The 455,989-nt window shown below is 64.1% G+C and carries 400 protein-coding genes, 1 tRNA gene, 10 pseudogenes and 1 riboswitch (1 of these 412 running past the window's edge); of the genes and pseudogenes, 230 read left to right on the top strand and 181 right to left on the bottom strand.

Going from position 1 to position 455,989, the window contains the following annotated elements; translation table 11 throughout:
• Positions 1-77: 77 nt before the first annotated feature.
• Complete coding sequence (locus ACVW1C_RS16140) at positions 78-1,259, top strand: type IV secretory system conjugative DNA transfer family protein (protein WP_456759263.1); 1,182 nt, start codon at positions 78-80, stop codon at positions 1,257-1,259.
• 314 nt (positions 1,260-1,573) lie between these two features.
• Here the strand turns inward: ACVW1C_RS16140 and ACVW1C_RS16135 are convergent, their stop codons facing one another.
• A complete protein-coding gene (locus ACVW1C_RS16135; protein ID WP_456759262.1) occupies positions 1,574-2,110 on the bottom strand; it encodes a hypothetical protein in 537 nt (178 codons plus the stop codon).
• A gap of 1,185 nt (positions 2,111-3,295) precedes the next feature.
• On the bottom strand, positions 3,296-4,279 hold the full coding sequence (locus ACVW1C_RS16130; protein ID WP_456759261.1) for a hypothetical protein: 984 nt from the start codon (positions 4,277-4,279) through the stop codon (positions 3,296-3,298).
• 344 nt (positions 4,280-4,623) lie between these two features.
• On the opposite strand from ACVW1C_RS16130, the gene ACVW1C_RS16125 reads away from it, so the two are divergent.
• The 3 genes from ACVW1C_RS16125 (at position 4,624) to ACVW1C_RS16115 (ending at position 5,249) form a co-directional block, all read left to right on the top strand.
• Positions 4,624-4,697 (top strand) — tRNA-Gly (locus ACVW1C_RS16125).
• A gap of 87 nt (positions 4,698-4,784) precedes the next feature.
• Positions 4,785-5,036 carry a DUF3551 domain-containing protein gene (locus ACVW1C_RS16120; RefSeq protein ID WP_456759260.1) on the top strand — a complete coding sequence of 84 codons (252 nt, stop codon included), beginning with the start codon at positions 4,785-4,787 and terminating at the stop codon, positions 5,034-5,036.
• Positions 5,037-5,078: 42 nt separating this feature from the next.
• On the top strand, positions 5,079-5,249 hold the full coding sequence (locus tag ACVW1C_RS16115; RefSeq protein ID WP_456759259.1) for a hypothetical protein: 171 nt from the start codon (positions 5,079-5,081) through the stop codon (positions 5,247-5,249).
• A 196-nt stretch (positions 5,250-5,445) separates the two neighbouring features.
• Here ACVW1C_RS16115 and ACVW1C_RS16110 read toward each other — a convergent pair whose 3' ends face one another.
• Positions 5,446-6,465, bottom strand: a complete 1,020-nt coding sequence (locus ACVW1C_RS16110; protein WP_456759258.1) for an LLM class flavin-dependent oxidoreductase — start codon at positions 6,463-6,465, stop codon at positions 5,446-5,448.
• Between the two features lie 247 nt (positions 6,466-6,712).
• Between ACVW1C_RS16110 and ACVW1C_RS16105 the strand changes: the two genes are divergently transcribed.
• From ACVW1C_RS16105 to ACVW1C_RS16090, 4 genes are all read left to right on the top strand, one after another.
• Positions 6,713-7,879: an NADH:flavin oxidoreductase/NADH oxidase gene (locus ACVW1C_RS16105; protein WP_456759257.1), complete on the top strand. Its 1,167-nt coding sequence runs from the start codon at positions 6,713-6,715 to the stop codon at positions 7,877-7,879.
• Positions 7,880-7,917: 38 nt separating this feature from the next.
• On the top strand, positions 7,918-8,847 hold the full coding sequence (locus ACVW1C_RS16100; protein ID WP_456759256.1) for a dihydrodipicolinate synthase family protein: 930 nt from the start codon (positions 7,918-7,920) through the stop codon (positions 8,845-8,847).
• 123 nt (positions 8,848-8,970) lie between these two features.
• Positions 8,971-10,074 (top strand): hypothetical protein, encoded by a 1,104-nt coding sequence (locus ACVW1C_RS16095; RefSeq protein ID WP_456759255.1) that lies wholly within the window; start codon positions 8,971-8,973, stop codon positions 10,072-10,074.
• A 5-nt stretch (positions 10,075-10,079) separates the two neighbouring features.
• Positions 10,080-10,274 carry a hypothetical protein gene (locus tag ACVW1C_RS16090; RefSeq protein WP_173640365.1) on the top strand — a complete coding sequence of 65 codons (195 nt, stop codon included), beginning with the start codon at positions 10,080-10,082 and terminating at the stop codon, positions 10,272-10,274.
• A gap of 232 nt (positions 10,275-10,506) precedes the next feature.
• On the opposite strand, the gene ACVW1C_RS16085 is transcribed toward ACVW1C_RS16090, so the two are convergent.
• From ACVW1C_RS16085 to ACVW1C_RS16045, 9 genes are all read right to left on the bottom strand, one after another.
• Positions 10,507-11,697 (bottom strand): DUF445 domain-containing protein, encoded by a 1,191-nt coding sequence (locus ACVW1C_RS16085; RefSeq protein WP_456759254.1) that lies wholly within the window; start codon positions 11,695-11,697, stop codon positions 10,507-10,509.
• 72 nt (positions 11,698-11,769) lie between these two features.
• Positions 11,770-12,609: an EcsC family protein gene (locus ACVW1C_RS16080; RefSeq protein WP_456759253.1), complete on the bottom strand. Its 840-nt coding sequence runs from the start codon at positions 12,607-12,609 to the stop codon at positions 11,770-11,772.
• Positions 12,606-14,723: a heavy metal translocating P-type ATPase gene (locus ACVW1C_RS16075; RefSeq protein ID WP_456759252.1), complete on the bottom strand. Its 2,118-nt coding sequence runs from the start codon at positions 14,721-14,723 to the stop codon at positions 12,606-12,608. The genes ACVW1C_RS16080 and ACVW1C_RS16075 overlap by 4 nt, the downstream gene beginning before the upstream one ends.
• 26 nt (positions 14,724-14,749) lie before the next feature.
• Positions 14,750-15,307: an HMA2 domain-containing protein gene (locus ACVW1C_RS16070; protein WP_456759251.1), complete on the bottom strand. Its 558-nt coding sequence runs from the start codon at positions 15,305-15,307 to the stop codon at positions 14,750-14,752.
• A 140-nt stretch (positions 15,308-15,447) separates the two neighbouring features.
• A complete protein-coding gene (locus ACVW1C_RS16065; RefSeq protein ID WP_456759250.1) occupies positions 15,448-15,843 on the bottom strand; it encodes a DUF5132 domain-containing protein in 396 nt (131 codons plus the stop codon).
• Positions 15,844-16,083: 240 nt separating this feature from the next.
• Positions 16,084-17,253 (bottom strand): cytochrome P450, encoded by a 1,170-nt coding sequence (locus ACVW1C_RS16060; protein ID WP_456759249.1) that lies wholly within the window; start codon positions 17,251-17,253, stop codon positions 16,084-16,086.
• 106 nt (positions 17,254-17,359) lie between these two features.
• Positions 17,360-18,157 (bottom strand): helix-turn-helix transcriptional regulator, encoded by a 798-nt coding sequence (locus tag ACVW1C_RS16055; protein WP_456759248.1) that lies wholly within the window; start codon positions 18,155-18,157, stop codon positions 17,360-17,362.
• A 195-nt stretch (positions 18,158-18,352) separates the two neighbouring features.
• Entirely contained in the window at positions 18,353-18,715 is a 363-nt protein-coding gene (locus tag ACVW1C_RS16050; protein ID WP_173640381.1) for a nuclear transport factor 2 family protein, read from the bottom strand.
• A 109-nt stretch (positions 18,716-18,824) separates the two neighbouring features.
• Positions 18,825-19,733, bottom strand: coding sequence for a LysR family transcriptional regulator (locus ACVW1C_RS16045; protein WP_456759247.1), 909 nt, complete (start codon positions 19,731-19,733; stop codon positions 18,825-18,827).
• Positions 19,734-19,839: 106 nt separating this feature from the next.
• Here ACVW1C_RS16045 and ACVW1C_RS16040 point away from each other — a divergent pair, with 106 nt between their 5' ends.
• Positions 19,840-20,904 (top strand): aromatic ring-hydroxylating dioxygenase subunit alpha, encoded by a 1,065-nt coding sequence (locus ACVW1C_RS16040; protein WP_456759246.1) that lies wholly within the window; start codon positions 19,840-19,842, stop codon positions 20,902-20,904.
• Between the two features lie 189 nt (positions 20,905-21,093).
• On the top strand, positions 21,094-22,242 hold the full coding sequence (locus ACVW1C_RS16035; protein ID WP_456759245.1) for an alpha/beta fold hydrolase: 1,149 nt from the start codon (positions 21,094-21,096) through the stop codon (positions 22,240-22,242).
• Between the two features lie 76 nt (positions 22,243-22,318).
• Here the strand turns inward: ACVW1C_RS16035 and ACVW1C_RS16030 are convergent, their stop codons facing one another.
• A complete protein-coding gene (locus tag ACVW1C_RS16030) occupies positions 22,319-22,669 on the bottom strand; it encodes a RidA family protein (protein WP_028339041.1) in 351 nt (116 codons plus the stop codon).
• A 177-nt stretch (positions 22,670-22,846) separates the two neighbouring features.
• Positions 22,847-23,770, bottom strand: coding sequence for an alpha/beta hydrolase family esterase (locus ACVW1C_RS16025; RefSeq protein WP_456763097.1), 924 nt, complete (start codon positions 23,768-23,770; stop codon positions 22,847-22,849).
• A gap of 154 nt (positions 23,771-23,924) precedes the next feature.
• Between ACVW1C_RS16025 and ACVW1C_RS16020 the strand changes: the two genes are divergently transcribed.
• Positions 23,925-24,434 carry a winged helix-turn-helix transcriptional regulator gene (locus ACVW1C_RS16020; RefSeq protein WP_456759244.1) on the top strand — a complete coding sequence of 170 codons (510 nt, stop codon included), beginning with the start codon at positions 23,925-23,927 and terminating at the stop codon, positions 24,432-24,434.
• 902 nt (positions 24,435-25,336) lie between these two features.
• On the opposite strand, the gene ACVW1C_RS16015 is transcribed toward ACVW1C_RS16020, so the two are convergent.
• The 4 genes from ACVW1C_RS16015 to ACVW1C_RS16000 all read right to left on the bottom strand — a co-directional run bounded on the left by ACVW1C_RS16015 (position 25,337) and on the right by ACVW1C_RS16000 (position 33,361).
• The gene (locus ACVW1C_RS16015) at positions 25,337-25,891 is read right to left on the bottom strand and encodes a DUF4142 domain-containing protein (protein ID WP_456759243.1); all 555 of its coding nucleotides are present in this window, start codon (positions 25,889-25,891) and stop codon (positions 25,337-25,339) included.
• 517 nt (positions 25,892-26,408) lie between these two features.
• Entirely contained in the window at positions 26,409-28,178 is a 1,770-nt protein-coding gene (locus ACVW1C_RS16010) for an adenylate/guanylate cyclase domain-containing protein (protein ID WP_456759242.1), read from the bottom strand.
• Between the two features lie 282 nt (positions 28,179-28,460).
• Positions 28,461-30,965, bottom strand: coding sequence for an arylsulfatase (locus ACVW1C_RS16005; RefSeq protein ID WP_456759241.1), 2,505 nt, complete (start codon positions 30,963-30,965; stop codon positions 28,461-28,463).
• Positions 30,966-31,702: 737 nt separating this feature from the next.
• Positions 31,703-33,361, bottom strand: a complete 1,659-nt coding sequence (locus ACVW1C_RS16000; RefSeq protein WP_456759240.1) for an FAD-binding dehydrogenase — start codon at positions 33,359-33,361, stop codon at positions 31,703-31,705.
• Positions 33,362-33,639: 278 nt separating this feature from the next.
• On the opposite strand from ACVW1C_RS16000, the gene ACVW1C_RS15995 reads away from it, so the two are divergent.
• From ACVW1C_RS15995 to ACVW1C_RS15970, 6 genes are all read left to right on the top strand, one after another.
• Positions 33,640-34,116 (top strand): hypothetical protein, encoded by a 477-nt coding sequence (locus tag ACVW1C_RS15995; protein ID WP_176528803.1) that lies wholly within the window; start codon positions 33,640-33,642, stop codon positions 34,114-34,116.
• Between the two features lie 97 nt (positions 34,117-34,213).
• Positions 34,214-34,450, top strand: a complete 237-nt coding sequence (locus ACVW1C_RS15990) for a hypothetical protein (RefSeq protein WP_456759239.1) — start codon at positions 34,214-34,216, stop codon at positions 34,448-34,450.
• A gap of 18 nt (positions 34,451-34,468) precedes the next feature.
• A complete protein-coding gene (locus ACVW1C_RS15985; RefSeq protein WP_456759238.1) occupies positions 34,469-35,059 on the top strand; it encodes an SCO family protein in 591 nt (196 codons plus the stop codon).
• A 156-nt stretch (positions 35,060-35,215) separates the two neighbouring features.
• Positions 35,216-36,172: a transporter substrate-binding domain-containing protein gene (locus ACVW1C_RS15980; RefSeq protein ID WP_456763096.1), complete on the top strand. Its 957-nt coding sequence runs from the start codon at positions 35,216-35,218 to the stop codon at positions 36,170-36,172.
• A 121-nt stretch (positions 36,173-36,293) separates the two neighbouring features.
• Positions 36,294-37,934, top strand: coding sequence for a lysine--tRNA ligase (locus ACVW1C_RS15975; RefSeq protein ID WP_456759237.1), 1,641 nt, complete (start codon positions 36,294-36,296; stop codon positions 37,932-37,934).
• A gap of 191 nt (positions 37,935-38,125) precedes the next feature.
• On the top strand, positions 38,126-38,911 hold the full coding sequence (locus tag ACVW1C_RS15970) for a class II aldolase/adducin family protein (RefSeq protein ID WP_456759236.1): 786 nt from the start codon (positions 38,126-38,128) through the stop codon (positions 38,909-38,911).
• Between the two features lie 177 nt (positions 38,912-39,088).
• On the opposite strand, the gene ACVW1C_RS15965 is transcribed toward ACVW1C_RS15970, so the two are convergent.
• Positions 39,089-39,742 (bottom strand): S24 family peptidase, encoded by a 654-nt coding sequence (locus ACVW1C_RS15965; RefSeq protein WP_092119263.1) that lies wholly within the window; start codon positions 39,740-39,742, stop codon positions 39,089-39,091.
• Positions 39,743-39,942: 200 nt separating this feature from the next.
• Between ACVW1C_RS15965 and ACVW1C_RS15960 the strand changes: the two genes are divergently transcribed.
• Together ACVW1C_RS15960 and ACVW1C_RS15955 are read left to right on the top strand one after the other, a co-directional pair.
• On the top strand, positions 39,943-40,287 hold the full coding sequence (locus tag ACVW1C_RS15960; protein WP_456759235.1) for a DUF952 domain-containing protein: 345 nt from the start codon (positions 39,943-39,945) through the stop codon (positions 40,285-40,287).
• Positions 40,284-41,381: a quinone-dependent dihydroorotate dehydrogenase gene (locus tag ACVW1C_RS15955; protein WP_456759234.1), complete on the top strand. Its 1,098-nt coding sequence runs from the start codon at positions 40,284-40,286 to the stop codon at positions 41,379-41,381. Before ACVW1C_RS15960 ends, ACVW1C_RS15955 begins: the two co-directional genes overlap by 4 nt.
• Before the next feature lie 211 nt (positions 41,382-41,592).
• Here the strand turns inward: ACVW1C_RS15955 and ACVW1C_RS15950 are convergent, their stop codons facing one another.
• The 5 genes and pseudogenes from ACVW1C_RS15950 to ACVW1C_RS15930 all read right to left on the bottom strand — a co-directional run bounded on the left by ACVW1C_RS15950 (position 41,593) and on the right by ACVW1C_RS15930 (position 46,968).
• The gene (locus ACVW1C_RS15950; RefSeq protein WP_456759233.1) at positions 41,593-42,918 is read right to left on the bottom strand and encodes an MATE family efflux transporter; all 1,326 of its coding nucleotides are present in this window, start codon (positions 42,916-42,918) and stop codon (positions 41,593-41,595) included.
• Between the two features lie 114 nt (positions 42,919-43,032).
• Positions 43,033-43,767, bottom strand: coding sequence for an MBL fold metallo-hydrolase (locus ACVW1C_RS15945; RefSeq protein WP_456759232.1), 735 nt, complete (start codon positions 43,765-43,767; stop codon positions 43,033-43,035).
• Positions 43,768-43,802: 35 nt separating this feature from the next.
• The gene (locus ACVW1C_RS15940; protein ID WP_456759231.1) at positions 43,803-44,111 is read right to left on the bottom strand and encodes a DUF6460 domain-containing protein; all 309 of its coding nucleotides are present in this window, start codon (positions 44,109-44,111) and stop codon (positions 43,803-43,805) included.
• A 97-nt stretch (positions 44,112-44,208) separates the two neighbouring features.
• Positions 44,209-45,931 (bottom strand): annotated as a pseudogene (locus tag ACVW1C_RS15935) (ATP-dependent DNA ligase).
• The gene (locus ACVW1C_RS15930) at positions 45,928-46,968 is read right to left on the bottom strand and encodes a ligase-associated DNA damage response exonuclease (RefSeq protein WP_456763095.1); all 1,041 of its coding nucleotides are present in this window, start codon (positions 46,966-46,968) and stop codon (positions 45,928-45,930) included. The pseudogene ACVW1C_RS15935 and the gene ACVW1C_RS15930 overlap by 4 nt, the downstream one beginning before the upstream one ends.
• A 132-nt stretch (positions 46,969-47,100) precedes the next feature.
• Here ACVW1C_RS15930 and ACVW1C_RS15925 point away from each other — a divergent pair, with 132 nt between their 5' ends.
• The 4 genes from ACVW1C_RS15925 (at position 47,101) to pdeM (ending at position 53,251) form a co-directional block, all read left to right on the top strand.
• Positions 47,101-48,027, top strand: a complete 927-nt coding sequence (locus ACVW1C_RS15925; protein WP_456759230.1) for a methyltransferase domain-containing protein — start codon at positions 47,101-47,103, stop codon at positions 48,025-48,027.
• A 142-nt stretch (positions 48,028-48,169) separates the two neighbouring features.
• Positions 48,170-49,396 (top strand): ABC transporter substrate-binding protein, encoded by a 1,227-nt coding sequence (locus ACVW1C_RS15920; RefSeq protein ID WP_456759229.1) that lies wholly within the window; start codon positions 48,170-48,172, stop codon positions 49,394-49,396.
• 270 nt (positions 49,397-49,666) lie between these two features.
• The gene (locus ACVW1C_RS15915) at positions 49,667-52,432 is read left to right on the top strand and encodes a ligase-associated DNA damage response DEXH box helicase (protein ID WP_456763094.1); all 2,766 of its coding nucleotides are present in this window, start codon (positions 49,667-49,669) and stop codon (positions 52,430-52,432) included.
• Positions 52,433-52,579: 147 nt separating this feature from the next.
• Entirely contained in the window at positions 52,580-53,251 is a 672-nt protein-coding gene (pdeM, locus tag ACVW1C_RS15910; RefSeq protein WP_456759228.1) for a ligase-associated DNA damage response endonuclease PdeM, read from the top strand.
• 168 nt (positions 53,252-53,419) lie between these two features.
• On the opposite strand, the gene ACVW1C_RS15905 is transcribed toward pdeM, so the two are convergent.
• Complete coding sequence (locus tag ACVW1C_RS15905) at positions 53,420-54,283, bottom strand: LysR family transcriptional regulator (protein ID WP_456759227.1); 864 nt, start codon at positions 54,281-54,283, stop codon at positions 53,420-53,422.
• Positions 54,284-54,381: 98 nt separating this feature from the next.
• Between ACVW1C_RS15905 and ACVW1C_RS15900 the strand changes: the two genes are divergently transcribed.
• The 3 genes and pseudogenes from ACVW1C_RS15900 to ACVW1C_RS15890 all read left to right on the top strand — a co-directional run bounded on the left by ACVW1C_RS15900 (position 54,382) and on the right by ACVW1C_RS15890 (position 57,463).
• The gene (locus ACVW1C_RS15900) at positions 54,382-55,323 is read left to right on the top strand and encodes a DMT family transporter (protein WP_456759226.1); all 942 of its coding nucleotides are present in this window, start codon (positions 54,382-54,384) and stop codon (positions 55,321-55,323) included.
• Positions 55,320-56,073 (top strand): annotated as a pseudogene (locus ACVW1C_RS15895) (MBL fold metallo-hydrolase). Before ACVW1C_RS15900 ends, ACVW1C_RS15895 begins: the two are co-directional and overlap by 4 nt.
• 58 nt (positions 56,074-56,131) lie before the next feature.
• On the top strand, positions 56,132-57,463 hold the full coding sequence (locus tag ACVW1C_RS15890) for an NRAMP family divalent metal transporter (protein WP_456759225.1): 1,332 nt from the start codon (positions 56,132-56,134) through the stop codon (positions 57,461-57,463).
• 25 nt (positions 57,464-57,488) lie between these two features.
• Here the strand turns inward: ACVW1C_RS15890 and ACVW1C_RS15885 are convergent, their stop codons facing one another.
• The 6 genes from ACVW1C_RS15885 to ACVW1C_RS15860 all read right to left on the bottom strand — a co-directional run bounded on the left by ACVW1C_RS15885 (position 57,489) and on the right by ACVW1C_RS15860 (position 65,120).
• Positions 57,489-58,271 (bottom strand): TIGR02186 family protein, encoded by a 783-nt coding sequence (locus ACVW1C_RS15885; RefSeq protein WP_456759224.1) that lies wholly within the window; start codon positions 58,269-58,271, stop codon positions 57,489-57,491.
• Positions 58,268-59,197, bottom strand: coding sequence for a sulfite exporter TauE/SafE family protein (locus ACVW1C_RS15880; RefSeq protein ID WP_092126250.1), 930 nt, complete (start codon positions 59,195-59,197; stop codon positions 58,268-58,270). Before ACVW1C_RS15880 ends, ACVW1C_RS15885 begins: the two co-directional genes overlap by 4 nt.
• Before the next feature lie 48 nt (positions 59,198-59,245).
• On the bottom strand, positions 59,246-59,515 hold the full coding sequence (locus ACVW1C_RS15875; RefSeq protein WP_456759223.1) for a hypothetical protein: 270 nt from the start codon (positions 59,513-59,515) through the stop codon (positions 59,246-59,248).
• Positions 59,516-59,518: 3 nt separating this feature from the next.
• Positions 59,519-60,376: a hypothetical protein gene (locus ACVW1C_RS15870; RefSeq protein ID WP_456759222.1), complete on the bottom strand. Its 858-nt coding sequence runs from the start codon at positions 60,374-60,376 to the stop codon at positions 59,519-59,521.
• A 250-nt stretch (positions 60,377-60,626) separates the two neighbouring features.
• Complete coding sequence (locus ACVW1C_RS15865; RefSeq protein WP_456759221.1) at positions 60,627-64,166, bottom strand: hypothetical protein; 3,540 nt, start codon at positions 64,164-64,166, stop codon at positions 60,627-60,629.
• Positions 64,167-64,532: 366 nt separating this feature from the next.
• Positions 64,533-65,120: a PadR family transcriptional regulator gene (locus tag ACVW1C_RS15860; RefSeq protein WP_456759220.1), complete on the bottom strand. Its 588-nt coding sequence runs from the start codon at positions 65,118-65,120 to the stop codon at positions 64,533-64,535.
• Positions 65,121-65,283: 163 nt separating this feature from the next.
• Between ACVW1C_RS15860 and ACVW1C_RS15855 the strand changes: the two genes are divergently transcribed.
• The 4 genes from ACVW1C_RS15855 to ACVW1C_RS15840 all read left to right on the top strand — a co-directional run bounded on the left by ACVW1C_RS15855 (position 65,284) and on the right by ACVW1C_RS15840 (position 71,110).
• On the top strand, positions 65,284-65,700 hold the full coding sequence (locus tag ACVW1C_RS15855; protein ID WP_456759219.1) for a nuclear transport factor 2 family protein: 417 nt from the start codon (positions 65,284-65,286) through the stop codon (positions 65,698-65,700).
• 108 nt (positions 65,701-65,808) lie between these two features.
• Positions 65,809-67,596, top strand: a complete 1,788-nt coding sequence (locus tag ACVW1C_RS15850) for an acyl-CoA dehydrogenase C-terminal domain-containing protein (RefSeq protein ID WP_456759218.1) — start codon at positions 65,809-65,811, stop codon at positions 67,594-67,596.
• A gap of 73 nt (positions 67,597-67,669) precedes the next feature.
• A complete protein-coding gene (locus ACVW1C_RS15845) occupies positions 67,670-68,878 on the top strand; it encodes an acetyl-CoA C-acetyltransferase (RefSeq protein ID WP_456759217.1) in 1,209 nt (402 codons plus the stop codon).
• Positions 68,879-68,896: 18 nt separating this feature from the next.
• Positions 68,897-71,110, top strand: a complete 2,214-nt coding sequence (locus ACVW1C_RS15840) for a 3-hydroxyacyl-CoA dehydrogenase NAD-binding domain-containing protein (RefSeq protein WP_456759216.1) — start codon at positions 68,897-68,899, stop codon at positions 71,108-71,110.
• A 334-nt stretch (positions 71,111-71,444) separates the two neighbouring features.
• Here ACVW1C_RS15840 and gstA read toward each other — a convergent pair whose 3' ends face one another.
• Entirely contained in the window at positions 71,445-72,062 is a 618-nt protein-coding gene (gene gstA / locus ACVW1C_RS15835) for a glutathione transferase GstA (RefSeq protein WP_456759215.1), read from the bottom strand.
• Between the two features lie 130 nt (positions 72,063-72,192).
• Here gstA and ACVW1C_RS15830 point away from each other — a divergent pair, with 130 nt between their 5' ends.
• The 3 genes from ACVW1C_RS15830 to ACVW1C_RS15820 all read left to right on the top strand — a co-directional run bounded on the left by ACVW1C_RS15830 (position 72,193) and on the right by ACVW1C_RS15820 (position 74,879).
• Complete coding sequence (locus ACVW1C_RS15830; RefSeq protein ID WP_456759214.1) at positions 72,193-72,717, top strand: MarR family winged helix-turn-helix transcriptional regulator; 525 nt, start codon at positions 72,193-72,195, stop codon at positions 72,715-72,717.
• Between the two features lie 93 nt (positions 72,718-72,810).
• A complete protein-coding gene (locus ACVW1C_RS15825) occupies positions 72,811-74,181 on the top strand; it encodes a glutamate--cysteine ligase (protein WP_456759213.1) in 1,371 nt (456 codons plus the stop codon).
• Between the two features lie 143 nt (positions 74,182-74,324).
• Positions 74,325-74,879 (top strand): PAN domain-containing protein, encoded by a 555-nt coding sequence (locus tag ACVW1C_RS15820; RefSeq protein ID WP_456759212.1) that lies wholly within the window; start codon positions 74,325-74,327, stop codon positions 74,877-74,879.
• A 43-nt stretch (positions 74,880-74,922) separates the two neighbouring features.
• On the opposite strand, the pseudogene ACVW1C_RS15815 reads toward ACVW1C_RS15820, so the two are convergent.
• From ACVW1C_RS15815 to ACVW1C_RS15795, 5 genes and pseudogenes are all read right to left on the bottom strand, one after another.
• A pseudogene (locus ACVW1C_RS15815) lies at positions 74,923-75,488 on the bottom strand (nucleotidyltransferase family protein).
• A 109-nt stretch (positions 75,489-75,597) separates the two neighbouring features.
• The gene (locus tag ACVW1C_RS15810) at positions 75,598-75,939 is read right to left on the bottom strand and encodes an MmcQ/YjbR family DNA-binding protein (RefSeq protein ID WP_456759211.1); all 342 of its coding nucleotides are present in this window, start codon (positions 75,937-75,939) and stop codon (positions 75,598-75,600) included.
• Between the two features lie 10 nt (positions 75,940-75,949).
• Positions 75,950-76,720 (bottom strand): signal peptidase I, encoded by a 771-nt coding sequence (gene lepB, locus ACVW1C_RS15805; protein WP_207834863.1) that lies wholly within the window; start codon positions 76,718-76,720, stop codon positions 75,950-75,952.
• Positions 76,720-78,144, bottom strand: a complete 1,425-nt coding sequence (tldD, locus tag ACVW1C_RS15800; protein ID WP_456759210.1) for a metalloprotease TldD — start codon at positions 78,142-78,144, stop codon at positions 76,720-76,722. Before tldD ends, lepB begins: the two co-directional genes overlap by 1 nt.
• A gap of 383 nt (positions 78,145-78,527) precedes the next feature.
• On the bottom strand, positions 78,528-79,055 hold the full coding sequence (locus tag ACVW1C_RS15795) for an invasion associated locus B family protein (protein WP_456759209.1): 528 nt from the start codon (positions 79,053-79,055) through the stop codon (positions 78,528-78,530).
• A 487-nt stretch (positions 79,056-79,542) separates the two neighbouring features.
• On the opposite strand from ACVW1C_RS15795, the gene coxB reads away from it, so the two are divergent.
• From coxB to ACVW1C_RS15755, 8 genes are all read left to right on the top strand, one after another.
• Positions 79,543-80,382 carry a cytochrome c oxidase subunit II gene (gene coxB / locus ACVW1C_RS15790; RefSeq protein ID WP_456759208.1) on the top strand — a complete coding sequence of 280 codons (840 nt, stop codon included), beginning with the start codon at positions 79,543-79,545 and terminating at the stop codon, positions 80,380-80,382.
• A gap of 126 nt (positions 80,383-80,508) precedes the next feature.
• Positions 80,509-82,125, top strand: coding sequence for a cytochrome c oxidase subunit I (gene ctaD / locus ACVW1C_RS15785; protein WP_456759207.1), 1,617 nt, complete (start codon positions 80,509-80,511; stop codon positions 82,123-82,125).
• A gap of 62 nt (positions 82,126-82,187) precedes the next feature.
• Positions 82,188-83,126 (top strand): heme o synthase, encoded by a 939-nt coding sequence (locus ACVW1C_RS15780; protein ID WP_456759206.1) that lies wholly within the window; start codon positions 82,188-82,190, stop codon positions 83,124-83,126.
• A gap of 38 nt (positions 83,127-83,164) precedes the next feature.
• Complete coding sequence (locus ACVW1C_RS15775) at positions 83,165-83,329, top strand: CoxF protein (protein ID WP_176528844.1); 165 nt, start codon at positions 83,165-83,167, stop codon at positions 83,327-83,329.
• 5 nt (positions 83,330-83,334) lie between these two features.
• Positions 83,335-83,973 carry a cytochrome c oxidase assembly protein gene (locus ACVW1C_RS15770; protein WP_456763093.1) on the top strand — a complete coding sequence of 213 codons (639 nt, stop codon included), beginning with the start codon at positions 83,335-83,337 and terminating at the stop codon, positions 83,971-83,973.
• Positions 83,974-84,028: 55 nt separating this feature from the next.
• Positions 84,029-84,925: a cytochrome c oxidase subunit 3 gene (locus tag ACVW1C_RS15765; protein WP_456759205.1), complete on the top strand. Its 897-nt coding sequence runs from the start codon at positions 84,029-84,031 to the stop codon at positions 84,923-84,925.
• Positions 84,926-84,987: 62 nt separating this feature from the next.
• On the top strand, positions 84,988-85,374 hold the full coding sequence (locus ACVW1C_RS15760) for a DUF983 domain-containing protein (protein ID WP_456759204.1): 387 nt from the start codon (positions 84,988-84,990) through the stop codon (positions 85,372-85,374).
• Positions 85,371-86,189, top strand: coding sequence for an SURF1 family protein (locus ACVW1C_RS15755; RefSeq protein ID WP_456759203.1), 819 nt, complete (start codon positions 85,371-85,373; stop codon positions 86,187-86,189). Before ACVW1C_RS15760 ends, ACVW1C_RS15755 begins: the two co-directional genes overlap by 4 nt.
• Before the next feature lie 95 nt (positions 86,190-86,284).
• Here ACVW1C_RS15755 and ACVW1C_RS15750 read toward each other — a convergent pair whose 3' ends face one another.
• The 4 genes from ACVW1C_RS15750 to ACVW1C_RS15735 are packed head-to-tail and all read right to left on the bottom strand — an operon-like array spanning position 86,285 to position 91,867.
• On the bottom strand, positions 86,285-86,902 hold the full coding sequence (locus ACVW1C_RS15750; RefSeq protein WP_456759202.1) for a hypothetical protein: 618 nt from the start codon (positions 86,900-86,902) through the stop codon (positions 86,285-86,287).
• Positions 86,903-86,961: 59 nt separating this feature from the next.
• Complete coding sequence (locus ACVW1C_RS15745) at positions 86,962-90,081, bottom strand: efflux RND transporter permease subunit (RefSeq protein WP_456759201.1); 3,120 nt, start codon at positions 90,079-90,081, stop codon at positions 86,962-86,964.
• Positions 90,078-91,274, bottom strand: coding sequence for an efflux RND transporter periplasmic adaptor subunit (locus ACVW1C_RS15740; RefSeq protein ID WP_456759200.1), 1,197 nt, complete (start codon positions 91,272-91,274; stop codon positions 90,078-90,080). The genes ACVW1C_RS15745 and ACVW1C_RS15740 overlap by 4 nt, the downstream gene beginning before the upstream one ends.
• A complete protein-coding gene (locus tag ACVW1C_RS15735; protein WP_456759199.1) occupies positions 91,271-91,867 on the bottom strand; it encodes a hypothetical protein in 597 nt (198 codons plus the stop codon). Before ACVW1C_RS15735 ends, ACVW1C_RS15740 begins: the two co-directional genes overlap by 4 nt.
• An 80-nt stretch (positions 91,868-91,947) precedes the next feature.
• Between ACVW1C_RS15735 and ACVW1C_RS15730 the strand changes: the two genes are divergently transcribed.
• Complete coding sequence (locus tag ACVW1C_RS15730) at positions 91,948-92,847, top strand: LysR family transcriptional regulator (RefSeq protein WP_456759198.1); 900 nt, start codon at positions 91,948-91,950, stop codon at positions 92,845-92,847.
• A 79-nt stretch (positions 92,848-92,926) separates the two neighbouring features.
• Here the strand turns inward: ACVW1C_RS15730 and ACVW1C_RS15725 are convergent, their stop codons facing one another.
• Positions 92,927-94,531: a DHA2 family efflux MFS transporter permease subunit gene (locus tag ACVW1C_RS15725; RefSeq protein WP_456759197.1), complete on the bottom strand. Its 1,605-nt coding sequence runs from the start codon at positions 94,529-94,531 to the stop codon at positions 92,927-92,929.
• On the bottom strand, positions 94,531-95,808 hold the full coding sequence (locus ACVW1C_RS15720; RefSeq protein WP_456759196.1) for an HlyD family secretion protein: 1,278 nt from the start codon (positions 95,806-95,808) through the stop codon (positions 94,531-94,533). Before ACVW1C_RS15720 ends, ACVW1C_RS15725 begins: the two co-directional genes overlap by 1 nt.
• Before the next feature lie 204 nt (positions 95,809-96,012).
• On the opposite strand from ACVW1C_RS15720, the gene ACVW1C_RS15715 reads away from it, so the two are divergent.
• Positions 96,013-96,741, top strand: a complete 729-nt coding sequence (locus tag ACVW1C_RS15715; protein WP_456759195.1) for a TetR/AcrR family transcriptional regulator — start codon at positions 96,013-96,015, stop codon at positions 96,739-96,741.
• Positions 96,742-96,746: 5 nt separating this feature from the next.
• Here ACVW1C_RS15715 and ACVW1C_RS15710 read toward each other — a convergent pair whose 3' ends face one another.
• Positions 96,747-97,463, bottom strand: coding sequence for a dihydrofolate reductase family protein (locus ACVW1C_RS15710; RefSeq protein ID WP_456759194.1), 717 nt, complete (start codon positions 97,461-97,463; stop codon positions 96,747-96,749).
• A gap of 244 nt (positions 97,464-97,707) precedes the next feature.
• On the opposite strand from ACVW1C_RS15710, the gene ACVW1C_RS15705 reads away from it, so the two are divergent.
• The 3 genes from ACVW1C_RS15705 to ACVW1C_RS15695 all read left to right on the top strand — a co-directional run bounded on the left by ACVW1C_RS15705 (position 97,708) and on the right by ACVW1C_RS15695 (position 100,293).
• Entirely contained in the window at positions 97,708-97,986 is a 279-nt protein-coding gene (locus tag ACVW1C_RS15705; protein ID WP_194461113.1) for a metal/formaldehyde-sensitive transcriptional repressor, read from the top strand.
• 5 nt (positions 97,987-97,991) lie between these two features.
• Positions 97,992-99,077 (top strand): nickel/cobalt efflux transporter, encoded by a 1,086-nt coding sequence (locus tag ACVW1C_RS15700; RefSeq protein ID WP_456759193.1) that lies wholly within the window; start codon positions 97,992-97,994, stop codon positions 99,075-99,077.
• 157 nt (positions 99,078-99,234) lie between these two features.
• Positions 99,235-100,293 (top strand): Cj0069 family protein, encoded by a 1,059-nt coding sequence (locus tag ACVW1C_RS15695; protein ID WP_456759192.1) that lies wholly within the window; start codon positions 99,235-99,237, stop codon positions 100,291-100,293.
• A 154-nt stretch (positions 100,294-100,447) separates the two neighbouring features.
• Here ACVW1C_RS15695 and maiA read toward each other — a convergent pair whose 3' ends face one another.
• The 3 genes from maiA to metF form a co-directional block, all read right to left on the bottom strand.
• Complete coding sequence (gene maiA / locus ACVW1C_RS15690) at positions 100,448-101,107, bottom strand: maleylacetoacetate isomerase (RefSeq protein WP_456759191.1); 660 nt, start codon at positions 101,105-101,107, stop codon at positions 100,448-100,450.
• A gap of 224 nt (positions 101,108-101,331) precedes the next feature.
• Positions 101,332-105,195 (bottom strand): methionine synthase, encoded by a 3,864-nt coding sequence (gene metH, locus ACVW1C_RS15685; RefSeq protein ID WP_456759190.1) that lies wholly within the window; start codon positions 105,193-105,195, stop codon positions 101,332-101,334.
• A gap of 3 nt (positions 105,196-105,198) precedes the next feature.
• On the bottom strand, positions 105,199-106,113 hold the full coding sequence (metF, locus tag ACVW1C_RS15680) for a methylenetetrahydrofolate reductase [NAD(P)H] (RefSeq protein ID WP_456759189.1): 915 nt from the start codon (positions 106,111-106,113) through the stop codon (positions 105,199-105,201).
• A 390-nt stretch (positions 106,114-106,503) separates the two neighbouring features.
• Between metF and ACVW1C_RS15675 the strand changes: the two genes are divergently transcribed.
• Positions 106,504-107,520 carry an LLM class flavin-dependent oxidoreductase gene (locus tag ACVW1C_RS15675; RefSeq protein WP_456759188.1) on the top strand — a complete coding sequence of 339 codons (1,017 nt, stop codon included), beginning with the start codon at positions 106,504-106,506 and terminating at the stop codon, positions 107,518-107,520.
• On the opposite strand, the gene ACVW1C_RS15670 is transcribed toward ACVW1C_RS15675, so the two are convergent.
• Both ACVW1C_RS15670 and ACVW1C_RS15665 read right to left on the bottom strand, forming a co-directional pair.
• Complete coding sequence (locus ACVW1C_RS15670) at positions 107,517-108,377, bottom strand: prephenate dehydratase (protein WP_456759187.1); 861 nt, start codon at positions 108,375-108,377, stop codon at positions 107,517-107,519. The two genes, ACVW1C_RS15675 and ACVW1C_RS15670, sit on opposite strands and share 4 nt — an antisense overlap.
• A gap of 21 nt (positions 108,378-108,398) precedes the next feature.
• A complete protein-coding gene (locus ACVW1C_RS15665) occupies positions 108,399-109,139 on the bottom strand; it encodes a 3-deoxy-manno-octulosonate cytidylyltransferase (RefSeq protein ID WP_456759186.1) in 741 nt (246 codons plus the stop codon).
• 199 nt (positions 109,140-109,338) lie between these two features.
• Here ACVW1C_RS15665 and ACVW1C_RS15660 point away from each other — a divergent pair, with 199 nt between their 5' ends.
• From ACVW1C_RS15660 to ACVW1C_RS15635, 6 genes are all read left to right on the top strand, one after another.
• The gene (locus ACVW1C_RS15660) at positions 109,339-109,887 is read left to right on the top strand and encodes a c-type cytochrome (RefSeq protein WP_456759185.1); all 549 of its coding nucleotides are present in this window, start codon (positions 109,339-109,341) and stop codon (positions 109,885-109,887) included.
• Positions 109,888-110,102: 215 nt separating this feature from the next.
• Complete coding sequence (locus ACVW1C_RS15655; RefSeq protein ID WP_456759184.1) at positions 110,103-112,004, top strand: extracellular solute-binding protein; 1,902 nt, start codon at positions 110,103-110,105, stop codon at positions 112,002-112,004.
• A 16-nt stretch (positions 112,005-112,020) separates the two neighbouring features.
• Entirely contained in the window at positions 112,021-113,892 is a 1,872-nt protein-coding gene (locus ACVW1C_RS15650; protein ID WP_456759183.1) for an extracellular solute-binding protein, read from the top strand.
• 3 nt (positions 113,893-113,895) lie between these two features.
• Positions 113,896-115,005 (top strand): microcin C ABC transporter permease YejB, encoded by a 1,110-nt coding sequence (locus tag ACVW1C_RS15645; RefSeq protein ID WP_456759182.1) that lies wholly within the window; start codon positions 113,896-113,898, stop codon positions 115,003-115,005.
• Complete coding sequence (locus ACVW1C_RS15640; protein WP_456759181.1) at positions 115,005-116,189, top strand: ABC transporter permease; 1,185 nt, start codon at positions 115,005-115,007, stop codon at positions 116,187-116,189. The genes ACVW1C_RS15645 and ACVW1C_RS15640 overlap by 1 nt, the downstream gene beginning before the upstream one ends.
• A 3-nt stretch (positions 116,190-116,192) precedes the next feature.
• Positions 116,193-117,818, top strand: a complete 1,626-nt coding sequence (locus ACVW1C_RS15635) for an ABC transporter ATP-binding protein (RefSeq protein ID WP_456759180.1) — start codon at positions 116,193-116,195, stop codon at positions 117,816-117,818.
• 131 nt (positions 117,819-117,949) lie between these two features.
• On the opposite strand, the gene ACVW1C_RS15630 is transcribed toward ACVW1C_RS15635, so the two are convergent.
• Positions 117,950-118,792, bottom strand: coding sequence for an NlpC/P60 family protein (locus ACVW1C_RS15630; RefSeq protein WP_456759179.1), 843 nt, complete (start codon positions 118,790-118,792; stop codon positions 117,950-117,952).
• On the bottom strand, positions 118,785-120,164 hold the full coding sequence (locus tag ACVW1C_RS15625) for a leucyl aminopeptidase family protein (protein WP_456759178.1): 1,380 nt from the start codon (positions 120,162-120,164) through the stop codon (positions 118,785-118,787). The genes ACVW1C_RS15630 and ACVW1C_RS15625 overlap by 8 nt, the downstream gene beginning before the upstream one ends.
• Before the next feature lie 202 nt (positions 120,165-120,366).
• Between ACVW1C_RS15625 and ACVW1C_RS15620 the strand changes: the two genes are divergently transcribed.
• On the top strand, positions 120,367-121,164 hold the full coding sequence (locus tag ACVW1C_RS15620; protein ID WP_456759177.1) for a tetratricopeptide repeat protein: 798 nt from the start codon (positions 120,367-120,369) through the stop codon (positions 121,162-121,164).
• A gap of 333 nt (positions 121,165-121,497) precedes the next feature.
• Here ACVW1C_RS15620 and ACVW1C_RS15615 read toward each other — a convergent pair whose 3' ends face one another.
• The 9 genes from ACVW1C_RS15615 to ACVW1C_RS15575 all read right to left on the bottom strand — a co-directional run bounded on the left by ACVW1C_RS15615 (position 121,498) and on the right by ACVW1C_RS15575 (position 130,253).
• Complete coding sequence (locus tag ACVW1C_RS15615; protein ID WP_456759176.1) at positions 121,498-122,472, bottom strand: type II secretion system F family protein; 975 nt, start codon at positions 122,470-122,472, stop codon at positions 121,498-121,500.
• 9 nt (positions 122,473-122,481) lie between these two features.
• Positions 122,482-123,459 carry a type II secretion system F family protein gene (locus ACVW1C_RS15610; protein WP_456759175.1) on the bottom strand — a complete coding sequence of 326 codons (978 nt, stop codon included), beginning with the start codon at positions 123,457-123,459 and terminating at the stop codon, positions 122,482-122,484.
• 11 nt (positions 123,460-123,470) lie between these two features.
• Positions 123,471-124,934, bottom strand: coding sequence for a CpaF family protein (locus ACVW1C_RS15605; protein ID WP_456759174.1), 1,464 nt, complete (start codon positions 124,932-124,934; stop codon positions 123,471-123,473).
• Positions 124,935-124,958: 24 nt separating this feature from the next.
• Positions 124,959-126,227, bottom strand: a complete 1,269-nt coding sequence (locus tag ACVW1C_RS15600) for an AAA family ATPase (protein ID WP_456759173.1) — start codon at positions 126,225-126,227, stop codon at positions 124,959-124,961.
• Entirely contained in the window at positions 126,224-126,976 is a 753-nt protein-coding gene (locus ACVW1C_RS15595) for a CpaD family pilus assembly protein (RefSeq protein ID WP_456759172.1), read from the bottom strand. Before ACVW1C_RS15595 ends, ACVW1C_RS15600 begins: the two co-directional genes overlap by 4 nt.
• Before the next feature lie 8 nt (positions 126,977-126,984).
• On the bottom strand, positions 126,985-128,469 hold the full coding sequence (locus ACVW1C_RS15590) for a type II and III secretion system protein family protein (RefSeq protein ID WP_456759171.1): 1,485 nt from the start codon (positions 128,467-128,469) through the stop codon (positions 126,985-126,987).
• Positions 128,470-128,471: 2 nt separating this feature from the next.
• The gene (gene cpaB, locus ACVW1C_RS15585; protein ID WP_456759170.1) at positions 128,472-129,266 is read right to left on the bottom strand and encodes a Flp pilus assembly protein CpaB; all 795 of its coding nucleotides are present in this window, start codon (positions 129,264-129,266) and stop codon (positions 128,472-128,474) included.
• Between the two features lie 127 nt (positions 129,267-129,393).
• Entirely contained in the window at positions 129,394-129,918 is a 525-nt protein-coding gene (locus tag ACVW1C_RS15580; RefSeq protein ID WP_456759169.1) for an A24 family peptidase, read from the bottom strand.
• 170 nt (positions 129,919-130,088) lie between these two features.
• Positions 130,089-130,253: a Flp family type IVb pilin gene (locus ACVW1C_RS15575; RefSeq protein ID WP_456759168.1), complete on the bottom strand. Its 165-nt coding sequence runs from the start codon at positions 130,251-130,253 to the stop codon at positions 130,089-130,091.
• A gap of 278 nt (positions 130,254-130,531) precedes the next feature.
• Between ACVW1C_RS15575 and ACVW1C_RS15570 the strand changes: the two genes are divergently transcribed.
• From ACVW1C_RS15570 to ACVW1C_RS15550, 5 genes are all read left to right on the top strand, one after another.
• Complete coding sequence (locus tag ACVW1C_RS15570) at positions 130,532-131,362, top strand: sterol desaturase family protein (protein WP_456759167.1); 831 nt, start codon at positions 130,532-130,534, stop codon at positions 131,360-131,362.
• A 24-nt stretch (positions 131,363-131,386) separates the two neighbouring features.
• The gene (locus tag ACVW1C_RS15565; protein ID WP_456759166.1) at positions 131,387-132,832 is read left to right on the top strand and encodes a hypothetical protein; all 1,446 of its coding nucleotides are present in this window, start codon (positions 131,387-131,389) and stop codon (positions 132,830-132,832) included.
• A gap of 261 nt (positions 132,833-133,093) precedes the next feature.
• Positions 133,094-133,600 carry a pilus assembly protein N-terminal domain-containing protein gene (locus tag ACVW1C_RS15560; protein ID WP_456759165.1) on the top strand — a complete coding sequence of 169 codons (507 nt, stop codon included), beginning with the start codon at positions 133,094-133,096 and terminating at the stop codon, positions 133,598-133,600.
• A gap of 171 nt (positions 133,601-133,771) precedes the next feature.
• A complete protein-coding gene (locus ACVW1C_RS15555) occupies positions 133,772-134,326 on the top strand; it encodes a TadE/TadG family type IV pilus assembly protein (protein WP_456759164.1) in 555 nt (184 codons plus the stop codon).
• Positions 134,317-134,964, top strand: a complete 648-nt coding sequence (locus ACVW1C_RS15550) for a TadE/TadG family type IV pilus assembly protein (protein WP_456759163.1) — start codon at positions 134,317-134,319, stop codon at positions 134,962-134,964. The genes ACVW1C_RS15555 and ACVW1C_RS15550 overlap by 10 nt, the downstream gene beginning before the upstream one ends.
• 109 nt (positions 134,965-135,073) lie before the next feature.
• On the opposite strand, the gene ACVW1C_RS15545 is transcribed toward ACVW1C_RS15550, so the two are convergent.
• From ACVW1C_RS15545 to ACVW1C_RS15535, 3 genes are all read right to left on the bottom strand, one after another.
• Positions 135,074-135,286: a cold-shock protein gene (locus tag ACVW1C_RS15545; protein WP_016842648.1), complete on the bottom strand. Its 213-nt coding sequence runs from the start codon at positions 135,284-135,286 to the stop codon at positions 135,074-135,076.
• A gap of 269 nt (positions 135,287-135,555) precedes the next feature.
• Positions 135,556-135,849: a translation initiation factor IF-1 gene (gene infA, locus ACVW1C_RS15540; RefSeq protein WP_016842649.1), complete on the bottom strand. Its 294-nt coding sequence runs from the start codon at positions 135,847-135,849 to the stop codon at positions 135,556-135,558.
• A gap of 24 nt (positions 135,850-135,873) precedes the next feature.
• The gene (locus ACVW1C_RS15535) at positions 135,874-137,292 is read right to left on the bottom strand and encodes a DEAD/DEAH box helicase (RefSeq protein WP_456759162.1); all 1,419 of its coding nucleotides are present in this window, start codon (positions 137,290-137,292) and stop codon (positions 135,874-135,876) included.
• Between the two features lie 533 nt (positions 137,293-137,825).
• Between ACVW1C_RS15535 and urtA the strand changes: the two genes are divergently transcribed.
• From urtA to ACVW1C_RS15490, 9 genes and pseudogenes are all read left to right on the top strand, one after another.
• Positions 137,826-139,154, top strand: a complete 1,329-nt coding sequence (urtA, locus tag ACVW1C_RS15530; protein WP_097673797.1) for an urea ABC transporter substrate-binding protein — start codon at positions 137,826-137,828, stop codon at positions 139,152-139,154.
• A 120-nt stretch (positions 139,155-139,274) separates the two neighbouring features.
• Positions 139,275-140,870: an urea ABC transporter permease subunit UrtB gene (urtB, locus tag ACVW1C_RS15525; protein ID WP_456763092.1), complete on the top strand. Its 1,596-nt coding sequence runs from the start codon at positions 139,275-139,277 to the stop codon at positions 140,868-140,870.
• Complete coding sequence (gene urtC / locus ACVW1C_RS15520) at positions 140,867-142,036, top strand: urea ABC transporter permease subunit UrtC (RefSeq protein WP_456759161.1); 1,170 nt, start codon at positions 140,867-140,869, stop codon at positions 142,034-142,036. The genes urtB and urtC overlap by 4 nt, the downstream gene beginning before the upstream one ends.
• A 4-nt stretch (positions 142,037-142,040) precedes the next feature.
• The gene (gene urtD, locus ACVW1C_RS15515) at positions 142,041-142,802 is read left to right on the top strand and encodes an urea ABC transporter ATP-binding protein UrtD (RefSeq protein WP_456759160.1); all 762 of its coding nucleotides are present in this window, start codon (positions 142,041-142,043) and stop codon (positions 142,800-142,802) included.
• 3 nt (positions 142,803-142,805) lie between these two features.
• Positions 142,806-143,501, top strand: coding sequence for an urea ABC transporter ATP-binding subunit UrtE (gene urtE, locus ACVW1C_RS15510; RefSeq protein WP_021076835.1), 696 nt, complete (start codon positions 142,806-142,808; stop codon positions 143,499-143,501).
• A 50-nt stretch (positions 143,502-143,551) separates the two neighbouring features.
• The gene (locus tag ACVW1C_RS15505; RefSeq protein ID WP_456759159.1) at positions 143,552-144,487 is read left to right on the top strand and encodes an urease accessory protein UreD; all 936 of its coding nucleotides are present in this window, start codon (positions 143,552-143,554) and stop codon (positions 144,485-144,487) included.
• A gap of 27 nt (positions 144,488-144,514) precedes the next feature.
• Positions 144,515-144,817 carry an urease subunit gamma gene (locus tag ACVW1C_RS15500; RefSeq protein WP_456759158.1) on the top strand — a complete coding sequence of 101 codons (303 nt, stop codon included), beginning with the start codon at positions 144,515-144,517 and terminating at the stop codon, positions 144,815-144,817.
• A gap of 9 nt (positions 144,818-144,826) precedes the next feature.
• Positions 144,827-145,132: an urease subunit beta gene (locus tag ACVW1C_RS15495; RefSeq protein WP_038387566.1), complete on the top strand. Its 306-nt coding sequence runs from the start codon at positions 144,827-144,829 to the stop codon at positions 145,130-145,132.
• A 100-nt stretch (positions 145,133-145,232) separates the two neighbouring features.
• A pseudogene (locus ACVW1C_RS15490) lies at positions 145,233-145,517 on the top strand (endonuclease domain-containing protein); the annotation flags it as partial.
• 111 nt (positions 145,518-145,628) lie between these two features.
• Here the strand turns inward: ACVW1C_RS15490 and ACVW1C_RS15485 are convergent.
• Positions 145,629-146,726: an ISAs1 family transposase gene (locus tag ACVW1C_RS15485; protein WP_456758476.1), complete on the bottom strand. Its 1,098-nt coding sequence runs from the start codon at positions 146,724-146,726 to the stop codon at positions 145,629-145,631.
• 328 nt (positions 146,727-147,054) lie between these two features.
• On the opposite strand from ACVW1C_RS15485, the gene ACVW1C_RS15480 reads away from it, so the two are divergent.
• From ACVW1C_RS15480 to ACVW1C_RS15440, 9 genes are all read left to right on the top strand, one after another.
• Positions 147,055-147,609 (top strand): HD domain-containing protein, encoded by a 555-nt coding sequence (locus ACVW1C_RS15480; protein WP_456759157.1) that lies wholly within the window; start codon positions 147,055-147,057, stop codon positions 147,607-147,609.
• A 1-nt stretch (position 147,610) separates the two neighbouring features.
• Positions 147,611-149,326, top strand: coding sequence for an urease subunit alpha (gene ureC / locus ACVW1C_RS15475; protein ID WP_456759156.1), 1,716 nt, complete (start codon positions 147,611-147,613; stop codon positions 149,324-149,326).
• A 111-nt stretch (positions 149,327-149,437) separates the two neighbouring features.
• The gene (locus ACVW1C_RS15470) at positions 149,438-149,737 is read left to right on the top strand and encodes a putative quinol monooxygenase (RefSeq protein WP_024581875.1); all 300 of its coding nucleotides are present in this window, start codon (positions 149,438-149,440) and stop codon (positions 149,735-149,737) included.
• 25 nt (positions 149,738-149,762) lie between these two features.
• On the top strand, positions 149,763-150,062 hold the full coding sequence (locus ACVW1C_RS15465; RefSeq protein ID WP_456759155.1) for a putative quinol monooxygenase: 300 nt from the start codon (positions 149,763-149,765) through the stop codon (positions 150,060-150,062).
• Positions 150,063-150,069: 7 nt separating this feature from the next.
• The gene (locus tag ACVW1C_RS15460; protein WP_456759154.1) at positions 150,070-150,699 is read left to right on the top strand and encodes an urease accessory protein UreE; all 630 of its coding nucleotides are present in this window, start codon (positions 150,070-150,072) and stop codon (positions 150,697-150,699) included.
• Positions 150,680-151,417, top strand: a complete 738-nt coding sequence (locus tag ACVW1C_RS15455; RefSeq protein WP_456763091.1) for an urease accessory protein UreF — start codon at positions 150,680-150,682, stop codon at positions 151,415-151,417. The genes ACVW1C_RS15460 and ACVW1C_RS15455 overlap by 20 nt, the downstream gene beginning before the upstream one ends.
• Before the next feature lie 153 nt (positions 151,418-151,570).
• Entirely contained in the window at positions 151,571-152,227 is a 657-nt protein-coding gene (ureG, locus tag ACVW1C_RS15450; protein WP_456759153.1) for an urease accessory protein UreG, read from the top strand.
• A 431-nt stretch (positions 152,228-152,658) separates the two neighbouring features.
• Positions 152,659-154,320 carry a CHASE domain-containing protein gene (locus ACVW1C_RS15445; protein ID WP_456759152.1) on the top strand — a complete coding sequence of 554 codons (1,662 nt, stop codon included), beginning with the start codon at positions 152,659-152,661 and terminating at the stop codon, positions 154,318-154,320.
• Between the two features lie 179 nt (positions 154,321-154,499).
• On the top strand, positions 154,500-155,528 hold the full coding sequence (locus tag ACVW1C_RS15440; protein WP_456759151.1) for a cytochrome-c peroxidase: 1,029 nt from the start codon (positions 154,500-154,502) through the stop codon (positions 155,526-155,528).
• Between the two features lie 30 nt (positions 155,529-155,558).
• On the opposite strand, the gene ACVW1C_RS15435 is transcribed toward ACVW1C_RS15440, so the two are convergent.
• Positions 155,559-155,699 carry a hypothetical protein gene (locus ACVW1C_RS15435; protein ID WP_375786777.1) on the bottom strand — a complete coding sequence of 47 codons (141 nt, stop codon included), beginning with the start codon at positions 155,697-155,699 and terminating at the stop codon, positions 155,559-155,561.
• Between the two features lie 335 nt (positions 155,700-156,034).
• Between ACVW1C_RS15435 and ACVW1C_RS15430 the strand changes: the two genes are divergently transcribed.
• Positions 156,035-157,018 carry a hypothetical protein gene (locus ACVW1C_RS15430; protein WP_456759150.1) on the top strand — a complete coding sequence of 328 codons (984 nt, stop codon included), beginning with the start codon at positions 156,035-156,037 and terminating at the stop codon, positions 157,016-157,018.
• A 20-nt stretch (positions 157,019-157,038) separates the two neighbouring features.
• Here the strand turns inward: ACVW1C_RS15430 and ACVW1C_RS15425 are convergent, their stop codons facing one another.
• Positions 157,039-157,404 carry a methylamine utilization protein gene (locus tag ACVW1C_RS15425; RefSeq protein WP_456759149.1) on the bottom strand — a complete coding sequence of 122 codons (366 nt, stop codon included), beginning with the start codon at positions 157,402-157,404 and terminating at the stop codon, positions 157,039-157,041.
• Positions 157,405-157,619: 215 nt separating this feature from the next.
• On the opposite strand from ACVW1C_RS15425, the gene ACVW1C_RS15420 reads away from it, so the two are divergent.
• A complete protein-coding gene (locus tag ACVW1C_RS15420) occupies positions 157,620-160,529 on the top strand; it encodes an EAL domain-containing protein (protein WP_456759148.1) in 2,910 nt (969 codons plus the stop codon).
• 255 nt (positions 160,530-160,784) lie between these two features.
• On the opposite strand, the gene ACVW1C_RS15415 is transcribed toward ACVW1C_RS15420, so the two are convergent.
• Both ACVW1C_RS15415 and ACVW1C_RS15410 read right to left on the bottom strand, forming a co-directional pair.
• Positions 160,785-161,333, bottom strand: coding sequence for a sigma-70 family RNA polymerase sigma factor (locus ACVW1C_RS15415; protein WP_016847265.1), 549 nt, complete (start codon positions 161,331-161,333; stop codon positions 160,785-160,787).
• Positions 161,333-161,536 (bottom strand): NepR family anti-sigma factor, encoded by a 204-nt coding sequence (locus ACVW1C_RS15410; RefSeq protein ID WP_018269610.1) that lies wholly within the window; start codon positions 161,534-161,536, stop codon positions 161,333-161,335. Before ACVW1C_RS15410 ends, ACVW1C_RS15415 begins: the two co-directional genes overlap by 1 nt.
• 266 nt (positions 161,537-161,802) lie before the next feature.
• On the opposite strand from ACVW1C_RS15410, the gene ACVW1C_RS15405 reads away from it, so the two are divergent.
• Complete coding sequence (locus tag ACVW1C_RS15405) at positions 161,803-162,615, top strand: response regulator (RefSeq protein WP_016847263.1); 813 nt, start codon at positions 161,803-161,805, stop codon at positions 162,613-162,615.
• Between the two features lie 93 nt (positions 162,616-162,708).
• Here ACVW1C_RS15405 and ACVW1C_RS15400 read toward each other — a convergent pair whose 3' ends face one another.
• A complete protein-coding gene (locus ACVW1C_RS15400; protein WP_456759147.1) occupies positions 162,709-163,920 on the bottom strand; it encodes a cytochrome P450 in 1,212 nt (403 codons plus the stop codon).
• A gap of 113 nt (positions 163,921-164,033) precedes the next feature.
• Between ACVW1C_RS15400 and ACVW1C_RS15395 the strand changes: the two genes are divergently transcribed.
• The 3 genes from ACVW1C_RS15395 (at position 164,034) to ACVW1C_RS15385 (ending at position 165,295) form a co-directional block, all read left to right on the top strand.
• Positions 164,034-164,759 carry a TetR/AcrR family transcriptional regulator gene (locus ACVW1C_RS15395; protein WP_456759146.1) on the top strand — a complete coding sequence of 242 codons (726 nt, stop codon included), beginning with the start codon at positions 164,034-164,036 and terminating at the stop codon, positions 164,757-164,759.
• A gap of 167 nt (positions 164,760-164,926) precedes the next feature.
• Positions 164,927-165,097 (top strand): hypothetical protein, encoded by a 171-nt coding sequence (locus tag ACVW1C_RS15390; protein WP_456759145.1) that lies wholly within the window; start codon positions 164,927-164,929, stop codon positions 165,095-165,097.
• Between the two features lie 57 nt (positions 165,098-165,154).
• Positions 165,155-165,295: a hypothetical protein gene (locus ACVW1C_RS15385; protein ID WP_456759144.1), complete on the top strand. Its 141-nt coding sequence runs from the start codon at positions 165,155-165,157 to the stop codon at positions 165,293-165,295.
• A 25-nt stretch (positions 165,296-165,320) separates the two neighbouring features.
• Here ACVW1C_RS15385 and ACVW1C_RS15380 read toward each other — a convergent pair whose 3' ends face one another.
• Positions 165,321-165,563: a hypothetical protein gene (locus tag ACVW1C_RS15380; protein ID WP_092118949.1), complete on the bottom strand. Its 243-nt coding sequence runs from the start codon at positions 165,561-165,563 to the stop codon at positions 165,321-165,323.
• Between the two features lie 321 nt (positions 165,564-165,884).
• Between ACVW1C_RS15380 and ACVW1C_RS15375 the strand changes: the two genes are divergently transcribed.
• From ACVW1C_RS15375 to ACVW1C_RS15345, 7 genes and pseudogenes are all read left to right on the top strand, one after another.
• A complete protein-coding gene (locus tag ACVW1C_RS15375) occupies positions 165,885-166,079 on the top strand; it encodes a hypothetical protein (RefSeq protein ID WP_456759143.1) in 195 nt (64 codons plus the stop codon).
• Positions 166,080-166,143: 64 nt separating this feature from the next.
• Positions 166,144-166,204, top strand: a riboswitch (Fluoride riboswitch).
• A 242-nt stretch (positions 166,205-166,446) separates the two neighbouring features.
• Positions 166,447-166,818, top strand: a pseudogene (crcB, locus tag ACVW1C_RS15370) (fluoride efflux transporter CrcB); the annotation flags it as partial.
• A gap of 345 nt (positions 166,819-167,163) precedes the next feature.
• The gene (locus tag ACVW1C_RS15365; RefSeq protein WP_092118943.1) at positions 167,164-167,385 is read left to right on the top strand and encodes a hypothetical protein; all 222 of its coding nucleotides are present in this window, start codon (positions 167,164-167,166) and stop codon (positions 167,383-167,385) included.
• A 71-nt stretch (positions 167,386-167,456) separates the two neighbouring features.
• On the top strand, positions 167,457-168,137 hold the full coding sequence (locus ACVW1C_RS15360; protein ID WP_456759142.1) for a transglutaminase-like domain-containing protein: 681 nt from the start codon (positions 167,457-167,459) through the stop codon (positions 168,135-168,137).
• Between the two features lie 76 nt (positions 168,138-168,213).
• Positions 168,214-169,140, top strand: coding sequence for a DMT family transporter (locus ACVW1C_RS15355; RefSeq protein WP_456759141.1), 927 nt, complete (start codon positions 168,214-168,216; stop codon positions 169,138-169,140).
• Positions 169,141-169,223: 83 nt separating this feature from the next.
• Complete coding sequence (locus ACVW1C_RS15350; RefSeq protein WP_456759140.1) at positions 169,224-169,403, top strand: hypothetical protein; 180 nt, start codon at positions 169,224-169,226, stop codon at positions 169,401-169,403.
• Positions 169,404-170,042: 639 nt separating this feature from the next.
• On the top strand, positions 170,043-170,435 hold the full coding sequence (locus ACVW1C_RS15345) for a hypothetical protein (protein ID WP_456759139.1): 393 nt from the start codon (positions 170,043-170,045) through the stop codon (positions 170,433-170,435).
• Between the two features lie 185 nt (positions 170,436-170,620).
• On the opposite strand, the gene ACVW1C_RS15340 is transcribed toward ACVW1C_RS15345, so the two are convergent.
• The 3 genes from ACVW1C_RS15340 to ACVW1C_RS15330 form a co-directional block, all read right to left on the bottom strand.
• Positions 170,621-171,070 (bottom strand): hypothetical protein, encoded by a 450-nt coding sequence (locus ACVW1C_RS15340; protein ID WP_456759138.1) that lies wholly within the window; start codon positions 171,068-171,070, stop codon positions 170,621-170,623.
• Between the two features lie 118 nt (positions 171,071-171,188).
• Positions 171,189-171,560, bottom strand: a complete 372-nt coding sequence (locus tag ACVW1C_RS15335) for a DUF883 family protein (protein ID WP_456759137.1) — start codon at positions 171,558-171,560, stop codon at positions 171,189-171,191.
• A 76-nt stretch (positions 171,561-171,636) separates the two neighbouring features.
• A complete protein-coding gene (locus ACVW1C_RS15330; RefSeq protein WP_456759136.1) occupies positions 171,637-172,749 on the bottom strand; it encodes an AI-2E family transporter in 1,113 nt (370 codons plus the stop codon).
• A gap of 210 nt (positions 172,750-172,959) precedes the next feature.
• On the opposite strand from ACVW1C_RS15330, the gene ACVW1C_RS15325 reads away from it, so the two are divergent.
• The 3 genes and pseudogenes from ACVW1C_RS15325 (at position 172,960) to ACVW1C_RS15315 (ending at position 174,823) form a co-directional block, all read left to right on the top strand.
• Positions 172,960-173,802, top strand: a complete 843-nt coding sequence (locus tag ACVW1C_RS15325) for a L,D-transpeptidase (RefSeq protein ID WP_456759135.1) — start codon at positions 172,960-172,962, stop codon at positions 173,800-173,802.
• Between the two features lie 125 nt (positions 173,803-173,927).
• A pseudogene (locus tag ACVW1C_RS15320) lies at positions 173,928-174,383 on the top strand (DUF2865 domain-containing protein); the annotation flags it as partial.
• A gap of 284 nt (positions 174,384-174,667) precedes the next feature.
• Positions 174,668-174,823, top strand: a complete 156-nt coding sequence (locus tag ACVW1C_RS15315; protein WP_061880958.1) for a Thivi_2564 family membrane protein — start codon at positions 174,668-174,670, stop codon at positions 174,821-174,823.
• 597 nt (positions 174,824-175,420) lie between these two features.
• On the opposite strand, the gene ACVW1C_RS15310 is transcribed toward ACVW1C_RS15315, so the two are convergent.
• From ACVW1C_RS15310 to cysD, 3 genes are all read right to left on the bottom strand, one after another.
• Positions 175,421-177,583, bottom strand: a complete 2,163-nt coding sequence (locus tag ACVW1C_RS15310; RefSeq protein ID WP_456759134.1) for a malate synthase G — start codon at positions 177,581-177,583, stop codon at positions 175,421-175,423.
• Between the two features lie 144 nt (positions 177,584-177,727).
• Positions 177,728-179,647: an adenylyl-sulfate kinase gene (cysC, locus tag ACVW1C_RS15305; RefSeq protein WP_456759133.1), complete on the bottom strand. Its 1,920-nt coding sequence runs from the start codon at positions 179,645-179,647 to the stop codon at positions 177,728-177,730.
• Positions 179,648-179,696: 49 nt separating this feature from the next.
• Positions 179,697-180,491 carry a sulfate adenylyltransferase subunit CysD gene (gene cysD, locus ACVW1C_RS15300; RefSeq protein WP_207834927.1) on the bottom strand — a complete coding sequence of 265 codons (795 nt, stop codon included), beginning with the start codon at positions 180,489-180,491 and terminating at the stop codon, positions 179,697-179,699.
• 247 nt (positions 180,492-180,738) lie between these two features.
• Here cysD and cysG point away from each other — a divergent pair, with 247 nt between their 5' ends.
• From cysG to ACVW1C_RS15240, 12 genes are all read left to right on the top strand, one after another.
• Positions 180,739-182,190, top strand: coding sequence for a siroheme synthase CysG (gene cysG, locus ACVW1C_RS15295; protein WP_456759132.1), 1,452 nt, complete (start codon positions 180,739-180,741; stop codon positions 182,188-182,190).
• The gene (locus ACVW1C_RS15290; protein ID WP_176528914.1) at positions 182,187-182,504 is read left to right on the top strand and encodes a DUF2849 domain-containing protein; all 318 of its coding nucleotides are present in this window, start codon (positions 182,187-182,189) and stop codon (positions 182,502-182,504) included. Before cysG ends, ACVW1C_RS15290 begins: the two co-directional genes overlap by 4 nt.
• 27 nt (positions 182,505-182,531) lie before the next feature.
• Positions 182,532-184,187: a nitrite/sulfite reductase gene (locus ACVW1C_RS15285; protein WP_456759131.1), complete on the top strand. Its 1,656-nt coding sequence runs from the start codon at positions 182,532-182,534 to the stop codon at positions 184,185-184,187.
• On the top strand, positions 184,174-184,689 hold the full coding sequence (locus ACVW1C_RS15280; protein WP_456759130.1) for a DUF934 domain-containing protein: 516 nt from the start codon (positions 184,174-184,176) through the stop codon (positions 184,687-184,689). Before ACVW1C_RS15285 ends, ACVW1C_RS15280 begins: the two co-directional genes overlap by 14 nt.
• Positions 184,686-185,414 carry a phosphoadenylyl-sulfate reductase gene (locus tag ACVW1C_RS15275; protein WP_456759129.1) on the top strand — a complete coding sequence of 243 codons (729 nt, stop codon included), beginning with the start codon at positions 184,686-184,688 and terminating at the stop codon, positions 185,412-185,414. Before ACVW1C_RS15280 ends, ACVW1C_RS15275 begins: the two co-directional genes overlap by 4 nt.
• A gap of 210 nt (positions 185,415-185,624) precedes the next feature.
• Positions 185,625-186,614 carry a sulfate ABC transporter substrate-binding protein gene (locus ACVW1C_RS15270; RefSeq protein WP_456759128.1) on the top strand — a complete coding sequence of 330 codons (990 nt, stop codon included), beginning with the start codon at positions 185,625-185,627 and terminating at the stop codon, positions 186,612-186,614.
• A gap of 63 nt (positions 186,615-186,677) precedes the next feature.
• A complete protein-coding gene (cysT, locus tag ACVW1C_RS15265) occupies positions 186,678-187,484 on the top strand; it encodes a sulfate ABC transporter permease subunit CysT (RefSeq protein ID WP_092126216.1) in 807 nt (268 codons plus the stop codon).
• A gap of 164 nt (positions 187,485-187,648) precedes the next feature.
• Positions 187,649-188,455 carry a sulfate ABC transporter permease subunit CysW gene (gene cysW / locus ACVW1C_RS15260; protein ID WP_456763090.1) on the top strand — a complete coding sequence of 269 codons (807 nt, stop codon included), beginning with the start codon at positions 187,649-187,651 and terminating at the stop codon, positions 188,453-188,455.
• Positions 188,445-189,494, top strand: coding sequence for a sulfate/molybdate ABC transporter ATP-binding protein (locus ACVW1C_RS15255; protein WP_456759127.1), 1,050 nt, complete (start codon positions 188,445-188,447; stop codon positions 189,492-189,494). The genes cysW and ACVW1C_RS15255 overlap by 11 nt, the downstream gene beginning before the upstream one ends.
• 262 nt (positions 189,495-189,756) lie before the next feature.
• Positions 189,757-190,254: a CAP domain-containing protein gene (locus tag ACVW1C_RS15250; protein WP_456759126.1), complete on the top strand. Its 498-nt coding sequence runs from the start codon at positions 189,757-189,759 to the stop codon at positions 190,252-190,254.
• Between the two features lie 162 nt (positions 190,255-190,416).
• The gene (locus ACVW1C_RS15245) at positions 190,417-191,601 is read left to right on the top strand and encodes a DUF3734 domain-containing protein (protein ID WP_456759125.1); all 1,185 of its coding nucleotides are present in this window, start codon (positions 190,417-190,419) and stop codon (positions 191,599-191,601) included.
• A 12-nt stretch (positions 191,602-191,613) separates the two neighbouring features.
• Entirely contained in the window at positions 191,614-192,402 is a 789-nt protein-coding gene (locus tag ACVW1C_RS15240; protein WP_021076374.1) for a 3-hydroxybutyrate dehydrogenase, read from the top strand.
• A gap of 114 nt (positions 192,403-192,516) precedes the next feature.
• Here ACVW1C_RS15240 and ACVW1C_RS15235 read toward each other — a convergent pair whose 3' ends face one another.
• Both ACVW1C_RS15235 and ACVW1C_RS15230 read right to left on the bottom strand, forming a co-directional pair.
• Entirely contained in the window at positions 192,517-193,908 is a 1,392-nt protein-coding gene (locus tag ACVW1C_RS15235; RefSeq protein WP_456759124.1) for an oligosaccharide flippase family protein, read from the bottom strand.
• Positions 193,909-194,068: 160 nt separating this feature from the next.
• Entirely contained in the window at positions 194,069-194,905 is an 837-nt protein-coding gene (locus tag ACVW1C_RS15230) for a protein-disulfide reductase DsbD domain-containing protein (RefSeq protein WP_456759123.1), read from the bottom strand.
• 136 nt (positions 194,906-195,041) lie between these two features.
• On the opposite strand from ACVW1C_RS15230, the gene ACVW1C_RS15225 reads away from it, so the two are divergent.
• Positions 195,042-195,701, top strand: coding sequence for a YqgE/AlgH family protein (locus tag ACVW1C_RS15225; RefSeq protein ID WP_456763089.1), 660 nt, complete (start codon positions 195,042-195,044; stop codon positions 195,699-195,701).
• Between the two features lie 265 nt (positions 195,702-195,966).
• Here the strand turns inward: ACVW1C_RS15225 and ACVW1C_RS15220 are convergent, their stop codons facing one another.
• Together ACVW1C_RS15220 and ACVW1C_RS15215 are read right to left on the bottom strand one after the other, a co-directional pair.
• Positions 195,967-196,854: a TauD/TfdA dioxygenase family protein gene (locus ACVW1C_RS15220; protein ID WP_456759122.1), complete on the bottom strand. Its 888-nt coding sequence runs from the start codon at positions 196,852-196,854 to the stop codon at positions 195,967-195,969.
• A 101-nt stretch (positions 196,855-196,955) separates the two neighbouring features.
• Positions 196,956-197,735 (bottom strand): SDR family NAD(P)-dependent oxidoreductase, encoded by a 780-nt coding sequence (locus ACVW1C_RS15215; RefSeq protein WP_456759121.1) that lies wholly within the window; start codon positions 197,733-197,735, stop codon positions 196,956-196,958.
• 194 nt (positions 197,736-197,929) lie between these two features.
• Here ACVW1C_RS15215 and ACVW1C_RS15210 point away from each other — a divergent pair, with 194 nt between their 5' ends.
• Both ACVW1C_RS15210 and ACVW1C_RS15205 read left to right on the top strand, forming a co-directional pair.
• On the top strand, positions 197,930-198,664 hold the full coding sequence (locus tag ACVW1C_RS15210; RefSeq protein ID WP_456759120.1) for an SDR family NAD(P)-dependent oxidoreductase: 735 nt from the start codon (positions 197,930-197,932) through the stop codon (positions 198,662-198,664).
• Between the two features lie 59 nt (positions 198,665-198,723).
• Complete coding sequence (locus ACVW1C_RS15205) at positions 198,724-199,092, top strand: CsbD family protein (protein ID WP_456759119.1); 369 nt, start codon at positions 198,724-198,726, stop codon at positions 199,090-199,092.
• A gap of 191 nt (positions 199,093-199,283) precedes the next feature.
• On the opposite strand, the gene ACVW1C_RS15200 is transcribed toward ACVW1C_RS15205, so the two are convergent.
• From ACVW1C_RS15200 to ACVW1C_RS15190, 3 genes are all read right to left on the bottom strand, one after another.
• Positions 199,284-201,017, bottom strand: a complete 1,734-nt coding sequence (locus ACVW1C_RS15200) for an SGNH/GDSL hydrolase family protein (protein ID WP_456763088.1) — start codon at positions 201,015-201,017, stop codon at positions 199,284-199,286.
• Between the two features lie 331 nt (positions 201,018-201,348).
• A complete protein-coding gene (locus tag ACVW1C_RS15195) occupies positions 201,349-202,728 on the bottom strand; it encodes a lytic murein transglycosylase (protein WP_456759118.1) in 1,380 nt (459 codons plus the stop codon).
• Between the two features lie 134 nt (positions 202,729-202,862).
• On the bottom strand, positions 202,863-203,282 hold the full coding sequence (locus ACVW1C_RS15190; protein WP_456759117.1) for a MerR family transcriptional regulator: 420 nt from the start codon (positions 203,280-203,282) through the stop codon (positions 202,863-202,865).
• Positions 203,283-203,372: 90 nt separating this feature from the next.
• Here ACVW1C_RS15190 and ACVW1C_RS15185 point away from each other — a divergent pair, with 90 nt between their 5' ends.
• Positions 203,373-204,674, top strand: a complete 1,302-nt coding sequence (locus tag ACVW1C_RS15185; RefSeq protein WP_456759116.1) for an NADH:flavin oxidoreductase/NADH oxidase family protein — start codon at positions 203,373-203,375, stop codon at positions 204,672-204,674.
• A gap of 123 nt (positions 204,675-204,797) precedes the next feature.
• Positions 204,798-205,673, top strand: a complete 876-nt coding sequence (gene galU / locus ACVW1C_RS15180; protein WP_456759115.1) for a UTP--glucose-1-phosphate uridylyltransferase GalU — start codon at positions 204,798-204,800, stop codon at positions 205,671-205,673.
• Positions 205,674-205,937: 264 nt separating this feature from the next.
• Here the strand turns inward: galU and ACVW1C_RS15175 are convergent, their stop codons facing one another.
• Positions 205,938-206,894: a LysR substrate-binding domain-containing protein gene (locus tag ACVW1C_RS15175; protein ID WP_456759114.1), complete on the bottom strand. Its 957-nt coding sequence runs from the start codon at positions 206,892-206,894 to the stop codon at positions 205,938-205,940.
• 118 nt (positions 206,895-207,012) lie between these two features.
• Between ACVW1C_RS15175 and katG the strand changes: the two genes are divergently transcribed.
• Positions 207,013-209,178 carry a catalase/peroxidase HPI gene (katG, locus tag ACVW1C_RS15170; protein ID WP_456759113.1) on the top strand — a complete coding sequence of 722 codons (2,166 nt, stop codon included), beginning with the start codon at positions 207,013-207,015 and terminating at the stop codon, positions 209,176-209,178.
• A 101-nt stretch (positions 209,179-209,279) separates the two neighbouring features.
• On the opposite strand, the gene ACVW1C_RS15165 is transcribed toward katG, so the two are convergent.
• The 3 genes from ACVW1C_RS15165 to ACVW1C_RS15155 form a co-directional block, all read right to left on the bottom strand.
• Complete coding sequence (locus ACVW1C_RS15165; protein ID WP_456759112.1) at positions 209,280-209,480, bottom strand: hypothetical protein; 201 nt, start codon at positions 209,478-209,480, stop codon at positions 209,280-209,282.
• A gap of 119 nt (positions 209,481-209,599) precedes the next feature.
• Positions 209,600-210,610: an aldo/keto reductase gene (locus ACVW1C_RS15160; RefSeq protein WP_456759111.1), complete on the bottom strand. Its 1,011-nt coding sequence runs from the start codon at positions 210,608-210,610 to the stop codon at positions 209,600-209,602.
• A 12-nt stretch (positions 210,611-210,622) separates the two neighbouring features.
• Positions 210,623-211,048: a PaaI family thioesterase gene (locus tag ACVW1C_RS15155; RefSeq protein WP_456759110.1), complete on the bottom strand. Its 426-nt coding sequence runs from the start codon at positions 211,046-211,048 to the stop codon at positions 210,623-210,625.
• A 92-nt stretch (positions 211,049-211,140) separates the two neighbouring features.
• Between ACVW1C_RS15155 and ACVW1C_RS15150 the strand changes: the two genes are divergently transcribed.
• A complete protein-coding gene (locus ACVW1C_RS15150) occupies positions 211,141-211,770 on the top strand; it encodes an NUDIX hydrolase (protein ID WP_456759109.1) in 630 nt (209 codons plus the stop codon).
• Between the two features lie 15 nt (positions 211,771-211,785).
• On the opposite strand, the gene ACVW1C_RS15145 is transcribed toward ACVW1C_RS15150, so the two are convergent.
• A complete protein-coding gene (locus ACVW1C_RS15145) occupies positions 211,786-212,019 on the bottom strand; it encodes a hypothetical protein (RefSeq protein ID WP_456759108.1) in 234 nt (77 codons plus the stop codon).
• A 121-nt stretch (positions 212,020-212,140) separates the two neighbouring features.
• On the opposite strand from ACVW1C_RS15145, the gene ACVW1C_RS15140 reads away from it, so the two are divergent.
• The gene (locus ACVW1C_RS15140; RefSeq protein WP_456759107.1) at positions 212,141-213,337 is read left to right on the top strand and encodes a hypothetical protein; all 1,197 of its coding nucleotides are present in this window, start codon (positions 212,141-212,143) and stop codon (positions 213,335-213,337) included.
• Between the two features lie 115 nt (positions 213,338-213,452).
• On the opposite strand, the gene ACVW1C_RS15135 is transcribed toward ACVW1C_RS15140, so the two are convergent.
• Positions 213,453-213,752 (bottom strand): hypothetical protein, encoded by a 300-nt coding sequence (locus ACVW1C_RS15135; RefSeq protein ID WP_456759106.1) that lies wholly within the window; start codon positions 213,750-213,752, stop codon positions 213,453-213,455.
• Positions 213,753-213,958: 206 nt separating this feature from the next.
• Between ACVW1C_RS15135 and ACVW1C_RS15130 the strand changes: the two genes are divergently transcribed.
• Both ACVW1C_RS15130 and ACVW1C_RS15125 read left to right on the top strand, forming a co-directional pair.
• Positions 213,959-214,438, top strand: a complete 480-nt coding sequence (locus tag ACVW1C_RS15130; RefSeq protein ID WP_173643777.1) for a hypothetical protein — start codon at positions 213,959-213,961, stop codon at positions 214,436-214,438.
• A 19-nt stretch (positions 214,439-214,457) separates the two neighbouring features.
• Positions 214,458-215,360: an HpcH/HpaI aldolase/citrate lyase family protein gene (locus tag ACVW1C_RS15125; protein ID WP_456759105.1), complete on the top strand. Its 903-nt coding sequence runs from the start codon at positions 214,458-214,460 to the stop codon at positions 215,358-215,360.
• A 14-nt stretch (positions 215,361-215,374) separates the two neighbouring features.
• On the opposite strand, the gene ACVW1C_RS15120 is transcribed toward ACVW1C_RS15125, so the two are convergent.
• The gene (locus ACVW1C_RS15120; RefSeq protein WP_456759104.1) at positions 215,375-216,589 is read right to left on the bottom strand and encodes an EAL domain-containing response regulator; all 1,215 of its coding nucleotides are present in this window, start codon (positions 216,587-216,589) and stop codon (positions 215,375-215,377) included.
• Positions 216,590-216,757: 168 nt separating this feature from the next.
• Between ACVW1C_RS15120 and ACVW1C_RS15115 the strand changes: the two genes are divergently transcribed.
• From ACVW1C_RS15115 to ACVW1C_RS15095, 5 genes are all read left to right on the top strand, one after another.
• Positions 216,758-217,021 (top strand): hypothetical protein, encoded by a 264-nt coding sequence (locus tag ACVW1C_RS15115; protein ID WP_456759103.1) that lies wholly within the window; start codon positions 216,758-216,760, stop codon positions 217,019-217,021.
• Positions 217,022-217,247: 226 nt separating this feature from the next.
• The gene (locus tag ACVW1C_RS15110) at positions 217,248-218,195 is read left to right on the top strand and encodes a TAXI family TRAP transporter solute-binding subunit (RefSeq protein WP_456759102.1); all 948 of its coding nucleotides are present in this window, start codon (positions 217,248-217,250) and stop codon (positions 218,193-218,195) included.
• A gap of 222 nt (positions 218,196-218,417) precedes the next feature.
• Positions 218,418-220,526 carry a TRAP transporter permease gene (locus ACVW1C_RS15105; protein WP_456759101.1) on the top strand — a complete coding sequence of 703 codons (2,109 nt, stop codon included), beginning with the start codon at positions 218,418-218,420 and terminating at the stop codon, positions 220,524-220,526.
• Entirely contained in the window at positions 220,487-220,900 is a 414-nt protein-coding gene (locus tag ACVW1C_RS15100) for a DUF1850 domain-containing protein (protein WP_456759100.1), read from the top strand. Before ACVW1C_RS15105 ends, ACVW1C_RS15100 begins: the two co-directional genes overlap by 40 nt.
• Positions 220,901-220,998: 98 nt before the next feature.
• A complete protein-coding gene (locus ACVW1C_RS15095; protein ID WP_456759099.1) occupies positions 220,999-221,805 on the top strand; it encodes an SDR family NAD(P)-dependent oxidoreductase in 807 nt (268 codons plus the stop codon).
• A 16-nt stretch (positions 221,806-221,821) separates the two neighbouring features.
• On the opposite strand, the gene ACVW1C_RS15090 is transcribed toward ACVW1C_RS15095, so the two are convergent.
• Positions 221,822-223,366, bottom strand: coding sequence for a cation:proton antiporter (locus ACVW1C_RS15090; protein WP_456759098.1), 1,545 nt, complete (start codon positions 223,364-223,366; stop codon positions 221,822-221,824).
• A gap of 134 nt (positions 223,367-223,500) precedes the next feature.
• Here ACVW1C_RS15090 and ACVW1C_RS15085 point away from each other — a divergent pair, with 134 nt between their 5' ends.
• From ACVW1C_RS15085 to ACVW1C_RS15070, 4 genes are all read left to right on the top strand, one after another.
• Entirely contained in the window at positions 223,501-224,283 is a 783-nt protein-coding gene (locus tag ACVW1C_RS15085; protein WP_456759097.1) for a hypothetical protein, read from the top strand.
• Between the two features lie 124 nt (positions 224,284-224,407).
• Entirely contained in the window at positions 224,408-226,318 is a 1,911-nt protein-coding gene (locus ACVW1C_RS15080; RefSeq protein ID WP_456759096.1) for a propionyl-CoA synthetase, read from the top strand.
• Between the two features lie 415 nt (positions 226,319-226,733).
• Positions 226,734-227,006, top strand: coding sequence for a hypothetical protein (locus ACVW1C_RS15075; RefSeq protein ID WP_456759095.1), 273 nt, complete (start codon positions 226,734-226,736; stop codon positions 227,004-227,006).
• Between the two features lie 78 nt (positions 227,007-227,084).
• Entirely contained in the window at positions 227,085-228,185 is a 1,101-nt protein-coding gene (locus tag ACVW1C_RS15070; protein ID WP_456759094.1) for an acyltransferase family protein, read from the top strand.
• Between the two features lie 119 nt (positions 228,186-228,304).
• Here the strand turns inward: ACVW1C_RS15070 and ACVW1C_RS15065 are convergent, their stop codons facing one another.
• Complete coding sequence (locus ACVW1C_RS15065) at positions 228,305-229,000, bottom strand: DUF1013 domain-containing protein (protein ID WP_456759093.1); 696 nt, start codon at positions 228,998-229,000, stop codon at positions 228,305-228,307.
• Positions 229,001-229,229: 229 nt separating this feature from the next.
• Here ACVW1C_RS15065 and ispH point away from each other — a divergent pair, with 229 nt between their 5' ends.
• From ispH to rnhA, 3 genes are read left to right on the top strand one after another with little or no spacing between them, the layout of a single operon-like run.
• Positions 229,230-230,204 (top strand): 4-hydroxy-3-methylbut-2-enyl diphosphate reductase, encoded by a 975-nt coding sequence (ispH, locus tag ACVW1C_RS15060; RefSeq protein ID WP_173643790.1) that lies wholly within the window; start codon positions 229,230-229,232, stop codon positions 230,202-230,204.
• A 5-nt stretch (positions 230,205-230,209) separates the two neighbouring features.
• Complete coding sequence (locus ACVW1C_RS15055; protein WP_456759092.1) at positions 230,210-231,190, top strand: homoserine kinase; 981 nt, start codon at positions 230,210-230,212, stop codon at positions 231,188-231,190.
• The gene (gene rnhA / locus ACVW1C_RS15050; protein WP_171947839.1) at positions 231,178-231,639 is read left to right on the top strand and encodes a ribonuclease HI; all 462 of its coding nucleotides are present in this window, start codon (positions 231,178-231,180) and stop codon (positions 231,637-231,639) included. The genes ACVW1C_RS15055 and rnhA overlap by 13 nt, the downstream gene beginning before the upstream one ends.
• A gap of 183 nt (positions 231,640-231,822) precedes the next feature.
• Here rnhA and ACVW1C_RS15045 read toward each other — a convergent pair whose 3' ends face one another.
• The 6 genes from ACVW1C_RS15045 to ACVW1C_RS15020 all read right to left on the bottom strand — a co-directional run bounded on the left by ACVW1C_RS15045 (position 231,823) and on the right by ACVW1C_RS15020 (position 239,580).
• Positions 231,823-232,308 (bottom strand): peroxiredoxin, encoded by a 486-nt coding sequence (locus ACVW1C_RS15045; protein ID WP_097673720.1) that lies wholly within the window; start codon positions 232,306-232,308, stop codon positions 231,823-231,825.
• Positions 232,309-232,416: 108 nt separating this feature from the next.
• The gene (locus ACVW1C_RS15040; RefSeq protein WP_176528954.1) at positions 232,417-232,974 is read right to left on the bottom strand and encodes a DUF924 family protein; all 558 of its coding nucleotides are present in this window, start codon (positions 232,972-232,974) and stop codon (positions 232,417-232,419) included.
• Positions 232,975-233,001: 27 nt separating this feature from the next.
• Positions 233,002-234,684 (bottom strand): long-chain-fatty-acid--CoA ligase, encoded by a 1,683-nt coding sequence (locus ACVW1C_RS15035; RefSeq protein ID WP_456759091.1) that lies wholly within the window; start codon positions 234,682-234,684, stop codon positions 233,002-233,004.
• Positions 234,685-234,859: 175 nt separating this feature from the next.
• The gene (locus ACVW1C_RS15030; RefSeq protein WP_456763087.1) at positions 234,860-236,251 is read right to left on the bottom strand and encodes a D-alanyl-D-alanine carboxypeptidase family protein; all 1,392 of its coding nucleotides are present in this window, start codon (positions 236,249-236,251) and stop codon (positions 234,860-234,862) included.
• A gap of 252 nt (positions 236,252-236,503) precedes the next feature.
• The gene (locus ACVW1C_RS15025) at positions 236,504-238,282 is read right to left on the bottom strand and encodes a glucan ABC transporter ATP-binding protein/ permease (protein WP_456759090.1); all 1,779 of its coding nucleotides are present in this window, start codon (positions 238,280-238,282) and stop codon (positions 236,504-236,506) included.
• Between the two features lie 242 nt (positions 238,283-238,524).
• Entirely contained in the window at positions 238,525-239,580 is a 1,056-nt protein-coding gene (locus ACVW1C_RS15020; protein ID WP_456759089.1) for an ABC transporter substrate-binding protein, read from the bottom strand.
• A 262-nt stretch (positions 239,581-239,842) separates the two neighbouring features.
• Between ACVW1C_RS15020 and ACVW1C_RS15015 the strand changes: the two genes are divergently transcribed.
• The 7 genes from ACVW1C_RS15015 to ACVW1C_RS14985 all read left to right on the top strand — a co-directional run bounded on the left by ACVW1C_RS15015 (position 239,843) and on the right by ACVW1C_RS14985 (position 246,405).
• On the top strand, positions 239,843-240,277 hold the full coding sequence (locus ACVW1C_RS15015; protein WP_456759088.1) for a hypothetical protein: 435 nt from the start codon (positions 239,843-239,845) through the stop codon (positions 240,275-240,277).
• A 124-nt stretch (positions 240,278-240,401) separates the two neighbouring features.
• Complete coding sequence (hisE, locus tag ACVW1C_RS15010; RefSeq protein ID WP_456759087.1) at positions 240,402-240,803, top strand: phosphoribosyl-ATP diphosphatase; 402 nt, start codon at positions 240,402-240,404, stop codon at positions 240,801-240,803.
• Between the two features lie 63 nt (positions 240,804-240,866).
• The gene (locus ACVW1C_RS15005; RefSeq protein ID WP_173643797.1) at positions 240,867-241,448 is read left to right on the top strand and encodes a YqaA family protein; all 582 of its coding nucleotides are present in this window, start codon (positions 240,867-240,869) and stop codon (positions 241,446-241,448) included.
• Between the two features lie 124 nt (positions 241,449-241,572).
• Positions 241,573-242,061, top strand: a complete 489-nt coding sequence (locus tag ACVW1C_RS15000; protein ID WP_456763086.1) for a hypothetical protein — start codon at positions 241,573-241,575, stop codon at positions 242,059-242,061.
• Positions 242,062-242,232: 171 nt separating this feature from the next.
• Positions 242,233-243,204 (top strand): NAD(P)H-dependent flavin oxidoreductase, encoded by a 972-nt coding sequence (locus ACVW1C_RS14995; RefSeq protein ID WP_456759086.1) that lies wholly within the window; start codon positions 242,233-242,235, stop codon positions 243,202-243,204.
• A complete protein-coding gene (locus tag ACVW1C_RS14990; protein WP_456759085.1) occupies positions 243,204-243,977 on the top strand; it encodes a thioesterase family protein in 774 nt (257 codons plus the stop codon). Before ACVW1C_RS14995 ends, ACVW1C_RS14990 begins: the two co-directional genes overlap by 1 nt.
• 235 nt (positions 243,978-244,212) lie before the next feature.
• Complete coding sequence (locus ACVW1C_RS14985; protein WP_456759084.1) at positions 244,213-246,405, top strand: ATP-binding protein; 2,193 nt, start codon at positions 244,213-244,215, stop codon at positions 246,403-246,405.
• A 121-nt stretch (positions 246,406-246,526) separates the two neighbouring features.
• Here the strand turns inward: ACVW1C_RS14985 and ACVW1C_RS14980 are convergent, their stop codons facing one another.
• The gene (locus ACVW1C_RS14980; protein ID WP_456759083.1) at positions 246,527-248,089 is read right to left on the bottom strand and encodes an AMP-binding protein; all 1,563 of its coding nucleotides are present in this window, start codon (positions 248,087-248,089) and stop codon (positions 246,527-246,529) included.
• Between the two features lie 61 nt (positions 248,090-248,150).
• On the opposite strand from ACVW1C_RS14980, the gene ACVW1C_RS14975 reads away from it, so the two are divergent.
• The 3 genes from ACVW1C_RS14975 (at position 248,151) to ACVW1C_RS14965 (ending at position 250,368) form a co-directional block, all read left to right on the top strand.
• Positions 248,151-249,149, top strand: a complete 999-nt coding sequence (locus ACVW1C_RS14975) for an NAD(P)H-dependent flavin oxidoreductase (RefSeq protein ID WP_456759082.1) — start codon at positions 248,151-248,153, stop codon at positions 249,147-249,149.
• Positions 249,150-249,263: 114 nt separating this feature from the next.
• Positions 249,264-249,521: a hypothetical protein gene (locus tag ACVW1C_RS14970; RefSeq protein WP_456759081.1), complete on the top strand. Its 258-nt coding sequence runs from the start codon at positions 249,264-249,266 to the stop codon at positions 249,519-249,521.
• Between the two features lie 109 nt (positions 249,522-249,630).
• Positions 249,631-250,368 carry a hypothetical protein gene (locus ACVW1C_RS14965; RefSeq protein WP_456759080.1) on the top strand — a complete coding sequence of 246 codons (738 nt, stop codon included), beginning with the start codon at positions 249,631-249,633 and terminating at the stop codon, positions 250,366-250,368.
• A 39-nt stretch (positions 250,369-250,407) separates the two neighbouring features.
• On the opposite strand, the gene ACVW1C_RS14960 is transcribed toward ACVW1C_RS14965, so the two are convergent.
• Positions 250,408-251,832 carry a toll/interleukin-1 receptor domain-containing protein gene (locus ACVW1C_RS14960; RefSeq protein ID WP_456759079.1) on the bottom strand — a complete coding sequence of 475 codons (1,425 nt, stop codon included), beginning with the start codon at positions 251,830-251,832 and terminating at the stop codon, positions 250,408-250,410.
• Positions 251,833-252,230: 398 nt separating this feature from the next.
• Here ACVW1C_RS14960 and ACVW1C_RS14955 point away from each other — a divergent pair, with 398 nt between their 5' ends.
• The 3 genes from ACVW1C_RS14955 (at position 252,231) to ACVW1C_RS14945 (ending at position 255,420) form a co-directional block, all read left to right on the top strand.
• Positions 252,231-253,370, top strand: a complete 1,140-nt coding sequence (locus ACVW1C_RS14955) for a patatin-like phospholipase family protein (protein WP_456759078.1) — start codon at positions 252,231-252,233, stop codon at positions 253,368-253,370.
• Between the two features lie 346 nt (positions 253,371-253,716).
• Complete coding sequence (locus ACVW1C_RS14950) at positions 253,717-254,067, top strand: hypothetical protein (protein WP_456759077.1); 351 nt, start codon at positions 253,717-253,719, stop codon at positions 254,065-254,067.
• 27 nt (positions 254,068-254,094) lie between these two features.
• Complete coding sequence (locus ACVW1C_RS14945) at positions 254,095-255,420, top strand: TRAFs-binding domain-containing protein (RefSeq protein WP_456759076.1); 1,326 nt, start codon at positions 254,095-254,097, stop codon at positions 255,418-255,420.
• Between the two features lie 67 nt (positions 255,421-255,487).
• Here the strand turns inward: ACVW1C_RS14945 and ACVW1C_RS14940 are convergent, their stop codons facing one another.
• Positions 255,488-255,739, bottom strand: coding sequence for a hypothetical protein (locus ACVW1C_RS14940; RefSeq protein ID WP_456759075.1), 252 nt, complete (start codon positions 255,737-255,739; stop codon positions 255,488-255,490).
• 538 nt (positions 255,740-256,277) lie between these two features.
• Here ACVW1C_RS14940 and ACVW1C_RS14935 point away from each other — a divergent pair.
• The 13 genes from ACVW1C_RS14935 to dhaK all read left to right on the top strand — a co-directional run bounded on the left by ACVW1C_RS14935 (position 256,278) and on the right by dhaK (position 267,408).
• Complete coding sequence (locus ACVW1C_RS14935) at positions 256,278-256,742, top strand: RidA family protein (protein ID WP_456759074.1); 465 nt, start codon at positions 256,278-256,280, stop codon at positions 256,740-256,742.
• Between the two features lie 562 nt (positions 256,743-257,304).
• Positions 257,305-258,663: an ABC transporter substrate-binding protein gene (locus ACVW1C_RS14930; RefSeq protein ID WP_456759073.1), complete on the top strand. Its 1,359-nt coding sequence runs from the start codon at positions 257,305-257,307 to the stop codon at positions 258,661-258,663.
• A 75-nt stretch (positions 258,664-258,738) separates the two neighbouring features.
• Positions 258,739-259,713 carry a carbohydrate ABC transporter permease gene (locus ACVW1C_RS14925; RefSeq protein ID WP_456759072.1) on the top strand — a complete coding sequence of 325 codons (975 nt, stop codon included), beginning with the start codon at positions 258,739-258,741 and terminating at the stop codon, positions 259,711-259,713.
• Positions 259,710-260,672, top strand: a complete 963-nt coding sequence (locus ACVW1C_RS14920) for a carbohydrate ABC transporter permease (protein ID WP_173643813.1) — start codon at positions 259,710-259,712, stop codon at positions 260,670-260,672. Before ACVW1C_RS14925 ends, ACVW1C_RS14920 begins: the two co-directional genes overlap by 4 nt.
• Positions 260,669-260,869, top strand: coding sequence for a hypothetical protein (locus ACVW1C_RS14915; RefSeq protein WP_456759071.1), 201 nt, complete (start codon positions 260,669-260,671; stop codon positions 260,867-260,869). The genes ACVW1C_RS14920 and ACVW1C_RS14915 overlap by 4 nt, the downstream gene beginning before the upstream one ends.
• Before the next feature lie 3 nt (positions 260,870-260,872).
• Entirely contained in the window at positions 260,873-261,970 is a 1,098-nt protein-coding gene (locus ACVW1C_RS14910) for an ABC transporter ATP-binding protein (protein ID WP_456759070.1), read from the top strand.
• The gene (locus ACVW1C_RS14905) at positions 261,963-262,988 is read left to right on the top strand and encodes an ABC transporter ATP-binding protein (RefSeq protein ID WP_456759069.1); all 1,026 of its coding nucleotides are present in this window, start codon (positions 261,963-261,965) and stop codon (positions 262,986-262,988) included. Before ACVW1C_RS14910 ends, ACVW1C_RS14905 begins: the two co-directional genes overlap by 8 nt.
• 21 nt (positions 262,989-263,009) lie before the next feature.
• Positions 263,010-263,633 (top strand): dihydroxyacetone kinase subunit DhaL, encoded by a 624-nt coding sequence (gene dhaL / locus ACVW1C_RS14900; protein WP_456759068.1) that lies wholly within the window; start codon positions 263,010-263,012, stop codon positions 263,631-263,633.
• Positions 263,630-264,022, top strand: coding sequence for a dihydroxyacetone kinase phosphoryl donor subunit DhaM (dhaM, locus tag ACVW1C_RS14895; protein ID WP_092118687.1), 393 nt, complete (start codon positions 263,630-263,632; stop codon positions 264,020-264,022). Before dhaL ends, dhaM begins: the two co-directional genes overlap by 4 nt.
• A gap of 31 nt (positions 264,023-264,053) precedes the next feature.
• Positions 264,054-264,356, top strand: coding sequence for an HPr family phosphocarrier protein (locus ACVW1C_RS14890; RefSeq protein WP_371821719.1), 303 nt, complete (start codon positions 264,054-264,056; stop codon positions 264,354-264,356).
• Between the two features lies 1 nt (position 264,357).
• Positions 264,358-265,977, top strand: coding sequence for a phosphoenolpyruvate--protein phosphotransferase (gene ptsP, locus ACVW1C_RS14885; protein ID WP_456759067.1), 1,620 nt, complete (start codon positions 264,358-264,360; stop codon positions 265,975-265,977).
• A complete protein-coding gene (locus ACVW1C_RS14880; RefSeq protein ID WP_456759066.1) occupies positions 265,970-266,392 on the top strand; it encodes a hypothetical protein in 423 nt (140 codons plus the stop codon). The genes ptsP and ACVW1C_RS14880 overlap by 8 nt, the downstream gene beginning before the upstream one ends.
• A gap of 32 nt (positions 266,393-266,424) precedes the next feature.
• Positions 266,425-267,408, top strand: coding sequence for a dihydroxyacetone kinase subunit DhaK (dhaK, locus tag ACVW1C_RS14875; RefSeq protein ID WP_456759065.1), 984 nt, complete (start codon positions 266,425-266,427; stop codon positions 267,406-267,408).
• A gap of 89 nt (positions 267,409-267,497) precedes the next feature.
• Here dhaK and ACVW1C_RS14870 read toward each other — a convergent pair whose 3' ends face one another.
• The 4 genes from ACVW1C_RS14870 to ACVW1C_RS14855 all read right to left on the bottom strand — a co-directional run bounded on the left by ACVW1C_RS14870 (position 267,498) and on the right by ACVW1C_RS14855 (position 274,828).
• Positions 267,498-268,715: an OpgC domain-containing protein gene (locus ACVW1C_RS14870; RefSeq protein WP_456759064.1), complete on the bottom strand. Its 1,218-nt coding sequence runs from the start codon at positions 268,713-268,715 to the stop codon at positions 267,498-267,500.
• A complete protein-coding gene (locus ACVW1C_RS14865) occupies positions 268,712-270,412 on the bottom strand; it encodes a hypothetical protein (protein WP_456759063.1) in 1,701 nt (566 codons plus the stop codon). Before ACVW1C_RS14865 ends, ACVW1C_RS14870 begins: the two co-directional genes overlap by 4 nt.
• 42 nt (positions 270,413-270,454) lie before the next feature.
• The gene (locus tag ACVW1C_RS14860; RefSeq protein ID WP_456759062.1) at positions 270,455-271,654 is read right to left on the bottom strand and encodes an OpgC domain-containing protein; all 1,200 of its coding nucleotides are present in this window, start codon (positions 271,652-271,654) and stop codon (positions 270,455-270,457) included.
• A 528-nt stretch (positions 271,655-272,182) separates the two neighbouring features.
• Positions 272,183-274,828 (bottom strand): arylsulfatase, encoded by a 2,646-nt coding sequence (locus ACVW1C_RS14855; protein WP_456759061.1) that lies wholly within the window; start codon positions 274,826-274,828, stop codon positions 272,183-272,185.
• 242 nt (positions 274,829-275,070) lie between these two features.
• Here ACVW1C_RS14855 and ACVW1C_RS14850 point away from each other — a divergent pair, with 242 nt between their 5' ends.
• Entirely contained in the window at positions 275,071-275,439 is a 369-nt protein-coding gene (locus ACVW1C_RS14850; RefSeq protein ID WP_456759060.1) for a hypothetical protein, read from the top strand.
• A gap of 71 nt (positions 275,440-275,510) precedes the next feature.
• Here ACVW1C_RS14850 and ACVW1C_RS14845 read toward each other — a convergent pair whose 3' ends face one another.
• The 3 genes from ACVW1C_RS14845 to ACVW1C_RS14835 form a co-directional block, all read right to left on the bottom strand.
• A complete protein-coding gene (locus tag ACVW1C_RS14845) occupies positions 275,511-277,667 on the bottom strand; it encodes a tetratricopeptide repeat protein (RefSeq protein ID WP_456759059.1) in 2,157 nt (718 codons plus the stop codon).
• A 495-nt stretch (positions 277,668-278,162) separates the two neighbouring features.
• The gene (locus tag ACVW1C_RS14840) at positions 278,163-279,566 is read right to left on the bottom strand and encodes an arylsulfatase B (RefSeq protein WP_456759058.1); all 1,404 of its coding nucleotides are present in this window, start codon (positions 279,564-279,566) and stop codon (positions 278,163-278,165) included.
• A 102-nt stretch (positions 279,567-279,668) separates the two neighbouring features.
• Entirely contained in the window at positions 279,669-281,417 is a 1,749-nt protein-coding gene (locus tag ACVW1C_RS14835) for an adenylate/guanylate cyclase domain-containing protein (protein ID WP_456763085.1), read from the bottom strand.
• Between the two features lie 610 nt (positions 281,418-282,027).
• Here ACVW1C_RS14835 and ACVW1C_RS14830 point away from each other — a divergent pair.
• Positions 282,028-283,083: a SphA family protein gene (locus tag ACVW1C_RS14830; protein ID WP_456759057.1), complete on the top strand. Its 1,056-nt coding sequence runs from the start codon at positions 282,028-282,030 to the stop codon at positions 283,081-283,083.
• A 35-nt stretch (positions 283,084-283,118) separates the two neighbouring features.
• Here the strand turns inward: ACVW1C_RS14830 and ACVW1C_RS14825 are convergent, their stop codons facing one another.
• From ACVW1C_RS14825 to murJ, 3 genes are all read right to left on the bottom strand, one after another.
• Complete coding sequence (locus ACVW1C_RS14825) at positions 283,119-283,862, bottom strand: c-type cytochrome (RefSeq protein ID WP_456759056.1); 744 nt, start codon at positions 283,860-283,862, stop codon at positions 283,119-283,121.
• A 126-nt stretch (positions 283,863-283,988) separates the two neighbouring features.
• Entirely contained in the window at positions 283,989-284,189 is a 201-nt protein-coding gene (locus ACVW1C_RS14820; RefSeq protein WP_456759055.1) for a hypothetical protein, read from the bottom strand.
• A gap of 146 nt (positions 284,190-284,335) precedes the next feature.
• Entirely contained in the window at positions 284,336-285,964 is a 1,629-nt protein-coding gene (gene murJ, locus ACVW1C_RS14815; protein WP_456759054.1) for a murein biosynthesis integral membrane protein MurJ, read from the bottom strand.
• A 182-nt stretch (positions 285,965-286,146) separates the two neighbouring features.
• Here murJ and ACVW1C_RS14810 point away from each other — a divergent pair, with 182 nt between their 5' ends.
• From ACVW1C_RS14810 to ACVW1C_RS14790, 5 genes and pseudogenes are all read left to right on the top strand, one after another.
• On the top strand, positions 286,147-286,557 hold the full coding sequence (locus ACVW1C_RS14810) for a F0F1 ATP synthase subunit epsilon (RefSeq protein ID WP_456763084.1): 411 nt from the start codon (positions 286,147-286,149) through the stop codon (positions 286,555-286,557).
• 30 nt (positions 286,558-286,587) lie between these two features.
• Positions 286,588-286,905 (top strand): DUF1476 domain-containing protein, encoded by a 318-nt coding sequence (locus tag ACVW1C_RS14805; protein WP_456759053.1) that lies wholly within the window; start codon positions 286,588-286,590, stop codon positions 286,903-286,905.
• A 224-nt stretch (positions 286,906-287,129) separates the two neighbouring features.
• Complete coding sequence (locus ACVW1C_RS14800; RefSeq protein ID WP_456759052.1) at positions 287,130-288,452, top strand: TAXI family TRAP transporter solute-binding subunit; 1,323 nt, start codon at positions 287,130-287,132, stop codon at positions 288,450-288,452.
• 127 nt (positions 288,453-288,579) lie between these two features.
• Positions 288,580-289,664 (top strand): annotated as a pseudogene (locus tag ACVW1C_RS14795) (IS5 family transposase).
• Positions 289,665-290,327: 663 nt separating this feature from the next.
• The gene (locus tag ACVW1C_RS14790; protein ID WP_456759051.1) at positions 290,328-290,549 is read left to right on the top strand and encodes a hypothetical protein; all 222 of its coding nucleotides are present in this window, start codon (positions 290,328-290,330) and stop codon (positions 290,547-290,549) included.
• 581 nt (positions 290,550-291,130) lie between these two features.
• Here the strand turns inward: ACVW1C_RS14790 and ACVW1C_RS14785 are convergent.
• The 7 genes from ACVW1C_RS14785 to ACVW1C_RS14755 form a co-directional block, all read right to left on the bottom strand.
• The gene (locus tag ACVW1C_RS14785) at positions 291,131-291,340 is read right to left on the bottom strand and encodes a hypothetical protein (protein WP_456759050.1); all 210 of its coding nucleotides are present in this window, start codon (positions 291,338-291,340) and stop codon (positions 291,131-291,133) included.
• A 407-nt stretch (positions 291,341-291,747) separates the two neighbouring features.
• On the bottom strand, positions 291,748-292,956 hold the full coding sequence (locus ACVW1C_RS14780) for an ABC transporter substrate-binding protein (RefSeq protein WP_456759049.1): 1,209 nt from the start codon (positions 292,954-292,956) through the stop codon (positions 291,748-291,750).
• Between the two features lie 158 nt (positions 292,957-293,114).
• A complete protein-coding gene (locus ACVW1C_RS14775; RefSeq protein ID WP_456759048.1) occupies positions 293,115-293,960 on the bottom strand; it encodes a carbohydrate ABC transporter permease in 846 nt (281 codons plus the stop codon).
• A 1-nt stretch (position 293,961) separates the two neighbouring features.
• Positions 293,962-294,894 (bottom strand): carbohydrate ABC transporter permease, encoded by a 933-nt coding sequence (locus ACVW1C_RS14770; protein WP_456759047.1) that lies wholly within the window; start codon positions 294,892-294,894, stop codon positions 293,962-293,964.
• A 15-nt stretch (positions 294,895-294,909) separates the two neighbouring features.
• Positions 294,910-295,938 carry an ABC transporter ATP-binding protein gene (locus ACVW1C_RS14765; protein ID WP_456759046.1) on the bottom strand — a complete coding sequence of 343 codons (1,029 nt, stop codon included), beginning with the start codon at positions 295,936-295,938 and terminating at the stop codon, positions 294,910-294,912.
• 83 nt (positions 295,939-296,021) lie between these two features.
• Positions 296,022-297,368 carry an ABC transporter substrate-binding protein gene (locus ACVW1C_RS14760; protein ID WP_456759045.1) on the bottom strand — a complete coding sequence of 449 codons (1,347 nt, stop codon included), beginning with the start codon at positions 297,366-297,368 and terminating at the stop codon, positions 296,022-296,024.
• A 199-nt stretch (positions 297,369-297,567) separates the two neighbouring features.
• Positions 297,568-298,368 (bottom strand): Crp/Fnr family transcriptional regulator, encoded by an 801-nt coding sequence (locus tag ACVW1C_RS14755; RefSeq protein ID WP_456759044.1) that lies wholly within the window; start codon positions 298,366-298,368, stop codon positions 297,568-297,570.
• A 403-nt stretch (positions 298,369-298,771) separates the two neighbouring features.
• Between ACVW1C_RS14755 and ACVW1C_RS14750 the strand changes: the two genes are divergently transcribed.
• From ACVW1C_RS14750 to ACVW1C_RS14735, 4 genes are read left to right on the top strand one after another with little or no spacing between them, the layout of a single operon-like run.
• On the top strand, positions 298,772-300,148 hold the full coding sequence (locus tag ACVW1C_RS14750) for a substrate-binding protein (protein WP_456759043.1): 1,377 nt from the start codon (positions 298,772-298,774) through the stop codon (positions 300,146-300,148).
• A gap of 36 nt (positions 300,149-300,184) precedes the next feature.
• Positions 300,185-301,060 carry a branched-chain amino acid ABC transporter permease gene (locus ACVW1C_RS14745; protein WP_456759042.1) on the top strand — a complete coding sequence of 292 codons (876 nt, stop codon included), beginning with the start codon at positions 300,185-300,187 and terminating at the stop codon, positions 301,058-301,060.
• A 13-nt stretch (positions 301,061-301,073) separates the two neighbouring features.
• Complete coding sequence (locus ACVW1C_RS14740; RefSeq protein WP_456763083.1) at positions 301,074-302,906, top strand: branched-chain amino acid ABC transporter ATP-binding protein/permease; 1,833 nt, start codon at positions 301,074-301,076, stop codon at positions 302,904-302,906.
• Positions 302,903-303,616 carry an ABC transporter ATP-binding protein gene (locus ACVW1C_RS14735; protein ID WP_456759041.1) on the top strand — a complete coding sequence of 238 codons (714 nt, stop codon included), beginning with the start codon at positions 302,903-302,905 and terminating at the stop codon, positions 303,614-303,616. The genes ACVW1C_RS14740 and ACVW1C_RS14735 overlap by 4 nt, the downstream gene beginning before the upstream one ends.
• Positions 303,617-303,646: 30 nt before the next feature.
• Here the strand turns inward: ACVW1C_RS14735 and ACVW1C_RS14730 are convergent, their stop codons facing one another.
• The 6 genes from ACVW1C_RS14730 to ACVW1C_RS14705 form a co-directional block, all read right to left on the bottom strand.
• Entirely contained in the window at positions 303,647-303,979 is a 333-nt protein-coding gene (locus ACVW1C_RS14730) for an SPW repeat protein (RefSeq protein ID WP_456759040.1), read from the bottom strand.
• Between the two features lie 175 nt (positions 303,980-304,154).
• A complete protein-coding gene (locus ACVW1C_RS14725) occupies positions 304,155-304,547 on the bottom strand; it encodes a DUF1236 domain-containing protein (protein ID WP_456759039.1) in 393 nt (130 codons plus the stop codon).
• A 451-nt stretch (positions 304,548-304,998) separates the two neighbouring features.
• The gene (locus tag ACVW1C_RS14720) at positions 304,999-305,232 is read right to left on the bottom strand and encodes a hypothetical protein (RefSeq protein WP_456759038.1); all 234 of its coding nucleotides are present in this window, start codon (positions 305,230-305,232) and stop codon (positions 304,999-305,001) included.
• A gap of 575 nt (positions 305,233-305,807) precedes the next feature.
• Positions 305,808-306,068: a DUF5985 family protein gene (locus ACVW1C_RS14715; protein ID WP_456759037.1), complete on the bottom strand. Its 261-nt coding sequence runs from the start codon at positions 306,066-306,068 to the stop codon at positions 305,808-305,810.
• 6 nt (positions 306,069-306,074) lie between these two features.
• Positions 306,075-306,446 carry a hypothetical protein gene (locus ACVW1C_RS14710; RefSeq protein ID WP_456759036.1) on the bottom strand — a complete coding sequence of 124 codons (372 nt, stop codon included), beginning with the start codon at positions 306,444-306,446 and terminating at the stop codon, positions 306,075-306,077.
• A gap of 106 nt (positions 306,447-306,552) precedes the next feature.
• Complete coding sequence (locus tag ACVW1C_RS14705; RefSeq protein WP_456759035.1) at positions 306,553-306,744, bottom strand: hypothetical protein; 192 nt, start codon at positions 306,742-306,744, stop codon at positions 306,553-306,555.
• 314 nt (positions 306,745-307,058) lie between these two features.
• On the opposite strand from ACVW1C_RS14705, the gene ACVW1C_RS14700 reads away from it, so the two are divergent.
• The 3 genes from ACVW1C_RS14700 (at position 307,059) to ACVW1C_RS14690 (ending at position 311,379) form a co-directional block, all read left to right on the top strand.
• Positions 307,059-307,838: a Crp/Fnr family transcriptional regulator gene (locus tag ACVW1C_RS14700; RefSeq protein WP_456759034.1), complete on the top strand. Its 780-nt coding sequence runs from the start codon at positions 307,059-307,061 to the stop codon at positions 307,836-307,838.
• 213 nt (positions 307,839-308,051) lie between these two features.
• Positions 308,052-308,975: a cytochrome c oxidase assembly protein gene (locus ACVW1C_RS14695; protein WP_456759033.1), complete on the top strand. Its 924-nt coding sequence runs from the start codon at positions 308,052-308,054 to the stop codon at positions 308,973-308,975.
• 115 nt (positions 308,976-309,090) lie between these two features.
• Positions 309,091-311,379: an alpha,alpha-trehalose-phosphate synthase (UDP-forming) gene (locus ACVW1C_RS14690; RefSeq protein WP_456763082.1), complete on the top strand. Its 2,289-nt coding sequence runs from the start codon at positions 309,091-309,093 to the stop codon at positions 311,377-311,379.
• A gap of 69 nt (positions 311,380-311,448) precedes the next feature.
• Here the strand turns inward: ACVW1C_RS14690 and ACVW1C_RS14685 are convergent, their stop codons facing one another.
• The 8 genes from ACVW1C_RS14685 to ACVW1C_RS14650 all read right to left on the bottom strand — a co-directional run bounded on the left by ACVW1C_RS14685 (position 311,449) and on the right by ACVW1C_RS14650 (position 322,229).
• On the bottom strand, positions 311,449-313,266 hold the full coding sequence (locus ACVW1C_RS14685; protein ID WP_456759032.1) for a chloride channel protein: 1,818 nt from the start codon (positions 313,264-313,266) through the stop codon (positions 311,449-311,451).
• Between the two features lie 132 nt (positions 313,267-313,398).
• Entirely contained in the window at positions 313,399-314,595 is a 1,197-nt protein-coding gene (locus ACVW1C_RS14680) for an FAD-binding domain (RefSeq protein ID WP_456759031.1), read from the bottom strand.
• Between the two features lie 964 nt (positions 314,596-315,559).
• Positions 315,560-318,205: an ABC transporter permease gene (locus ACVW1C_RS14675; RefSeq protein WP_456759030.1), complete on the bottom strand. Its 2,646-nt coding sequence runs from the start codon at positions 318,203-318,205 to the stop codon at positions 315,560-315,562.
• Positions 318,205-318,879 carry an ABC transporter ATP-binding protein gene (locus tag ACVW1C_RS14670; protein ID WP_456759029.1) on the bottom strand — a complete coding sequence of 225 codons (675 nt, stop codon included), beginning with the start codon at positions 318,877-318,879 and terminating at the stop codon, positions 318,205-318,207. Before ACVW1C_RS14670 ends, ACVW1C_RS14675 begins: the two co-directional genes overlap by 1 nt.
• On the bottom strand, positions 318,872-319,534 hold the full coding sequence (locus ACVW1C_RS14665; RefSeq protein ID WP_456759028.1) for an ABC transporter ATP-binding protein: 663 nt from the start codon (positions 319,532-319,534) through the stop codon (positions 318,872-318,874). Before ACVW1C_RS14665 ends, ACVW1C_RS14670 begins: the two co-directional genes overlap by 8 nt.
• Position 319,535: 1 nt before the next feature.
• Complete coding sequence (locus ACVW1C_RS14660) at positions 319,536-320,117, bottom strand: hypothetical protein (RefSeq protein ID WP_456759027.1); 582 nt, start codon at positions 320,115-320,117, stop codon at positions 319,536-319,538.
• A 76-nt stretch (positions 320,118-320,193) separates the two neighbouring features.
• Positions 320,194-321,570, bottom strand: coding sequence for a sensor histidine kinase (locus ACVW1C_RS14655; protein ID WP_456759026.1), 1,377 nt, complete (start codon positions 321,568-321,570; stop codon positions 320,194-320,196).
• Entirely contained in the window at positions 321,567-322,229 is a 663-nt protein-coding gene (locus tag ACVW1C_RS14650; RefSeq protein WP_456759025.1) for a response regulator transcription factor, read from the bottom strand. Before ACVW1C_RS14650 ends, ACVW1C_RS14655 begins: the two co-directional genes overlap by 4 nt.
• A gap of 212 nt (positions 322,230-322,441) precedes the next feature.
• Between ACVW1C_RS14650 and ACVW1C_RS14645 the strand changes: the two genes are divergently transcribed.
• The 4 genes from ACVW1C_RS14645 (at position 322,442) to ACVW1C_RS14630 (ending at position 325,489) form a co-directional block, all read left to right on the top strand.
• Positions 322,442-323,224, top strand: a complete 783-nt coding sequence (locus tag ACVW1C_RS14645; protein WP_456759024.1) for a COG4705 family protein — start codon at positions 322,442-322,444, stop codon at positions 323,222-323,224.
• A 66-nt stretch (positions 323,225-323,290) separates the two neighbouring features.
• Complete coding sequence (locus ACVW1C_RS14640) at positions 323,291-323,692, top strand: hypothetical protein (RefSeq protein WP_456759023.1); 402 nt, start codon at positions 323,291-323,293, stop codon at positions 323,690-323,692.
• A gap of 207 nt (positions 323,693-323,899) precedes the next feature.
• On the top strand, positions 323,900-324,703 hold the full coding sequence (locus tag ACVW1C_RS14635) for a COG4705 family protein (protein WP_456759022.1): 804 nt from the start codon (positions 323,900-323,902) through the stop codon (positions 324,701-324,703).
• Positions 324,704-324,748: 45 nt separating this feature from the next.
• On the top strand, positions 324,749-325,489 hold the full coding sequence (locus ACVW1C_RS14630) for a transporter (RefSeq protein WP_456759021.1): 741 nt from the start codon (positions 324,749-324,751) through the stop codon (positions 325,487-325,489).
• A gap of 688 nt (positions 325,490-326,177) precedes the next feature.
• On the opposite strand, the gene ACVW1C_RS14625 is transcribed toward ACVW1C_RS14630, so the two are convergent.
• The 3 genes from ACVW1C_RS14625 to ACVW1C_RS14615 form a co-directional block, all read right to left on the bottom strand.
• Complete coding sequence (locus ACVW1C_RS14625) at positions 326,178-327,179, bottom strand: FAD-dependent monooxygenase (protein WP_456759020.1); 1,002 nt, start codon at positions 327,177-327,179, stop codon at positions 326,178-326,180.
• A gap of 29 nt (positions 327,180-327,208) precedes the next feature.
• On the bottom strand, positions 327,209-327,364 hold the full coding sequence (locus tag ACVW1C_RS14620) for a hypothetical protein (RefSeq protein WP_456759019.1): 156 nt from the start codon (positions 327,362-327,364) through the stop codon (positions 327,209-327,211).
• 555 nt (positions 327,365-327,919) lie between these two features.
• A complete protein-coding gene (locus ACVW1C_RS14615; RefSeq protein WP_456759018.1) occupies positions 327,920-330,916 on the bottom strand; it encodes a hypothetical protein in 2,997 nt (998 codons plus the stop codon).
• A gap of 522 nt (positions 330,917-331,438) precedes the next feature.
• Between ACVW1C_RS14615 and ACVW1C_RS14610 the strand changes: the two genes are divergently transcribed.
• Positions 331,439-333,580, top strand: a complete 2,142-nt coding sequence (locus ACVW1C_RS14610; RefSeq protein ID WP_456759017.1) for a type I secretion system permease/ATPase — start codon at positions 331,439-331,441, stop codon at positions 333,578-333,580.
• Positions 333,564-334,976, top strand: coding sequence for an HlyD family type I secretion periplasmic adaptor subunit (locus ACVW1C_RS14605; RefSeq protein WP_456759016.1), 1,413 nt, complete (start codon positions 333,564-333,566; stop codon positions 334,974-334,976). The genes ACVW1C_RS14610 and ACVW1C_RS14605 overlap by 17 nt, the downstream gene beginning before the upstream one ends.
• A 21-nt stretch (positions 334,977-334,997) precedes the next feature.
• Here ACVW1C_RS14605 and ACVW1C_RS14600 read toward each other — a convergent pair whose 3' ends face one another.
• On the bottom strand, positions 334,998-335,801 hold the full coding sequence (locus ACVW1C_RS14600; protein ID WP_456759015.1) for an FkbM family methyltransferase: 804 nt from the start codon (positions 335,799-335,801) through the stop codon (positions 334,998-335,000).
• A 148-nt stretch (positions 335,802-335,949) separates the two neighbouring features.
• Between ACVW1C_RS14600 and ACVW1C_RS14595 the strand changes: the two genes are divergently transcribed.
• Positions 335,950-337,260, top strand: coding sequence for an autotransporter strand-loop-strand O-heptosyltransferase (locus ACVW1C_RS14595; RefSeq protein WP_456759014.1), 1,311 nt, complete (start codon positions 335,950-335,952; stop codon positions 337,258-337,260).
• Positions 337,261-337,298: 38 nt separating this feature from the next.
• Positions 337,299-344,300 (top strand): hypothetical protein, encoded by a 7,002-nt coding sequence (locus tag ACVW1C_RS14590; protein ID WP_456759013.1) that lies wholly within the window; start codon positions 337,299-337,301, stop codon positions 344,298-344,300.
• A 165-nt stretch (positions 344,301-344,465) separates the two neighbouring features.
• Here the strand turns inward: ACVW1C_RS14590 and ACVW1C_RS14585 are convergent, their stop codons facing one another.
• Positions 344,466-345,983, bottom strand: coding sequence for a helicase HerA domain-containing protein (locus ACVW1C_RS14585; protein WP_456759012.1), 1,518 nt, complete (start codon positions 345,981-345,983; stop codon positions 344,466-344,468).
• 236 nt (positions 345,984-346,219) lie between these two features.
• On the opposite strand from ACVW1C_RS14585, the gene ACVW1C_RS14580 reads away from it, so the two are divergent.
• On the top strand, positions 346,220-347,404 hold the full coding sequence (locus ACVW1C_RS14580; RefSeq protein ID WP_456759011.1) for an MFS transporter: 1,185 nt from the start codon (positions 346,220-346,222) through the stop codon (positions 347,402-347,404).
• 27 nt (positions 347,405-347,431) lie between these two features.
• On the opposite strand, the gene ACVW1C_RS14575 is transcribed toward ACVW1C_RS14580, so the two are convergent.
• The 4 genes from ACVW1C_RS14575 to ACVW1C_RS14560 form a co-directional block, all read right to left on the bottom strand.
• Positions 347,432-348,142 (bottom strand): alanyl-tRNA editing protein, encoded by a 711-nt coding sequence (locus tag ACVW1C_RS14575; RefSeq protein WP_456759010.1) that lies wholly within the window; start codon positions 348,140-348,142, stop codon positions 347,432-347,434.
• A gap of 11 nt (positions 348,143-348,153) precedes the next feature.
• Positions 348,154-349,323, bottom strand: coding sequence for an OpgC domain-containing protein (locus ACVW1C_RS14570; RefSeq protein WP_456759009.1), 1,170 nt, complete (start codon positions 349,321-349,323; stop codon positions 348,154-348,156).
• A 185-nt stretch (positions 349,324-349,508) separates the two neighbouring features.
• Entirely contained in the window at positions 349,509-350,123 is a 615-nt protein-coding gene (locus ACVW1C_RS14565) for a TetR/AcrR family transcriptional regulator (RefSeq protein ID WP_456759008.1), read from the bottom strand.
• Positions 350,124-350,274: 151 nt separating this feature from the next.
• Complete coding sequence (locus ACVW1C_RS14560) at positions 350,275-350,439, bottom strand: acyl-CoA dehydrogenase family protein (RefSeq protein ID WP_456759007.1); 165 nt, start codon at positions 350,437-350,439, stop codon at positions 350,275-350,277.
• Between the two features lie 123 nt (positions 350,440-350,562).
• On the opposite strand from ACVW1C_RS14560, the gene ACVW1C_RS14555 reads away from it, so the two are divergent.
• Together ACVW1C_RS14555 and htpG are read left to right on the top strand one after the other, a co-directional pair.
• Entirely contained in the window at positions 350,563-351,369 is an 807-nt protein-coding gene (locus tag ACVW1C_RS14555) for an MBL fold metallo-hydrolase (RefSeq protein ID WP_456759006.1), read from the top strand.
• Positions 351,370-351,455: 86 nt separating this feature from the next.
• A complete protein-coding gene (gene htpG / locus ACVW1C_RS14550) occupies positions 351,456-353,318 on the top strand; it encodes a molecular chaperone HtpG (protein WP_456759005.1) in 1,863 nt (620 codons plus the stop codon).
• 452 nt (positions 353,319-353,770) lie between these two features.
• Here the strand turns inward: htpG and ACVW1C_RS14545 are convergent.
• Positions 353,771-354,801: pseudogene (locus ACVW1C_RS14545) on the bottom strand (IS110 family RNA-guided transposase).
• Positions 354,802-355,095: 294 nt separating this feature from the next.
• Here ACVW1C_RS14545 and zigA point away from each other — a divergent pair.
• The 3 genes from zigA (at position 355,096) to ACVW1C_RS14530 (ending at position 358,113) form a co-directional block, all read left to right on the top strand.
• Positions 355,096-356,301 carry a zinc metallochaperone GTPase ZigA gene (zigA, locus tag ACVW1C_RS14540; RefSeq protein WP_456759004.1) on the top strand — a complete coding sequence of 402 codons (1,206 nt, stop codon included), beginning with the start codon at positions 355,096-355,098 and terminating at the stop codon, positions 356,299-356,301.
• A gap of 231 nt (positions 356,302-356,532) precedes the next feature.
• The gene (locus ACVW1C_RS14535; RefSeq protein WP_456759003.1) at positions 356,533-357,684 is read left to right on the top strand and encodes a DUF3095 domain-containing protein; all 1,152 of its coding nucleotides are present in this window, start codon (positions 356,533-356,535) and stop codon (positions 357,682-357,684) included.
• Between the two features lie 84 nt (positions 357,685-357,768).
• Positions 357,769-358,113 carry an endonuclease domain-containing protein gene (locus ACVW1C_RS14530; RefSeq protein ID WP_456759002.1) on the top strand — a complete coding sequence of 115 codons (345 nt, stop codon included), beginning with the start codon at positions 357,769-357,771 and terminating at the stop codon, positions 358,111-358,113.
• Positions 358,114-358,193: 80 nt separating this feature from the next.
• Here the strand turns inward: ACVW1C_RS14530 and ACVW1C_RS14525 are convergent, their stop codons facing one another.
• The 3 genes from ACVW1C_RS14525 to ACVW1C_RS14515 all read right to left on the bottom strand — a co-directional run bounded on the left by ACVW1C_RS14525 (position 358,194) and on the right by ACVW1C_RS14515 (position 360,882).
• A complete protein-coding gene (locus tag ACVW1C_RS14525; RefSeq protein WP_456759001.1) occupies positions 358,194-358,637 on the bottom strand; it encodes a DUF2147 domain-containing protein in 444 nt (147 codons plus the stop codon).
• Between the two features lie 193 nt (positions 358,638-358,830).
• A complete protein-coding gene (locus tag ACVW1C_RS14520; protein WP_456759000.1) occupies positions 358,831-360,216 on the bottom strand; it encodes an MATE family efflux transporter in 1,386 nt (461 codons plus the stop codon).
• Between the two features lie 135 nt (positions 360,217-360,351).
• Entirely contained in the window at positions 360,352-360,882 is a 531-nt protein-coding gene (locus ACVW1C_RS14515) for a GNAT family N-acetyltransferase (RefSeq protein ID WP_456758999.1), read from the bottom strand.
• A 136-nt stretch (positions 360,883-361,018) separates the two neighbouring features.
• On the opposite strand from ACVW1C_RS14515, the gene ACVW1C_RS14510 reads away from it, so the two are divergent.
• The 14 genes from ACVW1C_RS14510 to ACVW1C_RS14445 all read left to right on the top strand — a co-directional run bounded on the left by ACVW1C_RS14510 (position 361,019) and on the right by ACVW1C_RS14445 (position 376,205).
• Positions 361,019-361,618 carry a superoxide dismutase gene (locus ACVW1C_RS14510; protein WP_456758998.1) on the top strand — a complete coding sequence of 200 codons (600 nt, stop codon included), beginning with the start codon at positions 361,019-361,021 and terminating at the stop codon, positions 361,616-361,618.
• A gap of 244 nt (positions 361,619-361,862) precedes the next feature.
• Positions 361,863-362,249: a fluoride efflux transporter CrcB gene (gene crcB, locus ACVW1C_RS14505; RefSeq protein ID WP_456758997.1), complete on the top strand. Its 387-nt coding sequence runs from the start codon at positions 361,863-361,865 to the stop codon at positions 362,247-362,249.
• Positions 362,250-362,900: 651 nt separating this feature from the next.
• Positions 362,901-363,614, top strand: a complete 714-nt coding sequence (tolQ, locus tag ACVW1C_RS14500) for a protein TolQ (RefSeq protein WP_016846954.1) — start codon at positions 362,901-362,903, stop codon at positions 363,612-363,614.
• Between the two features lie 34 nt (positions 363,615-363,648).
• On the top strand, positions 363,649-364,116 hold the full coding sequence (locus ACVW1C_RS14495) for a biopolymer transporter ExbD (protein ID WP_097676111.1): 468 nt from the start codon (positions 363,649-363,651) through the stop codon (positions 364,114-364,116).
• Positions 364,117-364,146: 30 nt separating this feature from the next.
• Positions 364,147-365,082 (top strand): cell envelope integrity protein TolA, encoded by a 936-nt coding sequence (locus ACVW1C_RS14490; protein ID WP_456758996.1) that lies wholly within the window; start codon positions 364,147-364,149, stop codon positions 365,080-365,082.
• Between the two features lie 75 nt (positions 365,083-365,157).
• Positions 365,158-366,498: a Tol-Pal system beta propeller repeat protein TolB gene (tolB, locus tag ACVW1C_RS14485; RefSeq protein ID WP_456763081.1), complete on the top strand. Its 1,341-nt coding sequence runs from the start codon at positions 365,158-365,160 to the stop codon at positions 366,496-366,498.
• A 183-nt stretch (positions 366,499-366,681) separates the two neighbouring features.
• Positions 366,682-369,006, top strand: coding sequence for a putative bifunctional diguanylate cyclase/phosphodiesterase (locus tag ACVW1C_RS14480; protein ID WP_456758995.1), 2,325 nt, complete (start codon positions 366,682-366,684; stop codon positions 369,004-369,006).
• Positions 369,007-369,180: 174 nt separating this feature from the next.
• Positions 369,181-369,915, top strand: coding sequence for an N-acyl amino acid synthase FeeM domain-containing protein (locus tag ACVW1C_RS14475; protein WP_456758994.1), 735 nt, complete (start codon positions 369,181-369,183; stop codon positions 369,913-369,915).
• Positions 369,916-370,186: 271 nt separating this feature from the next.
• Complete coding sequence (pal, locus tag ACVW1C_RS14470) at positions 370,187-370,681, top strand: peptidoglycan-associated lipoprotein Pal (RefSeq protein ID WP_097676106.1); 495 nt, start codon at positions 370,187-370,189, stop codon at positions 370,679-370,681.
• A 248-nt stretch (positions 370,682-370,929) separates the two neighbouring features.
• Positions 370,930-371,964 (top strand): tol-pal system protein YbgF, encoded by a 1,035-nt coding sequence (gene ybgF / locus ACVW1C_RS14465; protein WP_456758993.1) that lies wholly within the window; start codon positions 370,930-370,932, stop codon positions 371,962-371,964.
• A 51-nt stretch (positions 371,965-372,015) separates the two neighbouring features.
• The gene (gene tilS / locus ACVW1C_RS14460) at positions 372,016-373,050 is read left to right on the top strand and encodes a tRNA lysidine(34) synthetase TilS (RefSeq protein WP_456758992.1); all 1,035 of its coding nucleotides are present in this window, start codon (positions 372,016-372,018) and stop codon (positions 373,048-373,050) included.
• Between the two features lie 258 nt (positions 373,051-373,308).
• Positions 373,309-375,231, top strand: a complete 1,923-nt coding sequence (gene ftsH, locus ACVW1C_RS14455) for an ATP-dependent zinc metalloprotease FtsH (protein ID WP_456758991.1) — start codon at positions 373,309-373,311, stop codon at positions 375,229-375,231.
• Between the two features lie 91 nt (positions 375,232-375,322).
• The gene (locus tag ACVW1C_RS14450) at positions 375,323-375,634 is read left to right on the top strand and encodes a DUF3052 domain-containing protein (protein WP_456758990.1); all 312 of its coding nucleotides are present in this window, start codon (positions 375,323-375,325) and stop codon (positions 375,632-375,634) included.
• 145 nt (positions 375,635-375,779) lie between these two features.
• Complete coding sequence (locus ACVW1C_RS14445; protein WP_456758989.1) at positions 375,780-376,205, top strand: hypothetical protein; 426 nt, start codon at positions 375,780-375,782, stop codon at positions 376,203-376,205.
• Between the two features lie 163 nt (positions 376,206-376,368).
• Here the strand turns inward: ACVW1C_RS14445 and ACVW1C_RS14440 are convergent, their stop codons facing one another.
• The gene (locus ACVW1C_RS14440; RefSeq protein ID WP_456758988.1) at positions 376,369-377,868 is read right to left on the bottom strand and encodes a hypothetical protein; all 1,500 of its coding nucleotides are present in this window, start codon (positions 377,866-377,868) and stop codon (positions 376,369-376,371) included.
• Between the two features lie 412 nt (positions 377,869-378,280).
• Here ACVW1C_RS14440 and ACVW1C_RS14435 point away from each other — a divergent pair, with 412 nt between their 5' ends.
• Together ACVW1C_RS14435 and ACVW1C_RS14430 are read left to right on the top strand one after the other, a co-directional pair.
• On the top strand, positions 378,281-378,955 hold the full coding sequence (locus ACVW1C_RS14435) for a TetR/AcrR family transcriptional regulator (protein ID WP_456758987.1): 675 nt from the start codon (positions 378,281-378,283) through the stop codon (positions 378,953-378,955).
• Between the two features lie 82 nt (positions 378,956-379,037).
• The gene (locus ACVW1C_RS14430) at positions 379,038-379,466 is read left to right on the top strand and encodes an OsmC family protein (RefSeq protein ID WP_456758986.1); all 429 of its coding nucleotides are present in this window, start codon (positions 379,038-379,040) and stop codon (positions 379,464-379,466) included.
• Positions 379,467-379,519: 53 nt separating this feature from the next.
• Here the strand turns inward: ACVW1C_RS14430 and pyk are convergent, their stop codons facing one another.
• Positions 379,520-380,956 carry a pyruvate kinase gene (pyk, locus tag ACVW1C_RS14425; RefSeq protein WP_456758985.1) on the bottom strand — a complete coding sequence of 479 codons (1,437 nt, stop codon included), beginning with the start codon at positions 380,954-380,956 and terminating at the stop codon, positions 379,520-379,522.
• On the bottom strand, positions 380,953-381,561 hold the full coding sequence (locus ACVW1C_RS14420) for a DUF1036 domain-containing protein (protein ID WP_456758984.1): 609 nt from the start codon (positions 381,559-381,561) through the stop codon (positions 380,953-380,955). The genes pyk and ACVW1C_RS14420 overlap by 4 nt, the downstream gene beginning before the upstream one ends.
• 188 nt (positions 381,562-381,749) lie before the next feature.
• Between ACVW1C_RS14420 and ACVW1C_RS14415 the strand changes: the two genes are divergently transcribed.
• From ACVW1C_RS14415 to ACVW1C_RS14405, 3 genes are all read left to right on the top strand, one after another.
• Positions 381,750-382,052: a DUF1244 domain-containing protein gene (locus ACVW1C_RS14415; RefSeq protein ID WP_456758983.1), complete on the top strand. Its 303-nt coding sequence runs from the start codon at positions 381,750-381,752 to the stop codon at positions 382,050-382,052.
• A gap of 175 nt (positions 382,053-382,227) precedes the next feature.
• Positions 382,228-382,500 carry a DUF2312 domain-containing protein gene (locus ACVW1C_RS14410; RefSeq protein WP_029085502.1) on the top strand — a complete coding sequence of 91 codons (273 nt, stop codon included), beginning with the start codon at positions 382,228-382,230 and terminating at the stop codon, positions 382,498-382,500.
• A gap of 131 nt (positions 382,501-382,631) precedes the next feature.
• On the top strand, positions 382,632-384,395 hold the full coding sequence (locus ACVW1C_RS14405) for an adenylate/guanylate cyclase domain-containing protein (RefSeq protein ID WP_456758982.1): 1,764 nt from the start codon (positions 382,632-382,634) through the stop codon (positions 384,393-384,395).
• A 32-nt stretch (positions 384,396-384,427) separates the two neighbouring features.
• Here the strand turns inward: ACVW1C_RS14405 and ACVW1C_RS14400 are convergent, their stop codons facing one another.
• The 3 genes from ACVW1C_RS14400 to ACVW1C_RS14390 form a co-directional block, all read right to left on the bottom strand.
• Positions 384,428-386,026: a DUF882 domain-containing protein gene (locus tag ACVW1C_RS14400; protein WP_456758981.1), complete on the bottom strand. Its 1,599-nt coding sequence runs from the start codon at positions 386,024-386,026 to the stop codon at positions 384,428-384,430.
• Between the two features lie 264 nt (positions 386,027-386,290).
• Positions 386,291-388,621: a L,D-transpeptidase scaffold domain-containing protein gene (locus ACVW1C_RS14395; protein WP_456758980.1), complete on the bottom strand. Its 2,331-nt coding sequence runs from the start codon at positions 388,619-388,621 to the stop codon at positions 386,291-386,293.
• A 305-nt stretch (positions 388,622-388,926) separates the two neighbouring features.
• The gene (locus tag ACVW1C_RS14390; protein ID WP_456758979.1) at positions 388,927-390,417 is read right to left on the bottom strand and encodes a sigma-54-dependent transcriptional regulator; all 1,491 of its coding nucleotides are present in this window, start codon (positions 390,415-390,417) and stop codon (positions 388,927-388,929) included.
• Positions 390,418-390,558: 141 nt separating this feature from the next.
• Between ACVW1C_RS14390 and ACVW1C_RS14385 the strand changes: the two genes are divergently transcribed.
• The 9 genes from ACVW1C_RS14385 to ACVW1C_RS14345 all read left to right on the top strand — a co-directional run bounded on the left by ACVW1C_RS14385 (position 390,559) and on the right by ACVW1C_RS14345 (position 399,628).
• On the top strand, positions 390,559-392,475 hold the full coding sequence (locus ACVW1C_RS14385) for a M3 family oligoendopeptidase (RefSeq protein ID WP_456758978.1): 1,917 nt from the start codon (positions 390,559-390,561) through the stop codon (positions 392,473-392,475).
• 249 nt (positions 392,476-392,724) lie between these two features.
• Positions 392,725-392,877, top strand: a complete 153-nt coding sequence (locus ACVW1C_RS14380; protein ID WP_456758977.1) for an aa3-type cytochrome c oxidase subunit IV — start codon at positions 392,725-392,727, stop codon at positions 392,875-392,877.
• 142 nt (positions 392,878-393,019) lie between these two features.
• Positions 393,020-394,144 carry a Re/Si-specific NAD(P)(+) transhydrogenase subunit alpha gene (locus tag ACVW1C_RS14375; RefSeq protein WP_456758976.1) on the top strand — a complete coding sequence of 375 codons (1,125 nt, stop codon included), beginning with the start codon at positions 393,020-393,022 and terminating at the stop codon, positions 394,142-394,144.
• Positions 394,145-394,155: 11 nt separating this feature from the next.
• Positions 394,156-394,473, top strand: coding sequence for a proton-translocating transhydrogenase family protein (locus ACVW1C_RS14370; RefSeq protein ID WP_016841609.1), 318 nt, complete (start codon positions 394,156-394,158; stop codon positions 394,471-394,473).
• A 43-nt stretch (positions 394,474-394,516) separates the two neighbouring features.
• Positions 394,517-395,917 carry an NAD(P)(+) transhydrogenase (Re/Si-specific) subunit beta gene (locus ACVW1C_RS14365; RefSeq protein ID WP_456758975.1) on the top strand — a complete coding sequence of 467 codons (1,401 nt, stop codon included), beginning with the start codon at positions 394,517-394,519 and terminating at the stop codon, positions 395,915-395,917.
• A 316-nt stretch (positions 395,918-396,233) separates the two neighbouring features.
• Positions 396,234-397,040, top strand: coding sequence for an alpha/beta hydrolase (locus tag ACVW1C_RS14360; protein ID WP_456763080.1), 807 nt, complete (start codon positions 396,234-396,236; stop codon positions 397,038-397,040).
• Between the two features lie 54 nt (positions 397,041-397,094).
• On the top strand, positions 397,095-398,192 hold the full coding sequence (locus ACVW1C_RS14355) for a calcium:proton antiporter (RefSeq protein WP_456758974.1): 1,098 nt from the start codon (positions 397,095-397,097) through the stop codon (positions 398,190-398,192).
• 14 nt (positions 398,193-398,206) lie between these two features.
• Entirely contained in the window at positions 398,207-398,491 is a 285-nt protein-coding gene (locus ACVW1C_RS14350; RefSeq protein WP_028340624.1) for a cupin domain-containing protein, read from the top strand.
• A 261-nt stretch (positions 398,492-398,752) separates the two neighbouring features.
• The gene (locus ACVW1C_RS14345) at positions 398,753-399,628 is read left to right on the top strand and encodes a hypothetical protein (protein WP_456758973.1); all 876 of its coding nucleotides are present in this window, start codon (positions 398,753-398,755) and stop codon (positions 399,626-399,628) included.
• 73 nt (positions 399,629-399,701) lie between these two features.
• Here the strand turns inward: ACVW1C_RS14345 and ACVW1C_RS14340 are convergent, their stop codons facing one another.
• A complete protein-coding gene (locus ACVW1C_RS14340) occupies positions 399,702-400,361 on the bottom strand; it encodes a tetratricopeptide repeat protein (protein WP_456758972.1) in 660 nt (219 codons plus the stop codon).
• A 113-nt stretch (positions 400,362-400,474) separates the two neighbouring features.
• On the bottom strand, positions 400,475-400,771 hold the full coding sequence (gene rpsU / locus ACVW1C_RS14335; RefSeq protein WP_021078544.1) for a 30S ribosomal protein S21: 297 nt from the start codon (positions 400,769-400,771) through the stop codon (positions 400,475-400,477).
• A 265-nt stretch (positions 400,772-401,036) separates the two neighbouring features.
• On the opposite strand from rpsU, the gene aqpZ reads away from it, so the two are divergent.
• The gene (gene aqpZ, locus ACVW1C_RS14330) at positions 401,037-401,759 is read left to right on the top strand and encodes an aquaporin Z (protein ID WP_097677066.1); all 723 of its coding nucleotides are present in this window, start codon (positions 401,037-401,039) and stop codon (positions 401,757-401,759) included.
• Between the two features lie 178 nt (positions 401,760-401,937).
• On the opposite strand, the gene ACVW1C_RS14325 is transcribed toward aqpZ, so the two are convergent.
• Together ACVW1C_RS14325 and purE are read right to left on the bottom strand one after the other, a co-directional pair.
• Positions 401,938-403,041 carry a 5-(carboxyamino)imidazole ribonucleotide synthase gene (locus tag ACVW1C_RS14325; protein ID WP_456758971.1) on the bottom strand — a complete coding sequence of 368 codons (1,104 nt, stop codon included), beginning with the start codon at positions 403,039-403,041 and terminating at the stop codon, positions 401,938-401,940.
• Positions 403,038-403,526, bottom strand: coding sequence for a 5-(carboxyamino)imidazole ribonucleotide mutase (purE, locus tag ACVW1C_RS14320; RefSeq protein ID WP_456758970.1), 489 nt, complete (start codon positions 403,524-403,526; stop codon positions 403,038-403,040). Before purE ends, ACVW1C_RS14325 begins: the two co-directional genes overlap by 4 nt.
• Before the next feature lie 151 nt (positions 403,527-403,677).
• Between purE and ACVW1C_RS14315 the strand changes: the two genes are divergently transcribed.
• Positions 403,678-404,403, top strand: coding sequence for a GGDEF domain-containing protein (locus ACVW1C_RS14315; protein ID WP_456758969.1), 726 nt, complete (start codon positions 403,678-403,680; stop codon positions 404,401-404,403).
• Between the two features lie 3 nt (positions 404,404-404,406).
• Here the strand turns inward: ACVW1C_RS14315 and ACVW1C_RS14310 are convergent, their stop codons facing one another.
• The 3 genes from ACVW1C_RS14310 to ACVW1C_RS14300 all read right to left on the bottom strand — a co-directional run bounded on the left by ACVW1C_RS14310 (position 404,407) and on the right by ACVW1C_RS14300 (position 405,279).
• Positions 404,407-404,658 carry a hypothetical protein gene (locus ACVW1C_RS14310; RefSeq protein ID WP_456758968.1) on the bottom strand — a complete coding sequence of 84 codons (252 nt, stop codon included), beginning with the start codon at positions 404,656-404,658 and terminating at the stop codon, positions 404,407-404,409.
• An 18-nt stretch (positions 404,659-404,676) separates the two neighbouring features.
• Positions 404,677-404,886 (bottom strand): hypothetical protein, encoded by a 210-nt coding sequence (locus tag ACVW1C_RS14305; RefSeq protein WP_092123514.1) that lies wholly within the window; start codon positions 404,884-404,886, stop codon positions 404,677-404,679.
• Between the two features lie 186 nt (positions 404,887-405,072).
• Positions 405,073-405,279 (bottom strand): YdcH family protein, encoded by a 207-nt coding sequence (locus tag ACVW1C_RS14300; protein WP_029085523.1) that lies wholly within the window; start codon positions 405,277-405,279, stop codon positions 405,073-405,075.
• A gap of 240 nt (positions 405,280-405,519) precedes the next feature.
• On the opposite strand from ACVW1C_RS14300, the gene ACVW1C_RS14295 reads away from it, so the two are divergent.
• Positions 405,520-405,705, top strand: a complete 186-nt coding sequence (locus tag ACVW1C_RS14295) for a YdcH family protein (RefSeq protein ID WP_050422666.1) — start codon at positions 405,520-405,522, stop codon at positions 405,703-405,705.
• Between the two features lie 94 nt (positions 405,706-405,799).
• Here ACVW1C_RS14295 and ACVW1C_RS14290 read toward each other — a convergent pair whose 3' ends face one another.
• Entirely contained in the window at positions 405,800-407,059 is a 1,260-nt protein-coding gene (locus ACVW1C_RS14290; RefSeq protein WP_456763079.1) for an NAD(P)/FAD-dependent oxidoreductase, read from the bottom strand.
• A 110-nt stretch (positions 407,060-407,169) separates the two neighbouring features.
• Between ACVW1C_RS14290 and ACVW1C_RS14285 the strand changes: the two genes are divergently transcribed.
• The 3 genes and pseudogenes from ACVW1C_RS14285 (at position 407,170) to ACVW1C_RS14275 (ending at position 413,474) form a co-directional block, all read left to right on the top strand.
• Positions 407,170-409,857, top strand: a complete 2,688-nt coding sequence (locus ACVW1C_RS14285) for a sensor domain-containing protein (protein WP_456758967.1) — start codon at positions 407,170-407,172, stop codon at positions 409,855-409,857.
• A 295-nt stretch (positions 409,858-410,152) separates the two neighbouring features.
• Positions 410,153-411,727 (top strand): ABC-F family ATP-binding cassette domain-containing protein, encoded by a 1,575-nt coding sequence (locus ACVW1C_RS14280; protein WP_456758966.1) that lies wholly within the window; start codon positions 410,153-410,155, stop codon positions 411,725-411,727.
• 279 nt (positions 411,728-412,006) lie between these two features.
• Positions 412,007-413,474, top strand: a pseudogene (locus ACVW1C_RS14275) (glycerol-3-phosphate dehydrogenase).
• Positions 413,475-413,632: 158 nt separating this feature from the next.
• Here ACVW1C_RS14275 and ACVW1C_RS14270 read toward each other — a convergent pair.
• The 5 genes from ACVW1C_RS14270 to ACVW1C_RS14250 all read right to left on the bottom strand — a co-directional run bounded on the left by ACVW1C_RS14270 (position 413,633) and on the right by ACVW1C_RS14250 (position 418,699).
• Positions 413,633-414,862: a tetratricopeptide repeat protein gene (locus ACVW1C_RS14270; RefSeq protein ID WP_456763078.1), complete on the bottom strand. Its 1,230-nt coding sequence runs from the start codon at positions 414,860-414,862 to the stop codon at positions 413,633-413,635.
• Between the two features lie 280 nt (positions 414,863-415,142).
• On the bottom strand, positions 415,143-416,009 hold the full coding sequence (locus ACVW1C_RS14265) for an SDR family oxidoreductase (RefSeq protein ID WP_456758965.1): 867 nt from the start codon (positions 416,007-416,009) through the stop codon (positions 415,143-415,145).
• A gap of 65 nt (positions 416,010-416,074) precedes the next feature.
• Positions 416,075-417,457 (bottom strand): MATE family efflux transporter, encoded by a 1,383-nt coding sequence (locus ACVW1C_RS14260; RefSeq protein ID WP_456758964.1) that lies wholly within the window; start codon positions 417,455-417,457, stop codon positions 416,075-416,077.
• Between the two features lie 290 nt (positions 417,458-417,747).
• Positions 417,748-417,993: a hypothetical protein gene (locus ACVW1C_RS14255; protein WP_456758963.1), complete on the bottom strand. Its 246-nt coding sequence runs from the start codon at positions 417,991-417,993 to the stop codon at positions 417,748-417,750.
• A 1-nt stretch (position 417,994) separates the two neighbouring features.
• The gene (locus ACVW1C_RS14250) at positions 417,995-418,699 is read right to left on the bottom strand and encodes an NAD(P)H-binding protein (protein ID WP_456758962.1); all 705 of its coding nucleotides are present in this window, start codon (positions 418,697-418,699) and stop codon (positions 417,995-417,997) included.
• A gap of 71 nt (positions 418,700-418,770) precedes the next feature.
• Here ACVW1C_RS14250 and ACVW1C_RS14245 point away from each other — a divergent pair, with 71 nt between their 5' ends.
• The 4 genes from ACVW1C_RS14245 (at position 418,771) to ACVW1C_RS14230 (ending at position 422,528) form a co-directional block, all read left to right on the top strand.
• The gene (locus ACVW1C_RS14245) at positions 418,771-419,322 is read left to right on the top strand and encodes a TetR/AcrR family transcriptional regulator (protein ID WP_456758961.1); all 552 of its coding nucleotides are present in this window, start codon (positions 418,771-418,773) and stop codon (positions 419,320-419,322) included.
• 379 nt (positions 419,323-419,701) lie between these two features.
• Complete coding sequence (locus ACVW1C_RS14240; protein WP_456763077.1) at positions 419,702-420,802, top strand: ABC transporter ATP-binding protein; 1,101 nt, start codon at positions 419,702-419,704, stop codon at positions 420,800-420,802.
• A complete protein-coding gene (locus tag ACVW1C_RS14235; RefSeq protein WP_456758960.1) occupies positions 420,799-421,713 on the top strand; it encodes an ABC transporter permease in 915 nt (304 codons plus the stop codon). The genes ACVW1C_RS14240 and ACVW1C_RS14235 overlap by 4 nt, the downstream gene beginning before the upstream one ends.
• Positions 421,713-422,528 (top strand): ABC transporter permease, encoded by an 816-nt coding sequence (locus tag ACVW1C_RS14230; RefSeq protein WP_456758959.1) that lies wholly within the window; start codon positions 421,713-421,715, stop codon positions 422,526-422,528. The genes ACVW1C_RS14235 and ACVW1C_RS14230 overlap by 1 nt, the downstream gene beginning before the upstream one ends.
• Before the next feature lie 64 nt (positions 422,529-422,592).
• Here the strand turns inward: ACVW1C_RS14230 and ACVW1C_RS14225 are convergent, their stop codons facing one another.
• The 4 genes from ACVW1C_RS14225 to ACVW1C_RS14210 all read right to left on the bottom strand — a co-directional run bounded on the left by ACVW1C_RS14225 (position 422,593) and on the right by ACVW1C_RS14210 (position 428,030).
• A complete protein-coding gene (locus ACVW1C_RS14225) occupies positions 422,593-423,444 on the bottom strand; it encodes a carbohydrate ABC transporter permease (protein ID WP_176533664.1) in 852 nt (283 codons plus the stop codon).
• Positions 423,441-424,310, bottom strand: coding sequence for a carbohydrate ABC transporter permease (locus tag ACVW1C_RS14220; RefSeq protein ID WP_092123532.1), 870 nt, complete (start codon positions 424,308-424,310; stop codon positions 423,441-423,443). Before ACVW1C_RS14220 ends, ACVW1C_RS14225 begins: the two co-directional genes overlap by 4 nt.
• 178 nt (positions 424,311-424,488) lie before the next feature.
• Positions 424,489-425,874, bottom strand: a complete 1,386-nt coding sequence (locus ACVW1C_RS14215) for an ABC transporter substrate-binding protein (protein WP_456758958.1) — start codon at positions 425,872-425,874, stop codon at positions 424,489-424,491.
• Positions 425,875-426,065: 191 nt separating this feature from the next.
• Entirely contained in the window at positions 426,066-428,030 is a 1,965-nt protein-coding gene (locus ACVW1C_RS14210; RefSeq protein WP_456758957.1) for an AsmA family protein, read from the bottom strand.
• 244 nt (positions 428,031-428,274) lie between these two features.
• Here ACVW1C_RS14210 and ACVW1C_RS14205 point away from each other — a divergent pair, with 244 nt between their 5' ends.
• The 3 genes from ACVW1C_RS14205 to ACVW1C_RS14195 all read left to right on the top strand — a co-directional run bounded on the left by ACVW1C_RS14205 (position 428,275) and on the right by ACVW1C_RS14195 (position 430,357).
• Positions 428,275-428,982 (top strand): CoA transferase subunit A, encoded by a 708-nt coding sequence (locus tag ACVW1C_RS14205; RefSeq protein ID WP_456758956.1) that lies wholly within the window; start codon positions 428,275-428,277, stop codon positions 428,980-428,982.
• 78 nt (positions 428,983-429,060) lie between these two features.
• A complete protein-coding gene (locus tag ACVW1C_RS14200; RefSeq protein WP_456758955.1) occupies positions 429,061-429,711 on the top strand; it encodes a 3-oxoacid CoA-transferase subunit B in 651 nt (216 codons plus the stop codon).
• 1 nt (position 429,712) lies between these two features.
• Positions 429,713-430,357 (top strand): GNAT family N-acetyltransferase, encoded by a 645-nt coding sequence (locus ACVW1C_RS14195; protein WP_456758954.1) that lies wholly within the window; start codon positions 429,713-429,715, stop codon positions 430,355-430,357.
• 229 nt (positions 430,358-430,586) lie between these two features.
• Here the strand turns inward: ACVW1C_RS14195 and ACVW1C_RS14190 are convergent, their stop codons facing one another.
• The 3 genes from ACVW1C_RS14190 to ACVW1C_RS14180 all read right to left on the bottom strand — a co-directional run bounded on the left by ACVW1C_RS14190 (position 430,587) and on the right by ACVW1C_RS14180 (position 434,278).
• Entirely contained in the window at positions 430,587-431,045 is a 459-nt protein-coding gene (locus tag ACVW1C_RS14190) for a carboxymuconolactone decarboxylase family protein (RefSeq protein ID WP_244069464.1), read from the bottom strand.
• A gap of 36 nt (positions 431,046-431,081) precedes the next feature.
• Positions 431,082-432,692, bottom strand: coding sequence for an MDR family MFS transporter (locus ACVW1C_RS14185; protein ID WP_456758953.1), 1,611 nt, complete (start codon positions 432,690-432,692; stop codon positions 431,082-431,084).
• 437 nt (positions 432,693-433,129) lie between these two features.
• Positions 433,130-434,278, bottom strand: a complete 1,149-nt coding sequence (locus ACVW1C_RS14180; protein ID WP_456758952.1) for an HlyD family secretion protein — start codon at positions 434,276-434,278, stop codon at positions 433,130-433,132.
• Positions 434,279-434,420: 142 nt separating this feature from the next.
• On the opposite strand from ACVW1C_RS14180, the gene ACVW1C_RS14175 reads away from it, so the two are divergent.
• The 4 genes and pseudogenes from ACVW1C_RS14175 to mctP all read left to right on the top strand — a co-directional run bounded on the left by ACVW1C_RS14175 (position 434,421) and on the right by mctP (position 438,887).
• Positions 434,421-435,332 (top strand): LysR family transcriptional regulator, encoded by a 912-nt coding sequence (locus ACVW1C_RS14175; RefSeq protein WP_456758951.1) that lies wholly within the window; start codon positions 434,421-434,423, stop codon positions 435,330-435,332.
• 749 nt (positions 435,333-436,081) lie between these two features.
• Positions 436,082-437,052: pseudogene (locus ACVW1C_RS14170) on the top strand (Bug family tripartite tricarboxylate transporter substrate binding protein).
• Between the two features lie 148 nt (positions 437,053-437,200).
• Positions 437,201-437,386, top strand: coding sequence for a DUF3311 domain-containing protein (locus ACVW1C_RS14165; protein WP_456758950.1), 186 nt, complete (start codon positions 437,201-437,203; stop codon positions 437,384-437,386).
• Between the two features lie 10 nt (positions 437,387-437,396).
• Positions 437,397-438,887 carry a monocarboxylate uptake permease MctP gene (gene mctP, locus ACVW1C_RS14160; RefSeq protein ID WP_456758949.1) on the top strand — a complete coding sequence of 497 codons (1,491 nt, stop codon included), beginning with the start codon at positions 437,397-437,399 and terminating at the stop codon, positions 438,885-438,887.
• Here the strand turns inward: mctP and ACVW1C_RS14155 are convergent.
• On the bottom strand, positions 438,858-442,502 hold the full coding sequence (locus tag ACVW1C_RS14155; RefSeq protein WP_456758948.1) for an indolepyruvate ferredoxin oxidoreductase family protein: 3,645 nt from the start codon (positions 442,500-442,502) through the stop codon (positions 438,858-438,860). The genes mctP and ACVW1C_RS14155 overlap by 30 nt on opposite strands.
• A gap of 155 nt (positions 442,503-442,657) precedes the next feature.
• Here ACVW1C_RS14155 and ACVW1C_RS14150 point away from each other — a divergent pair, with 155 nt between their 5' ends.
• Positions 442,658-443,113: an Lrp/AsnC family transcriptional regulator gene (locus ACVW1C_RS14150; protein ID WP_456758947.1), complete on the top strand. Its 456-nt coding sequence runs from the start codon at positions 442,658-442,660 to the stop codon at positions 443,111-443,113.
• A 208-nt stretch (positions 443,114-443,321) separates the two neighbouring features.
• Here the strand turns inward: ACVW1C_RS14150 and ACVW1C_RS14145 are convergent, their stop codons facing one another.
• A complete protein-coding gene (locus tag ACVW1C_RS14145) occupies positions 443,322-443,825 on the bottom strand; it encodes a hypothetical protein (protein ID WP_456758946.1) in 504 nt (167 codons plus the stop codon).
• Positions 443,826-443,910: 85 nt separating this feature from the next.
• Positions 443,911-444,264 carry a hypothetical protein gene (locus ACVW1C_RS14140; RefSeq protein ID WP_456758945.1) on the bottom strand — a complete coding sequence of 118 codons (354 nt, stop codon included), beginning with the start codon at positions 444,262-444,264 and terminating at the stop codon, positions 443,911-443,913.
• Positions 444,265-444,456: 192 nt separating this feature from the next.
• Here ACVW1C_RS14140 and ACVW1C_RS14135 point away from each other — a divergent pair, with 192 nt between their 5' ends.
• Positions 444,457-445,377: a LysR family transcriptional regulator gene (locus ACVW1C_RS14135; RefSeq protein ID WP_456758944.1), complete on the top strand. Its 921-nt coding sequence runs from the start codon at positions 444,457-444,459 to the stop codon at positions 445,375-445,377.
• A 210-nt stretch (positions 445,378-445,587) separates the two neighbouring features.
• Here ACVW1C_RS14135 and ACVW1C_RS14130 read toward each other — a convergent pair whose 3' ends face one another.
• From ACVW1C_RS14130 to ACVW1C_RS14120, 3 genes are read right to left on the bottom strand one after another with little or no spacing between them, the layout of a single operon-like run.
• On the bottom strand, positions 445,588-446,373 hold the full coding sequence (locus ACVW1C_RS14130) for a fumarylacetoacetate hydrolase family protein (RefSeq protein ID WP_456758943.1): 786 nt from the start codon (positions 446,371-446,373) through the stop codon (positions 445,588-445,590).
• Between the two features lie 12 nt (positions 446,374-446,385).
• Positions 446,386-447,750 (bottom strand): LLM class flavin-dependent oxidoreductase, encoded by a 1,365-nt coding sequence (locus ACVW1C_RS14125; protein ID WP_456758942.1) that lies wholly within the window; start codon positions 447,748-447,750, stop codon positions 446,386-446,388.
• 24 nt (positions 447,751-447,774) lie between these two features.
• Positions 447,775-448,827: an Ldh family oxidoreductase gene (locus ACVW1C_RS14120; RefSeq protein ID WP_456758941.1), complete on the bottom strand. Its 1,053-nt coding sequence runs from the start codon at positions 448,825-448,827 to the stop codon at positions 447,775-447,777.
• Between the two features lie 403 nt (positions 448,828-449,230).
• Here ACVW1C_RS14120 and ACVW1C_RS14115 point away from each other — a divergent pair, with 403 nt between their 5' ends.
• Positions 449,231-453,346: a bifunctional diguanylate cyclase/phosphodiesterase gene (locus tag ACVW1C_RS14115; RefSeq protein WP_456758940.1), complete on the top strand. Its 4,116-nt coding sequence runs from the start codon at positions 449,231-449,233 to the stop codon at positions 453,344-453,346.
• On the opposite strand, the gene ACVW1C_RS14110 is transcribed toward ACVW1C_RS14115, so the two are convergent.
• The 3 genes from ACVW1C_RS14110 to ACVW1C_RS14100 all read right to left on the bottom strand — a co-directional run bounded on the left by ACVW1C_RS14110 (position 453,320) and on the right by ACVW1C_RS14100 (position 454,467).
• On the bottom strand, positions 453,320-453,661 hold the full coding sequence (locus tag ACVW1C_RS14110; RefSeq protein WP_456758939.1) for a hypothetical protein: 342 nt from the start codon (positions 453,659-453,661) through the stop codon (positions 453,320-453,322). The two genes, ACVW1C_RS14115 and ACVW1C_RS14110, sit on opposite strands and share 27 nt — an antisense overlap.
• A 56-nt stretch (positions 453,662-453,717) precedes the next feature.
• Positions 453,718-453,957, bottom strand: coding sequence for a DUF2171 domain-containing protein (locus ACVW1C_RS14105; RefSeq protein WP_106323714.1), 240 nt, complete (start codon positions 453,955-453,957; stop codon positions 453,718-453,720).
• Positions 453,958-454,029: 72 nt separating this feature from the next.
• Positions 454,030-454,467 carry a cupin domain-containing protein gene (locus tag ACVW1C_RS14100; RefSeq protein ID WP_456758938.1) on the bottom strand — a complete coding sequence of 146 codons (438 nt, stop codon included), beginning with the start codon at positions 454,465-454,467 and terminating at the stop codon, positions 454,030-454,032.
• A gap of 251 nt (positions 454,468-454,718) precedes the next feature.
• Between ACVW1C_RS14100 and ACVW1C_RS14095 the strand changes: the two genes are divergently transcribed.
• Positions 454,719-455,318 carry a 3-keto-disaccharide hydrolase gene (locus ACVW1C_RS14095; RefSeq protein ID WP_456657683.1) on the top strand — a complete coding sequence of 200 codons (600 nt, stop codon included), beginning with the start codon at positions 454,719-454,721 and terminating at the stop codon, positions 455,316-455,318.
• Positions 455,319-455,377: 59 nt separating this feature from the next.
• Here the strand turns inward: ACVW1C_RS14095 and ACVW1C_RS14090 are convergent, their stop codons facing one another.
• Positions 455,378-455,989, bottom strand: partial view of a hypothetical protein gene (locus ACVW1C_RS14090; protein WP_456758937.1) — the final stretch only. The gene runs 891 nt beyond the window's last position; 612 of the gene's 1,503 nt are visible here — the last part of the coding sequence; the start codon falls outside the window, past its right edge; the stop codon is at positions 455,378-455,380.

Here is a 455,989-nt window from a genome sequence, read left to right as displayed (position 1 = left end):
GCCACTTCGTCACTGAGCGGAGCGTGACATCGAAATACCTGACACACCCTCTCGGAGGATATGCCTGAGACGCGAGTATGGACCGCATGCCGCTAGGACTTACGCGTTTTGCTCGCGTCGACCATCGCAACATCGACTACACTTTTGGAATCAAGAACGAAGATCGCTTCTCGCACATCTACATCATCGGTAAGACAGGTACCGGCAAGTCGACCTTGATCGAGACGATGGCGCTCCAGGACATTGAAAACGGACGGGGGCTTGCGCTCATCGACCCTCACGGGGATCTGGTAGAGCGCATCGCGGCTCAAGTGCCGACACAACGAAAATCGGACGTGATTTATTTCAACGCCTGTGATCCGACGCAGCCGTACGGGTATAACCCGCTACGCCATGTTCGCGAAGATCGCATCGCCGTTGCCGCTTCCGGCTTCATTGAGGTCTTCCGGAAGATGTGGCCTGACGCATGGGGCGTGCGCATGGAGCACATTTTGCGAAACGTGCTCATGGCGCTCCTGGAGCAGCCACACGCGACGATGCATGACGTGCTTCGGATCTTGTCGGACCAGAAGTTCCGTACTGAGATTGCACGAAAGTTAAAGAATGAAACTGTCCGTACGTTCTTATTGAAAGAGTTCGATCGCTTTTCATTCGGCTACCGGGCAGACGGCACCGCCCCCATTCAAAACAAGGTCGGAGCCTTTCTTTCGGACCCACTTCTCAACCGGCTGCTCACCGCGCCCGAGCGCGACCTCCATATCCGTCAGATTATGGATGAGGGCAGGGTGCTGCTCGTGAACCTTGCTAAGGGGCAAATCGGCGAAGATAGCTCATCGCTACTGGGCGGCTTGCTTGTCACAACGCTTGGACTGGCGGCCTTCAGCCGAGCGGAGTTGCCAGCGCATGAGCGACGAGACTTCTACGTCTACATTGACGAATTCCAAAACTTCACGACGCTCGCGATGGCGAATATGTTCTCGGAACTTCGCAAGTATCGCGTCGGCTTCACTGTAGCCCATCAGTATCTGCACCAGCTTGAACCGGACGTGCGTCATGCGGTCCTCGGAAATGCCGGAACGATTATCTCCTTCCGCGTTGGTACGGAGGATGCGACGTACCTGACGCGAGAATTTCAAGAGCGATTTGATGAGGTCGATCTGTTGCAGCTGCCGAACTACCACATCTACCTCAAGCTCATGATCGACGGCATGCCATCGAAGCCCTTCAGCGCCGTTACGATTGGACCGGGAGCTGCCTGACTTGGAGGATCGGTTTCCAAAAATCTCAACGATCTTCGAGACCCATCCGCCCCTAATGAAAAAATCGAAAAATCGAAAAGGAAATCCAAGTCGAGTACGGTTTTGCTCAGATAACGAGCGATAAACGCAGCGCGTACTTGGGAGCGCTGATCGCAAACCATTGACGTTCGGTCGACCAGCGGCGCGACAACGCGACGGTTACTCGACCAGAAACTGTCGCGCCCATCTCTGACCGCTCTACCAGGCGGTCCTTTGGAACAGGGGCCTCCCTCTTCCTTTAAGATTGAGGAGCCTTTCAGCGAGCCTATAGGGCTTCAGCCCCTTCCTATCCACAACGTGATTCTTGGAATATAAATCCAGTACACTAAAATATTCCAAATTATCGAAGCAAAAGAAATGCACAGAATGACAGTCATATACCTGCAACCCAGATGGGCTTCCGGATAATAGCCAGCAACAAGTAGGGCGCCTAATGACGTTGCGGTTGACAGAAGCACCAACGCAGTTGTGACGAGTGGGAAAGCCTTTAAAATTGCGCCACTGTATTGGAGCAAAAGCATTTTTGATAAAACGTTGGACTCGGTTTTGCGCTCTTGCTCGCTCAATTCCGATGTTGGTGTAAGCATCCAAGACCGGTTAGCCGCTCTCGCGTTGTCCATATCCTGTTTAATTTTCTGAAGAAACGCATCAGCCCACTCTTTGTTGGCAGCGTTCTGTGCAGCTTCGTGAATTGCTACGGCCTCTTCCCTGCGCTTCGTTATGAGTTCACGCAGTTCGATGTAGTAGAGGATTGCGCTCACGCTGAATGCAATTGCAAGCACGTGTCCAAAGTGCTCGATACTGCACGCCATGTGCTTCACCCTGTTGCGTAGCAAACACACCGCTTGGCTTGGCCAAGCCTCAACAGTATCAGAATCGCGGCCCCTAGGATATGGGGGTCGTAATCCAAGTGGAGTACCTTTGGCCTCCGGCCACCTCGACGTGTATCAAACTGTGTCCCGCCTTGTACCTCTGCCTACTGCCCTCCTTTAAGATAAGGCGGGGTGAACGGTTGGTATCCGCAGCCATGCGGTGTTTGTTATATGCAGACTTGGAGCGCGTAGTGGAGCGAGTGTCAGCATGACGCAACAACTTTACTTCGATCAAAAAGACGTGCGAGAAATCGAAAAAGATCGAAACGAAAATTCAAGCCGAGAGCTTTCGCGGACAACGCAAAACGAGCGCAGCGCGCTCGTGCGTCACTGATCGCCAAGCGTTAACGTTTCGGTCGAGGCCACGCGGCAAGGCGACAACGACTGACCCTCGCGTCGTTGCTTAGCTCTCGCGTCATTTCTCTCCTTCCCCCTCCCAGGTCTGGGGAAACCTATTAGCGACCAAAGCGTCGTTACATATTTGAGAAAAGCGCGGGTGATGGATTGTGAGCCTTCCAGTGTGGGCTCTGAGCCCACCCCCTGCCATCGCCGGCTCTGCTGGCGATGGCAGGGGGTTCCCTGTGTTCGCCAGAACTAGCTACTCAGCTAAGCAACAACAGACCCTCGGGTCTCCGCCGCCGGGTTCAGCCGATCGCAGATCGAAAGAAAGCAAAAACAAACAACCAAACCAATAAGTCAGGTCGGAAATGCTGCTTAGAGCAAGATGGTCAACCCATTGAGGCGATTTGCTATTCGGCGCGCTCTCCCCTAGAGCGTTGGCCTAGACAGGGTATCCAGGGGTGTTTCTGGGGATGTATCTGTGGGTGTATCACAACAAATGAAAACCCATTTCGCTGAGCCTTGGTGCGGATACTGTCTGCACCACTAAACCCATAGCTTCGGTAAAGCCAGATCAGGACGACGCTCGTGAATCGCTTTCATGAGCTTATGGATATCGGCCGCAACAAAGTGCTTCAACGACACATCGATGAATTTTCCACCGTTAGCATGCCTAAACGATCTCGTGCATCGACATTGCTGGCGAGTTTCTAAGTCGTGGGTCTGGTGTGCACGCCTTCTTCAACGCTCGTTCAGCGGCTTCCACTCCACTGCGAAGGCGCTCGGCTATTTTGCCGCGCGTTTCTTAGCCGGCTTTTTCTTCGTCGCACGAAGCGTCATGTTGATCTGCTGCTCGGCAGGCGTAAATTCCAATACCTCTATGATTTTGTAGTGAGCCTCGACCTGGTCGTCATCCGGTGGTGCGATCTCCATTTTGACTTTGTAGCGATCGTTCATAAACGATCCGCCCCGTTTCACCGCATTCTTGGCGATGTTTGTTTCGCGGATGTCGACATAGATGGGTTTCTTTCGGTATAGGAAGCGCCACTTTGGGGCCTTCACGTCGAAGACGGGACCGTGAGTATAGAGCACGGCCGTAATGATCTTCCGCTCTCCTTCCTCTTCGATCAAATCTACACCGCCGGGATCTTCGCATGAGGCGACGATTGCCTTTACATCCTCGTTCCGATATGTCGCGAGGTGTTTTTCGTCTTTGCGAAACTCGATCGCCGTTACCTCCCGCTGGCCTATCGGCGTGAGCGTGCCCTCGACCGCATCCAAGACCTGTGCGTTTTGAGAGAGCCGGAAAACGTCGCTACCGATTTGGAAAGTATTGTTGTCACCCTCGACTTTGATGATGACGGCGCCAGGCGATCCATTCACCTCCTGCGCTGACTCAAGCTTTCGTCCATTGCGCCACTTCAAATAGCCAAAGAGGCCCGCTGCTGTAGTTCCTGCCGTAACGCCAAGTTTTTGCAAGACGTCGGTCGCGTGCTTCACGCCCTCATCGTTCAGAAAATCTTTGACGGTGTTGAGAATCGTTTGGAGCGTCTCGAAGTTGATGAGGAAGCACTTGTGCTCGAACTTCGACTCCACGAGCACCGTTATCGTCGCGCGGTTCTGATTGAGTTCGGTGTTTGCTGCTCGTATCAACCTGCCGAACGCCAGAAGCGCAGGCCCGAGCGCCTCCACATCCATGGTGTGGTCGTTATCGTCTTCGCCGAGATAGGCAACCTGGAATCGTTCGCGGTTCTGCTCGCTGTCAGCCACCAAATTCCCCGCTGATAGAGGGGCATACAATCGTACATTGCGGAGGAACCGTCTATTGGAGCGACAATCGAATCCCCTGCGTTCGTTCTTTGTTCGTGCCGGCGAGGCCTTCTAGACGCAAAAGGCATCGTCGGAGAACGGCCTTCGCGCCCACAGCGGGCAGTAAGTCCCGCGCTCGCCTCCTGCTGAACTCGTCGTTTGCTTCGTCTTGGTAGCGGCAGGTCGAGATTGCAAAAGAAGGCGCAGTTTGGTCTAACTGTCGTCGACGGGTCGCGCAAGACCGTGCCAAAAGCGTGCCACGCAAGTTGCGATCCTTCGGAATAAGGTAGCCGCATCAGCTACTTGCGGGCGTAGTTCAATGGTAGAACGGCAGCTTCCCAAGCTGCATACGAGGGTTCGATTCCCTTCGCCCGCTCCAGCCCCAAGGTCAGCCCCAAGGCTAAATTGCGCGGGATAGTCCTGTCGGCGAGATAATGTGTTTCAGGGCAATAGCAGGAGACTCGACGTGAGGTTGCTTGGAGCGCTGCTGTTCGCGCTGGGCGCGCTTTGCATGACGAAGCCGGCATCGGCACAAATGTATGATCCTCGCTATCCGATCTGCATGCATGTCTACGGGGAACTGGTCGGCGAACGAATGGATTGTATCTTCATGTCGATGAAGGAGTGCCAGGCCAGCGCTGCGGGTAATCCGGCAACCTGCCTGGTTAACCCCTTTTATGCGCCAAGGCCGGTGCGTCCCGGCAAGCCTGAACGATGACCATTTCCGCTCGTATCCGCGAGCGTTCATTTGAGATCGAGTATGGAATGGTGGCTCTACGCGCTGTTCGCGATTGTTCTGATCGGATGCGTATTTGTCGTTCGCGCCCGTCGCGGCAGGAATTCGAGCGAGGATCAGGAACTGAACCGGCGGATTGACGAACGTGTCGATCGCCTCGATCTCACGCGCCGCCATCTCGATCGGGATTCTTGACCTGCCTCGCGGAATGATCCCGGGATATTACGGCGGTCTGTTCACGCAACGTGCGCGCCTAACGCACCGTACTCGACCTGTTCTTCTCACAACGCGCAGTTATGTTTCCGTAGTTCTCCGCGTTTGAGAACGGAGTTCCGCCGGAACGCGAGAGCGGCCGGCAAGCGGCCGAGGTTCCATCATCCTTCGTTGGTGATCAGCGCCATCCCATGGCGGGCGCGACGTGAGTCAAAATGCTCTCGATCACATGCGCGTTGTAGGCGACGCCGAGTTGATTGGGGACCGTCAGCAGCAGGGTGTCGGCCTCCGCGATCGCCTCGTCCGTCTTGAGCTGCTCGATCAGCTTGTCCGGCTCGGCGGCATAGCCGCGGCCGAAGATCGCGCGCGTCCGCTCGTCGATGAAGCCGATCTGGTCTTCCTCCTGCCCGTTGCCGAAATAGGCGCGGTCGCGGTCGTCGACCAGCGCGAAGATGCTGCGGCTCACCGAGACCCGCGGCTCGCGGCTGTGACCGGCTTCCTTCCAGGCGGCGCGGTAGGCCCGGATCTGTGCGGCCTGCTGGATATGGAAGGCCTCTCCGGTCTCGTCGCTCTTCAGTGTCGAGCTTTGCAGGTTCATCCCGAGCTTCGCCGCCCAGACCGCGGTGGCGTTCGAACCGGCGCCCCACCAGATGCGCTCGCGCAAGCCTTCCGAGAGCGGTTCGAGCCGCAACATGCCGGGCGGATTGGGAAACATCGGCCGCGGATTCGGCTGCGCAAAACCTTGTCCGCGCAGCATGTCGAGGAATATCTCGGCGTGACGGCGGCCCATGTCGGCGTCGGTCTCGCCTTCGCCCGGCTGATAGCCGAAATAGCGCCAGCCATCGATCACCTGTTCGGGCGAGCCGCGGCTGATGCCGAGTTGCAAACGTCCCCTCGCGATCAGGTCGGCCGCGCCGGCGTCCTCGATCATGTAGAGCGGATTTTCGTAGCGCATGTCGATCACGGCGGTGCCGATCTCGATCCGGCTGGTCTTCGCGCCGACCGCCGCCAGCAGCGGGAAGGGCGAAGCCAGCTGGCGGGCAAAGTGATGGACGCGAAAATACGCGCCGTCCGCGCCGAGCTCTTCGGCGGCGACCGCGAGGTCGATCGATTGCAGCAGCACGTCCGCGGCCGAGCGGGCCTGGGATTGCGGGGAGGGCGTCCAGTGCCCGAACGAGAGGAATCCGATTTTTTTCATGTCGGCAATGTAGGCATATCAGGCGCGAATTGCGATCCGTGGCGTGACCCGGCGATGTTGGAAAATGTTTGCCAACCGGGAAAAATTTGTGCAGCAGGTGTTGCGGGTTTCGCGGATCGCGCCGCTGTGAACGCGCTGCATGCGCGCTGGTCCTGCCGCCTGCGCTGCGGCGCGGCTTGCGATCAGCTCGCGCGCCGCCTAGCTTTCGGCCACCATTTCTCCCGCCACCACATTCCTGCAGGACCCGATGTCGCAGCCGTTTCTGTTTCAGCCGATCACGCTTCGCGGCGTGACTTCCCGAAACCGCATCCTGATTTCACCGATGTGCCAGTATTCGGCAACCGACGGCCTCGCCAATGACTGGCACCTCGTGCATCTCGGCAAGTTCGCCCAGGGCGGCGCCGGGCTCGTGATGGTCGAGGCCGCGGCGGTCACCGCCGAAGGACGCATCACCCATGGCGATGTCGGCATCTGGAACGACGAGCAGATCGCGCCGCTCGAACGCATCGCCGCCTTCCTGAAGGACAACGGCGCGGTGCCCTCGATCCAGCTCGCGCATGCCGGCCGCAAGGCCAGCATGCAGCGCCCCTGGTACGGCAATGCCGCACTCGACGAAGCCGACCGCGCCCGCGGCGATCTGCCGTGGCGCACCGTGGCGCCGAGCGCGATCCCGATGGAGGAAGGCTGGCTGATGCCGCATGCGCTCGATGCGGCCGAGCTCGCAGCACTGCGCGAGCAATGGCGCCGCGCCACCTTGCGTGCGGTTGAGGCCGGCTTCGAATTCGTCGAGGTGCATTGCGCGCATGGCTATCTCCTGCACGAATTCCTGTCGCCATTGTCGAACCGCCGCAGCGACACCTATGGCGGCGACCGCGCCGGGCGGATGCGCTATCCGCTCGAGATCATCGAGACCGTACGCGCCGCCTGGCCCGCCGAGCGGCCGCTGGCGGTACGCATCTCCTCGGTCGATGGTGTCGATGGCGGCCTGACGCTCGAGGATCAGATCGCATTCGCGCGCGAAGCCAGGGCGCGCGGTGTCGATCTGATCGATTGTTCGTCGGGCGGCCTGCTCGGCTCGGCAACCGCGGCGCGGATTCCGCGCGGCTATGGCTTCCAGGTGACTTATGCAGAGGAAATCCGCCGCGCCGCCGAGGTCGCCACCATCGCGGTCGGCCTGATCCTGCATCCGCAGCAGGCGGAAGATATCCTCGCCAATGGCCAAGCCGATCTGGTCGCAATCGGCCGCGAGGCGCTGTTCGATCCGAACTGGCCGCTGCATGCCGAGCTTGCGCTTGGCGGCGGACGCGGCGAGGTGTTCGCGTCGTGGCCGAAGCAGTATGGTTGGTGGCTGGAGCGGCGCGAGCCCGGCCTGCGCAGGCTCGAAGGTCCGCCGCTGCCGTTCCGCAAGGTGTGACGGAAAAAGCTGCGACAGATCATCAGGGAGGATTTGACATGACGATTTCGGCACAGCGTCCCTATCGAGGGGTCTTCCCGGTGGCGCCGACCATCTTCGACGCCGGCGGCAATCTCGACCTCGACGGACAGCGGCGCTGCATCGATTTCATGATCGATGCCGGCTCGCACGGCATCTGCATCCTCGCCAACTTCTCCGAGCAGTTCGTGCTGACCGATGCCGAGCGCGAGACCGTGATGCATGCCGTGCTCGAGCACGTCGCGGGCCGCATTCCCGTGATCGTCACCACCACGCATTTCTCCTCGGCGGTGTGCGCCGCGCGCAGCCGCGAGGCGGAGGCCGCCGGCGCCGCGATGGTGATGATCATGCCGCCCTACCATGGCGCGACCTTCCGCGTTGGCGAGCCTGGCATCTACGAGTTCTATCGGGTGGTGTCGGACGCGATCAACATCCCGATCATGATCCAGGATGCGCCGGTCGCGGGCACGCCGCTCTCGGTGGACTTCCTGGCACGGATGGCGAAAGAGCTAGCCAATGTCAGGTACTTCAAGATCGAGGTGCCGATGGCCGCGGGCAAGCTGCGCGGCCTGATCGAGAAGGGCGGCAGCGTGATTGAAGGGCCGTGGGACGGCGAGGAGGCGATCACGCTGATGGCCGATCTCGATGCCGGTGCCACCGGTGCGATGACCGGCGGCGGCTATCCCGACGGCATCCGCCAGATCATCGATCCGTTCTTAGCCGGCCGCCGCGACGAGGCCGTGCAGGCCTATGCGCGCTGGCTGCCGCTGATCAACTACGAGAACCGCCAATGCGGGCTGCAGGCTTGCAAGGTGCTGATGCGCGAGGGCGGCGTCATCAAGTCGGACGCGGTGCGGCACCCGTTGCAACCGCTGCATCCCGCGACGCGCGCCGGGCTGATCGAGATCGCGCGCACGCTCGATCCGGTCGTGCTGCGCTGGGGGCGCTGAGCTCGCCACCCGGCTGCTATGTTCACATAACCGTCAACAACGACAACTACCGTTTCGGTACGGGAAGCGGGGGACGTGCCCGCGTGCACTCTGGATTCGTCGAGGCGGTCAGGCGGCAGCGGGATGATCGAAACCTTCCGGGTTGGTCGTTTTGCGATGCGCTACGGCCATTTCGTTCCGCGGCTCTACAATTACTGCCGGTCGCTCGGTTTTGAGCGGCAGCACATGCTGCCGTCGCGCGCCTTTTGCTCCGACGAAAGCCAGGGCTATCCGGTCATGCTGCTGGCCCAGCATTTCGGAACCTTTCCGTTCGACCATGGACGGGTCGGCGGCAAGGTCGCCATCAATCGCCACGGGCCTTATGCCCATCACGGCGAGGACCTGGTGCTGATCCAGGCCAGCCATGTCGGCTATAATCCCGATGATGGCCGCTTCGGCTTCTATCAGCGCCACCGCACCGAAGACTGCAGGTTCGGGGATTGCTGCGGCAAGCTCTGCGGCGTGCTGCGTTGGTATGAGGACGAATACGCGCATGCCTGCCGGCAGGTGCAATGCGGCCGGCTCAATGGCGAGCCGGTGTTCCGCATCGACAATCAATATCTCGATGAAAGCCGCAGCGAAGGGATCTTTCTGTGGCTCGACCGCATGGTCGAGACGCCGCTTCAGCCGCTGCGCGCGCTGGCCACGTCGAAGGTCTTTCGTGCGGGCCCGGCGATCCGCGAACGACTCGGTGAGGCCTTCTTTTGCGAGACGCCGGCGCCGATCGGCACGGCGCTGTCACCGGATCTGTTTAACTTCCGCCGTGCGCTGGCCGCAGGTCCCGAGGGTCATGACATTCTCGAGGCGGCGCTCGCTCCTGTGATGCCGGCGCTGGTGACGTCGCCGCATCCCGCATTGGATGCCGCCCGCTTCGTCACCCAGGCCGAGTTCGACCGCACCTATCGGAGCATTTTACGTGAGCCGGCGTTTCAGGCCAAGAACGTCCTGTTCGTCTCCGGCCTGAACATCGACGTATCGCCGCGCGAGGATTTTCCGTTTCCGTTCACCAAATTCGTGCCGTGGGCGGCCTATGCCCGCCTGCGCGACGGCCGCTCGTTCCTGCTGGAGCAGGAGCAACTGGCCGAGACGCTGCGCCGGATGCCGGGCGAGAATCCGGATTGTCTGTCGTTCGACAACACGATCGGGCAGATGACCACGGCGCCGGAAATCCGGATTCCGATCGGCTGATGCCTATGACGACGCTTCCCGCCCTGCGCGCACACGCTGCTCCCGAACCGCGTCTCCAACGCCTTGAATTCGCCGAACGCGAGCGCGGCCTGACCCGCCGCCACTTCATCTTCGGCTGCCTCAGCCTGGCTGCGGGCCAAATGGTGCGCCTGCTCGACAGGCTCCAGCAGTTGCCGCTGCTGCGAATTCGTTTTCCCTGAGCGCGAACGAACGCGCTAGAAGCGGGATGAGCTTTGGTTGCATCGGCTTCGCGCGGTCTCGGTTCACCTCTCCCCGTTTGAGGAGAGGTCGGATTGCGAAGCAATCCGGGTGAGGGCTCTTGCTCTATCGATAGACTGTAACCCCTCACCCGATTTGCTGCGCAAATCGACCTCTCCCAAGGGAGAGGTGAACTTGCGACGCCGTTCCAACTCAACCTAATCTCATCATGAGCTACAGCCATCGCGAGACGGAGAGGATCAGCAGGCCGACGAGCCCTCCGTCGACCGTCCCGTTGATCCGGATGAATTGCAGGTCGCGTCCGACCTGCAATTCGATCCGCATGATCAGCGTTTCGGTGTCCCAGTTCTCGACCACCTTGCGGATGAAGGCCGCGATCTCCTGGCGTCGCGATGCAACGGCCCGCAATGCGGCGACGCGAAGCCAGCGGTTGATGCGATCGCGCATCTCGGCGTCGTCACGGACCCGTGCGGCAACCGAGATCAGGGCGGTTTCGATGGCGTCCGCGATCGCGGCCGAGGTCGCCGCGGAGTTCAGCCGCGCCTCGATGGCCTGCCACATCGTGTCGATCTGCCGGATCACGGCGGGATTGTCGAGCATGCGCTGCTTCAACTCCTCGCCCTTGGCGAGGTAGTCGGGGTCGGTGGCCAGCCGGTCGATCAGGCGCTCGATCTCGGCCTTGAGCTCGACACGCCAGGGATGGTTCGGTTCGCGCATCTCGTCGAGCGTCTGGCCGATGCCGGAGATGACGCGGTCGGCGACGATGCCGTCGACCCATTTCGGCACGAACCGGTAGGAGCGCTGCGAGACCTTCTTGCGGATGGTTTCCTTGTTGTTGGCGAGCGCCACGCTCGCCGATGTGATCAAGCGCTCGACGAGGGCCTGCGCGTCGCCATGCGCCCACAACAGCGCCAGCACGCGTGAGGCGAGCGGTGCCACCGGAACCGCCGCGATCCCTTGCCGGGTCCGGCGCGTCAGAAAAGCGTTGAGGTCGGCGCTCGGCGTGGCCTGGAGGGCCTGATGGGCCGCCGAGACCGTGCGTTGCGCGGCGCTGCGGGCGTGCGACGGCCGATCGATCCAGTGCGCCGCCCAGCCGGCGATATCGACGTCGCGGATGCGATCGCCGATCACCCGAGGCGACAGGAAGTTGTTGGCGATGAAGCGGCCCAGCGCCACCGCGATGCGCTGCTTGCTCTGCGGAACGATCGCCGTGTGCGGAATCGGGATGCCGAGCGGATGCCGAAACAGTGCGACGACGGCGAACCAGTCGGCGCAGGCGCCGATCATGCCGGCTTCGGCGAAGGCCCGCGGATAGGCCAGCCACGGCCAGTGCGGCTGCGCCATCGAGGTCGCCAGAAAAACCAGCAGCATGAGCACGAGCAGGCCCGTGGCGAGGGTCCGCATGCGACGAAGGTCGCGCAGCCTGGTGTCTTCAGGCGGAAGCGCGGCGCCGATGTCCAATTGCTGCCAAACGCCTCATGCCGTCGCGACGCCGCGGCGCGGCGCGAGCCTCGCCGCGATCGCCGCATAATGTTGCCGAACGTCGGCGCTGCCATGGACCCGCTCCAGCCGGCGCACCGTGAAGTGCCCTTTCGCGATCTTCTGGAAATGGTCCATGAAGATGACATTGACGGTCGCGCCGAACGCTGCGCCGATGATCGGTACCGCGCCGGCCGCGGCCTTGTCCGAGACCACCAGCCCGAACCTCGAGACGATCTCGCTGACCAGATTGGAGATCACGGGGGCGGAAGCATCCACCGCACCGCGCTCCAGGATGTAGGCGGCGGCGTCGCTGGTGTATTTGCTGATCAGCGCGCGGGCGGCGTAGTAGCCGATGTCGACATTCTCGTCGGTCCGCTTGGTGCCGTAGGCGAAGACTTCGAGACAGGCGAGCCTTGCCTCGATTTTGGAGAGGTCCTCGCCCTGGTGCCGCGCGATCTCGGCAATCGCGCGCAGCATCAATGTCGTCGTCAGGGGAAGCTCGACCGCGAGCGCGCCGAAGCCGAACAGGCCGCTCACGCCTCCGGTCACCCCGGCGAGAAGCGACGAGAAGGTCACCGCCGGCGAGGGCGGCGGCTCCTCGTCGAGCGTGTCGACGGCGACTTCCAGCCCCTTCATGACCGCCGTGCGCACCAGCCCGCTGAGCTGGCGGTTGGCGGCTTTCGGCAGCAGATTGAGGACGCGATTGACCGGGACGCCGGCATAGTCGGCGATCCTTGCCGCGAGGTTGGAGCTCTCCAGCGTCCTGACGGCGGCTTGTAGCGCGGCGTGATCGCCGGGAGGAAGAGCTGCGAGCTGGGTGAGATCCTGGCTCATTGATAGCGCAAGATTGGCCGTATGCCGTTGAAGCTCGCGAGGATCGCCGAGCCATTGCTGATGAGCGCGGTGACCTCGGGCGTGATCAGGCCGCCCGGCAGCGCAAGGCCAAGCGCCAGCGTGTTGAGCGTGGCGACGATGGCGTAATTCTGCCTGATGAGGCCGACGGCGCCTTGCGAGATCTCGACCGCCTTGACGAGCTTCCAGAGCGAATCCTCCATCAGGATGACATCGGCGGATTCGTGCGTGACCTCGGCACCATGCTTCATCGCGATGCCGACGTCGGCGAAGCTGAGCGCGGGGGAATCGTTGATGCCGTCGCCAACCATCGCGACCCTGCGCCCCTGGCGCTGCAGCTCCTGGATGACGCCGGCCTTGTCGGCCGGCAGCATGTCCGCGAAGTGCTCGGTGAGCCCGAGATTCTCGCAGACGGCGCGCGCCACCACCGCATTGTCGCCGGTCAGCATGATGCTGTTCTTGACGCCCAGCGCATGCAGCCGCTGGATCACCGAACGGCTCTCCGCGCGGATCTCGTCGGAGTACGGCACGAGGCCGGCGAGCTTGCCGTCCACCGCGATATAGAGGCTCGAATAGCCGCGCTCGTCGAGCGCCGCGCGATCGAGCGCCGAGGCGTCGACGGCGATCTCGCTCTGGCGCATGAAGCGCTGGTTGCCGACATGGACGTAATAGCCGTTGACCTGGCCCTCGACGCCGAGGCCGAGGCGGTAGGTGGTCTCGTGGCAGGGCGGGATGTTCACCGCGAGCTGCCGGGCCCGCGTGCGCAGCGCTTCCGCGACCGGATGCTGCAGCTTGGTTTCGGCGGCTGCGGCGAGCCCGAGCAGGTGGTTCGGCGTGATCGAGTTCTGGTAGGAGATCACGTCGATGACGGCGGGCGTGCCGTGGGTGAGGGTGCCGGTCTTGTCGAACACCATGGTGTCGATCCCGGCGAGCTTCTCCATGTGGCCGCCGCTCTTGATGATCATGCCTGTGCGCGCAGCCAGCGTCATCGAGGACAGCACCGACGTGGGTGCGGCAACGCGGATGCCGGTTCCGTAGTCGACGATGACAAGCGAGAGGAAACGATTGAAGTCGCCCGAGACCATGGCGGTGCCGGTGGCGAGCGCCAGGGTCGGGGTCACGAGCCGGTCGGCGAAGCGTTCGGCGTGGTTCTGCATGCGGGTGTCGCCGATCGGCGCGGATTCGATCAACCGCACGATCTGGCCGGCCGTGGTCGCGGTTCCGACGCGCAGCGCGCGCAACGTGATCTGGCCCTCGCGGATCACGGTGGCGGCGAAGGCCGCCTCGCCCTTGCCGCGATGCACCGGCAGGCCTTCGCCGGTGATCGTCTTCTGGTCGATGGTGGCGGAGCCGTCGATGATCTCGCCGTCGACCGGGATCATCTCGCCGGGATACACCACGACGATGTCGCCGTTCTGCAGCTCAGCGGCCGGAATCGACACCACCTCGCCGTCGCGCAGCAGCCAGGCCGTCTTCGACTGGAATTCGAGCAGCTCATTGATCGCCCGCCGCGAGCCCGCCGCGGTCAGGTCGCGGATCCAGTCACCGAGCTTGATCAGCCAGGTGACGATGCAGCCGGCCAGCGGGTTGCCCTGCAGCACCGAGGCGCTTATCGCGAGCGTGTCGAGCACATCGATGTTCAGCCGGCTTTCGTTCGCCCACACCTTCCAGGCGCGCTTGGCGATCGGGATCGCGTTCCAGAGCATCAGCGGCATGTTGATGGCCGCGATCACGGGATTGGCGCTGAAGGCCATGAACAGCGACAGCGTCGGCAGCGCCAGCGGCGAGCGCTTGGAGACTTCCGGCACGCTGGCGCGTGGCGTACCCACGTCCTGCGCGGCGCCCGCGCAGAGCGCCTTGACGTCGGCCAGGCTCAGGCTCCGGAAGCCGTTCAGCAGTGCGAGCAGCCTTTGCTCGTGGGCCGGATCGTATTCCAGCACAAGGCTCGCGCAGTCGTAGTTGATCCGCGCGGTCCGGATGCCGTCCTGTGCCCGCAGCCACCCGAGGCAGATCTCGCCCAGCTTGCGGTTTTGCCCGAGCGCGGGAATGCTCAGACGAATGCGCCCTGGCATGGAGTGGCAGAAGCTGAAGTCCATGAATTTGCGCTCTCGCCCCTGGCGGGTCAGGCCGTCGCGCCTGCCGGCTCCGCCCGCTCCGCGGCGGCTATGTTGGCCTGGATCATGTGGTTGAGGGCAAACACTGCCAGCGTCACCCAAACCGGCGTCGCCGCGGTGGCGCCAACCTCGAAGATGGTGAAGCCGGCGATGCCGGCTGCCAGCACGATCTTCAGATCGACCACGTTTCCGGTGGCCACCTTGATCCCGTTGTCGAACTCCTTGAAGAAATCGACAACGACCCTGGCCGTATGCGAGTGCTCGGCGAGGTACTCGGCTTCCTGCTCGATCTTGGTTGCCAGCGCCTCGATTTCATTGGCCGGCGGCTTGTAGTGGCCGCCGGTGTGATGCTGCAGCCGGCCATGAAATTCGTCGTGCCGGTCGGTGTCGTAGTGCAGCACGATGCTGCCCGTCGCCGGGTTGACGATAACTTCCTCGATGCCGGGAATGACGCTGAAGGTCTGCTTGATCTGTTCGAGAAGCTCGGGGTTCTCCTTGGCCGCCGGCACCTTCATGCGAATCCGGCCTGGAACCTGATGCGCAATCTGCAGCTTCATCTTGGTCATCGCATTCCTCTAACAGCGTTCCAACGCCGGCGCGGGGACGCGAATGATGCCGTCGTCGAACACGATTGCGCGCCGCGCCGGCGTCGCAAGGTCGATCATCGGCGCGCTTCGCCGCCTTATATCTGCCGGTCCAGGCCAGTTCAGGCCGCAGACGAAGCCCGGCCCTCAGCCGCCGCCTTGCCTTCCTGCGCCTGGTTCTCGGCCTTCACTTCCGCAACGATGTCGTTCACCTGCTCGTGGGCTTCGGCAAACATCTCGCGCGACTTCTGTGCGAACTTGTAGGTGCCGCGAACGGTGGACTTGAACAGCGGATTGAGTGCGCCGGCCAGTTTCGGCAGGTACTTCGGCGCCGCGACGGCGGCAACGCCGAGTGCAAGTCCCGGGAGCAACGCAGCTTCGAACACCGCAGCGCCGACAGCCACCACCGCGACGACCGCGACCGTCTTGTTGATGCCGCCGCCTTCCTCGGAGTCCTGTTCGGGAGCGTCATGGTGGACGGCGGTATCGTGGCTGCTACCGTTGGTGTTCGGGTTCATCTGAAATCCCTTGTGACCGCACAACTGACTGCAGTTTCATCAATAACGGCGGATTGAAATGGATTCGTGACAGTTTGATTACAGCCGTCCGACCGGTTGCGGCGGCATGGTGTCGCAACGAAATAGGACGTGTATTTGGCCACCGAGGCCCGCGCTCGAGTGGCGCGCGGCAAGCCACGGCGGGCATCTCTTCATGTCTCGATGTGTCTGTGCTTGCACAGATCTGAGCGGCGCTACGTCCTACCGGTCCCACGTCACCGGCAAGTCCAGCAGGCCGCGGAATGCCCAGCCGCCGATCCGCGGCGGCTTGTCGGCGATCAGGCGCAGATTCGTCAGCCTGTCGAAGATCGCCGGCAGCGCGACGTCGGCGACCATGGCGCGCGAGGCCCAGGCGCCGGCGCAGAAATGCGGACCGGCGCCGAATGCGATGCTCTTGCTGGCGTCGCGGCGTACATCGAATGCATCAGGCCTGTCGAAATGCTTCTCGTCGCGGTTCGCCGAGCCGAACATCAGGAACACGCGCTCGTTGGCCTCGAATACGACGTCCCTGATCATCCAGGGTTTTGCGATCCGCCGCGGCGACATTCCGATCGGCGAGATCCAGCGCGCATACTCCTCGAACACCTGCAGCCACGGGATCGCGCCGCTCACAGCCAGCGCCAGCTGGTCCGGGTGGGTCAGCAGCGCCCACACCGTGCCGGCGATCGCGTCGCGCGGCTCGTTCTGGCCCCCCGAGATCGCGAGCTTGATGTTGGCGCGCACGCTCTCCATCGGCATGTCGGTCTGCAGCAGCACGCCGAGCAGGCTGAGGTCGGGTGTCTTGCGCAATACCGGCACCATGTCGTCGATCGCGGCGTCGATGCCCGAGGTCGCCGCATGGCAGCGCGCCTCGATTGTGGGATCGCCGGTGTAGTTGGCGATGCCGTCGATCATGCCCTGCGACCAGGCATTCATGTCCTGGAAGCGCATGTTGGTGAGGCCGGTGATCGATTTCAGGCATTCGGCCGAGAACGGCAGCGCGAAGGCCTGCACGAAATCGACCTCACCGTCCGGCGTCAACTCGTCGAGGATGCGCGTCGCGTGTCCGGCGAACTGTGCGGTCCAATGCGACCTGACGGTCTTCGGCGAGATCGCCGGGAAGATCGCCTTGCGCTCGTTCATGTGCGCATCGCCGTCCTTGCGCATCATGTTGTGGCCCATCAGTTTGTTCATCAGCCCCTCGGGCTGGTGCGATGAGAACACGTCGATCTGCTTCTCGGAGACGAAGATGTCGTCGCGGTTGCACAGCAGCGTGCTGCCGAGTTGCGGCACGAAGGCGATCGGCGCCTCCTTGCGCATGCGCGCCAGCGTCGGATAGGGATCCTGCCAGAAGGCGGGGACATCGATGTCGAAATGGGGAGCGGTGCTCACGACGTGATCTCGGGTTGGCTTCAGGTTTCGAACCGAGCATAGGCCGGCACACGCGACCGGTCTGTCCCCACCGTTGGGGACAGAGCGAGGTGGCCGCTCGGGCTCTTCAGTTCAGCCGACGTGCAGACGCCATCAGGCGCAGCGCGATCGCGAACAGCTCGTTCTGCGAGGAGATGCCGAGCTTGTCATAGGCGCGCTTGCGATAGGTGAGGGCGGAGTGCAGCCCGATGCCGAGCTCGGCCGCGATCGCTTCCGAGCTGAGGCCCGAAAGGATGCCGAGGCACACCTCCTTCTCGCGGCCGGTCAGTCTGACGAGCGGCTCGGCGGTCGCAAACAGGGTCTTCAGCCGCGCGATCGGATCGGCATCCGTCGCCGGATCGCGCTGGAAGTGCCGCGCCACGGCTGCGGTCAATGCCGGCGCGACCGCGGCCAGGCGCGCGATCTGTTCGCGGCTGAAGCGGCCTTGCTCGGTGATCTGGTAGAAGTTGACATAGAAGCAGGTGTCGCCGGTCCAGATCGCAGAGGCGAACTTGTCGACGATGTCGGAATCGTCGAAGAAAATCTTGCGATAGCCGTCGCTGTACATCCGGCGGGCGAAGGTCGGCAGCACGATCGGCACGGCCTGCGCCTTGCCTTCGAATACCGCGTCGCGGTTCGGGTCAGCCTGATGGAAATGTTCGGAATAGGCGATCCCGAGGTCGCGCCCGGTCGGGATATTGCCGACGTCGAGCAGGCACGCGGCGGAGCGCGGGCCTGTGAACGAGAACACCATGCAGTGACCGACACCGGCGACGCGGCGCAACGCGCCGATCAGGGCTTGCGGAAAGCTGGCGCGCCCGATCGCCAGCAGCGCCGGCGTGATGTCGCTGACGACAGAAGTCTTGAAGGCGTAATCTGCCTTCATGGCGTCCTCCCTGTGTTTCGGGAAGACTAGCAGCGACATCGCGGGGGTGGAAGTTCCCTCGTCATTCCCCGGTGCGCAATTGCGCACCTGAGGGCGACGCGTAGCGTCGAGCCCGGACTCCATGTGGCCGCGACACCTGCGGCCCGATGGATTCCGGGCGCAGCCCTTCGGGCTGCTCCGGAATGACCGAGTCCGTCAGGCGCCCGGTACCTGGTCGAGGAAGCCGGTGATGCTTCGGATCCGGCCGTCCTTCAGCGTGGCGAAGTCGGTGCCCTTGATCGGGCTGTCGACGCCGTCGGGCCCGAGACCCCAGGAGAAGCGGACATGGTCGCCGAAGCCGTTCGGCTCGCCGATCAGCTTGAACGTGAAGTCCGGGAACTTCTGCTGCACGCCCGCGATCAGCGCGTCGACGCCGTCATGGCCGTCGCCGCTCATCATCGGGTCGACATAGCGCGCGTCGGCGGTCCAGTTCTCGCTCAGCATCTCGCGCCGCCGGCTCGGCGTCCGCTCGTTCCAGAGCTCGATATAGCGGCGGGCGATGGTCGTGTGGTCGGTCATAGTGCTCTCCTTCTGATGTGCCGGACTGCGCGGCTGTCCGGACTATCGAAGGTTCGCGTGCGTCGATCGATTACCTCGCAGGTCATCGCGCACGCAACCGATGCGCAGGTCACGGCCTGATGTAGGCCTCCGGATCGCCTCGCGCGTGCGCCTCCATCGCATCGAGGAAGCAGCGCACTTTGGCCGGGACAAATTGCCGCGCCGGCAGCAGCGCGTGCACATTGAGCGGCTCGCAGGCATGGTCCGGCAACAGCCGTCGCAACTCGCCGGCCGCGACCGCGGCGCGGGTGTAGCTCGCGGTGACCCGCAGCACGCCATGGCCGGCGAGCGTCGCCTGCAGGCGGACATGGGCATTCGAACTGGTGAGGCGGGCGCGATCGACAGCGAGATGCTCGACCACACCGCCGGGAGCCGTGATCGCCCATGGCGGATCGCTGGGGCCGGTCAACAGCGGCAGCTTTCTCAACTCGTCCAGCGTGCGCGGCTCGCCGAACTTCTCCAATAGCGCCGGTGCCGCGAACAGGCCGCGCTCGAGGGTGAAGACGCGGCGGATCACGATGCCGGCCGACGGCAGCGGCGCCTCCAGCATCGCGAACACGATGTCGTAATTTTCCGCGATCGGGTTGACGATATCGTGCTCGACATCGATCCGGATCGCGAGCTCCGGATAGCGGCCCATCACGGCGCAGGCGACCGGCCCTGCGTGATGCGCGCCGAATTCGTACGGTGCCTTGATGCGCAGGGTGCCCGCGACCGCGCTGCTCATCGCCAGCGCCTCGCTGTGGGTGTCGTGCAGCGCCGCGAACAGCGGGCGCACCTTGCGATAGATGGTCTCGCCGGAATCGGTCAGCCGCAGATGCCGCGTGGTCCGCTCGATCAGCCGCAGCCCAAGATTGGCCTCGAGACGCTGCACCGCAGCACTAAGGCTCGATTTGGGATGCCCGAGCACGCGCGCGGCCGCGGTGAAGCCGCCATGCTCGACAACCTCGCAAAACAGCTCCCAGTCGCGCCACTCCATGGCCGATTGTCCATCCAGCGGTACAGTGTGTCCAGCCAAATCGGATTATCCCGATGACCGGGATCACCTAACCTCATTGCAAGCAATAGTGCATTGGGAGGCTGACATGGCTGACGACGGAATTTTCCTGCGCAACGCCTGGTATGTGGCGGCGCTGAACCACGAGCTGATCGACGGCAAGAAGCTGGCGCGCACCATCCTGGAGCGGCCGATCGTGATCTATCGCGGCGCCAGCGGGCAGGTGGTCGCGCTCGACGACCGTTGCTGCCATCGCGCGGCGCCGCTCTCGATGGGCCGCGTCGAGGGCGACGACATCAGGTGCATGTATCACGGCATGAAGTTCGCGGCCGACGGCAAGTGCATCCAGATCCCGGGCCAGGACGCGATCCCGGCCAAGCTCGGCGTGCGCAGCTATCCCGTGGTCGAGCGCTACAACATGATCTTCATCTGGACCGGCGATGCCGAGAAGGCCGATCCGAAGCTGATCCTCGACTATCCGCCGCTGGAAGATCCGAAATGGCGCGGCCTGCCGGGCTACATGCACTACAAGGCGAACTGGCTGCTGATCGTCGACAACCTCAGCGATTTCGCGCATCTCGCCTTCGTGCACACCAACACGCTCGGCGGTTCCGAGGAATACGCCTACAAGACCAAGCCGGTGGCGATCGAGAAGCTCGATGACGGCTTCCGTGTCGAGCGTTGGCACATGGGCGCCGATGCGCCGCCCTACCACAAGAAGGTGATCTCCAACCGCGACGACAAGGTCGATCGGCGCAACATCGGCCGCATGATCGTGCCGGGCATCTTCACGCTCGACACGACATTTGCGCCGGCGGGGCAGGGTGTGGAGAAGGGCGTTCAGGTTCCGGGCACGCGGCAATACCGCAACGCGCAGTTCATGACGCCGGAGACGCGCTCGTCGACGCACTTCTTCTGGAACTACCTGCACGATTTCGACATCGACAATCCAAACATTTCGCTGTCGCTGCGGCATTCCCTCGAGGAGGCCTTCAACGAGGACAAGGACTTCATCGAGGCGCAGCAGAAGGTGCTCGACGCCGATCCGGACTATCAGCTGCTTGCGATCGGGGCGGACGCGCCGCTGACCTATTTCCGCTGGCTGTTTGCGCGCAGGCTCGAGGCGGAAAAGGCTACGGCACGCGCCGCGTAGCCACCGAAACCATGGCCGTCGCTCTGCAGCAAGCCGCGCCGGGATCGCGAGATCGTGACATCCCGGCGTGGCTGCTCCAGCGGGTTCGGCGTAAGCTGAACAAACTGAATTCGCCGGTTCTTGATCAGGGTCAAGGTTTCGATCCTCGCCGGCTTAAGTATCCCGATAGCGATCAACCGGTGAATGAGCTTGCCCGAAGAGGCGGATCCATCAGAGCGGAGTGCGAGCACCAGCTGGGCGGAGCACGCTTGGTTATGGCCGTTTGAAGCCACGCGCTTGGCACTCGATATCTACTCGCGCTGGTACCTCGATCGCGGGCCCGAGCCGACAGATGCGCCGGGCGAGGCGGCGCTGCCGTGGACGACAGCCAATTCGGTCGCGCTGCAATTGCCGTCGATGCGCCTGCTGGACTTCTCTAACGCGGTCGAAGGCCGGCCGCTGCTGGTCTGCGCGCCCTACGCGCTGCATCGTGCGAAGATAGCGGATTTTGCCCCCGGCCACAGCTTGATGGAAGCGTTGCAGCAGGCGGGCATTGCACGTCTCTATCTCACCGATTGGCGCTCGGCGACCCCGGAGATGCGATATTTCTCGATCGACACCTATCTGTCCGATCTCAACGTGGCCGTCGACACGATCGGGCCGCCGGTCGATCTTGCTGGCCTCTGTCAGGGCGGATGGCTGGCGCTGCTCTATGCAGCACGTTTTCCCGGCAAGGTACGGCGGCTCGTGCTTGCAGGCAGCCCGGTCGACGTCTCGGTGCCATCCGAGCTGTCCAGGATGGTCGCCTCGCTTCCGCAGCAAAGCTTCGAGGCAATGGTGCGTCAAGGAGAGGGGATCGTCAGCGGCAAGCACATGCTGCAGATCTGGAGCCTCCCGCTCAGCACGCCTGACGTGGAAGCGGCGCTGCAGCGGCAACTCGACGGCAAGCCGGAGGATGCACGGGCGCTGCTCGAACGCTTCACGCGCTGGAACGACGAGACGCTTGATCTGCCGGGCACCTACTACCTGGAAGTGACCGACTGGATCTTTCGCCAGAACCGGATCGCGGCGGGAGACGTCGTCGCGCTTGGTTGCAAAATCGATCTGGCTGCAGTGAAATTGCCAGTATTCGTGCTCGCGGCGGAGAACGACATCGTCGTTCCACCCGATCAGGCCTTTGCGACAATCGGGCTGTTAGGCACGCCGCCGGCGTGGCTGCAACGCGGCATCGAGCCGTGTGGTCACCTCGGCCTGTTCATGGGCTGCAAGGCTCTGGCTGGTTCGTGGCGTCGGATTGCGCGTTGGCTTCAGTCAGATCTCGGTGAGGCCGCGGCCGAGCGATCGCGGATCAGCGCATGAGGTGCCAATGAAATGCCCCGAACTGCGGTTTTGCAATCCGGGGCATCGGACTCGATTGCGATGACCTGCGTCGCGCCTACTTCGCCGCGACGACCATGATCTCGACATTGTATTGCGGCGCCGCGAGCTTGGCCTCGACGGTGGCGCGGGCCGGGGTGTTACCCTCCGAGACCCAGCCGTCCCACACCGCGTTCATCTCGGGGAACGTCTTCATGTCGGTGATGTAGATGGTCGCGCTGAGCAGCTTCGACTTGTCGGTGCCGGCCTTGGCGAGGTGGCCGTCGATGATCGACAGGATGTCCTTGGTCTGGTCGGTGACGCTGCCGCCCGCGGCCTTGCCGGCGACGACGCCGGCGAGATAGACGGTGTTGCCGTGCACGACGGCCTGGCTCATGCGCGGGCCGGTTTCGAAACGCTGAATGCTCATTTGGGTCTCCACTTGACTGGCGGGCATGTCTATAGCGTTTTCAAGCGAAGTCGCTACCGGTTCGCGTGAAGAAAACGCGTCAAGACAAGAGATCGAGAGGTTGGTTCTGATTTTGATCAGAGCCAGACCTCTAGCGCGTCACGGTGACCGCCGCCACTGCACAATTTGCAGCACCGCTCACGGAAATCGCGCGAAGAACGCCCAAATCGTGTCGGCGCCGTCGATGTCGCCGTTTTGGGGGCCGAGCAGCGTCGCCGCCAGTTTCGTAAAATGCGCGTCCGGGAAGTGGCCGGGCATGCGATGACCGCCGCCATTCACGCGGTAAAGCACGACGTCACATCCCTGCGGGCAGGCCGAGTCGATCCGCGTGACGGTCGATTGATCGGACGGATTGCGGTCGGGCAGATCGGTGGCTGCGGCGTCCCTGGTCTCGCAGCCATCGATGCGTCGCCAGAATTCCAGTGTGCGCTCGGTCGACCAGAACCCGTCGACTGCGAAGTAGCTGGTGCCGCGGCCGCCCCGATAGGGGATCAGCGGGTCGACGGTGCCGTTCATCAGCAGCATCGGTACTGGACGCGCGGGCCGGCAGGCTTGGGCTGACTCATCGGTCAGGTTCATGACGACGCTGGCCGCCGCGGCAAACAGGTCGGCGCGTTCGCAGGCCAGCGTCATGGCCATCGCGCCGCCGTTGGAGATGCCGGTGACATAGATGCGCCTGGGATCGGCAATGCCGTCGTCCACCAGCTTTGCGATCAACCGGGTGATGAAGGCGACGTCGTCGGTGCCCTTCGGCGGCGGATTGCTGGCGCGCCGCTGGTCCGGCCGGGAGTCGGCCCAGGCATGGTTCAACCCATCGGGATAGACCGCCGCAAAGCCGTCGCGCCTGGCGATCAACGGCCACGACGTCCGCGTGATCATGTCGGCACCGCTTTGGGTCTTGCCGTGCAGCACGATGACGAGCGGCGCCGGCTTCGCGGCCGGAGCCTGCAGCGTGAATGTTCGCGTCGTGCCGTTGATGACAAGCGAATCCGCAGCCGCCGGCCCACCGCTCAATGCAAGTGCGCCAGCCAAAACCAGTAAGCCGATTGGGCACCGCCGCATCGCCAAAGAAACCCGCCTTGCTGCGGCGATTGCAGCACGCCGGCGAGGCGGGTTCAACCGGTGTGGCTGGGGCGTGGCGCGAATCGAAGCGTGCTTAGATGGATCGAGGGCGGCTCTCAACGAACCAGATGGAAGGTGCCGCGGGAGAGTTGCGATGATCCGCAATACCAAACGCAAATATGCTTGCCCGGTCGAGTTCTCGATCGATCGGCTCGGCGGCAAATGGAAGACCGTGATCCTGAGCCGGCTGAAGGTCCGCCCGATGCGCTATGGCGAATTGCGTCGCGACATCCCACAGCTCAGCGACAAGGTGTTGACCGAGCGGCTGCGCGATCTCTGCAATTCAGGCTTCGTCAAGCAGGAGCGCGGTGGCGGCGCCTCGCGCTATTGCCTGACCAAACGCGGTGAGATGCTGAAGCCGGTGCTGCAGGCGCTGTCCGATTGGGGCGAGGCCAACGCCGGCACGTTCGGCGTCTGGTTTCTCGGTGCGGCGGCGGATTGGTTCCACTGTGTCATAAGGGTAGCGATGTGCAGCGGGACCACTTCGTCATTGCGAGCGAAGCGAGGCAATCCATCGCGCGGCATATGCGGAAGCATGGATTGCTTCGCCGCTCGCGCTCCTCGCAATGACGGAGCTACATATCGTCAAGGCCTCTCAGGATGAGCGACCAGATTCATGACGCAGTAAGATGCGGCTGCGTACTCATAAATCCGGTACGAGCATGCGGAAATGGCGGGGTCCGGATTGCCCTCAACAGCAGACGTCACCGACGCCTAAGTGAATGTCTGGCACGGGCCATAAGCGGTCATTGAGGAATAGGCAACGCTTCGAGCAGGGATGCTGACAGCCCTATGCAACAAAAGTTGAAGGAGCAAGCAGGAACTAAGTCAGTGGATACTGGGTCGGCAGTCCAGCACTATATTGGATCAATTTACTCGTGCGCGCCTTGGTGTCTTTGCCTTTCGCAACTATGTCACGTGCCGGGGGAGAACCACGCGCTAACTGGGAGCATATCGATGGACACTTGCACTGAGAAGCACCATGCGAACCACCCCCATCGCCATGGCCCGAACTGCGGGCACACGGCGGTTCGCCACGATGGCCATGTGGATTATCTTCACGATGGTCATCTCCACCATATGCACGAGGATCATGTGGACGAACATGTCGTTCCGATCAATGCCACAAATCCCGTGAACTGCACACCTCAGGTCCACTGCTCACACATTCACGGTCCAAACTGCGGACATGAACAGGTTCCGCATGGCGATCATACCGATTATCTCGTAGACGGTAGATTGCACCATCCGCACGGTGATCATTGCGATGATCATGGGCCGCTCGAGTTGGCCTGAACCCAGAAACTTCACATCCGGCGGCGCGTGTGGCCGCGATGGGTATCGAGAAGGTCCAGCTCATCTGATACGTGCGGCGGATCGCGCGTAGGCGAACCGAGCGTCGAGACGCCTCGGCTGGTAAAGAGGAAAGTTCTACGATCCGAACGAGGTCGGTCAGGCTCATGTGGGGCTCTGACCGACATCCGCCAGTCACAACTGAGGAAGACGTTAGTTCCTCTTGTTCGTACTTCCGACGGTCCCCGACGCCTGATTCTTGATTCCGGACTGCACAGCCTGTGCAAGTGCCAAATGTTGCTGCAGGATTGGCAATGCGCCAGCAACAACAGCTTCAACCGGCCGAGCTTGCGTTTGGCCCTCCTCGGATTTGAACTTCTGGATGACCTGCTCGTGGCCGTGGATCATGTGCTCCATATACTTCGTGTCAAATTCGGAGCCACTGATATTCTGAAGACTGGCCATCTCCCGTTCCGCCTGCTCGCTGGCTCCGCTCGGCAATTGGATACCGTTTTCCGTGGCAATGGCAGCGAGCTGACTCTCCAGTCCCATGTGATCCAGCACCATAAGGCGAGCATAGGCCCGAACGGCCGCGGCGTCCGCCTTCTTCTCCGCAGCAAGTCCGCCTTGGATCTCTGACTGGTTCACCTGGGACGCAAAATCAAGGAACTGCTTGTCGCTTTGGTTGATCGCAGAGGAACTCTGCTGGGCGACGGCCGGAGTTGCAATCAGCAACGGAACCGCGGCGAGTAAGAAAGCTGGACGCATGACGTGCTCCTTTCACTTGCCCCAGTTGGTGGGTAGAGGGAAGCCTGCGCCGGGATCGTGACCGCGTTCACCGCACTGCCGGGATGCTGGACCCTGCGGAAATCATCAGCGGATGATTGCATTGAGCGCGGCGGCCCTTGCTCATGGACCCTCCATTGCTCGGGATAGTGGAGGCCCTCAGCTCCGCCTAAACGAAATGCAGCAGGGCAATGGCAGTTCCAATAATCGCCGGAAAATCCGGTCGGGGCGGACAGACGAAGGCGGGCTTTCAACGCGCCTATTGCAAATCTCCCCGTATCGCGATCTCGACCGATCCTGCCTTAGCGCAACTAGCCTTCGTAGGTCAGGTTTGGGTCAAACTCGGAAGTCGGAGCGCGCGATCGCGACGTCTGCTTCACTACCGGCACCGGACCTTCAATAGCCAGCGCGGCACTTCCGAAAGGGGCCAACTCCGGCCTCATGCAACGCAGCAATAGCGCCTCATTTGATCGCCTTGCAGGGCATGGTCGAGCGCGACTTACTCGGGTAACCCTGCTTTCCGAAGACCCTCAATCAACAGCTTCAGGTTTCTTTGCCCACGCGCGACCCATGCGGAAATTGTAAAATCCGGATCGACCTCAAGCAGACGCGCGGCCGCCTCTCGTGCCTCAGCGTCACGCCCGAGATGGGCGAAGGCGGACGCGAGACAGCGGAAAGCTGGTGGGAAGGAGGGGTTCGGACGCAGCGCTTTCTTCCCTGCGACGACGGCATCGTCAAAGCGACCAAGCTCGATAAGGGCTTGCGCAGTCCCACAGAACATCAGGTGTAAACCCGGATCTACCGGGCTCATGCGCATGGCACGTTCAAAACTCCGGATCGCTTCTTCTGGTTGCCCCGCAACCCTATAGACCCATCCTCTGCTATTCCAGACGATAAACGAATTTGGGTTCAACGCGACCGCTCGGTCGACCATTTCCAACTCACTTTCACAATCGCCGACCATAAACGCCGAGATTAAGGCAGCCATTGCTAACGAGTCTGGATCACCCTCGTCGACACTTACGGCCAGGCGAAGAAGCCGAACGGCTTCCTTGCGCTCGAATTGAGGATCGTTGGCGTAGCCCAACGTGACGTTGAGTTGGTGACATACACCTTTCATAGCAGCGACCAGACCGAAACGGGGGTCCAACTCCAAAGCGCGGTGAGCCAGCCTTACCGCCTCCGCTATCCCTTCGCGGGTCGTTAGGTAATACTGTTGCCTGGCCCGGAGGTAAAAATCATATGCGTTGAGGTTCTCTGGTCGCCGCCGAGCTGCCATAGCCGTTTCCGTTTGAACCAATTTTGGTTGAATGGCTGAGACAACGGCGACCGTGACCTCGTCCTGGAGAGCAAAAATATCTGTCAAGTCCCTCTCGAACCGATCCGCCCAAACGTGCGCCCCCGTCACGGCATCGATCAATTGCCCGGTGATGCGGACTTTCCCCGATGCCCTCCGCACAGCCCCCTCAAGAACATACCGCACCCCGAGCCTACGCCCGACCTCTTTGATATCAACCGCGCGACCTTTGAAGGTAAAGCTCGAATTGCGAGCGATCACGAACAACGACTTGAACCGCGAGAGTGCGGTGATGATCTCCTCGACCATGCCATCGGCAAAATACTCCTGCTCGGGATCGCCCGACATGTTTTGAAAGGGCAGAACCGCGATGGAAGGCCTGTCGGGAGGCGGAAGCGGAAGCGGGTTAAAGGTCTCGCTGGGTTGGCTTGCCGTAGCCGAGGACGCGGCCAGACGCGCCGAATAGAGCCGCACCATTCGGTCGATGTTTTTCAGTGACCTCTCGCCGAGTTCATCGAACGCGAAGGGGGTTTTGCCTCTCACCTGCTCGAAGGCACTGCCGGACAGGTACACGCCGCCCGGCTCGCACTCGTTCTCGACCCGTGCTGCGACATTGACCCCGTCGCCGAAAATATCGTCGCCATCAATGATGATGTCGCCAATGTTTATCCCGACCCGGAACTGGATGCGCGGCCCAAGTCCTTCAGCCATTCGCTGCTTCATCCTTTCCTGAACCTCAACGGCGCAAGTCACGGCATCGACAGCACTGGCGAACTCAACCAGCATGCCATCGCCGGTAGTCTTGACGATCCGGCCGTGATGCTGGGCTATGGCGAGATCGACGACCTCGCGGCGATGGGCCTTCAAGGCGGCCAGCGTGCCGACCTCATCAGCTCCCATTAGGCGCGAGTAGCCAGCGACATCGGCTGCGAGGATGGCAGCAAGCCGGCGTTCGACATGCGCCTCGGCCATGTGATGCGCTCCGACCCAGCGTAATTGTGGGAGCAAGTCTATGCGTCGGAACCGGGCCGTGTCCACCGCGCAATGTCTGAGATGGGTCAAACTCGGAAGTCGGAACGCGCGATCGACGTCCGCTTCACTCCCGGCACCGGACTTTCAATAGCCAGCGCGGCACTTCCGAGAAGGGCCAGAAGCTGCCATGTTGCCGCAGGTAGGCTAAGCCGCCGATGGGCCATCTCTATTCAAGGATGCCCACCCGTTGGGCTTTGACGGCCGCGGCGTCACCGACGACGCCTATTGCCTGTCCCGCATCGTTTTCTCGATCTTTCCTTTCTCTGCGACTGATATCTCTGGCGGCCCCAGCTTCACTGTGAGCTTGCTGATCTTGCCGGTGAACTTGAATGGCACCTGGTAGTCCTGATCGTCCACCGGCGTGCCGGTGTCGAGGCCGACATTGAAGGTCTCGTCCCACGCGAGGCTGATGGGCAGACTGCGCGGCATCGGATGGCTGTCCATGACCTTGCCGTCCACGGTCAAGGTGCCGCTGCCGGCTTTGCCCAGGCCCGGGCCGTCGTACTTCCAGTCAAACACCAGCGTGTGCTTTCCCGGTGCCAGCGCCTCCTTGCTCTGCCACTTGACGCGCTCCAGTTGGATCAGATTCCAGGTGAACACCGGCCGCCCCTTCAGCAGGTAGAAGCCGTAGCCGGCGAAGCGGCCGCCGTCGGTCATCAGCATCCCCTCGGCACCGCCCTGGGGAATCTCGACCTCGGCCGTGATCACGTACGAGCGATTCAGCAGGCTGGGCGCGGAGCCGGTGTCGGGGAACGGCACATTGCTCAGCTCGCCCGCATAGCTGAAGACGGTCCGGCCGGGGGAGTAGCTCGGCTTTTCCGCAATGAACCTCGCCAGGCGAGTGTCGTCGAGCGGAAAGACCTGGTACTTCGCTGCTTCCATGGTGAACAGCTGCTGCATGTCGCGCAGCTTGTCCGGCATCTTGGCGGCGAGGTCGTTGGCCTGGGTCCAGTCGTCGTTGAGGTTGTAGAGCTGCCAGCGGAAACCGTTCATGACATCCTTGGGGGGCTCGGCCAACGTGATGTCCCAGGGCGACTGAATGGGAGGCGCCGAGGCGATCCAGCCATTGTCGTAGATTGCGCGAGTACCGAACATCTCGAAGTACTGCGTCGTCCGCCGGCCCGGCGCGTTCGCATTGGCCTTGTCCCAGGTGTACGCCATGCTCACGCCTTCGATCGGCTTTTGGGCCACGCCGTTGACCGTCACCGGCTGCGGAAGGCCTGCAGCCTCGAGGATCGTCGGAACGATGTCGATCACATGGTGGAACTGGTCGCGGATGCCGCCCGCGTCCTTGATCCGCGCGGGCCAGGCCATGGCCATGCCATTGCGGGTGCCGCCGAAATGCGAGGCCACCTCCTTGGTCCACTGGTACGGCGTGTCCCAGGCCCATGCCCACCCCACCGCGTAGTGCGGGTAGGTCTGGTCGGTGCCCCAGGCGTCGTAGAACTTCATGTTTTCTTGCACCGTCGGGTGCACGCCGTTCGCGATAGCAAACTCGCTGTACAGACCGTTGAGCGTGCCTTCAGGGCTCGCGCCATTGTCGCCGCTGACGTAGATGACGAGCGTGTTGTCGAGCTTGCCGATGTCCGCGATCGTTTGGATCACGCGACCGATCTGGTCATCCGTATAGGCCAGGTACGCCGCATAGACGTCGGCCTGGCGGATGTAGAGCTTCTTCGCTTCGGGCGAGAGCGTGTCCCACTCCGGAAGGTCTTTTGGCCAAGCCGTGAGCTGGGCGTTTTGTGGAATCACGCCCAACCGCTTCTGGTTAGCGAAGATTGTATCGCGCAGCTTGTTCCAGCCGTCGTCGAAGAGGTGCATTGCGCTGATCTTGTCGACCCATTCCTTGGTCGGATGGTGCGGCGAGTGCGTGCCGCCGGGCGCGTAGTAAATCATGAAAGGCCGGTCCGGCTGCACCTCGTTCAGCATCTTGACGCGCGCGATCGCCTCGTCGGCCATGGCGGTGATCAAGTTCCAGCCGGGATTGCCAAGGAAGGGCTCGATCGGCGTGGTGTTACGGAACAGGTTGTTCGGCTGCCACTGGCTGGTATCGTCACCGATGAAGCCATAATAATAGTCGAAACCCTTTACGGGGCCGGTCGGCCAGTTGTGGAACGGACCCGCTTGGCTTGCCTCCCATTGGGGCACGTTGTGGTCCTTGCCGTACCACGACGTGTCGTAGCCGTTTTGCCGGAGGATCTCGCCGATGGCGACGGCGTCACGGGGGATGACGCTGTTATAGCCGGGGTAGCCGGTCGCCTGGTCGACGACGACGCCGGTGGCGACTGAATGGTGGTTGCGGCCGGTGAGGAGCGCGGCCCGCGTCGGGGAGCAGAGCGCCGTGGTGTGAAATGCCGTGTAGCGCAGACCGGTTTGGGCGATGCGGTCCAGGGTTGGCGTCGGGATCACGCCGCCAAAGGTGGACGGCGCGGAAAAGCCGACGTCGTCGGTCATGATCAGAAGCACGTTGGGCGCGCCCTTTGGCGGCACGGTGAGCGCCGGCCAATACGGCTTCGACTGGGCGGCGTTGGGATCAATCTGGCCCTTGAAAGGCTGCGGCGGATTCGGCAGGTACCTGCCGTCGATGGTCGTTGTCACTCCGGGCGAACCAGGCGTGCCGGTCGTTTGCTGAGCGTGGGCGTTAAGGACTGTCAACGGCACCATTACGAGCGCGGCGAGCAGAGCGCGCGAACTGACTTGGCAATGCAGGTTCGAGACGCTCATCATCGGCTTCTCTCCAACTGATTGTTATGTTGGCTGAATGCGAGCATTTCCCGCGGGGCGGCAGGTGCTGGCCTCCTGTCGGCACTCCATGGTCAGTTATTGGTCTCGGCTACGTGAAATCGGTTCACACGTCGGGGTTGCTTATGCCGCTCCCCGACACGTTCGAAATGGGTCATACGCGCTGCCGTATCAGCTCTCTGGCGCCGACCGAGCTATCGGCAGCGTAACCGCGCCAGATGACGCTCCTTTGACATCATTGTCGGAGCATGTGGCTCGCGCCGAGTCTCCTATGGGTCACAAGGCGACATTCCTGGGGCGGGCCGCGTGCCCGCTTTACCATCGAAAGCGGACATTTCGAGTTTATGAGTACGCGCCCTGGAGCAAGATGAGAGTAAGCCGTGGCGGGACATTGCATTAATTCTGAATAATAGAAATGTATCCCTGAGTTGCCCGACGTGTCAAGTTGCTGGTCGAACGCAGGCCACCGCCGGCTACTTTGCATGGGGTTGTTTTCGATATTTTGGCAGTGCCCCCTGCGACGGTCCCACAACGAAGAACCTGCGGGGTTCCATCGACGCGTCCAAGGAAGCAGTATCCGCGCTGAAGGCGAAGGGCATGAGCTCGGCACAAGTTGTCGCCGTCAATCTCACCAACGGCGTCCAAATACTTTTCACCAAGACGGCCTGAGTAAATTCGGACTCAACAAGAAGACCCGCCGGTTCACGCCCGGCGGATCTCGACTAGCCCACCGCCTTCGCCGCCGCGCGCCCGGCGTTGCGGCCCGAGAACAGGCAGCCGCCGAGGAACGTTCCCTCCAGCGAGCGATAGCCGTGCACGCCGCCGCCGCCGAAGCCGGCGGCTTCGCCGGCCGCATAGAGCCCGCGGATGATCTGGCGATCCCTGCCGAACACGCGCGAATCGAGGTCGGTCTCGAAGCCGCCGAGCGTCTTGCGGGTCAGGATGTTGAGTTTCACCGCGATCAGCGGGCCGTGTTCGGGATCGAGGATGCGGTGCGGCTTGGCGGTGCGGATCAGCCGGTCGCCGATATAGCGCCGCGCATTGTGCAGGTTCATCACCTGCGCGTCCTTGACGTAGGGGTTGGCGAGCTCGCGGTCGCGTGCCTCGATCTGGGTCTTGATGGCGTCGAGCTGCAAGAGGTCATTGCCGGCGAGCTTGTTCATGGCGCCGACGAGATCGGCGAGATTGTCGCGCACGATGAAGTCGGCGCCGTGCTGCTTGAAGGCTTCCACCGGCGCCGGCGCGCCCTTGTTGGTCGCGCGCTTGATCGTCATGCGCCAGCTCTTGCCGGTGAGGTCGGGGTTCTGCTCCGAGCCCGACAGCGCGAACTCCTTCTTGATGATGCTCTGGGTCAGGATGAACCACGAATAGTCGTAGCCGGTGCCCATGATGTAGTGCAGCTGCCCGAGCGTGTCGGAGCCCGGGAACAGCGGTGCCGGCAGCCGCTTGCCCGTGGCGTCGAACCACAGCGACGACGGTCCCGGCAGAATCCGGATGCCGTGACGTGGCCAGATCGGGTTCCAGTTCTGGATGCCCTCGACATAGTGCCACATGCGGTCGCGGTTGATCAGCCGGCCGCCCGCCGCCTCGGTGATTCCGATCATGCGGCCGTCGACATGTTCGGGCACGCCGGAGATCATGAACTTCGGCGGTTCGCCGAGCCGCTTCGGCCAGTTCTGCCGCACCAGATCGTGATTGCCGCCGATGCCGCCGGAGGCGACGATCACCGCCTGTGCGCGCAGCGAAAAATCACCGACGACTTTGCGCGAGGAGCTCTTGCCGCGTTCGACATCAGATGGTTCCAGGATCGCGCCGCTCACGCCTTCGACGGTGCCGTTGCTGATGCTGAGTGCATCGACGCGATGGCGGAACTTGAACACCAGTTGTCCGCTTCTGGCGGCCTCGCGCGCGCGGCGCTCGAACGGCTCGACGATGCCGGGGCCGGTGCCCCAGGTGACGTGGAAGCGCGGCACCGAATTGCCATGGCCCATGGCGTCGTAACCACCGCGCTCGGCCCAGCCGACCACCGGGAAAATGCGGTGGCCCATCGCGCGCAGCCAGTTGCGCTTCTCGCCCGCGGCGAACGCGACATAGGCTTCGGCCCATTTGCGCGGCCAATGATCCTCCTCGCGATCGAAACCGGCAGTGCCCATCCAGTCCTGCAGCGCCAGTTCGACGGAATCCTTGATGCCGAGCCGGCGTTGTTCCGGCGAATCGACCAAGAACAACCCACCAAACGACCAGAAGGCCTGGCCGCCGATGCTCTGTTCCCCTTCCTGGTCGAGCACGATGACGCGCTTGCCCGCGTCGGCGATCTCGGTCGCAGCGACCAGACCGGCAAGTCCGGCGCCGATCACGATCACATCTGCATCGTCAGCCATTTTGATTTCCCCCGTCCCGCCGGAATTCAAGACCGCGTCGTTGTGCGCGGTCAACGTCAAATGGACCTTGCCTGTGGCGGCGAGGCATCAAGCGGTTGCGGCAAGCTGTTCCAGTTTGGGACCCTTTCCGCGCGCCACTGCAGCGTGCGCGCAACACCCAATTTGAATTTGTTTTGACCGGCCTCGCTCGTCTGGACAAAAATCCGCGGCCGCAACACGCTGACGATTGTCTTGCATCACAGACCAAACAGATTCGGTTTCGACTGGGGCTGGCCAAAATGAAGTTGATGACGGGGTTGCTCGCTGCGGTTCTCCTGCTGGCGGGAATGGGGGCGTCGCAAGCAGTGGTCAGGATCGCCGACGATCGCGGCGGCAAGATCGGCATCTATGTCGACAAGTATCAGGACCTGCGCACATCCGGCGAAACCGTGATCATCGACGGGCTATGCGCCTCGGCCTGCACCATCGTGCTCGGCAAGGTCCCGCATGACCGGATCTGTGTGACCTCACACGCCAGTCTCGGCTTCCATGCCGCCTGGGATTACGGCGACAACGGCCGCCCGGTCCCCAATCCCGAAGCCACCCATATGCTGTACCTGATGTACCCGCCGGCGGTCCGCAAATGGATCGCGGACCGCGGTGGCCTGACCCGGCACATGATCTTCCTTCGCGGCAAGCAACTGCAGGCGCTGTACAAACCGTGTTACCTCAACGCCCAGGCCTCGGCGCCGAAGCCCGCCGAGCCCGCGCGCTGAGCCCGATCGGAGAGCGTCCTCTCTCGTCATGGCCGGCCGACCGGGCAATGACGAGGTCAGCGCCGGGCAGCACCTCGCTATCATTTGACGGTCTGCGATGGCCATTGCGCTTGCTGCCCGCCGGAACCCGGCTTATCTCAACCGCATGGTTCAGCCGATCTCCACCCGATCCGAGCTCGTGACGGCTCCCCAGGGCCGGGTGGCATCTGCGATCCTGTGGGGCGCTGCCGGGATCGGCGGATTGGCCTTGCTCGCCGCCGCCGCGCTCTGGTTCCACTACGGGACCGCGGTGTTTTTCGAAATGATCACGGCCGGCATCTCCGCCTGCTTCTGACAAGGACGCCCTCGCATCATGCCCCGGACCACGCGCCCATTGGTGATCTTCGCCGCCTTCGCGGGCAGTCTGGCGGTCGGCCTGTTTCTTATGCTGTGGGCGGTCGGCGGCTTGCGCACCGTCGCCGCGCCAGCCGCGATCGGCGGGCCGTTCCAGCTCACCGACCAGTCCGGCCAGATCGTCACCGACAAGAACCTGCAGGGCAAGCCGACGCTGATCTTCTTCGGCTTCACCCATTGCCCGGACATTTGCCCGACCTCGCTGTTCGAGATCTCGGAGGTTCTGAAGGCGATGGGCAAGGACGCCGACCGCGTGAATGCCTATTTCGTCTCGGTCGACCCGGAACGCGACACCGCCGCGGCGATGAAGGACTACCTTTCGAGCTTCGATCCGCACCTCAAGGGCCTGACCGGCGATCCCGCCGCGATCGCCAAGGTGCTGTCGAGCTACCGGGTCTACGCCAAGAAGGTGCCGTTGAAGGACGGCGACTACACGATGGATCACACCGCGCTGATCTATCTGATGGACCGCGACGGCCATTTCGTCGCGCCGTTCAATCTGAAACGGACGCCGGAAGAGGCGGCGACCGATCTCAAACGGTATCTCTAACCGCTGATCCGGTTCGGAATTAACCCAATCGGCGCTCGCATCACGGGCCGGATGGTCTATAAGCCGTTCAATTTCCTGATTTTGCCGGTTATGCCAAATCCGCCTGCCCAGCCTTTTGCCGTCCGCCCGCGCCAGCTTCGCCTGGCCGCGGCAATGATGGCGGCCGTCGTGCTGGTGATGGCGGGGTCAGCGGTCGCACAGACGCCCCCGGCACCGGCGGCGCCCAAGGCGGCTCCTGCACCGGCTCAACCCGCCAGGCCTGCCCCTGCACAAGCGGTGCCCGCGACACCTCCGGCAGCGGCCGCCCCGTCGGCCCCGAACCAGCCGCCCAAGGCCGCCGAGGCCGCGCCGCAGGCGGTGCCGGGCTTCTGGGACCCGCGGCGGCGGCCGGATCGGCCCGACTTGTCGCGCCTCACCGTGATCCGCTTCCTGACCGAGACCGACTATCCGCCGTTCAACTTCACCGGTCCGGACGGCAATCCCGCCGGCTTCAATGTCGACCTGGCGCGCTCGCTCTGCGACGAGATCAAGGTCACCTGCACCATCCAGATGCGCCGCTTCGAGACCCTGATCGATGCGCTGGCGACCAACCGGGGCGATGCCATCATCGCGTCGATGGCCGTGACGCCGCAGCTGCGCGCCAAGGTCGATTTCACCGATCCCTATTACCGCGCGCCGGCGCGCTTCGTGTCGCGCCGCGACAATGTGATGCCGGAAATCCGCCCGGAATATCTCGAGGGCAAGAAGGTCGGCGTCATCGCCGGCACCTCGCACGAGGCCTATCTCAAGGCGATGTTCACCGACGCCGAGATCCATTCCTATCCGGATAACGACGCGCTGCGCGCGGCGCTGCGCCGCGGCGAGGTCGACTTCATCTTCGGCGATGCGATCTCGCTCGCGTTCTGGATCAATGGCACCGATTCAGCCGAATGCTGCGCGTTCTCCGGCGGCCCCTTTGTCGAGAGCCGCTATTTCGGCGAGGGCGTCGGCATCGCCGTGCGCAAGGGCAACGATCTGCTCCGGCAGTCGCTGAACTGGGCGCTGTTCCGGATCTGGGAAAAAGGCCGCTTCACCGATCTGTGGCTGCGCTATTTCTCGATCAGCCCGTTCTGAATTCGTCATTCCGGGTTCGATGCTGCGCATCGCCCCGGAATGACGAAAAACGTCCCGCCGTTTTGCATTTTTCCGCGAAAGCGTTAGTTTTCGCGGCCTTTTTTGGAGAAAGCCTGAAGAAATGTCCGTGATTGATCTTGCTGCCAGCCCGAGCGACCTGCGGGCGCTCGCCGAACAATCCAACGCCTGGCCGTTCGAGCAGGCGAAAGCGATTGTGGCGCGGCTGAAGAAAAATCCGAAGGACGAGGTGCTGTTCGAAACCGGCTACGGCCCCTCGGGCCTGCCGCATATCGGCACCTTCGGCGAGGTCGCGCGCACCACGATGGTGCGCCATGCCTTCCGCGTGCTCACCGAGGACAAGATCAAGACGCGCCTGCTCGCCTTCTCCGACGACATGGACGGCCTGCGCAAGGTGCCGGACAACGTGCCGAACAAGGAATTGCTGGCGCAGCATCTCGGCAAGCCGCTGACCAAGGTGCCCGATCCGTTCGGCACCCATCCGAGCTTCGGCCAGCACAACAACGCGCGGCTGCGCGCCTTCCTCGATCAGTTCGGCTTCGACTACGAATTCGCGAGCTCGACCGAGTATTACACCTCCGGCCGGTTCGATGCCGCGCTGCTTCGGATGCTGGAGCGGATCGAGAAGGTGATGGCGATCATGCTGCCGTCGCTGCGCGAGGAGCGCGCTGCGAGCTACTCGCCGTTCCTGCCGATCTGTCCGCGCACCGGCCTCGTGCTTTACGTGCCCGTGACGGCACACGACGCCAAGGCCGGCACCATCTCCTACGAAGATCCCGACACCAAGGAGAGCGTCACCGTTCCCGTCACCGGCGGCCGCTGCAAGCTGCAATGGAAGCCGGACTGGGCGATGCGCTGGTATGCGCTCGGCGTCGACTATGAAATGGCCGGCAAGGACCTGATCGATTCGGTGAAGTTGTCCGCCAAGATCTGTTCGGCGCTCGGCGGCACCCCGCCCGAGGGCTTCAACTACGAGCTGTTCCTCGACGAGAAGGGCCAGAAGATCTCGAAGTCGAAGGGCAACGGGCTCACCATCGACGAATGGCTGCGCTACGCCTCGCCGGAATCGCTGTCGCTGTTCATGTATCGCGAGCCGAAGGCGGCGAAGCGGCTCTATTTCGACGTCATCCCGCGCAATGTCGACGACTATCAGCAGTTCCTCGACGGCTTCACGCGGCAGGAGGCGCGGCAGCAGCTGCAAAATCCGGTCTGGCACATCCATTCCGGCAAGCCGCCGCAGGCCGACATGCCCGTCACCTTCCAGCTCTTGCTGACGCTGGTGTCGTCGTCGAATGCGGAGAACGCCGAGACGCTGTGGGGTTTCATCGGCCGCTATCGTCCGGGCGTGACGCCGCAGACCCATCCGAAGCTCGATGCGATGGTCGGCTATGCCATCAACTATTATCGCGACTTCGTGGCGCCGACCAAGCAGTTCCGCGAGCCCACCGAAGGTGAGCGCGCCGCGCTGCAGGATCTGCGCGATGCGCTTGCCAACATGCCGGCCGACGCGACCGCGGAAGACATCCAGAACGTAGTCTACGAGATCGGCCGCCGCGAGCCGTTCCTCGACATGGTCAAGAAGGGCAAGGACGGCCGTCCCGGCGTCTCGCTCGACTGGTTCAACATGCTCTATCAGGTGCTGCTCGGCCAGGAGAAGGGCCCGCGCTTCGGCTCCTTCGTCGCGGTCTACGGCGTGCAGAACGCCGTCAACATGATCGACGGCGCGCTGGCGCGGTCGTCTTAGTTCGATGGACTCTGACTGTGTCGTCCCTGCGAAAACAGGGACGACAGGGGTGTTTGCGGCGACAAGGCCGCAAAATCCGGATGGCTGGCCAGCGGCATTATCAGCGGAGGCCGCGGCCGGATTGCGCTACACTCGCTCCATAAAATCAGCACGGCCTCCGCCGCGAGGCCGGCACAGATGGGAGCACGCGCATGCAGTTCAGGGTTTCGCCGACATCGCTGCAGGACAGTTCCAGCGCCGAGGAATGGCAGGCGCGGGTCGATCTCGCAGCCGCGCATCGGCTCGCCTATATCCACGGCTTTTCGGAAGGCATCTTCAACCATCTCACCTTCGTGGTGCCCGGCCGCACCGACCGCTACTATCAGATCCCGTTCGGCATGCATTGGTCGGAGGTGACCGCGTCGTCCTTCATGGAGGTCGGCATCGACGATGCCGAAGTGAAGCGCGGCGAGGGTGAGGTCGAGCGCTCCTGCTATTGCATCCATGCGCCGATCCACAAGGCGCTGCCGCAGGCCAAGGCGGTGTTCCAAACCCATATGCCGTATGCGAGCGCGCTGACGCGGCTCGAGGATCCGCGCATCAAGGAGATCGGCCAGACCGAGGTCGGGCTGTCGGAGGCGATCGCCTATGACGATCTCTACACCGGACCGGCGCTGGATCCCGAGGAAGGCGCGCGGCTCGCCAGGGTGATCGGCAACAAGACCATCCTGTTCATGGCCAACCATGGCATCTCGACCGTCGGCGAGACCGTCGCCGACGCCTATGACCGGCTCTATTACATCGAGCGCGCCGCGCAGGTGCAGATCTATGCGATGTGGACCCAGCAGCCGCTGAAGCAATTGCCGCAGCATGTGGTGGAGAAGACCAAGCGCGATTTCCGCGACGACCATCTCTACAACGGCCCGAGCCCGGCGCAGCGGCATTTCGATGCGCTGAAGCGGATGCTGGACCGCAAGGAGCCGGACTACGCGACGTAATTCGTGTCAAACTCCACCGTCGTCCCTGCGAAAGCAGGGACCCATTACCACCGCTCGTAAATGTCGGGTACGCTGTTGCCACAGCGCGCTCAACAACTCGATATCGTAGTTGTGGATCCCGGGTCGCGCTTCGCTTGCCCGGGACGACGCCGGTTTTGTGGTTTCCGTTTCGTCGAATTACTGGCTCGCCCACACGACGCGTGCGATCCATGCGACTTCCTCGGCATCGAGCATGCGGTCGGGATGCTCCGGATTGAGCGATGCGAGTTCCAGCACCTTGCCGGTGCGTCGCTTCAATTCCTTCACCATCACCTCGCCGCCGGTGGTGCGCACCACGACGCGGTCGCCGCGGCGGATCGCGGTCGCGGGTGACACCACGATGATGTCACCTTCGCGATAGGCCGGCTTCATCGAGTCGCCCTCGATCTCCAGCGCATAGGCGTGTTCGTCGGTGGTCGCCGGCAGCGCCACTTCATCCCAGCCCTTGCCGGCGGGAAAGCCGCTGTCGTCGAAATAGCCGCCGGCGCCGGCCTGCGCGAAGCCGAGCAACGGCACCGACTGGCCGGCGCGCGGGCCATCACCGAGCAACTGCACGAAGGTCTCCATGCTGGCATTGCTCGCGGCCAGCGCCTTGGAAAGCGATTCGGTCGACGGCCATCGCTCGCGCCCGTCGCCGGTCACGCGCTTGGACTTGTTGAAGGTGGTGGGGTCGAGACCTGACTGCTTGGCAAGGCCGGACGGTGACAGGCCGGCGCGTTCGGCGAGCCGGTCGAGCGCGGCCCAGACCTGCGCGTGGGTCAGCGGTCGGGCGGCTTTGGACTGTTTGGCCATCGAGGACACCCCGGATGGTAGGAATTATTACCTGAAACCTCGCGTTTCCGCAAATCTGCCGTCGGATGTGTCCCGGCACCGCTTGAGTTGCGTCGCTGCCGCCGATACGGTCCCTCGCTCGCCATATGGCGTCCGGGGCATTTCCCCTCAAATCCGGATAAAACCCCAAGAGACTCAAGGACAAAAGGGAAGGCCGGGCCGTGCCTATGATCTACAAAATCACCCCCGCTTCGGCCTGGCGCGAGGCCGAGCGGCAGGGCGTCTACCGGGGCAGTGCGGACGACCATCGCGATGGCTTCATCCATTTTTCCACCGCCTCCCAGGTCGCCGAGACCGCGCGCAAGCACTATCACGGGCAAACCGGACTGTTCCTGGTCGCGGTCGATGCCGATGTGCTCGGCGATGCCTTGCGCTGGGAACGCTCCCGCAATGACGAATTGTTCCCGCATCTCTATGGCGAACTCGACCTCGGCGCGGTCACCGAAATCCTCAGCCTTCGGGCGCGCTCCGACGGCGGCCACGACGTTCCGGAGCTGAAGCCGTGATCCGTGCCTTCGACGCCTTCTCGCTGCCGCTGCTGCGCTGGTTCGATCCTGAAGATGCCCATCGCATGGCGATCCAGGGCTTGAAGCTGCTGCCGCCGATCCGGCAGCGGGCGGATGATCCCAAGCTCGCGGTGCGTGCCTTCGGGCTGAACTTTCCGAACCCGATCGGCATGGCGGCGGGGTTCGACAAGAGCGCCGAGGTGCCCGACGCGCTGCTGCGGCTTGGTTTCGGCTTTGTCGAGATCGGCTCGGTGACGCCGAAGCCGCAAGCCGGCAACCCGCGTCCACGGCTGTATCGCCTCGAGCGCGACGAGGCCGTCATCAATCGCATGGGCTTCAACAATGACGGCGCGGAAGCCGTGCTGCGCCGGCTCGCCGCGCGCGCCAGCGGCGGCGGCATCATCGGGGTCAATGTCGGGGCCAACAAGGATTCGACCGACCGCGTTGCCGATTATGTGAAGCTGATCGAGACCTTTGCCCCGGTCGCGAGCTATTTCACCGTCAACGTCTCCTCGCCGAATACGCCGGGCCTGCGCAATCTGCAGCAATCGGCGGCGCTCGACGATCTGCTGGCACGGGTGATCGATACCCGCGAGCGGGTGCGCAAGAATGCCGGCGATTCGCCGGTGCTGCTGAAGATCGCGCCGGATCTGAGCCTCACCGAACTCGACGATGTCGTGCACATCGCCCGCTCGCGGCGCGTCGATGGCATGATCGTCGCCAACACCACGCTGGCGCGTCCCTCGACCTTGCGCGAGGAGAACCGGGCCAGGGAGCAGGGTGGCCTGTCGGGCCGTCCGCTGTTCCGCCTCTCGACGCGGATGGTCGCCGAGACCTATGTCCGCGTCGAAGGTGCATTTCCGTTGATCGGCGTCGGCGGCATCGATAGCGGCGGCGCCGCGCTGACCAAGATCCGCGCCGGGGCCAGCCTGATCCAGCTCTATTCCTCGCTGGTCTACAAGGGCATCGGCCTGGTCGACGACATCAAGCGCGACCTGTCCTCGACCTTGCTGCGCACCGGCCGCGACTCGCTGTCGGAAATCGTCGGCGCCGATGCTGCGACCATCACGGCCGAGGATTGGCCGGTCAGGTAGCCGTTCTTACCTCGCCCCCGCTTGCGGGGCCGTTCAGAACGCCGAAGCAAAACTTCGGCTATGCGCATCGCAGATGCAATCCGGATGAGGGGGACTCTCCGCGGATCAAGTTCTTACCGCCTTCTTGGAAACAGCCCCTCACCCCAGCCCTCTCCCCGCAAGGGCGGGGCGAGGGAGCAGAGCATCGCTTCGCTGCATCCGGGCGACAGAGCTACGCAGTCTTGAACGTTTTCCTAAACTGCGCCGGATAGCGCAGGCCCTGCAGGCCGCCGCGCGCGACGTAGAAGCCGAGCAGCGCGATCCACAGCCCGGTGTTGCCGAATGCGCTGAGCGCCCACCAGGCGGCGAGGAAGATCGCGAGCGAGGCCAGCATCAAATTGCGCATCTCGCGTGCCCAGGTCGCCCCGACATAGATGCCGTCGAAGCCGAAGGCGAATACGCCGGGCAGAGGTGCCAGGATCACGAACACCAGGAACTCGCGCGCATAGCGGCGCACGTCCTCGCTTGTCGTCATCAGGTTGATCAGCGCCGGTCCGAACAGCGCGAACAGCACCGAGACGACCAGCGCAAAGCCGACACCCCACAGCAGCACCAGCCGGGTCGAATCGGCAAAGCCGCGTGCGTCGCGCGCGCCGAAAGCGCGTCCGCAGAGCTGCTGGGCGGCGTTGGCGAGGCCGTCGAGGAAGAAGGCGCTCACCAGCAGGAAATTGTTCAGCACCGAGTTCGCCGCCAGCGTGACGTCGCCTTCGCGCGCGCCCTTCGCGGTGAAGAACAGGAACACGACGATCAGCGCCGCGGTGCGGACCATGATGTCGCGATTGACGGCCAGCATGCGCATCAGCTTGGCGCGGTCGAACAGCGTGGCCGCAGGAACGGCAAAGCCTGTTTGCGAGATCCGCCACGCCACCACGATGCCGACGGCGAAACCGGTCGTCTCGGCAAGCACGGCGGCGATCGCGGCACCGGCGATGCCGGCGCCGTAGATCTGCACCAGCAGCACGGTTGCGGCCATGTTAATCAGGTTGATCACGATCTGCAGCGCCAGCGCCAGATTGGCGCGCGCCTGCCCGACCAGCCAGCCAAGGATGACGTAGTTGGCGAGCGCCAGCGGCGCCGACCAGATCCGGATCATGAAATAGCTCTTGGCCGCGCGCGTGACGCCTTCGCTGCCGCCCATCAGCTGGAATGTGACCGCGGCGAGCGGCACCTGCAGCGCGATCAGTGCGACGCCGATCAGGCCGGCGATGATGAAGCCGCGCACCAGGATCGCGGCATATTCCTGCGGCTCGCCGGCGCCCTGCGCCTGCGCGGTGAAGGCCAGCGTGCTCATGCGCAGGAAGGCGAACAGCCAGAACAGGCAGTCGAAGATCACTGAGGCCATCGCCACCCCGCCGAGCAGCGCGGCGTCGTCGAGGCGGCCGATCGCGGTGGTCGAGACGATGCCGATCAGCGGCGTGGTCAGGTTGGCGACCATCGCGGGACCGGCGATGGCGAACACCTGGCGGGTCGTGATCTTTGGGTGGATGGGTGCGTGCATGGCTACAGTTGCAAGGAATATGCGCTTCTATCGCGACATCCGTCGCGCGACCATGCTGGAATTGTACTCAGAGCAATGCGGTGGCGGAGGGGCGGCCGACGAGGCATGGCATGGTCAGAACACCACGACCATGCCGTCGCTCGCCGCCGTGTAGGGCAGGTTGTCGACGCGGCCGAGCATGTCGTCGCTCATATGGGTCAGCACCACGCGTCTGGCGTTGATCGCCGGCAAATGTGCTTCCAGCGTCTTCAGGCTGAGATGGTTCTTGATCATCTTGTCGTAGGTATAGGCTTCGGCGATGAAGAGGTCGGCGTTCTGCGCGGCCGGGATCAGCGCGTCGGTCCACTCGGTGTCGGCGCTGTAGCAGACGACGCGGTCTTCCGCCTCGACGCGATAGGCAAGGAATGGCCCGCCGGATTCGCCATGCACTACAGGATAGGGCGTCACGCTCACCTCGCCGAGGCTGCGCCGCTCTTGCGGTGCGAGCGTGACGACGGACAGGTCGAAGCGCTGTTTGGTCTTGGAGGAATGCTCGAACGTCACTTCCATCACCTCAGGCAGTTTTGTTTCGATACCTTTGGGTCCAGCGATCACCAGCGGCCGGGTGCGGCGGGAGAATTGCGCGTCGAGCAGGAAGAACGGCAGGCCGGCAAAATGGTCGCCGTGGAAATGCGTGATCAGGATCAGGTCGATTGCGTCGAGGTCGATCTCGAGCCGCTTCAGCGCCGGCAGCGAGGAGGCGCCGCAGTCGATCAGGAAATTGACGCGCGCGCCGCTGACATGGAAGCAGGTGTTGAAGCGGCCCCCGGAGCCGAATGCATCGCCGCAGCCGACAAATCGCAATTGCATCGGCTGCGAGCTTTCCCTTGGAGTTTCCCCTGGGATCAGCGGCCGCGCGGCGCGCCGAACAGCCGCGACAACAGCCAGATCGGGATCACGATCACGGCGCCGAGCAGGAAGTAGCGCCACGCCCAGTTGATCGCATCGAAGCCGAAATCCCAGATGCTCTGGAACAGCCTGCGGATGCTGTACAGAATGTTCCACGGGTCGAGGCCGATCGCGGCGAGCACGACGCCGACCAGGATCGAGAGCAGGATCAGTCGGAACGCCACCGAGAGCGGCGATCCGCCGAGAAAGCGGTACAGGCCATCGCTCTGGCCACCGGCCGGCAAGTCCCTGACGTCGTTCGGCATCGTTCTCTCCTGGCGGAATCGCCCGCATTATAGGTCACGGCGCAGCACATGGGAAACCCGCGAGCCGCGATCAATGGCTTCCATGCGCGCTTCGGGTTTAACTTCCTGTCATGGAGATTAACATCCGTTCAAGCGTCTCCAGCCGGTCGGCTTCGCGCGGCGGCTTGTCCCAGCGCAGGCGGCTGATCCGGGGAAAGCGCATCGCGACGCCGGATTTGTGACGCGGCGAACGTTGCAGGCCCTCGAAGGCGACTTCCAGCACCAGCCCCTGATCCGGCTCGTGCACGACATGTCGCACCGGGCCGAACTTCTCGGTGGTGTTGCGGCGGACGAAGCGATCGATCTGCAACAGTTCCTCGTCGGTGAAGCCGAAATAGGCTTTGCCGACCGGCACCAGCTCGTCGCCGCGCATCGCCTCGGGTCCAGACCCCGAACGTGTAGTCGGAGTAATAGGACGAGCGCTTGCCGTGGCCGCGCTGGGCATACATCAGCACCGCGTCGATGATGTGCGGATCGCGCTTCCACTTCCACCATGGCCCCTTCGGTCGCCCGGGCAGGTAGGGCGCGTCGCGCCGCTTCAGCATCACGCCTTCGACCGCGTCGGCATCGTCGCCGGCGCCCACGCTCTTCGGATCGGCGCGCGCCGCGGCCAGCTCTTCCCAGCTCGCGAACGGAACCGTCGGTGACAGATCGATGCGCGGATCGTTCAGCCTGGCGACGAAGGCTTCGAGATGCGCGCGCCGCTCGGTGAAAGGCAGCTCGCGCAGATCGTTTTCGCCGTCGCCGAGCAGGTCGTAGGCGCGCAGATGGATCGGAAATTCCTTGATCAGCTTCGGCGAAACCACCTTCCGGTTCAGTCGCTGCTGCAACACGTTGAAGGTCTGCACGCGACCGTCGCGCAGCACCAGCAATTCGCCGTCGATCGCGAATGAAGCATGATGCCGAAAAGTGTGAAGCGGCGGTTTTCGGGAGCCATCATGCTTCAAATCTAGAGTAACTTGCAGATGCAGCGACGGCACGAGGTCGGGGAAGCTGCCGGTGATATCCTCGCCGGTGCGTGAATAGAGCCGCGCCTGGATGTGGCCGCGCGCATCGCGGCCGGCGACAGCCTGCACACGGATGCCGTCCCACTTCCATTCCGCGCTGAAATCGGCGGCGTCGAGATTGGCGAAGTCGCTATCCTCGATCGCATGCGCCAGCATCACCGGGCGGAACGGCGCAGGGTCGCTGTTGACCGGCTTGTCGCCAAGGCCTTCGAGCCAGGCGAACAAGTCGAGATAGGGTGGCGACAGGCCCGGCCACATCAGCTCGACCTCGTGCGGATCCTTAGTCCCGAGCGCCGCCGCCGCGGTCTTCGCGAGCCGCGCCGAGATCCCGATCCGCATCGCACCGGTGACGAGTTTTAGCAGTGCCCAGCGCCCGGTCTCGTCGAGCTCGTCCAGCCAGCGCGCCAGCTGCGCCGGCAGCTCGGCCTTGCCGAGCGTGCGCAGCGTGGTGACGACGTCGGTGAGGGTGGGAGGAGGCGGGTTGTTGTGGCCCGGCAGCTCCGCCTTCGGCCACATCAGCGCGACGGTTTCCGAGAGATCGCCGACGTAATCATAGGAGTAGCCGAACAGCACCGGGTCGGCGCGTTCGGTGATCAGGTCGCGGATCAAGCCCGGCTTGGCGTGCTTGAACGACAGCGCACCGGTCAGCGCCGCCAGCGCGTAGCCGCGGTCGGGATCCTCGGTCTCGCGGAAATAGGCAACCAGCAGCTTGATCTTGTTGTTGCGGCCCGGCTCGTAGGCGAGCCGGTCGAGCAGCTCGGCAAAGCGGTTCATGCTCTTGCCTCGCCGGTGACCGCCGCCGTCTCGCCCTCGTCCTCGTCGCCATAGCCGACCAGATCGAGCGGCCGCGCGGACAGGCCCTTGCTCTTGCACCAATGCACCAGCGCGTCTTCCTGGCCGTGGGTGACCCAGACCTCGCCGGCGCCGGTGGCAGCGATCGTCGCCGTCAGCCCATCCCAGTCGGCATGATCGGAGATCACCAGCGGCAGTTCGACGCCGCCCTGCCGGGCCCGGGCCCGCACGCGCATCCAGCCCGACGCAAAAGCCGTGACCGGATCGGGGAAACGCCGCGTCCAGACGTCGGAGGTCGCGCTCGGCGGCGCCAGCGTGATGGTGCCGGCAAGCTCGGCCTTCTTCATGCCGCGCGCGGGCCGGAGTTCGCCGAGCGAAATGCCGCGCTCTTGATAATAATAGGCGATCTTCTCCATCGCGCCGTGCAGATAGATCGGGGCGTCGTAGCCGGCCTCGCGCAGCAGCGCGATCACGCGCTGCGCCTTGCCGAGCGAATAGGCGCCGACCAGATGCGCGCGCTCCGGAAACAGCCTGACCGACGCTAGCAACTTGTTCACTTCGCCGGCGGCATCGCCATGGCGAAACACCGGCAGGCCAAAGGTCGCCTCCGTGATGAAGACGTCGCAAGGGACGAGCTCGAACGGCACGCAGGTCGGGTCGCGTGCGTCCTTGTAGTCGCCGGAGGCGACGATCCTTGTATCCTTGCATGTGACCGATATCTGGGCGGAGCCCAACACGTGCCCGGCGGGATGAAACGTCACCGTGACGTCGCCGAGCCTGATCTCCTCGCCGTAAGCGACCGCCTGCGTCGTGCCGGCGAAGTTCTCGCCGTAGCGCAGCCGCATCATGTCGAGCGTTTCCTGGGTCGCGAGCACAGCGCCATGACCCGCCCGTGCATGATCGGAATGGCCATGCGTGATCAGCGCCCGTTCGACCGGCCTGACAGGATCGATGTGGAAGCCGCCGGGCTTGCAGCAAAGCCCGGCCGGGACGGGCATCAGGATGTCTTGCGGGCGCATTGTCCCTATATAGGCGATCGATCCGCGATGTTTAGCCGTCATCGGCGGGCTTGACCCGCGCTTCCATCTCCGGAAAAAGTCCGTGTTTTAATGGACGGCCAGACTTGGCCAAGACCGGTTCCCTAAGAGAAAATGGCCCCCCGCCTGTTTCTGTCCTCCGGCGACCTCGTTGCCGACCGCCGCTACGAGTTCGCGCGCGACCTGCAATTGAAGGGCGATCTGCCGGCTGCCGCCGAGCTGCTCGAACAGGCGATCGAGCTGGTGCCGAAATTCCCGTCGGCCTGGTACACGCTGGGCAAGATCCGCCTCGAGCTCGGCCAGCGCGATCCGGCGATCGCAGCCTTCCGCGCCGCGCGCGACGCCGATCCCGAAGACCGCCATGGCGCCGGCCTGCACCTGATGCAGCTCGGCGTCGAGGCCGTCGGCGCGATGCCGCCGGGCTATGTGCAGACGCTGTTCGATCAATATGCGCCGCGCTTCGAGGCCGCGCTGGTCGGCGATCTCGGCTATCGCGGCCCGGCGCTGCTCTTCAAGGCGGTGCTGTCGGTGCGCGCCTCAGCGAGGAAGCCGGCATTCTTCAAGCGCGCGATCGATCTCGGCTGCGGCACGGGCCTCGCCGCCGGTGCATTCGCGCAGCACGTCGATCGATTCATCGGCATCGACCTGTCGCCGCGCATGATCGAGAAGTCGCGCGCGACCGGGCTCTATGCCGAGCTCGAGGTCGACGACATGCTGAAGGGCATTTCGGGCAAGCCGGACGGCAGCGCCGAATTGATCCTCGCCGCGGACGCGATGGTCTATGTCGCCGATCTCGCGCCCGTGCTCGCCGAGGCCGCGCGCGTGCTGGTCGCGGGCGGCGTGCTTGCCTTCACCACCGAGACCCATGACGGCGAAGGCGTCATCATCGGCGAGGGGCTGCGCTACGCCCACAATGCAGCTTACGTGCGCGCCGCGGTCGCCGCCGCGGGGCTGACGTTGGCGCTGCTCGACGATCTCTCGGCGCGGAATGAGGACAACATTCCGGCGCCCGGGCTTGTCGCCGTCGCCGTCAAGCCGTGACGCACCCGTCTCTTCAAGGCGAAAACTTGAGTCTACACGCTACGCATTTGCCGTGACGCGGCATTGCGCCGCAAAGCCGTGACTTCGCGCTTGCCCGACGCAAAGCGGAATGCGAGAGCTTTTCGTCTCAGGGAGAGAACCAATGAAAAAACATACGCGGCGCGAATTCGGCGCCACCGCATTGTCCGTGATCGCAGCGTCCGTGCTACCCGCGCCGTTCGTCCGGGCCGCCGACAAAAAGTACGATACGGGGGCGAGCGACACCGAGATCAAGCTCGGCCAGACCGTGCCGCATTCCGGCCCCGGCTCGCTCTATGGCGTGCTGGGCCGCGTCGGCGAAGCCTATTTCCAGATGCTGAACGACAAGGGCGGCATCAACGGCCGCAAGGTGAAATTCCTCACCATGGACGACGCCTACAGCGCGCCGAAATGCGTCGAGGCGACGCGCCGCCTGGTCGAGCAGGAAGAGGTGCTGGCGCTCTATGGCTCGCTCGGCACCGCACCGCAGACCGCCGTGCACAAATATCTCAACTCCAAGGGCGTTCCCCAATTGCTGCTGAACACCGGCGCCTCGAAGTGGAACGACCCGAAGAATTTCAAATGGACCATGGCGGGCCTGCCGCTCTATCCGACCGAAGCCCGCATTCTCGCCAAGCACGTCGTCAGCGTGAAGCCGAACGCCAAGATCGGCATCCTCTATCAGAACGACGATTTCGGCCGCGATTTCCTCGGCCCGTTCAAGAAGGTGCTGGCCGATGCCGGCGGCAAGGCACAGGTGATCATGGAGCAGACCTACGATCTCACCGATCCGACGGTCGATTCCCAGCTCATCAATCTCTCGAAGTCAGGCGCCGACGTCTTCTACAACATCACCACCGGCAAGGCGACGTCGCAGTCGATCCGCAAGGTGGCCGAACTCGGCTGGAAGCCGTTGCAGTTGTTGTCGGCGGGCTCGACCGGCCGCTCGATCCTGAGCGCCGCGGGCCTCGAGAACGCCAAGGACATCGTCGCAATCCGCTACAACAAGGAAGTCGGCGTGCCCCGCTACGAGAAGGATGCGGACGTCGTCGCGTTCGAGGAGCTGCGCAAGAAGTACCTGCCGAACATCGATCCCGACAACACCATCGCTTTCGCCGGCTACGGCCAGGCGGCGACGATGGGCGAAATCCTGCGCCGCTGCGGCGACGACCTGACCCGCGCCAACGTGCTGAAGCACGCCACCACGCTCGCCGGTTTCCACTCGCCCTATTTCCTTGACGGCATCAATTACAGCTATACGCCCGACGACTACACGCCGATGAAGACGCTCTATGTCTCGATCTTCAACGGCAAGGACTGGGATCTCTCCGGCGAGCCGATGACGGAGTAGGGCTTACGCTGCACTATCGTCTCCCTCGCCCCGCCCTTCGCGGGGAGAGGGCGGGGTGAGGGGCTTCTCTCCACCAGGCGGTGTACGCGTGGAGACCTGTACCCCCTCACCCGGATCGCATCTGGCGATGCGATCCGACCTCTCCCCGCAGACGGGGCGAGGTGACTTCCAGGCGCTTCGCAGCCCACGGAGCGAGATGATCGCCCCTGCCACCTGCCGCCATTTTCGCCCGCCCTCGACGAAACCCGCTGAACCACCTACCTCTTGGGCGTGTCGACGCTCGATCTCTTTTCCGTCACGCCGTCGGAAACGGCCGATCTCTTGCCGCGCCTGTTTCGCGACTGGTTCGCTTCGCGCGGCTGGTCGCCGCGCGAGCATCAGCTCGCGCTGCTGGCGAAGGCGCGCGAGGAACGCTCCGCGCTGCTGATTGCGCCCACCGGTGCGGGCAAGACGCTGGCGGGGTTCTTGCCGACGTTGGTGGAGTTGAGTGGGGAGGGAAGTGCTGCGAATCCGCAGACCCGCACACGATCGCCACCTCCCCCCTTGCGGGGGAGGTCGACGCCCTCCGACGCGCAATCGCGCGTCGGGGGGCGGCGGGAGAGGGGTATGCCGCTTGCTCCGGACGATACGGCTTACCCCTCTCCCCAGCCCTCCCCCGCAAGGGGGGAGGGAGCCCTCGCAGCGGGGGCCTCCAAACGTCTCATCTCCACCGGCCGCGGCGTTCGCCGCAGCGGCGGGCTGCATACGCTCTACATCTCGCCGCTCAAGGCGCTCGCGGTCGACATCGCGCGCAATCTGGAGACGCCGGTTGCCGAGATGGGGCTGCCGATCAGGATCGAGACCCGCACCGGCGACACGCCGGTGTCGCGGCGGCAGCGGCAGCGGCGCTATCCGCCGGATATCTTGCTCACCACGCCGGAGCAACTGGCGCTGCTGCTCGCCTCCGACGACGCGCCTTTCCTGTTCTCCTCGCTGAAGCGCATCGTGCTCGACGAACTGCATGCGCTGGTCACCTCCAAACGCGGCGATCTGTTGTCGCTCGGTCTTGCGCGGCTCTGGACCATCGCGCCGCAGGCGCGCGCGATCGGCCTCTCGGCGACGGTGGCCGAGCCGGAACAGCTTGCGCGTTTCCTGGTGCCGCAGCCGGGCGGTGCGAACGTGTCCGCGGACGTCGTCACCGCCGGCGGCGCCGCGCCGCCGGTGGTCGAGATGCTCGATACGCGCGAGCGGCTGCCGTGGTCCGGCCACAGCGCGCGCCATGCGCTGCCCGAGGTCTACGAGCTGATCAAGCGCAACAAGACCACGCTGGTGTTCGTCAACACCCGCAGCCAGGCCGAGATGCTGTTCCAGGATCTGTGGCGCATGAACGACGACGGGCTCGCGATCGCGCTGCATCACGGCTCGCTCGACGTCGCGCAGCGCCGCAAGGTCGAGGACGCGATGGCCGCCGGCCGCCTGCGCGGCGTGGTCTGCACCTCTTCGCTCGATCTCGGCGTCGACTGGGGCGATGTCGACCTCGTCATCAATATCGGTGCGCCCAAGGGCTCGTCGCGGCTGATGCAGCGGATCGGCCGCGCCAACCACCGCTTCGACGAGGCCTCGCGCGCCGTGCTGGTGCCGGCCAACCGGTTCGAGGTGCTGGAATGCGCCGTCGCGATCGATGCGATCGCCGAGAATGCGCAGGACACGCCGCCGCTGCGCTCGGGTGCGCTCGACGTGCTGGCCCAGCACGTGCTCGGCTGCGCCTGCGGCAAGCCGTTCCTGTCCGATGAACTCTACGATGAAGTCAGGACCGCGGCGCCCTACGCGTCGCTGGCGCGAACCGATTTCGACGACGTCGTCGACTTCGTTGCGACCGGCGGCTACGCGCTGAAGACCTATGAGCGTTTCGCGCGCATCAAGCAGGACAAGCAGGGCCGCTGGCGCGTCACCAATCCCAGGGTGCGGCAGAGCTACCGCCTCAACGTCGGCACCATCGTCGAGGAGACCATGCTGAAGGTGCGGCTGGTGCGTTCGCGTGCCGGCGGGCAAGGGAAAAGCGGAGGCTCGACCGGCGCGATCGCCCGTGGCGGCCGGATGCTCGGTGAGATCGAGGAGGTCTTCATCGAGGGGCTGGTGCCCGGCGACACTTTTGTCTTTGGCGGTGAGGTGGTGCGCTACGAGGCCTTGGTTGAAGACCAAGTCTATGTCTCCCGCGCCAATGATAAAGATGCAAAAGTGCCATCCTATATGGGCGGCAAGTTTCCGCTCTCGACCTATCTCGCCGAACGCGTGCGGAAACTGCTCGACAACAGCCGGGCCTGGAACATGCTGCCGGACCAGGTGCACGACTGGCTGTCGCTGCAGCGAAAATTCTCGCGGGTACCTGCGGTGCGCGAGCTGCTGGTGGAAACCTTTCCGCGCGGCGGCAGCCATTATCTGGTCTGCTATCCCTTCGAGGGCCGGCTCGCGCATCAGACGCTCGGTATGCTGCTGACGCGCCGGCTGGAGCGCGCCCGCGCCCGTCCGCTCGGCTTCGTTGCCAACGAATATGCGCTTGCGGTCTGGGGCGTCGGCGATCTCTCCTTCATGATCCGGCACGGCAGGCTCGATCTCAACGCGCTGTTCGACCCCGACATGCTCGGCGACGATCTCGAGGCGTGGCTTGCGGAATCCGCGTTGATGAAGCGCACCTTCCGCAACTGCGCGATCATCTCGGGGCTGATCGCGCGCCGCTTCACCGACGAGGAGAAGTCGCGCCGCCAGGTGCTGTTCTCGACCGATTTGATCTACGACGTGCTGCGCAAGCACCAGGCCGACCATGTGCTGCTGCGCGCCGCGCGCGGCGATGCCGCCACGGGATTGCTCGATCTCCGCCGCCTCAGCGATATGCTTTCGCGCATCCACGGCCGAATCATCCACAAGGATCTCGACCACGTTTCTCCGCTTGCCGTGCCCGCGCTGCTGGAAATCGGCCGCGAGTCAGTTTATGGCGAAGCATCCGACGAGCTTCTGGCCGAGGCGGCCGAGGAACTCGTGCGGGAGGCGACGACGTAGCGCGAGAGTGTTTTCGAGCGAAGTGGATACCGGTTCGCGTGAAGAAAACGCGACCAAACAAAAAGAGTATGATCCGATTCGATCGGATCATACTCGGGGGAACAGGACGTGGCGGCAAGCGCGCTAGCTTTGCGAGACGGTGACGATATGCGCGTTTCGAGGGTCACGGTGGCGGATGTCGGCTTCGTGGCGGATTTCACCGGCGCGCTGTTTTGGGAAGAGCGGAGCCTGCTCGTGGTGTCCGACCTGCATCTGGAAAAAGGCTCGAGCTTTGCCAGCCGTGGCGTGCTGCTGCCGCCTTACGACACGGTTGCGACGTTGAGCCGGCTCGCCGCCGTGATCGCGCGGCACGATCCGCGGCAGGTGATCGCGCTCGGTGACAGCTTTCACGATCGCGATGCGCATGCGCGCTTGTCGGAGCCGGATCGCGAGGCGCTCGCGGCGCTGCAAATGCGGCGCGCCTGGATCTGGATCTCGGGCAACCACGATCCGGCGCTGCCGGCCAGTCTCGGCGGCGTGATCGCGACCGAGGTCGCGATCGGCCCGATCGTGTTCCGCCATGAGCCGACCGGCGCTGCCGGCGAGATCGCCGGCCACCTCCACCCCAAGGCGCGGGTGCCGACCCGCGGCCGTTCGATCGAGCGTCGTTGCTTCGCAAGTGACGGCGAGCGCGCGGTGATGCCGGCGTTCGGCGCCTATACCGGAGGCCTCAGCATCCGCGACGCGGCGTTCGCACGGATTTTCGGATCGCCCGGCTTCATGGCCCACGTGCTCGGCGACAACCGCGTCCACGCGTTCGTGGCATCGCGGTGTTATTGATAGTGATCAGCCCACTCCAATCCGCCATTACTCTCGGTGTCGTCCCGGGCAAGCGAAGCGCGACCCGGGACCCATAACCACCGATCGTCGTTGTTGCGCGACGCTGGGGCCACAGCCTGCCTCAGCAACTTCGCAGGGACGACAGCGAAGTGGCGGCGCGGTCTCCGCCTATGCCGCCTTCGCCTGCACGCTCTCGCAATACTCCGCCAGCCGATCCGCCAGCCGCAACGTCGCGGGGCTGGCTTCGGGGGCGGCGACGAGCGCGACCTCGGTCCGCTCGATCGGCGCAAAGCCGTCCTTCGCCGTCAGCACGCGATGCTCGGCCTGGATCGACATTTCTGACAAAATGCTGAGCCCGAGGCCTGCGGCGACCGCGGCCTGGATGCCGGCGAGGCTGGAGGAAGTGTAGGCCATGTGCCAGTTGCGGCCGGCGCTCTCCAGCGCATGGATGGCGCGGGCGCGATAGAGACAGCCGGAAGCGAAGCCGATCAGCGGCACCGAGCCGGTCGCCGTGTCGCGCGGATGACTCTTGCTGGTGACCCAGTGCACCCGTTCCGGCCACACCGCGATGCCGCCCTTCTCATCGGCGGCGCGCTTGATCAGCGCGAGATCGAGGTCGCCGCGCTCCAGATCGCGATACAGGAACAGGCTCTGGCCCGAGCGCACGTCGAGCCGCAGATTCGGATGGCTGCGCGCGAAGGTCGCGAGCAGTTTGGTCAGCCGGTAGGCCGCAAAATCCTCGGTGATGCCGATCCGGATCGCGCCTTCGCTGCCGGGGCGCGAGAGCACGTCGCGGGCCTCTTCCGCGAGCGACAGCAGCCGCCGCGCATAGGTCAGCAGCCGCTCGCCGGCCTCCGTCGGGGTGACGTCCTTGCCGCTGCGTATCAAGAGCGCCTGGCCGACATCCTCCTCCAGGCGCTTGATCTGCTGGCTCACTGTCGATTGCGTGCGGTGGACGCGCTCTCCGGCCCGGGTGAAGCCGCCGGCGTCGACCACCGAGACGAAACTGCGCAAGAGCTCCAGGTCGAGCATCGCAGCCTCCATTCATAAATCCACTGCATGTCAGTCTATCATTTAATTTCCAAATGACAAGGCGTGGGCCTAGATCATCGGGCGAAGGAGAATTTGCCATGTCCTCTGCAAGCTCGCCCGCCGCAACCTCGATGTCCGTCCCCCGCGCCCGCTTCAACACCCTGCCGCTGCTGATCGCCCTGTTCTGCCTGCTCTGGAGCTACGCTTTCGTCGCCGGCAAGATCGGCGTCACCGATTGCCCGCCGCTGATCCTGCTCGCCGCGCGATTTTCGCTCGCCGGAGTCCTGATCCTCGGCATCTCCTGGCTGCGCCGGGATCAATGGGACCTCACATGGCGGGATGCGGCGGTTTTCGCCGTGCTCGGCGTCGCCAACAACGCGCTCTATCTTGGCCTTGGCTATACCGGCCTGAAGACGGTCTCTGCCGGCCTCGGCGCGCTGATCGTCTCGGCCAATCCGGTATTCACCGCCATGCTGGCCGCGTTGTTCCTCGGCGAGACCATGACCCTTCGCAAGGTAACTGGTCTCGTGCTCGGCATCGTCGGCGTCGCCTTCATCGTCTGGCATCGCATGAAGGTCGGGGCCGACAGCCCGCACGGCATCCTGTTCACATTGGCTTCGCTCGCCTCGATCGTCGCCGGCACCGTCCTGTTCAAGCTGCTGGCGCCGAAGGGCAGCCTGTGGATCGGCAATGGCATCCAGAACATCGCCGGCGGCCTTGCGGTGATGCCGTTCGCCTTCACGCTCTCCAGCGTTGGCGACATCTTGCCCAGCATGCGACTCGCCGGCGCCTTCGCCTTCCTCGTGCTGGGCGGTTCGATCCTCGCCTATCTGCTCTGGTTTCATCTCCTGAAAGTGTGTGGCGCGACCGCCGCAAGCGCCTATCACTTCCTGATGCCGCCGCTCGGCATGCTGTTCGCCTATCTCGTGCTCGGCGAGCATGTCGAATTTCGCGATCTGCTCGGGATCGTTCCGGTCGCGCTCGGCATTTACCTGGTGACCCGCCCCGCCGCGGCTTCGCCCAAGAGGAGTGTGACGTGAGCATCACCATCACCCTGATCGGTGGCCCGACCGCCCTGATCGAGATCGACGGGTTCCGCCTGCTCACCGATCCGACCTTCGATGCACCCGGCGACTATCAGCTGCCGCATGTGAAGCTGGAGAAGCTGACGGGCCCTGCACTCAGCGCGCGCGACGTCGGCGAGATCGATGCGGTGCTGCTGAGCCACGACCAGCATTCCGACAATCTCGACCATTCCGGACGGGATTTTCTCAAAGAGGCGAAGCGCGTGCTGACGACGGAGGCCGGTGCCAGGCGGCTCGGCGGCAACGCCGAGGGCTTTGCGCCCTGGGCCTCGACCACACTGACGAAAGGCGGCCGGACGCTCGCCGTCACCGCGACACCGGCGCGGCACGGGCCCGCGGGCATCGAGCCGTTGTCCGGCGAGGTCGTCGGCTTCGTGTTGGAGCCGGCGAAGCCCGGCCGTCCGGTCTATGTCAGCGGCGACACCACCTGGTTCGACGGTGTTGCCGAGGTCGCGCGGCGCTTTGGTGCTGCCGTTCGCCGGCGCGGCGCAAACCCGCGGCCCGTTCCATCTCACCATGGACACCAACGACGCGATCGAGACCGCGCGCGCCTTTGCGGACGCGGTCATCGTGCCCGTTCATACCGATGGCTGGGCACATTTCCGGCAGGACGCGAGCGACCTGCGCGCGAGCTTCGATACGCTCGGCTTCGGCCGCCGTCTGCGCATCCTCGCGCCCGGCGTCGCCACGGTCATCGAGGCCTAGGTTTCATCCCAGGAACCTTGGCGGTATCCGGTCCGTTGTCAGACGGCTGGAACCGGACATGACGCGGCAAGAGACGATCTCGCGACACGACAAGGATCAAGATGCGCCGGCGGCGAAGCCGCGGCGCGAGCCGTTCAGCTTCAAGCGCGTCGTGAAGTCGCTCGGCCCGGGCCTGATCACCGGCGCCTCCGACGACGATCCGTCGGGCATCGGCACCTACAGCCAGGCCGGCGCACAACTCGGCTACGGCATCGGCTGGACCATGCTGCTGACGTTCCCGCTGATGACTGCGATCCAGGAGATCTCCGCGCGGGTCGGCCGTGTCACCGGGCACGGCATAGCGGGCAATGTCGGCCGGCATTATCCGGGCTGGCTGCTGGTCATCGTGGTGACGCTGCTGTTCATCGCCAATACCGTCAACATCGCCGCCGACCTGTCGGCCATGGCGGACGCGACCAGGCTCCTGATCGGCGGTCCGGCCGTCCTCTACGTCGTGCTGTTCGGCGTTACCTCGGTCGCCGCCCAGATCTTCATGAACTACCGGCGCTACGTCGCGGTCCTGAAATGGCTGACGCTCAGCCTGTTCGCCTATGTCGCGGCGCTCGCCTTTGCCAAGGTGTCGTGGATGCAGGCGCTGGCTGGCGTGCTGGTTCCGCGCCTGACCTGGAGCTCCGATTATTTCACCACCATCGTGGCGATCTTCGGCACGACCATCTCGCCCTATCTGTTCTTCTGGCAGGCCTCGCAGGAGGCGGAGGAGCAGCGGGTCGACGTCACCAAGCACCCGTTGATCGACAAGCATCACGGCGCACGGAACGAGTTCTCCCGCATCCGCGCCGATACGGTCACCGGCATGGCGTTTTCCAATCTGATCGCGCTGTCGATCATCGTCACCGCTGCGGCCACGTTGCACGCCGCCGGCAAGACCGACATCCAGACCTCGGCGCAGGCCGCCGAGGCGTTGCGCCCGATTGCCGGGCCCTTTGCCGAGGTGATCTTCGCGCTCGGCATCGTCGGCACCGGCCTGCTGGCAATCCCGGTGCTCGCAGGCGCGACCGCCTATGCGGTCGGCGAGGGCCGGCGATGGCCGGTCGGACTGGCGCGCAAGCCGAAGGAGGCGATGGCGTTCTATTCGGTGCTGGCACTGTCGGGTGGCATCGGTATCGCGCTCAACTTCACCCCGATCGATCCGATCTCGGCGCTGTACTGGAGCGCGGTGGTCAACGGTGTGCTCGCCGTGCCCGTGATGGTGCTGCTGATGGTCATGGCCCGCCACAAGGCGGTGATGGGACGCTTCGTTGTCGGCGGGTGGCTCTACAGGCTCGGCTGGCTCTCGACCGGCGCGATGGCGCTCAGCGTGATTGCGATGGGGCTGGGATTGGCCTTGTAGCTTCGCACGATGTGTGGCGCAGCTCTCAATCCTTGCGGAACACGATCGAGGCCATCCAGCCGGTCATCAGCGCCATGAACGCGGTGACGAGGCCATAGACCAGGCCGTTCTGTCGCGCGGTGGTGGCGACGAACTGCTCGAAGCCCACCTTGACGATCTCGAAGGCGGTCTCGGTCTTGGTCACCAGCGCGCCGTCGGAAAACAGCTTGATCTCGACATTGTAGGTGCCGATCGGCACCTCCGCTGGCAGCGGAATGCCGGTGCGAAACAAAGTCGGTGTCAGGAACGTCACCGCCGAGGTCGCTTCGCGGTACAGCCCGTGCTCGGAGCGCAGCCGGACGAAGGCGCTGCGGAACGGGTCGTTCGGCACCACGTCGGCAAAGTCGGGCCCGACCCGCTGCATCAAGAGCACGTTGTTGAGGCCGAGCTGTTGCCGCCGCTGCACCTCCGGCGAAGCGATCTGGTCGAACGGGCGATTGGAGAACAGCGCGAGATAGCCCGGCACCTGCAGGAATTGCCGCGAGTCGGTGTTGATCCAGATCCCGAACTTGCGCTCCTTGCGCCGCGTCACCATGTCGGCGCGCGGGCCCGACACCGTGACGACGAGATCGTAATTGCCGCGATTGGACGGCGTCTTGTCGTCCTTCTCGACCGAGCCGAACAGCACGAGCTCGCCGCCGGAATAGTTCGGCGTCACGGTGACGCGGTGGTTGGAGACCGACACGATCAGCCGCTCGGCGCGCGCGGGTGCGGTCATCAGGCTGGCGGCGACGAGGCCCACGATCGCAAGCGGCGCGCGCAGCCTCATGGCGGGGCTCCGCCGGTTTCGCGGATGCTGAACAGGTCCTGCGGCCGGATCACCAACTCGACGGCGAAACGGATGCCGACCGCAAGCACCAGCAGGCCGAGCAAGAGGCGCAGATGCTCGCCGCGGATCTTCTGGCCGGCGCGGGCGCCGAACTGCGCGCCGGTAACGCCGCCGATCATCAGGATCAGCGCCAGCACGGCGTCGACCAGATGGTTGGTGACTGCGTGCAGCATGGTCGCGAACACCATGGTGACGAGGGTGAGCACCATCGAGGTGCCGATCACGGTCGAGGTCGGCACCCGCAGCACGTAGATCATCAGCGGCACCAGGATGAAGCCGCCGCCGATGCCCATCACCGCGCCAATGAAGCCGATCACGAGTCCGACCACGACGACCGGGATGACGGACAGGTAGATCTTGGAGCGCTTGAAGCGCAGCTTCAGCGGCAGACCGTGGATCCAGCCATGGCTGCCGGGCTTGCGCAGCGTGACCGGGCCGCCGCGCCGTGAGCGCAGCATCGCGCGCAGGCCTTCCCAGAACATCAGCCCGCCGACCGTGCTCAGCAGGATGACGTAGGACAGCGCGATCATCAGGTCGAGCTGGCCGAGCGAGCGCAGGAAGGTGAAGGTCCACACCCCGAGCGCGGTGCCGAGCGTGCCGCCGACCAGCAGCACCGCCGCCAGCAGCGGGTCGATCGCGCGCCGGCGCCAATAGGAAATCGCGCCGGAGAATGAGGAAGCCGCGATGTGGCTCGCCACGGAGGCAACCGCGACCGCCGGCGCGATGCCGACGAAGATCAGCAGCGGCGTCATCAGGAAGCCGCCGCCGATGCCGAACATGCCGGAGACGAATCCAACCGCCGCGCCCATCGCCAGGATGAGGAAGACGTTGACCGGAATGTCGGCGATCGGGAGGTAGAGCTGCACGCGCGTCGCTTCATGTCGGTTCGCCACATGCTGGGGCGCAAGGCCGCATCAGGGCGTGATGTCGTTCTGGTCGGGCATTCTCCGGCTGAACGAATCCGGTCGGCGCGCAAGAAGCAGGCGAACGCGGGTCGATTGCCGCGTTCTTGCATAACCGAAATCGGCGAGGGGAGGGACTAAAGAATCCGCCTCGGGTGGCATTTTTCGCCGCACGTGGCAGCTCGGCTGCGGACGTGGTTGATAATTCAGATTAATGGCGCCCGTGTCGGCTTGTTTGAGCATGATCTTTTCGGAAAACCGCTCCGCACTTTTCCGGATCATGCTTTAGGGCCGATCGACCGGCTTGGTGACCAGGTTCAGCGCGAGCGCTTCCTTCGGGCTCAGCCAGCGGATATCCGAGGTCTGCGACATCGCTTCCACGATCCCGGACGAGACGCCCATCTTGGTCATGTAGCCCAGCACCATGCCCTGGATGCGTTGCGCCTCGGCGAGGGGATCGCTGACGGGTGCGCTGGTCGTGAAGCGATGCACGCCGAGCCGCGAGCCCGCGACGCCATAGCGGGTCTGGCCGCCGGCATAGACCAGCACACAGGCGCTTGCGCAGGCAGCGGGGCGGAGCTTGCCCGAGGCGTCTGATGTGGCGACGGCGGTGACGAGTCCGTGTGTGCGGATGACCTCGCCCATGATCGCTGCCTGGTTCAGCGCACCGCCCTGCGACGACAGCAGCACGGCATCACCGGGTGCGAGACGCGCCTCGCTGACCCGGTCGCGGAACCAGCTCGCGCTGGCCGAGCCGATCTTGCCGTTGATCGCAAGCGCACGCCGGCCGCGGCCCGACCCGTCGACGTCGACGTCGGGTATCACCGCCGAATTCATGCTCGCCGCAACATAAGTCTCGCGCCAGAAGTCCCACGCGCCCGGCCTCGACAGGTCGCGGTAGGCCTGAATGGCGACGCTCGACACCAGCAGCACGAAGATGATGACCGACCAGAGCGAGAACCGGAAGGTGCGGGGCGGCGATGCCACGTTCTCTTGTCTTTGCGGGGGTGGAGGCGGAGGAGAAGGCCGAGGCTTGGGAGGCGCGGCAAATGGCGACGGCGTCTGACGCGGCGGCGCGACGCGGGGACCGGTCGGCGACGAACGATGGCCCGTTCCATCATCCTGACGATCGTCGACAGACAAGCCTGGCCCTCCGGAACGCGTGCGCCATTGGCGCGGGGTTTTGCGCCTATCTACATGGCGGAAGCGCGGAGGGATAGGACAGCGGCGCCGCCAAGGCGCCGCAGCAGCTTTCAAATGAGTGCGATTAGAGCGTTTTCGAGCGAAGCCTGTCCCGCACTTGATGCGGGATGGACGCCGGTTTGCGTGAAGAAAACGCGTCAAAACAAGAATCTAGAGCTTCGGTTCTGATTCAATCAGAACCGAAAATGCTCTAGTGTGCGGCCAGCGCCGCAGTCCGCCTCGACGGTGGCTTGACGGACTTCGCCGCTGCGGGCTGCACCGGCGCGCCGTCCCAGCCGCCGGCCGGGGCCGGCACGTTGACCGCATCGCTCGGCTGCGGTTCGGGGGTAAAGGTCTGGATCGCAAGCTTCGCTGCGGCCAGCGACTGCGGATCGAGCCGCTTGGCGATATCGTCGCGCTTGTGACCGGCGTCGGCGTCGCCCTGCGCGGCCGCGAGGCTGAACCATTTGAAGGACTCGGCGAGGTTCTGTTCGACCCCGATGCCGCGGGCATAGAGGATGCCGAGGTTGACCTGGCTGTCGGCGACGCCGCGATCGGCCGCCTTGCGGAACCACTGCGCGGCGCTCTTGTAGTCGGCGCCCTTGCCGCCGCCATCGGCGTCGAGCACGGCGAGGTTATGCATCGCCTTGGCATTGCCGCGCTCTGCGGCCTGTACGTAGTAGCGCCGTGCGACATCGAAATCGCGCTTCACGCTGAGGCCTTTCTCGTAGAAGGTGCCGAGCCGGAACATTGCCGGCACCACGCCCGCCTGTGCCGCGCGGCCATACCATTTGGCAGCCTCGTCGACATTGGCGGCCACGCCCTTGCCTTCGGCAAAGCGGACGCCGACCTCGTAGGCCGCGGCCGCATCGCCCTTGATCGCAGCCGTGCGCAACGCCGGACCGCCGATCGCGTCGGGCAGCTTCTCGCCCGCGGGAATTTGGACCATGGCAAGCTTGCCGCCGAGCGGCGGCGCGGTCGGAATCGTGCCGGTGATATCGCTCGCAGCGGCGACCGGTGCCGCAGCCGGCTCAGGCGCCGCGGCGGGCGCGGGAGCCTGAGGGATCGTGACCTGCGTGCTGTCGAGCGTGTTCGGCGCCGCCGTGTTGTTGGACTGGCGGCCGAGCGGAGTCGGCGAGGTCATCGACGGCCCAGGCGCTGACGGCCCGGGCGTGCCGGACGGCGCAGCCGGTGCTGGGACGACAGAGTTCTCGGCGGGCGGTTGCGCGGGGAGCGCGGCCGGCTCGCTGTGCTCGATCGCCGGCGTCTGCGGCGCGGCGCTGGTGTCGAGCAGGTTCATCGCCATCTTGGCGGTCGAGAGTAGGATCACGACCACGCTCGCGCCGACCAGCAGCGAGCGGATCTTGGAGGTGATGGTCGAAGGCTGGGCCTCCGGCGCGCCAGTCGCCGGCGCGCCGGCCTTGCCAGCAGCGGCCTTCGCGGCCTTGTCGGCCTTCTCCTTGGCCTTGGCGGCGGCCTTGCTCGCGGCGCGCGCGGCCTTGTCGTTGACGGGCTGCGCGGCGGCGGCCTGCGCGGCGCGGCGCGCGGCGGCGATGAAGCTCGAGGTCGAGACCGGCTCCTTCTTGCCGGCGGGAAGATCAGAGATCGCGCGCTCGGAATCCGCAATCCGCTCCGACGGCGACGACACGCGGCCCGAGGGGCGCGTGCCCGGCTCGAGCGGATGATCCGGCGGCAGATCCGGCGCAATCGCGGCGCGCGCGGAGGCGGCATGCGGCTCGAGGATCTCGCTGATCGCACGCGGCGGCAGCGGCGGCGGCGCGGTCTCGACCGGCTGCGCGGCATGGAATTCGCGCGGCGCGGACATGAAGTGCTCCTGCGCCAGCGCAGGATTGGGCAATTCGGGCCGGTACGATTCGGGCCTGTACGATTCAGGTTGGGGCTGCGCGACCGACTGCGGCATCGCCGCGCGCGGCATCTCCATGCGCGGCGCTTCCATCCGGGGTTCGGCCGCCGCGGGGGCCGGCGGGGTGCGCACGGTGCGAAGATCGTTCTCGATCATCGCCAGCCGATCGACGACATGACCGAGCGTGTTGTGAACGGTCTCCAGCGAATCCTGGGTGCGGCGATCGGTCTCCGACTGGCTGAAGCGGATATCGGACAGTTCGCGCTTCACCAGGTCGACGATGCCGCTGTCCATCATCGGCTGCGGCGCGGCGGTGTTGATGTTGTTGCGGGTGGCTTCGGCCAGAGAGGCGATGTGGGCGTGCTGCGCCTCGAGGTGCCGCATGATGTCATGCAGCCCTTCCTCGACCCGGCCGAGATTGCCGGAGCGCTGGTCGGCGGATTCCAGGCGCTCGAGCAGATAGGAGACGCGCTGCTCGAGATGGGTGAACGCCGACGAGCTGTCGTTGCCGACCTGCAGGCGGTCGATCCGCTCCGACAGCGAGCGCAGCGCGCCTTCGATGGCGTCGGTATTGTCGTAGCCGGCCGGCCGCTCGCGGGTTTCAAGGGTCGAGGTCAATGCGGCGATGCGCTGCTCGATCCCGGCGAAGGCATCGACGTGGGACTCGGCGCGCGACATCTGCGACAGCTGGTCGACCTTCGCGGCCAGCGCATGCACGTCCCCGGAGAGCTGCAGCAGCGCGTCGTTGGAGGCGACATTGGAGACGATGGCGCGCAGCGCGGCGATCGCGCTCTCGAGCTGATGCACCGTCGACGGATCGTCGTTGGCGCGCAGGATCATGTCGAGCTTGGCGCCGAGATTGCGGATCGCCTCGTCATAGCCGGTCAGCTGCTCGGCGGGCGTCAGGGTGCGCAGCGCCTCGCGGATTTCCGCCAGCGCGCGTTCGATGCCGGTAATCACCTGGCCTTGGCCGTTGCTGCTGTCCTGGCGGATCTCGTCGATCCGATGATGCAGCGAACGGATCTCGTTCTCGATCGATTCGATCGCGCGGCGCGGCATCGCCTCGGTGATCGCCTGGCGGATTTCGGCAAGCTCGCTGCGGAAGGCCGCGATCGATTGCTCGATATGATCGGGCCGCTGCAGCGCCTCGATCTGGCTCGTGATCTTGAGCAGGTGCCGCTCGAGCGAAGAGAAGTCGGGCCCGGCCGGTGCTGCCGGCGGCGGCGCATAGGCGGCCATCGGCGGCGCCGCTTGCGGCATCGGCTGAGCGTTGCGCGGCGGCATCTGCCGTGGCGCTGATCCGTCGAGCTCGTTCTGGCGTGCGGCGATCTCCGCGATCGCGGAATCGAACGACGCCGGGCTGAGCGGCGGCGAGGGACGGTAGACCTGGGCTGCGGCGCGCTCGACCGCTTCCGCCTGGCGCAGCCTTTCCTCCAGTTGCCGGTCCTGCATCTGCGGCTCCCGCTGCATCTGCGCTTCACGCATCGGCTGGGGTTGCGGCTCGCGCGCCGGCTGCGGTCGCGAAATCTGCGACAGCCGCGCATCGAGGCGCGAGATCGCGTCGTTCAGCTGCCGTGCGACGGCGGGCTGGCCGCGCGGCACTTCGGCGCGCACGGCTTCGGCGCGCGACATTGGCTTTGCAATCTGTTCGATCTGGCGGGTGATCGCGTCGAGCCGCTGATGGATATCGGCGACCTCGCGGCTTTCCCGGCTCGGCATCGGCTGCGGTTGCTCGGGCGCCGTGCGCCAATCCGGCGGGCTCGGCTCGCCGACGGTGGAGTTGAGCCAGTCGTTCAGCGACATGCCGGCGCGGCGCGCAGCCGCCTCGGCCCTGTCGCGGACGGAGGGATCGATGCCGTCAACACTCCACGATACGCGCGAATTCATGATTCCGTCCGGTCCCGACTCCGGCGCTACACCCTGCGCCCGCAGCCTCCCCGCGCATTCCCGTTAAGAGACAATCGAATTCTGCGCTGGTCGTCTGCTTCAGCTGCTGACTTTTTCCCGTCACGGTAAATAACGGGTTAAGGAATGGGCCCGGCGGGCCTTAAAGTTAGGGATTCCGGGAACCTGTTGCGTCGGATCAGGACAGCAACTTGTGTGCGGCCAAACTTCTCCTTCCCACTAAAAGGGGGAAGGTCGGGATGGGGTCTGCCGCACACACTGCTGCGTGTGGATAGAGATGATCCCCACCCGCTTTGCTCTGCGAGCAAAGCGACCTCCCCTTTTCAAGGGGAGGTTGGAGATTTGTTTCTAGCCGTTGCCTTCGCGCTTGCCGTCGTCGAGCGGCAGCACGTTGCCGCGGCCGGACATTGCCGACAGCGCGTCGAGCGCCTCCTCGCACCATTCCACCACGACGCGCTCATGGCGCATCCCGATGCGAAGCCCGAGCATCTTGCCGACATCGGCCGGCGGTGCGGTGCCGTCGGGAAAGCGCTTGTTGAGCAGACGCTCGTAGCGCTCGTAGCGGTCGCGGTGATGCTCCAGCCGCGCCATCAGGTCGGTGCGCAGCGGCTCGATGTCGACGCAGTCGAGCGCATAGAGCCGGACCAGCAGGTCGTCCTTGATCGAGGGCGGAACGCTGGGCCGCGCCGCCCAGTGCTTCAGCGCCGCGCGGCCCTCGGCCGTCAGGGTGTAGACCAGCTTGTTCGGCTTGCCGGATTGCACCACCTCGCGGCCCTGGACCTGGCCCTTGTCGCGCAACCGGGAGAGCTCGCGGTAGATCTGCTGATGGTCGGCCTTCCAGAAGAAGCCGATCGAGGCGTCGAACGTCTTGGCGAGCTCATAGCCCGTCATCGGACGTTCCGTGAGGCATGCGAGGATTGCGTCACCGAGTGCCAACGCCCACCTCCATCTCAGTTCCCAAGAGGGCCATTCTGAAGTTCGCTTGACTTTATGCGTTACTGTGCATATGCGTCAATATGCATATGGTGATCGCCGTGCCGCCTTGTCGCGCGCGGCCGATGTTCAGGCCTCTCAACCCCCTGCCGCAGGAGACGTCCGCATGAGCAAGCCGGGCCTCGACAAGTGGTACGCCTACATGAAGTCCCACGACACCGCCGCATTGTGGGATCTGCTGCATCCCGACGCGGTGTTCGAAAGTCCGGTCGTGCACACGCCGCAGCGCGGCCGCGAGATCACCTTCAAATATCTCACCAGCGCCGCCAAGGTGCTCGGCGGCCCGACCTTCAAATATCTCGGCGAATGGCGCAACGACACCGGCGCGGTGCTCGAATTCGAGAACGAGATCGACGGCATCAAGCTCAACGGCGTCGACATCATCACGTTCGATGGTGACTGCCGGATCACGCATTTCAAGGTGATGGTGCGTCCGCTCAAGGCGATCAACCTGCTGCATCGGATGATGGGCGAGGAGTTGATGAAGCAGAGCGGCGCAACGCCGCAATCACAGTCTCGATAGCACCTGCCGCGGACCTCCCGAACCGGATAAGGTCCGCTGCAACAAACCCAAGGACACGCTGCGCAGCATCGGTCGCGCACGCGGCCACAAGCCAGCCGGGAGATCAGCATGCCGACCTACAAAGCCCCCGTCGAAGACGTCAGCTTCCTGTTGAATGACGTTTTCCAGATTGATCGTTACGGCAATCTTCCCGGCTTCACCGATGCGTCGGCCGATGTGCGCGAAGCGATCCTCGGTGAGGCTGCCAAGCTCAGCGAGGAAGTGCTGCAGCCGCTCAATCGCACCGGCGATCTCGAAGGCTGCAAGCGCAATGACGACGGCAGCGTCACCACGCCGAAGGGCTTCAAGGAAGCCTTCAAGCAGGTCGCCGAAGGCGGTTGGCTCGGCCTGTCGGCGCCGGTTGAATTTGGCGGCCAGGGCCTGCCGGTGACGCTCTCGCAGGCGGTCAACGAATTCCAGATCTCCGCCAACATGGCGTTCTCGATGTATGGCGGGCTGACCATGGGTGCGACCGCCGCGCTGCTGGTGCACGGCACCCCCGAGCAGAAGAAGACCTATGTGCCGAAGATGGTCGCCGGCGAGTGGACTGGCACCATGAACCTGACCGAGCCGCAGTGCGGCACCGATCTCGGCCTGCTCCGCACCAAGGCGGTGCGCCAGGCCGACGGCAGCTTCAAGATCACGGGCACCAAGATCTTCATCTCCGCCGGCGAGCACGATCTTGCCGAGAACATCATCCATCTGGTGCTGGCGCGCATCGAAGGCGCGCCGGCCGGCATCAAGGGCGTCTCGCTGTTCGTCGTGCCGAAGGTGCTGGTCAATGCCGACGGCTCGCTCGGCCAACGCAATGGCGTTACCTGCGGCTCGATCGAGCACAAGATGGGCATCCACGGCAATTCCACCTGTGTGATGAACTACGACAACGCCACCGGCTGGCTGATCGGCGAAGAGAACAAGGGCATGCAGGGCATGTTCGTGATGATGAACGAGGCTCGCCTCGGCGTCGCGGTGCAGGGCCTCGCGCAGTCCGAGGTCGCCTACCAGAACGCGGTCGCCTATGCGCGGGAGCGCCTGCAGGGCCGCTCGCTGACCGGCGTCAAGGCCGCCGACAAGCCGGCCGATCCGATCATCGTGCATCCCGACGTGCGCCGCACGCTCCTCACCATCCGCGCCTTCAACGAGGCGGCGCGCGCCATGGTGGTGTGGACCGCGCTGAAGAGCGACGTCGCGCACCGCTCCAACGACCCGAAGGATCGTCAGGCAGCCGACGATCACATGGGCCTGATGACGCCGGTGCTGAAGGGTGTGCTGACCGACACCGGCTTCGCCAACACGGTCTCCGCGCAGCAGATGTTCGGCGGCCACGGCTATATCGCCGAGCACGGCATGGAGCAGTTCGTGCGCGATGCCCGCATCGCGATGATTTATGAGGGCGCCAACGGCATCCAGGCGCTCGACCTGGTCGGCCGCAAGCTGCCGCGCGACGGCGGCCGCGCCGCGATGGCGTTCTTCGGCGAGGTCGGCGCCTTCGCCAAGGAGCATGGCGGCGACGAGGCGATGAAGCCGTTCATCACCCCGCTCTCCACCGCGCTCGGCCATCTGCAGCAGGCCACCGGCTGGCTGATGCAGAACGCGCTGACCAAGCCCGACAATGCCGGCGCCGCCGCGACCGATTTCATGAAATTGTTCGGCCTCGTCGCGCTCGGCTACATGTGGGCGAAGATGGCCAAGGTGGCGCAGGACAAGGCCGCCGCCGGCGCCACGCCCTACCTCAACACCAAGCTCGTGACCGGGCGCTTCTTCATGGAGCGGCTGCTGCCGGAGACCGCCGTGCATCTGGCCCGGATCCAGAGCGGCAGCGCCACCACGATGGAATTGGCCGCGGAAGCGTTCTGAAAATGACCGCCGCACCCCGTGCGGCGGCGCTTCCTTCCGTATATATTATGATCCTCATATCAAGGAGGGCGTCATGCCTGAGGCATACATCTACGATCACGTTCGTACCCCGCGCGGCCGCGGCAAGGCCGACGGCGCACTCCACGAGGTCACCGCGCTGGCGCTCGCCACGGTGCCGCTGAAGTCGCTCAAGGAGCGCAGCAATCTGCCCGAGGACTCCGTCGACGACGTCATCCTCGGCGTGGTCGATCCGGTCGGCGAGGCCGGCTCCGACATCGCCCGCTTCGCCGCGCTGAAGGCCGGCCTCGGCGAGAAGGTGCCGGGCGTGCAGATCAGCCGCTTCTGCGCCTCCGGCCTTGATGCCGTGAACTTCGCCGCGGCCCAGATCATGAGCGGCCAGCATGAGCTCGTGATCGGCGGCGGCGCCGAATCGATGAGCCGCGTCGGCATCGGCGCCTCCGGCGGCGCATGGCCGATGGATCCCTCGATGGCGGTGCCGGCCTATTTCATGCCGCAGGGCATCTCGGCCGATCTGATCGCGACCAAATACGGTTTTTCGCGCGACGACGTCGACGCCTATGCCGTGCAAAGCCAGCAGCGTGCGGCCAAGGCCTGGGACGAGGGTCGCTTCAACAAGTCGGTGGTGCCGGTCAAGGACATCAACGGCCTGACCATCCTCGCCAAGGACGAGCACATGCGCCCGACCACGACGATGCAGTCGCTGGCGCAGCTGCAGCCGTCCTTCGCGGCGATGGCGGCGATGGCCGGCTTCGACGCGGTGGCGATCCAGTCGCATCCCGAGGTCGAGAAGGTCAATTACGTGCATCACGCCGGCAATTCCTCCGGCATCGTCGATGGCGCCGGCGCGGTGCTGCTCGGCAGCAAGGAGGCGGGCGCCAAGCACGGGCTGAAGCCCCGTGCCAGGATCCGCGCGTTCGCCAATATCGGCTCGGAGCCGGCGATGATGCTGACCGGCCCGGTCGACGTCACCGAAAAGCTGTTCGAGCGTTCCGGCATGAAGAAGTCGGACATCGACCTGTTCGAGCTCAACGAGGCCTTCGCTTCGGTGGTGCTGCGCTACATCCAGGCGTTCGACATCGACAACGCCAAGATCAACGTCAATGGCGGCGCGATCGCGCTCGGCCATCCGCTAGGGGCGACCGGCGCGATGATCCTCGGCACCGTGCTCGACGAGCTCGAGCGCACCAACAAGGAGACGGCGCTGGTGACGCTGTGCATCGGCGGCGGCATGGGCACCGCCACCATCATCGAGCGCGTCTGAGGCGAGGGAGCGAGCAACATGGCCTACAAGAATTTCAAGTTCGACGTCGACGCCGACGGCATCGCGCTGGTCACCTGGGATATCCCGGGCCGTTCGATGAACGTGTTCGACGAGGTCTCGACCCAGGAGATCGGCGAGATCATCAAGCACACCACCAGCGATGCCGCGATCAAGGGCGTCGTGATCACCTCGGCCAAGGAGGCGTTCTGCGCCGGCGCCGACCTCTCGATGCTCGAGGGCATGAACCGCAGCTACGCGCAGCTCTTCAAGGAGAAGGGCGAGGAAGCCGCGAACCAGATGCTGTTCGAGCAGAGCCGCCAGATGTCGCAGTCGTTCCGCGCGATCGAGACCTCGGGCAAGCCGTGGGTCGCCGCGATCAACGGCCTCGCGCTCGGCGGCGGTTTCGAGATCACGCTGGCCTGCCACTACCGCGTCGCGGCCGAGAACCCCAAGACTCGCCTCGGCCTGCCCGAGATCAAGGTCGGCCTGTTTCCCGGCGCCGGCGGTACCCAGCGCGTGCCGCGCCTGGTGTCGCCGCAGGACGCGATGCAATTGCTGCTCAAGGGCGAGGCGGTCAATCTGACCCGCGCCAAGGCGCTCAATCTGATTCACGCCGTCGTGCCCGCGGCCGATCTGATCAAGGCCGCGAAGGACTGGATCAAGGGCGGCGGCAAGGCGGTCGCGCCGTGGGACGAGAAGGGCTTCAGGCTGCCCGGCGGCCCCGTCTTCTCCAAGATGGGCATGCAGATGTTCCCGGCCGGCAACGCGATCTATCGCCGCGAGACCTACGACAACTATCCGGCCGCGCGCGCCATCATGAGCTGCGTCTATGAAGGGCTGCAGTTGCCGATCGACGCCGCGCTGCGGGTCGAGTCGCGCTACTTCACTAAGGTCCTGCGCTCGAAGGAAGCGGCTGCGATGATCCGCTCGCTGTTCCTGTCGATGCAGGAATTGAACAAGGGCGCGCGCCGCCCGGCAGGCGTGCCGCCGACCAAGGTGAAGAAGCTCGCCGTGATCGGCGCCGGCTTCATGGGCGCCAGCGTCGGCTATGTCTCGGCGCAGGCCGGCATCGACGTCGTGCTGGTCGACCGCGACCAGGACAGCGCCGACAAGGGCAAGGGCCACGCCAAGACCGTGGTCGACGGCCTGGTCGCCAAGGGCCGGATGAAGCAGGAGGCGGGCGATGCTATCCTCGCGCGCATCTCGGCCACCGCGGATTACAACGTGATCTCGGACTGTGACCTCGTCATCGAGGCCGTGTTCGAGGACCGCAAGGTCAAGGCCGATACCTACGCCAAGGCGCAACCGCTGCTGAAATCGGGCGCGATCTTCGCCTCCAACACCTCGACCCTGCCGATCAATTCGTTGGCCGAGGAATTCAAGGACCAGGGCAAATTCATCGGCATCCACTTCTTCTCGCCGGTCGAGAAGATGATGCTGGTCGAGATCATCCTGGGCAAGAACACCGGCGACGTCGCGCTGGCGACCGCGCTCGACTATGTCCGCGCGATCGGCAAGACGCCGATTGTCGTGAACGACTCCCGCGGCTTCTTCGCCAACCGCTGCGTGATGCGCTACATCTCCGAGGGCAATGAGATGCTGCTCGAAGGCGTGCCGCCGGCGATGATCGAGAACACCGCCAAGATGGCCGGCATGCCGGTCGGGCCGCTGTCGCTGCAGGACGAGGTCGCGCTTGATCTTGGCCTGAAGATCACCAAGGCGACCGAGGCCGATCTCGGCCCCAACGCGATCGACCAGGCGCAGAAGAAGCTGATGGTCGAGATGGTCGAGAAGCAGGGCCGCTTCGGCCGCAAGAACGGCAAGGGCTTCTACGACTATCCGGAGAAGGGCAAGGGTCAGAAGAGCCTGTGGCCGGGGCTGGCCGATCTGCAGCCGAAGCAGCTCGATCCCGACACGCTCAGCGTCGAGGAATTGAAGCAGCGCTTCCTGGTGGTGCAGGCGGTGGAAGCCGCGCGAACCGTCGAGGATCACGTCATCACCGACGTGCGCGAGGCGGATGTCGGCTCGATCCTCGGCTTCGGCTTCGCGCCGTTCACCGGCGGTGCGCTGTCCTACATCGACTTCATGGGCACCAAGAACTTCGTCGCGCTCTGCCACGCCTTCGAGAAGAAATACGGCTCGCGCTTCACGCCGCCGAAGCTGCTCGAGGAGATGGCGGCCAAGGGCGAAACCTTCTACGGCCGCTTCCCGCCGAAGAAGCAGGCGGCGTAAAAAGTCGTCGCCGCTCAAAAACGCGATGAGATAGCGAGGTCTCTCCTCTCCCTCTCCCCGTTCTTACTAGGAGAGGGTTGGGTGAGGGGCTATCTCAGCGAGCTTGATGCAGCGAGTGGGCGGAGATTCCCCCTCACCCGGATTGCATCTGTCGATGCAATCCGACCTCTCCCCGCACGCCGGGCGAGGTGATGCGGAGTCCGCTGCTCGACCTCAGCAAAGTCATCGAACTCGACTTGTTGCACCTCTGGTTGCCGACGGAAAGGACCGGCGCCCTGACAAAAAAGAGCCGGATCGGCCGATCCGGCTCTTTCGCCATCCTGGTGGAGCGAGCTCAGGCCGCCTTCAGCAGTCCTTCCTTCTTCAGCGCTTCCTGCACCTTCGGGCGAGCCGCGACGCGCGCCTTGTAGGCCATCACGTTCGGCAGGCCGGAGAGATCGAAGCCGAGCCGGTCGGTGGCCCACATCATCATGGTGAAGAGATAGCCGTCGGCGACCGTGAACTGGTTGCCCATCAAATAGTCGCGTCCGGCGAGCTGGCTCTCGACATACTTGAACTTGCCCATGGCGCGGTCCTTGAAGAAGGCCTTGGCGTCATCGGCCAGCACCGGCGAGAACATCGGGCCGAGATTCTTGTGCAACTCGGTCGTGATGTAGTTCAGCCATTCGAGCAGCTTGTAGCGCTCGTTGGAATCCCGGGCCGGCGCCAGCTTCTTGTCGGCGGCCTTGTCGGCGATCATCTGGATGATGATCGGCCCTTCGGTGACCATCTCGCCGGAATCCAGCGCCAGCGCCGGCACCTGGCCCTTGGGGTTCACCTGCAGGAAATCGTCGCCGTTTTCGAGCTTCTTGGCGCGGAGATCGACCTTGACCAGGTCGTAGGGCAGGCCGGCCTCGAGCAGGGCGATGTGGGGGGAGAGGGAGCAGGCACCGGGGGTGTAATAAAGCTTCATGGGGGTATTCCTTCCCTTGTTCTTGGCGTCCGGAGAGGGATTGCCTACATGCACCTGCATGAAATAGTCAAGATTGATGCAGATGCATACAGTGCGGTACAGTCGGTGCCGGGACCCTATGGGCTAGACGATGAAACGCAAGCTATCGAGCGAGGCGACGGCCGCCTGGATCCGCCTGATGCGGGTGCCGAGCCGGGTGCTGGACTGCGTCGAGCAGGATTTGAAGAAGGCCGGCTTTCCGCCGCTGGCCTGGTATGACGCCTTGCTCGAGCTGTCGCGCGCGCCGTCGGGCGAGCTGCGCCCGGTCGAGCTCGAGCGGCAGATGCTGATCCCGCAATATTCGACCTCGCGGCTGATCGACAAGCTGGTCGACGAGGGGCTTGCGGCCCGGCGCGAATGCAAGATCGACAAGCGCGGCCAGTTCGTCGAGATCACCGAGGCCGGTCGCGAGCTCCAGAAGAAGATGTGGAGCGCCTATTCGGCCGCGATCGACAAGCATGTCGGCTCGAAACTGTCCGATGCCGACGCGGCCAGGCTGTGCGGCCTGCTCGACCGTCTGGGCTGCTCCTGCGGCGACGCCAAAGGTGACACTAAGGTCGATGCGAAGAGCGATAACAAGGCCGCGCCGGCGCGAGACGGCGTGCCTGCCCGATGATATTCCTGACCCCATCATCCGCGGCCGTTGTGGCTCGCGGATGTCCCTGCCACCGCGCGCCTTCGATCAAAGCGCCCTTGAGTTGGATTTTCCATGGCGCGTGACCAGATCGACATGACGCCGCTGCAGTCGCGCGACGAACTTGTGGCGTGGCTTGAAGCCGGCGTGAAGCCCGAGTCCGAATTCCGGATCGGTACCGAGCACGAGAAGACCCCGTTCACGCTCGAGGGCCATCACCCCGTGCCCTATGCAGGCGCAAAGGGCATCGGCGCGCTGCTCGAGGGCATGAAACTCTTGCTCGGCTGGGAGCCGATCATGGAGCGCGGCAACATCATCGGGCTCTATGACGTCACCGGCGGCGGCGCGATTTCGCTCGAGCCGGGCGGGCAGTTCGAATTGTCGGGCGCGCCGGTCGAGAGCGTGCATCAGACCCAGTCGGAGCTGATGGCGCATCTGGCCCAGGTGCGGGAGATCGCAACCCCGCTCGGCATCGGCTTCCTCGGCCTCGGCATGACGCCGTCCTGGTCGCGGGAGCAGATCCCCGTGATGCCCAAGGGCCGCTACAAGATCATGAGAAACTACATGCCGAAGGTCGGCAAATACGGCCTCGACATGATGTTCCGGACCTGCACGGTGCAGACCAATCTCGACTTCTCGTCCGAAGCCGACATGGTGAAGAAGCTGCGGGTGTCGCTGGCGTTGCAGCCGGTCGCGACCGCTTTGTTCGCCAACTCGCCGTTCACCGAGGGCAAGCCCAACGGTTTCCTGTCGTTCCGCTCCGAGATCTGGCGCGACACCGACAATGCGCGCAGCGGCATGATTCCGTTCGCGTTCGAGGACGGCATGGGCTTCGAGCGCTATGTCGATTACGCGCTCGACGTGCCCATGTATTTCGTCAAGCGCGACGAGGAATATATCGACGTCTCCGGCTCGTCGTTCCGCGATTTCTTCGCCGGCAAGAATGCCGCCTTCCCCGGCGAGCGTCCGACCTTGTCGGACTGGGCCAACCACCTGTCGACGATCTTCCCCGAGGTGCGGCTGAAGCGTTACCTCGAGATGCGCGGCGCCGACGGCGTGCCGTGGGGCCGGCTGCCGGCGCTGCCGGCGTTCTGGGTCGGCCTGCTCTACGACAATGACAGCCTCGATGCCGTCTGGGACATCGTCCGGCATTGGACCGCGCCGGAGCGTCAGGCGCTGCGCGACGACGTGCCGCGCTTCGGCTTCAAGGCGCGGATCAAGGACCGCTATCTGTTCGAGATCGCCAAGGAGTGCCTGGTCCTGTCGCATGCCGGATTGCGGCGGCGCGGCCGGATCGATCATCTCGGACGCGACGAGAGCCGCTTCCTCGAACCGCTCGAGCGCATCATCGAAACCGGCCGCTCGCCGGCGGAGGAGATGCTGGAGAAGTTCAACGGTCCGTGGAAGGGCTCGGTGGAACCGGCCTATCAGGAGTACGCCTTCTAGTCCCCGCTCGCCCCGAATTCAGGTCCGGAGCGCGCGCGGACGGCGGTGGTGTCGCACCCGCCGTTCATCAGCCGTACAGGTTCATGGCGTTCAAATGACGCCCCGCGGAGTGCGCGGGGCGGTGCGAATTTGAAAGCAATCTCATGGGGATAGGTCGCCTCTTTAGGGCGTGGACGGTGCTGTTCGCGGTTTTCGCGGCCGCTTTCGTCGCACGCCCGGCATTGGCGCAGACCAATTTCGACCGTCCCGGCGGCGATTACCTCAATGCGCCGGTGACATCGGGCGATCCTGCCGATTGCGCGCTCACCTGCGAGCGCGACCGCCGCTGCCGCGCCTGGAGCTTCAACTATCCGACCGACGCCAACAATGGCGCGGTGTGCTGGCTGAAGAACACCGTGCCGGCGCGGGTGCAGGACGTCTGCTGCGTCTCCGGGGTGCGGGGCGCGGGCGTGGTTGAACCGCGCAACGGCGCCATCGAGACCTCGATCGACCGCCTCGGCGGCGACTACAAGAACTTCGAGCTGAAGAGCAGCGACGGCGACGAGGCCTGCCAGGCCGCCTGCACCGCCGACAACAAGTGTCGCGCCTGGACCTATGCCCGGCCCGGCTATGCTGGCCGCGCCGCGCATTGTTTCCTGAAGAAGGAGATCAAGCCGCCGCGCCGCAAGGCGGGGTTCACGTCGGGTGTGGTGCGGTAGCGGCCCACACATCTGTCGTCCCTGCGAACGCAGGGACGACAGGCTAATTTGCCGCCAGCACCGTGAGCTCCGGCACAGCGCTTTCCATCGTGCCGCCTTGCTCGCATAGTTCGCCGCGGAAAAATTGGCGGTCCGGTTCGGCCGCACGATCATGCCGGCAACATCGTCGAAACCTTTCGGCGCATAAATGTCGTAGCCGCTCGTGCTACGGCGGATGCCGATCTGCGTGTTCTCGGTGAGAAAGTGATCGATGCCGTCGGTCGAACGCGACAGCATCGGGTAGGGCAGGCCGTGCTTGCCGGGATACCAGAGATGGACCCGGGCCTGGTTGCGCGCCTCGATCGCGACACCGAGATGGCCGAGCCGCGCCTTGAGCTCGCGGATGACCGCGTCCTCGGCCTCCCACGAGGTGTCAGGATCGAAATAGAAGACGTCGTAGTCGCTGATGCCGTGATCGAGCGGCCGGCCAGTCAGCACGTTCCACACGGTCTGCACCAGGCAGCCGGCCACCAGCCAGGCATCGGGCAGCGCAAGGCGATATAGCTCGTCCGTGATTGCTGGATTGACCGGGTTGCGTAGCGCCGCATCGAGGAATTGGTCCCGAGTCATATTTCCAGGTCCTCCCCGTCATTGCGAGGAGCGAAGCGACGAAGCAAGCCATCGATCCGTGCTGCCGTGACATGGATTGCTTTGCTGCGCTCGCAATGACGAGAAACGATTATCCCGTCGCGTCATAATCCCTGACCGCCTTCTTCGATGCCAGCGTACGCCAGTGCCGGCGCAGCAGCGGCTCGACAGTTGCGCGCGTGGTCTTCGACAGGCGGATCAGCACGATCGGATAAGCGCGGTAGTGATCGGTGAAGTAGAACATCTTCGGCCGTCGCTCGACCAGCATATCGCGCTCATCGGGCGGCACGCCGGGCATCACCAGGCTGTCGCCGTCTTCCTTGAGCCGCACCAGCATCTTCTTGCGCACCTTCAGCGCCGGTGTGCCATAGGACGAGCCATCCTCGACCTCCGGCCACGCCAGCACCAGGGTCCTGACGTCGTCGAAGGTCACGTTGGCAAGCTCACTGCACCGAGGTGAAGAAGCGTGCGAGGCGGAAGCCGGAGAGCCAGGTCCAGACCGGCTGGCTGCGGATGCCCATGTCCCAGGAGCCGACCACCGCGTCGGCGCGGCCGATCAGATTGTCGATCGGCAACAGGCCGACGCCGCCGTCGCGCACCGGCACGCGGCTGTCGGCCGAATTGTCCCTGTTATCGCCGAGCACGAACAGGTTGCCGGGCGGCACCGTCACCTCGGCCGTGTTGTCCAGCCTTCCATTGTCGCGGATCTTGAAGATCGCGTGGCTGACGCCGTTCGGCAGCGTCTCGATATAGCGGTAGGCGTCCTCGCCGCCGCCGCGATCGTCTTCGGCAAAGCCGGTGCCATCGGGCTTCAGCGCCGCCGGGTGATCGTTGATGAAGAGCTGGCCCTGCCGCATCTGGATGCGATCGCCGGGCAGCCCGACCACGCGCTTGACCCAGGCTTGCGAGCGGTCGCCCGGCCAGCGAAACACGACGACGTCACCGCGCTTCGGCGTCTCGCCGAACACCCGGCCGGTCTCCGGCAGCGTGATCTGGATCGGCAGCGACGCCGCGCCGTAGCCATAGGGAAATTTCGAGGCGACCAGCGCGTCGCCGATCAGGAGTGTCGGTTCCATCGAGCCCGAGGGCACGTAGAACGGCTCGGCGATCGCGCCCTTGGCGAGGAACACGACGGCCACGATCGCGGCCAGTTGCACGGCCTGCCCGCGCCAGCTGGTCGGCTTGGCCGCCACGACTTCGTTTCCGCTGCTCACTAGCCCGTTCCTCCGACCGTAATCCGTTCCATCCGCAGCGTCGGCTGGCCGACACCGACCGGCACGCCCTGGCCGTTCTTGCCGCAGGTGCCGATTCCCGTATCCAGCGCAAGATCATTGCCGATCATGGTGATCCTGTGGAGATCGGTCGGTCCATTGCCGATCAGCATGGCGCCCTTCAGCGGCGCGCCGAGCTTGCCGTTTTCGATCTTGTAGGCCTCGGTGCACTGGAACACGTATTTGCCCGACGTGATGTCGACCTGGCCGCCGCCGAAATTGGCGGCATACATGCCGTTCTTCACCGAGGCGATGATCTCGGCCGGGTCGCGGTCGCCCGACAGCATGTAGGTGTTGGTCATGCGCGGCATCGGCACATGGGCATAGCTCTGCCGCCTTCCGTTGCCGGTCGGCTTCATGCCCATCAGCCGGGCATTCTGGCGATCCTGCATGTAGCCGACCAGGATGCCGTCCTCGATCAGCACAGTGCGGTTGGTCGGCGTGCCCTCGTCGTCGATCGACAGCGAGCCACGGCGCGATGCCATGGTGCCGTCATCGACCACAGTGACGCCCTTGGCTGCGACCTGCTGGCCCATCAGGCCGGCGAAAGCGGAGGTCTGCTTGCGGTTGAAATCGCCCTCGAGCCCATGGCCGACGGCCTCATGCAACATCACGCCGGGCCAGCCGGCGCCGAGCACGACGTCCATCTCGCCGGCGGGCGCCGGCACCGATTCGAGATTGACCAGCGCCTCGCGCAGCGCGCCATCGGCGGCATCGCGCCAGGCCTTGGTCTCGATGAAGCGGGCATAGCCCTCGCGGCCGCCATAGCCCTTGCTGCCGCTCTCCTGCCGGTCGCCCTGGCCGGCGACCACGGAGATATTGACGCGCACCAGCGGGCGGATGTCGCGATAGCTCTCGCCATCGGGCCGCAGGATCTCCACCACCTGCCAGGTCGCGGTGAGGCTGGCCGAGACCTGCCGCACCCGCGGGTCCTTGTCCCGGACATAGGCGTCGATCTCGCCGAGCAGTTTTACTTTTGCCTCGAATGCCGGGCCATCGAGTGGATTCTCGTCACCGTAAAGCTTGATGTTGGTGTGGGCCGGCGCCGCGGCAAACGTGCCGGCATAGCCGCCGCGCACGGTCGCGACCGCATCCGCGGCGCGGATCAATGCCGGTATCGAGACATCGGAGGAATGCGCGTAGCCGACCGCGTCGTCCTTGACGGCGCGCAGGCCAAAACCCTGCGAGGTGTCGTAGGTCGCCTGCTTCAGCCGGCCGTTGTCGAACACCAGCGCCTCGGTCTGCCCGAACTCCAGGAACAGCTCGCCGTCGTCGGCGCCGTCAAGTCCGCGGGACACCTCGCGGCGGACGGCATCGCGGTCCAGATTGGCGCGGTCGAGCAGGGAGGTGGTGGCAGGATTGGTCATGGTCACTCCGACGCAATGCGATTGCTGGCGATTCCTTGTCATCCTTGCCTGAAGCGCAGCTGATTGCCAGTGCGGAACCCGGAAGCAGGATTTTCGGGCGATTGAAGCAGAGACGAGCGGAAAACTCACCTTACAACCCGGAAACCTGTGCCGGTCCCGGTTCAGGTCCGGATGGCGATCGTCAGAGATAGTGTTTGGGGTGGCAAACCGGGAGTGCCTGCGGCTATGCGGTCGATCAGGGCAGCCCGACGCGATTGTCACCTTGTCGTCATCACCCCGCGCGCCGACTCGCCTTCCGCGGCGGGGCTCTCCCGCTCGTCGCCATCCACCGGCAAGGCTCGTCAAATACCGGCTTGAGCGCCTTGGCGGACGCTGTAATTCGCCTAGGGCAATTTGTCATAGCCCTCCGCGAGGCCATTCAGGCTGAGCGGAAAGCCGATACCTTCTTCCGGGGTCTCGAAGATGATGAACGTCGCGGTCTTGGCACTTTTGAGCTGGCCGAGCAGCTTGTCGTCCATCACGACCTCGGCGACACAGCCATTGGGCAGGCATCTGACGAAGCCGGCGCGGCCGACGTCCTGGTTGTCGAGCTTCAGCCCGAGGCCGGAGGGCAAGAGCACGCCGAGCGGGGCGACCACGCGCATCAGGCGGCTCTTCTGGTCGGCGGTCTTCAGCACGATCACGGTCAGGCCGGCATTGGAGCGGTCTTCGGCTACCACGCTCTGGATCAGCGCGCATTGCTCGGCCTGAGCGCCGGGCGGGGTGTCGCAGCGGATCTGCCAGTCGCCATGGACCGAGCGCACTGCGCCTTGCGCGTTTGCCGGCTGGGTCAGGCCGAGAGAAAGAGCCAGAATCAGCAGGCCGCCGAGCCAGCCGGCCTTTCGTCCTGCCTGAATTTTCGAAGCGCCCATCCGGGGTCGATCCTTTGATTGTTCGGTCGGTCCGGCCGTCGAGGCCGCCGGGTAGCACGCATCAGTCGACTGATACCGCAATTGGGCGCCTTGAAGGCGATCTTGAAGCCATTCCCGCGCCGGATTGGGGCAGCTCGCAGCGAATCAGGTTCCTGCGGGCCATCCGGTCTGTGCGTACATCCGGTAATACCGCTGTCAACAGTGCGCGGCGCTGTTTTGGCGACTTTCGCTTGATTTTGCGGGAAAATTCGCAATCGGCAGCTTCATCGCGGGCGCATGGCTTTCGGCCGTACTACTGCATTGCGAGCGCCTGCGAATTATGGTTTGAGAGGCTGGATTTCGACGCGTTCTAGCGATCTGGCTCCCGTACCCACCTTGACGCAGAGACGGGTATGTCCGGAAGGCCATTTGTCAGGGCGGATCGTGCTGTATCTTCGGTCACGTGCCGGGGGTGCGTTGGGGAATAATGCAAGGGAGCGCGAACGGCATGAAGATGTCGATTGGCCGGTTGGGCAGGCAATTGCTGGGGTTGGCGGTAGCGGGTGTGGCGTCGGTTGGCGCGGGATCGGCCTTCGCCGAAATGGGGCAGCCAGCACCGTGGGAGCACTCGCTGCAGGAGGCGGCGACCCCGGTGATGGAGAACATCATCACCTTCCACAATCTGTTGCTCGCGATCATTACCGTGATCACGCTGTTCGTGCTGGCGCTGCTCGTCATCGTGGTGGTGAAGTTCAACGCCCGGGCCAATCCGGTCCCCTCCAGGACCACCCACAACACGCTGATCGAGGTGGCCTGGACGCTGATCCCGGTCCTGATCCTGGTCGGCATCGCGGTGCCGTCGTTCCGCCTGCTGTTCCTGGAGCTCGACGTGCCGAAGCCGGACCTTACGGTGAAGGTCACCGGCAAGCAGTGGTACTGGTCCTACGCCTACCCGGATAACGGCAAGTTCGAGTTCGATTCGCTGCTCGACAAGGACAAGCAGCCTCGTCTGCTCGGTGTCGACAACGAGATGGTCGTTCCGGTCAACAAGGTGGTGCGGGTTCAGACCACCGGCGCCGATGTGATCCACTCCTTCGCGGTGCCGTCCTTCGGCATCAAGATCGACTCGATCCCCGGCCGCCTCAATGAGACCTGGTTCAAGGCCACCAAGACCGGCGTGTTCTATGGCCAGTGCTCGGAACTGTGCGGCAAGGACCACGCCTTCATGCCGATCGCGGTGCGGGTCGTCAGCGACCAGGAGTTCGCGACCTGGGTTGAAGGGGCGAAGAAGAAGTTTGCGACCAACCCGGCGAATTCCTACGCCTCGGCTGGTCAGGCGGCGCAGTAAGCCCCTAGGGTTAAGGCCCCAAGGCTTTAGGCCCCAAGGCTTAAGACCCCAAGGCTTGCGGTGCGGATGGAATAAGGGCGATGGGACCGCAAGGTCCAAGAGGGACTGCAAGGCAGGATTTTGAACATGGCGACAGGCGCAGCGACACACGACGATCACGCCCATGATGATCACGTCCACCATCCGACCGGATGGCGGCGCTATCTCTACTCAACCAACCACAAGGATATCGGTACGATGTACCTTATCTTTGCGGTGATCGCGGGCATCATCGGTGCTGCGATGTCGATCGCGATCCGTGCCGAGTTGATGTACCCGGGCGTCCAGATATTCCATGAAACGCACACCTATAACGTGTTCGTGACCTCGCACGGTCTGATCATGATCTTCTTCATGGTCATGCCGGCGATGATCGGCGGGTTCGGCAACTGGATGGTGCCGCTGATGATCGGCGCGCCGGACATGGCGTTCCCGCGCATGAACAACATCTCGTTCTGGCTGCTGCCGGCCTCGTTCGCGCTGCTCCTGCTGTCCACCTTCGTCGAGGGTGAGCCGGGCGCCAATGGCGTCGGCGCGGGCTGGACCATGTACGCGCCGCTGTCGACCTCGGGCCATCCGGGACCTGCGGTCGACTTCGCGATCCTGTCGCTGCATCTTGCCGGTGCGTCGTCGATCCTCGGCGCCATCAACTTCATCACCACGATCTTCAACATGCGCGCGCCGGGCATGACCCTGCACAAGATGCCGCTGTTCGTGTGGTCGATCCTGGTGACCGTGTTCCTGCTGCTGTTGTCGCTGCCGGTGCTCGCTGGTGCGATCACCATGCTGCTGACCGACCGCAATTTCGGCACCACCTTCTTTGCGGCTGACGGCGGCGGCGATCCCGTGCTGTTCCAGCATCTGTTCTGGTTCTTCGGCCACCCCGAAGTGTACATCCTGATCCTGCCCGCCTTCGGCATGATCAGCCAGATCGTCTCCACGTTCTCGCGCAAGCCCGTGTTCGGTTATCTCGGCATGGCTTACGCCATGGTCGCGATCGGCGGCATCGGCTTCGTGGTGTGGGCGCACCACATGTACACCGTCGGCATGTCGTCGGCGACGCAGGCCTATTTCGTCGCCGCCACGATGGTGATCGCGGTGCCGACCGGCGTGAAGATCTTCTCCTGGATCGCCACGATGTGGGGCGGCTCGATCGAGTTCAAGGCGCCGATGATCTGGGCGATCGGCTTCATCTTCCTGTTCACCGTCGGCGGCGTCACCGGCGTCGTGCTGGCCAATGCCGGCGTCGACCGCGTGCTGCAGGACACCTACTACGTGGTGGCGCACTTCCACTACGTGCTGTCGCTCGGCGCCGTGTTCGGCATCTTCGCCGGCTGGTACTACTGGTTCCCGAAGATGTTCGGCTACATGTACTCGGAGAAGATCGCCAAGGCGCATTTCTGGTTCACCTTCGTCGGCGTCAACCTGGTGTTCTTCCCGCAACACTTCCTCGGCCTGTCGGGCATGCCGCGCCGCTACGTCGACTATCCGGATGCGTTCGCCGGCTGGAACCTGATCTCCTCCTGGGGCTCCTACATCTCGGGCGTCGGCGTCCTGATCTTCATCTACGGCGTGATCGATGCCTTCGTCCGCAAGGAGCAGGCCGCGAACAATCCGTGGGGGGCCGGTGCCACCACGCTGGAGTGGACGCTGACCTCGCCGCCGCCGTTCCACCAGTTCGAGGTGCTGCCCCGCGTGCAGTAAGTCCAAGACCACGCGGCGCACCCGGGGTGCGCCGCGCCATTTGAGAGAAGTGAGACCTGATCTTGTCCGTTGTCGATCACAACGCCATCGAACTGCCCCGGATTTCCGAGGCCGAAGTGGGCGACTACATCGCGCTGCTGAAGCCGCGCGTGATGTCGCTGGTGATCTTCACCGCGCTGGTCGGGCTGATGATCGCGCCGGTGCACGTCCATCCGGTGCTGGCGTTCACCTCGATCCTCTGCATCGCGGTCGGCGCCGGCGCGTCCGGCGCGCTCAACATGGCCTATGAGGGCGACGTCGACGCCCTGATGACGCGGACCGCCAACCGGCCGATCCCGCGCGGCCGCATCACCTCGGCCGAGGCGGCCGCCTTCGGCCTGACGCTCGCCTTCTTCTCGGTGATGACGCTCGGCATCCTGGTCAACTGGGTGGCGGGCGTGCTGCTGGCCTTCACCATTTTCTTCTATGCCGTGATCTACACGATGTTGCTGAAGCGCTGGACCGCACAGAACATCGTGATCGGCGGCGCTGCCGGCGCGCTGCCGCCGGTGGTGGCATGGGCGGCCGCGACCGGGTCGCTCTCGGTCGAGCCGATCCTGCTGTTCCTGATCATCTTCTTCTGGACCCCGCCGCACTTCTGGGCGCTGGCGCTGTTCCGCAGCGACGATTATGCGCGCGCCGGCATCCCGATGCTGCCGGTGGTCGCCGGTCCCGACGCGACCCGGCTGCAGATCCTGCTCTACACCATCGTGCTGGTCGCAATCGCGCTGGCGCCGTGGCCGCTCGGCTATTTCGACGCGATCTACGGCGTCACCTCGCTGGCGCTGGGTGCCGGCATGCTGTGGCTCGCCGTCGAGGTCTATCGCCGCCGTGAGGGCACCGCCGCCAACCGCGCCACGCGCCGGCTGTTCGCCTTCTCGATCCTCTATCTGTTCGCGCTGTTTGCCGTCCTCCTCGCCGAGGTGGTCGTCCGCGCGGTCCTGCCTGTCTTCATCGGGTAGGGTCGCCGGGGGCAAAGATGGGGGCGCATGGGATACCAATGGACGAGAAACGCGAACCAGAAGGAATCGTCCTAACCGAGGCGCAGCTCAAGAGCCGTCGCCAGCGCTCGATCGCCATTGCGCTCGCGCTCGGCGTCATGGTCGTGCTGTTCTTCGCCGTCACCCTGGTCAAGGGGCCGGCCGTGCTGGTGCGGCCGCTGTGAGTGAGATGGCAAACCAGGGCGCACCGCAGGCTCCGCAAGGCGAGGGCGCCAAGGTCGCGCGCCGCATGCTGACGCGCGACGCCATGGTCGCGTCGATCTGCGGCTTCGTCGTGGTGCTGATGGTCGGCGCGTCCTACGCGGCCGTGCCGTTCTACAACTGGTTCTGCCGTACCACTGGCTTCAACGGCACCACCCAGGTCGCGACCTCGGTGCCGACGGATGCGCCGCTTGCGCGCACCATTTCGGTCAGCTTCGATTCCAACGTCGCGCCGGGCCTGCCCTGGAAGTTCGAGGCCGAGCAGAACACGATCGACGTCAAGATCGGCCAGGTCGTCACGGTCTATTACACCGTGACCAACCAGTCGGCGCGCACCACGACGGGACAAGCCGCCTACAACGTCGCGCCGCTGACGGTCGGCGCCTATTTCCAGAAGATCAACTGCTTCTGCTTCACCGAACAGACCATGGCGCCGGGCGAAAAGCGCGAGATGGCCGTGGTGTTCTATGTCGATCCCGCGCTGGCCAAGGACAGCGAGAACGACACGCTGAAGACCATCACTTTATCCTACACCTTCTTCCCCGTGCGCGATGCCGCGCCGAAGCCCGTGGCTGCGGGCGAGGCGGAGCAGCGCAAGGGCGGCTAGTTCTGGAATTCTAAGATTAAGACGTGCCTTGCGGCACGCGAATGGAGAGACGGCAATGGCTGAGGCGCAAGTCAAGCATCACGACTATCATCTCGTCGACCCGAGCCCGTGGCCGGTGGTCGGCTCGGTCTCGGCCTTCATCATGGCGCTCGGTGCGATCGGCTGGATGCACCACATGTTCTCCGCCGCCCCGATCGTGTTCGGCGTCGGCACCATCGGCGTGCTCTACACCATGGCAAGCTGGTGGGGCGACGTAATCAAGGAAGCCCAGTACAAGGGCGACCACACCCGCGTGGTGCAGATCAGCCATCGCTACGGCATGATCCTGTTCATCGCCTCCGAAGTGATGTTCTTCGTCGCCTGGTTCTGGGCGTTCTTCAATTCGGCGCTGTTCCCGGCCGATGCGGTGCACGCCACCCGCGATGCGGTGTTCGGCTGCGGCCCCGGCACGGCGATGGGCGCCTGCTCGGTTCCCGGCACCTGGCCGCCGCATGGCATCGAGACCTTCGACCCCTGGCATCTGCCCCTGCTCAACACGCTGCTGCTGCTGACCTCGGGCACGACCGTCACCTGGGCGCACCATGCGCTGCTGGAGAACGACCGCCAGGGCCTCAAGCAGGGCCTGATCCTCACGGTGATCCTCGGCGCGTGCTTCACCTGCGTGCAGGCCTATGAGTACGCCCATGCGACGTTCTCGTTCGGCGGCAACGTCTACGGCTCGACCTTCTTCATGGCGACCGGGTTCCACGGCTTCCACGTGCTGGTCGGCACCATCTTCCTCTTGGTCTGCCTGATCCGTGCCTATGCCGGCCACTTCACGCCGAAGCAGCACCTCGGCTTCGAGTTCGCCGCCTGGTACTGGCACTTCGTCGACGTGGTCTGGCTGTTCCTGTTCATCTGCATCTACGTCTGGGGCCACGGCGCCGAGTCGATGGCGCACGGCGCACACTAACCTCACTGACGTGCTAAGAAGGGGCGGCCTGATGGCCGCCCCTTTGCTTTTGAAGAGAACCGATGATGGATACCCCGCCCACTGTGACCGAAAGCGCGCTGCGCGGTATCGCCTGCCGCTGCCCGCGCTGCGGCAAGGGCAAGCTCTATTCCGGCTTCCTGACTCTGGCGCCGCGCTGCCAGGCCTGCGGCCTCGACTTCGCCTTCATCGATGCCGGTGACGGGCCGGCGGTCTTCATCATCATGCTGGCCGGCGCCATCGTGGTCGCGGCGGCGCTGATCGTCGAGGTGAAGTACCAGCCGCCGTTCTGGGTGCATGCCGCGCTGTGGCTGCCGTTGATCGTGGTGACCACGATCCTGCCGCTGCGTTCAATGAAGGCGCTTCTGATCGCGCTGCAATTCCACCACAAGGCCGCCGAAGGCCAATTGATCGAGCGCGACCCGAAATGAATGATACGACGAAAGCGTTTTCCAGCGACGTGGGCACCGGTCCGCGCCAGGAAAACGCGTCAAAAGGCTCTCACCGGCCGAGTGCGGCCGGCTTCGGCATTTTCACGCTGATCCTGATCGCGGTGTTCATCGCCCTCGGCGTCTGGCAATTGCAGCGCCGGGTGGAGAAGCATGCGCTGATCGCCGCGCTCGACGCGCGGCTGGCCGCCCCGACCGAGGCGCTGCCGCCGCCATCGGCGTGGCCTGCAGTGACCTCGGCCAAGGATGAATTCCGCCGCGTCACACTGACCGCAACCTACGCCAAACAGCCGGACGCGATGGTCTTCAGCTCAGGCTCGGCGGTGCGCGACGATGTCGCGGGACCCGGCACCTGGGCATTCCTGCCGGCCAAGCTCGCCAGCGGCGAGACCGTCGTGATCAACACCGGCTTTGTCCAGAACACGATGCAGGACCGCGCCTTCGAGGATCGCGTCGCCGGCCGCCTCGTCACCGGCGCGCCGGTCGAGTTGACCGGCTACATCCGCTTTCCCGAGCCGCCGGGCCGGCTGATGCCAAAGGAAGATTCTGCGAAGCGGCTGTGGTTCGTGCGCGATCATCGCGCGATGGCGCAGACGCTCGGCTGGGGACAGGTCGCGCCGTTCTATATCGACCTCGAGGCGCCGGTGCCCGACAGCGGCACGCCGAAGCCCGGACCGCTCAAGGTGCGGCTCAAGGACGACCACATGCAGTACGCCATCACCTGGTTCTCGCTGGCCGCCGCGGTCACGGTCGCCTTCGGCCTGTGGTGGCGCGGCCAACGCCGCCGGGCGGTCTGAGAGACGCGCGGCGATTGCGGCGGCGCGCCGCGCGGGGCTGCCCAGCCATGGCGAAGCAGAAGCGCGATGAGGCTTCGACCCGATCTCATCGCGCGTCAGGTGGAGAGCGCCTGGCCGGCTCCGATCAAGCGGATCAGCATGTCGCCCCATAGCGCGCCGAGAATCCCGGTCAGCACGAACGCGGTCCAGAACAGCGCGGGACGCGCGATCCGCGCCCATCCGGCAGCGGCGACCGCCGGCAGGCCGATTGCGACGGCCAGCAACACAATGGACGAGCCGGTCTGGCCGGGGTCCGCCACCCAGTCGGCCAACGAGCTGGCGAATGCCTGCGCCAGCATCGCGACGATCCAGAACGGAGCCTGGTCGCGGACCGAGCCGACGGCGAGGAATCCCGTAGTTCCCGCCACCCGAGCCCAGACGATCAGGGCGAGCGCGAACAGCGCCGCCAGCTGAACGGAGGCGACAAGATCGCCGATCCCGAGCGACCGGTCCGCCATATGGGCCAATGCCGCACTGACGACCAGGACGCCGACCAGCACCGGCCAGAAGGCGATCCGACCGCCACGGTCGCGCGCATACAGGACCCCGATCGACACCACGCCGGCCGCGGCCAGGACGTGGCTGCCCTTGCCCGCGACGCCATGGCCGCCGAGTTCGCCCAGCACTGCCGCAAAGGTCCTGATCGCCCAGAACCGCAATGCGGCCTCGCGCACTCCGCTCGTCCCTCGTATCTCTATATGACGCATCTTCATGCGCGTCTCCGCGGCAACGTTCAGGTCGACAATGTCGGATGTGCCGCTGGCTCATCCGAACGGCTGCTGCGCATTCGGTTGATCCAATGGGTCAAGCCATCGAGATAGATGTAGACGACCGGCGTCGTGAACAGCGTCATCAGCTGCGAGACGATCAGCCCGCCGACGATGGCAAAGCCGAGCGGCTGGCGCAGCTCCGATCCGGTGCCGGTGCCGATCATCAAGGGAACGCCGCCGAGCATCGCGCACATCGTCGTCATCAGGATCGGGCGGAAGCGCGCCTTGCAGGCCATGTAGACCGATTGCTCGGCAGGGAGATGCTGGTGGCGTTCGGCCTCCAGCGCGAAATCGATCAGCATGATGCCGTTCTTCTGCACGATGCCGATCAGCAGGATGATGCCGACCAGCCCGATCACGTCGAGCCCGAAGCCGAAGGCCCACAGCGCGAGCAGGGCGCCGAGCCCGGCGGACGGCAGGGTCGAGAGGATCGTGATCGGATGGATCGTGCTCTCATAGAGCATGCCGAGGATCAGATAGACCGCGACCACCGCGGCGAGGATCAGGATCGGCGTCGACGCGAGCGCGGCCTGGAACGCCTGAGCGTTGCCCTGGAAGCTGGTGACCACGGTCGAAGGCACGTGCAGGTCGGCGGTCGCCTTCTGGACTGCCGCGACCGCGGTCCCCACCGCCGTGCCCGGCGCCAGGTTGAAGCTCAGCGTGACCGACGGAAATTGGCTCTGGTGGTTCACTGAGAGCGGCGCGGTGCCGTAATCGATGCTCGCGATCTGGCTCAGGGGCACCATCGTCCCCGCGGACGAGCGGACGTAGATGCGGTTGAGCGCATAGGGGCCGAGCTGGAACGACGGATCGACCTCGAGGATCACGTAGTAGGTGTTGAGTGTCGTGAACAGCTGGGCGACGTGACGCTGGCCGAATGAATCATAGAGCGTGTTGTCCACCGCGGCCGGATCGATCCCGAGGCGGGAGGCCGCGTCGCGGTCGATCTGCAGCTTGAGCTGACGCGCGGCGTTGGCCTGGTCGGTGGCGACGTCGGCCAGTTCCGGCAACGTCTTCAGCTTCTGATACAGCTTGCCGGCCCACAGATTGAGCTCGTCCTGGTTCACGTCGGTGAGGGTGAACTGATACTGCGTCTTGGAGAGGCGGCTGGCGAGATTGATGTCCTGCGTCGCCTGCATGAACACCGACATCCCCTTGATCTTCTGCAGCGCGGTGTCGAGCTGCCGGATCACCTGATCGGCGGAAGCATTGCGCTCGTTTCGCGGCTTCAACAGCACGAACAGGCGGCCGTTGTTCTCGGTCACGGTCGGGCCGCCCGGTCCGATATAGCCGGTCGCATTGGCGACCGAGGGGTTCTTGGCGATGACGTCGATGACGCTTCGTTGCAGCGTCGCCATCTGCGCCGGCGAGATGTCCGCCGAGGCCTCGGTGATGCCGGTGATCATGCCGGTGTCTTGTTGAGGAAAGAAGCCCTTGGGGATGCCCACGAACAGCAGGCCGGTCAGGACGACGCTCGCCAGCATGACCGACAGGGTCGTCGCCTTGTAGCGCAACGCCGTGGCAAGCACGGCCTCGTAGGCCGCCTGGATCGCAACAAAGCCGCGTTCCAGGGCGCGCGACACCGCTCCGGCATTGGCGCCCTGGTGCGGCGACAGCAGATAGGCGCACATCATCGGCGTCAGGGTCACCGAGACGATCACCGACACCACGATGGCAACGCACACCGTGACGGCGAACTCCTGGAACATGCGGCCGATCACGCCACCCATCAGCAGCAGCGGAATGAACACCGCGATCAGCGAGACCGAGATCGAGATAATGGTGAAGCCGATCTCGCCGGCGCCCTTCAGCGCGGCCTGCATTGGAGAGAGGCCTTCCTCGATATGCCGCGAGATGTTCTCGATCATCACGATGGCATCGTCGACGACGAAGCCGACCGCGATCGACAGGCCCATCAGCGACAAATTGTCGAGGCTGTAGTTGAGCAGATACATCACGCCGAAGGTGCCGATCAGCGAGATCGGAACCGAGACCGCGGGGATGATGGTCGCCCACAGATTGCGCAGGAACAGGAAGATCACGCCGACCACCAGTGCAATGGTCAGCACCAGAGTGAGCTGAACGTCGGCGACGCTGGCGCGGATGGTCTGGGTGCGGTCGGAGGCGATCTGGACTTTGATGTCGGACGGCAGGCTCGACACTAGCTGCGGCAGCAGCTTCTTGATGCCGTCCACCGTGCTGATCACGTTGGCGCCGGGCTGACGCTGGATCGCGAGGATGACGGCGGGCTTGTCGTTGTACCAGCCATGCAGCGTGATGTCCTCGGCCGCCACCACGGCATGCCCGATATCGCGCAAGCGGACCGGTGCGCCGTTGCGATAGGCGATGATCAGGTCGTCATACTTGCTCGCGACCAGCACCTGGTCGTTGGTGGCGAGCGTGTAGGCCTGCTGACTGCCGTAAAGCACGCCCTTGGGCTGGTTCACGGTGATGTTGCCGAGCGTGCTGCGCAATTGCTCGAGATCGAGCCCCGCGGCGGCGAGCTTGGCCGGATTGACCTGCACCCGGATCGAGGGCTTTTGCATGCCGCCGATGGTGACGAGCGAAACGCCCGGCACCTGCGACAATTTCTGCGCCAGAATGCTGTCGGCATAGTCGTCGACCTTGGTCAGCGGCTCGGTGTCCGACATCAGCGCGATCAGCAGCACCGGCACGTCGGCCGGGTTGACCTTGTGGAAGGTCGGCGGCGACGGCATGGTCTTGGGCAATTGCCCCGATGCCGCATCGATCGCGGTCTGCACGTCCTGCGCGGCCGCATCGACGCTGCGGTTCAGCGCGAATTGCAGCGTGATCTGGGTGTTGCCGAGCCCGCTGCTCGAGCTCATGCCGGTGAGGCCGGCGATCTGCCCGAATTGCCGCTCCAGCGGCGTCGCGACCGAGGAGGCCATGGTCTGCGGATCGGCGCCGGGCAATTGCGCGGTGACCTGGACGGTCGGGGTATCCACGGTCGGCAGCGCCGAGACCGGCAGCCGCACGAAGGCGATCATGCCGACCAGCACGATGGCGATGGCCAGAAAGGCGGTGGCGACGGGCTTGCGGATAAAACCTGCGGAGATGTTCATGGCAGCATGCCTGCGCTTGCGGTGGTTGCGTTCCGGACCTGGTCTTTCTTGTCTTCGGGCACGATCTCGACCGTCGTCCCCGGATTGAGCCGGTACTGACCCGCCGTGACGACGGTCTCGTTCGCGGCGAGGCCCTGCTCGATCAGGACCTGTCCGTCGCGCGATTGGCCGGTGGTGACATTGCGGATGCTCACGACATTGTTCGAGCCGACCACATAGGCGAAGCTGCCGTCCGGTCCCTGGCGCACCGCCGTCAGCGGCACGGTGAGCGCGTCGTGACGAACCGCGATCGTCAGATGGACGTTGACGAAGGTGCCGGGCCACAGCGTGTTGCCGGCATTGGGAAAGGATGCCTTCAGCTGCACCGTGCCGCTCGAGCTGTCGACCTGGTTGTTGATCAGCATCAGGCTGCCGTGGTCGAGCTTTTGCTTGTTCTGTGCATCATAGACGTCGACCGAGGCGTCTCCGGACACCAGCGCCTGCCGCACGCCGGGGATCTCGCCGGACGGCAGCGTGAAGATCACCGCGATCGGTTGCAACTGGGTGAGAACCACGAGCCCGTTGGTGTCGGTCGGGTGCACGATGTTGCCGGGATCGATGCGGCGGATGCCGGTGACGCCGTCGAACGGCGCGGTGATCGTGGCGAAGCTCAGCTGGGTTTGCGCGGCTTCCAGCGCAGCCTTGTCGAGCGCGACGGTGCCTTCGCCCTGCGTGACCTGCGAATCCTGAGTGTCGAGCAGTTGCTGGGTTGCAAAGCCGCGATTGGCGAGCGGCTGGGTTCGCGCCAGATTGGTCTTGGCGTTCTTCAGGCTCGCCTCGTCGCGCGCCAGCGCGGCTTCGGCCTGGTCAACCTGGGCCTCGTAGACCCGCGGGTCGATCCTGGCGAGCACGTCGCCGCGCTTCACCTGCTTGCCCTCGACGAAATCGACGCTGTCGAGCGTACCCTGCACCTGGGTGCGTATGGTGGCCGTATTGATCGGCGTCACGGTGCCCAGTCCTTCGAGCACAATCGGCACGTCATGCTGCAGCACCTTCGCGGCCGTCACCGGAACCGTGGGCGTGATCGTCTTCGACTGGGCCGCTGCCGGGGTCTTGTCCGCTGCGCCGTCCGGCCGCGCGGCATAGACGCCGGCGCCGATTGCGGCGGCGGCCACCAGGCCCGCGCACGCGATCTTGAAGGTCTTCGATATCATGGGTCACCAGCTCCATCGGTTGTCCGGCGGCCGATGGTTGCGACCAGCTCCAGGACGAAGGTTTCAGTTGCGCTCGCTGCGGCCGCTTCCGTTCCACGGCCGGCGGTCAAATCGACGTGGATGATGCGTGCGTCGAGATCGGCGGCGCGCAACGCGCCGATCAGGCTGCCTTGCGGCGCATCGTCGTGGCGGTGAACGACGAGCCGGATCGCGGTCACCGTCGGCACGATGTGAAACGGCAGTGGGTCGGAGGCGACGTCGATCGCGACAATGCCGCCGCAGGGCAGCTCGTGCCGCAGCGTCAGTTCGAGCATGCGCCGTGCGACGGGTCCTTCGCCCAGCAGGATCAGCTGCCGCGGGGTCATGCCGACGCGATTGAGCGCGTCCGCGACGCCGCTCAGGATGCCGGCATGGCCCGTTTCGCGGAGCTCGATCGGCAGCCACGTCGCAAGCGGCGTCAGCCGGCGCCAGCGCGCGAAGGTTTCAGGCATGGCGAGCGACGCGGCATCGGGGGCGACCAGGACGCCGACCAGCACGCGCGCGGTGGCGCGACGGGGCCGGGCTGCGATTGCGCTGTGCGGGCTTCCGGACATGCACGGAAGCTGGGCCTTGACGCTATATTATACAAATGAATTGTCTTTATCTGCTAATTCACATCGTGCATGATGACGGCATGCGGATGCGCAATCTGGATCTCAATCTGCTGCTGGTGTTCGACGCCGTCATGCGCGAGCGCAGCGTGGTGCGCGCGGCTGGCGCGCTTGCCATCAGCCAGCCCGCCGTGAGCCATGCACTGAACCGGCTCCGTCATGCGCTGAAGGACAGGCTGTTCGTCCGCACGCCGGCCGGCATGCTGCCGACGCCGCGGGCGGAAGCGCTCGCGCTGCCAGTCCGCAAGGCGCTCAGCGAGCTGCAACTCGCGGTCGAAGGTGATCGTTTCGATCCGGCGCAGGCGGAACGGCGCTTCACCATTGCCGTCAACAATTATGCCGCGGTGGTCGCCGCCGGCTCGATCATCGCGGCGGTGCGCGCGCAGGCGCCCAGGGTGCGACTGACGCTGGTGCCGAGCGGGACGCTCAATCTCCCCGACAGGCTCGATCGCGGCGAGCTCGATCTCGCGATCTCCGCCCGCGCGATGGAGGGCGAGCGCTTCGCCTCCTGCCGGTTGATCGAGGACCGCTTCGTCGCGGTGCTGAGGGCCGGTCATCCGGCGTTGCGCAAGAAGCTGACCGGCGAGACGCTGGTCGAGCTGCCGCACCTTGCGATCACCTCCAGCGGCGAAGATCTGGATTTCATCGACGCCTGGCTGCGGGCACGCAAGGCGAGCCGCATCATTGCTTCCGATGTGCCGTATCTGTCTGCCGGCGCGGTCCTGGTGCAATCGAACATGGTTGCGATCCTCGGGCGCAAGCTCGCGCTCGAATTCCGCCGCGCCTATCCGATCGAGATGCGGGAGCTGCCGTTCGATGCATCGAAGTTGCAGAGCGTCATGAGCTGGCACCGTCGCTTCGACGATCTGCCGGCGCACCGCTGGCTGCGGGATACGATCGTTGCGGCCACGCGCGGCATTTGAACTGCGCCGAGAGGATGCTCAATCAATACGCCCGCGCCGATCCTTGGCGCGGGCGTATCGTAGCTGGCCTCTGCACTCGTCAATGGCCGACCGGCGCGGGGCCGCCGAGCTTGACCTTGCGCAAGGTCAGCGCCAGCGGAATCGCCGAGAGCGCGATCAGCATCAGGACCCAGAACGCATCCATGTAGGACAGGAACGAGGCCTGGGTCTGCACCTGCTGCCCGATCCACTGGATCGCCTGCTGATGCGCCTGCGCCAGTGAATTGCCCTGGGCGACGAAGAAGTCGGTGACCTGGTGCAGCGTGTCCTGATATTGCGGGCTCGACGGCGTCACCTGCTCGACCAGCCTGCTCTGGTGGAATTGCTGGCGATGCGTCAGCACGTTGGAGACGATCGAGACGCCGATCGAGCCGCCGGTGTTGCGCGCCGCGTTGATCAGCGCGGAGGCCTGGTCGGTCTTGTCGGGCGGAATGCCGTCATAGGACGCCGCCATGATCGGCACGAAGATCAGAGGCAGGCCGACGCCGATCAGCATGCGCGAGCGCGCCATGAACCAGAAGCCGAGATCGCCGTAGACGTTGGTCATGCTGTACATCGAGGCGGCGATCACAAGCGCGCCGGCGACGATCAGATATTTCGGCTGCACCTTGGCGGCGAGCCGGCCGACCGCGAACATCATCACCATGGTGACCACGCCGCCGGGCGAGAGCACGAGGCCGGCCCAGGTCGCGGTGTAGCCGAAATCCTGTTGCACCAGCTGCGGCAGGAATTGGGTGGTCGCAAGCAGGATGGCGCCGGTCGCCAGCATCACCAGGAAGCAGGCGCCGAACTGCCGGGTCGCGACCATGCGCAGGTCGATCATCGGATTGCGGCGGGTCATCTCCCACGGGATCATCAAGACGAACGCCAGGGCGCTGATCGCCGCAAAGGTGATGATGAAGGGCGAAGAGAACCAGTCGTCCTCGAGGCCGCGGTCGAGCGTCACCTCGAGCGCGCCGAGGAAGGTCGCAACCAGCGCGAAGCCGATGAAATCGAAGCTGTTGTTCTGCGGCTGTGCGGCCTTCTGCGCTCCCTTGGCCTTCGCAGGCTCTTGCAGCACCGCTGCGATCAGCGCGATCGCGAACACGCCGACCGGGGCGTTGATCAGGAAGCACCAGTGCCAGGACAGATTGTCGGACAGCCAGCCGCCGAGCGTCGGCCCGACCACCGGCGCCACCACCACGGCGATGCCGAACACCGCAAACGCCTGGCCGCGCTTGGCCGGCGGGAAGGCGTCGGCGAGGATCGACTGCGCCACCGGCACCATGCCGCCGCCGCCGAGACCCTGCAGGATGCGGAACAGCAGCAGTGCGTTCAGATTGGGCGCGAAGCCGCACAGCACCGAACTCACCGTGAAGATGCCGAGGCAGATCAGGAAGAAGGTCTTGCGGCCCAGCATTCTTGCGAGAAAGCCGGAGGCGGTCAGGATGATGGCGTTGGACACCAGGTAGGTCGTGACCACCCAGGAGGCCTCGTCCTCGCTCACGCCCATGCCGCCTGCGATGTAGGGCAGCGCGACGTTGGCGATGGTGGTGTCGAGCACCTCCATGAAGCTCGCGAGCGCAACCACGATCGCGATCAGCCAGGGATTGACGGCAACGCTCGGAGCCGGGATGCCTTTGGCGTCGATTGCGGCCGCGCTCATTACAGCCTCCCAAAATTCAACTTCTCAAGACGCTCGAGCAGTGACGGCGCCGGATTGATCCGCACCGTCGGGACGACAGACATGCCCGGGCCGAGCGCGACGTCGGTCGGCGGGTTGTCCATCACGATCTTGACCGGCACGCGCTGCACGATCTTGACGTAGTTGCCGGTGGCGTTCTGCGCCGGCAGCAGCGAGAACGCGGTGCCCGATCCAGGCTGCACGCTCTCGACGTGGCCCTTGATCGTGCGGCCGGGATAGGCGTCGATCTTCAGCGTCACCTTCTCGCCGGGGCGCATCTTGTCGAGCTGGATCTCCTTGAAGTTCGCGGTAACCCAGGTCTGGTCGGGCACGAACATCGTGAGGTTGGTGCCGGCCTGCGCGAACTGGCCGACCGCGGCCGACAGATTGACGATGCGGCCCGGCTGCGCGGCGGTGACCGTGGTGTAGGACAGGTTGAGCTTGGCCTGGTCGCGCTGCGCCTCGGCCTGGGCGAGGTTCGCGACCGCGCTCTTGCGCTGCGCCTTCAGCGACTCCACCTGGCGCTGCGCGAGGTTGAGCGTCGCCTGCGCGCTCAACAGCGACGCCTGCTGCTGATGCAGTTGCGAGGTGTACTGCTCGGAATTCTGCACGGTGCCGTAGCCGGTCTGCTCCAGATGCTGGTAGCGCGTCGCCTGCTGCTGGGCGAAGGTCAGCGCCGCCTGGGCCTGGTCGACCTGGGCCTGGTTGGCTGATATCTGCGCCTGCTGCACGTCGAGCTGGGCATCGACATTCTGGATGCTGGCCTGCGCCGCCGCGACCTGCGCCTCGGCCTGCGCCAGCGCGATGCGATAGTCGCGGTCGTCGATGCGCGCGATCACGCCGCCGGCGGCGATGTGCTGGTTGTCGGTGACCGGAACCGCGGTGATGTAGCCGGAGACTTTTGGCGCGAGCGCGAACTGCCGCGCCGCGATGAAGGCGTCGTCGGTGGATTCGAAATGCCCGGCGTAATCCATGTAAAGATAGCCGCCGCCGAGCGTGGCGGCGAGCAGCACGGCGCCGATCGCGGAGATGACCGGACGGCGGCGCAGGAAGCCGCGCCTCTGAGGGGCGACTTCCGGGGGGACCGTTTCGGGCGGGGCGGGCTCCTTGTTTGCGGGGCGCCCCTGCGCCGGAGCTCGCGCGGTCACCTCCGGCCGCTCGGACGTGACGTTGGGTTCGTGTCCGGCCGGCACCGAGGGCGAACCCTCGATGCTCTCGTGCCCTCCTTGGTCGCGCTCCAAAACAGTGTCTTCGAACATGATGGCTGCTCCTGCTGTCGGGCGAGGTCTGCAAGGCCTTCGCAAAAGGGAACGGTACCGTTCCGTTCTGTGCGGCAAATAGTCTCGCGGCAGCGCAGCGTCAATAGGAACGGAACTGTACCGTTCTATTTACAACTAGATGTGATAGGGTTATATTGCTTGATATTGCCGGCCGGACCGGCCCATGGAACCCGGGGAAGACTGATGACCACCAGTACCCTGAAGATGCCGCGGGCGCCCAAGACCGGGAAGGCGACCGGGCGGATCGAGGTGCGCGCCGGCCGGCCGCCAAAGGAACTGGCCGGGGAGGTCGATGCGCGCATCCTTGATGCCGCACGCAAGGTGTTCCTTGAGCGCGGATTCGAAGGCGCCAGCATCGACGAGATTGCAGAAGTCGCGCGCTCCGGCAAGCGCACGATCTATGTGCGCTTCCGCGACAAGCGGGCACTGTTCACCGAGGTGGTGACGCGGGACATCCTGTCACGCATCGCGGAGTTCAAGGCGGACGCGCCGCTCGGCGCGACGGTGGAGGAGCGCCTCACCAGCGTCGCCTCGACCCTGCTGCATTGGTGCCTCGACGCCGACCGGATCGGCCTGATGCGGCTTGCGATCGCGGAGGCGCATCGCTTCCCGGATCTCGCCGCCACCGTCAACCGCAGGGCGCGCGCGCTCGCCACCGAACTCGGCGTTCATCTGCTGCGCGACCTGACGCAATCCGACGAGCTCGGCAAGCTGCCGGCCTTCGCGCCGGAGCAGCTGCCGATCACGGCGCGCCTGTTCCTCGACATCATCGCGGTGCCGATGCTGATGCGGGCTCTGTACGAAGTCGACCTGAAAGCGCTCGACCCGGAGATCGACGCCCATGTGGCGCGTGGTGTTGCGTTCTTCGTCGCCGCGTGCCGGAGCGGCTGGCGCGAGAGTCCGCAGCAGTAGGCGACTCAGCCCGGTGCGCGCTCGACCGCGTGACGCAGCCAGACCATGCCGCCTTCCAGCGTCTCGCAGTGGGTGAGCCGCAGCGATTGTCCGGCGCCGGGACGATCGCCGTTCGGGCCGTGATAGTCGACGATGCACTGCGATCCGGCGACGCCGTCGACCGCCGGATGGATCAATGTGCTGAACTCGTCGATCAGCCCATGCTTCAGGAACGCGCCGTTGATTCCGCCGCCGCCTTCGAGCAGCAGCGTCCTGGCGCCGAACAGTGAAGCGAGCTGCGCCATCGCGCTCGCCAGATCGTCGCCCTTCGGGCCGGCAAAGATGTAGGACGCGCCGTCCTCGCGCAGCTCGGCGAGATGGCTGTCAGAGACTTGCTCGCCGAGCACCGCAACGGCGTGATCGCCGCCGACATTGTCCTTGCCGAAATGCACGCGGCCCGACGGATCGATGCCAACAGCGAGCTTGAGGCCGTCGCGGTTGCCGAAATGCGGCTCGCGCGGCAGCCTCGGCGGGTTGGCTATGGGCCGCTCGGTTCCCTTGGCCATCTCGTTCATGGTCACGCGGCCGATGACCCAGCCATCGGCATCAAAGCCGTCATGGATCCTTTCATAGTGGGAGCGCAGCACGTCGGCCGGGATGCCGGCGGCTGGCTTGGTGAAGCGGCTGGGATGCAGCCGGCCGTCGATCGACGTGCCCATGTGGCAGATGATGTGGGGTCGCATAAGCTCAACTCTTCGGTGGGTATGGCAGCGCCGCAGAGGCAGGTGGAGCAGGTCCTGATCTAGAGAGTCGCAACCGGGTTCTCAACGCCGATAACGCAGTGATGTTTCAACTTCGCTTGTCCAGCCAAAGCGCGTGAGATCGGGTCTAATTATCGCCACGCGTCAACGGAGCAGGACGTGTCCCCGCGTCCCGCCGCGCAACGAATGCATTGACCCATATAGGGTACCCCCCTATATTATAATCATGTCGCACACGATCAAGCACAAGTCCAAGCTCGTCGGCCGGGTCCGCCGCATCAAGGGTCAGCTCGAGGCCGTCGAGCGGGCGCTGGAGTCCGAGATCGGCTGTGCCGACGTGCTGATGCTGGTGGCCTCGGTTCGCGGCGCCATCAACGGTCTCACCGCGGAACTGCTCGAGGACCACATCCGCCATCACGTGGTGGACCCTGCCCGGGAGAAGGATCCCGAGAGAGCGCAGGGCGCGGCGGACCTGATCGATGTCGTTCGTACCTATTTGAAGTGAAGCACATGACCGATCTGTCCCAGCTGCTCCAGCAGAGCAGCGCGCATGCATGGCCGTTCATCCCCAGTGCGATCCTGCTCGGCGCGCTGCACGGTCTCGAGCCCGGCCACTCCAAGACGATGATGGCGGCCTTCATCATCGCCATCCGCGGCACCGTGGTGCAGGCGGTTCTGCTCGGCCTGTCGGCGACGATCTCGCACACGGCCATCGTCTGGATCATCGCGCTGGCGGGGCTGCATTTCGGCCAGCAATGGTCAGGCGAACGCAGCGAGGCCTGGCTGCAACTGGTCTCGGCGGCGATCATCATTTCGATCGCCGCCTGGATGGCCCGGCGCACCTGGCGCGAGCAGAATTGGGAACACGATCATCACCACGATCATGACCATGATCACCATCATCACGACGATGCGCGCCAATTGACCCTGGCCGGACAATCGCTGTCGCTCGAGGTCTTCGAGGACGGCGTGCCGCCGCGCTGGCGGTTGCGAAGCGAGGCCGGGGCGCTTCCGGCACCCGGCGAAGTCGACGTCGTGACGATCCGTCCTGACGGCAGCGAGCAGCAGTTTCGCTTCGCCGCGCGGGACGGCTATCTGGAAAGCATCGATGAAATTCCGGAGCCCCATGCCTTCAAGGCGCGCGTGTCGGTGTACGGGGACAGTGCGGAAGTCCTGTTCGAGGAGCATGACCATGCGCATATGGACCTCGGCGACGCGGACGATGCGCATGCGCGCGCGCACGCTGCCGACATCCGCAAGCGCTTTGCCGGACGGACCGTCGCGACGTGGCAGATCATTCTGTTCGGCCTGACCGGCGGGCTCATTCCGTGTCCGGCGGCGATCACCGTGTTGCTGCTCTGCCTTCAGCTCAAGCAGTTCAGCCTCGGCTTCGTGCTGGTGCTCTGCTTCGGCATCGGGCTTGCGATCACCATGGTCTCGGTCGGTGTCGCGGCGGCGCTCAGTCTGCGTCATGTCGAGCGTCATTGGGCTGGCTTCAGCCGATTTGCCGGACGCGCCCCCTACGTGTCGGCCGCGCTGATCGTTTTGGTCGGCCTCTACACGGGCTGGCTGGGGTTGCACGGGATCACGGCCTGATCCCCGATCTTGGTATGATCGTGGGATCATGGCCTGATCCCACGTCCGTCTTGAAACCTGCGCGAAGTCGTCTAGACTTGGCCCTACGGGGGCAAGGCAGACTCCCCGTGAGACTTCGGTCCAAGCTCTGCGCGACACTCACGTCGTGGAGCTTGTTATGGACACCGATCAGCACACATCCCGTCGTTCCAAAATCGCCATCCTGTGGCGTGGCGACGCCGCATCGCGGCACGAGGCGACCCCACAAAACAGCCGTTTCGTTCGCGTCTTCGAAGCCCTCGCGGCTTCCGGCATCGACGCTTTTCCCGTCGTCTATGACGAGGCCGTCGCCGATCTCGTCCGCGACCAATTGCTGACCGCGGACGGCGTTCTCGTCTGGGTCGATCCGATCCATCAGGGCAAGACCCGCGCGGCGCTCGATCCGCTGCTGCGCGAGGTCGCGATGAAACGTCCGTGGGTCAGCGCACATCCCGATGTCATCCTCAAGATGGGCGTCAAGGACGTGCTCTTCCGGACGCGTCATCTGGGCTGGGGCGCCGACACGCACCGATACGGCACCGCGGACGCCTTCCGCGCTGAATTTCCGTCGCGCCTTCGCGCGGCCGGGCCGCGCGTGCTCAAGCAGAACCGTGGCAATGGCGGGCAGGGCGTCTGGAAGGTGGAAGCCTTGAAGGTGGAAGGTTTGCCGAATGCCGACGCCACCGTCCGCGTGCTTCACGCACTGCGCGGCAGCCGGCCCGAGGAGCTGCCGCTGGACGCTTTCTTGGCACGCTGCGAGCCGTATTTCGGTTGGGGCGGCTGCATCATCGATCAGGCATTCCAGCCGCGGCTGCCCGAGGGCATGATCCGTTGCTATGTCAGCGGAGCGAAGGTCGCGGGCTTCGGACACCAGCTGATCAAGGCCTTGATCCCGCCGCCGCCGCAAGGTCCGGATTCACCGGAAGCTCAACCCGGACCGCGCATCATGCATGGTCCTGATGCCGCACAATTCCAGACGCTGCGGCGGCTGATGGAGGACGAATGGATTCCGGGGTTGATGGCGGCGCTGGCGATCGATGAAGCGTCGTTGCCGGTGATCTGGGATGCGGACTTCCTCTACGGTCGGGGCGAGAAAGCTCGGACTATTCGTGTCGCGGGAACGCGAACGTATGATTCACGAGCGAGCCAGAAATTCGCTGTCGTCCCGGGCAAGCGCAGCGCGACCCGGGATCCATAACCACCGATGGTCATCGTTGCACAACGCTGGAGCCACAGCTCGCTTCAACGAGAATGCCCTGTGGTTATGGGTTCCCTGCTTTCGCAGGGACGACGGTGGAGAGAGGATCGTGCACACGTTTGCGCCTCTGCTTCGCAGCGCTTTCGTTCGCGCGCTACTTCGCCCGAATTGCCTCGGGCGTATCCGGCTGCGCGGAGGGATGCGCCTTGGCGAACGCCGGCAGCGCCATCGCGGTGTCGTGGATGCGCTTCACGGTCGGCCAGGGCGACAGGCTGATCTGCTGGTTGATCGCCGCGGTGACATGGCCGACCAGGCAGATATCGGCGAGGGTCGGCGCATCGCCGTGACAGAACCGGCCGGTGGCCTTGTGGCCGGCGAGGTGGCCCTCGAGCGCCGCCAGCGTCTCGACCGTCCAGTGCCGCCGCCACGCGTTCTGCTGGCTGTCGCGCAGATCGAGCTCGCGGTCGAGATAGCGGCGCACCCGTGGCGTCAGCAGCGGATGGCCCTCGCAGGCGACGATCAGCGCCAGCCCGCGCACCCGGGCGCGGCCGGGCGCATCGGGCGGCAGCAGCGGCGGGCTCGGATAGGTCTCGTCGAGATAGTCGATGATCGCGAGCGACTGGAACAGCACCGTACCATCGTCGGTCACCAGCGCCGGCAGCGCCATCTGCGGATTGATCTTGCGATAGGCATCAGTGCGATGCGCGTCCGCATCGATGTCGACGAACACGACGTCCGCCGGCACGCCCTTGAGATTGAGCGAGATCCGCACCCGAAAGCTCGCCAGCGATCGCCAGAAGGAGAAAAATTGCATGGGGAGGTCCGATGTTCACCTCGCCGCGCCCTTTTGCGGGGAGAGGTCGGCGCGCAGCGCCGGGTAAGGGGCATGGCACGATCGTGCCGCACTATAGACCTCTCCGACTCGGAAATCCTCACCGGACAACAAGGGAAACCGCCATACGGAGGCACCCCTCACCCGAAGCCTTCGGCTTCCACCTCTCCCCGCAAGAGCGGGGCGAGGTGAAGCGGCGGGTGGAGCTACCCCGCACCCACCTTTTTCTTCCGCCAGGCCAAGTGCACCGCGCAGGTGCAGCCCTGCGGATGCGAGGCCAGTTCCCGAGACTCCTCGTCGTTGGCGGGCGTCGCGGCGGGCGCGATCGCCTGGCCCTTGGAGCCGTCCTGCGATGGGATGTAGTTCAACACCGGCGCCAGCCAGCGCTCGACCTCGGCGACCGTCATGGCCTTGCGTGCGGCATAGTCCTCGACCTGGTCGCGCTCGATCTTGCCGACGCCGAAATAGAAGCTTTCGGGATGCGAGAAATACAGGCCCGAAACCGACGAACCCGGCCACATCGCATAGCTCTCGGTCAGCTTCACGCCGGACGTGTTCTCGGCATCGAGCAGCGCGAACAGCGTCCGCTTCTCGGTGTGGTCGGGCTGCGCCGGATAGCCGGGCGCGGGGCGGATGCCGTCATACTTCTCGAGGATCAATTCGTCCGCCGAGAACGTCTCGCCGGGCGCATAGGCCCAGAACTCCTTGCGCACGCGCTGGTGCATGCGCTCGGCAAAGGCTTCCGCCAGGCGATCGGCCAGTGCCTTGCACAGGATCGAGGAGTAGTCGTCATTGGCGTTCTTGAAGCGGTCGGCGACCGCATCCTCGCCGATCCCCGCGGTGACGACGAAGCCGCCGATATAGTCGGGCACGCCGGTCTCCTTTGGCGCGACGAAGTCGGACAGCGCGGCGTTGAAGCGGCCCTCGCGCTTCTCCAGCTGCTGGCGCAGCGTATGGAAGGTCGCGATCTTCTTGGCGCGGCTCTCGTCGGCATAGACCTCGATGTCGTCGCCGACGGCATTCGCCGGCCAGAAGCCGATGGTGGCCCGCGCAGTGAACCACTTTTCCTGGATGATCGTGTCCAGCATCTTGCGTGCGTCGGCATAGAGCGAGCGGGCGACCTCGCCGACCTTGGGGTCGTCGAGGATCGCGGGGAAGCGGCCGGTCAGCTCCCAGGTCTGGAAGAACGGCGTCCAGTCGATGTAGTCGGCCAGCTCCGCGAGATCGTAGGCATCGAAGCTCTTCAGCCCGAAGAACGTCGGCTTCTTCGGCGGCGCCGCCGCGAAGTCGATCGCGACCTTGTTGGCGCGGGCGTCGTTGAGCTTCAGCCGCTTCTTGTCGGCCTGGGCGCGGAAATGCGCCGTCGAGATCTTGGCGTATTCGGCGCGCACCTCGGCGGCATAGGCCTGCTTCTTCTCGGCCGACAGCAGCGATGAGGCGACGCCGACGGCGCGGCTCGCGTCATTGACGTGCACGACCGGGCCGCCCGGATAGTTCGGGTCGATCTTGACGGCGGTATGCACGCGGCTCGTGGTGGCGCCGCCGATCAGCAGCGGCACGTTCATGCCCTGCCGTTCCAGCTCGCCGGCGAGGAAGCTCATCTCGTCGAGCGAGGGCGTGATCAGGCCGGACAGGCCGATGATGTCGGCGCCCTCGGCCTTCGCGGTCTCGATGATCTTGTTGGCGGGCACCATGACGCCGAGGTCGATCACCTCGAAATTGTTGCACTGGAGCACGATGCCGACGATGTTCTTGCCGATGTCGTGGACGTCGCCCTTCACCGTCGCGAGCACGATCTTGCCCGCGGCATTGCAGCCGCCGGTGATGCCATTGGCGAGGTTGCGCGCCTTCTCCTCCTCCATGAACGGCATCAGGTAGGCGACCGCCTGCTTCATCACGCGAGCCGACTTCACGACCTGCGGCAGGAACATCTTGCCGTCGCCGAATAGGTCGCCGACCACGTTCATGCCGGCCATCAGCGGCCCCTCGATGACGTCGAGCGGACGAGACGCGTTCTGGCGGGCGGCTTCGGTATCTTCTTCGATGAACTCGGTGATGCCGTGCACCAGCGCGTGGGACAGCCGCTTCTCGACCGGCCATTCGCGCCAGGCGAGATCCTGCTCCTTGGTCTGCTTCTCCTTGCCGCGGAATTTCTCGGCAAGCGCCAAGAGCCGCTCGGAAGCGCCCGGGTCGCGGTTGAGGATCACGTCCTCGCAGGTCTGGCGCAGCTCGGGGTCGATGTCGTCATAGACGATCATCTGTCCGGCATTGACGATGCCCATGTCCATGCCGGCATGGATGGCGTGATACAGGAACACCGAGTGCATCGCCTCGCGCACCGGCTCGTTGCCGCGGAACGAGAACGACAGGTTGGAGACGCCGCCGGAGATGTGGGCGCCGGGCAGGTTCTGGCGGATCCAGCGCGTCGCCTCGATGAAGTCGACGCCGTAATTGTTGTGCTCCTCGAGGCCGGTCGCGATCGCGAAGATGTTCGGATCGAAGATGATGTCCTCGGGCGGGAAGTCGAGCCGATTGACCAGAAGGTCGTAGGCGCGCTTGCAGATCTCGGTCTTGCGCGCGAACGTGTCGGCCTGCCCGGTCTCGTCGAACGCCATCACCACCACGGCGGCGCCGTGACGCTTGGCGACCGTCGCCTCGTGCAGGAATTTCTCCTCGCCTTCCTTCATCGAGATCGAGTTCACGATCGGCTTGCCCTGGATGCATTTCAGGCCGGCCTCGATGACGTGGAATTTCGAGGAGTCGACCATCACGGGCACCCGCGCGATGTCGGGCTCGGCGGCGACGAGGTTGAGGAACGTCACCATCGCCGCTTCGGAGTCGAGGAGGCCCTCGTCCATGTTGACGTCGATGACCTGGGCGCCGTTCTCGACCTGGTCGCGCGCCACCTGAAGCGCGGCGGTGTAGTCGCCCGCCGTGATCAGCTTGCGGAAGCGCGCCGAACCGGTGACGTTGGTGCGCTCGCCGACGTTCACGAACGGGATCGCGTCGGTCAGCGTGAACGGCTCGAGGCCGGAGAGCTTGAGCCGCGGTTCGATCTCGGGCACGACGCGCGGCTTGTGTGGGGCGACGGCCCTGGCGATCGCCGCGATATGATCGGGCGTGGTGCCGCAGCAGCCGCCGACGATGTTGACGAGGCCGGCGGCGGCGAACTCGCCAATCAGCCGGGCCATGTAGTCCGGCGTCTCGTCATACTGGCCGAACTCGTTGGGTAGGCCGGCGTTGGGGTAGGCGCAGACCAGTGTGTCGGCGACGCGGCCGATACCGGCGATGTGCGCGCGCAGGTCCTCGGCGCCGAGTGCGCAGTTGAAGCCGATCGTGATCGGCTTGGCATGCCGCACCGAATGCCAGAACGCCTCCGGCAGCTGCCCGGAGAGCAGCCGGCCGGACTTGTCGGTGATGGTGCCGGAAATCATCACGGGGACGTCGATGCCGCGCTCCTCGATGAGCTCGGCGATCGCATACAGCGCCGCCTTGGCGTTCAGCGTGTCGAAGATGGTCTCGACCAGCAGCAGGTCGGCGCCACCGTCGAGCAGGCCCTTGGCCTGTTCGCCATAGGCCTTGCGCAGATCGTCGAAGGTCACCGCGCGATAGCCGGGATTGGAGACGTCGGGCGAGATCGAGGCGGTGCGGTTGGTTGGGCCGAGCGCGCCGGCGACGAAGCGCTGCTTGCCGTCCTCGGCGCTCACCCGTTCGGCTGCGGCGCGCGCCAGCCGGGCGCCCTGCAGGTTCAGCTCATAGGCGAGATCCGACATGTCGTAGTCGGCCTGCGCGATCGAGGTCGAGGAGAAGGTGTTGGTCGCGACGATGTCGGCGCCGGCACGCAGGTAGGCGGCGTGGATGTCGGTGATCGCCTCGGGCTGGGTCAGGATCAGCAGATCGTTGTTGCCCTTGATGTCGCGGTGGAAGTCCTTGAAGCGTTCGCCGCGGAAGGCGGCTTCGTCGAACTGCAAGCCCTGGATCATCGTGCCCATGGCGCCGTCGAGCACCAGGATGCGCTCGCGGGCAGCCGCGAGCAAAGCGTTACGCTTGGGGGAAATCGGTACGGACATGATTCAGGCAGCTTTCTGGGCACCGGTCGGCCGGATGCCGAGCAGGTGGCTGATCGCGAACACGAGGTCCGCGCGGTTCATGGTGTAGAAGTGGAAGGTGTCGACGCCGTGCTTGAACAACTTCTGCACCTGGCCGGCGGCAACGGTGGCGGCGACCAGCTTGCGGGTCTCGGCGTCGTTGTCGAGGCCCTCGAATTTCTCGGCGAGCCAGTCCGGCACGCTGGTGCCGGCGCGCGTCACGAAATTGCGGGCCTGCTTGAAATTGTGCATCGGCATGATGCCGGGCACGATCGGAATCTCGATGCCGCGTGCGCGCACCCGGTCGACATAGCGATGGTAGAGGTCGTTGTCGAAGAACACCTGGGTGATCGCGCGCGTCGCGCCGGCGTCGACCTTGGCCTTCAGCGTGTCGATGTCGGCGTCGAAATCGGCGGCTTCCGGATGCTTCTCCGGATAGGCGGACACCGAGATCTCGATGTCGGCGTGGCGCTTCTTGATGGCGGCGACGAGCTCGGCGGAGGTCTGGTAGCCGTCGGGATGGGTGAAGTAGGGCGTGCCGATGCCGCCGGGCGGATCGCCGCGCAGCGCCACGATGTGGCGGACACCGACCTCATGATAGCGATCGACGATCTCGTCGATCTCGCCGCGCGAGGCACTGACGCAGGTCAGATGCGCGGCCGGCAGCAGATCGGTCTCGCGGAGGATGCGGCTGATGGTGGAGTGGGTGCGCTCGCGGGTCGAGCCGCCGGCGCCGTAGGTGACCGAGACGAAGTTCGGCGTCAGCGGCGCCAGGCGATTGATGGTCTCCCAGAGACTGCGCTCCATCTCCTCGGTCTTCGGCGGGAAGAACTCGAAGGAGATTTTCGGCGTTTTCGGCGCGCGCTGCCCGTTCGGCAGGGAGGAAATGGTCTCGGTCATGATACGCAAGGGCTCCGCAACTGGAGGGCAGACGTCCGGCCTGGCTATGGAGGCCCTAAGATAGGCGAAACCGGTGGGCCAAAACAGCCCATCGGATATGGGAAATTGCCCATTGACGACCAAGATATGCTCAAAATGAGCGGTCGAGGACGAGTGGTGGGCTGCGCATTCAATCAGCGAACAATGGAATTAATTGATTGAATTATATGAATAAAAAAGTTACACCGAAGTGGTTGGATGCCCGAATCGGCTGTGGGCAGGGTCGCATGTCAACGAATCTTCGTATTTCGTCCCAAGAGTCGCGATGACCGGCGCCGACTTTCCGGTGCGGGACTGGTCTGCGCGGCCGGCGTCTTTGTCGCCTCGTGGCGCCACATTAGGTTGTCGGCCATGATCCCGCTCTCCGTCCTCGACCTGTCCGTCGTCACCACAGGCACCAGGCCCGCCGCTGCGCTCCGCAACAGCATCGACCTGGCGCGCCATGTCGACGGTCTCGGCTACGTCAGATACTGGCTCGCCGAGCACCACAACCTCGCCTCCGTCGCGAGCCCGGCGCCCGATCTGATGATCGGGCAGATCGCGGCGGTGACGCAGCATATCCGCGTCGGCTCCGGCGGCGTGATGCTGCCCAACCATGCGCCGCTCGTGGTCGCCGAGCGCTTCAAGATGCTGGAGGCTCTGTTTCCCGGCCGCATCGATCTCGGCCTCGGCCGTGCGCCCGGCACCGATGGCGCCACCGCTTACGCGCTGCGCAGCCGGCTCGATCGCCGCGAGGGCGACGATTTCCTCGAGCGGCTGCATGAGCTGACGCTTTGGGAGACACGCGATTTCCCGGCCGGCCATCCCTACAACAATGTGGTGGCGATGCCGGATGATTCGCCGCTGCCGCCGATCTGGCTGCTCGGCTCGAGCGACTATTCCGCCGAGCTTGCCGCGCAGGTCGGGATGGGCTTTGCGTTCGCGCATCATTTTGCCACTCACGACGCAATCGCGGCGATGACGAATTATCGTGCGCATTTCAAGCCGTCGGGCTGGCGTGCGACGCCGCAGTCGATACTGGCGGTCGCCGTCGTCGCGGCCGAGACCGATGCGGAAGCCGAGCGGCTGGCGATGTCGATGGATCTCAACCGGCTGCGCCGCGATCGCGGCCAGTATCTGCCGCTGCCGAGCGTCGAGGAGGTAGAGGCCTATCCCTACACCGACGCCGAGCGCGCCTCGATCGCGCGCAACCGCGCGCGACTTTTCGTCGGCAGCCCCGCAACCGTGATGACGAAGCTGGAGCCGCTGCTCGCGGCGAGCCAGGCGGATGAGCTGATGGTGATCACCGCGGTCTACGATCACGCGGCGCGAAAGAAGTCGTACAGCCTGCTTGCGGAGGCGTTCGGGCTGCAGAAGAAAGTGGCCTAGCTCTGCGTTTCGCTGAAGGTCGCGCGGAACGGATGACCGGGATAGACGCCGACGATGCGGAATTCGCGCGAGAAGAACTTCAATTCGTCCAGCGCGAAGGCGAGCCCACGGTCGTCAGGATGACCGTCGACATCGGCATAGAATTGCGTGGCGAAGAAATTGCCGTCGACCATGTAGCTTTCGAGCTTGGTCATGTTGACGCCGTTGGTGGCGAAGCCGCCGAGTGCCTTGTAGAGCGCGGCGGGCAGATTGCGCACCCGGAAAACAAAACTGGTGACCAGCGGCCCGGAGCCCTGCGCAGCCCATTTGGCCTCGCGCGCCAGCACCACGAAGCGGGTGGTGTTGTGGGCCTCGTCCTCGATGTCCTCGGCGAGAATGTCGAGGCCATAGATTTCGGCGGCGAGGCGCGAGGCGATCGCCGCCACGCTCTTGTCGCCGCGCTCGGAAATATCGCGGGCGCTGCCGGCGGTGTCGCCGGCGACGATCGACCGGATGCCGAGCTTGCGGATGATGCGCCGGCACTGGCCGAGCGCGTGGACGTGGCTCTCCACGCTCTTGATGTCGGCGAGCTTGGTGCCCTTGACCGCCATCAACTGGTGGCGGATCGGCAAGAACCATTCGCCGACGATGAACAGGCCCGAGGCAGGCAAGAGATGATGGATGTCGGCGACGCGGCCGGCGACCGAATTCTCGATCGGGATCATGCCGAGATCGGCCTCGCCCGAGGAAATCGCGGCCAGCGCGTCCTCGAAGGTCGGGCAGGGCATCGGCTCGGCGTCGGGATAGGCCTCGGCGATCGCGATATGGGAATTGGCGCCAGGCTCGCCCTGGAACGCGATTTTCAGCTTCTTGGTCATGGGTGGCCTTTTAGCAGCGGCTTAGGCTTTTGCCAGTATCCGCCGGGCGGTTTCGAGATCGGCCGGGGTGTCGACGCCGCGGGGCACGGTGTCGACGATGGTGATGTCGATCCGCATCCCGGCCTCCAGCGCCCGCAGCTGCTCGAGCTTCTCCTGCTGCTCCAGCGGCGAGGGCGGCAGCCGCACGAACCGCTCCAGTGCAGCCCGGCGGTAGGCGTAGAGGCCGATATGGTGGTAGCGCGGTCCGTCGCCGTAGGGCGCGGTGGCGCGGGTGAAATAGAGTGCGCGCAGCCGGTTGGCGCCGATCGGGGAGCCGACCGCCTTGACGACGCTGGGAGCCAGATCCTCCTCCTCGGTATGGATGCGCGAGGCCAGCGTCGAGATGTCGACCGTGGGGTCGGCGAGCGGGGGCATCACGCTGCGGATCGTTTCGGGCGTGATGGTCGGGAAATCGCCCTGCAGATTGACCACGATCTCGGCGGCGCCGTCCGGGTCGAGGATCGTCATCGCTTCATGGATCCGGTCCGAGCCGGAGGGATGGTCCGGGCGGGTCATCACCACCTCGCCGCCCGCAGCCTTCACTGCGGCCGCGATCTCGGGCGTGTCGGTTGCGACCGCGACCCGGCCGATCCCGGCTGCCTCGGCCCGCCGCAGCACATGGACGATCATCGGCGCGCCCGCGATATCGAGCAGCGGTTTGCCGGGGAGGCGCGTGGCGGCCATGCGGGCCGGAATCAGCACCAAGGTACGGGGTTGGGTCATTCGTGTCGGGGCCCGTCCGGCCTGCGGAAATTGGCGGCGAGGAGGTTGAATTCGGCGCGTTTATACGGGTTGCCAGAGCGCGGGCAAACCGATATCTCAACCCTGCTTGGGGCGGTGCGATAAGGCCGATTCCCAGGTCTTTCCCCGCGGCCGTATTCCCGGCCTGAAGTCGACATTCAAGGCCCGGAGCCTGACCGAAATGGACTCCTTCGAACTCAACAAAATCCTCGGTGCGATTCTCGGCACCTGCATCGTCGTCCTGGTGATGAGCTTTGCCGCCGGATCGGTGTTTTCCGCGAAGCTGCCGGAAAAGCCGGGTTTTGAGATCGCGGTGAAGGAAGAGTCCCATGGCGGTGGCGGTGAGGCCGCTGCGGCGGCCTCCGAGCCGATCGAGAAGCTGCTGCAGACCGCTTCGGTCGAGAAGGGCGCGGCGGCGGCCAAGAAGTGCCAGGCCTGCCATACCTTCGAGAAGGGCGGCCCCAACCGCGTCGGTCCGAACCTCTACGGTATCGTCGGCGAGAAGAAGGGCGAAGGCCGTGGCTTCAATTTCTCGGCCGCGATGAAGAGCAAGGGCGGCGACTGGTCCTTCGACGACCTGAACAAGTTCCTGACCAACCCGAAGGGTTTCGTCCCGGGCACCGCGATGGGCTTCGCCGGCGTGCCGAAGGACAGCGAGCGCGCCGACATCATCGCCTATCTGAATTCGAACTCGGAGCATCCGGCTCCGCTCCCGACCGCTTCGAAGTAACGAATTGCTTCGCGCACGCACGCGGATGAAACGGCCAGGCAATGCCTGGCCGTTTTCGCATGAGGAATCCGCTGTCGCGGGGTTGTTATCGGGACGTTTCGCCGCACCGATATTGTTCCCGGGCCAATATCATGAGGAAAAAGCAACGTAATTTGTCGAACCGTTGCCTTATATTGGGTCCCATGTAACCGGGGCCGCAAGCAGGAAGACCGAATTTGGCGATCACCCGACGACACCTCCTTCAAGGCAGCGCGCTGGCGGCACTCGCTCCGGTGCTCGGACTGAACTCCGGCCTGTCGGCGATCACGCCGGCGTTTGCCGACGATGCCCCCAACGGGCTGAAATGGCGCCACGGCCTGTCGCTGTTCGACAACGTCAAGTACCCCGCCGACTTCAAGCGATTTGACTACGTCAATCCGGAAGCACCGAAGGGAGGTCTCGCCCGCCAAATCGCAATCGGCACTTTCGATAATTTCAACATCGTGGTCTCGGGCGTGAAAGGCGCCATCGCAGGCGGCGTCGCCCTCATTTACGAATCGCTGACGACACCATCGCTCGACGAAGTCTCAACGGAGTACGGATCGCTGGCGGAGGCGGTAAGTTACCCCGCTGACTTCTCCTATGTCGTGTATCGTTTGCGTCCTCAGGCAAAATGGCATGACGGAGCGCCGGTTACTCCAGAAGACGTGATCTTCTCGCTTGACGCCTTCAAGACGCATCATCCGATGTTCTCCGCCTATTACAGTCATGTGGTGAGAGCGGAGAAGCTTGGCGATCGCGACGTGAAGTTTGTCTTCGACATGCCGGGCAATCGAGAGCTGCCGCAGATCGTGGGCCAACTGACGATCCTACCCAAGCATTGGTGGGAGGGCACCGACAGCGAAGGCCGCAAGCGCGATGTCTCGGCGACGACGCTTGAGAAGCCGCTCGGATCGGGGCCCTATCGCGTCAAGGAGTTCGTCGCCGGACGCACCATCACTCTCGAGCGTGTCAAGGATTATTGGGCGCGCGACCTCGCGATCAATGTCGGTCGCAACAACTTCGACGAACTGCGCTACGAGTACTTCAGGGATCCCACGGTTGCGATCGAGGCGTTCAAGGGCGACCAGATCGATTGGCGTACAGAGAACAGCGCGAAGGCCTGGGCGACCGCCTACGATTTTCCGGCTGTGACCGACAAGCGTGTGGTGCTGGAAGAGTTTCCGAACCGCAGTTCAGGCATCATGCAGGCCTTCGTCCCGAATCAGCGTCGTTCCAAATTCAAGGATCCGCGTGTTCGCCGCGCTCTGAACTACGCGTTCGACTTCGAGGAGGTCAACAAGCTTTTGTTCTTCGGCCAGTACAAGCGGATCACCAGCTACTTTGACGGCGCCGAGGAACTGATGGCGACTGGGCTGCCGCAGGGCAAGGAACTTGCCATCCTTGAAACCGTGCGTGATCAGGTGCCAGCCGAAGTATTCACAACGGTCTATACGAACCCGGTCGGCGGCAATCCCGAGGCCGTCCGCGAAAACCTCCGCGAAGCATCGCGTCTGCTCAAGGAGGCGGGCTACGAAGTCCGAGACCGCAAGCTCGTGGATTCCAAGAGCGGAGAGCCGTTTTCGATCGAACTGCTGAGTGAGGATCCGAATTTCGAGAGGATCATGCTGGCTTACAAGCCGGCACTCGAACGGCTCGGATTTTCGATCACCGTGCGCACGATTGATCCGATCCAATACGAGAATCGGCTTCGCAATTGGGATTTCGACATGGTCATCGGGTCTTGGGGGGAATCCCTGTCACCCGGGAACGAGCAGCGTGAATTCTGGGGATCGAAAGCCGCGGACACCGCCGGATCGCGCAATATTGCCGGCATCAAGAGCCCGGTGATCGACAAGTTGATCGAGCGGGTGATTTTTTCGACGGATCGCGAAGACCTCGTCGCGGCGACGAAGTCACTCGACCGCGTGTTATTGTGGAATCATTACGTCGTTCCACAGTGGAATTATCCGAAGCTGCGCACGGCGCGTTGGGATCGCTTCGGCCGTCCGGCAGAGTTGCCCAAATATGGCCTCTCGGGATTCCCGGCGATCTGGTGGTACGACGCCGACAAGGCAGCCAAGCTCAAGCGTTCATAAGCTCAAGGATCCGCGCATGGCGCTATTCTCCCGTCGGCACGCACTCGGCCTCGGTATCGGTGCGTTGAGTGCTGCCGGCTTGCGGACTGCACCGGCAGTGGCCGACAACGGAGCCGAAATGCACGGCATGTCGGTGTTCGGCGACCTGAAATATCCCGCGGATTTCCAGCAGTTCGACTATGTCAATGTGAGGGCGCCGAAGGGCGGTGTGTTCTCGACGATTCCTTCGACACGTGCCTACAACCAGTCCTTCTACACCTTCAGTTCGTTCAACGCCTTCATCCTCAAGGGTGAGGGCGCGAAGGGCATGGAGCTGACCTTTGACTCGTTGATGGCGCGCGCGGCCGACGAGCCTGATGCGATGTACGGCCTGGCCGCAAGATCGGTTTCAATTTCTTCCGACAAGCTCACATACCGCTTCACGATGCGGCCCGAGGCCCGCTTTCATGACGGCTCGAAACTGACTGCGCGGGATGTCGCCTTCTCGCTCAACACGCTGAAGGAGAAGGGACATCCGTTGATCGTGGTGCAACTGCGCGATTTCGTGAAGGCCGAGGCGCCCGACGACGGCACTGTGATCGTGACCTTTGCGCCAAACCGCGCGCGCGATGTGCCGCTTTATGTTGCGGGTCTGCCGATCTTCTCGAAGGCCTATTATGCGAATCGGCAGTTCGAGGAGTCCACGCTGGAAGTTCCGCTTGGCTCCGGGCCGTACAAGGTCGGCAAGTTCGAGGTCAATCGTTACGTCGAGTATGACCGCATCAAGGATTGGTGGGCGGCAGACTTGCCGGTCAATCGCGGCAGCTACAATTTCGACACCGTGCGCTACGAATTCTATCGCGACCGCGACGTGGCGTTCGAGGGTTTCACGGGAAAAAATTATCTGTTTCGCGAGGAATTCACGGCCCGCGTTTGGGCGACGCGGTACGATTTCCCGGCCATCAAGGACGGAAGGGTCAAGCGCGAGACATTGCCGGACGAGACTCCGTCCGGTGGACAGGGCTGGTTCATCAACACCCGTCTCGACAAGTTCAAAGACCCGCGCGTCCGCGAGGCGTTGATCTATGCCTTCGATTTCGAGTGGACCAACAAGACTATTATGTACGATGCGTATGTGCGCACCGTCTCGCCGTTCCAGAATTCGGACATGGTGGCGAACGGCTTGCCCTCGCCGGAAGAATTGAGGCTGCTCGAACCGTTCCGGGGCCAGGTGCCGGATGAGGTGTTCGGCCAACCCTTTGTGCCGCCGGTGTCAGACGGATCGGGACAGGACCGCGCGCTCCTGCGCAAGGCGACGCAGCTGCTCAGCGAGGCGGGATGCGTCGTCAGGGACGGCAAGCTCCGGTTGCCTAACGGCGACCAGCTTACAATCGAGTTTCTGCTGGATGAGCCGACGTTCCAGCCCCATCACGCCAGCTTCATCAAGAATCTCAAGCCGCTTGGGATTGATGCAAACATCCGGCAGATCGACGCCGTGCAGTATCGCGCGCGCGTCGAGGCTTTCGATTTCGAGGTGACGACCGAGCGTATGTCCATGTCAGCGACGCCGGGCGACAGCCTGCGTCCTTACTTCTCGTCCCAGGCTGCGGCCACCAAAGGCTCCTACAATCTGGCGGGTATTGCCAACCCGGCAATCGACGCATTGACCGAAAAGGCCATTAATGCCGAGACGCGGGCGGACTTGACCTTTGCTTGCCGCGCCCTTGATCGCGTCTTCCGCGCCGGCCGTTACTGGGTGCCGCAATGGTACCGCAACACGCATCCGATCGCCTATTGGGACCAGTTCAGTCATATGGAAAAGCTGGCGAAATATACCCAGGGCGTCGGGGCGCCGGAGAACTGGTGGTACGATGCGGCCAAGGCCGCCAAGCTCGAGCAGGCGAAGTAGCCGATGAGCGCCTATATCGCCCGACGTATCTTCCTGATGCTGCCGACGCTGCTCGGCATCCTGTTCGTCTCCTTCGTGGTCGTGCAGTTTGCCCCCGGCGGGCCGGTCGAGCGCGTCATCGCGCAGATCAACGGCGCCGACACCGGCGGCACCTCGCGCGTCTCGGGTGGCGGCGGCGATTTCGGCGCGCAGCGCGGCCAGGGCGCGGGCGCAGGCGCGGCCATCAACTCGAAATATCGCGGCGCGCAGGGGCTCGACCCCGATTTCATCAAGAAACTCGAGGTGCAGTTCGGCTTCGACAAGCCGGCGCCGGAGCGGTTCGCGCTGATGGTGTGGAATTTCGCACGGTTCGACTTCGGCGAAAGCTATTTCCGCAGCGTCAGCGTGCTCCAGCTGATCAAGGAGAAGCTGCCGGTCTCGATGTCGCTCGGCATCTGGATGACGCTCTTGACCTATCTGATCTCGATCCCGCTCGGCATCCGCAAGGCGGTGAAGGATGGCTCTCGGTTCGACACCTGGACCTCGGCCGTGATCATCATCGGCTTTGCGATCCCGGGCTTTCTGTTCGCGATCCTGTTGATCGTGCTGTTTGCCGGCGGCTCGTTCCTCAATATCTTCCCGTTGCGCGGCCTGACCTCGGACGGCTGGTCGCAATTCCCCTGGTACTGGAAGATCATCGATTACTTCTGGCACCTGACGCTGCCGCTGGTGTCGATGGCGCTCGGCGCCTTCGCCACCATGACGTTGCTGACGAAGAATTCGTTCCTCGACGAGATCCGCAAGCAATATGTGATGACCGCGCGCGCCAAGGGCTGCAGCGAGCGCCAGGTGCTGTATGGACACATCTTCCGCAACGCCATGCTGATCGTGATCGCGGGCTTCCCGGGCGCGTTCATCCACGCCTTCTTCTCGGGCTCGCTGCTGATCGAAACGATCTTCTCGCTCGACGGGCTCGGTCTGCTCGGCTTCGAGAGCGTCCTGAACCGCGACTATCCGGTGGTGTTCGGGACGCTGTTCATCTTCTCGCTGGTCGGACTGGTGGTCAATCTGATCTCAGATCTGGCCTATATGTGGATCGATCCGCGGATCGACTTCGAGGCGCGGGAGGTCTGATGACGGTGCTCGCGCCCCAGCCGGTCGAGACCTCGACGCAATCGCCGCTCGGCGAGGCGGTGCCCGTCACGCGCCGCGGCTTTTCGCCGTCGCCGCTGAACAAGCGGCGCTGGCAGAGTTTCAAGGCGAACCGCCGCGGATACTGGTCGTTCTGGATATTCCTCGTGCTGTTCGTGCTGTCGCTGTTCGCCAATTTCATTGCCAACGACAAGCCGCTGGTGGTCAAATATGACGGCCGTCTCTACTGGCCGGTGGTGTTCACCTATGCCGAGACCACCTTCGGCGGCGACTTCGAGACCGCGGCCGACTATCGCGATCCCTATCTGCAGAAGCAGATCGCCGCCAAGGGCGGCAGCATGATCTGGCCGCCGATCCGCTATTCCTACGACAGCCGCAACCTCGACCCGCCGACGGCGGTGCCGTCGAAGCCGACCTGGCTTCTGACCGAAAAGCAGTGCGCGGACGTGGTGAAGCGGAAGGGGCTGACCGGCTGCCGCGACCTCGAATACAACTGGCTCGGCACCGACGACCAGGGCCGCGACGTCGTCGCACGATTGATCTACGGCTTCCGCATCTCGGTCTTGTTCGGCCTGACGCTGACCATCCTGTCCTCGATCATCGGCGTTGCCGCCGGCGGCGTGCAGGGCTATTTCGGCGGCTGGATCGATCTCGGCTTCCAGCGATTCATCGAGATCTGGACCGCGATCCCCTCGCTCTATCTGCTGCTGATCATCTCGGCGGTGCTGCCGCCGGGCTTCTTCATCCTGCTCGGCATCCTCCTGCTGTTCTCATGGGTCTCGCTGGTCGGCCTGGTCCGCGCCGAATTCCTGCGCGGCCGCAACTTCGAATACATCCAGGCGGCGCGCGCGCTCGGCGTCTCCAACCGCGTGATCATGTTCCGCCATCTGCTGCCGAACGCGATGGTCGCGACCATGACGTTCCTGCCCTTCATCGTCTCGTCCTCGGTGATGACGCTGACGGCGCTGGATTTCCTCGGCTTCGGCCTGCCGCCCGGTTCGCCCTCGCTCGGCGAATTGCTGTCGCAGGGCAAGGCCAATGTGCAGGCGCCGTGGCTCGGTCTCACCGGCTTCTTCTCGGTCGCGATCATGCTGTCGCTCCTGATCTTCATCGGCGAAGCCGCGCGCGACGCCTTCGATCCGCGCAAGACGTTCTCGAAGGGCTGACGCATGGACGCGACCAACCAGCCTCTGCTCGACGTCAGCGACCTCTCCGTCGCGTTCGGCCGCTCGCTTGCGGTCGATCGCATCTCTTTCTCGATCAAGCGCGGCGAATGCACGGCGCTGGTCGGCGAGTCCGGCTCGGGAAAATCGGTCAGCGCGCTGTCGGTGTTGAGGCTGCTGCCCTATCCGGCGGCGTCGCATCCCTCCGGGGCGATCCGTTTCAAGGGCCGCGATCTCCTGGGATCGTCGGAACGCGAGATGCGCAGGATTCGTGGCAACGACATCTCGATCATCTTCCAGGAGCCGATGACCTCGCTCAATCCGCTCCACACCATCGAATCCCAGATCGGCGAGATCCTGTCGCTGCACAGCGGCATCAGCGGTGCGGCGGCGCGGGCGCGGACGCTGGAGTTGCTCGGCCAGGTCGGCATCCCTGAGCCGGAGACGCGGCTAAAAAGCTATCCGCATCAATTGTCCGGCGGCCAGCGCCAGCGCGTGATGATCGCGATGGCGCTTGCCAACGAGCCCGATCTGCTGATCGCGGACGAACCGACCACCGCGCTCGACGTCACCGTGCAGGCGCAGATATTGGCATTGCTGGCCGAGATCCGCGCCCGGCTCGGCATGAGCCTGTTGTTCATCACCCACGACCTCGGCATCGTCCGCCGGATCGCCGACACCGTCTGTGTCATGAACAACGGGAAGATCGTCGAGCAGGGCCCGGTCGAACAGGTCTTCACCGCGCCGAAGCACGCCTATACGAAGGCGCTGCTGGCGGCCGAGCCGAAGCCTGATCCGGCGCCGCCGCAGCCGGACGCGCCGGTCGTGATATCGGCGGACAATCTCAAGGTCTGGTTTCCGATCAAGCGCGGGCTGATGCGCTCGACCGTCGGCCACATCAAGGCGGTCGATGGCGTCAGCCTCGCGGTGCGCAAGGGCGAGACGCTCGGCGTCGTCGGCGAATCCGGCTCCGGCAAGACCACGCTCGGGCTCGCGCTGCTCCGGCTGATCTCGTCCGATGGCCCGATCGTGTTCCTCGGCAAGGGCATCCAGGGCCTGCGCTTCAAGCAGATGCTGCCGTTCCGCCGCGACATGCAGATCGTGTTCCAGGACCCGTTCGGCTCGCTCAGCCCGCGCATGTCGGTCGCCGACATCATCGCCGAGGGGCTCGAGGTGCACCAGAATGAGCTGTCGCGCGAAGAGCGCGAGGCGCGGGTGATCAAGGCGCTGAAGGAGGTCGGGCTCGATCCCGACTGGCGCTTCCGCTATCCGCACGAATTCTCCGGCGGCCAGCGCCAGCGCATCTCGATCGCGCGCGCGGTCGTGCTGGAGCCGAACTTCGTCGTGCTGGACGAGCCGACCAGTGCGCTCGACATGCTGCTGCAGGCCCAGATGGTCGATCTGTTGCGCGACCTGCAGCGCAAGCGCGACCTGACCTACATGTTCATCTCGCACGATCTGCGTGTGGTGGCCTCGCTCGCGAGCCACCTGATCGTGATGAAATCCGGCAAGGTCGAGGAGGAGGGGCCGGCCTCCGAGCTGTTCAAGAACCCGAAGAGCGACTACACCCGCGCGCTGTTCGCCGCCGCGTTCCGCATCGAAGCGGCCGGCGAGGGAACGGTGGCGACGTAGCCATCTCTCTCGTTCCACGTCGTCCTGAGGTGCGAGCGGAGCGAGCCTCGAAGGATGCGTGGCCCGAGGGGGCCGTCGATCCTTAGACGCAGCTAACGCCACTCCTCACAGGATGACGGGGATGGATTTGCTCAAAGCCGCTTGATCGCGGCGACCTCGCTGCCGCCGGCCTTGATCCGCGCGATGGCAGTGTGCGTGTTCTCCACCACCGTTGCCATGTGATGCGCGTTGGCGTGCACGATCGTCGTCGCATCGCGCACGATGGCCACATGGCCCTTCCAGAAGATCAGGTCGCCGCGCTGCAGGTGCTTGGATTCCGCGGTTGTCAATTCGCGGCCGAGCCCGTCCTGCTGCATGTCGCTGTCGCGCGGGCAGCCGGTGCCGGCGGCGGTCAGCGCGATCTGCACCAGGCCGGAGCAATCGATGCCGAGGCTCGATTTGCCGCCCCAGAGATAGGGCGTGCCGACGAACTGCTCGGCGATTGCGACGAAATCCTGCGCCATCGTGTCGAGGGAGGCGAGATGTGGGCGCGGCAGATGCCAGCCCTCGCGAGTCACCGCGAAGGGGCCGTCCTCGCGGGCGATTGCGAGCCTGGTCCCCATCGCCAGCGCCTCGACCGGCGGCAGCTTGATCGACGGTCCCGGAAACGCCAGCGTGCGCAGCGCCGTCACCTTGTGCGTCGGTGCCGGGCCCGGCGCCGTCAGCGCGGCCTCGGCAATCCAGCCGACATAGCCGTCATCGGCGAGCTGGCCCCAGGCCCAGCCTTCGCCGTTGCGGTCGTACACCGTGACGCGTTCGCCCCTGAATGCCTGCGTCATCTGTTCGGCATCGGCCGCCGGCGCCCGCCGCAGCGGCGCGATGGCGTCGCCGACCTCGAGTGTCTCGCCGTCGACGAAGCGCGCGGCCTTCACCTTACCCTCGAGATATTTCGCCGCGACGTCCTCGCGGGCCGGCGTCAGTCTGACATCATGCATAGCGCTGGCTCAGCAATTTGTAGATCGCGCGCGCGGCCTGGCACTCGCCGCCTTCGGGGCGGCCGGGCCTTGCCGACGGCGTCCAGCCATAGATGTCGACATGCAGCCAGCTTCGCGCGTGCTCGACGAAGCGTTGCAGGAACAGCGCGCAGGTGATCGAGCCCGCGAAACCGCCTGACGGCGCGTTGGTGATGTCGGCGGTCTTGGAGTCGAGCCAGGCATCGTAGGCCGGCCACAGCGGCATCCGCCACAACGGGTCGTTCTCGCTCTTTGCGTGAGCCGCGACGTCGCCGGCGAGCGCCTCGTCATTGGTGTAGAACGGCGGCAGATCAGGGCCGAGCGCCACGCGCGCCGCGCCGGTCAGCGTGCCGAGATCGACCAGCAGGTCTGGGGTCTCCTCGTCGGCCAGCGCCAGCGCGTCGGCGAGCACCAGCCGCCCCTCGGCGTCGGTGTTGCCGATCTCGACGGTGATGCCCTTGCGCGACTTGAAGATGTCGAGCGGACGGAACGCGTTGCCGGCGACCGCGTTCTCGACCGCCGGGATCAGCACGCGCAGCCGCACCGTCAGCTTCGCGTCCATCACCATCTGCGCCAGCGCCAGCACGTTGGCGGCGCCGCCCATGTCCTTCTTCATGATCAGCATGCCGCTCGACGGCTTGAGGTCGAGCCCGCCGGTGTCGAAGCAAACGCCCTTGCCGACCAGCGTCACCTTCGGATGGGCCGGGTTGCCCCAGCTCAGATCGATCAGCCGCGGCGCGCGGGTCGATGCCATGCCGACCGCGTGGATCAGCGGGAAGTTCTGTGCGAGCTCGTCGCCATCGATGCAATTGAAGGCGGCGCCGAACCGCGTTGCGAGGTCGCGCGCCGCCTCGGCGAGCTCGGCCGGGCCCATATCGTTGGACGGCGTGTTGATGAGATCGCGCGCCAGCGCCGCGGCGTCTGCCATCCGCGCGATCTCGGCCGTGTCGACGCCATCGGGCGGCACCAGGCGGACCTCAGGGGTCTTGTTCTTGCGATAGCGGCCGAAGCGGTAGCAGCCGAGCGCGAAGGCGAGCGTGGCAAGCCGCGTGTCATGCGGCGCGTTGGCAAAGCGGTAGATGCCCGGGGGCAGCCGGCCGGGCAAGGCGCCGGCACGGAACGGATCGCGCGCCATGTGGTCTGCATCCTCGAGGCCGAACAGCACCTGCGCGATGCCGCCATCGGCTGCCGGCAGGGCGAGGGCCTTGCCCGGCTTCGCCGCAAAGTCATTGGCCTCCGCGAACTGGCGCGCCGGCGCCGGCAACTCGCTGCGGATCGCATCCCATGTCGCCTTGCTGACGAAAGTGATCGGCGTGACGGCGGTCGTGGGGGCGGTCTCGAACACGGATGGCATGCGGCTCTCGGCTGTTCTGGCGTTGCTGATGACTAACACGCCTTTCGCGATTGATGGTAGCGCACCGCGGTTGACCCGACCTGCGGGACTGGAACCGGCGCGCCGGTCGCCGGTGCCGCAGTTAACCAGACGTTAGGGTTAACAGTCTATTGCTGGCACGCTCGGCTCGATCCATTTGCCCGATTTCGTGAGTCACAGTGCCATGCGTCGACAGTCCATTTTGACCCGGCATCTCGCTTCCGCAGCCCTCGTGGCGGTCCTGGCCGCCGGGCTTGGCGGTTGCCAGACCATGTCGGACGTCACCGGATCGATCGCGTCCCGGTCCGATCCGGTGCCGGACGATCCGCGCCGCAATCTCGAGGTTTATGGCGAGCGCTACCGCAAGAATCCCAAGGATGTCGACGCCGCCATAGCTTACGGTCAGGCGTTGCGTATGACCGGACAGCGTTCGCAGGCCTGCGCTGTGCTGGAGCAGGCCACACTCGCAACCCCCGGCAGCAAGGCGCTGCTCGCGGCCTATGGCCGCGCGCTCGCCGACAACGGCAATTCGCAGGCCGCATTCGACGTGCTGAGCCGCGCGCACAGTCCGGACAATCCCGACTGGCGGATCCTGTCGGTGCAGGGCACCACGCTCGACAAGTTGAACCGGCACGAGGAAGCGCGGCGCTATTACGCCAGTGCGCTTCGACTGGCCCCCGACGAGCCGTCGGTGCTGTCCAATCTCGGCCTGTCCTACATGCTGACCAAGGAATTGCCGAAGGCGGAAGAGACGCTGCGCCAGGCCTATGCCAGCGCCCGCGCCGACACCCGCATCCGGCAGAACCTTGCGCTCGTCGTCGGCCTGCAGGGCCGCTTCGCGGAGGCCGAGACCATCGTCAAGGCCGACCTGCCGGCGGATGAGGCCGCGGCCAATGTCGCCTATCTGCGCGACATGCTGAACCGCAAGGACGGGCCGCGGACCGCGTCGCGCGCCGCACCTGTTGTTGCCAAGGACGATTAAGCCAACATGGCAGATCCAAAACTCCCCTTGAAAAGGGGAGGTCGCTTTGCTCGCCAGAGCAAAGCGGGTGGGGATCATCTCTCACCGCGAGCAGCGTCGTTTGCGGCTGACCCCCATCCCGACCTTCCCCCTTTCAGGGGGAAGGAGAAGACAGACCTTCATTCGGGCTGTGCGCGCTCCAAACCTCCCCTTGAAAAGGGGAGGTCGCTTTGCTCGCCAGAGCAAAGCGGGTGGGGATCGTCTCTCACCGCGGGCAGCGTCGTTTGCGGCTGGACCCCCATCCCGACCTTCCCCCTTTCAGGGGGAAGGAGAAGATAGCCGGCGTAGAGCGGCTCAATGCATCGTGGCGATCTTGATGTAGGACGGGCCGAGGATCACGATGAACAGGCAGGGCAGGAAGAACAGGATCATCGGCACGGTCAGCTTGGGCGGCAGCGCCGCCGCCTTCTTCTCGGCCTCGTTCATGCGCATGTCGCGGTTTTCCTGCGCCATCACGCGCAAGCTCTGGCCGAGCGGCGTGCCGTAGCGTTCGGATTGCTGCAAGGCCATGCACACCGACTTCACGCCTTCGAGCCCGGTGCGGCGCGCCAGATTCTCGTAGGCGGACTTGCGGTCCTGCAAATAGGACAGTTCCGCGGTCGTCAGGGCGAACTCCTCCGACAGCGCGATCGACTGTCCGGCGATCTCGTTGGCCACCTTCCGGAACGCAACCTCGACCGACATGCCCGACTCGATGCAGATCAGCAGCAAGTCCAGCGAATCAGGGAAGGCACGCTTGATCTGGAGCTGGCGCTTGGAGATCGCGTTCTTCAGGAACAGCATCGGCGCCTGGAGGCCGGCATAGGCCGCAGCGACGCAAATGCCGATCTTGAGCGTGAGCGACCAGTTCGCGCCCGCGATGAAGAACGTATAGACGATGGCGCCGAGCAGCAGCACGATCGGGGTCACCGCGCGGGCGAACAGGAAGGTGACGTAGGGGGCGTGGCCGCGATAGCCCGCCATCACGAGCTTATCGAGCGCCGCTTCCTGGGCGAGCCATTTCGTGAGGTTGAGATCGTCCACCACCCGGGAGACCACCTGCTTCGGGGTCTGCCGCAGCGCCACCTTCTCCGTCTTGGCGAGACGATCGCGCTCGCGCTGCCGGAGACGCTCCCGTTCGCTGGCGACGGCCTTCATGCGCTTGTTGAGGTCGCCGCCGGCGAGCAGCGGCATCACCAGCGTGTAGACCGTCGCGCTTGCCGCGATGAAGGCAAGCAGCATGGTCATGAACCTGACGTCGTGGAGCTTGGCGATCAGAACATCAATCATGCTGCACCGTCAGAAATCGAAGTTGATCATCTGCTTCATCACAAAGACGCCGATCGACATCCAGACGGCGCAGGCGACCAGCATGAGCTGGCCCATCGAGTTGGTCCACAGCAGGGCGATGTAGTCCGGCGTCGTGAGGAACACCAGGATCATCACGATCGGCGGCAGCGAGCCGATGATGGCGGCGGAGGCCTTCGCTTCCATCGACATCGCCTGGATCTTCTCGGCCATCTTCTTGCGGTCGCGCAGCACGCGCGACAGATTGCCGAGCGCTTCCGACAGATTGCCGCCGGATTTCTGCTGGATCGCGATCACGATGCCGAAGAAGTTCGCTTCCGGCAGCGGCATGCGCTCGTAGAGCCGGGCGCAGGCCTCGCCGAGCGGCATCCCGATCGCCTGGGTCTCGATGATCGCGAGGAACTCGCTGCGCAGCGGCTCCGGCGCGTCGTTGACCACTGCCTTGAGCGATTCGAACAACGGCAGGCCGGCCTTGATGCCGCGCACGATGACGTCCACGGCGTCGGGCAGCGCTTTCAGAAAGGCCTTTTCCCGCCGCTTCTTCAGGAAGCCGAGCAGCCAGCGCGGCGCGCCGAGGCCCATGGCAAAGCCGATGCCGGCCGCGCCGAGGATGCCGCCGCCAGCCAGGAATGCGGCGGCGAATCCGAACAGGCCGAGCGCGCCGGAGATCATCCAGAATTTCTGCTCGGACCACTCCAGGCCGGCCTGCGAGATGCGCAGGCCGAGAGGGACTTTCTTGTCCTTCTGCCGCCGTGCCTCGAGCTCCTTGAGCGATCCTTCGACCTGCTCTCGGCGCGTCCGTTGCGTGCGGTCGGCCGTTCGCGTCGTTGTCGGCTCCGAGCGGGCCACCGATGCGCGGCGCGACTCGGCCTTCTTTTCCCCCGAGAGGTAGGGATAGAGGAAGACCCAGGCGATGCCGCCCACGGTGGTGGCGGCGAGGAAGGCCAGGGCAAGGGTTTGCGTCTGCATCCTGCGTTCCCCTAGACCGGCGCCGGCGAGTCGGAGGCATCGAGCGCCGCCGCAAGCCGCTTCTCTTCATTGTAGTAGCGCGCACGCTCCCAGAAGCGCGGCCGGCCGATGCCGGTCGAGCGGTGCTTGCCGATGATCTTGCCGTTGGCGTCTTCCCCGACCACGTCGTAGAGGAAGATATCCTGGGTGATGATGGTGTCGCCTTCCATGCCCATCACCTCTGTGATGTGGGTGATGCGACGCGAACCGTCGCGCAGGCGCGCGGCCTGCACGATGATGTCGACCGAGGCGCAGATCATCTCGCGAATGGTGCGCGAGGGAAGCGAGAAGCCGCCCATGGTGATCATCGATTCGCAGCGCGACAGCGCTTCGCGGGGATTGTTGGCGTGCAGCGTGCCCATCGAGCCGTCGTGGCCGGTGTTCATCGCCTGCAACAGGTCGAACGCCTCGGGTCCGCGGACTTCGCCGACGATGATGCGCTCGGGGCGCATACGCAGGCAGTTGCGGACCAGTTCGCGCATCGTGACCTGGCCCTCGCCCTCGATGTTCGGCGGCCGGGTTTCCAGCCGCACCACATGCGGCTGCTGCAGCTGGAGTTCGGCGGCGTCTTCGCAGGTGATGATGCGTTCGTCGTGCTCGATATAGTTGGTCAGGCAGTTCAGCAGCGTGGTCTTGCCCGAACCGGTACCGCCCGAGATGATCACGTTGCAGCGGACACGGCCGATGATCTGCAGGATGGTCGCCCCTTCCGGCGTGATCGCGCCGAACTTGACGAGCTGGTCCAGCGTCAGCTTGTCCTTCTTGAACTTACGAATGGTGAGCGCAGGTCCGTCGATCGCCAGCGGCGGCACGATCGCGTTGACGCGCGAGCCGTCGGCGAGACGGGCATCGCAGATCGGCGAGGATTCGTCGACGCGTCGGCCGACCTGGCTGACGATGCGCTGGCAGATGTTGAGCAGCTGCTGGTTGTCGCGAAAGCGGATGCCGGTGCGCTGGATCTTGCCGGCGACTTCGATGAACACCGTGCCGGCGCCGTTGACCATGATGTCGGCGATGTCGTCGCGCGACAGCAAGGGCTCCAGCGGTCCGTAGCCGAGCACGTCGTTGCAGATGTCGTCGAGCAGCTCTTCCTGCTCGGCGATCGACATCACGATGTTCTTGATCGCGATGATCTCGTTGACGATGTCGCGGATTTCCTCGCGCGCCGACTCGCTGTCCAGCTTGGCGAGCTGGGCAAGGTCGATCGCCTCGATGAGGGCGCCGAAGATCGTCGCCTTGACCTGGTAGTAGTTGTCCGAGCGGCGGGCTTCGACGACGGGAGCAGGCGGTGGCTTGGCCGGGGCCAGCGGCGGCGACGATATCGCCGGGGCGGCGGACTCGCGCGCCATCGGCGACAGGCCGGCAGGCTCCGGCGTCTGAAAGGCGGGCTTGGGTGCCCGCAGATCCCCATCGTTTCCGCTACGCTTACCAAACACGACGTCTTGACTCCACGCGGACCACTATTTGGACCGCAGCTTTTCGAGCAGGGGCGACAGGAAGGACCCCCTCGGCTTCTTGGTTTCGCCGCGGCCTGTCAGCCGCTGCGCCATCTGAAGAAACATCTCGACTGCGCGGTGATTGGCGGAGATTTCCGCGATCATCTGGCCGTTGTTGGCGGCCGAACCGAAGATCTGCGGATCGAACGGGATGGCGGCGATCGGCGGGCTTTCGATCGCCTTGGCGAATTCGCCCGCCGCGATCTCCGGCCGCTTCGGCACGCCGACCTGGTTCAGGCAGTACAGCGGCGCGCGGTCGTTCGGCCTGGACGCCTTCAGCAGGTCGAACATGTTCTTGGCGTTGCGCAGGTTGGCGAGGTCGGGCGTCGCCACGATCAGGATGTCGTCGGCCGCGATCAGCGCGCGCTTGGTCCAGCCGGACCATTGGTGCGGCACGTCGAGCACGATGCAGGGCATCGTGGTGCGCAGCGTGTCGAAGATCGCATCGAACGCCTCGGCGCCGAAATCGTAGACCTTGTCGAGCGTGGCGGGCGCCGCCAGCAGGCTCAGATGGTCGGTGCATTTCGACAGCAGGCGGTCGACGAAGGCGGTATCGACGCGGTCCGGCGAGAACACCGCATCCGCGATGCCTTGCGCCGGATCCTGGTTGTAGTTGAGCCCGGCGGTCCCGAATGCAAGGTCGAGATCGGCGACCACGGAATCGAGCGCCAGATCGCGCGCGATCGCCCAGGCGATATTGTGGGCGATCGTCGAGGCACCGACGCCGCCCTTCGCGCCGACGACGGCGACAACGCGGCCGACCGCCTTGGCTTCCGGCGCCGAGAACAGGTTGCAGACCGCGCGCACCACGTCGATCGCATGGGTCGGCGCAATCACGTAGTCGCTGACGCCGCGGCGCACCAGCTCGCGATACAGCGTGACGTCGTTGACCCGGCCGATCACGACCACCCTTGTGCCGGCATCGCACACCGTGGCGAGCTGGTCGAGTCCGGCCAGAATGTCGCTGCGGCCCTCGGTCTCGAGGATGATGACATTGGGCGTCGGCGCCGAGCGATAGGCCTCGATGGCAGCCGCCATGCCGCCCATCTGGATCTTGAGATGGGCCTTGGCCAGCCGGCGATCCTCGCCCGCCGACTGCACGGCGGCGGCGGTCTCGACCGTCTCGCAGAACGCCTGGACCGAGACCCGTGGCGCCGGAGCAATATGGTCGTCCACGGCCTGCGGCGGGGCGTCCGTCTGCTCTTCGGAGTTTTGCTGCGCGTAGGTGATCATTTTCCTGTGTCGCTTAGCTTGGCCCTGTCGGACTCGGGATACGTCGTGGCGGTGGTGGTGCCCTTGCGATACTTGTCGAAGGCGATATTGCGGCGCGACGTGTAGGCAGGGGTCTCCGCGCGCGGCTGCACGAGGTCAGTCGGGTCTTCGACCATGGCTGCGAGGTTGCGCTGATTGGCGCAGCCGAAATTGTAGTATTGCTTGTTCTGGATGTAGGAGCCGTTGTGAATCGACGGGCCGAGATCTTCCGGCCACAGGCCGCACGGCCCGGCCTCCGCCTTCATCTTTGGATAGTTCACGCGGATCGCAGGCATCAGGCGCGGATTCTCGGGATGGTATTTGCGCACGAGGATCCCGCGCGGCGGCACGCCGGCGGCGGCGAAGGTCGCCTGGATCTCGCGCAACGATTCCTGCGCGGGCCGGGCGTTCGGCGTGTCGGCGGGAACGTCGATGGTGACGGCGCCGGTGCCCTCACGCATCCAGTCCTGCGCCATTCCCATCACCTCGGCGCGCTGCTCCGCAGTCAGGCCGCCGCGACTGCGGCCGACGAAGACCACGATCGAGCGATCGGCCTCGGTCACCGCGATCGGGTGACGCTGGCGATAGTCGGCCGGCGAGTCTGCCATCGCGAAAGTGTTGTCGGCGGCGTGCTGGCAGGCGCCGAGCGTCATGGCAAGGCCGACGAGCGCTCCGGCGAGACCGGCGGCGCGCTTGTAATCGGCGGATGTTCTGGGTGTGGTCTGTGTCATCGTCCGCCTCAGTCGGTAATAAAGCCGTAGGTGCCGCGGTAATTCCGAGCCGGCTCGGTGCGGCCAGGCACGCCGTAGACGCGGTTGATGCTGCCGAGCAGGTCGGCCTGCGGATCGGACGCGTTGGCAAAGCCGTCATCCGGACGCGACAGGTCCTTCTGCGCCACGGCGCGAACGACATAGGGCGTCACCAGAACCATCAGTTCGGTCTGGTTGTTGACGAAGTCGCGGCTGCGGAACAGCGTGCCGAGCACGGGCAGCGACGCCAGCCCGGGAAGGCCGTTGATCGCCTGTTTGGTCTGGTCCTGGATCAGGCCGGCCATGGCCATCGAGCCGCCCGAGGGAATTTCCAGCGTGGTCTCGGCGCGGCGGGTCTTGATCGACGGGATCGTCGTGCCACCCGCGCCGCCGGTCAGCGCGTTCTCGGTCGAGACTTCCGACACTTCCGTCATCACCCGCAGACTGATGCGCCCTTCGGTCAGCACCACCGGCGTGAAGTTGAGCGAAATGCCGAATTTCTTGAAGCTGACGGTCTGGACGCAATTCCCGATCGTGCCCGTCGACGAGGTCTGACAGGTCACGCCGGTCGGAATTGGAAACTCGCCGCCCGAGATGAAGGTCGCCGACTCGCCCGAGATCGCGGTCAGGTTCGGTTCGGCGAGCGTCCGCACGACGCCGGCGCTTTCCATGGCGCGGATCGTCGCCGACACCGACGATCCGAACGATGTGGTGAGATTGTTGCCGGCCACCAGCGGTGAGCTGTTCGCGGTGAACGGGTTGCTGTTGGCGAATTTGACCACGGTCGTGCCGTAGTTGAGGTTCGCGGTGAGGTCGATGCCGAGCTGCTTGATCAGGCTGCGCGAGACTTCGGCAACCGTGACCTTCAGCATCACCTGGTCGCGGCCGCGAACCGTAATCGAGTTCACGACCTTGTCGGGGCTGCCGACCAGCCGCGTGGCGATCTCGCCGGCCTGCTGTGCGTCGATCGGGCTCGCCGCGCTTCCGCTCAGCATCACGCCGTCGCCGACGCCCTCGATCTGGATATCGGAATTCGGCAGTGCCGCGCGCAGCGCGGCGCGCACGCCGTTGAGATCGCGCTTGACCGCGATGTCATAGGCCGCAATCTGCTGGCCGGCGGCGTCGAAGAACACGATGTTGGTCTGGCCGACCGTCGCGCCGATGATGTAGGCGCGTTGCGCCGAACGGACCACGGCATTGGCGATCTTGGGATCGGCGACCAGCACGTCCTTGATGTCCCTGGGCAGGTCGATCACGATCGATTTGCCGACGCCGAGCGAGAGGAAGCGGGCATTCATCTGGCCGCCATCGGCCGATGCGGCAGGGGCGGGCGCGGCGCGGTAATCGCTCGCCGCCACCGGCGTCAGCGCCGGATTGAGCGTGAGCGCCGCGACGGCCGAGAACGACAATGCGCGGACCATGAAGGCCCGCATCGTCCGTTGAGTTGCCCCGCCCTTCATCACGTGTGTCCTCATGGTCACTTCTGCATCGTCGCCTGGTTGGCAACGCCAAAGCGGATGACGTTGATCGTGTCACCGCGCCTCTGCCGGTTGTCGTCGGTCCTGGTGTCGGGCGCGTTGTTGTCGGCGATGCTGCGCAGCGCCAGCGACAGGACGCCGCTCTGGCGCGCGCGCGCCAGCGTCTCGGTCTGCTCGGGCTTCAGCTCCAGCGTCACCGTCTTGCCGATCAGCGCGTTGGTGCCGTCCTTTTCCTTCGGTGCCTGGTCGATCGCGAGCACGCGGATGTTGGTCAGGATCACCTCGGAGTTGACGATGTCGGCGCCGTTGCGGTCCGGATTCTTGTCGCGCTTCGACAGCAGGACGTCGACCCGGTCGTTCGGCAGGATGAAGCCGCCGGCGCCGGTCTCGGGTGAGATTTCGGTCGATACCGCCCGCATGCCGGTCGGCAGGATCGCGGCCATGAAGCCGCTGCCGTCGGCCTTGACGAGCTTCTGCTCGCGAATCGGTTCGCCCTGGATGAACGGGGCGCGCGCGATCGAGCCGGTCACTTCCTTGATCGCTTCGGCGTTGCTGTCCCTGCGCATGAAGCTGGCGCTGGCGGTTGCCGCCGGCCAGGTCTGCCATTGCAAATCTTCGGGCTTCACGGCCTGGCCGAGGCCGATGTCGGTTTTCGCGACCAGGATGTCGACGGTGGGCAGCTGCGCGACCGGCGGAGCCGGCGCCGGCTTGTCGTCGCTTCCGCTCGCCAAATAGAGCGCCGCAAGGCCGGCGCAGCCTGCGATTGCGAGGACCAGAATGCGGGCCTTATCCATTACGCTTCACTTTCCACATGACGCCGCGACGCTGCCGCCGCCGTGATGGGAGTTGACCAGCTATTCGTCAAAGCATGGTTAATGAGGCGTATCTAAATCGCCTTAACGGGCGGTTACCGCTGCTTTCTCAGCGCATGGCGAAGTGCGCGAGATCGATCGTCTTGATCCAGTTCGTCTCGGGATAGATCAGCAGGGCGCCGAGGGCGAGTGCGATGCCGTAGGGAATTCCGGTCTGCTTGTCGTGCAGGCGGCTGAGCCAGGCCTGGTTCGCGAGCGCGTAGGGCAGCGGCCATTGCCGGAGCTGCAGCAGCAGCACCGTCAGGGCGCCGCCGAACAGCGACGCGAAGACCAGATAGGGGAGCAGATGCTCGAACCCGAACCACAGGCCGGCCGCGGCCGCGACCTTGGCGTCTCCGCCACCGACCCAGCCCATCGCAAACATGCCGAATGCCACCACCAGAACCAGCGCGCCCGCGCCGGCATGGCTGAGGATCTCGTGCACGCCCATCCCGGTCAGCGGCGCCAGGACGAAGAAGCCGGCCGCCAGCGCCAGCGAGATCCGGTTCGGGATCGTCATGGTCAAGAGATCGCTCGCCGCCGCGAAGGCCATCAGGGCCGGAAACAGCATCAAGCGTGCGATGTCGAGGATCATGGATTCATGCCGTCAAGCTGGAGCTGCGGTCGAGACCCGACGCTAGCGGCCAATGGTGAACAATCGGGAAAGGCCGCCGCGGTCGCCATCAAGGCGCCGACGGCCGGTCCGCCAAATAGCAAAGGCCCCGGGGGTGCCGGGACCTTTGATGCGAGTTCCTGGGAACCGGATTACTTCAGCGAGCTGGCGACCGTGTTGAAGGTGCCCGAGAGCTTGCTGCCGACGCCGTTGACCGCAGCGATGATCGCGATCGCGATACCGGTGGCGATCAGGCCGTATTCGATAGCGGTCGCGCCCGATTCATCCTTCACGAAGCGCGAGACGAGGTTCTTCATAAGTAACTCCTGTGTACACGTGGCTGGTCGAACAAGGTTTGGTCTCGCCGGCGTTCTCAGCACCGTGACCATTGCGGCACCCTACGGTTCGACAATTTCGGCGCAGTTAATTTGATCGTATAAACACAGCGGGAACCCGCAGTTGTTGCGCACAGTAAATTTGGAATTAAGCGGACCGCTAGGATTGCGCATTGTTGCCGGGGCCCGCTATCGGCACCTGTTCACGGCTCCTTAAGCGCACATCTATACCCATGGGGCTTCCGTCAAATGAGGCCGTCATGCCCAGCCTTCCCTTTGAAGTCATCGAGATGATCGGCCAGACGATGATGAAGGTGGTGCCGATCACGATCGCGCTGGCGCTGTTCTTCACGGTGCTCACTCATTTCTGGGCCTGCAATCCCGGCAAGCCGTGGTGGCAGAAGCGGGAGCTGGTCACCGACATCTGCTACTGGTTCTTCGTGCCGGTGTTCGCCCGCGTGCTGCGGATCGGGCTCCTGGTGGTGGGCGCAGCCGTGGTGTTCAACGTTCACGACGCCGACGATCTGATCGCGTTCTACGAGAACGGACATGGTCCCCTGGCGCAGCTTCCGCTCTGGCTGCAGTCCATTATCTTCCTCGTCGCCTCCGATTTCATGCTGTACTGGCTGCACCGGATGTTCCATGGCGGCGGCTTCTGGAAGTACCACGCCATTCATCACTCCTCCGAGGATCTTGAATGGATCTCGGCGGCACGCTTCCATCCGGTCAATCTTCTGATCGGCACGATCACTGTCGATGTGATCCTGCTGATGGCGGGCATCTCGCCGAACATCATGCTGTGGGTCGGGCCGTTCACCACGTTCCATTCGGCATTCGTGCACGCCAACCTGAACTGGACGCTCGGCCCGTTCAAATACGTGATCGCGACGCCGGTGTTTCACCGCTGGCATCACACCGGGCTCGAGGACGGCGGCGACACCAATTTCGCGGGCACGTTTCCGCTCTGGGATATCCTGTTCGGAACGTTCCGGATGCCCGAAGGCAAGCTTCCGGAAGATTACGGCGTCGATGCCGAGCAGGGCGTGCCGTCCGAGATCGGGGGACAGTTGGCCTATCCGTTCTGGCAATGACGCCGCCAGCCGGCCGGTGCGATCATGAGCGCTGAGACCGCGACCTTCCCACGCGCGAAGGCCTCCGTGTTCGCCGAGCTTCCGGCCTGGTTCTGGATGGCGTGCGGCGTCTATGCGCTGCTGCTGTTCGTCGGCGACAGGCTGCTCGCCGATTCCGACACCTACTGGCAGATTGCCGTCGGCCGCTGGATCCTCGACCATCGCACGCTGCCGTCCGTCGACATCTATTCCTTCACCAAGGCCGGTGAGCCGTGGGTGTCGTCGTCCTGGCTGGCGCAGGTTCTGTTCGCGAAGGCCTATGACCTTGCCGGGTGGACCGGCCCGGCGGCGCTGGCCGCCGCCTGTGCCGCTGCCAGCTTCGCGCTGCTCACCGCCATCCTCAGCCGCGCGCTGCCGGCGATCTACGCGAGCCTGATCGCCCTCGCGGCGCTGGTTCTGACCTGCGGGCACCTGCTGGCCCGTCCGCATGTGCTGGCGATGCCCATCATGATCGTCTGGGCGAACGGCCTGATGACCGCCAGCGAACGCCGCAAGGCGCCCTCGTTCTGGCTGCTGCCGCTGATCGCGCTGTGGGCCAATCTGCACGGCGGCTTTCTGTTTGGTTTGGTCCTGGCCGGCGCATTTGCGCTCGATGCGATGTGGAATGCCTTGCCGGCCCAGAGGTTGGCGCTGGCGCTGCGCTGGGCGGCGTTCGGCATCGGCGCATTGGCTGCGTGCTGCGTGACCCCTTATGGCTGGGGCTCGATCCTCGCCTCGCTCAGGATTCTGGGCCTCGGTGAATTGTTGCATCTCATCGCGGAGTGGAGGCCAGCGACGTTCGGCGAGATCGACCCGTTTGGACTATCGATCCTCGGCCTGCTCGGCGCTGCGCTTTATTGCGGGGCGAGGTTGCCGCTGCCGCGAATCATCCTGGTGCTGGGCCTGCTGCATATGGCGCTGTCCCATGTCAGAAATCTTGAGCTGCTCGCCTTGCTGCTGCCGCTGGCCGTGCTGACGCCGGTCGCCACCCAGTTCGGGCTGCGTGCCGCCAGCGCCGTCCGCCCGAGAGTTGCTCCGGCCGCGATCCTTATCGTCGGGCTTTGCGCGTGGACCGCAGTCGTTGCCGCGCGCCAGGTCATATCGCCCCCGCCGATCTATTCGCCGGCTGCCGCCGTCGACGCGATGAAGGCGCACAACGTCAAGCGCGTGCTCAACGATCTGCAGTTCGGCGGCTACCTGATCTGGCGCCAGATGCCGGTTTTCATCGACGGGCGTGCCGAGCTCTATGGCGAGGCGTTCGGCATGAGCTTGGCCCGCGCGCTTCAGCTCAAGGACGTCAACGGTTTCCTCAATCTGCTCGCGACCCACGACATCGATGCGGTGATGCTCGATCCGACCACGCCGGCGTCCAAATTGCTGGATCACATCGGAGGATGGCAGCGCCTCTACGCCGATGAGCGCGTGGTCGTTCACGTCCGCGCCGCCAGCTGAAGCCGCCGCAGCCACTGCTTTGGAGACTGCTAAGATTGCCATAAGCGCACCGCGCCCCGCCCAACGGCAGGACGACGGGATCGGCGACCGGTCCTGCGCGAGGTACCGGACGGTTGGCCGACCTCCGGAAGTCGCGACATCCGCGCAATTCGGCGGTCGATCTTTGCTCTTCCTAAATGAATTGCCGTCAGATTTGCCAGCGTCGGGCGCCGGTCCGCAGCGTATCGTCTTTGCCGGCCAGTTAACGTCCCGGGGTAGAGTATGTCGTTTCAGTCCCAGCGTATTCGCGCCGTCACGCGCATTGGTTTCATCTCGATGGCCGCAGCCATGCTGCTGGGGCCCGCACTCGCAACGGCAGCGCCGGATCCCGACCGGATCGCGGTCAATGTCGATCAGGCCAAGCTCGTCAAGCTGCCCGGCGGCATTGCCACGATCGTGGTCGGCAATCCCCTGATCGCCGACGTCACCCTGCAGAATGGCGGGGTTGTCGTGGTGACCGGCAAGGGTTATGGCGCGACCAATTTCATCGCACTCGACCGCTCCGGCCAGGTGCTGGTGGATCGCCAGATCCAGGTCGAGGGTCCGACCGATCAACTGGTCACCGTCTATCGCGGCATCGATCGCGAGACCTATAGCTGCATGCCGGTTTGTCAGCGCCGCATCACCCTCGGCGATGGCGAGGCCTATTTCAACGCGACGATGGGCCAGGCCGGTACGCTCAACAATCAGGCCACCGGCTCGGGCGGCGGCGCGAAGCCGCAGAACTGACGTGCGTCCGCTCGGGCGCTCCACACGCCGGGGCCTTGGTCGATCGCGGGCGGCTCGTCCGACATGCTTAATAAAGGCCTAACGGATCGGGTTGCTCTGTCTCGATCCGGCGAAATACTTCGACAATGACTCTTCGGTAGTTATTGCCACCATGTTGATCCGGGGTCGTTGATGCCGCTGCCCGCTCATTGTCTTGGACGCCTCCTCCGTCGCTTTCGCCGTAACCGCAGTGGTGTGACCGCGGTCGAATTCGCGCTGGTCGCGCCGCTGTTTTTCGGGCTGCTCTTTGCGATCATCGAAGTGGCAATGATCTTCTTTGCGAGCCAGGTGCTCGAGACGGTGACGCAGGACTCGTCTCGCTTCATCATGACCGGACAGGCCCAGGGCGCAAGCTATACCCAAGCGCAGTTCAAGAGCTACGTCTGTGGCCAGATCAATGCGCTGTTCGACTGCACCAACGGCATCTATGTCGACGTCCGCAGCTATCCGTCTGCGACAGGCTTTAGCAGCGTCAACATTACGCCGATCACCGATCCCAGCCAGGTGAAATGGTGTCCGGGCAAGGACGGCGACGTCGTGGTGGTCCGGCTGTTCTATCAATGGCAGCTGTTTGTCACCCAGCTCGGCTTCAACGCCTCGAACCTTCCCAATGGCAAGCGGCTCCTGATCGCGACCGCGACATTCAAGAACGAGCCATCCGGAACCGCCGGGGTCACATGCTCATGAGCAAGGTTGTGAAAACCCTGTCTGCGGCCTTGCTGCGCTCGGTTGCAGCTCTCGCGCATGACCGCCGGGGCCTCGCCGCCGTCGAGTTTGCCTTTATCATGCCGCTGATGCTGGTGATGTTCTTCGGCACCGTTGAATTTTCATCCGGGGTCGCGGTCGACCGCAAGGTCACGCTGATGGCGCGCGCCGCGTCAGATCTCACCTCGCAGGCGACGCAGGTGGTGGATGCCGACCTGCAAAACTTTTTCAGCGCCAGCGTCGGCATCATGACGCCCTACGATCCGTCGCCGACCAAGGTCACGCTGTCGGAGATCTACGTCGATAACTCCAACATCGCGCACATACAGTGGAGCAAGGCGGGGACGATCGCCTCGGGCGCCACGCAGGCCACGGTAACGGCCTCGACCCGCAGTCAGGGCGACATCGTGACAAGCATCGTTCCGCCGGCGCTGCTGGTTGCGGGCACCTATCTGATCTTCAGCGAAGTGAGCTACAAATACGTTCCGACGATCGGCTATGTGATGGCCAAGGCCGGCATCAATCTCAGCGACGTTGCCTTTACGCGGCCGCGGCAGTCGGTTTGCGTGTTCTATGCCCCGACGTCCGCCACCATGCCGACGACCTGCTCGACTTACTAGGGCCGTGGCGGCAGACTCGTGATCCAGACAAAAAGGGCCGCACCCGAAGGTGCGGCCCTTGATGCTTTGACGGCAATTTCCCGGAGCTTCGCGCTCCCGGGAAATCGGCTTATCCAGCGGCGCGCAGATTGTCGGCCGAGGATTTGCCGGAACGGCGGTCAGCAACGATCTCGTAGGAGATCTTCTGGCCTTCACGCAGAGTGCCAAGGCCGGCGCGCTCGACTGCACTGATGTGCACGAACACGTCGTTCCCGCCTTCATCCGGCTGGATGAAGCCGTAGCCCTTGGTCGCGTTAAACCACTTCACGGTTCCCATGCTCACGTGGGTAGTCCCTTCTCAGATATACAAGTTCAAGACCCGCTGGTCGGCGGGGTGGTGAGATCGAATTTTTGGAAGGGTCGTCAGCGTCTGAACCGGCTGTACCGGTATTGGCTAATGTCGTCCGGCCGAAAATCGATGGGTAGGATATTATTCGATAGAAGGCCTCAAAACAATCCTGACGTGCGCGATTTTTTGGCCGGCGGAGCCGCCGGCCAATTGTTGCGCAGGACATCAGGACGTCATGCGCGCAACAGTTGCAATGTCCAGCCTTATCGGCGGCGGAACTGGCCGCCGCGCTGCGCTCCGCCCCGCGGCGGACCGCCGGGTGCGCCACTCGGACGTTCGTCCTTGTGCCGGAAAATCAGGCGACCCTTTTCGAGATCGTAGGGCGACATTTCGATCGTGACGCGGTCGCCGGCCAGCGTCTTGATGCGGTTTTTCTTCATCTTGCCGGCGGTGTAGGCGACGATCTCGTGTCCGGCATCGAGTTGCACCCGGTAACGAGCGTCGGGGAGGATTTCGGTCACCAGTCCTTCGAACTGGATCAGCTCTTCCTTAGCCATATGTTTCTCCAGATCGAGCGACGGCTAGTGCTTCGGTCGGTTGTTGCGGTTGGGTTGCGGATTCGGCCGGCTCTCGCGATGCAAGAAGGCGACGCCCTGAATGCCTTCGCTGCTGCCAGCCTGCGACGGACGCGGCGACTCGCCCCGGCTCGTCTGCGGCGCGCCATTATTACCACCCCGACGGCGGCGGCGGCGAGGCCCTTTTGCACTTGGAGCGGGCTCATTCCCACGGACATTATGCGCGCGCGGCGCAGAGCGGCCGCCACGGTGGGGGCGGGGCGCCGGTGTCGGCGCGGCGGCCTCGCGGCTACCCTGCGTGCGACGGTCTTCCCGCGCCACGGTAATCCGGATCAGCCGCTCGATATCGCGCAGATAGCCCATCTCCTCGGCGCCGGCGACCAGCGAGATCGCGACCCCGTCGGCGCCGGCGCGCGCGGTGCGGCCGATGCGGTGGACATAGGTTTCCGGGATGTTGGGCAGGTCGAAGTTCACGACGTGGCTGACGCCGTCGACGTCGATGCCGCGGGCGGCGATATCGGTCGCCACCAGCGTGCGGATCTCGCCGGAGCGGAACGCCGCCAGCGTGCGCTCGCGGTGGTTCTGCGACTTGTTGCCGTGGATCGCATTGGCCTCGATGCCGGCCTTGGCAAGGCTCTTCACCACCTTGTCGGCGCCGTGCTTGGTGCGGGTAAACACCAGGGCACGATTGACCGCCTCCTGTTTCAGGAGCTGGGCGAGAACCGCCGGCTTGGCCGCAAAATCGACCTGGATCGCGCGCTGGGCGATGCGATCCACCGTCGAGGCCACCGGCGTCACCGCCACGCGGGCGGGGTCGCGCAGCATCGCCTCGGCGAGCTCGGCGATGTCCTTGGGCATGGTGGCCGAGAAGAACAGGGTCTGCCGCCGGATCGGCAGCTTGGCGACGATTTTGCGGATGTCGTTGATGAAGCCCATGTCGAGCATGCGGTCGGCTTCATCGAGCACCAGGAACTCGACCTGGTTGAGTTTCAGTCCGTTGCTCTGCACGAGGTCGAGCAGGCGGCCGGGGGTGGCGACCAGCACCTCGACGCCCTGCATCAGGGAGCGGACCTGGCGGCCCATCGGCACGCCGCCGATGGCGAGCGTCGAGGACAGCCGGACGTGGCGGCCATAGGTGTTGAAGCTGTCGAGGATCTGCCCGGACAGTTCGCGGGTCGGCGAGAGCACCAGCACGCGGCAGCTCTTGGGCTGCGGGCGGATACGGTTCTCGAGCAGCCGGTGCAGGATCGGCAGCGCGAAGGACGCGGTCTTGCCGGTTCCGGTCTGGGCGATGCCGACGACGTCGCGGCCGGCGAGTGCGAGCGGGATGGTCTGGGCCTGGATGGGGGTCGGCGTGAGATAGTTTTCTTCTCGAAGCGCGCGGGCGATGGGATCGGCGAGGCCGAAATCCTGAAAGGAGGTCAAAAGGTGGTTCTTTCCATAAAAGCCGTCATCGTCCCGGCCAGTATCGGCCGGAATCGCATGAAAGCATTCGGGGACACCCGCGTGTCTGGGGCGTCAAGCTGGGTTAGCTGAAAGGCGAGCCAGAAGCCGCTTGGGGGCGGCTTGAACACGCAGCTCGCGAAGGCACCGCGATGTCGCGGGCATGGCGAGGATATGGACCAGGAACTGGGCGGTTTCAAGATGATATCGTCGGGATTGGTGCGCGGAATGCGCCGAACCATCGCGCAACCTGTCATAAATCGGTGCCGGAAATTTAGCCAAGAAGGCAATTGTGCCTACAAAACAATCTGATTGCTCTTTCGGCAGTCAAGTTTTCGGCTCAATGATTGGGCAGCCGCCCTCCGTGTTTGCCCGGAACTCGTAAGATTATCCAGTTGGTTCATTGGCTTACGGTGCCCACACACCGTGGCACAGTTCTTGCGATTCCCTTAACCGCAGGCGGCCAAGCGGCCGTTCGCAAGCGTTCCACGCCTGCGTCAGGGAGACGACATTTCATGCTTACTCAGCTTACTCACAAAATAACGACGATGACCCGCCGCCGCGCGCTCGCGGCGACGGCCGGCCTGGTTTTGGGTCTGGCTGCGTCCTCGCCGTTCGCGCCCGCCCAAGCGGCCGACGACACCATCAAGATTGGCATTCTTCACTCGCTGTCGGGCACCATGGCCATCAGCGAAACCACGCTGAAGGACACGATCCTTTTCCTGATCGACGAGCAGAACAAGAAGGGCGGCGTACTCGGCAAGAAGCTCGAGGCCGTCGTGGTCGACCCCGCATCGAACTGGCCGCTGTTTGCCGAAAAGGCCCGCGAGCTGATCACCAAGGACAAGGTTGCGGTCGTGTTCGGCTGCTGGACCTCGGTGTCGCGCAAGTCCGTGCTGCCGGTGTTCAAGGAGCTCAACAACATCCTGTTCTATCCGGTGCAGTATGAGGGCGAGGAATCCGAGCGCAACGTGTTCTACACGGGCGCGGCGCCGAACCAGCAGGCGATCCCCGCCGTCGACTATCTGATGAAGGAAGAAAAGGTGAAGCGCTGGGTGCTGGCCGGCACCGACTACGTCTATCCGCGCACCACCAACAAGATCCTGGAGGCCTATCTGAAGTCGAAGGGCGTCGCCCAGGACGACATCATGATCAACTACACGCCGTTCGGTCACTCCGACTGGCAGACGATCGTGGCCGACATCAAGAAGTTCGGCTCGGCCGGCAAGAAGACCGCCGTGGTCTCCACCATCAACGGCGACGCCAACGTTCCGTTCTACAAGGAGCTCGGCAACCAGGGCATCAAGGCGACCGACATCCCGGTGGTCGCGTTCTCGGTCGGCGAAGAAGAGCTCGCCGGCATCGACACCAAGCCGCTGCTCGGCCATCTCGCCGCCTGGAACTACTTCGAGTCGATCAAGACCCCGGCGAACGAGAAGTTCATCAAGGAGTGGCAGGCCTACACCAAGAATCCGAAGCGCGTGACCAACGACCCGATGGAAGCGCACTACATCGGCTTCAACATGTGGGTGAAGGCGGTCGAGAAGGTGAAGTCGACCGATCCGGACAAGGTGATCGACGCGCTTCCCGGCACCGAGGCGCCGAACCTGACCGGCGGCGTATCGAAGATGCTGCCGAACCATCACATCACCAAGCCGGTGTTCATCGGCGAGATCAAGGGCAACGGCCAGTTCGACGTGGTCTGGAAGACCCCGGGTCTGGTGGCAGGCGACGCCTGGTCGAAGGAGCTTGAGGGCTCCAAGGATCTGATCGGTGATTGGGTCGGCAAGAAGTGCGGCAACTACAACACCAAGACCAACAAGTGCGGCGGCCAGGGCTCTTGATAGGGCGCGCCTGACCTCAACAACGACACAACACAACCATCCAAGAACCTGGAGAAGGCGGCACAGCTCGCCGCCTTCTCCTCACACTCCTGCCGGGGTAACGACGTGTTCGCCAATTGTATTGATCGTTTTCGCGCGCTTTGTCTTTCGATCCTGCTGCTGAGCTGCCTTGCTGTGCCGGCGCTGGCCGGCCCATTCGAGGATTCGGTCGCCAAATTCGCCAATGACGAGTTCTCCGACACCGAGGCTGCGATCGGCGAGGTTGCCGCATCGGGCAATGCGCTCGCTTCGCCGATCATCGCCGCGCTGCAGGACGGCCGGCTGTCGGCGGATCCGGACAGCAAGAAGGTCTTCATCACGCAGCCCGACGGCAAGATCGTCGACGCCGCGACCGGCGCGGCCGTCGACAAGCTGCCCGACAATGCCGCCGCCGTTCGCCTCAACAATCGCCTGCGCCGCACCGTGGAGGCCGCGCTCGGCGGCCTGACGCTGCTGTCGCCGGATCCGGCCAAGCGGCTCGCGGCTGCGCAATCGGTGTTCAAGAGCCACGAGGAGAATCTGCTGCCGACGGTGGAGGGCGCGCTCGCCAAGGAGAGCGTCAAGTCGATCAAGCAGGCTTTCGCCGAGGCGCGCGCAGCCATCATCCTGTTCAAACCGGATGCATCTGACAGCGACAAGCTCGATGCCGTCGCCGTGGTCAAGGCCCGGGGCGACCAGGAGGCGCTGGCGCTGCTCACCGGGCTCGGCGACCAGCCGCCGCTGGTCGCCAAGGCGGCGGCTACCGCGGTCACCGCGATCCAGAGCAATCTTGCGATGTGGTCGATGGTGCAGAATGCCTGGTACGGCCTGTCGCTCGGCTCGGTGCTGCTGCTCGCCGCGATCGGTCTTGCCATCACCTTCGGCGTGATGGGCGTCATCAACATGGCGCATGGCGAGATGGTGATGCTTGGCGCCTACACCACCTTCGTGGTGCAGGAGGTGATCCGCACCCGCTATCCCGCGATGTTCGACTATTCGCTGCTGATCGCGGTGCCGCTCGCCTTCCTGGTCGCGGGCCTCATCGGCGTCGTGATCGAGCGCACCATCATCCGCTTCCTCTACGGCCGCCCGCTGGAGACGCTGCTCGCGACCTGGGGCCTGTCGCTGGTGCTGCAGCAGGCGGTGCGCACCGCGTTCGGCCCGACCAACCGCGAGGTCGGCAACCCCTCCTGGATGAGCGGCGCCTTCGAGCTCGGCCAGATCACCATCACCTATAACCGGCTCTGGATCCTCTGCTTCACGCTCGCGGTGTTCGCCATCCTGCTGGCGATGCTGCGCTACACCGCGCTCGGGCTCGAGATGCGCGCGGTGACGCAGAACCGCCGCATGGCGGCCTCGATGGGAATCGCCACCTCGCGCGTCGACGCGCTGACCTTCGGCCTCGGCTCGGGAATCGCCGGCATTGCCGGCGTGGCCTTGTCGCAGATCGACAATGTCAGCCCGAACCTCGGCCAGAGCTACATCATCGACAGTTTCATGGTCGTGGTGTTCGGCGGCGTCGGCAATCTCTGGGGCACGCTGGTCGGCGCCTTCACGCTCGGCATCGCCAACAAGTTCCTGGAGCCGATGGCAGGTGCGGTGCTCGGCAAGATCGCGATCCTGGTGCTGATCATCCTGTTCATCCAGAAGCGGCCGCGCGGCCTGTTCGCGCTCAAGGGCCGGGCGGTGGAAGCATGACGCCGCACATCCTCACCCGTTCGCTCGACCGCGCCGCGACCGCGTTCGTGCTGCTCGTCGCCGCGGTCGGCGTGCTGATCCCGCTGTCCAACCTGCTGCTGCCGCAGGGCTCGATGTTCCAGGTGCCGACCTATCTGGTGGCGCTGTGGGGCAAATATGTCTGCTACGCCATCCTCGCGCTCTCGATCGATCTGATCTGGGGCTATTGCGGCATCCTCTCGCTCGGCCATGGCGCGTTCTTCGCGCTCGGCGGCTACGCGATGGGCATGTACCTGATGCGGCAGATCGGCAGCCGCGGCGTCTACGGCAACCCGATTCTGCCCGACTTCATGGTGTTCCTGAACTGGGACAAGCTGCCCTGGTACTGGTACGGCTTCGACAAGTTCTGGGTTGCCGCGTTGATGGTGCTGCTGGTGCCGGGCCTGCTTGCCTTCTGCTTCGGCTGGCTCGCCTTCCGCTCGCGCGTCACCGGCGTCTATCTGTCGATCATCACGCAGGCAATGACCTATGCGCTGCTGCTGGCATTCTTCCGCAACGATTTCGGCTTCGGCGGCAACAACGGCCTGACCGACTTCAAGGACATCCTCGGCTTCAACGTGCAGGCCGAAGGCACGCGCTGCGCGCTGTTCCTGCTGAGCTGCCTGGCGCTGATCATCGCCTTCCTGATCTGCCGCGCGATCGTGACCTCGAAGCTCGGCAAGGTCCTGATCGCGGTGCGCGATGCCGAAAGCCGCACCCGTTTCCTCGGCTATCGCGTCGAATCCTATAAGTTGTTCGTGTTCACGCTGTCGGCCTGCATGGCCGGCGTCGCCGGCGCGCTCTACGTGCCGCAGGTCGGCATCATCAATCCGAGCGAGTTCGCGCCCGGCAATTCGATCGAGGCGGTGATCTGGGTCGCGGTCGGCGGCCGCGGCACGCTGATCGGCGCCGCACTCGGCGCCGTCGTGGTCAATTACGCCAAGACGTTCTTCACCTCCGGTCCGCTGGCGCCGTACTGGCTGTTCATGCTGGGCGCGCTGTTCATCCTGGTCACGCTGCTGTTGCCCAAGGGCATCGTCGGCACCTTCAACAGCTGGTGGGAGACGCGGCGTAGCGCGGCCCTCGCGGCCGACAGGGCAAGCGCCGCGCGCGAAGACGGCGTCGGCGCACCGAACCCCGCGGAGTAGGCAGATGAACGTCATGGATACCCGCGCCACTTCGGCCATGCTTTATCTCGATGGCGTGCACGTCTCGTTCGACGGCTTCCACGCCATCAACAATCTGTCGCTGACGCTTGCGCCCGGCGAGATGCGTGCCATCATCGGCCCGAACGGCGCCGGCAAGACCACGATGATGGACATCATCACCGGCAAGACCAAGCCGGACGAGGGCACCGTGCTGTTCGACGGTACGGTCGACCTGACCCGGCTCGACGAGACCCGCATCGCCGAGCTCGGCATCGGCCGCAAATTCCAGAAGCCGACGGTGTTCGAGAGCCAGTCCGTGCAGGACAACCTGCTGCTCGCGCTCAATGTCGATCATTCCGTGCGTGGCACGCTGTTCTGGCGCGGCAGCAAGGCCGAGGCCGAGCGCATCGACAAGGTGCTGGAGACCATCCGCCTGACCGATGCGCGCAACCGCCTCGCCGGCAGCCTGTCGCACGGCCAGAAGCAGTGGCTCGAGATCGGCATGCTGCTGGCGCAGGACCCCAAGGTGCTGCTGGTCGACGAGCCGGTCGCCGGCATGACCGATGTCGAGACCCATCTGACCGCCGAACTGCTGAAGGAGATCAACAAGAACCACACCATCATGGTGGTCGAGCACGACATGACCTTCGTGCGCGAGCTCGGCGTCAAGGTGAGCTGCCTGCACGAAGGCACGGTGCTCGCCGAAGGTTCGATCGACCAGGTATCGTCGAACGAGCGGGTGGTCGAAGTGTATCTGGGGCGCTAGGCGATGCTGAAGGTCGACAACATCAATCTCTACTACGGCGCGGCGCAGGCGCTGCGCGGGGTGTCGCTGACTGCCGAGCCGGGCAAGGTCACCTGCGTGCTCGGCCGCAACGGCGTCGGCAAGACCTCGCTGCTGCGCGCCATGGTCGGCCAGTATCCGATCGCCTCCGGCGCGATCAATTTCGACGGCAAGGACATCACCGCGCTAAAACCCTACGAGCGGGCACGGCGCGGCATCGGCTTCGTGCCGCAGGGCCGCGAGATCTTCCCGTTGCTGACGGTGGAGGAAAACCTCAAGACCGGCTTCGGTCCCTTGAAGCGCGAGGACCGCAACATCCCCGACGACGTGTTCTCGCTGTTTCCGGTGCTGCAGACCATGCTGGGCCGCCGCGGCGGCGACCTTTCCGGCGGCCAGCAGCAGCAGCTTGCGATCGGCCGCGCGCTGGTGATGCGGCCGAAGCTCCTGCTGCTCGACGAGCCGACCGAGGGCATCCAGCCCTCGATCATCAAGGACATCGGCCGCGCCATTTCCTATCTGCGCAACCTCGGCAACATCGCAATCGTTCTGGTCGAACAATATCTCGACTTTGCCTGCGAACTCGGCGACAGTTTTGCCGTGATGGACCGGGGCGCGGTGAAATATGCCTGCGATCGTGCAAGCCTCGATCCCGCCGAGATCAGCCGCCAGATGGCGCTGTGAATTTGATGTGACGCCGCCTTTCGCGGCGCGCGCTAGGGAGCGTCGGGGGAATGCGGAGCGGGATCGCAGGCGCGGCAGCGGCGACGTTTGCGGCAAACCGCGCCCAGGGCGCTGTCAGGTTCGGCGTGCATCGCAAGGATGGCGCGACCCGCCGCGGTGATCTCCATGAATCGGGCTCGCTGCGCGTCCGTTTTCCGTCGCCGGAGGACGACGGCCTGTCGGCCATGTTCGTCAACACCGCCGGCGGCATTGCCGGCGGCGACCGCTTCGACATCGCAATCGCGGCCGGTGAGGGCGCCCGCCTGACGCTGACCACGGCGGCCGCCGAAAAGGTCTATCGTGCTCCGGCAGCGTTTTCGAGCGAAGTGGATGCCGGTTCGCGTGAAGAAAACGCGTCCAAACAAAATGAGGGCCTGGAGCGATCCAGCCGGATCGCACCAGGCCCGGCAGCCGCGGCGCGGCTTGACATCGCGCTGAAGGTCGCTGATGGCGCGCATCTCTCCTGGCTGCCGCAGGAGACCATCCTGTTCGACCGCGCCCGCATTCATCGCCGCTTCGACATCGACCTGGCTGAAGGCGCTTCGCTTTTGCTGTGCGAGATCGTGGTGTTCGGCCGTGCCGCGATGGGCGAGACCATGCGCCATGGCGAGTTCGTCGACCGCTGGCGGATGCGCCGTGGCGGCCGGCTGGTGTTTGCCGAGACGATCAGGCTCGACGGCGAGATCGGTGACAAGCTGGCACGGCCCGCGATCGCGAAGGGCGGCTGCGCGATTGGCACCGCGTTGATCGTGCCGGGCGACGAGGCGCTGATCGAGCGCATCCGCGAGGCGTCCCAATACTTCGGCGGCGAAGTCGGCATCTCCGCGTGGAATGGCTTTGCAATGGCGCGCTTCTGTGCCCAAGATGCGGCCCGGTTGCGTGCCGACATGATGGCGGTGCTCGGCCGCGCCTCCTTGGTCCCGCTGCCGCGGCTGTGGCTCAACTAGACCCTTCAAGATCATCAGAGTGCTCGCATGAATTTGTCTCCCCGCGAAAAGGACAAGCTCCTGGTATCGATGGCCGCCATGGTGGCGCGCCGCAGGCTTGAGCGCGGCGTCAAGCTGAACCACCCCGAGGCGATCGCGCTGATCACCGACTTCATTGTCGAGGGCGCGCGTGACGGCCGCACCGTCGCCGACTTGATGCAGGCCGGCGCCAAGGTCCTGACCCGCGACCAGGTGATGGCCGGCATCCCGGAGATGATCCACGACATCCAGGTCGAGGCGACATTTCCCGACGGCACCAAGCTCGTCACCGTGCACCAGCCGATCCGATAGGAGTGCGACATGATTCCCGGCGAACTCTTCATCAAGGACGGCGAGATCGAGCTCAATGCCGGCCGGAAGACCGTGACGCTGTCGGTTGCCAACACCGGCGACCGCCCGATCCAGGTCGGCTCGCACTATCATTTCTTCGAGACCAACCCGGCGCTGAAATTCGACCGCAAGAAGGCCCGCGGCATGCGCCTCGACATCGCCGCCGGCACCGCCGTCCGCTTCGAACCCGGCCAGACCCGCGACGTCCACCTCGTGGCACTCGCCGGCAAGCGCGTGATCTACGGCTTCCGCGCCGAGGTGAAGGGGAAGCTTTGATTGTAATCTAAGCGGCGAGTGTGATGGTGATGGTCGATAGTGAGGTGAGCACTGCGGTCAGGCTCCCTCCCCCCTTGCGGGGGAGGGTGGGGAGAGGGGCATGCCGCACACCCAAGTGAGCGACATCCAGCGCGGTCGCGCCAAGGAGCTCCGCCGTGCGATGACGCGCGCGGAGACGCTGCTGTGGCGGCACCTGAAAGCCGACCGCCTGGCGGGTCTCAACTTTCGTCGACAGGTGCCGATCGGCAATTACATCGCCGATTTTGTCGCGCATTCGTGCAAGCTCGTCGCTGAGGTCGACGGCGAGAGCCACGATTTTGGAGAGCGAGTTCTGCATGACGAGCGACGAGATACGTGGCTCAAGTCTCGCGGCTACCGCGTCCTTCGTTTCACCAGCGACGACGTGATGAAAAATCTGGAGGGCGTTGTTCTCGGTATCGCGGAAGCAGCGGAGCAAGCGGCACCCCTCTCCCTAACCCTCCCCCGCAAGGCAGGGCTATCGCATGTGGCCGAGGAGTTCGAAGAGGAATGCATCGTTCCATCCGGCGCGCTTGAGCTTGCCGCGCAGGGAGACTGTCGTGTCCGGGTGGGCTTGGGCGACGTTGAGAGCCAGACGCCTGAGCACGGCCAGGTTGGCCGGTCCGTTGTCCTTGCGATTGCGGGCGAGGTCCTCGTCGAGGGTGACGTCGAGCGGCCAGTGCAGGCGATTTTCGATGCCCCAATGAGCACGGACGATGCGCAGGACCTCTTTGCGGCTGTAGGGGCGGCTCATCAGGAAGTAGCGCTCGACCGTGTCGTCCTGTCCCCGCTTGCTGGTGATGCGGGCGACAGCTTTGAGGCCCGGAAAGTCGTGCTTCTTGGCCATGCCAGGAACCGATGCGACCAGCGCCACACGCTTCTCGTTGCGTCCATGTTCCGCATCGATGGTGGTCAGCGAGGTCTTGCCCTTGCGTTTGACGGCGCGGATTGCGGCTTTGGCATCCTCCAACAGAGCGGGCTGGTTCGCCTTCACCGCCAGCACGTAGTCACCGCCCCGTGCCACAATCGCTTCGGCCATCCCGCGGTGGCAATGCAGGGCATCGGCCGTGACCACGCAGCCCTTGAGTTGCAGAAGCGCAAGCAACTGCAGGGCACCGTCGGCTTCGTTGTTGTTCGGCGCCAGCACATTGGCGAGCGCCATGCGCGTCTGCTCCGCCCAGGCGGTCACCATCACCGGCGGCATGTGGCTCTTGCCGCGTTCGTAACCCCGCCGCAACGCCTTGCCGTCGAGCGCGATCACCCCGCGCGGCCGCTTGATCTTCGCGCCTTGCGCAAAGGCCGTCATAAAACGCCGGAACGCGACCTCGAACGCCTTCGGATCGAGCATCCGGAATACCCGGCTGAACGTGTCGTGGCTCGGCAGGCCATTCTTGAGCTCCAGCACATCCTGCCAAAGATAGGCCTTCATCCGGGCAAACAGTGCCATGTCGGTGCAACTCGTCGCCCCGCACAGCGTCGCCATCAGTGCGATGAACAAGATCTCGGTCAGGTCATGCAGCGCGTTGTCGGCCCGCGGGTCGGGCAAATCTTCAAAGCACTCGGCAAATCGTTGCATCGGCCGCTCCCTCTAGATCAGGAGCGACCTTCAGAATCTCTTTCTCCCGATTTGGCAACTACTTGCAGCCGCGCACGTGCGATTCCCCTGCCCCGCAAGGGGGGAGGGAACCCTTCCACCGATGCCTCCCTTACATCTAAGGTCAATGGAGCGGAGAAGCCGTGATGCAAGGTGGCGCAGTTGCGGCGAGACGTGAGGTGAGCACACTTTTCAGGCTCCCTCCCCCCTTGCGGGGGAGGGTTGGGGAGAGGGGTAAGCCCCGGGCGCCGGCAGAAATTATTTCTCGATACCATACCGATCGAAATTGCGACGGGAGTGCCGCAATCTGATGCTGCCCGCGCTTTGCATGGTCTCCGAAGCTGCCGAGCTTGCCGCGCGCCGTCACAACGGCATGGCGCGCAAGGGGCGGGGCAATGAGCCTTACATCAACCATCTGGCCGAGGTTGCGAACCTGCTGGCGCAGGTGACCGATGGTGCCGATGCCGAGCTGGTGGCGGCGGGATGGCTGCACGACACCATCGAGGACACCGGGACCACGCGCGAGGAGCTCGCGCAAAAGTTCAGCGAACGCGTTGCCGCGCTGGTGGTCGAATGCACCGACGACATGAGCCTGCCAAAGGCCGTGCGCCGGCAAAAGCAGATCGAGGACGCTCCGCACAAATCGCCCGGCGCCAAGCTGATCAAGACCGCCGACAAGATCAGCAATATCGGCGCCCGGATCGTGCCGCATCCAGGCAAGGACGAGCGCGACGATCTCGCCGACTATGCGGCTTGGGCCGACAAGGTCGTTGCCGGTTGCCGGGGGATCAATCCGCGGCTCGACCGCATTTTCGATGACACTATCGCGCGCGCCAAGGCCGCGCTGGCTGAAACTGGGGGCTGACATGTCCGTGAAGATCAAACGTTCCGTCTATGCCGACATGTTCGGGCCGACCACCGGCGACAAGGTGCGGCTCGCCGATACCGATCTGATCATCGAGGTCGAGAAGGATCTCACCACCTATGGCGAGGAGGTCAAGTTCGGCGGCGGCAAGGTGATCCGCGACGGCATGGGGCAATCGCAGGTGACCAACGCGCAAGGCGCGGCCGATACCGTCATCACCAACGCGCTGATCGTCGATCACTGGGGCGTCGTGAAGGCCGACGTCGCGATCAAGGAGGGCATGATTGCGGCGATCGGCAAGGCCGGCAATCCGGACATCCAGCCCAACGTCACCATCATCATCGGGCCGGGCACCGACGTGATCGCGGGCGAGGGCAAGATCCTCACCGCGGGCGGATTCGACAGCCACATCCACTTCATCTGCCCGCAGCAGATCGAGCACGCGCTGATGAGTGGCGTCACCTCGATGTTGGGGGGCGGCACCGGCCCCTCGCACGGCACCTTCGCCACCACCTGCACGCCCGGCCCGTGGCACATGGGGCGGATGATCCAGTCGTTCGACGCCTTCCCGGTCAACCTCGGCATCTCGGGCAAGGGCAACGCCTCGCGCCCGGCGGCGCTGGTCGAGATGATCAAGGGCGGCGCCTGCGCGCTGAAGCTGCACGAGGATTGGGGCACCACGCCGTCGGCGATCGACACCTGCCTGTCGGTGGCCGACGATTACGACGTCCAGGTGATGCTGCATTCGGATACGCTGAACGAATCCGGTTTCGTCGAGGACACCGTGAAGGCATTCAAGGGCCGCACCATCCATGCTTTCCACACCGAGGGCGCCGGCGGTGGCCACGCGCCGGATATCATTAAAATTGCCGGTCTGAAGAACGTGCTGCCGTCCTCGACCAATCCGACCCGGCCGTTCACCCGCAATACCATCGACGAGCATCTCGACATGCTGATGGTGTGCCATCACCTCGATCCGTCGATCGCCGAGGACCTCGCCTTCGCCGAAAGCCGGATCCGCAAGGAGACCATCGCGGCCGAGGACATCCTGCACGATCTCGGCGCGCTCTCGATGATGTCGTCGGACTCGCAGGCGATGGGCCGGCTCGGTGAAGTCATCATCCGCACCTGGCAGACCGCCGACAAGATGAAGAAGCAGCGCGGAGCGCTGCCGCAGGACAAGGGCAACGACAACGACAATTTCCGCGTCAAGCGCTACATCGCCAAATACACCATCAACCCGGCGATCGCGCATGGCGTGTCGAAGCTGATCGGTTCGGTGGAGAAGGGCAAGATGGCCGATCTGGTGTTGTGGTCGCCGGCGTTCTTCGGCGTCAAGCCGGACTGCATCATCAAGGGCGGCTCGATCGTGGCGGCGCCGATGGGCGATCCGAACGCCTCGATCCCGACACCGCAGCCGGTGCATTACCGGCCGATGTTCGCCGCCTTCGGCAAGGCGCTGACCGCCTCCTCTGTCGTGTTCACCTCGAAGGCCGCGGTCACCGGCGGCCTCGCCCGCAAGCTCGGTACAGCCAAGAAGCTCTACGCGGTGCAGAACACCCGCGGAAAGATCTCCAAGAAGAGCATGATCCATAACGACGCGACGCCCGAGATCGAGGTCGATCCCGAGACCTATGAGGTACGCGCGGACGGCGAGCTCCTGACCTGCGCGCCGGCCGAGGTACTGCCCATGGCACAGCGCTACTTTATGTTCTAAAACCACTCCCGGTAACTGGAGCGTTTCCGAGCGAAGTGGATTTCCGGTTCGCGGAAAGAAAACGCGTCAAGACAAGACCCAAGCCAAAAGAGAAAACCGGGAGGAATTTCCGTGATTTACGTCGTCGCTACGCTGACCATCAAGCCCGAGACCCGCGCCGAATTCATCGCTGCGGCGACGGCCTGCATCAAGGAAACCCGCAAGGAGCCCGGCAACATCGCCTACGATCTGCACGAGAGCGTCACCGACCACAGCAAGATGGTGTTCGTCGAGCAATGGGAGAACGCCGAGGCGCTGGTGCCGCATCGCACCGCCGAGCACATGAAGACGTTCGGCCGGGTCGCGGTGAAGTGCATGGCCGCGCCGCCGAAGATCGAGGTGATCACGCCCGAGAAGGTCGACGTTCGCTAACAAGAACAAGAACGGGAGAAACACCATGATCTATGTCATCGCCACCACGCCGATGAAGCCGGAGAACAAGGACGACTTCATCAGGGGACACAAGGCGTGCATCGCCGAGACCCGCAAGGAGAAGGGCTGCCTCTCCTACGAGGGCCATGTCAGCGTCAACGATCCCAATCTGTATGTGGTCGTCGAGCGCTGGGAAACCCGCGAGGATCTCAACGCGCATGGCAAGGCGCCGCACATGAAAGTATGGCGCGACTATTCCGCGCAGATGAAGACCGGCCCGACGGTGATCGAGATCATCAGTGACGCCAAGGTCGAGAAGTTCTGAGGGTTCGATGATCCGCGCAACCAAGGTTTTGGGACAGCATCGCTGGACAGAAGCTGCAGCCGACACCGTCGTGCTCGATTTCGACGACCGGCACCGGCGGCGGATGGCGATGACTGGGACGCGCGGGCTGGAATTCCTGCTCGATCTCGAGAACGCCGTCGCGCTGCGCGGCGGCGACGCATTGGTGCTGGAGGACGGCCGCCTCGTCGAGGTGGTCGCAGCTCCGGAGCCGCTCGCGGAAATCCGCGGCAGCGATCCGCATCATCTGATCCGGGTCGCCTGGCATCTTGGCAACCGCCATCTGCCCACGCAGATCATGCCGAAAGGCCTGCGCATTCGGCGCGATCACGTGATCGAGGCGATGGTGAAGGGGTTGGGGGCCCGTGTCATCGAGATCGAGGCGCCGTTCGATCCCGAGGGCGGGGCCTATGCCGAGCACGCACATGCCGACGAGCACGCGCATGGTCACGCCGGGCACGATCATGCCCATGGCGACGCGCAAGATCATGGTCACCACCACGGTGACGGACATCATCATGACCATGGGCATGACCACGACCACCACCATCATCATGATGAGCATTGCGACCATGCCCATCATCACCACGACCACTCCCATGCTCATGACCACAAATGAGCCTGATCCCGCTGCGGTGCGCGGCGGGATGGCGGAGGACGAGGCGGCCGCGCTGTACCGGCTGATGACGTGGCTGTCGCCGTCCTTTCCAGTCGGTGCGTTCGCCTATTCCAGCGGCATCGAATGGGCGGTCGAGGCCGGCGACATCACCGATGCCGCGTCGCTGCGCGGCTGGCTCGCGGCGATGCTCACCGACGGCAGCGGCTTTTGCGACGCCGTGTTCCTTGCGCAGAGCCATCGCGCGGCGTCGCAGCCCGGTCATGCGGAGCTGAACGAGATCGCCGAGCTTGCTGCTGCCTTCGTGCCGTCGCGCGAGCGGCAGCTCGAGACCACGACGCAGGGGCGTGCCTTCATCGAGATCGCCCGCGCGGCCTGGAATTCATCCGGCCTCGGCGCGATGATTGCGGCTTGCGACGGACCGATCGTGTACCCGGTCGCGGTCGGTATCGTCAGCGCAGCGCATGGCATCCGGCTGGCGCCTTCGCTGCATGCCTTCCTGCATGCCGTGCTCTCGAACTGGATTTCAGCAGGCAGCCGCTTGATTCCGCTCGGGCAGACCGACAGCCAGCGCGTGCTGGCCGGTCTCGAGCCGGTCGTTGCCGCAACCGCAACGCGGGCCAACGCGGCTTCGCTCGACGATCTCGGCAGCGCGACCTTTCGGGCCGACCTCGCAAGCCTGCGCCACGAGACGCAGTACACGAGGCTGTTCCGGTCATGATGCGCTACACTGCCGGGTCGTCCCTGCGAAAGCAGGGACCCATGACCACAGGCGCTTGTGGTTATGCAAGTTTGCGGCCCCAGCTTCGCGCAAAAACTCAATTCGGTGGTTATGGGTCCCGGCTTTCGCCGGGACGACGATGGATGGATTGATATGGCAACTTCTCATGGCCCGTTGCGCGTCGGCGTCGGCGGTCCGGTCGGCTCCGGCAAGACCGCGCTGATGGATCTGCTCTGCAAGGCGATGCGCGAGCGTTACGACATCGCTGCGATCACCAACGACATCTACACCAAATGGGATGCCGAGTTTCTGGTGCGCTCCGGCTCGCTGACGCCGGACCGCATCGCCGGCGTCGAGACCGGCGGCTGCCCGCACACCGCGATCCGCGAGGACGCCTCGATGAACCTCGCTGCGGTCGCCGACATGCGGGCGAAATTCCCCGATCTCGACCTGGTCCTGATCGAATCCGGCGGCGACAATCTGGCGGCGACCTTCTCGCCGGAATTGGCCGATCTCACGATCTACGTCATCGACGTCGCCGCCGGCGACAAGATCCCCTCCAAGGGCGGCCCCGGCATCACGCGGTCCGACCTTCTGGTGATCAACAAGATCGACCTCGCACCCTATGTCGGTGCGTCGCTCGAGAAGATGGACACCGACGCCAGGCGGATGCGTGGCGAGCGGCCCTTCGTGATGACCAATCTGAAGAAGAGCGACGGCCTCGACCGCATCATCAGCTTCATCGAGACCAAGGGCGGCCTTCGGTCGCAGGACGCAGGCAAGGCGGGTGCCAAGGCCGGCAGTCGTTAATCATTGTGGCTGCGCACCGGCTCTCTCCCCCGTCACCCTGAGGCGCTCGCGTAGCGAGCCTCGAAGGGTGCACGGCCCTGCCGGCCGGGCGGTTCATCCTTCGAGACGCCGCTTGGCGGCTCCTCCAGCGACAAAGGCGAAGCCTTTGCGCGGGGATGACGGTGAGGCGATGCTGGACTGCCCCGCCGCAAAAAAGCTGCGCAATCGCCGGAACAATTTCCAACTTTGACGATTAGCAACCTTTGGTGCCGCCAAAGACCGCCGGATGGCGTCGTCGTTAATGTTGCTGACCGGCTCCTGTTGCGTACCGATGATCGCTATTCCATATTCCTTTGCGGCTGGCGTTCATCGCACCCTGATTTGTCGCCGCCCCCGCAGAAGCCAGATGCCTACCGTCCCCTTTCGCCACCCCCTGATTGCCGAGTAAGCGTGTGGTTCGACTGGGCTTCATCGTTGCATTGATTGCGCTGATCGGAGTTCTGCTCTCCGGTCTTGCCGCCTATCGGGTGCACGATCAGGAGCTCGCAATCGACGGCATCGCGCTGGCGCGGGCGATCGACGTCCATGCCAGCCTGGTGCAGGACCGCCTGACCGAGCGCGAGCTGCTGGCGCGGGTAGCCTCGGGACTGTTCCGGACCCCGTCGATGGTGAAGGCCAATATGCTGCAGCCGCTGCGCTCGGCGATCTACGCCTTCAAGACCGATTTCGTCGTCGCCGCCTGGATCGCGCGGCTCAAGCCGAACGAGCTGACCGCGGCCGAGGCGGAGCTCAAGGCCGCCGGCTTCACCAATCCCTCGATCCGTGATTTCGACGACCAGGCGCTCGACGTCAAGGCGCTCGACAAGCCGATCAACGTGCTGATGGATGTCGAGCCGCGCAATCCGGAAACCCTGAGCATCCCGGGCCGCGCCTTCGACCGCCACTCCGTGGTCGGTCCGATGCTGGCGCAGGCGATGGCGAACGCCAAGCCCGTGGCCTCGGACCCGGTGCCGCTGCTGCGGCAGAACGGCCCAGTCGGGGTCGTGCTCGCCGCGCCGGTGTTCCAGGAGGGTGGGTCCGAGCCGGCCGGCTTCATCACCTTTTCCTACGAGCTGTCGTCGCTGATGCTGACCAACGACGATTCCTCGCTGTTCGCGGTGGCGTTGAAGGACCCGCGTGATTCCAATGACGAGTTCACCGCCAACGAGCAGGGCATCGTCACCTCGCGCGCGATGCGCCAGGACGGCCCGCTGCCGTCGATGGTCCGCACGGTGACGTTCGGCGGTCGGGACTGGTCGCTCGACTATTACGCCAAGAGCAACGCCACGGTGCGCGCGCAGCAGACCGCGACCATCGTCGCGGCGATCGGCCTCGCGCTGACCGGCATCGTCTGCGGCCTGTTCGGCTATGTCGCCTACAACAATTTGCGTCTCAGCCGCGAGATCGAGGTCCGGATCGGCTTCGAGCGCCGGTTGACCGCGGTCATCGACGAGCTCAACCATCGGGTCAAGAACATCCTCGCGGTGATCCAGTCGATCGTGACCCGCACGCTGCGGCACGGTGCCGACATCGACGTCGCGCGCGAACTGTTGATCGGGCGTATCCACGCGATGTCGAATGTCGTCACGCTGCTCAGCGAGAGCCAGTGGCAGGGCGTCAAGCTGAAGGGCCTGTTCGAATCGCGCGCGATTCCGCATGCCGACCGGATCGCGGTGAACGGTCCCGACATCACCGTCAGCGCCCGCGCCGCGCAATCGCTGTCGCTGCTATTTTTCGAGCTCGCCTCGCACTCCGACGAAGGGCTGTCGCTGGTCGGCAAGCATCCGCACATCGTCGCCAACTGGGAGGTCGCCGGCGAGGATGCGGAGACGGTCTTCCATTTCCGCTGGGAAGAGTTCAACACCAGCCAGGCGACGCGGCGAGCCGACAGCGATTTCGGCCTGATCCTGCTCGACCGCGTCGCGCCGGAGGCGCTGGGCGGCTCCGCGAAGCGCTACTTCACCGACGTCTCCTATGTCTATGAGCTGACCGCGCCGATGGACACTGTGGTCGACATGACTGAGCGCGACCGCACCGAGCAGTTCTCCACGCCGGTGCGTCCGGTGAAGAAATAGCGGCCGCCTCAAGTTGTGCGACTCTATCGTTGCTCGTATTGATCGAAATCAGGCGCGCGGGACGACGCTCAAATGATCTGCGTCGAAATCCGGCATCCGTATTAGCCCGCAACCGAACGTTAAAACTTCGTTGAACATGCTTGGGCATATACCGAGCAGGATACCGTCTGAGGACCCCGATGAGGCTTTGGGTCAGCCTGACCTTGCTCGCGGCAGTTTTGCCGGTAGGGCTGTCGCTTGCCTTGACCCCGGCGACGGCGCCCCGCGACCCTGCGACAATCCGTGCCAGCTATCGCCGGCCCGACGTCGTTCCCTTCCCGAGCAGCAATCCCTATTCGGAGGCGAAATCCGCGCTGGGGCGGATGTTGTTCTTCGATCCGCTGCTGTCGCGGTCCAAGACGCATTCCTGCGCGAGCTGCCACAGGCCCAGCCTGTCATGGGCTGACGGCCTTCCACGCGCCATCGGTGAGGATCCGAAAGGCTTGCCGATCCGCTCGCCGACGTTGATCGATGTCGCCTTCTTCGAGCCGCTGGGATGGGACGGCAAGTTCAAGGATCTCGAATCCGTTGCGTTCGGGCCGATCCTGAGCCCGATGAACCTGAACATGACCGAGCCGGAATTGATCGCGCGTCTCGCGGCGATCCCCGGCTATGTCGATGCATTCACCCACGCGTTCGGCGACGGCGCGATCACGCGGCCGAGGATCGAGCAGTCGCTGGCGACCTTCGAGCGCTCCATCGTCGCGGGCGAAGCCCCGTTCGACCGCTGGATCAAGGGCGACGAGAGCGCGATCAGCGCAACGGCCCAGCGCGGCTTTGAGCTTTTCAACGGCAAGGGACGTTGTTCGTCCTGCCACAGCGGCCCATCCTTCTCCGACGGGTCCTTCCAGGATATCGGCACCGCCAAAGGCCAGGACATCGGGCGCGGCCGCTTCTTTCCGACCTCGGCGAAGCTGAAATATGCATTCAAGACCCCGACATTGCGCGACGTCGCGCGCCGTGCGCCCTACATGCACGACGGATCGGTCGCAACGCTGGAAGATGTCATCGAGCTCTACAACAAGGGCGGGATCGAGCGGCCGAGCCGGTCGCCCGACATCAAGCCGTTGTCTCTGACGGCAGGCGAGAAGAAGGACCTCATCGCCTTCCTGCAAACCCTGACCGCCACGGCCCCGCCGGTGGTGGGGATTCCCAAATTGCCGCGCTGAGCGCGGCAGAGGGTCTGGAACGGGGGCTCGTCAGGCGAGGTGCGGCAGTGCGGCCCCAAGCAGGCCGAGCCCGACGACCAGGAACGCACCCGCGCAGGTCTCGAGGGCCGCCGTGCGCGACGGGGACGATTTTGTCACGTAGGCGAGGGCTGACCCCACCCCGATACTCACGACGCTCAACGCTCCGAACATCTAACCGGCCTCCCGATCCGATTTGTCCGGATTTCACTACGACAGTTGAATTGAGCCCCCGTGCCGGAATTAGCTAAAATTTGATGGAACCGGCCGCAAAAGATGCACTGAAGGACGGGTTGGGGCCAGCCTGCCGCAATTAACCACAATGCAACCAGCGGATGTCCGAGGCAGGCGCAAAGCGTAAAATTTGATATAAGTTAAACAAGTCCTTAAGCGTATGTGTGTGGGCGGTTGGTTCAATGTTTAGTGGGCGGGAGCGAGATGCCGCGTCGGCTGTGCGCTCCTTTTTCGCGACGTGCCTTGCAGCGGTCTTGTTTTGCGTCACAGCCGCGCGCAGTGCCGAGGCACATGTCAAATGGTTTTGCGCTTACGATGTCGCCGGTCAGCCGCGCGGACTCGAGAATGTCCTTTGCCTCGATTTTGAACTGCTGCTCGGCGTCGCCGTCTTCTGGCTGTTTGCGGGCTGCCTGATCGAGCCGACATCGCTGGGCGATGCGACCATTCGCGTGCTGGACCGCGTCACCGAGGGACTTCGGCTGCACACCGAACTGATGATGCGCGCGGTCTGCGCATTCTTCTTCATCTCGATCTGGGCCGTGGGCGGGATCCTGCTGACGCCCGAGTTGAAGACGTCGTCACCGCTCGTGGGCGCGTTGCAGCTCGCCATCGCCGCCGGCATGCTGTCGCGGCGCACGCTGCCGCTGTCGGCCGTGGGGATGGCGATCCTGTTCGGCATCGGCGTTCGCGACTACGGCGTCTTCCATCTTGCCGACTACCCGATTTTTCTCGGCGTTGCCGCCTATTTTGCGCTGATCGGGCTGAACAAGGACCTGTTCGGAATCCGTCCGATCGACGTGATGCGGTACGCCGCGGCGGTGACGCTGATGTGGGCCTCGGTCGAAAAATGGGCCTATCCGGAATGGAGCTTTCCGCTCCTGATCGAGCATGCCGGGATGACCCTCGGCTTCGATAACGAATTCTACATGCGCGCCGCGGGCATGGTGGAATTCGCGCTCGCCTTTGCCCTGATCTGGACGCCGCTGATCCGGCGCTGCGCCGCCGCCGTGCTGGCGGGGATGTTCATCAGCGCGTGCTTCGAATTCGGCAAGATCGACACCATCGGACACTCGGCCATCATCGCCGTGCTGTTTGCGGTTCTTGCCGACAACAAGGTATTGCCGCGCGATCGTCGCGCGCCGTGGCTTGCCCCGGTTGCGCTCTGTGCCGCGCTGTCGCTGACGCTGTTCGTCTACTATTTCGGCCACGCCGCGATCTTCAAGACCTCGGTCCTGTAGATCGTCGATCCCGAGGGGGACTATTTGGCGACGTGGACGGCAAGCTTCATCTTCGGATGGATGCCGCACAACACGGTGTAGTCGCCGGGCACGGAAAAGGTGACGTCGAACTTGCTGCCCGGCTGCTGGTCGCCCGAGTCGAAACTGAACGTATCGGTGCTCAAATAAGCGTGATGCAGCAGTTCGCCGTCATCGTTAATGAATCGTAAAACCTCGCCGCGCTTGATCGAAATCTCCGCGGGCTTGAATTCGCGATCCTTCTGCGAGATGACATAGGGAGCCGCACCCAGAGCGGCGCCGGCTAGCGCTCCCGTGACAATCGCGGCCACTAAAGGCACGCCTCCGGACCGGCCGAGGCGCAGGATGCGCAACAAGCCTGACTGCATGAGACCCCCGCTTGGAATTCCGACGCCTGCCAATCTAGCGTGCAAATGATGCGTCCCGCATTTACCTGTAAGGGTGATTATCGTCGGCTGATCTTAACGATTTCAGCATCAGTTCCAGTCACTACTAAAGCAATTTTGAGCAGACAGTCATTTTTCCGCAAGCGCTGCGCGTTTCTGCGTGGCTTGAACATCGAGCACTACGGCGAAACGCGGGCATGGATAGCCTATTAGGCAACCTCAAGATGAAGACCGGTGCAGCCATTCGGTTCGCAACCGGCGGCCTGTCGCGTCTTGCCCTGACCAAGGGTTCGATCCGCACCCAGATTCTGATTTTCTGCCTCGCGATGAGCGCCGTCGCGGTTGCGCTGGGCGGATACTCGATCCTTGGCATCCGCCATGCCGGCGATCTGGTGGCCAAGACGTTCGACGAATCCCTGATGTCGATCAATTACGCCCGCGCGGCCGGTGCGGACTTCGCTTCGATGCGGGTGGCGTCGTCGCAGCGTCTGCTGACCACGGATCCGGAAATTCGCGCCAGCCTCGACAGCCAGATCGAAAAGCTCGCCAAGACGCTTTCGGAAGACCTGACGATCGCTGCCGACCGCTCGCAGTCCTCGCGGGCCGCGCAAGCCGCGGCAAAGGTTCAGGAAGCCGCCGACGCCTGGATGGCGCTGCATCGCCGCGCGATCGGATCCTCGCTCGAGGGAATCCCGGCGGCTGATCCGCAGTCCTCGGGCACCACGGTCGGCGACGTCGATCGCTACTCCAAGACCGTCAGCCAGCAGGTTGAACTGCTGGTCAACTATACGGCCGGCGACGGCTTTCTGTTCAGGCAGAAGGCGCTCTCGACGATCAAGCGGGACCTGCAGCTCAACGTCGGCGGACTGACCGTCGCGCTGTTCCTGTCGGCGCTGTTCTCGTGGTTGTTGGCGCGCCGGATCATCGGGCCTGTCGCCATTGCATCGCGGGCTGCGCGGAGCATCGCCGGAGGCGACCTCGACGCGACCGTCCCCAAGGGTGGCACCGACGAGCTAGGCACGCTCCTGACCGCCATGGAAACCATGCGCGACAACATCAGGCGGATGGTCGATCAGGAGGTCTCGCAACGCCGCTCGGCGCAGGCGCGGCTTTCCGATGCGCTCGAAACGTCGCGCGAAGGCGTCGTGCTGCTCGACGCGGATGGTCGGATCGCGCTGGCCAACTCGCGCGCCAGCGAATTCATTCGTCTCTCGCCGCAGCTTCTGCGGTCGGATCGGCTCGATGCCCCCAGCCTGGTGCCGGCCGACGGTGACATCGATGGCTTCGCGAGCGAGGCGCAGCTTTCCGACGGGCGCTGGCTGCGTGTCAGCCGCAGCGAGACGCAGGAGGGCGGGGTCGTCCTCGTCTACAGCGACATCTCCGCGTTGAAGCAGCAGAAGGCCGAGCTGCACGAAACCAATCTGCGGCTCGACGCGGCGCTCACGCACATGTCGCAAGGATTGTGCCTGTACAACAGCGAGGCGCGGCTGCAGGTCGCCAACCGCCGGTTCTGCGAGATCTTCGATATTTCACCGGAGCTCGTCGTTCCCGGTATGACCATGGAGGACGTGCTCGGCCTCAGCGTCGCCGCCGACAATCACGGTGACCAGACCGTCGCCGACCTGCTGGCGGAACGCGAGCGATCGATGGCCCAGCACGAGGGCAACTATCTGCAGCATCTCAGCGATGGACGGATCATTGCCATCGCGCAACGGCCGACATCCGACGGCGGCTGGCTCGTCACCTGCGAGGATGTCACCGAACAGCAGCGGGCGGAGTCGCAGATCGCGTTCATGGCCCGGCACGATGCCCTGACCAGGCTGCCGAACCGGACGTTGCTGGCCGAACGGATCGAGCTGGCGGTCGCTCAGGTCGGCCGCGGATCCGGCTTCGCGGTGTTCTGCCTCGATCTCGATAACTTCAAGCAGGTCAACGATACGCTCGGACATCCGGTCGGCGACGAACTGCTGTGTGCGGTCGCCGACCGCCTCAACGCCTGCGTTCGCGAGGTCGACACCGTCGCGCGTCTCGGCGGCGACGAGTTCGCGGTCATCCAGTGTGGCGTCCAGGCCGGAGAGGAGGCCGAGCGCCTCGCCCGCCGCATCGTGGAGTGCGTCGGCGCTCCGTACGAGCTGAACGGGCATCGCGTCGTGGTCGGGTGCAGCGTCGGCATCTCGATGTCGCCGGTCGACGGCACCACCGGAGAGAAGCTCCTGAAGAACGCCGACGTCGCCTTGTACCGTGCCAAGATGGAAGGCCGGGGTACCTGGCGCTTCTTCGAGCCAGCGATGGACGCCAGCCTGCAGCGGCGGCGGGCGATCGAGCTCGATCTCCGCGAGGCGATGGCCAAGGACGAGTTCTCGTTGTACTACCAGCCGCTTTACGATCTCCATCTCGACCGCATCTGCGGCTTCGAGGCGCTGCTGCGCTGGCATCACCCGAAGCGCGGACTGGTGGCGCCGGACCAGTTCATCCCGATCGCCGAAGAGATCGGCCTGATCGGTCCGTTGGGAGAATGGGTGCTCAATCGCGCCTGCGAGCAGGCCGTCACCTGGCCCAGCGAGATGAAGCTCGCGGTCAACGTCTCCGCGGTCCAGTTTCGCGACCCCGACTTCATCGACGTCGTCGTCAACGCGCTGGCGGCGTCAAAATTGTCGCCGCGCCGGCTGGAGCTCGAAATCACCGAGTCCGTCTTCCTCGCGAACAGCAGCGAGACGCTTGCAACGCTGCACAAGCTGAAGGCGTTGGGATTGCGCATTGCGCTGGACGATTTCGGCACCGGTTATTCGTCGCTGAGCTATCTGCGCAGTTTTCCGTTCGACAAGCTCAAGATCGACAAATCCTTCGTGGGCGACGCGACCGCGGCGCATGGATCGAAATCGATCGTGCGCGCCGTCATCAGCCTTGGCCGGAGCCTTGGCATGACCACGATCGCCGAAGGCATCGAGACCATCGAGCAGCTGGACTACATGCGGGCCGAGGGCTGCAACGAGGCTCAGGGCTTCCTGTTCAGTCATCCGGTCCCGGTGACTGAGATCGCGGGCAAGATTCTCGAACTGAGAAACGGCTTCAAGCCGACTGCCGTCAAGCAGGCGATGGCGGGCTAGGCTGTTGCGCCGGGAGCCGCGCGGATCCATCTCCAGGCCTCGCCGATATCGTCACCCGTTACGACGCCGGTCCGGCGAAAGCCCAACCCGTCCAGAATTCGCGAGGGTGCGCCTGGGCACTCGATCGTTTTCATTCCCTCCCGTATGCCAGGCGGATCGCTGCGTGTGCGACGCCCGAAGCGACGGCCCGCGAGATCCCTTGCAAAAGAAAAGGCGGCCCGATCGGGCCGCCTTCCGTTCTAGCATCGCGCTTGTCTAGCCGCCGTTGCCGCCGATCACGGCGCGCACGGTGTTGTCGGGGCCGAAATCCTCGGCGCTGTCGACATAGAGCAGCGCGGAGAGCTTCGATCGCGCGCGATTGACGCGACTCTTGATGGTGCCGACCGCGCAGCCGCAGATCGCCGCGGCATCCTCATAGGAGAAGCCGGAGGCACCAACCAGGATCAACGCTTCGCGCTGGTCCTGCGGCAGCTTTTCGAGCGCCGCGCGGAATTCCTCGAACTCCAGATGCGCCGCCTGCGACGGCTGGCTCTTCAGCGTCTTGGCATAATTGCCCTCGGCATCCTCCACCTCGCGCCGCCGCTTCCTGTAGTCGGAGCGAAACAGGTTGCGCAGGATGGTGAACAACCACGCGGGCAGGTTCGAGCCGGGCTGGAACGAGTCGATATTGGCGATCGCGCGCAGCAGGGTCTCCTGGACCAGATCGTCGGCACGGTCACCATTACCGGACAGCGAGATCGCGAATGCGCGCAGGCTCGGGACCGACGCCAGGATGTCGTCGCGAAGTTCATTCGTGAGAGGCATTAGTCCCCTCCATTGTTCTTATCAGTATCGCCCCCGGCGACGGCCGCCGCGGCAGCCTCGGGCCCATCGAGTTTGCGGATCAGCTCCGCAAAGCGGTCGGGCACCCCCTGCCGCACCACGTCGTCGTACATGGCGCGAAGCTGGTGGCCGATTCTCGATTGAATCTCGGCGTTGAGACCGCCCTGCTTCTTTACTTCCTTCATGATGTGATCCACGCTTCCCCGGGAGTGAAGTCTCTGATTTTCAAGTCGAATCCTCGAAAAAAGAGGCTGGCCGCGTTGCCTCGTCGGTCAGGAGCTAATGCAAAGTTGCGCAGAAAGTTCCGGAACGCTGGAACTATTTCGTGGAACTTTTTCAGCGCTCGCGCGTAGTCGGGCATGCAGGGGAACCGGGGTTGCCCCAAAATGGTACGCCGCCCCAGAGTACGGGTTTCAGGCCGATTGGCCTCACGAACAAGGATGGAGTGGGAATGTCCCGATCACAGATCGTTGCCGAACACCTTCCGCTGCTGCGCCGTTATGCGCGCGCACTGACCGGAAACCAGGCGTCCGGGGACGCCTATGTCGGGGCCATGCTCGAGGCCCTGTTGCAGGACGGATCATTGCTGGACCAGACCCACGGTCCGCGCGCCGGCCTGTTTCGGCTGTTCACCCAGATCTGGAATTCGGTGTCGGTGAACAACAACGACAATGCCGACGTGGCGACGCTCTCGTTGCCGCCGGAGCGCCGGCTCTCCAACATCACGCCGCTGCCTCGGCAGGCCTTCCTGCTGCTGTCGCTGGAAGGCTTTTCGGAGGAGGAGGTCGGCTACATTCTCGGCACCGACATTGCCGAGACGCGCAAGCTGACCGATGCCGCCGGCCGCGAGATGGCCGCCGAGATCGCCACCGATGTCCTGATCATCGAGGACGAGACCTTCATCGCCATGGACCTCGAGAGCCTGGTGAAGAATCTCGGCCACAACGTTATCGGCGTCGCGCGCACGCATTCCGACGCGGTGGCGCTCGCCAAGAACAAGAAGCCCGGCCTCATCCTCGCCGACATCCAGCTCGCCGACGGCTCGTCCGGCCTCGATGCGGTCAACGAGCTGCTGCGCACCTTCGAGGTGCCGGTGGTGTTCATCACGGCCTATCCCGAGCGCTTCCTGACCGGCGAGCGGCCGGAGCCGGCGTTCCTGATCTCGAAGCCGTTCCAGCCGGCGATGGTGTCGGCGGTGGCGAGCCAGGCGCTGTTCTTCCAGCGCAACTCGCGCAACCGCACGCCGCGCGCGGCGTCGGCATGAGCTGAGCTTACGCATAGGCAAAATGCAAGCCGGTGTGCCGAAAGGTACGCCGGCTTTTTCTTGAGCAAGGCTGCGTGGCGCACGATGTTGAAGCTACTTGCGGGCGACGTGCACCGGCATCGTGCTGAGCGCGCGCAGGCCCGAGCTGTCGCGGAAGGCTGTCGGACCTGCAATGTCGAACTGCTTCACGCGGCTCGCGAGCGCTGCGATCACGGCCTCCGCCTCCAGCCGCGCCACCATCTGCCCGACACAGCCGTGGATGCCGACGCCGAAGCCCATGTGTCCGGACAGCCGCCGTCTGATGTCGAACCGGTCGGGGTGCTCCCAGCGCGTCGCGTCGCGGTTGGCGGAGGCGAGCAGCAGCAGCACCTTCTCGTGCTTGCCGATCTTAACGCCTGCGATCTCGGTGTCATGCGGCGTGGTGCGGAATACGAACGGCGCCGGTGAATCGAAGCGCAGAGTCTCGTCGAACGCCGCGCGCGACAGCGACGGGTCGGCTGCAAGCAATGCCCATTGCTCCGGATGGCGCGCGAGCGTGTACAGCGCCATGCCGATCGCGCTGATCGTGGTGTCGAGCCCGGCCGAGAGCAGCGAGCGCACCAGCAGCGGAGCTTCCTCCGCGCTGATCTCGCCGGTGTCGGCCGCCTCGTAGACCTGCGCGCCAAAACTGCCCGGCCGCAGCGCCTCGCGCCGGCACCGCGCCGCCACCCAGGGCAGCACGCGCGGCGCCTCTTTCATCAGGTCGCGAAAATAGTCGTTCTCGGGCCCGAAGCCGGCGAACACCATCGCGCCATAGGTCAGGAAGTTCTCACGGCCCTCCTGGTCGATGCCGAGCGCGTCGGGAAACACGCTGACCGGAAACACCTCCGCGATGTCCTTGATCGCATCGAACGATCCGCGCTCGACCAGCGCGTCGATCAGCCGCGTCGCCGTGGCCTTGAAATCATCCGCGAGCCGCCGCATCGCGCCGGGCGAGAGGATCCGCGCCAGCACCGCGCGGGTCCGCGTATGCAGCGGCGGATCGGCTTCCAGTACGATGCTCGGCGGCCGCCACGGCGTTTCCTTGAAGTGGTTCGCAAGCCCGGCGCCGCCGGCGTTGCTGAAATTGGTATGGTCTCCGAAGATCGTCTTGACCTCGGCAAAGCGCGGCACCGCCCAGATGTCGTATTTGGTCAGGCGAACCACCGGCGCCGCGGCACGCAGCGCCGCGTAGGTGCCGTAGGGATCGGCCCGCGTCGCAGGGCTGAACGGATCGAAATCGCTGCGGACAATTTCACCGGCGAGGGGGCTCGCAAGGGCGCTCATTGCATCCTCCCGTTTCATGATCGGTTAATTGACCATAGTCAATTAACTGGGGTATCGCAAGGGGGAGCCTCGTTTCGATTCCATCGGAGCGGAAAAGGCTCTAGGACACGGCCATGTCGATCGAGGAGCGATCTAGCAAGGGCGCGCGGCGCTTTCAGCGCAGGGCGCGTCAGGAGGCCGACAAGGAGGCGCTGAAGGCGTTGATCCTCGAGACCGCGCGCAAGGAGTTCGCCGCCGGCACGCTCGAGACCGTCTCGATCCAGAAGATTGCCGATGCGATCGGCTATTCGAAGGGCACCGTCCTCAAATATTATCCGACCAAGCTGCTGCTGCTGCTCGCGGTGAAGCAGCAGAATCTCAAGGCGGTTGCCGAACGGCTCGAATGGGTCCGCGCGCAGACGGCCGACAGCGATGCGCGGCTGCGGCGGGTGATGGAAACCTATATCGACTATTGGGCCGACAACCCCGATCACTTCCGCTCGCTGTTCTCGATGTCCGGCACGGCCGAGGACCGCCGGTTTCCCGACGGCGTCTATTTCGGCGAGACCGAGATCGCCCGCCGCAGCTACGAGCTGTTCGTGATCTCGGTGCGGGAGTATCTCGCGGCACATGACGCCGAGCCGGCGTCCGGCCTGCCGCCGCGGCTCGCAACCGCGCTGCTTGCGGCCGTGCATGGCGTGATCGCGCTCGCGCTCGGCACGCCGACCATGAAGCTGCCCGATATGCGCGGCACCGGCCGTCTCCTCATCGCAAGCCTGATCGATGCCTGGACAAGCAAGTTGGCCGCCGCGCGGAAAAGCGAGGGCTGGCCGCGGGTCTCGATCGGCACCTTTGCCTGACGGAATGGTATCCGAAGGTGCACGCCGACGCGGCATGCGCGCTGCGAAGTGGAATCGCCTGCCTCTGCCTGCTAAGCGCGGCCGATGGATAGACGCAACGCGACCGAACGATCGGCTTTCTCTGCCTGGTGGTGACGGCCTTCGGCTGGGCCCTGAACTGGCCGCTGATGAAGCTGTTGCTGCAGCAATGGCCGCCGTTGTCCGCCCGCGGGCTGGCCGGGACCTGCGCGGCGGTGATCCTGGGCACGCTGGCGCTGGCCCGCGGCCAGTCGCGGTGCCGCGCGAGGCGCTGCCGCGGCTGTTGTTCGCCTCCTTCACCAATGTTGGATGGGCTTTGAGGCCGCCCAAGGAACCGACGTTCGCGGGACGCGTTCTCCTGAAAAGGGAGCTTGGCCATGCGCAAGGCGATCGCGCGGCTTGATGCGGAGCAGAAGGCGCAGCTGCTTTATCTCGCAGATCTCGGTACGGCGATGTTCACCTCGGCGCTTGTGGTCTGCACGCTGAAGGCGATTGTGGAACTCTTCGTCGCCGGCTGAACCGCCGCGGCAGCGCAACGCGCCGTTACTCCCCTTGCGGCGCGTCCCCTTGGGTGTGCCCATCCGGCCCCCGGTTAAACACCCCATACTCGCTCGACTTCACCCCGGCCCCTCCATCGACGCCGTTGCCGGCCAGACCGAGCCTGAGCAGCTCGCGCACGGCCGCGGCACGTGTCGGCATGCGGTGCCTGAAGCGGAAATCGTCGAGAGCCGATAATTCTTCGGGGGAAAGCATGACTTGAAGACGTTCAGCGCGAAGCTCATTCATCGCAAATCGCCCAAAATTAGCTAGTTGAGTAATTTGCTAAACGAACCAATTCGCGGTGGGTTCCATAGCTTGAGATAATAGCGTCGATTGAGTAAGTTAATCAAATAAAATCAATGACTTACAAGAAAGATTAAGGGAACGATCCGGCTGCCCCTCCGTTGTCTGGCGGGAGTGACGCCATGACCAAGCACGTCAAGCTACCCCGAAAGCTATCCGAGGAGCCGGAAGCGCCGGAACCGCGGCGCCCGAGCCACGCACGGGTCATCGATCAACTGGACCGCTGGGCCAATAGTCCCGGTCTGCAACCGCCAAGGGTGAGTGATGCAGAAGACGATTCAGAAGCGGAAGCGATCTGAGCCCCATACGTTCGAGCAGCGGCTCGAAGAGCATCGCCTGCGGCTTGAGAGCCGGCTCGCGCAAGCGCCGAGCGGCGCCGAACGCGAGCAGATTGCCGCGCGCATCGAGCAGCTGCGGACAGCTGCCGAGCTGAACGCGATGCTGTCGATGAGCGAATGAGCCGACACCCGGCAGCGCCGGGACGCCCCAACGTGCTCCCGCTGCTGCGCTCGCCTACCATCCCCGCGTTGATGGGGATGGAGTCCCCCGATAACCGCCGCAAGGCTGATGACTCCTGCCGGGCGCGACAGCGTCGGTAGGAGCATGCGCCACCACCGATCCGCAGCGCGTGCCCCGCGAATGAGAAGGGGCAGAGCATGACGGGTCTTCCCAGCTCACTCTCAATCGCATTGTCGCTGGTCGGGTCGATCTGGCTCGTCGGTGTCGTCGCCCCATTGGCCGGCGCCCCTGGCGAGCTGGTCGGCGCGACCATCGTTGTTGGGCTTGTGACAGGCGTCGCCGAGTGGCGGGGCGGAAAGGCAGAATCTTGAACGTTCAGTTGTTGGCGGCGGTCGCGATCGGCGGTTCGCTGGGATCGGTCGCGCGCTATCTGGTGGCGATCGGCGCGGGGCGCCTGGTCGGCACCGGATTTCCATGGGGCACGCTGGTGATCAATATCGTGGGCTCGTTGCTGATCGGCGTCTTCGCGGAGTCCTTCGCGCTGACCTGGAATGTCAACCAGGCGGTGCGGGTGTTTCTCACGGTCGGCATCTGCGGCGGCTTCACCACCTTCTCGACCCTTTCGCTCGATGCGATCGCGCTGATGCTGCGGGGCGAGCTTTGGCCGGCCGCTGCCTACATCGCGGCCTCCGTTGCGCTCTCGATCCTCGCGCTGTTCGCCGGCCTGCTGCTGGTGCGAGTTAATTGTCAGCTACGCGCCCGCCCTTCCCGTCATCCTGAGGAGCGCGGAACGCGCGTCTCGAAGGATGCACGGCTCGGCTGGTGGCCGTCGATCCTTCGAGGCTCGCTGCGCTCGCGCCTCAGGATGACGGGGCCAATACACGAACGGATATGCCAATCTCTCTAAGCGCTAATCAGCAGGATGGCGGCCGGCGCGCGGGTTCGTCGTCTGGCCCGCGTGGGCGCCGTTCCAAAAAAGTGAAGGGCTGGAGGTATCGTCTGCCGCCGGAATCCTTGGCGCGCCCGGGGCCAGCCGGTAGGATGGAACCCGGATCGTGGTCAGGGACCAAGGAAAGACTGCGGAATGAAGCATGTCGACGTCGCGGTGATTGCTGCCACGCTATGGCTGCTGGCGTCGATGGTGCTGGACATCCTGACGCCGAAGTCGATCACCGCGCTGATGATCGCCGCCGCGCTCGCGCCGCCGTTCCTGATCGGGATCGGCATCCATTTCGCACGCGAATATTTCAAGGCGAAGCGGCGCAGCTACCGGCCGCCGCAGTGGGACGAACGCTTCAGGAACTAAGCGGGGCAGGGCTGCAAGAAGGGCTGCACCTGCTGCATTGAACTGCGCACATGGCTTGCTAAGGTTGCGCCATGACCGAGCACCTTCCCGACACGATCAGCCGCCTCTACACCGACCCAGGCGAATATGTCGACAGCGACCATCCCGCCGTCGAGGCGTTCGCCCGCGCCGCCGTGGCGGCCGGCGCCGGCACCCGCGACATAGCGAGCCGGCTCTACACCGCGGTGCGCGACGGCATCCGCTACAATCCCTATGTCAGCATGCGCTCGCCCGAGAGCTACCGGGCCTCCAGCGTGCTCGCCGCCGGCAATGGCTACTGCGTCGGTAAGGCGGCGCTCTATGCCGCGGCCTGCCGGGTCCATGGCATCCCGGCCCGGGTCGGCTTCGCCGACGTCCGCAACCATCTCACCACCGAGAAGTTGCGCCAGAGCATGGGCTCGGACCTGTTCACCTGGCACGGCTTCACCGAAGTGTTCGTCGATGGCGCCTGGCGCAAGGCGACCCCGACCTTCAACGACACGCTGTGCGCCAAGCTCGGCGTCAAGCCGCTCGATTTCGACGGCCATTCGGATGCGCTGCTGCACCCGTTCGACGGCGCGGGGCGCGCCTACATGCAGTACGTCAACGACCACGGCACCTATCACGACGTCCCGGCCAAATTCCTGATGCGCGAGATGGCGCGCGAATACGCCAACATGCAGGGCGAGGACATGTCCGGCCGCGACATGGAGCGCGAGGCGGCGGAGCAATAGCGCGAGCGCGCTGCGAACGTGGTGCGCTGTCGGATGCCGTCCTGGCTGAACGTGCGCCGGCTGAGGGGGCGGTGTCATGGATGCGGAGCTGCCGAAAGGTCAGGTCGGCCGCCCGGCCACGGGCTGGGAAGACGCGGTCGCGCTGACCGGGTTCATCCTGGTCGCGGTCGGGCAGGCCTCCAATCAGGTGCTGGCGCGCGGCCTGGCCGGCTCGGTGCCGCCGTTCTCGCTGGCCTTCTTCCGCTGGAGCATCATCGCCATCGGCCTCGCGCCGTTCGCGATCGCGGCGTTCCGGGACGGCAAGATCCCGCTGGCGCAGAGTTTTTGGCCGATCCTCGCCGCGGGCTTCCTCGGCATGTTCCTGTGCGGCGGCCCGGTCTACGTCGCCGGCATCACCACCACCGCGATCCATATCGCACTGATCTTCGCGCTGTCGCCGATCATGGTGCTGCTGATTTCGGCCGCGCTGGGCATCGAGCAGATCGGTCCGCTGCAATGGCTCGGCACGGCGCTGGCGCTCGCCGGTGCGCTTTTGATCGTCTCGGGCGGGCATCTGGAAACGCTGACGCAATCGAGCGCGGCCTGGGGCGATCTGTTGGTGGTGTGCGCTATGCTCGGCTGGTCCGGCTACACGCTGGTGCAATCGCGCGTCGCGCCGCGCGCCTCGCTGCTGGCGCGGGTCAGCCTGTTCTCGGCGGCCGGCGCGCTGTGCTCGCTGCCGCCGGCTCTCCAGGAGATGTGGACGACGCCGGTTGCGGTCTTCAACGCCCGCGCGTTCGAGGCCTATGTGTTCGCCGGCCTCGTCCCGGGCCTGATCGCCTATGCCGGCTTCGCCTGGCTCGGCGCAAGGTTCGGCTCGGTACGGACGTCGCTGGTGCTCTACGTCGCGCCGATCGCAAGCGCACTGTTGTCCTGGATCATCCTTGGCGAGCCGCCGAAGCTGATCCATCTGGTTGGCGGCTTGCTGATCCTCGGCGGCGTCTGGGCGAGCCTGCGCAAATAGATCCAGCTCCTTAAGGGGGTGCAACCTTTTCCAGCCTCGTGCGTTGAATCCAGCATTGATTCAATAGCTTAGTCGGAGGTCGTATGAATCTTACTCCCCAGCAGCGCAAGATTCGTAACGAGCAGCGTCAGCAGGACGCGTCGCAGGCGATGAAGGAGCATCTCGCCCATGAGAAGGCGTTCTACAACAACTTCCACCGCCTCAAGGCCGAGCGGCAGGCACGTGAAGCCGCGGAATCACGTGAGCCACCCGCCAAGAAGTAAGCGCCGAGAGCCACACCAACCATCGGATTTCCCGGACCGAGAAGGAGCGGAAGCGAGGGGGCGAGCGCAAGCAAGTTCGCCCGAATGACGCGATGAAATCTCCAGGCTCATGGAGTATCTCAGATGTATTTTTCCGATAAGAAAACGGTCACTTGCAAATGCGGCGAGCCCTTGAGCGAATTGATGCTCGTCGACGACCAGACGACTGGAATCAAGTTTCATGTCGGTCGTTGCGCGTCCTGCCGTGAAGTGACGGTCGTTCGATCCCAGGACATGCCACCAAACGATAATGCCTGATGCAGACAGTCCTCTCGCTTGGCGGAAGGACCGCTCCTTCAGCGCCGGGCTCCAATTGCGACGGCTGAGCGACAGGCTGGCTGACGCAACATTCGCGGCACAGCGGAAAAAAGAGCAGGGCGCGACCGGCATCACCACGGTCGCGCCCTACGTCGCCGGTCAATGGGGCAGGGGGAATAACCGGCTCCTCCAATGACTCGCAGACCCCCGGACTCGTTCCGCGCGAACCAGAATTTTTTCGTACACGGTTAAGTGATGGCCGGACGCGAGAACCCCACAGGTTTCACTCGCGTTGTGTCCGTGATCGCCAACGGGAATTTCCATGGGGCGAGGGACATCACCATGTCAAAGATTCACAAGGGAATTTTCGCTGCGTTGGCGGCTGGGTTGACGCTTGGCGCGGTCCAGTTGGCGTCCGGCCACGATCTCATTGGCGGACAGCAGGTCACCACCCAATTGGCGCCGGAGAGCGCGGTCAATCGCGCCGCCAAGACCGATCGTGCCGCAGTTCCGATGACCGGCCTGCCGAGCCGGACCGTCGCGCTGAAGGTTGATCGGCTTCCCGATACGTCGGTCCTGGTTCGTGTTCCCGTGGCGCGGGAAGAGGCCCGCAATCGCCCCGCAGCCCCTGCGCGGGCGCGGCCCGGCGACACCCGCAAGGTCGCTTGTGAGCCCGTGGTCAGCGTCCTGACCGAAGTGGCCAAGCTGCTGCAGCCCGGCCGCTGCGTGACCTGAGCAGCCCTTGAACAGTGTCATCGCCCGGCTTGTTGACCGGGCGATCCAGTATTCAGAGACAGCCGTAGTTAGCCGATGCGCCACGGCGAACTGGAGCCCCCGCCGGAGCCAGTCATCGGGCGCGCGTTCGCGCGACCCGGTGGCGGGCGATGACGGCAGTGCCTGTTGGTGGCTGGCCGCGAGAGCTATTCCTCTTCGTCCGGCTCGCTGCTGCCGGCGGCGCTGCGGCTTGCCATCAGGCCGAGCGCGAGACCGCCGACCGCGAGGATCGGGATCAGCCGCTTCACGCCGATGGCTCGCACGATCTGCAGGCCGGTGGCGATCAGTGCGGGGTCGGCGAGCATTGTCGCTGCGGCCGACTTCGCGGCCCTTGCCGCCTCCTCGGCACGCCTCTGCATCTCGCGCTTGCGGGCCCTGTAGACGCCGATGGCGATCAGCGTGACGACAAGGAACACCGCGGCGCCGGACAGGCACGCCTCCACCGGACCATAGTGCTGCAGCACATAGACGAAGGCGGCCGCGCACAGGAAGGCGATGGTGATGAACAGCGCGATCGCGGCGGCGGCCGCAAGCGAAGTCAGCCGCAGCGCGCTGCCGGTGGATTGCTTGATGTCATCGATCAGCCGCTGAAGCATTGACCAGCCTTGTCCTGAGAAGCCTTGCCTTGAACCTTGCCTTGAAAAGCGCATCGACAAACGAGGTGGCGGCGCGCCAGCGCCGCCATCGCGTCCAGAACGGTGGCTTGTGCATGACCTAGCGCCGCCAGGTGACGCCGATCAAAAAGCCGAGGCCGAGCGCAAGGCCGACGGTCGCCAGCGGCCGCTGCGTGATCACCTCTTCCAGCGATTCCTCGATCGAGGAGGCGGCATCCTGCGCCGCGCCCATCATCGCGCTGCCGCGCTCCGACATGTCGTCGAGCGTCGCTTCCGCGTTGGCTCGCACATCCTTGTAGCGGGTGCGGGCCTGCTTGCCTGCGTTGTTGGCAAACGAGTTAAGCGCGTCGGTGATCTGTTCGGTGAGGGCAGCGATATCGTTCTTCACGGCGGTGACATCCCTTTCGAGGCGTTCGTAAGTCGCTTTGTCCGTCATGTTCCTGATCCCAAATGCGCTGTCCGTGCTCGACATCGAAAGCTCCCGGAGAACGTGCGTGTTCGGAGAAAAACGCTTTGCAGCTCGCAAGGTTCCAGATGCGAAACCAAGGCTAGTCCTCCGGCAGCTGCGGCGAATTGACCGGCATCAAATGCTCCTTGACGATCAATGCCACGATCAGCAGCGGCGACGACAGGAAGGCGCCCATCGGACCCCACAGCCAGGTCCAGAACGCGAGCGCGAGAAAGACCGCGAGCGCATTCAGCGACAGCCGGCGGCCGACGATCGTCGGCGTCACGAAATGCCCTTCCATGAAGGTCACGACGGCAAAGCACGCCGGCGCGAGCAGCCCGGCGCCAATGGTCGGCGAGGAGATGATGCCGACCACAACCAGCACCACAAACATCGCGACCGGGCCGATGATCGGAATGAAGTTCAGCGTCGCGGCGAGCGCGCCGAGCCCGGCCGCGTTGGGCATGCCCGTCGCCGCGCAGATCGCGCCGGTGACGATGCCGACGCCGGCATTGATCATCGTCACCGTCAGCAGATAGTTGCCGAGATGGGTCTCGAGCTCGTTGAGGATTCGCAGCGTGCGCAGCCGCGCCGCGCGGTCGCTGAAGGTCATCACCAACCCGCGGCGCAGATCCTTCCAGCTCGCGATGAACAGGATCAGGGTAGCGATGAACAGCAGGAATTCGGCGAAGGTCGGTGACAGGAATTCCAGCGTCGGCTGCACCCATTCGAATTTCGGCAGCTGGAGCGTTGCCAGCGTATCGGAGCCGCCGACCATGCTCTGCAGTTGCTGCCATAGTGCGAGCGGCCGGTCGAACACATGCAGCTTCTCCCTCAGGATCGCGCCGAGCTCGGGCAGCCGCGAGCTCCAGTCCATCACAGGCGAGGCGATCAGTCCGACCATGAAGCTGACGGCGGCGCCGACTGCGATCACGATCAGCACCGCGCCGAGCGCGCGCGGGATACGGTAGCGCTCGAGCAGGCTCGCCGCCGGCGACAGCATGGTGCCGACGATGAAGGCCATGGTGATCGGAAGGAAGACGGCCCGTGCCAGATAGAGCACCGCCACCACCGCGATCACCAGCAGCGCAACCAGCGCGAAGGCGACGACCTCGGCGCGGTTGATCACCGGCGGCGTTTCGGCTTTGCTATCGGGGACGGGCGTGCCTTCGGTCGCATTGCCAAGCATACGTTCACCCGGAAAGGCGCGCACCAGACTCCTCCCGAATGGGGACAAATGAATTTCGCGTCAAATTGCGCACGACAACCGCCTTGTCCCGGCAAAGGTTCCATCGCGCTCTCGTGAGAGATGGCGGGTTGACAATCGCGACTTTGCGACCATTCGCAGCGGAACTGTCTGATGGTTACGCGCGTTGGGTGTTCATCGCATCACCATGATGCGCATCCCGTCCAGGGGCAGCACATGACACAGCAGTCTCTCTCCAGCCGCCGGCTTGCGTCGCGCGCCGCGCGCACTCATGTCCGCACTTTTGCCTTCGCCAGCGTCCTGCTCGTGACGCCGTTCGTTGTCGCCAGCTCGGCCAGCGCGCAAGTCAGCTCTCAGGTCCGCTCGTCCGCGCTCGGCTATGCGTCGACGCAGCCGGGCGGATTCCCCTCGGACGAGGTGATGAGCGACCCTTCGGCCGTGACCACCGAGGACGGTGCACTGCCGGAGCGGCTGCGCCGCACCACCGTCGCGCTCAACACGTCCGAGGCGCCCGGCACCATCATTATCGATACCGGCAATACCGCGCTCTATTACGTGCTCGGCGGCGGCCGCGCGATCCGCTACGGCGTCGGCGTCGGCCGCGAAGGCTTCACCTGGGCGGGCACCCAGACCATCAGCAACAAGGCGGAATGGCCGGACTGGCATCCGCCGGCCGAGATGATCAAGCGCCAACCCTATCTGCCGCGCTTCATGGCCGGCGGCCCCGGCAATCCGCTCGGTGCCCGCGCGATGTATCTCGGCTCCAGCGAGTACCGCATCCACGGCACCAACGATCCGTCGACGATCGGCAAGTTCGTGTCGTCGGGCTGCATCCGCCTGACCAACGAAGACGTCACCGACCTGTTCAATCGGGTCAATGTCGGCAGCAAGGTCGTGGTTTTGCCGAAGAACGGGCCGCATATCGCCGCCCGCGAGCTCGGTCCGACCGCGACGCAGATCTCGGTCCGGCCGGCTCCGGTGCAGCCACGCCCCGCGGTGATGACGCTGCCGTCCGGCCGTCAGGCGTTGAACATCCCGGCGACTTCTTCGTTGTACTAGAGCGTTTTCGAGCGAAGTGGATACCGGTTCGCGTGAAGAAAGCGCGTCAGAACAAGAATCTAGAGCCGCGTTCCGATTCAATCGGAATGGGGCTTCAGGGATCTGCATCGTACTGAGGGTCGGTGATGGCAAGGCGGCACGCGAGGCGGTGGGCGTTCGGGACGGCGGCAGTGCTCGGCCTGTCCCTTGCGCCCGCGGCACAAGCCCAGGATTTCTTCTCGCAACTGTTCGGCGGCTTCATGCAGGGCCGCCCGCCAGTTATCCGGGTGCCGTTCGATGACGGCCCGGCGCCCGTGCCGCGGGCCGAGCGTCGCGCGCGCTATGACGCCGGCCAGGCCTATTGCGTGCGCACCTGCGACGGCCGCTATTTCCCGCTGGCTGCGACCGGCAACCAGAGCAAGGCTGAGAGCTGCAACAGCTTCTGCCCGGCGAGCGCGACCGAAGTGGTCTATGGCGGCAATATCGACAACGCCGCGACCGAAGACGGCAAGCCGTATTCCGAGCTGCCGAACGCATTCCGCTATCGCGACGAGATCGTTTCGGGCTGCACCTGCAACGGCAAGGACCCTGTCGGGCTCGCCGCGGTGAAGATCGAGGACGATCCGACCTTGCGCAAGGGCGACATCGTCGCCGGCAAGGACGGGCTGATGTCGGTCGGCCGCCCGGACCGGCGCGGGGCATCTCTCAACTTCACACCGGCGCCGGATCGCATCCGCGCCAAGTATCAGCGCGCCGGTGCTGGCGCGCGAATAGCGTCGCTCACGCGAGGCCGCCGCTTTCGGTTCCTTGGTCCGGAACCGGATTCCTCATCGCACGTTAGCAACGGGCGAACAGCACATTCACCGATGCCATCAGGGGGCCCCGCATGCTCGTCGGCGTACTCGTCACTTTCCTTGTCGTTATTCTGGTTCTTTATCTCATCAACATGCTGCCGCTCGATGGCCGCGCCAAGCAGATCGCGCGTGTTGTCGTCATCATCATCGGCATCGTCTCGCTGCTGAAATATCTCGCGGTCTTCTAGCTTCGTCATTGCGAGTGCAGCGAAGCAATCCATCTCACCGCGCGAGTGGAGCAATGGATTGCTTCGTCGCTTCACTCCTCGCAACAACGTCGATGCAGCAGGGCATAGTCAACAAGAAGGCTGCGCGGGTGATAACACCGCGTGTAACGCCCTGAATCGGGAGCCATCCTCATCGTCGTCCCTGCGAAAGCAGGGACCCATAACCACAACTGCCAATTGTTGGCCGATGCTGGAACGACGAGTCCCTGCAACAAGGTCCGCCGCAGCGTATGGGTCCCTGCTTTCGCAGGGACGACGGGTTGGAAGGGCTGCGGACTCAGCGGCGGGCGTCGCGACGGAGGGCTTTCCCACATGCCACAGCGCGTCTGCGCGATTTCTGGATAATAGAAAAATACAGCTGATTTGCCCGACGAGTCAAGTTGCGGTGCCCGCCGGCAGTCGCCGGCTCCTTTGCATGGGGTTGTTTTCGATATTTTGGCAGTGCGCCCCCGCGACGGCAGACGATCGCATCCGGCTATTCTTGCCTCGCTCGCGGCGCCACAAAAAAGCCCCGGCTCATCGCCGGGGCTTTTGCTTGTGGTTGCGATCGCTCGCGGATCAGCCCGCGGCCTTGGCCTCGCGGCGGCGCGCGGTGAGGATGTATTCGGTGTAGCCGTTCGGCTGCGTACGTCCCTCGAAGATGAGGTCGCAGGCCGCCTTGAAGGCGACGCCGTCGAACGCCGGCGCCATCGGCTTGTACAGGGGATCGCCGGCGTTCTGCTTGTCGACGACGACGGCCATGCGCTTCAGCGACTCCATCACCTGATCCCTGGTGATGACGCCCTGATGCAGCCAGTTCGCCAGATGCTGGCTCGAGATGCGCAGCGTCGCGCGGTCTTCCATCAGGCCGACATCGTGGATGTCGGGCACCTTGGAGCAGCCGACGCCCTGGTCGATCCAACGCACGACGTAGCCGAGGATGCCCTGGCAGTTGTTGTCGATCTCCTGCTTCACGTCGTCGGGCGCCCAGTTCGACTGCGACACCGGAATGGTGAGGATGTCGGAGAGTTTTGCACGCGGCCCGCCCTTGGCGAGCTCCTGCTGGCGGGCGATCACGTTGACCTGGTGATAGTGCAGGGCGTGCAGCGTGGCCGCGGTCGGCGACGGCACCCAGGCAGTGGTGGCGCCGGCCTGCGGATGGCCGATCTTCTGCGCCAGCATGTCGGCCATCTTGTCGGGCGCCGCCCACATGCCCTTGCCGATCTGGGCATGGCCGGGCAGGCCGTCGATCAGGCCGTTGTCGACGTTCCAGTCCTCATAGGCCTTGATCCACGGCTGCGCCTTCATGTCGTTCTTGCGGATCATCGGACCCGCTTCCATCGAGGTGTGGATCTCGTCGCCGGTGCGGTCGAGGAAGCCGGTGTTGATGAACATGATGCGCTTGGAGGCGCGCTGGATGCAGGCCTTGAGGTTGACCGTGGTGCGGCGCTCCTCGTCCATGATGCCGACCTTCAGCGTGTTCTCCGGCAGGCCGAGCATCTTCTCGACCTCGGCGAACAGGTCGCAGGTCAGCGTCACCTCGTCGGGGCCGTGCATCTTCGGCTTGACGATATAGGCCGAGCCGGTGCGGCTGTTCCTGACCTTCGAATTGCCCTTGAGGTCGTGGATCGCGAGCAGGCCGGCGACCGCAGCGTCCAGCAGGCCTTCCGGGATCTCCTCGCCGTTGGCGTCGAGCACCGCGTCGGTGAACATGTGGTGGCCGACATTGCGCATCAGGAGCAGGCTGCGGCCGTGCAGCTTCAGCTCGCCGCCGTCGGGCTTCTTGTAGACGCGGTCGGCATTGAGCGAACGCGTCAGCGTCTTGCCGCCCTTCTCGAAATCGGCCGACAGCGTTCCGTTCATCAGGCCGAGCGTGTTGCGGTAGACCAGCACCTTGTCCTCGGCGTCGACGGCGGCGACCGAGTCTTCCATGTCGAGAATGGTCGAAACCGCCGACTCCAGGATCATGTCGGCGACGCCGGCCGGATCATCCTTGCCGATGATGTTGCTGCGGTCGATCTTGATCTCGACATGCATGCCGTTGTTGACGAGCAGGATCGCGGAAGGCTGGGCGGCGTCGCCCAGATAGCCGGCGAACTGGGCGGCGTTCTTCAGCGCGGTCGAATTGCCGCTCTTCAGCTTGACCGACAGCTGGCCCGCGATCACGCCGTAGGAGATCACGTCGGTGTGGCTTCCGGTCGCGAGCGGCACGGCGGCGTCGAGGAACGCCTTCGCCTTCGCGATCACCTTGTCGCCGCGGGCCTTGTTGTAACCACGGCCGGCCTCGCTCGGATCATGCGGGATCGCGTCGGTGCCGTAGAAGGCGTCGTACAGCGAACCCCAGCGCGCGTTGGCGGCGTTCAACGCGTAGCGGGCGTTGGTGAGCGGCACCACGAGCTGCGGGCCGCAGATCTTGCCGATCTCCTCATCGACGTTGGCAGTCTCGACCTTGTGGGTCGCGGGCTCGGGCAGCAAATAGCCGATGTCCTTGAGGAACGCGGTGTAGGCGTTGATGTCGAACGCCTTGCCCTTGTTGGCCCGGTGCCAGTCGTCGATCTTGGCCTGCAAGGTGTCGCGGACCGCGAGCAGCTCGCGGTTCTTGGGGCCGAGCTTCTGGATGATGGCGGCGAGTCCTGCCCAGAACGCGTCAGGCGCGATCCCGGTTTTCGGCGTCGCCTCCTTGGCGATGAAATCGAACAGGACAGGGGCGATCTTCAATCCATGGGCATCGACACGAGTCATGATGGGCTTTCTCAAAGAAATGGGGCGTTTAGGGGCTGTTTTCGAAAGAAATCAGCAAAAAACGCGCCAAAGGCGGCGTTCACGCCCTTTTTGCCCTAAAGCCACGGTTCTGAGAAGGCCCCCCAGACGAGGAGGCCGCGCCGCCTAGATATTCGCCGCGAGGTCGGTCAGTTCGTCGAACAGGATGCCGGTCGTGGCCAGCATCCGCTCGATCGCGTCGGTGGCATCGCTGACTGAGCGGTTCGAGGTGTCGATGGTCAGTTCGTTGCCGGTCGGCGGCTGGTAGTCATTGGTGATGCCGGTAAACGACGGCAATCCACCCGAGCGCGCCTTGGCGTAGTGGCCTTTGGGGTCGCGGGTCTCGCAGACCTCGGCAGGCGTGGCGACATAGACCTCGCGGAAAGCGCTGTCGGCGATGCGGCGGGCTGCCGCGCGGTCGGCGGCCGCCGGCGAGACCGCGGCGACGATGGCGATATGGCCGTTGCGCGCCAGATGGGTCGCGACCTCGGCGAGGCGGCGGATGTTCTCGGTGCGATCCTGCGGCGAGAAGCCGAGGTCGCTGTTCAGTCCGGCGCGGAAGGTGTCGCCATCGAGCAGGATCGGCGAGCCGCCATTGCTGAACAGCCGTCGCTCCAGCGCGCGCGCCAAAGTCGACTTGCCCGAGCCGGGCAGGCCGGTCAGCCAGATCACCGCGCCATTGTGGTGGTAGCGCGCCGAGCGCTCGTCCGGCCGCAGCGCCGACTCCACCGGCACGATGTCGATCGGCACCGCAGGCCGGCCGGCATCGACCGACAGCACGAGGCCGCCGCCGGCGATGCGCCCGCTGACCTCGATCACGAGGCGGCCGGTGCGCGGATTGTCGGTGTAAGGGTCGGTCGCGACCGGCTGCGCCAGCGAAATGTCGATCTCGCCGACATGGTTGCGCGCGATCGCGCTGTTCTCTTCGTTGGACAGCGCGCCGGGATCGATCGCCTTTTCGATCGCGACCACGGTGGCGCGGCTTTCCTTGGTGCCGAGCCGGATCAGGATCTGCTCGCCCTTGGTCAGCGGCTTGTCGTGCAGCCAGAAGATCCGCGCGCGGATGCGGCGGGTGTCGCGCGGGCTCTGCCCGCCATGTCCAATGATGTCGCCGCGCTCGAGGAACAGCTCGCGGTCGAGCGTGATGCCGACCGAGCGCCCGGCGCCCTGCGCGCCGTGCACCGGCGTCACCGGCCAGCTCTCGACCGTCTTGATCTTCGCGATCTTGCCCGTGGGCATGATGACGATCTCGTCGCCGGCCTTCAGGCTGCCGGACTCGATGCGGCCCGCAACGATGCGGCGGTCGTCGAACTTGTAGATCGCCTGCACCGGCAGCCGCAGCGGCAGCTCCGCCAGCGGCGGTGCCGGCTCGAGCGCATCGAGCGCCTCGACCACGGTCGGTCCCTTGTACCATCCGATCCGCGGCGTGTGTTCGGCAACGCCGTCGCCGTCGCGCGCGGAGATCGGGACCACCGCGGTCGGCGTCACGCCGAGGCCGATCAGATGCGCGGAAATCTCCTCGCTGATCTCCTTGAAGCGATCGGCACTGAAATCGACCCGGTCCATCTTGTTGACGACGACCGCAACCTGCTTCACGCCGAGCAGATGCAGGAGATAGCCGTGCCGCCGCGTCTGCGAGCGGACGCCTTCGAGCGCGTCGATGATCAGCACCGCGCCGTCGGCCTGCGAGGCGCCGGTGATCATGTTGCGCAAAAACTCTGCATGGCCGGGTGCGTCGATCAGCACGACGTCGCGCGAGCGGGTGCGGAAGCGGATCTGGGTGGTGTCGATGGTGATGCCCTGGTCGCGCTCGGTCTGCAGCGCGTCGAGCAGGAACGACCATTCGAACGGCATGCCGCGCCGCGCGCTGACCGCCTTCAGCATCTCCAGCTTGCCGTCCGGCAGGCTGCCGGTCTCATGCAGCAGGCGCCCGACCAGCGTCGACTTGCCGTGATCGACATGGCCGACGATGACGATTCGCACCTGCGGCCGCGTCGTGCCGTTAGGCGTTGCCGAGATCGAGGCAGTGGGAAGGATCATGTTCATCGGAACGCTCGCGCGAAGTGGGAAGCCAAAATGTTGAGAAGCCAGTTGATCAGAGATAGCCGGCGACACGCAGTCGCTCGAACGCATCCTCGGTTTCGTGATCGAGTGCTCGGCCGGCGCGCTCCGGGATCTTGGTGTTATCGAGCTCATCCAGGATTTCATCGATGCTGGATGCGGTCGAAGCCACCGGGTTGGTGATGTCCTGATCCCCCAGCGAGCGATAGCGCTTGCCGTCCTTGGCGAGATAGAGCGGGATGATCGGAATGCCTTCGCGCTTGGTGTAGGCCCAGATGTCGGCTTCGGTCCAATGCAGGATCGGATGGATGCGTAAGTGTGCGCCTTGCGGCGGCGAGGCGTTGAAGTGGTCCCAGAATTCCGGCGGCTGGTCGCGCACGTCCCATTCGCCTTCGAGGCCGCGCGGCGAGAACACGCGCTCCTTGGCGCGCGTCGCCTCTTCGTCGCGGCGGATGCCGGCGATCAATCCGTCAAAGCCGAATTTATTGAGCGCGAGCTTCAAACCCTCGGTCTTGCGTGCGGCGGAGCGCGCGGCCGGCGGCAGGGTCGGGTCGACGCTGTCGATCGGCGGGCAGGGCTCGACGCGCAGATCGAGATCCCATTCCTTTCCGAAGCGGTCGCGGAACGCATACATCTCCGGAAACTTCTTGCCGGTGTCGACATGCAGCGCCGGGAATGGGACCCGGCCGAAGAACGCCTTGCGCGCCAGCCAGATCATCACGTTGGAGTCCTTGCCGAGCGACCACAGCAGCGCGAGCTTCTTCAGCCGGGCGAACGCCTCGCGCAAAATATAGATGCTCTGGGCCTCCAGCTCATCGAGATGATCCATGGACGGGGGGGCCTGATTGGCAGGAATCCCCGGCACGGAAGATGCACTGCGAAGGGCTGCGGACCGCGTTCCGGCAGCGGCGGATTCGTTGTCGAGAAGATGCATCTCTTCGCCTTGGCCTGTGGAGTGGAAAATTCTAAAGTTGCGTTGCAATAGAGAAGAAATAATTTTCTCTTTGCTGGCCTTGATCGAGAGATAAATAGAAAATAATTTCAGTCAACCCCCAAGTTGGGGAAGCGAGTGTCTGATGCGATATCTGCCGGTGTTTCTGGATCTGCAAAGCGGCAAGGTGCTGCTCGTTGGAGCGGGCGAGCTCGTGCGCGCCAAGTTGCGGCTGCTCGCAGCTGCCGGCGCGGCGGTTCGCTGGTACGCGACCGACGGCGATCATGAGCTCGCCGGCATCGCGGCGGAGGACGCCGCGCGCATCGAGCGCGCCGAGGGCGATCCGCTCGCGGCCGATCTCTCCGATGTCATCGCCGTGCTCTGCGCCGGTGCAGGCGAGGTCGGTGTTGCGATGTCGGTGCGCGCCAAGGCGATTGGCCTGCCGGTCAACGTGATGGACGACCTCGTGCACTCCACCTTCATCATGCCTGCGATCGTCGATCGCGGCGACGTCGTGGTCGCGGTCGGAACCGGCGGCACGTCGCCGGTCGTGGCGCGTCGCATCCGCGAGAAGATCGAAGCGGTGCTGCCGGCGCGGATCGGCGATCTCGCCGGCTTCATCGGCCGCTTCCGCAAATCCATGCACGCGCGGATTGAGGAGTTTCCGCTGCGCCGCCGCTTCTGGGAGCGCATCGTCGACGGTCCGATCGGCGCGCTGGTGCTGGCCGGCCGCAACGACGAAGCCGAGCACGCGCTGAACGCGATCGGCGATCCCGCCGCATTCGCCGGCGCTGATACGGAAGGCAAGGCTGTTGGCCATGTGACACTGGTCGGCGCCGGTCCGGGCGATCCGGATCTGCTTACCGTGAAGGCGCTGCGCGCGCTGCAGGACGCCGACGTCGTGTTCTATGACGAATTGGTGTCACCAGAAATTCTCGACCGCATCCGGCGCGATGCCACGCGGATTCCGGTCGGTCGCCGCATCGGCAAGCCCGGCATCGGCCAGGACGCCATCAATCGCCTGCTGATCGAGGCCGCACAGTCGGGCCAGCGTGCGGTGCGGCTGAAGGGCGGCGATCCCTTCGTGTTCGGCCGCGGCGGTGAGGAAGTCGAGGCGCTGCGCGATGCCGGCGTCGCCTACTCCATTATTCCCGGCATCTCCGCCGGTCTCGGCGCGGCCGCGCAATTCGAGGTGCCGCTGACCTTCAGGCACGAGGCGCTGCGCATCACCTTCCTGACCGCGCACAAGGCGCGCGATGCCGAAGTCGTCGACTGGTCGGTGCTGACCGACACCAGGATGACCGTCGTGGTCTACATGGGCATGACCGCGGCGCCCTCGATCCGCGAAGGCCTGCTCGCCGCGGGCCGCTCGCCGGAGACACCGGTCGGCGTGTTCGCGCGCGTGACGCGGCCGGACGCCAAGGCCGCGGTCGGCACGCTGGCGCGGCTGCCCGAGCTGGTCAAACAGGTCGATGGCGGTCCCGCTGTCCTCATCATCGGCGACGTGGTCGCGCATTCCGCGCCGTGGAGCCGATCCAACGTCACCCAATTGTTCTCCAACCAGATGTTCTCCGAACTGCTGAAAGCTGCCGAATGACCTCTCCGCTCGAACAGAAGAAAATCAGGATCACAGGCCCCTCGGTGGTGACCGCCAACCGTACCTGGGATGGCGCGGTCGTGTACCGAACCGCCAAACAAGGCTGGTCCACCGAACTTTCCGATTCCGCCGTCGTCAGCACCTCCGACGATGCCCGTGCGCTGCTGGCCGAAGCCACCGCCGACGACGTCGGCGCGGTCGGCCCCTATATCGCGCCGGTCGAGCTCAAGGATGGTGGCAAGGTGAAGCCGGGCAATCTCCGCGAACACATCCGCGCCAAGGGCGTCACCATCGATCTCCAGGTCCCCGCGTAAGACACGCCGGCGTAAGGCTCATCGAACATGTATGCTTATGACGAACTCGACCGCACGCTGATTAACGAGCGTGTTTCGGAATTCCGCGATCAGGTGAAGCGCCGCCTCTCCGGCGAGCTTACCGAGGACGAATTCAAGATCCTGCGCCTGCAGAACGGCGTGTATCTGCAGCTGCACGCCTACATGTTCCGCGTCGCAATCCCCTACGGCACGCTGTCGTCGAAGCAGCTGCGGCGGCTCGCGCATGTCGCGCGCCGCTACGACCGCGGCTACGGCCACTTCACCACGCGGCAGAACATCCAGTTCAACTGGATCAAGCTCGCCGAGCTGCCCGACGCGCTGTCCGATCTCGCCGAGGTCGGCATCCATGCGATGCAGACCTCCGGCAACAACATGCGCAACGTCACCTCGGACCAGTGGGCCGGCGTCGCGCCGGGCGAGATCGAGGATCCCAGGATCTGGTCGGAGCTGATCCGCCAGCACACCACGCTGCATCCGGAATTCTCGTTCCTGCCGCGCAAGTTCAAGATCGCGATCACCGCCGCCGAGCACGATCGCGCCGCGATCAAGATCCACGACATCGGGCTGCGCCTGCACAAGAACGCCGACGGCGAGACCGGCTTCGAGGTGCTGGTCGGCGGCGGTCTCGGCCGCACCCCGTTCATCGCCAAGACCATCAAGCCGTTCGTTCCCGGCCGCGATATCCTGAGCTACATCGAGGCGATCCTGCGGGTCTACAACCAGTACGGCCGCCGCGACAACATCTACAAGGCGCGCATCAAGATCCTGGTGCACGAGCTCGGCATCGAGAAGTTCGCCAAGGAAGTCGAGGAGGAGTGGAAGCAGATGGGCGATGTCGGGCTGACGCTCGATCACGCCGCCATCGAGGAGGTTCGCTCGCGCTTCTCCTATCCTCCTTACGAAAAGCTGCCGCACATGCCGGACGAGGTGAAGCAGGCCGCGCATGACAAGCTGTTCGAGCGCTGGCGCAAGAATTCGGTGTCCGCGCACAAGGTGCAGGGCTATTCGATCGTAACGCTGTCGCTGAAGCCGGTCGGTGGTCCGCCCGGCGACGCCACCGCCGAGCAGATGGACGCGGTCGCCGACCTCGCCGACAAATATTCGTTCGGCGAGATCCGGGTCGGCCACGAGCAGAACCTGGCGCTGCCGCACGTCGCCAAACGCGACCTGCCACAGCTGTTCAAGGCGCTCGATCGGCTCGGCCTCGCGACGCCGAACGTCAATTTGGTCACCGACATCATCGCCTGCCCGGGACTGGATTACTGCTCGCTGGCCAATGCGCGCTCGATCCCGATCGCGCAGGAGCTGACGCGGCGCTTCGCCAACCACGACACCGCCGACCTGATCGGCCGGCTGCACATCAACATCTCCGGCTGCATCAACGCCTGCGGCCATCACCATGTCGGCCACATCGGTATTCTCGGCGTCGAGAAGAACGGTGAGGAGTTCTACCAGATCACGATCGGCGGCCGCGCCGACGAGAACGCGCAGATGGGCACCCTGATCGGCCCGGCCGTTCCCTATGCGGAAGTCGCCGACGTGATCGAAGACATTGTCGAAGCTTATCTCGCGCTGCGCGACCGTCCCGAGGAATTATTCGTCGACACGGTAAAGCGTCTGGGCGTCGAGCCTTTCAGGGAGCGCGTCTATGCCACTCGTTAAGCAGGGAAGACTGACCACCGATCTGTTCGTGCATGTCGCCGACGGCGCCGAGCTGCCGGGTGACGGCGCGGTGCTGGTGACGGCCGAGCGCTTTCTCGCCGATCCGGAGGCGCTGCTGCGCCGCCCGGGCAAGCTCGGGGTGATCTGGCCGAACAACCGTAACCTCGACGAACTGGTGCCTTATCTCGATCGGCTGGCCTCGGTCGCGCTGGTGTTCCCGACCTTCCGCGACGGCCGCGCCTACAGCCAGGCCCGCCTGTTGCGCGAGCGCTATGGTTACGACGGCGAGCTGCGCGCCACCGGGCAGATCCTGCGGGACCAGTTCGTGTTCATGACGCGCGCCGGCTTCGACGCCTTCGAGGTGAAGAAGGATGCCGACGTCGACGCGTTCGCCCAGACCATGAAGCGCTATTCGGTGTTCTACCAGCCGACCGGCGACGGCCGCGTCACCGCACTCAACCGCCGCATGCAGCTGCGTCACTCGGAGAGTGCCGGCCAGTGAGCACGCTTGCACCAGAGCTCGCAGAGGCATCAGTCGCATTGCCGGCAGCGGATGCGCTCGATCGCGCGCTGCGCAAAGCATCGCCCGCCGAGGTGATCGCGGCCGCGTTGCAGACGGTCGGCCGCGAGAGGCTGGCGCTGGTGTCGTCGTTCGGGACCGAGTCCGCCGCGCTGCTCAAGGTGATGGCGGACGTCGATCCGGCGATCCCGGTGGTCTTCCTCGACACCGGCTGGCTGTTCGAGGAGACGCTGGCTTATCGTGATACGCTGATCAAGACGCTCGGCCTCACCGATGTGCGCTCGATCAAGCCCGACGAGCAGGCGCTGTCGCGCCAGGACCCGGACCGCGAATTGTGGTTCAGCGATCCTGACGCCTGCTGCCGCATCCGCAAGGTAGAGCCCCTGGAGCGCGCACTGAAGCCGTTCGCCGGCTGGATCAACGGCCGCAAGCGCTTCCAGGGCGGTGCCCGCGCCGATATCCCTGTTGTCGAGGACGACGGCGTCAGGCTGAAGTTCAATCCGTTCGCCAACGTCTCGCGCGAGGAGATCGAGGCGATCTACAGGCTCGGCAAGCTGCCGCCGCATCCACTTGTCGCATCGGGATATCAGTCGGTCGGGTGTATGCCTTGCTCGAGCCGGGCCGCGGCCGGCGAGGATGCCCGCGACGGCCGCTGGCGTGGCCGGGCGAAGACGGAATGCGGCATCCACACAATGAAATTGTCGTAGAGAAATTGTCGTAGAGCGCTGCGCCAGATCGCGATGACGCTTCATCGCGATCTGGCGACGCGACAAAGCCTTCGCAGCGCGGCGAGTTCGTAGCACAAGCGCGCTGCGTCGCTGAAAACAAAGAAAACCGGTTTCGTTGACTTGAGGCCGCTTCACCGTGAGTGATGTCTTGCGTGTTCCCTGGCGTTCTCAGGTTGAATGGAGACAGAAATGATCCGTCGTATGCTGCCGCTGGTCGCGGGATTGTTGTGGGCGAGCTCGGCCTTCGCGGCCGACTATTCGCTGCTCAACGTGTCCTACGATCCGACGCGGGAGCTTTATGTCGATTTCAACAAGGCGTTCGCCGCAGCCTATCAGAAGGAGACCGGCAAGAGCGTCGAGATCAAGCAGTCGCATGGCGGCTCGGGCTCGCAGGCGCGCTCGGTGATCGACGGATTGCAGGCGGATATCGTCACGCTGGCGCTGGCCTATGACATCGATGCGATCGCGGGCAAGGGCCTCATCGCAGCGGACTGGCAGAAGCGGCTGCCGCTCAACGCCTCGCCCTATACCTCGACCATCGTGTTCCTGGTCCGCAAGGGCAATCCCAAGGGCATCAAGGACTGGGACGATTTGATCAAGCCCGGTGTTGCCGTGATCACGCCGAACCCGAAGACTTCGGGCGGTGCCCGCTGGAACTATCTCGCCGCCTGGGGCTATGCCCAGAAGAAGTTCGGCTCGGCCGACAAGGCGAAGAAGTTCGTCGCCGACCTCTATCAGAATGTTCCGGTGCTCGACACCGGTGCGCGCGGTTCGACCGTGACCTTCGTCGAGCGCGGTGTCGGCGACGTGCTGCTCGCCTGGGAGAACGAAGCCTTTCTGGCGCTGCGTGAATTCGGTCCGGACAAGTTCGAGATCGTGGCCCCGGCGCAGTCGATCCTGGCCGAGCCGCCGGTCGCGGTCGTCGATGCCGTCGCCGACAGGAAGGGCACCCGTGCCGTCGCCGAAGCCTATCTGAAGTACTGGTACACCAAGGAAGGCCAGGAGATCGCCGCGCGCAACTCCTACCGGCCGCGCGATCCCGAGATCGCCAAGGAGTACGAAAAATCCTTCGCCAAGGTTGAACTTTTCACCATCGACGACGTTTTTGGTGGTTGGACCAAGGCGCAGAAGGAGCACTTCGCCGAGGGTGGCATCTTCGATCAGATCTACAAGAACTGATCGAGATATCGCCCGGGTCGAACAGGGGGAATTGTGAGCACAGCGGTTGCACGGCGCAGTACGCTGCCGGGGTTCGGTCTCACCATGGGACTGACCTTGACATGGCTCTCCGTTATTATCCTGATTCCGCTGGCCGCGCTGTTCCTCAAGACGTTCGAGCTCAGCCTCGATCAGTTCTGGGGCATCGTCACCAGCCGCCGCACCCTGAACGCCCTGAAGATTTCGTTCGGGCTTTCGTTTGCGGCCGCCTGCGTCAATCTGGTGATGGGCACCATCATCGTCTGGGCGCTGGTGCGCTACCGTTTTCCGGGCCGGCGGCTGTTCGACGCCATCGTCGATATTCCGTTTGCCTTGCCGACCGCGGTCGCAGGCGTGGCGCTGACGCAGCTATTCGCCCAGAAGGGCTGGCTCGGCGCGCCGCTCGCCGAACTCGGCATCAAGGTCGCGTTCACGCCGATCGGTATCTTCATCGCGATGATCTTCATCGGCATTCCGTTCGTGGTGCGCACGGTGCAGCCGGTGCTGATCGATCTCGATCCCGAGATCGAGGAAGCGGCGGCAAGCCTCGGTGCCAATCGCTGGCACACGGTGTTTCGCGTCATCCTGCCGAGCCTGATCCCGGCGCTGCTCACCGGCTTTGCGCTGGCCTTTGCCCGCGCCATCGGTGAATACGGCTCGGTGATCTTCATCGCCGGCAATCTGCCCAACGTCTCCGAGATCGCGCCGCTGTTGATCGTGATCCGGCTGTCCGAATTCCGCTACGCCGACGCCACCGCGATCGCGGTCGTGATGCTGGTGGCCTCGTTCCTGATCATCTTCCTGATCAACCGGCTGCAGCGCTGGGCGCAAGCCCGCATCCCCGTGCATTGAGGTTCGAGATGTCGATGCAGACGGGATTGGCGACCTCGACCACGCAGCTGCGGACCTACGCGCCCGCGACCGATGTCAGCGTTGCGGCCCCGGCGCCGCGGCTCGAGATCGCGCGCGCCGGGCCGGTCGCGGCGCGGCGCAACCCGCGCACCGAGCCGGGCCCGATGCGCCTTATCATCATCGCGCTCGCGGTCGCCTTCCTCAGCATCTTCGTCGTGCTGCCGCTGGTCGTCGTGTTCGCGTCGGCCTTCTCGAAAGGCATCGTCGCCTATTTCGCGGCGCTGGCCGAGCCCGAGGCGCTCGCTGCGATCAAGCTGACGCTGCTGATCGCGGCGATCTCGGTCACGCTCAACCTCGTGTTCGGCGTGGTCGCGGCCTGGGCGATCTCGAAGTTCGAATTCACCGGCAAGACCTTCCTGATCACGCTGATCGACCTGCCGTTCTCGGTCTCGCCCGTGATCTCGGGCCTGGTCTTCGTGCTGCTGTTCGGCGCGCAGGGCTATTTTGGGCCATGGCTGCAGGCGCACAACGTCCACATCCTGTTCGCGGTGCCCGGCATCGCGCTGGCGACGATCTTCGTCACCTTCCCCTTCGTGGCGCGCGCGCTGATCCCGTTGATGCAGGAGCAGGGTACCCAGGAGGAGGAGGCGGCGATCTCGCTCGGCGCCTCCGGCCTGCAGACCTTCTTCCGCGTCACGCTGCCCAACATAAAATGGGGACTGCTCTACGGCGTCCTGCTCTGCAACGCGCGCGCGATGGGCGAGTTCGGTGCGGTGTCCGTGGTCTCCGGCCACATCCGCGGCGAGACCAACACGATGCCGCTCCTGGTCGAGATTCTCTACAACGAATATCAGTTCGTCGCCTCGTTCGCGATCGCGTCGCTGCTGGCGATGCTGGCGCTGATCACGCTGGTGGCGAAAACCGTTCTCGAGCGGCGGCTCGACGAGCCAGAGGTGCCCGATGGCGATTGAAGTCACGAATATCGTAAAGAAGTTCGGCAGCTTTGCCGCGCTCGACAATGTCGATCTCAAGGTCGCCGACGGCGAGCTCCTGGCGTTGCTCGGCCCGTCCGGCTCCGGCAAGACCACGCTGCTGCGGATCATCGCAGGGCTCGATTGGCCCGACTCGGGCGAGGTCGCGATCGACGGCGAGAATGCGCTCTCGCGCGGCGCCAGCGAGCGTCAGGTCGGCTTCGTGTTCCAGCACTACGCGCTGTTCCGCCACATGACGGTGTTCGAGAACGTCGCGTTCGGCCTGCGCGTGCAGCCGCGCGCGATCCGCAAGGACGAGGCGACGATCCGCGCCCGCGTCAAGAACCTGCTCGATCTGGTGCAGCTCGACTGGCTCGCGAACCGCTATCCGAGCCAGTTGTCCGGCGGCCAGCGTCAGCGCATTGCGCTGGCGCGTGCGCTTGCGATCGAGCCGCGGATCCTGCTGCTCGACGAGCCGTTCGGCGCGCTCGATGCCAAGGTGCGCAAGGAACTCAGGCAATGGCTGCGCTCGCTGCACAACGAGATCCACGTCACCTCGATCTTCGTCACCCACGACCAGGAGGAGGCGCTCGAAGTCGCCAACCGCGTGGTTGTGATGGACAAGGGCAAGATCGAGCAGATCGGCTCGCCCGGCGAGGTCTATGACAATCCGGCGACCGCCTTCGTGCACGGCTTCATCGGCGAATCCATCGTGCTGCCGGTCGATGTGGCCGGCGATGCGGTGCGGCTCGACGGCCGTCCGCTGAACATTCCGGCGTTGGGCGCCGCGCCCGGGGCGGCCAAGCTTTTCGTCCGCCGCCACGACATGGCGGTCGGCCCGGCGGGAACCGGGGCGCTGGAAGGCGCCATCCGGCATGTCCGTTCGTTCGGTCCGATCCAGCGCGCCGAGGTGGCCCTGTCGGGGGGCGAGGGCAAGACCGTGATCGAGATCGACGCCCCCCGCGACCGCGAGCTGCAGGCCGGCGAAATCGTCTCGCTGCAGCCCCGCCGCTACCGGATCTTTGCCGCCCAAGAGTAGGGCCAACCGCTCCATCCAAACCTCCCCTTGAAAAGGGGAGGTCGCTTTGCTCGTCAGAGCAAAGCGGGTGGGGATCTGCTCTCTCCACATCCAGCGTCGCCTGCGGCCGACCCCCATCCCGACCTTCCCCCTTTCAGGGGGAAGGGGAAGGACGGCCCCCCCGGAGATCGGTGGCTATTGATGGCCAAAAGTTAGCCCCTGTTCACCATTCAGCCACGGTTGGTATGCAACAACGGCGGGCCAACCTTGGGGGTTTTTAGTAGTGAAACGGACGACGGTCGCCCTGTTCGGGCTTCTGGTGCTTGCCGGCTGCGGCACAGACACCAAAATCCCGGAAGAACCCGCCATGTATCTCAACATGGCGCAGCCCGGCGCCGTGCTGGACAGTCAGGCCGCCGCGATCATGTTTTCGCAGTACCGCCAGAACAACGGTCTCGGCACCGTGGTGGTGGACCCGGACCTGACCAGGCTCGCCGAGCAGCAGTCGCAGGCGATGGCCGCCCGCAACAAGATGGACCATGACGTCAAGGCCCCCCTCGGCAAGCGGCTGGAGGCCGGCGGCTATCCGGCGACCGTGGCGGTCGAGAACATCTCGGCCGGCTATCACACGCTCGCGGAGGCATTTTCTGGCTGGCGCGATTCACCGCCGCACAGGGCTAACATGCTCAAGAGCGGTGTCACAAAAATGGGCATCGCGGCCGCTTATGCTCCGAATACCAAATACAAGGTGTTCTGGACGCTCATTTTGGCGGCAACCTGATCTCGATAAATTCCGCGTGATCTAGAGCATGATCCGGAAAAGTGTGAAGGGGTTTTCCGAGAAGATCATGCTCAAACAGAGAGCCCTCCATCTCGTTGATTGACGCGGCTGCGAACAGCCGCCACGGTGCGCCTTCAAGTCATTTGAACCGAACGGTTACGAATGGATACTTCGGATTCCGCGCCCGGCCCGACGCCGGCGCAAGCGCAGCGTGTGCTGGTTCTTCAGGGCGGCGGTGCGCTCGGCTCCTATCAGGCCGGCGCCTTTCAGGCGCTCTGCCATGCAGGCTTCGAGCCGGAATGGATCGCCGGCATCTCGATCGGCGCCATCAATGCCGCGATCATTGCCGGCAACGAGCCGGACATGCGTGTGCCGCGGCTGAAGGAATTCTGGGAGATGGTGTCGGCGCCGGTGCCCTGGAATCCGGTCTCCAAGCATGAGCGCGCCCGCTCGCTGTTCAATGAGACCAGCGCCGCCATCATCGCGACCTTCGGTGTGCCCGGCTTCTTCACCCCGCGGATTCCGCCGGCGCCGCTGTGGCCGCCCGGCAGCTCGCAATCGCTGAGCTATTACGACACGGCGCCCCTGAAGAAGACGCTGGAGCGGCTGGTCGACTTCGATCGCATCAACGATCTGAAGACGCGGCTGTCGGTCGGCGCGGTCGGCGTCACCTCGGGCAATTTCCGTTATTTCGACAATTACGAGTTCAAGAAGCTCGGCAAGAAGATCGGCCCCGAGCACATCATGGCCTCGGGCGCGCTGCCGCCGGGCTTTCCCGCCGTCGTGATCGAGGGCGAGCATTACTGGGACGGCGGCATCGCCTCCAACACGCCGCTCGACTTCGTGCTCGATGAGGAGATCCGCCGCGATCTCCTGATCTTCCAGGTCGACCTGTTCAGCGCGCGCGGGCCGGTGCCGGAGACGCTGCTGGAGGCCGCCGAGCGCGAAAAGGACATCCGCTTTTCCAGCCGGACGCGGATGAACACCGACAAGAACAGGCAGATCCACAACGCCCGCATGGCGGTGCGCGATCTGATCGGCAAGCTGCCCGATTATTTGAAGAACGATCCGTCGGTCGAACTGTTGCGCAAGGCATCCAAGGAGAACACCGTCACGGTGGTTCACCTGATCTACAAGAGCAAGAATTACGAGAGCTCGTCGAAGGACTACGACTTCTCCCATGTTGCGATGGTCGAGCACTGGGGCGCGGGCGTCCACGACGTGCATTTGTCGATGCGTCACAAAGAATGGCTAGAACGGCCGCAGTCCGGCGAAACCATGGTGACTTACGACCTCACGGGGGACGAACCCACGCCCCCTGAAACGAAGTCCCCTGCAAGCAAATAGGAGCGAAGAACGATGGGTACGTTGACAGGCAAGACCGCCGTTGTGACCGGCTCGACCAGCGGCATCGGATTGGCTTATGCGCGCGCCTTCGCCGGCGCCGGCGCCAATATCGTGCTCAACGGCATGGGCGTGCCGGCCGACATCGAGAAGGAGCGTTCCGGCATCGAGACTGACTTCAAGGTCAAGGCCGTGCATTCGCCGGCCGACATGACCAAGCCGGCCGAGATCGCCGACATGATCGCGCTCGGCGAAAAGACCTTCGGTTCGGTCGACATCCTCGTCAACAATGCCGGCATCCAGTTCGTATCGCCGATCGAGGAATTCCCGCCGGAGAAGTGGGAAGCGATCATCGCGATCAATCTGTCGTCGGCGTTCTACGGCATCCGCGCCGCGGTGCCGGGCATGAAGAAGCGCGGCTGGGGCCGCATCATCAATACGGCTTCCGCGCACTCGCTGGTCGCATCGCCGTTCAAGTCGGCCTATGTCTCGGCCAAGCACGGCATCGCTGGCCTCACCAAGACCGCGGCGCTCGAGCTCGCGCAGTTCAAGATCACCTGCAACTGCATCAGCCCGGGCTATGTCTGGACGCCGCTGGTCGAGCACCAGATTCCGGAGACCATGAAGGCGCGCAACATGACCAAGGAGCAGGTCATCAAGGACGTGCTGCTCGCCGCGCAGCCGACCAAGGAGTTCGTCACCTCCGAGCAGGTCGCAGCACTCGCGCTGTTCCTGTGCGGCGACGACGCCGCGCAGATTACCGGTGCCAACCTCTCGATCGACGGCGGCTGGACCGCGGAGTAGTTCTCCGGCGGGATTTTCGCCGAAGAATGAGCCGGCCCTGATCCGATCAGGGCCGGCTTTTGCTTTCGATCTGATGATCGCCGCCGGCGGTGAGTCATCCGGCCCGCCTCAATGCTACGGCGCCGACCGGGCCTTCCCGAACGCCAGCACGTGCAGCCCGAGCCGCGAGCGCACCACGACGAACAGCAGGATGGTCTCGAAGGTCAGCGACAGCGAGGTCGATGCGGCCGCGCCCATGCCGCCGTAGCGCGGAACCAGCGCAATGCAGAGCCCGACATTCATGAAGAACGACACCGCATAGGCGGTGGCGCAGATGCGCTGGTGTCCCAGCATGTTCAACAGCCGCTCCATCGGCCCGATCGCCGAGCGCACCACGAGCCCGATCGCGGCGACGAACATGATGCTGTAGCCGTCGACGAATTTCGGGCCGAACAGCCACAGCAGCGGCTTGCCGAAGGCGAGCAGGGCGATGGTCGCGAGCAGCGAGGGCCAGAACGTCCAGCTGATGGCGTGTGCGACGTAGGCCGACAGCCGCTCCTTGTCGCCGAGCGCGTTGTATTCGGCGAAGCGATGCGCCGTCGTCGCCGACATCGCGTAGTGCACGAACGACACGAGCGCCAGCGTCTTCACCACGGCGAAATAGATCCCGACCTCCTCGGAGGAGCGGAATTGCTGCAGCATCAGCACGTCGGTGTAGCCGAGCAGCAGATAGAAGCTCTCGACCAGCATGATCGGCAGCGAGATCGCGAACCAGCCCCTGACGTCGTAGGTCTTCTCGCCCGGCCCGAGATGGGCTTTGAGGCGGCGGTTCAGCACGACCATCTGGCCGAGCGCGGCGATGTAGACCGCAGCCGCGCTCGCGATCATCGCGACCGTCGCGCCGAGATTGAGGCCGAGCGCCAGCGCGCCGGCGGTGAGCGCGATGATCAGTCCCTGCCGCACGATGAACTGCGGCATCAGGCCGAGCTGCATCCAGTCATGCGCGCGCGAGATGCCGTCCTGGGTGTTGGCAACCACGAAGGGTGGCAATGTCAGGCAGCCGATATAGAGCGGCACCACCGCATTGGGGTCGATCCAGGGCGAGGCGAGGTGGATCACGCCGGCGAGCAGCAGCGCCACTGTGCTGGACGCGGCAAGCACCACCCAGCGGCCGCCGGAAAGGAAGCCGCGCAGCGCGGCGAGGTCGCCGCGCGCGCGATATTCCGGAATGATCTTCTGCGAGGAGGGCGCGATGCCGAAATCCATCGTGCTGCCGAGCAGCAGCACCCAGGTCCAGACATAGACATAGATGCCGTAGTCCGAGCCGCTCATCCAGCGCGCCAGCAGGATCTGCGCGAGATAGGCGATGGCGGCGCTGATGACGCGGATGACGAAGATCATGCCGGCGAGGCGCTTGGTGACCGACGCTTCCTTGGTGCCGCCGAGCAGGCGCGCGGCGAGGCCGCGCAGGCGTGCGGCCGGCCCCAATGGCGCGGAGGTTGCGGATTGTGTCTCCATCACAGCCAAGGCGGCAATTCCTAAAGCGCCGCGAGGCGGCAATGGCCCCCGATCTATCAACGAAACGTTAAGATTGGGTTGGGTGACGGATGTTCCCATCTTGCGTCATCCCGGCCTGGTGCGCAATTGCGCACCAAGCCGGGACGACCTATTGGAACGACCTTTGGCGTCAGTTCAAATTGGTATTGAATTCGTAGCTTTTGTCGCCGCCGACCAGCGTCAGCTTCAGCGCGGCGCCGTCCGCTTTGGCACCCGGCGGCACGCCGTCAAGCTCGAACGAGAAGCGCTTCACGCCCGGCGGCGCGTGCTCGACGAGCTTGGGCACGGGCAGCGCCCAGTCGGGCGTCGGCCCTTCGACGAACAGGCTGAGGTCCTTGGTTTCGGGCGCCGTGACATCGACCAGCACGCTGTTGCCGTCGCGCTTGACATCGCGGATCGTGAACGGCGTAGGGTCGCCGATATTGGCGGGCTTCGGCACCGCGTTGAGCGCTTCCGACAGCGTGGCGTCCTCGGTCGAGGCGACGCTGGCGAATGCGAGCTCGGCCTTCGCCTCCACCGGCACGCACAGCTTCTCGCACACCGCGTAGTTGATATCGGCGCGCAGCACCAGCGGCTTGTCGGGATTCTTCGCGACGATGCGCAGCGGCAGCACCACCTGGTGCTTGTAGCCGAGCGAGGTACCTCCGGCGCCGTCGTCGAACTGCCGCGGCGCCGGCCACATCACCGTGACCGCATCGACATTGTCCGATCTGGAGAAATCGAACCGCGGCGGCACGCCGGAATCGCCTGGCGTGCGCCAGTAGGTTTTCCAGCCGTCCTGCAACTGGAAGGCGATGCCGCCGAGCAGCACCGCGCCGCTTCGCGATCCCGCCAGCAGCCTGACCGCCGAATGCGTGTCCTGCTGCCACGGCGAGGCGTCGTCGGCGCGAACCTCCGTTGCCACGGATGCGACGGAAAATATGGCGGCGACGGCAAATGCGGCACGCATGGGAACTGTGACGATCATGAGACGTCTTTACCTGCAACTTTCGTTGCAAACCATTGAATTGCTTGTGATGCACCGCCGCACGGCGGCCGAAGGTTGATTGACAGAACCGCGACCCAATATCAGGATGCCAAATCAGCAGGAGAGGCCTTTGCGGATGCGCCCTGAAGGCAAAACAGGCAAGACTCGCAAGACCGCCGCCGGCAGAAGCCCGGCCGTCGGTCCCCATGCCACCGAAGATGGCTATCTCGATGGCCAGATGCTGATCGCGATGCCTGTGATGAACGACCCGCGCTTCGAACGCTCCGTGATCTACATGTGCGCCCATTCGTCGGAGGGCGCGATGGGCATCATCGTCAATCGCCCGGCCGGCAGCATCGATTTCCCGGGGCTGCTGGTGCAGCTCGACATCATCGAGAAGTCGGACCAGATCACGCTGCCGGAAAACGCCGAGATGATGAAGGTGATGAAGGGCGGCCCGGTCGACACCGGCCGCGGCTTCGTGCTGCACTCCAGCGACTTCTACATCCAGGATGCGACGCTCAATATCGACGACGGCATCTCGCTCACCGCGACCGTCGACATCCTCAAGGCGATTGCCAAGGGCTCAGGCCCCAAGCACGCGATCCTCGCGCTGGGCTATGCCGGCTGGGCGCCCGGCCAGCTCGAGGACGAGATCCAGCACAATGGCTGGCTGCATTGCGACGCCGATCCGGAACTGATCTTCGGCACCGATGTCGACGAGAAATACGCGCGCGCCCTGCGCAAGATCGGCATCGAGGCAGGTATGCTGTCGAACGACGCCGGCCACGCGTAAACAACACCGGCCTCGCGCAGATCTGCCGGAGTAGCGACGGTCTTCTGCATTCACGGTGTCGTCCCGGCGAAGGCCGCGACCCATAACCACAGGGCGTCGTTGCGACGCCGCGCTGGGGCCACAGCCTTCGCCATCACATGCATTCGTGGTTATGGATCCCGGGTCGCGCTTCGCTTGCCCGGGACGACGGCTGTGGATTTGGCCACGTCAGCGGTGAGTTTGGCCACGCCAGCGGTGGATTTGGCTGCGACGGCCGTAGTCTTGCCTACTCCGCCGCTTCCTGCGCCACCGTCGGCTGGGTGCCGGCCACCGTGGCGCGGCGCATGTCGCGAGGCTGCGACTGGTCGTAGCGGCGCACCCGGTGCACGGTCTGGCGGTTGTCCCACATCACGAGGTCATGCACCGTCCATTTGTGCACATAGACGAACTCCGGCTGCGTGGCGTGCTCGGTGAGATCGCGTAGCAACAGCCGCGCCTCCGGCATGCTCATGCCCCTGATGGCGCCGGCATGTGACGACAGGTACAGCGACTTGCGGCCGTGCACCGGATGGGTGCGCACCAGGCGCTGCAGCACCGGCTTGAACATCTCCTTCTCCTCGTCGGTATAGTCGAGGAACCCGAGCGAGCCGCGCGAATACATCAGCGAGTGCTCGCAGACCATGTCTTCGATCTCGGCCTTGGTCTCGTCGTCGAGCGCGTCATAGGCCGCGCGCATGTCTGCGAACTCGGTGTTGCCGCCCTTCGGATTCACCACACGCGCCGACAGCAGCGAGAACTTCGCGGGGATCGGCCGGAACGAGCTGTCGGAGTGCCACAGGCAGTTGCCGAGATTGAACAGATGGGTGCGGTGATCCTTCGGCAGCGGCTTGCCGTCCTTGCCGAGATTTGAGACATCGTTGAGCCCGGAGGAGAGGCGGTAGTCTTCCTTCTTGGTCACCGTGCCCCCGCGCGCGTTCTCGCGCTCGCCGAAGTTCAGCGCGAACGCCATCTGCTGCTCGTCCGATATGTCCTGGCCGTGGAAGACGAGCACGGCGTATTTGTCCATGCCGGCCTCGATGTCGATCGCTTCTTGCTTCGTCAGCGGCTTGCGCAGATCGACGCCGGAAACCTCGCCGACGAAATGCTTGTGAAGCTGCCGGATCAGGACCGTCATTGGCGTTTCTCCCCGTATCCCGCGGGCGGTTGTCCCGCTTCGTTTGACGAGAAGGCTACTCCCGACGCGCGCGCTGTCAACGCTTCGCGACCAGACGCGGGTCAGGCATTCCGCGCCATCAACCCGCCGTCGACCGGAATCACCGCGCCGGTCAGGAACGATGCCGCGGGCAGGCACAGGCTCAGCGTCATGTGCGCGACCTCTTCCGGATCGCCGTAACGGCCGAGCGCGGTGCGGCGCTTGGCGTAGATCGTCTTGTGCTCCTCGGAGATGCGGTCGGTAATGGCGGTGCGGATCGGGCCCGGGCAGATGCAGTTCACGGTGATGCCTTCGCGTCCCAGTTCCACCGCGAGCGAGCGGGTCAGGCTGGTGACGCCGCCCTTTGCCGCGGAGTAGGGGCTGTGCATCCCGGTCGCGCCGAGCGCCTCGGTCGAGGCGATGTTGACGATGCGCGGCGAACGCGACTTGCGCAGGTATGGCAGTGCGGCGCGGATGATGCGCGGATGCGCCGTCAGCATCACCGCGATGCCCTTGGCCCAGGCGTCCTCGTAAGCAGGATCGTCGATCGCCACGCGCACCGAGATGCCGGCATTGTTGACGACGATGTCCAGCCCGCCGAATTGCGCGGCGACATCGTTGACGACCCTGGTGATGGCGTCGCGATCGCTGACGTCGAGCGTCCAGGCCTTGGCCGAGCCGCCGCTCGCCGCGATCTCCTTCGCCACCGCCTGCGTGCCCTCTTCGGTGAGATCAGTGACCGCGACATTGGCGCCCTCATCGGCGAACACGCGCGCGGTGGCGCGGCCCATGCCGCTGGCGGCGCCGGTGACGAGAACGGTGAGGCCCTTCACCGAGCGGCTGAGCTGTTTGAATTCGGACATGACGGATTCTCGCGAGATGAAATTTGGCGCGTTGTGAGACCGGCAACGCTGGCACCGATCCGCAATGACGTCAAACCACTGATCCGATATCGGCGCGCGCGCAGCGCGTCAACGCAAGTTCTGCGCTGGCTTTTGCGTTGGCTTTTCGAAATGGATCATGCTCAATCCAGAAAACGGCACGGGAGAGGAACGCGATGAACGAGCTCGATTTCGGCGGCAAGCAGGTATTGGTGGTCGGCGGCTCCAGCGGCATCGGCAACGGCATCGCGCAGGCCTTCCGCGCCAAGGGCGCGCGCGTTGCCGTGTACGGCACCCGCGCGCAGGCGAGCGACTATTCCACTGAGGAAGGCTCGCATCTCGATGGCCTTGCCTATGCGCAGCTCGACGTCAGCAATCCGCAGGCGATCGAGAGCCTCGCACCGTCGTTCGATCGGCTCGACGTGCTGGTGCTGGCGCAGGGTGCGGTGATTTACCGCCGCGGGGAATTCCAGATGGAAGGTTTCCGCAAGGTGATGGAAGTCAACCTGATGAGCCTGATGGCCTGCGCCACCAAATTCCACGCGATGCTGAGCGCAGCCAAGGGATCGCTGATCATCGTGAGCTCGACCGCGGCCTATCATTCCACCATGGGCAATCCGGCCTACAACGCCTCGAAGACCGGCGCGGTCGGCCTGACGCGCACGCTCGGCGAGGCCTGGGCGGAGAACGGCATCCGCGTCAACGGCATCGCGCCCGGCCTCGTCGACACCAAGATGACCAAGGCGACGACGGCGAATCCAAAGCGGCTCGAAGGCGCCCTCGAGCGCATTCCGCTGAAGCGTCTCGGCACGCCCGCCGACATGGCCGGCGCCGCGCTGTTCCTGGCCTCGCCGCTCGCCTCCTACGTCGTCGGCCAGACCATCGTCGTCGATGGCGGGCTCATTCTTTAGCTCCAGGAACTTGTGCGCGGTTCGGCGGTTTGCCTCCTGACAGTTTCAGGGAGCACGTGATGGACAAGGATCGGATTTTCGGAACGGCGAAGGAATTCGCAGGCAAGGCCGAAGGCGCCGTCGGCGATGCGGCCGGCGATGCCCAGACCCAGGCCTCGGGCCGCGCGCGCGAAGCCGCAGGCGCGGTGCAGGATCTCTACGGCCAGGCCAAGGATGCCGCGCGCGACGCCGCCGATACGGCGGTCAACTATGCCAAGGATGCTTATGAGAAACGCGGCGAGACCGTTCGCAGCGGACAGAGGGCGATGGCGCAAACGGTGCAGGACAATCCGCTCGGATCGCTCCTGATCGCCGGCGGTATCGGCTTTGCGCTGGCGCTGTTGATGACGCGCCAGCCGCGCCGCCCGCCGTCACGCTGGCGCTATTAATTTATCTATGAAGGTCGACTCCATCTCGCTCGCGGTCATTGCGAGGAGCGAAGCGACGAAGCAATCCATCCGTCCGCGCCTGCGGGTCGATGGATTGCTTCGCGGAGCCTGTCGTCCGGCGGCGCTTCGCGCCGACCGGATGGCTCGCAATGACGTGGGTCTAGCTTCAATTCGATGAGAGCTCGCGCCACCTACTGCCAGGGATTCCCCGGCACCGCGGCACGCTGTCCGACATTGCGCGGCGGGCGCGGCGGCGGGGCAACCAGCGGGCGCTGCTGCTGCGGCGCGCCGAATCCGAAGATGTCACGCAGCCAGGGCTGCGTCTGCGGCTGCTGCTGCGGTTGGGCCTGGGCTGGACGGAACACACGTCTCGGCGGCTTCCGCGCGGTGATGATCGAGCCATCGGGCGCGATCGCCGTGGTCGAGGGCGGCGGATTCGCTGGCCCGGCCGCCGCCGGCGCGGCTGGCGTGGTCGCGGCCACCGGCACGTCGCCCTTGGCCTGCTCGCGTCCGATCTCGCGGCGCGGCCAGGCAAAATCATCGGCGCGGCCGGCCGGCGGCGCCAAGGCCTCGCCCTTCACCAGCGTGCGTGCGGCGAGCGCGTCGACCGCGGCAGGCCGCGAGCCGGGGCCGCCGAGCAATTGATCGGTACCGACCGTGGAGGCGACGAGCGGCAGCACGGGCCCTGCCAGCGGCCGCGGCGCGGGCTTACCGGGCTCGGTGCTGGTCTCGGGCGTTGCCGGTTCGCTCGGCAGCGCGATCGGACCGGTGCGCACCGCGAGCAGGCGGGTCACCTCGCGCTCGACATAGTGCGCGAGCTTGCGCGCGCCGGCCTTGGTGAAGAACACGCCGTCATCGGTGCGCAGCTTGCGCGGCTGGCCTTCGAAGTCCGGGCCCTTCGGCATGAAGCGGCCGGCCTCGTCGACAAAGCCGTCCCAGACGTCGACATAGGTGATGCCGGCCTTGCCGGCGCCGTCGCGATAGAGCGCGTCGAGAAACAGCATGTCCGACGTGCCCTTCTGGCCGCGGATCGCGGGCAGGCCGACCCACAGCACCGGCACGCCCTTGCTCTTCAGCACATTGATCAGCTCCTCGATCTTCTTGCCGTAGAGCTCGACCCAGCGGTCGTCGCGGAATTCATAGAGGCCGTTGGGCGAGCGCACGGTCTTTTCCGGCACGGCCTGCGAGTCGGGGTCGGCGTCGTCGGCCGGCAACTCGGCATCGACCGGCTTGCTGTCGGTCTTGCCATCAGTCTTGCCGTCGGTCTTGGCGGCGGCGTCGGGCTTGTCGCCGGGCTTTGCGTCCGGCTTGCCGCGCGCGTCCTTTTTGTCGTCCTTCTTGTCGACTTTCTTCTCCGCGACCGGTTCGCGGATCGCGGTGCGGTCGTTGAGGCCTAGCATCACGACGATGGCGTCGGGATTCTCGGTGGCGAGAATGCCCTTCGCGGCCGCAGCCCAATCCGCCGGGTCGCCCTTGGGCTGATAGCGGATCAGGCCGGAGACCGTCTTGTGCTTGCGGATCACGCCCATGTCGGGCTGGTCGGAATAGGCATCTTCCAGGCCGTAGGCGAGCCAGTCGGCCATCGCGTCGCCGATCACGAGCACGTTGCGCTCGGCGGCGGCTTCGCGCTTGGCCGGCGGGGGCGCCCGCGAGAAATCCTCGCGCGGCCGCTGCGGCTGTGATTGCGGCTGCTGTTGCTGGAACGGCGCGAAGAAATCGCCTCCGAACCAGCCGCCGCCGCCACCGCCGTGCTGCGGCGGAGCGCGGCGCTGCGGTTGCGGCGGTCCGCCACCGAAGCCGGGGAAGCCGAAGAACTGCGCCGAGGCGGGCTCGGCAATGCCGATCAACAGCGCAAGCGCGACCGTCAGCGCGACCAGCGGACCGGCTTCGGTGAATAGGCGCAGGAAGGATTTCGGCTTCGCCATCGAGTTCGTCGCAATGATCAGGAAGTGCGTGAGCATATTAGCGGAATCGGGCCGCAAGCGGGCAGCTTTTCCACCATAAATCGGGTGCCTCCGACCGTCGTCAAGGCGCCGGGAGAATATCGGATTTCACGGTTAGTTTTGGGGAGGGGCTCAACGGCTGCCGCATCGGAACCGGACTCCCTCTCCCGCTTGCGCGGGGAGGGTTGGGGTGGGGTGTTGCCGCGATGGGGCTGATCATTATGCGGAGAGAGCCCCCACCCGGATTGCATCTCCGATGCAATCCGACCTCCCCAGCAAGCGGGAGAGGTGGAGAGAGGTCGTGGCCTCGGCGCTACCGCCCCCGCAGCCGCTCCAGCACCTCGGCGGTGGCAAAACCGTCAGCCGGCGCCCCGATCGACACTTGGAAGCCGCGCAGCGCCTCGCGGGTTTGGCCGCCGAACTGGCCGTCGGGCGTGCCCTTGTAGAAGCCGCGCTGGGCGAGCAGCTGCTGCAGTTCCAGCCGCTCGGCGCGTGACAGCACCCGTTCCTGGCGCGGCCAGGGCTGCACGAAAGGCTGGCCGCCGCGCAGGCGATCGGCGAAATGGCCGATGGCGAGCGCATAGGCCTCCGCCGGATTGTACTTCATGATCACCCGGAAATTCTGCAGCATCAGGAAGCCCGGACCTTCGGCACCGGCGGGCGCCAGCAGATAGGCCTTGTCGGATGGCCGCGGGAACGCCTGGCCGCCCGGCCGCTTGACGCCGAGCTGCTCCCATTGCGACAGCGGCATCGCCTTGGCGCGATCGGCCAGCATGTAATTGAGGCCTTGCGGCAGCACGACCTCGTAGCCCCAGCTCGCGCCGCTCTGCCAGCCGTCCTTCTTCAGGTTGTTGGCGGTCGAGGCGATCAGGTCGGTCGGATTGTCGACGACGTCGCGGCGGCCGTCGCCATCGCCGTCGACGGCGTAGCGCTTGAACGCGGTCGGCATGAACTGGGTCGGACCGAAGGCGCCGGCCCAGGAGCCGCGCATCTGTTCTGGCCGGAGATCGCCGCGGTTGAGAATCTCCAGCGCCGACAGGAATTCGTCCTTGAAATAGGTCTGGCGGCGGCCGATGCAGGCGAGCGTCGCGGTCGACTGCACCACGCTGCGCTCGCCCATCTGGGTCGAGTAGTTCGACTCGATGCCCCAGATCGCCGCGATGATGTAGCGATCGACGCCATAGGCCTTCTCGGTCGCGTCGAACTGCGGCTTGTATTTGGCGAGGATCTCGCGGCCCTTGGCGAGCCTGGTGTCGCTGACGAGAATGTCGAGATAGTCCCAGATCGCCTTGGTGAATTCCGGCTGTGAATCCAGGAGATCCATGATGCGCAGGTCGGGCTGCAGGCCCGCGGTGAAGCGCTCGAAGTTCTGCTGGGTGATGTTGCGCCGCGCGGCATCCGGCCACATCGCCGCAATACAGTTCGGGAAGTCGGACGCGGCCTGGCGGATCGCGGCGGCTGTCATCAAGGGATGGCCGGAGGCGCCGTCTTCCCCGCTCCAAGGCGGCGCCGCGCCATCCTGTCCGGTCGCAGCCTGCGGCGGCGTCGCGGCGTTTCCCGAAAAGATGCTGTCGATCAGGTTGGTCAGGCCGTTGCCGGCCGATTGCGCTTGCGTGCTGCCCGGCAGCAGCAGGGCCAGCGCGATCAGGCTCGCGCTGCAAAGCCTGGTCCTTGTTGTTCCGGTCGCGCGCATGTGTCGTGTGCCTGTCAAAATCGTGCCGCCTCAGAAGGCCCCGTCACGGTTTCCAATAGCTTAACAAAGGGCAGCATTTGGGGCGTGACGAAATCGCGCGCGATGGTGTGACCGGGACAAATTGCCCGGCGTCGTCAACCCGCTTTTGGCTGTTCCCTGAGACTGGCCAAGACAGCTTCGGCATTCTCAAAGCAGTCGCCGCCCGGCGGCGTGGCTTCGATCCGGGCGATCACGGCCTCCAGCCCGGCCTGGGTTTCGGACAAGCGGCGCTGCAGGGCTGCGACCTCGACCACCTTGGCCTTGAGCGCGGCCACCAGCGTGTCGCGGCTCCAGTCTCCCTTGCCGTGCGGCGGCAGCAGGTTTCGGATCTCGTCGAGCGAAAATCCGGCCTGTTGGGCCATCACGATGATCTCGAGGACCTGCCTGGTTCCGCGCGAATACTGCCGATAGCCGTTCAAGCCGCGATCGATCGACCCGATCAGGCCCTCTCGCTCATAGAAGCGGATGCGCGACGGTGCCAGGCCAGACTCCCGAGCCAGTTCCCCGATCTTCACTTCGATGCTCCTCCCTGCTTGACCTTAAAGTTTACTTTAAGGTTAGGGTGCGCGCAGATCAACAAGGAACTCGATTAAGGAACCTGGCTCATGTCGCCGTTCGACTCCCTCACTCTGCCCAACGGAAGCACCGTTCCCAACCGCATCGCCAAGGCGGCGATGGAGGAGAACATGGCTGACGCCGGGCATTTCCCGTCGGCCGAGCTGCTGCGCCTCTACCAGGCCTGGGCCGACGGCGGCGCCGGCCTCATCATCACCGGCAACGTCATGATCGATCGCCGCGCCATGACCGGACCGGGTGGCGTCGTGCTGGAGGACGGCACGCCGCTTGAGGCGTTCCGAAACTGGGCGCGGATCGGCCGCTCCAGGGGCGCGCAAATCTGGTTGCAGCTCAATCATCCGGGCCGGCAGATGATGAAAAACATGGGCCAGCAGACCCGGGCGCCATCGGCGGTGCCGCTCGATCTCGGCAAGCATTCGAACCTGTTTGCGATGCCCAAAGCGATGACCGAGCACGACATCGACGAGGTGATCGCGCGCTTCGTCACGGCGGCGAAACTCGCAGAGCAGGCCGGCTTCTCCGGCGTGCAGATCCATGCGGCGCATGGCTATCTGATCAGCCAGTTCCTGTCGCCCTTGAGCAACCGGCGCACCGACCGCTGGGGCGGCTCGCTGCAAAACCGGGCGCGTCTGTTGATCGAAACCGTCAAGGCGGTTCGCGCCGCGGTGTCGCCTGGCTTCTCGATCGCGGTCAAATTGAACTCGGCCGATTTCCAGCGCGGCGGCTTCGATGCAGCGGACGCAAAGACGGTCGTCGAGATGCTGAATGAATTGCCCGTGGATCTGGTGGAACTGTCGGGCGGCAGCTACGAGGCGCCGGCGATGCAGGGCGATGCACGCGATGGCCGCACGCTGGCGCGCGAGGCCTATTTCCTCGACTTCGCGCGAGATATCGCCGGGGTCGCCAGGATGCCGGTCATGGTCACCGGCGGCATTCGCCGCATCGGCATCGTGCAACAGGTGCTCGATAGCGGCGTCGCTATCGCGGGTATCGCCACCGCGCTCGCCATCAGGCCGGATTTGCCGAACGCCTGGCGCAGCGGTGAGGATCTGCGGCCAGAAGTCGCGCCCATCAGCTGGAAGAGCAAGCCGCTGGCCTCGCTTGCCGCCATGGCGGTCGTGAAATTCCAGTTGCGGCGGTTGAGCCGGGGCCGCATCGCAAATCCGAACGTTTCGCCGCTGAAGGCGTTGGTTCTCGCCCAACTGCGCACGGCGTTGCTCACCCGCAAATATCGCCGCTGGATCGCGGCATCGGCCGCCGCGACGGCTGCCTCTCACGGCGCGCCGATCTCGTCACGCGCGAATGCCCGCGCCGTCGGGATGCCGCGATAGTCGAACGCTTGGGTGGGAAAACAGCGCATCACACATCCGCCTTTGTTCTCGGCTGCAAAACGGGTACGAAGAAGCGATTACATTTCGCGCCGTCCCACCCGTTTCAAGGCTCCCGATAATCCCATGAAGATCCGCAAAGCCGTATTTCCCGTCGCCGGTCTCGGTACCCGCGTGCTGCCCGCTACCAAGGCGATGCCGAAGGAGATGCTGACGATCGTCGATAAGCCCCTGATCCAGTACGTGGTCGATGAGGCCCGGGAGGCCGGCATCGAGCACTTCGTGTTCGTCACCGGCCGCAACAAGGGCGTCATCGAGGATCATTTCGACCGCATGTTCGAGCTCGACACCACGCTCGCGCAACGCGGCAAGAAGACCGAGCAGGACATCCTGGCGCAGAACCAGCCGGAAGCCGGCGCGATGAGCTTCACCCGGCAGCAATCGCCGCTCGGGCTCGGCCACGCGGTGTGGTGCGCGCGCGATATCGTCGGCAACGAGCCGTTCGCGGTGGTGCTGCCGGACGAGCTGGTGCTGAACACGCCGGGCTGCCTGAAGCAGATGATCGATGCCGCCAACAAGCTCGGCGACAAGTCGAACGTGATCGCGGTCGAGGCGGTGCCCGACGAGCTCACCCATCAATACGGCATCTGCGGCGTGGGAACACGCACCGGCAACATCTTCGAGGTCGACGGCATGGTCGAGAAGCCGGCGAAGGGCACCGCGCCGTCGAACCTGTCGATCACCGGCCGCTATATCCTGCAGCCGGAAATCTTCAACATCCTGGCCACGCAGGAGCGCGGCGCCGGCGGCGAGATCCAGCTCACCGACGCGATGATCGGGCTTGCCAAGACGCAGAAGTTCTACGGCGTCGAGTTCGAGGGCGAGCGCCACGATTGCGGCTCCAAGCCCGGCTTCCTCCGCGCCAACATCGCCTTCGGCCTCAAGCGCCCCGAGCTGCGCGACGGCCTGATTGCCGAGATGAAGAAGTATCTGGAGAAGTAGAGGCGCTGCCTCATCACGTCATTCGCCGCGAGACCGCGGACGTATGATTCACAGACCGCGCAACATATTCGATGTCGTCCCTGCGAAAGCAGGGGACCCATAACCACGAATGTTCATGGTTGAGCAATTCTGGACGACGTGTCCCATTCACTACGCCTGCTGCGGAGTGTGGGTCCCTTGCTTTCGCAGGGACAACATCTGTAAGTATGGCGCGACGTGTGCGTCAAACACGGACGGCATCGTCTCCGCCGCGCCCCGACCCAATCACGCTACCTTCCGTCGCCCCGCGCGCTTCGTGTCCTTCGCCCCATCCTGCTTCGGCGCACGCAACTCCCGGGCGGCGAGCGAGACCACTTCGGCGATCTGCTGCAGCTGCGCGGCGAGCGGGCTGGTCTTGCGCCAGACCATGCCGATGGTGCGCGAGGGCTGCGGGTTCTTGAAGCGCGAGACCGTCACGGGCGCGGAGCGCGTCTCGACCGTCACCGCCATCTCGGGGATCAGGGTGACGCCGATGCCGGCGCCGACCATCTGCACCAATGTCGATAGCGAGCTCGCATCCAGCACCTCGCGCGGCGGCGACGACGATTGCATGTTGCAGAACGACAGCGCCTGGTCGCGGAAGCAATGGCCTTCCTCGAGCAGCAACAGCCGCATCTCGCGCAGCATGTCGGCGCTCGGCACCGGCGTCTTGGCGTCCTCGCCCGGCCGCACCAGCAGGAAATTCTCGGAGAACAGCACGACCTCGGTCAGCGACGGTTCATGCACCGGCAGTGCCACGATCGCGGTGTCGAGCCGGCCCTCGGCGACTGCCTTGATCAACTTCGGCGTCAGCGTCTCGCGAACATGGATGTCGAGCTCGGGATGCAGCCGCGCCAGCGTCTCGATCACCCGCGGCAGCAGATATGGCGCAATGGTCGGGATCATGCCGACGCGCAGCCGCCCGGCGAGCTTGTCGCGCGAGGCGCGCGCGAAGTCGCCGAGCTCGTCGACCGAGCGCAGGATGTCGCGCACGCGGTGCAGCAGGTCCTCGCCGAAGGTCGTCAGGGTGACCTGTCGGGCATTGCGTTCGATCAGCACGCCGCCGACCGCTCGTTCCAACTCGCGGATCTGCATCGACAGCGCCGGCTGCGACACCGCGCAGGCATCCGCGGCGCGCCCGAAATGCCCGTGCTGGGCCAGCGCATCGAAATACCTCAGTTGCCGGAGTGTGACATTTATCATCAGATTATCTTATCGACGCGATCACTAAAGTCAATTTCACCTGATGGATTGGGGCGCGTAGAATCATTCTTGGAAGAGCTCCAGCGCATTCCAGAATCCATTACCTCGGAGAAGAAACATGGACGCAAAAACCGACGACGGCGCGGGCAAATGCCCATTCACGGGCGGGCCCCGCGGGCACGCGAATCGCGACTGGTGGCCGGAGACGCTCGACGTTCAGGTGCTGCATCACAATTCCAGCCTGTCCGATCCGATGGGCAAGGGCTTCGACTACGCCAAGGAATTCAAGTCCCTCGATCTCAATGCCGTGATCAAGGACCTGCATGCTCTGATGACCGAGTCGCAGGAATGGTGGCCGGCCGATTACGGTCATTACGGCGGCCTGATGATCCGCATGGCCTGGCACTCGGCGGGCACCTACCGCATAACCGACGGCCGCGGCGGCGCCGGTGCCGGTCAGCAGCGTTTCGCCCCGCTCAACAGCTGGCCTGACAACGCCAACCTCGACAAGGCGCGCCGGCTGCTGTGGCCGATCAAGCAGAAATATGGCCGCAAGATCTCCTGGGCCGACCTGATGGTCCTCGCCGGCAACGTCGCGCTGGAATCGATGGGCTTCAAGACGTTCGGGTTTGCGGGCGGCCGCGCCGACGTGTGGGAGCCGGAAGAACTGTATTGGGGTCCGGAAGGCACCTGGCTCGGCGACGAGCGCTACAGCGGCGAGCGCCAGCTCTCCGAGCCGCTCGGCGCCGTGCAGATGGGCCTGATCTACGTCAACCCGGAAGGCCCGAACGGCAATCCGGACCCGGTTGCCGCGGCCAAGGACATCCGCGAGACGTTCTTCCGCATGGCGATGAATGACGAGGAGACCGTTGCGCTGATCGCCGGCGGCCACACCTTCGGCAAGACCCACGGCGCGGGCGATCCGTCGCTGATCGGGCCGGAGCCGGAAGGCGGCGCGCTCGAGGATCAGGGCTTGGGGTGGAAGAGCAAGTACGGCACCGGCGTCGGCGCCGATGCGATCACCGGCGGCCCGGAGGTGGTCTGGACCCAGACCCCGACCAAGTGGAGCAACTACTTCTTCGAGAACCTGTTCAAATACGAATGGGAGCTGACGAAGAGCCCCGCGGGTGCCCAGCAGTGGGTCGCCAAGGGCGCGGATGCGATCATTCCGGACCCGTTCGATCCGTCGAAGAAGCGCAAGCCGACGATGCTGACCACCGACCTGTCGCTGCGCTACGACCCGGCCTATGAGAAGATCTCGCGCCGGTTCTATGAGCATCCGGATCAGTTCGCGGACGCCTTCGCCCGCGCCTGGTTCAAGCTCACGCACCGCGACATGGGTCCGATCGCGCGCTACCTCGGCCCGCTGGTGCCGAAGGAGACGCTGATCTGGCAGGATCCGGTGCCGGCGCTCGATCACGCCGTGATCGACGACAAGGATATCGAGGCGCTCAAGGCGAAGATCCTCGCCTCGGGTCTTTCGGTGTCCGAACTGGTGTCGACCGCCTGGGCCTCGGCCTCCACGTTCCGCGGCTCCGACAAGCGCGGCGGCGCCAATGGCGCGCGCATCCGCCTTGCTCCGCAGAAGGACTGGGATGTCAACGAGCCGGCCCAGCTCAAGGGGGTGCTGGCCAAGCTCGAAGCGATCCAGAAGGAGTTCGGCAAGAAGGTCTCGCTCGCCGACCTGATCGTGCTCGGCGGCGCGGCTGCGATCGAGAAGGCGGCGAAGGACGGCGGCACCAATGTGAAGGTCCCCTTCACGCCGGGCCGCACCGATGCGACGCAGGATCAGACCGACGTCGAATCGTTCGCTCCGCTCGAGCCGCGGGCTGACGGCTTCCGCAACTACATCGGCGGCAAGCATCAGTTCCTGAAGCCCGAGGAGGCATTGGTCGATCGTGCGCAGCTCCTGCGGCTGACCGGACCGGAATTGACGGTCCTCGTCGGCGGCCTGCGCGTGCTCGGCGCCAATGCCAAGAAGTCGAAGCACGGCGTCTTCACCAGCAAGCCGGGGACGCTGACCAACGACTTCTTCCTCAACCTGCTCGACATGGGCACGGTATGGAGCGATGCCGGCCAGGGCGTCTATGAAGGCCGCGACCGCAAGACCAAGGCAGTGAAGTGGACCGGCACCCGCGTCGACCTGATCTTCGGCTCGCACTCGCAGCTGCGCGCGTTCGCCGAGGTCTACGGCTCGTCGGATGCCAAGGAGCAGTTCGTGAACGACTTCGTCGCGGCCTGGGCCAAGGTGATGAACGCCGATCGCTTCGATCTCGCGAAGTAAGCGGCCGGTAACGGGAGTCAGGGACAGGGCGGCGCTTCGGCGCCGCCCTGTTTCTTTTGGGGAATGCAATTTGGAAGACGAAAGGCTTTCCAGAGCTTTGCTCAGTCGTGCAGCTTCATGTCCCGGATCATCTCCTCGAATTCCGCTGGCGTCGGAATCGCCGGTGGCGATTGCGGCGCGCTGCTCGTCACGATGGGAACATCGCACTGCGAGGCCCCGCGCGAAGGCTCGAGGATTGCGGTCAGGCTCGCCCAGCACACCAGGAGAGCCACGATCCAGTCGAGTACATTGGATGCCGTCACTGCAGCACCGATATCAGCATTTCCATGCGGTGACGGTGCAGCCCGTGCGACGCTTGCGCAATTCGGAAGCTACGAAACGTGACTTCGGCGTAGCCGAGCGGAGTGCCGAAGCCTGGACGCTATCCGGTTCGCGCGCGGCGCCCTTCGATCGGATAGGCCGGATCGTTGAAGCCCGGCGTCGAGGGATGGCCGGCGACGACGAGGCGATCGATCAGGGCTTCGTCCTCGGCGGTGAAGCGATAATCGAGCGCGCGGATGTAATCGTCCCATTGCGCTTCGGTGCGCGGGCCCGCGATGACCGCGCTGACGAACGACGAGTTCAGCACCCAGGACACCGCGAACTGCCCGGCGGTGATGCCGCGGCTCTCGGCGTGGCGCTTGATCTCCTGCGCGAGCCGCAAGGATTCCGGCCGCCACTCGGTCTGCATCATGCGCTTGTCGTTGCGGCCGGCGCGGGTGTCGGCGGGCGGCGCGGCGTCGGGCGCGTATTTGCCGGTCAGCACGCCGCGCGCCAGCGGGCTATAGGGCACGATGCCGAGGCCGTAATAGGCGCAGGCCGGGAAATGCTCGACCTCCGGCATCCGGTTCATCGCATTGTAATAGGGCTGGCTCGCCACGGGACGGTCGATGCCGAGCCGGTCGCAGATGTTGCAGATCTCGGCGACGCGCCACGCGCGGTAGTTGGAGACGCCAAAATAGCGCACCTTGCCGGCGCGGATCAGGTCGCCCATCGCGCGCACCGTCTCGTCGAGCGGCGTCGCGTGGTCTTCCTTGTGCAGGTAGTAGATGTCGATGTAGTCGGTGCCGAGCCGCTTCAGGCTCTCGTCTGCGGCCCGCAACACCCAGCGCCGCGACAGCCCGCCATGGTTCGGATCGTCGCCGATCGGATTGGCGAGTTTGGTCGCCAGCACCCAGTTCGAACGGCTGTTCGAGATCGCGCGGCCGACGACCTCCTCGGACTTGCCGCCATTATAGGCGTCGGCGCTGTCGATGAAGTTGATGCCGGCCTCGCGCGCCTTCGCCACGATCCGCGACGAGGTCGCCTCGTCGGTCGGCCCCCCGAACATCATGGTGCCCAGGCAGATCGGCGAAACCTTCAGGCCGCTACGGCCGAGCTGGCGATATTGCATCGGGGAGGCTCCCTAGCTGTCGGTCTTCAAGATCTTGAACACGCCGCTGGCCATCGCGATGCAGCGCTTGTCGACGGTCACCTCGGCGGTGATGAAGATCAGGCTGCGGGTCGAGCGCACCACGCGCGGCCGCGTCGTCAGGATTTCGCCGATCTTGCCGGCCTCGACAAAATGAGTGTCGAGCTGCACCGTCGCAAGCGTCGGCTTGCCCGAGACGAAGCGCGCGGCCATGCCGCAGGCACGGTCGGCGAAGGTCATGATCACGCCGCCCTGCACGAGGCCGCGGCGATTGTGGTGCTTGTCCTCGGTGATCAGCGCGAGTTCAAGCGCGCCGTCCTTCAAGCGTTCCCACAACGGGCCGATCAGCGTCAGGAATCCAGTGGTTTCGGCGATCTTCCAGCCGTCGGATTTGAGTTTTTCCGCGGCCTTGGCCGTCATGAGGAGGGATCCCTTGCTTGCAAATGATTGATCGCAGGAGGCATGTCGTTCCGCTCATTTCATCAAACGCTGTTGTGTTGTAGTCAAGCTCCATGGCCCGCACATTTGACGATGCCACCCGGCGGAATATCGCAGAGCTCTGCGCCGCGTTCGCGCGCCTGGCGCCGGCGGATGCGGCGCCGACGCTGAAGCGCGCGGCGGTCGCGATCGCGCTGACCGAAGGTGATGACGGCAACGGCACGGCCTTCCTGCTGACCCGCCGCAGCGCGCGCTTGCGCGCCCACAGCGCGCAATGGGCGCTGCCGGGCGGGCGCTGCGATGCCGGCGAGACACAGCCCCAGGCCGCGCTGCGCGAACTGCACGAGGAACTCGGGCTTGCGCTGTCCGAACGCAACGTGCTCGGCATGCTCGACGATTATCCGACGCGGTCCGGCTATCTGATCACGCCGGTCGTGGTCTGGGCCGGCGTGAATGCAGCGATCACGCCGAATCCGGACGAGGTCGCGTCCGTCCACCGCATCGGTCTCGATGCGGTCGAGCTCGACGATGCATTCACCTTCGTCACGATTCCCGAGAGCGCGCGGCGCGTGATCCGCTTTCGGCTGGGTGGTCAGCAGATCCATGCGCCCACCGCCGCGCTGATCTATCAATTCCGCGAGGTGCTCGCCGGCCGCAACACCCGCGTCGCCGATCTCGAGCAGCCGGTGTTCGCATGGAAGTAGGTCGCAACGATGCGGCTATTTGTGACGGCGGTTGCGGGCGTTCATCTTCATTGCCTTGCCTTGCGCATCAGGCGGATGCGCTGCGGCCTCGGGTTCCGGCTGCGCCCGCGAAACGTTCTCGTAACAAGAGAGCCGTGAGCCCGTATCCGGAAACGATCCGCAATCCGGGCGTTCGGCGCGCGCGGGTGCGGCGAGCGTCAACGCGCCAGCGGCGGCGAGCCAGAGTGCCGTTCTCATCGCGATCTCCACGGTGTTTCTTCGGAGAACACCGCATTGTGGCGAAAATTCTGGACGTGATCGCGGCATCCGGCCGCTTGCGCTCCGAACATTTCCGGGCTGACTTCGTGGCGGCGCTTGCTACAACGAGGTCATGCGCCCGCAATTGATTCGCCTCGTTCCTGGATTTGTCGCGCTCGCGCTCGCCGCCGGCGCGCCGCCCGTACTGGCCGGCGAGGCCGACGCGTTGCCGCCGTCCGTCGCCAATGCGATGGCGCAGGCCTCGCCGCAGGCGATCATGGAATATCGCCGCAAGCTGCAGGAATATCAGGAGGCGCGCGACGCCTTCGAGCAGGACGCCAGCGCCTATTGGAGTGCGATCGCCGACAAGCGGCGTGGCCGCAACGCCAAGCGCCGCGACCGCGTGCAGATCACGCTGGACGATTACGTGCTGCAGCAGCCGCCGGTCTATGAGGGCCCGAAGCGGCCGGTTAACCCGGCGCCGGAAGAAGAAGGCGGCAAGCCGCCGCGTCCGCCGAAAACCATCCCGGTGGTGTCGGATCTCGTCCGGGCGGCGGCCGAACAGTTCCAGTTCACACCGCAGCGACCGTCGAGCGAGGTCGAGTTCAAGCGCGCCTATGCCCGCTACGCGCGCGCGGCGGGGCTGACGCCGGAGCAGGCGGTGCGGGTCTATTCGTTCGAGACCGGCGGCACCGGCAATTACGACGTGCAGGCGGGCATCGAGCACGGCGGCAAGCGCGCGATCTCCACCGCGATGGGCTACAACCAGCTGCTCACCACCAACACCGTCGAGCTCTTGGCCGAGCAGGGCCATGAATTCGTACGGGATCTGACCGCGCGGGTGGCGGCGACGCAGGGGCCGGCGCGCAAGGCCATGGAACACAAGCTCGCGGTGCTGAAGAAGATGGTCGCGTTCACGCGGACCGTGCCCGACGATTGGTCGGCGCATCAGCGCCTCGCCGATACGCCGCAGGGCTGGGCGTGTCACGCCATGGTGCTAGACATCGATATCGGCCCGATGCTGCAGACTCACAAGCTGCTGACCTCGGTGATCTTCGCCCGCAACAAGGGCTACACAAGACCGCTGACCGCGGCCGAGCTCGAGATGATGAACCTGACCGGCGACGGCACCGGGCTCGACATGGTGACGATGCCGCAGGCGATGCGCGAGCAGGTGCCGACCACGAATTTCTTCCAGCGCTCCGGCTACGAACGCAACCCGGTCGCGATCCGACACAACACCGTGGCCAAGCTGCTCGCCATCACCAACGAGCGGATGGATTTCAACAGCAACAAGCCCGGTGCCAGGGAATTGGCCGCGGCGTTCTGATGTCTGCTGAAGACGTCAGAGCTTCGGTTCTGGTTGAATCAGAACCGAAGCTCGAGACCCTTCTCTCGACGCGTTTTCTTCACGCGTACCGGCGTCCACGTCGCCCGAAAACGCTCTAATTCGAGCCGAACATGAACTTGCCGTCGCCCCCGAGATAGGGCCCGGGGCGCATGTAGAGCTGGCCGTTGTGGCCGACGAAGAACAGCGTCCCCTTCGGCACCTTCTTGGCGCCCTTCAGCAGCGTATTGGCATTGTTGGTCCCCATCTTGTAGGCCCAGGTCTTGCCGTCCTTGTCATAGGCGTAGCCCATGTCGGTCTTCAGCTCCCAGGGCGCGGCCTCCTGCGCGAAAGCGCATGTCGTCAGCACGGCAAACGCCGCAGTCGCAACAAAGGTCTTGGTCAAAAAATGCGTCATGATCCACCTCCGGCCGAGAAAAACGGCGTCGTCCCCACAGTTTTGAACAAATCACGAACGGCATTTGCGCGTCAATACGACAATCGGCGCGACCGCTATCGTCCATCAGCGACTTTGTGATTTCCCGCATCAAGCTTGGCGACTATCTTCGCGTTACCGTTTACAAACGCTTCGATTGCCGGAAACACTACCTGGGGATGATCGGGATGAACCACGTCATGAAGATCGGTATCGGTGTCGCTCTGTCGTTCATGGCGCTGGCGTCAGTCGCGCAGGCGGACGAGTTCAAGCTCTCCAACAACCAGCGGATCTCCTGCAGCCGCGGCCTGTCGGCCGGCAAGCTCAACACGTCGACCTGCAAGTCCTACGCCTATCTGTTCAACGCCAAGACCTCCGAATACTTCCGCTGCCAGGTCTCGCTGGCGCTGACGCGGGACAACAAGGAGGTCATCAACGTGCAGGCCGACGGCGGCTGCACCAAGAAGCCGCGCATCTTCGACACCGACGGCAATTACACGTTCGACGCGACCGAGACCGAGCCGCCGAACACCAATTCGTTCTTCGGTCCGGGCGGCTATGCGATCTGGGCCAGCGATACCAACACCCAGAAGATCCGCGGCTGCATCACCATCTCGTCCGGTCTCGGCTCCGACATCTCGAAATGCCTCGACATGACGTTTCAGTGACGGCGGTGCGGGCCGCGTGATGCGCAAGCTGCGCCCGGCCCCGCTGTGTCGCTCGTGGCTGTTTCTCGAAGGCGCCAACGAGGCGGTCCTGCAGAGCGCGGCCGCCAGCGGCGCCGATGTGCTGATCCATGAGCTCGAGGACTTTACGCCGCCGCCGCTGCGCCCGAGGGCGCGGGCGCTGGCGGTCGAGCTCTACGCGGCCTGGCGCGACCAGGGCGCGGTGGTCGCGGTCCGCGTCAATCCGCTGGACCAGGACGGCATGGACGATCTTGCCGCCGTGATGCGCGGCCATCCTGACATCGTCGCGCTGCCGAAGGTCGCCGAGCCGCACCATGTCGCGAGACTCGACGAGGCGGTGACGCGGTTCGAGCACGACTATGGCATCGCCGAGGGATCGACGTCCCTGTTGCCGAACATCGAGTTCGCGCGCGGCCTGGTGCAGACCGGCGCGATCGCTGCGGCGAGCCGGCGCACCATCGGCTGCCTGATGGCCTCCGAAGACCTCGCCGCCGATCTCGGCGCCGAGCGCGGCAGCGATGGCCTTGAGCTCGCTTACGCGCGGCAGCGCTTCATCGTCGAATGTTGCGCCGCCAATGTGGTCGCGGTCGACTGTCCCTACACCTGGAGCGACGTCGCCGGCGTCGAACGCGACACGATCTGGGCGCGGCGGCTGGGCTACACCGCAAAGAGCCTGGTCGATCCTGCGCAGGCCGCCATCGTCAACGGCGTGCTCACGCCGAGCGATGATGAGTTGCGCCAGGCGGCCAGGATCGTCGCGGCGTTCGAAGCGGCGCGGGCACAGGGCCTTGGGCGCGTCGAACTTGACGGCTCGCTGCTGGAAGTCCCGACCTATTCCAACGCAAAGCGCCTGATCGCGCGCGGCGAGGCGCTGCGCGCGATCGATCACAATGCTCGAGCCTGACCGCAGGCCATGCCTCAGGACGCCGGCTGTTTCTCCGAAAAGTGCATGCGCGAGCGGGCGAACTTCTTGACGCCCATCGGCTTGCCGAACAGGTAGCCCTGGACCTGATCGAAATCCATCTCGTGCGCGGCAAGAAAGTCCGCGCGCGTCTCGACCCCCTGCGCAATAGCCTGCGCGCCGACGTCGTGTGCGAGCTCGACGATACGCCGGCACACCGTCTGCTTCAGGCGCTGATCCGCGCAACCGGTGACGTATTGATGGTCGACCTTTAGCTGGACGAACGGAAAGTTCGGCAATCCCAGCAAGGATGGCCAGTTCGCGCCGACATTGTCGATCGAGATGCCGATATTGTGCAGGCGAACGCGCCGGGCGACATCGATCGCCAAATCGAGATTGTCGACCACCTCGGCGCTGTCGATCTCGATCAGCAGGCCGGCGAAGGCGGCATGATCCGGAATCCGGTAGCAAAGCTCGCGCACCGCAGCATCGTCGGCGAGAAACGAGATCGGCAGGTTGATCGAGAGATCGACCGGTCCGACTTGTTCGAGCAGATAGCGCCAGTCTTCGATGGCGCGCTCGATCACGAACTCGGAGAGCGCATGAAAATGCGGGTCGCTTTCGTCGGGGATGAAGTAGGCAGGCGGCACGACGCCCCATGCGGGATGGCGCATTCGGATCAGCGCCTCGGCGCCGCTCGGAACCAATGTCCGGAGATGAATTTTCTGCTGATACCACAGCTCCAGCCAGCCGGCCTTCAGCGCTTCGGGCACATCCACTGCCGGGCTCGGTGCGGGCTCGAGCGGCATCAACGACGCAAGACTGTCACGAAGGGTCCCGGCGCTGAACGGGGTGGAGAGGGCCGGCAGCATGGCGATGCCGTACTCGTCGCCGATCTGCCGAACCGCCTTCACGATGATCGAGTCCGGCTGGCCGATGACGAGGACCTTGCCGCCGTAGTCCTTTCTCACCAAAGTCTCGAGAATTTTACTGACTTCGATGCCGTCCACGGACACGCCGAGCACCAGAAGATCGGGCCGTTCCGCGTCCAGCACGGTGTCGAGTTCCAAAGCCTGGGCGCATTCGCTGGTGATGAAGCCGAGGTCTTCCAGTGCCTCTGCGAGGAAGGTCCGAAGGTGTTTCTTGCTGTCCGCAATGCATGCGCGTGGGGTCAGCTTGCGATGTCCGAACCAGCCGGCTCGCGTTTGTCCGATGTGACTGATGTGGTTCATGCCCCGCCTTATCCGTAATTACCCCGGCCTGACTCGTACATCCAGGAGCGGAGGCAATCATGGAAATTTCTGGTTCATACATTGATTGGCTCGCTAACCTTAAAGGATTCAATTCGACTCAAATGTTTCCGGAATCGCCGCGTCTTGCCGCGATTACAGGCGCAACAAATGCGTCATCTGGCGTTCATGAGAGCAATCGTGTCCGTCGCTGCATCGCGCCGGAAACGTTGCGCGCGTGTGTCATCGCGAGACGACGTTAATGACTGTGATGTCGGGTCGATGCAGAAGCGGAATTGCACCATTGTCGGACATCAAATCGAGTTGCCGCCGAGCACCAACGGCGAATCAGATCATGCGTTCTGCGATGCCAATGCAGTCGTGCTTGATGTCGTCGTTGCCGTTCGCAACGTCTCCGGCATCAACGCGCAGTAGCCGATCAGCCCGGCGCAAGCGACGGCCGCAAGGAACAGGAATGCGGCGCTGCAACCGGCGTGGACGATAATAAATGCGCATCTCAACCCGACGGCGCGCAGAGCTCCTGCGCAGGTAAAGTGGTGCTGCTATCAGGGATTTCGGCCCTGCATGCGTCATTTGGATGGGTTGACCCGGCACAGGTGTGCGGCCAATTTCCGGCCCGGCTTAGGGGAGAATAATGCTCATGAATTCAAGGTTGATGGCCGCCGCGATCGTGGCCGCCAGTGTTTTGTCCGCGCCTGTCGCACAGGCCCAGCAGTTCATTAACGTGCTCACCGGCGGCACCTCGGGCGTCTACTATCCGCTCGGCGTCGCGATCGGGAGGATCTACGGCGACAAGATCCCCGATGTGAAGACCCAGGTGCAGGCGACCAAGGCCTCGGTGGAGAACCTGGTGCTGCTGCAGCAGGGCAGGGGCGAGATCGCCTTCACGCTCGGCGATTCGCTGAAGGCCGCCTGGGAAGGCGACGCCGAGGCCGGCTTCAAGAACAAGCTCGATAAGCTGCGCACCATCGGCGCGATCTATCCGAACTACATCCAGATCGTCGCCACCGCCGAAAGCGGCATCAAGACGCTCGCCGATCTCAAGGGCAAGAGCCTGTCGGTCGGCGCGCCGAAGTCCGGCACCGAGCTCAACTCGCGCGCGATCCTGGCGGCCGCCGGCATGAGCTACAAGGATCTCGGCAAGGTCGAGTATCTGCCGTTCGCCGAATCGGTCGACCTGATGAAGAACCGCCAGCTCAACGCCACGCTGCAGTCCGCCGGCCTCGGCGTCGCCTCGCTGAAGGACCTCTCGACCTCCAGCGAGATCACCGTGGTCGCCGTGCCGAAGGAGACCGTCGACAAGATCGGCCCGCCCTTCGTCTCCGTGATCATTCCGGCCAACACCTATACCGGCCAGGACAAGGACGTGCCGACCGCGGCGGTCGTGAACTACCTCGTCACCTCAAGCGCGGTGTCGGACGACTTGGCCTATCAGATGACCAAGCTGGTCTACGAATCGCTGCCGGAACTCGCCAATGCCCACGCCGCGGGCAAGGAGATCAAGCTCGCGGCCGCCGCGACCGGCAGCCCGGTGCCGCTGCATCCCGGCGCGATCCGTTATTACAAGGAAAAGGGCCTGATCAAGTAGGGCCGGACCGTCTATTCCTCGCCGTCATTGCGAGGAGCGATGCGACGAAGCAATCCATTCCTCCGCTTGCGGTGCGCTGGATTGCTTCGCGGAGCCTGTCATCCGGCGGCGCTTCGCGCCGACCGGGTGGCTCGCAATGACGGGGCGCGTTTTCGTGACGCGGCTTTCGGTGGGCGAAGTCAGTGGTTATAAGCGTCGCGGGCACGGCGGGGGACTAATCATATGCAGCAGCAGGTTGCGGGCGAGCAGCCCATCAAGGTTGAATTCGACAATTTCGAGCATGGCTTTCCGGAAGGTTTCGGCCCGGGCGCCTGGGGCCGTCTGGCCTATGCCATCGGTCTCGCCTTTGCGGTGTTCCAGCTCTATGTCGCGGCCTTCAATTATTTGCCGAGCCAGGTGGTGCGCGGCGTCCATGTCGGCTTCCTGATCCTGCTGACCTTCGGCCTGATCGGCAACTTCACCGCCAAGACCGATTTCGGCCGTGCGGTGAGCTGGATCGTCGGCGCCGCCGGTTTCCTCTGCGGGCTCTATCAGTGGATCTTCTATGCCGACCTGATCGCCCGCGACGGCGACCCGACCAACATGGACCTTGCGGTCGGCACGCTGCTCGCGATCTTGATCTTCGAGGGGACGCGGCGGCTGATGGGGGCGGCGCTGCCGCTGATGTGCGGCGCCTGTCTGCTCTACTGGTTCTTCGGACAATATCTGCCGTCGCCGTTCAACCATCGCGGCTATGACTTCGACCAGATCGTCACCCATCTCTCGTTCGGGACCGAAGGCTTCTACGGCGTGCCGATCTATGTCTCGGCCACCTACATCTTCCTGTTCATCCTATTCGGCTCGTTCCTCGAGCGTGCCGGCATGATCCAGCTGTTCACCGACGTCTCGCTCGGCCTGTTCGGCCGCACCCGCGGCGGGCCGGCCAAGGTCGCGGTGTTCGCCTCGGGCATGATGGGCACGATCTCGGGCTCCGGTGTCGCCAACGTCGTCACCGTCGGGCAGTTCACGATTCCCCTGATGATCAGGTTCGGCTATCGCCGCGCCTTTGCCGCCGGCGTCGAGGCCACCGCCTCGATGGGCGGCCAGATCATGCCGCCGGTGATGGGCGCGGTCGCCTTCATCATGGCTGAGACGCTTGGCGTTCCCTATTCGGAGATCGTCAAGGCCGCCGTGATTCCGGCGATCCTGTATTTCGCCTCGGCGTTCTGGATGGTGCACCTCGAAGCCGGCAAGCATGGTCTTGTCGGCATGAAGCGCTCGGAGATCCCGAGCGCCTGGAAGGCGCTGGTCGCACGCTGGTATCTCGTCTTGCCGCTCGCGGCGCTGGTCTACATGCTGTTCGAGGGCTTCACGCCGCTCTATGCCGGCAGCATGGGGCTCGCGTTGACGGTCGCGCTGATCCTCGGCGCCAGCATCACGCTCGGCGCCTCCAACACCATCGTGCGCACCATCTTCTGGATCGGCCTTGCGCTGGTGGTTGCCGCGGTCTCGCGCCATGGGCTCGAGATCGTTCCGGTGGCGAGCGTCGTCGCAGGCCTGATCGTGATCGCAGCGATCACGCGCGGCGGTCGCGCCACGCTCAGGGCCTGCCGTGACTCGCTCGCCGACAGCGCCAAGTCGGCGCTGACCGTCGGCATGGCCTGCGCCATCGTCGGCACCATCATCGGGATGATGACGCAGACCGGCGTCGGCACCATCTTCGGCAGCTGGATCATCGGGCTCGGCGCCAAGAGCCTGTTCCTGGCGCTGATCATGACCATGCTGCTGTCGATCCTGCTCGGCACCGGCATCCCGACGATCCCGACCTACATCATCACCGCGGCGCTCGCCGCGCCTGCGCTGGCCAAGCTCGGCGTGCCGCTGATCGCAAGCCACATGTTTGCGTTCTACTACGGCATCATGGCCGACCTCTCGCCGCCGGTCGCGCTCGCGGCGCTGGCGGCGGCGCCGATCGCCAAGGAGAATCCGGACAAGATCGGCTGGGAAGCGATGCGGATCGCGCTTGCCGGCTACGTCATTCCCTTCATCTTCGTCTATTCGCCGGCGCTGATGCTGCAAGCGGGCGATCCGATGCAGGCGCAGCTCGGCTTCTACGGCGCGGTGGCGCTGGCGAGCTTCAAGGCGCTGGTGGCGATCGCGCTGTTCGGCATCGTCGCGATCGGCTTCCTTTTCACGCGGCTGACCTTGATCGAGATCGCGGTGGCGTTCGGCGCCGCGCTCTGCCTGCTCGGCGATTTCCGCTTCTCGGATACGGCGGGGTTCACGCTCGCCGCCGCGGTCGTGTTGTGGCAATGGCGGCAGCGCCCGCGCAATGCGGTGGCGGCGGCTTGAGCCTCTGCCTTGCATCCGCGGGTGTCGTGAAGACGCTGCAGGTCGCAGCCTTCACGCTCGCCTGGACGCATTCGATCGAGAAGACCGCCTGGCAGGAAGACTGGCTGGTCACGCCGGCCGGACTGACGCTGCAACAGGCGCGCATCAAGGGCACGGGCGCCGGCATGGAGCCGCCGCCGGAAGCGCGCCTCACTGACGGCTGGTTTCAATGGTCGCCGCCGCCCGTGCCGAGGGCGGAGGTCGTGCTCGGCAATTCCGGCGCGGCGGGCGAATGGCATCTGTGCGAGGCGGGACGCTGCCAGACGCTATCGGAGATTTTCGGACATCCGATCGGTGCTAATGTCACGACCATGAGTGTTTGCCGAGACCCGTAGCCCGGATGGAACGAAGCGCAATCCAGGAACAGTGGCCCCGGATTTCGCTGCGCTCCATCCGGGCTCCGGGCGACAAGAATAACGAGGGAGAACAAACGATGGATCGGCTCAAGGGCAAGGTTGCGATGGTGGTCGGGGCGGGCTCGATTGGGCCCGGCTGGGGCAATGGCAAGGCGACCGCCGTGACCTTCGCGCGCGAGGGCGCCAGCGTGTTCTGCGTCGATCGCAACGGCGCCGCGGCCGAGGAGACGGTCAAGATCATCACCGGCGAGGGCGGCAAGGCGACCGCGTTCACCGCTGATGTCTCGCGCGCCAGCGAGGTCGAGGCGATGGTCGCGGCCTGCCTCAAGGCCTATGGCCGTATCGACGTGCTCGACAACAATGTCGGCATCGCCGAGGTCGGTAGCGTGGTGGAAGTCGCGGAAGCCGACTGGGACCGCGTCTTCGCGGTCAACCTCAAGAGCGCCTATCTCTCGATGAAGCACGTCATTCCGGTCATGATCAAGCAGGGTGGCGGCTCGATCATCAACATCTCCTCGATCGCCTCGATCCGCCACGTCGGCATCTCATATGTCAGCTACAATGCGAGCAAGGCGGCGATGAACCAGATGACGCGCTCGACCGCGGTCGAGTTCGCCTCCAAGCATGTGCGCGTCAACGCGATCCTGCCGGGATTGATGAAGACGCCGATGGTCGAACATTCGGCGGGGCTGGCGCAGAGCTATGCCAAGGGCGATGTCGAGGCGATGTGGCGCGCCCGCGACGCCCAGGTGCCGATGGGGCACATGGGCGACGCCTGGGACGTCGCCAATGCCGCGCTGTTCCTGGCGTCGGACGAATCGAAATATGTCACCGGCATCGAGCTCGTGGTCGACGGCGGCATCACCTCGAAGTCGGGCGCTTGAGTGGTCGCTGAAGGAACTAGGCCTCGACGCTGAGCTCGGCGCGGTCGAGTTCCTCCTCGACCAGGTGGAACGCGTCGTCGCCGATGGTCTCGGTGCGCCGCAGATTGAGCAGTGCCTGACGCGCGGCCGCGATGGCGCGGCGGCGTAGCGGATCCGACGGCAGCTCGCGTGAGGTCAGGCCGCCATCCGGGTCATTCTCGGCGCGCACCAGCACGGCGCGGTATTCGAGCCGGAGTATCTCGGCTTCTTCCGACGGGTCGGCGTCGATTTCCTCGAGCGCTGCGCGAAAGACCACGCCGCGGGCACGGGCCGCCTCGCGCCCGACCGGGTCGTCGTCATCGAAATTCAACGCCAGGATCAGTGGCCGCAGGGTCAGTCCCTGGATCACGAGCGAGCCCAGCACCACGGCAAACGCCGTCAGCAGGATCAGATCGCGATATGGGAAATACTCAGGCAGCGCAAACGCGGCCGCCAGCGTGACGATGCCGCGCATGCCGCACCACGACACGATGAAGCCGCGCTTCATGGTTGGAACGCCCTCCATCACATGGGCGGGCAGCCAATTGCGTGCCTTCAGCATGCGCAGCAGCGCGCCGTAGGGCATCACCCAGAGGATGCGGGCGAGGATCACCACGGCGAGGATCGCAGCCGCGAAGCTGCAATATTTCCACCGCACCTCGTCGTCGAGCTCGGACCAGATCGGGCGCAATTGCAAGCCGATCAGCATGAAGGCGAGCACGTTGAGCACGAAGACGACGGTTTCCCACACCGCATAGGACGACACGCGCAATCGCGCGGACGTGCGGGCCGGCGCGGTGCGGGAAATGGTGATCGCGTAGGCGATGATGGTCAGAATGCCGGACAGCCCGAGGTGTTCGGCGACGATCCACACCATGAAGGTGCCGCCGAATTGGGTGATGATCGCGCTCGGCGCCTCGGTGATGCGGCGGGTGATCATCATCCAGACCTGCGCGAACAGGTAGCCGGCGGCGAGGCTGCCCACCAGCGCGACCGTGATCGACGGCACGAACTCGCGGATCTTCATGTGCTCGGCGGCGATCAGGCCGACCGCGACGCGATAGATCAACAGCGCGGACGCATCGTTGAGCAGGCTTTCGCCTTCGAGGATCTTCTGGATCCGGTACGGCAGGTTGACCTGGCGCAGGATCGCAGTGGCCGCAGCCGCGTCCGGTGGCGCCACGATGGCACCCAGCGCGATTGCGACCGGCCAGGGCATGTCCGGGCGCAGCCAGTGCGCGACCACGGCGACGGCTGCCGTCGTGACGCCGACCGCGACCACCACCAGCGTCGAGACCGGCAGCCAATTGTTGCGGAGGTCGCGCAGCGAGGTGTCGTAGGCCGCATCAAGCAGCACTGGTGCGACAAACAGTGCCAGCGCCAGTTTCGGTTCCAGGGCCCAGGTCGGGGCCCATGGCAGCAAGGTCAGCAGCACGCCGCCGAGCGCAAGAAAGGTTGGGTAGGGCACCTTGATCCGCCGCGCCAGCGCCGACAGCGCCACCGCCGCGAGCAGCAGGCCGATGATCCATTCGAATGTCAGCACGCGAACCCCCAGTGCAGCCGATCGTCGCAATTGACGTATAATCCAGCGTGTGGTTTTGCGGCAAATGGCGCGCTGCTGGATATCAGGGGCCGGTGGTTCGGGTGCGGGAGAGGGATGTCTTGTCGGCGATCGGGATGCGACGCAACTCTGCGAATCTTGCCGTTGATCTGGTTCTGGCGCTGCTGTGCGTTTGCCTGTCGGGCGCGCTGACGTCAGGCGTTGCGCGCGCGGCCGGCAGCGAGCCCGGCCAGGATGTGCAGGCCGATGCCGGGCCCTGCATCGCTGCGGCTGCGGCAACGGGTGACGACAAGACCATCGAGGCTTGTGGCGCGCTGATCGACAATGAGAAGGCGGCCAAGCCGGATCGCGTCAAGGCGCTGATGGCGCGCGCGAGCGCCTATGACCGCAAGCAGATGATCGATCGCGCGATCTCAGATTACGACACCGTGCTCCGGCTCGATCCTTCGCTTGCCGACGCCCACAATGCGCGCGGCGAGCTTTGGCGCCGCAAGGGCGACCGGCCAAAGGCGATCATGGATTTCGGCGCCGCCGTCAAGCTCAATCCCGACCACGCCGCGGCCAAGGCGAACTACAAATCGCTGTCGCTGGAACTGGAGCGGATCGGCGCCATGATGGCGGTCGCCGGCAAGCCGAGCTTCGATTGCCGCAAGGCGCGCCGGCCGGTGGAGAAGGCGATCTGCGCCAATCCCGAGCTTGCCGATCTCGATCGCGAGATCGGCGCGTCGACCTTTCGCGCCGTGCGCGAGGCAAAGGATCCGCGCCAGGCGCGCGAACTGCAGCGCGAGCAGGACCAGTTCATCGCCCGCCGCAACGCGGAATTCGGCAAGCCGGCCTATGAGCTGCAAAAGGCGATGCGCGAGCGGTTGCGGCAGATCAACGGCGTCGACGGCTACTAGTGCCAACGTCGGTAAGTTTCTGGCTTGAATTATCGGTCGCGTCCATGACAATGGCCGCCAAAGAGAGCCAACCATCCGAAGTCGTCATCCTCGACCACGACGATGGAGGCGAGGGAGAAGCGCAATGAACGTCCAGCAGAAGAGCCGGTATCATGAGGTGTATGCCCGCTCGCTTCGCGACCCCGAGGGCTTTTGGACGGAGGCGGCGCGCGAGATCGACTGGATCGAGCCGCCCAAGAAAGTCTTTGATCCGTCCATGGGCGTCTATGGACGCTGGTTCGCCGGCGCCGTGGTCAACACCTGCTACAACGCGCTGGATCGCCATGTCGCCGGCGGCCGCGCCGGCCAGGTCGCGCTGATCCACGATTCCCCGCTCACCAACACGATCACCAAATTCACCTACTCCGAGCTGCTGGCGGAGGTGCGGACGCTGGCCGCGGTCATGCAGGATTTCGGCGTGGCCAAGGGCGATCGCGTCATCCTCTATATGCCGATGGTGCCGGAGGCTGTCGTTGCGATGCTCGCCTGCGCGCGGATCGGCGCGGTGCACAGCGTGGTGTTCGGCGGCTTCGCGGCCAAGGAGCTCGCGACCCGCATCGACGACGCCAAGCCGAAGCTGGTCTTCTCGGCGAGCTGTGGCATCGAGCCCGGGCGCATCGTGCAGTACAAGCCGCTGCTCGACGAAGCGATCCGCCTCGCCGGCGCCAAGCCCGAGACCTGCATCATCCTGCAGCGGCCGCAGCAGGCTTGCGAGCTCACCGCGGGCCGCGACCATGACTGGGCGACGCTGCGCCGCGCCGCGTTCGACGCCGGCAAGGCCGCGCCCTGCGTGCTGGTCGCCGCGACCGATCCGCTCTACATCCTCTACACCTCGGGCACGACCGGAATTCCGAAGGGCGTGGTGCGCGACAATGGCGGGCATCTCGTCGCGCTGAAATGGTCGATGCACAATCTCTACGGCGTAAAACCCGGCGAGATCTGGTGGTGCGGCTCTGACATCGGCTGGGTGGTTGGCCACTCCTACATCGTCTATGGCCCGCTGATCCACGGCGCAACCACGATCATGTATGAGGGCAAGCCGGTCGGCACGCCGGATGCCGGCGCGTTCTGGCGCGTGATCAGCGAGCACAAGGCGGTTGCCTTCTTCACCGCGCCGACCGCGTTCCGCGCGATCAAGAAGGAAGACCCCGAGGGCAAGCTGCTGAGGAGTTACGACCTCTCGCGCTTCCGCACGCTGTTCCTCGCCGGCGAGCGCGCCGATCCGCCGACGGTGGAGTGGGCCGAGCAGCAGTTGAAGGTGCCGGTGATCGATCACTGGTGGCAGACCGAGACCGGCTGGTGCATCGCCGGCAATCCGGTCGGACTCGGCATGCTGCCGGTCAAGCACGGTTCGCCGACGGTGCCGATGCCGGGCTATCAGGTCGACATCGTCGACGAGGCGGCGAAGCCGGTGCCTGCGGGCACCATGGGCTCGATCGTGATCAAGCTGCCGATGCCGCCGGCCTGTCTGCCGACGCTGTGGCAGCAGGATGATCGCTTCAGGGACGCCTACCTCTCGGAATTCCCCGGCTACTACAAGACCTCGGATGCCGGCTACAAGGATGCGGACGGCTATGTCTGGGTGATGGGCCGCACCGACGACATCATCAATGTCGCCGGCCACCGGCTCTCCACCGGCGGCATGGAAGAAATTCTGGCCTCGCATCCCGACGTCGCCGAATGCGCCGTGCTCGGCGTCAAGGACGCCATCAAGGGCGAGGTGCCTTGCGGCTTCCTGGTGCTGAAGGCCGGCGTGAGCAAGACGCCGGATCAGGTCGAGAAGGAAGTCGTGGCGCTGGTGCGCGAGAGGCTCGGGCCGGTCGCGGCGTTCAAGCTCGCGATCACGGTCGCGCGGCTGCCGAAGACCCGCTCCGGAAAAATCCTGCGCGGCACCATCAAGAAGATCGCCGACGGCGAGTCCTGGACCATGCCGGCGACGATCGAGGACCCCAAGGTGCTCGACGAGATCGACGAGGCGCTGAAGGACAAGGCGTAGGTCGACGTCACTCGGGCGTTGCTCTCTTCAGTGGAGAGAGCGCGCCGTGTGGCACCCCTTTCCCCAACATCGCGTGTGAGGGGAGCATCTTGGTGAGGTTTCCGTCCCGCGGGGTGCGCGATTTCGGAATATTGGAATTATCCCCCTGAGTTGCCCGACGTGTCAAGTTGCCTTGTCGAATGCCGGCCGCCCCCGGCTCCTTTGCATGGGGTTGTTTTCGATATTTTGGCCGCGTGCAACTGCGGCGGCCCTTACGCGTGAGGGGGCCCCGGGCGAGATGCTCGCCGAGGGCAATAACCGCGCAATCGAGCCCTGCGCATCGAAACGCGTCCGGAAGCAAAATGGCCTTGATTTTGATGGATTGCCGGGTCATCCCGGCCTTCCCTGTCATATGCCACGAGATACGGACCACCGGATGCGATCCATTTCCGCACGCGCGCCTCTTGCATTGCTGCTCGCACTGCCGCTGCTGGCAGGCTGCCTCGAGCGCGGGCGATCGCCGATCGCGGAGAGCATGGGCGACGACGATCAGTACTGCCAGGCGGGCGGCAAGGTGGCGGTCGGGTCGGCCGAATATGTCGCCTGCCGCAAGGACCGCGATGTGCAGCGCCAGAACGCCGAAGCCCGTACCGATCGCCGGCAGCGCGATCTCGGCGAGTACATGATGAACCATCCCGACGTGCACTAGGCGCCGGGCCAAATTCCCTTGAGCTATCGGCTCGCCGCCGCACGATCGTGAGCGGCCCTTTTGGATGGATCAGATCCTGTGCTTGTTGAAGGCGAGCTCGCGCTGCAACGTGACAGGATCGGCGAGCTCGACGGTTTGCGCGCGATCGCGGTTCTGATCGTCGTCATCTGGCACTATTTCGGAACGCCCGATGGTCCAGAGGGCTGGCCGTGGAAATTGCTGCATGTCGGCCGCTTCGGTGTCGACCTGTTCTTCATTCTGTCCGGCTATCTGATCACCGATATTCTGCTGCGGCATCGCGCGGCTGAACGATATTATTCCGCCTTCTACGGCAGGCGCGCGTTTCGCATCTGGCCGCTCTACTACCTGATGTGCGGTTGCGCGGCGATCGGCTGGTATTCTTCGCTAAGCCCTGATCTGTTCGACACCAGGGGCGTGCCGGGCTGGCTGTATCTGTTCGGCCTGCAGAATTTCGGCATGGCCAAGGCGCAGACCGATGGCGCCTACTGGCTGGCCGTCACCTGGTCGCTTGCGATCGAGGAGCAGTTCTATCTTCTCTTTCCGTTGCTGGTTCGCAACGTGCCTCCCGAGCGTCTGTTCGCGATCCTGCTGGTGCCGATCCTGATCTGCCCGATCGGGCGGCTGATCGACAGCGCGCTGCCGGACGCTTACGGCTGGTACGTGCTGCCGCAATTCAGGATCGATTCGCTTGCGATCGGCGCGCTGATCGCCTGGTGGCGCCTCTATCGCAAGCCGGATGCCGAGGTCTCCAGACGCGTCGCCGCCATCCTCAAATGGTCGAGCATGTCGCTTCCCCTGCTGTGGCTGTTCGGATGGAAGCGTTGGTCGGTGGCGTTCTCGCACACACAGGTCGAGATCTTCTTCGGTTCTCTGCTGTTCGTCGTTCTGGAAAATCGCGGCGCGCCAAAACTCGCACTGCTGCGCAGCGCGGTCGCGACGTTCTTCGCCAGGACGTCCTACGCGGCGTATCTCACCCACCACGTCATCGTGTACCTGCTGTTCGCCGTGCTGCATCAGCCGAGGACAGTCGAGAGCCTCGCCGGCCTCTCGCTGAGCTTCGGCGCGCTCGCGCTGACGTTCGGGCTGTGTGCCCTGATTTATCGTTATTTCGAACGTCCGCTGCTCGACTTCGCCCACCGGCGCTTCACGTTCGGGTAGGCGAAAGCGGGCCACCGGCGCGCCGCTCGTGGGATCAAGGCTACGCGTGCCCCAAACAAAAACGCGGCGGGTTGCCCTGCCGCGTTTCGTAGTCCGGTCTTCGCGAAAGGAGCCGGCGCCTACTCCTCGTCTTCGGGCTTCTTGCCGCCGATCGTCTTCAGCTTGGCGAACACGGCGTCGACGTTGAGATCGTCGTGACGCTCGATCGGCTGATCGTCCAGCTCGTCCTTGCGTGTGGTCTCGGACGCCGGCAGCAGCGTGGCGCCGCCGTAAACGGTCGTGGTCGGCTTCTCCTTGGCGGCGCGCTGCACCTCGAAATCGAGCTCGATCTGCGAGCACAGGCCGAGCGTCACCGGGTCCATCGGGGTCAGGGTCGAGGCGTTCCAGTGGGTGCGGTCGCGCACGCTGGCGATCGTCGTCTTGGTGGTGCCGACCAGACGCATGATCTGGGCGTCCTTCAGCTCCGGGTGGTTGCGCACCAGCCAGAGGATCGCGCTCGGCCGCTCGTGGCGGCGCGACACCGGGGTATAGCGCGGGCCCTTCTTCTTGGCGGCGGTCGGCAGCACCACCTTGCTCTCCTGGAGCCTGAGGCGATAGTTCTGGTCGCGCTCGCCGCGCTCGATCTCCTCGCGGGTCAGTTGGCCGTTGGAAATCGGGTCCATGCCCTTGATGCCCTGGGCGGCGTCGCCATCGGCGATGGCGCGCACCTCCAGGGGGTGCATTTTGGTGAAATCGGCCACCTGATCGAACGTCAGGGCGGTATTATCGACCAACCACACGGCAGTCGCCTTCGGCATCAGCGGTGCGTTGCTCATGGCAAATCTCCTTTGTGCTTCGCCCACCTCTGTAGAGGCGAAGCTGGTAGTCATCGGCGATGACGGGAATTATAGGTCCTATATAAGCCCTCCGGGGGGAATGGCGCAATGGGCCAGCAAAATCGCCTTGACAGCGCCCGAAAGCAGTCCCAAGTCCTTATCCTAACTGGCCGTTCCCCGCCCGCCGGCGAGGGGTGATTCGGTCCCGAGATTGCCCCGAGACAGCCTGATGTCAGCGAAAAAACCCGATCTTAGAATCGTGCTTTGTTCCCCCCGCGGCTTTTGCGCCGGGGTGGTCCGCGCCATCGATACGGTCGAACGCGCGCTCACCATTTATGGTGCCCCGGTCTACGTCCGGCACGAAATCGTCCATAACAAGTATGTCGTCGACAGCCTGAAGACCAAAGGCGCCATTTTCGTCGAGGAACTGGCCGAAATCCCCGACGATACCAACGCGCCGGTGGTATTTTCGGCCCACGGTGTTCCCAAGTCGGTTCCGGCTGAGGCCAAATCCCGCAATTTCTTCTCGCTGGACGCGACCTGCCCGCTGGTGACCAAGGTCCACCGCGAGGCGGCGATCCATTTCAAGCGCGGCCGCGAGATCCTGCTGATCGGGCATTCCCATCACCCCGAGGTGGTCGGCACCTTGGGCCAGCTCCCGGTCGGCGCCGTGACCCTGATCGAGACCGCCGAGGATGCAAAGACCTTCGTCCCGAAGGACCCCAACAATCTCGCTTTCGTGACCCAGACCACGCTGTCGATCGACGACACCGCGGAGATCGTGGCGCTGCTCAAGCAGCGCTTCCCGAACGTCAACGGCCCGCACAAGGAAGACATCTGCTACGCCACCACCAACCGCCAGCTTGCGGTCAAGAAGGTGGCGCCGGTGGTCGATGCCCTGATCGTGGTCGGCGCGCCGAACTCGTCGAACTCGCAGCGCCTGCGCGAGGTCGCCGAGCGCGAGGGCTGTCCCATTGCCGTGCTTGCACAACGTGCCAGCGACATCGACTGGAGCAGGTTCGAAGGCATCAAGAGCCTCGGCATCACCGCTGGCGCCTCGGCGCCGGAAGTGATCGTCGAGGAGATCATGGGCGCCTTCGCCGAGCGCTTCGAGCTTCACGTGGAGACGGTCTCGGCCGCGGAAGAGAACGAGTTCTTCCCGCTGCCGCGTTCGCTGCGGCCCGACGCTGCCGCCGCGGAATAGACCATATGGCGGTTTACACCGACGTTGCCGCCGAAGACCTCGCGGAATTCCTCAAGAGCTACGACATCGGCGAATTGCTCTCCTACAAGGGCATCGCCGAGGGCGTCGAGAATTCGAACTTCCTGCTGCACACCAGCCAGGGCGCCTACATCCTCACGCTCTACGAGAAGCGCGTGGCGGAGGACGACCTGCCGTATTTCCTGTCGCTGATGGCGCATCTCGCCGAGCGCGGGGTGTCGTGCCCGCAGCCGGCGCGTAACCGCAAGGGCGAGGTCTATAGCCGGCTCGCCGGCCGGCCGGCGGCGATCATCAACTTCCTCGAAGGCATGTGGCCGCGGCGGCCGAACGTGGCGCATTGCTCAGGCGTCGGCGCCGCGCTGGCCAAAATGCATCTGGCCGGCCGTGACTTTCCACTGGTCCGCAACAATCCGCTGTCGGTCTCCGGCTGGCGGCCGCTGTTCGATCTCGCCGCCGCGCGGGCCGACAGCGTGCAGCCCGGATTGCATGACTTCATCGCGCGCGAGCTCGATCATCTCGAAGCCGCGTGGCCGGTGGACCTGCCGGTCGGCGTGATCCATGCCGACCTGTTTCCCGACAACGTCTTCTTCCTCGGCGACAAGCTCTCGGGCCTGATCGACTTCCCATTCGCCTGCAACGACATCCTAGCCTACGACGTCGCGATCTGCCTCAACGCCTGGTGCTTCGAGCCGGATCATTCCTTCAACGTCACCAAGGCGCGCGCGCTGCTCAATGCCTATAACCGCGAGCGGCAATTGTCGGCGGCGGAACAGGCCGCGCTGCCGCTGCTCGCGCGCGGCGCCGCGCTCCGTTTCCTGCTGACGCGCCTGGTCGATTTCCTCAACGTGCCCGCGGGTGCGCTGGTGCAGCCGAAGGACCCGCTGGAATACGTCCGCAAGCTGCGCTTCCACCAGAACGTCGCTGCGATCAACGACTACGGCATCACGCCGGCAGGATGCGCGGCGTGAGCGACAAGCCGCATGTGATTGTCTTCACCGATGGTGCCTGCTCCGGAAACCCAGGACCGGGCGGCTGGGGCGCGATCCTCCGATTCGGTGACGTCGAGAAGGAATTGAAGGGCGGCGAGGCGCACACCACCAACAACCGCATGGAGTTGATGGCGGCGATCTCGGCGCTGGAAGCCCTGAAGAAGCCCTGTGTGGTCGACCTCACCACTGACAGCCAGTACGTCCGCCAGGGCATTACCGGATGGATTCACGGCTGGAAGCGCAATGGCTGGCGCACGGCCGACAAGAAACCGGTGAAGAATGTCGAGCTGTGGCAGCGCCTCGACGCCGCGCTGAAGCCGCACGAGGTGCGCTGGCACTGGATCAAGGGCCATGCCGGCCACGCCGAGAACGAACGCGCCGACGAGCTGGCGCGCGAGGGCGTGGCGATGGCGAGGTTGAAGGGGTAGGGCGGCGCTTGCCGGCTGCGCATCAGCGATCCCGGCTATCGCCATTCCCAAAACTGTCATCGCCCGCGAAAGCGGGCGATCCAGTATTCCAGAAACGGTAGCCATTGAAACGAGAGGCCGCGGCGTACTGGATCGACCGGTCGAGCCGGGCGATGACAGCCAGTTTGCGGCGAAAGCGTCAGCTCAGAGCTGCCCGAGCAGCGTGTCGCCGCCGGAGACCTCGACCTTGCCCGGAGCCGGCTCCTTGTTGAGCTTCTTCACTACGCCGTCCTCGACCAGCATCGAGTAGCGGTGGGAGCGGATGCCGAGGCCGTTGCCGGAAGCGTCGAGCTCCATGCCGATCGCCTTGGTGAAGTCGGCATTGCCGTCGGCCAGGAAGACGGCCTCGTCGCGCTGGTCGGTGTCGCGCTTCCAGGCGTTCATCACGAAGGCGTCATTGACCGAGACGATCGCGATGGTGTCGACGCCCTTGTTCTTCAGGGCATAGGCGTTGAGGAAGATGCTCGGCAGATGCATCTTGTGGCAGGTGCCGGTGTAGGCGCCGGGCACCGCGAACAGGGCGACCTTCTTGCCCTTGAAAATGTCGTCGGTGGTTTTGACCTGCGGCCCCTCGGCGGTCATCACGCGAAACTTGGCTTCCGGCAGCTTGTCGCCAACATTGATCGTCATCGGTGTTCTCCCTCGGTGAAGCGGAACTGTCTTAAACCCGGTGGTTGGGCGGCACAATACGATCTGCTGCGGGAACGGCAATGCCGAAGCGCGGTCACCGTTCCGTCATCAGCCGGAAAACCCGCCGGCGTCGAGAAAGGCCTGCTCGTCCGCGGTGGTTTCCCGACCCAGCACCCGGTTACGGTGGGGGAAGCGGCCGAACCGGCGGATGATGTCGGCGTGATCCTCGGCATATTTCAGGTTGTCGGGATGGCAGTCATATTGCCGGAACAGCGTCACGCAGCGCTGCTGGTCGTCGAGGTCCTCCGAATGCTCGAAAGGCAGATAGAGGAATTCGCGCAGCACCGGGTCGGTCCGCGCATCGACGCCGCGGTCGATGGCGCGCCGTGCCACTTCACGCGCCAGCGCATCACTTGAAAAGGTCTTTGCGTCGCCTCGAAACAGGTTTCGCGGAAACTGGTCGAGCACGATGGTCAGCGCCAGCGCGCCCTCGTCGCTCGCCTCCCATGACGACAATTCGCCGGCAGCCGCCTTCTGCCAGGTGGCAAGGAAGCGGCTGCGGATTTCGGCATCGAAGGCATCGTCGCGCGTGTACCAGCGGTCGCGGCCGGCTTCTTGCCAGAACGTGATAACATCGGCGGGCGTCGCGATGCGCGCGTCAGTCATGTCCGTCCAACACCCGCATCACGTGTTTCAGGCCGCGGCCTTCTTCTCGTCGCGCAGCTCGCGGCGCAGGATCTTGCCGACATTGGTCTTCGGCAGGTCGGTCCTGAACTCGATCTGCTTCGGCACCTTGTAGGCGGTGAGTTGGGTGGCGCAGAACTTGATGATGTCCTCCGCCGTGATGTTCGGGTCCTTCTTGACGACGAAGGCCTTCACCGCCTCGCCGGACTTCGCATCGGGCACGCCGATCACGGCGCATTCCAGCACGCCCGGATGGCTCGCCAGCACTTCCTCGATCTCGTTCGGATAGACGTTGAAGCCCGAGACCAGGATCATGTCCTTCTTGCGGTCGACGATCTTGGTGTAGCCGTTCTCGTCCATCACGCCGATGTCGCCGGTTCGGAAATAGCCGTCCGACGTCATCACGCGCGCGGTCTCGTCCGGCCTGTTCCAGTAGCCCGCCATCACCTGCGGACCCTTGGCGCAGATCTCGCCGGCCTGGCCGATCGGCAGTTCGTTGCCCTCGTCGTCACGGATCGACAGAAAGGTCGAGGGCACCGGCAGCCCGATCGTACCGGAGAAACTTTCGATGTCGGCGCGGTTACAGGTCAGCGTTGGCGAGGTCTCCGACAGCCCATAGCCTTCCGAGAGCGGAATGCCGGTGACCTTGAGCCACTTCTCGGCGACCGGCTTCTGCGTCGCCATGCCGCCACCATTGGCGATCTTCAGCTTGGAGAAATCCAGCTTGTCGAAGCCTGGCGTGTTCAACAGGCCATTATAGAGCGTGTTGACTGCCGGAAAAAAGCTGACCTGATACTTCGCCAGCTCCTTGATGAAGCCGGCCATGTCGCGCGGATTGGGGATCAGCAGATTGGTGCCGCCGGAGCGCACGCCCAGCAGGTAGCACGCAGTCAGGGCGAAGATGTGATAGAGCGGCAGCGCGCAGACGATGACCATCTGGTCGACGATCGGCGGCTTCTTCAGCGCCGGCTGCAGCCAGGCGTCATTCTGCAGCACGTTGGCAAGCACGTTCTGGTGGATCAGCGTGGCGCCCTTGGAAACGCCGGTGGTGCCGCCGGTGTATTGCAGGAAGGCGACGTCCTGGCGCGTCAGCGCCGGCTTGTTGAGCTTCATGCCGCGGCCGGCCGACAGCGCCTCGTTGAACGTGACCGCGCCGGGGATCGACCAGGCCGGCACCATCTTCTTCACCCGGCGCACCACCAGGTTGACGATCACGCCCTTGAAGCCGAGCAGGTCGCCCATGCTGCCGACGATCACGTTCTTCACCGCGGTGTTCGCCAGCACCTTCTGCACGGTGGTGGCAAAGTTCTCCAGCACGATGATCGCTTCCGCGCCGGAATCCTTGAGCTGATGCTCGAGCTCGCGTGGGGTATAGAGCGGATTGACGTTGACCACGGCATAGCCGGCGCGCAGCACGGCGGCGATCGCGATCGGATATTGCAGTACGTTCGGCATCATCAGCGCGACCCGCGCGCCCTTCTGCAGGCCCTTGCTTTGCAGGTAGGCGCCGAGCGCCGTCGACATCTCGTCGAGCTCGCGATAGGTGATCGCCTTGTCCATGCAGATGAACGCCTTGCGATCGGCGAACTTCTTGAAGCTCTCCTCGAGCAATTCGACCAGCGACGAATATTGCGTGACGTCGATATCGGCAGGCACGCCGGCCGGATAATGCTTGAGCCAGATGCGCTCCATAGTGGTCAATCCCCTCTCTCAAATTCGGCTGATGTCCCGGATTGTTTCCGGGTTTCCCGACCCTGGGCCGTATTATCTTGGCCGCTTTATTTCAGGCAGTATTGAGCGATGCCGCGGCCAATGGCAAGCCGCTGCGCGCTATCGACGCATTGGGAGATCGGAGGGGGGCGCTCTGCTAGCCTGCCGGCTTGGCGTCGGCCTTCGGCTTCTCAGCCTTGGGCTTCTCGGCCTTGGGCTTCGCAACAGGCTTTGCCGTCGTCGCCGGCTTGCCGGCAGGCTTTGCAGCGGCCGGCTTGTCCGCAGCGGGCTTCGCAGCTGCGGCATCCGGCTTGGCGTTGGCGTGACGTACGGGCTTGGCCGCCGGCTTATTGTCCGACTTGGAGGCGCTCTTGCTGTCACCCTTGGCGTCATCAGCCGCATCGGACTTCTTGCCGGCGACACGGGTGTGCTTGCCCTTGGCGCGCTTGGCCGGCTGCAGCTTCTCGGTGTCGGCCTCGACCGCGGCGATCAACGCAGCGCCGGTCTTGGTCGGTCCCGTATAAACCACGACCGGCTCGGACGCCGCCGCCGGCTGCGCCAGCAGGTCGGCGGGTTTTGTCGGCATCGCGGCCTGCAGGCCCGAGGCGAAGAAGCTCACGCCGCTGTCGCCGTTGGTGCTCGCGCCGGCGCTGGCGACGGTGTCTTCTCCATCCTCGTCGCTGGCAGGCCTCTTGTGCTTGGCGCCGCACATCTCCTCACGCAGGTTCGGCGGGGTGGAATCGATCGGCACCAGATTGTCGACGGTGCCGAGCGAGGGCCGCAGCCATGCAAGCCCGTTATTGGCAAAGCCGCGATCCAGCAGTTGCGCGGCGCGGATCGCGCGCATGCGGCCCGAGGAGGCGCCGAGCACCACGGCGATCAGCCGCTTGCCGTCGCGCGTCGCCGACGCCACGAGATTGTAGCCGGAGGCGCAGATGAAGCCGGTCTTGAAGCCGTCGGCGCCGGGATAGCGGCCGATCAGCTTGTTGAAGTTCTGGGTGACGCGGCGGCCGAAGCGGATCGAGGGGATGTGGACGAAATACTCGTATTCCGGCAGGTCGCGGATGATGGCGCGGGCGAGGATCGCCATGTCGCGCGCCGAGGTGATCTGGCCGTCGGCGGGCAGGCCGTTCGGGTTGACGTAGCTCGTTTGCGTCATGCCGAGCTTCTGCGCGGTCTCGTTCATCATCGCGGCAAAGCCGTCGATCGAACCGCCGATGCCCTCGGCCAGCACCACGGCCATGTCGTTGGCCGACTTCACCAGCATCATCTTGAGCGCATTGTCGACGGTGACCTGGGTGCCGGGCCGGAAGCCCATCTTCGACGGCGACTGCGACGACGCGGTCGGCGACACCGTGAGCAGCGTGTCGAGCGACACGCGGCCGTCCTTGACCGCCTTCAGCGTCACATAGGCGGTCATCAGCTTGCTGAGCGAGGCCGGATACCACGGCATCGTGGCATTGTCGGCCTGCAGCACCTTCCCGGTATCGGCCTCGACGACCAGCAGCGCCTCGGCCTGCGCGATCTGCGGCGTTGCGATGGCGAGCATCGCGACGGCCAGAATCCATTTCAACGACGGGCGCAGCGGGCGAGGCAAATACACGACGGTTCCGGTCCTTTGAGACCCGCCTTCAAGAAGGAGGTCTTGCGATGTGACGTACGGGTTTCAAGCGTGTCCGGCGCCGCATTGCGGCGATGCAAACCTATACCGGCTTGCCACCTGAGAACAGAGGGCGGCCAATTATATCGTGGACGAAATCGGCTGAATTTCGGCAGCCGCCTCAATTGGAAAGGGGGAGAATTATGGTGCCTCGATGCCGGCGCGCGCCTGGTCCTGGACCATGAACTGGGCCCGTGCGAGTTCGGCAAAACGCCCGCCTTTCGCCACCAGTTCATCGAAAGTTCCGCTTTCGATCACCCGTCCCTGGTCGAACAACAGGATGCGGGTGGCGTGGCGGATGGTCGAGAGACGGTGCGCGATCACGAAGGTGGTGCGGCCCTTCATCACTTCGTCGAGAGCAGCATTCACCTTGGCCTCGGTGACGGCGTCGAGCGCGCTGGTCGCCTCGTCGAGGATCAGGATCGGCGGATCCTTGAGCAGCGCGCGCGCAATCGACAGCCGCTGCCGTTCGCCGCCGGACAGCATGCGGCCGCGCTCGCCGGCATGGGTGTCGAACTTCTTTTCGCTGCGCTCGATGAAATCCAGCGCCTGCGCGCGCGCCGCGGCGGTACGCAGTTCCTCGTCGGTCGCATCGGGCTTGCCGACGCGCAGATTGTCGGCGAGCGAGCGGTTGAACAACAGCGCCTCCTGGAACACCACGCCGATGTTCCGCCGCAGCGCCGTCAGCTTCAGCGCGCGTATGTCCATACCGTCGATCTTGATGATGCCGGATTGCGGATCGAACGCCCGATGCAGCAGCGCGATCGCGGTGGATTTACCGGCGCCGGTCGAGCCGACCAGCGCGATGGTCTGGCCGGGCAATGCGGTGAAGGTGAGGTCCTCGATCGCCGGTCGCTTGCCGTCATAGGAGAACGAGACGTCGTTGAATTCGACCAGCCCCGACAGCCGGCCGGGATCGACCGCGCCCGGCCGGTCGCGTACCGCCGGGACCGCATCGAGCACGTCGAAGAACTCCTGCAGTCGCGGTGCTTCCATGAACACATTGTTGATGAAGCTCACCACCTGCTCGAGCTTCTGGATCAGCATGGTGGCGAACGAGACGAACATCACGATCTCGCCGACCGTGGTGAGGCCCTCGTTGTGAAGCGCGATACCGACGGTGAAGATCGCGAGCACCGTGATGGTGGTCGAGGCGCGCGTGATCACGGTGACCAGCGCCCACCATGACAGCACCGGCATCTGCACCGCGAGCAGCTTGTCGGCGACGTAGCGCAGGCCCTGCACCTCGGAATCGATCCGCACGAAGCTCTGCACCAGCGCGACATTGCCGAGCGCGTCGGAGGCACGCGCCGAGAGGTCGCTGTAATAGGCCTCGACCTCGCTCTGCATGCCGTAGGTCTTGCGCACCACCAGGGTGGTCAGCACGGTGAACACGACGCAGAGCGCGAACAGCAGGATCGCCAGCCGCCAGTTGATGTAGAGCGCGAGCGGCAACAGCACGACCAGCGACATGATCGCGGCGAAGTGTTCGCGGAAGAAGCCGAGCCAGAGCCGCCACAGCGCGTCGGTGCCGTTCAGCATCACCTTCATCAGCCGCCCGGAATGGGTGCCGGAGTGGAAAGTCAGCGGCAGCTGCAGGATGTGCTCGAAATAATCCGTCAGCACCGCCTGGCGCTGGCGGTGTGCCAGCCGGTCGGCCTGCAACGCCACGATCGCGCTGCAGCCGATCGTGAACAGGCCGAATGCCGCCCAGGCCGCGAGCAGCGGCCATGCCGAGGAGGTCGCGAACAGCCCCGTGACCGGCCGGCCCGACAGTACGTCGACGATCTTGCCGAACAGCACCGGCTCGGCGAATTGCGCGCCGGCGAGCAGCATGTTGGCGGCGGCGAGGATCCAGCCGAGCCGCGCCTCCTTGCCGAGTAGTTCGAGGACGCGGGTATAAAGGCGAAGCATGGACATGCCGGCGGGACTCGTCAGCGGTGGGCGCCCGGTCAGGCGGGACGCAATTTAATCAGGGTTCGGGATGCAGGGCCAGCGGGCGATGGCTTCCCTTCCTGCGTTATCCAATTCCGTTGACCTCATCCGGAGGCCGAGTACCGATGCACCCACGTCATTGCGAGCGAAGCGAAGCAATCCATGTTTCCGCTTGCTCTGTGACAATGGATTGCTTCGCTTCGCTCGCAATAACGTGGATGGGAGGCCTAGTTCACCAGCCGGCCATCGATCGGCGGCAGGAATTGGTCGTCAAAGATGTCGGCAGCGTGCGGCCGCTTCTGGAATTTGAAGTCCTCCGCGAGCTGGTCGAGCGAGCGCTCGAAGCGCTCCGCCTCGATGCCGCCAAGCCCGTTGCGCTTCACCTCGCCGGTCAGGATGTTGTCGCGGATGATGGCGCCCAGCCGCTCGAGCTCCAGGTCGCGCGAGCCGCCATCCATCCGGCTCACCACCTCGCCGGCGGCACGGGCCGGGTCCTTGACGGCGAGGTTGGTGCCGCCGATCACCGCGCGCACGAAACCTTTCACCGCATCCGGCTTCGCCGCGGCAAGGCGCGGGCTGACGATCACGGCAAACCCATAGGCCTCGCAGCCATAGTCGGCGAAGCGCAGCACCGCGAGATCGTCGGCAGGCACGCCGCGATCGCGCAGATTTATCGCCGAAAGATAGGAGAAGCCGGTGACGGCATCGATCTGGCCCGCGGAAAGCATCGGCTCGCGCACCGCGGCGCTGATCGTGTTCTGCTTCACGCTCGCAAGCTTGATGCCGTTCTGCTTGGCGACCGCGGGCCACAGCCGGATCGAGAGGTCGCCCTCGGCGACGCCGAGGTTCTTGTCCTGGATGTCGGTCAGCGCCTTGATGCCACGGCTCTTGCGGGCAATGATCGCATAAGGCGCCTGGTTGAACAGCACGAACACCGCCTTGACGGGGACAGCACCAGGCTTGTCGCGAAAGCGGATCAGCGCGTTGATGTCGACGAGGGCGAAATCGCTCGAGCCGTCGGCGACGCGCGCGATGGCATCCGCCGAGCTGGTGGCGACGTTGGTGCCGACCGCAAGGCCCTCGGCGCTGAACAGGCCGCCGGCCGACGCCATCACGAATGGGGCCGCGGCAGCATCAAGCGGACGGTCGAGCGTGAACTGGATAGTGAGCGGCTGCGGCGCATCGCCGGCGCGCAACGGCGTGACGGCCGGCCACACGCCGCCCGAAAGGCCGATCACGCCGGCCAGTATCCAGCGGAGAACGGTGGTCCGACTTACCTGCATCATGACATCCGGGAGGCGAGACAAAGTGCCGCGCCGGCTGCGCCTGCTTCATGACATCGAATGCGCCAGGGCAGGGTGCAATTCAAGCATCAATTTCAAGCGTTATCTGCGGCCATCCTGCCTCAGGCAAGGTGAACAGCCGATGACTGCCATGAATTAACCCCAGGTTGTTCAGCTTGCATTCGGTTTGGGGAACCTAATCTAGGGGTAGTGGTTAGCTCACCAGGGCCCGTCGGGCCGGCTTCCACAAGGGATGACTGCAATGTTTGCGCGAAAGGGTGTTTTTTCGTCCATTGGCCGCGCAGCCACATTGGCAACGGTTGCCGCGGTGGCGTTGACGGCCGTCGAGCCGACGATGGCGTTCGCAGGCTCCGCCTCGGCGGGCAAGGCGACCGCAGTGACCACATCACACGGCATAAGCGGCGCGACCGATATCAGCGCCCGCCGTCGTTACTATGGCGGCGGTGGCGCGGCGGCTGCGGCTGCGTTCGCCGGGATCATCGGCACGGGTCTGGCGATCGCCGCAGCCCAGAACCGTCGCGACTATTACGACTCCTACGGCTACTATGGCGGCCCGGCCTATTACGATGGTGGTCCCGCCTATTATGGTGGTCCGGTCTACTACGGTGGCGGACCGTACTATGGTTACCACCGCTATTACGGGCGCCGCTCGCAGCTGCCCTATACGCCGTACTGACGCCGCATCGGCGGTTCTCAGTACTGTCACAAAGCATCAATCCACCGGCTGCAAGGCCGGTGGATTTTTCGTTGTCGGCTCGCCCGTTAACACGCTGGCGACGCGTTTCGATTAGGCTCGTAGGATGAGTGATTCGATCGAGCGGCTTTACCAGGCGGTGATCGCGGCCAAGGATCTTGATCCGGCAGTTTCGCGCACGGCACGGCTGTTCCAGCGCGGGCCGGCCAAGATGGCCAAGAAGCTCGCCGAGGAAGCGGTCGAGGTCGTGATCGACGCCATCAGCGGCAAGCCGGACGCCGTGGTCCGCGAGAGCGCGGACCTGCTCTACAATCTCACGGTGCTCTGGGCCTCGGCCGGCGTGAGGCCGGGGGATGTGTGGCGCGAGATGGAGCGGCGCGAGCGCCTGCTCGGGATCGCCGAGAAGCTGCCGAAGTCGCCCGTCAAGCTGCCCAAGACCGCGCCCGTTCCGGTGGTTCGGCGTCGAATTGTCGCGCTGGAGAACCGGCTGCGCAAACGGCAGTCGTAAATCAACTAAATTCGATCCATTCCCGGCATGGACAAATCCGCTCCATGATGGTTCATCGCGCCCATGTTGAAACGGATTTACGACTGGTGCGTCGCGGCGGCCGACAAGCCCTACGCACTCTGGATTCTCGCCGCCGTTGCCTTCGCCGAGAGCTCCTTCTTCCCGATCCCTCCTGACATCATGCTGTTGCCGATGTCGTTGGCGCGGCCGAAGCGGGCCTGGTGGTTCGCGGCCGTCTGCACCGTCGCGTCCGTCGCCGGCGGCGTGCTCGGCTACGCGATCGGCGCGCTGCTCTACGACTCGCTCGGGCAGTGGCTGATCCATCTCTATGGCCTGTCCGACAAGGTCGACGCGTTCCGCGCCTCCTATGCCGAGTGGGGTGCCGTGATCATCCTCGTGAAGGGGCTGACGCCGATCCCCTACAAGCTCGTGACGATCACGTCGGGCTTTGCCGGCTACAGCATCGGGCTGTTCATCCTGTGCTCGATCGTCGCACGCGGCGGCCGCTTCTTCTTTGTCGCGGTGCTGCTCAACCGCTATGGCGATGTCATCCGCGCCGAGCTCGAGAAGCGGCTCGGCCTGTGGGTCGCGATCGGCGCGATCGTGCTGGTGCTGGGCTTTGTTGTCGCATTCAAGCTGATCTGACCAAAGTTCTAGCTGTTCGCGTCTTTGCTCGCGGACGGCTTCGGACTACGGTCGCTGCGTTGGCTGATGGAATCGACGACCGGTGAATCTCGCGAGACTCAATCCCGCCAAGGCGTGCGTTGCAATGGCGGGCCTTGCGCTGTCGATGGCGCTGCCTGCGACCGACAGCGCACGGGCGCAGACTGCGCCGCCCGCGCTCGGCGTGCAGTCGCAGCCTGTTGAGTCTCAACCGCAACAGATCGAGCTGCCGCCTGCGCCGGTCGAGCGCGAGAATCCCGGGCTGATCAACGAAATCGGAAAGCTGTTCGAGAAGTCGAAGTCGGCGCTGCCACAGCTGAAGAGCCCCGGCGAGACCATCAACGATCTGTCGAACATTGCGCGCCCCTCGACGATGGTGACCGGGCGCGCGGCCTGCGCGGTGGCCTCGAACGGCGCGCCGGACTGCAAGATCGGCGCCGACCGGCTGTGCCAGAGCAAGGGGTTCAAGGAGGGCAAGAGCATCGATACCGATGCCTCTGAGAAATGCTCGCCGCTGGTCTATCTGCCGGGCCACAAGCGCGGGCCGAACGACTGCAAGACGGAAAATTTCGTGACACGGGCGGTCTGCCAATAGAGGCGGTCGAAACTGCGTCTGGGATGCCAGATCCCCTCGAAAATACGACGTCTGGATGAGGTTTTGTCATCCTTTTTGCAGCGCCGTAACGCAATACTTGACACTGGAAAGATTGCCTTGTTGGTATCACGGTCACCATTCGAGACCAACCAACTTGAGGATCCGCCGCCAATGTCCATGCCTGCTCTGTTCAAGGGCCGCCTGTCTCTTCCCGTGATCGGGGCACCGCTGTTCATCATCTCGGTGCCCGACCTCGTCATCGCCCAGTGCAAGGCCGGTGTGGTCGGCTCGTTCCCGTCGCTGAACGCGCGGCCGCCGGAACTGCTGGACGAATGGCTGTACCGGATCAAGGAAGAGCTCGCCGCCTACGACAAGGCGCATCCGGAGCGGCCGTCAGCGCCGTTCGCGGTGAACCAGATCGTGCACAAGTCGAACAACCGGCTCGATCACGACATGGCGCTTTGCGAGAAGCACAAGGTGCCGATGATCATCTCCTCGCTCGGCGCGCGCGAGGAGCTGAACCAGGCCGTCCACGGCTGGGGCGGCATCGTGTTCCACGACGTGATCAACCAGAAGTTCGCGCACAAGGCGATCGAGAAGGGCGCCGACGGCCTGATCCTGGTTGCAGCCGGCGCCGGCGGCCATGCCGGCACGCTGTCGCCGTTCCCGTTCGTGTCGGAGACGCGGCAGTGGTTCGACGGGCCGATCGCGCTGTCGGGCACCATCGCCAATGGCCGCGCCATTCGCGCGGCGCGCATCATCGGCGCCGACTTCGCCTATATCGGCTCCGCCTTCATCGCGACCAAAGAGGCGAACGCGGTCGAGGGCTACAAGAGCATGATCACCAATTCGTCCGCCGAGGACATCGTCTACTCCAATCTGTTCACCGGCGTGCACGGCAATTATTTGAAGCCGTCGATCGTCGCGGCCGGCATGGATCCGGAAAACCTGCCGACCTCCGATCCTTCGAAGATGAGCTTCGGCACCGATGCATCGGGCGAGCGCGCCAAGCCGAAGGCCTGGAAGGAGATCTGGGGCTCCGGCCAGGGCGTCGGCAGCATCTCCAAGGTGGTGCCCGCGGCCGAGCTGATCGCGCGGTTCAGGAAAGAGTATGACGAAGCAGTCGATCCGGCGCTTGCGTGATGGAGCCGATCTTTCGCGTTGACGGCGACCGCGTCGTCACCAGTCCCGATGCCGCGGGTCCATGGGACCCGCGGATGCAGCACGGTTCCGCGCCGGCCGCCCTGGTGGTGTGGGCCGCAGAAGCCATCCCCACGCCGGTGCCGATGCGGATCGCGCGGGTCACGATCGACCTGATGCGTCCGGTGCCGGTGGCGCCGCTGACGGTCTCGAGCGAGATCCTGCGCGACGGCCGCAAGATCCAGCTCTGCGGCGTCAGACTTCTCGCCGACGGCGTTCTCGTCGTCTCGGCCACCGTGCTCAAGATCAAGCAGCAGGTGGCCGAGCTGCCGCCGGATGTCGCAGCCCTTCCGGTCGATCTGCCGGGCCCCGACGAAAGCATCGTCGAGCTGGGCAACCTCGCGAATAGTCCGTTCGTGAAAAATATCTCGATGCGCGCCGCGCGCGGCCGCTTCGGCGTGCTGGGCCCAGGCGCGATCTGGTTCCGCGTCAACCAGCCGCTGATCGCGGGCGTCGCCGTCTCGCAGGCGATGCGCGCAGTGGTCGCCTCGGATTTCTCCAACGGCGTTTCGCCGGCGCTCGATTTCAGCCGGTGGACCTTCATTAATGCCGATCTCACCGTGAGCTTGGCGCGCGAGCCGGTCGGCGACTGGGTCCTGCTCGACAGCGAGTCCTGGATCGGGCCTAACGGCGCAGGGCTTGCGATGTCGCGGCTCGCCGACCAGCGCGGCTATTTCGGCCGTACCGTCCAGAGCCTCGTGATCGAGCGGCGCTAGCGCCGGGCCGGTTTCAGCCGCCACGATGGAGAGAAGGAGCCCGGCGCGGCCGCCCTTGTGCAAAAATACCCCTGCGCCTCCGGAACGGTTGGCGGCACCAACGAGTTTTGGTCTGGTTAGGGGGTGTCATGACGCGCATCGATCTCGCTGCCGGTTTCCTGGCCAAGGCCGTCCGGCGGCCGTGTGCGTTGCGGGCAGGTGGTATCGGTGCTGCGCGGTTGCCCGGAGCCTCGCGGTGAAGCCCGGCCCGTCCTCGGAACGCGCGGTCATCCTCGCCGCGAGCGAGCGGCACGCCGTCAAGACCGCCCACCTGATCAAGGAAGCCGGCTACTATGCCAACATCTGCGGCGACCTCGCCGAGCTCGAGCACCAGGTCGCGAGCGGGGCGGGCCTTGCCATCATTGCCGATGAGGCGATCAGGACCGCCGACGTTGCCGGCCTGACGCGCTGGCTGAACGAGCAGCCGTCATGGTCGGATTTTCCCATCGTGCTGATGAGCGAGAAGGGCGGGCCCGAGCGCAATCCTGAAGCGGCGCGGCTCGGCCGCGTGCTCGGCAACGTCACCTTCATCGAGCGTCCATTCCATCCGACCACGCTGGTGAGCCTGGTCGCGGCGGCGGTACGCGGCCGCCGCCGCCAGTACCAGACCCGCCAGATACTGGAAGACCTGACCGAGAGCGAAGACCTGTTGCAGACCGCGCTCGATGCCGGCCATCTCGGCGCGCTCGAACTTCATCTGCCGGATTTCGCGCTCGAGGCGTCGCCGACCTGCAAGACGTTCTTCGGGCGCAAGCCTCGCGATCCCTTCACCTATCAGGATCTGCTCGACGCGGTGCATCCCGATGACCGCGCCCGCCGCAGCGAAATCGTCGCGCAAACGCTGCGCACCGGCGCGGATTACAGGATCGAGTATCGCAACATCTGGCCCGATGGCACCCAGCACTGGGTCGACGTCCGCGCCCGCGCGGTGCGCCGGCCCGACGGCAGCATCCGATCGCTGGTCGGGGTCTGCTCCGACATCACCGCGCGCAAGACCGCGGAGATCGAGCGCGAGGCACTGCTGGCGCAGCTCGCCGCGGAGCGCACCGCGCTTGCCGAGCTCACCGCGACGCTGGAGCAGCGGGTCGAACAGCGCACCGCCGACCTGATGAAGGAGGTCGCCGCGCGCGAGCGGGCGCAGGAACAGCTCCGCCATGCACAGAAGATGGAGGCAATTGGCCAGCTCACCGGCGGCGTCGCGCACGACTTCAACAATCTGCTGATGGCCGTGATGGGCAATCTCGATCTGCTGCGCAAGCGGATGCCGGAGGACCCGCGCCTGCGCCGGCTGGTCGATGGCGCGTTGCAGGGCGCAGAGCGCGGTGCCTCCCTGACGCAACGGCTATTGGCCTTCGCACGGCAGCAGGATCTGCGCGCGGTGCCGGTCGATCTCGGCGCGCTGGTGCGCAATATGAGCGAATTGCTCGAGCGCTCGCTCGGGCCGCGCATCACGCTGCGGCTCGATATCCCGGACGGACTGCCGCCGGCCTGCGTCGACACCAACCAGCTCGAGCTTGCGGTGCTCAACCTTGCGATCAACGCGCGCGATGCGATGCCGGATGGCGGCGTGATCGAAATCCGCCTCGCGGCATGGCGGGTCAAGAATGATCAGGCCAAGAGCGACAATCAGGTCAGGAGCGATCAGGCCAGGAGCGATCCCGCGCTGCAGCCGGGCAATTACCTGAAGCTGTCGGTGGTCGACAGCGGCAGCGGCATGTCGCCGGACGTGCTGAAGCGGGCGATCGAGCCGTTCTTCTCGTCGAAGCCGGTGGGCAAGGGGACCGGGCTCGGCCTGTCGATGGTGCATGGGCTCGCGGTGCAGCTCGGCGGCACGCTGCAGCTGTCGAGCGCGGTCGGCAAAGGCACCACGGCCGTGCTGGTGCTGCCGGTCGCGACAACAGCGCCGGCGGTGGAGAGCCCGGCGCCTGCGGCGCAGAAGGTCAAGCGCTCGGCGGTGATCCTGCTGGTCGACGACGATTCACTGATTGCGATGTCGACCATGGAGATGCTGGAGGACCTCGGCCATCGCGTGATCGGCGCCAGTTCCGGACCGCACGCGCTCGATATCCTCCGGAGCGACCAGCAGATCGACCTGATGATGACCGATCACGTGATGCCCGGCATGACCGGCCTCGAACTCGCCGCGGCCTCGCGCGAGTTGCGCCCGCATCTCGTCGTCCTGCTCGCCACCGGCTATGCCGAACTGCCCGACGGCACCCAGGTCGACCTGCCGCGGCTGGCCAAGCCCTACCACCAGGATCAGCTGCGCGAGCGGCTCGATCAGCTGCTGGGGCAGGGGGCAGCGAGCGACCAGCACGCTGTCGGTGCGGCTGCCCGTACTTTTTCACCGTCACCCTCAGGAGCCGCGAAGCGGCGTCTCGAAGGGTGACGGCCCGGCTGCCGCCGCGATGGGCCGAGACGCATGCTGAAACATCGGGCCGTGCATCCTTCGAGGCGCGCAAGAGCGCGCACCTCACGACAACGGTGATAGACGTGGTCGCACTACAGCCTCACCCCACCATGCGGTCGCGGCCGGACCAGAAGCGCGCCTTCAGCACCTTCTTGTCGACCTTGCCGACGCCGGTCATCGGCAGCTCCTTGACGAACTGGATCTGCTTCGGCGCGTGCGCCGAGCCCTTCTTTGCCTTCACGAGGCTGATCAGCTCGTCCGCGTCGGGCACAGCGCCTTCGCGCGCCACCACGACGGCGGTGACGGCCTCGCCCCATTTGTCGTCGGGCACGCCGACCACCGCGACCATCGCGACGTCGGCGTGCTGCGACAGCACATCCTCGACTTCGCGTGGAAAGATGTTGAAGCCGCCGGAGACGATCATGTCCTTCTTGCGGTCGAGGATGAACATGTAGCCGCGCTCGTCCTTGCGTGCGATGTCGCCGGTGTGCAGCCAGCCGCTCTTCAGCGTCTCCGCCGTGATGTCGGGCCGCTTCCAGTATTCGGCCATCACATGCGTGGCGCGCACGCAGATCTCGCCGGCCTCGCCGGTCGCGACCTCCTGGTCGTCCTGATCGAGGATATTCACCTGACAGGCGGTGATCGGGAAGCCGCAGGAAAGGAACAGCTCCGGCGTCTTCGGGTCATGGTCCGCCTTGCGCAGCACCGAGACCGGATAGCACTCGGTCTGGCCATAAAGCTGCGAGAACACCGGGCCGATCCGCTCGATGCCCTCGACCAGCCGGCTCGGCGACATCGCGGATGCGCCGTAGAGCAACAGCTCGAGCGAGGAGAGGTCGGTTCTGGGCAGCGCCGGATGATCCAGCATCACATAGATCATGGTCGGCACGAACAGCGTGAAGTTGATCTTCTCGCGCTCGATGGTCTTGAACACGGCTTCCGGATCGAACCCCTTCAGCATGTGCACGGTGCCGCCGCGCATCAACGTCGGCAGCACCTTGGTGCCGGCGACATGGCTGATCGGCGCCACCGTCAGGTAGCGCGGCGTCTCCGGAATCTCGAAGTCGGCGAGGATGGCGGCGGCGAAGCCGCCATATTCGCGGTGATAGCGCAGCGCGCCCTTGGATTTGCCGGTCGTGCCGCCGGTGTAGTTCAGGGTCGAGATGTCGTCTTCGCGAGCGAAGTTCTTCGCGGTCGCGCTGCCGGCATCCTCGACGACCTGCAACAGGTCGGCGCCGTAATCCGCCGGGCCGAGCGTGAACACGGTCTTCAGGCCGGCGGCCTTGGCGGCGAGCTCGCCGCCACGATCGCGAAACGTGATGCCGTCGACGATCAGCATCTCGGCCTCGGAGTCCTCGATCTGGAACAGCTGGTCGTCGAGCGAGCCGAGCGGGTGCAGCCAGGTGATCGCGAGCCGCGACAATTGCGCGGCGACGCCGGCGCACCAGCTGTCGGCGCGGTTGGCGGTGAGCAGCGCGACGCGGGTGCCCGGCGCGAAGCCGAGCCGCATGAATACGCTCTGCATCCGTCCGATCAGGTCGGTCGCGCCCTGATAGTTGAGCGAGCCGCCCGGCCAGGCGAAGGCCGTGCGGCTCGGATAGCGTGCCAGTGCCCGCAAGGTCTGCTCGCACACCGCCGGAAATGCATAGAGCGGATTGCTCATCTCGTCCCTCCCGCTTTGTCTTTGGCTTCTCTCGTGCCAATGTTGGCGCAACGCTAACACAATGATGCAGGGAAGAAACAACTTGTCCGCTGATCCTCTCGCGCGTTTTCGCGATCGCCTCCGGTTGCCGCTGATTGCCGCGCCGATGTTTCTGGTCTCCGGCGTCGAGCTGGTGGTAGCAGCCTGCCGCAACGGCGTGATCGGTTCGTTTCCGACGGTGAATTGCCGCGAGACGGAACAGCTCGATGCATGGCTCGGCGACATCGAGCGCCGCCTGCAGGCGCAGGCCGACGCGAGCGGCAGAGCGGCGGCGCCGATCTGTCCGAACCTGATCGTGCACCGCTCCAACGCGCGGCTGGCGCAGGACCTCGCCGTGCTGCTGCGGCACAAGCCGGAGCTCGTGATTACCTCGGTCGGCTCGCCCGCGCCGGTGCTCGCACCTCTGCACGATGCCGGCGCGCTGGTGTTCGCCGACGTCGCCTCGATCCGTCATGCCGAGCGCGCGGTCGCGGCCGGCGCCGACGGGCTGGTGCTGCTCACCGCGGGCGCCGGCGGGCAGACCGGCTGGCTCAATCCATTCGTGTTCGTCCGCGCGGTGCGCGGATTCTTCGACGGCCCCATCGTGCTGGCCGGCGGCATCAGCGACGGCCACGCGCTGCGCGCCGCGGAGGCGCTCGGCTGCGATCTCGCCTATATGGGCACCAAGTTCATCGCGACGCGCGAGAGCATGGCGGACGCGAGATACAAGCAGATGCTGGTCGAGGCGACCGCCGATGACATCCTGCTCACGACGGCCTTCACGGGCCTGCAGACCAACATGCTGCGGCCCTCGATCGAGGCCGCCGGCCTCGATCCCGACGACCTGCCGGCGCGCGGCGCGATCGACATCGGCAAGGACATCGACATCGGCGCCCGCGAAAGCCGCCCCAAACGCTGGCGCGACATCTGGAGCGGCGGTCATTCCACCTCAGGGGTGACCGGGGTGCTCGCGGTCGATGATCTGCTGGCGCAGACGATCGCCGAGTACGAGGCAGCGAGCGCGCGGGTGCGGCTCGCCTGACCGTTCAAGTCCCGCCTGTCCGCTTAACGCGGCATTAACCATGCCAGTCCCAACAATAGCGTCACGGGATGGTCCGCCGCCGCGGCCGGCCGCCGGCAGTTATGGGAATGCGACATGGCTTTTGAGGCGCACTTCGCCAAGGATTCGGCCAAGACTCCGGCATCGCTCGACGATCTCCGGACCCGCGTATTCTACGCCCTGCAGCGGCATCCGCTGTGCCGTCAGGTCGAATTCGACATCGTCAGCACGCCGCGCACCCGCCGCACCAACTGGACGGTTAGCCTGCACTCGGTCCAGCCCGGTGCCCTCTGGACGGCGCATGAGATCGTAGCCGACATCCAGGAAGCCTATGAGCTTGACGCCGCGGCCTGATTTTCGGGCCGTTTCGGGACGATTTCACCTATTTGGCGCTGTCACGGCACGGTAACGCCGCATTTCTCGCGCAGTTTGCGGCAACACCGGCCCGGGAATGGAGTAGTTTTTGACCAGAGCCATCACCCTCGCCGCGCTGACCTGCTTCCTCCTCGCAGGCGCCGCGATAACAGCCATTCTGGGCCGCGACAGCCTGCCCGCGGCGCAGGCCGACATTGGACCGGTCGCCAATCGCGCCAGCAAGCAGGACAAGCTAGCGGTCACGGCGCTTGCCGCGGTCTCGTTCGAGGCGCCCAAGCCGATTGAGGCGCCCGCCAATCCGTCTCCCCTCCTGTTGCGTGCGCAAGCCGCGATTCCGGGCGCGACCGATACGGTCCGCCAGGCCTATGCCTCCGCCGAGCCTGGCGATATCGGCCTGCCGAAGATCAACGACCCCATCGATGCGGCCCAGCCGCAGATCGCCGAGCCCGCCGTACCGGCGCCCGCCGTCCCCGCCGCGCCGCCGAAGCCCAAGGCTGCCGCCAAGCCGGCGCTGCAGAAGACCTACGCCCTGCTCAGCGACGCGCAGATCGCCGGCATCAAGGACCGGCTCAAGCTGTCGTCATCGCAGGAGTATTACTGGCCGGCGGTCGAGACCGCGCTGCGCGCCGTCGCGCGCAAGATCCACGCCAGGCGCCAGGGCGATCCCGCATCGGGAACCATGCCGATCGATCCCGACTCCGAGGAAGTCCAGCAGCTGAAGTCGGCGGCGATGCCGCTGCTGTTCCAGCTCCGCGAGGATCAGAAGAACGAGGTCCGCTCGCTGGCGCGCCTGATCGGCCTCGAACGCGTCGCTTCGATGATCTGAGCGCAAGGGTCGGCCGCGCCGATCTGCGGCCGACGAGTTCTAGTGGGCTTCCAGCGGACGCAGCTTGTCCACCTTGCCCTGGGTTTCGACGAGCAGTTGCTTCATGAAGTCCTTGTTGCGCTTGAGCCATGGCTCCAGCGTCTGCCGCACATCGCCCGGCGACTTCTTCTCGATGGCTTGCGCAAGCCGGGTCTGAAACGTTCCCCAATCCTTGAACATCTCCTTCAAGAGCGCATCGTCGGAGATGTTGATCGTCGACTTGATGTCGCCGACGGTCTCGAGCTCGCGCATGTTGCCCTGTCGCAGGATCGAATCGAGGTTTTCCAGGCATTCGTGGTAGCGCTGCAGCAGATCGTCCCATCGCTTGGCGCTGAAGTCATCGTCCAGGTTCTCGACCGCGTTGTACAACGGCTCGAGAAACGACCATCGGAAACGCCGCGCCAGTCGCAGCAGGATCGACAGGAAGACGATGTCCTTCGGCATGTTCTGCGCGACCATCAGTCTTGGATCCTCGCTGAATGGCGGCATCGGTACGAAGATGATGACCACCGAGAACGGCGTGTTGTCGAGATATTCGAGCCGGGCGATGACCGGTTGATACAGCTTCAAATCGCGGAAGATCGGACTGAGGACCTGCTCGCGGCTTCGCCGGCTGGCAATGTCCACGTCGGAGAACGAGTTCGCGACGTAGCTCGTCAACTCGTCGAGCCAGGCGCCGCTGTCATACCGGTTCTGTGCGCTGAGCAGGTCCTCCCAGTCGAGATCAGTCGTGTCGGGGCCGGACAGCAGCGTGGTGGTGGCGGGATCCGCCTCCAGTCTGGCATCCGTCAGGAATCCCCGCGCACGGTCTGACGGCGGCAATGCCTTCAGCGCATCGGCCTTCTGCCGGAACGACAACTCGTCGCTGAACACGATGCGAAGCCGCAGACGAAACAGCTCTTCCGGGCGGGTGATCTGCATGAACTGCGCGTGCAGGTCCTTCACCGCCTCGTTGAAGTCGCGGGCGTGATTGGCGTTCAGTTTCGGCCGCAGCGGCACGGCACCGAAGGTCGGCCGCACGAACAGATCTTCGAGAAACCGCCGGACCTCGTCCTCGCCGATCCCATAAAACTCGTTCTCCGCCAGCATCGGAAACGAGGGTGAGGCATCGACCGAGAACCACAGCACCTTTGACATGAGCTTCAGCGCGCGCTTGTAGCCGTCGAACTGGGCGATCTCGGACGCGCACCACGTCCAATTGTGCTCGGCATTGGTGTGAATGAAGATCAGGCAGTCGGCCCTCGCCGTGTTGTCGATCATCCATTGCCGCCATTCCGTGCCGCCGGGAATTTCCTCGCACACAAAGCATTCCATCGAACGCTGACCGTCCAGGCTGCTGAGATATTCGAGCCGCGCCTTCAACAGGCGCGCGAGAAATCTGTCTTCGGCGCGATGGCTGATAAAGACCGAGAAATCATTTGGCATGGCAAAATCCGATCTGCATGAATTTGATGCGACGGCTGGCCGTGTCTCATGGGCCGAATGCCGCGGCTGGACGTCCTGCCGCGGACAGAATGATAGCTCGACTCTGAAATGTGCGATCACCGGGCACGAAAAAGAAAAACCGCCTGCCAGTGATTTACCTCACTATACCTTAGGGTGTGCCATGTGCAAGATACCTAGGGAACCGGCGCACGATGCTTGTCGTGCTCCGGTGCGGACTAGCTAAAATTCTTTGAAACTCTGCCGATGTGTCGATTTGAACGCATCGCTTCATTTCATGACCTGGCGCGGTTTGTGCCTGGACGCACGAGCAAATGGGCCTTCGGCCGTGATCGGCCGGCCGTATCGAGATCAGCAAAAGTCATCGTCTGGGGGCAGTCATGCCGAAGACCAAGCAGCAGCATCTTGATCGTGACGCCGGGCCGAAGCGGATATTGGCGCTCGACGGTGGCGGCATTCGCGGCATTCTCACGCTCGAATATGTCGGCGCCATCGAGACGATGTTGCGCCAACGCTTCGGCAACAACGACCTGCTGCTTTGCGATTACTTCGATCTGATCGGCGGCACCTCGACCGGGTCGATCATCGCAGCCGGGCTTGCATGCGGCATGACCGTGGACGCCTTGAAGAAGCTGTATCGCTCGATCGGTACGGACATCTTTCAGGAATCGTTCTGGCGGCGGGGGCTCTTGGCGCCGAAATTCAATCCCGACGCCTTGCAGCACGCGCTCGATGCGCAGCTCGGCGCCGACACCGTGATCGGCGGCGATCGCATCCGCACCGGCTTGATGATCATGACCAAGCGTCTTGATACCGGCAGCCCCTGGCCGCTGCATAACAATCCGGACGCCGTCTTTGCCAAGCAGGACGGCGCGTTGCGGTTGACCCAAGTGGTGCGCGCCAGCACCGCGGCGCCAACCTATTTCAAGCCGGAGGAGATCACGATCTCGGCGCGCGACGGTCACACGGTCAACGGCGCCTTCGTCGACGGCGGCGTCAGCCCGTTCAACGATCCGGCTCTGCAACTCCTGATGCTCGCGGCACTCCATGGCCACGGCTTTCGGTGGCACACGGGCAAGGACAAGCTCCTGCTGATCTCGGCGGGTACCGGCGTATTCAGGTCGACCTATCCGACGGAGCAGATCCTTCACATGCCGGCGGCGGAGCAGGGTGTGCGCTCGCTGCAATCGCTCATGGACGATTGCAGCCGGCACAATCACGGCATGCTGCAATGGCTGACCCATTGCCTGACGCCGTGGCCGATCGATCGCGCGGTGACGGATATGATCGCGGACAGCCAGAACGGGCCGCAATTCGCGACCTATGCGCGCTACAACGTCCTGCTGGAAGCGGCTTGGCTGAAGGAGAAGCTCCGCATCGATCGGACGCCGGACGCGCTTGCGAAGGTCGCAGCGATGGACGACCCGAAGAACATGGACGAACTCGCCGGGATCGGGCAGCTCGCCGCGAAGGAGCAGGTCAGGCCGGAACATTTCCCGCCGGCCTTCGATCTCACGTGATGCCACGCAGCGCAGCGTCACGACACGCAGATCCCGGTTTCGACAAGGAATTCGCCTTCATTTAAGTTCGTCACCTGGACACAATGATCCAATCATGAGTCGAGGTGTCGCGATGGCCACGGAACAAGACGCCAAATCACCGAACACGGTGGTTCTCTTCAGCGGTCACATGATCGATGCGCCAGATCGAAGAACGCCTCGCTTTCCGCCGGACAAGGAGCCCGCGGCGGCCGCTGCGATCGACGCAGCCCTTGTGCGGATCGGGGTCCGCGAAGGCGATCTTGCAATCTGCGGCGGAGCCTGCGGCGGCGATCTCCTGTTTGCGGAAGCCGCTCTCGCGCAGGGCATGCGGCTTGAAATCTATATTCCATTTGATGAGCCGACCTTCCTGGCCGGCTCGGTGGATTTCGCCGGTGGCAATTGGCGTGCGCGCTATTTCGCGGCGAAATCGAAAGCGACGCTCCATGTCATGCCCGAGGAGCTGGGGCCGCTGCCGGCCGGCGACAACGCCTACGAGCGCGACAATCAATGGATGCTGGCGCGCGCCGCCCGGTTTGGCGACGAGAAGATCGCCTTCATCTGCCTGTGGAACGGCGAGGGCGGCGATGGCCCTGGCGGCGCGAAGCACCTGATGGAAGAGGCGCGGCGCAAGACGACCTGGATTTACTGGCTGGATACGAGAAAATTATGGGACTGAAGGAATTGCAAGATGCCGTCGTGTTTCATGATCATGCCTTACGGCCGCAAGCCGACCCAGGCCGACCCCAAGTTTGGTCCGGCCGAGATCGATTTCAACGCGCTCTGGGATCGGGCTTACGTTCCGGCCATCAAGGCGCTTGGCTATGATCCGGTGCGGGCCGATCAGGACACCAGCGCGTTGATCGTCAGCGAGATGCTGGAGCGGATCTACTTCGCCGATCTGGTGCTGGCCGACATGACGATTCCGAATGGCAACGTCTATTATGAGGTCGGCATTCGCCACGCATCGCAGAAGACGGGATGCGTCCTGCTTGCGGCCGACTGGTCCAAGCAGTTGTTCGACGTCGTCCAGATGCGGACCGTCCGCTACCCGCTGCCCGAAGGTGAGATCACCGAGGCAACCGCTGCCGCGATGCAGGCCGCGATCAAGGAGCCCATCAAGGCGCTTTCTGATGGGACTTCGCCGATGCATCAGTCGATCCCGGGCTATCCTTGCCACGTCGATCCACACACCGCCGCGACGATGCAGGATCAGCTCGCCGAGCAGGCCGAATTTCAGACCAAGATCCGGGCAGTACGCGCGACGCCCGTGGACCAGCGCATGAAGCAGGCACAGGCGTTGATCGCCGCGGAGGGAGATCCGCCGGCCAGCTATGCGAAGGCCCTCGCGTTGTTGCTGTTGCTGCGCGACTGCGTCGATGCCAAGGCCGATTGGAGTACCGTGCTCGATTACATCCGCAAGCTTCCCAAGCGTTTCACGAACGAGCCGGAGGTGCGGGAAAATCGTGCGTTCGCGCTGTCTCAGGTTGGCAATCCCATCGAGGCGATTGCGGAGATGGAAACACTGATTGATATCGCGGGGCCGACACCGGAACGCCTCGGCCTGATGGGCGGCCGCTACAAGCGCCTCGCAGACGATGCCAAGGCCGATGATCGTCAACGCCGACGGTGGCGCAGCCAGGCAATCGACTGTTATGAACGAGGGATGGAGCTTGATCTCAATGCCTACTACTGCTCCAGCAACCTGCCTCGTCTCTATCGTGCTCGGGGCGAGACAGGCGATCAGGACCTCGCACAGGACACCGTACGACTTGCGATCGCTGCTTGCGAGCGCGCCAGGCGATTGAAGCTCGCCGACGAATGGTTGCGCCCGACGCTGCTTGCAGCGGCCTTTGATCTCGCTGATCCGGACAAGGCCGATCAATTGGCTGACGAAGTGCTCGACGAAGGCCCGACGGCATGGAAGATCGACAGCATTCTGGCCGACCTGAACACTGCCGCCGCGCAGGTCGCAGACGCCGCAAAGCGCGCGCGGTTGTCCGCCATCATCGACAAGATCAAGACGGCCTGATCGCGCGCTCCGCCAGCATCCGCTCAACCAAGCCGAGGATGAGATTGTTGGCGCCACGGATCATGCTTTAGAACGAAGCGTAAGCGTTTCGGAACGCGATGGCGCCGGCCAATGAGCGCGGCCGCGTGCGCACCGCATGTCCATCGTTGCCGCTCTGGACGATCCACTGGCCATTCTCGTGACCCACGATCTTGCCGACGTGGTGACGCCAGACGACGATCGCGCCGACCGAAGGGCCGCCTGCATTGCTGCCGTATCGCGCCCAGGATCGCGCCAGATTGAATTGCGGGCCCGGATCGCTGCCGACCTGCGTGCGCATGAACCACCCGCACCACGCAGCGGGACGACCGGAATGTGCATGGTGTCGATGATGGTGATGACGGCCGCGAGCTTCAGCAGCAGATGAAGCGAAGGCCAAAAGCACGGCGACAGCCGCGAGAGTTTTACGCATTACAAAGTCCTCTTGTCGTTGGCAGACCATCCTGATTGTGGGAGGGGCGCAGCGATGATCTGCGATTTGGTTGCGAAGCGACCGCACCGGCCAGGCGACGCAAAACAGAGGCGGGACATGGCCCGCGCGGGCCTTTAAGAAACGGGCTATGGCCAAAATATGGCCGTTAAATTCCGTCTGGCGGCTGAGACATGGCCCGACATGCTCTGCGCATATCTGAAAAGCCGCGCGCAGCGCTGTTAGCGGCAGAATTGCTCCGAGAGCATGTTCCCGGGTACCGTGTCACGCAGAACCGGGTTAACAGAAGCGCCCCGCGGCAGACGGAGCTCCGCTTCGCTCAGACCAGCGTTGCTTCAGAAGCCATGCCGCAATCCGGACAGGAGGGCCAGTTCGCTGGCATGCAATCGTGAACCTCGAGCAACGTCTGAACGAACTCAACATCGAGCTGCCGATATCGGCGGCGGCCGGCGGCGCCTACGCGCCGGTCGTGGTCCATGGCGACACGATCTATGTCAGCGGTCAGCTTCCGCGCGACGGCGACAAGGTGCATGTCGTCGGCCAGGTTGGCCGCGATGTCACACCGGAAGAAGCCAAGCGGGGTGCGCGGCTGGCGCTGATCCGCGGATTGGCCGCGACCAAGGCGCATCTGGGGTCGCTCGACAACGTCACGCAGATCCTGAAGGTCACCGTGTTCGTGCACAGCGCGGCGGATTTTAGCGGTCAGACCGCGGTCGCTGACGGCGCATCGGAGCTCATCATGGAGCTGTTCGGTCCGGAGCGGGGACTGCACACCAGGACGAGCGTTGGGGTCGCGCAGCTTCCGCGCAACGCATCGATCGAAGTCGAGTTGATCGCAGCGCTGGCGCGCTAGGCCGCAGCGGCGCCTTCTTCCTTCCGTGCCAATTTCGCGGAGCATCTGAGCCAGAAGCGTCTATGCATTGACGGCTTCTGAGCTTCGGGACGACACGCATGCCAACAAGCAGGCCCCTCGGTCGATCGTGTTCGATCGCGTTCGCCTTGCTTTGACGAGGTGATGCGAAACGGGCAGGGCGTTGGCCATTGCGCTGAACGTTCAGTAAAATGATCCACTAAACATCAGGCAGAGCCCCGCGCTGGGTGCTTTCCGCGATCGGCGTTGTTGCACTGCAGCGATTCTCCCGCGCATGATAGCGCAGCCAGCCTTCTTGAGGTTCGCAAAAAAATCGGCTTGACGGGTTCCTGAATTTAGTAATACGTTTAGTATCACAAAAATGATAAACATCGCACATCGAGCTGATGTGTGGGAGGAGCCCCGCCATCCGGATCCCAACTTCCGGACGCGTTCAGTCTCGCTCTCCATCATCGCTCATCAACTCGGTTTCGAAGTCTCGGCGTCAATCCGGCAGGGATGCGCCGGGCGAGTTAGGTGCTTCAACGATACGGAGGAAATGGATATGCGAAGATTCGGATGGTTACGCAGTACGGTGGCGTCCGCGGTCGTTGCGACCGCTGCGCTTGGGGTTCTCGGCGGCGGGGAAGCCGCAGCACAAGGCAAGCAGCTCACGCTGTGCTGGGCGGCATGGGACCCGGCCAACGCGCTGGTCGAGCTGGGCAAGGACTTCACCAAGCAATCCGGCATCGAGATGAAATACGAGTTCGTCCCCTGGACGAGCTACGCCGATCGCTTCCTCAACGAGCTCAACTCGCACGGCAAGCTCTGCGACCTGATCATCGGCGACAGTCAATGGATCGGCGGTGCCGCCGAGAACAAATGGTACGTCAAGCTCAACGACTTCTTCGACAAGGAGAAGATCTCGATGGGCGATTTCGTCCCGGCGACCGTCGTCGGCTACTCGCAGTGGCCGAAGAACACGCCGAACTACTGGGCGCTGCCGGCCATGGCCGATGCGGTGGGCTGGACCTACCGCAAGGACTGGTTCTCGCGGCCCGAAATTCAATCCGCGTTCAAGGCCAAGTACGGCCGCGACCTGGCGCCGCCGAAGACCTATGACGAGCTGAAGCAGATCGCCGAGTTCTTCCAGGGCCGCGAGATCGACGGCAAGAAGGTCTATGGCGCCTACATCTTCACCGAGCGCGGCTCGGAAGGCATCACGATGGGCGTGACCAACGTGCTCTACAATTACGGCTTCGCCTACGACAATCCGAAGAAGCCGTACCAGATGCAGGGCATCGTCAACTCCGCCGACGCGGCCAAGGGGCTCGAGTTCTACAAGGAGCTCTACAAGTGCTGCACGGCGCCGGGCATGACCAACGCCTACATGCAGGAAGGACTTGATGCCTTCAAGTCCGGCCAGGTCGCGATGCAGATGAACTGGTTCGCCTTCTTCCCCGGCCTCTACAAGGACCCGAACGTCGGCGGCGACAAGATCGGCTTCTTCGTCAACCCGGCAGGTCCCAAGGGGCATTTCACGCAGCTCGGCGGGCAGGGCATCTCGGTGGTGGCAACCTCCGACCACAAGGACGACGCGCTCGCCTACATCAAATGGTTCGCGCAGCCTGCCGTGCAGCAGAAGTGGTGGCAGATCGGCGGCTACTCGGCGCTCAAGGCGGTGGTCGATGCGCCCGGCTTCCCGAAGAGCGCGGCGTTCGCCCCGCAATTCCTGGAGTCGATGGGCATCGTCAAGGACTTCTGGGCCGAGCCGTCCTACGCGCAGTTGCTGCTCGACATGCAGAAGCGGGTGCATGACTACGTCGTCGCCGACAAGGGCACGTCACAGCAGGCGCTCGATCTCCTGGTCAAGGACTGGACCAAGGTTTTCAAGGAGCAAGGCAAGGAAGTCGCCTCGCAATAGCGTCCGCCCACACTTCACCCTGAACTGGATTCCCCGGGGGCCGCCTCGGGGAATCCGAACCGGCCAGCCCCGCTGATGGACACGATGACGACGATCCTCCAACCCGATCATGCTACGATCCCAGGCGTGAGCAAGCCTGTAAAATCCCGCGCCGGGCGGCGCGTCCACGGCCTGTCGGACCGGGCTATCGCCTGGCTGTTCGTCGCGCCGACGATTGCGCTGCTGCTCGCGATCAACATCTTTCCGCTGATCTGGATGATCCGGCTGTCCTTCACCAGCCTCAACCTCAGCATGTCATATCTGCCGCTGCGGTTCGTTGGCCTCGACAATTTCAGGGACATCCTCACCGACGAGGACGTCTGGTTCCGGCTGCAGACCACGGCGCAGTTCGTGATCTCGTCGGTGGCGTTGCAGGTGGTCATAGGCTTCGGCCTGGCGCTCCTGATCAACCGTCAGTTTCGCGGCCACAGCTTCTGGACCACGATCATCCTGCTGCCGATGATGCTGTCGCCGGCGGTGGTCGGCAATTTCTGGACGCTGCTGCTGCAGCCGCAGATCGGGCCGTTCAACTATCTGATCAGCCTGTTCACCGGCGTGCCGCCGAGCTCGTTCAGCATGACCGGGCAGGTGTCGCTCGCGCCGTGGACCATCGTGCTGGTCGATACCTGGATGTGGGCGCCCTACGTCATGCTGATCTGCCTCGCCGGACTGCGCTCGATCCCCGACTACATCTATGAGGCCGCGGAAGTCGATCGCGCCTCGGCCTGGCGGCAGTTCTGGTCGATCACGCTGCCGATGACGGTGCCGTTCCTGATGCTCGCGGTGCTGTTCCGCGCGATCGAGAACTTCAAGATGTTCGACATGGTCAATCTCCTGACCTCGGGCGGGCCGGGCTCGACCACCGAGCTGGTGTCGATTGCGCTGAAGCGCGCGGCGTTCGAGAAGTGGCGCACCGGCTATTCCTCGGCGCTCGCCATCATCCTGTTCGTGACCGTGTTCGGCGCCGCCAACATCTACGTCAAGACGCTCAACAAGGTGAAGCAACGATGACCGCTGCCGCCACCAAATCGACCGCGCACTCGATCGTCGAGGCCTCGCCGCGCACCAAGGCGTTCGCCGGCGGCCTCGTCATCCTGTATGCCGTGATCACGATCCTGCCACTGCTGTGGATCGTCGCCACCGCCTTCAAGTCGCAGAGCGACGCCATCGCCTATCCGCCCAAGGTGATCTTCGAGCCGACGCTCGAAGGCTATGTGAACCTGTTCACCGTGCGGACGCGCCAGACGCCGGATTTTATCGCCAAGCTGCCGCCGCCGGAAACCTGGTACGACAAGCTGGTGCGCCAGCGGGACATGGTGATCGCCGGGCCGTCCAAGGTCGTGCCGCGCTTCGTCAACTCGCTGATCATCGGCTTCGGCTCGACCTTCCTCGCGGTCTTCCTCGGCACGCTCGCGGCCTATGCGTTCTCGCGCTTCCGCATTCCGCTGGCGGACGATCTGCTGTTCTTCATCCTCTCGACGCGCATGATGCCGCCAGTCGCGGTGGCGATCCCGATCTATCTGATGTACCGGCAGCTCAATCTGACCGACACGCGGCTCGGCATGATCCTGCTGTACACCGCCGTGAACGTCTCGCTCGCGGTCTGGCTGCTCAAGGGCTTCATCGACGAGATCCCGCGCGAGTATGAGGAGGCGGCGCTGGTCGACGGCTATACGCGGCTGCAGGCGCTGCGCAAGGTGGTGTTGCCGCAGGCCGTCACCGGGATCGCGGCGACCGCGATCTTCTGCCTGATCTTCTCCTGGAACGAGTACGCCTTCGCGGTGCTGCTGACCAGCGGCGAGGCGCAGACCATGCCGCCCTTCATCCCGTTCATCATCGGCGAGGGCGGACAGGATTGGCCGGCGGTTGCCGCGGCGACCACGTTGTTTGTCGTCCCGATCGTCATGTTCACCGTGCTGTTGCGCAAGCATCTGCTGCGCGGCATCACCTTCGGAGCGGTGCGCAAATGAGCGGCTCAGTGGTTGCCAAAGGTGGCGTAGCGCGCTGGTTTCGTCGCGGGCCGTGGGAGGCCATCGCGATGACCTTGATCGGAGGCGGCATCGTCATGCTGGTGCAGCCCTGGTCGATCGATCTCTACAGCTACTCGTTCGTGACGATCCTTGCCGGCACGGTCGGCTTCGTCGTCGTCAGCCATTTTCCGGAATAGGCCATGGCACAGATCCGAATCGAAAAACTGCGCAAGTCGTTCGATCAGTTCACCGCGGTGGAAGGTTCGACCTTCACGATCGACGACGGGACGTTCTTCGCGATGCTCGGGCCTTCCGGCTGCGGCAAGACCACCACGTTACGCATGATTGCCGGCCTCGAGTTGCCGACCGAAGGCAAGATTCTGCTCGATGGCGAGGACGTCACCTTCCACCGCGCGGCCGCGCGCGATATCGCCTTCGTGTTCCAGCTGTTCGCGCTCTATCCGCACATGAATGTCGGGGAGAACATCGCCTTTCCCCTGAAGTGCCAGGGCATGGCGAGGCGCGAGATCCGCCAGCGGGTGCAGGAGACCGCGCGGATGTTGCAGATCGAACACCTGCTGTCGAGCAAGACCTCGAAACTGTCGGGCGGCGACCGGCAGCGCGTCGCGCTCGGGCGCGCCATGGTGCGGCGGCCGAAGGCGTTCCTGATGGACGAGCCGCTGGGCGCGCTCGACGCCGAGTTTCGCCATTTGATGTGCGGTGAGCTGCGCGACCTGCACGATCGCATCAAGGCGACCACCGTCTATGTCACGCATGACCAGCTCGAGGCGATGTCGATGGCCGACCAGATCGCCGTCATGAACAAGGGCCGTGTCGAGCAGATCGGCACGCCGCAGGAGGTCTATGACCGACCCGCGAGCATGTTCGTGGCCGACTTCATCGGCTCGCCGCCGATGAACTTCCTGCACTTCGAGGGCGGCATGCGATCCGGCGACCGTGCGATCAGCTTCCATGACACGAGGCTCGCGGTGCCGGAGATCCGCGAGGACCGCGCCAGCGCGCCGCTGGCGCTCGGCGTCCGTCCGGAGCATATCCGCTTCGCCGACGCGGGCGCCGTTCGCGGCGAGGTGTTCGGCGCGGAATATCTCGGCACCACGCAGATCGTCACCGTCGACACGGCCTATGGGCGGGTCGCGGCGCGGCTGCCGTCCAGCGCTTCGGTGCGGATCGGCGAGACCATCGGCCTCGAATTCAACGCCGCGCGGCTGGCGCTGTTCGACGTCGGCAGCGGCCTTGCGATCCGGACCGCCAGCGAGGAGGGCGTGCGCCATGGCTGACGTCACCCTGCGCAACGTCAACAAGCGCTTCGGCGCAGTGGACGCGGTCCGCGACCTGTCGCTGACGGTGAACGACGGCGAGTTCCTGGTCCTGCTCGGACCGAGCGGCGCCGGCAAGACCACGACGCTCCGGCTGATCACCGGACTGGAGAGCCCCGATACGGGCTCCGTGATGATCGACGGGCGCGACGTGACGCATGATCCGCCCGGCTCGCGGGACATCGCCTTCGTGTTCCAGCAATATTCGCTGTATCCGCATCTGACTGTCTACGACAATCTGGCGTTTCCGCTGCGCTCTCCCGCGCGGCGGGTCGCGGAGCCGATCATCCGCAAGCGCGTCGAACAGACCGCGGAGCTGCTGCATATCGCGAGCAAGCTGAACAACCGTGCCACCCGGCTGTCCGGCGGCGAGATGCAGCGCGTGGCGATCGGCCGGGCCTTGGTCCGCGATCCCTCGATCTATTTGATGGACGAGCCGCTGTCCTCGCTCGATGCAAAGCTCCGCGCCGAGCTTCGGCTCGAACTCAAGCGGATCCAGATCGAGCTTGGTGCGACCATCCTTTACGTCACCCACGATCAGGTCGAGGCGATGACGATGGCCTCGCGGATCGGCGTGATCAGGGACGGCCAGTTGCTTCAGCTCGGCACGCCCCGGGATATCTACGAAAGCCCGTCCACTAGCTACGTCGCCTCGCGGCTCGGCACGCCTCAGATCAATTTCCTGCCGGCTCGCCTGCTCTCCGACGTCGCGATGCCGGCCGGAACCGAGACGGTCGGCATTCGCACCGAGCATCTTCAGCTTGCCGCGCGCAATGGCGGCCAGATGGTCGGCCGCGTGCATCGGGTCGAGCACCTCGGCGAGCAGAATCATGTTCATCTGGACTATAAGGGCGAGACGCTGGTGACGCTGGCGGATCCGCATCAGCCGCTGCAGGCCGGCCAGGAGGTCGACTTGCATCTGGTGCGTCCATTGTGTTTCGACCGCGCGGGGCAGCGCATTGCTGCGGCGGTTCATTAGAGGGGCGAGAGGATCGAGGAGATGTCGGTGCCATCAGAGACATTCAAGTCGTTGGTCAAGGCGGCCGCAGAGCAGGTCATCGCCAGCGCGCCGGAGCTGACCAGCCTGGATCAGGCGATCGGCGACGGCGACCACGGGACCAACATGAAGCGCGGTTGCGAAGCCGTGCTCGGCAAACTCGATGTCATCTCGACACAGCCGCTCGACGAAGCGTTCAAGACGATCGGCAAGACCCTGGTGATGACGGTCGGCGGTGCCTCCGGGCCGCTCTATGGGAGTTTCTTTCTTGCCGCCGGCGAGGCGCTTTCGCATGACAAGCACCTGCCCGAGGATCTCGCCGACGTGTTCGGCAGCGCCGTAAACGCAGTGAGCGCGCGCGGCCGCTCGCAGGCCGGCGAGAAGACGATGCTGGATGTGCTGGTTCCGGTGCTGGAGACCTTGAAGACGGCGGCCGGTCAGCCGGATCTGATCGCGCGGGTGCGCACCACTGCGACCGAGGCGGCCGAGCGGACCGCGCCGATGCAGGCCACCAAGGGACGCGCGTCGTTCCTCGGCGCGCGCAGCGTCGGGCATGTCGATCCCGGCGCGCGGTCGAGCTGTGTGCTGGTGCAGGCGGTGTGCGCCGGCCTGGAGGCACGCCCATGACCGACACCGTGGGAATCGTGATCGTCTCGCACTCGAGCGACATCGCCAAGGGAACCGCCGACATGGTGCGGCAGATGGTCGGCAGCGAGGTCAAGGTGGCGTTCTGCGGCGGTAATCCAGACGGCGGATTGGGCACCAGCGTGCCGCTGATCATCGACGCCATCAATGACGCCTGGTCTCCAAAGGGTGTCGCGGTGCTGGTCGATCTCGGCGGTGCCGAGACCAACAGCGAAATGGCGGTGGAGATGCTGGAGCCCGCGCGGCGCGATCTCGTTGTCGTCTGCAACGCGCCGATCGTCGAGGGCGCCGTGATGGCGGCGACCGAGGCGGCGGGCGGCAGCTCGCTGGCCCAGGTCAAGGCCGTGGCCGAGGAACTCTCTGCCGATTGAGATGTCGGCGAAGCGATGATGGATGATGAGCATGCTTGATAAAGCGGACGGACAGATCTTCACCGGCAATGTGCGGCTGGTGCATGCGGTGGGCATGCATGCGCGCCCGGCGGTCAAGCTGACCAAGCTCGCCAAGAAGTTCCAGGCGCAGATCTCGGTGCGGGTCGCGGGTGCGCCCGAGTGGATCAATGCCAAGAGCGTGGCCAAGATCATGGCGATGCGCGCCGCGCACGGCAGCACGATCGAGATCAAGGCATCCGGCAGCGACGCCGAGGCCGCGGTCGCGGCTCTGGTCGATCTGGTTGCGAGCGATTTTCCGGATGGAGCGGGCTAGCATGCAGGGCGGCGCTGCAGGATCGGCTTACCGCGGCAGGACCGCCTCGATCGGCTTTGCCTATGGTCCGCTGGTCCGCGTCGATGCGGGGGCGGGCGGCGAGCGGGTCGCCGGCACGCTGGTCGAGGAGGCGCTCGCCTTGCGCAAGGCGATCGATCTCGCGAGCGGGCAGATCGCCGATCTTGCCGCCAGCGCCGGCGGCGAAGCCGCGCAGATCCTCGAATTCCAGGTCGCATTGCTGGAGGATGAGGATCTGATCGAGGCGATCTTCGCGTCGATCGGCGAGGGGCATCCGGCCGACGTCGCATGGCGCTCGACGCTCGACGAGCAGATCGCGGAGTACAATTCGGCGGCGGATGAGTATCTGCAGGCGCGCTCTTCGGACCTTGCGGACCTGCGCGACCGCGTGGTTCACATCCTGCGCGGCGACGAGGGCGAGCCGCTGAAGATCCCGAGCGGAGGCGTCGTCTGTGCCGACGACCTGCCGCCGTCGCGCTTCCTGGAGATCGACTGGTCCGGCGGCGGCGGACTGGCGCTGCTGCATGGCAGTCCGACCAGCCATGTCGCGATGCTGGCGCGTGCGCGCGGCATCCCGATGGTCGTGCAACTCGGCGCCATCCCAAATGCCGGCGCCACGGCGCTGCTCGATGGCGAAGGCGCGACGCTCGAGCTCGATCCCAGCGCCGAGCAGGTGCGCATCTTCGAGAAGCGGCGCGAGAGTCACCGCAAGAGCAGGGCATCCGCCCGCGCGATCCTGCGGCGGCCGACGGCCTCGTGGCGCGGTGAACACATCAAGCTCCTGATCAATATCCAGCGGGTCGACGACCTCGATGATGCGGACGCGCAATATGCCGACGGCATCGGCCTGATGCGGACGGAATTCCTGCTCGCCGGGCGGAGCGACCTGCCGGATGAGGAGACCCAATTCCAGGCCTACGACGCGGTATTGCGCTGGGCCGGAGCGCGGCCCGTGACGATCCGCACGTTCGATGCCGGCGGCGACAAGCCGGTGCCCGGCTTCACGCTGGATGGCGAGGCCAATCCGTTCCTCGGCGTGCGCGGCTTGCGGCTTTGCCTGGCCCGGCCAGAGATTTTTGCCGTCCAGCTCCGCGCGCTGGCACGCGCCGCGGTGCGCGGCAATCTCAAGGTCATGTTCCCGATGGTGACACAGGCCGACGAGCTCGAGGCGGGACGGAAGCTGTTCGCCGGCATCGTGCAGCGCTTGCAGGCGGACGGCATTGCCGCGATGCTCCCGGAGCTTGGAATCATGGTCGAGGTTCCGGCGGCGGCCCTGGCGGTATCGAGCTTCAAGGCGTCGTTCTTCTCGATCGGCTCGAACGATCTCGCGCAATATGTGCTGGCCTGCGATCGTTCCAACGGAGCTCTCGCCCCCCTGATGGACCCCCTACATCCCGCAGTGCTCGAACTGATCGCGCGGACCGCGGAGCACGGCCGCCGCGCCGGCGTCGGCGTCAGCCTGTGCGGCGACATGGCGGGCGATCCGCGCTGTCTTCCCGCGCTGCTGAATTGCGGCCTGCGCGAATTGTCCGTGAACGCATCGGCGCTGGCGCAGATCAAGCAGACCATCGACCGGCTGAGCAGCGGAGGCAATGTTGGCTGACACGGCGGCCGATGAAGCGCCCGAAGCCGGCGCGGTTGCGGTCTACAAGCGCATCTTCAAGGAAGTGCTGGAGAGCCGCCCGTCCGGCATGCGGCTGCGCCTCGCCCATGCCATCGGCAAGAACCGCAGCTTCGTCAGCCAGATCAGCAATCCGGCCTATCCGGTGCCGATTCCGGTGCAGCATCTCAACACGATTTTCGATGTCTGCCACTTTCCGCCGCAGGCGAAGAGCGCCTTCTTGCGCGCCTATGCGCGCGCGCATCCGCGCCGCGTCGGCCGGCTGAGCGAAGGATCGCACGAGCGGACGCTGACATTGCATCTGCCGGATCTCGGCAGCGCCAAGCGCAATGCGGAGCTCGACGCGCTGCTGCAGGAATTCACGCGGCGCCTGATCGGCATCATGCGGGAAAAATAGGCGAAAACGCCGAACGAAGCGGGGAGGACACCATGAAGAAGTTCATCAATGCGGTCGACAATTTGCTCGCCGAGAGCCTCGACGGCTTCGCCGCCGCGCATGCCGATCTGGTCGTGCTGGGCGCCGAGCGCAAGTTCGTGCGTCGCCGCGAGCTGAACGGCAGGAAGGTCGCTCTGGTCTCGGGCGGCGGCAGTGGGCATGAGCCGCTGCATGCCGGCTTCGTCGGCTACGGCATGCTGGATGCGGCCTGCCCCGGACAGGTGTTCACCTCCCCGACGCCGGACCAGATCGTCGAGGCCGCCCAAGCGGTCGCGGGCGATGCCGGCGTGCTCTTCATCGTCAAGAACTACGCGGGCGACCGCATGAATTTCGAGATGGCGGCCGAGATCGCCGAAGGCCGCACCGCCGCCATCGTGACCGACGACGATGTCGCGGTCGAGAAATCGACCTACAGCATCGGCCGCCGCGGCGTCGCCGGCACCTTGATCGTCGAGAAGATCGTCGGCGCCGCCGCCGAGAAGGGCGCCGATCTCAAGACCTGCGTGGCGCTCGGGGAGCGCGTCAACGCGCGGACGCGTTCGATGGGCGTGGCGCTGACCAGCTGCACCGTACCGGCCGCGGGCACGCCGACCTTCACGCTCGGCGCGGACGAGATGGAGATGGGTGTCGGCATCCACGGCGAGCCGGGCCGCCGCCGCGTCAAGCTCGCCGAGGCAGACGCGATCGCCTCGGAAATGACGGCCGCCATTGCCGACGATCTCGCTGCTCCCGCAGGCTCGGAGGCCCTGCTCCTGGTCAACGGCTTCGGCGGCACGCCGACGATCGAGCTCTATCTGATGTACAACGCCGCGCGCCGCATGCTCGAGCAGCGCGGCCTGCGCATCGCGCGCTCGCTGGTCGGCAGCTACGTCACCTCGCTGGATATGGCCGGCTGCTCGCTCACCGTGAGCCTGCTCGATGCCGAGACGTCGGCGCTGTGGGACGCCCCGGTGCGCACAGCCGCATTGAAATGGTGATCGCCGCCGGTGTCGGCCGCATCTATGTCGGCGCAGCTCAAAAGGACTGATATTGGAATCCGCGGGGCGATCTTGTTGGAGGTGCGCCCTCACGTTTCTTTCCGGACGGCACCGGCGTTGCCGCCACTGTCATTACTTCTCACGCTTCGTTTGTCGACGTAAGCCTTGTACCACGACAGCACCCAAGCTGCGGCGGACATCATCAAGATTCCGCACAGGCCGACCAGGACGTGAAGAAGAAGGCCGGCGGAAATCTCTGTCAGAAGGAAGTAGCCGGTGAACGATAGTGCCACCCCGAGGCAGAAAATCTCCAGTGAGTTCTGCCCGCACAGAATCATCGGCCACAGCCAACGCGATTGCAGGCCAAGCCATCCTGCGGGGACAAAGCGTATCGCGATGATCGCCAGCGCCAGAAAGTGGCCGAATCTGAGCACATCCAGATCGGTCTTGTCGATGGGATACATCCACAGTTCAATCCCTCGCGGCATCAGGTGCTTCAGTTGGGGAAAGTACCAGGTCAGCGTGACGAAAAACGCCGCGAAGAGGTAGAGGAACGAAACCGACAACGTGACTGGCGAGGACAGAAATCGTGATATCCTTTTGGTGCCGCCCAGCGCACACCATGCCCCGAGGACGAACAACATTTGCCAGGCGAAGGGGTTGAAGGACCAGAAGCCGTTCGGATAGGTCGTCAAGTGCAGATCGTACCGCAAGGTAGCCGCGTAAAGAGCGACCGACAGTGCTAACGTCATGTTGGCCGCCGACCTGATCATCAGCAGGACCAATGGCAGACCGGCCATGAGCACGATATAGAGCGGCAATACGTCCATATTCAGCGGCCGGTATCTCAGCAGCAGTGCCTGGACCACGGCAATACCGGGCTGTCTCAGGAAATCCGTGATCGCCATTTCCTCGGCATAGAACGGCTTGTTGAGGCTGACCGCAATGTAGGAGACCTCCGCCACCATGAAGACGAACAGCAGCACGTGCGCGGCGTAGATCTGCCAGACCCTTCGCAGAATGCGCGCGGTTGCAATCACAAACCCTGCTTCCAGCATCGCTCGGCCGTAAACGAAGGCCGCTGTATAGCCAGAGATAAAAATGAAAATCTCGGCAGCATCGCTGAATCCGTAACTTCGGATCGTGAACCAGGCCAGGAGATCGGGCGATACGTGATCGATGAAGATCAGCCAGAGCGCCAAGCCGCGAAACAGATCGAGGCGCAGTTCGCGCGCGCCGCTCGAGGTCAGCGAAACGGCTGGCTTGAGGACGGCCGTCTCGTGAGGCTGGTATGCGACGGCGCTCACCGGGGAGCCGTTTCCGACGGGCGGATCAGCGCCCGACGATCTTTGATGTAGGCGATGGTCACGCCAAGACGCTCGACGATGCCGATGACCTTGCCGTCGAGATCCTCGTCGCAATTCATGTGGGTCGGGGCGAGGAAGAAGTCCGATTCCTGCCACGTGGACCTGAAATCCCAATGGAGTTGCGGAAGCGTCACGGTCTTTTCGAACGAATGACGGTCACCGCAAACCGCAACTGAATAGATCCGCCATGGCCGGCTTGCACCTTCGGGTGTAGCACGGAGAAAGTCTTCTAGCTGGCCGAGCGCCTCGGGCATGCTGCCAAACCAATAGTCCAGATCATAGCGCCGAGAAGCGCCCTCGAGACCTCCGACTATGGAATTGTAGAACAGGTATTCATACGGATGTAGCCGGACCAGTGTCACGGCGTTCCAGATGAGACATGCGCTCACGACCGCGAACCCGCTGTTGGAAACTCGGCGACCCCGTTTCGCCAACGCGATCAGCGCTGAATCGAGTCCGATTCCTGCAAGGATCGCCAGCGGTGGAATGACGAACAGGAAATGACGCAATCCGGTAAACGCCGGCCCGTGCAAGGCCGCCTGACACGCCAGCGGAAAGGTCACCATCAGGAATAGCAAGGCGATATCCTTGCGGTGCCGTCGCCTCGCGCCGGGAGCAGTTACAGGCAGTATGGCGAACAGAATCGCAAATGCGGCGCCGAAGAGCGTGAGCAGGGGCGTGCGGACCAGCATGTAGATCGGTACATAAAGTCGCGGTACGTTCGCCATATCATAGACTTGGCCGGCGAGAACCGTGCGGATGGGGTACTGAAACTCGGAAAACTCAACGAGGCCGCGTATTGGATTGAAGGGAGCCAGCCCCGCCCAGGGCCAGGCCAGGATCATCACGACATAGGCAAGCAGCAGCGCCGGCAGCAATCGGAACGATGAGCAGGTCACGAACCTCCATCCAGTCCGGTTGCGGCCGGGCTGCGCGCCGGGCAGGTAAAGAAAGATGGCCATGCCGGTGTAGATGATCAGCAGCAGGCCGAGAACGCGTATGCCGAGCGCGGCTCCCGTCAGCAGGCCCAGCGCCGCTATGTCGAGGGTGCGCGGCGAGGGAAGTGACCGGGCGATGCGGATCACGAAGAATGACGCTCCCATCATTGCGGCGGCGAAGGGAATGTCCTTGGTGTGATTGAACATCGGGCCGTACCACGCACCGCAGGTGCTCAGCGTGATCGCGGTGATCACGGCCGCCCGCGGTCCGGCGATCAGGCGCGCCGTTGCCGCAGCCGCTCCGATCCCGCTGACGCCGATCAGCACGCACAGAATGTGGCGCAGATCGTAGGGATCGATCGGAACCAGATGGCTCAGGATAACGGCGACGACGTCGAAAAGACCGCCGTAGAGATACAGGTTGTCGAAGCTGAAGAGGCCCTGGTCTTTGAAGTCGCTGGCATAGTAGGCAACGATCAATTCGCCGTAGTGATGTTGAACGGCCTCGTCGTTGGAGATCGCATAATCCCGGAAGGTGCCAAGCGCGAGGGCGACGAGCCCGGCAATGAGGACAATGGTCGCGACATCGTGGATGTCGAAACGTCTGATCCACCGCGTTGCCGTTTTCCAGGACAATGTCTTGTCCTCGCGATCGAGAAGATGGGCAGCGGTGGCTTTCGTTTCGATTATCTCGTCCATCGTCTTGTGACAGTGGGATAGTCGCTGGATATCAGGACGAAATCACGCTTTCCCGGCTTCGATCGCCGGTCTGCTTTCATCTAATTCGGTGACTTCGACGAACAGGTCGGGGACCTTTTGCGCCCGATCCAGAAGCCATGCGATCCCGATCATGATCAGTATGCCGCCGACGCTGACGAGCAGTTGCATCCATAGCGCGCGCGCGCCACCTTGGGCGTGCTGAACCAGAATCCAATGCGCGGCAAAGGACAGGAATACGCCGAAGCAGAAAATCGGCAGCGAATGCTGACCGCACAGGATTATCGGGCGCAGCCATTTGGATGCGAGTATCTCCGATTTGCGTGGAAAATATCGGACGACCAACAGGGCCAAGGCGAGGAAATGCGTGAGACGCAGCATATCGAGGTCGGTCTTGTCGATCGGATAGAGCACCTTGACCATCCACTTCGGAATCAGGGATTCTAGGAACGAACTATGCCAGCTCATCACGATCAGCAGAGCAAACGCCATCCACGCGACCGCAATCGCCTGCGCCACGCGGGAGTGGATCAGGCCCTGCAGTTTTGCGACGCCTCCAACGCCACACCATGCAGCAAAGAAGAACAGCAATTGCCAGGCGAACGGATTGAAGTACCAGTGCGTCCCGGGCGGGTAAGATGCGAGATTCCAATCGAAGACTCGTGCTCCGATGTACACGAGGACCGAGCCGAGCAGTGTCCAGTTCGGGCGGCGCACCATGCACCACAGAACCAGCGGACAAATGGCGACCAGCGATATGTAAAGCGGCAGCACGTCGAGGTCGACCGGCTTGTAGCGCAGTGTGAGTGCCTGGCCGATCAGGATGTCGGGATGCTCGAGAAAAGTGTGAACATTGAATTCGTCCGTGTACATCGGATTGTCGAATCTTCGAACTGTGCGGGAGATCTGCGCCGTAAACAGCAGAAACAGCATGATATGGGCGATATACATCTGCCAGACGCGTGTCAGCAGCCGCTTGGTGGCGGCGACAAACTGGCCGCCGCGTATGATCGGGCCGTAGATGAAGCCGGCGAGATAGCCGGAAATGAACACGAAGAACTCGGCGGCATCGCTGAAGCCATAATTCTTCAGGGTCAACCATGCGACGACGTCATCCGGAATGTGATCGAGGAAGATCATCCACAGCCCAATTCCGCGGAACAGATCGAGCCGCAGATCGCGCTCCACACGGTGCGAGAGAGAAGCTGTGTCCTGGTTGAGCATTAGGGTGCTCCAATCGTCGTGTTGGGCATTGTTCGCAAGAAGCAGGCCAATGCTGAGGCGGCTCCGCGGTATCGATAAGATGTTCGCAATATCATCATGTTAAGTACAGATGCGGATCGCCGGCGCCAGCAAGCGACTACGAAATGCCGTAGCTTCTCCGAAATGCCGGAGTTCGAGAGGAGGTTCGCATGCGTCAATGTCGGTGTCCAATAGAAGAGTGTGTGCATCGCGAAATCGGCTGACCATCTGCCGGGAGATCGCGGCGACGCAGCAGCCGGCGGGGGAGCCAGCGGCGCTGGCGAAACCGCCCCATAGTCCGGGGCCCGACGTTCGGACGCTCTGCTCAGTCCGATAGTCCCGGTCCCTTCTTCAACACAGCGCCGCCTTCCATCCTTGCACGGCCTTCTCCGTGTCGTCCTACGGTTCAATCGCTATTGTCGAAATCTTGCCGTTGCAGAACTATGTAGCGTGGGCCATTTGGCAGGGACTCCTTGAGAGGAGCCCCTCCGTTCATCCCTCACCGCATGGTCATTGCTTCATACAGTTGCGCACGAATCCGATGCGTTCGATGGGACCAAGCCCCTTTGCGTCCGCCTGCTTGCGGCAATCTTCTCTCTGGTCGATCCGCATCTCGATCTTTTGGACCAAATCGAGATCCTCTCCAACCGGTCCGTCGCTCGCTGCCTGCATCGCGGCTTGCAGTTTCTTGGCATCGTCGGGCGACAACTGCGGACGATCAACTTTGACCGTCAGCTTGATAAGCTTGGCGGTCAGCGGGAACGGCGGCTTGTAGTCGGAGTCATTGACGCCGGTCAGCGTATCCGAGCCGATGTCGAAGCTCTCGTCCCATTGCAGAATCATCGGCAGTGTCTTCGGCATCCGCTTCGTATCAACCTGCTTGCCGTCGACCAACAATGTACCCGTGCCGGGCTGGGCGAGACCGCTGAAGCTGTTGTAAGCAAGCGTGCCGACTCCGGTGCCTTCGTACTTGAAGTCGAACGCGATCGTATGCCGGCCAGGCGAAAGCGCTTCGGTCCCCTCCCACTTGATCCGCTGTAGGTCGAGCAGGTTCCACAGGAACACGGGCTTGTTTTTCAGCAGATAGAAACCGTAGCCGGCAAAGCGTCCTCCCGACGTCAGGATCATGCCCTCCGCGCCGTCGGCCGGCACCTCGATGTCGGCGGTGATCGTGTACGAGGTATCCAGCAGCACGGGAGAGTCGCCCTGCGGGAGGCCGGTCATTGGTCGCGTATAGACGAACTCCGAGCGGCCGGCGGTGATGTTCGGGCGCGGCGCGACTACCCGTGCAGCAACCGACGCGTCCATCGGGAAGACGTGGTACTTCCTGGCCTCGGCGACGAACATCTCCTTCAGCTCCTTGACCTTCTGCGGATTCTTCGCCGCAAGATCCTCGGTTTGGCTGAAATCCTGGGTCAGGTTATAGAGTTGAAGCACTTGGTTGTTCAGCGGATCGGGGTTGGCCGGTCCGAAAGCCTCCCAAGGCGCGCGATTGACCTTGGTACTGAGGAACCAGCCTTCGTTATACAGCGCCCATTGGCCCATCATCTCGAAGTATTGCGTCTTGTGTCGCGTCGACACTTTGGCGTTTGCCTTGTCGAACGTGTAGGCGAAACTTGTGCCCTCGATCGGTGCCTGCTCGATACCGTCCACCATCTCCGGTGCGCGGATGCCTGCGGCTTCGAGGATCGTGGGCACCACGTCGATCACGTGAATGAACTGCTCGCGCAGGCCGCCCTTGTCCTTGATGCGTGCCGGCCATGACACGACCATGTTCTGGTTGGTGCCGCCAAGCTGCGACGCATTCTGCTTGAACCAGGAGAACGGCGCATCGAAAGCCCACGACCAGCCGGCCGACATGTGATTGTAGGTCTGCTCGGTTCCCCACACGTCGTAGTACTTTGCCAATTGGACATCGACGGGCACCGACACCCCGTTGAAGAAAGCCACCTCGTTCGGCGTGCCAAGCGGGCCGCCTTCGGCACTCGTGCCGTTGTCGCCGTTGATGTAGATGATCAGCGTGTTGTCAAGCTTGCCCAAGTCCTCGAAGGCCTGGATTACGCGCCCGATCTCATGGTCGCTATAGGCGGCGAAGGCGGCAAAGACCTCGGCCTGGCGGATATAGAGCTTCTTTTCGTCTGCTGTCAGTTGATCCCACTCCTTCAGGATATCCTTTGGCCAGGGCGACAGCTTGGTGTCCATCGGGATCACGCCGAGGCGCTTTTGGTTCTCGAAGATCCGATCGCGCACCTTGTTCCAGCCTTCGTCGAACAAGTGCAGCTTGCTGATCTTGTCCACCCACTCCTTCGTCGGATGATGCGGTGCATGCGTGGCGCCTGGCGCGTATTTGATGAGGATTGGCTTGCTCGGGTCGGTCTGGTGCACCCGCGTCATCCAGTCGATAGCATCGTCGGCCATCGCCGTGACGAGATTCCAGGTCCCCGGCTCCTTGCCAAGGAACGGGTAGATCTGCGTCGCGTTGCGGAACAGGTTCGGCTCCCACTGATTGGCGTCACCGCCGACGAACCCATAGAAGTACTCGAAGCCCATCCCGATCGGCCACTGATCGAACGGTCCGACCTGGCTCGCCGCGAAGGCCGGCGTGTTGTGGTCCTTGCCGAACCACGCGGTCGAGTAGCCATTTTCGAGCAGGATGCGCCCGATCGTGGCCTTGTCCTTGGCTATGATGCTGTTGTACCCGGGAAAGCCGGTCGCCTGTTCCGAGACGACGCCAAAGCCGGCCGAATGGTGGTTGCGCCCGGTGATCAGCGCTGCGCGTGTCGGCGAGCATAGCGCGGTGGAGAAAACGCGGTTGTAGCGCAGGCCGCTGTTGGCGATGCGATCCATGGTCGGCGTGGGAATGACGCCGCCAAAGGTGGACGGTACGCCAAAGCCCGCATCGTCGGTGATGATCAGCAACACGTTCGGCGCGCCTCGGGGTGGCGCCACGCGTGGCGGCCACCAAGGCTTGGATTGCAGCGCGCCGTCCTTGATTACGCCTCCGAATTTCGGATCGGGTGGCGGGAGCTGCTGGCCCGTGATGGTCGTCGTCGCACCGGGCAAGCCCAGGGTGCCGTTGACCTGCTGAGCCGGTGCCGAAGCCGAGGCCAGCAAGGCCGCGCTTGAGATGATCAGCGCTGATAAGTACGCTTTCATGGCGAACTCCCTGATCCCAAAAGTCCAAAACTGAAGCTGCTTGATGTCGGGCAACACGAGGCGCGCAAACTCATTCCGCACCATAAAATAAAATGATCACCTGTCGCGGCGGCTCGCAATTGATCCATATCAATGTTTGTCGGTGATCGCGGCTTTCAAATCTCGAACGTTGATCATCTCGCCACAGGCCGCTTCTCGTCGAAGTGCAAATTCGCAACGGGCCGTTCATAAGGAGCTTCCCAATGAAGATCGCGCTGCTATCGATGGCAATGATTGGAAGTCAATTCGTGACCCCCGTCAGTGATCGCGTGCCGCAACTCAACGTCGAAGCGACGTGCAAGGCCACGGTAGCAACCGACAAGGCGATGGGGCTGGACCTGGCCCAGAGCTTTGACGATTGCATGCGCGACGAGAATGCCGCGCAGCAGCAACTCACCACCTTCTGGCTTGCGAATTCCACCGAGCTGAGAAACAGATGCGAAGCCGAGGCTACGGCGGGCGGAAACGACAGTTACGTCGACTTGCTGATCTGCATGCAGATGGCAGATTGGGTGAAATCGCCTTCTTCCGGGCCCAAGCTCAAAGGTGCCAGCAAGAGCCGCAACAACTAACTCCAGTCCCGGTCGCGACGTCCCAGCCCAGCCCTCATGCATGATCTGGGATTCGTAATTAACCGAGATGGTCATCGGGCCGGGGGCTTGGCCGCTTCCCGAAGCTCGTCAATAAGCTTCGTCAAGCTGGGATCTCCCGGTGTGATGACGGCAAGGCGTTGCGCATAGGTCAGCGCGGCCGCAGCATTGCCGTCCGTACGGTTGAATGCAACGAGCGCGGAAAGGATGCTGCGATCGTTGGGATGGCTCTTCAGGGCCTCGGTCAGAACCGTCATGGCTTCCCCGGCGCGACCGCCCGAATGAAGTGCGACGGCATGGACATAGGCATATTGCGCGCTGGCCGGCTCCAGCTCGGTAGCCATCTGAAATGCGGCGAGGGCTTCGTCGGTGCGCTTCAGCCGTGTCAGGGTCAGCCCAAGCGCGTACTGAACTGCGGCGTCGCGCGGCGCCACTACGATCGCTGAGCGCAGCACCGCTTCACCGTCCTTGTCCCTGCCAAGTTGCCGATAGAGGTCGGCAAGGTTGATAGCGGCGGTCGTGTACAGCGGGCTAAGCCGTAACGCTGCCTTGTATTCGGCCTCGGCCTCGGCCGGCTGTCCGCGCTGCGCCAGGAAGTTCGCCAGCGTGGTCCGCGCCTCGGGCCTCTCGGCGTTGGCGCGTTGCGCGGCGACGAAGTCGGCCGCCGCCAGATCGAAGTGCGCACGATCGCCTTGCGGCTGTCTCGCGACAGGGACGTTGGCAAGCAGCGCGACTGCCCTGATCCGGACGCCGCGCACGGGATCAGCCAGAAGGGGAGACACCGATGGCCAGATCTGGGACGCTGGTACGTTTGCCAGCATGTCGAGGGCTCCGATCCGCACCATCGGGTCGGGATCGGAGAGCCCGCTCCGGGCGAGATTGACATTTGCAGGCGAGACCCATGGGGCCAGTTCGCTCAGCGCGCTGGCGCGCGCGACCACCGGCGCATTTTTGTCCGCGGCAATGATGCCGAGAAGGGCTGCTGCATCGGCCTGGTCGGTACGCGCGGCGTGGAAGGCAGGCCCAAATGTCTGGAAACCCTCTCGTTTGGGACCGAACCACTGCTCGATGGCCGAGGCAGCCCACTGAGCCGGCTTGTCGCCGTGACAATCATTGCATGCGTTGGGTGTACCAAGCGTGAGCGAGAGATCGGGACGCGGGACGCGGAAGGTATGGTCATGGCGGGGGTCGACGACCATGTAGGTGCGGGTCTGCATGTGGCAGGAGATGCAGGTGGGCTGAGGTTCGATGCCACTATGGTGGCGATGCTTAACGTCAGCGTATTTCTCCGGCGTGTGACATTGCAGGCAGACGCCTTCGCCGGGTGCACGAAGCTTGGCACTGTGCGGCTCGTGACAATCGCTGCAAGTCACGCCTGCGGCAAACATCTTGCCCTGTTTGAACGGCGCATAGTTATACGGTTCCTCGACGTCGCGGATCTGGCCATCCGGATGATAGGTATTGCGCGCGAGCGGCTCGACCACATGGGTCTGCGAAAGCCACTGGCCGGGTATCCAGTCCTCGTGGAAGGAGGCGCGCCGTGCATGACACAGTCCGCAGGTCTCGACCTCCTTGCGTAGGGTGGCCGGCGCGACGCTCCGCTTGCCGATCCCGGTTTGCGGATCGATCGGCCAGGTAACACCGCGACGCTCATCGAGCAGTGCGAGTAACCCCTTGCTCGGATCCTCGCGCTTGCCGAACGGCCACCAGCCTTGTTGTTCGCGCGCCCAGGCGGCGTGACGCGATCCCTGGCCGTGGCAGGCCTCACAGCCGACGCTGATCTCCGCCCAGCTTGTGGCGAAGTGATCGGCCTTGGCATCGTAATTCTTGCGCACGCCCGTGGAGTGGCATTCCGCGCACATGAAATTCCAGTTCTGGTTCAACTTGGTCCAGTGCAGGACATCGTCGTGTTTGATCTCCTCATTGGGATAAATGTGAAACCAGCGCTGGCCGCCTTTCTCTTGCGGGCGGCTGTCCCAGGCGATCGAGAGCGCCTGGATGCGGCCATCGGGGAATTCCACCAGATACTGCTGCAACGGATCGACGCCGAAGGTGTATTTCACCTCGAAGACGGCGGGTTCGCCATCAGGCCCATCGGTCTCGACCAGAAATTTTCCGTCCTTACGGAAGAAGCGGGAGTGCACGCCGTAATGGTCGAAGCTGGCATCGTTGAAGTTGCCGAGCACCGTCTTGTCGGTGGCATGCTGCATCGCAATTTTGTGCTGCGAGACGTTCCAGAGCCTGGCTTCGGACTGATGGCAGCTTGCGCAGGTTTCGCTGCCGACGAAGGTTGCGGCGGAATAGACCTGCGCAGTCGAGACTTGTCCGCCGGCTTTCAGCAGATGAAACGCCAGACCGGACACGAGGAGGATCGTCAACGCGACCGCGATCGCTATCCAGATTGTGCGCCTCGATGAACGGGCCGCTTTCGATCGTGCGTCAGCAGGCGACGCGGCGGCCTGAGACGCGTCGCCGGTCGGAGCGTTTCGCGATCCCTTGTTGGTGTCGGGCTTGCGCCGCTTGCGTGCCAATCACACCCTCAGCGTTGAGATCGTGATGCCACGATCGGGGCCTAGCAATTGATCATCGGCCAATGCTCTGGGACGTGCAAGTCGGACTCCCTCCCTGGGAATAGGTAGCTCGAAACGAGCCAGGACTTGCCAGTCGGCGAGCCTGGATGACACCTGACGGGGGGCAGCAAGCGATCAATCGGCCTGTTCGAAAAAGGCGTCTTCATCGGGTAGCACCGGAGGTTTGCCGGTCAGCCCCTTGGTTACGCCTTTGAATACTTCGGTTAGCAAAAGGGATTTCGACATTTCGACCGCCAGGCCATCGATTCGTTTCTGGAGTTCGAGAACTCGTTCCGGATTTGTGCCGGCGAGATTGACCTTCTCGTACGGGTCTTGGGCCAAATTAAACAGCTCTATCTTGGAGGGCAATGTCGTTCGCCACACAAGCTTCCAATCTCCCTTGCGAACTGCACCACGGTACATCTCGATATTATAGATGACCTCGTCTCGAGGCGATACTTTGCTCTCGGTGATGGTCGGCCACATGTCGTATCCATCAAGCGGCTTCGTCTTGCTCAGGCTTGCGCCCGCCAGCTTTGCCAATGTCGGATAGTAATCCACGACGTGGATCATTTGGTCTACGACTGTCCCAGGTTTGATCCGACCTGGCCAGTTCAGGAGAGAGGCAACGCGGGTGCCTCCCTCGTACAGATCTCCCTTGCCTCCACGATAGGGCCCGTTGTTGGCCGGCAGCGGTCCCCTCACCTCGGTTTCACCGGCCAAATGGGCTGACTGATTGCCACCATTGTCACTGTGAAAGATGATCAGCGTATTCTGGCGCAGCCCACGTTGCTCCAATGTCTGCACAACTCTGCCGATCTGTTCGTCCATCGCCGTGATCATTGCGGCATACGTGCGGCGGTTCGGATCGGTGATCTGCTTATACTTGTCGGTGTACTCCTGTGGAACTTGGTACGGCGTGTGCGGGGCGGTGAAAGCCAGATACATGAAGAATGGCTTTTTGGAACTCTGTGCACCGATGTAACGAACAGCGTCGTCACCCAGCAAGGTCGTCACGTAGCCCTTTTCATTGACCGGCTTGTTGTCTCGATACCAATCCAATTTGCCGCCGACAGAGTGGGTGAAATAGTCAATTTCACCGAGTTGCGCGCCGTATTGGTAGTCGAATCCGCGCTGTCTGGGCCAAAATTCGCGTTTCGCATGCCCGAGGTGCCATTTGCCGAGGATCGCGGTCGCATAGCCCGCCTCCTTGAGCGCCTGAGGGAGCAGCCACTCGTCCGTCGGCAAACCGTAGGACATTGAAGCGGGGATGACCAAGGTTTGCAGCCCATAGCGCAACGGATAACGGCCCGTCATCAGCGCTGCCCGCGTCGGGGTACACATTGGCTGCACGTAGAATTGTTCGAGCCTCGCGCCGGTCTGAGCCAGATTGTCGATATTTGGCGTCTTGATGTCGGACCCGTGAAAGCCGACATCGGCCCAACCCAGGTCATCGGCCAGGATGTAGATGATGTTGGGCTGCGGGTCGCTCGGCTGTGCAACGGCCGAAAACGCGGTGACAAGCCAGCCGAACAGCATCAGGAGAACCGAAACGTATCCGGACCCTGTCATCGATCTCATATCTAATCGTCCTTGTGCAATAAACATGTCCGCAGACTGCGGCAATGGGTTGAAAGACGCTTATTTCTCAATGTGCCACGAGCCATCCCAGCCCGGAGCCGGCGGGCTTGCCTTCAGGTCTTTGGTACGTTTGAGCATAGTGATCGATGGTCCGTCGCCAGGCATAGCCTCGAGCACTTCGCCAAATTTTGCGAGCGCGTGATCCCATCGCTGCTCGCGGTAGGCCGCAAGCCCCTCCAGATAGCTGTCCCGCAACGCAAGTTGTTGCGGCAGGACCTTGCCCTTCGATCCAAGGATTTCAAAAACGACGTCGAAGCGGGCGTGGCCCGCCACCACGACACGATCGATCTCGCGGACCTCAAGCGCGGCGCCCGCCGCGGCAATCGTTCTCTCAGAAGCCAGATTGCGGGTACCGTACACCTTATTCGCGCCCTCGAGCCGCGATGCGAAATTTACGACATCTCCCATAACCGTATAGCTCATCATGACGTCGGACCCGATGCTGCCGACCAGCGCTTCGCCGGTCGCGATACCGATCCTTAGATCGCACGTCTCCATTGGGGTGCCGAGAACGCCCAGCAATTCAGGAATCTCCCGACGCAGAGTCGCGATGCGATCGACCATTTCAACGGCGGCAAGACACGCGAAGCGCGCGTGGTCCGCATCATCAACAAAGGGAGGCCCCCAGTAGGCCATGATACCATCGCCGATATACTTATCGATAATCCCGCGGTTGGTTCGGATCGGTTCGGACATGATCGAAAGGTAGCGGTTCATGACCTTGACTAGGCCTTGCGGGGTCATGCCCTCACCCAGGCTGGTAAAGCCCCTCAGATCGCAGAACAGGACCGTCATGACCCTGCGCTGGCCTTCTGCCGCCGTCAGGTTAGGCCGCTCGATCAATCCCTCCACGACGCGGGGATCGACGTATTTGCCAAAGGTTTCCCTGACACGCTGGTTAGTCCGCAATTGCACGACCATCCGGTTGAACGCCGCCGCCAGCTGCCCGATCTCATCGGTCGTCCGCACATCGATAGATTGCTCAAGCTGACCTGCCTCGACTGCCCGCGTACCGTCGAGCAGCTTTCTGACCGAGCGAATGATGCCGCCGCTGACCAGGTTGGCAAAGATCAGTCCGATGATTGCGGCAAGCGCGGTCACGAGCGCCGAGGTCTGCACGGCCCGGGTCTGCTCCGACCGGATCGTCGCGATGGCGCCATAGCTCACCTTGAGCATATCAGCGCGAACGGCCTCTACCTTCTCGTTGTATTCGTCGCGCATTGTGTCGGTCCTGCCAATGCTGCGCCGGGCTGCTGAAAAATCCCTTGCATCGAGCGCAGCGAGCAGGTCTCCCGACTCCTGCCTCAAAAGACGACGGAACTCGCCCACGAGGCTTTCAATACGGCTGTCGATGCGTGCCAGAGCGGTATTGTCAGAGGGTGTGCTGCTGTCGTCGATCACGGCACTGATGAGCTTGCGTGCGGCGTCAGCTTCTTCGTCGATATCCGCGTCCTTTGCCTCGTAAAACTGTTTGCGTGCCTTATATCCCAGCTCGTCAGGCGGATCCTGCATCTTCGCGATCACCATGCGACGCAGCGCGAGCGCCCGCTCGAACGACAGGATGTTGATCCGTGTCAGATGGGTGTTGGCAGGGATGTATCTCTCGGTCAGTTCGTCCAGCAGATGGCCGACGCGCCCGACCATCACCATCGAGAGAATCGATATCGCGACCATAAGGACGATCAGTCCGACGGCAATGGCAACGATGCGCCGCCTGATCGACTGCTTGATGATCGATCCTGGGAACATCTTGATCTGCTGAAGTGTGAGTGTATTGGAAATGGCGCGCCCTCCCATGCGTCTGCTGTCCGTGCGCAGGGCAAATCATCGACCGAGACGGTCTTCTTCCGTTTGATGTGCGTCAAACGGTGCGCCGGCAGATCATCCCCGCCCGTGCCAATTGACTCCGAGATTTCGGAGAGACTCCGACATTTCGGAGCCTGGGCATCGAAGGAGCCTGCAAACCGAGAAGCGCTGTCCCGCATTACTCTGATTCAAAGCGTGTTTTCGAACAAGCACGTAACTCGGACGTGTTGGCCCGCTTCTTGCGAACCCACGATGTGAAGATCACCGATGCCCGGATGCGACTGAAAGAAGCAGACCTTGATTGTGTTTTCGCTGGAGATCATGGCGCCGGATCGGGTGCGGACCGCATTGCTGCGCACGCTCGGCTCGGTCCTCGAACCGACGCGGGTGGCGCCCGGCTGTCGCTCCGTGCGTCTCTTTGCCGATCTTGATAGGCGCAAAGCCCTCGTTCCAAGGTGGGATGAGTGCGGGAGTTGTGCCGGCATGGGGTTGCCTTGGGAAGACGGATGTCGAATGCTGGCGAGGTTTCACAAATGGTTTGGGGAGACTTGCGATGACACGAAACGTACAGATACTTTGGGCGTTTGGCTTCGCTGCTGCGAGCTCCGTTCTCGCGCTCTCACCTGATGTTTCCCGTGCCGATGAGAGCGGCATCTCGTTTTGGCTGCCGGGATTGTACGGCAGCCTTGCTGCCACACCGTCCACCCCCGGTTGGTCGGTGGGCGCCATTTATTACCACGCGAACGTGGATGCGTCGGGGGCGACAGCTGCCGCCCGAGAGGCCCAGATTGGAAGATTTTCCCCGACCGTCAATGTCAACCTGAACGTGGCCTTGGCCGGACAGGCCGATCTGATGTTTATTGCGCCGACCTACACGTTTGCAACGCCCGTATTGGGAGGCCAGTTCTCTGCAAGCGTAGCCGGGATTTACGGCAGAAACTCCGCGAGCCTCGCCGGGACGTTGACGTCGACCGCGGGGCCGATTGTGGCGCAGCACATGGGATTTTTGGAGGACGCGCTGGTCTCCTATGGAGATTACTACCCGACATTCAAGCTCAAGTGGAACAACGGTGTTCACAACTACATGGTCTATGCCGCTGGCGACATTCCAGTCGGCGACTACGATGCGGGCCGGTTGGCCAATGTCGGGATCGGCCATGGTGCGATCGATTTCGGCGGCGGATATACCTATCTGAACCCCGCGTCAGGCGTCGAATTCTCGGGCGTCGGCGGCTTCACTTACAACTTCAAGAACCCTACGACCCAATATCAGAGCGGCGTCGATTTTCACTTCGATTGGGGCGTGTCGCAGTTCTTGTCGAAGCAGGTCTTCGTCGGTCTCGTCGGCTACGCCTATCAGCAGATCACCGACGACTCCGGGCAGATCCCCGCTCTCGGCGGATTTCGCTCGCGCGTGTTGGGCGTCGGTCCCCAGATTGGATATATCTTCCCGATCGGAAACAATCAGGCCTTCCTGGGCCTGAAGGGGTATGGCGAGTTCGATGCCGCCAACCGGCCGTCCGGCTGGAACACCTGGCTGACGTTTGCGATCTCCGAAGCTCCGCCGGCCAGCACGGTAACGCCGACAAATCATATGGTGCGGAAATAGCCGTCCATGATTGCTCGTGAAAGGGAGCACTTGCCTTAGCGCGCTCCGCCGGCACGTAAAGCCTCAAAGTACGCAATGATCGCCTCGATCTGGTAGTCCGCAAGTCTCGGATTTGGCATGGCCTGATCTGGTCCCAGCCTGCGATGTCCTGACATCAGATATTGCCGAAGGCCATCGGCGGAAAACGAAGTCCGCTTGCTGATCTCCACGAAACGCGGGGCAGGAAAGCCAGACGCCGGTGTGTCTTTCGCCCCATCCGAGACGACGTGACAACCGCCGCAGGAGGCATTGGCGAGCGCGCGCCCGTCGGCCACCTGATCCGTGAACAGTTGGTCGGGAAATGGCGAGTTGACGGGGACCTGGATGGTGATCGAAGCGTAACCATTGGCGCGGTGGCAGCCGTTGCATTCGTTCGTGAGGGCCGAATAGGCCTGGGTGAAGGCGGACACGTCCAGCGATTGTATCGCTTCGCGGACCGCCTGCAGTTTTTCGATGGCACGATTGGCGTCCGCGCCGCCGGGCGATGGCCTGCTCATGTTCTTGAGGCTGGCGTCGATCTGTTGAGCCTCGTAGGTCGCAAGGCTCCAGTTGTTGAGGCGGCCTGCAAACCACAGCTTGATGTGCTGGAATTGAAGTCTGATCATAAGGTCTGATAGCGCGGAAGGCTGGCTTCCGGCTGGCGCAACATCAGGCGGTGCCGCTTCACTCGGCAACGAAAACGTTGCAAGGATCGTGGCCAATAGCAGCGTCCGCAGGATCTTGCCCGGTTTCTCGGTCATGGTTGTGAGAATGGGAGTCCAATCGCCTGTCAGCGTTGATCTCAATCAAGGCGTCGGTCGAAACTGGGTTGCGGCGCACGGTTTGGCGAAACACATGGTCTGCGGATCTGCGCGACCATCCTCGGATCAGCGCACAACCGTCAGATCTGTACCGGTCATCGCTACCGGCTTCCCCGCCTTGATAACCGCGGTGATTTTGTCGGATGCGACGTCGGCTGTGATGTGCGAAGATATGGCGAGCGCAGCCAGCGAGATTGCGGCCGCCAGCGCCACGACCACGATCTTGAGGTGAGTGGCGCGATCAGCACTGCAAATCGAATGATTCATCAACGCCTCCGAAGAGCTGTCCGTCGGCCTTTCCTAGACGAAATCTGCCTCGTCCAGAACTTCGCGCGTTCTCTTAAGGCGGCTTCCTTAAGGAGTTCTCCGGAGATCAGCCATCCGTGTCCAACAGCGGAAAAGACCGCGGTCGGTTAGCCGAGCCGCAATTTCCGGAATAGTTTGACTTCGAACTCGATCACGTCCGTCACCAGGAAGAAGCGGGCCAAGCCTAGATAGGCCCCAATGCCGAACATGCAGAGCAGCGTGGCGCGGAGCAGGATTGTCGCGAGGTGCATGTCAGGAAGCCAGGACAACAACTGTGTTCTCGCGATGAGGCCCAGGCCTGTCGCAATAGCGGCGGCCGCGGCCAGGCGGAGCACGGGGCCGAGTATCTCCTGGCTCGCCCGAAGGAGCCGGGTGCCTCTGGCTGCCGCCTCTTTCTCGAAACGGCGGCGCTGCAGCCAGCCGAGCAGGATCACGTAGACCATGATTGACGTAGAACTGGCGATGGCAAGGCCGATCGTGCCGTATTGCTGCCGCAGCACCACGTAGAGGGGCACCATAACGATGGCGACGGCAGTGCCGATGATGGTCGGCAACCATGTGCTCTCGAGAGCATAGAAGCCCCGGCTGATCACCGTTTGCGCCGCCCAGGCACTGAGCCCGAGGCAGAGATAGGCGAGCACGGTTGCCGTTTGCTGCGCGTCAGCAACGGTGAAGCGGTCCGCGAACAGGCCCCAGATCAGATACACCGCCTCGAAACCCGCGATCGTCAGGCACACCTGCGCCGCGAAGGTGAGGAGCAGCATCAGGCGAACCGCGCGGCACAGCAGGCCGTAGGCTTCGACGATGCGCCCGGCGGCGACCAGGCCGCTGATGGTCGGATAGGCCGCCACCCCCGCCGCCATTCCGAACATGCCCATCGGGACCTTCATCAGCGTCCGGCCGTATTGCAGATACGACAGGCTCCCGGCTCCCAGATATGACGCCTGGTTCTTCACGATCCATTCGTCGACCACGACGATCGAGAATCCGATCATGATCGGCACCGACAGCCAGAGGTAGCGTCTGAGGTCCGGATTGCGGAAGGTGAAGAGGGCAGTCCAGCGCATCCTGGTTTTCATGCAGCCGTATAACGGCAACGCAAACGGGCCGGCGATGGAGCCGGCCAGCACGCCCCAGGCGAACCCTTCCGCCCCGAGTTGCGGATAGTGGGCTCCGATCAGACCGCCGATGATGATCCCGGCCGAATAAACCAGCGGAGCCATCGCCGGCAGGGCGTGGAGGTTCTGCGCCTGCAACGCAGCCGACAGCAAGCCTCCGATCACGTGGAAAAACTGAGCCGGCAAGATAATCCGCGTCAGCCGAACGAGGGTATCGACATCGCCGTCACTGCTGAACCCCGGGGCAACCAGAGTTGCCAGCGGACGGGCGAATATCATCAGCAGACCGATGCCAACGGTCCCGACCACGACGATGAAGTTCGCGATCACGCTGAAGGATTCCCAGCCGCGTTCGTGGTCGCCGCGCTCCAGATGCGCGAGAAAGATCGGGATGAACACGATCGACAGCGCGCCGGCCGCCAGCAGGTAGTTGAGGAAATCGGGCAACGTGAAGCTTGCAAAATAGAGATCCGCCATGCGGCTCGCACCCAAGGTGCGGCCGATGATCTGTTCGCGGACCAGCCCCATCACGCGGCTCAGGAAGATCGAGCTGGCCCAGATGATGGAGGCGATGCCGATGATGCGCGCCTGACCCGCGCGATCCTGTTGTTCGGCCAAGCGCCAATCTCCTGCAAGAAGCCGACAAAATCGACGATTTCCGCGCTGAGCGAGCGGTCATGCGTTGAAAGCCCACCTTGGGAGAGCCGGTCTGTTCTCCGCTTGACGCAGATCAATGAGGCCTGGTGTCCCAGAGTTACCGTGTTTTTGAAATCCAACTGTCCGGACGACAGGAAGCGACTATGCCGACTTTCCGGCTGACCCTCGTCTCGCCTGAAAGCCTGTTGTTTTCCGATCGGGTCGACCAGGCAGACCTGCCTGGCGTCGAGGGTGATTTTGGTGTGCTTTCCGGCCATGCGGCGATCGTCGCAATGCTCAGACCGGGGATTGTGACCGTGATGGCTGGCAATACCACCAGGAAATTTGTGGCTTTGGGAGGGCTGGCCGAATTTTCCGGAGGGGAGCTCACGATCCTTGCGGAGTCGGCTTCCCCCGTTGAAGAGTTTGACCTGGCCGAATTTCACTTGATGATTGAGGAGTTGCAGCTAAGTCTGGAGAAGCAGCCGGTCGGCACTGAACTCGATCGAGCCATTGCGTTGCTCGACCACTACAAGTCTATCCGTACGAGCCTGGCGGCTGCGACCGCCTTCTAACTGCGTACACAAATCCGGGTGGGATCAAAAATGACAACATTCGACAAACGCGAACAAGGCTTCGAAGCCAAATTCATCCATGATGAAGAGCTGAGATTCAAGGTTGTTGCGAGGTGCAACAAGATGCTTGGCAACTGGACCGCGGGGCAGCTCGGCCTGACTGGAGATGCTGCGGCCGCCTATGCGAACGAGCTCGTCACGGCCGACCTCGCGAGCCAGACCAGCGACGATACCTTGCGCAAGGTGGCGAACGACCTTGCACCCAAAGGCATTTCGAAGCAGCAAATCGCCGGGAAGATGGACGAGTTTTTTCACATTGCGCTGGCGCAGATCGAATCCGGCAATTGATCGGAGTGCCGTCGTCAGTTTCTGGCGAAGCAGAGCGTCGTCCCGGTCGCCAATTGGCTGGCCCGGTTGGGCTCCCAGGAGATTAGCGTGACGATATCGAACAGGCGGTCATCGTCCATACGTGCGCTCGTGGTACGAGGCTTTGACTGGACGGCGATGCCTGGTTCGGAATGATGGCAGGGGCGCGAAAGTGCCCGAGCGAGAGGCAAACCAAGAGGGGAAGGATGATGGTATCGACGAAACTGCCGCTCTGGGTCCGCTTTTTCCTGCTCCTCGGCGTAGCCGCGGCCGCGACCGGCGCTGGTCTCCTCGGGTATAAGTACTATACGCGTCCGGTAACGCTCACCGTGGCGGTCGGCTCCGTGGACGGCGAGGCGAACAAGGCCATGTTGGCTCTTGCAAGCCGACTCGTCACGGCGAATGCTCCCGTGCGGCTCAAGGTCATCGACAGGGGCTCCGCCCTTGGGGCAGCGGACGCATTTTCGAAGGGCCAGGTGGATCTCGCGGTAGTACGGAGCGACGTCGGCGACCTGTCGCAGGCGCAAGCCGTTATCGTTGTCACCCATGCCATCGTCATGATCGTCGCGCCGCCGGGATCCTCCATCGACAGCGTCGAGAAGCTGAAGGGGCGTACGGTTGGCGTGGTCGGCGGAGAAGCCAACTCCAAAGTCGTCGATGTGCTGACGAAGGAATACAGCCTGGCTAACAAGGTTTCGTTCAAGAACATCGTTCCGGCGGATGCGCACCAGGCGATTCAATCCAAGTCGGTCAGCGCCCTGATTGTCGTGATACCTCTGACTCAGAAGTATCTGTCGCAGGTGCGCACGTGGTTTCCGACGGGGCCAAAGGCGGCGCCGGTGCTGATTCCGATCGAAGCGGCCGGTGCGATTGCGGCGACCGAACGCGCCTACGAAAGCTTCGACGTACCGAAGGGCACGCTGCGGGTGTCGCCACCGGTCCCGGAAGACGACGTGACGACCCTGCAAGCCACGTTGTATCTGGTTGCAAACAAGAAGCTCGGTGCCGACCTGATGGCGAGATTCACGCAGACCATCCTGAGCGCGCGCAGGGACCTGGTCGGAGAGCAGCCCGTCTTTGCGCAGATTACCGGGCCCAGCATGGACCAGGACGCCTTCCTTCCTCTGCATCCCGGAGCGGCAGCATTCTACAACGGCACCCAGCAGAGCTTCATGGATGAATACGGCAACTGGATCTATCTGACGCCGATGGTGCTGGGCGGCGCGGCTACGTTGCTCGCCGCGGCGTGGAAGTTTCTCGGTCTAGGCAGCGGAAAGACAGAAGGCCCGCTGGATTCCCTCTACGCACTGGGGCGCCGCATCCGGAAGGCCGTCTCGGATGCCGAACTGGCCGCCATCGAGGGAGACATCGACGACATTCTGACGGCCGAACGTGCCAAAGCGGCGGGCGGCGACGATGAGGCGGTCGATGCCGCGACCCTGAACGTGGTAGCCCATCGGCTGGAGGGGCTGATTCACGACCGGCGCGCGGCACTGGCGAAGAGACCGGGAGTCTTTACCGCGGCCTAAAGCATGATCTTTTCGGAAAACCGCTTCGCACCTTTCCGGATCATGCTCTAGCAGTCTGCTGAAGAACTCCTCGCCACGGAGGGGGCTTGATGATTCACTTTATCATCTCGATTCGGTGGAGATGATGATGCGCGGCAGGTTTACGGATCAGGGCGGCCTGTTTTCGTACATTGCGCCGGATAAGCGTGTGCCAGCGAACCATCCGCTGCGGCAGGTTCGGGAACTTGTCCGGGACGTTTTGAGTGATTTGAACCGCAGCCTTGGGAGGCTCTACGCCAGCGAGGGACGCCCTTCGATCCCTCCAGAGCAATTGTTGAGCGCCTTGCTGCTGCAGGTGTTCTACGGCATCCGCTCGGAACGCCAGTTGATGGAGCAACTGGACTACAATCTTTTGTACCGCTGGTTCGTGGGACTGTCGCCGGACGATCCGGTGTGGGACCCGACCACCTTCACCAAGAACCGGGAGCGGCTGCAGAACGGCGATGTGTTCACGAAGTTCATGACCAGGCTTCTGAACCATCCGCAGGTCAAACCGCTGCTGTCGGACGAGCACTTCTCGGTGGATGGAACGCTGATCGAAGCCTGGGCTTCACAGAAGAGCTTTCGCCCCAAGGACGGCAGCGGCGACGATGAGGACGGCGCCAACTTCCACGGCCAGAAGCGCAAGAACGACACCCATGCGAGCACCAGCGATCCGGACAGCAGGCTTTATCGCAAGGCGGCCGGACGGGAGGCCAAGCTTTGCTATATGGGCCACGTCACCATGGAGAATCGGCATGGGCTGGCGGTGGCCGGCAGGGTCACACATGCCGATGGCACCGCCGAACGCCGGGCTTCGGAGACCATGCTGAGGGCGAGCGCAAAGCCGCAGGCCGCCGTATCACCGCCGGTGAGGACAAGGCGTACGATACCGTCGATCATGTCGCCAATCTTCGCGCCATCGGCGTGACGCCGCATGTGACGCAGAACCAGGCCGTCACCAAAACCGGCAAGACCCGCAACAGCGCCATCGACGAACGAACCACGCGGCATCCGGGATATGGCATGTCGCAATCACGCCGGGCGATGGTCGAGTGCATCTTCGGATGGGGCAAGCAGCACGGCACCATGCGCAAGACCAAACATCGTGGCATCGGCCGCGTCGCCGCCGATTTCCTGCTCAATCTGATCGCCTATAACCTGATCCGCATTCCCAAACTGCTTGCCGCCTAGCCACCCCGCGTCAGGGTACACCCAACACCAGCCTGGAAAACTATAACCAACTCCACCGCGCCGACCCAACAACGGCCGCAACAACAAGAAAGCTCTCCATTTCAAGGTTTTTCAGCAGACTGCTAGGTGATTTCTAGACGCCCGTTCCACTCTTGAGCGTCTGGCATAGGCAAACGCCGCCGCAAGTGGTGCCAGGTCGGCGATCAGTTTGCCGAACGCGCCACCGACATCACGATTGAAGGATGGCGTGCGATTGCGGACGCCGTCGTGGACAGGCGGGAAGAGCGGGACTTGGGGCAGGCCATGCAGACATCATTGCCCGTCGACCTCTCGTTCATGCTGAGGGAAAGGATCGTCAGCGTTGGTGCGATCCGTGCAGTCGTGAGGCTCTGGAAATGGCGCTTCACGCCGCACCTGCGGAGCCTTTCTCGGTAGTCGGCCTTCTGGTGTCAACCAAGGCGCGACCTTGCTGTCGAAGCGCGCTTACCAGGAAGGTGCTGCTTTTGTGGTAGCTGACGAGCATCCTGTTGACTTGTTGCGATGGCGTCTGCGCGTAGCCCCTATCACAGGAGTTCTGGCAGTCGATGTGCTCGGTTGGCACTCGCGCCATGGTTCTTGCGGGCCATCTGCTCAAATCCCTCGTTCGGAATAACGAAATTCGCCGTGAACGCTCGTTCGCCCGATACCGACAAAAATGCCAACAAACCGGGCGGCAACGTTGAACTTTTATGTGCGTTTTCAACGTGCCGCGAAAATATTCCTGATGATCGGAAAGCGAGCTTGCGGCATAAGTTATTGTTATTATTGCCATCCTCAGCTTGGTGCCCCCTGGCCGGCAATTTGTCGTCGATCGTTGCCGATACCAACAGAAATGCCAACAGGTAGACGTGCCGTACTAACTGGCAAAAATAAAACGCAGCAGGGCAGGCACCATGCCGTTCCGGTCTCCACAACGTCCCGACCGGAATGGAACCCGGCTCTGACTCGAAATGCCGGAGGCTTGGACGATTTCGGGTGGCGACGCTGTTGCTTGGGCGCAAGACCGACGCCAAATGCGCTGATCGTGCGGCGCTGATCCGCGATCTGCTGGACGTCCAATGACGATGGCGTGCCAATGTTCGACAAAACACCGAACGCGGCGCTGCGGACATGGGCTGCGATACTACCCTGGCGGCGACCACTGCGCACACGGCTTCCACTCGACCGCGTCGACCCCGTTCAACGAGGAGGGCGCGTTCGACGGCGTTGTAGTGGAAGTCCAACTCGCCCACGACACTGAGAAGGAAGCGCTGGTGGCGCGACGAGGTGCGGCGCCGGCTTGAAGGGGCCGACCAGAACCAAGATCCGCGGATCTATACCTGTGCTGTCTATTGGGCCGGACGCGTGCGTTTAATGCAGCGTTCGGCTGATCGCCTCGACAGTCTGCGCGACGGTGCGCCCGACGTCCCGCTGCGCAGATCGGCGGTCTAGCTTGCTCTCGCTTCGACTCTCGGCAGCGAAGCGTGATATTCATCCACGCTGTCGAGGTCGATCATGGTCTTACCCCCCATCTTGTAGGCCCTGATCCTCTCGTGGGCGATCAGCTCATAAGCCTTAGTCTTTCCGAATTTGCCATAGCGGCAACCATCCTTGAACTCGACGAGCCGGCGCCGCTTTTTGTTATCATTGTCAACCATGGTTCCTGCGTGTGCTTCGATGATTTCCGCCGCAATCGGATCAAGTCCCGCTGAGCGAGATCGGCATAGGCATTTCCATGGCGCGACCTTGGCGTCGATGCGGGCTTACCAGAAAGGCACTGCTTTTGTGGTAGCTGATGAGGTTCATGCTGACTTGTTTCGACGCCAGCTGCGCGCAGCCCGATTGCCCGGATGCGTCGATCTATGTCGCCTACGGTGCAAAACAAAACTAGTACGCCCACTCTCGAATCGAGGAGCTAAAAGTGGCGAAGATGGCAAAGAAGACGGCTACGAAGAAGAAACCTGTTCGTCGCGAATAGCTTCGCTTGGCGACCAGAGCCTGTGCGGTGTTCGGCCGCAAAGGGATGCGAAGATGATTCGGTGTGCGTCATAGCGGACGGGACATATCATTCCTTCACCAACGGACATTTCGAGTCGGAGAGCTTTCCGAAGGCTTGGTCGCCAGACATCGTTTGCACCAACTTATAGTAGTCCCACGGATGTTTCGACTCAGCAGGCGTCTTGACCTGCATGACGTACATTTCATGTTCCATCAATCCATCGCCGCGGATGATGCCGCTGGGTGTAAACATGTCGCTGATCTTGGTCTTGTGCAATTCCGCCATCACCTTGTCGGAATCCGTAGTCTTCGCAGCCTTGACCGCATTGAGATAGGTGAGCGTGGCTGAATAATACGCGGCCTGGGTCATGGTCGGCTCGCGATTCGTTTTCTCAAAGAATCGCTTTGCAAAGGCTCTCGTCTTGTCGTTAAGATCCCAATACCAACCGGTCGTCAGATAGAGGCCCTGGGCGCTCTCCAGCCCGAGGCCATGGATGTCGCTTATGAACGCCAGCAGGGCGGCCGGCTTCATCTTCCGTGTGACGCCGAACTGATTGGCGGTCTTGAGCGAATTCGTGAAATCACCACCGGCATTTGCAAGACCCAGAACGTCAGCGCCCGAGCTCTGGGCCTGAAGGACATACGACGAGAAGTCGGACGTCGCGAGGGGAGCGCGCACGGCCCCGACAACTTTGCCGCCGCCTGCCTTTACCACGTCGGCCGCCGCATCCTGAAGCTGAGTGCCGAACGCATAGTCAGCCGTCAGGAAGAACCATGATTTGCCTCCCTGTTTCAGAATGGTCGTCGCGGTCCCGTTACCGAGCGCGGTAGTGTCATAGGCATAATGCACCGTGTAGGGAGCGCAATCTTTGCCGGTGAGAGAGGCCCCCGCTGCACCGATGGCGAAGAACGGAGTCTTCTTCTCCCTCGCGATCGTTGACATAGCGATGTTGACGCCGGTATTGGAGCCCCCAAGCACCATCGTCAGTCCATCGCGATCCGCCCATTCGCGAAACCTCTCGGAACCGAGATCCGGCTTGTTCTGGTGGTCAGTCACGAGAAGCTCGATCTTGTTGCCGAGAACAGAGCCGCCAAAATCAGCGATGGCCATTTTTGCGGCCTCTACGCCACCCGGTCCGATGATATCGGCATAGACGCCAGACATGTCGTCGATATCGCCGATTACAACTTTGTTCGAGGCAGCATGCGCGGCCGGTGCTGCAACAAGGGCGCAGAACGCCGATGCAACCATATAAGACGTTTGTGCGTTTTTCATCGATCATTCCTCCGTTATGTTTTGCCCAAATGCGTCCGAAATCCGCGGCAACACGGGACTATTGGGTAGAAGTTCATTTCGGGTCTGGCGGCCCGAGGCACTACGGTCTTTTGCTTGATCTCCTTCAGGAGTTCGTGAGCATGTGTGACACGATCCACCTATTTGACGGCGCCGCCGGTGATGCCGGCGATGAAGCGATCGAGGAAGAAGTTGTAGGCAACCGCCACCGGAATGCCGGCGATCAACGCGCCGGCCATGATCTCACCCCAGAAGAAAATGTCGCCCCTGATCAGATCCGTCGCCACGCCGAGCGTGACGGGCTTTTCCGCGGTGGAGGAGATGAAGGTCAGCGCGTAAACGAATTCCTGCAGCGTCAGCGTAAAGGTGAAGATTACGGCAGTCAGGATCGCGGGCAACGACAGCGGAATCACCATTCTGATGAATGCGCCGAAGCGGCTGCAGCCGTCCACGACGGCTGCCTCCTCAATCTCGACCGGCATGGCCTTGAAGAAGCCCATCAGCAGCCAGGTGCAGAAAGGGATCGTGAACGTCGGATAGACAAGGACAAGCGACCACATCGAATTCTGCAATCCGAGATCGGCGACGATCCGTGACAGCGGCAGGAACAGTAGCGTCGGCGGCACCAGATAGGTCAGGAAAATCCCGATCCCGAGCGCTTCGCCGCCACGACCCGTCAGCCGAGCCAGGCTGTAGCCGGCGGGCAGCGCCGCCAGAAGCGTGATCGCGACTACGCATGTTCCTATGATCAGCGAGTTCAACAGCCAGCGCGCGAAGAGGGTCTGCTCAAACAGGTATCGGAAATGCTCCAAGGTCGGTGCTTGGTTGAACCAGAACGGAATATTCGTAACGTTGTAGAGATCGGGATTGCTCTTGAGCGAGGTGATAAACATCCAATAGAATGGAAACGTTGTCAGAACCACGAAGAACGCGACCGCGCCGCAGAACAACATTTCCCGCAAGGTGTTGGCGATTGTGCGCTGCATCTCAGATCTCCCTGCGGCGAATGAAGCGCAGCATGCCAACCACTACGAGAAGCAACACCGGCAGCATGAACAGAGAAGTGGCCGCCCCGTGCGAAACGTCACCGGAGACGATGCCGACCTGGAATCCCTGAAAAGCGAGGACCGAGGTCGCGCCGACGGGCCCGCCGTTGGTCAGCAGGTAAACTACCGAAAGATCTGTGAAGGTGAACACGATGCCGAAGATCAAGCCGATAGCCACAATGGGCAGGATCATCGGCATGATGATCTGATAGTTGCGGCGCCAGAATCCGGCGCCGTCGACCGTCGCGGCGTCGATGATGTCCTGCGGCACGGCGGTAATGCCGGCAAGAAAAACCACGATAGCGAAGGGAAAGAAGCGCCAGGCGTTGACGACGATTACGCACAGCATGGCGAGATGCGGGTTGCCGAGCCAGTTGGGTGCCTGCGAGCGATCGATAATTCCGAGCGCGATCATGGTCCAGTTTATGACGCTGTAGAGCGAATCGAACATCCACTGCCAGGCGACGCTGGCGAGCGCGATGGGTACGGCCCACGGCAGGATAATCAGGGCTCTGATGAGCTTGCGCCCCGGAAACGGCCGCAATAGCAGCAGCGCGCCGAATTTTCCAAGGACCAGACCAAGCAACTGCGAAGCAAAAGTGAAGAGAAAGGTGTTTCCGAGCGTTTCGAGAAAGACCGGATCTTGAACGATCTGCTTGAAGTTGGCGAGGCCGACAAATCGCCAGGATGGATCGTAGATCGTATAAGCGCTGACCGAATAGTAAACGGCGAGCAGGAATGGCATGCCGATCAGTAGCAAGACATAGAGGATCGCCGGCGCCACGAAGATTGCGCCCAACACTCCGCGCTGATCTAGCAGGAATGCAAAATGCGGGGCCCGTTTAGTCGCGATTGGTTCAACGATGTCGACCATCAGCGCAATCTCGTTTCACAGGCGGTTCGTCCGCTTCCCCTCAGTGTTGAAATAGCGCAGCGCGCTATTGCGCACGGCGAAGGGGTGCCACTCTCCCGGGCGAATGCTCTCCTCGGCAACATGCGCCGGCGGCAGCTTTGCCGTGATCACCTGCGCGTCAAAACCGTCGAGCACGCCATACACGATGCGCTCAGAACCGAGATATTCGGAGCGGTCGACACGAAAGGAAAACTCGGTGACACCGCCGTTGCCGTCATCGATCATTGCCTTGGGCAGGAAGTTTTCAGGACGGAACCCGAGATAGCCGCTGCCGCGGGCGAGCAGGTTCATGGGCGGTGTGCCAACAAAGGTCGCGACGAATCGATCGGCAGGCTCATCGTAGATTTCTGCCGGCGTTCCGACCTGGCGTATCCGCCCGTGGTCGATCACCGCAATCCGGTCACCCATGCCCATTGCTTCGACCTGGTCATGGGTCACATAGATCGTGGTGACACCGACCCGCTGCTGGAATTGCTTGATGTCCTGCCGGGCGGAGGCGCGCAGCTTGGCGTCGAGATTGGAAAGCGGTTCGTCGAGCAATAGTGCCGTCGGCTCGCGCACCAGCGCGCGAGCAAGCGCAACGCGCTGGCGTTCTCCGCCGGAAAGCTGGCGCGGTCGCCGGTCGAGCAGATGGTCGATTCCGAGCAGGCGCGAGGCCCATTCGACCTTCTTGTCGATCTCCCTGCGGGGAACGCGCTGCGTCTTCAGCGGGAACGCGATGTTGTTGCGCACCGTGTAGTGCGGATAGAGGCCGTAGCTCTGGAACATCATCGCTACGCCGCGAGCGCGTGGTGGCGTGTCGTTGACGATGCTGCCCCCGATGATGAGGTCGCCGCTGGTCTGCTGCTCCAGCCCGCAGACGATGCGCAGAAACGTCGTCTTGCCGCAGCCCGAAGGCCCGAGCAGGACCATGAACTCGCCGTCGGCTACCGTCAGCGTGATCCCGTCTACGGCGGATGTCTCACCGAATGTCTTGATAATATCCCTGGCCAAAACAGCAGCCATCAGAATGTCCTGTTAATCCAAGATGGCGGACGTTGTGGTGCGGAACCCGGGCCGCGACACCGCGGCGCGGTCCATCGCTCGCCTCACGCCTTGTGCAGCCACTTGTTGAAAATGCCTTCGCATTGCTGCGCGGCCCATTTGACCGAATCCTCTGCGGTCATTGCCCCCGTCGCTGCCTTTGCCATCATGTCGCAGATAATGAAGTTGTTGTAGACCTCGTCGGTGGCGGGCCAGGCCGGCCCGGGGTAACCGGGAACGGCGGACCACTCGTCGGAAGTTTGCAGGATGGCCAGCTTGTCGTGCGGGGTCGATGTCGGGTCATCGGATAGAAGCGGCATCGGCTTGGGGACGATGTTGGCGAAGATCGGCATGTTGTAGCCGGAGCTTGCTTTGAAGGCTTCGACCCAGTTGTCGGTGTAATATCTCAGGAAGTCTTTCGCTGCGTCCTGGTTCCTGGCGAACTTCCAGATGCCGTAGAATTCTGCGGCGCCGCCCATGAACTGGCGTACGGCCCCCTTGGGTGGCTTCATCACGAAGATGTCGTCCGCCACCTTCTTGTTGAGCTGCTGGGCGGTGCGGTAGGCCGAGATCGGGTTGATGATCAGCGAACCGACGCCGGAGTCGATATACTGATTGTTGGACGAGTCGTTCCAGGACAATACGTCCGATGTCATCGCCTCCTTGTAGAGCGCGGCAACGTATTTGACGGCTTCCACGCTCTCCTTGCTTTTCAGCACAACGTGCTTGCCGGTCTCGTCCTGAACGGCACCGCCAAAGCTCCATAGCAGGCCACGCCAGGTGGTGTTCGGGTCGTTGCTGTGACCGAGCGAAATGCCGACCGGGTTGCCCTTTGCTTTCAGCTTAGCGCCGCCGATCCGAATGTTGTCCCAGGAGTCCGGTTGTATACCGATCCCGTCCCACATGCTCTTGCGGTACATCACGGGGAAGTTGATGTAGTAGTCGGGAAATGCCGACCAGGTGTTGTCGTCCTGATTGTGCCCGATCTGCCTGCCGATTACGCTGACCTTGCCATGTTTCTTCTGCGCTTCCTCGACCAGATTCGCGACGTCGACAAGGAATTTGCGGTAGAGGTGCGCGCCGCCGGCGCCGTTCCATCCGAACAGGTCGTGGCCCGAGCCGGCCGAAGCTTCTGCAGCCGCGCGCGCGGCGACGTCTTGAACGGGGATGTGGTCGACCGTGACATCGATGTTGTTCTTCTCGCCCCAGTCCTTCGCAAACTTGTCGAACCATTTGTCGTAGGCCGGGACAAAGTGGCTCCACTGCACGATCGAAAATGATTTGGTGTCTGCGAAGGCGCTGGAGACGAATGGAGTAGAGAGAGCCGGCGCAGAGCCGGCTGCAAGGAGCGTGAGACTGGTTTGCTTCAAAAAGCGGCGTCGTGTGACGCGCGGCGATCTGCCCGTGCTCATCTTGAATTCCTCCCCTGAATGTCTCCAGTTGGAGAAGGCTCATCCAGATGAGGGATCAGTCTAGCTCGGTCCTGGATCTTGCTATTTCAAGGCCAATATAGGCTTCACGCACGGATCGGCATTTCTACTAAAGCCGGTCACTCAGTACGCTGCCGTACGAAGCCCTGGATCAAAGGACGCGAGCAGCTCGAAGCCTGTGTCAGACGCAGCAAAGGCAGGCCCTCATCAGGGCGATTTCCGCGGGAATGTGATGCTCATGCACGCCGTTGCGGTTCAGATGCCCGTATTCCGATGCGATGATCTGGTAGCATTCGCATGTTCGGCGCTCGAGGGCCGTACGATCGCGCAGGTTGATGGCACCTCGACGCTTGGCGAGCCCGCCGGTGCGCTCCAGTTCTGCCAGCGTCGTCGTAATGCTGGCGCGGCGTACGCCCAGGCTGGTGGACAGCATGTCGTGGGTCACGGGAATTATTCTGTCATCGAGCCGGTCGGCGGCAAGCAGCAGCCATCGGCTCAATCGTTCCTCCAGGCTGTGACGCGCGCTGCATAGCGTCGTCTGGGAGTTTTGAACCAGGAGGGCGTGGATATAGTTGAACAGCTGCTGCCGTATTTCCGGATCCTTCTGCATTGCGCGTTGCAGGTCCGGCACCGCGACGCGCAATGCATATCCTGGAACCGACATGAGGCATCGATTGGGAGAGCGCTGCAAGCCAAGCACGGCCGCCACGCCGACCAGCCCGAGCCGTCCCACCATGGCAATTTCCACTGGGCCATCACGTTGTGTACGTGTTAGCAGCGATGCGACGCCGCGTTCGATAAAGTAGATGTGCTCGATCGGATGGTGGTAATCTTGAAGAACGGCGCGGTGTTTTAACGCGACCGGCTGCAGGAAGGGGCGAAGTTGTTCAAACGAATCCGGCCGCAGACCGGCGAGCAGCCGATTCTGTACACGGACTATTCGCTCCGGTTTGGCTTCGTTGGTAGCTAATCCATTGGGCATTATATGCACACGAGATACCTGCCGGGGACCTCGCAAACAAGCATCACAGTCAAGATAACGACGCTCGACCCCGGCTCAAGGTTCCAAGCATTTCCACGAAAATGTCGCATGCAGTGCAGGTACACCCAAGCCGCGGTAGCTCGCGCCACCCTGATCGAAACTCGCACCTTCCTTCTCTCCAGTGTCGCGCCTCAGTTTCAACCAAAGTGGCATTGACTGTGAGCGCTCGGAAGAAGAAGAGCAAAGTGCAATGTCGCGCAGGCAGTAAATATCGTGCAGGCATCGCTGGACCGACTGCCTGCCACGCGCTTGGTTGTGTCCGGACCGCGGGGCAAAGCGGATAACCGTGGCGGCTTTCCTGATCCCGGGGGGGAGATTGATCCAACCCAGAGTGGAGGAAGAAATGCCCAGGTTTATCGAACCCTTTCAAGATATCGAGGCGATGAGTACGGTTGGCGTGTCACGCCGAACCGCGCTTCAGACTGGTGCGAGTCTGGTTGGTGGCATGCTGCTGCCGGCCTCATTCGTATCCGCTGCCTCGGCGGCGGACCATCCAGCTATCGGTACGTGGCCAGCCGGCAGCGAAAGTGCATCCGTCACCATAGGTGCCACGGTCCCGCGTACCGGAGCCTACGCAGTTCAGGGTGAAGACGAGCTCAAGGGCATGCAACTCGCCGTTGAGCACATCAACGGCGGTCATCCGTTGATCAAGAAGATTGCGCCGAAGGTAGACAAGGGCGTGCTTGGCAAGGAAGTGAAGCTCGTAGTGGCGGACTCCGGCGCCAAGCCAAACAATGCAGTGCAGGAGCAGCAACGCTTCATCAGCGAGAACAAGATCATCGCGATGACCGGATCGACCTCCTCGGCGGTTGCCGTAGCGCTCAACAAATTTGCCGAGCGGGAAAAGATCATCTACCTGGTTGCCATTTCAGGCTCCAACGACACGACCGGCAAGGATTGCGCGCGTTACTCGTTCCGCCAGTGCTTCTACGGCGAGACGGCAGCGAACGCGATAGGACCGGTGCTGGTGAAGAACTTCGGCAAGGGCAAGAAAGCGGCGTTCATGACGCCGGATTACACTTACGGCCACACCGTCACGAAGTCTGTGAACGACTACCTGACCAAGAACGGCGGCTGGACCATGGTGACCAACCAAATCTCGCCGCTCGGAACGCAAGACTTCAGCCAGTACCTGACCAACATCGCCAACTCCGGAGCGGACGTCATTGTGAATGTCAACTGGGGACGCGATGCCGTGTTGTCGATTCAGCAGGCCAAGCAGTTTGGCCTCATTCCGAAAATCAAGCTTGTGATTCCATACCAGATACCGTTCCTGGCCAAGGAGGTCGGACCGGAGCTCACCGAAGGCGTCTTTGCAGCGACGGACTTCTGGTGGACGCTTGAAGACAAATTCCCGCTGGCCAAGATGTTCGTCGAGGCCTTCGACGCCAAGTACGGCTACAAGCCCGAATGGGGAGCCAACAATTCCTACATGCAGTTTGCTATATGGGCACGCATGGTATCGGAGACGGGAAGCTTCTATCCGCCCGACGTCATCAGGCAATACGAGAAAGGCGAGACATTCTCCTCGACCGTCGGTGATGTCCACTTCCGTGCCGAGGACCACCAACTCGTACGTCCCGTCGTTATCGTTCGAGGCAAGGCGCCGAAGGAGATGAAGAACACGGAAGACTACTGGGAGGTCATCGAGGTCGTTCCGGGCGGACCGCTGATGCAGAAGCCCGATGCTTTCGGGTGCGATCTCGGCAGCTACACCTGACCTCGTCGAAGGCAAGGCCCCGTGCGGGAGGCCGTTGTGGTTAACTGGCCGAACTTTGTATCGCAGCTGTTCAACGGATTGGTGCTCGGCGCGCTTCTGGCATTGATCGCGTCGGGCTTGACGATCATCTACGGAACACTCGGGGTACTCAATCTCGCGCACGGGGCCATGTTCATGCTCGGCGGCTATGCCGGATGGCTTGCCTATACCTATACGGACTCATTCATCGTTGCGGTTGCTGCTGGGAGCTTATTCGTCATGGTTGTCGGAGTGGCGATGGAGCGGCTCGTCATCCGCCACTTCTATGCAAGGCCGCCTGAGGACCAGCTGCTTGTCACTTTCGGCCTCGGCATTGTCTTCGTGGAGACCGTCCGATTCTTCTTCGGAAGCCTCTCGAAGACGATTCCCGCGCCGCAAGGACTCGTCGGCATCACGTCGCTCGGGTTCATGTTCTATCCGACCTACCGGTTGGCACTTCTCGGCATTGTCATCGTCGCGCTGATCGCGCTTTACCTCGTTCTTTACCGTACCTGGCTTGGGCTGATCGTGCGCGCCGGAATCGAGGACGCGGCCATGGTCGATGCGCTCGGCATTGACGTCGACAAGGTGTTCATGATGGTGTTCGGCCTTGGCGCGATGGCTGCCGGTTTCGCCGGCATAGTCAACGCCCCGGTCGTATCGGTTGCACCCGATGTCGGCGAGGCGATCCTGGTGCAGACCTTCGTGGTCGTCGTTATCGGCGGGGTCGGTTCATTCACCGGCGCAATCATCGGCGGGCTGATCGCCGGCGAGATCATCAGCATCACCTCGATGTTCAACCCCGGATATTCCTACGTCATGCTGTTTGTTGCGATGACGCTGGTTCTTGTCCTGCGGCCGTATGGCTTGCTGGGCATGGCCGGCCGCGAATGAATGTGATCCAATGATGCTGAGGCAGCGCCCACTGGTCGTCGAAACATTGACTGCACTGGGGCTGATCGCGGCTCCGTTCGTGCTGCCTCATCTGGGCTTTTCTCCGACGACCATCAACCGCATCTTGGTGTGGGGACTATTCGGCATCGGCTTCGACATCCTGTTCGGATTTGCGGGCCTGCTCTCGTTCGGTCAGTCGGCTTTCTATGGCACAGGCGGCTTCGTCGCAGCCTACCTTCTGACCGTGATGGAATTATCGAACGTAATCGTCGCGCTGTTCATAGGAATGATCTCGGCCGCAATTGTAGGCTATTTGGTCGGGGTGATCGCGCTCAGACGCAGCGGCATCTATTTTGCGATGATCACCGTTGCCATCGCAGAGGTATTCTTCTTTGTCGAGTTCAACCCGCTCTCGGCCTATACCGGCGGCGAAAACGGTCTGCCGGGCGTCCCCACGCCGAGCCTCTCGTTCGGCTCCTTCACCTTCAACTTCGACACCGACTGGTCACTCTATGGCTTTTTGGCCTTCTGGTACCTCGCCGGAATCGTCGTCGCGTTGCGCATCGTGCGGTCACCGGTGGGAGTCATACTGGGGGCGATCCGTGACAACCCCCAGCGCGCGGCGGCAGTCGGACACAACGTTTATGCTTACAAGCTCCTGGCTTTCGTCATTGCCGCGGCCTACGCAGGATTTGCCGGCGGTCTGCTTGGCGTGCTGCAGGCCTTCATGCCGCCTGACGCTTTCATGTTCGACACCTCCGGGCAACTCGTCATGCAGACGGCCATTGGTGGGGCGGGAACACTTTTTGGTCCGCTGGTCGGAGCCGCCGTGTGGCTCTATCTCAGTGATTTCTTCCAGACCACGCTGAACCTCGGTGCCTCATGGAAGCTTGTGTTGGGTCTCGTCTTCGTGCTGCTTGTCTGTTTTTTGCGCCGAGGCATTGTGGGCGGACTGGTGGATCTGATGCGATTCTCGGCCGGTCGCAGCTGGCGACGAGCACCAGCGCCTTCCGTGCGGGTTGCGCCTGCCGCGCGGAACAATGCGCCCGTCGTGCCCATTCCTCTCCGGAACGACCGGACGGCAAGGGACGGGATTGTCTTGCGGGCAGAAGGCCTCACCAAGCGATATGGGGGCTTGGTCGCTAACGACGACATCAGCCTCTCGGTTCGCCTGGGCGAACGACGAGGCATCATAGGGCCGAACGGGGCCGGCAAGACCACCCTGTTCAGGATGCTGACCTGCGAGATCCCGCCGAGCGCTGGGCGCATCTTGCTTCAAGACCGGGATATTACCGGGCGAAGCATTACCGAGGTCTGCCAGCTCGGCCTGACCAAGAGTTACCAGGTCAATCAGCTGTTTGTGCAACACACCGTTCGCGAGAACATCCTCATCGCCGCCCTCGCTGAGAGACGCGGCTCTGCACGTCTTGACCTGTTCCGCAGCGTCGATCATGTGGCGGGCCTCAACGAGCATGTCACACAAATGCTTGCGCTCGTGCACCTTACGGATCGCTCTGACTCGCCGGTGTCGGAGCTGGCATATGGGGAGAAGCGGCGCCTCGAGATCGGTCTTGCGCTTGCAACGTCGCCCAGTCTCCTCTTGCTCGACGAGCCTCTGGCCGGCTTGAGTCCGCGCGAGCGGCTAGAAACCGTGCAACTGCTCAAGTCGATCGGACGGGGCCGGACGCTGATCGTGATCGATCACGACATGGATGCAATTTTCGACCTCTGTGAGCGGATCACCGTGCTGCACGAGGGGCGTGTTCTCACCGAAGGGAGGCCGGAGGATGTCAGGCGCAATACGTCCGTGCAGGAAGCCTATCTCGGAGGCATTGCAGCAGCATGAGTCTTCTTAAGGTCGATTCGCTCAACAGCTATTATGGCGACTCGCACATTCTCTTCGACGTCAGCCTTCGAGTCGAGCCGCACGAGGTCGTGGCGTTGCTCGGCCGCAATGGTGCAGGCAAGAGCACGACTTTGAAAACGTTGATGGGTTTGGTGAAGCCCCGCTCCGGCAGGGTCTTGTTTGACGGTCGCGATCTTGCTGGCCAGCCGGCCCATGCCATCGCGCGAGCAGGTGTCCAGCTCGTGCCCGAAGAGAGACGCATCTTTGGCAGCCTCGATGTCGAGGAGAACCTGACATTGGCGAGCTTGACGGCGCCCGACCGCTGGACGCTCGAGCGCATCTATGGGTTCTTTCCACGCCTGGCCGAACGTCGACGGAGCCGCGGAACCGACCTCTCCGGCGGAGAGCAGCAGATGCTGACGATCGCGCGAGCGCTCATCCGCAGTCCGAAGATCATCCTTCTTGACGAGCCGTTTGAAGGCTTGGCGCCCGTGATCGTGCATCATCTCATCTCAGCGTGCCGCAAGCTTGCCGAAGCAGGTCAGACCATCCTGCTTGTCGAGCAGAACCTAGCGGCGACGCTGGCGCTTGCCGATCGCGTCTACATCATCAACAACGGTCACATCGTGCATGAGGGGCCAGCGGCCGAGATAAAGGCCCAACCCCACTTGTTGCAGCGATACATCGGAATACAAGGTGACGAAGTGTGACGACGCTCTCAAGAACGTCGCTGTCGCTCATTAGGCCGATGTCGGATTGTCTGTCGGTCGAAGGTTGACCACCAACAGCTCGACCACGGCCATGAACGCGACGGCAAGCCCGATGCCAATGCTGAAGTGCATGGCCCTTGTATGAGTGAAGCCCAGCAGCCACGGCGATACGGCCAGCCAGGCCCCCAACAGAACATTCACCCATTCCTTGCAGTTGGCATAGGCAAGGATGGCCGCGATCGCAGTCAAGACAACGGCTGCGCTGCTGAGCCAGATGTCAATTCGCGCATTTCGTTGCGCGTAGGCGAACAGCCATGGAGACACAAACAGAAAAGCGGCGAGCGAAAGGTCGTAGATATCCATTATCGCCTCGCTGCGCCATTTCCTGCGTCACCTCGAAATTTGCGATGCTCCAAACATGGATCGCCTCCTCTCGACAGTCGGCGCGGCGGTATTGCCCCGCCGACACAGTACATCTCCGCAATAAGCGCGTCCGTCATGGACGCCTCAACGCCTGATCAAGCTATCGACGCCGTGATCAAGCGTGGATGACTTCCACGATCTTCTTGTCGGTCGGATTCACGATCAGAAGCTCGTTCTTCAGCAAGGCGTAGTCATATGGCCCCAATTCGGGAACCCGGCCGCTGACTTTCGCCGGCACCGGGAGCAGCGAAATTGTGCTCGGAATGGCAGTCCCGACCGACGGCACGAATCCCGACGGCGAGGCTTGGTTGGCTCTCTGCTTGCTGATGTCGTTCCAGGCGAGCTTCTGCTGCGAACTGGTAAGCGAGAGAGTGTCTTTCGCCATCGATCGGCTGGGATTTGACATGGACGAGTGTTTTGACATGGCGGTGTCATTGGCCGCCGAAGCCGCGCCAATGCCGGCGGCGAGCGCGATGGAAGCAATTACGGGCAATAGGTGTCGTTTCATGGTGGGAATCTCCAAGTGAGAATCGCCCCCAGTTACTGTCAAATCGCCGACTTCACGCAAGTTTCCATTAAAAATCGGACATGATCCGCTGCCTGGCTCGGGGTGAGCCAATTCTTGTCCTCAGGGGAAGGCCCAACTTCCCTGTTTGCGTCCTCAATCTAAACGGTCTTATCCCGAGGTCGCCAATGGGCCGGATTGACCGGCACAACCTTCTTGGAGTGACCGTGCAGCCAGCCGTTTGGCACTCGTCCGCAGGGAAATCGAGGGAGTGAAGCTCGATCGCGCTAAGAGAGGTATTGGCCGAAGGGCGCTGTGTCGATGGGGCGACAGCCGGCAGGGCGTCATTTTGTAGGTGCCCTTCAGGGACCTACGCAAGGTTGCGGTCCTTGGTTCTCTATTTCCACGCCGAGCATGACAGTATTCATGATATATCGCTCATCACGGCGCATCTTCAGGCGTCCAGCACTTCCTGGACTGCTTCAAATATGTCGTCTGCCGTCCCTTCGATCTTGCAATCGGCCCAGGCTTGGTAAGCCCTGGCATAAACCAACTTTTCGGCACCTGGATCGATCGTCGAGACCATCTCATCTCCGGATTCGCTCAGAGTGAGGGCTTTCACCTCCATGGCGACCGCGGTAATGAACCTCACGCGGCCTTCATGCTCGTCGAAAACATTCGCGGTCATGAGCGCTTCTCCGTATTCTGGTCGGCTTGGCGGCTCCTGCTAATGCTGCACGCCGAAAAATGATCGGCGCTGGCCTATTCGTGCAGTTGCGAGCTACGACCGCGGCTCCTGCGGTTGTTCCTTTGGCCGCTCTCTCTTGCATGTGAAACAGACCGAACGTGCAACTTGAGCTCCGTTGATGGCTAACCGTTCGTGGACGTGTGGGGTCCTCGTCGTACAGAACTCGCAGTATGCCTGCGGCAATCGCAACGCAATTTTTCTTGAAGTGTCCACGAATCGCCCCCGTGCATAACATTCACTTCCCTCCTCCTCAGGGCAACTTTGAAAGACAACCAACGCGAGGAGCCGTACGTTATCGTACTGACTTTGTATGTGGCGGTCCTTCGGCAACAAGAAGCATGGACGCCGCCACAGAACGATCGAGCGTCGGCCGGGACTAGCCAACCGGACGCTTCCCGCCAGGAAGAAATGATCGGCGCAATCCTGGTGATCGAGATTGCCCGCATGCTGATACAGGCCGACGGCCAGCGAGGCCATCGAGGCGGCGCCTGAGAGGACGTCGGCGAGGTGTGTCATCAACGCTCCTCCCAAATCAACCCATACAGCAGGACCAGCGTTGCCATCAGGCCGATCGACATCCTGAGGATTGAAAGATCCGTCGTGGGAAACACCAGCTTGTCCGCCCATAGTGCGACGTTATTCGGTGCAAGACTCGCGAAGCAGATCGAGCTCCACAGCAGAAGCCTAGAGTGCGTCCGCAGACGCGCGCGAACCAGCAACCAAGCACACAACGCACTGGTGATCGCACACAAGCTGTAGATCACCGCGGCGGCCATAGCTTCCTAGTCCTTTCGGAACTTGAACGCATCCGAGGATGTTCGGACATGACGGAGTTTCGAATGGATCAGATTCGTGATGGGAATCAGGTAGTGCGCATAGGCCTCTGCAAGCGCCTCGACGGCGGCGTCTCTATCCGAGCGCCGGACATAGCGATAGTGCCCGCCATCTCGCACGAGAAATCCATCATCGGCGAGCCCGGCCAAGGCCGCGGCCATATCCGAAGGGGGCGCATAGAGCCGCTTGGCTACGGAAGCGACGTCCCATTGTTCGCTTGAGCGCGCGTGCAGGAACAGAAGCGCTTCGAGTTGAGCCACGGAATCAATGTGCCTCACAATCAGATGCCGAACCTCTTCCGGCATTGGAGCTTTGGACATTCAGCGACCTCGGGCGAGCGTCACCGCAACCGCATGTCAGGAATTCAAGATTGGATTGAGCCGAGACGATCAAGCTCGTGCGCTTTCAAGCCGCAGGCCTGTTGCATCACTCAACCAGGCTCAGGCGCTTTCGGCTTTTCAATCGTCTCACCGCGAGGGCAACGGATGGATCACACAAGATGAACTGGAGCATCGCAACAAGGTCTTCCTGATTTTTCCTGGAAGTCGCCTCGTCATAGACGGCCAGGAGTCGCTGAGCTTCCTCGACTGCGGCGATTACGGATTCATAGTCTGACATCATGCACCTGCGCTTCGGATGCTCGACTATGACACAAACCGGACTGTCTCCCATTAACTAGATCGTCGCCCCAGAAGGTACGGTATCGTACATAGGAGGCTGACGGCGTTGTTCTCGGCGCCCTCGGTGGCCGGATCATACCTAAGTCGAAAATGCGCGCTCGTGCTCACAGGAACAGATGTCTACGTGCGGCAAGATGCTACTGAGACCAGTTCGACCGCGTCTTGTGCGGGTGGTCAACCCGCCATACGCTTCTTCGATCAGAGTTGCGCAGTATACAGGAAGCGATGACGCCTAACGTTAGAAACAGTCTGTTGCGCCTTATCCCGAATGACGAGCTCTCGCGCGTTATGGACGTTTGCGAGCGGGTCACGCTTGCGCCACGCCAGGTTCTTCATCATTACATGCTGCCAATGGAGCACGTATACTTTGTCGAAAGCGGACTGGTGTCCGTGGCCGCGAAAGTCGGACGCGAGAAATTCGTCGAGGTCTGGCTGATCGGATCCGAGGGACTGGTCGGCGCTCCGGTCGTTCTTGCGGCCAGAGGGGTGCCGCTGCATCGAAGAACCGTCCAGTTGACAGGCGATGCATGGCGGATCAAGACCGCCGAGTTTTGCGAACTTTTGGAATCCCTTCCGCACTTGCGCTCGGTGGTCGAGAGATACCTGGCCGTTGTATTGGCCCAGACTTCCCAATCGGGCGCCTGCAACTCGTATCATAGTCTCAAGCAACGACTGGCGCGCTGGCTGCTGATTGCCCAGAACGCCACGGGCGAAAACGAGATTTCGCTCACTCACGGAGTACTGGCGGAATTGCTGGGCGTGCGGCGAGCCAGCGTTACGGAATGTCTGGAAGTTCTCCAAAAAGATGGAACGGTAACAACAAGACGCGGTTCCGTGAAGATACAGGATGCTACCGAGTTGTCGAAGCTCGCTTGCGATTGCTTCAAGCTGATCGAGCGCGAATATCGCCGGCATCTGCTGCCCGCGCTTGATATCGGCTTCCGCCAACGGCCGCCTGTTTCGCTCTCGGCCCCTGTCGGCGCGGGCGACTCCGCGCTCGTGGACCGAGAGCCAAAACGTCCCTCCGGGTAGAGGTTCAAGCTTCCGGGCAGGCGTCCAACGGGCCTCTCGCGTTCCTTGATTGATGTGGCGAACAACTTCGGCGGCCGTCCGTCTCGTCAAGCGAGCTGCTCTTCGGGAGCGCTCGTCAGCGTCACAGAATCGTCAGCAGTATTGGAGCCTTATTGCGTGTCCTGCGGCGGTGCGGTTGATCTACAACGCAAAGTCTTGGACGGTACCGGAGAAATGGACGTGCGCTACCGAAATCTGAATGTTCTAGTGCCTTGCTTTGTCGGCCTCGCCATCATGTGCGGGCTGGTGGCCTATTCGCCGGAAATCTATCGTGCATTCTGCGGCGCAACGGGATATGGCGGAACGACACAGAGAGCCTATACCGATCCAACCACCACGTCGCGACGAACTGTGACGGTCGACTTTGACAGCAACGTTGCGCCCGGGCTGCCGTGGCGCTTTGAACCGGAGCAGCGCTCGGTTAGCGTTCACCTCGGCGAGCAGAAGCTGGTATTCTTCAGTGCCGAGAACCTCAGTGACAAGACGACCGTCGGGCATGCGACATTCAACGTCGCGCCACCGACGAGTGGGATCTACTTCAACAAGATTCAGTGCTTCTGCTTCGATGAAGAGCGCCTTGATCCCCACCAGAAGGTGGACATGCCGGTCGTCTTCTATGTCGATTCGGCCTTCGCCAAGGACTCGGACATGGACCATGTCGCTGCCATCACGCTCAGTTACACGTTTGGCCGTTCGGTTGGTCCGACCGACGCAAAGAATTTGTCGCGCTTTCTCGCCAATGCTGCTCCGGATGCCGTTCACGGCCTCGAACTCTTTACCCAGCGTTGCAGTACCTGCCATGTGCTGGACAGGAACATGACCGGTCCCATGCTGGGCGGTGTGGTCGGACGCCCGGCCGGCTCCGCTGCCGGCTTCAGCTACTCGCCAGCGTTGAAGAACGCCCATCTCACCTGGTCCACCGACAAGCTGGACGAATGGCTGGCTGGTCCCCAGACGTTGGTGCCTGGAGCGAGAATGCCGGTTCGCGTGCTTGATGCTCCGTCTCGACATGACATCATTGCCTACCTGCTGGAGGTCGGCAAAAAGCACGGCGATCAGGCGCATCCGCAGGCACGGGCGTCGGGACCGGAATACTAGCAGGTCGCGAAGCATCCGGGCGGCATGCCGGTGGGGTTGCAGAACAGCGATGGAACACCGAATGGACCGTATCGGGGACAAATTCGAGCGGCGCAGTCGTGGCTGGATGCAACGCATGGGAACCCAACGGCTGCTCCACGATCCGCTTGCTCGCTATACTGTGCTCGGCCTCTTTGCGGCCGGTGTGGTGATTGCGGCGCTTACCTTGCTCGCTGCGGTCATGGTCGAGGACTGGTCCCAGCGCGACATCGACCTGCGCTCGCGCCTGGTATTCCGGTCGATCCGCGACCAGGTCGCGATGGCGATGACGGCCAAGCCGGACATCGATCTTGCTCAAGTGTTCGAGCGGATTACGGAGGATGAGCGAATACTGGCCCTCGGCTTCTGCTCCGCGCAGGGCCGGTTGCGATACGCAACCAAGGAGTTTCCGAAGTCCGTGACATGCGACAGCCTAAAGCGAACCAAGTCCAGCACCTTCGCTGCGGTCGCGGATTCCGGCCGCCACATCCACATCAGCTCCTTTCCGATCACCGTCGCAGACACGACCGGCCACCTGCTGGTGTTGCACGATCTGGCCTATATCGAGGCGCGCACGAACGAGGCACGCCTCTATACGCTGCTTGCTCTCGTCGGCGTGACGTCAGGCTTGGGGCTGCTCGCCACAGCCATCGTGCTCGCACTTATGCGGGCGTGGACCCGTTCGATTCGAGGCGCTCTCACCGATGTCCGACACGGCGCCGCCGACGAAGCTCCGGCGCGCAGCCATTTTCCCATCAGCCGCGAGGTTCACGCGGCGCTCGCGGCGCTGCGGATGGAACGCCGCTTTGCGAATGGTATTCACGTCGAATGGTCGCCCAAGACCCTGCATCGCCTGCTGCTTGAGGAACTGCCGGATGCTCAGGTCCTCGTTGTTTCCAATCGCGAGCCCTACATTCACAACCGCTCCGGCGGCGAACTGACGTTGCAGATTCCGGCGAGCGGCCTGGTGGCCGCTCTCGAACCGGTGATGCGGGCTTGTGGCGGAACATGGATTGCGCACGGCTCGGGCTCCGCCGATCGCGACACTGTCGATGCTAGCGATAGACTGCGTGTGCCTCCCGCCGAGCCGACCTATCTGCTGCGGCGGGTCTGGCTCTCGGAGAAGGAGCAGAGCGGCTATTACTATGGCCTGGCCAACGATGGGCTATGGCCGCTATGTCACATCGCATTCGTACGCCCGACCTTTCGAGAGGAGGATTGGGCCCAGTACCGGAAGGTGAACGAGCGGTTCGCCGACGTAATCGTCGAGGAGGCGACTTGCGACGATCCGATCGTGCTGGTACAGGATTATCATTTCGCCCTGTTGCCTCGGATGATCCGTGATCGGTTGCCGAAGGCAACGGTCATCGCGTTCTGGCATATCCCCTGGCCCAACGCCGAGACGTTTGGAATCTGCCCTTGGCGGCGGGAAATCATCGACGGGCTGTTGGGGAGCACCATCCTTGGCTTCCACACGCAATTCCACTGCAACAATTTTCTCGAAGCGGCGGACCGTTTCATGGAGAGCCGCATCGATCGCGAGCATGACTCTGTCACTTTCCGCGGGGACGAGACGCTGATCAGGCCGTATCCGATCTCGATCGAATGGCCGCCGGCGGCGCTCGTAGAGCAGGCGCCGGTTCGGGAATGTCGTGATGCAGTCCGACGGCGCTTCTCGCTGCCCGCCGATGTCCGTATCGCCGTCGGCATAGAGCGGTTCGACTATACCAAGGGGATCCTCGATCGCATCCGCGCGGTCGACGATCTGCTAACCCACCATCCTGAATGGGTCGGGCGGCTTGTCTTCATTCAGGCCGCGGCGCCGACTCGCAGCAAGCTCGCCGCCTACAGCTCACTGCAGGGTGAGGCTGAACGACTCATTTCGGAGGTCAATGCACGGCACGGCAAGAGCGGCTTTCAGCCGATCCGTCTCATTGTGCGACATCACGAGCCGGACGAGGTTTTCGAGCTTTTCAGAGCCTCGGACATGTGCATCGTCTCCAGCCTGCACGACGGCATGAATCTGGTTGCCAAGGAATTCGTTGCCGCGCGCGACGACGAGCACGGTGTGCTGATCCTCTCGAGCTTCGCCGGAGCGTCGCGCGAACTGTCGGAAGCGCTGATTGTCAATCCATATGACACGCACGGAATGGCTGAGGCGTTCGTGCAGGCGTTGCAGATGCCGCAGGCGGAGCAGCGTGACCGCATGCGGCTGATGCGCGATCTCGTGCGCGAGCGGAACGTCTATCGGTGGGCGGCGCAGATGCTGCTCGATGCAGCCCGCCTTCGTCAACGTCAGCGGCTCGCCTCATCCGATGCGCTCCGTGCCGGTCGGGCCGCCCACGACCCGTGCCGCCGGCGAGCCAGCGCAGAACGGCCTGAATGAACGATAGCTGCTTGTCGGCGTCGAGTGAATCGGTGGTGCGGTCGCTGGTGCTTCAGATACTCGCGCGGATCAGTCCTCGTAGCTGTCGATGACCGCGTCAGCGATCGTACGCTTGGTGACGATGCCGACTATGTCGTTCACCCGCGGGCGGGAGCCGCCCTGGAAGACGATCGCGGCACCGGCGCGGTGGCGCTTAAGTCTCGCAAACACCAGGCTCAGCAGATCCTGATCGCGACAAATGACGATCCGTCGTTCGGCAAACCTTTCGACGAAAAGGTCAGGGTTGGTTTGAGATTCCATCCACAGACCCGAACGCGGCGGAATTAGCCCTACGATCCGGCCGTCCCGCTCGACTACGATTGCTCGTGCGTCATCAGTATCTTCCGCAGGCAAGGCTTGTTTCAGCGTTGTTCCGGCCCTGGCTACGATAAAGCGACGCTCCATGATGTCTTGCGCCTGCCTAACCAGGTAAAGATTGATATGCCGCTCCTTGGGGATACGGTGGCCGCGATGACGCAGTTTGACCGTATAGATCGTCTCATTGACGAGCGCGCGCCTTACGCCTGCAGCCAGCGCCACCGCGACGATCACCGGCACAATGACCGCGTAGTCACGTGTCATTTCGAACACCATGACGATGGCCGTCATCACGCCGCCCGTTCCCGCGCCGACCATGGCCGCCATTCCAACGATAGCGGCCGAGGACGGCGTCAGCCCGGAATGAGGCAAGATCGAACTGGTCCCGGCCGCAAAGGCCGCACCAAGAGTAGCGCCGAGATAAAGTGAGGGAGAGAAGATCCCGCCCGAGGCCCCGCAGCCAAGGCTGACAGTCGTGGCGAGCAGTTTCAGCGCGAATAGCAGCGCAAGAAGACCCGCCGCGGCCAGCTTGTGGTCCAGGATGTCCTGAATGACCGAATAGCCGACCCCATCGATGTAGGAATGTCCGAACGCGCGACTGAGTCCCACCATCATCAGGCCGATCACCGTCATGCCCACGATGTTCTGGACGTATTCGTTTGCAGACAGCTTCGGAAACCCATCCTCCATGAAAACGAGCAGCCGGATAAACGACCAGGCTGCCACGCCGCACAGCAGTCCAAGCAGGACGAACGCAATCGCCTCCTGCGGATTGAACGACGCAACCATGGGAAACTGAACGTCCGGCACCGCAAAAGCAGGGTCCGGGCCGATCAGAATTCGCCCGATCGTCGTCGCAGCGCCAGTCGCCACGACGACCGGAAGGAAGGTGCGGTTCGACACTTCCGGCAAGAGAATTTCGAGAGCGAACAGCACCCCGCCAAGCGGCGTGTTGAACGTCGCGGCGATCCCCGCGCCGGCGCCGGCGGACAATAGCGTTATCTTCTGTCGCGTGGAGAGCCCGATGAATTGAGAGAAGGCCGAACCAAGCGCCGAGCCGATCTGGATGATCGGTCCCTCGCGTCCGACGGCGGCGCCGCTGCCTATCGATATTGCGGAGGCGAGAGCCTTGATCAGCGCCACCGTGCCGCGGATATTGCCGCGCTTGTAGAAGATCGCATCCATCACTTCGGGGACGCCGTGCCCCTTTGCCTCGGGAGCAAAGCGCCTCACGAGAAAAACGACAATCAGGCCGCCGGCAATCGGAGATAACAGAACAAAATCGCCAAAGCGGCTGGGACCCTCGCTGATATTGGCATCGTAGACGAAACTGAGTCTGCCATTGTAAGAGACGTTGTGCACGAAGCCGATCAGGGCGCGGAAAACGACCGCGCCCAGTCCGGTCATCACTCCGATAACCAGCGCGAGGCCACAGAGAACGAGCAGGCTCACCCGTCGGTCCTCCCGCAACGACTTGCGGCCGCCGGCGGTGAGCGCCTTGATATCGTCGGAAGTCAGTGCCGCGGGCATTCGTCTCACAACGTACGGGTCAGCGGGAGGATAGCAAGATACGGACTTGTCGGCCAGAAAAGCCGTCCGGAGCCAGTCCGCAAGCGGGTGACAGAGACCTGGATGGCCCCCGATCCAAAGTTCGGACAATCGCTACGCGATTGCCCTTCTGTTGAGCGCCGGCCAACGGTACTCCGGCAGTTCCACGGCATCTGTGATATCCCGGCCTATAGCGAGCCTCGCCAGCCCGGGAAAAGCAAAGGCCTTAACCACCAGGTTACGGAACAGCAGCCCGAATTTTGTCGTCGGCGCAAAAGCACCGGCAAAGCGCTCGGCCCCGCGCTGCTTGGCATTAATGTAGCTTCGCAACAATGTCTCGTATCTGCCGAACGCAAGTTGATATTGACCGTCCGCGGCCGCCAGCTCACCGGCAAGGACGTAAGCCGAGATCATCGCCAGAGCCGAGCCTTGCCCGGCCAATAGCGAGACGCAGAATGCGGCGTCGCCCACGAGGGCCGTGCGGCCGCGGGACCAGCTTTGCATCCGGATCTGACTGACGCTGTCGAAATAGAGTGTCTGGGTCTGCTCAAGCTCGCCCAGGATCTTGCCGCATTCCCAGCCATCAAGACGGTAGAGATCGCGGAGGAGTGATTTCTGCGTATCCATTGTGGCAGGCAGTTCCTCTCGCCTTGCGACGAAAACAAACAGGATTAGCGTGCGATTGTCGCGCAACGTAAAACGACCGAGCATCCGGCCTGGTCGTCCGTACATCAAATAGATATCTTCATCGCGAGGACGATAACCGTGCGCCTCAAACGCAGCAACGGCATAGCCCAAATGCTTTTCGAACCTGGATTGCGGTCCGAAAGCGAGTGCGCGCGTACGCGAATGCAAGCCGTCCGCTCCAATCACGAGATCGAATTGTCGTTCACGTTCGCGCTCAAACTGGACCCGGACGCAATCCGCCTGCTCTTCCAAAGAGACGATCGTGTCGCCAAAGATGCTTTCGACCTGTCCCCGCGATCTCTCGAACAGCAGGCGGGAAAGGTCGCTTCGTTGGAGCGTCACGTAGCGCCCGGCGGTCAATTCCGAGAATATCTCGGTGCCGAATCCGGCAACCCGCTGCCCCTTGCCATTCACGATGCGCATCTCGCGCGCATGATAGCCGACGCGATTGATCTCGCCGAGCAGCCCCATCCGTTCCGCGAGATCATAGCCAAGCCCCCAAAAGTCGATCACATAACCACCATGGCGCAAGGCCGGGGCCCGCTCAACGAGCGTCGGCTCGAAGCCGGCCGCCTTTAACCAATATGCAAGCGCAGGTCCCGCGATCCCGGCGCCGGAAATCAAGACAGTTCTCATGAGGTGGAACCAACTTCGCTGATCAATCGTCCAATTGCACCTTGGTAACGCATGAACGGCTTCGGGGCGGTCACCAAGCACAGCGCTTATGAGATGCGAAGTGGAATAGTCGGTACGATATCGTACACTGCGCCGCAGGCGTGCATTGGCGAGCCGGCCGGCAGCCGCACGATCTCGTTCCGCCAAAAAAGCTGCCCGTACCCGCAAGCGACATGCTGCGTAGCAAGCGATGCGGACACCTGCTGTCGCGCTACAAGGTCAGCCCGTGAGGTTTCGGCCGGTACCAAGAGCAGGCGGATAGGAAAAGTCCAACGGGAAGGTCGACCCAGTCGGCCCATCCGGCCCGGCCAACCCTTGGCTGTCGGTGTGAATAGGCGCCCAACATTGACCCCGTCATCATGAGGTCGATCAGGTACTTAGAATGCAGACCGGCGCTCGGACCCCACGCCGAGTGACACTCTTGGACGGCATAGAGTTCAAGCAGACTGCCTACGCGTTGGACCGCGATTCGAGGAAAGCTGCTCTGGCCCACTTCCTGAAGAGGGCTTCGGGTGCCGACTCGGAGGAGGACGAAGAGGGGCGCCGCTTGGCTGCCTAGACTATGTACCGATAAATCATGTATCGCAGTTCAAGCCCTGTTTGATCTCGGCTACCGTTTTCAAAGCCGTGCGAACACAGATGTCGGCGGTAGTCAGTGTCGGGCGAAGAGGTGACATTCGAAATGAGGGACCGCCCACCGAATGTCCGTCGAGGGCCAAAAGCATCAAGCGCGCAAAGTGTTGAACGCGTCTGAAGGCGGCTAACGACTACGCCAGGGAAGCCTCAATTGTCTTGCTCCTTTCTGCTCCGGCCGTTGCCAACTCGGGCGCACCGCGCGTGAAGTCCGTCACTCATCTCGAAATCCCGCGATGGACGATTTGTTCTGTTCAATAGGCAGCTCTGAAGCAGTCCGTTAGCCTCCGCGCAACGCCTCAAGGTCGGGCTTCGTCGAGAGGGCCAGCGTTCCGGCTATGGCGATCGAGCCGCAGACCAGTGCCGTGATCAGGGCGACTGTCACATAAAGCCAGGGCACTGACAGCGTCTCCGGCGGCGGATCAAACACGCCCGCAAGGAGGGTCACCAATGCATATGCGATAGCGAAACCCACCACGATTCCCATGATTGCGCCGCCGAGAACGATGAAGAGCCCCTCGCCCCACAGAAAGGCGCCAAGTTGCCTTCGCGTCGCACCAAGCGCCGAGAGAACAGTGAAGCTGCGCCGGCGCTCGGCGAGTCCAAGCGCCAGAACAAGGCCGGTGACGCCGGCGATCATCAGCACGGAGAACGCGAGCTCCAACGTAGTCAGGCCGCGCAGATCGATGGCGGTGAGGCTCGAGCTGATCAGCGCCTGAGTCTCGCCGAGTGTGGTGACCTTCGTGCTGCCTTGTGACGCCGTGAGTTTGCGCGCGGTGGCGGCGACGGAGTCCGTGTCCCCCGATGTTCGCAACAGGACAACCTCGCTGGCGTCGGTGCCGGTTTGTTTGGCGATGTAATTAGCGTTGGCGACCAGAAAAGAATCCTTTGGTGCTGTCGGAAACTCGCGAACAATTCCGATGAACCTGAACGGGACAACGCGATATTGGTGATCGCTTGCGCTCTGAAGCCGCAGGTTCAGGCGATCGCCGGGTTGCAGCCGAAAGTCATCGACCGTCTCCTGCGAAACAAAAACGCCGTCTGGTGTCCTGGCAAGGAGCGCGAGGGACTTTGCCGCATTGTGATTGGCAAAATAGGCGTTCGAGATCGTGGTCAGCTTGCCGATCGTCGCGGGATTGATTCCGAACATGTCTTGCAGGTCCGCGCCCACATAGGCGAAACGATGCATCATCGGTTCTGCCGCGACCACGCCCGGAATGGCTTTTAGCCCCGATAGAAGTTCGCCGGCAGGATGGGATGCGGTCCCCGTCAAGGTCACATCAGAACCGTTGGTCAGCTCGGCATCGACGCGGGATTGCGCATTATATGTGTTGTTGAAGATGGCCGTTGCGGTTGCAAACGCGAATGCAAGGGCAACGAGCGCGACGCCTCTTGCCATGCGACGTTGCTGGCGGGACAGAGAGGCTGCTATCGTAGGCGAGAGAGCCGCCGAAAACGGCACTAGGAGGGCTGCAACCACGTTCTGGCCTCGTCCTAGAGACCACCGACTCAAGCGAAGCCACAGCAAGCCGGCGCCGATCCACAGACACAACGGCGCCAGAAAGGCTTCGTAATGCACCGAGGTCTGTGCCACACCTTCTGGCGCCAGAACAATCTCATAGCCGGACCTAGCGACCGTCCAAAACACGATTGCGCCCACAGCAACGATGGCAAAATCCGCATATAGCCGTTGCCACAGCGGAGACGTTTGTCGGTCGACCTCGGCGCGGGCGGCGGAAATCGAAGTGCTCGTTGCATCTGTCCATGCCGGAACGAGGGAGGCCGCAATGCCGAAGCACAAGCCGATGGCGCCGACAAAGATCAGCCACGGCGCGGCAAGGCGCAAACCTTCCAAGCGCCACCAACTCAGGGTTATCATGACGGCGAGGACGAGACCGATGGTGACGCCAAAGCCTCCGATCGCGATGGCCTCGATTGCGGCCAGACGCAACACCTGCGGACGGGAGGCGCCGCGAAGGCGCAACAACGCCTGCTCGCGACGCCTTCGTTCCGAGTCGGAAGAGGCAACGGCGAGCGTGACCAGCAGCGCCAGGACGACGCCCGGAATGCCAAGAAACAGGAACAGGACTTGTCCATAAAGCGCATCGGCGCGCACTGCATCAAGTCGCGCGGCGACATTGTCGGTCAGCGCGGCACCGCCTGCAACGCGAGCCTCGAAATTGTTCGCCGTGCGCTGCGCCTGGATGAAGGCGGCGCTGGGGTCCGGCGGCAAGATGCTGCGATCAAAGCGGACATGGATTTCGGTTCGGACAGTATCCGGCCGCGCAGATGATTGGGGGTCGAAGATGGTCTGCCACTGCGGCATCGGCATGAGCAGCACATTGTCCGGTGCCTGTGGTGCAAGGTTCTTGGAAACCCCGATCGCCTGGAACATCGAGTCGGCATTAGGCAGGGCCACGACACCTGCAATCTTGACGTCGACCGGTCCCTTCCCGATGCGCTGGATCGTCACTGTGTCGCCAGGCGCGATATGAAGATTGGCGGCTGTTTGGCTTGCCGCTAGCACGCCGTCCCAAGAGCCCTGGATGAGCTCGGTCTGTGCCGGGAAAATCCGGCGATAATCTGCTTCAAGGCCGAGCACCTTGCCCGGTCCCGTCGCCTGCGTCGTCCCGCCCGTTGTTGCGGAAAATCCTTCAGTGTCCGCATAGCCCGCGGACTGCAAATCTTCGTAACGAGCGGCCTTGCCTATCGCCTCGATCACCGGGGCCGGATCCGCCCCGGGTACCAGGAGAACCTGCCAGTCCACCGGCAAGCTCGCCACCGCGCGACGCGCCATGCTTTCGGAGGAAGCGACGACAAATGTTCCAAGCGATGCGAGCAGTGCCACCGGCAGAGCAAGTCCGACCGCGGCGCCGACAAGGCGGCCAGAATGCGCACCGAAGACGCTCTTGAGCCAGAGCCGCATCATGGGCTCACCATCTCAGCAGGCAATTCAAGCTTGCCGTGATCCATGAGCCACGTGCTCTTCATGCGTTCTGCCACCGAGGGATCGTGCGTGGCAACGACGAGTGCTGTGTCACTTCCCTCGATCGAATTCAGCAATGCGTCCACGGTTTGCCGGGCGATCAGCTGATCCAGTTGCCCGGTCGGCTCGTCGGCCAGGATCAACCTGGGTTTCAGGGCGATTGCCCTGGCCAGCGCCACACGCTGCGCCTGTCCTCCTGACAGTTCGTCCGGAACCTTGTCGACGATGTCTGCCAGGCCAAGCGCCTCCAGCGCCGCCATTGCTCGAACGCGAGGCGAAGGAATGCGTCCGGCTATCCGCAGCGGCACCTCGACGTTTCCGAGGACACTCAATGTCGGAATCAAACTCGGCGCCTGGAACACGATGCCGATGAAGGTTGGGCGCAGCGCACCATCCCGGGCAAGTGCGGGCCAGCTCAGTGCACCACCGGTCGGCGTGTCGAGGCCGGCGATCAGATGAAGCAGTGTCGATTTTCCGCTGCCGGAGCGGCCAAGCAGGGCTATTCGATCGCCACTCCGGATCGCGAATGACGTGGGCTGCAGAGCGAGGATGCCCGACCCTGCCTGGCCGAAGCAGCGCGCCACGTCCTTGCCCTCGACGAGGATGTCAGGCATCGCCGATCCTCCCGTCCCGAAGATGAATGATCCGGTCAGCGCGGGCGGCGAGTGCCCGGCTATGGGTTGCCACCAGAACGGCAACGCCGGCGCCACATTGCTTACTCAACAGGTCGAGAATCGAGCTTTCCGTTATCGCATCGACCTCACCTGTCGGCTCATCGGCGAGAAGGATGCGGGGCCCTGCAGCCAGAGCGACGGCGAGACCCGCCCGCGCCAATTCACCTCCCGACAACTGACCTGGCCGCGCTGCCCCACGATCCGCCAGGCCGACTTCCGCAAGCAAATTTTTTGTCCGGTCGTTGTCCATCTTCCCGGCGATGAACATCGCGAGCTCGATGTTGCCTGTCACGGAGAGCGAGGGGAACAGATTGCGCGACTGCATGAGGATGCCGATATTTGCGCCTCTGCGGCGCGCGCGTTCGGCCTCGGTGCGGCGCGTCAAACGCTCTCCAAGCAGTTCGACATACCCTCCGTCCGGCTCATCGAGACCTGACAGGCAGGCAAGCAAGGTCGATTTGCCGCTTCCGGACGGGCCCACGAGAGCGACCAACTCGCCCTCATTGAGCCGCAGGCTCACGCCGCGAAGCGCGAGCGTCTCGGATTCCGGCGTGTGAAAGAACCGGTAGAGATCGAAAACCTCCAGGACGGCCATGTCATTGCCACCGGAAGCTCTTCGACATGAGGTTCCATTGATCGGCGTTATCGGCTCCATACGGCGAGGATAGGGTCAAGGTGACAAGCTTGCCATTCTGCCAGAAGAAATAGCGCTCGTTTTCCTCCCGGATCGCCTTCTCGGTCACCGGGTTCGGTTCGGAATTCGAGCTGTAGCTGACCACCACGGCCGAGCCTGCGGGAAGCTTGACGGATTTGACGGCCGTGACGCGAACCGCCTTGCCCGTCTTCTCGAGTTCAGCAACGTCCTGCTGCTTGACGTTGGCCAGGGTCAGCGGATCGCTGCGTTCCGACCTCAGAAGTGCAATCGTGTTGTATTTGTCGTTGAAAGTGACGCCGTCGGAACTCTCGCGGCGAGCCCATCCTTCCGGAACCTTGATCTTGAAGCCCAGTGGCGAGCTGTACTCGATGAAGACTTGATTGTCGGGGATGTCGCTGGGCGGGTTCTTTTCCGCAGGCACGGGCTTTTCAGCGCTACTTGCCTGCGCATGGAGCGATGCAGGCGCAAATCCGACAAGGCTCGCCGTGGCAGCGGCCATGATAAGGGCGCTCATTCTGTTCATGCTTGACCTCCTGTTGCCGCCCCCCGCGCGAATGTGGTTCTGCAGACCACTTACCCCCGTCAAACTTAGCTGCGACTTAGCCGCGACCCAGCCCCGGCGCTTGGGCTTCTTTGCTCTCCCGGCCTTCTCTGGGCGATGAATCCGGATTGCCGGAAATCGGCAGCCGAACCGTGGCGCGGAGCCCCGACCGGCCGATGCCCGTGACATTCTCCAGTGCAATTCTGCCACCAAGACTGTCGACAATGCGCTTTACGATGGACAAGCCAAGTCCCGTCCCTTCGCCCTCCGGGCGCGAACCGCGGAAGAACGGCTCGAAAATCTGATCCATATCAGCCGATGCGATGCCGGGGCCGGTATCCTCAACTTGCAGGATCGCCGTGCTATCTTCTCGATAAACTCCGATATCGATCGTCCCGCCCCGGGGCGTGAAGCGAAGCGCGTTCTCGAGCAAATTCCGGATGATCGCCGCGAGCATCGCCGGCTCGCTGTGCACCATGAGAGGTTCGACAAGTGCGAAGCCGAGATCGATGCCCCGATCGGCTGCCTCGGGCAACAGATCGGCCACGACCTCTTTCGCCACATGGTCGAGCGCGGCCAGCGGCTTTTCGGCAAGGCCGGTCGGAGCCGCTTCATGCCGCGCCAGCGCGAGCAATTGCTTAAGAAGATGCTTGGTGCGGTGCATACCCTGCCTGAGCGCGGCAACGCGCTCCCGCGCCCGCTTGGGGAGCGCGACCGACTCAAGGTTTTCCGCGTGCAGGCTCAGCGCAGTGATCGGTGTGCGCAGCTCGTGAGCGGCATCGGCAACGAAGCGCCGGTGCTGATCCATCAAGAGCCGCATTCGCTTAAGCAGGCCATTGATCGAGGTGATGAATGGATGCAGCTCGCTGGGCGTCCCCGAAAGCGGCAGCGCGGTCATGTCATCGGCGCGTCTTGCATCGAGATCACCGGCCAGCCGGACCATCGGGCGCAGCGAGTACGCAATGACAAGCGCCGTGACCACCATCAGGCAGGGAATGAGCGCCGCGATGGGAAGCAGCGTGCGAAACGCCACATCGCGCGCGGTTTCGTCTCGAATAGCGGTCGGCTGTGCCACGGCAAACCGGCCGCCGTCGGGTCGTGTTCGTAGCAGCACCCGAACTGGTTGGTTTTTCCACGTTGCGACCTGCAGACCATCCTGCAGGGTGAAGAGCTGGCGATCGTCTGCCGAGCCCCGCGGCGTCTTTCCCAACTCGATGAGCCAGACCTCAGTGTCTTCCTCGACGCCGTGAAGAGGCTGGCCGCCGCTGAAACTGGCATTTTGCGCCAGGCTCGCGAGCTGGATCAGGATCGAGTCCTGCAGCTCGATGGCCTCGCCGAACGCCCACCGGTAGGCGAACATGCTGCCGATTGCGCCGGTCAGCAGGATGATTGCGGTCAACCCGACGTAGAGACGTCCGCGCAACGACCTGATCATGATGATTGGTCCACCATCCAGCCTACACCTCGCAAGTTACGGATCGCTGTGACTCCGAGCTTCTTGCGGATGGTGTGGATCAGATATTCAATGGCATTGCTCTCGACCTCTTCATTCCAGCCGTAAATCTGCCGTTCGAGCTCGCTGCGCGACAGAACCGTGCCCGGCCGCGCAAGCAGCGCCTGCAGCAGAGAATATTCGCGCGCGGTGAGCAGTGCGCTCTCGCCGAGAAATGACGCCTCCCGCGTCGCCGGGTCGAGACTGAGCTTGCCATTGCTCAAAAGCGGCGGGGAGCCTCCGCCCTCGCGGCGGAGCACGGCGCGCATGCGCGCCAGCAGTTCGCGAATCTCAAATGGTTTCACCAGATAGTCGTCAGCGCCGAGATCGAGTCCGTCGATCCGGTCATCGACGCCGTCCTGCGCGGTGACGATGATGACGGGGAGCGTCCGGCCCAGCGTGCGCAGGCGCCGAAGCACGTCGCGGCCGTCTGCCTTCGGCAGCCCAAGATCGAGCAGGGCCAACCCGTAAGCTTCGTTCTCCGCTGCGTGGATCGCGGTCTCACCATCAGTGACCCAGTCGACGGCATAGGCTGCATCCTTGAGCGCCTGCTGCATGGCCGTGCCGATCATCCTGTCGTCCTCGATCAGCAGAACTCGCATCACCTTTCCCTCATCCGGGAGGCCAGAGCCGGACTTGCCTAATTCTTGTGCTCCAGACTTAGCGCAGACTTAGGGAGGTATCGCGCTTCACGATGCTTTGACAAAAAAGTGGGTCTCGGCGCCGCAGGACAACCCTGGCCCTAAGGCGCACCTAAGTCGGCCATGGCCAATCTCCGGCGTCGCCTGGGGTGACTCGTTTCGGGGAGACCCACATGTCCACGACCTGGGAATGGCGTCCATCTCCGACGCTGAACAAGGTTCCGGAGGTCACGCTGATCTTCTGGACCATCAAAATCCTCTCGACCACCGTCGGCGAGACCGGCGCCGACTATCTCGCGGTGCATGTCGGTCTCGGGTCAACCCTGACCATGGCGTGCATGGCCGGTCTCCTAATCGCTGCGCTGATCCAGCAGCTGCGCGCGCGTCGCTATATTCCGTGGAATTATTGGCTGACGGTGGTTCTGGTCAGCATTGTCGGAACCCAGATCACCGACTTCATGAGCGACAAGCTCGAGATCAGCCTTTACGTGAGCACGGCGGCGTTCGCCTGCACGCTCGCTGCAACCTTCGCGATCTGGTACGGCGTCGAACGCACGCTCTCAATCCGCACGATTATCACGACGCGACGCGAGCTGTTTTACTGGGCCGCTATTCTCTTCACCTTTGCGCTGGGGACGGCGGCAGGAGACCTCGCCACGGAAGCGCTCGGGCTCGGTTTCCAACTCGGCGTTCTCGCGTTCGGCGTGCTGATCGCGTTCATCGGCATTTTCTACTCGCTCGGCGTCAATCCGGTCCTCACCTTCTGGCTCGCCTACATTCTGACGCGCCCCCTTGGCGCTTCGCTCGGCGATTTGCTGTCGCAATCACGACACTACGGCGGGGTGGGTCTCGGCACGATTCACACCAGCCTCGTGTTCCTGACCGTAATGATTGCTCTAGTCGCCTGGGTGACCTTCGAAGGTGACCGCAGCGAAGGCGCCGATCCGGCGGAGTGATCCGAAAAGACTTCCACCCGAGAGCCCGCGTGGATCCTGCGTGGGGAAACTATGAGGAGATGTTTCATGAAAAGAGTTCTTCTGGCAGCGGCGATCGGCCTGCTGACATGGGCCGTTGGCGAGCCGATGCATGCACGCGGGCCCATCTCGTTCCTAACGCGCGCCGAGGCCGGAGTGTCCGCGCATCTCGGTGACCTCTCACCGTTCCGCACCATCGTCATCGATGTTTCTGCCTTTATCGACAAGGGTGACCTGGTTGGCGCCAAGAACCGGATCAAGGATATCGAGACAAAGTGGGACGATGCGGAAGCTGCATTGAGGCCGCGCGCCGCCGTCGAGTGGCACATCGTCGACAAGGCGATCGATCGCGCGCTCGAAGCCCTGCGCGCAGCGACGCCCGATCCCGCCCAATGCAAGCAGACGATCACCGACCTGCTGTCCGTTATGGACTCGATCGGAAAATCATGAGGCGGCTAACGGCAATTGTGCGCTTCATGAATCTGCGCCAGGAGCAACGATGTCTTTAACGCACGGGTGCCGCGCTTACTAACGGCGATGTGACGAGAATGTATAGCTTACTAAGCGACCTTCTCGTGCGTCCTGCGTTGTACGCGCGAGAGGTTGCCGCTCTACACTGGTGAAACTCAAATTGCGTGAATGTTTGCGAGAGGCACAATGCAAAACGACGACGATATCCTAAGCAAAGTTCCCGAGGTGACGCTCGGCTTCTGGGTGATCAAGATCCTTGCCACGACGCTCGGAGAAACGGGCGGCGATGCGGTGACAATGACCTGGCTGCATGCTGACCAAAATGCTCACAATGGGGGCTATCTGATCGGTACTGGCATATTTCTTGCGGTGTTCGTTGCGGCAGTGCTCGCTCAAATTTCGACAAAGAGGTTCAATGCCTGGATTTACTGGCTGGCCATCGTGGCCTCTACGACAGTGGGCACAGCCATGGCCGATTTTTTCGATCGCTCACTGGGCATTGGATACACCGGAGGTTCGTCGATCCTGTTAGCGTGCGTCTTGTGCTCGCTCGCGATTTGGTACTTCACTCTCGGCTCGATCAATGTTCAGACGGTTGCAACGCCGAAAGTGGAAATCTTCTACTGGGTGACGATCACGTTCTCGCAGACCCTGGGGACCGCGCTCGGAGATTGGACCGCGGACAGCACCGGTTTGGGCTATGACGGAGGCGCGCTCCTGTTTTGTGCGGGACTGGTCCTGCTGGCGGCTCTGTACTATTGGACCGCAATCTCGCGCGTGTTCCTGTTCTGGGCCGCCTTCATATTGACGCGACCGCTCGGTGCGACGGTCGGAGACTTTCTTGACAAGCCGGCGAGCCATGGTGGCCTGGCGCTGAGCCGTCCTTTGGCGTCTGCGGTGATCCTCGCCGCAATCGTTGTGCTTATTCTGGCCTTGCCGCAGCGGCCGGGACGGCATCCCGGATCCGAGGTAGCTGCGCAGCCGCGGTGACTCTCAGATGGAATCCTCGCATTGCTGAGCGGGGGAGGCAGTTCAATGCGGGTTCTGTTGAACTGGTTGGGCGCTACACTGCTTGTCGTCGTTTTGGCGCGGCCAGCGATCGCTGGTCCTCCCTTCGTGTCCGATGATCCCGAGCCGACTCCTTATCATCAGTTCGAGATCTACACCTTCAACAACGGAACGAGTACGCGCGACGGCACGGATGGCGAGACCGGCATAGATTTCAACTACGGTGCAGCGCCTGATCTCCAGCTCACAGCGACTTTGCCCGCGGGCTTTAGTCAATCTTCGGCCGGCCGCACCAATTTCGGGTTAAGCAACATAGAGCTTGCCGCAAAATACCGCTTTCTGCATCAAGACACTTTCGGTCTGGACGTCGCCTTTTTTCCTCGCGTTTTGCTTCCCAGTAGTTCGAACACGATCGGCGACAACCATACCTCGGTGCTTCTGCCGGTCTGGGTAGAAAAGGACTGGAAGTCGGGATGGTCCGCCTTTGGAGGCGGTGGATGCACATTCAGTGCAATCCGCACGGCGGATTTCTGTTTGGCAGGTGCCGTTCTGACGTATCAGCTGATGCCCAGGCTTCAGATCGGCGCTGAGCTCTTTCATCGGACTGCGGACTCCCAAGGCACCCCCGCCTCATCCAGTGTCGGCGTAGGTTGGCGCTATGATCTCAGCAAGAACTTCCATCTGCTCGGCTATGTTAGGCGAGGAGTTGAAAACACGGAGCAAACAGACCGCTATTCCTGGTACGCATCCGTTCTGTTCACCTTCTGAAGCTGGTTTGCATTCGGCGGGACTGCCCCCGGACCATTTCCTGCAGTGCCGCATGTCTCCAAAAGTAGCAGCCGGCTAACCGCAACTGGCGCAATAGGCGGCGGTGGGCGGCTTCAAGCTGGCTTTCGCATCATCCCAAAGCACAAAGCACTTCCAGCTGGTGCCCGACAGGACGCTCCTGTAATGTAAGTCTCCACGCCAGATGCCCGCGGTCGGAAAGCGCACCGGGCTGGCAGAGGGAGGTTACATGCGCCTCCTTGACATTGGCTTCGCCCTTACGGTTGCTGGAGTTGTGTGGCTCCGCTGGGAATCGCCTGGGTCGGTAGACGTCAAGACGTCCTATTATTGGACGAAGGCTGACACTATCGTCTGCGAGACCCCATTCCAGATCCGAAAGGCAATCGTCGCGATGTCTCATGACGATGGAGCCCGCATTCGCAGTCTCTCGTGTAGCCGACCGGGGTCCGGCAAAAGAGTGCGCGTTGTTTCCATGCCTGCAACTGTATACGGGCCTTGGGCAATTGAATTGATTTCGGAGCAAGGCGCCGCCGCCACGCTGTGGAGCTATGCAGATCAATTTGAAGCTGACCGAGATGAATAGTTACGACCAGCCACCGATCGTTGGCCCTTCTCGTTCGCTGAGTTTATGAGCCAACAACAGGTGTTCGAGGCCGCGCTGGCCAGGGAATCAAGTTGCCCGTTGAGTGAGCGATGACCAGCTGTAATCGGGAAGTTTCACAGAATCCGCGATATCCCGACCTACTGCGAGCCTGGCGAGACCCGGGAAAGCAAATGCCCTGACCACCAGATCGCGGAACGAAAGCCCGAACCGTGTTTTCGGTGCGAAAGCACCAGCGAAACGCTCGGCGGCACGCTGCTTTGCAGCAATATAGCGTCGCAACAATGTCTCGTATCTGCCAAACGCCTGCTGATATTGCCCGTGCCCAGCTGCGAACTCACCAGCGAGCACGTAAGATGAGATCATCGCCAGTGCTGAGCCCTGCCCAGCCAACAGCGAGACACAGAAGGCGGCATCGCCGACAAGTGCGACTCGCCCACGCGACCAGTTTTGCATTCTGACCTGGCTGACTCTGTCGAAGTAAAGCTCGTCAGTTCGATCGAGTTCGTCCAGAATGCGCGGGCACTCCCAACCCCCACGACAGTAGACATCGCGCAGCATCGCATTTTGTTGATGGAGCGTCGCAGGTAAGGATGCGACCGGCGCGGAAAATACAAAAAAGAACAACGTGCGATCGTCGTGCAATGAAAAACGCCCGACCATCCGTCTTGGCTGTCCATACATAATATAAGTATTCTCGTCGCGTGGTCGGTAACCGCGGGCATCAAGGGCGGCGACGACATAGCCAAGATACTTCTCGAACTGCGACTGTTGCCCGAATACCAGCTTCCGGACAACTGAATGCAAGCCGTCGGCGCCTATCACCAAATCAAAACGGCGTTCCTTTGCATATTTCAGTTCGACCCGGATGCAGTCTCGACACTCTTCGAGCGCGATAATCTCGTCATCGAATATTCTTTCTATGCGGCCTTTTAGCTTCTCAAATAGCAAGCGTGACAGATCGCTGCGCTGTAGCGTTACGTAGCGGCCGCCGGTGAGGTCCGTAAAGACTCGAGTGCCAAAGCCAGCACGCCGCTGGCCAGCATCGTCTATGATCCGCAGTTCCTTCACATGATAGCCGTCGCTGTTAATCTGCCCGATCAGTCGTAGCCCAGACCCCAGAAATCGATCACATATCCGCCGGTGCGCAAGGCGGGCGCTCGTTCGATCAGGGTCGGCTCAAATCCGGCCGCTTTCAAACAAAAGGCCAGTGTGGGCCCGGCAATCGCTGCTCCTGAGATCAAGACGGTTTTCATGAACTGAGAACCAGCGACGCTGCGATTTGTTCGAACAAGTCGTCGTTACGATTTGCAGACGTTCTGAGGACAGGAAGCCGAGGGACAACCCTAGCTTTGGCTTAGCCCTTCATCTGTTCCGCCAAGGGTCATCCCATGCCCGGTACTGGTTGAGCTTGCCACCAACATCGTCGGCCAAGCAATCTCCGATCGGCGACGATTTTCAAAGGTTGCTTACTCGCTCGAACAAGACGGAACGCGAGTTTCGGTTCGGACGCGCATATCGCGCTGAACAATAAAGAAAAATTGGCGCACCCGACACGATTCGAACGTGTGACCTTTGCCTTCGGAGGGCAAAAGGTCGAAGGACGCTGTGACCAAGGCGCGAGCCCGTCAAATGGCCACGGCGAGCGAGTGCCGGTATCGGTGGTTGCGAGTCCCCGCAACCAAAGTTCGGACCAATCGGTTCCGATAAAATGGCCCGCATCGCGCGGGCCATTTCTGTTTTGGAAAAGATTCGCGACGTCGATTGCTTGGCGCGCGGATCAGCGCCTCACCGTAACCCGGGGCCGCTTCCTAGACGATGAAATGAAATTCTTGCCAGGCGCTCCAGGTCATGCCGTCGTTGGCGCGAACCCAGAGGTCGTCCGACACGGTGCCGCCATCGAAAGTCGTGCTGGCGAGCTGGGCCGTACTGACGTTGATTGCGATGTTGGCGGGCTGCGCATTCCCGCCGATGCTCCAATGGCCGCTGCTGGCCGACGGCGTCGAATCCCAGAATTGATACTGGCTCATGTTGTCCCCGTCGGCATCCGCGACCGAGAACAGGCTCGATGCGGCCACGCTCTGGTTGGCGGTCGCATGGAAGTCGGATGCGGAGACGACCGGAGCATGGTCGATCGGTGCGGTGACGTGAAATTCCTTCCACGGCCCCCAGGCGAAGCCGTCGTAAGCCCTTGCCCAGAGATCGTCTGAACCGGAGCCGCTCTGAAAGCTCGTGTTCGAGAGCTGGGCTGCCGTCACATCGATCGCGACATTGGTGCCCTGAGCTACTCCGGCGACCACCCAGTGCCCGCTGCTGGGATCAGGCGTCGAATCCCACAGCTGATAGTTCGTGATGGTGTCTCCATCCGCGTCGGCGGTCGAGAACAGCGTGGAGGCCGCGATATCCTGGCCATGGCTCGCTGAAAAGTCGGCGGCCGACACGATCGGACGATTGTCGACCGGCGCGTTGACGTGAAACTCCTTCCAACTGCTCCACATCATGCCATCGAAGGCGCGCACCCAGAGATCGTCGGAGCCCGAACCGCTCTGGAACGAGGTATTGGACAGTTGGGTCGCGCTCACATCGATGGCCTGGTCCGCAGGCTGGATGGCTCCGGCCACGACAAAATGCCCGCTGGCGGGATCGGTGGTCGAGTCCCAGAACTGATAGTGGGTGATCGTATCGTGGTCGGCATCGCTTACCGTGAACAGGCTTGACGCGGCGATGTCCTGACCGTGCGTTTCGGTCACGTCCGACGCGCTCACCACGGGCGCATGGTCGATCGGTGCGTTGACGTGGAATTCCTTCCAGGCTCCCCATGTGATGCCGTCATTGGCTCGCACCCACAGATCGTCCGAGCCGGAGCCCGACTGGAACGAGGCGCTCGTCAATTGCGCGGGCGTCACATCGATGGCGATGTTGGTGGCCTGCGCCACTCCGCCGACCACCCAGTGGCCGCTGGAGGGATCGCTCGTTGAATCCCAAAGCTGATAGGCGGCGATCGTGTCGCCATCGGCGTCGGACACGCTGAAGAGACTGGATGCGGCGATATCCTGGCCGTGGGTTGCCGACACGTCGGTTGCGTTCACGACCGGTGCATGATCCGGGCCTGGCGTGGCCGTGAACGGCACCCATGCCCCCCACAGCGTTCCATCGTAAGCCCTGACCCAGAGCTGGTCCGGAGCCGAGCCGAAGTGGTAGGTGGTCTGGGCAAGCTGCGCGGCAGTGATGTCGATTTCGGCATTGGTGGCCTGAACGGCACCATTCACCACCCATGCGCCGTTGCCGTTGCTGTCCCAGAGTGCGTATTGGGCGATCGTATCGTTGTCTGCGTCGGAGACGCTGAACAGGCTCGAAGCCGCGACCGACATTTGCCCGTGGGCTGCCGTGAAGCCGGAAGCCGAAGCAACGGGAGCATGATCCAGACCTGGCGTGGCCGTGAACGGAACCCATGCTCCCCAGAGATATCCGTCATAGGCCCGCACCCAGAGCGTGTCCGGGGCCGTACCGAACACATAGCTTACTTGCGAGAGGCTGGCGGCCGAAACGTCGATCTCGGCGTTGGTGGCTTGCGTAGCACCATTGATCGCCCAGTGCCCGTGGCCCTCGGTGTCCCAGAATGCATATTGGGTGATGGTGTCGCCATCCGCGTCACTGGCCGAGAACAGTGAGGATTCAGCCACCGAGAGCTGCCCGCGCGAACCGGTCACGTTGGCTGCCGTGACCACCGGCGCATGATCAGCCGGAGAAATCACGAAGGGTTTCCAGTCGCTCCACAAATAGCCGTCGAAGGCTCTCACCCACAGCGTGTCCGCGCCGGGTCCGGCCTGGTAACTCGCTTGGGCCAATTGCGACGCACTGATGTCGATCTCGGTGTTGGTGCCCTGGACTATTCCTCCCACTGTCCAGTGACCGTTGCCATTGGTGTCCCAGAAGGAATATTCGGTGATGGAATCGCCCGCGGCCATGTTCACCGAGAACAACGATGAGGCCGCATAAACCTGATTTCGGGCGGCGGACTGATCGCTGGCGGTGACGACCGGTGTCGTCCGGATGCTGTATCCGAGGTCCTTCAGAACTCCGATGTCCAGGTTGGAGATCGCGTACTGGTAATCGGCGTAGAAGACGATTCCGTTCATCAAGTCCAGCGTGAGCGGGTCCTTGACGGTCGACGGGGTGGCGTAGAGGTCGGATTGCTGGTTGCCGAAATGGTAGTAGTTCTGGGTCGTGCTGTCTGTGGTCAGTGGCACCGGGCCGCCGTAAGCGGCCTCGGCGTTCGCACCAACAAAGTTGGCGCCGGTTGCGGTCTTTTGAATCAGGGTGTCGAACGTGGATTCGTAGGGGCCGGCCAACTGGCCGCTCTGGTCGTACCAGCCCGTCATGCCGAAGCCGTGCATGAGCTCATGAAGAAAAACGTTGATCGGATTGATCACGTTTCCAGGCACCTGACTGGACCAGCTCAGGCCATAGTCGAGGTCGATGTACTGGAAGTAGCCAGGATCGATGTTGATGGTGATGTCGCTTGTCGTTCCAGGCACGTGCTGTCCGGTGGTCAGCTCGTACTGGCTTGACGGCTCATACACCGCGAGCCCGCCATTCGTGCCCACGTTGTAGCTGGAGGTAGGCCCGCCGTCGGCACGGCCAACGGGGGTGGGCAGGATGTTGAGGGACACCACCATGGTGCCAATGCCCAGGATATATCGCTGCCAAATGTTGAGGGCCTGCTCGAGGTCGTAAACCAGAGACGCGTCGGCAGATCCGCCTACGTTCGATGAATCGTTTAATGTTACGGAATAATTCCAACTCATCTTGGTCGAGCTTTCAATCTATGGTAGCGTAGAAATAATTGACAATATTCATGCGGACCGGTCACCGGGCAGTCAATAGACGCCAAATGGCCGGCCCCGGATAAAGCGGCGCGTGAGGCTGTTCGTGTCCAGCGCCTCTGGCGCGATTGGCTCGCGTCGTTTCTTATACGCGATATGGCCGACGCGATCATCCCTGTGATCCCGGTGACAGCCATATCGCGTGCCGCGATCCGTAAGACTACGGAGCCGGGTTCGGCTGTCCGAACGGTTCCGCGATGGGCTCCAGGATCGGCATGATGCTGCTCGCGAATTCGGCTTGACCGTTGATAACGCCAATTGCATCTCGGCGAAGAGCCATAGTACTCTGCCCGTTATATTCATTTGCTGCTCTGTCGGTTCGTTGCGAATAGTCAGTTTGCGCTGACGGCGAGGCCGAGGAGCAGGGGCGGGGTGCGCTTACAGCAATCTCGGCTCGCCTTCGACTGCAGTTATTTTCAGCTACTGAGCAGATTAAATCGCGAGATGATTGAAACGCGGAGCGGTACGACAGCAGACAGCGGGATAGTTGGGCTCGCGATGCTGCTGCGTTTTCACGGCATCCCGGCCGATGTCGACCAGATTCGTCACCAGGTCGGCAACGGCCCGTTCGGAACGCCGGAGATGCTGCGGTACGCGCGCTCGACCGGCGTCAAGGCTCGCGAGCTGAGCACCAACTGGTTAAGGCTCGAGAAGGTCCCGCTTCCTGCCATCGCGCTGTTGCGCGACGGCGGCCATCTGATCCTCGCCAAGGTGGGCGCCGACAAGATCCTCGTTCAATCGCCTCTGTCAGAGCGCCCGGAGTTGATCACGAAGGCCGAACTGGAAGCGGTGTGGACCGGCAAGCTGATCCTGGTGAGCCGGCGGGCGGGACTGGTCAATCTTGCGCGCCGCTTTGACCTGTCGTGGTTTCTGGGGGCAATCCACAAATATCGGTACCATTTCGTGGAGGTGTTGATCGCCTCCTTTTTCTTGCAGCTGTTTGCTCTGGTGTCGCCGCTGTTCTTTCAGGTGGTGATCGACAAGGTCCTGGTTAATCACACACTCAGCACACTCGACGTGCTCGTCGTGGGGTTGATCGGCATCGCGGGTTTTGAGACGGCCCTCGCGATACTGAGGACCTACCTGTTCTCCCACGTGACCAACCGGATCGATGTCGAACTGGGAGCCCGCTTGTTTCGGCACCTCATCGGGCTGCCCATTGCCTATTTTCAGGCTCGCCGGGTCGGCGACTCGGTTGCGCGGGTCCGCGAGCTGGAGAACATTCGCAACTTCCTGACCGGCTCCGCGCTGACGGTCGTGATAGACCTGTTCTTCACCGTCGTTTTCATCGCGGTGATGTTTATCTACTCGCCGATCCTGACCTGGATCGTGCTTGGGTCCTTCCCGCTCTATGTCGGTATCTCGGCCGGCGCGACGCCGATGTTCCGCCAGCGGCTGGATACCAAATTCGAGCGCGGGGCCGAAAACCAGGCCTTTCTCGTCGAGAGCGTGACCGGTGTCGAGACCATCAAGGCCATGGCGCTCGAACCGCAGATGCAGCGCCGCTGGGAGGAGCAGCTTGCCGGATACGTGGCGGCCAGCTTCCGCGTGCTCAGCCTGGCGAATGTCGCGAGCCAATCGGTCCAGTTCGTGAGCAAGCTCGTCACCGCGGTGATCCTTTACGCCGGCGCCAAGCTGGTGATCGACGGAAGCCTCACGGTCGGCGAGTTGATCGCCTTCAACATGTTCTCGTCACGCGTGAGCGCGCCGGTTCTGAGGCTGGCGCAGCTCTGGCAGGACTTCCATCAGGCCAGGCTCTCCGTCGCGCGGCTCGGCGACATCCTGAATACGCCGGCCGAGCAGACGTTCAGCCCCGGTCGCGCCGTGCCGCCGCCCATCAAGGGTCAGGTCACCCTTGAACACGTATCCTTCCGCTATCGGGTCGATGGACCCGAAGTGCTGCACGACATCAACATCAGCATTCCGGCCGGACAGGTCGTCGGCATCGTCGGTCCGTCCGGTTCGGGCAAGAGCACCTTCACGAAGCTCGTTCAGCGCCTTTACGTTCCGGAGAAGGGCAGGGTTCTTGTCGACGGCATCGACCTTGCGATGGTCGATCCGGCGTGGCTGCGTCGCCAGGTCGGCGTCGTCCTGCAGGAAAACGTGTTGTTCAATCGCAGCGTACGGGAAAACATCGCGCTCGCCGACCCGGCCGCTCCGATGGAGAAGGTGGTCGCCGCGGCTCAGCTGGCGGGGGCTCACGAATTCATTCTGGAGCTGCCGGAAGGCTACGACACCGTCGTCGGCGAGCGCGGCTCCAGTCTGTCGGGAGGGCAGCGGCAACGCATCGCGATCGCGCGGGCCCTTATCACCGATCCCCGCATCCTGATCTTCGACGAGGCGACGAGTTCGCTGGACTACGAAAGCGAAAGAGTCATTCAGGATAATATGAACCGGATCGTGAAGGGACGAACGGTTTTTGTCATTGCCCATCGTCTGTCCGCTGTCAGGCGCACCGATCGGATCATCACCATTGATCGCGGCCGGCTCGTCGAACAGGGATCCCACGAGGAGTTGCTCAGCACAGGCGGAAGATACGCGTCGCTGTACCGGTTGCAGGCGGGGATCCATGAAGTCGGCTCGTGAAGTGGTCGCGGTCGGGGGCAAAACCCGGGACGAGCTGGCCTTCCTGCCGGCCGCCCTCGAAATTGTCGAGACGCCGCCGTCTCCCACCGCGAGGCTCACCGCCGTCTTGCTTGCTGCCTTGTTCTGTTGCGCCGTAGCGTGGGCGGGTCTCGGCAAGATCGACATCGTTGCCTCAGCACCAGGAAAAATCGTACCGGGCGACCGCGTGAAGCTGGTTCAGCCGCTCGAGATCGGAGTGGTGCGGGCCATTCACGTCCGCGACGGCCAAACCGTCAAGGCCGGCGAGATTCTGATCGAGCTTGATCCGACCAGCAATCAGGCGGAGCTTCAGCACCTGAAAAACGATCTTCTGTCGGCACAGCTGGATATTTCACGCACCCGCTCTGCGCTTGACGGAAACACTGACGCGCTTGACGGCGTACCGGACGACACGCCGCCCGCGTTGGTTCAAATGCATCTGGAGTACTTGCGCAGTCAGGATTCCGAGCAGCGCGCCAAGTTGTCCGAACTGGATCGGCAGCGGACGCAGAAGGTCGCGGAGACCAGGACAATCGACGCCAGCATCGCCAAGATCGAAGCTTTGCTGCCGGTGCTGCAGGAACGCGTCGGGGTTCGCAAGTACCTGGCGGACCGGGAATACGGTTCAAAGCTGCAATACCTGCAGGAGCTCCAGGAACTCGTCGGGATGCAACAGGACATCCTGGTGCAACGGAGCAAGCTCCAGGAGGCCAATGCGGCCGTCGCCGCGCTCGAAGAGACGCGCGCCAAGCTTGTCTCGGAATACCGGCACCGCCTGTACGATGACCTTGCCAAGGCGACGCAGAAGGCCGGCAGCCTCCAGGACGAGGTCTCCAAAGCCGAGCATCGGACCAGCCTGCAAAAGCTTGCCGCACCGATCGATGGCGTGGTGCAGCAACTGGCCGTGCACACTGTCGGCGGCGTCGCAACCGCCGCCCAGACGCTCGCGGTCGTCGTACCCAGCGATAATCTGATTGAAATCGAAGCGATGGTTTCAAATCGCGATATCGGCTTCGTGCACCCGGGTCAGGACGCCGAAATCAAGGTCGATACGTTCAATTTCACGCGTTACGGACTGCTGCACGGCAAGATCGTCAGCGTCTCGCCCGATTCCGTGTCCCGCGACAGGCCGCGGGATCCGGCCCGCGAGTCCAATGGCGGAGCGACGGAGGACAGCAGCGAGCCCAAGGGGACGGGGCCGGTGTATATCGCGCATGTCTCGATCGACCGGACCAAGATGGTCGTCGATGACAAGGAGATCAATCTTTCGCCGGGAATGACCGTAACCGTCCAAATCAGGACGGGCGCCCGCAGCGTCATGAGCTATTTGCTGTCTCCCATCATGCGCTACCGGCAGGATGCTCTCCGCGAGCGGTGAAGGAATTCGGCGGTCAGGCCGTCATGACGTGGTTCGCGATTCCACGTGGCTCAGGGTCGGGTCGGATTCATGGATCGCAAGGCAGTTTTGCCCCGCGTCGTAGGTCCGGTATCCATGATCGTTCAGCTTGCGAACCAGTGCGGCCTTGTCGGTCTTGATGAATTCCGCATGAATGACGGGGTGATGCTGCCGGATCGTGGCGCTGGCTCCTTCCAGCACCTTCAACTCCATCCCTTCGACGTCGATCTTGATCAGATCGCAGCGGCTCAGATTCAGGGAGTCCAGGGTGATCATCGTCGTTTCGGAGCCTTCGGCCTCCGAATAATCGATCTTCTGGCCGATCTGCTCCGTGCCGGGGCGTTGCGTCACCTCCAGACTTCCGAAGCTGGCGGGTTCCTGATGGCTTAAGGTCGGCACCCAGGTCTTGCCGGTTTCCGACGAAATAACCGCGTGCATCGCCCGCGCGTTGAAGCAGTTGTTGATGGCGATGTTGCCGGCAAGGGCGTAGTAGACCCGCTCCTGCGCCTCGATGGCAAGGACCGAGCCCCAGCCGTCCATTTGCTTGGACCATTCGATGGTGTGAACGCCGATGTTCGCCCCGCAGTCGATGGCGACCACGCCATCCCCCCGGTAGGTTCTTCGCAGTGCAAGGAGACCCTTCGTCAGTTCGATTTCGGTGACGTCGAACGCGCCGTGCTCGAGGATCTGAATCCCCACGCCAAAGATGTGATCGCCCGCGGTGTGGTAGTCCAGCCGGTTGACGATCAGCGGACCATGCGCCGACGCTGCGATCACAAACGGGACCTTGCTGGGATTGCGGCTCATCGCTTGTGTTTCTTTGTTCCTGCGGTTCCGGAGCGGCCGCGAGAGGGGGTACCCGCTAAGGTTTTCGTCCGTTGACGCGGTTGTCAATCTCGCTTACCTTCTGCCCGCATTTCTAGCGGTCTTTATATTTTTAGGGCAGGGGATATTCGTGAATGCGATTGCCGTCGCGCCGGCGATCGGGCTGAAGCGTCCGATTGACCATATGGCCGACCAACCCAAAGTTATCGTTGATCGGTCGACCAGCGCCGTACCTGCCAAGCCGGATGCTGCTGCGCCGGATGCCGAAACGCCCAAGCGTGCTTATCCGGCGGCCGCCGAGCTGCCCACGCAAGTCGGTCCCAAAGGACTGCGATTCGACTTCAACGACGGCGCCCGGGTCGTTTGTCCCGAAGCCGAAGGTCCTTGGCGCGTGCGTCTTTGGGACGCCGATACCGGCAATGTTCTGTTCGAGACGCAGTTCGCGGGCGGACGCGTCAACAGCTCAAAGCGCTACTACATTCGTTTCCGTATCGAGGTCCTGCAGGGCGAGGATGTCATTTTCTCGCATGAGTACAACGCAACGGATCGTCATGTCCTGATCCAGCTTCCGGTCGGCACCCTGGGCGACACGATCGGCTGGTTTCCCTATGTGGAGAAGTTCAGGATAGCTCACAATTGCAGGCTGACCTGCGCAATGGCGGAGAAGCTGATCCCGCTGTTTCGCGATGCGTATCCGGAGATCAACTTCGTCACGCACGAGGAAATTCAAACCGACCGATACTATGCCACGTACAGCGTCGGGTTGTTCTTCGACGACAAGAATTTCGTCTACCAGCCGTGCGACTTCCGCTTTGTCGGACTGCACCGCACCGCCGGATACATCCTCGGCGTTGATCCGACCGAGGTGGCGCCGCGCATCTCGCTGGCCGATGATCAAAGGCCCATCGCCGAGCCTTATGTTTGCATCGCGGTGCAGAGCACCACGCAGTGCAAGTACTGGAATAACCCGAACGGCTGGCGCGAACTGACCAGCTTTCTCAAGCAGGCCGGCTATCGCGTGATCTGCATCGATCAGAAGCCGACGCACGGCCACGAACTGGTATGGAATCACATTCCGAACGGCGCGGAGGACTGGACCGGTGACCGCCCGATTCAGGAGCGGGCGAATCTGCTCAACCATGCGGACTTTTTCATCGGCCTTTCCAGCGGGCTTGCCTGGCTGGCCTGGGCGGTCGGCACTCCGGTCGTGATGATCGCGGGCTTCACGCATCCGACAAATGAATTTGCTACGCCCTACCGCGTCATCAACTATCACGCCTGCAACAGCTGCTGGAACGATCCGGCGGTTCGATTCGACCACAAGGATTTTTTCTGGTGCCCCCGCCACAAGGGGACGCCCCGTCAGTTCGAGTGCACGAGACTGATCACCGTGGATCACGTGAAGTCGGTGATCAGGACGATTCCTGGATTCAAGCTCTAGCCTATTTCAAGAACTGATCATTTTTTGGGGGCGCTGCCATGAGCACTACTTTTGTAAGCTCGGGTTTTACCAGTTCAGGTCTGATCGAAACGGGAGGCAACACGCTCGAGGTCCTCGGCGGAGGCTCGGCAGTCTCGACGACGTTGAGCGGCGGCCAGCTCCTGGTCGACGCCGGCGGCTACGCGGCAGGGACCACGATTTCCAGCGGCGGCAGCGCCGTCGTCAGCGCGGGCGGCGGCGCCGATCGCTTCGCCATCTCGAGTGGCGGCACGCTCAACGTGGCGGGGACCGTCAACAGCTTCACCGCGGTATTCACCGGCGGCGTCGAGAACGTTCAGTCCGGAGGACTAATCACCGGAGTCGTCGGCTCGGGCACCGGCATTTCCGGCGGCACTGTCAATGTTATGGCGGGCGGCTCGGCTGCATTCCTGTCGGTTTCGAGCGGTGGCGTCTTCAACGTAGCCGGCACGACGCTCAGCATGATCGGGGTCCGTAGCGGCGGTGTCGAAAACGTACTGTCGGGCGGTTTCATTTCGGGCGCAACAAGCTCCGGGACCGGAATTTCCGCCGGAGGCATATTGAACCTTTCTTCCGGCGGGTCCGCCGTCCACGTTGGCGTTTCGAGCGGCGGCACGTTCAACGTGGCCGGCAGTGTGCTCAGCAATGTCGCGATCTACGCCGGTGGTGTCGAAAACATCCTGTCGGGCGGGTCGATCTCCGGAGCGTCCGGCTCCGGGACCGGCGTTTCGGGCGGAACGTTGAACCTCTCGGCTGGCGGCTCGGCGTCCTACGTCGGCGTCTCGGCCGGCGGTGTCTTCAACGTTGCCGGTACGGTGCTGAGCTCTGTCGGTGTGTACAGCGGCGGCGTCGAGAACGTGCTGTCGGGCGGTGTGGTACAGGGTGTGTCCGGAGGCTTTGGCACTGCGATCTCTGGTGGCACGGTGAATGTGCTGTCGGGCGCTACCGCGACCGCGATGTTCGTCTATACCGGCGGTGCGCTGAACGACAGCGGCATCGTCACCAACCAGTTCGTGCTCAGCGGCGGCGTTGAAACCGTTTCGTCGGGTGGCCTCGCGTCTGGCGTGCAAGTTTCGGGCGGTGGTCTGCTCGACATTCTCGCCGGCGGCTCGGCGACGAGTGTCGGCGATGCCGGGAGCGTCATCGTCGAAGCCGGCGCCACCGCCGACCACATCACTGTTTCGAGCGGCGGCGTGCTCAGCGTGGGCGGCACCCTCACGAGCAATACAGGCGTCCTGGCGGGCGGTGTCGAGACCGTGTTGTCCGGCGGCCTGATCAGCGGGGCCAGCGGCTCGGGGACAGGCATTGCCGGCGGTACGGTAAACCTTCTGGCCGGGGGCTCAGCGGTCTTTGTCGGCGTGTCGAACGGCGGCACGTTCAATGTGGCCGGCACCGTGCTCAGCAACGGCATGGTGTTTGCCGGCGGTGTCGAGAATGTGCAGTCCGGCGGACTGATCTCCGGAGCCATCAGCTCGGGGACCGGGGTTATCGGTACCCTGAACGTTCAGGCCGGCGGCTCGGCGGCGTTCGTCGGTGTTTCGAGCGGCGGCACGTTCAACGTGGCCGGCACCGTGCTCAGCAATGTCGCTGTCTATGACGGCGGTATTGAGAATGTCCTCTCGGGTGGCGTTGTCACCGGCGTGACAGGTTCCGGGACCGGCATCTCCGGCGGTACGGTCAACGTATTTGGCGGCGGTGCGCTGGATCACCTGACGGTGTCGAGCGGCACGCTGAATGTCTCCGCCGGCGGCACGGTGCACAACATTACGGTGTCGAACGGCGGCACCATGAATGTCGCGGGCACGATCACCAGCAACACGCTGGTGTCGAGCGGCGGCATCGAGAACGTGTTGTCCGGCGGACTGATCTCCGGAGCCACGAGCTCCGGGACCGGAGTGCTCGGTACATTGAACCTCCTTGCCGGTGGTTCGGCCGTTCACGTCGGTGTGTCGAGTGGCGGCACGTTCAACGTGGCCGGTACAGTGCTCGGCAATGTCGGCGTCTATGACGGCGGCGTTGAGAATGTTCTCGCGGGTGGTGTCGTCACCGGCGTCCCGGGTTCCGGCACGGGCGTGTCCGGCGGCACCGTCAACGTATCTTCCGGCGGTGCACTGGATCACCTGACAGTTTCGAGCGGCACTCTGAATGTCTCGGCCGGTGGCACGGCACACGACCTTACGGTGTCGAGCGGCACCTTGAATGTTGCAGGTACGATCATCAGCAACACGCTGGTCTCGAGCGGTGGTATCGAGAACGTGCTCTCCGGCGGGTTCATCTCCGGCGCATCGAGTGCGGCAACCATCATTTCCGCTGGCGGCATCGTGAACGTCCTGGCCGGTGGTTCGGCTGTTCACATCGGCGTGTCGAGCGGCGGCATCTTCAATGTCGCGGGCAAGGTGCTGAGCAACACCGGCATCTACGCCGGCGGCGTCGAGAACGTGTTGTCCGGTGGATCCATCTCCGGCGCGAGCGGATCCGGGACGGGAGTTTCGGGCGGTACGTTGAACCTGTCGGCCGGCGCCACCGCCGCCTTTGTCGGCGTGTCGAGCGGCGGCACCTTCAATGTTGCGGGCACAGTGCTGAGCAATGCCAGCGTCACCAGCGGCGGCGTCGAGAACGTGCTGTCAGGTGGATTGATCACCGGCGCCGTCAGTTCGGGCACCGGAGTCAGCGCAGGCGGCGTATTGAACGTTCTGGCCGGCGGCTCGGCGGCTTTCGTCGGCGTCTCCAGCGGCGGCATATTCAATGTGTCGGGCACCGTGCTCAGCCGCGTGGGCGTTTATGCCGGCGGTGTCGAGAACGTCTTCTCGGGTGGTGTCGTCAACGGGGCCGTGGGCTCCGGGACGGCCGTCTCAGGCGGCACGGTCAACGTCTTGTCGGGCGGCGCACTGGACCACCTGTCGGTGTCCAGCGGCGGCGTGTTCAACGTGGCTTCCGGAGCCATGGTGCACGACATCTCGGTGTCGAGCGGTGGCACGTTCAATCTTGCCGGAACGACGACGAGCAACGTCTTCGTGTTTGGGGGAGGTACTGAAGTCGTATCGTCGGGCGGCTCCACGGGGCCGGTGACGATCTCCGGCGGCGTGGTCGAATTGCAGGCCGGCAGCGTCGCGGGCGGCGGCATCACCTTCGGCGGGTCCGGCGGCCAGCTCAAGGTCGATGGCACGTCTTTGGCCGGCACCACCGTCAGCGGACTGGTGCTGGGCGACAGCATCGATCTGGCAGGCCTCAATTTCGTATCCGGCGGGTCGGCGACCTTGCTTCCGGGCAATGTCCTGCATGTCACGGAGGGGGCTTCCTCGTTCGATGTGCAACTTGATCAGACGCCTGGCGTGCGGTTCAGCGTCGGCGCCGATTCCGGCACCGGCACGCTGGTCACGACGCGCGCCGACGTCGCACCGGTCACGTCAGCCCCCAATGTGCAGGCAACCCTGAACGAGAGCTCTGCGCTGGCGTCCAGCCTCTTCACTGTATCGGACGCCGATGGCGATCCCATCACCACCTACGCGTTCTGGGACACCCAAGGTAACGGACACTGGGTCGTCAACGGCGTCGTCCAGGCCACCAACGCCGAGATCGATGTTGCGGCGGCGAACCTGTCACAGGTGAGCTACGTCTTCGGTCCAAGCGGTTCGGCCGATACCCTTTACGTTCGCGCCAATGACGGCACGGTTTGGGGCGGCTGGACCCAATTCACGGCCAAGGCGTTTGTCGACACCCCGCCGACCGTGAACGCAGTCAACGTCACTGCGGCGCACGGCCAGACGTCGATTGCCGCATCGAGCCTGTTCACGGTGAGCGATCCGGACGGCGACACGATGACCCAGTACGCGCTCTGGGACACGGGCGGCAACGGTCACTGGGTGGTGAACGGTGTGGCGCAGGCCGCCAACACCGAGATCGATATTACCGCGGCGCAGTTGTCGCAGGTGAGCTACGTGTTCGGGCCGACAGGATCGGTCCCTGATACGTTGTACATCAAGGCGAACGACGGAACGTTGTGGGGAGCCTGGAAGGCGTTCACAGCGGGGCCAGGTGTCGATACCGCTCCGGTCGTTTCGGCCACGAACGTGACAGCCGCCCATGGGCAGACGTCGGCTCTTGCGTCGAGCCTGTTCTCGACCACGGATGCCGAGAGCGATCCGATCACCCAGTATGCGTTCTGGGACACCGGCGGCAATGGCCACTGGGTGGTGAATGGTGTTGCCCAGGCAGCCAACGTCGAGATCGATGTTGCCGCGGCAAACCTGTCGCAGGTCAGCTACGTGTTCGGGCCCGGCGGCTCGATGCCCGATACGCTTTACGTGCGGGCCAACGACGGCAGCCTGTGGGGCGCCTGGAAGTCGTTCACGGCAGCACCGGGGGTCGATACCGCTCCGGTCGTGACGGCCGCGAACGTGACGGCCGCCCATGGGCAGGCGTCGGCGCTCGCCTCGAGCCTGTTCTCGACCTCGGATGCCGAGAGCGATCCGATCACCCAGTATGCATTCTGGGACACCGGCGGAAGTGGCCACTGGGTGGTGAATGGTGTCGCCCAGGCCGCCAACGTCGAGATCGATGTTGCCGCGGCGAACCTGTCGCAGGTCAGCTACGTGTTCGGGCCCGGCGGCTCGACGCCCGATACGCTCTACGTGCGGGCGAATGACGGCAGCCTGTGGGGGGCCTGGAAAGCGTTCACGGCAGCACCGGGGGTCGATACCGCTCCGGTCGTGACGGCCGCGAACGTGACGGCCGCCCATGGGCAGGCGTCGGCGCTCGCCTCGAGCCTGTTCTCGACCTCGGATGCCGAGAGCGATCCGATCACCCAGTATGCGTTCTGGGACACCGGCGGAAGTGGCCACTGGGTGGTGAATGGTGTCGCCCAGGCGGCCAACACCGAGATCGATGTTGCCGCGGCGAACCTGTCGCAGGTCAGTTACGTGTTCGGCCCCGGCGGCTCGACGCCTGATACGCTTTTCGTGCGGGCAAACGACGGCAGCCTGTGGAGTACCTGGACATCGTTCACGGCAGGGCCGGGGGTCGATACTGCCCCGGTCGTGACGGCAGCGAACGTGATGGCCGCCCATGGGCAGACGTCGGCGCTCGCCTCGACCCTGTTCTCGACCTCGGATGCCGAGAGCGATCCGATCACCCAGTATGCGTTCTGGGACACCGGCGGCAACGGCCATTGGGTGGTGAATGGTGTCGCCCAGGCCGCCAACGTCGAGATCGATGTTGCCGCGGCGAACCTGTCGCAGGTCAGTTACGTGTTCGGTCCGGGCGGCTCGACGCCCGATACGCTCTACGTGCGGGCGAATGACGGATCGAAGTGGAGCAGCTGGGCAGCGTTCACGGCAACACCGGGGATCGATACTGCTCCGGTCGTGACGGCAGCGAACGTGGCCGCGGTTCACGGTGAGGCGTCGGTGCTCGCCTCCAGCCTGTTCTCGACCTCGGATGCCGAGAGCGATCCGATCACGCAGTACGCGTTCTGGGACACCGGCGGCAACGGTCACTGGGTGGTGAATGGCGTCGCCCAGGCGGCCAATACCGAGATCGATGTGTCCGCGGCGAACCTGTCGCAGGTCAGCTACGTGTTCGGTCCCGGCAACTCGACGCCCGACACGCTCTACGTGCGGGCGAACGACGGATCGAAGTGGAGCACCTGGACCGCATTCACGGCAACACCGGGCCCCGACACGGCTCCGGTCGTGACGGCGGCGAACGTGGCCGCGGTCCACGGTGAGACGTCGACTCTCGCCTCGAGCCTGTTCTCGACCACCGATGCCGAGCACGACACGATCACCCAGTATGCATTCTGGGACACCGGCGGCAATGGCCACTGGGTGGTGAATGGTGTCGCCCAGGCGGCCAACGCCGAGATCGATGTTGCCGCGGCGAACCTCTCGCAGGTGAGCTACGTGTTCGGCCCCGGCAACTCGACGCCCGACACGCTCTATGTGCGGGCCAATGACGGCAGCGAGTGGGGCGCCTGGACCGCATTCACGGCAACGCCGGGTCCCGACACGGCTCCGGTCGTGACGGCATCGAACGTCAGCGGCATTCACGGCCATTCGGTGGCGGCCTCGACCCTGTTCTCGACCTCGGATGCCGAGAGCGATCCGATCACGCAGTACGCGTTCTGGGACACCGGCGGCAATGGTCACTGGGTGGTGAATGGCGTCGCCCAGGCGGCCAACGCCGAGATCGATGTTGCCACAGCGAACCTGTCGCAGGTGAGCTACGTGTTCGGCCCCGGCGGCTCGCCGTCGGATACGCTCTACGTGCGGGCCAATGACGGCAGCGAGTGGAGCAGCTGGAAGGCCTTCACGGCCACCGCAACCAACCAGGCGCCAACGGTCGCGGTCTCGAACGTCGTGACGGTCTCGGGGCAGACCTTTGCTGCTGCGAACCTCGTCACTGCGACGGACGCCGACGGCGATGCCATCACGAAATATGCGCTGTGGGATTCCAACACCAACGGGCGCTGGAACGTTGGCGGAGTGAACCAACCTGCGAATACCGAGATCGACGTAACGGCGGCACAGCTTGCCCAGGCGACCTATCAGGCCGGCTCGGGTACCGATCAACTCTGGATCCGGGCCAATGACGGCACCGCGTGGGGAGCTTGGCAGTCGTTCAACGTCACGGGAGAGAGCCCGAGCAGCGCCACCATCGTCCCGGGCGGCACCCTGGAATTGACCGGGGCTTCGAATGCCTCCGTGGCGTTCCAGGGCTCGACGGGGACGCTGAAACTGGACAATTCCGCAAGCTTTGCGGGAACCGTCGCCGGGATGACCGGTTCGGACGCGATCGATTTCGCGAATATCAATTTCGCGAGCGTTCACACGCCGACCTTCAGCGGAACCAGTGCGAGCGGCACGCTCACGGTGACGGACGGCACCGTCACGGCGAGTATTATGCTGCTCGGCAACTACATGGCCTCGACCTTCACGACCTCGAGTGACGGCCATGGCGGGACCCTGGTTGTCGATCCGCCGGCGACGCAGGTCAGCCAGCTTGCGCAGCCACAGCATGCGTGAGGCCTGAAGATGAGGGGCTGTGTTGTGGGCCTGCCGCGGGCCCACCGCAACCAGATCCCTCGACCAGCAGAAACAAAAAGGCCCGCCTCCCGGCGGGCCTTTTCGTATCTTGCGACGCTTCCGGGATTCCATGCAAGACCGAACGCTTCGTCGCCCTGCGACTGATTACGGAGTCGAGCTGTTGCAGGCTGCTTCCGTCGGCACCTCGTCGACATTCGGATCGGCCGCGGCCGTGGCCCAGGCGAGCTCGACGAGTGTCACGATCCGCCGGCCAGCACCGTCAAGCTGGCAGACGATCAGGCCCTGTTCCTCGATGTAGGTCAGAAGATGCCGGGCGCGGCGCAGCGAGTGCGTGCCATAGGCGCGGGCGATCGCTGCATCGCTCGGGCAGGGCCAGCCTTCCTTCGCGGCGCGGGCGATCATCATGAAGACGCCCTGCATGTCCTCGGGCAGGATGGCGGCACGCAGCGAGACATCCTGCCACGCGTCGTCCGCCGCCATCTCGGTGCCGAGCCCGGCGCGGGCGCGCGTCAGCATGCGGCGGAAATCGGTCAGCTCGGGCACGACGGCTCCGAGACCCTCGATCCGGCAGCGGACCACGAACTCCTGATAGAGCACGCCGATGGCGCGGAAGCCCGCGTCGGGTTCGGCGAGGATGGCGCGCAGGATGCGATCCAGCCGCTCACGCCGCTCGGCCAGCTGCTCGGCGCTCGGCGGCGGCTCCGTGGCTTCGGGATCTTGCTCCGGTGCCGGCTGCTTGGCGGCCATCAGTTGGCTGAGCAGGTCGGGCGGCGGTGTCCGGCGCGGCGGCCTGGCCGCCGTTTCAGGTGGCGGCGCGGCCAGGATAATCGCGCGCGCGTCTTCGAGCGCCGCTTCAGGCAGCGGCATCAGCCGCGGCGCGGCGTTGCGCGGTTGCGTGTCGGTCGGACCGATGCGCAAGCCCAGCGGACGGCGGGAGAGTGCGGGTCCCAGCGCCATGAATTGTCCGCGCTCCAGGTCGCGGAACGCCTCCGCCTGCCGCCGCTCCATCCCGAGCAGGTCGGCGGCGCGCGCCATGTCGATATCGAGGAAGGTCCGGCCCATCAGGAAGTTCGATGCTTCGGCGGCGACATTCTTGGCGAGCTTGGCCAGCCGCTGGGTCGCGATGATCCCGGCAAGCCCGCGCTTGCGGCCGCGGCACATCAAATTGGTCATCGCGCCGAGCGAGAGCTTGCGTGCCTCGTCGGAGACTTCGCCCGCGATCGCCGGCGCGAATAGCTGCGCCTCGTCCACCACCACCAGCATCGGATACCAGTGATCGCGGGCAACCTCGAACATGCCGCCGAGGAAGGCCGCGGCGCGCCGCATCTGGTTCTCGGCGTCGAGCCCCTCGAGATTGAGCACGGTCGAGACACGATGGATGCGCACGCGCTCGCCGGCGACCTGCAGGCTGCGCTCGGTATGGTCCTCGGCATCGATGACAAGGTGGCCGAATCGCTCGGCCAGGGTGACGAAGTCGCCCTCGGGATCGATGATGGTCTGCTGCACCCATGGCGCGCTCTGTTCCAGCAGCCGGCGCAGCAGATGGGATTTTCCGGAACCCGAATTGCCCTGCACCAGAAGGCGCGTGGCCAATAGCTCCTCGAGGTCGATGGCCGCCGAAGCGCCGGCCGTCGTTTGTCCCATCTCGATCGCTACGGTCATGTCCCGACTCAAATTGTCCTTGCGGCTCGCGGCTTAACAAGCCGTTCGCGCCCCGTCGAGCGAACCGCGGCATGATCCCCAGGCGCGATGCGATCTTCACCGTGACACCTTTGAGCCGGCCGTCGCCGTGACGTCGATGTGAACGCCGCCGCCATTCTCATGCCGGATACCTCCGTCCCGTTTGCCGGTGGTGTCGCAGTCATAGTCTGCAGCATAAAAGAAACGTGCGAGGAAACATGACTGAGAGCATCGTTGATGCCGTTGCGCCGTCGGTCGCGGCAATTGGTGCGGTGTCGCCGCGAAAAGTGTTTTGGGCGACCTGGTTCGGCTGGATGCTCGATGGCTTCGATTCCTCGATGTATGGCTACATTCTGGTCGGCGCGCTGAGCGAATTGCTGCCGGCGAGCGGCATCGAGCCGAGCAAGGCCAATATAGGCATCTATGGTGGGCTCCTGTTCTCGATTTTCATGCTGGGCTGGGCCTGCTCGATGGTCTGGGGCTGGGCCGCGAACCGTTACGGTCGCGTCAGGATCATGTGCTGGACGGTGCTGGTGTACTCGCTGTTCACGGCGCTATGCGGCCTTGCGACCGGGATCGTGATGTTCGCATTGTTTCGCTTCGTTGCCGGCTTGGCATCGGCGGTGAAATGGGCCGCGGGCACGCCGTTGCTGCAGGAATCCGTACCGGAGAATACGCGGGTGCGGCTCGCGGGCTGGCTGCACACGGCCACGCCGACCGGATTATTCCTCGCCGCCGCCGTGACGCTCGTGATCGGCAGCACGCTCGGCTGGCGCGGCATGTTCCTGCTCGGCATCCTGCCGGCGCTCCTGATCGCGTATCTGCGCAGCAACATTCCCGAACCTGAGAGCAGCGCGTCGCGCGATTGGCCGTCGGTCTCGGCGTTGTTTGCGGGAGATCAGGCGCGCACCACATGGGCGGCTGCACTGATGATGGCCTGTATCATCTTCGGCCTGTGGTCGTCGAACTTCTGGGCGCCCACCGTGATTTCGACCAAGCTGGTCGCGGCGGGAGCGACGCCGGCGCATGCGCAGGAGATGGGCGCGGTGGCTGGGCTGATCTCCGTCGTGGTCTGCTATGAAGTTGCGATCGAATGGCTCGACAGCCTAGTGCTGTTCATGGCCTTGCTCCCGGTGCTCGGCTTCTTCACCAATGGCGTGTTCGGCCTGTTCACGATCTGGCTGCCGGAGATGCTTCCGAGCGCGTTGCGCGGCTCGGGTTCCGGTTTCGCCTTCAGCATGGGCCGCGTGCTCGGCGCTGCCGGCCCGACGCTGATCGGCGCGCTCGCCGCCCGCACCGGGAGTTTTCCGCTGGCGATCTCGATGCTGTCGCTGATCTATCTGATCGGCCTGCCCTCGATCCGGCTCGCGCCGGAGACGGCCGGCAAGCCGCTCGCGAAATAGCAAGCGCACGCGGCGTGCGAGAGCCGGTCAGACCGCAACCTTGATCCTGCGGTTCTGGCGGCCCTTGTTGTCGATCTTGACGATGCGCGCAGGGCGGGCCTGCCCGGTCGACGTCAGATGGGTGCCGCCGCAGGCCTGGCGATCAAGGTCGAGGATTTCGACGATGCGAACGAGTCCGTCCTCCCCGACCGGCGGAGCGACAGCCTTGCTGCGGAACAGGCCGGGCACGGCCTGCGCTTCGTCGTGTGGCATGAAGACGCTGCTCACCGGAAGATCCCGCCGAATGACCTCGTTCAGCGGCGCCTCGATCGCTCGCAGCGCGTCATTGTCGGCTCCCGGCAGATCGAAATCGACACGGAACGTGGCATCGGCGTTGAGCTGCGCGCCGGTGAGAAGGGCGCCGCCAAACTGCGTGTAGACGAGTGCATTGACGACATGGGCCAGCGTGTGCAGTTCGCACATCAGGGCGCGAAATGCCGGCTCGACCTCGAGCGTCACGTTGCCGGTGGGCAGGGCTTCGCCGGCAAACAGATGCCACAGGCCGCGTTCGTCACGCTCAAGTCCGGTGATGGGCAGCACGCCGCCGGACCATCTTAGGACGCCCTGGTCCGGAAGCTGCCCGCCCCCTCCGGGAAAGAACGGGGAGCGTTCGACGAGGATGGCGCCGGGCCTGGCGTCGCGCACCTCGGCTTCGAGCTGCAGGATTTCGGGATGATCGTGATAGAAGGCACGCGACATCGATGACGCGCCTATTCCGCGGGCTTCGCGGCCACTGGCGCCTGCGCAGCCACGGGCGGCTTCGGCGCCTTGTCGACCTTCTTGGACCAGGAGCGGTAATAGGCGAGCACGGTCATCAGCACGATGCCGATCGCGCTGACCACGATCTGCATCCAGAGGCTGCCGGAGACCTCGACCAGCACCACATGCGCGACCACGGCAAGGAACACGCCCGAGCAGAACACCTCGAGCGACTGCTGGCCGCATTTGATGATCGGCTGGAACACGGGCCATTCATATCCGGCCCATTCGCGCGGCAGGAAGCGCGTGACGAAGAAGGCGAGCACCACGAAGTGCAGCACGCGATAGGGCGCGAGGTTGGTCTTGTCGTTGGGATTGAAGGCGTCATAGAGCCAGGGCGGCATCGCCTGGCCCAGCTCCGGAAAGCGACCCGCCAGCGTCATGACCAGCGCGAACAACAAATAGGCGCCGCCGAGCCAGAGGAAGGCGCGCGAGCGGATCAACGTGATCGATTCGCTTGCGCCGCCGAGGGCGAACCAGCCGCCGAACACGAACAGGAACTGCCAGCAGAATGGGTTGAAGTACCACGAGCCGCCTGGATAGGCCGGCAGATTCCAGCCGAAATGCCGTGCGGCGAGATAGAGCAGGAACGAGATCGCCAATGTCAGATTAAGCTTGCGCAGCATCGCCCACAGCACCAGCGGATAGACCAGCATCAGCGCGATGTAGAGCGGCAGCACGTCCATGTTGACCGGCTTGAACGCCAGGATCAGGCCGTGATAGAGCGTCTCCGCCGGGTTCTGCATGAAGCCCGCGACGTTGAATTCATTCTGCAGATTGGGGTCGTGATAGCGCTGGGCGAGATAGCCGATCTCGGCGATGTAGATCACGAACAGCAGGACATGCGCGACATAGATCTGCCACGCCCGCTTGATCAGCCGGGTGGCGCCGATCACGGTGCCGCGCTCGATCATCATCCGTGCATAGACAAAGGACGCGGTGTAGCCGGAGATGAAGACGAACAGATCGGCCGCGTCGCTGAAGCCGAAATTCTTCTGCGTGATCCAGTTCACCGCGTTGTTCGGGATGTGATCGAGATAGATCGCCCAGTTGGCGAAGCCGCGCAGCAGATCGAGGCGATAGTCGCGGCCACGCGGCGGCAGAACAGCCTTGACGTCCATCGGTTGCTCCCATCCCCAGTGACCGCGAGTCCAACCGCGGGTCGCCCATGGCATCATACTAGAACAGGATTTCGACGGTTGTGTATTGGTTTTCTGGGAAAGGGTCGTCTCACGACAGGACAAACAGCGCTGAATTTGGATCAAATCATCCGCGCCGCCGAAGCCAGGGCCGCGCACCGGCTCTGCTAACGCTGAACGAACCCGCTGTGCAGCGTGGTGAACAGCGTTTTGCCCTTCTTCACCAGATCGAATTTTGCGGCCGTGAGCAGCCAGACCGCGGTCAGGTGGCACATGCCGCCCATCATCAGCGACATCGCGGTGTAGGGATCGAGGTTGCGGCGATAGGTGCCGGCGCGGATCGCCTGCTTGATCAGCTCCACGTAACGGAGCGCATATTTGTCGACCGCCTTCTTGACCCGCGGCTCGGCGGCGAGGACGCTCGGCCATATCTCCAGGAAGAACACGCGGCCCCAGCTCGGGTTGTCCTTGATGTACTGGAAGTTGGTCAGGAAGATGATGCGAAGCTGCTCGACGGGGTCGCCGCCCTTCACCAGCAGCGGCTCGGTCTTCTGATACAGCGCTTCGAAATTGCCCTCGGGCACATCCAGCACCAGCGCACGCTTGTCCTCGAAATAATCGTAGATGCTGGAGAGCGGTACTTTCGCCACCGCAGCGACCTCGGTGAGCGAGGTGCCGTCGATGCCCCGCTGGCCGAACAGCTTGGTCGCTGCCGAGAGGATCTGTTCGCGCCGATCGCGGCTGCGTTGTTGCTTGAGCTTGAGCGTCGTCCCCGAAGCCACTTCCTTCTCCAAGAGCGTTTTCGAGCGAAGGGGATACCGGTTCGCGCCAAGAAAACGCGTCAGAATAAGAATCTTCCATCCCGCAAAAACAGTAAGACAGCGGAAGTGGATCACCAAGAACTATTGCAACATAAAGTGGTGGAGGCCGTTGTCAGATTGACGCGTTCCGCCATTCATGGTTGCGGAACGCGTTGCGCGCGATGATCTGCCGCATGATCTCCGATGTGCCATCCAGAATGCGGACCACCCGGGTTTCCCGCCAGATGCACTCGCTCGGCAGGTCCCTGGAATAGCCGGCACCGCCGAACAGCTGCATGGTCCGCCGCAAGTTCGGCGCAGCGCCAGCGGAGATGCAGATGGAACTGGGGCGCCGGCATTGAACGCGTTGCGCTGCTGACGTAGATCAGGGGATCGCTTCACCCCAACGCGTGTGGTCTCAATGCCTCTCTGGACGTGCGAACAATGCGGCGCGCAATTTCCTGAAGCTGCGACGCCGCCACCGTCCTGCCCGATCTGCGAGGACGAGCGGCAATATGTGAACTGGAAGGGGCAGGTCTGGCTGACGCGCGAGGAACTCGCGCAGCGGCATCGGCTGGTCTGGCGCGACGATCTTGGCCTCGTTGGATTGGCGCTCGAGCCGTCTTTTGCGATCGGGCAACGCGCGCTCTTGGTGCCGGATCGCGGCGGCTGCGTGATGTGGGACTGCGTGCCGCTCGCGACCGCGGAGGCGATCGCGCATGTCAGGTCGCTCGGCGGGCTGAAGGCGATCGCGATCTCGCATCCGCATTATTATGGCGCGGTCGCGGACTGGAGCGCGGCGTTCGACGATGCGCCGGTCTATCTGCACGGCGACGATGCGCAATGGGTGACGCGGCCCTATCGGTCGATCGTGCCGTGGCAAGGCGACAGCCATCGCATCTCCGACGACATTCTCCTGGTGCGTGCCGGAGGCCATTTCGCCGGCGCCACCATGCTGCATTGGCGCAAGGGGGCGGACGGGCGCGGCGCGCTCCTGACCGGCGACATCGCGATGGTGGCGATGGACCGAAGCTCGGTCAGCTTCATGTACTCCTACCCGAACTACATCCCGCTCAACGCATCCGCGGTCCGCCGCATCGCGCGCACGGTCGAGCCGCTGGCGTATGATCGGATCTACGGCGCCTGGTGGGGCAAGAACATCGCAACCGATGCCAGGGCGGCGTTCGACCGTTCCGTCACGCGCTATCTCGCTGCGATCTCGGGCTGACGGTTTCCCGCGCTCGTCTTGCCAGCCGGCGCGATCGCGCTATATCAGGGCTTTCCCTCCACTTACCGTTTGTCCGAGTTTTCCGCATGACCACAATCGCCGCCGCCGAATCCCAGCCGTTCCAGGCCGAGGTTGCCGAATTGCTGCACCTGATGGTGCATTCGGTCTATTCCGAGACCGATATCTTCCTGCGTGAACTGATCTCGAACGCATCCGACGCCTGCGACAAGTTGCGCTACGAGGCGATCGCCAATCCCGGCCTGATCACCGACGGCACGCCGCCGGAGATCAGGATCGTTCCGAACAAGGCGGCCAATACGCTGTCCGTGGTCGATACCGGCATCGGCATGGAGCGTCAGGAGCTGATCGACAATCTCGGCACCATCGCGCGCTCGGGCACCAGATCGTTCCTGTCGAAGCTGACCGAGGCCAAGGACGGCGCCAATCTGATCGGCCAGTTCGGCGTCGGCTTCTATGCCGCCTTTATGGTCGCCGAGAAGATCGTCGTCACCAGCCGCCGCGCCGGCTCCGACGAGGTGTGGGTGTGGTCGTCGGAAGGCGGCAGCGGCTTCGAGATTGCCCCGGCGAGCGAGGAGGCCGCCAGCCGGGTCGCGCGCGGCACCGAGATCGTGCTGCATCTGAAGAAGGACGCCGCCAAATATCTTGAGGCCTACGAGATCGAGCGCATCGTCCGCGAATATTCCGACAACATCCAGTTTCCGATCCTCTTGGTGCCGGAGGAGGGCGAGCCGCGCCAGATCAATTCGGCGAGCGCGCTGTGGCAGCGCTCGAAATCCGAGCTCAAGCCGGAAGATTACGCGCAGGCCTACAAGCAGATCGCGGGCGCGTTCGACGAGCCGGCGATGACGCTGCATTATCGCGCCGAAGGCCGCCAGTCCTATGCCGTGCTTCTGTTCGCGCCGTCGCAGAAGCCGTTCGACCTGTTCCAGGTCGAGCGCAAGGGCAAGGTCAAGCTCTATGTCCGCCGCGTCTTCATCGCCGACGATGCCGAGCTGCTGCCGGCTTACCTCCGCTTTATCCGCGGCGTGATCGACAGCGAAGATCTGCCGCTCAACATCTCGCGCGAGATGTTGCAGAACAATCCGCAGCTCGCCCAGATCCGCAAGGCCGTCACCAGCCGCGTGATCGGCGAGCTGGAAACGCTCGGCGAGAAGGAGCCGGAGACCTTCACAAAGATCTGGGACGCGTTCGGTCCGGTCATCAAGGAAGGTCTGTGGGAGGACTTCGAGCGCCGCGAGAAGCTGTTGGCGCTGGCGCGCTTCACCACGACGTCGGGCGAGAAGCGCTCGCTGAAGCAGATTGTCGACGACTTCAAGCCGAACCAGACCGAGATCTATTATCTGGTCGGCGACAGCGTCGAGCGGCTGAAGTCGAACCCGAAGCTGGAATCGGCACGCGCCCGCGGCATCGAGGTGCTGCTGCTGACCGATCCGGTCGATGCGTTCTGGACCTCGGCGCCGCTCGAGTTCGGCGGCAAGCCGCTGAAGTCGCTGAGCCAGGGCGACGTCGATTTCGGCCTGATCCCGCTGGTCGACGACAAGCAGGACAAGAAGGACGAGCCGGCAGCCGATGCCGCGACCACGATCGCCGTGATCAAGGATGCGCTCGGCGCGCGCGTCTCCGACGTCCGCGCCTCGCAGCGGCTGACCGCGAGCGCATCGTGCCTCGTCGCCGGCGGCGACGCGCGCGACCGCGCGCTGGAGCGGCTGCTCGCCCAGCAGAACCGCGGCGAGATCACCAAGCCGATCCTCGAGATCAATTTGCGCCATCCGCTGGTCGCGGCGCTCGCGACCGACACCGCGCAGGCGAAGGATCTATCGCTGTTGCTGTTCGAGCAGGCGCAGATCCTCGAGGGCGAGATGCCCGACGACCCAGCCGCCTTCGCCAGCCGCATGAACCAGCTCGTGCTGCGCGGCTTGGCGAAGTAGGAGCACTCGTAGCCCCCTTATCCCGTCATCCTGAGGAGCGCGCTCTTGCGCGCGTCTCGAAGGATGCACGGCCCAGCTGTTGCAGCGAGGCCGTACAAAGCTTCGAGACGGCCGCTGCGCGGTCTCCTCAGCATGACGGGACCAGCAGCACTGCCATAGGCGCGATGTGCCCCGGATTGCGCTTCGCTTCATCCGGGCTTCTGTAACGGGCCTTGTTTAGTCAATCCCTTTTTGCGTCATCCACTCGCCGGGCACTTGCTTCTGTACGGGATCGGCACGGTGGCCGTCGCCTGATGGGGTGCATTGAGGAGCCGGCCGGCCAATCTACGGAAGCGTGGTTGTGAGCCACTTCCCGGATGGCGGCCTGACCGGATCCATCGTCCCGGCGAAGGGACTTCGCTCGGGGAGAGCCTGGTGTCGTGGCCCGCCCAGAACCGATTGATGCTCCTGGTTTAGATGGCGTTGGCCAACGGGTTGAATGGTTTCGCATCGGCGAGCATGCGATGCAGGATGACAGCGAGCTTGCGCGCCAGCGCGACCTTGGCCTTGCGCATGCCGGCACGCCTGGCGATCCGCATGGCCCAGCCCTTCAGCGCCGCGCAATTCCTGACCGGCTTGGTCAGCATCACGTGAGCCGCCTGATAGAGCGCCTCGCGCACGGACGCATCGCCGATCTTGCTGATGCGGCCGGTGTAATCGGTTTCCCCCGATTGGTCTTTCTTCGGGGTGAGGCCAAAATGCGCTCCTGTCGCCTTCGATGACCGGAAGCGCTTCGGGTCGTCGACCGCCGAGGCATAGGTGAGCGCCACGATCGGGCCGACGGACGGCGTCGTCATCAAGAGCCTGGCCTGCGGGGGTGCGATTTGGCGAGCTTCTGGACCTGCTTGTCCAGGCTGTTGAACTCGCGCCGCAGCACGGCATGGGCTTCGAGCAGCGCCTGCGCCACCACCTCAAGTCCAGGATGGCCCGCAACGAGCTCCCGGATGCGTTCGGCGAAGGTGCGCTCGGTGGTCGCGCCGACCTTCAGGCCAAAGCCGCGGAGCACGCCGCGCAGGCTGTTCTCGACGTCGCGCAGCTTGGATTGCAGCAGCTTGCGCGCCGTCAGAATGGCACGGCTCTCCTGCGCCGCGATCGATTTGCAGTGCACCGGCCGGAACCAGCCGAGCCGCATCAGTTGCGCGATCCCGCGCGCATCATTGCGGTCCGACTTCACCACCATTGCCTTGAACGCATCGCGCACATGCCGGGTCTCCAGAAGCTCAACCGCAAGTCCCGCCTCCCGCATCGCCGCGTACAGCCATTGCGACAAGGGACCTGCCTCCAGCCCGATCCGCTCAAGCACCAGCCCCAGCGACCGGAACCAGCCGATCAGGGCCTCCGGCTCGCTCGCAACCTTCGCCTCGCGCAAAATCTTGCCGGCCCCGTCGACAAGGCAAACACTCGAGCATTCCAAAGACACGTCGATTCCTGCATAGTGGTACATGGTCGTCCCTCATGATGCTTGGAGCGGGCTTGCCTCACTCCGTTTGACACCATCAGTTCGAGGGACGACCGCCTTCCAACCAACAGGCCGCTCGCGAGCGCGCCTCCAAATCGCGCCGTAGCGAGCGGGCGGCCGGCCCGTTACCCCATCTACGGTTTCGCAAACAGATAGACGACGCGGCGAGCGGCCCCGGGCGCTTGACAGCCCGCGGTCCATTGAAGTTATGTTATAACATAACATCAAGCGAATGCCCCGTGCCCCGCCGCCCATCCCTCCAGCGACTGTTTGATCTCGATGCAAAAACTCCCCGTCACCATCTTGTCCGGCTTCCTCGGGGCTGGAAAGACCACTTTGCTGAACCACGTGCTGAACAACCGCCACGGCCTGAAGGTTGCGGTGATTGTGAACGACATGAGCGAGGTGAACATCGACGCCGACCTCGTCCGCGATGGCGGTGCAAACCTGTCCCGGACTGACGAAAAACTGGTCGAGATGAGCAATGGCTGCATCTGCTGCACCTTGCGCGACGATCTGCTGAAGGAGGTGCGCGCGCTCGCCGAGAGCGGCCGCTTCGATTATCTGTTGATCGAATCGACCGGCATTTCCGAGCCGCTGCCGGTCGCGGCGACCTTCGAATTTCGCGACGAAAATGGACAGAGCCTCTCCGACGTCGCGCGCCTCGACACCATGGTCACGGTGGTCGACGCCGCCAATCTCTTGAAGGACTATGCCTCGACCGATTTCCTCAGCCAGCGCGGCGAGGCGCTCGACGGCGACAAGCGCACGCTGGTCGATCTCCTGGTCGAGCAGATCGAGTTCGCCGACGTCGTGGTGCTCAACAAGGTCGATGCGGCAACGCCGGCCGAGCGCGCGGCCGCAGCGACCATCGTGCGCGCGCTCAATCCCGACGCCGACCTCGTCGAGGCGAATTTTGCAAGAGTCCCGTTCGACCGCGTGCTCGACACCGGACGCTTCGACCATGAGCGCGCGCAGCAGCATCCGCTTTGGCACAAGGAGCTTTACGGTTTTGCCGAGCACGTGCCGGAGACCGAGGAGTACGGCATCACGAGCTTTGTCTACCGCGCACGGCGCCCGTTCGATCCGGTGCGCTTCCACGCCTTCCTGCGCGAGAGCTGGCAAGGCGTGATCCGCGCCAAGGGCCATTTCTGGATCGCGACGCGTCCGGATTGGTGCGGCGAGATGAGCCAGGCCGGCGCGATCGTCCGGACCGAAGGCCTCGGCTCGTGGTGGGCGGCGATCCCGCGCGAGCGCTGGCCGGATCATCCGGACTGGCGGTTGATGATGCAGCGGAGCTGGAACGATCTCTACGGTGATCGCCGGCAGGAGCTGGTATTCATCGGCTCCGGCATGAACGAAGCCGACATTCGCCGCCGGCTCGACGCCTGCCTCGTCGCGGGCAAGCCGGGCATGGACCCGCAGGCCTGGGCAGAACTCCGCGATCCATTTCCGCCGTGGAGACGAGCGGACGAGGCGGCGTGAGGGCATTTTGATCCGGCGCGTGATGCTGTCCCCGTCATCCTGAGGAGCGCGTAGCGCGTCTCGAAGGATGCACGGCCCCGTTGATGGCCGTCGACCCTTCGAGACGCCGCTTCGCGGCTCCTCAGGGTGACGGGACCTAGCTCCGCTCGGCTGCGCTTTCAAAACCCCGTCCCAACCCGCGCCGTATCTGCTAGAGAGTTTCGTGGCAGGCGGAAACCACACGGCGTTGCGATGGCTGGCGGCAGCGAGATCTTCTACGGCGGCATTCCGGTGTTTCGCGGCTTCGCGCGCCTGATGGATCCGGCGCTGTATGTGCCGTTGCCCGACGACTGGACGGTCGGCGTCGCCGATATCGTGGAGTCGACCAAGGCGATCGCGGCGCAGCGCTACAAGGCGGTCAACATGGCCGGTGCCGCGGTGGTTGCCGCCGTCACCAATGCGCTCGATGGCCGCGAATTCCCGTTCGTGTTCGGCGGCGATGGTGCGAGCTTCGCGGTCGCGCCCGCCGATCTCGACAGGGCGCGCGAGGCACTCGCCGCGACCGCACGCTGGGTGCGCGATGATCTCGATCTGGTGCTGCGGGTGGCGTTGGTGCCGATCGCGGCGATCCGCGCCGCGGGGGCCGACGTGCGCGTCGCGCGCTTCGGTCCGTCGGCCAATCTGTCCTATGCGATGTTCTCCGGCGGCGGTCTTGCGTTTGCCGATGCCGCGATGAAGCGCGGCGAGTTCGCGCTCGATCCGGCGCCTGAGGGCACACAGCCCGATCTGTCCGGCCTGTCCTGCCGCTTCGAGGTGATGCCGTCGGCCCGCGGCGTCATCCTCTCGGTGCTGGTGCTGCCGGCGAAGGAGGCCGATCCTGCCGCCTTCTGCAAGGTGATCGAGGACCTCGTCGTCCGTATTGAAAAGAGCCCCGATGCCGGCAGGCCGGTGCCGCCGGGTGGCCCGCCGCTGCGCTTTCCGCCGCAGGGCATCGAATACGAAGCGCGCGCCAGGCGATTCGGCGGACCGCTGGCGATGCGGCGCGCCGCGGTGCTCGGCTTTGCGTTGTGGGCCTTTGTCGTGTTTCGCCTCGGCATCAAGGTCGGCACGTTCGCGCCAAAGCTCTATCTGCAGCAGGTGGTCGAGAATTCCGACTTCCGCAAGTTCGACGACGGCCTGCGCATGATCCTGGATTGCACGCCGGAGCTCGTCGCCGAGCTCGAGCAGCGCCTGGTGGCTGCCGCCGCGCAGGGCATCGTGCGCTATGGCCTGCACGAGCAGGATGCCGCGATGATGACCTGCTTCACGCCGTCGGTGATGCGCGCCGACCACGTCCACTTCATCGACGGCGCCCGCGGCGGCTACGCCTCGGCCGCCACCGTGCTGAAGACGCGCGCGGTGTAAGTGTTTTTCTAACCTCTCCCCGCTCTTTTGCGGGGAGAGGTCGGAAGCCACGCATCGCGTGGCCTCCGGGTGAGGGGCAGGGCAATGCGTGGCCGCAAAGAAGTATCCATCCGATTCGCGAGACGACTCCGCGCCAATCAAACCGATGCGGAAATCGCGCTTTGGAAGCGCCTTCGCAATCGTCAGATCGATGGTCACAAGTTCGCGCGACAGGTTCCGATCGGAGACTACATCTGCGATTTTGCCTGCCGCGAAAAGCAGCTCGTCATCGAGGTCGATGGCGGTCAGCATGCAGGGTCGGTGACAGATGCGATCCGTGACCGCTATTTGGCTGCCGAGGGATATCGCGTGCTTCGTTTCTGGAACAATGATGTTCTCGGCAATATTGAAGGGGTGCTGATTACAATTCAGACCGGGCTACGCGGATAGAGCCCCTTCACCCCACCCCTCTCCCCGCAAGAGCGGGGCGAGGGAGCTCAGTCCGGTCGTGGCTATAACTTCGCCACCGACTACCGCCCGACGCGCGTCCAGGTCTCGCCGCCGCATAGCGCGCCGACGCAGCCTTCGACGCGCAGCGTGCTCTCGCTGGTCACCGAGATGCTGCTCGCATAGGTGCCACCATCGTCGGCATTGTAGATCTGGCCCGACCATTTGCCCGCGGCAACCGGCTGCATGCCGGAGAACAACTGCAGCCCGATGATCGGCCTGTTGGCCAGCGACGGATTGGGATTCTTGTTGTCGACCTGCGGCTTGCCGGTCATCGGATCGATCGGGTCGCGCAGGCCGACCACCACGCCGCAGATGCCGCCGCCGCATTTGCTGACCTTGACGCGGGCATCGCCCGCCTGGGTCTGCCAGACGCCGAAAGGCTCGGGCGCGCCCTGTGCATGCGCAGCAGGCACGGCGAGTGCCGTCGCAATGATTGCGATCACGAATCGGAATTTGGAGGCCATGACGTATTCCCAAGAGGTCGGTCTGCATAACAAGTCGAAAGATTTCTGCAATGTAATAATCGCGCGATCAGGCGAGCACGATCCGGAAAATTTTGCAGCTCTTTTCCGAGGCCGCCATGCTCCGGCAAGGCTCGGAAGGGTGGCGGTGCCTTGTCGCGACCGCATGCGCAGCGCGAGCCCCGGCCCTCCGGGTCTAGCCCCAGCGGGTCAGCTTGATCAACACCATGGTCGCGAGGCCGAATGCCACCATCGCACCTCCGACCAGCGCAAACAGCGTCCATGCCGGGGCGCTCGCGGTGGTGAGCCACCAGCCGCCGATGCCGACCAGCAGCAGGCGGATGGTCCCGGCCAGCACCGGCCCGCCGACCTTGGCTGCGCCCTGCGAGGAAAAATACAGGCAGACGCCGACGCCGAAGAAGCCGAAGCCCGGGCCGGCCAGCGCGAAATATGACGAGGCCGCGGCAGTCACGCCGGGATCGGTGGTGAACAGCGCAATCCACAGCGTCGGCTTGAGCGCGACCACGAGTCCGACCAATCCGACGACAAGTCCGGCAACCGCGCCGGCGATCCACGCCACGTTGCGGGCGCGCGTCACCAGGCCCGCGCCAACAGCCATGCCGACCATCGGCACCGAGGCGACACCGACCGCGAATGCGATCGGGATCAGCAGGAATTCCAGCCGCGAGCCCATGCCGTATCCGGCCAGCGTCTCGGTGCCGAAGCCTGCGAGGATCTTGGTGAAGATCAGGATGGTCAGCACGCTCTGCAGCGGCGACAGGCAGGAGATCGCGCCCACTTTCAGGATGTCGAGGAACATCGCGCGCTGAAAGCCGAAGGCGGCGAAGTCGAGCTTCAGCCGGCTGCGGCCAGAGGCGAGATACCAGGCGAGGAAGATCGTACCACACGTGAACGCCGTGAGCTGGCCCGCGGCAACGCCGCGCATGCCGAGGCTCGGCATGCCGAACAGCCCGAGACCGAACACGCCGCCGACCACGATCTGGATCGTCGAGACGGTGATCAGCGTCATCGATGGGACGCGCATGTCGCCGGTGCCGCGCACGACGGAGGCGAGCGTGTTGACCAGCCAGATCGAGATCGCGCCGGAGAACAGCACCTGCGAGTAATGCATCGATTGTTCGAGCACGCCGCCGCGGCCGCCGAGCAGCGCATAGAAGTTGCGGCCGAAGCCCAGCATCATCACGGTGAAGAACAATCCGGCGCACCCGCCGATGATCGCCGCATGCAGCGCCAGGTCGGCGGCGCGGTCGCGGTCGCCGGCGCCGAGCGCGCGGCTGATCGCCGACGAGACGCCGCCGCCCATCGCGCCGGCCGACATCATCTGCGTCAGCATCGCGAACGGAAACACCAGCGCGATGCCGGCAAGCGGCTCGGTGCCGAGCCGGCCGATATAGGAGGTCTCGGCGACCGCGACCAGCGTCGAGCCGAACATCGCGATGGTGTTGGGAATCGCCAGCCGCAGCAGCGTCGGCAGGATCGGCGCCGTCAACAAATGATCGACCGGTACCGCAGGCGCGGCCGCGGCGCGGTTGATGTCGTCGATCGAGGCATCGATGGTCATGCGTCGGCGGCTCACTTCGGAAGCGGAGAGGGCGCACTGCAATTCGACGCCAGTGAACCAGGCTCGCAATCGATAAATGATGATCGACATCTTACGAATTCGGGCAGGCGCTCGCCACCCGCGCTCGCGCAGGGGTCACCACGGCAGGCCGCATAGGTCGATCTTGCCCTGGCGTGGCGCGCGGACGATGTCGTTGACGAAAGGCGCCATCGCCTCGAAGCGGATCTGCCCGGAAGGCTGTTCGCAAGTCACCTCGCCGGCGAAGGGATGCCAGCCGCGCGCCTGGTAGAATGCGAAATTGTGCGGCTCGCAGAATAAGATTGCAAATTTCACCGCGTCATTGGCACGAATGGTGTGCACGGCGGCATCTAACGCGAGCGACGCATAGCCGCGCCGCCGGCAGTCCTCGCGGGTCGCAACCCCGCCGATGCCGGCGACATGCACCTTGTGGCCATTCCAGGTGATGGTCCGGAAATAGATACCGACATGGCAGGCAAGCCCGCCGTCGTCGGGCGCGTCGAGCAGCACGCGCAAATCCGCGTGAGCCCATTTGATATCGGCCCAGCTCTTGTTTTGCATGACTTCAGGGCTCCAGACCGCCCGAAGCAGCGGCTCGGCGCGTTGCCATGACGCATCTCCATTGAGAATGTCGATTTCGATGCTCATCGTCGCTGTCCTGGGTCTGCTTTGGGCTGTGCCGATCTGTCATACACGATCTGAAAATGCGGTGTTTCTCCGCCGTGGAACCTTCTATAAGGGGGACCCGTTAAGTGTAGTCTCAACCTCTGTTGGACATTACCCCATGACCTTCACGCTACCCGATCTGCCCTACGCCCACGACGCCCTTGCGCCCTACATGTCCAAGGAAACGCTGGAGTTTCACCACGACAAGCATCACCAGTCCTACGTCACGAACGGCAACAACGCGATCAAGGGGACCGAATTCGAAGGCAAGTCCCTCGAGGAGATCGTGAAGGGCTCGTTCGGCAAGAACGCGGCCGTCTTCAACAATGCCGGCCAGCATTACAACCACATCCATTTCTGGAAGTGGATGAAGCCGAATGGCGGCGGCAGCAAGTTGCCCGGCCGGCTGGAGAAGAAGATCAACGAGGACCTCGGCGGCTTCGAGAAGTTCAAGACCGACTTCGCCGCCGCCGGCGTCGGCCAGTTCGGCTCCGGTTGGGCCTGGCTGCAGGTCAAGGGCGGCAAGCTCGAGATCGCCAAGACCCCGAACGGCGAGAACCCGCTGGTCCATGGCGCGGTGCCGATCCTCGGCGTCGACGTCTGGGAGCACTCCTACTACATCGACTACCGCAACCGCCGCCCGGACTATCTCAAGGCGTTCCTCGACAGCCTCGTCAACTGGGATTACGTTGACGAACTGTTCGGCAAGGCCGGCTGAGCGCGGTCGCAATTCGGCTCGACCCTCTTACCCTCCCCTGGAGGGGGAGGGTCGACGCGAATGAAATGAGCGGCGGGGCGGGGTGACGGTCTATCCACGCGCGACACCGTCCGTGTTGAGAGATCACCCCACCCCGTTTCGCGTTCCGCTTCGCTTCATGGGAGCCGACCCTCACCCTCGAGGGGAGGGTGAGCTTTTGAGCGGCGCGTGTTGTGAGCTTCTCGACACACCAGCGGGGGCATTGGTGGGTAACGCGGCAAGCTATCTCCTCGTCTTCTTCGGCGGCGGCCTCGGCGCGACGCTGCGTCACCTGATCAATGTCACTTGCGCGCGCTGCATCGGCACCGCGTTTCCCTACGGTACCTTCATCATCAACATCACGGGCTCGACCGTGATGGGCCTGATTGCTGGCTACCTCGCCTTCAAGGGCGAGGCCTCGCAGCCCTGGCGGCTGTTCCTGATGACCGGCATCCTCGGCGGCTACACCACCTTCTCCGCCTTCTCGCTCGACACCGCATTGCTCTATGAGCGCGGCGAACCCGGCCTTGCCGCGCTGTATGTCGCGGGCTCGGTGGCGTTGTCGATCGCGGGCCTGTTCGCCGGGCTTGCGATCGTCAGGCATTTGACCTGAGGCGGATTCCCCTGCCCGTCATTCGCCGGTGCGCAATTGCGCACCTGAGGGCTCGCGAAGCGAGAGCCCGGAATCCATTCCACCACTTGTTCTGCGGTTCAATGGATTCCGGGCTCAGCCCGGCGCCTGTCATCGGGCGCGCGTTCGCGCGACCCGTTGGTGCTGCCCCGGAATGACGAGGGATGGCGGTGCGTCCCCACCCACTGTCATCGCCCGGTCAAGCCGGGCGATGACACCGAGATGAAGTACGCAATGACCGTGCGTCGTATCGCGCGAGAACCATCCACGTCGTCCTGGCTTTCGCCAGGACGACGCGGGGAGGAGGCGCCCGGCATTACCCCACCAACCGCCGAATCCATTCATCTGCGGAACCCGCCAACCGGCTCCGCCGGCGGCATTTCCCGCCGCCAAATTTCCCTTTGGTAACCTCGCCTTAACCATGATTAGCGTTTGGTTAGGGTCGGAATGCCGCGTGAAAAGCCCTCGTTTTGACATGTTGGCAGGGGAAGCAGGGCCCGGCTTTGGACGGGCCCCCCATGCGACAGATGCAAGAGGCTTTCGCGCAGTTTCGCGGCGTCTGATGCGGCCGTGGAATCGGTGCCGATTGGCGGCCCGCCTGATGGGGACACTTGCGTTGAGAGGATATTGCCGATGAATCCCGCCGACGTGGCTCAGTCAACTCTGCCACTGGCATCGAGCGATGTGTCGCTGATCGCGCTGTTTTGGCAGGCTCATTGGGTCGTCAAATGCGTGATGTTGGGACTTTTGTCCTGCTCGGTGTGGGTCTGGGCGATCGCGATCGACAAGATCCTGCTCTACGCCCGCACCAAGCGGGCGATGGACAAGTTCGAGCAGGCGTTCTGGTCCGGCCAGTCGATCGAGGAACTCTACCGGGCGCTCTCGGCCAAACCGACCCAGTCGATGGCGGCCTGTTTCGTGGCGGCGATGCGGGAGTGGAAGCGCTCGTTCGAGAGCCAGTCCCGGTCCTTTGCCGGCCTGCAGGCCCGGATCGAGAAGGTCATGAACGTCTCGATCGCCCGGGAAGTGGAGCGGCTGGAACGGCGCCTGCTGGTGCTCGCCACCGTCGGCTCGGCCGGCCCCTTTGTCGGCCTGTTCGGCACCGTCTGGGGCATCATGTCGAGCTTCCAGTCGATCGCGGCCTCGAAAAACACCTCCCTGGCGGTGGTGGCGCCCGGCATCGCGGAAGCGCTGTTTGCGACCGCAATCGGCCTGATTGCCGCAATTCCGGCGACTATTTTCTACAATAAGTTCACCTCGGAGGTGAACCGGCAGGCCGCGCGCCTGGAGGGGTTCGCCGACGAGTTCTCCGCCATCCTGTCGCGTCAGATCGACGAGCGGGGCTGAGATCAACGATGGTCAACGTTGTGAGCGCACGATCATGGCGATGAGCATGGCAGGGTCCGGCGGTGGCAGACGCCGCCGCGGCGGGCGCAAGCCGGTCATGGCCGAGATCAACGTCACGCCGATGGTCGACGTGATGCTGGTGCTGCTGATCATCTTCATGGTCGCCGCGCCGCTGATGACGTCGAACATCGACATCGATCTGCCGGTCGCGAGCGGCGGCAAGTCGATCTCGTCGAACCAGCCTCCGCTGACCCTGTCGGTCAAGCGCACCGGCGGCGGCTGCAACTCGAATGTCGAGCTCTATCTCGGCGACGCGCCGATCACGGCCGCCGACTTTCCGGCCAAGATCAAGGCGATCGGAGACGCCCGGTCGGATGCCGAAAAGGTGGTTTATCTGCGTGGCGACAAGGATGTCTGTTACACGGATATGATGAAATTGCTCGGGGAGGTCCGGGCCGCGGGATTCAAGGCAAATATCGTCATCATCCCGGAAGGTGGATAACCATCATGCCAAGGCACAGGGAAGCCTGATTTGAAGGTCAAGGTCGACAAGACTCTGGCGGCATCGATTGCCCTGCACGTCCTCGTGATCGGGTGGGGCCTCGTGTCGTTTTCGACCAGGGCGTACGTGATGCCCGAAGAAGAGTCGGTCGCGGTCGACGTGATCTCCGCCGACCAGCTCTCCCATGTCATGACGGGCCAGAAGGACGGCAAGAAGGAAAATCCCAAGCCGTTGGTCGACAAGGTCGCCGAAGCCAAGCCGGTCGACGACATGGTCGGCAAGGTTGAGGAAAAGAAGCCGCCGGTGGTGACCGAAACCGCGCCGGCACCGACGCCAAAGGTGGAGAAGCCGGAAGACAAGAAGCCGGATCCGCCGAAGAAGGTCGAGAACAAGCCGAAGGAAGAGCCGAAGCCGGTCGAGAAGAAGCCCGATCCGGAGAAGCCCGACCCGATCGCTGAAGCGATCAAGAAGGAAGAGAAGAAGCCGCCACCGAAGCCGGTCCAGCAGGCCGCCAAGCCGCCGCCGGAGCAGAAGCCGAAGGATCGCGTGTTCGACCAGAGCAAGATCGCAGCGCTGCTCGACAAGCGCGACCCGACGCGGGCCGCGGCGACCGGCGATGCGCTCAATGCCAACGCTGCGCTCGGCACGGCGAAGGGCAAGGCCGCCGACAACTCCGCGACCTGGGGCGCGATGTTCAGGCAGCAGGTCGAACGCTGCTGGAAGAACAAGCCGTACGGCAGCATTGAGGAGCAGAGGACCCAGGTGGTGATCGATGTCGATCTGAAGCGCGATGGCACGCTGGCGCGCATGCCGGTGGCCGAAGGCTCACCGAGCACGCCCTACATGCGCGTCTATCAGGAGAGTGCCTTGCGCGCGATTATCGCATGTCAGCCCTACAACCTGCCTGCGGGCTGGTTTGAAGAATGGAAGGCATTCGCACCGGTGTTCAAAGAGAATAATACGTAAGATCAGCTGCGACGCTTGACCTATAGCGGACAAAGTCTACCGACCATGACCGACAACAATGATTTGCGTGCAAAGATGTTTCGCCTCGATCGCCGACAGATGATTTCCGGAATGGCTGCGCTTGGCGCACTTGCTGGCGTACCGCTGCGTCAGGCCATGGGGCAGGAAAGCGGGCGCAAGCAGATTCCTGTCCCGGGAGGCGAGTTCGCGCCGGTCCCGATCGCGATTCCGAATTTCTCGGCCGGCACGCCCGGCGATACCGAAGTCGGCGTCGGTGTTGCGCAGGTCATCACCAATAATTTGAAGCGCAGCGGCTTGTTCGCGCCGATCGACCAGGCTGCCTTTCTCGAGAAGCAGGTCAACATCGACGCGCCGCCGAACCTGAATAACTGGGCGAGCATCAAGGCGCAGGCGCTGGTGGTCGGGCGCATGACGCGCCAGGGCAACGGGCGCGTGAAGGCGGAATTCCGGCTCTGGGACGTCGGCACCGGCCAGCAACTCGCCGGCCAGTCCTACGACACCTCGGCCGAATACTGGCGGCGCATCGCGCACATCATCTCCGACCAGATCTACGAGCGCATGACCGGCGAGAAGGGCTATTTCGATACCCGCGTCGTGTTCGTCGACGAGAGCGGCGCTGCCGATCGCCGCGTCAAGCGCCTCGCGCTGATGGACCAGGACGGCGCCAATGTGCGCTATCTGACCCGCGGCACGGACCTGGTGCTGACGCCGCGCTTCTCGCCGTCGACCCAGGAAATCACCTACATGGAGTTCGGCCAGGGCGACCCGCGCGTCTATCTGCTCAACATCGAGACCGGCCAGCGCGAGATCGTCGGCAACTTCCCGGGCATGTCGTTCTCGCCGCGCTTCTCGCCCGACGGCCAGCGCGTCATCATGAGCCTGCAGCAGGGCGGCAACTCCAACCTGTTCGTGATGGATCTGCGCTCGAAGTCGATGACGCGGCTGACCGACACGCCGGCGATCGACACCTCGCCATCCTATGCGCCCGACGGCACGCGGCTCTGCTTCGAGTCCGATCGCGGCGGCAAGCCGCAGATCTACGTGATGCCGGCAACCGGCGGCGCGGCACAGCGCATCTCGTTCGGCGACGGCACCTATTCGACGCCGGTGTGGTCGCCGCGCGGCGACTACATCGCGTTCACCAAGCAGGGCGGCGGGCAGTTCGCGATCGGCATCATGAAACCGGACGGCTCCGGCGAGCGCATCCTGACCTCGGGCTTCCACAATGAAGGGCCGACCTTTGCGCCGAACGGGCGCGTCGTGATGTTCTTCCGCGATCCCGGCGGCAACAGCGGTCCGTCGCTGTTCACGATCGACGTCTCCGGGCGCAACGAACTGCGGGTGCCGACCCCCGGTTTTGCCTCCGACCCCGCCTGGTCGCCGCTGTTGTCGTGAGGTTCGCGCAGAACTGCTCCGGGGAACCCCGAGGCGGGCCGGCACTTCTTACCTAGCGCACTGAATTTTCTGCCGAATTTCGGCTGCCAATGGGTCGCGGCAACGACTCGCTAACGATGTTCCCTCAGAAAGACTTCACCTGCGATCAGTAAGAGTGCGAGCTGAAAAGGACGCGCGCTCTCAATGCAGTTTGCAAGCCAGACGGGAGAACCGGACCAGTCGATGTCGCCGACGATCTCCGCGGCGCTGGTCGATTCCCTGTTCATGAACCCCGCGCCCATGATCTTCGGCGCCTTCGGCCCCGCCATCGCGGGCGCCGTGATTGCGTTCGTCACCGGCAATCTGCTGTCCTGGCTGTGCGTGCCGCTGTTCATCGTGGTGGGTCTGGCGCGCGCGCTGCAGATGTACCGCTATCAGCAGCGCAGTTCCCGTCTCACCGTCGAAGAATCCGTGACGTGGGAGAAGCGCTACCGGATCGGCAGCCTCGCCTACGGCATCGCGCTTGGTCTGTGGGGCGCAGCCGTGCTGCTCACGACCAGCGATGCCGCCGCCCATATGCTCTGCGTGACCACGGTGGTCGCCTACACCTCAGCGGGGGTAGGGCGGACCTTCGGCCGGCCGCAGATCTTCCACCAGCATCTTCTGATGTCGATCGGTCCCCTGATCGCGGCGCTGATGTATGTCGGCGGTCCGTATCACATCGCCCTTGCGCTGCTGAGCCTGGTGTTCTTCAGCGCTATCCGGCACCTCACCTCCAGCCTGCAGCGCATCTACGTCAACGCATGGATCGCCAAGGAGCGCGAGGCGGCGCTGGCGGGCCAGTTCGATACCGCGCTGAACAACATGCCGCACGGCCTGTGCATGTTCAGCGCCGACGGCCGCCTCGCGGTGATGAACCACCGCTTCATCGAGATGATGCAGCTGTCGGACGATTTCGTGCAGCGCGGCGCCAGCGCGACCGACATCTGCAATGCCTGCGTGCTGTCCGGGGCGATCTCGGCCGCGGCCGCACAACAGATTCTCTACGAGATCGAGAGCTCGCAGCGCGGCGACATCGTCACCAGCGACCCCGATCCGGCCCAGAACCGTTCGCTGGACTGGACATTCCAGCCAATGGCCGGCGGCGGCACGGTCTTGCTGGTCGAGGACATCACCGAGCGCAAGGACGCCGAGGCCAGGATCAGCCACCTCGCGCGCTACGACGAACTGACCGCGCTGCCCAATCGCGTCAATTTCCGCGACGAGATCGGCCGGCTGCTCGCCATGCAGCACGGCGAGCATCGCTCCGCATTGCTGTTCGTCGACCTCGACCAGTTCAAGCAGGTCAACGATACGCTCGGCCATCCCTGCGGCGACCAGCTGCTCTGCGCGGTCGCCGAGCGGCTGCGCGAGATGCTGCGTCCGGAGGATTTCGTGGCGCGGTTCGGCGGCGACGAGTTCGTCGTGTTCCAGCAGAACATCCACTCGCATGAGGACGCCGCGGCATTGGCGCGGCGCATCGTCGACCGCCTCAGTGAGCGCTACAAGATCGACAACCATCTGGTCGAGATCGGCGCCAGCGTCGGCATCGCCATGACCGCGCCGGGCGTCGGTGCCGACACGCTGCTGAAGAACGCCGACATGGCGCTCTACCGCGCCAAGGCCGACGGCCGCGGCACCTTCTGCTTCTTCCGCGACGAGATGGCGCAAACCGTCGAGGCCCGCCGCATCCTCGAGCTCGATCTGCGCAAGGCGCTCGCCAACGAGGAATTCGAGCTGTTCTACCAGCCGCTGATCAACCTGAAGTCCGGCAAGGTGAGCACCTGCGAGGCGCTGCTGCGCTGGAACCATCCGGTGCGCGGCACGGTCTCGCCGGTCGACATCATTCCGGTCGCCGAGGATATGGGCCTGATCGTCGATCTCGGCCGCTGGATCCTGCGCAAGGCCTGCATGGAATGCATGAAGTGGCCGGAAGCAGTCAGCGTCGCGGTCAATTTCTCGCCGCAGCAGTTCCATCAGCGCGACGTGCTGAGCGAGGTCCGCTATGCGCTCGAGGTCTCCGGCCTGCCGGCGCAACGCCTCGAGATCGAGATCACCGAATCCTCGCTGCTGCACAATACCGAGCTGACCCACGACGTGCTGTCGCAACTGCGCTCGCTAGGCGTGCGGATCTCGCTGGATGATTTCGGCACCGGCTACTCGTCGCTCAGCTATTTGCACAATTTCCCGCTGCAGAAGGTCAAGATCGACCGCTCCTTCCTCGAAGGCATCGACAGCGATCGCCCGTTGACCCTGCTGCGCGGGGTGGCACGGCTGTCGGCGGATCTCGGCATGTCTGTCGTGGTCGAGGGCATCGAGACCAATGAGCAGCTCGAACTGATCAGCGCCGACGGTGCGGTGACCGAAGCACAGGGATACCTGTTCAGCCGGCCGGTTCCCGCGGTGCGCATCCGCCAGCTGCTCAATGCCTCGCACGGCCGACGCGCCGACGACCAGCTGCACGTGGTTCCCTCGCGCTCGATTGCTTGATCTAGCGCAATTTCCTCAATCGATAGTTGTGGAACCTTTCGACTGCTCGATTCGAATTGCACCCTTGCGGCCATAAGTTAACTGTATTGCCGCGATTGCTTTGACGAAAATTAAGAAGCTGTTAATCTTTTGGCACGCGCGTTGAAGTTGTTGGGTTGTTGAGGGGATTACCACATGAGGTCCGCGGCCGAGGCCATCAAGCCCGCGACAGGAAGGCTTGCGGACCCTCTCGATCAAGTCGACTACCGTCTCGCTCAGACCCCCGAACAGAAAGACGAGATTTACCGGCTTCGCTACCGCGCCTATCTGCGCGAAGGCGCGATCCGGCCCTCGGCGGACGAGCGCGTCGTCGATCAGTTCGATGATGCTCCGAACGCCTGGGTGTTCGGCGTCTATCTGCACGGCGAACTCTGCAGCTCGATTCGCATCACCGTGGTGACGCCGGAGTGGCGCTCTTCGCCAACGCTCGACGTGTTCGGCGACGTGCTGCTGCCGAAGCTCGATCAGGGTCTGGTCTTCATCGATTCGACGCGCTTTGTCGCGGATCCCGACAAGGCGCGGAACAATCCGGAACTGCCCTACGTCACGGTGCGGCTCGGCTCGACCGCCGGCGTGCACTTCAATGCCGATTACGGCCTGGCGCCGGTCCGGCCGGAGCACATGGCGTTCTACCGGCGGGTGTTCCTGCACGAGACCTGGGCGGAACCGCGCCTCTACCCGGGGCTTGTGAAGCCGGTCGGGTTGATGGCGTCGCATCTGCCGACCGTGCGGGAACGCGTGCTCGCCCGCTATCCGTTCCTGCGCTCGAGTGCCTTCGAGCGGCGGATGTTGTTCGATCGGGAAGGCCAGTTGCAGCCCGACGGTATCGTCCGGCCGTTCGAGCGCGCCTCGATCGTGCCGAATCCCTGAGCAAACCGGCGCTCTGATCGATCTGACATCGATCGACTGTTGCGTGCGGGCCAAATTGTCCTGCAAAAGCGGCCGGTTCCAGCGAAGCTTGCCTTCCCTTCACCATCGCGCCACATTTGCCACCCATTAACCATCGGGGGCGCTTTTCGCCATTGCCTGGCATTTGATCGGCTCTAGCAAGGTCTCGTCAAGGTTGACGGAACGTTCGCTTAACCATCGCCCTGTAGACCCAATGGACAGTACGAAGAGCGTGAGCGTGGAGGCTCCGGGAATGAAACATCAGATGCGTATCCTCCAGGGTATGAAGCTGGCTGCGGTTCTGGCGGTGGCGCTGTCGATGGGTGCCTGCGCCAACAAGAACGGCATGGGCGCCGATGGTGCGATGGCGAGCGCCGCGACCCCGGGCAGCCAGCAGGATTTCGTGGTCAATGTCGGCGACCGCGTGTTCTTTGAGAGCGATCAGACCGATCTCAGCCCGCAGGCGACCGCAACCCTCGACAAGCAGGCGCAGTGGCTGCAGACCTACAACCGTTATTCCTTCACCATCGAAGGTCATGCCGACGAGCGCGGCACGCGCGAATACAACATCGCGCTCGGCGCCCGCCGTGCCCAGTCGGTTCGCGCCTATCTCGCTTCGCGCGGCATCGATCCGAGCCGCATGCGGACCATCTCCTACGGCAAGGAGCGCCCGGTCGCGGTCTGTAACGACATCTCCTGCTGGTCGCAGAACCGCCGCGCCGTCACCGTGCTGAACGCCAGCTCCTGACGCGATCCTGGACGCATTTTCCAAGCCGGCGCCTTCGGGCGCCGGTTTCATTTTGGCCGCATGAAAGCCTGACCCGGCTTCATCAAGATGAACGAAGCTGCGTGCAAATGGCCGCTTGCTTGTTCCACCGTCCGTACTAAACCGGTATCCGCGACGCTGTCCCGGATTTGAACTGCAAGTCACAATTCTGGCGTACTCCGTCCCTCAAAGTCGCGCGCTTTTCACGTCGATCTCGTCGTCAGGGCAAAATGTCATCCAGGCTACATTTTCTTTCTTCCGCCGCGGCGATCGCGGCGCTGTTCGCTGTTTCCGCACCAGTGTTTGCCCAATCCGACGATTCCGATGCCGAGATGCGGATCGAGCGGCTGGAGAACCAGCTGCGGCAGCTGACCGGGCAGAACGAGGAGCTGCAGTACCGCAACCGCCAGCTTGAGGAGCGCCTGCGCCAGCTCGGCGGCCAGCCGCCCGGCCCGAATGGACAGCCTCCGGCGGCCCAGCCCGGCGTCGCGGCGGTGCCGCCGGCGCAGCAGGGGTACCCGCAGGCGCAGCCGGGCTACGCTCAGCCGCAGCAGGGGTACGGCCAGCCGCAGCAAGGATACGGCCGGCAGCCGCAGGGCGGCTATGACCAGCAGCAGATCGCAGCGCCCGCCCCGATCGTGCAGGAGCCGGCGGCGGCTCCCGGCCGCCGTGGCCGCGGCGATGCCTTCGATCCGACCCAGAATCCGAATGCCCCCGGCGCGCCGCGCATGCTCGGTGGCGGCGGCCAGATGCCGATGCAGAACGATGCGGCGGTCGGCGCGCCCGGCGGCCGCGGAGCGGGCGAGCCGCTCGATCTCGGCAACACGAGCCCGCAGCGGGCACCCGGAGCGAGCGCGGCCCTGACCACGTTGCCGCCGTCGGCGACGCCGAAGGACGAGTTCGACCTCGGAATCGGCTACATGCAGCGCAAGGACTATGCGCTCGCCGAAGAGACGATGAAGAACTTCGCCACCAAGTATCCGAGCGATCCTTTGGTGGCGGATTCGCAATACTGGCTCGGCGAAAGCTATTTCCAGCGCCAGCAATATCGCGATGCTGCGGAAACCTTCCTCGGTGTGACCACCAAGTTCGACAAGTCCGCGAAAGCGCCCGACGCGCTGCTACGGCTCGGCCAGTCGCTGGCGGCGCTGAAGGAAAAGGAAGCCGCCTGCGCCGCATTCGGCGAGATCGCGCGGAAGTACCCGCGCGCGTCCGGCGGGGTCAAAGCTGCGGTTGACCGCGAGCAGAAGCGCGTGAAGTGCTAAACCAGCCGGGGGAGGCCGCTTCCGGCCTTTCCGCGACCTGCTGGTTCTGTGATGCTCGACGACCAATCCGCCATCCCGGCAAGCGACGCCAAGCGCCTGTTCGCAGGCCTGGCGCGTGCGCCGGCGATCGTGCTTGCGGTGTCGGGCGGTCCCGATTCCGTCGCGCTGATGTGGTTGGCCGCGCGCTGGCGCCGCCGGCTCGCGCGGGGACCGCGGCTGGTGGCGGTCACCGTCGATCACGGCCTGCGTCCCGAAGCGGCCCGCGAGGCGCGCGACGTCAAGCGGCTGGCGCGAAGCCTCGACCTGCCGCATCACACATTGCGTTGGAGCGGGCCCAAGCCCAGCACCGGCCTGCCGGCAGCCGCGCGTGAGGCGCGCTATGGCCTGCTCGCGCAAGCCGCGCGCAAGCACGGCGCCACGCATATCCTGACCGCGCACACCCGTGACGACCAGGCCGAGACGCTGTTGATGCGGATGCTGCGTGGCAGCGGCGTCGCGGGCCTCTCGGCGATGGCGCGCGAGACCGAGCGCGACGGCGTCATGTTGACGCGACCGTTGCTCGATATCTCGAAGGCGCAGCTGATCGCAACGTTGAAGAAGGCGCGCATCGGCTTTGCCGACGATCCGACCAACCGCGATCCGTCCTTCACGCGACCGCGGCTGCGTGCGCTGATGCCGCTGCTGGCCGAGGAAGGCGGCGACGCGCGAAACCTGGCACGGCTCGCCGCGCGGATCGCGCGCGCCAACGCCGCGCTGGAGGTGCTGGTCGACGGCGCCGAACGCTATCTTGCGTTGAAAAGCGAGGATCACTTCGATGCGGGCTTCGACGCGGCACTGTTCGCGGTGATGCCGGACGAAATCCGCCTCCGTCTGCTCAAGCGCGCCATCGATCGCACCGGACACGAGGGGCCGGCCGAACTCGGCAAGGTCGAAACCCTGCTCGCCGCGGTCGATGAGGCCGTCAATCAGCCCTTGCGACAACGCGAATCCAAGCTGAAACAGACGCTTGCCGGAGCGGTCATCAGCGTCGTCTCCGGCCGTATCAGGATCAGCCCGGCGCCGCCTCGCCGGGCCCGTTCCCGCTGAGCCGGGTTCGATTGTTTCAACCGCTGTCATAATCCGGCAAGGAGGCTTAACCACCCCGGAAAAACACCGGATTCCACGTCATTTTTTGACCGGAAATCGGGCTAGGATGCGGTAAATAGTCGTGCGTGGTTCCCTTGGCATCGACCCCAGCGGCACTTAGATTGTAGCCATCGACGGGATGGATTCCCTGGGGATTCCCACAGAGCCTGCCCAAGGATTAGAGAGAGGCCGCGATCCGCGCGACCACGAAGGAAGACCATGAACGCCAATCTGCGGAATTTCGCCCTCTGGGTCATCATTGTCCTGCTGTTGCTGGCGTTGTTCACGCTTTTCCAGAATCCCGGCCAACGCTCGTCGTCGTCGGATATCTCGTTCTCGCAGCTTCTCACTGAGGTCGATCAGGGCCACGTCCGCGACGTCGTGATTCAGGGGCCCGAGATTCACGGCACCTTCAACAACGGCACCAGCTTCCAGACCTACGCGCCGAGCGATCCGACGCTCGTGAAGCGCCTCTATGACGCCAAGGTGCAGATCACCGCGAAGGCGCCCGGCGACAACGTGCCGTGGTTCGTCTCGCTGCTCGTCTCCTGGTTGCCGTTCATCGCACTGATCGGCGTCTGGATCTTCCTGTCGCGGCAGATGCAGGGCGGCGCCGGCAAGGCGATGGGCTTTGGCAAGTCGCGCGCCAAGATGCTGACCGAGGCGCATGGCCGCGTCACCTTCGAGGACGTCGCGGGCGTCGACGAGGCCAAGCAGGATCTGCAGGAGATCGTCGAATTCCTCCGCGACCCCGGCAAATTCCAGCGGCTCGGCGGACGCATTCCGCGCGGCGTGCTGCTCGTCGGCCCTCCCGGCACCGGCAAGACGCTGATCGCGCGCGCGGTGGCGGGTGAAGCCAACGTGCCGTTCTTCACGATCTCCGGTTCTGACTTCGTCGAAATGTTCGTCGGCGTTGGCGCGAGCCGTGTCCGCGACATGTTCGAGCAGGCCAAGAAGAACGCGCCCTGCATCATCTTCATCGACGAAATCGACGCGGTCGGCCGTCATCGCGGCGCCGGCCTCGGCGGCGGCAATGACGAGCGCGAGCAGACGCTGAATCAGTTGCTGGTCGAGATGGACGGCTTCGAGGCCAATGAAGGCGTGATCCTGATCGCGGCGACCAACCGTCCCGACGTGCTCGATCCCGCGCTGCTGCGTCCGGGCCGCTTCGACCGTCAGGTCGTGGTGCCGAATCCGGATGTCGTCGGCCGCGAGCAGATCCTCAAGGTTCACGTCCGCAAGGTGCCGCTGGCGCCGGATATCAACCTCAAGACCATCGCGCGCGGCACCCCGGGCTTCTCGGGCGCCGACCTGATGAACCTCGTCAACGAGGCTGCGCTGACCGCCGCCCGCCGCAACAAGCGGATGGTGACGCAGGCCGAGTTCGAAGAGGCCAAGGACAAGGTGATGATGGGCGCCGAGCGCAAGTCGCTCGTCATGACCGAGGAAGAGAAGTTGCTGACGGCCTATCACGAGGGCGGCCACGCCATCGTCGGTCTCAATGTCGTCGCGACCGATCCGATCCACAAGGCGACCATCATTCCGCGCGGCCGTGCGCTGGGCATGGTGATGCAGTTGCCGGAGCGCGACAAGCTGTCGATGTCGCTGGAGCAGATGACCTCGCGCCTCGCCATCATGATGGGTGGCCGTGTCGCGGAAGAGCTGATCTTCGGCCGCGAGAAGGTGACTTCGGGCGCCGCCTCCGACATCGAGCAGGCGACCCGCCTGGCCCGCATGATGGTGACGCGCTGGGGCCTGTCGGAAGAGCTCGGCACCGTCTCCTATGGCGAGAACCAGGACGAGGTGTTCCTGGGCATGTCGGTCTCGCGCACCCAGAATGCGTCCGAGGCGACGGTCCAGAAGATCGACTCCGAGATCCGGCGTCTGGTCGAGGAAGGCTACAACGAGGCGACCAAGATCCTCACCGAGAAGCGCCAAGACCTCGAGGCGCTCGCCAAGGGCCTGCTCGAGTTCGAGACGCTGACCGGCGACGAGATCATCGACCTGCTGAAGGGCAAGAAGCCCAACCGCGAGTCCGTGCTCGAGCCGTCGACGCCGCGCGCCTCCGCCGTGCCGCCGGCCGGCAAGCCCCGCCCGCGTCCCGATCCGGACACCGGCATGGAGCCGCAGCCGCAGGCGTAAGCCATGGCCGGCTATACCGGCAAACCGATTGTGCAAAAGCTCGGCCTGAAGCCGGGCTTTTGTATTTTTGTCGACGGGTTGTCCGTTCCCTATGGCGACATCGGCCGATGTGCGGATCGCGAACACCGCGCGGGCGCCACTCGATGCCGTGCATCTGTTCGCCGCCGAGGCCAGGGGGCTCGCCGCCAAGCTGCAGCGTTACCGGGAGGCGATCGCGCCCGACGGCATGATCTGGGTGTCGTGGCCGAAGAAGAGCTCAGGCGTCGCGACCGACCTTGATGACAGGGCGGTGCGCGAGATCGGGCTCGCGTCCGGCCTGGTCGACATCAAGGTCTGCGCCGTCGATGCGGTGTGGTCGGGGCTGAAATTCGTGATTCCGGTCAAAGCGCGCGGCAAGCGCTGAGATCGCCCCGCGTCGGTCTCCTAGGGCAAAGCGGACGTCGCTCGGCTCGGCCGCTATGAAAAGTTGATCCAGATCAACATGGTCTCGCACGAGAGCGCGTTACTTGCGAGCCGGTTCGAGAGGCGTTTACCTGAAGGAGGATCAAATGAAGCCCCTTTCTGAACAACTCGCCGAATTATCGGTGCGCGCAAAAAATACCGAAACTGCCTTTGCTGCCGCACAAAAAGAAGCGCGTGACAAGATCGAAGCGCGCAAGGCAGAGGCACTTTCGGCTGCAAAGACGGCTGTCGAAAAGATGAGCCATCAAATCAAGTCGGTCGGCGAGTCTGCCAGCAAAGAAAGGCAAGCGCTGCAAGCAAAAATCACCGCGGACGTGAACACCTTGAAGGCGCACGCGCTCCAAGCAACGCATGATATCAAGGCGCACCTCGCCGAGGATCGCGCAAAGCTTTTGGAGGAAGACGCCGGTTTCGCGATCGATTACGCTATAGCGTCGATTGAACAGGCACAACTCGCCGTCTTCGACGCGATCGACGCTCGCCTCGCCGCTGAGCAAGCTAGGCGCAGTTAGCATCAGGAACTCTGTAATCCGAGGCCGCCCCAGTCGGCGGCCTCTTTTATATCAGGGCAAGCTGCGATGTCGCCTGTTGGGCCCAAAGCTGGCTTGAAGCTATGTCGCCTCAGACGTCGGCCCTCGATGCAAAAACGGACGTAACGCATTTAGGAGTACGCGCCTAATTCGCGCCCTCTGCCGCTGGCGCCACGCCGGCCTGCTTGTCCGACCGCACATGGATGACGGCGATGTCGTCCCTGTAGAGCCGCTTCCAGCCCTTGAGATGGTCCAGCGCGTTTCCGGCCGGAGAGTCCGAGCTCAACAGCGTGGCGTCGATCCGGTATTTGTCGAGCAGGTCCAGCAGCTGGCCGACGTCGCGGGCATCGAGCGCGGCGTAATATTCGAGCACGAACTGCTCGCCATAAAGCTCGGCCCGGCCGTCGATGAACACCTTCATGTCGCGGCTTACCATGTAGCCGCCGAACGGCGCGGTGCTGAACACGCGCTGCGCCTTGTGTTGCTGGAGGACGTCGACGGCGGCAACGGGCGAGAACACCGGCAGGAATTTGAACTCGTGCTGTGCGACGAACATCGTCGTCGTCACCCACGCTCCGATCACCATCGCGATAGCAGCCAGGATCGTGACGACGGGGACGGCGCGTCTGTCCTCGAAGCGGGCGGCGCGGACGCCTGCCATTCCCCATTGTTCTGATATCGGCTTGGCGAGCACCAGCGGCGCGATGAACGCGAACACCTCGATGTTGCGGATATGGCTCAGTGCCATCCAGATCAGCCCGAGCAGCAACAGGATCCGCGGCACCGACAGGGTCAGCCCGCGATAGCAGATGACGCCGATCAGGCCGAGCAGCGTGGCTTCAAAGAAGCTGGGCTTGCTGAAATCCGCGGGCAGCCATTCGCCGATCAGCGACAGCAGCTTGCCGAGGCTGAGGATCTTGGTGGCACCCAGCAGGCTATTCCAGCCATAGGGCGTCACGCAGCTCGCGGCCAGCGCGGCAACGCCGAACAATCCCCATCGCACGATGAGCTGACGGCGGCGGCTCGGCTCCGCGCTCCACACCGCCTCCAGTCCGATCGGCCCGATCAGCGCCAGGCCGAGCATGAAGCCGCCATGCAGATTGGCCCACAACGCCATGAGCGGCAGCAGCGACCACGACGGATGGGTGCGGCGATCTGCGGCCGACATCAGGCCACCGACGAACGCCAGCAGCACCGGCAGTGCCAGCACATGCGGCCGCGCGAAGAAGTGGATCGTCGACAGCAGCAGCGCCAGCGCCGCGATCAGGAGTGCGCGCGCCGGATCGAAATACGGGCTCAACAGATGCAGGAAGATCGCGACCGATGCGCCGATCGCGACCGACGTCAGGATCACCGGTCCGGCCCAATCGCCGCCGTACACGAGAGCGTACGCCACCTGCGACAGCCACGAGCTCGAGATCCAGGGCTCGCCGAAACGGGTAAATGAGAACACGTCCGATGTCGGCATCGCGCCGTGTTCGAGGATCCACTGTCCGACCTTGATCTGCCACTCCGTGTCGGAATCGCGCAGCAGGATTTCTCCGGCGGACAGATAGAACAGATAGGCGCCCACGGCGGCGCACAGCGGCAGCAGTCCTCGCACCGCGCTACGGCTGCCCACGCTGCTGGTGATGGAGAGTGACATGCGCTTTCTTGGTTCGGCCGGGGACATCGAAGCAACGCCACAACGTGGCGTTGGGCGCACTCGACCACGGCTTCCGATAAATTCGGGTAAATGCGACCGCGATGTCGTGGGTCCGCGCGAGATCGGATGTCTCGATTTCGAGCAATCATCTTGGTGCGCGATTTACCATCGGAAGCCCGATCCGGACCTGAGTGCTGCTGGCACCTGGCGCTTCCGTCGACCGGAGGGCCGCCCGTTCAATCGGAGGTGGCGTGCGGCCGTCGCAAAATCCTTACAATTCCAGCTTGTCATTCAGTCTGAATAGTTGTTCACTTCTTCAAACGGTTGCGGGATCAATCGTCCAAAACATTGAAGACGCGTGTGTTCTGCCGGTGGGCGCCGGCCAGGGCACACGGTAGGGGGACGGAATGCCATGGTCTACCGGCGAACTCATCAGGTTGTGAAACGGCTGGCTGCCCGGCGCAGCGCCATCCTGTCGGCTGCGCGCGAGGCGGCGGCGGCGGGCGGCATGGCCGCGGTCCAGATCGCACCCGTCGCGGTGCGGGCCAATGTCGCGGCCGGCACCGTCTATCGCTATTTCCCGTCGAAGGCCGATCTGATCTCGGAATTGATCACGGAGGTCTCGCGCGACGAATTGTCCGCGATCCGGCGCGCCGCTGATGCCGCGCCCGGACCGTCATCGGCGCTGGCCGCCGCGGTGACGACGATTGCGGTCCACGTGCTGTCGCAGCGCAAGCTGGCCTGGGGCATCCTAGCCGAGCCGGTCGATGTCGACGTCACCGCCTCGCGCCTCGCCAGCCGCCGCGATATTTCCGGGGAGCTTGCCATGCGCATCGACGCCGCCGTACGCGCCGGACATCTGCCGGCGCAGGATACGGCGCTGGCCGCCACCGCCTTGCTCGGCGCGCTGCATGAAGCGCTGGTCGGCCCGCTGGCGCCGGCCAATCTCGACGATCCGATCAAGCTGCGCGATGCGGTGCAGACCGTGACGCTACTCGCGCTGCGCGCGGTCGGCGTGATGGACGCGCGCGCCCGTGGCCTTGTGGTGCAGGCGACGACCCCGGCAAAGGCGCTGGTCGGGGCCTGAGATCGCGGTTGCGCGGCGAACGCTTCCGTCGCATTGGCGTTGTAGGTTGAGGCTGGGTTCAACCGATCTCACGGAGCAACGCATGACGACGACCCATGGTTCGGCCAAATGGCGGGGTGGCATCAAGGACGGCAAGGGCGCGATCTCGACCAAGAGCGGCGCGCTCTCGGATTACCCCTATGGCTTCGCCAGCCGCTTCGAGGGCAAGCCCGGCTCGAACCCCGAAGAGCTGATCGGCGCGGCGCATGCCGCCTGCTTCACGATGGCGCTGTCGCTGATCCTGGGCGAGGCCAAGCTCACGGCCGAGCACATGGAGACCAAGGCCGACGTGACCCTGGAGAAGGTCGCCGACGGCTTTGCCATCACTGCCGTGCACCTGACACTGTCGGCGAAGATCCCGGGCGCCGATAACGCAACGTTCCAGGAGTTGGCGGGCAAGGCGAAGGCCGGATGTCCGGTGTCGAAATTGCTCAATACCAAGATCACGCTGGACGCGTCGTTGCAGGGCTGACGGTCCGGAGCGCGATGTTCGGGCCGCGCTGATGCGTGGCCCGGCGCGACGGGTCAATGCTGCGCGTCGCCGTTCGGTCCGACCGAGGCGATGCGCAGCATGTTGGTGGTGCCGGGCGCGCGGAGCGGCACGCCGGCGACGATGATGACGCGCTGGCCGGCCCTGGCAAAACCGTCCCGGAATCCAATCGAGCCGGCGCGTTCAACCATGTCGTCGAGATCGTGGGCGTCCTCGGCGACCACGCAATGCACGCCCCACACCACCGACAGCTTGCGGCCGGTGACGAGGTTCGGCGTGATCGCGACCACCGGCACCTTCGGGCGCTCGCGCGCGACGCGGATCGCAGTCGAGCCGGACGACGTCCAGCAGATGATCGCCGACAGATCGAGCGTCTCGGCGATCTGCCGCGCGGCGTCGGCAATGGCATCGCCCACGGTCGCCTCGGGATCGACGCGCTGTGCGTTGATCACGCTGCGATAGGTCGGGTCGCGCTCGACCTCCTCGCCGATCCGGTTCATGGTCGAGACCGCTTCGATCGGGAACTTGCCGGCGGCGGATTCCGCCGACAGCATGATGGCGTCGGCGCCCTCGTAGACGGCGGTGGCGACGTCGGAGACTTCGGCGCGCGTCGGCACCGGCGCCTGGATCATCGATTCCAGCATCTGGGTCGCGACCACCACCGGCCTGCCGGCGCGGCGCGCCATCCGGATCATCTGCTTCTGCAGGCTCGGCACCCGCTCCAGCGGCAGCTCGACGCCGAGATCGCCGCGCGCCACCATCAGCGCATCCGCCACCTCGATGATGTCGGCGAGGCGGTCGATCGCCTGCGGCTTCTCGATCTTGGCCATCACGGCGGCGCGACCGCGGATCATCTTCTTGGCCTCGATCACGTCCTCGGCACGTTGCACGAAGGACAGCGCAACCCAGTCGATCCCTTCCGGCAGCGCGGCTTCCAGATCGGCACGGTCCTTCGGGGTCATCGCGGAGACCGGCAGGTCGGTGTCGGGCAGGCTGACGCCCTTGCGGTCCGACATCTTGCCGCCGATCACGACGCGCGTAACCGCGCGGTCGGGCGAGGTTTCCTCGGCGATCAGCCGCACCTTGCCATCGTCGAGCAACAGCGCGTGGCCGGGCCGGAGCGCGGCAAGGATCTCCGGATGCGGAAGCTGGACGCGGCTGTTGTCGCCCGGCGTCTTGTCGGAATCCAGAATGAAGCTCTGGCCGTTCTTGAGCTGGGTCGATCCTTCCGCGAAGGCACCGACCCGCAGCTTCGGCCCCTGCAGGTCGACCAGGATGCCGATCGGCCGGCCGTAGCTCGATTCGACGTTGCGGATGGTCTTGACCAGCTCCCGCATCTTGTCGTGCGGGGTATGGCTCATGTTGATGCGGAACACGTCGGCACCCGCCTCGAACAGCTTGCGGATCATCGCGCTGTCTGAGGAGGCCGGGCCGAGCGTTGCAAGGATCTTGATTCGGCGCAGTCGTCTCATTGTTTGTTTCCGGGTGGCGCGGCCGGCGGCAGACCCGACGCGCCCGGAGGCGCTGCGCCCGGCGGCGGGTTGGGCAGGCCCGGCACCGCCCCGGGGCTTCCCGGAGCCACGCCGCCCGGCATTCCCGGTACTTTCTGCGGCTGTTGTTCGTTGGCTTCGGTCAACTGGACGGTCCATGCACGCTGCTCGCCGGTGTCGACCTCGAAGAAGCCGGTGCGGTCAAAGCCCCGCGCCAGGCAATTCTCGGTGCCCTTGATGGTGAATTCCTTGTCGCGCGAGCACATGAAGGCCTGACCGGACCATTCGCCGCCGCGATCGTAGTCGAGAGCGTAGATGTAGTAGTAGCGCGCCACAAGGTTGCCGCGCAGCAGGGTCTCGCAGGTCCGCGACGACACATTCCACCAGCCTTCCGTGGTCCAGCCCTCGGCATCCTTGTAGCCGAGCGCGATCCCGACCCGGCTCGAGGTGTTGTTGCAGAGCCGGAAATCGGCGGCCGCCGGGCTCGTCCACAGGCAAGCCGCGACAAGCGCCAGTACCGGCAGGATGCCGGCCAGGATCAGGCGGATGGTGCGGGGAGCTGAGGCGAGAGAATCTGTTGGGCTCATGCGGGCAAGCTATATCAAATCATTGTCGATTTCGCGTGCCCGGCAGGCACTGTCAACGGGCGGGCGCCCGTCTGCCACGCTGCGGCACCGTGGCCGGACAGCCCCGTATTGCGCGTCGATATGGCAAAATCTGTGACAATTCCCACTTGATATCAATATGGTGAGCACATCCCACCGGGATCACGATCATGAGCATTGACGACAAAACCAGAACAGAACTTGAGGCCGCGGTGTTCCGGCGCCTCGTCGATCATCTGCGCAACCGGACCGATGTGCAGAACATCGACCTGATGAACCTTGCCGGCTTCTGCCGCAATTGCCTGTCCAACTGGATGAAGGAAGAGGCCGACGCCAAGGGCCTTGCCGTGAGCAAGGACGAGAGCCGCGAGGCGGTCTACGGCATGCCCTACGAGGAGTGGAAGGCGAAGTACCAGGGCGGCGCGACGCCGGAGCAGCTCGCGGCGATGAAGAAGTCCCAAAGCGGGCACTAATTCCCGATTGATGTGACCCCCGGTTCCGTAGCCGTCCGCATCTCCTGTGGGCGCGCTGTGGATGAGCGCGATGTTTCCTTGACGGGACGTGCTCCAAAATCGAGGGTCGCCCGCAACAAGCGGTGCGCGTGGCGCGTATTCGCGCGACATTTCATTGCCATTTCAGGAGTACGCGATGGCCACCACGTCTGCCGCCGTTCAGGATGAACCCGCAACGCGATTTGCCAAGGACCAGCTCAAATCCATCATCGAGCGCATCGAGCGGCTGGAAGAGGAAAAAAAGACCATCTCGGACGATATCCGCGACGTCTATGCCGAGGCCAAGGGCAACGGCTTCGACGTCAAGGCGCTGCGCACCATCGTGCGCCTGCGCAAGCAGGACGCCAACGAGCGCCAGGAGCAGGAAACCATCCTGGAGACCTATATGCAGGCGCTCGGGATGCTCTGAGGCGGCAGGCGGGCCGGTCTGGCGTCGCCAAGGGGCCCCCCGAGGTAACTCGCCCAATCTTCTTGGCGAGGCTTGGGTGAAATCCCGGGATTTGCTACACTGCTGGTGAGGTAACCGGGCAGAGCGTTCAGATGGACGTGCCAGGACCAGAGCGTCGGCTCGCTGCGGTCCTCGCCGCCGACATGGTCGGCTTTAGCCGCCTGATGGAGGCTGACGAGACGGGCACCCTTGCGCGCCTCAAGACCCATCGGATCGAGCTGATCGATCCGGCCATCAGCAAGAATCGCGGCCGCATCATCAAGACCACCGGCGACGGCATGCTGGTCGAATTCCACAGCGTCGTCGATGCGGTGTTGTGCGCGGCCGAGGTCCAGCGCCGGATGGCCAAGCGCAACACCGACGTCGCGCCGGCGCGGTGGATGCAATTTCGCATCGGCATCAATCTCGGCGACGTGATCGTCGACGGCGCCGACATCTTCGGCGATGGCGTCAATGTCGCCTCGCGCCTTGAGGTGCTGGCCGAACCCGGCGGCATCTGCATTTCCAGCGCAGTCCGCGATCAGGTCGGCGATCGCCTGGAAGATCTGAGCTTCGAGGATCTCGGCGATCAGACCGTCAAGAACATCGCGCGCCCGATCCGGGTTTTCCGCGTCCATCTCGAATCGGGTGCCAGATCCACTACTGACCATCCGGGCGCGGCGGCCGCCCCTGTCGTCGCCAAAAAGCCCTCGATCGCCGTGTTGCCGCTCGTCAATATGAGCGGCGATCCCGAGCAGGAATTCTTCGCCGACGGCCTCACCGAGGACATCATCACCGAGCTGTCGCGCTTCCACGATCTGCTCGTGATCTCGCGCAACTCGACCTTCGTGTACAAGGGCAAGCCCGTGAAGGTGCAGGACGTCGCGAAGGAATTCGCGGTCGACTATGTGCTGGAAGGCAGCGTGCGCAAGGCGGGCGGCCGGATTCGCGTCACCGTGCAGCTGATCGATGCCGAGGCCGACCGGCACGTCTGGGCCGAACGCTACGATCGCGAGCTCGCCGACATCTTCGCGATCCAGGACGAGATGACGCGCGCGATCGTGTCGACCTTGCCGGGCCGTGTCGAGGCCGCCGCCCATGATCGCGTCAAGCGCAAGCCGACCGACAACATGGCGGCCTATGAGTGCGTGCTGGCCGCCAAGGTGCTGCATCATCGCTCGGCCCGCGACGACAACATGGAGGCGCAGCGTCTGCTCGAGCGGGCCATCGTGCTCGATCCCAACTACGCCCATGCGCACGCCTGGCGGGCCTGCGTGCTCGGCCAGACCTGGGTCTACAATTGGTGCGACGACCGCGACGCGACCTTCGCGGAGGTGGCGGCCGAGCTCGAGATCGCGCTCAAGCTCGACGACAACGACAGCGACGTGCACCGGATCCTCGCGGCGCTGAACCTCAACCGCGACGACCACGACAAGGCGGCCTTCCACCAGGAGCGCGCGCTCGCGCTCAATCCCAACTACGATCTGGTCGTCGTGCAGCAGGGCGAGCTCCTGACCTGGCTCGGGCGGCCGGAGGAGGGCATCGACTGGATCAAGCGGGCAATGCGCCTCAATCCGTTCCATCCTGAGCGATTCTGGAGTCATCTCGGCCGGGCCTGCTATTGCGCCGAGAAATACGCCGACGCGGCCGAGGCGTTCTCGCGGATCACGCGGCCCGACCACACCCATCACGCCTTCCTCGCCGCGACATTGGCGCAGATGGGCAACGCGGTGGCGGCCGCAGCCCATGCGACCGAGGTGCTGAAGCGCGAGCCGACCTTCTCGGTCGCCGCTCACCTGGCAACCCAGCACTACAAGCGCGCGCCCGACCGGGCGCGCTACGAGGCCGGCCTGCTCAAGGCAGGGCTGCCGGCCTGAAGGGTTGATGAAGTGATGTTGTCGGCAGAAGCCTAGCGCAGCGAGGCGGTGCGCAGCACGAACGACTGGGTCGTCAGCAGGGCGGTCGCCGAGCCCGAGAAGCGATCGCAGGTCATGCCCATCATCGGATCGTCCGAGAAGGTCATGGCGACGGTGGCCTGCGGCTTCACGAAATGCTGCCGCATCATGTTCATGTCGATGTCGCCGAGCACGGTGGTCAGCATGCCGCTGCTTGCGCTCGGCGCCAGCATCACCACGCGCATCCAGATGTCGTTGCCCTTGGCGGCCGAGATCCGCGCCGACGTCGTGATCACGCCCTGGCTAGGTGTGCCCTTCGCAACGACAGTGTTGATTTCGGTGGCCGGCGCCGCCGCATTGCGCGTCGGGCGCACATTGCGCGGGATCGGCGCGGTCGCCGCGACGATGTTGGCGCGATCGACCGGTGAGGACACAGCCGGCGCATAAGCGAGCGCCTTGTTGAAATTGTCGGTCGTGCTGGCGGTGGTCTGCGGATCGGAGCCGCCGACCGCCTCACGCGCCTTCAGCGCGGCGATCTGTGCGGCCGATGCCTGCTTCGGCGCCGCTGACTCGTCACCCCAGAAACCGCGGGCATTGATGATGTCGGCGGGCGATTGCGGTGCGGTGTTCTCGGCCGTCTGCACCACCTGCACCGCCGGCTTGGCCTTCGGCATCGGGACGAGCTGCGCGTCGGCGGCGGCGAGCTGGATCGCGGCGGCGAACTGCTGCGGCTTGGCGCGCGGCAGCGGAACGGGGTCGGCGGGTTTTGCAGGGGCCGCGGCCGCAACCACGGTGGGGGCCGCGGGCTTGTCGTTCACAGCGGCCGCGCCTTCGTCTTCATCGTCGCCCGACTTGCCGGCCCCGAACAGCTTCGCAAACAGGGTCGGCTTGCCGATGGTCGCAGCATCGTCGCCATTGCCGCGGCGTTCGATGTCGGCCTTGGCGAGTTCATAGCCCTTCAGCGGCGTGCCGTCGCTCGGGACATGGACAGTGCGGCCGTCGGGGAACACCCGGACGAGCTGCTCGCGGGTCATCCGCGGCCAGTGGCGAATGCCGCCGGTGTCGAGATGCACGAAGGGCGAGCCCGAGGTCGGATAGAAGCCGACGCCGCCGCGCTGCAGGCGCAGGCCGGCGAAGCGGATCTGCTCCAGCGGCACGCCCGGAATGAAGAAGTCCATCGCATGCCCCAGCATGTGCTGGCTGTGGCGCGCAACGCCCGAGGAGCGGCGGCGGAGCATGGCGTTGGTGGCAGGGGCGCGATAGGCGGAGATGATCTGGATCGGCTGCTTGCCGCCGACGTCGTTATAGACCTCCCACAGGATGTCGAAGAGGTGACGGTCCATCACCGTCTCATCCTGGGAGCGCCAGTCGCGCAGGAAGTGATTGAGCTGCTTCAGCGCGGCTTCGTCGTAGCGGCCATCGCGCTTGAAGGTGATGGTGAGATCTTCGCCGGAATGGGTGTGATGGAAGGAGAGGGTGCGGGTCTGGTTCAGCGCAGTCGCATCATGCACCGAGCCGGCGCCCGCCAACAGCAATAGCGCAGTCAGGCCGACTTGGTATCCGGCCTTAGGCAGCGACAGCGGATTGTAGCGGCGTGCGAAAACAGCCAGCACTATGAGCCCACCCAGTCGACGAGCGTTCGGTCGGCATCCTCGCAGACCCCCTGCGGAAGACGGTGAACGCTTTCTTAAAGCGGGAGGGTTAACCGAGGTTTACCGACCCGCCCCCAAGTTGGGCTTAACTAACTGGGGGAGTGTGGCAAAAGATAGCCCTCCTCCCCGGACCCCATCGTAAATGGTTAACGTAAACGATCTCGCTTTTCGAGCGAGATCGTTGATTTTGCTTCAAAATTTATCGCAATCGGGCGGAGAGGCGGATTAGCGGGTGATCACCCGGCGCTGCTGCTGGGCCTGGCCGCGGCGAACCGGCTGCGGCTCCGGCTGGCCGAATCCACCGAACAGGCGCTCGAAGAAGTTCGGTCCGGAGGAGCCAAAGCCGCTGTTGTCGCCGGCGACGTTGACGCCAGGCGGCAGGCTGCTGCTCGGCGGCCGCGCGTAGCTCGGCTGGGCGTGCGCAACCACCGTTTCGAGGTCCTTGCCGCGGCTGTTCTTGAGCAGCGACAGCATGGTGGCGTCGCGGCCGTAGATGTCCCTGCGGATTTGCAGCTTGCCGGCGTCGTCCACGAACGCGGTCTGGTAGGTGATGTTGACCGGGATCGGCGTCGGGAATTTCAGATCGACTTCGCTCGAGCCGTACATGCTGCGGATCCGCTCCGGGGTGTAGTGCTGGTTAGGCTCGGTGATGTTGAGCAGCACGGAGGCGTACTGATCCGGATTCTGCACGCGCATGCAGCCGTGGCTGAAGGCGCGCTCATCCTTCGCGAACAGGTACTTGTCCGGCGTGTCGTGCTGATAGACCAGGAACTTGTTCGGGAAATTGAAGCGGATGCGGCCGAGCGCGTTGGCTTCACCGGGCGGCTGCGAGATGTGGATCGAGCCGTCGCGGTTGCGCTCGAGCTTGAGGCCCATGCGCTGCAGCACCGTCGGATCCTGCTGCAGGGCCGGCAGATACTCGTTGTAGATGATCGATGGCGGCACGTTCCAGGTCGGATTGACCGTGATGTACTTCATCGTCTCGGTCAGAAGCGGCGTGGCGTGCTGGCCGGGCTTGCCGGTGACGACGCGTGTGGTCCAGACCTGCGCGCCGTTCTGCATCACCTTCAGCGTATAGTCGGGGATATTGAGGATCACATAGGCATTGCCGACGCTGGCAGCGCCGAGCTGGCGCGGCAGCCAGCGCCAGCGTTCCATGTTGACGATCACGGTGTCGATCTGGCGGTCACGCTTCGGATTGTTCAGCGCCCTGACCGTGCGCTCGTCGAGAACGCCAGTGGGCTTGAGATCGACGCTGCTCTGGAATTTCTCGACCGCGCGCGCGACCGTCGCGTCATACTTCGTGCTGCCGGCATCCTCGGTGATGCCGAGCTTGTTGCGCAGGTCCGGCACGCGCGGATCGTCCATCTCGACCGCCGCCTGCTTCTTGCGGGCGGGGACGTATTTCAGCGTGGGGCCGTCGGCGATCGTGATCACCGGACCGTCGCCCTGGCCGCGCAGCTCGGCCAGCTTCTTCTTCAGTTCCTTGTAGAGCTTCTGCGGCGGGTTGTAGCCGTCGAGCGCGGCAGAGGCGTCCTTGGCCGAGGTCACATTCGCAAACACCTCAGCCGGATCGATCGGGTGTTCCGGATAGAGGATGTCCGCCGACACCTGCGACCAGTGCATGCGGCCGCTCTGGGCCTGGCGCGCATAGTCCAGCATGCTGGCCGCGAGCTTCAGCTCGGCGTCGGCCAGCGTATCGGGCGTCGTCGCAGCAGTGAAATCCGGCACCGGATAGTCGGCGGCATCGAGGCCGTCGGCGGCCGCATCCTTCAGGCGGGCGATAACGCCCTTGCCGGCATCGGTCAGCTTGCCGGCCTTGGTGAAGACGGGTGCATATTCGCGGGCCGAATAGAATTTCTCGGCGGCTGCGCGTTCGTTCTTGCGATCGAAGGTGCGCAGCGACTTGCTGGCGAGCAGCTCGCGCAGCTTGTCGGCGACCGGCTGATCCTCGGCGGCAACGTTGCTCGCGGCCTTCGCGGGCTCAGTCGCTGGAGCTGCCGCCGTCGCGGGAGTCGGAGCAGCGGCGGGCGCCGTGGCCGTTGCCGGCGCGGGGCTTGCGGAAGGCGCCGTTGCGGTGGCAGGGGCGGGTCCAGCCGCAGCCGGTGCGACCGCGGTATCGGTCTTCGGTGCATCGGTCTTGGGCGTATCGGCGGGCTGCGTCGCCGGCGCAGTGACGACATCGGCGGGCTTCGGCTCGACGGCCTTGGCGGTCGCGCTCGGTTCTGCCGGCTTTGCATCGACAGGCTTTGCATCGACAGGCTTGGCATCGGCGGGCTTGGCTTCGGTGGCCTGCACCTCGGCGGGCTTCACGTCCGCCGGCTTGGCTGCGTCGGGCAGCGCGGCGGTGGTGTCGGCCTTGAAATCGCTTGCGGTGGGCGGCGGCACGTTGGCCGGTTCGGGGCGCGGGATCGCGGCGTCGATCGCCAGTTCCGAGGCGCTGGAGCGAGGCGTGTCCTGCGCGAAGGCCGAGCTCGCGGACACCGTGAGGAAGGTCGCCGCGACGGCCATCAATACGCGGTCAAATCCTCGACGGTTGTTGGAACAGTCACGCATTTTCGCACCCCCTGGGTGGAACTGCCCCCCAGATTCTGGAACAGTTCAAATCGGTATTCGGTTTCATAGCTTGCGCGGAAGCGCCGGCTTCTCAAACGACTCGTATGCCTGCACGCAATTAACGCAGACGATACATTTGCCCCTCTTGTGCAGCCAGCGCCTTGCGGGGCAACTCACGACAAACTGACCTCGAAGCGGCTGATTTCGCTCGGGCCGTGCGTTTTTGCCACGCGGCACAGCCTTTGTCTGTCACCGACGGGACACGGTTCAAAAGGTTCCCTGGTATGGCCCTGTCGGCCTCGGGTTTAGGTAGCGTCGCTCGTGCGCGTGCCGGCCGCCGCTTCGTCGAGCTTGCGGTAGAGGGTCGAGCGGCCGATCTTGAGGCGGCGCGCGACCTCAGACATCTGTCCGCGATAATGCGAAATCGCGAACCGGATGATCTCGTTCTCGAGATCTTCTAGCGGACGCACCTCGCCCGCGGCATTGAGCATCGACAGGCCACCCGCTGTCGGCAGGGCAGCGGTAACTGGTATTTCATTACCGGAGATCATGGCGGGCGCCGTGGACGGCGACACCACCAGCGGCTCGCCCTGGAGCATTTTGCCGTCCGGCACCGGGTGCGCCGCTCCTTGCGGGAAGTCGGCGAGCCCGAGCTGGTCGCCATCGCTCATCACCACGGCGCGATACACCGTGTTCTCGAGCTGGCGGATGTTGCCTGGCCAATCGAGCTGCGCCAGATGCGCCATCGCATCGCCGCTGATGCCGGTGATGTTGCGGTTCTCCTCGGCGCAGAACCGCGCCAGGAAATGTCGCAGCAGATGCGGGATGTCTTCGCGCCGCTGCCGCAGCGGCGGAATGGTCAGCGGCAGCACGTGCAGGCGGTAGAACAGGTCCTCGCGGAACTGGCCGGCCTTCACGAGATCGAGCAGCTTGCGGTTGGTCGCCGAGATGATGCGGACATCGACCTTGACCGGCTTGCGGCCGCCGACTGCCTCGACGGTACCTTCCTGCAGCGCGCGCAACAGTTTCACCTGCGTGGCCAGCGGCAATTCGCCGACCTCGTCGAGGAACAGCGTGCCGCCATGGGCCTCGACGAACTTGCCCTGGTGGCGCTCGGTGGCGCCGGTGAAGGCGCCCTTCTCATGGCCGAACAGGATCGATTCGACGAGATTGTCCGGGATCGCGCCGCAGTTCACCGCGACGAACGGCTTGGCCTTGCGCTCGCCGCTGCCGTGGACGGCGCGCGCGAACAGTTCCTTGCCGACGCCGGACTCGCCCTCGATCAGCACCGGGATGGTCGATGATGCGGCCTTCTGCGCCGTGCGCAGCACGCCGGCCATCGCCTCGCTGCGGGTGATGATGTCGGAGAAGGTCAGCCGGCCCTCGCGGCTGTGGCGGATGCGCTGCAATTCGCCCTTGAGCGCCGATGCGTTGAGGGCGTTGCGCAGGCAGACCTGCAGCCGTTCGAAGCCGACCGGCTTGACGACGAAATCCTGGGCACCGGCGCGCATCGCCGACACCACATTGTCGATGCCGCCATGCGCGGTCTGCACGATGACCGGGACGTTCAAACCAGCTTCACGAATTTTTGCGAGGACTCCGAGACCGTCGAGGCCCGGCATCACGAGGTCGAGCACGACGGCATCGATCGCCTGCGTCTCGGATGCGGTCAGGGCCGCTATCGCCGCGTCGCCACTGTCCACGACGAGGGGCTCATAGCCGCACTTCTGCACCATGTTTTCAACCAAACGACGCTGTACGGCGTCATCATCGGCGATCAAAATGGTGGCAGCCATGGTTTTCCCCGCACGCTACGTTTATCTGTCTCGAATCGGGGCAATGTCGCCGATGCCGATTAACGCACTCTTAAACCTTGCGAACCCGCTTTCATTCCGCCGCCGCGACATCTTTCCGACTGAAGTAAGGTTACGAACAAGATGACCTCGCGCTCCAAAACTGCTTCCAACAAGTCTGCTCTCAGCAAGGCCGCTCTCCGCAAGCAAGCCGCGCTGCGCAAGACGGCCGCGCAACGCAAACCGGCCGCAGCCGGCCCGGCGGCGAAACAGGCAGCCGGCAAGACCGGCAAGCTTCCGGAATGGAATCTGGCAGATCTCTACTCCGGTATCGACGCGCCGGAAGTCGTACGCGATTTGCAGAAAATGGATGCAGATTGCGTCGCGTTTGAGACCGACTACAAGGGCAAGCTTGCTGAAAATACCGGCAAGGAAGGCGGCGGAAAGTGGCTGGCCGGGGCGATCCGCCGCTATGAGGCGATCGACGATTTGGCTGGCCGTCTCGGCTCTTATGCCGGTCTGGTCCATGCCGGCGACAGCGTCGATCCCGCAATCTCGAAATTCTACGGCGACGTTTCCGAGCGGCTGACGGCCGCGTCGGTGCATCTCCTGTTCTTCTCGCTCGAGCTCAATCGGGTTGACGATGATGTGATCGAGCGCGCGATGGCCGAACCCGCGCTCGGGCACTACCGGCCGTGGATCGAGGATCTGCGCAAGGACAAGCCGTACCAGCTCGAGGATCGCGTCGAGCAGCTCTTCCACGAAAAGGCGCAGAGCGGCTACGCGGCCTGGAACCGGCTGTTCGACCAGACCATCTCCGGGCTGCGCTTCAAGGTCGCGGGCAAGGAGCTCGCGATCGAGCCGACGCTGAACCTGTTGCAGGACAAGGCCGGCGACAAGCGCAAATCGGCCGCGCAGGCGCTCGTCAAGACCTTCAAGGACAACGAGCGCACCTTCGCGCTGATCACCAACACGCTGGCCAAGGACAAGGAAATCTCCGACCGCTGGCGCGGCTTCCAGGATGTCGCGGATTCCCGCCATCTCAACAACCGGGTCGAGCGCGAGGTGGTCGATGCGCTGGTCGCCTCGGTGCGCGCGGCCTATCCGAAGCTGTCGCACCGCTACTACGCGTTGAAGGCCGGCTGGTTCAAAAAGAAGAAGCTGCCGCACTGGGATCGCAACGCGCCGCTGCCGTTCGCGGCGACCGGCACCATCGCCTGGCCGGAGGCGCGCAACATGGTGCTGTCGGCCTATAATGGCTTCTCGCCCAAGATGGCCGAGATCGCGGAGCGCTTCTTCAGCGATCGCTGGATCGATGCGCCGGTGCGTCCCGGCAAGGCGCCCGGTGCGTTCTCGCATCCGACCACGCCGTCGGCGCATCCCTATGTGCTGATGAATTATCAGGGCAAGCCGCGCGACGTGATGACGCTGGCGCATGAGCTCGGCCATGGCGTCCATCAGGTGCTGGCGGCGAAGAACGGCGCGCTGATGGCGCCGACGCCTTTGACGCTGGCGGAGACCGCGAGCGTGTTCGGCGAGATGCTGACCTTCAAGCGGCTGTTGTCGCAGACCAAGAACGCAAAGCAGCGCCAGGCGCTGCTCGCGGGCAAGGTCGAGGACATGATCAACACCGTGGTGCGGCAGATCGCGTTCTATTCATTCGAGCGTGCGGTTCATACCGAGCGCAAGAATGGCGAGCTCACCGCCGAGCGGATCGGCGAGTTGTGGCTCAGCGTGCAGGGCGAGAGCCTGGGGCCCGCGATCGAGATCAAGCCGGGCTACGAGACGTTCTGGATGTACATCCCGCACTTCATCCACTCGCCGTTCTACGTCTACGCCTATGCGTTCGGCGATTGCCTGGTGAACTCGCTCTATGCGGTCTACGAGCACGCATCCGACGGTTTCGCCGAACGCTATCTCGACATGCTCGCCGCCGGCGGCACGAAGCATTACTCCGAGCTGCTGCGGCCGTTCGGGCTCGACGCCAAGGACCCGAAATTCTGGGACGGCGGCCTGTCCGTCATCGCCGGCATGATCGACGAATTGGAGACGATGGGCTGACGACCGTCGGCCTGCCGGCTGGCTCGGGTCAGATTTGCGCAGCGTTTTTTGCGCCTCGCGGCATGATCGTCCCGTGACGCCAGCGTTTGGGAGATCAATCCTGCCCGAGGGGCGGCCGCAGGGCCGTCGCTCGAGGGTGAATCGGGGACGATTTGCAGTTCAAATCGCCCGATCGGGACCACGCCGTTGCCCTGCCATCCTGTTTGCGGTAATGGCTCGCAGAACGCGAATTTCTGACTGGGGACAGCGATGGCAGACCATAGCGAAGTGGCCTATACGACCGCCGACGGCAACGATTACGTGGCGCATGAGCAGACCTATGAAGGGTTTATTCTGCTGGTCAAATACGGCACCATCAGCGTCGCCATCCTCCTCGCCCTGATGGCCTATTTCCTGGTCTGATCCCTGATCGGCTAGCGGCATCGCCGTCCCGCGGCGGTGCCGGAATTCCTGTCGAAGCCCGGATGGAAAAACCGGGTATCCAATCTGGCGAAAATAACGCTAGTTTGAAGACGCGTGCGCCGCTCGCGCCGCCGGAGGGCCCATGAAGATCGCCGTTGCCAAGGAAATCGATGCGTCCGAGCCGCGGGTTGCGGTTTCGCCCGATACCATCAAGAAGTTCAAGGCGCTCGGCGCCGAGGTCGCGGTCGAGCCGGGCGCGGGCGTCAAGTCGGGGCTGCCCGATTCGGAGCTCACGGCCGCGGGCGCCACCGTCAGCGCCGATGCGCTGAAGGACGCCGACATCGTCATCAAGGTGAAGCGGCCGGAGGCCTCCGAGCTGGCGAAGTACAAGCGCGGTGCGCTCGTGATCGCGATCATGGACCCCTACGGCAACGAGGCCGCGCTGAAGGCGATGGCCGACGCCGGCGTGTCGGCGTTTGCGATGGAATTGATGCCGCGCATCACCCGCGCCCAGGTGATGGACGTGCTGTCCTCGCAGGCCAACCTCGCAGGCTACCGCGCGGTGATCGAGGGCGCCGAAGCGTTCGGCCGCGCCTTCCCGATGATGATGACCGCCGCCGGCACCATTCCGGCCGCCAAAGTGTTCGTGATGGGGGTCGGCGTCGCCGGCCTGCAGGCGATCGCGACCGCGCGGCGGCTCGGGGCCGTCGTCACCGCGACCGACGTGCGCCCCGCCACCAAGGAGCAGGTGGAGAGCTTGGGCGCGAAATTCCTCGCCGTCGAGGACGAGGAGTTCAAGAACGCGCAGACCGCCGGCGGCTACGCCAAGGAGATGTCCAAGGAATATCAGGCCAAGCAGGCCGCGCTGACCGCCGAGCACATCAAGAAGCAGGACATCGTGATCACCACCGCGCTGATCCCGGGCCGTCCGGCGCCGAAGCTCGTCAGCGGCGAGATGGTCAAATCGATGAAGCCGGGCTCGGTGCTGGTCGATCTCGCGGTCGAGCGCGGCGGCAATGTCGAGGGCGCGAGGCCCGGCGAGGTGGTCGAGACCGACGGCATCAAGATCGTCGGCTACACCAACGTCGCCGGCCGGGTCGCCGCCTCGGCCTCGAGCCTGTATGCGCGCAATCTGTTCTCGTTCATCGAGACGATGGTCGACAAGGCCAGCAAGGCGCTCGCGGTCAATTGGGACGACGAGCTGGTGAAGGCCACCGCGCTGACCAAAGACGGCGCCGTCATCCATCCCAACTTCCAGCCGAAGTAAGGAGAGAAGCCATGGAGCATCTCGCGCAGGCCGTCGATCCATTCGTGTTCCGGCTGTCGATCTTCGTTCTTGCCGTGTTCGTCGGCTATTTCGTGGTGTGGTCGGTGACCCCCGCGCTGCATACCCCGCTGATGAGCGTGACCAACGCGATCTCCTCGGTGATCGTGGTCGGCGCGCTGCTCGCGGTCGGCGTCGGCATGGTGTCGAGCGGATCGGGCTGGGCCCGCGGCTTCGGCTTCGTGGCGCTGATCTTCGCCTGCGTGAACATCTTCGGCGGCTTCCTGGTCACCCAGCGCATGCTGGCGATGTACAAGAAGAAAGCCAAGTGAGCGGCGTGCACCTCGGGGTGACGAAGACAAAGGGGGACCTGAGATGAACGCCAATCTGGCTGCTGTTCTGTATCTCGTGGCGGGGGTGCTGTTCATCCTGTCGCTGCGCGGCCTGTCGAGCCCGGCATCGTCGCGCCAGGGCAATTTCTTCGGCATGATCGGCATGGCGATCGCGGTCGCCACCACGCTGGCGAGCCATCCGCCGGCCGACGGCATCGCCTGGCTGCTGGTGATCGTCGCGATCGCGATCGGCGGCAGCATCGGCGCCGTCATCGCGCGCCGGGTGCCGATGACCTCGATGCCGGAGCTGGTCGCCGCGTTCCATTCGCTGGTCGGCATGGCCGCGGTGCTGGTCGCGGCCGGCGCGTTCTACGCCCCCGAGGCGTTCGATATCGGCACGCCCGGCAACATCCATCCGCAGAGCCTGGTCGAGATGTCGCTCGGGGTTGCGATCGGTGCCCTGACCTTCACCGGCTCGGTGATCGCGTTCCTGAAGCTGTCGGCCCGGATGAGCGGCGCGCCGATCATCCTGCCGTTCCGCCACGTCATCAACATCGTGCTGGCGCTGGCGCTGGTGTTCTTCATCGTCGGCCTGGTGATGTCGGGCAGCGCGCTCGACTTCTGGCTGATCACCATCATCGCGCTGGCGCTCGGCGTCTTGATGATCATCCCGATCGGCGGCGCCGACATGCCGGTCGTGATCTCGATGCTGAACTCGTACTCCGGCTGGGCCGCGGCCGGCATCGGCTTCACGCTCGGCAACTCGGCGCTGATCATCACCGGCGCGCTGGTCGGCTCGTCGGGTGCGATCCTGTCCTACATCATGTGCCACGCGATGAACCGCTCGTTCATCTCGGTGATCCTCGGCGGCTTCGGCGGCGAGACCGCGGCGGCCGGCGGCGGCTCGGGCGAGCAGAAGCCGGCCAAGCTCGGCTCGGCGGACGATGCGGCCTTCATCATGAAGAACGCCTCCAAGGTCATCATCGTGCCGGGCTACGGCATGGCGGTGGCGCAGGCCCAGCACGCGCTGCGCGAGATGGCCGACCTCCTGAAGAAGGAAGGCGTCGAGGTGAAGTACGCCATTCACCCGGTGGCGGGCCGCATGCCCGGCCACATGAACGTGCTGCTGGCCGAAGCCAACGTGCCCTATGACGAGGTGTTCGAGCTCGAGGACATCAACTCGGAGTTCGCCCAGGCCGACATCGCGTTCGTGATCGGCGCCAACGACGTCACCAACCCGGCGGCGGAAGAGGACAAGACCTCGCCGATCTACGGCATGCCGGTGCTGCAGGTCTGGAAGGCCGGCACCGTGATGTTCATCAAGCGCTCGCTGGCCTCGGGCTATGCCGGCATCGACAACCCGCTGTTCTATCGCGACAACACCATGATGCTGCTCGGCGACGCCAAGAAAGTCACCGAGAATATCGTCAAGGCGATGGCCTGACGCTGATGGCCCCGAACCGGGAGTGGCATCGAGAACATCGCATCCCGCTCCTCGCCACGCGCGAGCAGCGCATCGAGTGGCATGTGACGCATGCGAATGTCTGCGCTTGCCGGCCCGTTCCCGACAGCATCAGGCTCGAGGCCGAAATGCTGCTCAATTCCAGGCGCGCGCCACTCTCGGCGGCCACCAAAGGCCAAGGCCGGGACCAAAAACTGCGAAAACAACCCCATGCAAAGTAGCAATGGGGCCTCGCATCATCCGACACACTAAATCTAGAGCGGAAACCTAGAGCGGCAGGCGGGATTTGCGCGTGGTTATGACGATCCTGAAATGGCTGCTGATCGTCGCCGCGGTCGTCTATCTCGGTGGCCTCGCGGTGCTGTACGTCAAGCAGCGCGAGATGCTGTTTCCGATTCCGCCGGTGGGACGGACCGCGCCGGCGGCCGCAGGACTTCCCGAAGCGGAAGAACAGGTGCTGACCACTGCGGATGGCGAGAAGGTCATCGTCTGGCACGTGCCGGCGAAGCCCGGCCGGCCCGTCGTGCTGTTCTTTCCCGGCAATGGCGATTTCCTTGCCGGGCGGGTGGCGCGCTTCAGGGCCATCGCGGCCGACGGCACCGGGCTGGTGGCGCTGTCCTACCGCGGCTATGCCGGTTCGAGCGGCTCTCCGAGCGAGCAGGGCCTGTTGCAGGACGCAGCCGTGGCTTACGCGTTCACGACAGCACGCTACCGTCCCGCGCAGATCGTGGCCTGGGGATTCTCGCTCGGCACCGGCGTTGCGGTCGCGCTCGCCGCCGAACATCCGGTCGGCAGACTGATCCTGGAGGCGCCCTATACCTCGACGGTTGACGTCGGCGGCGCGCGCTTCTGGTTCGTGCCGGTCAGCCTGTTGATGCGGGATCAATTCCACTCCGACCGGCGAATCAGCGACGTCACGGTGCCGCTCCTGATCATGCATGGCACCGACGATCCGGTGATCCCGATCCGTTTCGGCGAGCGCCTGTTCAGCCTCGCCCATGAGCCCAAGCAGTTCGTGCGACTGCCCGGTGGCGGGCACGACAATCTCGACGATTTCGGCGCGATGGGGACGGCACGGCCGTTTATCGACGCCGCAAGAGGCTGACGGGGGCGATTGTCTATCGCATAATCGCATCACCGGAAGCGAGGGGATCCCACGATGAGCGCACATGGACCGATGCCACGGTCGGCCTGGCTGTATCCTGTTCTGGCGGTGCTGTTGTTTGCCGCGGTCACGGCCACCGGTTACAGCTTCGCGCCGTCGGCGCCCGGCTGGATCTTCGCAATTGTGCTGCTGGTGATCCTGTTCGGTACCGTGTTCGCGGCCGTCCATCACGCCGAGATGATTGCCGAGCGGATCGGCGAGCCGTTCGGCACGCTGCTCCTGACGCTTGCAGTGACCGTCATCGAGGTCGCGCTGATCTCGACCATCATGCTGGGCGACACGCCGGCGCCGACGCTGGCGCGCGATACCGTGTTTGCGGTAGTGATGATCGTCTGCAACGGCCTGGTCGGGCTCTGCATCTTCATCGGCGGCATCCGCTACCGCGAGCAGGATTTTCAGATCAGCGGAGCCAACCTTTACCTCAGCGTGCTGTTCGTGCTCGCGACCATCACGCTTGCGATGCCCAATTTCACGTTCACGGCGCCCGGCCCGGTCTATTCCACGGCCCAGCTCGCCGTGATCAGCGTCGTGACCCTGCTGCTTTATGCGGTGTTCCTCTACACCCAGACCATCCGCCACCGCGATTACTTCGTCAGCGGCGCCAATGAGGCGGCAGCGCATGGTGAGGTGATGTCGGACCGGATGACGGCGATCAGCGTCGCCCTGCTGCTGGTTTCGCTGCTCGCGGTGGTGCTGCTGGCCAAGAAATTCTCGCTGGTGGTCGATGTCGTCACCGTCAAGATCGGCGCGCCGCCGGCCTTTGCCGGTCTGGTGGTGGCGGCGCTGATCCTGCTGCCGGAGAGCGTTGCCGCGGTCTCGGCGGCGCGCAAGAACGACCTGCAGAAGAGCATCAACCTCGCGCTCGGCTCCTCGATCGCCACCATCGGGCTCACGGTTCCCGCGGTGGCGGTTGCCGCCTATGCGCTCGACAAGCAGCTGGTGCTCGGGCTCAGCAACCAAGATATGCTGATCCTGCTGCTCACCTTCATGGTCAGCATGCTCACCTTCGGAACCGGCCGCACCAACATCCTGTTCGGGCTCGTTCACATGGTGGTGTTCGCCGTGTTCGTGTTCATGGTTTTCGTGCCCTAATTGGAGAAGTGACGATGCTCAGCGCCAAATCGGATGTTCAGGTGGATACGGCGGAGGTCCGCGTGACCGAATGGCGGCTCGCGCCGGGCAGCGCCACCGGCCACCACACCCACGAGATGGACTACGTGATCGTTCCGATCACGGCAGGCGAGATGACGATCGTGGCGCCGAACGGCGAGCGCTCGAAGGCGCAGCTCGGGGCCGGCAAGTCCTATTTCCGCAAGGCCGGGGTGCAGCACGACGTGCTTAACGAGACGGCCAGCGAGATCGTGTTCCTCGAGGTCGAACTCAAGCCCTGACGCGGCGCAACCCTGCAAGGAACCCTGCGCGCGCCGAATGGCAGGTCCGAGTCCGCGAGGCTGTGGAAATTCATAAGCCGTTAACGGCTGCACGATGATCTAGAAGGCGGATGCGGCCTTGCGCAGGGGGCGCCTCCGCTGAAACCAAGGTGACACCAAAGGTGACGTCGGAACGGGGGTTTGCCACCGATCCGTCGCAGTTGATCCCTGAATGTGCCTCAAAGTTCCAGCATGAAATAACGGGGTGGGGAGTGGCAGGTCATGCTGAGTTACCTGAAGAAATTCGTGATGGACATCTTACCCTCGGTGGCAGCGACCATCATCGGGGCGTACATCGTCAATCACTACATCGTGGCCAAGCCGCAAACGCCTGAAGCCGCAGCGATGACCGCCGCCGTGGATCCCAAGGCGGATCCGAAAGCCGCCGCCAAGCCCCCCGAAAAGTCCACCGTGGTCAGCAGCCTCCCGGAAGCCGGCGTGAAGGCCAAGGGCATGTCCGAGCGCACCCTGATCGAGCGGTCGGCGTCGGAGAAGGCCACCGTCACCGAGAAGCCCGCCGATCCCAAATCTGCCGACGCCAAATCTACCGACCCAAAGGCTGATGCGCCGGCCGAGACGGCCAGCATCCCGGCCGAGTCGCGCCATCATCCGGCAGCGCCGAAAGCGGTCGCGAAGGCTGCGCCCGCCGCGGCGCCGGCCGAGTCCGCCGTCACGCCGGAGGAAGCCCGCGATGCCAACGATCTTGCGCGTGCCGCGATCGAGCGGCTGCGCAAGGAGCGTCCGCAGGACGCTGCGCGTTCCCAGGACGCTCGCACCACTGATCTTGCCCGCCTGCCTGACCAGCAGCGTCCGGCGGCAGCCCCGGCGATCCGGCCGTTGCCGCCGCCGATCATGGTGTCGAGCCCCTCCAGCGACAATGCCGATCAAGCCTCGCAGCCGCGTCCGCCCTACGCCGCCAATGCCCAGGATTCGAATCGGCTGACGCCGCCGGCCGACATTCCGGTCCCGGTGCTGCAGGCGCCGCTCGACCTGCGCGCCGACGCTGCGATGCCGGCGCCGAAGAACGAGCGCACGTCGGTGACCGACGACATGTTCTCCGGCATGAAGTCGATGTTCCACGCCGTCCTGCCGAAGTAACGCGCAGCACGGATCTATCGTTCTCGACACATCTGCTTCGAGCGAAGCGTTATCCGCTTTGTTCGAAAGCGTGCTAGCCGCCGGTGCGCGCCAGCCCGCTGCGCGCGCTTCCGTCATTTGGCCGCAGCGCGAGCGCGCGAGTGTAGGACGCCGCTGCCTTGGCCCTGTCGCCGAGCCGCTCATAGGCCTGGCCGCGGGCGCTCCACGCCGCAACATTGCTGGGGTCGGCCTGCACGGCCTCGTCGAGGTCGGTCGCGGCCTGCTTGGCCTTGTCGAGCGCGAGGTAGCTGGTGGCGCGGCCGACCAGCGGCTCGGCCTTTTGCGGCGACAGCCCGCTCGCCGCGGTGAAATCGTCGATCGCCTGCTGATGTTGTCCGCGGCCCTGATAGATCAGGCCACGGCCGTACAGCGCCTGGATGTTGTAAGGGTCGGCGGTCAGCGCCTGCTCGAATTCCGCCTGCGCCTCATCGACCTTGCCGGAATGCGCCAGCACCTGGCCGCGCGTGGCGTGATCCTTGGCGCTGTTGATGTCCTGTGGGGTGATGGTGTCGGCAGCAGGCTTGTCGGCAGCGGCAGCCTGTTTCGGCTTGTCGTCCGAGCCCCAAGATCCCAAGTCGAAGGAACAGCCCCCGAGCGGCAGGCCGAGAACCACGGCCATGATGACGAGGTGCGCCGCACGACGGCGGTGCGCAGCTTCTGGGAGCGGGGAGCGGAGCGCCGGAACGGCCATCATGCAAAGTGCTCTTGCCGGTCGTTTTGCATGGGTACCCCGGAACACGGCTCGCTTCAAAACAACAACGCGGGCCCGTGGCCCGCGCTGTTAGACTTCCATATCGGCAAAACGGTTCAGCGCGGTCCGCGACCAGCGCCTGCACCACCGGGACGGCCGCCACGGTCGCCACCGGGACCAGCGCCGAACACCGGCTTCGGCTTCATCGGCAGCAGGCCTTCGCGCTGCAGCTTCTTGCGCGCCAGCTTGCGTGCGCGGCGCACGGCTTCGGCCTTTTCGCGAGCCTTCTTCTCAGAGGGCTTTTCGTAGTGACCGCGGAGCTTCATCTCGCGGAAAATGCCCTCGCGCTGCATCTTCTTCTTCAGCGCCTTCAGGGCTTGGTCGACATTGTTATCGCGGACGAGAACCTGCACGCGGCATCCTCTTTTGAATTGATCGGTTCGGAATTCTGGCGAGGTAAAGGGGCGGCAAAAGGCCTGCCTCTTTAACCCTAGGCGCGCGCATGTATCAGACAAACGCGCAGATGTCCACCGGTCGAGTGACTTTCGGGCCTAGTAAAGCCACGAAATGGGGCGAAAATGCCTCTATGCGGCCCTGATTTGGGTGGTTTGGCGCCCGGATCGGGGCCGCTCCCGGAGTTTCAGATAACCGGGACATTGGAAATAGGGGAGATGCCACATGGACATGAAGAAATACGCGGCCGAACTGATCGGTACGTTCTGGCTCACATTCGCTGGTTGCGGCAGCGCGGTGATCGCGGCCGGCTTTCCGCAGGTCGGGATCGGCCTGGTCGGCGTGTCATTGGCCTTCGGGCTGAGTGTGGTGACCATGGCCTATGCGATCGGCCATATCTCGGGTTGCCACCTCAACCCGGCCGTGACGGTCGGGCTCGCCGCGGGCGGGCGTTTCCCCGGCGGCCAGGTGCTGCCCTACATCATCGCGCAGGTCGCCGGCGCGATCATCGCGGCCTGGCTGCTCTATGTGATCGCCAGCGGCGCGCCCGGCTTCGATGTCACCAAGGGCTTCGCCTCCAACGGCTATGACGCGCACTCACCGGGCCATTACAGCATGGTGGTGTGCTTCATCACCGAAGTGGTGATGACCATGATGTTCCTGTTCATCATCATGGGATCGACCCATGGCAAGGCGCCCGCCGGCTTCGCGCCGCTCGCCATCGGCCTCGCGCTGGTGATGATCCATCTCGTCAGCATTCCCGTCACCAACACCTCGGTGAACCCGGCGCGCAGCACCGGGCCGGCTCTGTTCGTCGGCGGCTGGGCGCTGGGGCAGCTCTGGATGTTCTGGGTCGCGCCCCTGATCGGCGGCGCGCTCGGCGGCGTGATCTATCGCTGGCTCAGCGACGAGCCGACCGGCGTCGTCGCCGGCGTCAAGACCGCGTGATCGGCTAAAACATGATCCGGAAAAGTGCGAAGCGGTTTTCCGAAGAGATCATGCTCAAATAAGGAGCTGAAGCGCGATGACGATTCAACCTGATCTCATCGCGCTTTAATGGGATCGTGGTTGCCACGATCCCATTTCCATCGATGGCGCGAAGGCGGCCGTGGCTGCCGGCGTGGCGTTACGGCTTGCGGGCCGGCGTCACTTCGGTGACGTGCCCCATCTTGCGGCCGGGGCGCGGCGTGCCCTTGCCGTACAGATGCACGGTGGCGCCGGGAACGGTGAGCCACTGCTCGTAGCTCAGGATGTCGTCGCCGATCAGGTTGGTCATGGTGACATCGCCGTGGCGCACCGGCTTGCCCAGCGGCCAGCCGGCGATCGCACGGATGTGCTGCTCGAACTGTGAGATCGAGGCGCCGTCGAGCGTCCAGTGGCCGGAGTTATGCACGCGCGGCGCGATCTCGTTGACCAGCACCGTCGCTGCGCCGTTACCAGGCACCACGAACATCTCCACCGCGAGCACGCCGACATAGTCGAGCGCCGCGGCGATCTTTTCGGCGATCGCCCGCGCCTGTGCTGCGAGCTCCGCGGGGATCGCGGCCGGCGCGCGGGAAATTTTCAGAATATGGTCGCGGTGCTCGTTCTCGGTGACGTCGAAGCACTCGACCTCGCCGGAAGCCGAGCGGGCCGCGATCACCGAGATCTCGCGCTCGAACGGCACGAAGGCCTCGAGGATGGCCGACTTGGTGCCGAGGTCCTGCCAGACCTGCTCGAGGTCGTCGCCGGCCCGGATGATGGCCTGGCCCTTGCCGTCATAGCCGAAGCGGCGGGTCTTGATCACGGCAGGCAGGCCGATCCGTTCGATCGCTGCGCGCAGCGTGGCGATCGAGGAGACGTCGGCATAATCGGCGGTGCCGATCCCGAGCTTGCTGACGAAATCCTTCTCGATCAGCCGGTCCTGCGTGGTCTCGAGGATCTTCTGTGCGGGCAGGACCGGACGGCGCGCGGCGAGCACCATCGCGGTCGCAGCCGGGACATTCTCGAATTCATAGGTGACGACGTCGACGTCGTTGGCGAACAGTTCGAGCGCCGCGACGTCGGCATATTCCGCGCAGGTCGCGTTCTGCACCACGTCGAAGGCCGGCGAGTCCGGATCCGGCGAAAACACCTGGCAGCGGAGCCCGAGGCGCGCGGCGGCAAGCACCAGCATCCGGCCCAATTGTCCGCCGCCGAGGATTCCAATGGTGTCGCCCGGCTTCAGCCTCACGAGGTTCGAAGGCGTCACGCCGCGCCCTCCGGATGCTCCTTGACCGCATCGGTCTGCTGCTTGCGCCAGGCCGCAAGGCGGCCGGACAGTGCAGGATCGTTGAGCGCGAGCACGCTCGCCGCGAGCAACGCGGCATTGATCGCTCCGGCCTTGCCGATCGCCAGCGTCCCGACCGGGATGCCGGCCGGCATCTGCACGATCGAGTACAGCGAATCGACGCCGGACAGCGCCTTCGACTCGACGGGAACCCCGAACACCGGAAGCTCCGTCAGCGCGGCCGTCATGCCCGGCAGATGCGCGGCACCGCCGGCGCCGGCAATGATCACCTTGTGGCCGGCCGCCTTGGCGCCCTTGGCGAAGGCATAGAGCCGGTCGGGGGTGCGGTGCGCCGAAACGACGCGCGTTTCGCAGGCAACGCCCAGCGCGGCCAGGGTCTCGGCGGCATGGCGCATGGTCTCCCAGTCGGACTGGCTTCCCATGATGATGGCGATCGGAGCGGTCATCTCTTCAATTCTGTGCAGGAATCCAAAAGCATAGGCCGATTATAGGGGCGGCCCGGGCGTCATCCAAGGCGTGGCAAGGGAGTTAGAATGGACTATCCTGTCTTGGTGAATCCCGGCAAGCCTTCATAAGCAGGCCTCAACAAGGATGCGCATGAAGAAGAAGACGACGGCGGCGGCCTCCGGGGCGGCAAAACGACGAAAAGGCGCGCCCGCCGCGCGCAAATCCGCACCGGGCAGGATTGGAGCAAAAGGGGCTGGAGCAAAAGGGACCGGAACCAAAGGGACTGGAACCGAAGCTTCCACGCGGCGCGCGGTCGCGTCCGGCGACAAATCCACCATCCGCAGGTTGCGGGCGCAGCTGGCGCGGGCCCAGGCCCGGATCGAGGAGCTGCAAGCCTCCGCCGAAACCGACTTCCTGCTCGATATCCTGAATCGGCGCGGCTTCCAGCGCGAGCTCGTCCGTTCGCTCTCCTTCATCAAGCGCTATCAGGCCTCCGGCGCCCTGATCGTGCTCGACGTCGACCGCCTCAAGCCGATCAACGATGCCTTCGGGCACGCGGCAGGTGACGAGGTGCTGAAGACGATCGTCACCGCGATATCGGACCAGGTGCGCGCCTCCGACGTGATCGGCCGCCTCGGTGGCGACGAGTTCGCGGTGCTGCTGTGGAATCTCAGCGAGACCGATGCCCGCGCCAAGGCGGCTGCGCTGGAAGAGGCGATCGACCGCCTGACTTTCGTGTTTCGTGGCAGCAAGATCTCCGCAGGCGCCTCCGCGGGCGTTGCGATCCTCACCGCGCATTCGGATGCCGATCGCATTCTCGATGAGGCCGATCGTGCGATGTACGTGCGCAAGGCGCAGCGGCGCCATGAATCCTGAAAATTACAGCGCGCTCAGATCCTCCGGCACATTGCCGTAGGCTCGCAGCAGCTTGGCATCGCCGAATTCGCCGATCGCGGGATCGCCGGTGCGGCTGAACGCGACGGCGCCGATGCTGCCGGGCATCCGCGACATCGTCTCCGCCCGCCGCACCGCGATCGCCGAGCTCTGGCATTCCTCGGCACTGCCGGCAACAGGCGTGCCGTCGTCGTCCTGCATGAAGGGCAGCGCCACATAGTAGGTCACGTCAGCCATTGCTGTGCTCCCTGAAGATCAGGCGGCGTCGCTCGCCGCATGGGTTCGCGCCGGCACGCAGCCGGCCGCGATCGCGGCCTGCAATTCCTCGAGCTCGGCTTCCAGATATTCGTTGGCCATGATCAGCGCCTTGATGGTGCTGCGCAGGTTGCCGTCGCACATCGCGATCGCCTGATCGCAGGCCTGCTCGTAGCGGCTGTTGTCGGGCAGGGAAGGCGGTGCGGACATGGTGAAACTCCCTCTGATGGCTGGCGGCTGGATCGGTATGTTCTTATTTTGTTCTTTTGGAGTCAAGCGCCCAAAAGCACGCGCGCGTCCGTTGCCGCGAACGTGAAGCCAATGGCGTGCTGTGGATGACGGGGAAAACCGCCACCGGACCTGAACCAGGGGGCCGCCGAACCGCAGAGACGGGTGTCAGGCGATGATGTCGGGCGTGATCTGATCTTCGATGAAGGCGATGCGGTCGCGCAATTGCAGCTTCCGCTTCTTCAGGCGCTGCAGCATCAAGAGATCCGGCGCCGGCGATTGATGCAGCGCGTCGATCGCGGCATCGAGGTCGCGGTGCTCTTGTTGCAGACGCGCAAGCTCGGCGTGGAGTTCGCGCTCATCCTGATCGTTCATGGTTGTGTATTGACTGGTAAGCACGACGAGGTTGTTGCGGCCGAAGCAGCCGCTCGGCGGAATATCCTCCCTGCGCGCGCGCGGCGCAAGCCGAACCGGTTCCATAGTCACGATTAGTTGCAGATAAACCGAAATGAGTGCGTGCGGCATTTCGCGTCCCCTATCGACAGCACCGCCCACTCGTGTACACTTATTGGTCCGGATCGAACCTGAGGTTTAACGCACCGAGGAGTGTTCGCAATGGCAATACAGGCCCATCTCGTTGAGCTGGAGCGTAAGCACAAAATACTCGAGAACGAACTGCACGAAGCACTCGTTCACCCCTCTGTAGACGATCTCCACATTTGCGAGCTGAAGCGCCGCAAGTTGATGGTCAAGGACCAAATCGAGCGGTTGAGACTTTCCGCCGACGACACGGTCCACTAAGCCGGTTCCTCCGCAAATTAGCAAATAATCTGGCCTTTCACCGAGGGATGAACGCCGCGGCGCGCATCCCCCGGGGAGGCTATGCTGCATTTGCTCAGAGCTCCGCCAGCTCGCCGACATGGTCGGCGACCGCGAGCGATGACGTCAGTCCGGGCGATTCAATCCCGAACAGGTTGATCAGGCCGGCAACGCCGTGATCGGCCGGTCCCTGGATCAGGAAATCCTGGGTCGCGACCGCCGGCGGCACGATCTTGGGCCGGATTCCGGAATAGCTCGGCATCAGCGCCCCGTCCGGCAGGGTCGGCCAGTATTTGCGGATCGCCGGATAGAACCGCTCGGCCCGATCAGGGTCGACGGCATAATCGATGTGATCGATCCATTCGACGTCGGGGCCGAACCTCGCCTGTCCGGCCAGGTCGAGCGTCAGGTGGACGCCGAGCCCGCCGGGCTCCGGCACCGGATAGATCAGGTGCGAGAACGGCGCCCTGGCACTGCAGCTGAAGTAATTGCCCTTGGCCAGATAGGCCGTTGGAATCAACTCGATCGGCATGCCCTCGACGTTGCGCGCGACGGCCGTTGCGCCGAGGCCGGCGGCATTGACCAGGAGGTTGCAGGCCAGCGTCATGGGCGCCGCGCCGCCGGCCTCGATCTCGAACCCGTTGGCCGTGGCCCTGGCGTGGAGCAGCGGCGTATGGAAGGCTAGTGCCGCTCCGGCCGCCTCGGCGTCGCCGCGCAGCGCCAGCATATAGGCATGGCTGTCGATGATCCCGGTTGAGGGCGACAGCAGCGCCGCGTCGCAGTTCAGCGCCGGCTCCAGCGCGCGTGCCGCCTCGCCGGACAGGAGCTGCATGTCGTCGACGCCGTTGGCCTCGGCATGGGCCCGGATCGACTGCAGTTTTTCGGTCTCCTTGGCCGTGGTGGCGACGATCAGCTTGCCGCAATTCCTGTGCGGGATGCCGTGCTCGGCGCAGTAGCGATAAAGCGCCCGCTTGCCGCTGACGCACATCCGCGCCATCAGGCTGCCGGCGCGGTAGTAGATGCCGGCGTGGATCACCTCGCTGTTTCGTGACGAGGTCACGGTGCCGATCCCCTCGGCCTCCTCGATCACAATCACTTCGCGGCCGGCCTGTGCCAGCCGGCGCGCCACCGCGAGGCCGATCACCCCCGCACCGACGACCACACAATCAACCCTGTCCATCTCGTCCTTCACGTCCGAACATTTCCGCGCAGCCACGCCGTTGCCGCCAACATCGTTCAGCCGATCCCATCGTTTTGGGCAAGTGCTTATTAGGCAAGTGCTTGGGCCATCTCGAATAGTTGGGGAGCCATGCTCTGTTAGGGCAGCATTAATCATGTCAGGGCAATTGCCGTACATTAAGTCGCATTTCCAGGTTGCATCCCGACGCGTTTACCCGATCCAAACCGCCGGAGCCGGACACTTGCCCGGTAATCCGCGGGTGATTGATGGCTGGCAGGAAGTGGCAGGCGGGCGGGAAGAATTCGATTCCGGCAAGGGCCGTCCTTTGCCTGATCGCCGCCGTCGTGCCGGACGGTGCAGCCCGGGCGGCCACCGCCGCCTTCGCCCCGCCGACCTATCTTGGGGACCTCGATCCCGGCGTGGTCTGGGAGCTCCTGATCGGCAGCGTGGTGGTTGCGTCCTTCCTCGGCGCCGTCGGGCTGTGGATCCTTTCGGCCCTGCGCAAGGCCAAGCGCGCGCAATTGCGGCGCAACGCCTTCGTGTCGTCCGCCCTCAACCATCTGAACCAGGGCGTGGTGATGACCGATGCGCGTGGGCGCATCGTGTTCTGCAACGACCGCTATCTCGACATCTACGGTCTGTCGCGTGCCGACATCAGGCGCAACATGACCGGCACTGAGCTGTTGGAGCTGCGCCGCGACCGCGGCGTGCTCGACATCAGCGCCGAGGATTTCTTCGCCAGGGCCGCAGCGACCGATGGGCTGGTCACCGAGCTGCCCGGCGGCCGGTCGGTGCTGGTGAGATATTTTCCGCTGCCGAACGGCGGCTCGGTCGCGACCCATCTCGATTGCACCGACCAGCGCAAGCTGTCGCGCAAGCTCGCCTCGACCACGCAATTCCTTGAATCCGTGCTCGACAACGTCCCGGTCTGCGTCGCGGCCAAGAACATCGAGGACGGCCGCTACATCTTCGCCAACCGCGCGTTCGAGCGCTTCTCGCGCTTCTCGCGCGATCACATCGTGGGCAAGCGCGCCGACGAGATCTTCCGTCCCGAGACCGCGCTCAGCATCGACACCGCCGACCGCGCCGCGCTGGACGCGCCGGAAGGCTATCACCGCAGCGAATTCTTCTTCGAGCGCGGCTCGGAGAAGCGCATCCTGGCGTCGAACCGCGTGATCGCCCGCAACGAGGCCGGTGATCCGGAGTTCCTGATCGCGCTGTTCGAGGACGTCACCGACCGCCGTTCGCTGTCGCGCGAGCTCGAGAACAACAGGAAATTCCTCGAGCTTGTGGTCGACAACATCCCTGTCTCGCTGATCGTGCAGAGCGTCAGCGACGGCCGCTACCTGCTGGCGAACCGCAGCGCCGAGACGATCCTCAACCGCCGCCGCGAGGACGCCGTCGGGCTCGCCGCTTCCGACATCTTCAATGCGCGCGAAGCCAAGCTGATCGTCGCCCGCGACGAGGCTGCGGTCCGGAAGCGCAGCATGATCGCCGAGGAGCACCCGATCTCGACCAAGGACGGCCTGCGGCTGTTCCTGACCCGCCGCATGACCGTGCTCGACGAGCATGGCGAGCCGCAATATCTGATCAAGACCCATGAGGACGTCACCGACCGGCGCCAGACTGAGTCGCGCATGGCGCACATGGCCTATCATGACGGGCTGACCGATCTGCCGAACCGCGCCGCCTTCCTGCAGGCGCTGACCCAGATGATCGAGGCCTGCGACGGCACCGACGAGGAGTTCGCCGTGCTCTGCGTCGACCTCGACGGGCTGAAGGAGATCAACGACGTCTACGGCCATGCGATGGGCGACAAGGTGCTGATCGAAGTCGCGCAGCGCTTGCAGACCGTGGCGCGCGGCGGCGTGGTCGCGCGGCTGTCCGGCGACGAATTCGGCCTCATCATCGACGGCCAGCAGCCGGCCGCCGGCATTGCGCTCGCCGAGCAGGCTGCCGAGGCGTTGGGTGAGGATTTCGCGATCGACGGCAAATCGGTGCGCACCGGCCTCACCACCGGGATCGCGGTGTTCCCGCACGACGGATCCGACGCCGCCTCGCTGCTGGCCAATTCGGGCGCGGCGCTGTTCCGCGCCAAGGCCAAGTCGCGCGGCACGATCTCGATCTTCGAGCCGGAGATGGACCAGCAGATCCGCGATCGCCGCGTGCTGCATCAGGAGCTGTCGGTCGCGATCAAGAACGGCGAATTGTCGCTCTACTACCAGCCGCAGGCGGCCACCGGCGCGAGCGTTGCGGACAGCCAGATCATCGGCTTCGAGGCGCTGGCGCGCTGGCACCATCCGGTACGCGGCTTCGTGCCGCCCAGTGACTTCATTCCGCTCGCGGAAGAAAGCGGCCTGATCGTCGAGATGGGCGAATGGATTTTACGCGAAGCCTGCCGTGAGGCCGCCTCCTGGGCGGTGCCGATGCAGGTCGCCGTGAACCTGTCGCCGGCGCAGTTCACCCATGGCGACCTCGTCGGGCTCGTGCATTCGATCCTGCTCGAGACCGGGCTGACGCCCGATCGCCTCGAGCTTGAAATCACCGAGGGGGTGCTGATCGAGGATTTCGACCGCGGCCTGTCCCTGCTGCGGCGGCTGAAGACGCTCGGCGTGCGCATCTCGATGGATGATTTCGGCAGCGGCTATTCCTCGCTGAGCTACCTGCAGGCGTTTCCGTTCGACAAGATCAAGATCGACCGCGCTTTCGTCATCAATCTTGGCCGCAATCCGCAATCGGCCGCGATCGTCCGTGCGGTCATCGATCTCGGGCACGGCCTCGAAATGTCGATCGTCGCCGAAGGCGTCGAGACCGAAGCGCAGCTCAGCTTCCTCTCCGAAGAAGGTTGCGACGCGGTGCAGGGCTATTTGATCGGTCGGCCCGCCCCGATCGGTCAATTTGCCGCGCTGGTCGGCGGCGACCGGCTCGCCGAAACCGTGCGCAGGGCCGGTTGAATCGGCCTGAACCGCCGAAGCGGCCCGGGGCTGCCTTGCCATCTGTTGCGCGTCCGGCTAAATCTCGGCCCACCACATCATTTCAGCCGAGAAGGGAGGGCTGCGTCGTGGCGAGATTCACCGATCCCCACCTCAAGCGTGGCCCCGTCAACGCCCTGCAAATGCGTTTGCAGGGCTGACCGGAAACTCGGACAAAATCTCTTCCTGGTCTGCCCTTCGTGGCCGTGCGGCGTCGAACCTTTGAGCGTTCGCGCCTGCATTTGAATCCGTCGCCGCGCTTCGACACGCACATCCGATGCTGGTGGATGATGGTGTCGTGATTGCCGGCAAGACCAGAGAACTGATCGTGACCCTCGTCAATGTACGCAATCTCGGCGTGACGCTGAACGCGCCGCTGTTTTCCGAACTGAATTTTGTCGTCAATGCCGGCGACCGGATCGGCCTCCTCGCCGCCAACGGCCGCGGCAAATCCACGCTGCTGCGCTGCATCGCAGGCAGTATGGACCCCAATGAAGGCGACATCACCCGCTCGCGTGGCCTGACCGTCGGCCATGTCGAGCAGGATGCACCGCCGAGGCTGCTCGATATCCCGTTCCATGCCGCCGTGCTCGAGGCACTACCCGGCGAGCAGCGCGCCAGCGAGGGCTGGCGGGTCGACGTCGCCTTGCAATCGCTTGAGGTGCCGGAGGAGTTGTGGGCGCGACCGCTCAAGCAACTGAGCGGCGGCTGGCTGCGGCTTGCGCTGCTCGCCCGCGTGCTGGTGACCGAGCCCGACGTGCTGCTGCTCGACGAGCCGACCAACCATCTTGACCTCGCCAAGATCGGCCGGCTTGAGGCCTGGTTGAATGCGTTGCCGCGCGAGATGCCCGTGGTGATCGCAAGCCACGACCGCGCCTTCCTCGATGCGACCACCAACCGGACGCTGTTCCTGCGCCCGGAACGGTCGCAGCTGTTCTCGTTGCCCTACACCGCGGCGCGCGCGGCGCTCGACGAATTCGATGCCTCGGACGAGCGGCGCTTTCAGCGCGACATGAAGGCCGTCCGGCAGCTCCGGCAGCAGGCCGCCAAGCTCAACAACCTCGGCATCAATTCCGGCAGCGACCTTCTGTTGTCGAAGACCAGGCAATTGAAGCAGCGCGCCAGGAAGCTGGAGGAGACGGCGAAGCCGGCGCATCTGGAACGCTCTGCCGGCACGATCCGGCTCGCCAATCGCGACACCCATGCCAGGGTTCTGATCAGGCTGAACAACGCCGCGATCGCCACCCCCGACGGCAGGCCGTTGTTCAGGACCGGCCAGCAATTCATCTGCAAGGGCGACCGCATCGCGCTGCTCGGGCCGAACGGCGCGGGCAAGACCCGGTTCGTCGCGGCGCTGCGGCTGGCGATCCAGGACGCGGAGGCGGCGCCCGCCGAGATCAAGGCCACCGAGTCGCTGGTGCTTGGCTATTGCGACCAGGCGCTGGCCGACCTTGCCGACGGCGACACGCCGATGCGCATGCTGACGCGACGTTTCGAGGTCGGCGACCAGCGTGCGCGCGGCCTGCTCGCCGGTGCCGGGCTCTCGATCGAGATGCAGGGCCGCCCGATCGGGCGGCTGTCGGGCGGGCAGAAGGCCCGTCTCGGCATGCTGGTGCTGCGGCTCACCCAGCCGAACTTCTATCTGCTCGACGAGCCGACCAACCACCTCGACATCGAGGGGCAGGAAACGCTGGAGGAGGAACTGATGGAGCAGCAGGCCAGCTGCCTCTTGGTGTCGCACGACCGCCAGTTCGTGCGCACGGTGGCCAACCGGTTCTGGGTGATCGAGGGCAAGAAGCTGATCGAGGTCGATGGACCCGAACATTTCTTTGCCTCGGTCACAGCAGTATGATGAAGGCAGGTTGAATCAGTCTTGCGGCACACTGGCTGCACCTCTCCCGCTTGCGGTGGAGGTCGCATCGCATCGAAGATGCGATGCGGGTGGGGGCTCTCTCCACAATATGACTTGCGGAGAGAGCCCCCACCCCAGCCCTCCCCCGCAAGCGGGAGAGGGGGCGCACTGCCTTCGCGATTGCCATTCAATCTAATCTCGTCGTGCTTTAGAGCCGCGCCCTTGACGCACTTCTTTTCCGCGAACACGTATTCCGTTCGCATGCGATAGGCGTTGCGCATGGCGGACTATGACGTCGCGATCATCGGCGGTGGCCTGAACGGCACGAGCGTTGCTCGCGACGCGGCCGGCCGCGGCCTGCGCGTGATCCTGCTGGAGCAGGGGGATCTCGGCTCCGGCGCGTCGCAGGCCTCGCCGCGGCTGGTCCACGGCGATCTGGCCGGGCTGGAGCGGCGGGAGTTCTTCCGCGTCCGCAGGGCGCTCAGGGAACGCGATGTGTTGCTGCGCATCGCGCCGCATCTGGTGCGGCCGGCGCGCTTTGCGATCCCGGCGCATGCCGAGGAACGGCCGCCGTGGCAATTGCGGTCGTTGCTGCTGCTCTACGAGCGTTTGGCCTCGCGCAGCGGCCTGCCGCGCTCGACGACGCTGGATGTCACCCACCATCCGGTCGGCAATGCGCTGAAGCGGCCGTTCGGAACCGCGTTCGAATATTCCGACTGCGTCGTCGACGATTCGCGGCTCGTCGTGCTCAACGCGGTCGATGCCGCGGCGCGCGGCGCCGATATTTCGCACCGGCGCGCGCGTGACCCGGGCCGAGCGCGGCGAGACTTGGCGGCTGGTCGCGATCGACCGCGGCTATCGGCGGGTGATCACGGCGCGGTCGCTGGTCAACGCGACCGGCGCGTGGACCGCCTCCGTCGCCGACACCGTCTTGCGCGTGCCGGCGCCACCGCTTGCGACCGTGCAGATCAGCCAGATCGTGGTGCGCCGCCTGTTCGACTGCGACAACGTCTATGCGTTCCAGAACTCCGACGGACAATTGATCTTCGCCAGCCCCTATGAGCGCGACTTCACCCTGGTCGGCAGCATCAGCCATCCCTTCAAGGGCGATCCCGCCATTGTCGCGATGGGCGTGCGTGAGGTGGCCTATCTCTGCGACGCGGCCAATCGCTATTTTCGCGAGCAGATCACCCCGGCCGATGTGCTGCGAACGATTTCCGGCGCCAATTCCGTCGTCGCTCCCGCGCGCCGGCACATCTGCGATGGTGCCGCATCGCTTGATTACCGTCGGGGCAAGGCGCCGCTGCTCACGATCTTTGGCGGCGACGTCACCACGGCGCGGTGCCGCGCCGAGCGGGCGGTCTCGGAGTTCACGCGGTTCTATCCGATGACGCCGCGCTGGACCGCGACAGTGCCGCTGCCGGGGGGCGAATTCGCGTGGCAGCGCTTCGAGACCGAGGTCGACATCGCGCGCGACCGCTGGCGCTTCCTGGGCGAGGCCCAGGCGCGGCGGCTGGTGGCCGCCTATGGGTTGAACGTGAAGGATATCCTGGGCGACGCGAAGCAGAAGGCCGATCTCGGCCCGGCCTTCGGCCCGGAGCTGACTGGAGCTGAGGTGCGCTACCTCATGCGCAAGGAATGGCCGCGCTTTCCCGACGATATCCTGTGGCGCCGCTCCAAGCTCGGCCTGACCATGCCGCAAGCCGATCAGGATGCGCTCGCGGTGTTCATGGCGAAGGGCGATTGAGCGCACTCTCAAACCTGCCCTTGCAAAGGGGAGGTCGCTTTGCTCGCCAGAGCAAAGCGGGCGGGGATCCTGCCTCCATGACAATCGGTGTCGCTTGCGGCCGACCCCCATCCCGACCTTCCCCCTTTCAGGGGGAAGGAGAACAGGTCCAACAGCGGCTATTGCCGCGCCGCCTCCTGCGACCAGGCGAGGTCACGCTTGGATGGACGGCGATGCAGCCGCTCCGAGATCAGGCTCGTCGCTTGCCGGCCTTGACCCGCGCGCAGGCACGCGACGATGAAGGTGTCCTCCCACAATTCGCGTTGCGCATGGCTGCCGCCGATCCGCGCCAGCTCGGGCATCAGCGGCGCCAGGATGCGCACGGCGCGCTCATGATCGCCGGCGGCGAAGGCGGCAATGCCCCGGCCGAGCCCGATCGCGGCAGGGCCGGGCGCCAGTTTGCCGTCGGCGTCGCGCGCCGCCATCTCGGCCAGCCGCGTCTCCAGCGCATCGTTGTTGGTCGCGGCTGCGACCAGCGCGTGGTGCACGTCGGCGAAATGCGCGCCGGCCTTCGGGAAGTAGCCGTCGCCATAGGCGGCGACATCCTTCCAGTGCTGATCGAGGCCGGTCTTGCCGGCGACCGACAGCCGCCACAGCAGCGAGGCCGTGTCGGTATAGATATTGAGCGGCGGATAGGGCCGGTTGGCCGGCTTGATGTGCTGCTCGTAGATGTCGAGCGCGCTGTCGGCGTCGCCTTCCTCGATCGCGATCAGAGCGAGATGCCAGGCGAGATGGCCCTGCAGGAAGCTGGTGCGATCATTCGCCGGCAGCCATGCCGAGAGGAAGCTGCGGCCTTCCGCCGCTTCGCCTTGCTCGAACAGCGCATGCGCCACCGCATGCGCGGCGCCGGCGTTCTCCGGCTTCAACGCATAGCCGCGCTCGGTGATGGCCCGGCCCGAGACGGGGTCGCCGGCTTCAGTCTTGGACCAGCCGAGATAGGTGAGGAACCACCAATCGTCGCCATAGTCGCTGGCGTAACGTTCGGAGATCGCGAGCCGCGCGGCGTCGTGGTCGGGCCGGCCGGAGAAGGCGTAGAGGCCGAAGGCGCCGAGCAACAGCGACAGCACCTGCGCATCGCGCGGATATTCGGCGAGATGCTGTTCGGCTGCTGTCATCGCCTTCTTGCCCTGGCCTTCGATCACGGACGCGATGATCTCGATGTGCTGGCGCTCGCGCGGACTCGCGGCCGCCGCCAGCCGCCGCGCATCGTTCGCCTCGGCGCGGGCCTTGGCGCCCTCCATGTTGAGCTGGTGCACGCGGGCGCGGCCGAGATGGGCCAACGCGAAATCGGGGTCCTCGGCGATCGCCGCCTCGAACGCCGCATCGGCGCCGAGCAACGCCGCCAGCATCCGGTCGACGCCGTCGACATAATAAGCGGCGGCGCGGTCCGAATCGGTCGTCAGCGGCAGGCCGTAGCGGTCGCAAATCATCGGTTGTCCTCCCGAATTCGGCTGCGAAGTCTAGGGCATGTACTGATAAAGGCAACGAGCCCTTCGGGCTCACGTCTGCTTAGCCCTCGACAGCATCGCAAGAGCGGGCATCGCCGGAGGTCCGAGTTGGGTCAATAGGGGATAGGGTTGCAGCTCTCATGTTGACGGCGACGAGGACCAGGCCGTTGGACAGGGCGCTTCACCCGACAAATGCTTCCCTCTCGTCTTGAGCAAACGCCGCAAAATGGGTTGCCCTTCGTCCGGTTATTTCTTCCACCGCACCAGAAACCCGTGCGGTGTATCCCAACTTCATAATTTGATAGTGCTCCAACAGGCCTTCAACGATTTCAGCAGGCATGCCTGCGCCCAGCATAGAAGTGCGTGCGGCTTCGGCTGGCACATCCACATACTTGATCACTTTCCCAGTTGCCGAAGAAAGAATATTTGCAATCTCGGCACCAGAAAGTGCCTCTGGCCCCGACAGGTAATACGCCTTGTTCTGATGACCTTCTTCCGCCAAGACCCGAAAAGCAACCTGGGCAATATCGCGGGCATCAACGTATGCCGTTTTTCCGTCGCCATGCGGCGCATAAAAGGCTCCATGATCGCGAATGGTATGCGAACTGAAATTGCTGAAGTTCTGCATAAAGGAATTTGACCGCAAGAAAGTATGAGCAATGCCGGACTGCTCGATTTCTTTTTCGACTGCTCTATGCCACTTGGCCATTGTGTCCAATTCGATTTCAGCCCCGCCGCCCGATAATTTCACAAGATGTTTCACACCGGCGCTTTTAGCTGCGCGAATGATTGACGAAGAAAGTTCAACCATGTTCGGAACCAGAGGAGTTGCAAAGTATACTTTTTGGATTCCGCCCATTGCTTTTACCAGAGAGCTGACATTGCTTAGATCGGCTTGAACCAGTTCGACTCCCAACGCTTGCAGTTCGCGTTTGTCGCTCGTCGGGCGAACGGTAGCGCGCGTTTTGTGGCCGTTCTTCGCCAGACGTTTTGCCAATTCTTTGCCCGTTGTTCCTGTGGCTCCAATCACCAAAATAGCTGCGCTCATAGCAGATAAACTCCTCTCATCGGTTACGTTCACTCAGCCCCTCAACAGAACGGGTGGCCCAGCGTCTAGCTATCCCAGCGAGTGCGCAGGAATCCAAGCAGAGTGATGGTCGCTGCCACGACGATGCTGACGGCTACTACTGTGAAAGCGGTGTGCAGACTCGCATCGCCTCGCAGAACCAGCGCCATCGCGGCGAGTGCAAATAGGCAGCGCACCACGCTTGCGGTCATCGGCCAGAAGATGCGTCGCGCCCCCTGTCCGATAAAGTAGAGTTCGAGAATCACGCCTATTCCTGCATAGAAGGGCGCGACCACATGCAGGTATTCGGTGCCGACCGCTACAATGGCGCTATCGCTGGTAAACAGCCCGAGCCAGAGTTGCGGGAAGAGTGAAACGAACACTCCAACGAGTCCAACCACACCGGCAACAAACAGTAGGTTCACGATGGCCGCGCGCCGGGCACGCGCCACGTTGCCTGCGCCCAGGTTCGTACCCACCAGCGTGATTGCGGCAGTTCCGCAGCCGAACATCACCGGAGACAGCAGCATCTCGAGGCGGGAGGCAATGCCGTAGCCGGCGATGGCGGCTGAGCTCACCGCACCGGCCGCGGCGGTCAGGGCGGTGACTGACACGGCTAACATGACGACGTTGATCGACGACAGCAAGCCGACGCCGAGGATCGCACTGAAATGCTGGCGCCGCAGCGGATAGCGTCGCAGGCGTAGCGTCGAGAAGGGCGAACGCATGTAGACGACCACCACGACCAGCGCGCCGGTATTGCATAACACCTGGGCCATACCGGCGCCCGCCACACCCATGCGCGGCGCACCCAGCCAGCCGTTGATCAATACCGGCGACAGGATCAGGCCGACCACTACGCCGCCCATTATGGTCATCGCCGGCACCTTGACGTTGCCGGTTCCGCGTAGCGCCGCTTGCAACAGCAACAGGATCCAGGATGAGATCGCGCCGCCGAACAGGATGTTGGAGTAGAGAACGGCAAAGTCCAGCGATGCTCCGCTGCCGCCAAGGCTGCGGTACAGCGCGGGCCCGGCCACCAGCGCCAATAGGGAGAACAGTCCGCCGCCTGCTGCGCCGATGACCACCGCATGCCACGCCAGGCTTTCCGCATCGTCCTGGCGGCGGGCGCCGATGGCGCGGGCGATAGCGGAGGACACACCGCCGCCGATGCCGGCACTCGCTACCGTGGTCATTAGCAACAGGGCGGGAACCACCAGCGATGCCGCGGCGATCGCGTTCAGGCCCAGTGCACTTACGAAATAGGTTTCGGCGACACTGAGCAACGTCGTCATGAACAGCACGGCAGCCGTCGGCAAGGCAAGGCGGATCAACTGTGGCAACAGCGGACCGTGGATCAGTTTGTTGATCGGCAAGTTGTCAGGAGGCGGAGAAACCTTCTCGACCTCACTAACGAGAGTAGCGGACATGGCTTTTCCTAAGGTAAGAAGGAGACCGCCCGACGATGCGCGGACGATGACAGCGCTAAATGCAAGCGCTTAGGCGAGAGCTTCTCGAGGCAAGTGGCTGTCGCACCCATGGGCTTCCTTTCGTGTTGCAATCAGGCAACTTCGTAACGCGTCGCGCGCGATCCGCACCGCCACCGCGACTCCACCAAGCCGGGCCGCATCGAATGATCGGGTGCGACGGAAAATGACTGTTGCGAGGTGGCAAACGAGCCGGCCCCGCGCCGAGGCGATCATCAGACGCGTGGGCTCGTTCAGGCGGTCGTGGCGGGTCGTGTGAATTCCACGGCGTGCGCCTGCACGAACTCGCGCATGCTCGTCGGCGCCTGGCCCGTTAGCCGCATGAAGTCGTCGGTCATGCGGTCGTAACGGCCCTGCTGATGCAGCCGTGCCATCGCAGCGAGGTGGGCCAGCAGGTGCTCCGGAAGACCGAGCTCGCGCATCCTGCCGATCCAGGCATCGACCGGAACGTCACGGTAAATGATCGTGCGCCCGAGCACCTCAGAGAAGACTTTCGCGAAAGTGGGTCAGGTCGGCCGACTCCGGTCCGGTGAAGTCGTAGATGCGGCCGATGTGCGGAGCCGGCTCGTCCAGCACCAATGCGACGGCGCGTGCGACGTCCACCGCGGAGATGGGCGCGGTACGGCCGCCGCCAAATGGCAGCACGAGCGCATCGCTGTCGCGGACGCCCGCCGCGGCGGCCGCCTGGAAGAAGCCTTCGAGGAACACCGTCGGCCGCATCGTGACGACCGGCAGGCCGGACCATGCAAGCGCCTGTTCCGCCAGCCAGTGCAGCTTGTGTTGCGGGCTGTCGGTGGTCTCGGTGATGCTCATTTGCGAGACCGTCATCTGCGACATGTTCACAATGGCCTCGACGCCATGGTGGCGCGCGACCGCGGCGAGGTTGACGGTGGCCTCGAGATAGGCTGCCGACACCGACATTCCGAAGTAGATGCGCTTGCAGCCCTCGACGGCGCGATGCACTGCGGCGAGGTCAGTCAGGTCGCCCACGATGACCTCGGCGCCGAGGCGACGAAGGCCTTCCGCCCGCGCGTCTTCTCGTCGCACCATGGCGCGCACCTTGTGGCCTCTGCCCAACAGCATCTCAGTGACATTGCGGCCGATGCCGCCTACGGCGCCAGCCGCTCCGGTCACGAGGATCGGGTGCTCATGTCTTGTCGTCATGTTGGGGGAAGGGGCGGCCATTGCTTGCTCCTGAGAACGGGGTTATTGTTTATACGACGTATAACTTATACGGCGTAAAAGCAAGAGGGCCAATGCCGCGAAGTGCCGATCCGGAGCTGCCTCACAGGATATTGAAGGCCGCGGACGCCCTGTGGCAGTCCGGCGGCGTGGAGGCCGTCACGATCCGAGGGGTGGCGGCGGAAGCGGGCACCACGACGCCGACAGTCTATAGTTACTACGCCGACCGGGAGACGCTGCTGACGGGATTGCGCACGCTCGCCTTTCAGCGCTTCTCGGCCTACCTGGCGAAATCACGCGACCTCCGGGACACTTGCGAGCGACATCTCGCCTTTGGCACCAACCACCCCCGCGATTATGAATTGTTGTACGGGCGCGGCTGGATGGAGCGTGTCACAGCCGATGCGCAGGCCGGTGAAATCGAACGATACACTGCCCATCTGGTGCGCGCCGGCGTCGAGCCAGGCAAGGCCGCCCGCGTCGCGTATCCAATCATGATGATGCTGCATGGCGTGGTGATGCACCGGCTGTTAAACAGAAAGCCGAGTGCTCTTGGCAGAACCATCGCGGAAGCCTGTCTCGAGGCCTGCATGACGCTACTTGAGAGCGCGAAGCAGCGAAAATAGCGCATTGCGATTGAGAAACCGCAGAGTGCGCCGGGTAGACCAAAGCTGGCGTCCAAAGACGCAGGCGATAGTGCTACGAAGTTTACATAGCGACAAATGTGATGTCCGCTGCGGGTCAAAGCGGTATGTTTCAGATTGAGCAAGTGTCTTCCGGTTTGTACCTCAAAGCCGACGCAACGCATTAATGGCCCGCCCCAGCAGAGGCGCGAAAGCCGACAATATTGCGGGAGATGTCCGCGAGGCGGTTGAGCCGCTGGCGATCCGCCGCTAGCTTGCCGTCAGGATTGGACCTTGCGGGGAATCGGGGCTTCTTGACGTGACATCGGGCGAAGCGAGTGCGGAGGCGGCAAAGCCGTTGCCAGAGCCGGCCGTCTCGGACATGCCGCTGCTGCGGATCGAGGGCGTCGCCAAGTCGTTCGGAAATTTCCGCGCGGTCGACCGGCTCTCGCTTGACATCCGCGCCGGCGAATTCTTCGCGCTGCTCGGCCCGAGCGGCTGCGGCAAGACCACGCTGCTGCGCATGCTCGCAGGCTTCGAGACGCCGGACGAGGGCCGCATCCTGCTCGGCGGCAATGACATCGCCCAGGTGCTGCCGCACGAGCGGCCCGTCAACATGATGTTCCAGAACTACGCGCTGTTCCCGCATCTGTCGGTGCGCGACAACATCGCCTTCGGCCTCAGGCGCGCGGGCATGGCGCGTCGCGATATCGCGACCCGCGTTGCCGAGATGGTGGCGCTCGTCAAGCTTGAGGGGCTCGAGAAGCGCAAGCCAGACCAGCTCTCCGGCGGACAGCGGCAACGCGTGGCGTTGGCGCGCTCGCTGGCGCGCCGCCCGCAGGTGCTGCTACTCGACGAGCCGCTCGCCGCGCTCGACAAGAAGCTGCGCGAGAGCACGCAAGGAGAGCTGATGGAGCTGCAGCGCCGGCTCGGCATGACCTTCATCATCGTCACTCACGATCAGGAGGAGGCGATGACGATGGCCGGACGGATCGGGGTGATGGATGCCGGCCGTCTGGTCCAGGTCGCCACCCCGCGCAACCTCTATGAGGCGCCGGCGTCGCGGTGGATCGCCGGGTTCGTCGGCGACATCAATCTGTTCAACGGCCAGGTCGCCGCCCGTGAGAATGGACGGTTGACGGTCTCGACCGTGGAAGCAGGCACGCTCGCGGTCAGCGAACTGTGGCCGTCGGTGACCAAGGAGGTGGTCAGCGTCGCGATCCGCCCCGAGAAGGTCAAGCTGTCGCGCCGCGCGCCGGCGTCGGACGCGGGTGCATCGCAGATGATCAACCGGCTGGAGGGCGTCGTCATCGACGTCAATTATCTCGGCGGTGTGACGAGCTACCGGGTGAAGCTGGAGACGGGCGCGGTGGTGCGCTCGTCGATGGCCAACACCGCGCGGCTCGATGTCGACGCCTATCTCGCCGGCCAGCGCGTGGTGGCGTGGTTCACCGCCGACGACTGCCTGGTGCTCGAGCAATGAGCGCGCGCCGCATCTTCGCCCGGCCGGCGCGGCTCGCCGCGATCGCGCCCTACCTCTGGATGGTGCTGTTCTTCCTGGTGCCGTTCGGCTTCGTGCTGAAGATCAGCCTGTCGCAGACCGCGATCGCGCAGCCGCCCTATACGCCGGTGTTCGATTTCACCGCGGGCCGGACGGCGCTGGCGGCTGCGTTTGCGCAATTGTCGTTCGATAATTTCCGCCTGCTGCTGCAGGACAATCTGTACATCCTGTCCTATCTGCGCAGCCTCGTCGTCGCGGTGACCTCGACCCTGATCCTGCTGCTGATCGGCTATCCCATTGCCTATGGCATGGCGCGGCTGCCGCAGCGCTGGCAGGGCGTGGCGATGATGCTGGTCATCGTGCCGTTCTGGACCTCGTTCCTGATCCGCATCTATGCCTGGATCAACATCCTGCAGCATGACGGCCTGCTCAACCAGATCCTGCTGGCGCTGCATGTCGTGTCCGCGCCGGTGGTCTGGCTGTCGACCGACAGCGCGATGTATCTCGGCATCGTCTACTCCTATCTGCCGTTCATGATCCTGCCGCTCTATGCGACGCTCTCGAAGATGGATGCGTCGCTCCTGGAAGCGGCGGGCGATCTCGGCGCCTCGCCGCTGCAGGCGTTCTGGCTGGTGACGTTCCCGCTATCGCTGCCGGGCGTCGGCGCCGGCGCGCTGCTCTGCTTCATTCCGATCGTCGGCGAATTCGTGATTCCCGATCTTCTCGCCGGGTCCAATTCGCTGATGATCGGGCAGACGCTGTGGCTTGAGTTTTTCACCAACAAGGACTGGCCGGTGGCGTCAGCCGCGGCGATCGCATTGCTGCTGCTGCTGGTGCCTCCGCTCGTGCTTTACGACCGCCTGCAACGGCGGCAGCTCGAAGCGAGGCGCTGATGGCGCGCACCGTCACCAGCATCACGCGCTTCAACACGACGTCGCTGGCGCTCGGGCTGGCGTTCCTTTATCTGCCGATCGTCATCCTCGTGGTCTACTCGTTCAACGCCTCGCGGCTGGTGACGGTGTGGGGCGGCTGGTCGCTGCGCTGGTACCACGAGTTCTTCAGCGATCGCGCCATGCTGGAGGCGGCGTGGATGAGCCTGTCGGTCGCCGCGGTGTCGGCGACGCTGGCCACCCTGCTGGGCACGCTGGCCGCGGTTGGGCTGGCGCGCGGCGAACGGTTCCGCGGACGGGCGCTGTTCTCCGGCATGCTGTATTCGCCGCTGGTGATGCCGGAGGTGATCTCCGGCCTGTCGCTGCTGCTGCTGTTCGTGGCGCTGAATGCCGAGCGCGGCTTCTGGACGGTGACGATCGCCCACACCACGCTGACGATGTGCTTCGTCACCGTGGTGGTGCAGTCGCGCCTCTCCGCGCTCGACCGCAGCCTGGAGGAGGCCGCGATGGACCTCGGCTGCGATCCGGTGCGCGCGTTCCTTCTGGTGACGCTGCCGCTGATCGTGCCGGCGATCATAGCCGGCTGGATGCTGGCCTTCACGCTGTCGCTCGACGACGTCGTGATCGCGAGCTTCACCACCGGTCCCGGCTCGGCGACGCTGCCGATCCGGATCTATTCCGAGGTTCGGCTCGGCGTGAAACCCGAGATCAACGCGATCTGCACGCTGGTGATCGCGCTGATCGCCGTGATCATCGTGGTCGCCTCGTTCGCCTCGAAACTGTCGAGCGCGCGCGGCGAGAGCGCCGCGCCGCTGTAGATTCTTGTTTGACGCGTTTTCTTCACGCGAACCGGTGTCCACTTCGCTCGAAAACGCTCTGGCCTCACGACTTGACGGCGCCGGCCGTCAGCCCGCCGACCATGTAACGCTTGAAGGCGTAGTACACCGCGGCCGGCGGCAGCGCGTAGATGAAGCCGGTGGTCATCAAGAGCTCCCACGGCGAATCGTCGGCGGCGAGGAAGTTGCCGAGCGCGACCGGCAGCGTGATGTCGGTGTCCTTCGACAGCAGCAGGAACGCATAGAGATATTCGTTCCAGGCGAGCAGGATCGCGTAGGTGCCGACCGCGACCAGCGAGGGCATCATCAGCGGCACATAGACCAGGCGGAACAGCTGCAGCGTGGTGGCGCCGTCCATCGTCGCGGCCTCGTCGAGCTCGACCGGCAGCTTGTCGGAGGCCTGCTTCAGCACCCAGATCGCGTAGGGCGCGGCGATCGTCACCATCGCGAGAATCAGCGACCAGTGATTGTTGAGCAGGCCGTAGGTCCCCATGGTGCGATACATCGGCACGGCGAGGAATGCCGCCGGGATGAAGTAGGTGAACAGCGCCAGGTTCATCACAGCCCGGCCGCCCGGCACGCGCAGCCGCGAGATCGAGAACGCGGCGGCGGTGGCGACGAACAGCGTCAGCGCGCCGACGGCGAGCGCGATCACGGCCGAATTCCAGAACTGGATCCAGAAGTCGCGCAGGAAGTAATGCTGCTGGTGGAATACGATCGAGAAATTGTGCAGCGTCGGATGTGTCGGCCACAGCTTGCCGGTGAACGCGTCCTCCTTCGGCGAGATCGCGAATACGAACATGTGGTAGATCGGGATCATGGTCCAGATGAAGACCGGGATGCCGATCAGCAGCAGCTTGGCTTCGGTGCCGACTTCGCGGAGGGTGGGCAGCTTCATCGCGACAACCGTTTCATCATGTAATAGACCAGCGGCAGCACGAACGGCATCGCGCAGACGATCGAGGCCATCGCCAGCGACAGCTGGTCGAGCCTGAGATAGCGGATGCCGAGGGTCGACAGCACGTGGGTGAGGTCGGCGGGCCCGCCGCCGGTGAGCAGATAGACGCTGTTGAAATCGCCCAGTGTCCAGATCATCGAGAGCAGCGTGCAGGTGATGTAGAGCGTCTGCATCGACGGCCAGGTGATATAGCGGAATTTCTGCCACCAATTGGCGCCGTCGACGTCGGATGCCTCGTACAGATCGTGCGGGATAGCGAGCCGTCCGGTCAGCAGGATCAGCGTCCAGAACGGCAGCGATTTCCAGATGTGCACGCCGATCGCCATCGCGAGCGCGACCGCCGGATCGTTCAGCCAGTTCGGGCCGTCGTCGCCGGTGAACTTGAAGATCAGCTGGTTGACCACGCCCCATTCGGGATTGAGCATGAAGCGCACCGACAGGATGGTCGGGATCGACGGCACCGCCCAGGGCAGGATGAAGATCACAGACAGCCACCTGATCCAGGGCCGCTGCTGGGCGAAGAAGCCGGACAGGAACAGCGCGATCAGCATCTTGATGTTGATGCCGATGACCAGGAAGATCAGCGTGTTGACGGCCGCGCGCGCGAAGATCGGGTCATTATAGAGCGCGACATAGCTCGACGGATGGCGCGCCAGCCACAGGCCGTAGCCGACCGGATAGACCACGAAGGCGAGGAAGACGAGCAGATAGGGCACGAGCAGCACGATGCCCCAGACCTGCGGCGGCGACAGCCGTGCCGACAGTGGCGGCGAGGGGACGTCGGATGCGGAGAGCGTGATCGCCATATACGTTACCCTACACCCCGCTGTCGTCCCTGCGAAAGCAGGGACCCATAACCACCGGCTTTCGTCGTTGTGCGAAAGCCGTCGACCAGTATTCTCGAAAACGACCGCCGCGGCGTATGGGTCCCTGCTTTCGCAGGGACGACCAGGGAAATGTGCTGCGGCAGCCGGTCTCGCAACGCTACCCCGCCACCTGCTTGATGCGGGCGATCAGTTCGTCGACGGCCTTGTCCACCGGCACCTTCTCGCTGACGACGCGGTTCATGGCCTTGGCCCAGACGTTCTCATTGTTCAGGATGGTGAACTTCCAGTTCTTGGTAAAGTCGAACGGCGCGGTGCCGCCGGTGAACTGATTCCAGACCGCCTTGCGATGCCGGTCGGCCTGCCAGAACGGGCTCGCCTGGCTGGCCTTGGTCACCGGGAACCAGCGGCCGAGCGCACCTTCGATATAGGGCCGGACGTTGTCTTCCTGCATCAGGAAGCTGATGAACTGCTTGCCTTCCGCCTTGTTCTTGGCGTTGGCGAAGATCAGCCCGGTCTTGACGTCGGAGCGATACCGGATCGTCGAGCCGTCCGGTGCCTTCGGGAACGATGCCGTGATGATGTCGTGCTCGTAGGCCTGCTTGCCGGCGGCGCGCTGCGCGTCGGTCAGCGCCGGGTTGGTCGAATCCTCGAACCACTTCGCCGCAATCGAGATGGTGAAATTGTGGGTCATCACGATCGTCTTGTTGTGGAAGGCGACGTTGTTGTCCGGATCCTTCCAGGTCGTCGAGGAGGGCGGCGTGCAGCCCTTGATGTAGGTGTCGGTATAGTCCTTCAGCGCGTGGATCAGGCCGTCGCGCACCTTGGGATCGTCGACCAGGAGCTTGCCGTCGTCGTCGACCAGCTTGACGTGGTAAGCGTCCATGAAGGTGTAGAACGACTGGAACGAGTCGGTGGATTCCACGCCCATCGGCTGGCCGACGCCGTAGATGCGCTGGCCGGTCGCCTTGCGGATCGCCGGCTGCACCTTGTCGCACCAGAACGTCCAGTAATCCTCCCACTTGGTCGGGATGTCGGCGGCCTTGAAGCCGGCCTTCTCCAGCATGTCGCCCCAGATCTGGACGTGCATGCTCTGCTGCTTGAGCGGGAAGCCGTAATAGGACTTCTTCTTGGTGACGTCATTGTAGAGCAGGGCCGCTTCCAGCGTGTTCGGCGCGAAGGCGTCCTTCATCGGCAGCATGATGTCGGACAGGTCTTCGAGCTTGCCCTCGAATGCCCACTTGCCCTGCGCCTGCACATCGTAGGTGTCGGAATAGGCGACGTCGGGCACGGTGCCGGAATCCAGCGCGGCAACCGTCTTCGGAATCATGTCCTGGATCGCGTATTGCGACAGTTCGACCTTGATGCCGGTCTTGGCTTCGAATTTCTTGATCGTATCGAGCAGCGCGTCGTCTTCGGACTTGTAGAATCCCTTGCCCCACCAGACGGTGATCGTCTTGCCCTGGGCCAGAGCGGGTGCAGTTGCGGCGAACAAGCCGACCGCAGCGACCGCCATTGATAGCGCACCGATAACCTTGGATCTCACGTTCTTCTCCCCTCATGAGGCCGGCTTTTTAACCGGTTGGGGAAAACACTAGCGCATGCCCGTGACCCGATAAAGATGCCGCGTCGACGACTTCTGTAGGGGGCTCGCGGGAGAGTGTGGATCAGTCCCGCTGCATTGATGCGGAAAGTGAATGGATCGATCAGTTCGACCCTTGGTCAGTTCGACTTTGGTCAGTTCGATTTGGCATTCTCGGCCGCTGTCGCCGGTGCGTTGGTGGGTGCGCCGGCCGCGGCGTCGGGCGCGGCCGCGGGCCGTGCGGCGCCGCCGGTGATGCGCTCGATCACCGAACGCACCGCGTCGCGGGTCTTGCGATCCTTCACGGCGTCGAGCAGCGGGGCGGATGCGGGCGAGCGGCGGATCAGGCTTTCCGGATCGGGGAAGATCAACGGATCGTCCCACGGGCCTTGAATCACGAAGGGCAGATCGAACGCGGTGCCGCCGGCCGCCGCCGAGGTCAGGCTGGCGACGCCCTTGAGATCGTACTCGCGCGACGGCACCGAGGCGGTGCCGGTCAGCGTGATCTTCGCCGCGGGGCTCTCGACATGGATGTCGTCGGCGGTCGCGACGCCGTCGGCGAATTTCACCGAGACGCTGAGATTGTCATAGGGTGTCGAGCCGGAGCGGAAATTGCCGCCGCCGGACAGCGGCCGCTTCTCCAGCCGCCGTAGCAATTGCTCGACATTGAAGCCGGCGATCGCGCCGTCGTGCCCGTTCAGCGTCGCGGTGCCGTCCAGCGACGACGCGAGCCCGAACGGGCTCGAGCCAGACGCCGTCAGCGAGACGTTGAGGTTGCCGCGTCCGGACAGCTTGTTGATGCCGAACAGTTCGCTGGCGCAGGCCTGCAGATCGACATCGGTGAACTGGAATTGCGCCCTGACGTCGGCGACCGCATCGGAGCGCGCGATCGCGAACGAGCCCTTGGCGATGCCGCCATACATTTGCGCCTCGCCGACACTGAGCGCGAGCGCGCCGCCGCGCAGATTGGCGCCGAACGCGGTGCGGCCGAGCTTGGACGGGCCGACCGTCACCTTGGCGGCCGACAGGCGCATGTCGAGATCGGTCGACGACAGCGAGGAGAGGTCGAAGAGCTGCCTGTTCCAGTCGCGCTGGCCGCTGGCCAGCAGGCGGAACGTCGAGATGTAGGGCGTGAAATCGAGATTGCCGGCGGCAAGCGTCGCCTGCAGCGTCTGCCGGCCGTTATTGGCGTAGGTCATCACGCCCTCGGCGACATTGCCGTCGAGCTCGACATTGACATTGGTCAGCGCGACGGAGCCGCCGACCACATTGGCGCGGGCCTTCAGTGCGAAGCGGCCGAAGCCGCCACCGCCGCCGGGCGGCGCCTGTCCCATCCAGCGCAACGCGTTGCGCAGCGACGGTGAGTCCATGGTGGCGGTGCCTTCCATCATCAGGCTGGTGCGGTTGGCGACGGTTCCGTCGAACGCAACCTTCAGCGGTGCGCTGGCAAGCCGCGCCTTGAGGCCGGAGCGGTCGCCCGACAGCAACGCGACGAAATCGCTGGCGCTGATCGAGCCGTCGACGCGCTCGCCGCGCCAGTCGAACTGGCCGGTTGCGGCAAACGAACGCGAGATGGAGGGCCAGGCCAGCGAAAGGTCGATATCGCCGAGCTGTTCGGAGATGTGGTTGGTGCCGTCCTCGTAATTCAGCTCGCCGTCCTGGATCCGGATTTCCGAGAATGACACCTGGTTCTCGGCGCCGGGCGTCATCGTCTTGGCGATGGTCTCGACGAACGGGGTCCAGTTGCTCTCGCCGGCGCCGTCGCGAACCACGTGGATATGCGGGCGGAGCATCATGACGTCGGCAATCTCGAACCGCCGCAGCAACAGCGGCAGCAGGCGCAGGTTCGCGGTCAGCACGTCGACCTGCAAGGCCGGATCGGTGGTATCGGCTCCCTTCAGCCCGACATTGTGAAAGGAGACATGGCTGCCGGGAAACACCGAAACGTCGATCGGCCCGTTGACGACGAGCTCGAGCCCGGTCACGGCGCGAATCTGCGCTTCCACCGCGCTCCGCAGCGCGTCCCGGTTCAGGAACCATGACGCTCCGACCAGCCCCACGAGCGCCAGGCCGAGAAGCGCCGCGATCGGCATCCCCAGGCGCTTAATTCCTTGGGCCATCGTCAATGACATATCCGGGTCGGGTTGAGTTTTGTCGGGTCGTCGTCGAACACTGCCGGCTGCGCAATGGAAGCCGGTGCCAACCCACGCAACTTGAAGGGTTTTCTTGTCGCTTTCAAGGCCATGTTGACGTCGCAGGCCGCCGCCGGTCGCCGCACGGGGCCGTGATTGACGCATCGCGAAGATTTCGCCTAATAATCCGCTGGACAGAGCCGTTCCGCGCCCTCCATCAGGTATTCATTGCATGAACAAGGTTTATCCCGACGCCAAATCGGCCCTCGATGGTCTCCTCAAGGACGGCATGATGATCATGTCGGGCGGCTTCGGCCTCTGCGGCATCGCCGAGACCCTGTCGGATGCGATCCGCGATTCCGGCGTCAAGGGCCTGACGGTCGTCTCCAACAATGCCGGCGTCGACGGCATCGGCCTCAGCCGGCTGCTGGAGACGCGCCAGATCAAGAAGATGATCTCGTCCTATGTCGGCGAGAACAAGCTGTTCGCCCAGCAATATCTCGCCGGCGAGCTCGAGCTCGAGTTCAACCCGCAGGGCACGCTGGCCGAGCGCATCCGCGCCGGCGGCGCCGGGATCCCGGCCTTCTACACCAAGACCGGCGTCGGCACGCTGATCGCCGAAGGCAAGGAAGTGAAGGAATTCGACGGCGAGAAGTACATCATGGAACGCGGCCTGTTCGCCGACCTCGCCATCGTGCATGCCTGGAAGGGCGACACCGCCGGCAACCTCGTCTACCGCAAGACCGCGCGCAACTTTAACCCGATGATGGCGACCGCGGCGAAGGTCACCGTCGCCGAGGTCGAGCATCTGGTGCCGGCCGGCGAGATCGACCCGGACCACATCCACACCCCCGGCATCTTCGTCAAACGCATCATCGAGGTCGGCACGGGTAAGAAGCGGATCGAGTTCCGCAACACCCGTCCGCGGCCCGCCGCTTAACGCATGATCCGGAAAACCGGCCACCGGTTTTCCGGCAAGATCATGCGCAACTAAGACATAACTCTTCAGGAGAGCCTCATGGCCTGGACCCGTGAACAGATGGCCGCCCGCGCCGCCAAGGAGTTGCGCGACGGCTATTACGTCAATCTCGGCATCGGCATCCCGACGCTGGTCTCGAACTACATTCCCGAAGGCATCGACGTCAGCCTGCAGAGCGAGAACGGCATGCTCGGCATGGGCCCGTTTCCTTACGAGGACGAGGTCGACGCCGACCTCATCAATGCCGGCAAGCAGACCGTGAGCGAGTTGCCCTCGACCAGCTATTTCTCGTCGGCCGATTCCTTCGGCATGGTGCGCGGCGGGCATATCGATCTGTCGATCCTCGGCGCCATGCAGGTGGCGCAGAACGGCGACCTCGCCAACTGGATGATCCCCGGCAAGATGGTGAAGGGCATGGGCGGCGCGATGGACCTCGTCGCCGGCGTCAAGCGCGTCGTGGTCGTGATGGAGCATTCCGCCAAGGACGGCCCGAAGCTGCTCAAGCAGTGCAATCTGCCGCTGACCGGCGAGCGCGTGGTCGACATGGTCGTGACCGACCTTGCGGTGTTCACCATCGACAAGCACGGTAAGGACGGCATGGCGCTGATCGAGCTCGCCGACGGCGTCACGCTCGACGAGGTCAAGGCCAAGACCGAGGCGGAATTCCGCGTCGCGCTGACGAACACCTGAGATGACCGGTGCGGGACGATCCACGATCCGTCCCGCACGATCCGACGACGCCGGCTTCATCGCCCGTATCGTGCTGGCCGCGCAGCGCGGCCCGCAGCCGCGCGGCTGGTTCGACATCGCGCTCGACCGGCCGGAGGCGGAATGCCTGGCGTTCATGGCGCGGCTCGCCGTGGCGCGCGTGCGCTCATGGTACCATGTCGCCCATTTCCTGATCGCTGAGGTCGACGGCGTGCCGGCGGCCGCGCTGTGCGCCATGCCTGCATCCGGCACGGTGGTTGCGGCACGCGCGGCGATCGAGGAGGTTGCGGCCGAGATCGGTGCGGATGCCGACGCTATCGTCGCGCGCGGCGGCTATGCCCGCAATTGCTGGGTCCAGGGCGGCGAGCGCGACTGGCTGATCGAGCACGTCGCAACCGCAGCGTCGCATCGCGGCGGCGGTCTGGCGCAGGCCCTGATCGCCCGCGCGCTCGCCGACGGCAACGCCGCCGGCTATGCACAGGCATCGATCTCGTTCGTGATCGGTAACGACGCGGCCGAGCGCTGCTACACCATGGCCGGCTTTGCCTTCGCCGAAGAGAAGCGCGATGCGGCATTCGAGGCGCTGACCGGCGCGCCGGGTTTTCGCAGATTTGCGCGGGGAATATGAGGCGGCGGCAGGCATGCCGCATCCACCGCCGTCGTCCTGGCAAAAACCAGGCCGACGATGAGGATGGTTCTCGATTCAAGTTGTCACACCACGCAGTGTCATCACCCGGCTTGAGCCGGGCGATCCAGTATTCCAGAGACCGCGGTGCTTGAGCCGAGGGGCCGCGGCGTACTGGGTGCCCCGCATGAAGCGGGGCATGACAGCGGATATATGGTGGACAGTATCGTTCTCACGCCGCGACCTTCACCTTCACCGGGTGCACCGCGCGGAAGCCGATCGCGATCCGGTTCCAGGCGTTGATGGCACCGATCAGCGTGGTCAGGTTGACCAGCTCGCTGTCCGTGAACTGCGCGCGCACCGCCTCGTAGTCGGCGTCGGGCGCATGCGTCTCTGCAACCAGCGTCAGCGCTTCGGTCCAGGCCAGCGCCGCGCGCTCGCGCTCGCTGTAGAGCGGCGACTCGCGCCAGGCGTTGAGCAGATAGAGCCGCTGCTCGGTCTCGCCATGCTTGCGGGCGTCTTCGGTGTGCATGTTGATGCAGTAGGCGCAGCCGTTGATCTGCGAGGCGCGGGTCTTCACCAGTTCGATCAGCGACTGCTCAAGGCCGCTCGCCGTGATCTGGCTTTCGACCGCAACCAGCGCTTTGATCGTCTCGGGGGCGGCCTGGTAGAAATTCATGCGGGGTTTCATGGTCGTTCTCCTTGGTTATGGGGTCAGTGAAAAGGGTTAGTGTGCACCGCCGCCGCCAGCGAGTTGGCCCGGCTTCTTCAGGAACAGCGCCGCCACCAGCGCCACGATCAGCGCCACACCGAGCAAATAGAAGGTGTCGCTGAAGGCAAGGATGTAGGCCTGCTTCTGCACGACCTTGCCGACCGCCGCGATCGCGCGGTGGGTGGCGTCGGCGTGATCGGCAACGCCGTGGTTCAGGAAATACTGGGTCAATCCCTCAATCCGCGTTCGGGTCGCCTGTTCCAGCATGGAGACCGACTGCATCAGCACGTTGGAGTGATATTGCTCGCGCTTGGTCAGCAGTGTCTGCAGCGCGGCAATGCCGATGGCGCCGCCGAGGTTGCGCATCATGTTGAACAACGCTGACGCCGATCCGGCATTCTCCGCCTCGATTCCGGCCGTCGCAACTGCCGACAGCGGAGCGAATGCCAGTGCCTGACCGACGGCACGGACGACATTGGGCCAGAGCAGTTGATCGGCTGCATAGTCGTTGGTCATGTAGATGTTCATGAAGTTGGAGCCAGCGAACAGCGCAAATCCGACGCCGATGACGATGCGGGGATCGAAGCGCTGCATCAGCCGCGGCACCAGCGGGATCAGCACAAGCTGCGGCAGGCCGGTCCAGGCCAGCACCATGCCGATCTGCTCGGCGTTGTAGCCCTGGATGCGCGACAGATATTGCGGCAGGATGAACACCGATCCGTACAGCGCGATACCGAGCAGGAAGTTGGCCAGCATGCCGAAGCCGAAATTGCGGCGGGCGAGCAGGCGCAGATTGAGCAGCGGCTTCGCGACGGTGAACTCGACGATGAGGAAGGCGACCAGCGCCACGGCTGCGATCACCGACAGGCGGACGATGAAGGGCGAGCCGAACCAGTCGTCCTTGTTGCCTTCTTCCAGCACGGTCTGCAGCGCGGCGAGGCCGATCGCCATGGTGATGATGCCGAGCCAGTCGCCCTGGCGGATCAGCGACAGTTTCATCGGGCTCGGATCGAGCGAGACGTACAGCATCCCGATCATCACGGCGCCAGGCACCAGATTGACATAGAAGATGTACTGCCAGCCCCAGTTCTCGGTGAGATAGCCGCCGATGGTCGGGCCGATCGCCGGCGCGAATGTCGCCGACAGCGCGAACAGCGCAAGCCCGATCGGCTGCTTCGCCTTCGGTAGCAGCTTGATGATCAACGTGAATGCCATCGGGATCAGCACGCCGCCGGTGAAGCCCTGCACGGCGCGCAGCGCGATCATCTGCGGCAGGTCTTGCGCCAGCGCGCAGGCGCCGGAGAATACCAGGAACAGGAACGCGTTGGTGAGCAGATAGATCCGCACCGAGAACACCTGCGCGAGCCAGCCGGACAGCGGGATCACCACGATCTCGGCGATCAAATAGGAGGTCGAGATCCAGCCGCCGTCATCGATGCCCGCGCCGATGCCGCCTTGGATGTCGGCAAGCGAGGCATTGACGATCTGGATGTTGAGCACCGCCATGAACGCGCCGAGCGTGGCGCCGATCACCGCGATCCAGGTCCTCGTCGGGATCGCAGGCGCGGCAGGCGCTGCGGGGGCGGTGAGATCAGCGGCATTGGCGGTGGGCTGGAGCGCGGTCATCGGGATCGTCCTTGCTTGCCCAGATAAGATGTATTAGGCGGCCAGTTTCGATAATCCGGGAAAGACTGGAAGGATTGTCCGGCAGAAATTGATAATCGACACCGCGGCCACTGCGGCCCCGTGGGGTCGACGAGTGAGGTGGACACATCTCTCAGGCTCCCTCTCCCCTTGCGGGAGAGGGTGGGGAGAGGGGTGGCCCCGGGCGCGCTGACGTCAATTTGCCGGAACTGCTTCAATCCTGCCGACGCGTCACTTGCAGCAGGTGCGCAATCGCGATCCGTCTGATCTCAGCGCCAGCGGCACCCCTCTCCCCAACCCTCCCCCGCAAGGGGGGAGGGAGCCCTTCCACCGGCGTGCGCGGAACGAAGAAGGTCACAGCAAAGCGCGATCGACCCTCACGGCCGATCGCGTCAAATCAGTCAAAGAACGTTCGAACGCTAACCGCCGCTCGCACGTGTCGCCGACGCCAGCCGCCGCTTCTCCTCGCGTTCGGCCAGCACGGTCGCCTTGGTGTTGACGGTCGGGATCGCCGACATGCCCGGCCGCAAGAGACCGGTGAGGCTGTGATCGTCGAGCACGATCTTCACCGGCACGCGCTGCACGATCTTGGTGAAGTTGCCGGTGGCGTTGTCCGGCGGCAGCAGCGCGAATTCGAGACCGCTGGCCGGCGACAGGCTGTCGACATGGCCCTTCAGCGTGGTGCCGTGAAAGCTGTCGACAGTGAGCTCGACCGGCTGGCCGTTGCGCACGTGGGTCAGCTGCGTCTCCTTGAAATTGGCGACCACATAGACCGCATCGAGCGGCACCACCGCCATCAGCTGGGTGCCGGCCTGCACGTATTGGCCGACGCGGAGCGTGCGGGCGCCGACCGTGCCGTCGACCGGCGCGGTGATCCGTGCGTAGGACAGGTTCAGCTCGGCCTGCTGCTCGACCGCGCGGGCCCGGTCGGCCTGCGCGACAGCCTGGGCGCGCTGTGTGGTCAGCACATCGACCTTGCGCTGCGCCGCCGACAGCGCCGACTTCGCGTGCTGCAACTGCGCGGTAGTGCTGCGCAGCGCCGCGTCGGTCTGCTGCGCGCGTTGAATGGTGCCGGAGCCGGACTTCATCAGGCCGTCGTAGCGGCTCTGCTCTTCCCGGGCGAATTTCAGATTGGCCTCGGCGGCTTCGACATCGGCGGTGCTCTGGTCGATGATCGGCTGCTGCAGCTCGAGCTGGGCGTCGAGGTTGCGCACCGAGGCGTCGGCGGCGTCGACATCGGCCTTGGCCTGGCCGAGCGCCGTACGGTAATCACGGTCGTCGATCTCGGCCAGCAGCTGGCCGGCCTTCACCGGCTGGTTGTCGGTCACCAGCACGCGGGCGATGTAGCCCGAGACTTTCGGGGCGATGATCGTGGAGTCCGCCTTCACATAGGCGTCGTCGGTGGATTCGAGATAGTGGCCGGTGGTGAGGTAGTCGTAGCCGAAGTCGCTGGCCACGGCGACGCCGAGCAGGGCGGCAAGCCCGATGGCCACCCGCTTGACCGTCCGCCGCGACGGGCGGAGGCCGATTTTGGCAGATTCTTCAGGGATATAGGACGTGGTCGACATGATTGTCTCCTGGCCGAACATTCGCGTCCTTCCAGAAAGGGCGCCGGATACGCCCGTTAGATGCAATGTCCTCCCCGCTGTGATAATCCCGATAAAACTGGAAGCATTATCAAGCCAGCGCTGATAATCCGGACCTTGCTACATGGATCGCCTGACCAGTTTGACTGCCTTCGTCCGGGTCGTGGATTCCGGCGGCTTTTCCGCCGCCGGCCGCAAGCTCAACATGTCCACGACAATGGTGAGCAACCACGTCCAGTCGCTGGAAGACCGGCTCGGTGCCCGGCTGCTCAACCGCACCACGCGCAAGGTCAGCCTCACCGAGGTCGGCCAGGCCTATTACGAGCGCTGCATCCAGATCCTCGCCGACATCGAGCAGGCCGATGAGGTCGCGGGCGCGCAGCAATCGGTGCCGCGCGGCACGCTGCGCATCTTCACCAACACCCATCTGGTCCAGTTCCTGTCGTCGACGGTCACCGAGTTCCTCGCCACCTATCCCGAGGTCAAGGTCGACTTGATGATCGGCGAACGCTCGGCCGACCTGCTCGACGAAAATTTCGATCTCGCCGTGCAGATGATCCAGCCGCGCGATTCCGCGCTGATCGTGCGCCGCATCGCCACCTGGCGGCACGTGCTGTGCTGCTCGCATGACTACGCCGAGGCGCACGGCAAGCCGGAGCGGCTCGACGACCTCGCGAGCCTCAACTGCGTTCGTCATATCAACTACCCGTTCGGCGACGAGTGGCACTTCGTCGACCGCAAGGGCGCGCCGGCAGCGGTGAAGGTGGCCGGCAATCTCGTCTCCAACAGCGGCGAGACGCTGAAACTCGCGGCGCTCGCCGGCGTCGGCGTGTTCCTCGCGGCGGGCTTCCTGGTCCGGGACGAACTCGAATCGGGGAAGCTGGTTCGGCTGCTGCCCGAATACCGTCCGGTCGAGCTCACCATGAACGCGATCTACCCGCACCGCCATCACCTCTCGGCGAAGGTGCGCGTCTTCATCGATCTCCTGGTGCATCACGCCACCGAGCAGCAGAAGCTGATCAATCCTTACTCGTGAGGCAGTGCGCGGTACTTCACATCCGCCATTCCCGCGCCAAGGCTTCCGGCATTATGGCGCAAACGCCATAAGCTGATGTCAGACGAAAAAGCCCGCCATTTTCGCGAAGGCCTAGGTTACGTCGTCGCCGCGTTAGTGCTTAATACAGCGGCCTCGGACCAGAATTGCTGCAAACCTCTACTTGCCCAACGTTTCGGTGGGCTTCGACTTTGCAGCCCGGTTTGACCGGCCTGCATCCTCCCGAATTACATATCATCTGCCCTTGCGCTTGGGGTTTGGGCTTCGCTTTTGCACTCTGCGCATGAGCGTCTTCAAACAATCCGCCCAATGTCGTTGATAAGACGAACCCAGCCAGCCCGGCAGTCAATACAGCTCGCATAACGCCCCTCCTTGATCTGAGGGTTCCATCGTTAGCATGCGCGGTTCCGAACGTCCCGAGAGGTACACCGGAATTGCCACTTGTTTCTGGCGACCTGGATCTCCTGCAACACCACTTGTTCAAGCTCCGCGCTGCAACGCACACAAGAGATTGCCGTAAACGATCCTCGTTTCAGCTTCGTGGTGATCCCTGCTTCCTTCATCCGTTGAGGCGAAACCTTGTCGACCGCTTCGACCAAGCCAGTGTAGCTGCGCGTTGCTCAGGATGGCGGGACGTCGCGCAGCGCTTGTTCTACTCGTCATGACCACCTGGCATCCTTGCATGGCACAGGCGTGTATGAAGGTCGCCCCAACTGTCGCCGAGGCCTGCCATGCCGCTTCGTGTCCTGACCGCCATCCTGTTCGTGATCGTAGCAATCGCGCTGCCGCAGGCGCCGGCGCACGCCGCCTATCCCGACCATATCGTGAAGATCGTGGTGCCGTTCGCGCCGGGCGGCGGCACCGATGTCGTCGCGCGCACGCTGGCGCAGGAGATGCAGAAGGATCTCGGCGTCACCGTGATCGTCGAGAACAAGCCGGGGGCAGGCACCATCATCGGCACGCAGAGTGTCGCCACCAGCCCGGCCGACGGCTACACGCTGCTGATGGCGACCTTCGCCAACGCGGTCAATCCGAGCCTCTACAGCAAGCTGCCCTACGATGCGCATAAGGACTTCGCCGCGGTGGCGCTGGTGGCGCGCTCGTTCAACGTCGTCGTGGTCAATCCTGCTTCGCCGATCAAGTCGATCGCCGATCTGATCGCGGCTGCGAAGGCCGATCCGGAAAACTGTCCTACGGGACCTATGGCACCGGCACCTCGGCGCATCTGGCCGGCGAATTGTTCAAGCACATGGCGGGCGTCAATCTGACCACCGTGCCCTACAAGGGCGCGGCACCCGCGATCACCGACCTCTTGGGCGGCCAGATCCAGGTGATGTTCACGACGGTGGCAAGCTGCGCGTCGCTGGTCGAAGCCGGACAGCTGCGCGCCATCGCGGTGACCTCGGCGGAACGCTCGTCCGCGTTGCCGCAATTGCCGACGGTGTCGGAAGCCGGCGTATCCGGCTATGTCGCCGAATCCTGGTACGGTCTCTACGCGCCTGCGAACACGCCGCCCGACATCGTCGACCGCCTCAACAAATCGGCGGCCAAGGCCACGCAGGCGGAGGCCTTCTGGAAGCTCAGCGTCAATGAGGGCCTCGTGATGGCGGCACAGCCTCCGGCCGAGCTCGACCGCTACTTCGCGGCTGAGGAGGCGCGCTGGCGCAAGGTGATCCGGGACGCCGGCATCAAGGCGGAGTAGGTGTCCAGCCGGCACAACGATCACATTTTTTTGCATCGCCATGCCGCAACCGTGATTCTAGACGCAACCAATGGTTCCTGGGGTCGTTGATGACGGGACGCCGGCAACACCGCCGGTTTTGATCGGACCCCGGGCTGGGGAATGAGCCATGTGGTTTCTGTTGCTGCTGCCGTTCATCGGCTTGCTGTGGGTGCCGTTCTACAATTTCGCCGAACCCTCGCTGTTCGGCTTTCCCTTCTTCTACTGGTACCAACTCGCCTGGGTGCCGATCTCCTCACTGCTGATCTGGCTGGTCTATCGCAGCCGGCGGCCTGACGCCGACGAGCAGCGGTGAGGGGAGAGCAATGACCGATCACATCGCCTGGGTTGCGCTTTCCGTCTTCATCTTCTTCTTCGCCCTCGTCACCGTGATGGGCTTCTTCGCCGCGCGCTGGAAATCCGGCCCGGTGAGCGAGCATCTCGACGAATGGGGCCTCGGCGGCCGCCAGTTCGGCACCTGGATCACCTGGTTCCTGGTCGGCGGCGATTTCTATACCGCCTACACCGTGATCGCGGTGCCGGCGCTGGTCTATGCCGTCGGCGCCTACGGTTTCTTCGCACTGCCCTACACCATCATCGTCTATCCCTTCGTATTCGCTGTGATGCCGGTGCTGTGGAAGAAGGCGCATGCCAACGGCTACGTCACCGCTGCGGATGTCGTCCATGGCGCTTATGGCTCGCGCGGCCTCGAGCTCGCGGTGGCGCTGACCGGCCTGGTCGCGACCATGCCGTATATCGCGTTGCAGCTGATCGGCATGGAGGTCGTGATCAAGGCGATGGGCCTGACCGGCGAGCTGCCGATCATCGCGGCCTTCGTGATCCTCGCGCTCTATACCTATAGCTCCGGCCTGCGCGCGCCGGCGCTGATCGCCTTCGTCAAGGACATCATGATCTACATCGTGGTGCTGACGGCCGTGGTCGTGGTGCCGTCCAAGCTCGGCGGCTATGGCGCTGTGTTCTCGGCGGCCAACGATGCCTTCACGGCGAAGGGCGGCGCCACCGGACTGACGCTGAAGCCCGCTCAGTATCTGCCTTATGCGACGCTGGCGCTCGGCTCGGCGCTCGCCGCCTTCATGTATCCGCACACGCTGACCGGTATCTTCGCCTCGAAGTCGGCGGATACCATCCGCAAGAACGCGATCCTGCTGCCGGCCTATACGCTCTTGCTCGGCCTGATCGCGCTGCTCGGCTACATGGCCTATGCCGCCGGCATCAAGGCGACGTCGCCGAACGATGTGGTGCCGATGCTGTTCAAGACCTTGTTCCCGGAATGGTTCGCGGGCTTCGCATTCTCGGCAATCGCAATCGGCGCGCTGGTGCCGGCCGCTGTGATGAGCATCGGCGCCGCCAATCTGTTCACCCGCAATGTCTGGAAGTCCTATGTCAATCCGGACATCTCGCATGCCGGTGAGGCGTCGGTGGCGAAAATCACCTCGCTGGTGGTGAAGGTCGGCGCGCTCGCCTTCATCCTGTTCCTGCCGACGCAATATGCGCTCGACCTGCAACTGCTCGGCGGCCTCTGGATCGTGCAGACGCTGCCGGCGCTGGTGTTCGGCCTGTTCACCGTCTGGTTCCGCGCCGAAGCGCTGTTGCTCGGCTGGGCGGTCGGCATCGGCTGGGGCACCTACACGGCGTGGAGCAACGGGCTGAAGCCGCTCGCCAGCATCTCGCTCGGCGATTCCAGCTACACCTTCTATGTCGGCCTCGGCGCGCTCTTGCTCAACATCGTGGTGGCCGCGATCGCGACCGTCGTGGTCGGCTTGATCTCACCCGCCAAGCGCGGCGCGGCGGCCTGAGCCGTCGTGCGTATCTGACGGGGCGGAGGTGAGAAGCGCGGTCAGCCGTGCCACCTCCGCCTTGGTCTTCTCGATCGCGGCGTCCTTCACCGGCCCGTAGCCGCGGATTTCCATCGGCGCCTTTGCAATCGCTGTGAGTTCGGGCAGCCGCGCCGCATCGAGCTTGCCGAGCAGTGTCTCGATCAGCGATTCGTACCACGTGATCAACTCGCGCTCGGCGCGGCGCTCCGCGGTGTAGCCGAACACGTCGAACGACGTGCCGCGCAGTCCCTTGAGCCGCGCCAGCAACCGCAGCGGAGTCTGGATCCATTGGCCGAACGCGCGCTTGCGCGGGCGGCCGCGTGCATCCTGCCGCGCCGGCAGGAAGGGCGGTGCGAGGTGATACTGCACGGTGAAGTCGCCGTCGAACGCGCGCTTGAGCTCGTCGAGGAAGCCCGACTGCATATGCAGCCGAGCCACCTCGTATTCGTCCTTGTAGGCCATCAGCTTGAACAGCGAGCGGGCCACGGCGTCGGTGAGGAGGAGTTCGGCCTCGCCACGGACTCGGTTCGCCTCTCCCGCTTGCGGGGGAGGCCGTAACGCATCGCCAGATGCGTTACGGGTGGGGGCTCTCTCCGCGATGGAACTCGTGGAGATACCCCCACCCCAACCCTCCCCCGCAAGCGGGAGAGGGGGCGCACCTTCGTCGCGGCGGCTGCCGAGCGCGGTCTCGGCGCGACGGACACGGTCGACCGTGGCGCGGTAGCGCGCGGCATAGGCTTCGTTCTGATACTCCCTGAGGAAATCGGCGCGCCGCGCGATCGCCTGCTCCAGCGCCTCGGGCGCATCGGCCGCAGAGCCTTCCGCTTTCGGCAAAAATTCCGGATCGGCGAAAGCGAGCCGGCCCCAGGCGATCGCCTGCTTGTTGTGCTCGACCGCGACGCCGTTCAATTCGATCGCGCGGGTCAATGCGTCCAGCGACACCGGCACAAGGCCCTGCTGCCAGGCGAAGCCGAGCATCATGATGTTGGCATAAACGCTGTCGCCGAGCAGCCGCTCGGCCAGCGCGTTGGCGTCGATCGTGGTGAGGTTGCCGGACCCGATCACCCGCTCGATGGCGCGTAAGCGAGCCGGCGAGGCGAGGTCTGCGTCGCGGAAGCGGACCACGTCTCCGGTCGGCATCTCAGCGATGTTCACCGCGGCGCGCATGCCCTTGCGATAGGTACCGGACGCCTTCGCCGACGAGCTCACGACGAGGTCGCAGCCGATCAGTGCGTCCGCGGCGCCCTGGTCGATCCGCACCTGGTGCAGTGCCTCGGGGGCTGCCGCCAGCCGCAGATAGCTCAGCACCGGGCCGAATTTCTGCGCGAAGCCGGTGAAGTCGAGCACCGAGACGCCGCGGCCCTCGAGATGCGCAGCCATCGCGATCAGCGCGCCGACCGTGATGACGCCGGTGCCGCCGACGCCGGTGACCAGCAGGTCGTAGGGCTTCTCCAGTGCCGCGAGCTTCGGCACCGGCAATGCCGCGGCGCGCGCCAGCGGATCGATCGCGCTTGTGTCCTTCGGCCGCCGCTTGCCGCCCTCGATGGTGACGAAGCTCGGGCAGAAGCCGTTGAGACAGGAAAAATCCTTGTTGCAGGTCGAGAGGTTGATCTTGCGCTTGCGGCCGAACGGCGTCTCCTTCGGCTCGACGCTGAGGCAGTTGGATTCCACCGAGCAATCGCCGCAGCCCTCGCAGACGAGGTCGTTGATGTACGCAAAACGCGCGGGATCCTCGATCGTGCCGCGCTTGCGCCGCCGCCGTTTCTCGGTGGCGCAGGTCTGCTGGTAGATCAGCACGGTGACGCCGGGAATTTCGCGCAGCTTGCGTTGCACGGCGTCCATCTCTTCGCGCGGATGGATGGTGACGCCGGCGGGCAAATCCGCCGGCGAGAACTGCGCGGGTTCATCCGACACCAGCGCGATCCGCGACACGCCCTCGGCGCGGACAGAGTGCGCGATCGCCTGGACGCTGACCGGGCCATCGACCGGCTGGCCGCCGGTCATAGCCACCGCGTCGTTGAACAGGATCTTGTAGGTGATGTTGGCGTTGGCGGCGATCGCCTGGCGGATCGCCATCGAGCCCGAGTGATAGTAGGTGCCTTCGCCGAGATTCTGGAACACATGGCTGTTGCCGGTGAATTTCGACGAGGCCGCCCAGTTGACGCCTTCGCCGCCCATCTGGATCAGCGACGAGGTCTCGCGGTCCATCCAGCTCGCCATGAAGTGGCAGCCGATGCCGGCCAGCGCCTTGGAGCCCTCGGGCACCTTCGTCGACGTGTTGTGCGGGCAGCCCGAGCAGAAATACGGCGTGCGCGTCGCGCCGGGGACGGCGATCGTGCGGTCCTGTTCGGGCCCGAGCGCGGCGACGCGGCGGGCGAGCTGCAATTCGGGAAACATCGGATCGAGCCGCCGCGCCAGCACATCGGCGAGCATCAGCGGCGATAACTCACCGGTCCACGAGATCAGCCGCGCGCCGGTTTCGTCATGCTTGCCGACCATCCGCTCCGGCTTGGAGCCGGGATAGTCGTAGAAATATTCCTTGAACTGGCTCTCGATGATGCCGCGCTTCTCCTCGACCACGAGGATCTCGCGCTTGCCCTTCACGAACTCCATCGCATCATGCAGCGCGAGCGGCCACACCATGCCGACCTTGTAGATGTCGACGCCGAAGCGGCGGCAGGCGGCCTCATCGAGCCCGACCAGCCGCAGCGCCTCCATCAGGTCGAGATGCGCCTTGCCTGTGGTGACGATGCCGTAGGTGGCGTCCCTGATGTCGTAGATGCGGCGGTCGATCGGATTGGCTTTGGCAAAAGCGTAGACCGCGTGCTTCTTCGCCTCCAGCCGCTCCTCGATCTGCGGGCCCGGCAGATCCGGCCAGCGATAATGCAGGCCGCCGGGCGGCGGTACGAAATCCGGCCGCACGAACGTGCGCGGCGGCGCAAGCTCGACCGAGGCGCCGGATTCGACGATCTCCGAGATCGCCTTGAAGCCGACCCACATGCCGGAAAATCGACTGAGCGCGTAGCCATATTCGCCGAACGCGAGATATTCGCCGACATCGGCCGGATGCAGCGTCGGCATGAACCAGCTCATGAAGGCGACGTCGGATTGATGCGGCATCGATGACGATACGCAGCCATGATCGTCGCCGGCCACGACCAGCACGCCGCCATGCGGCGAGGAGCCATAGGCATTGCCGTGCTTCAGCGCATCGCCGGAGCGATCGACGCCGGGGCCCTTGCCGTACCACAGCCCGAACACGCCATCGACCTTTCGATCCCTCTGCGTCTCGACCTGCTGCGAGCCGAGCACGGCGGTGGCGGCGAGGTCCTCGTTCACCGCGGGCAGGAATTCGATCCGGCTCTGCTTCAGCCGCTCGCCGATCTTCCACAATTCGAGGTCGACGCCGCCGAGCGGCGAGCCGCGATAGCCGGAGATGAAGCCCGCGGTGTTGAGCCCGGCGGCACGGTCGCGCCTGATCTGGTCGAGCGCGATGCGCACGATCGCCTGCGTGCCGGTGAGGAAGACGCGGCCGCGTTCGCGGCTGTAGCGCTCGGACAGCTGGTAGGCGTCGAGTTGCGGCATCTGGCCCATGACTGACCCCTTCGGGAATCGCAATGTCTAATGGGCAAGGCTATGCCTGAGTGTCTGGTAGGTCCTACCTATCTGTTCTCCCGCGACCTCAATTTCGGTATGTTGTTGCGCTGAACATCGTATATTGGTAAAGTCCACCAAAGTGGAGTTCTGCGGTGATCGAAGAGCAAGACGAGAAAATCCTCGCCGAACTGCAGAAGGACGGCCGCGCCACTAACCAGCAGTTGGCGGAAACCGTCGGGATGTCGACGTCGGCGTGCTGGCGGCGGGTCCGCGCGCTGGAGGAGACCGGCGTCATTTCGGGTTATGCGGCGCTGGTCGCGCGCGAGCGCGCCGGCTTTGCGACCTCGGCGATCCTGCACGTCTCGCTGGAGCGGCACGACACGAAATTCGTCGACGAGTTCGTCGCCCGGGTGATGCAGCGCCGCGAGGTGCTGGAATGTTTCGCGACGACGGGCGATGCCGATTATCATCTGCGCGTCGTCGTCCGCGACATGGACGCCTACAACCGATTCCTCGACGAGTTCATGTTCCGCATCCCCGGCATCCGCCACGTCCGCACCAACGTGATCCTGAAGGAGATCAAGACCGGCGTGGCGCTGCCGTTTTGATGGAGATGCCGCCGCGAAGGCCACGCCGGAGCCACGCGCTCAACTTTCTTGTCCCGTCACCCTGAGGAAGCCGCGTAGCGGCCGTCTCGAAGGGCGAACGGCCACCAGCCGGGCCGTGCATCCTTCGAGGCTCGCCCAGCGGCGCAATTGCGCCGCAAGGCTCGCACCTCCAGCGACAAAGGCGAAGCCTTTGCGCGGGGATGACGGGTTATTGTGCTTGTTCCGCCGACTTGGCCTGCATCAACAGCATGAACACCATCACATGGCTGACCAGCAGCAGCGGCACGTAGAGCGCCGGAATATAGATGCCGGCGCCGAACAGGCCGGGATCCGCGTTCTTCGTCGCGCCCATGAAGTAGGCGTTGAGAAGATCCAGCGTGCCCCAGATGTTGAAGAACCAGACGATCGGAATGGCCACCGGCCAGCGCCACGACAGTGCCGCCATCGAGAGCAGAGCGAGAGCTGCCGCGGTCAGATCGCCCCAGCCGACCGCGCCGGCAAACACCGGGTTCACCTCCGGCGACACGAAGCCTGTGACCATGAAGTTCATCCCGAGAAACCGGAAGGCATGAAAAGCCGCAAGCAGCCGGAGCGCCTCATGGCGCGGCCAGGTGCGGAGCGCCGGCCAGACATAGGTCGCGGCCACCACGGCACTCGTCAGAAATGCTCCGGCGACGCTGAGCAAGAATGGAATGTTGAGACTTACCGGCACGGTCGGCTCCCGTCTGACTGTCGATCCGGAGAGGCCGGACCCGGCGATCGGGTCCGACCTCGGCGAGGCGCTCAGGGCGCGGCGCTCACGGCTTGGCGAGCAGCAGGCGCAGCGGCAGCAGCGGGCCGACCGCGATGTAGTCGTGGTCCATGATGTCGAGCTTGGACAGCGGCAGCCCTTCCATGATCGCGTGCGCCTCGGATGTATCCTTGGCATCGAGCAGGAGGATGACCCCGCGCCCGTCGGACCGCGAATACCATTCGCGAACCTTGCCGCCGAGATAGAGCTGCACGGTCTGCCGGATTTCATCCGGCATCACGGCCATCACCTGTTCGCGGGTGACGCCGGCCTTGACGGTCAGGATGACCATCACGCCGGTGGTGATGGTGGAGGCGGCCTGTGCCTGTGTTTGAGCCTGGGCAAGAGAGGGAGCTGTCATGGAGGTTAAGCCTGTCGAGGTGAGGGTGAGGGCTAGGAGGGTGTGACGGATTGTCTTCATCGGTCGCAGGTCTCCGTTCACGACTGATGTCGTGATGTCGCGTGGAGCAGCGCGCGTCGCGGTGCTGCTGCCTGTGGCTCCGATTTAGGGCGGCTTCCCGCGAGCGACTATTCGCGATAATGTTGACAGGCCATGAAGCAGAACTTCACAGTCAGGCAGGGCGCGCTCGACGGCGTGGAGGCGTTCCTCAGCGTCGCCCAGCACCGCAGCTTTCGTCGCGCGGCGACCGAGCTCGCGGTGACGCCGTCGGCGATCAGCCAGGCGGTCCGCGCGCTCGAGGTGCGCGTCGGCGCCGTGCTGTTTATCCGCACCACTCGCAGCGTCGGCCTCACCGAGGCCGGCGAACGATTTGTGGCGCGTGCCAGGCCCGCATTCGAGGAGCTGGTCGCCGCAAGTGGCGCCGCGCGCGAGCTCGGGCAGAAGCCTGCCGGGCTGTTGCGTCTCACCGTGCCGCGCTCGGTGGTGCCGATCCTGCTGGAGCCGCTGATCGCCTCATTCTGCAAGGCCTATCCCGAGATCGAGGTCGAGCTCGCCGCCAGCGAGGAGCTGGTTGACCTTGCGGCCGGCGGCTTCGATGCCGGCATCAGGATGGGTCAGTTCATCAACCCGGACATGATCGCGGTGCGTCTGACCAAGCCGTTCCCGTTCGCCGTCGTCGGCAGTCCGGATTATCTCGCGCGCCGCGGCCGGCCCAAACGTCCGGACGATCTGCGCGAGCACACGTGCTTGAGGCTGCGACGATCGAATGGCGGGCTCGCGCCGTGGTCGCTGAACGACAACGGCCGTTCGATCGAGCTTGCCGTCTCGGGTTCGTTCATCGGCCATGATTTCCCAACGCTGGTCGGCGCGGCGATTGAAGGCGTGGGACTGGCGCAAGTGCCCGCGCCGCTGGTCGCTGGCGCCGTGAAGGAGAAGAAGCTGGTGCGCGTGCTGGAGCCATTCGCGACGACAACGCCCGGCGTGTTTCTCTACTATCCCGGCCACCGCCAGATCATGCCGAAGCTGCGCGCCTTCATCGATCATGTGAAGAGCAGGTCGGCGGCTGGGCGCTGAGCCATCCGATCTGACCTCCGATGCCTCAACTGGTTCAGTGTCGTCCCTGCGAACGCAGGGACCCATAGCCACCAGTGGTTATTGTTGAGTGATGTCGGAACGACGAGTCCCTTCACTCACACAAGCCCCGGAGTATGGGTCCCTGCGTTCGCAGGGACGACACCTGGGTATGGAGCACGCGCGTCAGCAATAGCGAGGGGGCATCCGCCCTCACACCTTCTCCTTCACGAACCTGTTTCGCAATGTCCCGATCCCGGTGATGTCGATCTCGACCACGTCACCGTCCTTCAGGTCCGGCGAGGCGCCGTCGGTGCCCATCCAGATCACGTCGCCGGGCGACAGCGTGAAGTATTTCGAGAGCTCGACGAGGAAGGGCACGATGCCGAAGATCATCTCGTTGGTGCGGAAGCGGCCGGTCTCCTTGCCGTTGACCCGGATCGCGGTCTCCATGCGGTCGAGATCGACATCGGTCTCGATCCACGGGCCCATCGGCTTGAACGTGTCGGCGTTCTTGGCGCGCCATAGCCCGCGGTCGGCCTTCTGCCAGCTGCGCTCGGAGACGTCGTTGCCGATCGTGTATCCGAACACGCAGTCCAGCGCATTGGCTTCGGTGAGGTGCTTGGCTTTCTTGCCGATCACGACGACCAGTTCGCCCTCGTAATGGATCTTCTCGGTCGCACTCGCCGGGATCACGACGTTCTCGTCATGGGCGATCAGCGCGTTCTGCGCGCGGTAGCCGATCTCGGGTCGATCAGGCACGTTCGGCACCGTGCCGGCCTTGTCGGCGGCTTCCTTGAGATGCTTCAGGTAATTCAGCCCGACGCAGTAGAAGGTGCGCGGGATCAGCGGCAGCTCGATCTTGACGTCCTTCAAGGCGTGGGTCTTCGCCGTCTTGCTCCATTCACCGAATGGATCGCCGTTCACGGTGGTGACAGTGTCGCCCTCGACGAGGCCCCAAGACGTAGTACCCGCGGCGGTGAATTTCAGCCAGCGCATGATGATGTCCTTCTATTCCACAGCATGCGCGCGGGTCTTCCAGGCGCCGGCAGCCGGGCGCTTCAGTCCGAGATTTTCCCGCAGCGTCGTGCCGGCGTAGTCCTTGTGGAACAGGCCGCGCTTCTGCAGCTCGGGCACCACGTGATCGACGAAGTCGGCGTAGGAGCCCGGCACATAGCTCGCCGCGATGACGAAGCCGTCGCAGCCGCGGCCTTCGAACATTTCCTCCAGCCGGTCGGCGATCTCCTTCGGGCCGCCGACCATCGCATCCTGCACCTGGCCGCGGCCGGAGAAGGTGATGAAGTCGCGGGTCGAGGGATTGGTCTTTCCCGAGGTGCGCAGCACGCCGTCGCGGATGCCGAGCATGCCTTGCATGCCCTGCAGCTCTTCGGTGGTCAGCGGCTCGTCGATCGGTTTGGCGCCGAAATCGAAGTTGAGGCCTTCGGCGAGCAGCGACAGCGCGTCGATCTCGAGTGGCAGCTTCTGGATCACGGCCATCCGGTCCTCGGCCTCGGCCTTGGTCGCGCCGGTGACCGGCGTGATCAGATTGCAGAGGAACATCTGGTCGGGATCGCGTCCGGCCTTGGCGGCTTCGCCCCGGATCGCGTCATAGCCCTGCTTGGCGTTGGCAAGGTTGCGCGCCGCGGTGAAGATCACCTCGCCCCAGCGCCCTGCAAAGCGCTGGCCGCGGCCGGAGGCGCCGGCCTGGATCACGACGGGATGGCCCTGCGCCGAACGCGGCACCGTGAACGGGCCGCGCGAGGTGAAGAACGTGCCCTTGTGATCGAGCCGTTTCACCTTGGCCGGATCGGCGAAGCGGCCGGATATCTTGTCGATGATCAGCGCGCCGTCTTCCCAGGAATCCCAATGGCCGAGCACCACCTCCATGAACTCGTCGGCGCGGTCGTAGCGGAGATCGTGCTCGAGATGCTGCGCGCGGCCCATGTTGAGCGCTTCGCCGTCATTGACCGACGTCACCACGTTCCAGGCGGCGCGGCCACCCGTCATCAAATCGAGCGTGGCGAAGCGGCGGGCGACGTCGAACGGCTCGAAATAGGTGGTGGACGCGGTCGAGGCGAGGCCGAGCCTGGTGGTGACCATGCCCATCGTGGTGAGCACCACGATCGGGTCCATCTTCACGCAGCGGATGCCGTATTCGACGGTGTGGGCGTGATCGTTGCCGTAGCGGTCGGGCATTGCGAGGCGATCGTCGAAGAACGCCATGTGGAACTTGCCGCGCTCCAGGATGCGCGCGATCTCCTGATAGTAGTCCGCCGACATCGAATCGTCGCGCGACTCCGGGTGACGCCAGGAGCTCGGCAGGTTGGTGCAGTTCTGCGCCTGCAAAAAGCCAACCAGCGCCATTTGCCGTGTCATGCCGTTCTCCTGTACCTGAATGCGTCAGCGAAGATCGAGGTCGTCGGTGAGCTTGTAGTCGGTGGCGAGCGCCTTGAGCTTGTCCCAGGTCGCATCCTCGATCTCGATACCATTCTTGCGCCGTTCGACTTCGCGCAGATATTCGATCTCGCCGGGATAGAACACGCCGCGGCTCCCTTCCGAGGGCGGCGTCGATTTCAGGTAGCGGGCGAAGTCAGCGACCTCGCGCTTGAAGTCCTTGAGCGGGCGGAACGCGGCGACGTTGAACACCGCCATGAAGCAGCCGTCATTGTGACGGCCGGTCGGCTCGACCCCGAAACCGAGGCCGGTGAGCAGGCCGCACAGCACCTCGACCATCGCGGCAAGGCCCGAGCCCTTGTAGCCCTCGCTGCCGCCGAGCGGCAGCAGCGCGCCGCCCTTGCGGTAGTCCGCAGGGTCAGTGGTGTCGCGCCCTTCGGCGTCGATGATCCAACCCTTTGGGATGCTTTCGCCACGCGCCACCGCGAGCTGGATCTTGCCAGCCGCGACCGCCGAGGTCGCCATATCCAGATAGAACGGTGCCTCGAGATCGGAGGGCACTGCGATCGAGAGCGGGTTGGTGCCGAGCCGGGCCTCGCGGCCGCCGAAAGGCGCGACATGTTTCGGCGAGCGGCCGGAGTCGGCGGCTGCGATCCCGATCATGCCCTCGCGCATCGCCATCATCGGGTAATGCGCGAGCCGGCCGACATGGCTTTGCCGGAACACGGTGCAGGCCGCGACATTGGCGGTCTTCGCCTTGTTGATGGTCAGCTCCATCGCCTTGGCGTTGACGTGGAAGCCGAACCCCCAATGACCGTCGATCACGGTTGTGGTCGGCGTCTCCTGCACCACGGTCCATTTGGCGCCGGGGACGATATGGCCGGCGTTGATGCGGTCGATATAGGTCGGGATCGCGATCACGCCGTGGGAGTCATGGCCGGCGAGGTTGGCATTGACGCAGCCGGAGGCGACGGCGTTGGCCTCCTCCTCCGATGCGCCGGCGCCCCGCAGCAGCGCCGCGCCGATACGCGTGAGACGGTCGGCCTGGACGATCGGCATGGGGGCTTCCTCGCGGTGTGCCCGCATGCTGCGCGGGTCTTGCTTGCTGTTGTCGGCGCCATGCTCTCAAAGCGCAAGGCGCCGAGCAAGGGGCGGAAAATCCGGTCCGCCATACCGCCAGCACGGTGCTCCCGGTCAGGATTTCACTGAATGGAACGGGCGCGGTCGCGCTGCGGAATTTGGCTGCTCCGGCGGTGCAAGCCAGGCGGTTATCCGGGTGCTCCGGCCCTCCGCCTCAGCCTGGCACACCGGCGTCCGTAATATCCCGGAAAACGGCCTCCGGGATTCGTCAGCCGTTTACTGTGTCTCACAACTTGCCGGATACACTAACCATCACTTAGGCCTCTCGCGGGCAATGTTCCCCGGCAGATTGAAGGGGGTGGCCCTGGGGCCTTCAGGGATCGTGCAGTCGAGCATCGGGCGTACATTCGCGGCGTTGAATGCCACCAACGAAGCGATCCTGTACGCGAAATCACCAGAAGAATTGTACGGAAAGGTCTGCGAAGCCGCGTTCTCGAGCGGGAGCTTCCTGGCTGCGACCGTCTTTTTGCTGGAGCCGGATACCGGTCGGCTGACATTCGCCGCCGGTTGCGGCGACGATGTCGCGCGTCTGCGCAGCATCAAGATTTCCACCCTCGCCAACATTCCGGAAGGAGAAGGCGTCGCCGGGCGGGCGTTCCGCGATCAGAGCGCCAGCGTCAGCAACGACTATGTCAACGATGCCCGTTCGGCGGCCTGGCGCAGCGGCCTCGCGGCGGCCGGCGTCGGTGCGGCGGCGGCGATGCCGCTGGTCTGTAATGGCCGCAGCGTCGGCGTCTTCATGGTGACCCGGCGCGAGGTCGACTCGCTCGGCGAGGAGATCGTGTCGCTATTGGAACGCATGGCGGCGAACGTGTCCTTTGCGCTCGACAATTTCGACCATGAGGCGTCGCGCAAAAGCGGCGAGCGGGCGATGCGCCGGCTCAACCGCATGTTTGGCGCCATCAGCGCAACCAACGAGGCCATCCTTCGCGCCAAGACCGAGCACGATCTCTATCAGCGGGTGTGCGACGCCGCGGTGTTCAGCGGAAAATCCTTCGCCTCGGTCGTGCTGCTGGCCGAGCCCGACACGCACTGGCTCGAGCCCGTCGCCGGCACCGGCGAGGCGCTCGACCTGATCACCCAAACGCGCTTTTCGACCGACCCGGACAATCTCTACGGCAAGGGAATCTGCGGCGAGGCATTCCGGACCAAACGGCCGTGCGTCGAGCACGACATTCCCATCTCGACGGGCGCCTCGCAGGCGCCGATCCGCGGCAGCGGACTGATGGCCTGTGTCGCGCTGCCGCTCACCCGGTTCGGCAGCAGCGTCGGCGTCCTGATCTTCTTCACCAGCAATTCCTGGGCGCGCGACGAGGAGATCATCGCGCTGCTGGCGGGCATTGCCGAGAACGTCTCGGTTGCGCTCGACACGTTCGGCCGCGCCACCGAGAAGGCCAAGGCCGACGCCGAACGCGAGCGATTGTCGCGGATGTTCGCGGCGCTGAGCGCGACCAACGAGGCGATCATGCGCGCGCGGTCGCGGCTCGAGATGTTCGAGCTGGTCTGCGCCGCGGCGGCGCATGGCGGCGGCTTCAACTCCACCAGCATCCTGATCGCGAAGCCCGGTGACGACTTCCTGGAGATGATGGCGGTAGCGGGGCCGACCGCCGAGAATGCGCGCCGCCTCAACGTCTCGCGCAGCGAGGCGCGTCCCGAAGGGCGGGGCGTTTGCGGCAAGGCGTTCCGCTCCCGGCGCGCCTGCATCGACAACGATTTTCTCGGCGACGTCGCCAACAACCCGTTCCGCGATATCATCGACCGCGAGCATGCGCGATCGGGTGCGGCGTTTCCGTTGATCGTCGACGACGAGCCGGTTGGCGTGATGCTGTTCATTTCCGCCAAGCGCAACACCTTCTCGGCCGAGTTCGCCGAGCTGCTGCAGCGGCTCGCCGACAACGTCGCCTATGCGCTCGGCAGTTTCGATCGCGCCGACGAGAAGGCGCGCACCGAGGAGCAGAAGGAGCGGCTGAGGCGGATGTTCGCGGCGCTGAGCGCGACCAACGAGGCCATCATGCGGGCGAAGTCCCGCGGCGAGTTGTTCGATCTGGTTTGCGATGCCGCGGCGGTCGGCGGTCAGTTCATCTCGGCCACCATCAGGCTGGTGCGGCCAGGCGAGGCCTTCCTGGAGAACGTGGCTGCTTCCGGCCCCGACCGGGTACGGGCCCGGGAAGTCCAGTTGTCGGCCGACGCGACGCGTCCGGAAGGACAGACGCTGACCGGCGTTGCGATCCGCACCCGCAGGCCCTGCATCAGCAACGATTATCTCAGCGACTTCGGTCCTGACTCGCATGTCTATCCGGTCGTCCGCGACAGCGGCAGCAAGTCCGGCGCGGCCCTGCCGCTGCTCAAGAACGGCGAGGCGATCGGCGCGCTGGTGTTCCTCTCCGGCGAGTTCAACACCTTCAGCCCGGAGATGATGGCGCTGCTGCAGCGGCTCACCGAGAACGTGTCGTTTGCACTGGCCAATTTCGACCGCGCCGACGAGAAGGCCCGGGCCGACGAGCAGAAGGAGCGGCTGTCGCGGATGTTCGCGGCGCTGAGCGCGACCAACGAGGCGATCATGCGGGCGAAGTCCCGCGCCGAGCTCTATCAACTGGTCTGCGAGGCGGCAGCGACCGGCGGCAAGTTCACCTCGACCACGATCGCGCTGGCACAGCCCGGCAGCGACTATCTTCGCATTGTCGCGATCGCGGGCCCGGCTGCCAGCGGCGCGAGCCAGGTGACGCTCTCGACCAGCGAGGCGCACCCCGAGGGACGCGGCGCCTGCGGCAGGGCGTTCCGGTCGGGCAAGGCCTGCATCATCAACGACTATTTTGCCGATACCGAGACCGCGGCTTTCCATGAGCGCGCTCGCCGCGATGGAACGCAGTCCGGTGCCTCGTTTCCGCTGATCGTCAGCGGGGAGGTCGTCGGCGTCATGATCTTCGTCGCGACCGAGAAGGATACGTTCACGCCGGAATTCGCCGAGCTGCTGCAGCGGCTCGCCGACAATCTGGCATTCGCGCTCGAAAGCTTCGATCGCGCCGACGAGAAGCACAAGGCCGACGAGCGCATCGAATACCTTGCCTCGCATGACAGCCTGACCAATCTGCCGAACCGCGAGACCTTCAACGAGATGCTGCGTCATGCGATCTCGGCGGCGGACCGCCATCGCCGGCAGCTCGCGGTGCTGTTCATCGATCTCGATCGCTTCAAGGTGATCAACGATTCGCTCGGCCACGACGCTGGCGACATGCTGCTGGTGGCGATCGCCGAGCGGCTGCGCGGATCGTTACGGGCGAGCGACGTGGTGGCGCGGCTCGGCGGCGACGAGTTCGTGGTCATCCTGGAGGACGCCGCCGAACGTCACGACGTCGAGCGTATCGCCGGCGATCTCCTGGTCGCACTCAGCCAGCCGATGCAGCTCAGCGGGCACGAGTGCCACACCACGGCCTCGATCGGGATTGCGACCTATCCCACCGACGGCTCCGACGTGCAGACGCTCACCAAGAATGCCGACATGGCGATGTATCTCGCCAAGGAGGACGGCAAGAACGGCTTCCGCTTCTTCTCCAACGAGGTGAGGGCGCAGTCGATCGAGCGCCTGACGATGGAGAGCGCACTGCGCCGCGCGCTGGAGCGCGACCAGTTCTCGCTCGAGTATCAGCCCAAGGTCGACATGGCGAGCGGTCAGATCAGCGGCGTCGAGGCGCTGCTGCGCTGGACCCATCCCGAGCTCGGCAAGGTCTCGCCTGGGCAGTTCATTCCGCTCGCCGAGGAGATCGGGCTGATCGTGCCGATCGGCCGCTGGGTGCTGAAGGAAGCCTGCGCGCAGAACATGGCGTGGCAGCACCGCGGCCTCAAGGCGGTGACGATGGCGGTCAACCTCTCGCCGCGGCAGTTCGGCGATCCGAACCTGCTCGACGACATCGATGAGGCGCTGGCGGGGAGCGGCATGTCGCCGGCGCTGCTGCAGCTCGAGGTCACCGAGAGCATGGTGATGCGCAACGTGACGCGCGCGGTCCGCGTGCTCGACGCGATCCAGAACCGGGGCATTCGCCTTGCGATCGACGATTTCGGCACCGGCTATTCGTCGATGTCGCTGATGAAGCAGTTCCCGATCGACACCATCAAGATCGACCGCTCCTTCGTGCGCGACCTGCCCGATGATTCCGAGGACGTCGCGATCGCGCAGGCGATCATCAGCATGGGCAAGGCGCTCGGCATGACCATCGTGGCCGAGGGCGTCGAGACCTCCGAGCAGCAGGAGTTCCTGCGCGCGCATGCCTGCGACGAGATGCAGGGCTTCCTGTTCAGCCGGCCGCTGCCGCCGCGCGATCTCGCCGAATTGTTGAAGACGTCACCGGTGCTGACGTCGCCGCCGTTGCAGCCGTCGCTGGACGACGAGGCGATCGGTGAGGCTGGGTCGGATCTAGGGCGGAAACGCGCTGTCGTCTGACGGCTGCACGGGCAGGTCGCGGACGTCGGAATCGGTGGATGCGATCAAGCGCGAGAAATCATACGGCCAGGACGGTATCGCCTGGCCGGTCAAGGTCTGGCGCAGCGCCGCCGACGCCTCCGCAAAGCTCGCCCCGTCGGGCAGGCGGAACCGGCGGGACAAGATGGAGGACAGCGGTTCGGCGGCATTGCGCATCTCGAACGCCGGTCCCCACCACCACGCCGGCGCCGGCGGCCGTTCCGGTTCGGCAATGGCGTGCCAGCGCGCGAACTCGTCGGCGATGCGGGCAAATTGCAGCTTGGCGGCGGGATGCATCGGAGGCCCTTCGTTGGGCCCGGATGATAGCATCGCACGGACGTCGCGCAACGCGGCTATTGGCGGCCGTGCTGCCAATGCGCGGTCACGTCGGAGCCTGACTTGTTGAGGTGGACGTGCTGGTCGACATGATCGACCCAGGACAGGGGGATAAAATGGTGGTGCTGACCATCAGGCGAACTCTGCTTGGTCAACTTGATCTTGTCGGTGCCTTCCATGTGGTCGACCCTGCCGACCGTCTTCTTGTCCGACGAGATCACGTCCATATGTTCCCGAATGTCGGCTGCTGTCGCCATGCGTTATCTCCTCGTCATGATGATGAGGGGATGAAACGCTGGCTGGATGCAAAGGTTGCTATCCGCGCCCGGCTACTTCTGTTCCACCTCGGTCGCGGTGGCCGGGCCTTCGCCCATGATCAGCAGCACGGCGTCCTCGTCCTTGGCGCCGTCCCAATGCACCTGCTTGCCGAAATGGGTGACGAAGCTTCCCGCCGGCATTGCTAGGGTGCCGTGATCGGGATCGAATTTCGGACCCGAGCCGACCCACCAGGTGCCCTTCAGCACAACGATGTAGCGGTCGTTGGGATGGAAGTGCGGACGGCTGAAGTGATTGCCCTTGGTCCACTTGGTGTAGACCATGTAGAAGCCGGGCTTCGAGGGATCGCCGACCACCACGGCATTCTGCGCGCCGCGCGCGTCGACCGGGCTCCAGGGAATCTGGTCCGGCAACTTGTAGGTGACGGCGGCCGGATTGAGCTCGGCCGCGGAGCTGACGCTCAGCGTGCCGGCAAGGGCCAGCGGTATCATCAAGTATCGCCAGGACCGGTTCGACGCCGTCATCGTGTTCTCCCAGGTCAATTCGTTCGGGCGACTGCCGCGCCCGTATCTCGCACAATGCTAATCGCTCCCGCTCGGCTCGGACAAGACGCGCTCCCGCATGTCTGCTCTCAGGATTGCGGCATCGGCCGTGACACAACGCAGTTGCAATATGAAAAACGCATTTACGACGCTGCAGACGATGATAGGTTGCGCGCCAACCAAAAGACGGGAGGATAACCTTGAAGAAGCATCTGTCGATCTTGGCGGCGGGACTTGTGATCGGTGCGGCCGCGCTGCAATTTTCCACCGCTGCATCGGGCGATGACGGCTGGGTCACGCTGCTCGACAGCTCCAGGAAGGGCGACTGGGACGAGGTCGGCAAGGCCAATTGGGCGATGAAGGACGGCGCGCTGGTCGCCGACAAGCTCGACGGCAAGGATCTCTCCTATCTCGTCAGCAAGACCCAGTACAAGGATTTCCAGATCCGGGCGGAGTTCTGGACCGACGAGGACGCCAACAGCGGCGTCTTCATCCGCTGCGAAGGCAACAAGGTGATCGACTCGAAGGTCTGCTACGAGGTCAACATCTTCGACAAGCGGCCTGATCCGACCTACGGCACGGGCGCGATCGTCGACGTCGGCAAGGTCGATCCGATGCCGAAGGCGGCCGGCAAGTGGAACGTCTACGAGATCACGGCGCAGGGGCCGCATTTCGTCGTGACGCTGAACGGCCAGAAGACCGTCGACGCGCAGGATTCCAAGCACGCCAGCGGCTACATCGCGCTCCAGTATGGTTCCGGCGTGGTCAAGTTCCGCAAGGTGCAGATCAAGCCGCTCTGACAACGCACGCCGAGGACAGCCCGGTCGCGCCGCGGCCGGGCTTGATCGCGTGTCATGTGCTATCCGCCGGAAGCCTTCAGGTCGTCGCCTTGCGTGCGCAAATGATGACCGATCACGAGCCCGGTCAGGCACAGCAACAGCCCGAGCGCCGGTGGCGCAAACAGCGCCTCCTCCTGGAAGATGCCGTTCACCAGCACGACCATCGTGCCGAACGCAGCGAGCCCCTGGATGAGGATTCCGGACGCGGCGTACAGGCGCCAGGCCTTCAGCGCCACCGCAAAGAAGAAGCCGAGCGGCACCACCGCGCCGATTCCCATCTGGTAGAGCAGGACGCCGACGGCGCTCTCCACCGCGCCGTCCATCGTGCCGGCCGCTTGCGCGGCGTTCCAGTCGATCGAGAAGTAGCCTTCAGAGAGATTGCCGCCGACGCCGAGGCCACGACCGATCGGGTTGTGCAGGAATCCGTCCCAGCCGCCCATGAAGCCGATCACGTGAAAGTCGCCGATCTGGAGTCCGATGTAGATCGCCGCGATGGCATACAGCACGAGTCCGACGAGTGCGACCGCAAGGGTGATGGTGGCGCCGAGCAGCCAGGTCGCCGTCCAGGCCAGCGCCACGAAGATGACCAGGATGAGCGCGCCCTTCACGCTGCAGAGGATCAGCAGCGGGAT

It is taken from the genome of Bradyrhizobium sp. USDA 4011, assembly GCF_054063415.1.
The sequence above is the reverse complement of the archived record's forward strand: the minus strand, read 5'-3'. Positions and strand labels throughout refer to the sequence as shown.

Excerpts from the sequence above, each read along its gene's own strand:
- ACVW1C_RS14245 (WP_456758961.1), top strand. The coding sequence starts at position 418,771 with ATGCCGCGAAGTGCCGATCCGGAGCTGCCTCACAGGATATTGAAGGCC.
- ACVW1C_RS15670 (WP_456759187.1), bottom strand. The coding sequence starts at position 108,377 with ATGACCAAGAAGCTGAAAATCGCGTTCCAGGGCGAGCCTGGCGCCAAT.
- ACVW1C_RS15325 (WP_456759135.1), top strand. The coding sequence starts at position 172,960 with ATGACACAGCAGTCTCTCTCCAGCCGCCGGCTTGCGTCGCGCGCCGCG.
- ACVW1C_RS15245 (WP_456759125.1), top strand. The coding sequence starts at position 190,417 with ATGGATACTTCGGATTCCGCGCCCGGCCCGACGCCGGCGCAAGCGCAG.
- ACVW1C_RS14770 (WP_456759047.1), bottom strand. The coding sequence starts at position 294,894 with ATGGTCGACATCGTTGAACCAATCGCGACTAAACGGGCCCCGCATTTT.
- ACVW1C_RS15700 (WP_456759193.1), top strand. The coding sequence starts at position 97,992 with ATGACCGATCTGTCCCAGCTGCTCCAGCAGAGCAGCGCGCATGCATGG.
- ACVW1C_RS14315 (WP_456758969.1), top strand. The coding sequence starts at position 403,678 with ATGAAGAAGAAGACGACGGCGGCGGCCTCCGGGGCGGCAAAACGACGA.
- ACVW1C_RS15230 (WP_456759123.1), bottom strand. The coding sequence starts at position 194,905 with ATGATCGTCACAGTTCCCATGCGTGCCGCATTTGCCGTCGCCGCCATA.
- ACVW1C_RS14560 (WP_456759007.1), bottom strand. The coding sequence starts at position 350,439 with ATGCAGCTGTTCGGCGGTGCCGGCTATTCCAGGGACCTGCCGAGCGAG.
- ACVW1C_RS15195 (WP_456759118.1), bottom strand. The coding sequence starts at position 202,728 with ATGCGCGCGACCGGAACAACAAGGACCAGGCTTTGCAGCGCGAGCCTG.
- ACVW1C_RS15360 (WP_456759142.1), top strand. The coding sequence starts at position 167,457 with ATGACCGAGCACCTTCCCGACACGATCAGCCGCCTCTACACCGACCCA.
- ACVW1C_RS15565 (WP_456759166.1), top strand. The coding sequence starts at position 131,387 with ATGAGCGCTGAGACCGCGACCTTCCCACGCGCGAAGGCCTCCGTGTTC.
- ACVW1C_RS14945 (WP_456759076.1), top strand. The coding sequence starts at position 254,095 with ATGATCATGCCTTACGGCCGCAAGCCGACCCAGGCCGACCCCAAGTTT.
- ACVW1C_RS15455 (WP_456763091.1), top strand. The coding sequence starts at position 150,680 with ATGCTCATGACCACAAATGAGCCTGATCCCGCTGCGGTGCGCGGCGGG.
- ACVW1C_RS15855 (WP_456759219.1), top strand. The coding sequence starts at position 65,284 with ATGAGCAAGCCGGGCCTCGACAAGTGGTACGCCTACATGAAGTCCCAC.
- ACVW1C_RS14220 (WP_092123532.1), bottom strand. The coding sequence starts at position 424,310 with ATGGCGATCACGCTCTCCGCATCCGACGTCCCCTCGCCGCCACTGTCG.
- ACVW1C_RS16075 (WP_456759252.1), bottom strand. The coding sequence starts at position 14,723 with ATGGACTTCAGCTTCTGCCACTCCATGCCAGGGCGCATTCGTCTGAGC.
- ACVW1C_RS14635 (WP_456759022.1), top strand. The coding sequence starts at position 323,900 with ATGCAAAACGACGACGATATCCTAAGCAAAGTTCCCGAGGTGACGCTC.
- ACVW1C_RS15200 (WP_456763088.1), bottom strand. The coding sequence starts at position 201,017 with ATGGCGAAGCCGAAATCCTTCCTGCGCCTATTCACCGAAGCCGGTCCG.
- ACVW1C_RS15775 (WP_176528844.1), top strand. The coding sequence starts at position 83,165 with ATGGACGAGAAACGCGAACCAGAAGGAATCGTCCTAACCGAGGCGCAG.
- gstA (WP_456759215.1), bottom strand. The coding sequence starts at position 72,062 with ATGAAGCTTTATTACACCCCCGGTGCCTGCTCCCTCTCCCCCCACATC.
- ACVW1C_RS15580 (WP_456759169.1), bottom strand. The coding sequence starts at position 129,918 with ATGATCCTCGACATCGCACGCTTGATGCTGTTTCCGGCCCTGATGGCC.
- ACVW1C_RS14520 (WP_456759000.1), bottom strand. The coding sequence starts at position 360,216 with ATGACCATCGATGCCTCGATCGACGACATCAACCGCGCCGCGGCCGCG.
- ACVW1C_RS14410 (WP_029085502.1), top strand. The coding sequence starts at position 382,228 with ATGGCCACCACGTCTGCCGCCGTTCAGGATGAACCCGCAACGCGATTT.
- ACVW1C_RS15185 (WP_456759116.1), top strand. The coding sequence starts at position 203,373 with ATGTCGCCGTTCGACTCCCTCACTCTGCCCAACGGAAGCACCGTTCCC.
- ACVW1C_RS16100 (WP_456759256.1), top strand. The coding sequence starts at position 7,918 with ATGACGATTTCGGCACAGCGTCCCTATCGAGGGGTCTTCCCGGTGGCG.
- ACVW1C_RS14830 (WP_456759057.1), top strand. The coding sequence starts at position 282,028 with ATGACACGAAACGTACAGATACTTTGGGCGTTTGGCTTCGCTGCTGCG.
- ACVW1C_RS15240 (WP_021076374.1), top strand. The coding sequence starts at position 191,614 with ATGGGTACGTTGACAGGCAAGACCGCCGTTGTGACCGGCTCGACCAGC.
- ACVW1C_RS16085 (WP_456759254.1), bottom strand. The coding sequence starts at position 11,697 with ATGCGGACCCTCGCCACGGGCCTGCTCGTGCTCATGCTGCTGGTTTTT.
- ACVW1C_RS15905 (WP_456759227.1), bottom strand. The coding sequence starts at position 54,283 with ATGCTCGACCTGGAGCTCTTGCGCAGTTTCGTCTCGGTGGTCGACGCC.
- ACVW1C_RS14300 (WP_029085523.1), bottom strand. The coding sequence starts at position 405,279 with ATGAACGATCAGGATGAGCGCGAACTCCACGCCGAGCTTGCGCGTCTG.
- ACVW1C_RS15115 (WP_456759103.1), top strand. The coding sequence starts at position 216,758 with ATGCGTCATCTGGCGTTCATGAGAGCAATCGTGTCCGTCGCTGCATCG.
- ACVW1C_RS15875 (WP_456759223.1), bottom strand. The coding sequence starts at position 59,515 with ATGATCCGGAAAAGTGCGGAGCGGTTTTCCGAAAAGATCATGCTCAAA.
- ACVW1C_RS14130 (WP_456758943.1), bottom strand. The coding sequence starts at position 446,373 with ATGCGCTGGCTGAAATTCACCGCCGCGGGTACTACGTCTTGGGGCCTC.
- dhaK (WP_456759065.1), top strand. The coding sequence starts at position 266,425 with ATGAAGAAGTTCATCAATGCGGTCGACAATTTGCTCGCCGAGAGCCTC.
- ACVW1C_RS16000 (WP_456759240.1), bottom strand. The coding sequence starts at position 33,361 with ATGGCTGACGATGCAGATGTGATCGTGATCGGCGCCGGACTTGCCGGT.
- ACVW1C_RS15710 (WP_456759194.1), bottom strand. The coding sequence starts at position 97,463 with ATGCGACCCCACATCATCTGCCACATGGGCACGTCGATCGACGGCCGG.
- ACVW1C_RS14775 (WP_456759048.1), bottom strand. The coding sequence starts at position 293,960 with ATGCAGCGCACAATCGCCAACACCTTGCGGGAAATGTTGTTCTGCGGC.
- ACVW1C_RS16070 (WP_456759251.1), bottom strand. The coding sequence starts at position 15,307 with ATGACCAAGATGAAGCTGCAGATTGCGCATCAGGTTCCAGGCCGGATT.
- ACVW1C_RS14260 (WP_456758964.1), bottom strand. The coding sequence starts at position 417,457 with ATGTCCGCTACTCTCGTTAGTGAGGTCGAGAAGGTTTCTCCGCCTCCT.
- ACVW1C_RS15005 (WP_173643797.1), top strand. The coding sequence starts at position 240,867 with ATGTTGAAACGGATTTACGACTGGTGCGTCGCGGCGGCCGACAAGCCC.
- ACVW1C_RS14840 (WP_456759058.1), bottom strand. The coding sequence starts at position 279,566 with ATGCTGTTCGGCTGGCTTGTCACCGCGTTTTCGGCCGTTGCACAGCCG.
- ACVW1C_RS14205 (WP_456758956.1), top strand. The coding sequence starts at position 428,275 with ATGAACAAGGTTTATCCCGACGCCAAATCGGCCCTCGATGGTCTCCTC.
- ACVW1C_RS14950 (WP_456759077.1), top strand. The coding sequence starts at position 253,717 with ATGCGGCTTGAAATCTATATTCCATTTGATGAGCCGACCTTCCTGGCC.
- ACVW1C_RS15150 (WP_456759109.1), top strand. The coding sequence starts at position 211,141 with ATGGCCCGCACATTTGACGATGCCACCCGGCGGAATATCGCAGAGCTC.
- ACVW1C_RS15495 (WP_038387566.1), top strand. The coding sequence starts at position 144,827 with ATGATTCCCGGCGAACTCTTCATCAAGGACGGCGAGATCGAGCTCAAT.
- ACVW1C_RS16080 (WP_456759253.1), bottom strand. The coding sequence starts at position 12,609 with ATGAGCCAGGATCTCACCCAGCTCGCAGCTCTTCCTCCCGGCGATCAC.
- ACVW1C_RS14235 (WP_456758960.1), top strand. The coding sequence starts at position 420,799 with ATGAGCGCGCGCCGCATCTTCGCCCGGCCGGCGCGGCTCGCCGCGATC.
- ACVW1C_RS15120 (WP_456759104.1), bottom strand. The coding sequence starts at position 216,589 with ATGAACCACATCAGTCACATCGGACAAACGCGAGCCGGCTGGTTCGGA.
- ACVW1C_RS16110 (WP_456759258.1), bottom strand. The coding sequence starts at position 6,465 with ATGAAAAAAATCGGATTCCTCTCGTTCGGGCACTGGACGCCCTCCCCG.
- ACVW1C_RS15590 (WP_456759171.1), bottom strand. The coding sequence starts at position 128,469 with ATGAGGACACACGTGATGAAGGGCGGGGCAACTCAACGGACGATGCGG.
- ACVW1C_RS15980 (WP_456763096.1), top strand. The coding sequence starts at position 35,216 with ATGGCGGCCGTCGTGCTGGTGATGGCGGGGTCAGCGGTCGCACAGACG.
- tolQ (WP_016846954.1), top strand. The coding sequence starts at position 362,901 with ATGAATCCCGCCGACGTGGCTCAGTCAACTCTGCCACTGGCATCGAGC.
- htpG (WP_456759005.1), top strand. The coding sequence starts at position 351,456 with ATGACCACAATCGCCGCCGCCGAATCCCAGCCGTTCCAGGCCGAGGTT.
- ACVW1C_RS15640 (WP_456759181.1), top strand. The coding sequence starts at position 115,005 with ATGACGGTGCTCGCGCCCCAGCCGGTCGAGACCTCGACGCAATCGCCG.
- ACVW1C_RS15795 (WP_456759209.1), bottom strand. The coding sequence starts at position 79,055 with ATGGGCGCTTCGAAAATTCAGGCAGGACGAAAGGCCGGCTGGCTCGGC.
- ACVW1C_RS14440 (WP_456758988.1), bottom strand. The coding sequence starts at position 377,868 with ATGTCACTCTCCATCACCAGCAGCGTGGGCAGCCGTAGCGCGGTGCGA.
- ACVW1C_RS14655 (WP_456759026.1), bottom strand. The coding sequence starts at position 321,570 with ATGATCAGGTCGTTGCGCGGACGTCTCTACGTCGGGTTGACCGCAATC.
- ACVW1C_RS14100 (WP_456758938.1), bottom strand. The coding sequence starts at position 454,467 with ATGATACCGCTGGCCCTTGCCGGCACGCTGAGCGTCAGCTCCGCGGCC.
- ACVW1C_RS15105 (WP_456759101.1), top strand. The coding sequence starts at position 218,418 with ATGCAGCAGCAGGTTGCGGGCGAGCAGCCCATCAAGGTTGAATTCGAC.
- ACVW1C_RS14240 (WP_456763077.1), top strand. The coding sequence starts at position 419,702 with ATGCCGCTGCTGCGGATCGAGGGCGTCGCCAAGTCGTTCGGAAATTTC.
- dhaL (WP_456759068.1), top strand. The coding sequence starts at position 263,010 with ATGTCGGTGCCATCAGAGACATTCAAGTCGTTGGTCAAGGCGGCCGCA.
- ACVW1C_RS14940 (WP_456759075.1), bottom strand. The coding sequence starts at position 255,739 with ATGCGCACGCAGGTCGGCAGCGATCCGGGCCCGCAATTCAATCTGGCG.
- ACVW1C_RS15220 (WP_456759122.1), bottom strand. The coding sequence starts at position 196,854 with ATGACGGTCCTGATCCGGCAGCTTCACAAGCATTTCGTCGGCGAGGTT.
- pyk (WP_456758985.1), bottom strand. The coding sequence starts at position 380,956 with ATGAGACGACTGCGCCGAATCAAGATCCTTGCAACGCTCGGCCCGGCC.
- ACVW1C_RS15650 (WP_456759183.1), top strand. The coding sequence starts at position 112,021 with ATGGCGCTATTCTCCCGTCGGCACGCACTCGGCCTCGGTATCGGTGCG.
- ACVW1C_RS16105 (WP_456759257.1), top strand. The coding sequence starts at position 6,713 with ATGTCGCAGCCGTTTCTGTTTCAGCCGATCACGCTTCGCGGCGTGACT.
- ACVW1C_RS15160 (WP_456759111.1), bottom strand. The coding sequence starts at position 210,610 with ATGCAATATCGCCAGCTCGGCCGTAGCGGCCTGAAGGTTTCGCCGATC.
- ACVW1C_RS15675 (WP_456759188.1), top strand. The coding sequence starts at position 106,504 with ATGATCCCGCTCTCCGTCCTCGACCTGTCCGTCGTCACCACAGGCACC.
- ACVW1C_RS15505 (WP_456759159.1), top strand. The coding sequence starts at position 143,552 with ATGCGGAGCGGGATCGCAGGCGCGGCAGCGGCGACGTTTGCGGCAAAC.
- ACVW1C_RS16005 (WP_456759241.1), bottom strand. The coding sequence starts at position 30,965 with ATGATGAGCGTCTCGAACCTGCATTGCCAAGTCAGTTCGCGCGCTCTG.
- ACVW1C_RS14570 (WP_456759009.1), bottom strand. The coding sequence starts at position 349,323 with ATGGACGTCAAGGCTGTTCTGCCGCCGCGTGGCCGCGACTATCGCCTC.
- ACVW1C_RS15725 (WP_456759197.1), bottom strand. The coding sequence starts at position 94,531 with ATGAGCGCGGCCGCAATCGACGCCAAAGGCATCCCGGCTCCGAGCGTT.
- ACVW1C_RS15660 (WP_456759185.1), top strand. The coding sequence starts at position 109,339 with ATGGACTCCTTCGAACTCAACAAAATCCTCGGTGCGATTCTCGGCACC.
- ACVW1C_RS15925 (WP_456759230.1), top strand. The coding sequence starts at position 47,101 with ATGGCCCCCCGCCTGTTTCTGTCCTCCGGCGACCTCGTTGCCGACCGC.
- ACVW1C_RS14630 (WP_456759021.1), top strand. The coding sequence starts at position 324,749 with ATGCGGGTTCTGTTGAACTGGTTGGGCGCTACACTGCTTGTCGTCGTT.
- ACVW1C_RS14380 (WP_456758977.1), top strand. The coding sequence starts at position 392,725 with ATGGCAGACCATAGCGAAGTGGCCTATACGACCGCCGACGGCAACGAT.
- ACVW1C_RS15410 (WP_018269610.1), bottom strand. The coding sequence starts at position 161,536 with ATGAAGGAAGTAAAGAAGCAGGGCGGTCTCAACGCCGAGATTCAATCG.
- ACVW1C_RS14755 (WP_456759044.1), bottom strand. The coding sequence starts at position 298,368 with ATGCCCAATGGATTAGCTACCAACGAAGCCAAACCGGAGCGAATAGTC.
- ACVW1C_RS16030 (WP_028339041.1), bottom strand. The coding sequence starts at position 22,669 with ATGAGCATTCAGCGTTTCGAAACCGGCCCGCGCATGAGCCAGGCCGTC.
- ACVW1C_RS14510 (WP_456758998.1), top strand. The coding sequence starts at position 361,019 with ATGACCTTCACGCTACCCGATCTGCCCTACGCCCACGACGCCCTTGCG.
- ACVW1C_RS14285 (WP_456758967.1), top strand. The coding sequence starts at position 407,170 with ATGGCTGGCAGGAAGTGGCAGGCGGGCGGGAAGAATTCGATTCCGGCA.
- ACVW1C_RS14250 (WP_456758962.1), bottom strand. The coding sequence starts at position 418,699 with ATGGCCGCCCCTTCCCCCAACATGACGACAAGACATGAGCACCCGATC.
- ACVW1C_RS15695 (WP_456759192.1), top strand. The coding sequence starts at position 99,235 with ATGGACACCGATCAGCACACATCCCGTCGTTCCAAAATCGCCATCCTG.
- ACVW1C_RS15030 (WP_456763087.1), bottom strand. The coding sequence starts at position 236,251 with ATGCTCGCCATCGCAACGCCGCAGATCGCGCAGGCCGAGGCGCTGCTG.
- ACVW1C_RS14670 (WP_456759029.1), bottom strand. The coding sequence starts at position 318,879 with ATGCCTGACATCCTCGTCGAGGGCAAGGACGTGGCGCGCTGCTTCGGC.
- ACVW1C_RS14660 (WP_456759027.1), bottom strand. The coding sequence starts at position 320,117 with ATGAACAGAATGAGCGCCCTTATCATGGCCGCTGCCACGGCGAGCCTT.
- ACVW1C_RS16020 (WP_456759244.1), top strand. The coding sequence starts at position 23,925 with ATGATCCGCAATACCAAACGCAAATATGCTTGCCCGGTCGAGTTCTCG.
- ACVW1C_RS14190 (WP_244069464.1), bottom strand. The coding sequence starts at position 431,045 with ATGAAACCCCGCATGAATTTCTACCAGGCCGCCCCCGAGACGATCAAA.
- ACVW1C_RS16115 (WP_456759259.1), top strand. The coding sequence starts at position 5,079 with ATGGAATGGTGGCTCTACGCGCTGTTCGCGATTGTTCTGATCGGATGC.
- ACVW1C_RS14365 (WP_456758975.1), top strand. The coding sequence starts at position 394,517 with ATGAACGCCAATCTGGCTGCTGTTCTGTATCTCGTGGCGGGGGTGCTG.
- ACVW1C_RS14290 (WP_456763079.1), bottom strand. The coding sequence starts at position 407,059 with ATGATTAATGCTGCCCTAACAGAGCATGGCTCCCCAACTATTCGAGAT.
- ACVW1C_RS14180 (WP_456758952.1), bottom strand. The coding sequence starts at position 434,278 with ATGTCGACCACGTCCTATATCCCTGAAGAATCTGCCAAAATCGGCCTC.
- ACVW1C_RS14340 (WP_456758972.1), bottom strand. The coding sequence starts at position 400,361 with ATGATGGCCGTTCCGGCGCTCCGCTCCCCGCTCCCAGAAGCTGCGCAC.
- ACVW1C_RS15415 (WP_016847265.1), bottom strand. The coding sequence starts at position 161,333 with ATGCCTCTCACGAATGAACTTCGCGACGACATCCTGGCGTCGGTCCCG.
- ACVW1C_RS16040 (WP_456759246.1), top strand. The coding sequence starts at position 19,840 with ATGGCTGACGACGGAATTTTCCTGCGCAACGCCTGGTATGTGGCGGCG.
- ureG (WP_456759153.1), top strand. The coding sequence starts at position 151,571 with ATGGCAACTTCTCATGGCCCGTTGCGCGTCGGCGTCGGCGGTCCGGTC.
- ACVW1C_RS15500 (WP_456759158.1), top strand. The coding sequence starts at position 144,515 with ATGAATTTGTCTCCCCGCGAAAAGGACAAGCTCCTGGTATCGATGGCC.
- ACVW1C_RS15730 (WP_456759198.1), top strand. The coding sequence starts at position 91,948 with ATGCGGATGCGCAATCTGGATCTCAATCTGCTGCTGGTGTTCGACGCC.
- ACVW1C_RS15720 (WP_456759196.1), bottom strand. The coding sequence starts at position 95,808 with ATGTTCGAAGACACTGTTTTGGAGCGCGACCAAGGAGGGCACGAGAGC.
- ACVW1C_RS15485 (WP_456758476.1), bottom strand. The coding sequence starts at position 146,726 with ATGCAACGATTTGCCGAGTGCTTTGAAGATTTGCCCGACCCGCGGGCC.
- ACVW1C_RS15205 (WP_456759119.1), top strand. The coding sequence starts at position 198,724 with ATGGACAAGGATCGGATTTTCGGAACGGCGAAGGAATTCGCAGGCAAG.
- ACVW1C_RS15990 (WP_456759239.1), top strand. The coding sequence starts at position 34,214 with ATGGCCATTGCGCTTGCTGCCCGCCGGAACCCGGCTTATCTCAACCGC.
- ACVW1C_RS15345 (WP_456759139.1), top strand. The coding sequence starts at position 170,043 with ATGTCAAAGATTCACAAGGGAATTTTCGCTGCGTTGGCGGCTGGGTTG.
- ACVW1C_RS14765 (WP_456759046.1), bottom strand. The coding sequence starts at position 295,938 with ATGGCTGCTGTTTTGGCCAGGGATATTATCAAGACATTCGGTGAGACA.
- ACVW1C_RS15380 (WP_092118949.1), bottom strand. The coding sequence starts at position 165,563 with ATGAATGAGCTTCGCGCTGAACGTCTTCAAGTCATGCTTTCCCCCGAA.
- ureC (WP_456759156.1), top strand. The coding sequence starts at position 147,611 with ATGTCCGTGAAGATCAAACGTTCCGTCTATGCCGACATGTTCGGGCCG.
- ACVW1C_RS14975 (WP_456759082.1), top strand. The coding sequence starts at position 248,151 with ATGATGCAGGGAAGAAACAACTTGTCCGCTGATCCTCTCGCGCGTTTT.
- ACVW1C_RS14615 (WP_456759018.1), bottom strand. The coding sequence starts at position 330,916 with ATGAGTTGGAATTATTCCGTAACATTAAACGATTCATCGAACGTAGGC.
- ACVW1C_RS15215 (WP_456759121.1), bottom strand. The coding sequence starts at position 197,735 with ATGTCCGAATTCAAACAGCTCAGCCGCTCGGTGAAGGGCCTCACCGTT.
- ACVW1C_RS15420 (WP_456759148.1), top strand. The coding sequence starts at position 157,620 with ATGGATAGCCTATTAGGCAACCTCAAGATGAAGACCGGTGCAGCCATT.
- ACVW1C_RS15735 (WP_456759199.1), bottom strand. The coding sequence starts at position 91,867 with ATGTCCGGAAGCCCGCACAGCGCAATCGCAGCCCGGCCCCGTCGCGCC.
- ACVW1C_RS14925 (WP_456759072.1), top strand. The coding sequence starts at position 258,739 with ATGGACACGATGACGACGATCCTCCAACCCGATCATGCTACGATCCCA.
- ACVW1C_RS14445 (WP_456758989.1), top strand. The coding sequence starts at position 375,780 with ATGAAGCCCCTTTCTGAACAACTCGCCGAATTATCGGTGCGCGCAAAA.
- ACVW1C_RS14280 (WP_456758966.1), top strand. The coding sequence starts at position 410,153 with ATGCTGGTGGATGATGGTGTCGTGATTGCCGGCAAGACCAGAGAACTG.
- ACVW1C_RS14690 (WP_456763082.1), top strand. The coding sequence starts at position 309,091 with ATGGGAACCCAACGGCTGCTCCACGATCCGCTTGCTCGCTATACTGTG.
- ACVW1C_RS14960 (WP_456759079.1), bottom strand. The coding sequence starts at position 251,832 with ATGCCAAATGATTTCTCGGTCTTTATCAGCCATCGCGCCGAAGACAGA.
- metH (WP_456759190.1), bottom strand. The coding sequence starts at position 105,195 with ATGTCCGTACCGATTTCCCCCAAGCGTAACGCTTTGCTCGCGGCTGCC.
- ACVW1C_RS15945 (WP_456759232.1), bottom strand. The coding sequence starts at position 43,767 with ATGCAATTGCGATTTGTCGGCTGCGGCGATGCATTCGGCTCCGGGGGC.
- ACVW1C_RS15460 (WP_456759154.1), top strand. The coding sequence starts at position 150,070 with ATGATCCGCGCAACCAAGGTTTTGGGACAGCATCGCTGGACAGAAGCT.
- maiA (WP_456759191.1), bottom strand. The coding sequence starts at position 101,107 with ATGCAATTTTTCTCCTTCTGGCGATCGCTGGCGAGCTTTCGGGTGCGG.
- ACVW1C_RS15760 (WP_456759204.1), top strand. The coding sequence starts at position 84,988 with ATGATGGATACCCCGCCCACTGTGACCGAAAGCGCGCTGCGCGGTATC.
- ACVW1C_RS16025 (WP_456763097.1), bottom strand. The coding sequence starts at position 23,770 with ATGCGGCGGTGCCCAATCGGCTTACTGGTTTTGGCTGGCGCACTTGCA.
- ACVW1C_RS15975 (WP_456759237.1), top strand. The coding sequence starts at position 36,294 with ATGTCCGTGATTGATCTTGCTGCCAGCCCGAGCGACCTGCGGGCGCTC.
- ACVW1C_RS15920 (WP_456759229.1), top strand. The coding sequence starts at position 48,170 with ATGAAAAAACATACGCGGCGCGAATTCGGCGCCACCGCATTGTCCGTG.
- urtE (WP_021076835.1), top strand. The coding sequence starts at position 142,806 with ATGCTGAAGGTCGACAACATCAATCTCTACTACGGCGCGGCGCAGGCG.
- ACVW1C_RS15350 (WP_456759140.1), top strand. The coding sequence starts at position 169,224 with ATGAATCTTACTCCCCAGCAGCGCAAGATTCGTAACGAGCAGCGTCAG.
- ACVW1C_RS16050 (WP_173640381.1), bottom strand. The coding sequence starts at position 18,715 with ATGACCGACCACACGACCATCGCCCGCCGCTATATCGAGCTCTGGAAC.
- ACVW1C_RS14720 (WP_456759038.1), bottom strand. The coding sequence starts at position 305,232 with ATGACCGCGAATGTTTTCGACGAGCATGAAGGCCGCGTGAGGTTCATT.
- ACVW1C_RS14850 (WP_456759060.1), top strand. The coding sequence starts at position 275,071 with ATGAAGATCGCGCTGCTATCGATGGCAATGATTGGAAGTCAATTCGTG.
- ACVW1C_RS15335 (WP_456759137.1), bottom strand. The coding sequence starts at position 171,560 with ATGTCGAGCACGGACAGCGCATTTGGGATCAGGAACATGACGGACAAA.
- ACVW1C_RS15290 (WP_176528914.1), top strand. The coding sequence starts at position 182,187 with ATGACCTCTCCGCTCGAACAGAAGAAAATCAGGATCACAGGCCCCTCG.
- ACVW1C_RS14350 (WP_028340624.1), top strand. The coding sequence starts at position 398,207 with ATGCTCAGCGCCAAATCGGATGTTCAGGTGGATACGGCGGAGGTCCGC.
- urtD (WP_456759160.1), top strand. The coding sequence starts at position 142,041 with ATGAACGTCATGGATACCCGCGCCACTTCGGCCATGCTTTATCTCGAT.
- ACVW1C_RS15000 (WP_456763086.1), top strand. The coding sequence starts at position 241,573 with ATGGCGGGCCTTGCGCTGTCGATGGCGCTGCCTGCGACCGACAGCGCA.
- ACVW1C_RS15095 (WP_456759099.1), top strand. The coding sequence starts at position 220,999 with ATGGATCGGCTCAAGGGCAAGGTTGCGATGGTGGTCGGGGCGGGCTCG.
- ACVW1C_RS15480 (WP_456759157.1), top strand. The coding sequence starts at position 147,055 with ATGCTGCCCGCGCTTTGCATGGTCTCCGAAGCTGCCGAGCTTGCCGCG.
- ACVW1C_RS14645 (WP_456759024.1), top strand. The coding sequence starts at position 322,442 with ATGTCCACGACCTGGGAATGGCGTCCATCTCCGACGCTGAACAAGGTT.
- ispH (WP_173643790.1), top strand. The coding sequence starts at position 229,230 with ATGTCAGCGAAAAAACCCGATCTTAGAATCGTGCTTTGTTCCCCCCGC.
- ACVW1C_RS15970 (WP_456759236.1), top strand. The coding sequence starts at position 38,126 with ATGCAGTTCAGGGTTTCGCCGACATCGCTGCAGGACAGTTCCAGCGCC.
- ACVW1C_RS15255 (WP_456759127.1), top strand. The coding sequence starts at position 188,445 with ATGGCGATTGAAGTCACGAATATCGTAAAGAAGTTCGGCAGCTTTGCC.
- ACVW1C_RS14495 (WP_097676111.1), top strand. The coding sequence starts at position 363,649 with ATGGCGATGAGCATGGCAGGGTCCGGCGGTGGCAGACGCCGCCGCGGC.
- urtA (WP_097673797.1), top strand. The coding sequence starts at position 137,826 with ATGCTTACTCAGCTTACTCACAAAATAACGACGATGACCCGCCGCCGC.
- ACVW1C_RS15355 (WP_456759141.1), top strand. The coding sequence starts at position 168,214 with ATGGATGCGGAGCTGCCGAAAGGTCAGGTCGGCCGCCCGGCCACGGGC.
- ACVW1C_RS14725 (WP_456759039.1), bottom strand. The coding sequence starts at position 304,547 with ATGAAACGACACCTATTGCCCGTAATTGCTTCCATCGCGCTCGCCGCC.
- ACVW1C_RS15015 (WP_456759088.1), top strand. The coding sequence starts at position 239,843 with ATGTTTGCGCGAAAGGGTGTTTTTTCGTCCATTGGCCGCGCAGCCACA.
- ACVW1C_RS15740 (WP_456759200.1), bottom strand. The coding sequence starts at position 91,274 with ATGATATCGAAGACCTTCAAGATCGCGTGCGCGGGCCTGGTGGCCGCC.
- ybgF (WP_456758993.1), top strand. The coding sequence starts at position 370,930 with ATGTCATCCAGGCTACATTTTCTTTCTTCCGCCGCGGCGATCGCGGCG.
- ACVW1C_RS14580 (WP_456759011.1), top strand. The coding sequence starts at position 346,220 with ATGACTGAGAGCATCGTTGATGCCGTTGCGCCGTCGGTCGCGGCAATT.
- ACVW1C_RS15130 (WP_173643777.1), top strand. The coding sequence starts at position 213,959 with ATGAACCACGTCATGAAGATCGGTATCGGTGTCGCTCTGTCGTTCATG.
- ACVW1C_RS15135 (WP_456759106.1), bottom strand. The coding sequence starts at position 213,752 with ATGACGCATTTTTTGACCAAGACCTTTGTTGCGACTGCGGCGTTTGCC.
- ACVW1C_RS15600 (WP_456759173.1), bottom strand. The coding sequence starts at position 126,227 with ATGATCACCTACGCGCAGCAAAACTCCGAAGAGCAGACGGACGCCCCG.
- rnhA (WP_171947839.1), top strand. The coding sequence starts at position 231,178 with ATGCGCGGCGTGAGCGACAAGCCGCATGTGATTGTCTTCACCGATGGT.
- ACVW1C_RS16045 (WP_456759247.1), bottom strand. The coding sequence starts at position 19,733 with ATGGAGTGGCGCGACTGGGAGCTGTTTTGCGAGGTTGTCGAGCATGGC.
- ACVW1C_RS14990 (WP_456759085.1), top strand. The coding sequence starts at position 243,204 with ATGGAGCCGATCTTTCGCGTTGACGGCGACCGCGTCGTCACCAGTCCC.
- ACVW1C_RS15055 (WP_456759092.1), top strand. The coding sequence starts at position 230,210 with ATGGCGGTTTACACCGACGTTGCCGCCGAAGACCTCGCGGAATTCCTC.
- ACVW1C_RS15560 (WP_456759165.1), top strand. The coding sequence starts at position 133,094 with ATGTCGTTTCAGTCCCAGCGTATTCGCGCCGTCACGCGCATTGGTTTC.
- ACVW1C_RS15765 (WP_456759205.1), top strand. The coding sequence starts at position 84,029 with ATGGCTGAGGCGCAAGTCAAGCATCACGACTATCATCTCGTCGACCCG.
- ACVW1C_RS14395 (WP_456758980.1), bottom strand. The coding sequence starts at position 388,621 with ATGCGTGACTGTTCCAACAACCGTCGAGGATTTGACCGCGTATTGATG.
- ACVW1C_RS14375 (WP_456758976.1), top strand. The coding sequence starts at position 393,020 with ATGAAGATCGCCGTTGCCAAGGAAATCGATGCGTCCGAGCCGCGGGTT.
- ACVW1C_RS15285 (WP_456759131.1), top strand. The coding sequence starts at position 182,532 with ATGTATGCTTATGACGAACTCGACCGCACGCTGATTAACGAGCGTGTT.
- pdeM (WP_456759228.1), top strand. The coding sequence starts at position 52,580 with ATGCGCGTTTCGAGGGTCACGGTGGCGGATGTCGGCTTCGTGGCGGAT.
- ACVW1C_RS15820 (WP_456759212.1), top strand. The coding sequence starts at position 74,325 with ATGGGGATAGGTCGCCTCTTTAGGGCGTGGACGGTGCTGTTCGCGGTT.
- ACVW1C_RS15035 (WP_456759091.1), bottom strand. The coding sequence starts at position 234,684 with ATGGAGCGCATCTGGCTCAAGCATTATCCGGCCGGCGTGCCTGCCGAT.
- ACVW1C_RS14480 (WP_456758995.1), top strand. The coding sequence starts at position 366,682 with ATGCAGTTTGCAAGCCAGACGGGAGAACCGGACCAGTCGATGTCGCCG.
- ACVW1C_RS15065 (WP_456759093.1), bottom strand. The coding sequence starts at position 229,000 with ATGAGCAACGCACCGCTGATGCCGAAGGCGACTGCCGTGTGGTTGGTC.
- ACVW1C_RS15885 (WP_456759224.1), bottom strand. The coding sequence starts at position 58,271 with ATGAGGCTGCGCGCGCCGCTTGCGATCGTGGGCCTCGTCGCCGCCAGC.
- ACVW1C_RS15140 (WP_456759107.1), top strand. The coding sequence starts at position 212,141 with ATGCGCCCGCAATTGATTCGCCTCGTTCCTGGATTTGTCGCGCTCGCG.
- ACVW1C_RS15270 (WP_456759128.1), top strand. The coding sequence starts at position 185,625 with ATGATCCGTCGTATGCTGCCGCTGGTCGCGGGATTGTTGTGGGCGAGC.
- ACVW1C_RS14435 (WP_456758987.1), top strand. The coding sequence starts at position 378,281 with ATGGTCTACCGGCGAACTCATCAGGTTGTGAAACGGCTGGCTGCCCGG.
- ACVW1C_RS14915 (WP_456759071.1), top strand. The coding sequence starts at position 260,669 with ATGAGCGGCTCAGTGGTTGCCAAAGGTGGCGTAGCGCGCTGGTTTCGT.
- cysW (WP_456763090.1), top strand. The coding sequence starts at position 187,649 with ATGCGCCTTATCATCATCGCGCTCGCGGTCGCCTTCCTCAGCATCTTC.
- ACVW1C_RS14310 (WP_456758968.1), bottom strand. The coding sequence starts at position 404,658 with ATGGCTGACGTGACCTACTATGTGGCGCTGCCCTTCATGCAGGACGAC.
- ACVW1C_RS14650 (WP_456759025.1), bottom strand. The coding sequence starts at position 322,229 with ATGCGAGTTCTGCTGATCGAGGACGACAGGATGATCGGCACGGCCATG.
- ACVW1C_RS14305 (WP_092123514.1), bottom strand. The coding sequence starts at position 404,886 with ATGTCCGCACCGCCTTCCCTGCCCGACAACAGCCGCTACGAGCAGGCC.
- ACVW1C_RS14125 (WP_456758942.1), bottom strand. The coding sequence starts at position 447,750 with ATGACACGGCAAATGGCGCTGGTTGGCTTTTTGCAGGCGCAGAACTGC.
- ACVW1C_RS15100 (WP_456759100.1), top strand. The coding sequence starts at position 220,487 with ATGGCGGCAGCGCCCGCGCAATGCGGTGGCGGCGGCTTGAGCCTCTGC.
- dhaM (WP_092118687.1), top strand. The coding sequence starts at position 263,630 with ATGACCGACACCGTGGGAATCGTGATCGTCTCGCACTCGAGCGACATC.
- ACVW1C_RS15465 (WP_456759155.1), top strand. The coding sequence starts at position 149,763 with ATGATCTATGTCATCGCCACCACGCCGATGAAGCCGGAGAACAAGGAC.
- ACVW1C_RS14705 (WP_456759035.1), bottom strand. The coding sequence starts at position 306,744 with ATGTCAGACTATGAATCCGTAATCGCCGCAGTCGAGGAAGCTCAGCGA.
- ACVW1C_RS14675 (WP_456759030.1), bottom strand. The coding sequence starts at position 318,205 with ATGCGGCTCTGGCTCAAGAGCGTCTTCGGTGCGCATTCTGGCCGCCTT.
- ACVW1C_RS14575 (WP_456759010.1), bottom strand. The coding sequence starts at position 348,142 with ATGTCGCGTGCCTTCTATCACGATCATCCCGAAATCCTGCAGCTCGAA.
- ACVW1C_RS14855 (WP_456759061.1), bottom strand. The coding sequence starts at position 274,828 with ATGAAAGCGTACTTATCAGCGCTGATCATCTCAAGCGCGGCCTTGCTG.
- ACVW1C_RS14535 (WP_456759003.1), top strand. The coding sequence starts at position 356,533 with ATGGCTGGCGGCAGCGAGATCTTCTACGGCGGCATTCCGGTGTTTCGC.
- ACVW1C_RS14105 (WP_106323714.1), bottom strand. The coding sequence starts at position 453,957 with ATGGCGACAGCAGCCGACATTCGGGAACATATGGACGTGATCTCGTCG.
- ftsH (WP_456758991.1), top strand. The coding sequence starts at position 373,309 with ATGAACGCCAATCTGCGGAATTTCGCCCTCTGGGTCATCATTGTCCTG.
- ACVW1C_RS14825 (WP_456759056.1), bottom strand. The coding sequence starts at position 283,862 with ATGACCGAGAAACCGGGCAAGATCCTGCGGACGCTGCTATTGGCCACG.
- ACVW1C_RS14860 (WP_456759062.1), bottom strand. The coding sequence starts at position 271,654 with ATGCTCAACCAGGACACAGCTTCTCTCTCGCACCGTGTGGAGCGCGAT.
- ACVW1C_RS15280 (WP_456759130.1), top strand. The coding sequence starts at position 184,174 with ATGCCACTCGTTAAGCAGGGAAGACTGACCACCGATCTGTTCGTGCAT.
- ACVW1C_RS15575 (WP_456759168.1), bottom strand. The coding sequence starts at position 130,253 with ATGAAGAACCTCGTCTCGCGCTTCGTGAAGGATGAATCGGGCGCGACC.
- ACVW1C_RS14185 (WP_456758953.1), bottom strand. The coding sequence starts at position 432,692 with ATGACCGCGCTCCAGCCCACCGCCAATGCCGCTGATCTCACCGCCCCC.
- mctP (WP_456758949.1), top strand. The coding sequence starts at position 437,397 with ATGACCGATCACATCGCCTGGGTTGCGCTTTCCGTCTTCATCTTCTTC.
- ACVW1C_RS14665 (WP_456759028.1), bottom strand. The coding sequence starts at position 319,534 with ATGGCCGTCCTGGAGGTTTTCGATCTCTACCGGTTCTTTCACACGCCG.
- ACVW1C_RS15225 (WP_456763089.1), top strand. The coding sequence starts at position 195,042 with ATGCGCCCTGAAGGCAAAACAGGCAAGACTCGCAAGACCGCCGCCGGC.
- ACVW1C_RS15040 (WP_176528954.1), bottom strand. The coding sequence starts at position 232,974 with ATGACTGACGCGCGCATCGCGACGCCCGCCGATGTTATCACGTTCTGG.
- ACVW1C_RS16135 (WP_456759262.1), bottom strand. The coding sequence starts at position 2,110 with ATGGCGTGCAGTATCGAGCACTTTGGACACGTGCTTGCAATTGCATTC.
- ACVW1C_RS15715 (WP_456759195.1), top strand. The coding sequence starts at position 96,013 with ATGACCACCAGTACCCTGAAGATGCCGCGGGCGCCCAAGACCGGGAAG.
- ACVW1C_RS15550 (WP_456759163.1), top strand. The coding sequence starts at position 134,317 with ATGCTCATGAGCAAGGTTGTGAAAACCCTGTCTGCGGCCTTGCTGCGC.
- ACVW1C_RS15595 (WP_456759172.1), bottom strand. The coding sequence starts at position 126,976 with ATGACACAGACCACACCCAGAACATCCGCCGATTACAAGCGCGCCGCC.
- ACVW1C_RS14420 (WP_456758984.1), bottom strand. The coding sequence starts at position 381,561 with ATGAGCCCAACAGATTCTCTCGCCTCAGCTCCCCGCACCATCCGCCTG.
- ACVW1C_RS15110 (WP_456759102.1), top strand. The coding sequence starts at position 217,248 with ATGAATTCAAGGTTGATGGCCGCCGCGATCGTGGCCGCCAGTGTTTTG.
- ACVW1C_RS15825 (WP_456759213.1), top strand. The coding sequence starts at position 72,811 with ATGGCGCGTGACCAGATCGACATGACGCCGCTGCAGTCGCGCGACGAA.
- ACVW1C_RS14835 (WP_456763085.1), bottom strand. The coding sequence starts at position 281,417 with ATGTTCCCAGGATCGATCATCAAGCAGTCGATCAGGCGGCGCATCGTT.
- galU (WP_456759115.1), top strand. The coding sequence starts at position 204,798 with ATGAAGATCCGCAAAGCCGTATTTCCCGTCGCCGGTCTCGGTACCCGC.
- ACVW1C_RS15900 (WP_456759226.1), top strand. The coding sequence starts at position 54,382 with ATGTCCTCTGCAAGCTCGCCCGCCGCAACCTCGATGTCCGTCCCCCGC.
- ACVW1C_RS14120 (WP_456758941.1), bottom strand. The coding sequence starts at position 448,827 with ATGCCGATCGTCCAGGCCGACCGTCTCACGCGTATCGGCGCGGCGCTG.
- ACVW1C_RS16055 (WP_456759248.1), bottom strand. The coding sequence starts at position 18,157 with ATGAAGGCAGATTACGCCTTCAAGACTTCTGTCGTCAGCGACATCACG.
- ACVW1C_RS14210 (WP_456758957.1), bottom strand. The coding sequence starts at position 428,030 with ATGGCCCAAGGAATTAAGCGCCTGGGGATGCCGATCGCGGCGCTTCTC.
- ACVW1C_RS14525 (WP_456759001.1), bottom strand. The coding sequence starts at position 358,637 with ATGGCCTCCAAATTCCGATTCGTGATCGCAATCATTGCGACGGCACTC.
- ACVW1C_RS14620 (WP_456759019.1), bottom strand. The coding sequence starts at position 327,364 with ATGAAAACCGTCTTGATCTCAGGAGCAGCGATTGCCGGGCCCACACTG.
- ACVW1C_RS15340 (WP_456759138.1), bottom strand. The coding sequence starts at position 171,070 with ATGCTTCAGCGGCTGATCGATGACATCAAGCAATCCACCGGCAGCGCG.
- ACVW1C_RS14810 (WP_456763084.1), top strand. The coding sequence starts at position 286,147 with ATGCCGACTTTCCGGCTGACCCTCGTCTCGCCTGAAAGCCTGTTGTTT.
- ACVW1C_RS15405 (WP_016847263.1), top strand. The coding sequence starts at position 161,803 with ATGTCCCGATCACAGATCGTTGCCGAACACCTTCCGCTGCTGCGCCGT.
- ACVW1C_RS15570 (WP_456759167.1), top strand. The coding sequence starts at position 130,532 with ATGCCCAGCCTTCCCTTTGAAGTCATCGAGATGATCGGCCAGACGATG.
- ACVW1C_RS14165 (WP_456758950.1), top strand. The coding sequence starts at position 437,201 with ATGTGGTTTCTGTTGCTGCTGCCGTTCATCGGCTTGCTGTGGGTGCCG.
- cysG (WP_456759132.1), top strand. The coding sequence starts at position 180,739 with ATGCGATATCTGCCGGTGTTTCTGGATCTGCAAAGCGGCAAGGTGCTG.
- ACVW1C_RS15615 (WP_456759176.1), bottom strand. The coding sequence starts at position 122,472 with ATGATTGATGTTCTGATCGCCAAGCTCCACGACGTCAGGTTCATGACC.
- ACVW1C_RS14390 (WP_456758979.1), bottom strand. The coding sequence starts at position 390,417 with ATGGCTGCCACCATTTTGATCGCCGATGATGACGCCGTACAGCGTCGT.
- ACVW1C_RS15995 (WP_176528803.1), top strand. The coding sequence starts at position 33,640 with ATGAAGTTGATGACGGGGTTGCTCGCTGCGGTTCTCCTGCTGGCGGGA.
- ACVW1C_RS15850 (WP_456759218.1), top strand. The coding sequence starts at position 65,809 with ATGCCGACCTACAAAGCCCCCGTCGAAGACGTCAGCTTCCTGTTGAAT.
- ACVW1C_RS14800 (WP_456759052.1), top strand. The coding sequence starts at position 287,130 with ATGATGGTATCGACGAAACTGCCGCTCTGGGTCCGCTTTTTCCTGCTC.
- cpaB (WP_456759170.1), bottom strand. The coding sequence starts at position 129,266 with ATGGATAAGGCCCGCATTCTGGTCCTCGCAATCGCAGGCTGCGCCGGC.
- ACVW1C_RS15425 (WP_456759149.1), bottom strand. The coding sequence starts at position 157,404 with ATGCAGTCAGGCTTGTTGCGCATCCTGCGCCTCGGCCGGTCCGGAGGC.
- ACVW1C_RS15625 (WP_456759178.1), bottom strand. The coding sequence starts at position 120,164 with ATGCCATCCGTGTTCGAGACCGCCCCCACGACCGCCGTCACGCCGATC.
- ACVW1C_RS14735 (WP_456759041.1), top strand. The coding sequence starts at position 302,903 with ATGAGTCTTCTTAAGGTCGATTCGCTCAACAGCTATTATGGCGACTCG.
- aqpZ (WP_097677066.1), top strand. The coding sequence starts at position 401,037 with ATGGACATGAAGAAATACGCGGCCGAACTGATCGGTACGTTCTGGCTC.
- tilS (WP_456758992.1), top strand. The coding sequence starts at position 372,016 with ATGCTCGACGACCAATCCGCCATCCCGGCAAGCGACGCCAAGCGCCTG.
- ACVW1C_RS14295 (WP_050422666.1), top strand. The coding sequence starts at position 405,520 with ATGGCAATACAGGCCCATCTCGTTGAGCTGGAGCGTAAGCACAAAATA.
- ACVW1C_RS14970 (WP_456759081.1), top strand. The coding sequence starts at position 249,264 with ATGGCTTTTGAGGCGCACTTCGCCAAGGATTCGGCCAAGACTCCGGCA.
- ACVW1C_RS14265 (WP_456758965.1), bottom strand. The coding sequence starts at position 416,009 with ATGAGCGCAGCTATTTTGGTGATTGGAGCCACAGGAACAACGGGCAAA.
- ACVW1C_RS14600 (WP_456759015.1), bottom strand. The coding sequence starts at position 335,801 with ATGAGCCGCAATCCCAGCAAGGTCCCGTTTGTGATCGCAGCGTCGGCG.
- ACVW1C_RS15840 (WP_456759216.1), top strand. The coding sequence starts at position 68,897 with ATGGCCTACAAGAATTTCAAGTTCGACGTCGACGCCGACGGCATCGCG.
- ACVW1C_RS14515 (WP_456758999.1), bottom strand. The coding sequence starts at position 360,882 with ATGAGCATCGAAATCGACATTCTCAATGGAGATGCGTCATGGCAACGC.
- ACVW1C_RS15610 (WP_456759175.1), bottom strand. The coding sequence starts at position 123,459 with ATGCAGACGCAAACCCTTGCCCTGGCCTTCCTCGCCGCCACCACCGTG.
- ACVW1C_RS14955 (WP_456759078.1), top strand. The coding sequence starts at position 252,231 with ATGCCGAAGACCAAGCAGCAGCATCTTGATCGTGACGCCGGGCCGAAG.
- ACVW1C_RS15985 (WP_456759238.1), top strand. The coding sequence starts at position 34,469 with ATGCCCCGGACCACGCGCCCATTGGTGATCTTCGCCGCCTTCGCGGGC.
- metF (WP_456759189.1), bottom strand. The coding sequence starts at position 106,113 with ATGACCGAGACCATTTCCTCCCTGCCGAACGGGCAGCGCGCGCCGAAA.
- ACVW1C_RS15665 (WP_456759186.1), bottom strand. The coding sequence starts at position 109,139 with ATGACCCAACCCCGTACCTTGGTGCTGATTCCGGCCCGCATGGCCGCC.
- ACVW1C_RS15635 (WP_456759180.1), top strand. The coding sequence starts at position 116,193 with ATGGACGCGACCAACCAGCCTCTGCTCGACGTCAGCGACCTCTCCGTC.
- coxB (WP_456759208.1), top strand. The coding sequence starts at position 79,543 with ATGAAGATGTCGATTGGCCGGTTGGGCAGGCAATTGCTGGGGTTGGCG.
- ACVW1C_RS15315 (WP_061880958.1), top strand. The coding sequence starts at position 174,668 with ATGCTCGTCGGCGTACTCGTCACTTTCCTTGTCGTTATTCTGGTTCTT.
- ACVW1C_RS14175 (WP_456758951.1), top strand. The coding sequence starts at position 434,421 with ATGGATCGCCTGACCAGTTTGACTGCCTTCGTCCGGGTCGTGGATTCC.
- ACVW1C_RS14760 (WP_456759045.1), bottom strand. The coding sequence starts at position 297,368 with ATGAGCACGGGCAGATCGCCGCGCGTCACACGACGCCGCTTTTTGAAG.
- ACVW1C_RS14140 (WP_456758945.1), bottom strand. The coding sequence starts at position 444,264 with ATGACAGCTCCCTCTCTTGCCCAGGCTCAAACACAGGCACAGGCCGCC.
- ACVW1C_RS14155 (WP_456758948.1), bottom strand. The coding sequence starts at position 442,502 with ATGGGCCAGATGCCGCAACTCGACGCCTACCAGCTGTCCGAGCGCTAC.
- ACVW1C_RS14845 (WP_456759059.1), bottom strand. The coding sequence starts at position 277,667 with ATGCAGCATGCCACCGACAAGACGGTGCTCGGCAACTTCAACGATGCC.
- ACVW1C_RS16010 (WP_456759242.1), bottom strand. The coding sequence starts at position 28,178 with ATGGCCGAGGCGCATGTCGAACGCCGGCTTGCTGCCATCCTCGCAGCC.
- ACVW1C_RS14225 (WP_176533664.1), bottom strand. The coding sequence starts at position 423,444 with ATGAAGCTGCCCACCCTCCGCGAAGTCGGCACCGAAGCCAAGCTGCTG.
- ACVW1C_RS14110 (WP_456758939.1), bottom strand. The coding sequence starts at position 453,661 with ATGCATCCCGCCGCCAAGCTGCAATTTGCCCGCATCGCCGACGAGTTC.
- ACVW1C_RS15375 (WP_456759143.1), top strand. The coding sequence starts at position 165,885 with ATGCAGAAGACGATTCAGAAGCGGAAGCGATCTGAGCCCCATACGTTC.
- ACVW1C_RS14605 (WP_456759016.1), top strand. The coding sequence starts at position 333,564 with ATGAAGTCGGCTCGTGAAGTGGTCGCGGTCGGGGGCAAAACCCGGGAC.
- infA (WP_016842649.1), bottom strand. The coding sequence starts at position 135,849 with ATGGCTAAGGAAGAGCTGATCCAGTTCGAAGGACTGGTGACCGAAATC.
- ACVW1C_RS14995 (WP_456759086.1), top strand. The coding sequence starts at position 242,233 with ATGTCCATGCCTGCTCTGTTCAAGGGCCGCCTGTCTCTTCCCGTGATC.
- ACVW1C_RS14715 (WP_456759037.1), bottom strand. The coding sequence starts at position 306,068 with ATGGCCGCCGCGGTGATCTACAGCTTGTGTGCGATCACCAGTGCGTTG.
- ACVW1C_RS15385 (WP_456759144.1), top strand. The coding sequence starts at position 165,155 with ATGCGCAAGGCGATCGCGCGGCTTGATGCGGAGCAGAAGGCGCAGCTG.
- ACVW1C_RS15440 (WP_456759151.1), top strand. The coding sequence starts at position 154,500 with ATGAGGCTTTGGGTCAGCCTGACCTTGCTCGCGGCAGTTTTGCCGGTA.
- ACVW1C_RS14920 (WP_173643813.1), top strand. The coding sequence starts at position 259,710 with ATGACCGCTGCCGCCACCAAATCGACCGCGCACTCGATCGTCGAGGCC.
- ACVW1C_RS14730 (WP_456759040.1), bottom strand. The coding sequence starts at position 303,979 with ATGGATATCTACGACCTTTCGCTCGCCGCTTTTCTGTTTGTGTCTCCA.
- ACVW1C_RS14200 (WP_456758955.1), top strand. The coding sequence starts at position 429,061 with ATGGCCTGGACCCGTGAACAGATGGCCGCCCGCGCCGCCAAGGAGTTG.
- ACVW1C_RS14345 (WP_456758973.1), top strand. The coding sequence starts at position 398,753 with ATGCTGAGTTACCTGAAGAAATTCGTGATGGACATCTTACCCTCGGTG.
- ACVW1C_RS15210 (WP_456759120.1), top strand. The coding sequence starts at position 197,930 with ATGAACGAGCTCGATTTCGGCGGCAAGCAGGTATTGGTGGTCGGCGGC.
- ACVW1C_RS15310 (WP_456759134.1), bottom strand. The coding sequence starts at position 177,583 with ATGACTCGTGTCGATGCCCATGGATTGAAGATCGCCCCTGTCCTGTTC.
- ACVW1C_RS14405 (WP_456758982.1), top strand. The coding sequence starts at position 382,632 with ATGGACGTGCCAGGACCAGAGCGTCGGCTCGCTGCGGTCCTCGCCGCC.
- ACVW1C_RS14640 (WP_456759023.1), top strand. The coding sequence starts at position 323,291 with ATGAAAAGAGTTCTTCTGGCAGCGGCGATCGGCCTGCTGACATGGGCC.
- ACVW1C_RS15620 (WP_456759177.1), top strand. The coding sequence starts at position 120,367 with ATGCGTCGACAGTCCATTTTGACCCGGCATCTCGCTTCCGCAGCCCTC.
- ACVW1C_RS14530 (WP_456759002.1), top strand. The coding sequence starts at position 357,769 with ATGCGTGGCCGCAAAGAAGTATCCATCCGATTCGCGAGACGACTCCGC.
- ACVW1C_RS15175 (WP_456759114.1), bottom strand. The coding sequence starts at position 206,894 with ATGATAAATGTCACACTCCGGCAACTGAGGTATTTCGATGCGCTGGCC.
- urtC (WP_456759161.1), top strand. The coding sequence starts at position 140,867 with ATGACGCCGCACATCCTCACCCGTTCGCTCGACCGCGCCGCGACCGCG.
- ACVW1C_RS15865 (WP_456759221.1), bottom strand. The coding sequence starts at position 64,166 with ATGAATTCGCGCGTATCGTGGAGTGTTGACGGCATCGATCCCTCCGTC.
- ACVW1C_RS16140 (WP_456759263.1), top strand. The coding sequence starts at position 78 with ATGGACCGCATGCCGCTAGGACTTACGCGTTTTGCTCGCGTCGACCAT.
- ACVW1C_RS15965 (WP_092119263.1), bottom strand. The coding sequence starts at position 39,742 with ATGGCCAAACAGTCCAAAGCCGCCCGACCGCTGACCCACGCGCAGGTC.
- ACVW1C_RS15830 (WP_456759214.1), top strand. The coding sequence starts at position 72,193 with ATGAAACGCAAGCTATCGAGCGAGGCGACGGCCGCCTGGATCCGCCTG.
- ACVW1C_RS14415 (WP_456758983.1), top strand. The coding sequence starts at position 381,750 with ATGAGCATTGACGACAAAACCAGAACAGAACTTGAGGCCGCGGTGTTC.
- ACVW1C_RS15930 (WP_456763095.1), bottom strand. The coding sequence starts at position 46,968 with ATGCGCCCGCAAGACATCCTGATGCCCGTCCCGGCCGGGCTTTGCTGC.
- ACVW1C_RS14905 (WP_456759069.1), top strand. The coding sequence starts at position 261,963 with ATGGCTGACGTCACCCTGCGCAACGTCAACAAGCGCTTCGGCGCAGTG.
- ACVW1C_RS14135 (WP_456758944.1), top strand. The coding sequence starts at position 444,457 with ATGAAGCAGAACTTCACAGTCAGGCAGGGCGCGCTCGACGGCGTGGAG.
- ACVW1C_RS14385 (WP_456758978.1), top strand. The coding sequence starts at position 390,559 with ATGACCTCGCGCTCCAAAACTGCTTCCAACAAGTCTGCTCTCAGCAAG.
- ACVW1C_RS15705 (WP_194461113.1), top strand. The coding sequence starts at position 97,708 with ATGTCGCACACGATCAAGCACAAGTCCAAGCTCGTCGGCCGGGTCCGC.
- ACVW1C_RS14610 (WP_456759017.1), top strand. The coding sequence starts at position 331,439 with ATGATTGAAACGCGGAGCGGTACGACAGCAGACAGCGGGATAGTTGGG.
- ACVW1C_RS15950 (WP_456759233.1), bottom strand. The coding sequence starts at position 42,918 with ATGCACGCACCCATCCACCCAAAGATCACGACCCGCCAGGTGTTCGCC.
- ACVW1C_RS15080 (WP_456759096.1), top strand. The coding sequence starts at position 224,408 with ATGAACGTCCAGCAGAAGAGCCGGTATCATGAGGTGTATGCCCGCTCG.
- ACVW1C_RS14685 (WP_456759032.1), bottom strand. The coding sequence starts at position 313,266 with ATGCCCGCGGCACTGACTTCCGACGATATCAAGGCGCTCACCGCCGGC.
- ACVW1C_RS14590 (WP_456759013.1), top strand. The coding sequence starts at position 337,299 with ATGAGCACTACTTTTGTAAGCTCGGGTTTTACCAGTTCAGGTCTGATC.
- ACVW1C_RS15630 (WP_456759179.1), bottom strand. The coding sequence starts at position 118,792 with ATGCATGATGTCAGACTGACGCCGGCCCGCGAGGACGTCGCGGCGAAA.
- ACVW1C_RS16065 (WP_456759250.1), bottom strand. The coding sequence starts at position 15,843 with ATGAACCCGAACACCAACGGTAGCAGCCACGATACCGCCGTCCACCAT.
- pal (WP_097676106.1), top strand. The coding sequence starts at position 370,187 with ATGAAACATCAGATGCGTATCCTCCAGGGTATGAAGCTGGCTGCGGTT.
- ACVW1C_RS14355 (WP_456758974.1), top strand. The coding sequence starts at position 397,095 with ATGAGCGCACATGGACCGATGCCACGGTCGGCCTGGCTGTATCCTGTT.
- ACVW1C_RS16095 (WP_456759255.1), top strand. The coding sequence starts at position 8,971 with ATGATCGAAACCTTCCGGGTTGGTCGTTTTGCGATGCGCTACGGCCAT.
- ACVW1C_RS16015 (WP_456759243.1), bottom strand. The coding sequence starts at position 25,891 with ATGCGTCCAGCTTTCTTACTCGCCGCGGTTCCGTTGCTGATTGCAACT.
- katG (WP_456759113.1), top strand. The coding sequence starts at position 207,013 with ATGGACGCAAAAACCGACGACGGCGCGGGCAAATGCCCATTCACGGGC.
- ACVW1C_RS15755 (WP_456759203.1), top strand. The coding sequence starts at position 85,371 with ATGAATGATACGACGAAAGCGTTTTCCAGCGACGTGGGCACCGGTCCG.
- ptsP (WP_456759067.1), top strand. The coding sequence starts at position 264,358 with ATGCAGGGCGGCGCTGCAGGATCGGCTTACCGCGGCAGGACCGCCTCG.
- ACVW1C_RS14750 (WP_456759043.1), top strand. The coding sequence starts at position 298,772 with ATGCCCAGGTTTATCGAACCCTTTCAAGATATCGAGGCGATGAGTACG.
- ACVW1C_RS14360 (WP_456763080.1), top strand. The coding sequence starts at position 396,234 with ATGACGATCCTGAAATGGCTGCTGATCGTCGCCGCGGTCGTCTATCTC.
- cysC (WP_456759133.1), bottom strand. The coding sequence starts at position 179,647 with ATGAACATGATCCTTCCCACTGCCTCGATCTCGGCAACGCCTAACGGC.
- ACVW1C_RS14865 (WP_456759063.1), bottom strand. The coding sequence starts at position 270,412 with ATGGACGAGATAATCGAAACGAAAGCCACCGCTGCCCATCTTCTCGAT.
- ACVW1C_RS14910 (WP_456759070.1), top strand. The coding sequence starts at position 260,873 with ATGGCACAGATCCGAATCGAAAAACTGCGCAAGTCGTTCGATCAGTTC.
- cysD (WP_207834927.1), bottom strand. The coding sequence starts at position 180,491 with ATGGATCATCTCGATGAGCTGGAGGCCCAGAGCATCTATATTTTGCGC.
- ACVW1C_RS14450 (WP_456758990.1), top strand. The coding sequence starts at position 375,323 with ATGGCGACATCGGCCGATGTGCGGATCGCGAACACCGCGCGGGCGCCA.
- ACVW1C_RS15845 (WP_456759217.1), top strand. The coding sequence starts at position 67,670 with ATGCCTGAGGCATACATCTACGATCACGTTCGTACCCCGCGCGGCCGC.
- ACVW1C_RS14740 (WP_456763083.1), top strand. The coding sequence starts at position 301,074 with ATGCTGAGGCAGCGCCCACTGGTCGTCGAAACATTGACTGCACTGGGG.
- ACVW1C_RS14270 (WP_456763078.1), bottom strand. The coding sequence starts at position 414,862 with ATGCTGGCGGCGTTGCTCGGCGCCGATGCGGCGTTCGAGGCGGCGATC.
- ACVW1C_RS15555 (WP_456759164.1), top strand. The coding sequence starts at position 133,772 with ATGCCGCTGCCCGCTCATTGTCTTGGACGCCTCCTCCGTCGCTTTCGC.
- ACVW1C_RS14930 (WP_456759073.1), top strand. The coding sequence starts at position 257,305 with ATGCGAAGATTCGGATGGTTACGCAGTACGGTGGCGTCCGCGGTCGTT.
- ACVW1C_RS14430 (WP_456758986.1), top strand. The coding sequence starts at position 379,038 with ATGACGACGACCCATGGTTCGGCCAAATGGCGGGGTGGCATCAAGGAC.
- ACVW1C_RS15020 (WP_456759089.1), bottom strand. The coding sequence starts at position 239,580 with ATGCAGGTAAGTCGGACCACCGTTCTCCGCTGGATACTGGCCGGCGTG.
- ctaD (WP_456759207.1), top strand. The coding sequence starts at position 80,509 with ATGGCGACAGGCGCAGCGACACACGACGATCACGCCCATGATGATCAC.
- ACVW1C_RS15085 (WP_456759097.1), top strand. The coding sequence starts at position 223,501 with ATGCGACGCAACTCTGCGAATCTTGCCGTTGATCTGGTTCTGGCGCTG.
- ACVW1C_RS14555 (WP_456759006.1), top strand. The coding sequence starts at position 350,563 with ATGCCTCTCTGGACGTGCGAACAATGCGGCGCGCAATTTCCTGAAGCT.
- ACVW1C_RS15155 (WP_456759110.1), bottom strand. The coding sequence starts at position 211,048 with ATGACGGCCAAGGCCGCGGAAAAACTCAAATCCGACGGCTGGAAGATC.
- zigA (WP_456759004.1), top strand. The coding sequence starts at position 355,096 with ATGCAAAAACTCCCCGTCACCATCTTGTCCGGCTTCCTCGGGGCTGGA.
- ACVW1C_RS15395 (WP_456759146.1), top strand. The coding sequence starts at position 164,034 with ATGTCGATCGAGGAGCGATCTAGCAAGGGCGCGCGGCGCTTTCAGCGC.
- ACVW1C_RS15890 (WP_456759225.1), top strand. The coding sequence starts at position 56,132 with ATGACGCGGCAAGAGACGATCTCGCGACACGACAAGGATCAAGATGCG.
- ACVW1C_RS14710 (WP_456759036.1), bottom strand. The coding sequence starts at position 306,446 with ATGTCCAAAGCTCCAATGCCGGAAGAGGTTCGGCATCTGATTGTGAGG.
- ACVW1C_RS14805 (WP_456759053.1), top strand. The coding sequence starts at position 286,588 with ATGACAACATTCGACAAACGCGAACAAGGCTTCGAAGCCAAATTCATC.
- tolB (WP_456763081.1), top strand. The coding sequence starts at position 365,158 with ATGTTTCGCCTCGATCGCCGACAGATGATTTCCGGAATGGCTGCGCTT.
- ACVW1C_RS14585 (WP_456759012.1), bottom strand. The coding sequence starts at position 345,983 with ATGACCGTAGCGATCGAGATGGGACAAACGACGGCCGGCGCTTCGGCG.
- tldD (WP_456759210.1), bottom strand. The coding sequence starts at position 78,144 with ATGACCAATCCTGCCACCACCTCCCTGCTCGACCGCGCCAATCTGGAC.
- ACVW1C_RS15125 (WP_456759105.1), top strand. The coding sequence starts at position 214,458 with ATGCGCAAGCTGCGCCCGGCCCCGCTGTGTCGCTCGTGGCTGTTTCTC.
- ACVW1C_RS14195 (WP_456758954.1), top strand. The coding sequence starts at position 429,713 with ATGACCGGTGCGGGACGATCCACGATCCGTCCCGCACGATCCGACGAC.
- ACVW1C_RS15770 (WP_456763093.1), top strand. The coding sequence starts at position 83,335 with ATGGCAAACCAGGGCGCACCGCAGGCTCCGCAAGGCGAGGGCGCCAAG.
- ACVW1C_RS16090 (WP_173640365.1), top strand. The coding sequence starts at position 10,080 with ATGACGACGCTTCCCGCCCTGCGCGCACACGCTGCTCCCGAACCGCGT.
- ACVW1C_RS14695 (WP_456759033.1), top strand. The coding sequence starts at position 308,052 with ATGGACGTGCGCTACCGAAATCTGAATGTTCTAGTGCCTTGCTTTGTC.
- ACVW1C_RS15390 (WP_456759145.1), top strand. The coding sequence starts at position 164,927 with ATGAAGCTGTTGCTGCAGCAATGGCCGCCGTTGTCCGCCCGCGGGCTG.
- ACVW1C_RS15045 (WP_097673720.1), bottom strand. The coding sequence starts at position 232,308 with ATGACGATCAATGTTGGCGACAAGCTGCCGGAAGCCAAGTTTCGCGTG.
- ACVW1C_RS14785 (WP_456759050.1), bottom strand. The coding sequence starts at position 291,340 with ATGGTTGACAATGATAACAAAAAGCGGCGCCGGCTCGTCGAGTTCAAG.
- ACVW1C_RS15745 (WP_456759201.1), bottom strand. The coding sequence starts at position 90,081 with ATGAACATCTCCGCAGGTTTTATCCGCAAGCCCGTCGCCACCGCCTTT.
- ACVW1C_RS14780 (WP_456759049.1), bottom strand. The coding sequence starts at position 292,956 with ATGAAAAACGCACAAACGTCTTATATGGTTGCATCGGCGTTCTGCGCC.
- ACVW1C_RS14475 (WP_456758994.1), top strand. The coding sequence starts at position 369,181 with ATGAGGTCCGCGGCCGAGGCCATCAAGCCCGCGACAGGAAGGCTTGCG.
- ACVW1C_RS15365 (WP_092118943.1), top strand. The coding sequence starts at position 167,164 with ATGAAGCATGTCGACGTCGCGGTGATTGCTGCCACGCTATGGCTGCTG.
- ACVW1C_RS14230 (WP_456758959.1), top strand. The coding sequence starts at position 421,713 with ATGGCGCGCACCGTCACCAGCATCACGCGCTTCAACACGACGTCGCTG.
- purE (WP_456758970.1), bottom strand. The coding sequence starts at position 403,526 with ATGACCGCTCCGATCGCCATCATCATGGGAAGCCAGTCCGACTGGGAG.
- ACVW1C_RS14820 (WP_456759055.1), bottom strand. The coding sequence starts at position 284,189 with ATGAATCATTCGATTTGCAGTGCTGATCGCGCCACTCACCTCAAGATC.
- ACVW1C_RS14980 (WP_456759083.1), bottom strand. The coding sequence starts at position 248,089 with ATGAGCAATCCGCTCTATGCATTTCCGGCGGTGTGCGAGCAGACCTTG.
- hisE (WP_456759087.1), top strand. The coding sequence starts at position 240,402 with ATGAGTGATTCGATCGAGCGGCTTTACCAGGCGGTGATCGCGGCCAAG.
- ACVW1C_RS15940 (WP_456759231.1), bottom strand. The coding sequence starts at position 44,111 with ATGCCGAACGACGTCAGGGACTTGCCGGCCGGTGGCCAGAGCGATGGC.
- ACVW1C_RS15075 (WP_456759095.1), top strand. The coding sequence starts at position 226,734 with ATGCGATCCATTTCCGCACGCGCGCCTCTTGCATTGCTGCTCGCACTG.
- ACVW1C_RS14370 (WP_016841609.1), top strand. The coding sequence starts at position 394,156 with ATGGAGCATCTCGCGCAGGCCGTCGATCCATTCGTGTTCCGGCTGTCG.
- ACVW1C_RS15400 (WP_456759147.1), bottom strand. The coding sequence starts at position 163,920 with ATGAGCGCCCTTGCGAGCCCCCTCGCCGGTGAAATTGTCCGCAGCGAT.
- ACVW1C_RS15645 (WP_456759182.1), top strand. The coding sequence starts at position 113,896 with ATGAGCGCCTATATCGCCCGACGTATCTTCCTGATGCTGCCGACGCTG.
- ACVW1C_RS15025 (WP_456759090.1), bottom strand. The coding sequence starts at position 238,282 with ATGTCCATGCTTCGCCTTTATACCCGCGTCCTCGAACTACTCGGCAAG.
- ACVW1C_RS14890 (WP_371821719.1), top strand. The coding sequence starts at position 264,054 with ATGCTTGATAAAGCGGACGGACAGATCTTCACCGGCAATGTGCGGCTG.